358 protein-coding genes, 3 rRNA genes, 4 pseudogenes and 1 riboswitch (1 of these 366 running past the window's edge) are annotated in these 461,373 nt (G+C 72.2%); of the genes and pseudogenes, 201 read left to right on the top strand and 164 right to left on the bottom strand.

All coding sequences use genetic code 11. The annotated features are described in order from the left end of the window. Nucleotides 1-296: 296 nt before the first annotated feature. Nucleotides 297-1,013: a response regulator transcription factor gene (locus tag ACKUU6_RS09665; RefSeq protein ID WP_057229902.1), complete on the bottom strand. Its 717-nt coding sequence runs from the start codon at nucleotides 1,011-1,013 to the stop codon at nucleotides 297-299. A gap of 350 nt (nucleotides 1,014-1,363) precedes the next feature. Then, nucleotides 1,364-2,014, bottom strand: a complete 651-nt coding sequence (locus ACKUU6_RS09660; protein ID WP_407988077.1) for a DUF3000 domain-containing protein — start codon at nucleotides 2,012-2,014, stop codon at nucleotides 1,364-1,366. 152 nt (nucleotides 2,015-2,166) lie between these two features. Between ACKUU6_RS09660 and hemE the strand changes: the two genes are divergently transcribed. After that, nucleotides 2,167-3,255, top strand: coding sequence for a uroporphyrinogen decarboxylase (gene hemE, locus ACKUU6_RS09655; RefSeq protein ID WP_407988076.1), 1,089 nt, complete (start codon nucleotides 2,167-2,169; stop codon nucleotides 3,253-3,255). Between the two features lie 57 nt (nucleotides 3,256-3,312). Here the strand turns inward: hemE and ACKUU6_RS09650 are convergent, their stop codons facing one another. After that, nucleotides 3,313-4,278: a DUF4349 domain-containing protein gene (locus tag ACKUU6_RS09650; protein WP_407988075.1), complete on the bottom strand. Its 966-nt coding sequence runs from the start codon at nucleotides 4,276-4,278 to the stop codon at nucleotides 3,313-3,315. 177 nt (nucleotides 4,279-4,455) lie between these two features. On the opposite strand from ACKUU6_RS09650, the gene ACKUU6_RS09645 reads away from it, so the two are divergent. From ACKUU6_RS09645 to hemQ, 3 genes are read left to right on the top strand one after another with little or no spacing between them, the layout of a single operon-like run. Continuing rightward, a complete protein-coding gene (locus tag ACKUU6_RS09645) occupies nucleotides 4,456-5,043 on the top strand; it encodes a Uma2 family endonuclease (RefSeq protein WP_407988074.1) in 588 nt (195 codons plus the stop codon). Nucleotides 5,044-5,077: 34 nt separating this feature from the next. Continuing rightward, on the top strand, nucleotides 5,078-6,478 hold the full coding sequence (hemG, locus tag ACKUU6_RS09640; RefSeq protein WP_407988073.1) for a protoporphyrinogen oxidase: 1,401 nt from the start codon (nucleotides 5,078-5,080) through the stop codon (nucleotides 6,476-6,478). Continuing rightward, nucleotides 6,475-7,188 carry a hydrogen peroxide-dependent heme synthase gene (gene hemQ, locus ACKUU6_RS09635; protein ID WP_407988072.1) on the top strand — a complete coding sequence of 238 codons (714 nt, stop codon included), beginning with the start codon at nucleotides 6,475-6,477 and terminating at the stop codon, nucleotides 7,186-7,188. Before hemG ends, hemQ begins: the two co-directional genes overlap by 4 nt. Before the next feature lie 54 nt (nucleotides 7,189-7,242). On the opposite strand, the gene ACKUU6_RS09630 is transcribed toward hemQ, so the two are convergent. From ACKUU6_RS09630 to ACKUU6_RS09620, 3 genes and pseudogenes are all read right to left on the bottom strand, one after another. Next, a complete protein-coding gene (locus ACKUU6_RS09630; protein ID WP_407988071.1) occupies nucleotides 7,243-8,037 on the bottom strand; it encodes a TIGR04222 domain-containing membrane protein in 795 nt (264 codons plus the stop codon). Nucleotides 8,038-8,164: 127 nt separating this feature from the next. Next, nucleotides 8,165-9,172 (bottom strand): TIGR04222 domain-containing membrane protein, encoded by a 1,008-nt coding sequence (locus ACKUU6_RS09625; RefSeq protein WP_407988070.1) that lies wholly within the window; start codon nucleotides 9,170-9,172, stop codon nucleotides 8,165-8,167. 115 nt (nucleotides 9,173-9,287) lie between these two features. Beyond that, nucleotides 9,288-10,524, bottom strand: a pseudogene (locus ACKUU6_RS09620) (DUF692 domain-containing protein). A 222-nt stretch (nucleotides 10,525-10,746) separates the two neighbouring features. Here ACKUU6_RS09620 and ACKUU6_RS09615 point away from each other — a divergent pair. Beyond that, a complete protein-coding gene (locus ACKUU6_RS09615; RefSeq protein ID WP_407988069.1) occupies nucleotides 10,747-11,661 on the top strand; it encodes a GNAT family N-acetyltransferase in 915 nt (304 codons plus the stop codon). A 50-nt stretch (nucleotides 11,662-11,711) separates the two neighbouring features. On the opposite strand, the gene ACKUU6_RS09610 is transcribed toward ACKUU6_RS09615, so the two are convergent. The 5 genes from ACKUU6_RS09610 to ACKUU6_RS09590 all read right to left on the bottom strand — a co-directional run bounded on the left by ACKUU6_RS09610 (nucleotide 11,712) and on the right by ACKUU6_RS09590 (nucleotide 17,299). Continuing rightward, nucleotides 11,712-13,928: a restriction endonuclease gene (locus tag ACKUU6_RS09610; RefSeq protein WP_407988068.1), complete on the bottom strand. Its 2,217-nt coding sequence runs from the start codon at nucleotides 13,926-13,928 to the stop codon at nucleotides 11,712-11,714. A gap of 98 nt (nucleotides 13,929-14,026) precedes the next feature. After that, nucleotides 14,027-14,431 carry a peptide-methionine (R)-S-oxide reductase MsrB gene (msrB, locus tag ACKUU6_RS09605; protein WP_407988067.1) on the bottom strand — a complete coding sequence of 135 codons (405 nt, stop codon included), beginning with the start codon at nucleotides 14,429-14,431 and terminating at the stop codon, nucleotides 14,027-14,029. A gap of 19 nt (nucleotides 14,432-14,450) precedes the next feature. Next, nucleotides 14,451-15,854 carry a UDP-N-acetylmuramate--L-alanine ligase gene (murC, locus tag ACKUU6_RS09600; protein WP_407988066.1) on the bottom strand — a complete coding sequence of 468 codons (1,404 nt, stop codon included), beginning with the start codon at nucleotides 15,852-15,854 and terminating at the stop codon, nucleotides 14,451-14,453. A 92-nt stretch (nucleotides 15,855-15,946) separates the two neighbouring features. Further along, entirely contained in the window at nucleotides 15,947-16,405 is a 459-nt protein-coding gene (locus ACKUU6_RS09595) for an indole-3-glycerol phosphate synthase (RefSeq protein ID WP_407988065.1), read from the bottom strand. A 111-nt stretch (nucleotides 16,406-16,516) separates the two neighbouring features. Further along, nucleotides 16,517-17,299 (bottom strand): pyrimidine reductase family protein, encoded by a 783-nt coding sequence (locus ACKUU6_RS09590; protein ID WP_407988064.1) that lies wholly within the window; start codon nucleotides 17,297-17,299, stop codon nucleotides 16,517-16,519. A 15-nt stretch (nucleotides 17,300-17,314) separates the two neighbouring features. On the opposite strand from ACKUU6_RS09590, the gene zapE reads away from it, so the two are divergent. From zapE to ACKUU6_RS09545, 9 genes are all read left to right on the top strand, one after another. After that, a complete protein-coding gene (zapE, locus tag ACKUU6_RS09585; RefSeq protein WP_407988063.1) occupies nucleotides 17,315-18,406 on the top strand; it encodes a cell division protein ZapE in 1,092 nt (363 codons plus the stop codon). Nucleotides 18,407-18,478: 72 nt separating this feature from the next. Then, entirely contained in the window at nucleotides 18,479-19,039 is a 561-nt protein-coding gene (locus ACKUU6_RS09580; protein ID WP_407988062.1) for an RNA polymerase sigma factor, read from the top strand. Next, complete coding sequence (locus ACKUU6_RS09575) at nucleotides 19,036-19,848, top strand: zf-HC2 domain-containing protein (protein WP_407988061.1); 813 nt, start codon at nucleotides 19,036-19,038, stop codon at nucleotides 19,846-19,848. Before ACKUU6_RS09580 ends, ACKUU6_RS09575 begins: the two co-directional genes overlap by 4 nt. Before the next feature lie 20 nt (nucleotides 19,849-19,868). Continuing rightward, a complete protein-coding gene (locus ACKUU6_RS09570; RefSeq protein ID WP_407988060.1) occupies nucleotides 19,869-20,678 on the top strand; it encodes an ABC transporter ATP-binding protein in 810 nt (269 codons plus the stop codon). Continuing rightward, nucleotides 20,675-22,075 (top strand): hypothetical protein, encoded by a 1,401-nt coding sequence (locus tag ACKUU6_RS09565; protein ID WP_407988059.1) that lies wholly within the window; start codon nucleotides 20,675-20,677, stop codon nucleotides 22,073-22,075. The genes ACKUU6_RS09570 and ACKUU6_RS09565 overlap by 4 nt, the downstream gene beginning before the upstream one ends. Continuing rightward, nucleotides 22,072-22,647 carry a hypothetical protein gene (locus ACKUU6_RS09560; RefSeq protein ID WP_407988058.1) on the top strand — a complete coding sequence of 192 codons (576 nt, stop codon included), beginning with the start codon at nucleotides 22,072-22,074 and terminating at the stop codon, nucleotides 22,645-22,647. Before ACKUU6_RS09565 ends, ACKUU6_RS09560 begins: the two co-directional genes overlap by 4 nt. A 66-nt stretch (nucleotides 22,648-22,713) precedes the next feature. Next, nucleotides 22,714-24,804 (top strand): excinuclease ABC subunit UvrB, encoded by a 2,091-nt coding sequence (gene uvrB, locus ACKUU6_RS09555; RefSeq protein WP_407988057.1) that lies wholly within the window; start codon nucleotides 22,714-22,716, stop codon nucleotides 24,802-24,804. 222 nt (nucleotides 24,805-25,026) lie between these two features. Continuing rightward, nucleotides 25,027-25,605, top strand: coding sequence for a TerD family protein (locus ACKUU6_RS09550; RefSeq protein WP_407988056.1), 579 nt, complete (start codon nucleotides 25,027-25,029; stop codon nucleotides 25,603-25,605). Between the two features lie 245 nt (nucleotides 25,606-25,850). Continuing rightward, nucleotides 25,851-26,843, top strand: a complete 993-nt coding sequence (locus tag ACKUU6_RS09545; protein WP_407988055.1) for a TerC family protein — start codon at nucleotides 25,851-25,853, stop codon at nucleotides 26,841-26,843. 58 nt (nucleotides 26,844-26,901) lie between these two features. Here the strand turns inward: ACKUU6_RS09545 and ACKUU6_RS09540 are convergent, their stop codons facing one another. The 3 genes from ACKUU6_RS09540 to ACKUU6_RS09530 all read right to left on the bottom strand — a co-directional run bounded on the left by ACKUU6_RS09540 (nucleotide 26,902) and on the right by ACKUU6_RS09530 (nucleotide 29,686). Next, on the bottom strand, nucleotides 26,902-27,849 hold the full coding sequence (locus ACKUU6_RS09540; protein WP_407988054.1) for a TauD/TfdA dioxygenase family protein: 948 nt from the start codon (nucleotides 27,847-27,849) through the stop codon (nucleotides 26,902-26,904). A 303-nt stretch (nucleotides 27,850-28,152) separates the two neighbouring features. Next, nucleotides 28,153-28,803, bottom strand: coding sequence for an MBL fold metallo-hydrolase (locus tag ACKUU6_RS09535; protein WP_407988053.1), 651 nt, complete (start codon nucleotides 28,801-28,803; stop codon nucleotides 28,153-28,155). A gap of 79 nt (nucleotides 28,804-28,882) precedes the next feature. Next, nucleotides 28,883-29,686: a maleylpyruvate isomerase family mycothiol-dependent enzyme gene (locus ACKUU6_RS09530; RefSeq protein ID WP_407988052.1), complete on the bottom strand. Its 804-nt coding sequence runs from the start codon at nucleotides 29,684-29,686 to the stop codon at nucleotides 28,883-28,885. 304 nt (nucleotides 29,687-29,990) lie between these two features. Between ACKUU6_RS09530 and uvrA the strand changes: the two genes are divergently transcribed. From uvrA to ACKUU6_RS09460, 14 genes are all read left to right on the top strand, one after another. Beyond that, nucleotides 29,991-32,876 (top strand): excinuclease ABC subunit UvrA, encoded by a 2,886-nt coding sequence (uvrA, locus tag ACKUU6_RS09525; RefSeq protein ID WP_407988051.1) that lies wholly within the window; start codon nucleotides 29,991-29,993, stop codon nucleotides 32,874-32,876. A 113-nt stretch (nucleotides 32,877-32,989) separates the two neighbouring features. Continuing rightward, the gene (locus ACKUU6_RS09520; RefSeq protein WP_407988050.1) at nucleotides 32,990-33,442 is read left to right on the top strand and encodes a Rieske (2Fe-2S) protein; all 453 of its coding nucleotides are present in this window, start codon (nucleotides 32,990-32,992) and stop codon (nucleotides 33,440-33,442) included. Between the two features lie 148 nt (nucleotides 33,443-33,590). Further along, nucleotides 33,591-34,664, top strand: a complete 1,074-nt coding sequence (locus tag ACKUU6_RS09515) for an ArsR/SmtB family transcription factor (protein ID WP_407988049.1) — start codon at nucleotides 33,591-33,593, stop codon at nucleotides 34,662-34,664. Nucleotides 34,665-34,836: 172 nt separating this feature from the next. After that, nucleotides 34,837-36,258 carry an APC family permease gene (locus ACKUU6_RS09510; protein ID WP_407992078.1) on the top strand — a complete coding sequence of 474 codons (1,422 nt, stop codon included), beginning with the start codon at nucleotides 34,837-34,839 and terminating at the stop codon, nucleotides 36,256-36,258. 27 nt (nucleotides 36,259-36,285) lie between these two features. Next, complete coding sequence (locus ACKUU6_RS09505) at nucleotides 36,286-37,953, top strand: flavin monoamine oxidase family protein (protein WP_407988048.1); 1,668 nt, start codon at nucleotides 36,286-36,288, stop codon at nucleotides 37,951-37,953. A 47-nt stretch (nucleotides 37,954-38,000) separates the two neighbouring features. Next, entirely contained in the window at nucleotides 38,001-40,001 is a 2,001-nt protein-coding gene (gene uvrC, locus ACKUU6_RS09500; protein ID WP_407988047.1) for an excinuclease ABC subunit UvrC, read from the top strand. 56 nt (nucleotides 40,002-40,057) lie between these two features. After that, entirely contained in the window at nucleotides 40,058-40,942 is an 885-nt protein-coding gene (gene rapZ, locus ACKUU6_RS09495) for an RNase adapter RapZ (RefSeq protein WP_407988046.1), read from the top strand. A gap of 191 nt (nucleotides 40,943-41,133) precedes the next feature. Next, the gene (locus ACKUU6_RS09490; protein WP_407992077.1) at nucleotides 41,134-42,111 is read left to right on the top strand and encodes a gluconeogenesis factor YvcK family protein; all 978 of its coding nucleotides are present in this window, start codon (nucleotides 41,134-41,136) and stop codon (nucleotides 42,109-42,111) included. Beyond that, nucleotides 42,102-43,082 carry a DNA-binding protein WhiA gene (gene whiA / locus ACKUU6_RS09485; protein WP_057240357.1) on the top strand — a complete coding sequence of 327 codons (981 nt, stop codon included), beginning with the start codon at nucleotides 42,102-42,104 and terminating at the stop codon, nucleotides 43,080-43,082. Before ACKUU6_RS09490 ends, whiA begins: the two co-directional genes overlap by 10 nt. A gap of 287 nt (nucleotides 43,083-43,369) precedes the next feature. Continuing rightward, on the top strand, nucleotides 43,370-44,374 hold the full coding sequence (gene gap / locus ACKUU6_RS09480; RefSeq protein ID WP_057240355.1) for a type I glyceraldehyde-3-phosphate dehydrogenase: 1,005 nt from the start codon (nucleotides 43,370-43,372) through the stop codon (nucleotides 44,372-44,374). Nucleotides 44,375-44,512: 138 nt separating this feature from the next. Next, the gene (locus ACKUU6_RS09475) at nucleotides 44,513-45,718 is read left to right on the top strand and encodes a phosphoglycerate kinase (RefSeq protein WP_407988045.1); all 1,206 of its coding nucleotides are present in this window, start codon (nucleotides 44,513-44,515) and stop codon (nucleotides 45,716-45,718) included. Nucleotides 45,719-45,722: 4 nt separating this feature from the next. Then, a complete protein-coding gene (gene tpiA, locus ACKUU6_RS09470) occupies nucleotides 45,723-46,508 on the top strand; it encodes a triose-phosphate isomerase (RefSeq protein WP_407988044.1) in 786 nt (261 codons plus the stop codon). A gap of 87 nt (nucleotides 46,509-46,595) precedes the next feature. Further along, nucleotides 46,596-46,832: a preprotein translocase subunit SecG gene (gene secG / locus ACKUU6_RS09465; RefSeq protein ID WP_184913349.1), complete on the top strand. Its 237-nt coding sequence runs from the start codon at nucleotides 46,596-46,598 to the stop codon at nucleotides 46,830-46,832. A gap of 266 nt (nucleotides 46,833-47,098) precedes the next feature. Then, entirely contained in the window at nucleotides 47,099-47,434 is a 336-nt protein-coding gene (locus ACKUU6_RS09460) for an RNA polymerase-binding protein RbpA (protein WP_082598926.1), read from the top strand. Nucleotides 47,435-47,501: 67 nt separating this feature from the next. Here the strand turns inward: ACKUU6_RS09460 and pgl are convergent, their stop codons facing one another. The 5 genes from pgl to tkt all read right to left on the bottom strand — a co-directional run bounded on the left by pgl (nucleotide 47,502) and on the right by tkt (nucleotide 54,277). Further along, entirely contained in the window at nucleotides 47,502-48,278 is a 777-nt protein-coding gene (pgl, locus tag ACKUU6_RS09455) for a 6-phosphogluconolactonase (protein ID WP_407988043.1), read from the bottom strand. Continuing rightward, nucleotides 48,275-49,384 carry a glucose-6-phosphate dehydrogenase assembly protein OpcA gene (gene opcA, locus ACKUU6_RS09450; RefSeq protein WP_407988042.1) on the bottom strand — a complete coding sequence of 370 codons (1,110 nt, stop codon included), beginning with the start codon at nucleotides 49,382-49,384 and terminating at the stop codon, nucleotides 48,275-48,277. Before opcA ends, pgl begins: the two co-directional genes overlap by 4 nt. Next, a complete protein-coding gene (zwf, locus tag ACKUU6_RS09445; protein ID WP_407992076.1) occupies nucleotides 49,381-50,895 on the bottom strand; it encodes a glucose-6-phosphate dehydrogenase in 1,515 nt (504 codons plus the stop codon). Before zwf ends, opcA begins: the two co-directional genes overlap by 4 nt. Nucleotides 50,896-50,987: 92 nt before the next feature. Beyond that, nucleotides 50,988-52,103 (bottom strand): transaldolase, encoded by a 1,116-nt coding sequence (gene tal / locus ACKUU6_RS09440; protein ID WP_407988041.1) that lies wholly within the window; start codon nucleotides 52,101-52,103, stop codon nucleotides 50,988-50,990. 77 nt (nucleotides 52,104-52,180) lie between these two features. Beyond that, nucleotides 52,181-54,277 carry a transketolase gene (gene tkt, locus ACKUU6_RS09435; protein WP_407988039.1) on the bottom strand — a complete coding sequence of 699 codons (2,097 nt, stop codon included), beginning with the start codon at nucleotides 54,275-54,277 and terminating at the stop codon, nucleotides 52,181-52,183. A 447-nt stretch (nucleotides 54,278-54,724) separates the two neighbouring features. Between tkt and ACKUU6_RS09430 the strand changes: the two genes are divergently transcribed. After that, nucleotides 54,725-55,666 carry a heme o synthase gene (locus tag ACKUU6_RS09430; RefSeq protein WP_407988038.1) on the top strand — a complete coding sequence of 314 codons (942 nt, stop codon included), beginning with the start codon at nucleotides 54,725-54,727 and terminating at the stop codon, nucleotides 55,664-55,666. A 45-nt stretch (nucleotides 55,667-55,711) separates the two neighbouring features. On the opposite strand, the gene ACKUU6_RS09425 is transcribed toward ACKUU6_RS09430, so the two are convergent. Next, on the bottom strand, nucleotides 55,712-56,353 hold the full coding sequence (locus ACKUU6_RS09425) for a DUF2461 domain-containing protein (RefSeq protein ID WP_407988037.1): 642 nt from the start codon (nucleotides 56,351-56,353) through the stop codon (nucleotides 55,712-55,714). A 74-nt stretch (nucleotides 56,354-56,427) separates the two neighbouring features. On the opposite strand from ACKUU6_RS09425, the gene ACKUU6_RS09420 reads away from it, so the two are divergent. Continuing rightward, entirely contained in the window at nucleotides 56,428-56,763 is a 336-nt protein-coding gene (locus ACKUU6_RS09420; RefSeq protein WP_407988036.1) for a hypothetical protein, read from the top strand. A gap of 58 nt (nucleotides 56,764-56,821) precedes the next feature. Here the strand turns inward: ACKUU6_RS09420 and ACKUU6_RS09415 are convergent, their stop codons facing one another. Together ACKUU6_RS09415 and ACKUU6_RS09410 are read right to left on the bottom strand one after the other, a co-directional pair. Continuing rightward, on the bottom strand, nucleotides 56,822-57,814 hold the full coding sequence (locus ACKUU6_RS09415; protein WP_407988035.1) for a COX15/CtaA family protein: 993 nt from the start codon (nucleotides 57,812-57,814) through the stop codon (nucleotides 56,822-56,824). Between the two features lie 58 nt (nucleotides 57,815-57,872). After that, complete coding sequence (locus ACKUU6_RS09410) at nucleotides 57,873-59,111, bottom strand: acyltransferase family protein (RefSeq protein WP_407988034.1); 1,239 nt, start codon at nucleotides 59,109-59,111, stop codon at nucleotides 57,873-57,875. A 426-nt stretch (nucleotides 59,112-59,537) separates the two neighbouring features. On the opposite strand from ACKUU6_RS09410, the gene ACKUU6_RS09405 reads away from it, so the two are divergent. Together ACKUU6_RS09405 and ACKUU6_RS09400 are read left to right on the top strand one after the other, a co-directional pair. Beyond that, nucleotides 59,538-60,788, top strand: a complete 1,251-nt coding sequence (locus ACKUU6_RS09405) for a choice-of-anchor A family protein (RefSeq protein WP_407988033.1) — start codon at nucleotides 59,538-59,540, stop codon at nucleotides 60,786-60,788. 170 nt (nucleotides 60,789-60,958) lie between these two features. Next, the gene (locus ACKUU6_RS09400; protein WP_407988032.1) at nucleotides 60,959-61,519 is read left to right on the top strand and encodes an LAETG motif-containing sortase-dependent surface protein; all 561 of its coding nucleotides are present in this window, start codon (nucleotides 60,959-60,961) and stop codon (nucleotides 61,517-61,519) included. A 4-nt stretch (nucleotides 61,520-61,523) separates the two neighbouring features. On the opposite strand, the gene ACKUU6_RS09395 is transcribed toward ACKUU6_RS09400, so the two are convergent. Together ACKUU6_RS09395 and ACKUU6_RS09390 are read right to left on the bottom strand one after the other, a co-directional pair. Next, complete coding sequence (locus ACKUU6_RS09395) at nucleotides 61,524-62,291, bottom strand: ABC transporter permease (RefSeq protein ID WP_407988031.1); 768 nt, start codon at nucleotides 62,289-62,291, stop codon at nucleotides 61,524-61,526. Further along, a complete protein-coding gene (locus tag ACKUU6_RS09390; protein ID WP_407988030.1) occupies nucleotides 62,288-63,211 on the bottom strand; it encodes an ABC transporter ATP-binding protein in 924 nt (307 codons plus the stop codon). The genes ACKUU6_RS09395 and ACKUU6_RS09390 overlap by 4 nt, the downstream gene beginning before the upstream one ends. A 162-nt stretch (nucleotides 63,212-63,373) precedes the next feature. Between ACKUU6_RS09390 and ACKUU6_RS09385 the strand changes: the two genes are divergently transcribed. From ACKUU6_RS09385 to ACKUU6_RS09350, 8 genes are read left to right on the top strand one after another with little or no spacing between them, the layout of a single operon-like run. Beyond that, nucleotides 63,374-64,213: a helix-turn-helix transcriptional regulator gene (locus ACKUU6_RS09385; RefSeq protein ID WP_407992075.1), complete on the top strand. Its 840-nt coding sequence runs from the start codon at nucleotides 63,374-63,376 to the stop codon at nucleotides 64,211-64,213. Further along, the gene (sufB, locus tag ACKUU6_RS09380; RefSeq protein WP_407988029.1) at nucleotides 64,210-65,625 is read left to right on the top strand and encodes a Fe-S cluster assembly protein SufB; all 1,416 of its coding nucleotides are present in this window, start codon (nucleotides 64,210-64,212) and stop codon (nucleotides 65,623-65,625) included. The genes ACKUU6_RS09385 and sufB overlap by 4 nt, the downstream gene beginning before the upstream one ends. A 55-nt stretch (nucleotides 65,626-65,680) precedes the next feature. Beyond that, nucleotides 65,681-66,913, top strand: a complete 1,233-nt coding sequence (sufD, locus tag ACKUU6_RS09375) for a Fe-S cluster assembly protein SufD (RefSeq protein WP_407988028.1) — start codon at nucleotides 65,681-65,683, stop codon at nucleotides 66,911-66,913. After that, the gene (locus tag ACKUU6_RS09370; protein WP_407988027.1) at nucleotides 66,913-67,230 is read left to right on the top strand and encodes a bifunctional 3-phenylpropionate/cinnamic acid dioxygenase ferredoxin subunit; all 318 of its coding nucleotides are present in this window, start codon (nucleotides 66,913-66,915) and stop codon (nucleotides 67,228-67,230) included. Before sufD ends, ACKUU6_RS09370 begins: the two co-directional genes overlap by 1 nt. A 6-nt stretch (nucleotides 67,231-67,236) precedes the next feature. Beyond that, the gene (gene sufC, locus ACKUU6_RS09365) at nucleotides 67,237-68,001 is read left to right on the top strand and encodes a Fe-S cluster assembly ATPase SufC (protein ID WP_407988026.1); all 765 of its coding nucleotides are present in this window, start codon (nucleotides 67,237-67,239) and stop codon (nucleotides 67,999-68,001) included. A gap of 29 nt (nucleotides 68,002-68,030) precedes the next feature. Beyond that, nucleotides 68,031-69,284: a cysteine desulfurase gene (locus ACKUU6_RS09360; RefSeq protein WP_407992074.1), complete on the top strand. Its 1,254-nt coding sequence runs from the start codon at nucleotides 68,031-68,033 to the stop codon at nucleotides 69,282-69,284. Between the two features lie 14 nt (nucleotides 69,285-69,298). Next, nucleotides 69,299-69,745, top strand: coding sequence for a Fe-S cluster assembly sulfur transfer protein SufU (sufU, locus tag ACKUU6_RS09355; RefSeq protein ID WP_407988025.1), 447 nt, complete (start codon nucleotides 69,299-69,301; stop codon nucleotides 69,743-69,745). Nucleotides 69,746-69,765: 20 nt separating this feature from the next. Further along, nucleotides 69,766-70,161, top strand: coding sequence for a metal-sulfur cluster assembly factor (locus ACKUU6_RS09350; RefSeq protein ID WP_403036140.1), 396 nt, complete (start codon nucleotides 69,766-69,768; stop codon nucleotides 70,159-70,161). A 161-nt stretch (nucleotides 70,162-70,322) separates the two neighbouring features. On the opposite strand, the gene ACKUU6_RS09345 is transcribed toward ACKUU6_RS09350, so the two are convergent. Continuing rightward, complete coding sequence (locus tag ACKUU6_RS09345) at nucleotides 70,323-71,651, bottom strand: MFS transporter (protein ID WP_407988024.1); 1,329 nt, start codon at nucleotides 71,649-71,651, stop codon at nucleotides 70,323-70,325. Nucleotides 71,652-72,006: 355 nt separating this feature from the next. On the opposite strand from ACKUU6_RS09345, the gene ACKUU6_RS09340 reads away from it, so the two are divergent. Then, nucleotides 72,007-73,620 carry a hypothetical protein gene (locus ACKUU6_RS09340; RefSeq protein WP_407988023.1) on the top strand — a complete coding sequence of 538 codons (1,614 nt, stop codon included), beginning with the start codon at nucleotides 72,007-72,009 and terminating at the stop codon, nucleotides 73,618-73,620. Nucleotides 73,621-73,672: 52 nt separating this feature from the next. On the opposite strand, the gene ACKUU6_RS09335 is transcribed toward ACKUU6_RS09340, so the two are convergent. Continuing rightward, a complete protein-coding gene (locus ACKUU6_RS09335) occupies nucleotides 73,673-74,116 on the bottom strand; it encodes an SRPBCC family protein (protein ID WP_407988022.1) in 444 nt (147 codons plus the stop codon). Between the two features lie 6 nt (nucleotides 74,117-74,122). Next, nucleotides 74,123-74,569 carry a VOC family protein gene (locus tag ACKUU6_RS09330; RefSeq protein ID WP_407988021.1) on the bottom strand — a complete coding sequence of 149 codons (447 nt, stop codon included), beginning with the start codon at nucleotides 74,567-74,569 and terminating at the stop codon, nucleotides 74,123-74,125. A 202-nt stretch (nucleotides 74,570-74,771) separates the two neighbouring features. Between ACKUU6_RS09330 and ACKUU6_RS09325 the strand changes: the two genes are divergently transcribed. Next, entirely contained in the window at nucleotides 74,772-75,947 is a 1,176-nt protein-coding gene (locus ACKUU6_RS09325; protein WP_407988020.1) for a hypothetical protein, read from the top strand. 225 nt (nucleotides 75,948-76,172) lie between these two features. Then, entirely contained in the window at nucleotides 76,173-77,654 is a 1,482-nt protein-coding gene (locus ACKUU6_RS09320; protein WP_407988019.1) for an alkaline phosphatase PhoX, read from the top strand. A gap of 57 nt (nucleotides 77,655-77,711) precedes the next feature. Here ACKUU6_RS09320 and ACKUU6_RS09315 read toward each other — a convergent pair whose 3' ends face one another. Next, nucleotides 77,712-79,322 carry a PucR family transcriptional regulator gene (locus tag ACKUU6_RS09315; protein ID WP_407988018.1) on the bottom strand — a complete coding sequence of 537 codons (1,611 nt, stop codon included), beginning with the start codon at nucleotides 79,320-79,322 and terminating at the stop codon, nucleotides 77,712-77,714. Between the two features lie 197 nt (nucleotides 79,323-79,519). On the opposite strand from ACKUU6_RS09315, the gene pruA reads away from it, so the two are divergent. After that, complete coding sequence (gene pruA / locus ACKUU6_RS09310; protein WP_407988017.1) at nucleotides 79,520-81,148, top strand: L-glutamate gamma-semialdehyde dehydrogenase; 1,629 nt, start codon at nucleotides 79,520-79,522, stop codon at nucleotides 81,146-81,148. A 130-nt stretch (nucleotides 81,149-81,278) separates the two neighbouring features. Continuing rightward, on the top strand, nucleotides 81,279-82,208 hold the full coding sequence (locus ACKUU6_RS09305; protein WP_407988016.1) for a proline dehydrogenase family protein: 930 nt from the start codon (nucleotides 81,279-81,281) through the stop codon (nucleotides 82,206-82,208). 53 nt (nucleotides 82,209-82,261) lie between these two features. Here ACKUU6_RS09305 and ACKUU6_RS09300 read toward each other — a convergent pair whose 3' ends face one another. Then, complete coding sequence (locus ACKUU6_RS09300; RefSeq protein WP_407992073.1) at nucleotides 82,262-83,440, bottom strand: TerD family protein; 1,179 nt, start codon at nucleotides 83,438-83,440, stop codon at nucleotides 82,262-82,264. 155 nt (nucleotides 83,441-83,595) lie between these two features. On the opposite strand from ACKUU6_RS09300, the gene pepN reads away from it, so the two are divergent. Continuing rightward, nucleotides 83,596-86,085, top strand: a complete 2,490-nt coding sequence (gene pepN / locus ACKUU6_RS09295; RefSeq protein WP_407988015.1) for an aminopeptidase N — start codon at nucleotides 83,596-83,598, stop codon at nucleotides 86,083-86,085. Between the two features lie 69 nt (nucleotides 86,086-86,154). Here pepN and ACKUU6_RS09290 read toward each other — a convergent pair whose 3' ends face one another. Further along, on the bottom strand, nucleotides 86,155-87,150 hold the full coding sequence (locus tag ACKUU6_RS09290; protein ID WP_407988014.1) for a hypothetical protein: 996 nt from the start codon (nucleotides 87,148-87,150) through the stop codon (nucleotides 86,155-86,157). A 205-nt stretch (nucleotides 87,151-87,355) separates the two neighbouring features. Here ACKUU6_RS09290 and ACKUU6_RS09285 point away from each other — a divergent pair, with 205 nt between their 5' ends. Next, nucleotides 87,356-87,904 carry an SsgA family sporulation/cell division regulator gene (locus ACKUU6_RS09285; RefSeq protein WP_407988013.1) on the top strand — a complete coding sequence of 183 codons (549 nt, stop codon included), beginning with the start codon at nucleotides 87,356-87,358 and terminating at the stop codon, nucleotides 87,902-87,904. Here ACKUU6_RS09285 and ACKUU6_RS09280 read toward each other — a convergent pair. Continuing rightward, complete coding sequence (locus ACKUU6_RS09280; protein ID WP_407988012.1) at nucleotides 87,823-89,268, bottom strand: helix-turn-helix domain-containing protein; 1,446 nt, start codon at nucleotides 89,266-89,268, stop codon at nucleotides 87,823-87,825. The two genes, ACKUU6_RS09285 and ACKUU6_RS09280, sit on opposite strands and share 82 nt — an antisense overlap. Nucleotides 89,269-89,428: 160 nt before the next feature. Here ACKUU6_RS09280 and ACKUU6_RS09275 point away from each other — a divergent pair, with 160 nt between their 5' ends. The 3 genes from ACKUU6_RS09275 to ACKUU6_RS09265 all read left to right on the top strand — a co-directional run bounded on the left by ACKUU6_RS09275 (nucleotide 89,429) and on the right by ACKUU6_RS09265 (nucleotide 92,004). Continuing rightward, a complete protein-coding gene (locus ACKUU6_RS09275; RefSeq protein ID WP_407988011.1) occupies nucleotides 89,429-90,091 on the top strand; it encodes a phosphatase PAP2 family protein in 663 nt (220 codons plus the stop codon). Nucleotides 90,092-90,196: 105 nt separating this feature from the next. Then, nucleotides 90,197-91,318: a TIGR03364 family FAD-dependent oxidoreductase gene (locus ACKUU6_RS09270; protein ID WP_407988010.1), complete on the top strand. Its 1,122-nt coding sequence runs from the start codon at nucleotides 90,197-90,199 to the stop codon at nucleotides 91,316-91,318. An 11-nt stretch (nucleotides 91,319-91,329) separates the two neighbouring features. After that, complete coding sequence (locus ACKUU6_RS09265; RefSeq protein ID WP_407988009.1) at nucleotides 91,330-92,004, top strand: phosphonatase-like hydrolase; 675 nt, start codon at nucleotides 91,330-91,332, stop codon at nucleotides 92,002-92,004. Between the two features lie 74 nt (nucleotides 92,005-92,078). On the opposite strand, the gene ACKUU6_RS09260 is transcribed toward ACKUU6_RS09265, so the two are convergent. Then, nucleotides 92,079-92,462, bottom strand: coding sequence for a hypothetical protein (locus tag ACKUU6_RS09260; RefSeq protein WP_407988008.1), 384 nt, complete (start codon nucleotides 92,460-92,462; stop codon nucleotides 92,079-92,081). Next, nucleotides 92,459-93,259 carry a cupin domain-containing protein gene (locus tag ACKUU6_RS09255; RefSeq protein ID WP_407988007.1) on the bottom strand — a complete coding sequence of 267 codons (801 nt, stop codon included), beginning with the start codon at nucleotides 93,257-93,259 and terminating at the stop codon, nucleotides 92,459-92,461. Before ACKUU6_RS09255 ends, ACKUU6_RS09260 begins: the two co-directional genes overlap by 4 nt. A gap of 187 nt (nucleotides 93,260-93,446) precedes the next feature. On the opposite strand from ACKUU6_RS09255, the gene ACKUU6_RS09250 reads away from it, so the two are divergent. Genes ACKUU6_RS09250 through ACKUU6_RS09235 form a run of 4 tightly spaced genes read left to right on the top strand, consistent with a single transcriptional unit; the run spans nucleotide 93,447 to nucleotide 97,019 of the window. Then, nucleotides 93,447-94,454 (top strand): hypothetical protein, encoded by a 1,008-nt coding sequence (locus tag ACKUU6_RS09250; RefSeq protein ID WP_407988006.1) that lies wholly within the window; start codon nucleotides 93,447-93,449, stop codon nucleotides 94,452-94,454. Nucleotides 94,455-94,456: 2 nt separating this feature from the next. Then, nucleotides 94,457-95,590, top strand: coding sequence for a hypothetical protein (locus ACKUU6_RS09245; RefSeq protein WP_407988005.1), 1,134 nt, complete (start codon nucleotides 94,457-94,459; stop codon nucleotides 95,588-95,590). A gap of 11 nt (nucleotides 95,591-95,601) precedes the next feature. Continuing rightward, on the top strand, nucleotides 95,602-95,955 hold the full coding sequence (locus ACKUU6_RS09240; protein ID WP_407988004.1) for an effector-associated constant component EACC1: 354 nt from the start codon (nucleotides 95,602-95,604) through the stop codon (nucleotides 95,953-95,955). Beyond that, the gene (locus tag ACKUU6_RS09235; RefSeq protein ID WP_407988003.1) at nucleotides 95,952-97,019 is read left to right on the top strand and encodes a caspase, EACC1-associated type; all 1,068 of its coding nucleotides are present in this window, start codon (nucleotides 95,952-95,954) and stop codon (nucleotides 97,017-97,019) included. The genes ACKUU6_RS09240 and ACKUU6_RS09235 overlap by 4 nt, the downstream gene beginning before the upstream one ends. Before the next feature lie 76 nt (nucleotides 97,020-97,095). On the opposite strand, the gene ACKUU6_RS09230 is transcribed toward ACKUU6_RS09235, so the two are convergent. From ACKUU6_RS09230 to ACKUU6_RS09215, 4 genes are all read right to left on the bottom strand, one after another. Beyond that, the gene (locus ACKUU6_RS09230) at nucleotides 97,096-98,913 is read right to left on the bottom strand and encodes a CHAP domain-containing protein (RefSeq protein WP_407988002.1); all 1,818 of its coding nucleotides are present in this window, start codon (nucleotides 98,911-98,913) and stop codon (nucleotides 97,096-97,098) included. Between the two features lie 154 nt (nucleotides 98,914-99,067). After that, the gene (locus ACKUU6_RS09225) at nucleotides 99,068-100,378 is read right to left on the bottom strand and encodes a transglycosylase family protein (protein WP_407988001.1); all 1,311 of its coding nucleotides are present in this window, start codon (nucleotides 100,376-100,378) and stop codon (nucleotides 99,068-99,070) included. Nucleotides 100,379-100,481: 103 nt separating this feature from the next. Continuing rightward, nucleotides 100,482-102,662, bottom strand: a complete 2,181-nt coding sequence (locus ACKUU6_RS09220) for a glycoside hydrolase domain-containing protein (protein WP_407988000.1) — start codon at nucleotides 102,660-102,662, stop codon at nucleotides 100,482-100,484. Between the two features lie 65 nt (nucleotides 102,663-102,727). Next, entirely contained in the window at nucleotides 102,728-104,248 is a 1,521-nt protein-coding gene (locus tag ACKUU6_RS09215; protein ID WP_407987999.1) for a hypothetical protein, read from the bottom strand. A gap of 156 nt (nucleotides 104,249-104,404) precedes the next feature. Here ACKUU6_RS09215 and ACKUU6_RS09210 point away from each other — a divergent pair, with 156 nt between their 5' ends. Beyond that, complete coding sequence (locus ACKUU6_RS09210) at nucleotides 104,405-107,311, top strand: AfsR/SARP family transcriptional regulator (RefSeq protein ID WP_407987997.1); 2,907 nt, start codon at nucleotides 104,405-104,407, stop codon at nucleotides 107,309-107,311. Between the two features lie 154 nt (nucleotides 107,312-107,465). Beyond that, on the top strand, nucleotides 107,466-107,879 hold the full coding sequence (locus tag ACKUU6_RS09205) for a RidA family protein (RefSeq protein WP_407987996.1): 414 nt from the start codon (nucleotides 107,466-107,468) through the stop codon (nucleotides 107,877-107,879). Here ACKUU6_RS09205 and ACKUU6_RS09200 read toward each other — a convergent pair. After that, on the bottom strand, nucleotides 107,867-108,271 hold the full coding sequence (locus ACKUU6_RS09200) for a DUF3224 domain-containing protein (protein ID WP_407987995.1): 405 nt from the start codon (nucleotides 108,269-108,271) through the stop codon (nucleotides 107,867-107,869). The genes ACKUU6_RS09205 and ACKUU6_RS09200 overlap by 13 nt on opposite strands. A 158-nt stretch (nucleotides 108,272-108,429) precedes the next feature. Here ACKUU6_RS09200 and ACKUU6_RS09195 point away from each other — a divergent pair, with 158 nt between their 5' ends. Further along, nucleotides 108,430-109,542 carry a hypothetical protein gene (locus ACKUU6_RS09195; RefSeq protein WP_407987994.1) on the top strand — a complete coding sequence of 371 codons (1,113 nt, stop codon included), beginning with the start codon at nucleotides 108,430-108,432 and terminating at the stop codon, nucleotides 109,540-109,542. Between the two features lie 73 nt (nucleotides 109,543-109,615). On the opposite strand, the gene ACKUU6_RS09190 is transcribed toward ACKUU6_RS09195, so the two are convergent. The 9 genes and pseudogenes from ACKUU6_RS09190 to ACKUU6_RS09150 form a co-directional block, all read right to left on the bottom strand. After that, nucleotides 109,616-109,852 carry a phospholipase domain-containing protein gene (locus ACKUU6_RS09190; RefSeq protein ID WP_407987993.1) on the bottom strand — a complete coding sequence of 79 codons (237 nt, stop codon included), beginning with the start codon at nucleotides 109,850-109,852 and terminating at the stop codon, nucleotides 109,616-109,618. A gap of 109 nt (nucleotides 109,853-109,961) precedes the next feature. Then, a pseudogene (locus ACKUU6_RS09185) lies at nucleotides 109,962-110,117 on the bottom strand (hypothetical protein); the annotation flags it as partial. Between the two features lie 319 nt (nucleotides 110,118-110,436). Beyond that, on the bottom strand, nucleotides 110,437-110,841 hold the full coding sequence (locus ACKUU6_RS09180) for an endonuclease/exonuclease/phosphatase family protein (protein WP_407987992.1): 405 nt from the start codon (nucleotides 110,839-110,841) through the stop codon (nucleotides 110,437-110,439). A 144-nt stretch (nucleotides 110,842-110,985) separates the two neighbouring features. Then, nucleotides 110,986-111,306 carry a DMT family transporter gene (locus ACKUU6_RS09175; RefSeq protein ID WP_407987991.1) on the bottom strand — a complete coding sequence of 107 codons (321 nt, stop codon included), beginning with the start codon at nucleotides 111,304-111,306 and terminating at the stop codon, nucleotides 110,986-110,988. Then, nucleotides 111,306-111,986: an HAD family hydrolase gene (locus ACKUU6_RS09170; RefSeq protein ID WP_407987990.1), complete on the bottom strand. Its 681-nt coding sequence runs from the start codon at nucleotides 111,984-111,986 to the stop codon at nucleotides 111,306-111,308. Before ACKUU6_RS09170 ends, ACKUU6_RS09175 begins: the two co-directional genes overlap by 1 nt. A gap of 21 nt (nucleotides 111,987-112,007) precedes the next feature. Beyond that, the gene (locus ACKUU6_RS09165; protein WP_407987989.1) at nucleotides 112,008-113,081 is read right to left on the bottom strand and encodes an ABC transporter ATP-binding protein; all 1,074 of its coding nucleotides are present in this window, start codon (nucleotides 113,079-113,081) and stop codon (nucleotides 112,008-112,010) included. Nucleotides 113,082-113,101: 20 nt separating this feature from the next. Then, nucleotides 113,102-113,926 carry an ABC transporter permease gene (locus tag ACKUU6_RS09160; protein ID WP_407987988.1) on the bottom strand — a complete coding sequence of 275 codons (825 nt, stop codon included), beginning with the start codon at nucleotides 113,924-113,926 and terminating at the stop codon, nucleotides 113,102-113,104. Then, a complete protein-coding gene (locus ACKUU6_RS09155; protein ID WP_407987987.1) occupies nucleotides 113,914-114,867 on the bottom strand; it encodes an ABC transporter permease in 954 nt (317 codons plus the stop codon). The genes ACKUU6_RS09160 and ACKUU6_RS09155 overlap by 13 nt, the downstream gene beginning before the upstream one ends. Before the next feature lie 8 nt (nucleotides 114,868-114,875). Next, entirely contained in the window at nucleotides 114,876-116,048 is a 1,173-nt protein-coding gene (locus ACKUU6_RS09150) for an ABC transporter substrate-binding protein (protein ID WP_407987986.1), read from the bottom strand. Between the two features lie 261 nt (nucleotides 116,049-116,309). On the opposite strand from ACKUU6_RS09150, the gene ACKUU6_RS09145 reads away from it, so the two are divergent. Beyond that, nucleotides 116,310-117,077, top strand: coding sequence for a GntR family transcriptional regulator (locus tag ACKUU6_RS09145; protein ID WP_407987985.1), 768 nt, complete (start codon nucleotides 116,310-116,312; stop codon nucleotides 117,075-117,077). Between the two features lie 31 nt (nucleotides 117,078-117,108). Here the strand turns inward: ACKUU6_RS09145 and ACKUU6_RS09140 are convergent, their stop codons facing one another. The 6 genes from ACKUU6_RS09140 to ACKUU6_RS09115 form a co-directional block, all read right to left on the bottom strand. Beyond that, nucleotides 117,109-118,668 (bottom strand): TauD/TfdA family dioxygenase, encoded by a 1,560-nt coding sequence (locus ACKUU6_RS09140; protein WP_407987984.1) that lies wholly within the window; start codon nucleotides 118,666-118,668, stop codon nucleotides 117,109-117,111. Nucleotides 118,669-118,801: 133 nt separating this feature from the next. Then, on the bottom strand, nucleotides 118,802-119,800 hold the full coding sequence (locus tag ACKUU6_RS09135; RefSeq protein WP_407987983.1) for a zinc metalloprotease: 999 nt from the start codon (nucleotides 119,798-119,800) through the stop codon (nucleotides 118,802-118,804). 230 nt (nucleotides 119,801-120,030) lie between these two features. Further along, the gene (locus ACKUU6_RS09130; RefSeq protein ID WP_407987982.1) at nucleotides 120,031-121,077 is read right to left on the bottom strand and encodes a LacI family DNA-binding transcriptional regulator; all 1,047 of its coding nucleotides are present in this window, start codon (nucleotides 121,075-121,077) and stop codon (nucleotides 120,031-120,033) included. Between the two features lie 32 nt (nucleotides 121,078-121,109). After that, complete coding sequence (locus ACKUU6_RS09125) at nucleotides 121,110-121,946, bottom strand: carbohydrate ABC transporter permease (protein ID WP_407987981.1); 837 nt, start codon at nucleotides 121,944-121,946, stop codon at nucleotides 121,110-121,112. Next, on the bottom strand, nucleotides 121,946-122,860 hold the full coding sequence (locus tag ACKUU6_RS09120; RefSeq protein ID WP_407987980.1) for a carbohydrate ABC transporter permease: 915 nt from the start codon (nucleotides 122,858-122,860) through the stop codon (nucleotides 121,946-121,948). Before ACKUU6_RS09120 ends, ACKUU6_RS09125 begins: the two co-directional genes overlap by 1 nt. Nucleotides 122,861-122,932: 72 nt before the next feature. Beyond that, nucleotides 122,933-124,246 (bottom strand): ABC transporter substrate-binding protein, encoded by a 1,314-nt coding sequence (locus tag ACKUU6_RS09115; RefSeq protein ID WP_407987979.1) that lies wholly within the window; start codon nucleotides 124,244-124,246, stop codon nucleotides 122,933-122,935. Nucleotides 124,247-124,460: 214 nt separating this feature from the next. Here ACKUU6_RS09115 and ACKUU6_RS09110 point away from each other — a divergent pair, with 214 nt between their 5' ends. The 3 genes from ACKUU6_RS09110 (at nucleotide 124,461) to ACKUU6_RS09100 (ending at nucleotide 129,567) form a co-directional block, all read left to right on the top strand. Further along, nucleotides 124,461-126,476, top strand: coding sequence for a beta-galactosidase (locus ACKUU6_RS09110; protein WP_407987978.1), 2,016 nt, complete (start codon nucleotides 124,461-124,463; stop codon nucleotides 126,474-126,476). A 176-nt stretch (nucleotides 126,477-126,652) separates the two neighbouring features. After that, nucleotides 126,653-128,227, top strand: coding sequence for a glycosyl hydrolase 53 family protein (locus tag ACKUU6_RS09105; RefSeq protein ID WP_407987977.1), 1,575 nt, complete (start codon nucleotides 126,653-126,655; stop codon nucleotides 128,225-128,227). A 71-nt stretch (nucleotides 128,228-128,298) separates the two neighbouring features. Further along, nucleotides 128,299-129,567 carry an MFS transporter gene (locus ACKUU6_RS09100; RefSeq protein ID WP_407987976.1) on the top strand — a complete coding sequence of 423 codons (1,269 nt, stop codon included), beginning with the start codon at nucleotides 128,299-128,301 and terminating at the stop codon, nucleotides 129,565-129,567. Here the strand turns inward: ACKUU6_RS09100 and ACKUU6_RS09095 are convergent. After that, nucleotides 129,498-130,580 carry a pyridoxal-phosphate-dependent aminotransferase family protein gene (locus ACKUU6_RS09095; protein ID WP_407987975.1) on the bottom strand — a complete coding sequence of 361 codons (1,083 nt, stop codon included), beginning with the start codon at nucleotides 130,578-130,580 and terminating at the stop codon, nucleotides 129,498-129,500. The two genes, ACKUU6_RS09100 and ACKUU6_RS09095, sit on opposite strands and share 70 nt — an antisense overlap. A gap of 90 nt (nucleotides 130,581-130,670) precedes the next feature. Between ACKUU6_RS09095 and ACKUU6_RS09090 the strand changes: the two genes are divergently transcribed. From ACKUU6_RS09090 to ACKUU6_RS09065, 6 genes are all read left to right on the top strand, one after another. Further along, nucleotides 130,671-131,753: an amidohydrolase family protein gene (locus ACKUU6_RS09090; RefSeq protein ID WP_407987974.1), complete on the top strand. Its 1,083-nt coding sequence runs from the start codon at nucleotides 130,671-130,673 to the stop codon at nucleotides 131,751-131,753. Between the two features lie 48 nt (nucleotides 131,754-131,801). Beyond that, a complete protein-coding gene (locus ACKUU6_RS09085; protein ID WP_407987973.1) occupies nucleotides 131,802-132,479 on the top strand; it encodes a uracil-DNA glycosylase in 678 nt (225 codons plus the stop codon). A 383-nt stretch (nucleotides 132,480-132,862) separates the two neighbouring features. After that, a complete protein-coding gene (locus ACKUU6_RS09080) occupies nucleotides 132,863-133,783 on the top strand; it encodes an SCO1860 family LAETG-anchored protein (RefSeq protein ID WP_407987972.1) in 921 nt (306 codons plus the stop codon). A gap of 193 nt (nucleotides 133,784-133,976) precedes the next feature. Continuing rightward, entirely contained in the window at nucleotides 133,977-134,999 is a 1,023-nt protein-coding gene (gene glnII, locus ACKUU6_RS09075; RefSeq protein WP_407987971.1) for a glutamine synthetase, read from the top strand. Between the two features lie 98 nt (nucleotides 135,000-135,097). Next, entirely contained in the window at nucleotides 135,098-136,243 is a 1,146-nt protein-coding gene (locus tag ACKUU6_RS09070) for a M48 family metalloprotease (protein ID WP_407987970.1), read from the top strand. 32 nt (nucleotides 136,244-136,275) lie between these two features. After that, nucleotides 136,276-136,662, top strand: a complete 387-nt coding sequence (locus tag ACKUU6_RS09065; protein WP_407987969.1) for a glyoxalase superfamily protein — start codon at nucleotides 136,276-136,278, stop codon at nucleotides 136,660-136,662. A gap of 21 nt (nucleotides 136,663-136,683) precedes the next feature. Here the strand turns inward: ACKUU6_RS09065 and ACKUU6_RS09060 are convergent, their stop codons facing one another. Together ACKUU6_RS09060 and ACKUU6_RS09055 are read right to left on the bottom strand one after the other, a co-directional pair. Then, the gene (locus ACKUU6_RS09060; protein WP_407987968.1) at nucleotides 136,684-136,980 is read right to left on the bottom strand and encodes a hypothetical protein; all 297 of its coding nucleotides are present in this window, start codon (nucleotides 136,978-136,980) and stop codon (nucleotides 136,684-136,686) included. 130 nt (nucleotides 136,981-137,110) lie between these two features. Then, nucleotides 137,111-138,040 carry a phosphatidylinositol-specific phospholipase C gene (locus ACKUU6_RS09055; protein WP_407987967.1) on the bottom strand — a complete coding sequence of 310 codons (930 nt, stop codon included), beginning with the start codon at nucleotides 138,038-138,040 and terminating at the stop codon, nucleotides 137,111-137,113. Between the two features lie 150 nt (nucleotides 138,041-138,190). Here ACKUU6_RS09055 and ACKUU6_RS09050 point away from each other — a divergent pair, with 150 nt between their 5' ends. Both ACKUU6_RS09050 and ACKUU6_RS09045 read left to right on the top strand, forming a co-directional pair. Then, complete coding sequence (locus ACKUU6_RS09050; RefSeq protein ID WP_407987966.1) at nucleotides 138,191-138,748, top strand: hypothetical protein; 558 nt, start codon at nucleotides 138,191-138,193, stop codon at nucleotides 138,746-138,748. 83 nt (nucleotides 138,749-138,831) lie between these two features. Further along, nucleotides 138,832-139,320 (top strand): hypothetical protein, encoded by a 489-nt coding sequence (locus tag ACKUU6_RS09045; protein WP_407987965.1) that lies wholly within the window; start codon nucleotides 138,832-138,834, stop codon nucleotides 139,318-139,320. 16 nt (nucleotides 139,321-139,336) lie between these two features. On the opposite strand, the gene cobC is transcribed toward ACKUU6_RS09045, so the two are convergent. Then, on the bottom strand, nucleotides 139,337-140,740 hold the full coding sequence (gene cobC / locus ACKUU6_RS09040) for an Rv2231c family pyridoxal phosphate-dependent protein CobC (RefSeq protein WP_407987964.1): 1,404 nt from the start codon (nucleotides 140,738-140,740) through the stop codon (nucleotides 139,337-139,339). A gap of 136 nt (nucleotides 140,741-140,876) precedes the next feature. Here cobC and ACKUU6_RS09035 point away from each other — a divergent pair, with 136 nt between their 5' ends. Beyond that, nucleotides 140,877-141,428: a GNAT family N-acetyltransferase gene (locus ACKUU6_RS09035; RefSeq protein WP_407987963.1), complete on the top strand. Its 552-nt coding sequence runs from the start codon at nucleotides 140,877-140,879 to the stop codon at nucleotides 141,426-141,428. Here ACKUU6_RS09035 and ACKUU6_RS09030 read toward each other — a convergent pair. The 5 genes from ACKUU6_RS09030 to ACKUU6_RS09010 are packed head-to-tail and all read right to left on the bottom strand — an operon-like array spanning nucleotide 141,401 to nucleotide 147,863. Then, entirely contained in the window at nucleotides 141,401-142,777 is a 1,377-nt protein-coding gene (locus ACKUU6_RS09030; protein WP_407987962.1) for a cobyrinate a,c-diamide synthase, read from the bottom strand. The genes ACKUU6_RS09035 and ACKUU6_RS09030 overlap by 28 nt on opposite strands. Nucleotides 142,778-142,781: 4 nt before the next feature. Beyond that, entirely contained in the window at nucleotides 142,782-143,387 is a 606-nt protein-coding gene (gene cobO, locus ACKUU6_RS09025) for a cob(I)yrinic acid a,c-diamide adenosyltransferase (protein ID WP_407987961.1), read from the bottom strand. A 2-nt stretch (nucleotides 143,388-143,389) separates the two neighbouring features. Then, entirely contained in the window at nucleotides 143,390-145,411 is a 2,022-nt protein-coding gene (locus tag ACKUU6_RS09020; RefSeq protein ID WP_407987960.1) for a putative cobaltochelatase, read from the bottom strand. Further along, a complete protein-coding gene (locus ACKUU6_RS09015; RefSeq protein ID WP_407987959.1) occupies nucleotides 145,408-146,925 on the bottom strand; it encodes a cobyric acid synthase in 1,518 nt (505 codons plus the stop codon). Before ACKUU6_RS09015 ends, ACKUU6_RS09020 begins: the two co-directional genes overlap by 4 nt. Next, nucleotides 146,922-147,863 carry a cobalamin biosynthesis protein gene (locus ACKUU6_RS09010; protein ID WP_407992072.1) on the bottom strand — a complete coding sequence of 314 codons (942 nt, stop codon included), beginning with the start codon at nucleotides 147,861-147,863 and terminating at the stop codon, nucleotides 146,922-146,924. The genes ACKUU6_RS09015 and ACKUU6_RS09010 overlap by 4 nt, the downstream gene beginning before the upstream one ends. 101 nt (nucleotides 147,864-147,964) lie before the next feature. After that, nucleotides 147,965-148,099: riboswitch (cobalamin riboswitch) on the bottom strand. A gap of 169 nt (nucleotides 148,100-148,268) precedes the next feature. Here ACKUU6_RS09010 and ACKUU6_RS09005 point away from each other — a divergent pair. The 4 genes from ACKUU6_RS09005 to ACKUU6_RS08990 all read left to right on the top strand — a co-directional run bounded on the left by ACKUU6_RS09005 (nucleotide 148,269) and on the right by ACKUU6_RS08990 (nucleotide 152,486). Then, entirely contained in the window at nucleotides 148,269-148,667 is a 399-nt protein-coding gene (locus ACKUU6_RS09005) for a YidB family protein (RefSeq protein ID WP_407987958.1), read from the top strand. A 284-nt stretch (nucleotides 148,668-148,951) separates the two neighbouring features. Beyond that, a complete protein-coding gene (locus tag ACKUU6_RS09000) occupies nucleotides 148,952-149,641 on the top strand; it encodes a helix-turn-helix domain-containing protein (RefSeq protein WP_407987957.1) in 690 nt (229 codons plus the stop codon). A gap of 109 nt (nucleotides 149,642-149,750) precedes the next feature. Next, nucleotides 149,751-150,869, top strand: a complete 1,119-nt coding sequence (locus ACKUU6_RS08995; protein WP_407987956.1) for an alpha/beta hydrolase family protein — start codon at nucleotides 149,751-149,753, stop codon at nucleotides 150,867-150,869. A 183-nt stretch (nucleotides 150,870-151,052) separates the two neighbouring features. After that, nucleotides 151,053-152,486: a hypothetical protein gene (locus ACKUU6_RS08990; RefSeq protein WP_407987955.1), complete on the top strand. Its 1,434-nt coding sequence runs from the start codon at nucleotides 151,053-151,055 to the stop codon at nucleotides 152,484-152,486. 414 nt (nucleotides 152,487-152,900) lie between these two features. On the opposite strand, the gene ACKUU6_RS08985 is transcribed toward ACKUU6_RS08990, so the two are convergent. The 11 genes from ACKUU6_RS08985 to ACKUU6_RS08935 all read right to left on the bottom strand — a co-directional run bounded on the left by ACKUU6_RS08985 (nucleotide 152,901) and on the right by ACKUU6_RS08935 (nucleotide 166,981). Next, nucleotides 152,901-153,785 carry a CDP-alcohol phosphatidyltransferase family protein gene (locus tag ACKUU6_RS08985; protein WP_407987954.1) on the bottom strand — a complete coding sequence of 295 codons (885 nt, stop codon included), beginning with the start codon at nucleotides 153,783-153,785 and terminating at the stop codon, nucleotides 152,901-152,903. Beyond that, nucleotides 153,772-154,461: a phosphatidylserine decarboxylase gene (locus tag ACKUU6_RS08980; protein ID WP_221503563.1), complete on the bottom strand. Its 690-nt coding sequence runs from the start codon at nucleotides 154,459-154,461 to the stop codon at nucleotides 153,772-153,774. The genes ACKUU6_RS08985 and ACKUU6_RS08980 overlap by 14 nt, the downstream gene beginning before the upstream one ends. 347 nt (nucleotides 154,462-154,808) lie before the next feature. Further along, nucleotides 154,809-156,011, bottom strand: a complete 1,203-nt coding sequence (locus tag ACKUU6_RS08975; RefSeq protein ID WP_407987953.1) for an acyl-CoA dehydrogenase family protein — start codon at nucleotides 156,009-156,011, stop codon at nucleotides 154,809-154,811. Between the two features lie 167 nt (nucleotides 156,012-156,178). Continuing rightward, on the bottom strand, nucleotides 156,179-156,682 hold the full coding sequence (locus tag ACKUU6_RS08970) for a MaoC family dehydratase (protein WP_407987952.1): 504 nt from the start codon (nucleotides 156,680-156,682) through the stop codon (nucleotides 156,179-156,181). A gap of 1 nt (nucleotide 156,683) precedes the next feature. Next, nucleotides 156,684-157,646: an HpcH/HpaI aldolase/citrate lyase family protein gene (locus ACKUU6_RS08965; RefSeq protein ID WP_407987951.1), complete on the bottom strand. Its 963-nt coding sequence runs from the start codon at nucleotides 157,644-157,646 to the stop codon at nucleotides 156,684-156,686. 23 nt (nucleotides 157,647-157,669) lie between these two features. After that, complete coding sequence (locus ACKUU6_RS08960; protein WP_407987950.1) at nucleotides 157,670-159,694, bottom strand: protein meaA; 2,025 nt, start codon at nucleotides 159,692-159,694, stop codon at nucleotides 157,670-157,672. Beyond that, a complete protein-coding gene (gene ccrA / locus ACKUU6_RS08955) occupies nucleotides 159,694-161,031 on the bottom strand; it encodes a crotonyl-CoA carboxylase/reductase (protein WP_407987949.1) in 1,338 nt (445 codons plus the stop codon). Before ccrA ends, ACKUU6_RS08960 begins: the two co-directional genes overlap by 1 nt. 341 nt (nucleotides 161,032-161,372) lie before the next feature. Continuing rightward, nucleotides 161,373-162,275, bottom strand: coding sequence for a TetR family transcriptional regulator (locus ACKUU6_RS08950; protein WP_407987948.1), 903 nt, complete (start codon nucleotides 162,273-162,275; stop codon nucleotides 161,373-161,375). Between the two features lie 191 nt (nucleotides 162,276-162,466). After that, nucleotides 162,467-164,242, bottom strand: coding sequence for a 3-hydroxyacyl-CoA dehydrogenase family protein (locus ACKUU6_RS08945; protein WP_407987947.1), 1,776 nt, complete (start codon nucleotides 164,240-164,242; stop codon nucleotides 162,467-162,469). 436 nt (nucleotides 164,243-164,678) lie between these two features. Next, the gene (locus tag ACKUU6_RS08940) at nucleotides 164,679-166,175 is read right to left on the bottom strand and encodes an MFS transporter (RefSeq protein WP_407987946.1); all 1,497 of its coding nucleotides are present in this window, start codon (nucleotides 166,173-166,175) and stop codon (nucleotides 164,679-164,681) included. Nucleotides 166,176-166,336: 161 nt separating this feature from the next. After that, nucleotides 166,337-166,981, bottom strand: a complete 645-nt coding sequence (locus tag ACKUU6_RS08935; RefSeq protein ID WP_407987945.1) for a TetR/AcrR family transcriptional regulator — start codon at nucleotides 166,979-166,981, stop codon at nucleotides 166,337-166,339. A gap of 300 nt (nucleotides 166,982-167,281) precedes the next feature. On the opposite strand from ACKUU6_RS08935, the gene ACKUU6_RS08930 reads away from it, so the two are divergent. From ACKUU6_RS08930 to ACKUU6_RS08920, 3 genes are all read left to right on the top strand, one after another. Beyond that, complete coding sequence (locus ACKUU6_RS08930; RefSeq protein ID WP_407987944.1) at nucleotides 167,282-169,888, top strand: MXAN_6230/SCO0854 family RING domain-containing protein; 2,607 nt, start codon at nucleotides 167,282-167,284, stop codon at nucleotides 169,886-169,888. Nucleotides 169,889-169,988: 100 nt separating this feature from the next. Beyond that, nucleotides 169,989-171,329 (top strand): glutamine synthetase, encoded by a 1,341-nt coding sequence (locus tag ACKUU6_RS08925; protein ID WP_407987943.1) that lies wholly within the window; start codon nucleotides 169,989-169,991, stop codon nucleotides 171,327-171,329. A gap of 4 nt (nucleotides 171,330-171,333) precedes the next feature. Beyond that, entirely contained in the window at nucleotides 171,334-172,413 is a 1,080-nt protein-coding gene (locus tag ACKUU6_RS08920) for an amidohydrolase family protein (RefSeq protein ID WP_407987942.1), read from the top strand. A 3-nt stretch (nucleotides 172,414-172,416) separates the two neighbouring features. Here ACKUU6_RS08920 and ACKUU6_RS08915 read toward each other — a convergent pair whose 3' ends face one another. Further along, nucleotides 172,417-174,159 carry an RNA polymerase sigma factor gene (locus ACKUU6_RS08915; protein ID WP_407987941.1) on the bottom strand — a complete coding sequence of 581 codons (1,743 nt, stop codon included), beginning with the start codon at nucleotides 174,157-174,159 and terminating at the stop codon, nucleotides 172,417-172,419. A gap of 301 nt (nucleotides 174,160-174,460) precedes the next feature. Here ACKUU6_RS08915 and ACKUU6_RS08910 point away from each other — a divergent pair, with 301 nt between their 5' ends. Both ACKUU6_RS08910 and ACKUU6_RS08905 read left to right on the top strand, forming a co-directional pair. Beyond that, nucleotides 174,461-177,376, top strand: a complete 2,916-nt coding sequence (locus ACKUU6_RS08910; RefSeq protein ID WP_407987940.1) for a glycoside hydrolase family 48 protein — start codon at nucleotides 174,461-174,463, stop codon at nucleotides 177,374-177,376. A 237-nt stretch (nucleotides 177,377-177,613) separates the two neighbouring features. Beyond that, on the top strand, nucleotides 177,614-179,059 hold the full coding sequence (locus ACKUU6_RS08905) for a S8 family peptidase (protein ID WP_407987939.1): 1,446 nt from the start codon (nucleotides 177,614-177,616) through the stop codon (nucleotides 179,057-179,059). 54 nt (nucleotides 179,060-179,113) lie between these two features. On the opposite strand, the gene ACKUU6_RS08900 is transcribed toward ACKUU6_RS08905, so the two are convergent. Continuing rightward, the gene (locus ACKUU6_RS08900) at nucleotides 179,114-179,983 is read right to left on the bottom strand and encodes a HipA family kinase (RefSeq protein WP_407987938.1); all 870 of its coding nucleotides are present in this window, start codon (nucleotides 179,981-179,983) and stop codon (nucleotides 179,114-179,116) included. Between the two features lie 82 nt (nucleotides 179,984-180,065). Between ACKUU6_RS08900 and ACKUU6_RS08895 the strand changes: the two genes are divergently transcribed. The 8 genes from ACKUU6_RS08895 to ACKUU6_RS08860 all read left to right on the top strand — a co-directional run bounded on the left by ACKUU6_RS08895 (nucleotide 180,066) and on the right by ACKUU6_RS08860 (nucleotide 190,600). Next, nucleotides 180,066-180,503: an SRPBCC family protein gene (locus ACKUU6_RS08895; protein WP_407987937.1), complete on the top strand. Its 438-nt coding sequence runs from the start codon at nucleotides 180,066-180,068 to the stop codon at nucleotides 180,501-180,503. 88 nt (nucleotides 180,504-180,591) lie between these two features. After that, nucleotides 180,592-181,767: a glycosyltransferase gene (locus ACKUU6_RS08890; protein ID WP_407992071.1), complete on the top strand. Its 1,176-nt coding sequence runs from the start codon at nucleotides 180,592-180,594 to the stop codon at nucleotides 181,765-181,767. A gap of 334 nt (nucleotides 181,768-182,101) precedes the next feature. Next, nucleotides 182,102-183,607 (top strand): sugar transferase, encoded by a 1,506-nt coding sequence (locus ACKUU6_RS08885; protein WP_407987936.1) that lies wholly within the window; start codon nucleotides 182,102-182,104, stop codon nucleotides 183,605-183,607. Between the two features lie 4 nt (nucleotides 183,608-183,611). Further along, nucleotides 183,612-184,931 carry an O-antigen ligase family protein gene (locus ACKUU6_RS08880; protein WP_407987935.1) on the top strand — a complete coding sequence of 440 codons (1,320 nt, stop codon included), beginning with the start codon at nucleotides 183,612-183,614 and terminating at the stop codon, nucleotides 184,929-184,931. Continuing rightward, on the top strand, nucleotides 184,928-187,495 hold the full coding sequence (locus tag ACKUU6_RS08875) for a lipid II flippase MurJ (protein WP_407987934.1): 2,568 nt from the start codon (nucleotides 184,928-184,930) through the stop codon (nucleotides 187,493-187,495). The genes ACKUU6_RS08880 and ACKUU6_RS08875 overlap by 4 nt, the downstream gene beginning before the upstream one ends. Continuing rightward, entirely contained in the window at nucleotides 187,492-188,673 is a 1,182-nt protein-coding gene (locus ACKUU6_RS08870; protein ID WP_407987933.1) for a glycosyltransferase, read from the top strand. Before ACKUU6_RS08875 ends, ACKUU6_RS08870 begins: the two co-directional genes overlap by 4 nt. A 50-nt stretch (nucleotides 188,674-188,723) precedes the next feature. Next, entirely contained in the window at nucleotides 188,724-189,446 is a 723-nt protein-coding gene (locus ACKUU6_RS08865; protein WP_407987932.1) for a lipopolysaccharide biosynthesis protein, read from the top strand. Further along, nucleotides 189,443-190,600 carry a GNAT family N-acetyltransferase gene (locus ACKUU6_RS08860; RefSeq protein WP_407987931.1) on the top strand — a complete coding sequence of 386 codons (1,158 nt, stop codon included), beginning with the start codon at nucleotides 189,443-189,445 and terminating at the stop codon, nucleotides 190,598-190,600. The genes ACKUU6_RS08865 and ACKUU6_RS08860 overlap by 4 nt, the downstream gene beginning before the upstream one ends. Here ACKUU6_RS08860 and ACKUU6_RS08855 read toward each other — a convergent pair. Both ACKUU6_RS08855 and ACKUU6_RS08850 read right to left on the bottom strand, forming a co-directional pair. Continuing rightward, nucleotides 190,577-191,650 (bottom strand): glycoside hydrolase family 26 protein, encoded by a 1,074-nt coding sequence (locus tag ACKUU6_RS08855; protein WP_407987930.1) that lies wholly within the window; start codon nucleotides 191,648-191,650, stop codon nucleotides 190,577-190,579. The two genes, ACKUU6_RS08860 and ACKUU6_RS08855, sit on opposite strands and share 24 nt — an antisense overlap. A gap of 148 nt (nucleotides 191,651-191,798) precedes the next feature. After that, nucleotides 191,799-192,680, bottom strand: coding sequence for a neutral zinc metallopeptidase (locus ACKUU6_RS08850; RefSeq protein ID WP_407987929.1), 882 nt, complete (start codon nucleotides 192,678-192,680; stop codon nucleotides 191,799-191,801). Between the two features lie 186 nt (nucleotides 192,681-192,866). On the opposite strand from ACKUU6_RS08850, the gene ACKUU6_RS08845 reads away from it, so the two are divergent. The 9 genes from ACKUU6_RS08845 (at nucleotide 192,867) to ACKUU6_RS08805 (ending at nucleotide 199,675) form a co-directional block, all read left to right on the top strand. Further along, complete coding sequence (locus ACKUU6_RS08845) at nucleotides 192,867-193,784, top strand: hypothetical protein (RefSeq protein ID WP_407987928.1); 918 nt, start codon at nucleotides 192,867-192,869, stop codon at nucleotides 193,782-193,784. Nucleotides 193,785-194,121: 337 nt separating this feature from the next. After that, nucleotides 194,122-195,720 (top strand): ABC-F family ATP-binding cassette domain-containing protein, encoded by a 1,599-nt coding sequence (locus ACKUU6_RS08840; RefSeq protein WP_407987927.1) that lies wholly within the window; start codon nucleotides 194,122-194,124, stop codon nucleotides 195,718-195,720. A gap of 340 nt (nucleotides 195,721-196,060) precedes the next feature. Continuing rightward, nucleotides 196,061-196,294, top strand: coding sequence for a helix-turn-helix domain-containing protein (locus ACKUU6_RS08835; protein WP_057240394.1), 234 nt, complete (start codon nucleotides 196,061-196,063; stop codon nucleotides 196,292-196,294). A 235-nt stretch (nucleotides 196,295-196,529) separates the two neighbouring features. Next, complete coding sequence (locus tag ACKUU6_RS08830; protein WP_407987926.1) at nucleotides 196,530-197,336, top strand: enoyl-CoA hydratase/isomerase family protein; 807 nt, start codon at nucleotides 196,530-196,532, stop codon at nucleotides 197,334-197,336. A 180-nt stretch (nucleotides 197,337-197,516) separates the two neighbouring features. Continuing rightward, on the top strand, nucleotides 197,517-197,981 hold the full coding sequence (locus ACKUU6_RS08825) for an Asp23/Gls24 family envelope stress response protein (protein ID WP_407992070.1): 465 nt from the start codon (nucleotides 197,517-197,519) through the stop codon (nucleotides 197,979-197,981). A gap of 41 nt (nucleotides 197,982-198,022) precedes the next feature. Next, on the top strand, nucleotides 198,023-198,214 hold the full coding sequence (locus ACKUU6_RS08820) for a hypothetical protein (protein ID WP_407987925.1): 192 nt from the start codon (nucleotides 198,023-198,025) through the stop codon (nucleotides 198,212-198,214). Next, a complete protein-coding gene (locus ACKUU6_RS08815; protein WP_407987924.1) occupies nucleotides 198,214-198,534 on the top strand; it encodes a hypothetical protein in 321 nt (106 codons plus the stop codon). The genes ACKUU6_RS08820 and ACKUU6_RS08815 overlap by 1 nt, the downstream gene beginning before the upstream one ends. Then, nucleotides 198,531-199,064, top strand: coding sequence for a DUF6286 domain-containing protein (locus tag ACKUU6_RS08810; RefSeq protein WP_407987923.1), 534 nt, complete (start codon nucleotides 198,531-198,533; stop codon nucleotides 199,062-199,064). The genes ACKUU6_RS08815 and ACKUU6_RS08810 overlap by 4 nt, the downstream gene beginning before the upstream one ends. Beyond that, on the top strand, nucleotides 199,061-199,675 hold the full coding sequence (locus ACKUU6_RS08805; protein ID WP_407987922.1) for an alkaline shock response membrane anchor protein AmaP: 615 nt from the start codon (nucleotides 199,061-199,063) through the stop codon (nucleotides 199,673-199,675). Before ACKUU6_RS08810 ends, ACKUU6_RS08805 begins: the two co-directional genes overlap by 4 nt. 30 nt (nucleotides 199,676-199,705) lie before the next feature. Here ACKUU6_RS08805 and ACKUU6_RS08800 read toward each other — a convergent pair whose 3' ends face one another. The 3 genes from ACKUU6_RS08800 to ACKUU6_RS08790 are packed head-to-tail and all read right to left on the bottom strand — an operon-like array spanning nucleotide 199,706 to nucleotide 202,295. After that, nucleotides 199,706-200,467 carry an SDR family oxidoreductase gene (locus ACKUU6_RS08800; RefSeq protein WP_407987921.1) on the bottom strand — a complete coding sequence of 254 codons (762 nt, stop codon included), beginning with the start codon at nucleotides 200,465-200,467 and terminating at the stop codon, nucleotides 199,706-199,708. 28 nt (nucleotides 200,468-200,495) lie between these two features. Continuing rightward, the gene (locus tag ACKUU6_RS08795) at nucleotides 200,496-201,275 is read right to left on the bottom strand and encodes an SURF1 family protein (protein WP_407987920.1); all 780 of its coding nucleotides are present in this window, start codon (nucleotides 201,273-201,275) and stop codon (nucleotides 200,496-200,498) included. Nucleotides 201,276-201,305: 30 nt separating this feature from the next. After that, nucleotides 201,306-202,295 carry a DEDDh family exonuclease gene (locus ACKUU6_RS08790; RefSeq protein ID WP_407987919.1) on the bottom strand — a complete coding sequence of 330 codons (990 nt, stop codon included), beginning with the start codon at nucleotides 202,293-202,295 and terminating at the stop codon, nucleotides 201,306-201,308. Nucleotides 202,296-202,474: 179 nt separating this feature from the next. On the opposite strand from ACKUU6_RS08790, the gene ACKUU6_RS08785 reads away from it, so the two are divergent. The 4 genes from ACKUU6_RS08785 to moaA all read left to right on the top strand — a co-directional run bounded on the left by ACKUU6_RS08785 (nucleotide 202,475) and on the right by moaA (nucleotide 206,828). Then, nucleotides 202,475-203,518, top strand: coding sequence for a zinc-binding dehydrogenase (locus ACKUU6_RS08785; RefSeq protein WP_407987918.1), 1,044 nt, complete (start codon nucleotides 202,475-202,477; stop codon nucleotides 203,516-203,518). A 233-nt stretch (nucleotides 203,519-203,751) separates the two neighbouring features. After that, nucleotides 203,752-204,105 carry a DUF485 domain-containing protein gene (locus tag ACKUU6_RS08780; RefSeq protein WP_407987916.1) on the top strand — a complete coding sequence of 118 codons (354 nt, stop codon included), beginning with the start codon at nucleotides 203,752-203,754 and terminating at the stop codon, nucleotides 204,103-204,105. Further along, nucleotides 204,102-205,715: a cation acetate symporter gene (locus tag ACKUU6_RS08775; protein WP_407987915.1), complete on the top strand. Its 1,614-nt coding sequence runs from the start codon at nucleotides 204,102-204,104 to the stop codon at nucleotides 205,713-205,715. Before ACKUU6_RS08780 ends, ACKUU6_RS08775 begins: the two co-directional genes overlap by 4 nt. A 123-nt stretch (nucleotides 205,716-205,838) precedes the next feature. Continuing rightward, nucleotides 205,839-206,828 carry a GTP 3',8-cyclase MoaA gene (moaA, locus tag ACKUU6_RS08770; RefSeq protein WP_407987914.1) on the top strand — a complete coding sequence of 330 codons (990 nt, stop codon included), beginning with the start codon at nucleotides 205,839-205,841 and terminating at the stop codon, nucleotides 206,826-206,828. A gap of 35 nt (nucleotides 206,829-206,863) precedes the next feature. On the opposite strand, the gene ACKUU6_RS08765 is transcribed toward moaA, so the two are convergent. Both ACKUU6_RS08765 and ACKUU6_RS08760 read right to left on the bottom strand, forming a co-directional pair. After that, nucleotides 206,864-207,109, bottom strand: a complete 246-nt coding sequence (locus tag ACKUU6_RS08765) for a hypothetical protein (RefSeq protein WP_407987913.1) — start codon at nucleotides 207,107-207,109, stop codon at nucleotides 206,864-206,866. A gap of 272 nt (nucleotides 207,110-207,381) precedes the next feature. After that, nucleotides 207,382-207,711, bottom strand: a complete 330-nt coding sequence (locus ACKUU6_RS08760; RefSeq protein WP_407987912.1) for a DUF3099 domain-containing protein — start codon at nucleotides 207,709-207,711, stop codon at nucleotides 207,382-207,384. Between the two features lie 184 nt (nucleotides 207,712-207,895). Between ACKUU6_RS08760 and ACKUU6_RS08755 the strand changes: the two genes are divergently transcribed. Further along, nucleotides 207,896-208,162: a GlsB/YeaQ/YmgE family stress response membrane protein gene (locus tag ACKUU6_RS08755; RefSeq protein WP_407987911.1), complete on the top strand. Its 267-nt coding sequence runs from the start codon at nucleotides 207,896-207,898 to the stop codon at nucleotides 208,160-208,162. Here the strand turns inward: ACKUU6_RS08755 and ACKUU6_RS08750 are convergent. The 4 genes from ACKUU6_RS08750 to ACKUU6_RS08735 form a co-directional block, all read right to left on the bottom strand. Further along, nucleotides 208,145-208,699 carry an RNA 2'-phosphotransferase gene (locus ACKUU6_RS08750; RefSeq protein ID WP_407987910.1) on the bottom strand — a complete coding sequence of 185 codons (555 nt, stop codon included), beginning with the start codon at nucleotides 208,697-208,699 and terminating at the stop codon, nucleotides 208,145-208,147. The two genes, ACKUU6_RS08755 and ACKUU6_RS08750, sit on opposite strands and share 18 nt — an antisense overlap. Further along, nucleotides 208,696-210,093, bottom strand: coding sequence for a metallopeptidase TldD-related protein (locus ACKUU6_RS08745; RefSeq protein WP_407987909.1), 1,398 nt, complete (start codon nucleotides 210,091-210,093; stop codon nucleotides 208,696-208,698). The genes ACKUU6_RS08750 and ACKUU6_RS08745 overlap by 4 nt, the downstream gene beginning before the upstream one ends. Beyond that, nucleotides 210,093-211,646, bottom strand: coding sequence for a TldD/PmbA family protein (locus ACKUU6_RS08740; protein WP_407987908.1), 1,554 nt, complete (start codon nucleotides 211,644-211,646; stop codon nucleotides 210,093-210,095). Before ACKUU6_RS08740 ends, ACKUU6_RS08745 begins: the two co-directional genes overlap by 1 nt. A 122-nt stretch (nucleotides 211,647-211,768) precedes the next feature. Further along, nucleotides 211,769-212,899: an MBL fold metallo-hydrolase gene (locus ACKUU6_RS08735; protein ID WP_407987907.1), complete on the bottom strand. Its 1,131-nt coding sequence runs from the start codon at nucleotides 212,897-212,899 to the stop codon at nucleotides 211,769-211,771. Nucleotides 212,900-213,198: 299 nt separating this feature from the next. On the opposite strand from ACKUU6_RS08735, the gene fabG reads away from it, so the two are divergent. Both fabG and fabI read left to right on the top strand, forming a co-directional pair. Continuing rightward, the gene (fabG, locus tag ACKUU6_RS08730) at nucleotides 213,199-213,918 is read left to right on the top strand and encodes a 3-oxoacyl-[acyl-carrier-protein] reductase (protein ID WP_407987906.1); all 720 of its coding nucleotides are present in this window, start codon (nucleotides 213,199-213,201) and stop codon (nucleotides 213,916-213,918) included. A 2-nt stretch (nucleotides 213,919-213,920) separates the two neighbouring features. After that, nucleotides 213,921-214,688, top strand: a complete 768-nt coding sequence (gene fabI / locus ACKUU6_RS08725) for an enoyl-ACP reductase FabI (RefSeq protein WP_407987905.1) — start codon at nucleotides 213,921-213,923, stop codon at nucleotides 214,686-214,688. A gap of 53 nt (nucleotides 214,689-214,741) precedes the next feature. Here fabI and ACKUU6_RS08720 read toward each other — a convergent pair whose 3' ends face one another. Further along, the gene (locus ACKUU6_RS08720; RefSeq protein WP_407987903.1) at nucleotides 214,742-215,407 is read right to left on the bottom strand and encodes a FadR/GntR family transcriptional regulator; all 666 of its coding nucleotides are present in this window, start codon (nucleotides 215,405-215,407) and stop codon (nucleotides 214,742-214,744) included. Nucleotides 215,408-215,487: 80 nt separating this feature from the next. Between ACKUU6_RS08720 and ACKUU6_RS08715 the strand changes: the two genes are divergently transcribed. The 3 genes from ACKUU6_RS08715 (at nucleotide 215,488) to ACKUU6_RS08705 (ending at nucleotide 217,510) form a co-directional block, all read left to right on the top strand. After that, complete coding sequence (locus ACKUU6_RS08715) at nucleotides 215,488-216,735, top strand: CynX/NimT family MFS transporter (RefSeq protein ID WP_407987902.1); 1,248 nt, start codon at nucleotides 215,488-215,490, stop codon at nucleotides 216,733-216,735. Nucleotides 216,736-216,778: 43 nt separating this feature from the next. Beyond that, a complete protein-coding gene (locus ACKUU6_RS08710) occupies nucleotides 216,779-216,901 on the top strand; it encodes an SGM_5486 family transporter-associated protein (RefSeq protein WP_407987901.1) in 123 nt (40 codons plus the stop codon). A 78-nt stretch (nucleotides 216,902-216,979) separates the two neighbouring features. Next, complete coding sequence (locus ACKUU6_RS08705) at nucleotides 216,980-217,510, top strand: SixA phosphatase family protein (protein WP_407987900.1); 531 nt, start codon at nucleotides 216,980-216,982, stop codon at nucleotides 217,508-217,510. 214 nt (nucleotides 217,511-217,724) lie between these two features. Here the strand turns inward: ACKUU6_RS08705 and serB are convergent, their stop codons facing one another. Beyond that, complete coding sequence (serB, locus tag ACKUU6_RS08700) at nucleotides 217,725-218,972, bottom strand: phosphoserine phosphatase SerB (protein ID WP_407987899.1); 1,248 nt, start codon at nucleotides 218,970-218,972, stop codon at nucleotides 217,725-217,727. 163 nt (nucleotides 218,973-219,135) lie between these two features. Between serB and ACKUU6_RS08695 the strand changes: the two genes are divergently transcribed. The 3 genes from ACKUU6_RS08695 (at nucleotide 219,136) to ACKUU6_RS08685 (ending at nucleotide 223,461) form a co-directional block, all read left to right on the top strand. After that, nucleotides 219,136-221,559: an FHA domain-containing protein gene (locus ACKUU6_RS08695; RefSeq protein ID WP_407987898.1), complete on the top strand. Its 2,424-nt coding sequence runs from the start codon at nucleotides 219,136-219,138 to the stop codon at nucleotides 221,557-221,559. A 98-nt stretch (nucleotides 221,560-221,657) separates the two neighbouring features. Continuing rightward, a complete protein-coding gene (locus tag ACKUU6_RS08690; RefSeq protein WP_407987897.1) occupies nucleotides 221,658-222,821 on the top strand; it encodes a GAF domain-containing sensor histidine kinase in 1,164 nt (387 codons plus the stop codon). After that, nucleotides 222,814-223,461, top strand: a complete 648-nt coding sequence (locus ACKUU6_RS08685; RefSeq protein ID WP_407987896.1) for a response regulator — start codon at nucleotides 222,814-222,816, stop codon at nucleotides 223,459-223,461. Before ACKUU6_RS08690 ends, ACKUU6_RS08685 begins: the two co-directional genes overlap by 8 nt. Before the next feature lie 28 nt (nucleotides 223,462-223,489). Here ACKUU6_RS08685 and ACKUU6_RS08680 read toward each other — a convergent pair whose 3' ends face one another. Then, a complete protein-coding gene (locus ACKUU6_RS08680; RefSeq protein WP_407987895.1) occupies nucleotides 223,490-224,287 on the bottom strand; it encodes a hypothetical protein in 798 nt (265 codons plus the stop codon). 207 nt (nucleotides 224,288-224,494) lie between these two features. Here ACKUU6_RS08680 and ACKUU6_RS08675 point away from each other — a divergent pair, with 207 nt between their 5' ends. The 6 genes from ACKUU6_RS08675 to ACKUU6_RS08650 all read left to right on the top strand — a co-directional run bounded on the left by ACKUU6_RS08675 (nucleotide 224,495) and on the right by ACKUU6_RS08650 (nucleotide 229,950). Beyond that, entirely contained in the window at nucleotides 224,495-225,286 is a 792-nt protein-coding gene (locus ACKUU6_RS08675) for an ABC transporter ATP-binding protein (protein ID WP_407987894.1), read from the top strand. A 112-nt stretch (nucleotides 225,287-225,398) separates the two neighbouring features. After that, nucleotides 225,399-225,821 carry an NfeD family protein gene (locus tag ACKUU6_RS08670; RefSeq protein WP_407987893.1) on the top strand — a complete coding sequence of 141 codons (423 nt, stop codon included), beginning with the start codon at nucleotides 225,399-225,401 and terminating at the stop codon, nucleotides 225,819-225,821. A 10-nt stretch (nucleotides 225,822-225,831) separates the two neighbouring features. Beyond that, on the top strand, nucleotides 225,832-226,845 hold the full coding sequence (locus ACKUU6_RS08665; protein ID WP_407987892.1) for an SPFH domain-containing protein: 1,014 nt from the start codon (nucleotides 225,832-225,834) through the stop codon (nucleotides 226,843-226,845). A gap of 166 nt (nucleotides 226,846-227,011) precedes the next feature. Further along, entirely contained in the window at nucleotides 227,012-227,770 is a 759-nt protein-coding gene (locus tag ACKUU6_RS08660; protein ID WP_407987891.1) for a sulfite exporter TauE/SafE family protein, read from the top strand. A 34-nt stretch (nucleotides 227,771-227,804) separates the two neighbouring features. Beyond that, nucleotides 227,805-228,101 carry a 4a-hydroxytetrahydrobiopterin dehydratase gene (locus ACKUU6_RS08655; protein ID WP_407987890.1) on the top strand — a complete coding sequence of 99 codons (297 nt, stop codon included), beginning with the start codon at nucleotides 227,805-227,807 and terminating at the stop codon, nucleotides 228,099-228,101. Between the two features lie 103 nt (nucleotides 228,102-228,204). Continuing rightward, on the top strand, nucleotides 228,205-229,950 hold the full coding sequence (locus tag ACKUU6_RS08650) for a PQQ-binding-like beta-propeller repeat protein (RefSeq protein ID WP_407987889.1): 1,746 nt from the start codon (nucleotides 228,205-228,207) through the stop codon (nucleotides 229,948-229,950). Nucleotides 229,951-230,038: 88 nt separating this feature from the next. Here the strand turns inward: ACKUU6_RS08650 and ACKUU6_RS08645 are convergent, their stop codons facing one another. Continuing rightward, a complete protein-coding gene (locus tag ACKUU6_RS08645) occupies nucleotides 230,039-230,554 on the bottom strand; it encodes an HNH endonuclease (protein WP_407987888.1) in 516 nt (171 codons plus the stop codon). A 246-nt stretch (nucleotides 230,555-230,800) separates the two neighbouring features. Here ACKUU6_RS08645 and tyrS point away from each other — a divergent pair, with 246 nt between their 5' ends. The 5 genes from tyrS (at nucleotide 230,801) to ACKUU6_RS08620 (ending at nucleotide 240,617) form a co-directional block, all read left to right on the top strand. Then, nucleotides 230,801-232,066, top strand: a complete 1,266-nt coding sequence (gene tyrS, locus ACKUU6_RS08640) for a tyrosine--tRNA ligase (protein WP_407992069.1) — start codon at nucleotides 230,801-230,803, stop codon at nucleotides 232,064-232,066. A 558-nt stretch (nucleotides 232,067-232,624) separates the two neighbouring features. After that, nucleotides 232,625-234,148 (top strand): 16S ribosomal RNA (locus ACKUU6_RS08635). Between the two features lie 280 nt (nucleotides 234,149-234,428). Further along, nucleotides 234,429-237,550 (top strand): 23S ribosomal RNA (locus ACKUU6_RS08630). A 108-nt stretch (nucleotides 237,551-237,658) separates the two neighbouring features. Then, a 5S ribosomal RNA gene (rrf, locus tag ACKUU6_RS08625) occupies nucleotides 237,659-237,775 on the top strand. Together the 16S, 23S and 5S rRNA genes form the textbook arrangement of a ribosomal RNA operon. Nucleotides 237,776-239,627: 1,852 nt before the next feature. Beyond that, nucleotides 239,628-240,617, top strand: a complete 990-nt coding sequence (locus ACKUU6_RS08620) for a tetratricopeptide repeat protein (RefSeq protein ID WP_407992068.1) — start codon at nucleotides 239,628-239,630, stop codon at nucleotides 240,615-240,617. A gap of 64 nt (nucleotides 240,618-240,681) precedes the next feature. On the opposite strand, the gene ACKUU6_RS08615 is transcribed toward ACKUU6_RS08620, so the two are convergent. Next, on the bottom strand, nucleotides 240,682-242,034 hold the full coding sequence (locus tag ACKUU6_RS08615) for a DUF1015 family protein (RefSeq protein WP_407987887.1): 1,353 nt from the start codon (nucleotides 242,032-242,034) through the stop codon (nucleotides 240,682-240,684). Nucleotides 242,035-242,144: 110 nt separating this feature from the next. Between ACKUU6_RS08615 and ACKUU6_RS08610 the strand changes: the two genes are divergently transcribed. Together ACKUU6_RS08610 and ACKUU6_RS08605 are read left to right on the top strand one after the other, a co-directional pair. Beyond that, nucleotides 242,145-242,606: a tetratricopeptide repeat protein gene (locus ACKUU6_RS08610; RefSeq protein ID WP_407987886.1), complete on the top strand. Its 462-nt coding sequence runs from the start codon at nucleotides 242,145-242,147 to the stop codon at nucleotides 242,604-242,606. A gap of 44 nt (nucleotides 242,607-242,650) precedes the next feature. Then, nucleotides 242,651-243,682, top strand: coding sequence for an HAD-IIA family hydrolase (locus ACKUU6_RS08605; RefSeq protein ID WP_407992067.1), 1,032 nt, complete (start codon nucleotides 242,651-242,653; stop codon nucleotides 243,680-243,682). A gap of 196 nt (nucleotides 243,683-243,878) precedes the next feature. Here ACKUU6_RS08605 and ACKUU6_RS08600 read toward each other — a convergent pair whose 3' ends face one another. Continuing rightward, nucleotides 243,879-244,226, bottom strand: a complete 348-nt coding sequence (locus ACKUU6_RS08600) for an SCP2 sterol-binding domain-containing protein (protein WP_407987885.1) — start codon at nucleotides 244,224-244,226, stop codon at nucleotides 243,879-243,881. A gap of 135 nt (nucleotides 244,227-244,361) precedes the next feature. Here ACKUU6_RS08600 and ACKUU6_RS08595 point away from each other — a divergent pair, with 135 nt between their 5' ends. The 4 genes from ACKUU6_RS08595 (at nucleotide 244,362) to ACKUU6_RS08580 (ending at nucleotide 247,091) form a co-directional block, all read left to right on the top strand. Further along, nucleotides 244,362-245,108 (top strand): hypothetical protein, encoded by a 747-nt coding sequence (locus ACKUU6_RS08595; RefSeq protein WP_407987884.1) that lies wholly within the window; start codon nucleotides 244,362-244,364, stop codon nucleotides 245,106-245,108. After that, entirely contained in the window at nucleotides 245,101-245,268 is a 168-nt protein-coding gene (locus tag ACKUU6_RS08590; RefSeq protein WP_407987883.1) for a hypothetical protein, read from the top strand. Before ACKUU6_RS08595 ends, ACKUU6_RS08590 begins: the two co-directional genes overlap by 8 nt. Nucleotides 245,269-245,300: 32 nt before the next feature. Beyond that, the gene (locus tag ACKUU6_RS08585) at nucleotides 245,301-246,107 is read left to right on the top strand and encodes a TlyA family RNA methyltransferase (RefSeq protein WP_407992066.1); all 807 of its coding nucleotides are present in this window, start codon (nucleotides 245,301-245,303) and stop codon (nucleotides 246,105-246,107) included. An 84-nt stretch (nucleotides 246,108-246,191) separates the two neighbouring features. Next, nucleotides 246,192-247,091 carry an NAD kinase gene (locus tag ACKUU6_RS08580; RefSeq protein WP_407987882.1) on the top strand — a complete coding sequence of 300 codons (900 nt, stop codon included), beginning with the start codon at nucleotides 246,192-246,194 and terminating at the stop codon, nucleotides 247,089-247,091. 18 nt (nucleotides 247,092-247,109) lie between these two features. Here the strand turns inward: ACKUU6_RS08580 and ACKUU6_RS08575 are convergent, their stop codons facing one another. Then, nucleotides 247,110-248,591 (bottom strand): PLP-dependent aminotransferase family protein, encoded by a 1,482-nt coding sequence (locus ACKUU6_RS08575; protein ID WP_407987881.1) that lies wholly within the window; start codon nucleotides 248,589-248,591, stop codon nucleotides 247,110-247,112. 112 nt (nucleotides 248,592-248,703) lie between these two features. Here ACKUU6_RS08575 and ACKUU6_RS08570 point away from each other — a divergent pair, with 112 nt between their 5' ends. The 3 genes from ACKUU6_RS08570 to ACKUU6_RS08560 all read left to right on the top strand — a co-directional run bounded on the left by ACKUU6_RS08570 (nucleotide 248,704) and on the right by ACKUU6_RS08560 (nucleotide 252,494). Beyond that, nucleotides 248,704-249,336, top strand: a complete 633-nt coding sequence (locus ACKUU6_RS08570; RefSeq protein WP_407987880.1) for a YczE/YyaS/YitT family protein — start codon at nucleotides 248,704-248,706, stop codon at nucleotides 249,334-249,336. 129 nt (nucleotides 249,337-249,465) lie between these two features. Next, entirely contained in the window at nucleotides 249,466-251,199 is a 1,734-nt protein-coding gene (recN, locus tag ACKUU6_RS08565) for a DNA repair protein RecN (RefSeq protein ID WP_407992065.1), read from the top strand. A gap of 134 nt (nucleotides 251,200-251,333) precedes the next feature. Next, a complete protein-coding gene (locus ACKUU6_RS08560) occupies nucleotides 251,334-252,494 on the top strand; it encodes a glycosyltransferase family 4 protein (protein ID WP_407987879.1) in 1,161 nt (386 codons plus the stop codon). A gap of 111 nt (nucleotides 252,495-252,605) precedes the next feature. Here the strand turns inward: ACKUU6_RS08560 and ACKUU6_RS08555 are convergent, their stop codons facing one another. Then, nucleotides 252,606-254,573: a glycoside hydrolase family 15 protein gene (locus tag ACKUU6_RS08555; protein WP_407987878.1), complete on the bottom strand. Its 1,968-nt coding sequence runs from the start codon at nucleotides 254,571-254,573 to the stop codon at nucleotides 252,606-252,608. A 678-nt stretch (nucleotides 254,574-255,251) separates the two neighbouring features. Here ACKUU6_RS08555 and ACKUU6_RS08550 point away from each other — a divergent pair. From ACKUU6_RS08550 to ACKUU6_RS08505, 10 genes are all read left to right on the top strand, one after another. Continuing rightward, nucleotides 255,252-256,886 carry a CTP synthase gene (locus ACKUU6_RS08550; protein ID WP_407987877.1) on the top strand — a complete coding sequence of 545 codons (1,635 nt, stop codon included), beginning with the start codon at nucleotides 255,252-255,254 and terminating at the stop codon, nucleotides 256,884-256,886. Between the two features lie 89 nt (nucleotides 256,887-256,975). Further along, nucleotides 256,976-257,617, top strand: coding sequence for an NUDIX domain-containing protein (locus ACKUU6_RS08545; RefSeq protein WP_407987876.1), 642 nt, complete (start codon nucleotides 256,976-256,978; stop codon nucleotides 257,615-257,617). 234 nt (nucleotides 257,618-257,851) lie between these two features. Further along, nucleotides 257,852-259,747 carry a tetratricopeptide repeat protein gene (locus ACKUU6_RS08540; RefSeq protein WP_407987875.1) on the top strand — a complete coding sequence of 632 codons (1,896 nt, stop codon included), beginning with the start codon at nucleotides 257,852-257,854 and terminating at the stop codon, nucleotides 259,745-259,747. A gap of 240 nt (nucleotides 259,748-259,987) precedes the next feature. Further along, nucleotides 259,988-261,103 carry an alanine dehydrogenase gene (gene ald / locus ACKUU6_RS08535; protein WP_407987874.1) on the top strand — a complete coding sequence of 372 codons (1,116 nt, stop codon included), beginning with the start codon at nucleotides 259,988-259,990 and terminating at the stop codon, nucleotides 261,101-261,103. A 360-nt stretch (nucleotides 261,104-261,463) separates the two neighbouring features. Continuing rightward, entirely contained in the window at nucleotides 261,464-262,558 is a 1,095-nt protein-coding gene (locus ACKUU6_RS08530) for a ParA family protein (protein ID WP_407987873.1), read from the top strand. A 41-nt stretch (nucleotides 262,559-262,599) separates the two neighbouring features. Then, complete coding sequence (locus tag ACKUU6_RS08525) at nucleotides 262,600-263,007, top strand: hypothetical protein (RefSeq protein ID WP_407987872.1); 408 nt, start codon at nucleotides 262,600-262,602, stop codon at nucleotides 263,005-263,007. A 176-nt stretch (nucleotides 263,008-263,183) separates the two neighbouring features. Next, nucleotides 263,184-263,999, top strand: a complete 816-nt coding sequence (locus ACKUU6_RS08520; RefSeq protein ID WP_407987871.1) for a segregation and condensation protein A — start codon at nucleotides 263,184-263,186, stop codon at nucleotides 263,997-263,999. After that, nucleotides 263,996-264,742: an SMC-Scp complex subunit ScpB gene (gene scpB / locus ACKUU6_RS08515; protein ID WP_407987870.1), complete on the top strand. Its 747-nt coding sequence runs from the start codon at nucleotides 263,996-263,998 to the stop codon at nucleotides 264,740-264,742. Before ACKUU6_RS08520 ends, scpB begins: the two co-directional genes overlap by 4 nt. Before the next feature lie 55 nt (nucleotides 264,743-264,797). Continuing rightward, nucleotides 264,798-266,240, top strand: coding sequence for a pseudouridine synthase (locus ACKUU6_RS08510; RefSeq protein ID WP_407987869.1), 1,443 nt, complete (start codon nucleotides 264,798-264,800; stop codon nucleotides 266,238-266,240). Nucleotides 266,241-266,443: 203 nt separating this feature from the next. Further along, nucleotides 266,444-267,424: a helix-turn-helix domain-containing protein gene (locus ACKUU6_RS08505; RefSeq protein ID WP_407987868.1), complete on the top strand. Its 981-nt coding sequence runs from the start codon at nucleotides 266,444-266,446 to the stop codon at nucleotides 267,422-267,424. Nucleotides 267,425-267,516: 92 nt separating this feature from the next. On the opposite strand, the gene ACKUU6_RS08500 is transcribed toward ACKUU6_RS08505, so the two are convergent. The 3 genes from ACKUU6_RS08500 to ACKUU6_RS08490 all read right to left on the bottom strand — a co-directional run bounded on the left by ACKUU6_RS08500 (nucleotide 267,517) and on the right by ACKUU6_RS08490 (nucleotide 271,443). Continuing rightward, nucleotides 267,517-267,879 (bottom strand): DUF952 domain-containing protein, encoded by a 363-nt coding sequence (locus tag ACKUU6_RS08500; protein WP_407987867.1) that lies wholly within the window; start codon nucleotides 267,877-267,879, stop codon nucleotides 267,517-267,519. Nucleotides 267,880-267,951: 72 nt separating this feature from the next. Next, entirely contained in the window at nucleotides 267,952-269,493 is a 1,542-nt protein-coding gene (locus tag ACKUU6_RS08495) for a DUF4139 domain-containing protein (protein ID WP_407987866.1), read from the bottom strand. A gap of 3 nt (nucleotides 269,494-269,496) precedes the next feature. After that, a complete protein-coding gene (locus ACKUU6_RS08490; protein WP_407987865.1) occupies nucleotides 269,497-271,443 on the bottom strand; it encodes a DUF4139 domain-containing protein in 1,947 nt (648 codons plus the stop codon). Between the two features lie 342 nt (nucleotides 271,444-271,785). Between ACKUU6_RS08490 and ACKUU6_RS08485 the strand changes: the two genes are divergently transcribed. Then, on the top strand, nucleotides 271,786-272,871 hold the full coding sequence (locus tag ACKUU6_RS08485) for a prephenate dehydrogenase (protein WP_407987864.1): 1,086 nt from the start codon (nucleotides 271,786-271,788) through the stop codon (nucleotides 272,869-272,871). A gap of 63 nt (nucleotides 272,872-272,934) precedes the next feature. Here ACKUU6_RS08485 and ACKUU6_RS08480 read toward each other — a convergent pair whose 3' ends face one another. Both ACKUU6_RS08480 and ACKUU6_RS08475 read right to left on the bottom strand, forming a co-directional pair. After that, nucleotides 272,935-273,738: an alpha/beta fold hydrolase gene (locus ACKUU6_RS08480; protein ID WP_407987863.1), complete on the bottom strand. Its 804-nt coding sequence runs from the start codon at nucleotides 273,736-273,738 to the stop codon at nucleotides 272,935-272,937. Nucleotides 273,739-273,961: 223 nt separating this feature from the next. Beyond that, complete coding sequence (locus ACKUU6_RS08475) at nucleotides 273,962-274,192, bottom strand: hypothetical protein (protein ID WP_407987862.1); 231 nt, start codon at nucleotides 274,190-274,192, stop codon at nucleotides 273,962-273,964. Between the two features lie 130 nt (nucleotides 274,193-274,322). Between ACKUU6_RS08475 and cmk the strand changes: the two genes are divergently transcribed. Together cmk and der are read left to right on the top strand one after the other, a co-directional pair. After that, nucleotides 274,323-275,036 carry a (d)CMP kinase gene (gene cmk, locus ACKUU6_RS08470; RefSeq protein ID WP_407987861.1) on the top strand — a complete coding sequence of 238 codons (714 nt, stop codon included), beginning with the start codon at nucleotides 274,323-274,325 and terminating at the stop codon, nucleotides 275,034-275,036. A 119-nt stretch (nucleotides 275,037-275,155) separates the two neighbouring features. Then, nucleotides 275,156-276,589: a ribosome biogenesis GTPase Der gene (der, locus tag ACKUU6_RS08465; protein ID WP_407987860.1), complete on the top strand. Its 1,434-nt coding sequence runs from the start codon at nucleotides 275,156-275,158 to the stop codon at nucleotides 276,587-276,589. A gap of 57 nt (nucleotides 276,590-276,646) precedes the next feature. On the opposite strand, the gene ACKUU6_RS08460 is transcribed toward der, so the two are convergent. Together ACKUU6_RS08460 and ACKUU6_RS08455 are read right to left on the bottom strand one after the other, a co-directional pair. After that, nucleotides 276,647-277,009 (bottom strand): hypothetical protein, encoded by a 363-nt coding sequence (locus ACKUU6_RS08460; protein WP_407987859.1) that lies wholly within the window; start codon nucleotides 277,007-277,009, stop codon nucleotides 276,647-276,649. A 284-nt stretch (nucleotides 277,010-277,293) separates the two neighbouring features. Further along, entirely contained in the window at nucleotides 277,294-278,127 is an 834-nt protein-coding gene (locus ACKUU6_RS08455) for a hypothetical protein (RefSeq protein ID WP_407987858.1), read from the bottom strand. A 586-nt stretch (nucleotides 278,128-278,713) separates the two neighbouring features. Between ACKUU6_RS08455 and ACKUU6_RS08450 the strand changes: the two genes are divergently transcribed. The 6 genes from ACKUU6_RS08450 (at nucleotide 278,714) to ACKUU6_RS08425 (ending at nucleotide 283,205) form a co-directional block, all read left to right on the top strand. Beyond that, nucleotides 278,714-279,478 (top strand): transglycosylase family protein, encoded by a 765-nt coding sequence (locus tag ACKUU6_RS08450; RefSeq protein ID WP_407987857.1) that lies wholly within the window; start codon nucleotides 278,714-278,716, stop codon nucleotides 279,476-279,478. Nucleotides 279,479-279,640: 162 nt separating this feature from the next. Then, on the top strand, nucleotides 279,641-279,988 hold the full coding sequence (locus ACKUU6_RS08445) for a transglycosylase family protein (protein ID WP_407987856.1): 348 nt from the start codon (nucleotides 279,641-279,643) through the stop codon (nucleotides 279,986-279,988). A gap of 28 nt (nucleotides 279,989-280,016) precedes the next feature. Then, nucleotides 280,017-280,682: an alpha-ketoglutarate-dependent dioxygenase AlkB family protein gene (locus ACKUU6_RS08440; protein WP_407987855.1), complete on the top strand. Its 666-nt coding sequence runs from the start codon at nucleotides 280,017-280,019 to the stop codon at nucleotides 280,680-280,682. 94 nt (nucleotides 280,683-280,776) lie between these two features. Next, the gene (locus tag ACKUU6_RS08435; protein WP_407987854.1) at nucleotides 280,777-281,079 is read left to right on the top strand and encodes a type VII secretion target; all 303 of its coding nucleotides are present in this window, start codon (nucleotides 280,777-280,779) and stop codon (nucleotides 281,077-281,079) included. 4 nt (nucleotides 281,080-281,083) lie between these two features. Continuing rightward, nucleotides 281,084-282,700 (top strand): alpha/beta hydrolase, encoded by a 1,617-nt coding sequence (locus ACKUU6_RS08430; protein ID WP_407987853.1) that lies wholly within the window; start codon nucleotides 281,084-281,086, stop codon nucleotides 282,698-282,700. 7 nt (nucleotides 282,701-282,707) lie between these two features. Further along, on the top strand, nucleotides 282,708-283,205 hold the full coding sequence (locus ACKUU6_RS08425; protein WP_407987852.1) for a hypothetical protein: 498 nt from the start codon (nucleotides 282,708-282,710) through the stop codon (nucleotides 283,203-283,205). 52 nt (nucleotides 283,206-283,257) lie between these two features. On the opposite strand, the gene ACKUU6_RS08420 is transcribed toward ACKUU6_RS08425, so the two are convergent. Beyond that, the gene (locus tag ACKUU6_RS08420) at nucleotides 283,258-284,052 is read right to left on the bottom strand and encodes a VOC family protein (RefSeq protein ID WP_407987851.1); all 795 of its coding nucleotides are present in this window, start codon (nucleotides 284,050-284,052) and stop codon (nucleotides 283,258-283,260) included. A gap of 399 nt (nucleotides 284,053-284,451) precedes the next feature. Between ACKUU6_RS08420 and ACKUU6_RS08415 the strand changes: the two genes are divergently transcribed. From ACKUU6_RS08415 to ACKUU6_RS08400, 4 genes are read left to right on the top strand one after another with little or no spacing between them, the layout of a single operon-like run. Beyond that, nucleotides 284,452-284,787 (top strand): type VII secretion target, encoded by a 336-nt coding sequence (locus ACKUU6_RS08415; RefSeq protein ID WP_407987850.1) that lies wholly within the window; start codon nucleotides 284,452-284,454, stop codon nucleotides 284,785-284,787. Beyond that, nucleotides 284,784-286,079 (top strand): putative T7SS-secreted protein, encoded by a 1,296-nt coding sequence (locus ACKUU6_RS08410; RefSeq protein WP_407987849.1) that lies wholly within the window; start codon nucleotides 284,784-284,786, stop codon nucleotides 286,077-286,079. Before ACKUU6_RS08415 ends, ACKUU6_RS08410 begins: the two co-directional genes overlap by 4 nt. Then, the gene (locus ACKUU6_RS08405; protein ID WP_407987848.1) at nucleotides 286,076-286,843 is read left to right on the top strand and encodes a hypothetical protein; all 768 of its coding nucleotides are present in this window, start codon (nucleotides 286,076-286,078) and stop codon (nucleotides 286,841-286,843) included. Before ACKUU6_RS08410 ends, ACKUU6_RS08405 begins: the two co-directional genes overlap by 4 nt. Further along, entirely contained in the window at nucleotides 286,840-287,349 is a 510-nt protein-coding gene (locus tag ACKUU6_RS08400; protein ID WP_407987847.1) for a hypothetical protein, read from the top strand. Before ACKUU6_RS08405 ends, ACKUU6_RS08400 begins: the two co-directional genes overlap by 4 nt. A gap of 68 nt (nucleotides 287,350-287,417) precedes the next feature. On the opposite strand, the gene ACKUU6_RS08395 is transcribed toward ACKUU6_RS08400, so the two are convergent. After that, nucleotides 287,418-288,119 carry a TetR/AcrR family transcriptional regulator gene (locus ACKUU6_RS08395; protein WP_407987846.1) on the bottom strand — a complete coding sequence of 234 codons (702 nt, stop codon included), beginning with the start codon at nucleotides 288,117-288,119 and terminating at the stop codon, nucleotides 287,418-287,420. A gap of 191 nt (nucleotides 288,120-288,310) precedes the next feature. Here ACKUU6_RS08395 and ACKUU6_RS08390 point away from each other — a divergent pair, with 191 nt between their 5' ends. After that, nucleotides 288,311-289,765, top strand: coding sequence for an APC family permease (locus tag ACKUU6_RS08390; RefSeq protein ID WP_407992064.1), 1,455 nt, complete (start codon nucleotides 288,311-288,313; stop codon nucleotides 289,763-289,765). 29 nt (nucleotides 289,766-289,794) lie between these two features. Further along, nucleotides 289,795-291,429, top strand: coding sequence for an amidohydrolase (locus ACKUU6_RS08385; protein WP_407987845.1), 1,635 nt, complete (start codon nucleotides 289,795-289,797; stop codon nucleotides 291,427-291,429). Nucleotides 291,430-291,439: 10 nt separating this feature from the next. On the opposite strand, the gene ACKUU6_RS08380 is transcribed toward ACKUU6_RS08385, so the two are convergent. The 4 genes from ACKUU6_RS08380 to ACKUU6_RS08365 all read right to left on the bottom strand — a co-directional run bounded on the left by ACKUU6_RS08380 (nucleotide 291,440) and on the right by ACKUU6_RS08365 (nucleotide 295,412). Continuing rightward, a complete protein-coding gene (locus ACKUU6_RS08380) occupies nucleotides 291,440-292,486 on the bottom strand; it encodes a type III polyketide synthase (RefSeq protein ID WP_407987844.1) in 1,047 nt (348 codons plus the stop codon). Between the two features lie 179 nt (nucleotides 292,487-292,665). After that, entirely contained in the window at nucleotides 292,666-293,325 is a 660-nt protein-coding gene (locus tag ACKUU6_RS08375) for a hypothetical protein (RefSeq protein ID WP_407987843.1), read from the bottom strand. Nucleotides 293,326-293,389: 64 nt separating this feature from the next. Further along, on the bottom strand, nucleotides 293,390-293,833 hold the full coding sequence (locus ACKUU6_RS08370; protein WP_407987842.1) for a PPOX class F420-dependent oxidoreductase: 444 nt from the start codon (nucleotides 293,831-293,833) through the stop codon (nucleotides 293,390-293,392). Nucleotide 293,834: 1 nt separating this feature from the next. Further along, a complete protein-coding gene (locus ACKUU6_RS08365; RefSeq protein ID WP_407987841.1) occupies nucleotides 293,835-295,412 on the bottom strand; it encodes a cytochrome b in 1,578 nt (525 codons plus the stop codon). Nucleotides 295,413-295,529: 117 nt separating this feature from the next. Here ACKUU6_RS08365 and ACKUU6_RS08360 point away from each other — a divergent pair, with 117 nt between their 5' ends. Then, a complete protein-coding gene (locus ACKUU6_RS08360; RefSeq protein WP_407987840.1) occupies nucleotides 295,530-296,183 on the top strand; it encodes a TetR/AcrR family transcriptional regulator in 654 nt (217 codons plus the stop codon). Between the two features lie 67 nt (nucleotides 296,184-296,250). After that, complete coding sequence (locus tag ACKUU6_RS08355) at nucleotides 296,251-296,718, top strand: OsmC family protein (protein ID WP_407987839.1); 468 nt, start codon at nucleotides 296,251-296,253, stop codon at nucleotides 296,716-296,718. Here the strand turns inward: ACKUU6_RS08355 and ACKUU6_RS08350 are convergent. Both ACKUU6_RS08350 and ACKUU6_RS08345 read right to left on the bottom strand, forming a co-directional pair. After that, nucleotides 296,703-297,200 carry a VOC family protein gene (locus ACKUU6_RS08350; protein ID WP_407987838.1) on the bottom strand — a complete coding sequence of 166 codons (498 nt, stop codon included), beginning with the start codon at nucleotides 297,198-297,200 and terminating at the stop codon, nucleotides 296,703-296,705. The two genes, ACKUU6_RS08355 and ACKUU6_RS08350, sit on opposite strands and share 16 nt — an antisense overlap. Before the next feature lie 50 nt (nucleotides 297,201-297,250). Next, on the bottom strand, nucleotides 297,251-298,432 hold the full coding sequence (locus tag ACKUU6_RS08345; protein WP_407987837.1) for an aminotransferase class V-fold PLP-dependent enzyme: 1,182 nt from the start codon (nucleotides 298,430-298,432) through the stop codon (nucleotides 297,251-297,253). Between the two features lie 89 nt (nucleotides 298,433-298,521). Here ACKUU6_RS08345 and ACKUU6_RS08340 point away from each other — a divergent pair, with 89 nt between their 5' ends. Then, on the top strand, nucleotides 298,522-299,724 hold the full coding sequence (locus tag ACKUU6_RS08340; RefSeq protein WP_407987836.1) for an FUSC family protein: 1,203 nt from the start codon (nucleotides 298,522-298,524) through the stop codon (nucleotides 299,722-299,724). A gap of 67 nt (nucleotides 299,725-299,791) precedes the next feature. Here ACKUU6_RS08340 and ACKUU6_RS08335 read toward each other — a convergent pair whose 3' ends face one another. Further along, nucleotides 299,792-300,772: a helix-turn-helix domain-containing protein gene (locus ACKUU6_RS08335; protein ID WP_407987835.1), complete on the bottom strand. Its 981-nt coding sequence runs from the start codon at nucleotides 300,770-300,772 to the stop codon at nucleotides 299,792-299,794. A 52-nt stretch (nucleotides 300,773-300,824) separates the two neighbouring features. On the opposite strand from ACKUU6_RS08335, the gene ACKUU6_RS08330 reads away from it, so the two are divergent. After that, complete coding sequence (locus ACKUU6_RS08330; RefSeq protein ID WP_407987834.1) at nucleotides 300,825-301,220, top strand: cupin domain-containing protein; 396 nt, start codon at nucleotides 300,825-300,827, stop codon at nucleotides 301,218-301,220. A gap of 110 nt (nucleotides 301,221-301,330) precedes the next feature. Further along, entirely contained in the window at nucleotides 301,331-302,395 is a 1,065-nt protein-coding gene (locus ACKUU6_RS08325) for a cobalamin-independent methionine synthase II family protein (RefSeq protein WP_407987833.1), read from the top strand. A 79-nt stretch (nucleotides 302,396-302,474) separates the two neighbouring features. Here the strand turns inward: ACKUU6_RS08325 and ligA are convergent, their stop codons facing one another. Then, complete coding sequence (gene ligA / locus ACKUU6_RS08320) at nucleotides 302,475-304,496, bottom strand: NAD-dependent DNA ligase LigA (RefSeq protein ID WP_407987832.1); 2,022 nt, start codon at nucleotides 304,494-304,496, stop codon at nucleotides 302,475-302,477. A 187-nt stretch (nucleotides 304,497-304,683) separates the two neighbouring features. On the opposite strand from ligA, the gene ACKUU6_RS08315 reads away from it, so the two are divergent. Further along, nucleotides 304,684-305,304: a TetR/AcrR family transcriptional regulator gene (locus ACKUU6_RS08315; RefSeq protein ID WP_407987831.1), complete on the top strand. Its 621-nt coding sequence runs from the start codon at nucleotides 304,684-304,686 to the stop codon at nucleotides 305,302-305,304. A gap of 99 nt (nucleotides 305,305-305,403) precedes the next feature. Here the strand turns inward: ACKUU6_RS08315 and ACKUU6_RS08310 are convergent, their stop codons facing one another. After that, complete coding sequence (locus ACKUU6_RS08310; RefSeq protein ID WP_407987830.1) at nucleotides 305,404-306,435, bottom strand: hypothetical protein; 1,032 nt, start codon at nucleotides 306,433-306,435, stop codon at nucleotides 305,404-305,406. A gap of 197 nt (nucleotides 306,436-306,632) precedes the next feature. Further along, complete coding sequence (locus ACKUU6_RS08305) at nucleotides 306,633-307,910, bottom strand: cytochrome P450 (RefSeq protein WP_407987829.1); 1,278 nt, start codon at nucleotides 307,908-307,910, stop codon at nucleotides 306,633-306,635. Nucleotides 307,911-308,208: 298 nt separating this feature from the next. Between ACKUU6_RS08305 and ACKUU6_RS08300 the strand changes: the two genes are divergently transcribed. From ACKUU6_RS08300 to ACKUU6_RS08290, 3 genes are read left to right on the top strand one after another with little or no spacing between them, the layout of a single operon-like run. Beyond that, nucleotides 308,209-309,750 (top strand): acyl-CoA carboxylase subunit beta, encoded by a 1,542-nt coding sequence (locus ACKUU6_RS08300; RefSeq protein ID WP_407992063.1) that lies wholly within the window; start codon nucleotides 308,209-308,211, stop codon nucleotides 309,748-309,750. Between the two features lie 2 nt (nucleotides 309,751-309,752). Then, entirely contained in the window at nucleotides 309,753-309,968 is a 216-nt protein-coding gene (locus tag ACKUU6_RS08295; protein ID WP_407987828.1) for an acyl-CoA carboxylase epsilon subunit, read from the top strand. A 46-nt stretch (nucleotides 309,969-310,014) separates the two neighbouring features. Next, nucleotides 310,015-310,764 (top strand): thioesterase II family protein, encoded by a 750-nt coding sequence (locus ACKUU6_RS08290; RefSeq protein WP_407987827.1) that lies wholly within the window; start codon nucleotides 310,015-310,017, stop codon nucleotides 310,762-310,764. A gap of 80 nt (nucleotides 310,765-310,844) precedes the next feature. Here ACKUU6_RS08290 and ACKUU6_RS08285 read toward each other — a convergent pair whose 3' ends face one another. After that, entirely contained in the window at nucleotides 310,845-312,461 is a 1,617-nt protein-coding gene (locus ACKUU6_RS08285) for an MFS transporter (protein ID WP_407987826.1), read from the bottom strand. A gap of 181 nt (nucleotides 312,462-312,642) precedes the next feature. Beyond that, nucleotides 312,643-313,491 carry a mycofactocin-coupled SDR family oxidoreductase gene (locus tag ACKUU6_RS08280; RefSeq protein WP_407987825.1) on the bottom strand — a complete coding sequence of 283 codons (849 nt, stop codon included), beginning with the start codon at nucleotides 313,489-313,491 and terminating at the stop codon, nucleotides 312,643-312,645. Between the two features lie 288 nt (nucleotides 313,492-313,779). Here ACKUU6_RS08280 and ACKUU6_RS08275 point away from each other — a divergent pair, with 288 nt between their 5' ends. From ACKUU6_RS08275 to ACKUU6_RS08225, 11 genes and pseudogenes are all read left to right on the top strand, one after another. Next, a complete protein-coding gene (locus ACKUU6_RS08275) occupies nucleotides 313,780-319,932 on the top strand; it encodes a type I polyketide synthase (protein WP_407987824.1) in 6,153 nt (2,050 codons plus the stop codon). Between the two features lie 263 nt (nucleotides 319,933-320,195). Then, nucleotides 320,196-321,461, top strand: coding sequence for an LLM class flavin-dependent oxidoreductase (locus ACKUU6_RS08270; protein WP_407987823.1), 1,266 nt, complete (start codon nucleotides 320,196-320,198; stop codon nucleotides 321,459-321,461). 114 nt (nucleotides 321,462-321,575) lie between these two features. Further along, nucleotides 321,576-322,028 carry an SRPBCC family protein gene (locus ACKUU6_RS08265; RefSeq protein ID WP_407987822.1) on the top strand — a complete coding sequence of 151 codons (453 nt, stop codon included), beginning with the start codon at nucleotides 321,576-321,578 and terminating at the stop codon, nucleotides 322,026-322,028. Then, nucleotides 322,025-323,434 (top strand): FAD-dependent oxidoreductase, encoded by a 1,410-nt coding sequence (locus tag ACKUU6_RS08260; protein ID WP_407987821.1) that lies wholly within the window; start codon nucleotides 322,025-322,027, stop codon nucleotides 323,432-323,434. Before ACKUU6_RS08265 ends, ACKUU6_RS08260 begins: the two co-directional genes overlap by 4 nt. 87 nt (nucleotides 323,435-323,521) lie before the next feature. Next, nucleotides 323,522-326,743 (top strand): annotated as a pseudogene (locus ACKUU6_RS08255) (type I polyketide synthase); the annotation flags it as partial. Nucleotides 326,744-326,837: 94 nt separating this feature from the next. Next, nucleotides 326,838-331,616 (top strand): type I polyketide synthase, encoded by a 4,779-nt coding sequence (locus ACKUU6_RS08250; RefSeq protein WP_407992062.1) that lies wholly within the window; start codon nucleotides 326,838-326,840, stop codon nucleotides 331,614-331,616. A gap of 43 nt (nucleotides 331,617-331,659) precedes the next feature. Next, entirely contained in the window at nucleotides 331,660-347,199 is a 15,540-nt protein-coding gene (locus ACKUU6_RS08245; protein ID WP_407987820.1) for an SDR family NAD(P)-dependent oxidoreductase, read from the top strand. A gap of 32 nt (nucleotides 347,200-347,231) precedes the next feature. Further along, the gene (locus tag ACKUU6_RS08240; protein WP_407987819.1) at nucleotides 347,232-348,131 is read left to right on the top strand and encodes a proline iminopeptidase-family hydrolase; all 900 of its coding nucleotides are present in this window, start codon (nucleotides 347,232-347,234) and stop codon (nucleotides 348,129-348,131) included. Nucleotides 348,132-348,339: 208 nt separating this feature from the next. After that, the gene (locus tag ACKUU6_RS08235) at nucleotides 348,340-349,659 is read left to right on the top strand and encodes a KamA family radical SAM protein (RefSeq protein WP_407987818.1); all 1,320 of its coding nucleotides are present in this window, start codon (nucleotides 348,340-348,342) and stop codon (nucleotides 349,657-349,659) included. An 86-nt stretch (nucleotides 349,660-349,745) separates the two neighbouring features. Further along, nucleotides 349,746-351,002 carry a pyridoxal phosphate-dependent aminotransferase gene (locus ACKUU6_RS08230; RefSeq protein ID WP_407987817.1) on the top strand — a complete coding sequence of 419 codons (1,257 nt, stop codon included), beginning with the start codon at nucleotides 349,746-349,748 and terminating at the stop codon, nucleotides 351,000-351,002. A gap of 33 nt (nucleotides 351,003-351,035) precedes the next feature. Then, entirely contained in the window at nucleotides 351,036-351,980 is a 945-nt protein-coding gene (locus ACKUU6_RS08225; protein ID WP_407987816.1) for an ACP S-malonyltransferase, read from the top strand. A 61-nt stretch (nucleotides 351,981-352,041) separates the two neighbouring features. Here the strand turns inward: ACKUU6_RS08225 and ACKUU6_RS08220 are convergent, their stop codons facing one another. Beyond that, complete coding sequence (locus ACKUU6_RS08220; RefSeq protein ID WP_407987815.1) at nucleotides 352,042-352,290, bottom strand: acyl carrier protein; 249 nt, start codon at nucleotides 352,288-352,290, stop codon at nucleotides 352,042-352,044. 121 nt (nucleotides 352,291-352,411) lie between these two features. Here ACKUU6_RS08220 and ACKUU6_RS08215 point away from each other — a divergent pair, with 121 nt between their 5' ends. Continuing rightward, complete coding sequence (locus tag ACKUU6_RS08215) at nucleotides 352,412-353,989, top strand: AMP-binding protein (protein ID WP_407987814.1); 1,578 nt, start codon at nucleotides 352,412-352,414, stop codon at nucleotides 353,987-353,989. A gap of 63 nt (nucleotides 353,990-354,052) precedes the next feature. Here ACKUU6_RS08215 and ACKUU6_RS08210 read toward each other — a convergent pair whose 3' ends face one another. Beyond that, the gene (locus ACKUU6_RS08210; RefSeq protein WP_407987813.1) at nucleotides 354,053-355,576 is read right to left on the bottom strand and encodes a D-alanine--poly(phosphoribitol) ligase; all 1,524 of its coding nucleotides are present in this window, start codon (nucleotides 355,574-355,576) and stop codon (nucleotides 354,053-354,055) included. 259 nt (nucleotides 355,577-355,835) lie between these two features. On the opposite strand from ACKUU6_RS08210, the gene ACKUU6_RS08205 reads away from it, so the two are divergent. From ACKUU6_RS08205 to ACKUU6_RS08190, 4 genes and pseudogenes are all read left to right on the top strand, one after another. Beyond that, nucleotides 355,836-371,954 (top strand): SDR family NAD(P)-dependent oxidoreductase, encoded by a 16,119-nt coding sequence (locus ACKUU6_RS08205; RefSeq protein WP_407987812.1) that lies wholly within the window; start codon nucleotides 355,836-355,838, stop codon nucleotides 371,952-371,954. 20 nt (nucleotides 371,955-371,974) lie between these two features. Further along, nucleotides 371,975-377,179, top strand: coding sequence for a type I polyketide synthase (locus ACKUU6_RS08200; protein WP_407987811.1), 5,205 nt, complete (start codon nucleotides 371,975-371,977; stop codon nucleotides 377,177-377,179). 3 nt (nucleotides 377,180-377,182) lie between these two features. Further along, nucleotides 377,183-377,902, top strand: a complete 720-nt coding sequence (gene mftE / locus ACKUU6_RS08195; protein WP_407987810.1) for a mycofactocin biosynthesis peptidyl-dipeptidase MftE — start codon at nucleotides 377,183-377,185, stop codon at nucleotides 377,900-377,902. Nucleotides 377,903-377,966: 64 nt separating this feature from the next. Then, nucleotides 377,967-378,316: pseudogene (locus ACKUU6_RS08190) on the top strand (histidine kinase dimerization/phospho-acceptor domain-containing protein); the annotation flags it as partial. Between the two features lie 163 nt (nucleotides 378,317-378,479). Here the strand turns inward: ACKUU6_RS08190 and mftF are convergent. From mftF to ACKUU6_RS08125, 13 genes are all read right to left on the bottom strand, one after another. Then, the gene (gene mftF, locus ACKUU6_RS08185) at nucleotides 378,480-379,877 is read right to left on the bottom strand and encodes a mycofactocin biosynthesis glycosyltransferase MftF (RefSeq protein WP_407987809.1); all 1,398 of its coding nucleotides are present in this window, start codon (nucleotides 379,875-379,877) and stop codon (nucleotides 378,480-378,482) included. Beyond that, complete coding sequence (locus tag ACKUU6_RS08180; protein WP_407987808.1) at nucleotides 379,874-380,674, bottom strand: mycofactocin-coupled SDR family oxidoreductase; 801 nt, start codon at nucleotides 380,672-380,674, stop codon at nucleotides 379,874-379,876. The genes mftF and ACKUU6_RS08180 overlap by 4 nt, the downstream gene beginning before the upstream one ends. Next, nucleotides 380,668-381,477 (bottom strand): mycofactocin-associated electron transfer flavoprotein beta subunit, encoded by an 810-nt coding sequence (locus ACKUU6_RS08175; RefSeq protein ID WP_407987807.1) that lies wholly within the window; start codon nucleotides 381,475-381,477, stop codon nucleotides 380,668-380,670. The genes ACKUU6_RS08180 and ACKUU6_RS08175 overlap by 7 nt, the downstream gene beginning before the upstream one ends. A 5-nt stretch (nucleotides 381,478-381,482) precedes the next feature. Further along, nucleotides 381,483-381,791 carry a ferredoxin family protein gene (locus tag ACKUU6_RS08170; RefSeq protein WP_407987806.1) on the bottom strand — a complete coding sequence of 103 codons (309 nt, stop codon included), beginning with the start codon at nucleotides 381,789-381,791 and terminating at the stop codon, nucleotides 381,483-381,485. Beyond that, entirely contained in the window at nucleotides 381,788-383,158 is a 1,371-nt protein-coding gene (locus ACKUU6_RS08165) for an FAD-dependent oxidoreductase (RefSeq protein ID WP_407987805.1), read from the bottom strand. The genes ACKUU6_RS08170 and ACKUU6_RS08165 overlap by 4 nt, the downstream gene beginning before the upstream one ends. Next, a complete protein-coding gene (locus ACKUU6_RS08160; protein WP_407987804.1) occupies nucleotides 383,151-384,101 on the bottom strand; it encodes a mycofactocin-associated electron transfer flavoprotein alpha subunit in 951 nt (316 codons plus the stop codon). The genes ACKUU6_RS08165 and ACKUU6_RS08160 overlap by 8 nt, the downstream gene beginning before the upstream one ends. Further along, complete coding sequence (locus tag ACKUU6_RS08155; protein ID WP_407987803.1) at nucleotides 384,098-386,056, bottom strand: mycofactocin system FadH/OYE family oxidoreductase 2; 1,959 nt, start codon at nucleotides 386,054-386,056, stop codon at nucleotides 384,098-384,100. Before ACKUU6_RS08155 ends, ACKUU6_RS08160 begins: the two co-directional genes overlap by 4 nt. Continuing rightward, nucleotides 386,053-388,056: a mycofactocin system FadH/OYE family oxidoreductase 1 gene (locus tag ACKUU6_RS08150; protein WP_407987802.1), complete on the bottom strand. Its 2,004-nt coding sequence runs from the start codon at nucleotides 388,054-388,056 to the stop codon at nucleotides 386,053-386,055. Before ACKUU6_RS08150 ends, ACKUU6_RS08155 begins: the two co-directional genes overlap by 4 nt. 2 nt (nucleotides 388,057-388,058) lie before the next feature. Then, nucleotides 388,059-389,255, bottom strand: coding sequence for a mycofactocin radical SAM maturase (gene mftC, locus ACKUU6_RS08145; RefSeq protein WP_407987801.1), 1,197 nt, complete (start codon nucleotides 389,253-389,255; stop codon nucleotides 388,059-388,061). A gap of 29 nt (nucleotides 389,256-389,284) precedes the next feature. After that, nucleotides 389,285-389,557: a mycofactocin biosynthesis chaperone MftB gene (gene mftB / locus ACKUU6_RS08140; RefSeq protein WP_407987800.1), complete on the bottom strand. Its 273-nt coding sequence runs from the start codon at nucleotides 389,555-389,557 to the stop codon at nucleotides 389,285-389,287. 11 nt (nucleotides 389,558-389,568) lie between these two features. Next, the gene (mftA, locus tag ACKUU6_RS08135; RefSeq protein ID WP_407987799.1) at nucleotides 389,569-389,679 is read right to left on the bottom strand and encodes a mycofactocin precursor MftA; all 111 of its coding nucleotides are present in this window, start codon (nucleotides 389,677-389,679) and stop codon (nucleotides 389,569-389,571) included. Nucleotides 389,680-389,850: 171 nt separating this feature from the next. Then, complete coding sequence (locus tag ACKUU6_RS08130; protein WP_407987797.1) at nucleotides 389,851-390,357, bottom strand: flavin reductase family protein; 507 nt, start codon at nucleotides 390,355-390,357, stop codon at nucleotides 389,851-389,853. Nucleotides 390,358-390,607: 250 nt separating this feature from the next. Next, a complete protein-coding gene (locus ACKUU6_RS08125; RefSeq protein WP_407987796.1) occupies nucleotides 390,608-390,802 on the bottom strand; it encodes a hypothetical protein in 195 nt (64 codons plus the stop codon). A gap of 174 nt (nucleotides 390,803-390,976) precedes the next feature. Between ACKUU6_RS08125 and ACKUU6_RS08120 the strand changes: the two genes are divergently transcribed. Continuing rightward, on the top strand, nucleotides 390,977-392,008 hold the full coding sequence (locus ACKUU6_RS08120; RefSeq protein ID WP_407987795.1) for a helix-turn-helix transcriptional regulator: 1,032 nt from the start codon (nucleotides 390,977-390,979) through the stop codon (nucleotides 392,006-392,008). 22 nt (nucleotides 392,009-392,030) lie between these two features. On the opposite strand, the gene ACKUU6_RS08115 is transcribed toward ACKUU6_RS08120, so the two are convergent. Genes ACKUU6_RS08115 through ACKUU6_RS08080 form a run of 8 tightly spaced genes read right to left on the bottom strand, consistent with a single transcriptional unit; the run spans nucleotide 392,031 to nucleotide 402,913 of the window. Continuing rightward, on the bottom strand, nucleotides 392,031-392,870 hold the full coding sequence (locus tag ACKUU6_RS08115; protein ID WP_407987794.1) for a 4'-phosphopantetheinyl transferase family protein: 840 nt from the start codon (nucleotides 392,868-392,870) through the stop codon (nucleotides 392,031-392,033). Continuing rightward, a complete protein-coding gene (locus tag ACKUU6_RS08110; protein WP_407987793.1) occupies nucleotides 392,867-393,106 on the bottom strand; it encodes an acyl carrier protein in 240 nt (79 codons plus the stop codon). The genes ACKUU6_RS08115 and ACKUU6_RS08110 overlap by 4 nt, the downstream gene beginning before the upstream one ends. Continuing rightward, nucleotides 393,090-395,003, bottom strand: a complete 1,914-nt coding sequence (locus ACKUU6_RS08105; protein ID WP_407987792.1) for an HAD-IIIC family phosphatase — start codon at nucleotides 395,001-395,003, stop codon at nucleotides 393,090-393,092. Before ACKUU6_RS08105 ends, ACKUU6_RS08110 begins: the two co-directional genes overlap by 17 nt. 13 nt (nucleotides 395,004-395,016) lie before the next feature. Continuing rightward, complete coding sequence (locus ACKUU6_RS08100) at nucleotides 395,017-396,039, bottom strand: 3-oxoacyl-[acyl-carrier-protein] synthase III C-terminal domain-containing protein (protein WP_407987791.1); 1,023 nt, start codon at nucleotides 396,037-396,039, stop codon at nucleotides 395,017-395,019. After that, complete coding sequence (locus tag ACKUU6_RS08095) at nucleotides 396,036-399,002, bottom strand: type I polyketide synthase (RefSeq protein ID WP_407987790.1); 2,967 nt, start codon at nucleotides 399,000-399,002, stop codon at nucleotides 396,036-396,038. Before ACKUU6_RS08095 ends, ACKUU6_RS08100 begins: the two co-directional genes overlap by 4 nt. After that, nucleotides 399,002-399,325 (bottom strand): acyl carrier protein, encoded by a 324-nt coding sequence (locus ACKUU6_RS08090; protein ID WP_407987789.1) that lies wholly within the window; start codon nucleotides 399,323-399,325, stop codon nucleotides 399,002-399,004. Before ACKUU6_RS08090 ends, ACKUU6_RS08095 begins: the two co-directional genes overlap by 1 nt. A gap of 28 nt (nucleotides 399,326-399,353) precedes the next feature. After that, entirely contained in the window at nucleotides 399,354-401,096 is a 1,743-nt protein-coding gene (locus tag ACKUU6_RS08085; protein ID WP_407987788.1) for an acyl-CoA dehydrogenase family protein, read from the bottom strand. Continuing rightward, entirely contained in the window at nucleotides 401,093-402,913 is a 1,821-nt protein-coding gene (locus tag ACKUU6_RS08080) for a fatty acyl-AMP ligase (protein ID WP_407987787.1), read from the bottom strand. Before ACKUU6_RS08080 ends, ACKUU6_RS08085 begins: the two co-directional genes overlap by 4 nt. A 249-nt stretch (nucleotides 402,914-403,162) precedes the next feature. Here ACKUU6_RS08080 and ACKUU6_RS08075 point away from each other — a divergent pair, with 249 nt between their 5' ends. Together ACKUU6_RS08075 and ACKUU6_RS08070 are read left to right on the top strand one after the other, a co-directional pair. Beyond that, on the top strand, nucleotides 403,163-405,895 hold the full coding sequence (locus ACKUU6_RS08075) for a helix-turn-helix transcriptional regulator (protein ID WP_407987786.1): 2,733 nt from the start codon (nucleotides 403,163-403,165) through the stop codon (nucleotides 405,893-405,895). A 193-nt stretch (nucleotides 405,896-406,088) separates the two neighbouring features. Continuing rightward, on the top strand, nucleotides 406,089-407,045 hold the full coding sequence (locus ACKUU6_RS08070; RefSeq protein WP_407987785.1) for a polyprenyl synthetase family protein: 957 nt from the start codon (nucleotides 406,089-406,091) through the stop codon (nucleotides 407,043-407,045). A 228-nt stretch (nucleotides 407,046-407,273) separates the two neighbouring features. Here ACKUU6_RS08070 and ACKUU6_RS08065 read toward each other — a convergent pair whose 3' ends face one another. The 5 genes from ACKUU6_RS08065 to ACKUU6_RS08045 form a co-directional block, all read right to left on the bottom strand. Then, on the bottom strand, nucleotides 407,274-409,025 hold the full coding sequence (locus tag ACKUU6_RS08065) for an AMP-binding protein (RefSeq protein WP_407987784.1): 1,752 nt from the start codon (nucleotides 409,023-409,025) through the stop codon (nucleotides 407,274-407,276). Continuing rightward, nucleotides 409,022-411,244: an ATP-binding protein gene (locus ACKUU6_RS08060; protein WP_407987783.1), complete on the bottom strand. Its 2,223-nt coding sequence runs from the start codon at nucleotides 411,242-411,244 to the stop codon at nucleotides 409,022-409,024. The genes ACKUU6_RS08065 and ACKUU6_RS08060 overlap by 4 nt, the downstream gene beginning before the upstream one ends. Before the next feature lie 115 nt (nucleotides 411,245-411,359). Further along, the gene (locus ACKUU6_RS08055) at nucleotides 411,360-414,014 is read right to left on the bottom strand and encodes an AfsR/SARP family transcriptional regulator (protein WP_407987782.1); all 2,655 of its coding nucleotides are present in this window, start codon (nucleotides 414,012-414,014) and stop codon (nucleotides 411,360-411,362) included. A 156-nt stretch (nucleotides 414,015-414,170) separates the two neighbouring features. After that, a complete protein-coding gene (locus tag ACKUU6_RS08050; protein ID WP_407987781.1) occupies nucleotides 414,171-415,151 on the bottom strand; it encodes an AfsA-related hotdog domain-containing protein in 981 nt (326 codons plus the stop codon). A 234-nt stretch (nucleotides 415,152-415,385) separates the two neighbouring features. Next, entirely contained in the window at nucleotides 415,386-417,857 is a 2,472-nt protein-coding gene (locus ACKUU6_RS08045) for a helix-turn-helix transcriptional regulator (RefSeq protein ID WP_407987780.1), read from the bottom strand. A 171-nt stretch (nucleotides 417,858-418,028) separates the two neighbouring features. Here ACKUU6_RS08045 and ACKUU6_RS08040 point away from each other — a divergent pair, with 171 nt between their 5' ends. Continuing rightward, a complete protein-coding gene (locus tag ACKUU6_RS08040; protein WP_407987779.1) occupies nucleotides 418,029-419,429 on the top strand; it encodes an MFS transporter in 1,401 nt (466 codons plus the stop codon). On the opposite strand, the gene ACKUU6_RS08035 is transcribed toward ACKUU6_RS08040, so the two are convergent. Together ACKUU6_RS08035 and ACKUU6_RS08030 are read right to left on the bottom strand one after the other, a co-directional pair. Further along, the gene (locus ACKUU6_RS08035; protein ID WP_407987778.1) at nucleotides 419,398-420,054 is read right to left on the bottom strand and encodes a hypothetical protein; all 657 of its coding nucleotides are present in this window, start codon (nucleotides 420,052-420,054) and stop codon (nucleotides 419,398-419,400) included. The genes ACKUU6_RS08040 and ACKUU6_RS08035 overlap by 32 nt on opposite strands. Next, entirely contained in the window at nucleotides 420,051-420,878 is an 828-nt protein-coding gene (locus ACKUU6_RS08030) for an ATP-binding cassette domain-containing protein (RefSeq protein ID WP_407992061.1), read from the bottom strand. Before ACKUU6_RS08030 ends, ACKUU6_RS08035 begins: the two co-directional genes overlap by 4 nt. A 129-nt stretch (nucleotides 420,879-421,007) precedes the next feature. Between ACKUU6_RS08030 and ACKUU6_RS08025 the strand changes: the two genes are divergently transcribed. Together ACKUU6_RS08025 and ACKUU6_RS08020 are read left to right on the top strand one after the other, a co-directional pair. Beyond that, nucleotides 421,008-421,355 (top strand): PadR family transcriptional regulator, encoded by a 348-nt coding sequence (locus ACKUU6_RS08025; protein ID WP_407987777.1) that lies wholly within the window; start codon nucleotides 421,008-421,010, stop codon nucleotides 421,353-421,355. Continuing rightward, nucleotides 421,352-422,344, top strand: coding sequence for a hypothetical protein (locus ACKUU6_RS08020; RefSeq protein WP_407987776.1), 993 nt, complete (start codon nucleotides 421,352-421,354; stop codon nucleotides 422,342-422,344). Before ACKUU6_RS08025 ends, ACKUU6_RS08020 begins: the two co-directional genes overlap by 4 nt. A 78-nt stretch (nucleotides 422,345-422,422) precedes the next feature. On the opposite strand, the gene ACKUU6_RS08015 is transcribed toward ACKUU6_RS08020, so the two are convergent. After that, nucleotides 422,423-423,715, bottom strand: a complete 1,293-nt coding sequence (locus tag ACKUU6_RS08015) for a YncE family protein (protein WP_407987775.1) — start codon at nucleotides 423,713-423,715, stop codon at nucleotides 422,423-422,425. A gap of 139 nt (nucleotides 423,716-423,854) precedes the next feature. On the opposite strand from ACKUU6_RS08015, the gene ACKUU6_RS08010 reads away from it, so the two are divergent. Beyond that, complete coding sequence (locus tag ACKUU6_RS08010) at nucleotides 423,855-424,517, top strand: TetR family transcriptional regulator (RefSeq protein WP_407987774.1); 663 nt, start codon at nucleotides 423,855-423,857, stop codon at nucleotides 424,515-424,517. A 110-nt stretch (nucleotides 424,518-424,627) separates the two neighbouring features. Here ACKUU6_RS08010 and ACKUU6_RS08005 read toward each other — a convergent pair whose 3' ends face one another. Further along, the gene (locus ACKUU6_RS08005; protein WP_407987773.1) at nucleotides 424,628-425,812 is read right to left on the bottom strand and encodes a helix-turn-helix domain-containing protein; all 1,185 of its coding nucleotides are present in this window, start codon (nucleotides 425,810-425,812) and stop codon (nucleotides 424,628-424,630) included. Nucleotides 425,813-426,006: 194 nt separating this feature from the next. Here ACKUU6_RS08005 and ACKUU6_RS08000 point away from each other — a divergent pair, with 194 nt between their 5' ends. Beyond that, the gene (locus ACKUU6_RS08000) at nucleotides 426,007-426,489 is read left to right on the top strand and encodes an ATP-binding protein (protein WP_407987772.1); all 483 of its coding nucleotides are present in this window, start codon (nucleotides 426,007-426,009) and stop codon (nucleotides 426,487-426,489) included. A 28-nt stretch (nucleotides 426,490-426,517) separates the two neighbouring features. Here ACKUU6_RS08000 and ACKUU6_RS07995 read toward each other — a convergent pair whose 3' ends face one another. Then, nucleotides 426,518-427,957, bottom strand: coding sequence for an RICIN domain-containing protein (locus ACKUU6_RS07995; protein ID WP_407987771.1), 1,440 nt, complete (start codon nucleotides 427,955-427,957; stop codon nucleotides 426,518-426,520). A gap of 309 nt (nucleotides 427,958-428,266) precedes the next feature. Here ACKUU6_RS07995 and ACKUU6_RS07990 point away from each other — a divergent pair, with 309 nt between their 5' ends. After that, nucleotides 428,267-430,612, top strand: coding sequence for an alpha-L-fucosidase (locus ACKUU6_RS07990; RefSeq protein ID WP_407987770.1), 2,346 nt, complete (start codon nucleotides 428,267-428,269; stop codon nucleotides 430,610-430,612). Nucleotides 430,613-430,720: 108 nt separating this feature from the next. Here ACKUU6_RS07990 and ACKUU6_RS07985 read toward each other — a convergent pair whose 3' ends face one another. Next, nucleotides 430,721-432,241: an FAD-binding oxidoreductase gene (locus tag ACKUU6_RS07985; protein WP_407987769.1), complete on the bottom strand. Its 1,521-nt coding sequence runs from the start codon at nucleotides 432,239-432,241 to the stop codon at nucleotides 430,721-430,723. Between the two features lie 287 nt (nucleotides 432,242-432,528). Here ACKUU6_RS07985 and ACKUU6_RS07980 point away from each other — a divergent pair, with 287 nt between their 5' ends. Beyond that, nucleotides 432,529-434,070 carry a DUF4153 domain-containing protein gene (locus ACKUU6_RS07980; RefSeq protein ID WP_407987768.1) on the top strand — a complete coding sequence of 514 codons (1,542 nt, stop codon included), beginning with the start codon at nucleotides 432,529-432,531 and terminating at the stop codon, nucleotides 434,068-434,070. A gap of 43 nt (nucleotides 434,071-434,113) precedes the next feature. Here the strand turns inward: ACKUU6_RS07980 and ACKUU6_RS07975 are convergent, their stop codons facing one another. Beyond that, nucleotides 434,114-434,923 (bottom strand): alpha/beta fold hydrolase, encoded by an 810-nt coding sequence (locus ACKUU6_RS07975; protein WP_407987767.1) that lies wholly within the window; start codon nucleotides 434,921-434,923, stop codon nucleotides 434,114-434,116. Between the two features lie 175 nt (nucleotides 434,924-435,098). On the opposite strand from ACKUU6_RS07975, the gene ACKUU6_RS07970 reads away from it, so the two are divergent. Then, nucleotides 435,099-435,827, top strand: coding sequence for a TetR family transcriptional regulator (locus tag ACKUU6_RS07970; protein WP_407987766.1), 729 nt, complete (start codon nucleotides 435,099-435,101; stop codon nucleotides 435,825-435,827). A 63-nt stretch (nucleotides 435,828-435,890) separates the two neighbouring features. Here the strand turns inward: ACKUU6_RS07970 and ACKUU6_RS07965 are convergent, their stop codons facing one another. From ACKUU6_RS07965 to ACKUU6_RS07935, 7 genes are all read right to left on the bottom strand, one after another. Further along, nucleotides 435,891-436,853, bottom strand: a complete 963-nt coding sequence (locus ACKUU6_RS07965; RefSeq protein WP_407987765.1) for an electron transfer flavoprotein subunit alpha/FixB family protein — start codon at nucleotides 436,851-436,853, stop codon at nucleotides 435,891-435,893. A 41-nt stretch (nucleotides 436,854-436,894) separates the two neighbouring features. Then, a complete protein-coding gene (locus ACKUU6_RS07960; protein ID WP_407987764.1) occupies nucleotides 436,895-437,680 on the bottom strand; it encodes an electron transfer flavoprotein subunit beta/FixA family protein in 786 nt (261 codons plus the stop codon). Nucleotides 437,681-437,720: 40 nt separating this feature from the next. After that, a complete protein-coding gene (locus tag ACKUU6_RS07955; RefSeq protein ID WP_407987763.1) occupies nucleotides 437,721-438,872 on the bottom strand; it encodes an acyl-CoA dehydrogenase family protein in 1,152 nt (383 codons plus the stop codon). Nucleotides 438,873-438,952: 80 nt separating this feature from the next. Continuing rightward, nucleotides 438,953-439,564, bottom strand: a complete 612-nt coding sequence (locus tag ACKUU6_RS07950) for a hypothetical protein (protein ID WP_407987762.1) — start codon at nucleotides 439,562-439,564, stop codon at nucleotides 438,953-438,955. Then, complete coding sequence (locus ACKUU6_RS07945; RefSeq protein ID WP_407987761.1) at nucleotides 439,551-439,967, bottom strand: hypothetical protein; 417 nt, start codon at nucleotides 439,965-439,967, stop codon at nucleotides 439,551-439,553. The genes ACKUU6_RS07950 and ACKUU6_RS07945 overlap by 14 nt, the downstream gene beginning before the upstream one ends. An 89-nt stretch (nucleotides 439,968-440,056) precedes the next feature. Next, nucleotides 440,057-441,973: a phosphatase PAP2 family protein gene (locus ACKUU6_RS07940; protein ID WP_407987760.1), complete on the bottom strand. Its 1,917-nt coding sequence runs from the start codon at nucleotides 441,971-441,973 to the stop codon at nucleotides 440,057-440,059. A 30-nt stretch (nucleotides 441,974-442,003) separates the two neighbouring features. Then, nucleotides 442,004-443,386, bottom strand: a complete 1,383-nt coding sequence (locus tag ACKUU6_RS07935) for a jacalin-like lectin (protein ID WP_407987759.1) — start codon at nucleotides 443,384-443,386, stop codon at nucleotides 442,004-442,006. A 448-nt stretch (nucleotides 443,387-443,834) separates the two neighbouring features. Here ACKUU6_RS07935 and ACKUU6_RS07930 point away from each other — a divergent pair, with 448 nt between their 5' ends. Genes ACKUU6_RS07930 through ACKUU6_RS07915 form a run of 4 tightly spaced genes read left to right on the top strand, consistent with a single transcriptional unit; the run spans nucleotide 443,835 to nucleotide 446,316 of the window. Then, nucleotides 443,835-444,269 (top strand): hypothetical protein, encoded by a 435-nt coding sequence (locus ACKUU6_RS07930; RefSeq protein ID WP_407987758.1) that lies wholly within the window; start codon nucleotides 443,835-443,837, stop codon nucleotides 444,267-444,269. Further along, nucleotides 444,266-445,495, top strand: coding sequence for an NRAMP family divalent metal transporter (locus ACKUU6_RS07925; protein WP_407987757.1), 1,230 nt, complete (start codon nucleotides 444,266-444,268; stop codon nucleotides 445,493-445,495). Before ACKUU6_RS07930 ends, ACKUU6_RS07925 begins: the two co-directional genes overlap by 4 nt. Nucleotides 445,496-445,505: 10 nt before the next feature. Further along, nucleotides 445,506-445,922, top strand: coding sequence for a hypothetical protein (locus ACKUU6_RS07920; RefSeq protein ID WP_407987756.1), 417 nt, complete (start codon nucleotides 445,506-445,508; stop codon nucleotides 445,920-445,922). Beyond that, nucleotides 445,909-446,316, top strand: a complete 408-nt coding sequence (locus ACKUU6_RS07915) for a PRC-barrel domain-containing protein (protein WP_407987755.1) — start codon at nucleotides 445,909-445,911, stop codon at nucleotides 446,314-446,316. The genes ACKUU6_RS07920 and ACKUU6_RS07915 overlap by 14 nt, the downstream gene beginning before the upstream one ends. A gap of 25 nt (nucleotides 446,317-446,341) precedes the next feature. On the opposite strand, the gene ACKUU6_RS07910 is transcribed toward ACKUU6_RS07915, so the two are convergent. Then, nucleotides 446,342-447,238, bottom strand: a complete 897-nt coding sequence (locus tag ACKUU6_RS07910; protein ID WP_407987754.1) for an SDR family oxidoreductase — start codon at nucleotides 447,236-447,238, stop codon at nucleotides 446,342-446,344. Nucleotides 447,239-447,403: 165 nt separating this feature from the next. Here ACKUU6_RS07910 and ddaH point away from each other — a divergent pair, with 165 nt between their 5' ends. Continuing rightward, on the top strand, nucleotides 447,404-448,219 hold the full coding sequence (ddaH, locus tag ACKUU6_RS07905) for a dimethylargininase (protein WP_407987753.1): 816 nt from the start codon (nucleotides 447,404-447,406) through the stop codon (nucleotides 448,217-448,219). Continuing rightward, nucleotides 448,219-449,241, top strand: a complete 1,023-nt coding sequence (locus ACKUU6_RS07900) for an iron-containing redox enzyme family protein (protein WP_407987752.1) — start codon at nucleotides 448,219-448,221, stop codon at nucleotides 449,239-449,241. Before ddaH ends, ACKUU6_RS07900 begins: the two co-directional genes overlap by 1 nt. Here the strand turns inward: ACKUU6_RS07900 and ACKUU6_RS07895 are convergent. Together ACKUU6_RS07895 and ACKUU6_RS07890 are read right to left on the bottom strand one after the other, a co-directional pair. After that, on the bottom strand, nucleotides 449,203-449,439 hold the full coding sequence (locus tag ACKUU6_RS07895; protein ID WP_407987751.1) for a CDGSH iron-sulfur domain-containing protein: 237 nt from the start codon (nucleotides 449,437-449,439) through the stop codon (nucleotides 449,203-449,205). The genes ACKUU6_RS07900 and ACKUU6_RS07895 overlap by 39 nt on opposite strands. Further along, a complete protein-coding gene (locus ACKUU6_RS07890) occupies nucleotides 449,423-450,085 on the bottom strand; it encodes a HemK2/MTQ2 family protein methyltransferase (RefSeq protein WP_407987750.1) in 663 nt (220 codons plus the stop codon). The genes ACKUU6_RS07895 and ACKUU6_RS07890 overlap by 17 nt, the downstream gene beginning before the upstream one ends. A gap of 138 nt (nucleotides 450,086-450,223) precedes the next feature. On the opposite strand from ACKUU6_RS07890, the gene ACKUU6_RS07885 reads away from it, so the two are divergent. Together ACKUU6_RS07885 and ACKUU6_RS07880 are read left to right on the top strand one after the other, a co-directional pair. After that, complete coding sequence (locus ACKUU6_RS07885) at nucleotides 450,224-450,637, top strand: SsgA family sporulation/cell division regulator (RefSeq protein WP_407987749.1); 414 nt, start codon at nucleotides 450,224-450,226, stop codon at nucleotides 450,635-450,637. A 98-nt stretch (nucleotides 450,638-450,735) separates the two neighbouring features. Then, the gene (locus tag ACKUU6_RS07880; protein WP_407987748.1) at nucleotides 450,736-451,596 is read left to right on the top strand and encodes a SigB/SigF/SigG family RNA polymerase sigma factor; all 861 of its coding nucleotides are present in this window, start codon (nucleotides 450,736-450,738) and stop codon (nucleotides 451,594-451,596) included. A 62-nt stretch (nucleotides 451,597-451,658) separates the two neighbouring features. On the opposite strand, the gene ACKUU6_RS07875 is transcribed toward ACKUU6_RS07880, so the two are convergent. The 3 genes from ACKUU6_RS07875 to ACKUU6_RS07865 all read right to left on the bottom strand — a co-directional run bounded on the left by ACKUU6_RS07875 (nucleotide 451,659) and on the right by ACKUU6_RS07865 (nucleotide 453,672). Then, the gene (locus tag ACKUU6_RS07875) at nucleotides 451,659-452,138 is read right to left on the bottom strand and encodes an ATP-binding protein (protein WP_407987747.1); all 480 of its coding nucleotides are present in this window, start codon (nucleotides 452,136-452,138) and stop codon (nucleotides 451,659-451,661) included. A gap of 50 nt (nucleotides 452,139-452,188) precedes the next feature. After that, on the bottom strand, nucleotides 452,189-452,587 hold the full coding sequence (locus ACKUU6_RS07870; RefSeq protein WP_407987746.1) for an STAS domain-containing protein: 399 nt from the start codon (nucleotides 452,585-452,587) through the stop codon (nucleotides 452,189-452,191). A gap of 149 nt (nucleotides 452,588-452,736) precedes the next feature. Further along, nucleotides 452,737-453,672 (bottom strand): anti-sigma factor RsbA family regulatory protein, encoded by a 936-nt coding sequence (locus ACKUU6_RS07865; RefSeq protein ID WP_407987745.1) that lies wholly within the window; start codon nucleotides 453,670-453,672, stop codon nucleotides 452,737-452,739. 230 nt (nucleotides 453,673-453,902) lie between these two features. Here ACKUU6_RS07865 and ACKUU6_RS07860 point away from each other — a divergent pair, with 230 nt between their 5' ends. The 3 genes from ACKUU6_RS07860 (at nucleotide 453,903) to ACKUU6_RS07850 (ending at nucleotide 460,708) form a co-directional block, all read left to right on the top strand. Continuing rightward, a complete protein-coding gene (locus ACKUU6_RS07860) occupies nucleotides 453,903-457,880 on the top strand; it encodes a HAMP domain-containing protein (protein ID WP_407987744.1) in 3,978 nt (1,325 codons plus the stop codon). Nucleotides 457,881-457,949: 69 nt separating this feature from the next. After that, nucleotides 457,950-460,277 carry a GAF domain-containing SpoIIE family protein phosphatase gene (locus tag ACKUU6_RS07855; RefSeq protein WP_407987743.1) on the top strand — a complete coding sequence of 776 codons (2,328 nt, stop codon included), beginning with the start codon at nucleotides 457,950-457,952 and terminating at the stop codon, nucleotides 460,275-460,277. A 170-nt stretch (nucleotides 460,278-460,447) separates the two neighbouring features. Further along, a complete protein-coding gene (locus ACKUU6_RS07850; protein WP_407987742.1) occupies nucleotides 460,448-460,708 on the top strand; it encodes a GlsB/YeaQ/YmgE family stress response membrane protein in 261 nt (86 codons plus the stop codon). Between the two features lie 107 nt (nucleotides 460,709-460,815). Here the strand turns inward: ACKUU6_RS07850 and ACKUU6_RS07845 are convergent, their stop codons facing one another. Continuing rightward, nucleotides 460,816-461,373, bottom strand: the 3' portion of a protein-coding gene (locus tag ACKUU6_RS07845; protein ID WP_407987741.1) for an FAD-dependent oxidoreductase. 987 nt of this gene lie beyond the right edge of the window; 558 of the gene's 1,545 nt are visible here — the last part of the coding sequence; the start codon falls outside the window, past its right edge; its stop codon occupies nucleotides 460,816-460,818.

Raw genomic sequence — 461,373 nt, 5'->3', positions numbered from 1 at the left:
CGGAAGGTCCTCGGACTGGTCAGCCCGGCTCCGGACATATGCCGGAGGCCGGCAACTGCCCGGCCGGTCAGGGTCCGAGGGGTTCCGCGAGCGGGGGAGCCGGCCCTCGAAGCGTCGGCACGGAGCGGTCGGGCACGTAAGCAGTGACCCGAACGCCAGGTCTCCTCGTGGTGACGGAGACCCGAACCCGATCGCACGCCCGGAAGGCAGGGGCCCGGAGGAAACGTTCCTCCGGGCCGCCACCTGCGGGGCTTCCGGGCCGTGGACCGGCTGACGGAGTGTTGGCTGACCCGGGGTCAGTGGATGATGCCGGTGCGCAGCGCCACCGCCACCATGCCCGCCCGGTCGCCGGTGCCCAGCTTGCGGGCGATCCGGGCCAGGTGGCTCTTCACGGTGAGCGCGGAGAGGCCCATGGCCACCCCGATCGCCTTGTTGGACTGGCCCTCGGCGACCAGCCGGAGCACCTCGACCTCGCGGCCGGAGAGCTCCCGGTAGGTGGTCGGCTGGACGCCGGGCGCCCCGGGGGCACCGGGTGCGCCCGGAGCTCCCGCCGCACCGGGCATCCCCGGCATGCCGGGACGCCGCATCCGGCCGGCCAGGCCGCCCGCACCGATCGGCAGTCCGGGGCGGCCGGGCATGGCCACGTTGGTCCTGGTACCGGTGACCACGTAGCCCTTGACGCCGCCGGCGAGTGCGCTGCGCACGGCACCGATGTCGTCTGCGGCCGACAGGGCCAGGCCGTTGGGCCAGCCCGCGGCCCTCGTCTCGGCCAGGATGGTCAGGCCGGAGCCGTCCGGGAGGTGGACGTCGGCGACGCAGATGTCACGCGGGGTCGAGACCCGGGGACGGGCCTCGGCGATCGAGGAGACCTCGATGACGTCCCGGACGCCGAGCGCCCAGAGATGCCGGGTGACGGTGTTCCGGACGCGGGGGTCGGCGATGACCACCATGGCGGTGGGCTTCGTCGGACGGTAGGCGACCACGCTTGCGGGGTGTTCGAGAAGGACCGACACCGTGCCTCCTGGTGGGAGTGGCGGACGGCAGCTCCTTATCGCCACCTCTGGCCGATGGGGGCGCTCGGAGTGTTCCGCGTTTGGAAAGGGTCACAGACACCTTCGGCATCATCAGTGCCCGGCTTTAGCGAATGATCACGATCTAGTGAGTAACAATACGGACAAATCGTGCAGACGAGTGATACGACATGCCCTGAAATCGAACGAAATCGATCGTGTTCGGCACTCGTCCGGGCACTTTCGGGCAGTCAATTGACAGTCCCGCAGCCGAAGTCACACCGCGTCAGCCCTGCGGGTGGTGTTCGGCATCGGTGCTGCCGAAACACTCCTGGAGGGGAGAGCGCGAGGTGTCAGTGGGAGCGCGGACGCCGCCGGGCGGGCATCGGGACCACTCCGCCGAGTGACGGGGCGTCCGGGAGCGGGAGCGGCGCCGGAGTGGTCGGCGGCAGTCCGGCGCAGACGCAGAGCAGGTCGGCCCAGGCGGCCAGGTGCCGGTCGAACCGGCTGTCGGACGGGGTCCAGGAGGCCCGGATCTCGATCTCGGTGGACGGCTCCCGTTCCCCGAGGCCGCCGAAGTACTGGGAGGCGCACCGGGTCACGGTGCCGCTCGGTTCGACGTACCCGGCGCCGTGCGCGTCCAGCGCGTCGGTCAGCCAGGCCCAGCCGACGTCCGAGAGCATCGGGTCGCCCGCCATCTCCGGCTCCAGCTCGGCCCTGGTCATCGAGACCAGCCGGAACTCGCCGTTCCAGGCGTCCTGTCCGGCCGGGTCGTAGAGCAGCACCAGCCGGCCGTCGGCCAGCTCCTCGCCGTCCACCTCGACCGTCGCGGTGAGCGCGTACGCGAAGGGGGCCATCCGCCGGGGGGCCGGAGCGGGGGAGAGCTCGATCTCGGGGCGCAACCGCGCCGCCGCCAGCGCCTCGACCGCATCGCGGAACTCGATCGGCGCCGACTCCTTGCCCGTTCCGCCACCTTGTGCGGGGTGCCCGCCGACCGCTGCCATGACCGAGAGCCTAGGTCGGCCGGGCCCGCATTCCGAGTAATTTCGGCCGGTGTGGCGTGACGGTTGTCCGATCGTGCCCTGCGGCCAGGTCCTGGAGGAACCCACGACCGGCGGGTGACGGCCGGACCGGGGGCGCGTGCGAAGATTTGGGCGTGAGTGAGACAACCGCAGCCCAGTCCGGTCAGCAGCCCTCCGCGCGCCGTGGCGCCGCGTACGACTCCGCGTTCCTGCGCGCCGCCCGCCGGGAGCCGGTGCCGCACACCCCGGTCTGGTTCATGCGCCAGGCCGGCCGCTCCCTCCCCGAGTACCTCAAGGTGCGCGAGGGCATCCCGATGCTCGACTCCTGCATGCGGCCCGAGCTGGTCAAGGAGATCACCCTGCAGCCGGTCCGCCGGCACAAGGTGGACGCGGCGATCTTCTTCAGCGACATCGTGGTCCCGCTCAAGGCGGTCGGCATCGACGTGGACATCAAGCCCGGCGTCGGCCCGGTGATCGCCGACCCGATCCGCAGCTTCGCGGACCTGGAGCGGCTGCGCCCGCTGGAGCCGGCCGACATGCCGTACATCACCGAGGCGGTCGGCCTGCTGGTGGACGAGCTCGGCTCCACCCCGCTGATCGGCTTCGCCGGTGCCCCGTTCACGCTGGCCAGCTACCTGGTCGAGGGCGGCCCCTCGAAGAGCCACGAGAAGACCAAGGCGATGATGTACGGCGCCCCCGACCTGTGGGCCGCGCTGGTCGACCGGCTCGCCGACATCACCTCGATGTTCCTGAAGATCCAGATCGAGGCCGGCGCCTCGGCGGTCCAGCTGTTCGACTCCTGGGTCGGCGCACTCGCCCCCGAGGACTACCGCCGCTCGGTGATGCCCGCCAGCACCAAGGTGTTCGACGCGGTCGCCGGGTACGGCGTGCCGCGCATCCACTTCGGCGTGGGCACCGGCGAGCTGCTCGGCCTGCTCGGCCAGGCCGGTGCCGACGTGGTCGGCGTCGACTGGCGGGTGCCGCTGAACGTCGCCGCGGAGCGAGTCGGACCCGGCAAGGCGCTGCAGGGCAACCTCGACCCCGCGGTGCTGTTCGCGCCGACCGAGGTGGTGGAGACCAAGGCCCGCGAGGTGCTGTACGCCGCGCAGGCGATCGGCGACACCGGCCACATCTTCAACCTCGGCCACGGCGTGATGCCGAGCATGGACCCGGACGCGCTCAGCCGTCTGGTCGACTTCGTGCACCGCAGCTCCGAGCGCTGATCCTCACCGGCCCGGCCGACGGTCCGTCACGCTGACGGGCCGTCGGCCGGGTTCCGCTCACTCGGCGGGGTCCGCCGGGGGTGTGGCCGGAGTGACCGGTACGGGCCGCTGACGCCTGGTGCGGCTCAGCCGCCGGAGCAGCACGCCGACCGGCGCCAGCACCAGCAGGAACGGCGCGACCGCCGCGATCCCGATCAGCAGACCGCGGACGATCGCCACCAGGACGTGCCAGCCGCCGCTCAGCGCGTCGCCGACCGACTCCCAGAACCCCTCCTGCGACTTCGCCGCAGCCGGCACCGGGGCCGACTCGGCGTACACCTGGAGTGTGATGGTGGAGAGCGAGGTGCGCGCCGCGAGACCCTGTTGACGCTGCTGCAGCGACTCCAACTCCGCCTCGCGACGGCTCAGTTCGCTCTCCAGGGAGACCACCTCGGCCAGCGACTTGGCCTCGGCCATCAGCTTCCTGACCCGGTCCACGCTGGCCTGCTGGGTCTTCAACCGGCTCTCCACGTCGGCCACCTGCTGGGTCAGGTCGTCCGCCTGACTGCTCCGGCCGACCACCTCGCCCAGGCCGGACAGCTGGTCCAGGCTCTGCTGGTAGGCCGCCGACGGCACCTTGAGCGTCAGCCGGGCGTCCGTCGAGCCGCCGTCCCCCGCCTTCCCGCTGAGCTGCTCACCCGCGACGTAGCCGCCGGCCGCCGTGGCGAGCGTGCGGGCCTGGTCCAGCGTCCTGCCCACCTCCTTGCTGCGCAGCGAGAGCTGGGCCGTGTACGCGATCAGCCGGGGCGCCGTCGCCTCCGTCGCGCCCTCGGGCGCAGCGGTGGCCCCACCCGCCCCCGGCTGCTTGGCATCCCCCATCGCCGGAGCCGCAGCAGCCCCGGCGGCCTTCGGCGCCGCCGCCTCAGCCGAACTCCGCCCCGCGCGCTCGCCCGCACTGCACCCGCTCAGCAGTACCACCGTCGCCGTGGCCACCCCGGCCACCGCCAGTACCGCCCGCCGTCTTCCGTACCCCGTGCCCGCCATGATCCGAACCCCTCCCCGAGCCGCTGTGTCCCCCTTGGACGCACACCACTCGGCCCGGGATCCGCCCCGACGATCGCGATCCGGTCACGGACCGGTTGCAGCGCGGTCCGAGTGCCTGCTTCGACACTTCCTGCCAGGGAGACTGAACAGCCCACCGCTCTGTGACAGGCTGAGTGCATGAGCGTGTTGCCCGGCTGGATGTACCCACCGCGCGAAGAGGGTTGGTTCGCGGAGGACCTCGACCACCTGACCGAGGCACCCCGGCACACCGAACTGATCGACGGAGCGCTGATCTTCCTGATGTCTCCCCGGCGTGCCTGGCACAGTCGCGTGGTGTCCGGGCTCACCTTCGCGTTGGAGGAGCAGGCGCCGGACGAGGTCGAGGTCGAGCGGGAGATGACCATCCGTCTCGATCGGTTGAACCGCCCCGAGCCGGATCTGCTGGTGGTGAGCGCGGAGTACCGGAAGAACCGGACCTGGTTCAGCCCGGACGAGGTGCTGCTCGTCGTCGAGGTGATCTCTCCTGAGTCGGCCCATCGGGACTGGAACGTCAAGCACCGCAAGTACGCCGAGGCCGGGATCCCGCACTACTGGCGCCTGGAGGAGGAGGGCGACCAGGCGGTGATGTACGTGTACGAGCTGGACAAGGTCACGTCGGCCTACGCGCCGGCGGGCATCTTCCGGGGCGTGCTCGACCGGGAGGTGCCGTTCCCGCTGTCGGTTGATCTCGAGCGGTTGGACCAGCGGCGAAGGCGTACCGAATGAGGGCTTCGGTGTGAGCTCTGCGAGACTGCGGAGCATGGCAGACGTACGGGTCGTGGTGGTCGGTGGCGGGATCGCGGGGCTGACCGCGGCGTGGCTGGCGAGTGGGGCGGCGGAGGTCACGCTGCTGGAGGCGAGCGGGCGGTTCGGCGGGAAGTTGTGGGGTGGCGAGGTCGGTGGGGTCCGGGTGGACCTCGGGGCCGAGTCGATGCTCGCGCGGCGGCCCGAGGCGGTGGAGCTGGCCCGGGAGGTCGGGTTGGCGGAGGAGCTGGAGCCGCCGACCACTGCGAAGGCGGCGATCTGGACCAGGGGTGCCCTGCGGCCACTGCCCGGAGGGCAGTTGATGGGGGTGCCGGGTGATCTGACGGCGCTGGCGGCGTCCGGGGTGCTCAGCGCCGAGGGCGTGGAGCGGGCCGGGCACGAGGGCGAGGCCGAGGTCGGCGCGGACGTCTCGATCGGTGCCTACGTGGCCGCCAAGCTCGGCCGCGAGGTCGTGGACCGGCTGGTGGAGCCGCTGCTCGGCGGGGTGTACGCCGGACACGCGGACGAGATCTCGCTGCGCGCCGCCGTCCCCGCGTTGCTGCCGATCGCGCAGCGCGGCGGTTCGCTGGCCGCCGGGGTCCGTGAACTGGTCGCCCGGCCGAGCAGCAGCGGCCCGGTCTTCCAGGGTCTGCGCGGCGGTCTCGGCACCCTGCCGGAGGCCGTGGTGGACGCCTGCCGGAAGAACGGCGCGGAGCTGCGCACCGACAGCCCCGTGCAGGAACTCCGCCGCACGTCGGAGGGCTGGCGGGTAGTCAGCAACGGCGAGGTGCTGTACGCCGATGCGGTGATCCTGGCCGTGCCCGCCCCACAGGCGGCGAAGCTGCTGACGGCCGAACTCCCTTCGGTAGCAGCGGAGTTGAACACGGTCGAGTACGCGGGCATGGCCCTGGTGACGATGGCCTTCCGCCGGGCCGACCTCGACACGGTGCTCTCCGGCAGCGGCTTCCTGGTGCCGCCGGTGGACGGTCGGGAGATCAAGGCGTCCACCTTCTCCTCCAACAAGTGGGGCTGGCTGGAGCGCTCGGCCCCGGACAGCTTCCTGCTCCGCACCTCGCTCGGCCGGCACCGGGAGGAGGCCGCGCTCGCCCTCCCGGACGAGGAGCTGGTGGCCCGTTCACGGGCCGCGCTGGCCGAGGCGGTCGGCCTGCACGCGAAGCCGTACGACAGCGCGGTGACCCGCTGGGAGGGCGGCCTGCCGCAGTACCCGGTCGGGCACCTGGACCGGGTGGCCCGGATCCGGGCGGCGGTGGCCGGGATCGGCGGCCTCGCGGTCTGCGGTGCGGCGTACGACGGGGTGGGCATCCCGGCCTGCGTCGCGAGCGCCCGCCGCGCCGTCAACGAGGTGTTGACCCCGGGCGCCGGTGCGTCCTTCACGGAAGGGAGAATGGGTACATGACTGAGTCCACTGAACAGCAGCCCGCGAAGAAGAAGGCCCGCGACCTCAACCAGGTCATCCGCTACACCATGTGGTCGGTGTTCAAGCTCAAGAGCGAGCTGCCCGAGGACCGGACCGCGCTGGCCGCCGAGGTCGACGAGCTGTTCGCCCAGCTCGCCGCCAAGGACGTCACGGTGCGCGGCAGCTACGACGTCTCCGGCCTGCGGGCCGACGCGGACCTGATGATCTGGTGGCACGCCGAGGACTCGGACGACCTCCAGGAGGCGTACAACCGCTTCCGCCGCACCGCCCTCGGCCGCCGGCTGGAGCCGGTCTGGTCGAACATGGCGCTGCACCGCCCGGCCGAGTTCAACAAGTCGCACATCCCGGCGTTCCTCGCCGACGAGGAGCCGCGCGAGTACGTCTGCGTGTACCCGTTCGTGCGCTCCTACGAGTGGTACCTGCTGCCGGACGACGAGCGGCGCGCGATGCTCGCCGAGCACGGCAAGATGGCGCGCGGCTACCCCGACGTGCGGGCCAACACGGTGGCCTCGTTCGCGCTCGGCGACTACGAGTGGCTGCTCGCCTTCGAGGCGGACGAGCTGCACCGGATCGTCGACCTGATGCGCGACCTGCGCCCGTCCCGGGCCCGGCTGCACGTCCGCGAGGAGGTCCCGTTCTACACCGGCCGCCGCAAGCCGATCGCGGAGCTGCTCAACGGCCTGGCCTGACCACTCGCCGTCGCCGTCGTGGGCCGGATCCGGACGACCGGGTCCGGCCCACGGTCAGTTCCGCAGCGCCGCCCGCAGCCGGGCGTCCGGGAGGGCCGCCGGGCCCACCACGGCGACGGCGGTGAGGAGTTCGCGTTCGGCCGCGTCGGGCAGGCCGGGCGAGGGCTCGCTCGGACCGGCCTGGTGGGGGAGCCGGGCAGCTTTCAACAGGTCCTGACCGGCGGGGGTGGCCCAGTGGGTGTAAGGGTGGACGTCCACCCGGGCCATCAGCAGGGTGCCGCTGGTCAGGATGATCGGGAGCGAGAACCACGCCACCGCCGACCCGGCGTCACCGGTGCCGGGCGCCGCCACGGCGAGCGCGGCGGCGAGCAGGGCGGCCGAGAGCAGGAGCGCCTGCCGGACCTGACGGACCGCCAGCGCGGTGTGCTCCCGGACCAGCGGCGGGGTGGCCAGCCCGGCCTGGACCAGGCGTCCGCCGATCTCCAGCACGATGGGATGGGTCGCCAGCCGGTCCCGCAGCTCACCGGTGCGGCACTGCCCCTCGGGGCCGATCGCGGCGATCAGAGCCCGCTCCAGGCGGCTCCGGCCGTGCGGATCGACCACCGAGGTCCAGCCGGTGTGGGCCAGGTGCAGCCGTCCCCGGCCGGTCATCAGCACCAGGGCCAGCTCGACCACCCGGACCGGTCCGCCGGCCAGATAGGCGGTCTCGTAGAGGCCGACCCCGACCGGGTCCACCGGATGCGAACGGGCACTCCCGGTCAGCAGGTCCGCAGTGGCTGCGGCCCGGACCAGCCGCAGGCAGGAGAGTACGGCCGCGAGCAGGGCAGGGACGAGCAGGAGCAACCACATGGCCTTTGTTCTAGACCTGTACCCGCACGAGGGGAAAGGGTTCCCGGACTGCGGTACCGAACTGTGACTGTCCGCCGGGTGGCCGGGTGGCCGGGTGGCCGGGTGGCCGGGTAGCAGGTTCCGCCGGTCAGCCGCCGCAGCTGCTGCCACCACCGCAACTGCTGCCGCCACCACAGCCGCTCGACGAACCGCAGCTGGACGACGAGGAACCGCAACTGGAGGAGGATCCGCAGCCGGACGACGAACCGCAGCTGGACGAGGAGCCGGAGTCGCCCGAGCTGCCGGGGTCGCCCGAGGAGCACCAGACGGTCGTGCTGCCCGAGTCACCGGAGGAGACCGAGGACGCGCTCACGGCGTGACGGGCCGCCAGTGCCGCGCGGAGCTCCTCGTCCTCCAGGGCGCCCACGCCCTCCAGGGCCAGCATGCCGAGCACGACGCCGCCGCCGATCACCGCCAGGTCGTGCGGCTCCCAGGGGCGCGAACCGGTCCGCATCAGCTCCAGCTGCCGGACCCCCGCCGGGGTGATCCGGCTCCGCTCGGGACGGGTGGCGGCCAGCCAGAACATGCCGAGCAGCAGCAGGCCGAGGAACGGGAAGAACGGCGCTGCCCCGGTGCCCTGCTCCAGGACGGTCGCGTCGAACCACCGGGACACCGACACCACCCCCAGGACGACCACGGCGAGCTGGCCGAGCCAGAGCAGCTTCCGGGCGTTCACCGCCTTCCGGTACAGCTCGGGTCGCCGCATCAGCCCCCGGGCCGCCAGGCCGTCCCCGATCCCTTGGACGTGTTCGCTGCGGCTCACCGCCCGCCGGACGGTGGACAGTTCGGTCTGGCCGGACGCTCCCGTGGCGCTGATCAGCACCGCCTCGACGGCGTCCCTGGCGCTCCGGTCGGTCACGGTGACCCGGCCGGATCGGGAGATGATCAGTCGGCCCTCCCGCTGCATCCGGACCACCACCGTGTCGGCCACCCGGGCCGGGCCGCCGGCCAGGAAGGCGGTCTCCAGCAGCGGCAGGCCGCGACCGGGCAGGCCCTGCGGCTGTGGGACGTGGCGCAGGCGGCGTAGGGCGCGCGACGCGTTGACGCCGGTGAGCAGCACGGCGGCTGCGGCGAAGACGAATTCGGTGTACCACATGGACTTTCCCCCGTATCTCGATCTCAACTTCTGCAAGGCACCGAGCAGGAACACGCCAGGGCTCGGGAAGTGCGGTGGTTCATGGCAGGCGGGGCGGAATGCGAAAGCGCCCGACTCAGCGACGCCACCAGCGGGACTGCCTGGTGGGCCGGACGTGCTGCGCCAGGGCGGCGTGCCAGCGCGCGGTGGGCTCGGTGTCGAGGGCCCAGGTGGCGAAGGCGCGGGCGTCGGTCCGGTATCCGTCGGTCATCGGGTGGCCGGCGGCGTAGCGCAGGAAGAGCGCGCCGTACTCGTGACCGAGGATCAGTTCCAGTGCGGGGTCGACCCGGGCCACGGTGTCGCGGCGTTTGGCGGCCAGCCCGTGGACCTGGATCCGGACCTGCCGCTCGTCGAACCCGGCCGGGACCGGGCCGCCGGCCACCAGGGCGATGAGCAGCTCGCCCTGCCGCGCGGCCAGCTTGGCGCGGGCCACCATCAGGTCCGGATCGCCGGTCCTGACCAGGTACTCGTCCTGCTCAGACATGCTGCGGCGCCCCTTCCAGGACCCGGCGGATCGCGTCCAGTTCGCCCGCCAGCTCGGCGGGCGGCGGGTAGTTGTCGTCCCGTTCGAGCAGTACGCCCGGCGGTACGGTCCGGGCGCGTAGTTCGGCCAGGACGGCCAGCACCGGTTCGGTGACGGGGTGGGCGTGGGTGTCGTGCCAGACGCCGTCCCGCTCGATGCCGCCCGCGACGTGCACGTAGGCGAGCGCCTCCAGCGGGAGGCGGTCCAGCTCGGCGGCCACGTCCAGGCCGAGGTTGACCCGGTTGGTGTGCAGGTTGGCCACGTCGATGAGCAGCCGGACACCGGTCCGCTCGACCAGCTCGGCCAGGAACTCGCCTTCGGTCAACTCGTCCTCGGGCCAGGCGAAGTGGGCCGCGATGTTCTCCAGCGCGAGCGGTACGGGCAGCTCCTGCTGGGCTATCCGGACGTTTTCCGCGATCACCCGCAGCGCGTCCCGGGAGCGCGGCACCGGCAGCAGGTGCCCGGCCTCCTGCCCCCCGGCCCGGACGAACGCCAGGTGCTCGGTGACCAGCGGTGCGCCGAGTGCCGTGGCGGTCAGTGTGAGCCTCTCCAGCCTTGTCCGGTCCGGGAGTTCGGCCCCGCCGAGGCCGAGCGCGACCCCGTGCGGGACCAGTCGGACGCCGCGCTCGCGCAGCACCCGCAGGGACTCGGGCAGCAGGCCGTCCCGGAGCTCGTCCGGGCAGAGGTTCTCGGCGACCACCTCGACCCAGTCCAGGCCGGGCAGCCGCTCGACCACGGTGTCGATCTCGGAGCGCCAGCCGATGCCGACGCCGAGCGAAATTGCTGTCATTGAGTTCCGCCCCCTCTCAGAGGGCTCGCCGAGATCCGGCGTGACGTCAGATTGTGGGGGAGCGGCGGCTTCCTCGCGCGTCGTCCCGTTGATAGAGGGTGTATCCCCGGGCGTTCGCTGCCAACCCGGGAAAGGCATTCTCAGAGCGGAACTTGAGCTTTCTTCAGGTCACCCGAATATTCAGTGGCCGGGCAGGGGACGGCACATTACCGTGGACGGTCTATGACGATGATCATCCGCGACTTCCGCCCCGCCGACGCCGAGGCCGCAGCCGCCTCCTACAGCGCCGGCCGCCCGCACCTGCTGATGACCCCGGAGGCCGTCAGCCACCTGGTCGCCACCGCCACCCCCGAGCAGCACTACCGGCTGCTGGTGGGGGAGTTGGACGGCGTGGTGGTCGGTTCGGGCCGGATCGGCCTGCACGCCTTCAGCAGCACCAAGGGCCAGGGTTTCGCCAATCTGAGCGTCAACCCGGAGGCTCGGTGCCGGGGCGTCGCGACGGCCATGCTGGCCGTCGCCGAACGCCATCTGGCCGAGCACGGCGTGACCAGGATCCGCGCCTGGGTGGACGACGTCCCGGACTCCGTCGCCTTCGCCGAGCGGCACGGCTACGTGCGCGGCCGCAGCGCGCACTTCGCCCACCTCGACCTGACCGCCGGTCTGCGCCCCGTCCCACCGCTGCCCGAGGGCGTCGAGCTGCGCACCGGAGCCGACTACCTGGACGATCCGCACGCGCTGTACCGGGTGGACGTCGACGGCACCCAGGACGAGCCCGGTGGCGTGGACCTGGACGGCCTCGGCTACGAGGACTGGCTGGCCGAGGTCTGGCACCGTCCCGACCTGGACCGCGACCTGACCACCGTCGCGGTTGCCGACGGCGGCCCGGTGGCGTTCAGCGCCGTGCACTCCGACGGCGCCACCCGCTACTGGTCCGCCTTCACCACCACCGTCGCGTCCCACCGTGGCCGCGGCCTGGCCAAGCTGGCCAAGACCGCCTCGCTGCACCGGGCGGTGGCCCGTGGTTACACCGACGCGTACACCAGTAACGACGCCACCAACGCGCCTATGCTGGCCATCAACGACTGGCTCGGCTACCGGCGCTGCGCGAGCGAGTGGGCGTACGCCAAGGAGATCTGACGCCGGACCGGAAGGAGCCGCCGGTACGGGCCCCTTCCGGTCCGGGTGGCTCAGCCCACGTCCACTCCGTGGGCGCGGGCCAGGCCCGCCAGGCCGTCCGACCAGCCCTGGCCGACGGCGCGGAGCTTCCAACTGCCCTGGTGGCGGTAGAACTCGGCGACCAGCATCGCCGAGACCTCCGGGTCGGCGGGCGGCCGGAACGCCCAGGACGAACCGTCGGCCGACCGTACGGTCAGTTCGGGGCCGAGCAGTTCGGCGCAGGTGGCGGTGGAGTCGGCGTCCATGTTCACCGAGACCGCGACCCGCTCGACCCCGTCCGGCAGGCCGGGCAGCCGGACCGTCGCGGTCTCGCTCCGCCGCCCGTCGGCCGGCTCCTTCGGATGCAGGGTGACCGTGCCGTCCCGGTCCGTCGGCTGGTGGTAGAAGACGAAGTCCTCGTCGCTGCGCACCACGCCCGCCCCGGTGAGCAGCAGCAGCGTCAGGTCGGCCTCCGGGCCGCCCGCCGCGAACCGGACCGACAGCTCGGCCAGGCCACCCACCGGGAGCAGGACATTCTGCCCGGGCAGCAGCTCGACCGGCTCCGGCCGGGGGAGGAGCACGGTCGGTTCCTGCCCCGACGACGCGAGGTCCTGCCCCGACAGCCCGAGGTCCCCCCTCGGCAGCAGGACCGTCGGGTCCAGCCGCTCCGCCGGCCCGAGACGGCCCGCCAGGCCGTGTTCGCGCAGCAGTCCGACCAGCATCGGCCCGTCCACCAGGGTCAGCGGCTTGCCCTGCACCCAGCGGTGCGAGTCCGGGCCGAAGCCGGCCGTGGTGACCAGGATGCCCTTGGTCGCGCCGTGGTGGACCCGGGTGGCGTCCAGGTCGCGGACGGCGGTCGGGTCGACCGTCCTGCGGTACCGCTTCGCCTGGATGACGATCCGTCCGCCGGTCACCGGGTCGGGGTCCTCGGCGATCACGTCCACGCCCTGGTCGCCGCTGCGGGCGGTGGTGCTGGTGCGGAAGCCGCGCCGCCGGAACAGCTCGGCGATCAGCTCCTCGAAGGCGATCGGGTCCATCTCGAACAGGTCGGGCTCGTCCTCCTCGGCGGCCGGCGCCTGCCAGCTGCCGACCTCCTCGGCCAGCCGGTCCGTCCGCACCGGCTCCAGCTTCTCCGGGCGGGCGGAGAGCCGGCCGCGCAGCCCGTCCACCAGGCAGTCCACCGGCGCGACCCGGTCCAGCGAGACCGCCCGGAAGTCCTCCCGACGGACCGTCAGCGCGACCAGGTACCGCTGTTCCTCCCGGCCGCTGGCCGGATCGGTGCCCTCGACGTACCCGTTGAACACCACCGACTCGACCCGCTGCCCCGCGTCGGTCCGGTACAGCTCGGCGAGCACCCGCAGCGAGCACTGCGCGAGCAGCTCACGGTACAGCGCCTTGCGTTCGGTCGCGGGCCGGGCGACCTCGGCCTCCCGGTCGTCGTTCTTGACGTACCGGACCCTGGCCACCGCCGGGACCACCTCGAAACCGGGCAGCTCCCAGTCCACCACCAGCTGTCGGGCCGCCGGGTCCCAGCCGACCGTGCCGCTGCGCGGGAAGTCCTCCGGCCAGTCGGCCCCGCTCTGCAGCGCGGTCTCGAACAGCTCGGCCACCGCGTCCGCGCTCCCGCTCGCCAGCTCGGCCGCCAGCCTGGCCGCCTGGCCGGTCCGGTCGGCGGCCAGCCGGTGCCGTTCGGCGGCCCAGGAGTCGTACTGCGCCCGGTAGTCGGCGAGCCGCCGGAGCCGCTCCTGCTCGGCGGACTGCGCCGCGTGCCAGTCGTGCTCGAACCTGGCCCTGGCGTGCGCCGCCTGCTCGTCGTACTGCCGCCGGGCGGTCGGGTTGAGCGCCTGCATGCCGGTGAGCGGCGGGATCAGGTACCAGTTCTGGTCCGGCATCGGTACGGGCCGGCCCAGCTGCCCAGGGTCGAACGGCGCCGGCTGGAACGACGCCTGGAGATCGGCCAGCCGGAACGGCCGTCCCACCAGCCCGGCGGCCAGCACCCCGCGCAGCTCCGCGACCCGCTCGTCCAGCTCCGCCGTCCGCCGGGCGGCATCGGCCTCCCGCCCCTGCTGGTACGCCCGCAGGGCCTCCTTCTCCCCCTGGGCGGCCGCCCGCTGGGCCTCCCGCTGGGCCCGTTCGAACTGCCGTTGGGCGGCCACCGCCGCCCGCCGCTGGGCCTCCTGCTCCCGCCCCTGCTGCCGCTGGGCCTCCGCGATCATCGCCAGCACCCCGGAGTTGCGCCGCCCGGCCATCTTGATCCCCTCCCCTGACTGATGATCAAGTCTGGCACGGAGTACGGGTACGCAGAAGGCCCGGGCCTCGGGCCCGGGCCTCCGCGAAGGACGCGCTGCTACTCCGCCGGGCGGAGCGTCAGCGAGATGCTGTTGATGCAGTACCGCTGGTCGGTCGGGGTGTCGTAGCCCTCGCCCTCGAAGACGTGGCCCAGGTGACCGCCGCAGCGGGCGCAGCGGACCTCGACCCGGCGCATGCCGAGCGTACCGTCCTCGATGTACTGGACCCGGTCCTCGGCCAGCGGCGAGTAGTAGGACGGCCAGCCGCAGTGGCTGTCGAACTTGGTCTCGCTGCTGAACAGCTCGGACCCGCAGGCCCGGCAGCTGTACACGCCGACCGTCTTGGTGTCGGTGTACTCACCGACGAACGGGCGCTCCGTCCCGGCCTCGCGGAGCACGTGGTACTCCTCGGGGCTGAGCTGCTGGCGCCACTCGGCGTCGGTCTTCTCGATCTCGTAGCTCACGGTCACTCCTCCGGGATGGTCAGGCAGAGGGTGCAACGCCCGCGAGGCGCGCCACGATTTCCGGCCCCAGGTTGGTCACGTCACCGGCGCCCATGGTGAGCAGCAGATCGCCCGGACGGGCCAGCCCGGCCAGCACCCCGGGGACGTCGGCGAAGGTGTGCTCGGCCCGGACGTCGGCCCCGGCCCGGCGGGCCGCGTCGATGATCAGCTCGCTGGTGACGCCGGGGATCGGGTCCTCCCGGGCCGGGTAGATGTCCAGCACCACCGAGGCGTCGGCCAGCGCCAGCGCGTGGCCCATCTCCTCGGCCAGCTGCTGGGTCCGGCTGAAGAGGTGCGGCTGGAAGACCACCAGCACCCGGCCCTCGGTGGCCTCCCGGATCGCCTCCAGGTCGGCGACCATCTCGGTCGGGTGGTGCGCGTAGGAGTCGATCACCTGGACGCCGCCGGCCTCGCCCTTGAGCTGGAGCCGCCGGCGGACCCCGGTGTAGGCGCCGAGCGCCTTGGCCAGCTCGGCGGCGGGGACGCCGAGCGCGACGCCGGCGGCCAGCGCGGCCACCGCGTTGTGCGCGTAGTGCCGTCCCGGCACCGAGACCGTGAAGCTCAGCTCCGCGCCGTCGATCAGCACGGTGACCTCGCTGGTCATCCCGTGCGGACGGACCGCCAGCACCCGGACGTCGGCGTCCTCGGCCGCGCCGTAGGTGACCACCCGCAGGCCGTCCTGCCCGCGCACCCGGCCGGTCAGCTCCCGGGCGCCCTCGTGGTCGGCGGAGATCACCAGGGTGCCACCGGGCAGGATCCGGCCCACGAAGGTCTGGAAGGAGTCGTGGATCTCCTCCATCGAGGCGTAGTTGGCGTGGTGGTCCAGCTCCACGTTGAGGATGATCGCCACCTCGGGCGCGTACTTGTGGAAGCTGCGGTCGCTCTCGTCCGCCTCCGCCACGAAGATCTCGCCGGCGCCGTGGTGGGCGTTCGACCCCGGGGCGTCCAGGTCGCCCCCGATCGCGTACGAGGGCTCCAGGCCCAGCTCGGCCAGGCTGACCGCGAGCATCGAGGTGGTGGTGGTCTTGCCGTGCGTACCGGCCACTGCCAGCGCCCGGCGGCTCCCCATCAGCGCGGCCAGCGCGTCCGAGCGGTGCACCACAGGGATGCCGCGCTCGTGGGCGGCGGCCAGCTCCGGGTTGTCGGCCCGGATCGCGCTGGAGACCACCACGCTGCTCACCCCGGCCGGGACGTTCTCGGCGGCGTGGCCGACCGCGACCTGCGCGCCCAGGGCCCGCAGCGCGAGGACGGTCTCGGACTCCTTGGCATCGCTGCCGGAGACCCGGGCGCCGCGCACCGCGAGGATCTTCGCCAGTCCGGACATGCCCGCGCCACCGATGCCGATGAAGTGCGGGGCGTGCAGGTCGTGGGCGGCGTCGTTCAAGGAGGTCTCCGTACCTGGGGGATTCGGGGGCAAGGACGAATCGTCCTCGCGGGCGTTCCGCAAGGACGATTCTGCACTACCGGCGGTGGGGCTCAGGAGTCGCTGGCGAACAGCTTGAGCACCGGGACGCCCACCTGGTGCCGGGCCCGGGAGGCCCAGTCGCGGTGGAAGAACTCCTCGACGAAGTGCGGTGACGTCAGCACCAGCACCTCGTCCGCCCCGGTCTCCTCGACCACGGCCCTGAGTCTGTCCAGCGGGTGCTCCTCGACCACCTGGCCGACCGCCTCGGCACCCGTCGCGCGCAGGTGGCGCAGGCTGTGCTCCAGCGACTCGCCCGCCAACGTGGGCTGTTCGTCCTCGTCGTGCTCGTGCACCGCCTTGTCGAGATGGCCGAGTGCCACGTCGTCGAGTGCGCGGAGCAGTTCGTCCTGCTTCCCGCGCGGTTGCATCAGGACGACGAAGGAGACCTTCTCCTCGCCGTGGAGCGTGGTGACCAGTTCCACGTCGGCGTCGGAGAGTGCCTTTTCGATCATCAGTACGGTCTTGAACACGTGAGTCCCTTCGCGGTTGCAGGCCCCCGGGTCCGGTGTCCCTTCCCATAGTGCCCGGAGGAGGCTTTCCTCACGCTGCGCACGCGCCACACGGGCCACGTGTACGTCGGATCACCGGGAAGGGGGGGATGGTTCGGCGGGTCGCAGATAGCGGGTGAAGAGGAAACCTTTCTGCTCGATCAATGAGACCAGCCGCATCGACTGCGTGTCAGACATTTCCGCATTATGGAGGATTCGTGGCGCATCGCCCCCCGTGAGCAGCGGGGCCAGCGAGAGGCAGAGCTCGTCCAGCAGCCCGGCCACCGTCAGCTGGCCGAGCAGTCGGGGGCCGCCCTCGGTCAGCTGCCTGGTCCAGCCCCGCTCGGTGAGCGCCGCCAGCGCCGTCGGCAGGTCCACCGACCGCTCGCCCGCGACGATCAGGTCGGCTACCTTCGCCACCTCCCGGCGGGCTTCGGCGGGGGAGTCCTCGGTGGTGATCACCACAGTCCGGACCTGCGGCTCGGTGAACAACGGCTTGGTCAGGGCCAGTCCCAGGCTCCGGCTGACCACCGCGATCGCCGGGGCGGGCGACTGCCCGGCCGCCGTCCGCGCCGCCGCGAACTCGGCCCGCACCCGCGCGGGCCGGTACCCCTCGACCCGGACCGTCTCGGCCCCCACCAGCACCACGTCGCTGAGCGCCCGAAGCACCCCGAAGATCCGCTTGTCGGCCTCGCTCGACAGCCCCTCCGAGACCCCGTCCAACCGGGCCGCGCCGTCCAGCCCGGACACCATGTTGGCCCGCAGCCAGGGGCGCCCGCGGTTCACCTGGTCGGGGTACGCGTAGACCTCGGCGAGCGCCTCCAGGGAGTGGAGATCGTCGTGCGGGTTGCCGGACGGGCTGATCAGCTGCTGCATGAGTTCGAGTCTTCCATGGCAGTACCCTCTACTAACGTGCCCGCAGCCTCCCGCCCCGATGCCATAGCGACCGCGACGACCTCCGCGTCCGCGACCCCGATCGCGCTCACCGACCGCCGGCCGGTCGTCCCCGCCGAGCGCCTCGTCGCCGAGATGGTGCCGCCGCCACGCTTCGCTGGTGTCAGCTTCGGCAGCTACCTGCCCGATCCGACCCAGCCGAGCCAGTACGAGGCGGTGCAGGTCCTGGAGGAGTTCGCCGCGGGCATCTCCGCCGCCGCCCCCGCGCGGAAGAGCTGGTTCCGCTGGGCCGCCCCGGCTCCGACCGGCCCGGCCGGGGTCTACCTGGACGGCGGCTACGGCGTCGGCAAGACCCACCTGCTCGCCTCGCTCTGGCACGCCACCCCGGGCCCCAAGGCCTTCGGCACCTTCGTCGAGCTGACCAACCTGGTCGGCGCGCTCGGTTTCCAGCAGGCCGTGCAGACCCTCTCGGGCCACCGGCTGCTCTGCATCGACGAGTTCGAGCTCGACGACCCGGGCGACACCGTGCTGGTCTCCACCCTGCTCGGCCGCCTGGTCGAGAACGGCGTCAAGCTCTGCGCCACCTCCAACACGCTGCCCGAGAAGCTCGGCGAGGGCCGGTTCGCGGCCGCCGACTTCCTGCGGGAGATCCAGGGCCTGTCGGCGCACTTCCGCCCGCTCCGGATCGACGGCCAGGACTACCGTCACCGCGGCCTGCCGGCCGCCCCGCCGCCGTACACCGACTCCGCCGTGGAGGAGCGGGCGGCTCGCACCCCCGGCGCCTCGCTGGACGGCTTCGACGCGCTGCTGGAGCACCTCAAGGCCGTCCACCCCAGCCGGTACGGCGCGCTGCTGGACGACGTCCAGGCGGTCTTCATGCGCGGAGTCCACCAGGTCGACGACCAGTCCACCGCGCTGCGCCTGGTGGTGCTGGCCGACCGGATGTACGACCGCGAGCTGCCGATCACCGCCTCGGGCCTCCCGTTCGACCAGGTCTTCCCCGAGGAGCTGCTCAAGGGCGGCTACCGCAAGAAGTACCTCCGGGCGGTCTCCCGCCTGGTCGCGCTGGCCCGCGACAGCGCCGCCTGACGGACGCCTCGCGATGTGACGCGGATCACTGCGCGGTGAGAACCCGCAGGTCGGATCGGGCGTCTGGCTGGTGTGAGAACACGCAGAGGAGCACTGGACCAGCTGGACGAGGAACGCCTCCTCCGGCTGGTGGCGAGGGGTGACCGGGCGGCGTTCGACGAGCTGTACCGCCGTACGTCGCCGTGGCTGGCGGTGCGGCTGCGCCGTCGCTGCGCGGACGAGCAGATCGTCGCCGAGGTGATGCAGGAGACCTACCTGGCGGTGTGGCGGGCGGCTGGCGCGTTCGCCGGGAGTGCGGTCGGCGGGAGCGCCGTCGGGTGGCTGTGGACCATCGCCGCACGCCGCCTTGTGGACGCGTTCCGGCGCCGGGCCCATCACGCCGAACCGCCGGTCGCCGCCGCCGAGCGGGCCGTGGTGCCCGCCGCCGAGGAAGAGGTACTGGCCGGGACCGTCGGCGGTGACGTCGGCGACGCCCTGCGGCGACTGGCGCCGGAACTCCGGCAGGTCCTCCAGGCCACCGTGCTCGACGGGCTCTCCGTCCGGGAGACCGCCGTCCTGCTCAGACTGCCCGAGGGCACGGTCAAGACCCGCGCCCGCCGGGCCCGGATCGCGATGCGGGAGGCACTGGCATGAGTACGGAGCACGCGTCGACGCGGCTGCTCGAGGACTACGCGGGCGGCGAGCGGGAGTTGCCCGCGGACACACTGTGGGCCCTGGAGGCTCACCTCGAAGGGTGCGCGCAGTGCCGGGCCCGCCTGGCGGAGAACGGGCCACCCGGCCTGGCCGCCCTGCTCGACATCGTCCGGGCCGGTCTGGAGCCGCAGTTGGCCGCAGCCGTCCGGGCACCCGTTCGGCGTCGGCGCCCGAAGTGGGCGTCGGCCTGGCTGACCCCGGCGACGGGCCCCTGGCTGGCCATGACCGTCGCCGTCACCCTGGTCGCGCTGCTGCTGGACCGCGCCGGACCGCCGGACGTCTTCGGCGGCACCCCGCTCCTGGCGCTGCTCGCCCCCGTACTGCCGCTCTGCGCCGTGGCCGGCTCGTGGTCGCGCGCGCTGGACCCGGCGTACGAGCTCACCGCCTCGACCGCCAGGGCGGGCCTGCCGCTGCTGCTCCGACGGACCACCGCGGTCCTGGTCGTGGTCCTGCCGCTGCTGCTGGTGGCGGGCCCGCTCACCGGGGCCGTGACGGCCGCTCAGTGGCTGCTGCCCGCACTGGCGTTCACCTCCGCCGCCCTGGCACTGGGCAGCGTGATCGGGGTGACCCGGGCCGCCGCCGCGCTGGTGGCCTGCTGGGGCGCCGTCCTGCTGGTGTCGGCCGCCGGCCGCGTCCCCCTCGCCCTGCGGACCGGGGACCTGCCCTGGTGGGGGCTGCTCCTCGCGCTCGGCTGCGGCGTCGTGTTCGCCCGCCGGGGCGCGTACTCGCTGCCCCGCACACCTCGTTGACCTTCGCAAAGGACCTTCGCATGACACGCACGACGGGCGCGGTCGATTTCGCGCCGAGGACGTACGCCTGGGAGATCCGGGCCGCCGGGCTGCGGGTGCGCGCCGGACGGAAGAAGATGGCCGTCGACGGGCTCGACCTCTCGCTGGGCACCGGCGCCCACGGCCTGCTGGGCCCGAACGGGGCCGGCAAGACCACGCTGATCCGCGCGCTGGCCACCGTGCTGCGCCCGGCCGGGGGTGAACTGGAGCTGCTCGGCACCTCCATGGGCGGCCCGGGTGACCTCCGCGCGCTGCGTCGCCGGATCGGCTACCTGCCGCAGGACTTCGGCTACTACCGGCGCTTCACGGTCCGTGAGTTCGTCGAGTACACGGCCTGGTTGAAGGAGGTCCCGAAGCGGGACATCCCCGGGGCCGTCCAACGCGCCGTCGAACGGGTGGGGTTGGCGGACCGCGCCGACCACCGGATGAAGACCCTGTCCGGCGGCATGGTGCGTCGGGCCGGCATCGCGCAGGCCATCGTCAACGACCCCGACCTGCTGCTGCTGGACGAACCGACGGCCGGCCTGGACCCGGCGCAGCGGATGCGCTTCCGCGAGCTGCTCCAGGAGTTGGGCCGGGAGGCCTGCGTGGTCGTCTCCACCCACCTGGTCGAGGACGTCGCGGCGGCCTGCTCCGACGTGGTGCTCTTCGCCGACGGCCGCCTGGTCTACCAGGGCACCCCGGACGTCCTGGCGGCGGCCGGCGGCCCCGAACACCCGGGCGACAGCCCGCTGGAGCGCGGTTACTCGGCCCTGCTCAGCCACTCCGAGCAGCCCGGGGGCAGCTGGTGAACGGACGCGTGCTCGGCATCGAACTGCGGCGCTCCGCCGCCCCGCTGGCCGGCCTCCTGGTGCTGACCGGCAGTCTGGCGGTGCTCTGCCCGGTCGACGGGGTCTGGTGGCGCGGTGGTGCGGGATGGACGGCGCAGTGGACGTCGATGGCCCTGTGGACCAGATCCCTGCTGGGCTTCTGGTGGCCCCTCGTGGTCGGTCTCGGAGCGCTGTACGGGCTGCGCGACTCCCGCTCGCGGATGACCGAACTGCTGGCCTCCACCCCGCGCCCGGCCTGGCGGCGGGCGGCGCTGCCGGCCGGCGCGACGGCGCTCGTGCTGGTGCTGGGCTTCGGTCTGCTGCTCCTGGTGGGCGGGGTGCAGGTGGCCGTCGGCGGCACCGACTACCTGCCGCTCGGCTGGCTGCCGATCTCGCTGGTGGCGATGCTGGCCCTGGTCGCCGGTGCCCTGTTCGGGATGGGTGTGGCACGGGCCCTGCCCTCGGTGCTCACGCCGCCGGCCCTGGCGGTGGGCGTCCTCCTGATGACGGGTCTGCTGCTGCGGCAGAACGCCGAGGGGGAGCGGCCGGTCGGCCGTACGGTGAACCGGCTCGTGCTGATGGCACCGGCGGGAGTGGAGCCGCGGGAGATGCTGCTGACCCTGGCAGGACGGGTGCACCTCGGCCAGACGCTCTGGCTGCTCGGCCTGCTCGCCACCGGCTTCGCGTTGCTGGCGGCCGCGTCCCGGCGGGCCCGGCTGTTCGCGCTGGTTCCCGTTCTGGCCGGTGCGGCGCTGGCCCTGCTGGTCCTGCCGGCCGATCCGCGCGACACCTGGGTGGTCGACCGCGCGGCCGCGAGCCCGGTCTGCGACGGACCGGTGTGCGTGACCCGGGCGAACCGGTCCCACCTGGCCGAGGTCGCGCCGCAGGGCAGGGAGGCGCTGCGGGTACTGCGCGACAGCCTGGGCGACCTGGCACCGAGCTCCGTGCGGGAGGACACCGCGCTGCGCGCTCAGGGCGGGCCCCGGGACATCTCCGCCGACGTGGTGCTGCTCGACTTCGACGAGACGCTGGTCGCCCGGGCGACCGGTGGGCAGCTGGCCCGGGTCCTGGTCGCCCAGGGCCTGGCCCCGAACTGCCGGGGGCACAACCCCCGGGAGGGTGGTGGCCAGGACGACGTCGCCGCCCAGAGCATCGCCGCGAGCTGGGCCCTCGGTGACACCCGGCTCACACCGCTGGAGGAGCCGGGCACCGACGAGTACGCGGTCCGGGCCTGGGCGGAGGCCGAAGCCGCCTGGACGAAGCTGACGGCGCTGCCGCCGGCCGAGCAGCGCGCGCGGATCCTCCAGGTGCGCGACGCCTCCCTCGCCTGTGCACCGGGGTTCCACGTGCCACTCCTGGCCGGAGCGGCGTCCCGGTGAACTGGCTGACGCTGTACGCCCGTTCACGCCAGGTGCCGGTCTCGGCCGCCCTGGTCGCGCTGGTCGCGCTGACGGTGTGGTTCCTCAACGAGGGCAGCGCGGCCGGTCCTTCGGCCGGACCGGTCGCCGTCCTGGTGCTCACCGGGAACGTTGCGGCCGCCACCGTCGGGCTGGCCGGGCAGGACGTCGCGCTGGACCGGACGGCCGCGATCCGCTGGGCGTTCCGCCGGGCGCTGCACGTGCTGCTGATCGGCGCGTTCGCGGGCGGGGCACTGCTGGCGGTCCAGGCGGCGGGTCCGGAGCTGCTCCCCACCGCGCTGGTGGTCCGCGACAGCGCGGGCCTGGCCGGACTGGCCGCGCTCGGGGTGGCGCTCGGCGGGACGACGTACGCGTGGATCCTGCCGACCGGGTGGCTCGCCCTCACCTTCTTCGTGCCGCCGCTGCCCGGCCTCGCGGGGGAGATCGGCGGCTGGATGGTGCTGTCCCCCGCCACCACGGTGTCCGGCGCGATCCCGTGGGCCATGCTGGCGACCGGCACCCTGCTGTACGCCGTGCTGGGACCGAAGCGGTGAGAGCGGGCCCGTTCGGAGCCCTCCGGTCGGGCCCGGATTGTCGGTGCGGGGTCGTACGGTGGACTCGTGCGTCCCATCACGAGTATCGAGCGGTCCGTGGCGCCCTTCGAGGTCGTCAGCCCCTACCAGCCCAGCGGTGACCAGCCGGCGGCCATCGCCGAGCTGGAGCGCCGCATCCGCGCGGGTGAGAAGGACGTCGTCCTGCTCGGTGCCACCGGCACCGGCAAGTCGGCGACCACCGCCTGGATGATCGAGAAGCTGCAACGCCCCACCCTGGTGATGGCGCCGAACAAGACCCTGGCCGCCCAGCTCGCCAACGAGTTCCGCGAGCTGCTGCCGAACAACGCGGTCGAGTACTTCGTCTCGTACTACGACTACTACCAGCCCGAGGCGTACGTCCCCCAGACGGACACCTACATCGAGAAGGACTCCTCGATCAACGAGGAGGTCGAGCGGCTGCGTCACTCGGCGACCAACAGCCTGCTCACCCGCCGCGACGTGATCGTGGTCGCCTCGGTCTCCTGCATCTACGGCCTCGGCACCCCGCAGGAGTACGTCGACCGGATGGCCCAGCTGCACGTCGGCGAGGAGGTCGACCGGGACGCGCTGCTCCGCCGCTTCGTCGACATGCAGTACACCCGCAACGACATCGCGTTCAGCCGGGGCACCTTCCGGGTCCGGGGCGACACGATCGAGATCTTCCCGGTCTACGAGGAGCTAGCGGTCCGGATCGAGATGTTCGGCGACGAGATCGAGGCGCTCTACACGCTGCATCCGCTGACCGGCGAGATCATCAGCCAGGACGAGTCGATCTACGTCTTCCCGGCCTCGCACTACGTCGCCGGCCCCGAGCGCCTGGAGCGCTCGGTCAGGGACATCGAGAAGGAGCTGGAGGAGCGGCTGGTCGTGCTGGAGAAGCAGGGCAAGCTGCTGGAGGCCCAGCGGCTGCGCATGCGCACCACCTACGACCTGGAGATGCTCCGTCAGATCGGCAGCTGCTCGGGCATCGAGAACTACTCGATGCACTTCGACGGCCGTTCCCCCGGCTCCCCGCCGAACACGCTGCTCGACTACTTCCCGGAGGACTTCCTCCTGGTGATCGACGAGTCGCACGTGACCGTCCCGCAGATCGGCGCGATGTACGAGGGCGACGCCTCCCGCAAGCGCTCGCTGGTGGACCACGGCTTCCGGCTGCCGTCCGCGCTGGACAACCGCCCGCTCAAGTGGGAGGAGTTCCTGGAGCGGGTCGGGCAGACGGTCTACCTGTCGGCCACCCCCGGCAAGTTCGAGCTGGCCAGGGGCGAGGGCACGGTGCAGCAGATCATCCGCCCGACCGGCCTGATCGACCCGGAGGTGATCGTCAAGCCGACGGAGGGTCAGATCGACGACCTGGTGCACGAGATCCGCAAGCGGATCGAGAAGGACGAGCGGATTCTCGTCACCACCCTCACCAAGAAGATGTCCGAGGACCTCACCGACTACCTGCTCGGCCTGGACATCCGGGTCCAGTACCTGCACAGCGACGTGGACACGCTGCGCCGGATCGAGCTGCTGCGCGAGCTGCGAGCGGGCAAGTTCGACGTGCTGGTCGGCATCAACCTGCTGCGCGAGGGCCTCGACCTGCCGGAGGTCTCGCTGGTCGCGATCCTGGACGCGGACAAGGAGGGCTTCCTGCGCTCCGGCACCTCGCTGATCCAGACCATCGGCCGCGCCGCCCGTAACGTCTCCGGCCAGGTGCACATGTACGCGGACCGGATCACGCCCTCGATGGAGCTCGCGATCAGCGAGACCAACCGGCGCCGGCTGGTCCAGCAGGACTACAACACCAAGCACGGGATCGACCCGCAGCCGCTCCGGAAGAAGATCGGCGACATCCTCGACACCCTCTCCCGGGAGGACATGGACACCGAGGAGCTGCTCTCCACCGGGTACCGCAACAGCGGGAAGGGCAAGGCCGCCGTCCCGGCGCTGGGCGCCGGCCGCAAGCCGGCCAAGAGCCTGCCCGCGGCGGAGCTGGCCGACCTGATCCAGCAGTTCACCGACCGGATGCACGCGGCCGCGGCCGACCTCCAGTTCGAGCTGGCGGCCCGCCTGCGCGACGAGATCGGCGAGCTCAAGAAGGAGCTCCGGCAGATGCGCGAAGCAGGCATGGCTTAAGCCCGACCGTGTACACACGTAGCACAGTGCGGGGACGCCCCGTGGCCCGAGTCGTGATCCGCGCCACGGGGTGGTCGTTAGCGTGGGGCAATGGTCCGCAGGCTCTAGGGTGGTCCGTGGGCAAAGCCCGTGCAGGGGGCCTCGGCCGGGGGACGGCAAGGGGGTGTTCCGCCGTTGGACCGGTCCTGGTGCGGGCCGGGGTTGAGGAGAGAGGGCAGTACCGTGTCGGTGAATCTGGCCAAGGGACAGCGGGTCAGTCTTCAGAAGAGTTCGGGGGAGTCGCTCACGGTGGTCCGGATGGGCCTGGGCTGGAAGGCGGCGCCCAAGCGCGGCCTGTTCGGCTCCCGGACCAGGCAGATCGACCTAGACGCCTCCGCCCTGCTCTACGCCGAGAAGACCCCCTCGGACGTGGTGTTCTTCCAGCACCTGCTCAGCAACGACGGCTCGGTCCGGCACACCGGTGACAACCTGGTCGGCGGAGCGGGCTCGGAGGACGACGAGTCGATCCTGGTCGACCTGGCCCAGGTGCCGGCCCACATCACCCAGGTGGTGTTCACCGTCAGCTCGTACACCGGGCAGAGCTTCGCCGAGGTCCAGCAGGCGCACTGCCGGCTGGTCGACGCCGGCACCGAACAGGAGTTGGCCCGCTACGAGCTGACCGGCGGCGGCCCGCACACCGGGCAGATCATGGCCAAGGTCTACCGGGACGGCAGCGGCGGCTGGGGCATGCAGGCGATCGGCGCCCCGGCGAAGGCGCGGACGTTCCAGGACATGCTGCCGGCGATCGAGCCGTACCTCTGACCGTTCGTACCCCGGACCGGGGCCGGTCCCTGGGCGTTCCCTTTACCTTCTTTACCTTCTCTTGGGTTTTCTGTTAGGCTCGGCGGTAGCGGAGGGGAGTATTCCCCCGCAGCGTTCCCGTCATCACGGGTGCCTTCGTCGGCACCCCGGGGCGCTGGTCCGGTCCGGCCGAGCGTGGCCGACGGGCGGAAGAGACCTCCGGCAGTGACGATGCATGTCTCGCCTACCTGCCGGAGGAGCAGCTAGTGGACGTTTCCGTAAGCCTCTGGATCGGGACCATCGGGGTCCTGATCGCCCTGGTCGTCGCCGACTTCTTCATCGGTGGCCGAAAGCCGCACGAGGTCTCCATCAAGGAGGCCGGGATCTGGACCGCGGTCTGGGTCGCGCTGGCCCTGGTCTTCGGTGGCTTCCTCTGGTGGCACGGCGGCTCGCAGCCGGCCGGCGAGTTCTTCGCCGGGTACATCACCGAGAAGTCGCTGAGTGTCGACAACCTCTTCGTCTTCATCCTGATCATGGGCAAGTTCGCGGTGCCCCGGATCTACCAGCAGCGCGTGCTGATGGTCGGCGTGATCATCGCGCTGGTGCTCCGCGCGGTCTTCATCGCCGGTGGTGCCGCGCTGGTCTCCGAGTTCTCCTGGGTCTTCTACATCTTCGGCGCCTTCCTGGTCTGGACGGCCTGGAAGCTGATCAAGGACGCCCTGGCCGACGAGGAGGACGAGGAGTTCGAGGAGAACCGCCTGCTCAAGGCGGTCGAGCGGCGCTTCCCGTCGACGGACAAGTACCACGGCACCAAGCTGATGATCACGCAGAACGGCAAGCGGCTGATGACGCCGATGCTGATCGTGATGCTCGCGATCGGCACCACCGACGTGCTGTTCGCGCTCGACTCGATCCCGGCGATCTTCGGCCTGACCCAGGACCCGTACATCGTGTTCACCGCCAACGCCTTCGCGCTGATGGGTCTGCGCCAGCTGTACTTCCTGATCGGCGGCCTGCTGAAGAAGCTGGTCCACCTCAGCTACGGCCTGTCGGTGATCCTCGGCTTCATCGGTGTGAAGCTGGTGCTGCACGCCCTGCACGAGAGCGGCGTGCACGTCCCCGAGATCGGTATCCCGCTCTCGCTCGGCGTCATCGGCGGCGTGCTGGTGGTCACCACCGTCACCAGCCTGATCGCCTCCCGCAAGCAGGAGGCGGCCGCCGCCGCGACCGCCACCGAGAAGGACCAGATCGACGCCTGACGTCCGATCAGCGAGAGGGGCGCCCCGGGTTTCCTGCCGGGGCGCCCCTTCCGCGTGCTCAGCCGCCCAGGGCCGCCGCCTCCGGCTGCTCGGCCGGGATCAGCCCGGCCACCGCCGGGGGCTCGGTGGGCTCGACCAGTCGGCTCGGGGTGCCGTCCACGCCGACCGGCAGGTCGCCGTCCAGGGTGATCCGGCGAACCAGGCGCGGTTGGTCGCCGTAGTCGTTGACGGCGTAGTGCTGGGTGGCCCGGTTGTCCCAGATCGCCACGTCGCCGACCTTCCAGTCCCAGCGGACGGTGTTCTCCAGCCGCTCCACGTACCGCTGGAAGAGCTTGATCAGGGCCTGGCTGTCGGCCCCGGAGACGCCCACGATCTTCTGTGCGAACGCCCCGAGCAGCAGGCTCCGCTCGCCGGTCACCGGGTGCACCCGCACCACCGGGTGCTCCGTCTTGAAGGCGGTGGAGACGAAGACCTGCCGGAACAGCGCGGCGATCTCCCGGTTGTCAGCCAGCGCCAGCGTGGCCGCGTAGTCGTAGTCGTTGGTGTGCACGGCCCGCAGGCTCTCGGCCAGCGTCTTCAACGGTGCCGGCAGGTCCTCGTACGCGGCGGCGGTGTTGGCCCAGACCGTCGAGCCACCCGCCTCCGGAAGTTCCAGCGCACGCAGCACGGACGCCTTCGGGTAGGACGGTACGAACGTCACGTCGGTGTGCCAGTTGTTGGCCCGGACGCCCTTGGTGGCGTCCAGCTCGAAGATGTACCGCCCGTCCGCACTCGGCACGGTCGGGTGCCCCACCGGGTGGCCGAGCAGCCGCGCGAACGCCTCGTGCCCGGCGTCGTCCAGCTGCCGCTGCCCCCGGAAGAACAGCACCTTGTGCCGGTACAGCGCGGCCTCGATCGCGGCCACGGTGTCCGGGTCGAGCGAGCTGCTCAGCTCGATGTCGTGCACGACGGCCCCGATCCGGCCGGCGGCGGGGGTGAGACGGAGTTCGGTGGCGACGGTGGTCATGGCAGTCCTCCAGAACAGGGGTACGACGGAACTCCCGCCCCGGGGCAGGCGAGTACGACCCGGGCGGTGGAGCGCAGGGGGGGTGACGGTCGGTCAGACGGCGAGCGGGCTGCGGCGACGACAGCAGCCGGTGCGGGGGAGCGGACAGCGGCGGGTCATCGTCTCCCCTTCCGTCTCGTGGTTCGAATTGCGTTCATCGTTCCGCACCGGCCTGGCGGCGGTGTTGCGGCCGCATGAAATCTCCCGGCCAACGCCGGAGGCCCGCTCCCCGGGTGGGGAACGGGCCTCCGGGTCGACCGGTCGTCACCAGCCGCGTGTGCGCCATTCCGGCAGGTGGGGGCGTTCGGCGCCGAGGGTGGTGTCGTTGCCGTGGCCGGGGTAGACCCAGGTCTCGTCGGGGAGGACGAAGAGCTTCTCGGTGACGTCCCGGTACAGGCTGTCGAAGGCGGCCGGGTCCTTCCAGGTGTTGCCGATGCCGCCGGGGAAGAGGCAGTCGCCGGTGAAGAGGTGCGGGTGGCCCTGGGGGTCGTCGTAGGCCAGCACGATCGCGCCCGGGGTGTGCCCGGTCAGCTGGCGGACCGTCAGGTCGACCTGGCCGACCCGGAGGGTGTCGCCGTCGTCGAGCGGCAGGTCGGTGGGGACGGGGATGCCGGGTGCGTCGATCCGGCCGGCGGCCGTGCGGGCTCCGGTGGCGGCGACCACCTCGGCCAGGGCGCCCCAGTGGTCGGCGTGCCGGTGGGTGGTGACCACGGTGGCCAGCTGGTCGCCGACCGACTCCAGCAGTACCGGGGCGTCCGCCGCCGCGTCGATCAGCAGCTGCTCGTCGGTGGCGCGGCAGCGCAGCAGGTAGGCGTTGTTCTCGTACGGGCCGACCGCGATCTTGGTGATGATCAGGTGGGCCAGCTCCCGTACGTCCGGCGGGCCGCCGACCTTCACTGCTCCGTGGTACGTCATCGCGCCGCTGCTCCTCGCTCGCACTGGACCTGTAACCGGTCCTGGACCTGAATCCGAACCGGAACCGCCATCATGCCTCTCAGCCCATCGGCGGGAGCTGCGGCAGGGCGGTGTGGTCCAGCTCCGTGCCGTCCCGGTGGACGTGCAGGCCGGTGCCGTCGGAGCGGCCGGACAGCCAGGCGGCGAGGGTGCGGACCGGGCCCTGGACGGTGAGCTGCTCGGGGCCGTCGCCGAGGGCGGCCCGCTGGCCGGTGTCGGTGGCCGCCAGTGTGAGCGTGGGCAGTCCCTCGGTCTTCTCGAACTGCTCGGCCAGGCGGGGGAGTTCACCTTCCGCGAAGCCGGTGGGCCACTGTCCTGGGGTGTAGTCGGCGCCGAGGTCGACCAGGTGGTACTCGATCTCCATCTGCCGCTTCAGCGGGAGCTCGTAGGCCGGGAAGAGGTAGCCGGAGCGGTGCCGGATCTGCGCCGTCCAGGCCTCGTCGGGCAGCTGGGCGGCGGCCGCCATGAAGCGCTCGTGGCTGGCCGCGAGATCGGCCAGCTGCTCGGCCAGTGGCCGGGGGGCGCCCAGCTCGATGTCCTCGTCCCGGGCGGTGGGGGAGGCGTACTGCGGGATGTCCTGGCCGGTGCGGGCGCCGTTCAGCAGGTTGACCAGGGAGTCGGCGTTCCGGGCGATGTGGGTGAGGACGTGCCCCTTGGTCCAGCCCGGCAGGGCGGACGGCTCGGCGACCGCCGTCGGGGTCAGGCCGCCGGTCTCCCGCAGCAGGGTCGCGGTGGACTCCTCGACGGCGCGCAGGCGGGCGGCCGCGATCCCGGCGGCGGTGCGGGCGGCGGCGGGGTCGGCGCCGGGAGCGGCGCTGCCGGAGTCGGCGTGGGAGTCGGTCATGTTGCGGCCTCCGATTCGGTGTGCTCTCGGGCGTTGCCCCGAGGGGGCGCGGCTCGTTGACACCGTGACGCTACCGGGGTGCCGGTCGCCGAACAGGGGTTTTTCCGGCTGGATTCCCGCCGGGGCCGGACGGGGCGTCACCCGTTCGGGTGGAATCGGTTGGCCAGGCTCGATATTCGAACGCCTGAGCTAGTAGGCTGACTGGCGCACACTGGAAGAATTCACCCGATTGCGCTTGTTGGTCCCAGCAGTGGGCCACGCAGCCCTTCCCAGCCACCTCCCCCGGAGAAAGGCGCCAGAAGCAGTGGCCGACCGCCTCATCGTCCGTGGTGCTCGCGAGCACAACCTCAAGAACGTCTCGCTCGACCTGCCGCGCGACTCCCTCATCGTCTTCACCGGCCTCTCCGGCTCCGGCAAGTCCTCGCTCGCGTTCGACACGATCTTCGCGGAGGGCCAGCGCCGCTACGTCGAGTCGCTGTCCTCGTACGCGCGCCAGTTCCTCGGCCAGATGGACAAGCCCGACGTCGACTTCATCGAGGGCCTCTCGCCGGCCGTCTCGATCGACCAGAAGTCCACCAACCGCAATCCGCGCTCCACCGTCGGCACCATCACCGAGGTCTACGACTACCTCCGCCTGCTGTTCGCCCGGATCGGCAAGCCGCACTGCCCGCACTGCGCCCGCCCGATCGCCAAGCAGTCCCCGCAGGCGATCGTCGACCGGGTGCTGGAGCTCAAGGAGGGCACCCGCTTCCAGGTGCTCAGCCCGGTGGTCCGGGAGCGCAAGGGCGAGTTCGTCGACCTCTTCGCCGACCTCCAGTCCAAGGGCTACGCGCGCGCCCGGGTGGACGGCGTCACCGTCCAGCTCACCGAGCCGCCCACGCTCAAGAAGCAGGAGAAGCACACCATCGAGGTGGTCATCGACCGCCTGACGGTCAAGGAGAGCGCCAAGCGCCGCCTGACCGACTCGGTGGAGACCGCGCTCAAGCTGGCCGGCGGCATGGTGGTGCTCGACTTCGTCGACCTCCCGGAGGAGGACCCGGAGCGCGAGCGGATGTACTCCGAGCACCTGTACTGCCCGTACGACGACGTCTCCTTCGAGGAGCTGGAGCCGCGTTCGTTCTCCTTCAACTCCCCGTTCGGCGCCTGCCCCGACTGCTCGGGCCTCGGCAACCGGATGGAGGTCGACCCGGAGCTGGTCATCCCGGACGAGGAGAAGTCGCTCGAAGAGGGCGCCATCCACCCGTGGTCCCAGGGCCACACCAAGGAGTACTTCCAGCGCCTCACCGACGCGCTCTCCGGCGAGCTCGGCTTCCGTACCGACATCCCCTGGGCCGGCCTGCCGGCGCGGGCCAGGAAGGCGCTGCTGTACGGGCACAAGACCCAGGTCGAGGTCCGCTACAACAACCGGTACGGGCGCGAGCGCTCCTACACCGCGCCGTTCGAGGGTGCGATCCCGTTCGTGACGCGGCGGCACTCCGAGTCGGAGAGCGACAGCAGCCGCGAGCGCTTCGAGGGGTACATGCGCGAGGTGCCGTGCCCCACCTGCCGGGGCACCCGGCTCAAGCCTGTGATCCTGGCGGTCACCGTCCTCGGCAAGTCGATCGCCGACGTCTCCGCGATGTCGATCGCCGACTGCGCCGAGTTCCTCGGTGCGATGAAGCTCGACGCACGGGACAAGCAGATCGCCGAGCGGGTGCTCAAGGAGGTCAACGAGCGGCTCCGCTTCCTGGTCGACGTCGGCCTGGACTACCTCTCGCTGAACCGCGCGGCCGGCACCCTGTCCGGCGGCGAGGCGCAGCGCATCCGGCTCGCCACCCAGATCGGCTCCGGCCTGGTCGGCGTGCTGTACGTGCTGGACGAGCCCTCGATCGGTCTGCACCAGCGGGACAACCACCGGCTGATCGAGACCCTGGTCCGGCTCCGCGACATCGGCAACACGCTGATCGTGGTCGAGCACGACGAGGACACCATCAAGACCGCCGACTGGGTGGTCGACATCGGCCCCGGCGCCGGTGAGCACGGCGGCAAGGTGGTGCACTCGGGCTCGCTCAAGGAGCTGCTCACCAACGACGAGTCGATCACCGGTCAGTATCTCTCGGGCCGCCGCGCCATCCCCACCCCGGAGATCCGCCGCCCGCGTGACAAGAAGCGGCAGATCATCGTGCACGGCGCCCGCGAGCACAACCTGCAGGACGTCACGGTCGCCTTCCCGCTCGGCACCTTCACCGCGATCACCGGCGTCTCGGGCTCCGGCAAGTCGACGCTGGTCAACGACATCCTCTACACCCACCTGGCCCGCGAGCTGAACGGCGCGCGCAGCGTCCCCGGCCGGCACACCCGGGTCACCGGCACCGACCTGGTCGACAAGGTCGTGCACGTGGACCAGTCGCCGATCGGCCGCACCCCCCGGTCCAACCCGGCGACGTACACCGGTGTCTTCGACAACGTCCGCAAGCTGTTCGCGGAGACCCAGGAGGCCAAGGTCCGGGGCTACCTGCCCGGCCGGTTCTCGTTCAACGTCAAGGGCGGCCGCTGCGAGCACTGCTCCGGTGACGGCACCATCAAGATCGAGATGAACTTCCTGCCGGACGTCTACGTCCCCTGCGAGGTCTGCCACGGCGCCCGCTACAACCGGGAGACGCTGGAGGTCCACTACAAGGGCAAGTCCATCGCCGAGGTGCTGGACATGCCGATCGAGGAGGGCATGCACTTCTTCGAGGCCGTCCCGGCGATCCACCGGCACCTGCGCACGCTGCACGACGTCGGCCTCGGCTACGTCCGGCTCGGCCAGTCCGCGCCGACCCTCTCCGGCGGCGAGGCGCAGCGCGTCAAGCTCGCCTCCGAGCTGCAGAAGCGTTCCACCGGGCGGACGGTCTACGTGCTCGACGAGCCGACCACCGGTCTGCACTTCGAGGACATCAGCAAGCTGATCAAGGTGCTGGACGGCCTGGTGGAGAAGGGCAACACGGTCATCGTCATCGAGCACAACCTCGACGTGATCAAGACCGCCGACTGGGTCGTCGACATGGGCCCCGAGGGCGGCAGCGGCGGCGGCACGGTGGTCGCCGAGGGCACCCCCGAGGAGATCGCGAACGTGACGGCCAGCCACACCGGCAAGTTCCTCCGCGACATCCTGCTCCCGCCGGTCGTCCCGGCACCACGGAAGCGGGCGACGGCCAAGAAGAAGTAGCGGTACCCCGAAGGGCCGTGGTGCCGGACGAATCCCGGTACCACGGCCCTTCGTCGCCCCGACGTAGACTGCGGCACCGACCCCGTCCGTACCCGTCGAGGGAGCCGTCACCGATGACCGACACCACGCCCGCCCCCAGCCGCCGGACCATGCTCTGTTGCGGCGCCGCCCTGGCCGCCGGAGGCGCGGCCGTCGCGGTGACCGGCTGCGGCTCCTCCGACACCGACTCCGCCGACTCGGCGACCGGCGCCACCGCTGCCCCCGCTACGGCAACCCTGGTGACGGTGGGTGCGGTGGCCGACGTGCCGGTGGGCGGCGGCAAGGTGTACCGGGAGGCCAAGATCGTCATCACCCAGCCGACGGCCGGTGAGTACAAGGCGTTCAGCGCCAAGTGCACCCACGCGGGCTGCGTGGTGGACGAGATCAAGGACGGCACGGTCAACTGCCCGTGCCACTACAGCAAGTTCGCCCTCGCCGACGGTTCGGTCAAGGGCGGCCCGGCCCCGAGCCCGCTCCCGGCCTACCAGGTCGCCCTCAAGGACGGCGCCTTCCAGGTGACCAAGTAGGCCGTGAACGCAGGGACGGTCTCCCGGTGCCCGGACCCCCGTGCCGGGCACCGGCACCTGCGGATCATCCTGCGCGGTGGGCAGGGGTTCAGGACAGGGGTTTCAGGGGTGCCTTAAAGGTGCAGTCTGGTACGGACGGGGGGAAGCCGTGTTACGTGTCCATCTGACCACCGACGACTTGCTGCGGGTGCGGGTGGCGCCCACGGTCGGGCCGCTGGCCGAGGCGTACCACAGCCTGGAGGCCCTGACCGGGCCCGGTGGCTGGGCCCAGTTCCGGCCCTGGCGGCAGAAGTTCCGCGGCGGCCCGCTGGCCGAGGGCATCCGCCCGCTCGCCTCGTTGATCCCCGGCCCGGGTCCCTGCTTCGACCTGGGTGCGCTGACCGGCACCGGCCCCTCCGTCGAGGCGGGCCTCGACCAGCTGCTGGGGGCGCCGGACGAGCTGGTCCGGCTGGAGCTGGGCAACATCGCGGCGCCCCGGGCCGACCAGCGCTGGATCCGCGCCCTGATGGAGGGTGACCTGACCGCCCGTCAGCGGCTGGCCGACTCGGTGGCGGCCTGCCACCGCTTCACCGTCGGCCCGTACTGGGGCCGGATCCAGGCCCACCTGGACGCGGTCAGGGCCGACCTGGCCCGCTCACTGCTGAGCGGTGGGGTGGAGCAGCTGCTCGGCACCTTCTGCACCCCGACGATCCGCTGGCGGGCGCCGGTGCTGGAGATCGGTTACCCGCACGCGTCGGAGGTCCACCTCAAGGGACGGGGGCTGGTGCTGGCACCGATGGTCTTCCTGGCCGACCCGCCGGTGCTGCTGACCGACTCGCTGGACCCGGACGCGCCGGCCGTGCTCGCCTTCCCCACCGTCCGGGATCCGCTGACCGCCGCGCAACTGTGGAGCGAGGACCCGACGGACCGCCAGTCGCTCACCGCGCTGCTCGGCCGCACCAGGGCGGCCGCCCTGGAGATCGTCACCGAGGGCTGCACCACCACCGAACTGGCCCGGCGCCTCAACGTCTCCCCGTCCTCGGCCAGCCAGCACGCCACGGTGCTGCGCAACGCCCGCCTGATCACCACCCAGCGGCGGGGCGGCGCGGTCCTGCACACCGTGACCCGGCTCGGCATCGACCTGCTCAACCGCACGGCGTGCGGCCCGGGGCCGGTCGGGCCCGCGCCGGACGGCGCGCACCCGAGGGCCCCTCGTACAGATGACAGGCCGTCAATCCTTTAACAGTCCCGGCTACATCCTGCTCATCCCGTCGAGGGCGCGCCGCCCAGCACACTGGGCGCTCCATCCCCCATGCGCCTCCTGGGAGTTCACGGTGTCCCCAACCGATCAGCAGTCCCCGCCCCCGGTGCAGCGGCTGAGAGCCAACTCGGTCGGCCTGGCCGGCGTGGTCTTCATGGCACTGGCCACCGCCGCCCCGATCACCGCGATGACCGGCAACCTGCCGGTGGTGGTCGGCGGCGGCAACGGGGTGCACGCGCCGGCCGGATTCCTCTTCGTCACCGTGGTGCTGACCGTCTTCACCGTCGGGTACGTGTCGATGGCCAGGCACATCACCACCGCCGGGGCGTTCTACGGCTTCGTCTCGCAGGGTCTCGGCCGGGTGGTGGGCATGGCCTCGGGCCTGCTCGCGGTGCTCGCCTACGTGGTCTTCGAGGCCTCCATCGTGGGCATCTTCGCGTACTTCTCGCAGCAGGCCTTCGAGGCCCAGTTCGGCCTCGATCTCCCGTGGCAGGTCTTCGCGTTGGTGATGCTGGCGATCACCGCCGTGCTGTCCTACTTCGACCTGGAGGTGGCCTCCAAGGTGCTGGCCGTCTTCCTGGTCGGCGAGGTGGTGATGCTGACGCTGCTGGCCGGTTCGGTGCTGGCGCACGGCGGCGGCCCGACCGGTCTGCACTGGGGCACGCTCAACCCGACCGGCGCCTTCGCCGGGGTCAACGCGGGGGTCGGGCTGTTCTTCTGCTTCTGGTCGTGGATCGGCTTCGAGTCCACCGCGATGTACGGCGAGGAGTCCCGCAACCCGCGCCGGATCATCCCGCGGGCCACCCTGCTCGCGGTGCTCACCCTCGGCGTGCTGTACACCTTCGTCACCTGGATGGTGCTGGCCGCCGACACCCCCGAGGCGGCGGTCGGCCTGGCCACCGGTTCCACCCCGCTCGACCTGTTCCTGGTGCCGGCCAGGACGTACCTCGGCGGCTGGGCGGTCACCGCGTTCCAGTGGCTGATGGTCACCAGCGCCTTCGCCTGCGGGATGGCCTTCCACCAGTGCGCCTCGCGCTACCTCTACGCGATCGGCCGGGAGGGCTTCCTGCACCCGGCGCTCGGCCGCACCCACTCGGTGCACGGCTCGCCGTACGTCGCCTCGTTCACCCAGACCGGCATCGCGCTGGCCCTGGTCTGCGGCTTCTGGTTCACCGGACAGGACCCGTACGTCGGGCTGTACACGCTGACCGCGATCCTCGGCACGCTCGCGCTGCTGGTGGTGCAGACGCTCTGCTCGTTCGCGGTGATCGCCTACTTCCGCCGCAACCACCCCGAGTCCAGGCACTGGTTCCGCACGCTGGTCGCGCCGCTGCTCGGCGGGCTCGGCATGTTCGCCGCGATCGTGCTGCTGGTGGTCAACCTGGACACCGCCGCCGGGGCCGCCTCCGAGATCTTCTTCTTCAAGCTGATCCCCTGGATCGTCGGCGCGGTCTTCCTCGGCGGTATCGGCCTGGCCCTCTACATGCGGGCCCGTCACCCCGACCGCTACGAGGTGATGGGCCGGCTGGTGGTCGAGGACGCCCAGGAACGCACCGAAGAGCCCGTCGCAGTCTGAGACCCAGCACCGGAAGGGAACCCCCACATGTCCCGCTCCCCGTACACCCGCCTGCTCCGCTCCGCCCTCGCCGACCAGGCCGCCGCCGAACGGCTCCGGCTCCCGGTCGACGAGTACACCGGCCTCCGCGACGCCGCCCGCGCCGAGCCCGACGGCCCCTCCCGTCGCGCCCTGCTGGCCCGGGCCGCCGCCCTCGGCCTCGGGGTCGGCCTGGCCGGGACGGCCGCCGCCCCGAAGGCCAGGGCCGCCGCCGTGAGCCAGAAGTTCACCGGACCTACGCCCCGGATCGCGATCATCGGCGCCGGGATCTCCGGCCTGAACGCCGCCCTCACCCTGGCCGACAAGGGAGTCGCTGCCACCGTCTACGAGGCCGACACTGCCAGGGTCGGCGGCCGGATGTACTCCAAGGCCGACTGGGCCCAGGGCCAGGTCTCGGAGTACGGCGCCGAGTTGATCGACACCGGTCACCACACCATGCTCCAGCTCTGTCAGCGCTTCGGCCTCGCCACCACCTCGATCCGGCACTTCTCCGACGGCGAGCAGACCCTGCAGTTCCAGGGCGGCTACTACCCGCGCGCCACCGCCGACGCCGACTTCAAGCAGATCTGGCAGACCATCAAGAGCGACATCCAGGCCGGCGGCTCCGGACCGACCTGGAACGACCACAACCAGGCCGCCGTCACCCTGGACCGGATGTCGGTCCGGGAGTGGATCAACACCCGGGTCCCCGGCGGCACATCCAGCCGGCTCGGCGCGCTGCTCGACGTCGCCTACGCGGTCGAGTACGGCGCCGACACCACCGCCCAGTCCGCGTACGCGCTGCTGCTGATGCTCTCCTGGCAGGCCAACCCGGGGAGCTTCAACATCTGGGGCGGCAGCGACGAGCGCTATCACGTCACCGGCGGCAACGACCAGGTCCCGCGCGCGATCGCCGCCGCGCTGCCGGCCGGCACCGTCCAGTCCGGTCACACCCTGGCGGCGGTGGTCCGCAACGCCGACGGCAGCCAGACCCTCACCTTCCGGCTGGACGGCGGCGGCACCAGGACCGTCACCGCCGACCACACCATCCTGGCGCTGCCGCTCCCGGTGCTCCAGCAGCGGGTGGACCTGACCGGCGCCGGTCTCGACCCGATGATGCGCAAGGTGCTCACCGACATGACGATGGGCTTCTGCACCAAGCTCAACATGCAGTTCAGCAGCCGCCCGTGGACCGGTACCGGACCCTGGCCCGGCGTCTCCGGCGGCGAGTGCTTCAGCGACCAGCCGTTCCAGCAGGCCTGGGAGGTGACGAAGGGTCAGCCCGGCACCAACGGCCTGCTGATCCAGTACCACGGCGGCACCCCCGCCAGGTCCCTCGCTCCCGGTGCCCCGTTCACCGACGCCACCAACAGCTACACCCGCAACCTGGCCACCACCTACCTCACCCAGATCGACCGCCTCTGGCCCGGCACCAAGGCCGCCTGGACCGGCAGGGCCGCCCTCTCCGCCTGGCACCTCAACCCGAACACCCTCGGCGCCTACTCCTGCTGGCCGGTCGGCTACCTGACCAGCTGCGCCGGCTACGAGGGCACCGCCCAGGGCCGCCTGCACTTCGCCGGCGAGCACACCTCCTACGACTTCCAGGGCTACATGGAGGGCGGCGCGACGGAGGGCGCCCGCGCCGCCGGGGAGGTGCTGGCCGCCATCGGGGCGTAACTGACACGGCGGCCCCGGGTGTCAGGGCGGATCGGTACGGTAGGGGCATGGCAGACCCATCCACCTACCGGCCCGCACCCGGGGCCATCCCGACCTCGCCCGGTGTGTACAAGTTCCGTGACGCGCACGGGCGGGTCATCTACGTGGGTAAGGCCAAGAGCCTGCGGCCCCGGCTCTCCTCGTACTTCCAGGACGTGGCCAACCTGCACCCGCGGACGGCGAGCATGGTGACCACGGCCGCCGCCGTGGAGTGGACGGTGGTGGCCACCGAGGTCGAGGCGCTACAGCTGGAGTACTCCTGGATCAAGGAGTTCGACCCGCGGTTCAACGTCAAGTACCGGGACGACAAGAGCTATCCCGAGCTTGCGGTCACCCTCAACGAGGAGTACCCCAGGGTCCAGGTGATGCGCGGGGCGCACAAGAAGGGCGTGCGCTACTTCGGTCCGTACGGGCACGCCTGGGCGATCCGCGAGACGGTCGACCTGATGCTCCGGGTGTTCCCGGTCCGGACGTGCTCCAACGGGGTGTTCAAGCGGGCCAGGCAGATCGGCCGGCCCTGCCTGCTCGGGTACATCGGCAAGTGCGCCGCGCCCTGCGTGGGCAAGATCTCGCAGGCCGAGCACGTTGAACTGGCCGAGGAGTTCTGCGACTTCATGGCCGGGCGGACGGGCAACCACCTGCGCAGGATCGAGCAGGAGATGCAGCAGGCCGCCGCCGGCATGGAGTACGAGAAGGCCGCCCGGCTGCGCGACGACCTCGGGGCGCTCCGGCGCGCTATGGAGAAGAACGCGGTGGTGCTCGCCGACGGCACCGACGCCGACCTGTTCGCCCTCGCCGAGGACGAGTTGGAGGCGGCCGTGCAGATCTTCCACGTACGCGGCGGCCGGGTGCGCGGCCAGCGCGGCTGGGTCACCGACAAGGTCGAGGACGTGGACACCGCCGGGCTGGTCGAGCACGCGCTCCAGCAGCTGTACGGCGGCGGTTCCGAGAGCGTCCCGCGCGAGGTGCTGGTGCCCGCGCTGCCCGAGCCGCTGGTCCCGGTGCAGGAGTGGCTGACCGGGCTGCGCGGCGCCCAGGTGGACCTCCGGGTACCGCAGCGCGGCGACAAGAAGGACCTGATGACCACGGTCCAGCGGAACGCCCAGCAGTCCCTGGTGCTGCACAAGACCAAGCGCGCCTCCGACCTGACCACCCGCAGCCGGGCGCTCCAGGAGATCGCCGACGCGCTGGAGCTGGACTCGGTGCCGCTGCGGATCGAGTGCTTCGACATCTCGCACCTCCAGGGCGAGGACGTGGTCGCCTCGATGGTGGTGTTCGAGGACGGGCTGGCACGGAAGAGCGAGTACCGCCGCTTCCAGATCAAGGGGTTCGAGGGGCAGGACGACGTCCGGTCCATGCACGAGGTGATCACCCGCCGGTTCCGCCGCTACCTCCAGGAGCGCGAGCAGACCGGCGAGTGGGCGGTGCCCGAGGAGGAGGGCCCCCGGGAGACTGTGCCCGACTCGCTCGTCTCCGACGAGACCGGCCGCCCGAAGCGGTTCGCCTACCCGCCGCAGCTGCTGGTGGTGGACGGCGGCCAGCCGCAGGTCGCCGCCGCCCGCCGCGCGCTGGACGAGCTCGGCATCGACGACGTCGCACTCTGCGGTCTTGCCAAGCGACTTGAGGAGGTCTGGCTGCCCGGCGCGAGCGACCCGGTGGTGCTGCCGCGCTCCAGCGAGGGCCTCTACCTGCTCCAGCGGGTGCGCGACGAGGCGCACCGCTTCGCCATCACGTACCAGCGCTCCAAGCGCGCCAAACGGCTCACGGCGGGGGAGCTGGACTCGGTCCCCGGCCTCGGCGAGACTCGCCGCCAGGCGTTGCTCAAGCACTTCGGTTCGCTGAAGAAGCTGCGGGCGGCCACGGTGGCGGAGATCTGCGAGGTGCCGGGGATCGGCCTGCGCACGGCGGAGACTGTTGTCGCGGCGTTGGCTGCCCGTACACCGGTCGCTCCCGCGGTGAACACCGCGACCGGCGAGATCATTGAGGACAGTAGTGAGGAGACGCCGTGACGGTCGACGCAGCCCGTCCCGCGCTCCGGCGGAATCACCGAGAACGGGGATCTGAAGTGACAGTGGCCGACGTGGGAGAGAGTGCCCCGGAACTGGTGATCATCTCCGGCATGTCCGGAGCCGGCCGCAGCACCGCGGCCAAGTGCCTGGAGGACCTGGGCTGGTTCGTGGTGGACAACCTGCCGCCCGCCCTGATCCCGACCATGGTCGACCTCGGCGCCCGCTCGCAGGGCGCGGTGCCCCGGATCGGCGTCGTGGTCGACGTCCGGGGCCGGAAGTTCTTCGACGACCTGCTGACCTCGCTGGACGAGCTGGAGAAGCGCGGGGTCCGGCTCCGGGTGGTCTTCCTGGAGTCCTCGGACGACGCCCTGGTGCGCCGCTTCGAGTCGGTCCGCCGCCCGCACCCGCTGCAGGCCGACGGCCGGATCGTGGACGGCATCGAGCGCGAGCGCGACCTGCTCCGCGAGCTGCGCGGCGAGGCCGACCTGGTGATCGACACCTCCGACCTGAACGTCCATCAGCTCCGGGCCAAGCTGGACGCCGCGTTCGCCGACCACGACGAGCCCGAGCTGCGCGCCACCGTGATGTCCTTCGGCTTCAAGTACGGCCTGCCGGTCGACGCCGACCTGGTGGTGGACTGCCGGTTCCTGCCGAACCCGCACTGGGTCCCCGAGCTGCGCGCCCGCACCGGCACCGACCCCGACGTGGCCGGTTACGTCTTCGAGCAGCCGGGGGCGAACGAGTTCCTGGACGGCTACACCGAGCTGCTCAGGATCGTCACGGAGGGCTACCGCAGGGAGGGCAAGCGGTACATGACACTTGCCGTAGGCTGCACCGGTGGCAAGCACCGCAGCGTGGCCATGTCCGAGCGGCTGACGAAGCGTCTGATCGCGGACGGTGTCGAGACGGTGCTGGTCCACCGCGACATGGGCAGGGAGTGACGCCGGGGGAGTGACGGCGGCGCCTCGGCGGTCGCTCTACAGAGACGAGGAGCGCCGCCGGCACAGGGCGGCGCCGATGAGCAGAACGTGGGGTCGGTGTGACGGCATACTCGCCATCGCGGCAGCACAAGACCGCCGACCGGGCCCAGAACGCCAGCGGCCGGACCAGAGGCGCACCGCGCCCCAAACCCATCAGTGTGGCCGCGCTCGGCGGCGGCCAGGGGCTGTCCGCCTCGCTCTCCGCGCTGCGCCGGCTGACCACCGAGCTGACCGCCGTGGTCACCGTCGCCGACGACGGCGGCTCCAGCGGCCGGCTCCGCAGCGAGTTGGGCGTCCTGCCGCCCGGTGACCTGCGCAAGGCGCTGGCCGCCCTGTGCGGGGACGACGACTGGGGCCGGACGTGGTCCGAGGTGCTCCAGCTGCGCTTCACCGGGGACGGCGAGCTCGGCGGCCACGCGGTCGGCAACCTGCTGATCGTGGCGCTCTGGGAGAAGCTCGGCGACCCGGTGGAGGCGCTCAACTGGGTCGGCCGGCTGCTCAACGTGCACGGCCGGGTGCTGCCGATGTCGGCCGTCCCGCTGGACATCGAGGCCGTGGTCCGGGGCCACGACCCGCTGCTGCCGGGCGACCTGAGCTCCGTACGAGGCCAGGCCAACGTGGCCGTCACACCCGGCACGGTGCAGTCCATCCGGCTGCTGCCCGAGCAGCCGCCGGCCGTCCCGGAGGCCGTCGAGGCCGTCCTGGAGGCGGACTGGGTGGTGCTCGGCCCGGGCTCCTGGTTCACCAGCGTGCTGCCTCACCTGCTGGTCCCCGAGCTGGCCGACGCCCTGGTGCGGACCAGGGCCCGGCGGCTGCTCACCCTCAACCTGGCCCCCCAGCCGGGCGAGACCGAGGGCTTCACCCCGCAGCGCCACCTGGAGGTGGTCGCCGACCACGCTCCGGAGCTGGCGGTGGATGCGATCCTGGTGGACGAGCGCGCCGTGACCGGCGGCGCCTTCGGCCAGGCGGACCTGGCCGGCCTGGAGAAGGCCGCCGAACGGATGGGCGCCGCACTGGTGCTCGACCGGGTCGCCGCCGCGGACGGGACGCCGCGACACGACCGGGAGCTTCTGGCGGCTGCGTACGACCGGATTTTCCGGACACATGGAAGGATCGGCCCATGGCGATGACGGCAGCGGTGAAGGACGAGATCAGCCGGCTCCCCGTCACCCGGGCCTGCTGCCGCAAGGCAGAGGTCTCGGCGATCCTCCGATTCGCGGGCGGGCTGCACATTGTGAGCGGCCGGATCGTGATCGAGGCGGAGCTGGACACCGGCATTGCGGCCAGGCGGCTGCGCAAGGACCTGCTGGAGATCTTCGGACACTCCTCGGACCTGGTGGTGATGGCCCCCGGCGGGCTGCGGCGCGGCAGCCGGTACGTGGTGCGGGTGGTGAAGGACGGCGAGCTGCTGGCCCGGCAGACCGGGCTGGTGGACGGGCGCGGGCGGCCGATCAGGGGCCTGCCCCCGGCCGTGGTCTCGGGCGCGACCTGTGACGCGGAGGCCGCCTGGCGCGGGGCCTTCCTGGCGCACGGCTCGCTCACCGAGCCGGGGCGGTCCTCCTCCCTGGAGATCACCTGTCCGGGCTCGGAGGCGGCGCTGGCCCTGGTCGGCGCGGCGCGCAGGCTTGGCATCCCGGCCAAGGCCCGCGAGGTCCGCGGGGTGGACCGGGTGGTGATCAGGGACGGTGACGCGATCGGCGCGCTGCTCACCCGGCTCGGCGCGCACGAGTCGGTGCTGGCCTGGGAGGAGCGCCGGATGCGGCGCGAGGTGCGGGCCACCGCCAACCGGCTGGCCAACTTCGACGACGCGAACCTGCGCCGCTCGGCCCGCGCGGCGGTCGCGGCCGGGGCCCGGGTGCAGCGGGCGCTGGAGATCCTCGGCGAGGAGGTGCCGGAGCACCTGGCGGCGGCCGGCCAGCTCCGGATGCAGCACAAGCAGGCCTCGCTGGAGGAGCTGGGCGCGCTGGCCGACCCGCCGCTCACCAAGGACGCGGTGGCCGGCCGGATCAGGCGCCTGCTGGCGATGGCCGACAAGCGCGCCTCCGAGCTCGGTCTGCCGAGCACCGAGGCCAACCTGACCGACGAGATGGCGATGAGCTGACGCCGTCTCAGCAAGTGAACGGCCGGTGTCCGCATCGCGGGCACCGGCCGTTCCGCGTTCGAACCGCCCGACCTACCCTCCGGTAGCCCGTCCGTCCTGCGGTACCAACTCCCCTGCGGCGCAGGGACGGAGCCCCGGTCGCAGATGTTCGAGGCGCCGGGCCGGGCCGGTGACGGTGAGGCGATGTGCCCAGGCCACCTCCGGAGAGGTAGGGTCATGGGTGGTCGGGGACATCCCATTTCCACCCCGTCGGCACAGTCCGGCGCACCTAACGAGGAGATCGGTTCGTGACGATCCGGGTAGGCATCAACGGATTCGGCCGCATTGGCCGCAACTTCTTCCGTGCGGTTAAGTCCCAGGGCGCGGACATCGAGATCGTCGGTGTCAACGACCTCACCGACACCAAGACCCTTGCGCACCTGCTCAAGTACGACTCCATCCTGGGCACCCTCCAGGGCGAGGTCAGCCACACCGCCGACAGCATCACCGTCGACGGCCACACCTTCAAGGTGATCGCCGAGCGCGACCCCGCCAACCTGCCCTGGGGCGAGCTGGGCGTGGACATCGTGATCGAGTCCACCGGCATCTTCACCAAGGCCGACGCTGCGAAGAAGCACGTCACCGCCGGTGCCAAGAAGGTCATCATCTCGGCCCCCGCGACCGACGAAGACGTCACCATCGTGATGGGCGTCAACGACGAGAAGTACGACGCGGCGAACCACACCGTCATCTCCAACGCCTCCTGCACCACCAACTGCGTGGCGCCGATGGCCAAGGTTCTCCAGGAGAACTTCGGCATCGTCAAGGGCCTGATGACCACGGTGCACGCGTTCACCAACGACCAGGTCACCCTGGACTTCCCGCACAAGGACCTGCGTCGCGCCCGCGCCGCGTCCATCAACATCATCCCGACCTCGACCGGTGCCGCCAAGGCCACCGCGCTGGTCCTGCCGGAGCTCAAGGGCAAGCTGGACGGCACCTCGCTGCGCGTCCCGGTCCCGACCGGTTCGATCACCGACCTGGTCGTCACCCTCGAGCGCGAGGTCACCGTCGAGGAGGTCAACGCCGCCTTCCAGAAGGCGTCCGAGGGCTCCCTCAAGGGCATCCTGCAGTACACCGAGGACCCGATCGTCTCCTCCGACATCGTGAACTCGCCGTTCTCCACGATCTTCGACTCGCTGATGACCATGGTTCAGGGCAACCAGGTCAAGATCTTCGGCTGGTACGACAACGAGTGGGGCTACTCCAACCGCCTGGTGAACCTGACCACCCTCGTCGGTGGCCAGCTCTGAACCCAGCGGAAGCTGACGTGATGTGAGGGAGGGCCCGGACGACCACCGTTCGGGCCCTCGCTCTGCGTTCCCTCTCGCTTCACCGGTGGCCCGCCGCCGTGCCTCCGCCACACTTTCTCCCCAGGAGATTCGAAGACCGTGAAGACCATCGAAGACCTCCAGGTCAACGGCCAGCGGGTGTTCGTCCGCGCCGACCTGAACGTGCCGCTCTCGGACGGCCGGATCACCGACGACGGCCGGATCCGCGCCGTCGCCCCGACCATCGCCAAGCTGGCTGCGGCCGGCGCCAAGGTGATCGTCGCCTCGCACCTGGGTCGCCCCAAGGGCGAGCCCGACCCGCAGTACTCGCTCGCCCCCGTCGCGGCCCGCCTCGGCGAGATCCTCGGCCGGTCCGTGTCCTTCGCGACCGACACCGTGGGCGAGAGTGCGAAGGCCACCGTCGCCGCCCTGGCGAACGGCGAGGTCACGCTGCTGGAGAACCTGCGCTTCAACACCGGCGAGACGGCCAAGGACGACGCCGAGCGCGGCGCCTTCGCCGACCAGCTGGCCGGGCTGGCCGACCTCTACGTCGGCGACGGCTTCGGCGCGGTGCACCGCAAGCACGCCTCGGTCTACGACCTCCCGGCCCGGCTGCCGCACGCGGTCGGCGACCTGATCGCCACCGAGGTCGGCGTGCTCAAGCGCCTGACCGAGGAGGTGGAGCGCCCGTACGTGGTGGTGCTCGGCGGCTCCAAGGTCTCCGACAAGGTCGGCGTGATCGACAACCTGCTCGGCAAGGCCGACCGCATCCTGATCGGCGGCGGCATGGCGTACACCTTCCTCGCGGCCCTGGGCCACGAGGTCGGCATCTCGCTGCTGCAGAAGGACCAGATCCCGGTCGTCCTGGAGTACCTGGAGCGGGGCAAGGCCAACGGCGTCGAGTTCGTCATCCCGGTGGACGTCGCGATCTCCGCGAGCTTCCCGGACACCAAGACGCACAAGCCGGTCGAGGACTTCGAGGTCGTCGACGCGGACAAGATCCCCGCGGACAAGGAGGGCCTGGACATCGGCCCGAAGACCCGCGAGCTGTTTGCCGAGAAGCTGGCCGACGCGAAGACCGTGTTCTGGAACGGTCCGGTCGGCGTCTTCGAGCACCCGACCTTCGCCGAGGGCACCAAGGCCGTCGCGCAGGCGCTGCTGGAGAGCGACGCGTTCACCGTGGTCGGTGGCGGCGACTCCGCCGCGGCCGTCCGCATCCTGGGCTTCGACGAGACGAAGTTCGGGCACATCTCGACCGGCGGTGGCGCGAGCCTCGAGTACCTGGAGGGCAAGACCCTTCCCGGTCTCGCCGCCCTGGAAGGCTGAGCACATGACCGAGCGTCTCCCGCTGATGGCGGGCAACTGGAAGATGAACCTCAACCACCTCGAGGCCATCCAGCACACCCAGAAGCTGGCGTTCGCGCTGGCCGACAAGGACTACGAGGCCGTCGAGGTCGCCGTCCTGGTCCCCTTCACCGACCTGCGCTCCGTGCAGACCCTGGTGGACGGCGACAAGCTGAAGATCAAGTACGGCGCTCAGGACCTCTCGGCGCAGGACTCCGGTGCCTACACCGGCGAGATCTCGGGCCCCATGCTCGCCAAGCTGAAGTGCACCTTCGTGGCGATCGGCCACTCGGAGCGCCGCCAGTACCACGGCGAGAACGAGGAGATCGTCAACGCCAAGGTGAAGGCCGCCTACCGCAACGGGATCACCCCGATCCTGTGCGTCGGCGAGCCGCTGGAGGTCCGCAAGGCGGGCACCCACGTCGAGCACACCCTGGCCCAGCTCGACGGCGCGCTGGACGGCGTCCCGGCCGAGCAGGCCGAGAGCATCGTCGTCGCGTACGAGCCGGTCTGGGCGATCGGCACCGGCGAGGTGGCCACCCCGGAGGACGCGCAGGAGGTCTGCGCCGCGATCCGGGTCCGCCTCGGCGAGCTGTACTCGGCCGAGCTGGCCGACAAGGTCCGTGTCCTGTACGGCGGGTCGGTCAAGTCCTCGAGCGCGGCCGGCCTGATGGCCAAGCCCGACGTGGACGGTGCGCTGATCGGTGGTGCCTCGCTGGACGCCGACGAGTTCGTCAAGATCGTGCGCTACCGTGAGCAGGCAGTAGGCTAACGCCACCCTGGCAACGTACGCTTTGGGGCCGGGACCGCGTCGAGCGGCCCGGCCCCTTCGCCGAAGATACGAGAGATTGGTCCCGCTGTGGTTCTCGGGTTCACGATTGCCCTGATCGTCTTCAGCCTGCTGATGATCCTCCTGGTGCTGCTGCACAAGGGGAAGGGCGGCGGTCTCTCCGACATGTTCGGTGGCGGCGCGATGTCCACCGGTGGCGGCTCGGCCGTGGCCGAGCGCAACCTCGACCGCATCACGATCATCGTCGCGCTCGGCTGGTTCGCGTGCATCGTGGTGCTCGGTCTGGTGCTCAAGTACAAGAGCTGAGCCGCCGGTCCACGGGTCGAGCTTCCGCACACGTCTGACGCTCCGTCGTTCCGCCGCTTATGCTCGGAACGGTGAAGCGTCGTAGGCGGTGCGGACAGATCCTTAACCTCTGCTTACACTAGGACGACTTCGCCACCGTCCGCCGGCTCGGCCGGGCGGCAGTGGATATCGGCTGCCGTCCTGCCGTCGTACACCGGGCACGGGTGAACGGCCCTCTCCGGGCAGCGGCCGAGATCGCATCGCACCAGCACGCAGGGAGTCAGACCGTGGCAAGTGGCAACGCCATCCGTGGCAGCAGAGTCGGCGCCGGGCCGATGGGTGAGGCGGAGCGCGGCGAGTCCGCCCCCCGAAACCGGATCTCCTTCTGGTGTGCCAACAAGCACGAGACCAAGCCGAGTTTCGCCGCCGAAGCGGTCATCCCCGACACCTGGGACTGCCCCCGCTGCGGCTTCCCGGCCGGCCAGGACGAGCACAACCCCCCGGCCCCGTCCCGCAACGAGCCCTACAAGACCCACCTCGCGTACGTCCGCGAGCGGCGCACCGACGCCGACGGCGAGGCGATCCTGGCGGAGGCCCTGGCCAAGCTGCGCGGCGAGATCTGACGAACGGTCAGCACGCCAGGAAGGGCCCGGCTCCGCACTGCGGAACCGGGCCCTTCGTGACGCTGCCTCAGGGGGAGGCGGGCGGGTAGAGCTGCGGCGGGATCTTGGCCGCCGCAGTGCGGTCGAGCAGCCAGAGCGTACGGGCGGTGCCGTACGCGCCGGAGGCGGGGGCCTGGATCTCGCCGGGACCGGTGAGGGCGAGGGCCACCGCGTCGGCCTTGTCCGCGCCCGCCGCCAGCAGCCAGACCTCGCGGGCCGCCCGGATGGCCGGGAGGGTGAGCGAGACCCGGGTGGGCGGGGGCTTGGGTGCGCCCCGGACGCCGACCACGGTCAACTCGGTCTCCCGGACACCGGGGTGGCCGGGGAAGAGCGAGGCGACGTGGGTGTCCGGGCCGACGCCGAGCAGCAGCACGTCGAAGGCGGGCATCCTGCCGCGCTCGGCGGCCTTGGCCAGCTCCCTGGCGTAGCGGGCCGCGGCGGCTTCCACGTCCGAGCCGTCCACCCCGTCGGAGGCGGGCATCTCGTGCACCCGGGCCGGGTCGAGCCGGACCGCGTCGAGCAGTTCGGCCCTGGCCTGGACCGCGTTGCGCTCCGGGTCGTCGGCGGGGACGAAGCGCTCGTCGCCCCACCAGAGGTCCAGCCGCGCCCAGTCCACCGCGTCGCGCGCCGGGGAGGCGGCGATCGCGGCGAGCAGGGCGTTGCCGTTCCGACCACCCGTCAGCACCACCGAGGCGGTGCCGCGGGCGGCCTGGGCGTCCACGATCCGGGTGATCAGCCGGGCCGCCGCGGCCTGCGCCATCAGCTCCTTGTCCCGGTGGACGACGAGCTGCGGGACGGCCGTCACGAGCCGGCCTTCTTGGTGGCGCGCTTGGCCGGAGCCTTCTTCGCCACCGCCTTCTTGGCCACAGCCTTCTTCGCCGGAGCGGGCTGCTGCGCCGTGGCGGCCGGCACCTTCGCCGTCACCCGGGCCGGTGCGGAAACGGCCGCCTCCAGCACCGGAGCGCTCGAAGCCGCCTCGGCGGACGGCTGCTTGAGCCGGTCCACCGGGGTCCGTACGGCGGCCGCGTAGATGTCGTCCGGGTCGAGCCTGCGCAGCTCCTCGGCGATCAGCTCCGCGGTCTCCCGGCGCTTGAGGGCGACCTGACGGTCCGGCGCACCGGGCATCGACAGGGTGCCCATCAGCCCGTCCGGGCGGTCCAGGACGATGTCGCCGCTCTTGGTCCGCAGGGTGACCGAGGTGATGCCGGGGCCGCCGGTGACGACCCGTTCGACCGGGATGTGCAGACGGTTCGTCAGCCAGAGGCCGAGCAGCTCGACGCTCGGGTTGTACGACTCGCCCTCGACCACGGCCGAGGTGATCTCGACCGGGCGCTGGTCCAGGGCGGCGGCCAGCATCGAGCGCCAGCCGGTGATCCTGGTCCAGGCGAGGTCGGTGTCGCCGGGGGTGTAGCTTGCCGCCCGCTGGGCGAGCTGGCCGACCGGGGACTCGGCGGTGACCGCGTCGGTGATCCGGCGCTGGGCGATCGCGCCGAGCGGGTCCTGCGCCGGGTGCTGCGGGGCGTTCTCCGGCCACCAGACCACCACGGGGGCGTCGGGCAGCAGCAGCGGCAGCACCACCGACTGGGCGTGGGCGACGAGTTCACCGTGCATCCGGAGGATGACGGTCTCGCCCGAGCCCGCGTCGGAGCCGGCCAGGATCTCGGCGTCGAGCCGGGTCTCGGCCCGGGCCCGGGGCGAGCGCCCGGCCCGCTTGATCACGGCCAGGGTGCGCGAGGGGTGCTCGCGGGAGGCGTCGTTGGCGGCCTTGAGGGCGTCGTACGCGCTGCCCTCGTCGGTCACGATCACCAGGGTGAGCACCATGCCGGCGGCGGTCGAACCGCCGGCCCGGCGGGCGTCCATCAACGCCGCGTTGATCTTGCTGGACGTGGTGTCGGTCAGGTCGATCTTCATGGGCGCCGCCAGCTCCTGCCGTCTCGTGCCAGCATCTCGTCCGCCTCGGTCGGTCCCCAGGTGCCGGAGGGGTACTGGGCGGGCTTGCCGTGGGTGTCCCAGTACTGCTCGATCGGGTCGAGGATGTCCCAGGACAGCTCGACCTCCTGGTGCCGGGGGAACAGGTTGGCGTCGCCGAGCAGCACGTCGAGGATGAGCCGCTCGTACGCCTCGGGGCTGGACTCGGTGAAGGACTCGCCGTAGGCGAAGTCCATCGTGACGTCCCGGACCTCGAAGGAGGTGCCAGGCACCTTGGAGCCGAACCGCACCGTGACGCCCTCGTCCGGCTGCACCCGGATCACCAGGGCGTTCTGCCCCAGCTCCTCGGTGGCGTAGGAGTCGAACGGCAGGTACGGGGCGCGCTGGAAGACCACCGCGATCTCGGTGACCCGGCGGCCGAGCCGCTTGCCGGTGCGCAGGTAGAACGGGACGCCCGCCCAGCGGCGGTTGTTGATCTCCAGCTTGATGGCCGCGTAGGTGTCGGTCTTCGAGTTGGGGTCGATGCCGTCCTCGTCGAGGTAGCCGACCACCTCCTCGCCGCCCTGCCAGCCGGCCGCGTACTGGCCGCGCACGGTGTGCTTGCCCAGGTCGTCGGGGAGCTGGACGGCGCTGAGCACCTTGAGCTTCTCGGCCACCAGTGCCTTGGGGTGGAACGACGCGGGCTCCTCGATGGCGGTCAGCGCCATCAGCTGGAGCAGGTGGTTCTGGATCACGTCGCGGGCGGACCCGATGCCGTCGTAGTACCCGGCCCGGCCGCCGATCCCGATGTCCTCGGCCATGGTGATCTGCACGTGGTCCACGTAGGACCGGTTCCAGATCGGCTCGAACATGGTGTTGGCGAAGCGGAGCGCCAGGATGTTCTGGACGGTCTCCTTGCCGAGGTAGTGGTCGATCCGGAAGACCTCGTCACGGGGGAAGACCTCGTGCACGATCCGGTTCAACTCCTGGGCGCTCTCCAGGTTGTGACCGAACGGCTTCTCGATCACCGCGCGCCGCCACGAGCCCTTCGGCGGGTCGGCCAGGCCGTGCTTCTTGAGCTGCTGCACGACGTTGGGGAAGAACTTCGGCGGCACCGAGAGGTAGAAGGCGAAGTTGCCGCCGGTCCCCTGGGCCTGGTCGAGTTCCTCGATGGTCTTGCGCAGGGTGTCGAAGGCCTCGTCGTCGTCGAAGGTGCCCTGGACGAAGCGCATGCCCTTGGCCAGCTGCTGCCAGACCTCCTCCCGGAAGGGGGTGCGGGCGTGCTGCTTGACCGCGTCGTGGACCTCCTTGGCGAAGTCCTCGTCCTCCCACTCGCGGCGGGCGAAGCCGATCAGCGAGAAGCCCGGCGGCAGCAGGCCCCGGTTCGCCAGGTCGTAGATGGCGGGCATCAGCTTCTTGCGGGACAGGTCGCCGGTGACCCCGAAGATGACCAGGCCCGACGGCCCCGCGATGCGCGGGAGCCGTCGGTCTGCGGGGTCACGTAGCGGATTCACGGGGGCGAGCGGGGGGTCTCCCTGCTCGACCTCGGGATATTCGTTGCTCACTCGTTGGGCTCCGCTTCCGTGGACGTGCTTGTGAGCAGGTGTCAGTTCTCGTCGCCGAAGGAGGCCAGCGAGGCGGTGACGGTGTCGAGCAGCTCGATCCAGGACTGCTCGAACTTCTCCACGCCCTCGTCCTCCAGCACCTGGACCACGTCGTCGTAGTCCACGCCGGCCGCCGCGATGGCGTCCATCACGGCCTGCGCGTCGGCGTAGTTGGGGGTGATGGTGTCGCCGGTGACCACGCCGTGGTCGCCGGTGGCGTCCAGGGTGGCCTCGGGCATCGTGTTCACGGTGCCGGGGGCGACCAGCTCGGTGACGTACAGGGTGTCCGGGAGGTTCGGGTCCTTGACGCCGGTGGAGGCCCACAGCGGACGCTGCGGCTTGGCGCCGGCGGCCTCCAGCGCCTTCCAGCGCTCGCCGCCGAACACCTCCTCGTACGCCTGGTACGCCAGCCGGGCGTTGGCCAGCGCGGCCTTGGAGCGGAGCTCCTTGGCGTCGCCGCCGATCTTGTCGAGGCGCTTGTCGATCTCGGTGTCCACGCGGGACACGAAGAACGAGGCGACCGACTCGATCTGGGACAGGTCCAGGCCGGCCGCCTTGGCCGTCTCGAGACCGGTCAGGTAGGCGTCCATCACCGCGCGGTAGCGCTCCAGCGAGAAGATCAGCGTGACGTTGACGCTGATCCCCTTGCCGAGCACCTCGGCGATGGCGGGCAGGCCGGCCTTGGTGGCGGGGATCTTGATGAACACGTTCGGGCGGTCCACCAGCCACCACAGCTGCTTGGCCTCGGCGACCGTGGGCGCCGTCCCGTGCGCCAGGCGCGGGTCGACCTCGATCGACACCCGGCCGTCGCGGCCGTTGCTGGCGTCGTAGACCGGGCGCAGCACGTCGGCCGCGTCCCGCACGTCCGAGGTGGTGATCATGCGGATCGCCTCGTCGGTGGTGACCTTGCGGACCGCCAGGTCACGCAGCTGGCCGTCGTACGCGGCGCTGCCGCCGCCGATGGCCTTCTGGAAGATGGTCGGGTTGGTGGTGACACCGACCACGTGCTTGCTCTGCACCAGCTCGGCCAGGTTCCCGGAGTTCAGCCGGTCGCGGCTCAGGTCGTCCAGCCAGATCGCCACGCCCTCGTCGCTGAGGCGCTTCAGTGCGTCAGTCATGGTGCTACATCCTCTTTTTGTCTGTTGGGCAGTCAGGCGGGGTCGGGCGCCCGTGGCACCCGACCCCCGGGGCGCGACTAGCGCGAGATGGCCTCGACGGTGCGCAGCGAGGCGCGGGCGGCGTTGGCAACCGCGTCGGCGGTCAGACCGAACTCGCGGAAGAGCACCTTGTAGTCGGCGGACGCACCGAAGTGCTCCAGGCTGACGATCCGACCGGCGTCGCCGACCAGCTCCCGCCAGCCCTGCGCGATACCGGCCTCCACCGAGACCCGGGCCCGGACGTTCGGGGGCAGCACGCTGTCCCGGTACGCCTGGTCCTGCTCGTTGAACCATTCGATCGACGGCATCGATACCACGCGGGTCGGGATGCCGTCGGCCTCCAGCTCCTCGCGGGCGGCGACCGCGAGCTGCACCTCGGAGCCGGTGCCGATCAGGATCACCTTCGGCGCCGAGTCGGACGCCTCGGCCAGCACGTAGCCGCCCTTGGCGGTGCCCTCGGCGGAGCCGAAGACCTCGCGGTCCCAGGTGGGCACGTTCTGCCGGGTCAGGGCCAGGCCGACCGGACCGGGGTGGCTGGTCTGCCGCTCCAGGATGGTGTGCCAGGCGACCGCGGTCTCGTTGGCGTCGGCCGGGCGGACCATGGCCAGGCCCGGGATGGCGCGCAGCGAGGCCAGGTGCTCGACCGGCTGGTGGGTCGGGCCGTCCTCGCCGAGACCGATCGAGTCGTGCGTCCACACGTAGGTGACCGGGATCTTCATCAGCGCGGCCAGCCGGACCGCCGGGCGCATGTAGTCGGCGAAGACCAGGAAGGTGCCGCCGAACACGCGGGTCTTCCCGTGCAGCGCGATGCCGTTCATGGTCGAGCCCATGGCGTGCTCGCGGATGCCGAAGTGGATGGTCCGCCCGTACGGGTTGGCCGACTTCAGCGGGTTGCCCTCGGGCAGGAAGGAGCTGCCCTCGTCGATCGTGGTGAGGTTGGACTCCGCCAGGTCGGCCGAGCCGCCCCACAGCTCCGGAATCACCGCGCCGAGCGCCTTGAGCGTGTCGCCGGACGCCTTGCGGGTGGCGACCTCCTTGCCGGCCGGGAAGACCGGGACGGCCTTCTCCCAGCCGTCGGGCAGCTCACCGGCGCTGATCCGGTCGAACTCGGCCGCCCGCTCCGGGTTGGCCTCGCGCCAGGCGTGGAAGCCCTTCTCCCACTCGTGCCGGGCGGCCTTGCCGCGCTGCACGACCTCGCGGGCGTGGTTGATCACCGAGTCGGTGACCTCGAAGGTCTTCTGCGGGTCGAAGCCCAGCACCTTCTTGGTGGCCGCGATCTCGGCGTCGCCGAGGGCCGAGCCGTGCGCCTTGGCGGTGTTCTGCGCGTCCGGGGCGGGCCAGGCGATGATCGTCCGCATCGCGATGATGGACGGGCGCGTGGTCTCGGCCTTGGCGGCGTTCAGCGCGTTGGACAGCGCCAGCACGTCGATGTCGCCGTCCGACTTCGGCGTCACGCGCTGGACGTGCCAGCCGTACGCCTCGTACCGGGCCAGCACGTCCTCGGAGAAGGCGGTGTCGGTGTCGCCCTCGATCGAGATGTGGTTGTCGTCGTACAGCGCGACCAGGTTGCCCAGCTTCTGGTGGCCCGCCAGCGAGGACGCCTCGGCCGAGATGCCCTCCTCCAGGTCGCCGTCGCTGACGATGGCCCAGATGGTGTGGTCGAACGGGGAGGTACCGGGGGCCGCCTCCGGGTCGAACAGGCCGCGCTCGTAGCGGGCGGCCATCGCCATGCCCACCGCGTTGGCGATGCCCTGGCCCAGCGGGCCCGTGGTGGTCTCGACCCCGGCGGTGTGGCCGTGCTCCGGGTGCCCCGGGGTGCGGCTGCCCGCGACCCGGAACCTCTTCAGGTCGTCCAGCGACAGCCCGTAACCCGACAGGTAGAGCTGGGTGTACAGGGTCAGAGAGGTGTGCCCGGGGGAGAGCACGAAGCGGTCCCGGCCGACCCAGGCCGGGTCGGTGGGGTCGTGGCGCAGGAAGCGCTGGAAGATCAGGTACGCCGCGGGGGCCAGCGACATGGCCGTCCCCGGGTGTCCGTTGCCGACCTTCTGGACCGCGTCCATGGCCAGGACCCGGGCGGTGTCGACCGTCCGCTGATCCAGCTCGGTCCACTCGAATACGTTCGGCGTGGTGCTCACCCTGTCTCAGGGCTCCTTCCATATATGAAGAGTGACCCCGTGAGGGACCGGGTCAGCCACGTCGCTGTGGTCCTGACGTCTCGTTGGTACCGGTCACGGAGGGTTGATCCCGCTTCTCTGTGCGAGCCTACCGCCCGGGCGGCCCTTCACCCTGCGTGGCGGGACATCCCGGACTTTCCGTCTCGGATTCCCGAGGACCGTGTCATCTGCGCCCCGTCCTACCCTCACCCGGAACGGCCCGGGCTGCGCGTCCACGGACCAAGACGGGGGACGGGGCGGTTTGCGGTGATTCACCCGGCGGTGTGCGGTTCCGCCTCGCCGGAGGACCCCGGGGCCGGTCGCGGTATATGGAGCGTCTAAGGTGGCGTGGTACGCGCAGCGCGGACGGATCGGGCACCTTCCGGCCCCGAGGACGCCTGTGAAGATTCATCGTGAGTTGGGGTGTCCGTGACCGCCGTTGAATCCCGCCCTGCCGGGGTGGTGGGGACGACTCCCGCGCGCCGGCCGATCGGGGCCCGTGTCGGGGCGTTCGTCGCGCTGACCAAGCCTCGGATCATCGAGCTGCTGCTGATCACCACCGTCCCGGTGATGTTCCTGGCGCAGCGCGGTGTCCCCGACCTGCTGCTGGTGCTCTGGGTGGTGATCGGCGGTTACCTCTCGGCAGGTGGCGCCAACGCCCTCAACATGTACATCGACCGCGACATCGACGCGGTGATGTCCAGGACCGAACGCCGCCCGCTGGTGACCGGCATGGTCTCGCCGCCCGAGGCGCTGGTCTTCGGCATCGCGCTGGCGGTGCTCTCGACGGTCTGGCTCTGGCTGCTGGTCAACCCGCTGGCCGCCGGGCTCGCGCTGGCCGCACTGCTCTTCTACGTCTTCGTCTACACGCTCGGCCTGAAGCGGCGGACGGCGCAGAACATCGTCTGGGGCGGCATCGCCGGCTGCATGCCGGTCTTCGTCGGCTGGGCCGCGGTGACCGACTCGGTCTCCTGGTCCGCCCTGGTGCTCTTCCTGGTGATCTTCTTCTGGACGCCGCCGCACTATTGGCCGCTCTCCATGAAGGTGCGCGACGACTACGCCAGGGCCGGCGTCCCGATGCTGCCGGTGATCAAGGGCAACCTGGCGGTGGCCCGGCAGATCGTGGCGTACTCCTGGGTGATGGTGCTGGTCTCGCTGGCGCTCTGGCCGCTGGCCCACACCAGCTGGCTGTACCCGGTCTCGGCGGTGCTGCTCGGCGCCTTCTGGCTCAAGGAGGCGCACGGCCTGCACGCCCGCGCCAAGGCCGGGCTGGTCGGGGCCAAGCTCAAGGAGATGCGGCTGTTCCACTGGTCGATCACCTACCTGACCCTGCTCTTCGTGGTCATCGCGGTGGATCCGTTCATCCCCTGACGGACCACCAGGAGAGAAGAAGGGGGCCCTGCGGGGCCCCCTTTCTCATCGTCCGGGCAGTTCGCTCGGGCCCACGTGCCCGTTCAGCCAGGCCATCAGGGGCTGGGAGGCCCGCAGGAAGCCCATGATCGGCTCCAGCGCCGCCGGAGTGCCGAGCCAGGCCGCGGGCTCCCACTCCTGCCAGGCCACCAGGCCCTTGTTGCGCAGCAGTCCGATCCGCGGGTGGTCCTTGGCGAAGCCGCGCGGGGCGGTCTTCAACGCGTCCCGGCCGCGCACCTCCGGCCCGGCCGCCTCGACCGCGGCGATCACCCGCTCCAGCTCGGCGCCGCTGATGTCCTCGGCCACCGCGGCGCGGTAGCGGGCCAGCTGGTCGGTGGCCAGCTGGTACATGCCGTTGCCGCAGGCCAGTCCGTCGGCGGAGAGCTGGATGTAGCCGCCGCCCTCCAGGTAGCCGCCGACGTGCGTCTTGTACGGCGCCTTGTCGGCGCTGAACCGGACGTCCCGGTTCGGCCGGAAGATCTTGCCGGGCCCGAACTCCGGCTCCAGCGCCTCCAGCAGGGCCGCCATCGGGGCCCGGACGTCCTGCTCGTACCGGTCCCGGTGGGCTTGCCAGAAGAGCCGGGAGTTGTCGGTCTCCAGCTGCTCGTAGAACTCAAGGGCCTCGGCGGGCCAGCCTTCGAAGGTCACGCTTCCAGCCTATGTGGGCCGCCCCACACGGCGCTGCCGTCGCCAGTGCGACTACTCATCGGTAGCATGCGGACATGAGCAGCGCAGAGACCACCACCACCGCGCCGGACGCCCGCGCCGAGCGCCGCGCCAAGCGCATCGCCAAGCACATCGAGCGTTTCGCCAAGCAGCACGGCGGCACCGCCGAGGGCGTCGTCGAGTACGTCGGTGGCACGGCCACCCGGATCGTCCTGGTCGGCGCCGACGGTTCCTGGGGCGACCAGGTGGCCCCGACCCACGCCGTCGGCCGCCGCGCGGCCGAGCTGGCCGGGCTCACGCTGCACGACGACTTCGAGGGCGAGCTGGCGCTCCGGGTGCGCACCGGCCCGTACGAGTGGAAGCGGATGGCCGGCCTCCAGCTCGGCGGCTGATCCGTACCGCACGAAGGCCCTGACCCCTTGGCGGGGGTCAGGGCCTTCTGTCGTGCCGTCAGGCGCTCTGCAGCTCCTGGGCCGGGACCACCGGCGCCGCCGGCTCGGACCGGCTGCGCAGCGACAGCGGGATGCGCAGGGCGGCGATCCAGACCAGCGCGGCGCCCAGCATGTGCAGGCCGACCAGGATCTCGGGCGCGTCGGTGAAGTACTGGACGAAGCCGATCAGGCCCTGCGCGAGCAGCACGACCAGTAGCTCCTTGGCGCGGGCCCGGGCGGCCGCCGGGGCCTTGACCGCCGCGAGCACGAAGACCGCCGCGATCGCCAGGCCGAAGGAGAGGAAGGCCAGGTCGGTGTGGAGCTGGGCGAGCCGGTCGTAGTCGACCGGGATCCGGTGCACCGGCCTGCCGTCCGCGCTGGATGCGCCCGGATGGTGGCCCGCGCCGGTGACCAGCGTCCCGGCCACCACCAGCAGGCCGATCACCAGCACCAGCACGTTGGCGAGCCGGAGGACCGGACGGCCCACCAGCGGCTGGGGTGCGCCGTCACCCTCCTTGGTCCGCTCCCAGGTCAGCAGCGCGACCCAGACCAGGGCCATCGCGGCGATCAGGTGCGCGCCGACGATGTACGGGTTGAGGCCGGTCAGGACGGTGATGCCGCCGAGCACGGCGTTGCTCATCACCAGCCAGAACTGCGCCCAGCCCAGCCGGGTGACGCTGCGTCGCCAGGGGTAGGGGGTCCCCCCGGCCGAAGGCTGGGGGAGGCAGCGGGCCGCCAGGGTGACCCAGGCGACCGCGGCGCAGAGCACGTAGGTGAGCATCCGGTTGGTGAACTCGATGACACCGTGCAGGCCCATCTCGGCCGTCGGCGTCAGGCTGTCGGCGGTGCAGCGGGGCCAGGTCGAGCAGCCGAGGCCGGAGGCCGTCAGCCGGACGGCGCCGCCGGTGACCACGATGACCACGCTCATCACCAGGGCGGCGAGCGCGGCCCGCCGGACGGTCGCGGCGGTCGGCTGCCAGCGCGCGGCGAGCAGGGAGGAGGGGGTATGCACGGGAATCACTGTAATTCGCCTGACAGATGATCAATGCGCACCCCCCTCCACTGCCGCGCTACCCGGCGCGGCGACGTCCCCTGTTCCGGCGGGGCCAGGGGAAGAGCCGCGGTGGGCGCCCGGCGGCCAGGTCCTCGATCCAGCCGAAGGTCAGCACGAACAGGGCGATCAGCGGCAGGGCGACGAACAGCTGTGGATAGGGGGTCCGCAGCAGCCAGCCCAGGTTCTCGGCCGCCCAGTCGCTGCGCCAGGCCAGGTCGACGATAGGCACCGAGAGTTCGAGGGCCATGGTGTGCCAAAGGTAGACGCTCACCGCCCGGGCGTTGAGCAGGCTGATCAGCCCGTTCCAGCGTTGCAGCGGCCCCGGCCAGTCCTGCCAGGACGGGCTGAGGTGGAGCAGCAGCAGGACGAAGCCGAACGACCAGACCGCCTGCGCGATCGGCACGCTCTCCAGGTCGCCGACCTCGCCGGGGTCGAGCACCGGACGGCTGCTCATCCACCAGTAGCCGGCCAGCATGATCAGCGGGGCGATCGACGGTGCGACGTACTGCGGCAGCTTGCGCAGCAGCCCCTCCTGGTGGGCCATGCCGAGCACCCAGCAGGAGCCGAAGGTGGTGAAGTCGGAGAGGGTCTCCCAGATCCGGCCGTCCTGCGGGACCAGGCCGGAACAGAGCGCCATGGCCAGCGGGGTGAGGATGGTCACCACCGGGAAGCGGCGCAGCGCCTTGAGCATCAGCGGCGAGAGCAGCACGTACCAGAGGTAGGCCCGCAGGTACCAGAGCGGCACCCCGACCTGCTCGGCCCAGCTGTGCTCCAGGATGCCGCCGAAGCCGGGCAGCGAGCCCTCGGCGAACGGCGGGGTGCTCAGCGGCAGCACCCAGAAGACCAGCTTGCCCCACCACCAGTTGGGGTGGCCCTCGGCGTTCGGACCCCAGCCGTCGAGCAGGCTCAGGCCGATCGTGATGACGCCGAACAGCCAGAGCGGCGGCAGCAGTCGGCGCAGCCGCCCCCGGATCACGGTGATCGCGGGACGGCTCAGCGAACGGGCCATCAGCGAGCCGGCCAGCGCGAACATCACGCCCATCGAGGGGAAGACCAGCGGCAGCCAGGCCCAGTTGAAGTTGTGGTAGAGCACCACTCGGAACAGCGCCAGGGCGCGCAGCAGGTCGAGGTACCGGTCCCGGCCGCCGGACCGGGGCTTGGGAGCGGGCTCCTCCGCCGCGATGGGTTCCGGCGGCTGCGGGGGCGTCAGGACGCGCAACTCGAGGGTCTCGATGTGCTGCGGGAACGAGGACACGTCAGACCTCCAGGACGGTGGCCGAGACCTCGCCGGTGTGCCGGAGCTCCGGCCGTCGCTGGTCGACGGAGGCCGGTGCCGGTTCGGCGGGAGGGGAAAACTCGGGAGGCATGGCGGTCCGGCCCTTCACGGCTGGGTGCAGGCGTCGGGACGGCCACGACAGGGCCCTGCTGAGCCGACCGTAGTCGACCCCGACGACCTGATTCGGCGCCAATGTCCGGTCTGTGCTGGTCTGGTCCAAGCTTGTAATCGGATCGAAATTCCGTACACCTTCCGGGAGTGCGGCGCAGGCCCGCCCCGGTGCGGGGTCCGGAGCGGGACGTAGTGCGCAGAACGGGCACTGGTCTTGACCAGTGCCCGCTCGGGTCGACAGAGTGCGCCCTGACCCGTAGTTGCCCTACCGCACCAACAGCGGAGATCCTGCACATGCGCATATCCGTACCCGCCGCCGCGCTCGCGCTCGGTGGCACCCTCGCCCTCGGCACGCTCACCGCTCCGGCGGCCGTGGCGACCCCGGCTGCCGAGAACTGCCGCACCTTCGGGGTGGCCGACCGCTACGGCGAGTTCATCCAGGGGAACGACACCCATACCCCCGATGCCGAGGGCGCGGTCGCGATCGGCGGCAACGCCGACTTCACCGGCGGCTTCTCGGTCGGCAACGAGCTGACGGCCGACCAGGTGGCCGCGCTCCCGGGCGGCAACGCCCTGGTGGTCGGCGGGAACCTGACCGGGAACGTCCAGGTGATGAAGGGCAACGGCGTCTACGCCGGCAAGCTCAGCGGAACGGCCGAGGCGCACGCGGGCAAGGTCGTCCAGGGCCCGTCACCGATCGACTTCGCGGCGGAGTTCACCGCGCTGCGGTCGCTCTCCGCCGAGCTGGTCAAGCCCGGCGCGGGGACCATGGCCCTGGACGGGACGAAGCTCACCCTGACGGGCACCGACGCGACGCTGAACAGCTTCGTCCTCCCGAAGCACATGCTGACCGGGACCAAGGAGTTCTACCTCAAGGTGCCGGCCGGCTCCGTGACGGTGATCAGCTCGGTCGAGGACGGCTACGACCAGGAGCAGGCCGGCACCACCGGCTTCTTCCTCTGGGACGAGGCCACCAAGGCGTACGTGCACGACGACAAGTCGCAGAGCGCGGCCGGTGGCCGGATCAGGGCCCGGCTGCTCTGGAACTTCCCGAACGCCACCAAGGTGGTCAAGAAGAGCGGCAACGCCTGGCCGGGCAGCGTGCTGGCCCCGAACGCCGCCTTCGACCTGGGCAGCGGCGGCCCGGTGAACGGCTCGGTGATCGCCAAGTCGCTGACCGGAAAGGGCGGCGCGGAGACCCACCACTACCCGTTCGCCGGCTGCCTGCCGGCCGCCGTGGTGGTGACCCCGCCGCCGACCACCCCGGCGCCGAGCACCAGCGCCTCGCGGCCCGGGAGCCCGTCCGCGAGCACCAGTGGCAAGCCCACCCCGAGCGGTTCGCCGACCCCGAGCGGCAGCGGCAGCCCGTCCGCTCCGGCGACCGGCACGCCCGTCCCCAGCCCGTCGGCCCCGGGCGGAGGCGGCGGTCTGGCCTTCACCGGCGCGAGCGGCCTGCTGCCGCTGACCGTCGGCGGCGTGCTGGTGCTCGGCGCCGGCGTCGGCATCGCGGTGGCCGCCCGCCGTCGCGGCGCCCGCAGGGCCTGACGCTCCGGCAGTACGGTACGCACACCCGCCGATCGGTCCTGATCGGCGGGTGTGCGTTTTTTTCGTCAAGGCGGGCGGGTCGCGAGCCACTCGCCGGTAGAGTCCGCCCGAAGGTCCGTACGAGGGTCAAGAGCCTTGTCGGACAGGGTCGTTCGGGAGGGAAGATCGAGATGCGCCAGACATCCGGAAGGCTGATCGCGAGCGCGGCGGGGCTGGGGGCGCTGGCCCCGCTGCTGCTGGCCGGCGGTGCGCTGGCGGCCGTGCCGGTGCACAGCGCGGAGTGGACGCTGGCCTGCGACAAGGTAAGCGTCCAGGTGGCGGACTACAACCCGCAGTTCACCAACCGGATCACCCTCACGGTGGGCGGGGAGACGCTGCTCGACAAGAAGCAGTTCGGGGCCTCGTTCAGCCAGGACTTCCCGGTCAAGGCGCACACCAAGGACGTGGCGGTGGAGCTCGTCGTCACCACGGACGAGGAGCCGAAGAGTCCGGTCACCAAGACCGGTACGGTCGCGCCCTGCCCGGCATCGCCCTCGCCGACTCCGCCCCCCAAGGTCACGCCCACCCCGACTCCGCCCGCCGTGAGCAGGACGCCCACGCCGAAGCCCACCGGGCCGCAGCTGGCCGAGACCGGCGGCGGCAGCAACGCCGGCGTGATCGCGGCGGCCGGGGCCGGCGTGCTGGTCATCGGCGGCGCACTGGTCCTGGTCACCCGCCGCCGCTCGCGCTAAGTACCTACTCCCAGCGGAAGAACCGGGCTGCCAGCCCGAGACCGACCGCTGCCCAGGCGCCGAGGATGCCCAGGTCCGCCCAGGGCATCCCGGCGCCGCTCTGCAGGACGGCCCGCAGGCCGTCCGAGAGCGCGCTGATCGGCAGCAGCTCCAGCACCGGCCGGACCGCCGCCGGGAACTTCGCCAGCGGGACGACCACGCCGCCCGCCAGCAGCAGCAGGATGAAGACCAGGTTGGCGGCGGCCAGCGTGGCCTCGGCCCGCAGGGTGCCCGCCATCAGCAACCCGAGGCCGGAGAACGCGGCCGTGCCCAGCACCAGCAGCGCCGCCACCGCGAGCGGGTCGCCCTGCGGCGACCAACCCAGCGCGAGGGCGATCAGCGAGAGCAGGGCCACCTGGAGGACCTCGGTGACCAGCACGCAGCCGGTCTTCGCGGTCAGCAGCGCCCAGCGCGGCAACGGCGAGGCGCCCAGCCGCTTGAGCACGCCGTAGCGCCGCTCGAAACCGGTGGCGATCGCCTGCCCGGTGAACGCGGTGGACATCACCGCCAGCGCCAGCAGCCCGGGCGCGAGGAAGTCGACCCGTTTGCCGGGCCCGGTCACGTCGACCACGTCCACGGCGCTGAACAGCACCAGCAGCACGGTCGGGATCACCACGGTGAGCAGCAGCTGCTCCCCGTTGCGCAGCAGCATCCTGGTCTCGAACGCGGTCTGCGCCAGCAGCATCCGGCCGACCGGCGCGGTGCCGGGCCTCGGCTCGTAGGTGGTGGTCATCGCAGCTCCCGTCCGGTCAGTTCGAGGAAGACGTCTTCGAGGCTGCGCCGACGCACGGTCAGGCGCTCGGGCAGCACCCCGGCCGAGGCGCACCAGGCCGTCACGGTGGCCAGCAGCGCCGGGTCGAGCGGAGCCTCCACCCGGTACGAGCCGGGGCTCGGCTCGGTGGCCGAGGCGCCGTCCGGCAGCACCTTGTGCAGCGAGCCGAGGTCGAGACCGGCCGGGCCGTCGAAGTGCAGGCTGCTCTCCGAGCCGCCCCGGCAGAGCTCCTCGACGGTGCCCTCGGCGATCACCTTCCCGCCGTCCACGATCGCCACCCGGTCGGCCAGCTGCTCGGCCTCGTCCAGGTGATGGGTGGTCAGCACCACGGTGACGCCGTCCCGGCGCAGGTCGCGGACCAGCTCCCAGGTTGCCCGGCGGGCCTGCGGGTCGAGTCCGGCGGTGGGCTCGTCCAGGAAGACCAGCTCGGGGCGGCCGACCACGGCCATCGCCAGGGCGAGGCGCTGCTGCTGGCCGCCGGAGAGCCGCCGGTAGGCGGTCCGGCCGCAGGAGCCGAGGCCGAGCCGCTCGACCAGGGTGTCCACGTCGAGCGGGTGGGCGTGCAGCTTCGCGGTGTGCCTGAGCATCTCGACGGCGCGGGCGCCGGGGTAGACGCCGCCGGACTGGAGCATCACGCCGACCCGGGGCCGGAGCGCCCGGGCGTCCGCGACCGGGTCGAGGCCGAGCACCCGGACCGTGCCGACGTCCGGGCGGCGGAAGCCCTCGCAGGTCTCGATCGTGGTGGTCTTCCCGGCGCCGTTCGGCCCGAGCACGGCGGTCACGGTGCCGCGCGCGATGGTCAGGTCGAGACCGTCCACCGCCGTCTTCGGCCCGTACCGCTTCACCAGGCCGGTCACCTCGACCGCAGGTTCGCTATGCATACCGGGAGTCTAGGAGGCAACCCCTGAACCTCCCGCCGTGGGGCGTTCGATCATCTCCGCAGGTCAGGTAAGGCTTGCCTGCGTGATTGACACCACCGATGCGTCGTGGATCACGGGTTGTCCCTCCGGAACGAATTACGCAACAATCGTGTTGTGAAAAACATGCGCGAGTACGCCCAGCTGCCGGAGGCCGAGTCGGCCCCCGGTTCTGCGCTGCCCGCAGCCGAGGGGGACGGCCACCAGGCCACCCGGGACAGGGTCGCCCGGTCGATCCTGGACCACGGGCCCTCCTCCGCCGCCGACCTGGCCACCAGGCTCGGGCTGACCGCCGCCGCGGTCCGCCGGCACCTGGACGGTCTGGCCGCGGCCGGTCTGGTCGACGCCCGCGAGCAGCGGGTCTACGGCAGCCGCGGCCGGGGCCGTCCGGCCAAGGTCTTCGCCCTCACCGAATCCGGTCGGGACGCCTTCTACCAGGCCTACGACCAGCTCGCCGCCGACGCGCTGCGCTGGATCTCCGAGGCGGTCGGTGGCGGCAAGGCGGGCGAGGAGGCGGTCACCGCCTTCGCCCGGGCCCGCTTCGGACGCCAGGGCGACCGCTACCGCGACGCGCTGGAGCGGTCCGGGGCGGAGTCCCGTACGGAGGCACTCGCGCAGGCGCTGAGTGCCGACGGGTACGCTGCCACGGTGCGGCGAGTGCCCTCGGGAGCCTCTCCGGCGGCCCCGGCCGGCGCCCAGCTCTGCCAGCACCACTGCCCGGTCGCGCACATCGCCGAGCAGTTCCCGCAGCTCTGCGAGGCGGAGACCGAGGTCTTCTCCCAGCTCCTGGGCACCCATGTGCAAAGGCTGGCCACCATCGCCCACGGCGACGGGGTCTGCACCACCTATGTGCCGGCACCCGGTGCCGCATCGTCAGCAGGCACCCGCCCGCTGCCCGGTGCAGTGCCGACTGCCGGTACGTCTACTCCATCCGAACCTGCGTCCGCGCGGAGGAACCTCGCATGACTGACACCGTTTCGCACCCCGAGCTCGATGGTCTCGGCACCTACGAGTACGGCTGGTCCGACCCGGACGCCGCCGGTGCCACGGCCAAGCGCGGGCTGAGCGAGGAGGTCGTCCGCGACATCTCGGCGAAGAAGTCCGAGTCGGAGTGGATGCTCAACCTGCGTCTCAAGGGCCTGAAGCTGTTCGGCAAGAAGCCCATGCCGACCTGGGGTTCCGACCTCAGCGGCATCGACTTCGACAACATCAAGTACTTCGTTCGCTCCACCGAGAAGCAGGCCGAGTCCTGGGAGGACCTGCCCGCCGACATCAAGGCGACGTACGACAAGCTCGGCATCCCGGAGGCGGAGAAGCAGCGCCTGGTCGCCGGTGTCGCGGCGCAGTACGAGTCCGAGGTCGTCTACCACCAGATCCGCGAGGACCTGGAGGAGCAGGGCGTCATCTTCCTGGACACCGACACCGCGCTCAAGCAGTACCCGGAGATCTTCAAGGAGTACTTCGGCACCGTGATCCCGGTCGGCGACAACAAGTTCGCCGCGCTGAACACGGCCGTGTGGTCCGGTGGCTCGTTCATCTACGTGCCGAAGGGTGTCCACGTCGACATCCCGCTGCAGGCCTACTTCCGGATCAACACCGAGAACATGGGCCAGTTCGAGCGGACGCTGATCATCGTCGACGAGGACGCCTACGTCCACTACGTCGAGGGCTGCACCGCCCCGATCTACTCCTCGGACTCGCTGCACAGTGCCGTGGTCGAGATCATCGTCAAGAAGGGCGGCCGCTGCCGCTACACGACCATCCAGAACTGGTCGAACAACGTCTACAACCTGGTCACCAAGCGCGCCGTGGCGTACGAGGGCGCGACCATGGAGTGGGTCGACGGCAACATCGGCTCCAAGGTCACCATGAAGTACCCGGCCGTCTACCTGATGGGCGAGCACGCCAAGGGCGAGACGCTGTCCATCGCCTTCGCGGGCGAGGGCCAGCACCAGGACGCCGGCGCCAAGATGGTGCACATGGCGCCGAACACCTCGTCCAACATCGTCTCCAAGTCGGTGGCGCGCGGCGGTGGCCGGACGTCGTACCGCGGTCTGATCGAGATCGGCGAGGGCTCCAAGGGCGCCAAGTCCAACGTGCTCTGCGACGCGCTGCTGGTCGACACGATCTCGCGCTCCGACACCTACCCGTACGTGGACGTCCGCGAGGACGACGTGTCGATGGGTCACGAGGCCACCGTCTCCAAGGTCAGCGAGGACCAGCTCTTCTACCTGATGAGCCGGGGCATGACCGAGTTCGAGGCGATGGCGATGATCGTCCGTGGCTTCGTCGAGCCGATCGCGCGCGAGCTGCCGATGGAGTACGCGCTGGAGCTCAACCGGCTGATCGAGCTGCAGATGGAGGGCTCGGTCGGCTGACGCCAGCCGCCCGTAGTCCAGTCCGTTCCCCAGGAAAGAGAGCACCACGACAGCCATGGCTGACGTTCAGAACACCACCGGCTCGACGACCGCCGGTTCGATCGAGGTCGGGACCGCCGGGGCCGGTGCGCAGCTGGCCGGTCCCGGCACCGGCCGGGCCACCGTGCAGCAGCCGATCGACGCCCGCGTCGCGGTCAAGCCCTCGTACGACGTGACCGACTTCCCGGTGCCGCACGGCCGCGAGGAGGACTGGCGGTTCACGCCGATGCACCGCCTCGGCGGGCTGCACGACGGCACCGCCGCCGACGGCGCGTCGGGGACCGACAAGATCGAGCTGGGGCTGCCCGAGGGCGCCACGGCCGAGACCGTCGGTCGCGACGACGCCCGGCTGGGCAAGGCCGGCAAGCCGGTCGACCGGGTCGCCGCGCAGGCGTTCAGCGCCTTCGGCCAGGCCCTGGTCGTCACGGTGGCCCAGGACGCCGTGCTCACCGAGCCGGTGAAGATCGACGTGCACGGTGAGGGCGGCGTCGCCTTCGCCCACGTGCTGATCGAGGTCAAGCCGTTCGCCGAGGCGGTCGTGGTGCTCAACCACACCGGCACCGGCGTCCGCGCGGCCAACGTCGAGTTGGTGCTCGGCGACGGCGCCAAGCTCACCTTCGTCTCGGTCCAGGACTGGGACCGGGACGCGGTGCACGTCGCCCAGCAGACCGCGCTGATCGGCCGGGACGCCTCGCTCAAGTCCGTCGTGGTCACCTTCGGCGGCGACCTGGTCCGGCTGCACCCGCGGGTCAACTACGCGGGCCCCGGCGGCGAGGCCGAGCTGTACGGCCTGTACTTCGCGGACGCCGGCCAGCACCTGGAGCACCGCCTGGTGATCGACCACGACACCCCGCACTGCCGGTCCAACGTGGTCTACAAGGGCGCGCTGCAGGGCAAGGACGCGCACGCGGTCTGGGTCGGCGACGTGCTGATCCGCGCCGCCGCCGAGGGCACCGACACCTACGAGCACAACCGCAACCTGGTGCTCACCGACGGCGCCCGGGTCGACTCGATCCCGAACCTGGAGATCGAGACCGGCGAGATCGTCGGCGCCGGCCACGCCTCGGCGACCGGCCGCTTCGATGACGAGCAGCTCTTCTACCTGCAGTCCCGCGGCATCCCGGCCGACGACGCGCGGCGCCTGGTGGTCCGCGGCTTCTTCGCCGAGCTGGTCCAGCAGATCGGCGTCGCCGAGATCCAGGACCAGCTGATGGAGAAGATCGAGGCCGAGCTCGAGGCGACGGTCTGATGAGCTTCCTCCGAGCCTGCTCGCTGAGCGAGCTGGCGGAAGACACGCCCAAGCGCGTCGAGCTGAACGGCGTACCGGTCTCGATCGTCCGCACCGAGGGCGAGGTGTTCGCGATCAACGACATCTGCTCGCACGCGAACGTGTCGCTCTCCGAGGGCGAGGTCGAGGACTGCGCGATCGAGTGCTGGCTGCACGGCTCCAGCTTCGACCTGCGCACCGGGAAGCCCTCCGGGCTGCCCGCGACCAGGCCGGTCCCCGTCTACCCCGTAAAGATCGAAGGGGACGATGTGCTCGTCTCCGTCAACCAGGAGTCCTGAGTACATATGGCAACGCTTGAAATCCGTGACCTGCACGTCTCCGTCGAGACCGAGAGCGGCCCCCGCGAGATCCTCAAGGGCGTCGACCTGACGGTCAAGCAGGGCGAGACCCACGCCATCATGGGCCCGAACGGCTCCGGCAAGTCCACCCTGGCGTACACGCTGGCCGGGCACCCGAAGTACACCGTCACCGGCGGCTCGGTGCTGCTGGACGGCGAGGACGTGCTGGAGATGTCCGTCGACGAGCGCGCCCGGGCCGGCGTCTTCCTGGCCATGCAGTACCCGGTCGAGGTCCCCGGCGTCTCGGTCTCCAACTTCCTGCGCACCGCCGCCACCGCCATCCGTGGCGAGGCCCCGAAGCTGCGGCTCTGGGTCAAGGAGGTCAAGGAGGCGATGGCCGCCCTGCAGATGGACCCGGCCTTCGCCGAGCGCAACGTGAACGAGGGCTTCTCCGGCGGCGAGAAGAAGCGCCACGAGATCCTCCAGCTGGAGCTGCTCAAGCCGAAGATCGCCATCCTCGACGAGACCGACTCCGGCCTCGACGTGGACGCGCTCCGCCAGGTCTCCGAGGGCATCAACCGGGTCGCCTCCTCCGGCGAGGTGGGCACCCTGCTGGTGACGCACTACACCCGGATCCTCAAGTACATCAAGCCCGACTTCGTGCACGTCTTCTCGGCCGGCCGGATCGTCGAGTCCGGTGGCGCCGAGCTGGCGGACAAGCTGGAGAACGAGGGCTACGCGGCATACGTGAAGGGCGGCGCTTCCGAGTGACAACCCATCCCGACTCGGCGCTCGCCGGTCTGCTGGCCGAGGCACAGGAGTTCGGCGACGCGATCCGCAAGGACTTCCCGATCCTGCAGCGGGTGCTGCACGACGACAAGCCCCTGGTCTACCTGGACAACGCGGCGACCTCGCAGAAGCCCCAGCAGGTGCTCGACGCGCTGAACGGCTACTACGAGCGGCACAACGCCAACGTGCACCGCGGCGTGCACGTGCTGGCCGAAGAGGCCACGGCGCTGTACGAGGGCGCCCGTGACAAGGTCGCCGCGTTCATCAACGCGCCGAGCCGGGACGAGGTGATCTTCACCAAGAACGCCTCGGAGTCGCTCAACCTCGTGGCGAACATGCTGGGCTGGGCCGAGGAGCCGTACCGCGTCGACGCCGACGCGGAGGTGGTCATCACCGAGATGGAGCACCACTCCAACATCGTGCCGTGGCAGCTGCTCGCGCAGCGCACCGGCGCGACGCTGAAGTGGTTCGGCCTGACCGACGAGGGCCGGCTCGACCTGTCGAACATCAACGAGCTGATCAACGAGAAGACGAAGATCGTCTCCTTCACGCTGGTCTCCAACCTGATGGGCACGGTCAACCCGGTCGAGGCGATCGTCCGGCGTGCCCAGGACGTCGGCGCGCTGGTGCTGATCGACGCCTCGCAGGCCGCTCCGCACATGGTGCTCGACGTGCAGGAGCTGGGCGCCGACTTCGTCGCCTTCACCGGCCACAAGATGCTGGGCCCGACGGGCATCGGCGTGCTGTGGGGCCGTCAGGAACTGCTGGAGGACCTCCCGCCGTTCCTCGGCGGCGGCGAGATGATCGAGACCGTCACCATGGGCGCCTCGACCTACGCCCCGGCCCCGCACAAGTTCGAGGCGGGCACCCCGCCGATCGCCCAGGCAGTCGGGCTCGGTGCGGCCATCGACTACCTGTCGGCCATCGGCATGGACCGGATCGCGGAGCACGAGCACACCCTCACCGAGTACGCGGTGCAGCGGCTGCTGGAGGTCCCCGACCTGCGGATCATCGGCCCGCGCACGGCCGTCGACCGCGGTGCGGCGATCTCCTTCGTGCTCGGCGACATCCACCCGCACGATGTGGGGCAGGTGCTGGACGAGCAGGGCATCGCGGTCCGGGTCGGCCACCACTGCGCGCGGCCGGTCTGCCTGCGGTACGGAATCCCCGCGACCACGCGGGCGTCGTTCTACCTGTACTCGACGCCGGCCGACGTCGACGCCCTGATCGACGGTCTGCACCACGTCCGGAACTTCTTCGGCTGAGGGGTGAGCGCGGAATGAAGCTCGACTCGATGTACCAGGAGATCATCCTGGAGCACTACAAGAACCCCCACGGCAAGGGGCTGCGGGACGGCGACGCCGAGGTGCACCACGTCAACCCGACCTGCGGCGACGAGATCACCCTGCGGGTGCGGCTCGACGGCGCGGTCATCGCCGACGTCTCGTACGAGTCCCAGGGCTGCTCGATCAGCCAGGCCAGCGCCTCGGTGCTGAACGACCTGGTGGTCGGCAAGTCCGTGGGCGAGGCACAGGCGATCCAGGAGGCCTTCCTGGAGCTCATGCAGAGCAAGGGCCAGGGCGTCGGCGACGAGGACGTACTGGAGGACGCGGTCGCGTTCGCCGGTGTCTCCAAGTTCCCGGCCCGGGTCAAGTGCGCGCTGCTGAGCTGGATGGCCTGGAAGGACGCCACCGCCAAGGCGCTCGCCGAACACCCCGCCGTCTGACGACCCCTAAGGAAACACTCATGAGCGACACCGAGGCCGGCACCCCGGCCGAGGCGGCGGCGCCCTCCACCGAGGGCCCGACCGTGATCGTCGGCACCACGGCCGGCACCGTCTCCGTCGAGGACCTGACCGAGGCCCTGATGGACGTTGTCGACCCCGAACTGGGCATCGACGTCGTCAACCTTGGCCTGATCTACGGCATCCACATCGACGAGTCCGACGTGGCCACCATCGACATGACCCTCACCTCGGCGGCCTGCCCGCTCACCGACGTGATCGAGGACCAGGCCAAGACCGCCACCGACGGCCTGGTCCAGGACCTCAGGATCAACTGGGTCTGGATGCCGCCGTGGGGCCCGGACAAGATCACCGACGACGGCCGCGACCAGCTGCGGGCGCTCGGCTTCAACGTCTGATCGAGCGTCACAGAAGGGCCCGGCTCTCCTCGCGGAGGGTCGGGCCCCTCTGCTTACAACGGGCACGTGCAACTGGGCTCACCGAGTTTGGCTTGCGGGTGCGCAGTCTTCCGGTTCGCTCAGTTCCCCGCGCCCTGTTGGCGCAGCCAATCCCGCAGTGTCTACCGGGCCGGTTGCCGCAGGACCGCGCCGGCCAGGCCGAGGCAGGCCAGGGCGGCCATCCCGACGAAGCCGCTGACGGCCGGGAGCAGGCCGTAGTGCTGGCTCAGGGCGCCGACGCCGACGATCGGCAGGGAGGAGCCGAGGTAGACGATGACCCAGAGGGTGGAGAGCTCGCTGCCGCGGCGTTCGGGGTTCATCGCGGCGACGGCGGTGGTGAAGAGGGAGCGGAAGGCCACGCCCTGGCAGGAGCCGCCGAGGATGCTGCCGAGGAAGAGCAGCGCCGGGGTGCCGGTGTAGAGGGCGGTGACCACCAGGGCGAGGCCGGTGGCCAAGCCCGCCATGCCGAGGGCGATCACCAGGCGGTCGGCGGTGGGCGGGACCAGCAGCTGGGCGGTGGCCGAGGAGCCGAGCAGCAGGGCGGCCACCACCGCGCCGGTGAGCGAGGAGGTGGTGTCGAGCAGCTTGGCGGAGAAGGCCGGGGCCAGGCTGAGGTAGACGCCGAAGACCGCGTAGGAGACGAAGCCCGCGCCGGAGGCGAGCAGGAACTCCCGGCGGCCGGTGCGCGGCAGGCGCAGGCGCTGCGGGCGCAGGTGGGCGGGGGTGGTGATGCGCGGCGGGGCGGCGGGCGGCCGCTGGCGTCCGGGCATCCGGGGGTGCACCAGGGCGAGCGGGACGCAGAGCGCCAGCAGCGCGATGGCGTGCAGCAGGAACGGCGTCAGCAGCGGGTGTTCGCCGGAGGAGAGGGTGGCGCCGACCACCGGGCCGAGAGCCACGCCGCCGGCCGAGCAGGCCAGGGTGAGCTTGGCGGCCAGCGTCGGGCGGTCGGGCAGCAGGTCGCCGAGGGCGGCGCCGGCCGCGCCGGTGGCGAAGCCGACCGCGATGCCTTGGACGGCCCGGCCGAGGGCCAGCTGCCAGAAGCTGTCCGCGGTGGCGAACAGGACGTCGCCGCCGGCCGCGAGGGCCACGGCGGGCAGGATCATCGCGCGTCGGCCGAGGTGGTCGGACCAGTGGCCGACCGCGGCCAGCACCGGGACCAGCGCGAAGACGTACACGGTGAAGAGGACGGTGGTGTCGAGCGCGGTCAGGCCGAGCTGTCGCTGGAGCACCGGGTAGATCGGGGTGGCCAGGTTGGCGCCGATCAGCAGGAACAGCAGGGCGGCGGCCACCAGGCCGACGCGGATGCCGCGCAGCGCGTTCCAGCGGCTGATCGCGGCGAGCTGGAGCTGCGTACGCGGTGCGAGCTCCAGAGGGAGCAGGGCCTCCGAGAGCCGGCGTCCTTCGAACTGTGCAGTGGACAGTCCGGCGCCGGCGGGGGAGAGGTCCGCCATGTCAGGGATCTCCTGTGGCCGGGCACCACCGTGGGCCGGACCTGGCCTGGGGTGGTGGCCGGACGGTGGGCCCTGGTGGGGCGGGGGTGTACGGGGTTGGGCTTCGTTGCCCGGGGCCGGTACCAGGGTTTTGCACCGTTCCTGATGCAGGATACGTGGTCAGAGCGGTGCCGAGGCCCCGTGCCGGGTGTCGGATCCGCCACGTCGGCAGGTGCGGGACCGACTCCGTCAGCTCACCCGGTCGTGTGGTGGGTACCGGCGGGTGGGCGCCGGTACGGATACGCTGAGCTGACGGACCGCCACCCAGACGGTCCCTCCGGCAGTGACCACCGCCACCACGGGAGACCTCGCAACGATGTCCGGACGCAGCAGCAGCACCCCTGACAACCCGTCGGAGACCCCGTCGGACCGCGCGGCTGCCGAGCGCCTGCTGCCCGCCGACTTCGACCTGGCGGACCTGTACGGGGCCTTCGCCGCGCACGGGCAGGACGAGGACCAGGACGACGCGGCGGTGCTGGTACCCCCGATCCAGCTGCCCTCCGAACGGGAGCTGGCCGATGCCGCGCTCGCGGTGCCGCTGATCGCGCACGCGCTGAAGCTGGCCCGCTGGGCCGCGCCGCACCGTCGGGTGGACGAGTTCGGCGACCTGGTCGAGGAGGACCGGACGCCGGCCGCCGAGCTGCTCGGACTCGGCGGCGGCAGCGAGGGTGAGGGTGGGGACGACGAGGCCGAGGTCGAGGCGATGCGGGCCTGGTCGCTGGCCTGTGACCTGGACCTGGTGGAGATCGGCACCACCGAGGCGGGCGAGCACGTGGCGATCCCCGGTCCGGACCTGGAGCCGGCCGAGGCGGGTGACGAGGAGACGGTCCTGGAGCTCTGGCTGACCGCCGCCGGGATCGTCCGGGAGCTGGCCGCCGAGGCGGACTCGCTGGACCTGGCGGACGAGGACGCCGAGGCCGAGGAGGACGACGAGGAGCGGCTCGCGGCGGTGGAGGAGTCCCGCCGGGCGGCGGCCGAGCTGCTGGACGAGGCGCTCCAGGTGCTCTACGAGACCACCGCCTTCGCCGAGCCCGGCGAGGAGACCGTGCCGCTGGGCGTGCTGGCCGCGCTGTTGGTGGTGCCGGAAGGCGAGGAGCCGGACGAGGAACTGCTCGGCGACATCACCGATCTGATGATCACTCTGGACCCGATGCTGAGCGATCTGGCGGAGCTGGGTCTGCTGGAGCACCAGCCGATCGACCCCGAGCTGTTCGAGGAGGAGGACTCCCCGGTCGGCGAGGGCGAGCTGAGTGACGAGGAGTCGGCCCGGTTCGGGCTGGTCCGGCTGACCCCGCTCGGCCAGTACGCGGTCCGGCAGTGGCTGCTGGAGGAGGGCTACGACGCTCCGCTGGTGGGCGAGTTGGCCCAAGGTGATGCCGAGGCGCTGCTGCGGGCGGTCTCCGAGACCGCGAACGTGCTGCCCGAGCGCGAGGTGCTGGTCTGGCTGGCCGGACGCGACCCGGAGACCGCAGCCCGCGAGCTGCTGGCGGCCTCCCGGGGGACCGACCAGCACAGCCCGGTCCGGCGGATGCTCAGCGTGCAGGCGCTGGAGACGATCGGCGAGGCGGCCCGGCCGGCCGCGGCCGAGGTGCTGGACGACCCGGAGCTGGGCGGGGCGGTCCGGGCCTGGCTGCGCGGGCAGGGCCAGGAGGTGACGCCGCCGGAGCGCGGCATGGTGCTGTGGACGCTGGTGGACGGCTTCGCCGCCCAGCTGCTGACCAGCGAGGGCGACGCCGAGGTGCTGCACCGGCTGATCGCGGAGCTGCCGGTGACCGACAACCCGGCCAGCTACTTCGGCGAGCTGTGGCGGGTCAGGCACCCGTACACGGCGGACGTGCTGGAGGCGATCGGCGAGCTGCACCTGAACCGTACGGTGGCCAAGGAGGCGCGGAAGGCCGCGTTCAAGGCGCGCTCGCAGCAGAACGGCTGACGTCGGCGGTCCACCGGGCACCTGGGGCCGCGCTCGCGCGGAGCGGTTGAGGTCAGCGGGTCAGCAGGCGCCGGAGGCCGCGCTCGCCGCTGCGCATCATCGCCGCGTGGTTGGCCAGGAAGAGCGGGCGGGCGACCGGGGCCAGTCGGCGCATCAGGGCCTTCGCCGGGCGGACCTCCTCCTGGAAGACCACCCGGCTGCCGGTGACCTCGGGGTGGACCGTCCAGCGGGACCAGCCGACCAGGTCGCCGGTCAGCTCGGCGGCCAGGGTCAGGGCCACCGTGTCCTGCTCCCGTTCGGTGACGGTCAGCCGGATCCGGTAGGGCAGTGCGGAACGTATCACCAGCTCGCCGCTGTGGTCGGTCAGCCGGTGCACCGAGCGCACCTGCCGCCACCACCGCGGGTAGTGCTCGACGTCCCGGAGGATCCGGTAGACCCCGAGCGGCTCGGCGGGGAGCTGCCAGACCGAGGTCAGCCGGTAGTGGTTGGCGTCCACCGGGGGCTACGGGAGGTCGAGTTGGCCGGAGTCGGTGAAGGGGAAGAAGGGGTTGTGCGCCAGCTCCCAGAGGTGGCCGTCGAGGTCCTCGAAGTAGCCCGAGTAGCCGCCCCAGTCGGTGGCGGCCGGGGGCTTGACCACGGTGGCGCCGGCCCCGACCGCGACCGCCAGGGCGGCGTCGACCTGCTCGGGTGACTCCAGGTTCACCGCCAGCGTGACGCCGCGGAAGGAGGGCTCGCCCGTCGCGGGGATGCCCGCGTCGGCGGCCAGCTCCTCGGTGGGGAAGAGGCCGAGCGCCGAGTCGGCGGTGCGGAACCAGACGATGTCGTCGTTGGAGGCGGCGGAGCGCGCCCAGCCGAGCGCCTGGTAGAAGGCGGTGCTGGCGGCCAGGTCGGTCACCCCGAGGGTGACGATGCTGATCCTGGCAGGGAAGGCCGGAGTGGCTGCGGTCATACCTCCCAGAGTAGGCAAGGCTACTGACAATCCCGGCCGGACGGGGCCGGGAAGCCGGGCTGCCAACCGTACGAGCGAAGCTGATGGCCCAGTGGGTCCGGGCCCCGTATCGTGGGGCGGACGCGACGCGGGGTGCCGGGCCAGGCCCGGTGCGGTCCGTCGTGGACGACGGTCAGGCGAGCACGCGGGGGTGCGGCAGAGGATGACGAGGCAGAACGCGACCAGGCCCCAGGAGCCCGAGGACTACTACGCCGACCACGAGGAGCACAGCCGCCGGGTGCTCGCGGACGCGGACTTCCCTGTCTACGGGGTCGACCGTTCGGAGCGCGGCCCGGGCCTGCACCGTGCCGACCCGGCGCGCGGCGCCGCGGGCGCGCCCCCGGCGGTCCCCGATCCGCCCGAGGACAGCGACGCGCTCGCCGAGTACGAGGTGCAGAACGGCCGGCTGGGCTGGGTCGAGGTCCGCTCGGGCGACTGGAGTTCCGCCGATGGCCCCTATGTGACGGTCCGTACCTACCGCCCCGGCGCCGAGCAGCAGCCGCTGCCGGAGCTGGAGGACGTGGTCGAGGACGAACGCGACCGGGTCTACGAGCAGTTGGAGATCGACGAGGGTGACGGCCCGGGAGCGGTCCGGGCCCTGCGTGAGTGGATCACGGTCGAGGGCGAGCCCCGGGCGGTGCAGATCCACGAGGACCGCCGCCCCGAGGGCGGGACCCCGGCCCCGGTCTGGGCAGGCCGGCTGCGGGTGGACGGCGTGACCGTCCAGGTGACCGGGCGCGGCGTCCCGCCGGGCGGCGTCGAGCTGCGCCGGATCGAGGACTTCGAGAAGTACGTGCTGGGCCGTACCGACCTGATGCGCAAGCTGGCCCGCCAGCAGGCCCAGCGGGCCATCCTGGAGGAGCGCGAACTCCCGCCGGTGGCGGGCCTGGAGGCGCACCGGGCGGTGGTCGAGCACGCGGTGCACGAGGCGGTGGTGCTGGCGGCGCAGGCCCGGGCCAGGCGGGTGCCGAGGCTGCCCAGGCGGCTGCGCGGCGAGGCGGGCGCGGTGCGCTGGGAGGCGGCCGTCCGGCAGCAGATGCGGCTGGCCTCGGAGACCAGGGACGAGGCGGGCGACGCGGTCACCGCGATGGTCAACCACCTGACCAGGCTGGCGCAGAACACCGACTGGGCGATCGGCACGCCGGAGGGCCAGGCCGCCGTCGAGGAGGTCATCCGGTTCACCGTCTTCGCCAGCGAGGTGCCCAGCCTCCCGGCCCAACGGGCCTGGGAGCGCCTCTGGTTGGGCGGTGCGCCGCGCACCCCGGGCAGCGCGCCGGTGACCGAGGAGGCCTGGCTGACCGCCTGGGAGCAGTGGCGGGTGGAGCGGGTCGAACGCTGACGGTCCGTCGGGCCGGGAGTTGACGGGCCGTATCCGATCTGACGGTGCCCCGTCCGCTTGTTCGGATACGGTCCGCAAATCACCACCCGGAGGCGGTGTCCGGTTCACCAGGGGTTCATCGCGGGCGCGGAGTCTGCTGGTCGGCGGCGGCCCACTCGCCGTCACCGAGTACGCCGTCGGCCGGGAACGTCCGGACAGCGGCCCCACCTCACAGGAGTGACTCATATGTCGCTGTCCCGCCGGGACTTCGTCAACCGTTCCACCGCCATCGGGGCCGGCGTCCTGATCGCCGGCAGCGCCGAGGTGCTGGCCACCGCCCCCGGTGCCGTCGCCGCGCCGTCCGGCGGCGAGGCCCCCGCCGCCGAGTCCGCCGAGGCGGCCCGCTGCGCCACCGGCTACGGCGAGCTGCTCCCCGACCCGGACGGCATCCTCGCGCTGCCGCGCGGCTTCAAGTACCAGGTGATCACCTACACCGGCAAGACCAAGCTGGTCACCGGTGAGAGCACCCCCAGCAACCACGACGGCACCGCGGCCTTCGACGGCCCGCGCGGTGGCACCGTGCTGGTGAACAACCACGAGATCCGCGGCCCGCGCACCAACTTCCCGCACCCGGTGCCGCTGCTGGACGGGCACGTCTACGACCCGGGCGCGGGCGGCGGCTGCACCGTGGTCGAGGTCCGCAAGAACGGCAAGGAGGTCAGGGAGTGGGTCGGCATCGCCGGCACCTCGACCAACTGCGCCGGTGGCGCGACCCCCTGGGGCACCTGGCTGACCGGCGAGGAGACCGAGGACAAGGCCGGCCAGAACGGCATGACCAAGGACCACGGGTACATCTTCGAGGTCGACCCGCACGACCAGGACGCCAACCGTGACCCGCAGCCGATCAAGGCGCTCGGCCGGTACGCTCACGAGGCGGTCGTGGTGGACCAGAAGCGCGGCCACCTCTACCTGACCGAGGACGCCTCGAACCCGAACGGCCTGCTGTTCCGCTGGACCCCGCCGGCCGGTTTCAAGCACGGCAAGGGCAAGCTCCGCAAGCTGGCCGCCGACGCGGGCAAGCTGGAGGCCTTCAAGGTCTTCGACTCGCACGGCACCTTCGTCGACGACCTGTCCCGGGTCACCAAGGTCGGCAGCACCTACGGCGTGGACTGGGTGAACGTCCCGGACCGCGACGCCAAGACGGTCTCCGTGCGCAAGCAGTTCGCGGCCGGTGAGGTCACCCGCTCCCGCAAGCTGGAGGGCATGTGGTGGGGTGACGGCGGCTTCTACTTCGTCTCCAGCTTCGCCCGCACCGAGAGCCCGGTGCAGCACGACGGCCAGGTGTGGTTCTACGAGCCGAACCGGCGCACCATCACCCTCAAGGTGCTGCTGGGCGTCAACACCGACGTGGCCGGCGACCACGGCAACTTCGACGGCCCGGACAACATCACCGTCTCGCCGTACGGCGGCCTGGTCATCGCCGAGGACGGCGAGGGCGTGCAGCACCTCTTCGGCACCACCGAGGACGGCCGCACCTACCCGATCGCCCGCAACGACCTGAACATCGGCACCGCCGAGAAGCCGGAGTTCAGCGAGTTCACCGGCGTGACCTTCTCCGAGGACGGCCACACGCTGTTCGCCAACATCCAGGAGCCGGGCATCATGCTCGCCATCACCGGCCCGTGGTGGCGCCTGCGCCACCGCAGCGGCCACGGCTACAACGACTGACCCAGCGTCACCGGCTGCCCGTCGACCACTTCCGGTCGGCGGGCAGCCGTCGTTCCGTCAGGAGTTCTCGGCCGGCAGCCGGAGCTGGAGCATCGCCAGCAGTCGCTGCTGCGGCTGGGTCAGGTCGATGCCGGTCAACTGCTCGGCCCGGCGCACCCGGTAGCGCAGGGTGTTGGGGTGGATGTGCAGCGCGTCGGCCGCCACCCTGACCTCGCCGAGCGCGTCCAGCCAGGCGAGCACCGACTCGGCCAGCCGGGTGCCGTGCCGCAGGTCGTACTCGGCGAGCGCGGTCAGCCGGGGGTCGCGCAGGCCGACCCGCTCCTGGAGCAGCGCCAGCACCTCGCTCACCAGCACCTCGGCCTGGACGTCGATCAGCGCCGCGACCTCGGTTGCCACCCCGCCACGCCCCATCGCGTCCAGGATCCGGTCGGCCTGGGCCCGGGAGTCGGGCACGGCCGCCAGACCGTCCACGGTTGAACCGATCGCCGCCCGCAGCCGTACCCCGAGGTGCTCGCGGGCCGCCACCACCACCTCCTGCGCCCAGTCCCGGACGGTGGCCATCGGCAGCCCGGCGGGGAGTTCGGGCAGCAGCACGTAGACCCGGGAGTCGATCGGGGCGAGCAGCGCGGAGCGGTGCCTGGCGGCGGTGTGCACCGAGATCAGGCCGGTCACCTCGGCCCGGGTGAGCTCCAGGTCGGAGCCCTCGGAGGGGGAACTCGCCGCGTACGCCAGCACGGTGGCCGGGCGGCGGAGCTCCAGGCCGAGGTGGGTGGCCAGTGACTGCGGTCCGGTGGAGCCCTCCAGCAGGCCGGTCAGCAGGGTCTGGGTGAGCCGGACGTCCGCCGACAACTCCCGCCGCCTGCGAACCAGTTGGGCGGCGGCGACCCGGGCCGCGCCGACCAGTGCCCGGTCCGCCAGCGGTGCCAGCGGCCGGGCGCCCTCCTGGACCCAGATGGTGCCCAGCGGCTGCGCCCCGGCCCGGATGCCGATCGCCAGCCGGCGCCGGATGCCCAGCTCCGGGTGCGGGTCGATCCCGATCACCGCGTCCGAGCTGCGCAGGTGTTGGAAGATGCCCCACTCGCGGAGCTTGGAGAGGTACGGCTCGGGCCCCTGCCAGCCCAGGATGGAGAGTCGCCGCAGATCGTCGACCTCGTCGCTGTCCGAGGAGCGCGAGTACGCCAGCACCCGGCTGGAGGTGTCCTCGATGCTGACGATGCCGCCGGTCAGCGCGGCCACCGTCTGGGCCAGCGAGAACAGGTCGCCGGCGTTGTGCTCGGGAGTCTCCGGCGCGTCGGGGCCGGCGATGATCGCCCGGGCCAGCGAGTCCAGGTGCTCCCAGCGGGTCTCCCGGCGGACGCTGAGAAGCGCCACCCCGGCCTCGGTGGCGGCCTCGCGCAGCGCGTCGGCCTGGCCGGGCGCATCCAGTTTCACCGCCACGGCGGCGGCCTTCGCCCGCCCGGCCGCCCGCAGCGCGGGCAGCGCGGCCCGACCCCGGGCGCCGATCGCGAGCACCAGCTCCCCGGGCTGTGCGGTCGCCGGGTCCTCCGGATCCAGGATCGCCACGTCCCGCACCGGCACGTCGAGCCCGGCCGGTGCGGCCTGCAACTCGACCAGCGGTTCGCCCAGCGCCATCAGCAGCCGACGCAGCGGCAGCCCTGCGGTGGTCACCTGCGGCCTCCTCCTCGGTGGGAACGGAACAGACTTTAGTCGCGTTCCGGACAGCTCTTCATCCGGTCCGACAACTCCGAACGGATGACTTTGGCCGCCCGGCCAATCTGCTGCCCGGGGCGGCCGGGCTAGCGTTTCCCCACGGCCGGAGTGCGACCCTCACCGGCCTCCCGTGACGAGAAGGAGAGCGCGCGCTCATGGATGCTGTGACCCAGGTCCCCGCGCCGGTGAACGAGCCGGTCCACAGCTACGCCCCGGGGAGCCCCGAACGGGCCCGACTGGAGGCAAAGCTGAAGGAGCTGGGCGGCCAGGAGCCGGTCCAGCTGACCATGACGATCAACGGGGAGCGCCGCATGGGCGGCGGCTCCGAGTTCCACGTCGTCCAGCCGCACAACCACGCGGCTAGGCTCGGCACGCTGCGCAACGCCACCCAGGACGACGCGCGCGAGGCCATCGACACTGCCCTGGCCGCCGCCCCGGCCTGGCAGGCGCTCTCCTTCGACTCCCGCGCCGCGATCTTCCTGAAGGCCGCCGACCTGCTGGCGGGCCCCTGGCGCGAGACGCTGGCCGCCGCCACCATGCTCGGCCAGTCCAAGACCGCCCAGCAGGCGGAGATCGACACCCCCTGCGAGCTGGTCGACTTCCTGCGCTTCAACGTGCACTTCGCCCGGCAGATCATTGCCGAGCAGCCGATCTCCTCCGAGGGCGTCTGGAACCGCAGCGACCACCGCGCGCTGGAGGGCTTCGTCTACGCGATCACGCCCTTCAACTTCACCGCCATCGCGCTCAACCTGCCCACCGCCCCGGCCCTGATGGGCAACGTGGTGCTGTGGAAGCCCTCCCCGACCCAGCAGTTCTCCGCGCACCTGCTGATGCAGTTGCTGGAGGCGGCCGGTCTGCCCAAGGGCGTCATCAACATGGTCACCGGTGACGGCCGGGACGTCTCCGAGGTCGCGCTCAAGCGCCCCGAGCTGGCGGGCATCCACTTCACCGGTTCCACCGCGACCTTCCAGCACCTGTGGCGCGAGGTCGGCGCGAACATCGCCAACTACCGCTCGTACCCGCGGATCGTCGGCGAGACCGGCGGCAAGGACTTCCTGGTCGCCCACCCGTCCGCCGACCGGGCCGTGCTCAAGACCGCGATGACCCGCGGCGCCTTCGAGTTCCAGGGCCAGAAGTGCTCGGCGCTCTCCCGCGCCTACGTCCCGGCCTCGCTCTGGGCCTCGCTGAAGGACGAGTTCCGGGACGAGGTGGACGGCCTGACGATGGGTGACGTCACCGACCTGTCGAACTTCATGGGCGCCGTGATCGACGACCGCTCCTTCGCCAAGAACAAGGCCGCGATCGACCGCGCCCAGGCCGACCCGCAGGTCGAGGTGCTGGCCGGTGGCACGTACGACGACTCGGTCGGCTACTTCGTCCGCCCGACCGTGCTGGTCTGCCAGGACCCGGCGGCCGAGTACTTCCGCGAGGAGTACTTCGGCCCGATCCTCTCGGTGTACGTGTACGAGGACGACCAGTACGACGCGATGCTGACCCAGATGGAGTCGGTGTCCAGCTACGCGCTGACCGGCGCGATCATCGCGCAGGACCGCGAGGCCGTCCAGCACGCGATGCTGAAGCTCCGTCACGCGGCGGGCAACTTCTACATCAACGACAAGCCGACCGGTGCCGTGGTCGGCCAGCAGCCCTTCGGCGGCGGCCGGGCCTCCGGCACCAACGACAAGGCCGGGGCCAAGCAGAACCTGATGCGCTGGACCTCGACCCGCTCCATCAAGGAGACGTTCGTCCCGCCGACGGACTACCGCTACCCGCACATGGGCTGACCAGCCCACCCGTCGCCCGCCGCCACCCTTCTTGGGACGCGCAGCGCGCGGCACCTCCTTGGGGCGGCGGCAACACCCTCGCCGCCGCCCCACCCCCTCTCCCCCTGCTGAAACACCGCCAGGAGTACCGATGCTCCGTTCCGCCCTCCTCGCCGCCTCCCGCTCCCCGCAGGTGCGCACGGTCGTCGAGAAGTTCCCGCCCACCCACGCGATAGTCGAGCGTTTCGTCGCCGGTGAGCAGCTCGACCAGGCGGTCTCCGCCACCGACGAACTGATCGCCACCGGCCGCAAGGTGACCCTGGACCACCTGGGCGAGGACACCAAGGACGCCGAGCAGGCGGCCGGCACCGCCGAGGCGTACGAGCACCTGCTCGCCGCGCTCAAGGAGACCGGTCTGGCCGCCGACGCCGAGGTCTCGGTCAAGCTCTCGGCGGTCGGCCAGTTCCTGCCGGTGGACGGCGAGAAGATCGCGTTGGAGAACGCCCGGCGGATCTGCGCCGCCGCCGCCGACGCGGGCACCACGGTCACCCTGGACATGGAGGACCACACCACCACCGACTCCACCCTGTCGATCGCCCGCGAGCTGCGCGCCGACTTCCCGTGGCTCGGCGTGGTGCTCCAGGCGTACCTGCGCCGCACCGAGGCGGACTGCCGTGACCTGGCCACCGCCGGGTCCCGGGTGCGGATCTGCAAGGGCGCCTACAAGGAGCCCGAGTCGGTCGCCTTCCAGGGCAAGCGCGACGTCGACCTGGCGTACGTCCGGGCCCTCAAGGTCCTGATGAACGGCGAGGGCTACCCGATGGTCGCCTCGCACGACCCCAACATGATCAAGATCGCCGGCCAGCTGGCCGAGTGGCACCACCGGGGCCGGGACAGCTTCGAGTACCAGATGCTCTTCGGCATCCGCCCGGAGGAGCAGCTCCGGCTCGCCGAGGCCGGCAACACCATGCGGGTCTACCTCCCGTACGGGCAGGAGTGGTACGGCTACTTCATGCGTCGCCTCGCGGAGCGTCCGGCGAACCTGACCTTCTTCCTGCGGGCGATGGCCACCCGGGGCTGACGGTACGACAGGAGGGGCCGGCGACATCGTCGCCGGCCCCTCCTGTCGTACCGTCAGAGCATCGCGCCGGCCGGCTTCACCATGGCGCGGGCGGTCTTGGCGCTGACGTACTCGCCGATGGCGGTCATCACCCACTCGCCGGAGTACTGGCGGACCAGCTTGCACATCACCACGCCGGTCTGCGGTTCGGAGCCGGTCAGGTCGAAGCGGACCAGCTCCTGGCCCGAACCGGCGTCCAGCAGACGGCAGTAGGCGTTCTTGACGTCGGTGAACTTCTGGCCGGAGAAGGAGTTGACCACGAAGACCAGGCCGCAGACCTCGGGCGGAAGGCCCTCCAGGTGGACGGTGATCGCCTCGTCGTCGCCCGAGCCCTCGCCGGTGAGGTTGTCGCCGGAGTGGGCGATCGCGCCGTTGAAGATCGAGAGCTTCATGAACCAGGCGGTCTCGATCTTGTTCCGCTGAGCGTCGAAGGCGATGCAGGACGCGTCCAGGTCGATGTTGCGGCCCCGGCCGGCCGGCTCCCAGCCCAGGCCCATCCGGACCGCCGACAGGAAGGGCTTGCCGTTCTTCTCCAGCGAGACCGAACCGCCCTTGGTCAGGCTGACCCTGCCCTTGTCCAGGGTGACCTTGGTGAGCGAGGCCGGTACGGCGGGCGGGGTGACCGGCATAGGGGGAGTGGTGGTGGCCGCGGGCGCGGTGGGGGTCGGTGCGGCGGTCGGCATCGGCGGCGGGGCGGGGGAGTCGTCCACCGAGACGCCGAAGTCGGTGGCGATCCCGGCCAGCCCGTTGGCGTACCCCTGGCCGACCGCGCGGACCTTCCAGGCACCGGCCCGGCGGTAGACCTCGACCACCACGAGGGCGGTCTCCCGGGTCAGCCGGGGTGGGGTGAAGGTGAGCAGCACGGCGCCGGTGTCGGCGTCCCGCAGGGTGGCGGTCGGCTCGGTGCCCGCGAAGGTGGCCCCAGCGTCGTCCAGGCTGGCGGTCACCACGATCTTCTCGATCCCGGCCGGCACCGCGCCGGTGTCGACGGTGATCGCGTCGGGCGAGCCGCCGGAGGCCGGACGGTGTGTCACCCCGGGCCCGTTCGGCGCGTTGAAGAAGACGAAGTCGGCGTCCGAGCGGACCTTGCCGGACTCGGTCAGCAGCAGCCCCGAGACGTCCAGCGCCTTGGGTGCGGTCACCTCGACCGTCACCCTGGCCGCGGTCAACGGTGCGTTGCCGCCCTGGGTCAGGACCGTCGTCACTGTGCTCCTCCTGGTACGCGCTCAACTCGCCGGTGTCATCCCTGAGCGTAGCCAAAGGACGGCCGGTCAGACCCGAGCCGACGCCGTGCCGCTCTGAGCGGAATGCCCTTGAACGGGGTGCCGGGCTGGGGAAGCATGCAGGGATGCCAGCTCTTCAACGTACCGAGGCACGCACCCGTGCCCGACTCCTCCAGGTGCACGGCTACACCATCGACCTCGACCTGACCCGGGGCGGGACGGTGTTCGGCTGCACCACCGTGATCCGGTTCGGCAGCGCCGAGGCCGGTGCCGACACCTTCCTCGACCTCCGCCCGCAGACCCTGCACCGGGCCGTGCTGAACGGCACCGAGCTCGACCCGGCCGCCCTGGACGGCAACCGGCTGCCGCTGACCGGCCTGCTGGCCGAGAACGAGCTGCTGCTGGAGACCGACCAGAACTACTCCAGCACCGGCGAGGGCCTGCACCGCTACACCGACCCCGCCGACGGCGCGGTCTACCTGTACGCGACCTGCGGGCCCGACCTGGCCTCGCTGGTCTTCCCCTGCTTCGACCAGCCCGACCTCAAGGCGCCGCTCACCATCTCCGCCACCGCACCGGCCGACTGGACGGTGCTCGCCAACGGCGCGGGCAAGCGGGTCGCCGAGGGGCGCTGGGAGTTCGAGCCGACGCTGCCGATCTCCACCTACCTGTTCACCGTGGTGGCCGGGCCGCTGCACTCGGTGTACTCCGAGCACGACGGCATCCCGCTCGGCCTGCACGGCCGCCGGGCACTGGCCGCCGACCTGGACCGGGAGGCCGCCGAGCTGTTCGAGGTGACCCGGCAGTCCTTCGACCGCTTGCACCAACTCTTCGACCAGCGCTACCCGTTCGGCCGCTACGACCAGGCTTTCGTGCCCGAGTTCAACTGGGGTGCGATGGAGAACCCGGGCTGCGTGGTGTTCGCCGAGGAGATGCTCTTCCACTCCGCGCCGACCGAGGCCGAGCGGGCCGGGCGGGCCATGGTGGTGGCCCACGAGATGGCCCACATGTGGTTCGGCGACCTGGTCACCCTGCGCTGGTGGGACGACATCTGGCTGAACGAGTCGTTCGCCGAGTACCTGGGCTACCGGGTGGCGGCCGAGGCCACCCGCTTCTCCAACTCCTGGAGCGGCTTCGCGGCGAAGCGCAAGGGCTGGGGCTACGACGCCGACCAGCGCGCCAGCACCCACCCGATCGCCGCGAACGGGCTGGAGAGCGTCGCCGAGGCGATGAGCAACTTCGACGGCATCTCGTACGCCAAGGGCGCCGCCGCGCTGCGCCAGCTGGTCGCCTGGCTGGGGGACGAGGCGTTCTTCGCCGGGATCAACGAGCACTTCGCCAGGCACCGCTTCGGCAATGCCGAACTCTCCGAGTTCCTCGACGTGTTGGCGCAGAGCAGCGGCCGGGACGTGCACGCCTGGGCGGAGAGCTGGCTGCGTACCAGCGGGGTGGACACGCTGCGCCTGGCGGTCTCGTACCAGGAGGACGGGGAGACCATCGCCTCGGCCGAGCTGGTCCCGGAGGGCAGCCGTCCGCACCTGGTCGGCCTGGGCGTCTTCGGCCTGGACGGCGACGGGCGGCCGGTGCTGCGCGAGTCCTTCGCGGTGGAGGTCGAGCCGGGCCGGCCGACCGCCCTGCCGCAGCTGGCCGGTGCACCGCGCCCCGCCCTGCTGCTGCCGAACTCCGGCGACCTCAGCTGGGCCAAGATCCGCCTGGACGAGGCCTCCTGGCGGACCGTCGCCTCCTCGCTCTCCCGGATCGAGGACCCGCTGACCCGCGCGGTGCTCTGGGAGCACGCCCGGGATCTCACCCGGGACGGTGAACTGCCGCCCTCCGCCTACCTGGACCTGGTCGCCGCGCACCTGCCGGCCGAGCCGGTGGACGCGATCGTGGAGGCGGTGCTCACCTACTGCCGGCTCCGGCTGATGCCCTGCCTGGCCCCGGCCGACCGCCCGGCAGCAGAGGCCCGACTGGCCTCGGTGGCAAGGGAGTTGATGGCCCGACCGGAGGCCGACCAGGGGCTGCGGCTGGCCGCGCTGAAGTCCGCGATCGAGAACGCGACCGGACCGGAGCAGCTCGCCGAGCTGGAGTGCTGGCTGGCCGACGGGGTGGCCGGGGCGGAGTTGAGCGCCTCGCTGCGCTGGGCCGCGCTGCTCCGGCTGGTGGTGCACGGGGTGATCGGCGAGGAGCGGATCGCGGTCGAGCTGGCCGCCGACCCAGGTCTGACGGCCGCCGAGGGCGCCGCCAGGGCCCGGGCCGCGCTGCCCGGCGCCGAGGACAAGGCGCGCGCCTGGTCCCTGCTGTTCGACCCGGCGGGTGGACTCTCCAACGCCCAACTGAACGCTACCGCCCAGGGGTTCTGGCAGTCCGGCTCCGAGGAGCTGCAGCGCGACTACGTGGAACGGTACTTCGCGGAGATCCCGTCCGCCGGACAGCGTGGTGACATGATCGCCCGCTCGCTGGCCGGCAGTCTCTTCCCGGCCGACCGGTCCACGCCCGAGACCGTCGCGCTGGCCGAACGTACGCTGGCGGAGGGCGAGTTGACCCCGGCGCTGCGCCGGGTGCTGGCCGACCAGGTGGACGACCTGGCCCGGGCCGCCCGCATCCGGGGCTGAGCCGTGCGCGGTGGCCCGGGGCGACCCGGACCACCGCGCCGGCGGGTCAGCCGTGGACGCGCCGGCGCGTCACTTGAAGACGCCCCGAACGGCCAGCGCGCGCGGCTCGTGCAGCAGGCCGAAAGCCGAGGCGGTCCAGGTCTCCTCGGATACCTGACGCGGGCCGGCCGGGGCCGTCGGCGAAGCCGGTGCGGTGGGCGGGATGGGTGAAGTCGGCGAGGTCACGCCGTGCACGGCGAAAACGTACGCGCCGGGCTCGACGTCCAGGCCCGGAGCGAGGGTGAAGCGATAGACCACCGTGCCGCGCTCCTGGAGGACCGTCACCACCGTGCCCGGCAGGTTGCTCCAGGGCAGGGTGCCCGGCAGCGCGGTCGGCCGGTCGAGCCGGAACTCCACCTGCAGCGCGGTGACCGGTGCGGTCACCGTGAGCTCCAGGGTGTGCCGGGTGCCCGAGAGACCGAGCGGGCGCTTCTCGGCCTGTCCGGTCAGCACGTCCTGCGGTTTGGGAGTGGGGCTGCCGGTCAGCGGCGGCGCGGCGGCGATCGGCGGCTGGGTGGGGCCCAGGCCGGGCGTCGGGCCGAGGGTGGGACCGGTCGACGGTCCGGCGGATCCGGACGGGCCAGGGGAGGCCGGCGGCGCGTCGGCGGACGCGGCGGTCGGCGTCGCCGAGAGCGGCGCGGCACTCCTGGACGGCGTCGGGCCCGCGGTCACCGGGCGGGCCGGGGGCGGGGTGGTCCGGGGATGCGTCTCGGGCGTGGTGGCCGTCGCACTGGGCGCGGGCGAGCCGGTCGCCGCCTGCTGCGGGACCGAGTCGGGGCTCGGAGCGGGCGGGCTGGCACCGACGTTGGTGACCCCGGGCGGCCGTCCGACGCTCTGCTGCTGGCTGACCAGCCAGGTGGTGGCCACGCTGATGCCGACCACGGTGGACATCGCCATCGCGGCACCTGAGAACCGGAAACCGGGCAGGCGGAAGCGGGCCCCGACCGGCTTCGGCCGGCCGTGCCTGGACTGCCGTCCGTCGCGCTCGGCGAAACGCACCGACCCGCTCTCCTCGCGGAGCTTCAACTCGCCCCCTCCCCACCGTCCGGGCATGACACCGCCCGGGCGCGGGCAGAGTGCTGGAGAGACTACCAGCGGTCACCTGACGGTCCGCCAGGTCCGGTGCGAAACAGCTTGATGAAGCTTCTGTGCGGTCGGCCCTCCCGGTGCCGGGAGCGCTCGGAGCGGCAGTTGGGAGGGCGGTTGCAACCCCCTTGCAACCGTTGCAGCGGTGGGCGAACTGCAGCAGGCTGGGCTGAACCCCAGCCGCCTCGGAGAGATCGTCATGCCGCGCGACCCACTGTCAGCAGCCTCGAACCCGCCGTTCGCCGCTACCCCCACGGGCGACGAGGTGGTCCGACCCGAACCCGGGCCGGTGGAGGAGATCCTGATGTTGCGGATCGCACTCGACGAGGACTCGGTGGGCGAGGTGCGCACCCGGTTCAGGTACGACCCGGACCGGCCTTACGAGGTGCTGCTCACCTTCCACCTGGGCCGCTCGGACGAGGCGGACTGGGTGTTCTCGCGTGACCTGCTCCGGGACGGACTGCAGAGCCTGAGCGGCCAGGGTGACGTCAAACTGTGGCCCGCGTACTGCCCCTGCCACGGCTCGACCCTGCACCTGGCGCTCGAATCGCCGCACGGTCAGGCCCTGTTGGAGGTCTCCAAGCCGCGGGTGAAGGCCTGGCTGGACCGCACCTACGCGTGCGTCTCGGCCGAGGACGAGGCGGCCGCGGGGCCGACCGACGAACAGCTCTCCGCCCTGCTCGCCGAGGGCTGACCGGCCCCGGGGCCCGGCGGGTGGGAGCCGACGCACCCCGCCCCCGGCAGCCGGAGCGCCCCGCGCAGCAAATCGGCCCGCAGCTCCCGGACGGCCGGAGCGGAGGAGGTCGGCAGCAGGTCGTACGGGTCGTCGGGGGGCAGCACCGAGACCTCGGCGGAGCGGCTCAGCCGGTACGGACGGTGGTCGAGCAGGCCGCCCAGGTACCGCCGCAGCCGGGATATCTCGGCCCGTACGGTGACCGTTCTGGCCCGGTCGCCGAACAGCGCCTCGGCGAGCTGGGCCGCGCTCAGGCCGTCCCGGTGCACCGCCAACAGCAGGACCAGTTCCGCGTGCCGGGGGCTGAGGGTGTGCGACCAGCTGCCCACCGCGCCCAGGACTCCGAGCTCGGGCCGGGTGCTGCTGCGCAGGTCCAGGGTGATCCTGGCGCCCTCGGTCCGCTCGGCCGGCCCGTCCGGACCGGTGCCGCCGTCGAGCGGGCGGATCAGCCAGCCGTCGGCCAGCGGTTCGACCGCGCACTCGCCGATGGCGGGCAGCCAGAGCCGGGGCGAGGTGCCCAGGCCCTCGGTGGGTAGCCGGAGACGGGTGACCGGCGGCAGGCCGACCGCGACGGCCGTCCAGCCCGCGCTGTCCACCACCAGGGCGGGCTGGTCCACCCGGGCCAGCAACGGGGTCGCCACCGTACGCAGCCGGTGCAGGGCCTCCAGCTGACGGGCCCTCAGTTCGGCCTCGGCCAGCCGGGCGGCGGTGGCGGCGAGCGGCAGCAGGTAGGGCGCCATGGTGCGGGCCGGTCCGCTGAGGTTGACCGCGCCGAGCAGCTGTCCGGTGCGCGGGTCGTGGATCGGGGCGGCCACGCAGGTCCAGTCGTGGTGGCTGCGCAGGTAGTGCTCGGCGGAGTGGACCTGCATCGGGCGGCGGACCCGCAGGGCCATGCCGATGCCGTTGGTGCCCACCTCGTCCTCGATCCAGCGGGCGCCGGTCTCGAAGCCGATGCTGTCGGCGATCCGCAGCAGCGGGCGTTCGCCCTCGTGCCAGAGCACGTGGCCCTCGCCGTCGCTGATCGCGAGGATCAGCGGAATGCCGGAGGTGGGGTGCAGCAGGGTTGAGCGGAGCACCGGGAGGATCTCGGAGAGATGGGTCTCCCGACGCCGGTGTTCGACCTCGGCCGGGCTCAGCCGGTAGGCGTTGCGGCCCCGCTCCGGGTCGAGCCCGAGGCGGCGCAGCCGCTCCCAGGAGTCCCCGATCTCCGGCCTGGGTTCGGGGGTGTCGGCGTCCCCCGACATCGTCCGGTCGTGCAGTCGGGCCAGGTCGAGGGCCTCCGGGGTCCGGCGAGGCTGCGGGACCGCGCGATGACTCTCCAGCAAACCGGTGCCTCCCCGTCCCGTGGTGTCCCGAGACAGGTTACGACCGTCGGCCGTTCGAATGGGGGGCTTGGCAAATCTTTCGACCGTTCGGTATGGAGACGATCTGTCAGGTTTCGCCGGACACCTGCATGTTGTCCGGGTTCTGGTAGTAGTTCTCCCTGTGATCGCATCTGTTCAGGAGACGTTCAGGTCCGCGCCCCTCGCCTACGACGGCAGTGGGATCGACGGTGGCCTCTACACCACGGTGACCGGTTGGGCGCGGGACGCCCCGCACTGGTTCGACCGGGTGGTCGAGGTCTGGACGGACGTCGGCCTGGTGGTCTTCGCGTTCTTCATGCTCTACGGCTGGTGGCGGGCCAGGGTCGCAGGGCCGGTGGTGATGGCCCGGGTGCTGGCGACCCCGCTGATCGTGGTCGCCGCCTACCTGGTCAACCTCGTGCTCAAGAGCCTGGTGGCAGAGGTGAGGCCCTGTCAGCAGCTGTCCGGCAGCCTCCCCTTGGAGGCCTGCCCGCCGCCGGGCGACTGGTCCTTCCCGAGCAACCACTCGGTGATCGCCTTCGCCGCCGCGACCGGGCTCTGGTTCGCCTGGCGGGCGCTCGGCTGGGCGTGCGGGGTGGCCGCGCTGCTGATGGCCGCCTCCCGGGTCTGGGTCGGGGCGCACTACCCGCACGACGTGCTGGCCGGTGCGCTGGTCGGCATCCTGGTGGCGGTCCCGCTCGCCCTGCTGGCGGGCCGCGCCGCGCCGTGGGTGGAGCGGGCTCGCGGTGGCCCGTTCGGGCCGTTCCTGGGCGCCGGTCCGGCGATGGCCGGGGAGCTGCGCTGACGGGACGTCGGGGAGATGTTGTCTGTACAACTCTTGAGGGGCGGTTAATCTCCGCGCTGCCGTTCGGACGTCCGTAGGACACCTGGGCGCTCCAGTCTGGCCGCCATGAGAGTCATCGTCGTAGGAGCGGGCGTGCTGGGCACCATGCACGCCTGGCAGGCCGTCGAACGCGGCCACGAGGTCGTCCACCTGGAGCGCGAGAGCGAGGCGCGCGGCGCCTCGGTGCGCAACTTCGGCCTGGTGTGGGTCAGCGGCCGGGCCGCGGGGGAGGAGCTGGCGGTCGCGCTCCGGGCCCGTGAGCTCTGGGAGGAGATCGGCACCCGGGTGCCCGGAGTGCACTTCCGGGACAACGGCTCGCTCACAGTGGTCCGTACCGAGGCCGAACTCGCCGTGGCCGAGCAGGCGTTGAAGCTACCGGACGCCGGCGCCCGGGGCTACCGGCTGCTGGACGCCGAGCAGACCAGGACGGCCAACCCGGCCCTGCGCGGCCGGCTGCTCGGCGCGCTGCACTGCGACCGGGACGCCGCCGTCGAACCCCGGATCGCCCAGCCCGCGCTGCGCGCCGCGCTGGAGGCCACCGGCCGCTACACCTTCCTGCCCGGGCGCGAGGTCCGCGAGGTGGTCGGCGAGAACGCCGTCCGGGACGACCACGGGCGGACCCACCAGGGCGATCTGGTGATCCTCTGCACCGGTGCCTGGCTCGGCGGCCTGGTCCGCGAGCTGGTGCCCGAACTGCCGGTCCGCAGGGTCAGGTTGCAGATGATGCAGACCGACCCGCTGGGCGAGCCGCTGCCCACCTCGGTGGCCGACGGCGACAGCTTCCGGTACTACCCCGCCTTCGCCGGACCCGCGCTGGAGCAGCTCCGCGCCGCCCAGCCGCAGGGCCCGGTGGCGGCCGAGCACAAGATGCAGCTGCTGATGGTCCAGCGCCAGGACGGCGGCCTGACCATCGGCGACACCCACGAGTACGACCAGCCGTTCGGCTTCGACGTGGTCGAGGAGCCGTACGAGCATCTGGCCGCCGTGGCCGAGGAGTTGCTCGGCCGCCCGCTGCCCCGGATCAGGCACCGCTGGGCCGGGGTGTACGCGCAGTGCGTGGACACCGCCCGGGTGGTGCACCGCCAGCAGCTGCGCAGCGGTGTCTGGCTGGTCACCGGGCCCGGTGGGCGCGGGATGACCTGCTCGCCCGCGATCGCCGAGACCACCGCCCGACTCGCCAACCTGTAAGGACATCTGCAATGAGTGACATCTCTCTGGTCGTGCTCGACATGGCCGGGACCACCGTGGCCGACGACGGGCTGGTCGAGCGGGCCTTCCAGGCCGCCGCCGACGGGCAGGGCGTCGAGGCGGGCAGCGCACAGCACCGGCGGATGCTGGAGCACGTCCGGGCCACCATGGGCGAGTCGAAGATATCGGTCTTCCGGCACCTGTTCGGCGCGGAGGACCGGGCCCAGCAGGCCAACCTGGACTTCGAGGCGGCCTACCACCGGCTGGTCGACGAAGGCCACTGCGCGGCGCTGCCCGGCGCCGCCGAGGCGATCGCCGACCTGCGCGGCTCCGGCCGCAAGGTGGTGCTCACCACCGGCTTCTCCCGGGCCACCCAGGACCGGATCCTGGACGCGCTCGGCTGGCAGGACATCGCCGACCTGACGCTCTGTCCGGCCGAGGCGGGCCGCGGCCGCCCGTACCCCGACCTGGCGCTGACCGCGCTGCTGCGCACCGGCACCGACTCGGTCCGCGAGCTCGCGGTGGTCGGTGACACCGGCTACGACATGCTCACCGGCGTCCGCTCCGGCGCCTCGGTGGTGGCCGGGGTGCTGACCGGTGCGCACGAACGGGAGCGGCTGCTCGCGGACGGTGCCACCCATGTGCTCGGCTCGATCGCGGAGCTGCCCGCGGTGCTGGCCGGCTGACCTCCGGCGGTCCGGTCCGGTCCGGCCCGGGGTGGGGCGGTGCGGGAGCCCGGGGCCGGACCGCTGTCGGTGGTTCAGCCGCCGGCCGGGAACCTGATCGGCATCGCGTCGGTCAGGGCGGGCGGCACCACCGCGATCAGGACGGCGCTCAGCCCGGCCGGACCGGCGTGCAGCACCGCGCCGCTGTCCAGCGGGCAGACCGCCAGGGCGTTTCGGCGCAGCGGCAGGGTGGTGCCGTCCGGGGTGACCAGCCGGCCGCCGCCGCTGACCACGAACCAGATCTCCTCGGTGCCGGCCCGTCCCCGGCCGTCGATCCGGCTGCCCGGGGTGAGCACCAGGTGGTCCACCGCCTCGGTTTCGCTGTGGAAGAAGCCGCGGCGGGCCAGTGACTGCCCGGTGCCGCGCACGGCGCTGTCGCGCAGGGTGAGCGGGGCCCGACCCGTCCGGGAGACGATCACGCCGCGCTCCCCTCGGCCGAACCGTTGTCCCGTCGGCGGGCGTCCCTGGCATTCGGCACCGCCAGACTGGCCGTGAAGAACCGAAGCGGCAGCCCGTCGGCCCGCAGGGTGACCTGACTGCCGAGCGGCAGGGTGACGCCGGTGCCGGGTGCCAGGACCACCTCGGTCCTGCCGGTCACGGCCCGGCCGGTGCCGTTCAGGACGAACAGGGTGTGCTCGCGGTCGTCCGACCTGAGGGTCTCCCGCTCGCCCGGGCCCAGGGTGACCAGCCGGGCCTCGCGGAGCGGGCCGCTCAGCAGGGTGGTGAGGTCGGCCGGACCGTGCGCTTCGAGGTCGATGACGGTGGCGGTGCTCATGAGGTGCCTTCCGGAGTGACTCGGATCGCCCGTCAGGGTGGCGGCGACCGGCGGGCTGATGACTTCGATGACGATCCAGTCGAGGTCCTCGGTGCCCGGGTTGTTCAGCCGGTGCCGGGTCCCGACCGGGTTGGTGATCAGGGTGCCCGGCCCGACCGGGTGCAGTTCGCCGTCGAGCAGCAGCTCCCCCTGGCCGGAGACCACGAAGTACAGCTCCTCGGTCCGGCTGTGGTGGTGCACGCCGCACTCGGCGCCCGGCGGCAGGGTGGAGATCTCGATCGCCTCCCAGGTGCCGTCCAGGCCGAGCCTGCGGGCCAGGCACTTCCAGCGCGCGACGGCCAGGCCGCCGTGCATCGCGTACACGTCGGAGGCGCCGCCGGGCGCCGCGACGATCAGCTCGTCGGCGTACTCGACTGCCGTGATGGTGGGGGTCGGCCGCATGCCGCTCTCCTCCTCGGGTCCGGGTCCGGTTCTGCTCCCCATCGTGCGGAGCCCGCTGTCCCGGACGCCTGGGGCAGGCGTCACCAGCTGGTCCCGGACCGGGGTCCCGCTTCGTCTGACAGCGGCTCGTCCATGTGCGAACATGTGCACCGCCCAAGAGAACTGATGGTCAGCCAGGGGGACTCGCATGATCAGAACCGGCACACCCCAACCCATGCCCGGCTGGGACGGCGGCGACGGGAACAGCGCCTACCTGGACAAGACCCTGCGGCACGCGCCGGTCGAGACGGCCCTGGACGACCGGGTCAGCCTGCGGACCCTGTTCGGCCTGGTGGTGCCCGCCTGGATCGTCGGCACCGTGGTCGCGGCGAGCCTCGGCGTGCTGGGCCTGCTGATCGCCATGGCGGGCGGCGAGTTCGACTCCGCCGTCAACAGCTACGGCAGCCGGTACGGCGACAGCGGTGACGGCAGCGGGTTCGGCGTCTTCCTGCTGATGGCGGCCCTCCCGGCGTCCTGGGTCGCCTTCCTGCTGGTCCTGCTCTTCCAGCGGGTGATCGAACCGATCGCCGAGTGGCGGGTGCTGCTGCACGAGCGGGGCGACAGCGACTCGGCGTACGCGGAGATCCGGCGGGTGGTGCTGCAGCGCGGCTACCCGCTGGCCCACCAGGACGAGTGGACGGCGGCCGGTCCCGGCGGCCGTGACCTGGTGAAGCGGCTGGTCCTCAGCCAGGGGGACTGCACCGCGCACGTCGCGGTCTTCACCTACGGCAACGGCCTTTACCTGGGTTGGCAGATGTGGCGCTCGCGGCGGGCGAGCCGGCTGATCGGCCAGTACTTCCGCGACATCCTCGGCAACTTCACCGGCAAGGCCGACCTGCAGTGGGCGATGGCCAGGACCGAGCAGATCCGCGCCATGCGCGAGGCCGTGCACGCCGCCTGCCGGGAGGGCCTGGTGGTGGCCATCGAGGGGCGCCAGGTGCCGCTCAGCGCGGGCTTCCCGGACGGGCGGATCCCGCTGGTCAAGCAGGCGGGTGCGCCGGTCGCCGGTGCGTCGGGTGCCACCGCTTCCTTCCCGGGGCAGCAGCCGCCTCGTCCGCCGGTCGCGCCTCCGGCGCCGTCGTTCGGCCCGGTGCCCCCCGCACCGCCGGTCGCGCCGCCCGGGGAGTGGCCGGGTGGCCCGGCCGCCCAGGGGTGACGGTGGATCAGCGCGAGGAGGACGGCGTCCTGGTCGGTGCCGACGGCGCCGGCGGGTTCACCGCCTGGGCGGCCCTGCGGATCGCCCCGGCGCCCGGGCTGGCCGAGCACCGGGGGTACGTCGCGCTCGGTGAGGAGCAGCGTCGGGCCGAGACCGAGGCCGCCGAACTGGCCTGGCTGACCGGGCTCTGCCGCCCCGGCGGCCGGTTCGAACTGCGCTGCACCGGCGGTCAGGGCGGCCCGGTCCGGGCCGCCCTGCTGTCGCGGGCGGACGGGCCGACCCCGGCCGCTGCGGTCGCCGCGGCCAAGGACGTACTGGGCGGCCTGCCCGCCCACGTGGTGGCCGAACCGGCTGACGTGGCTTTCGAGTTGACCGCCCTCACGGCGGACGGAAGCCCGCCGGCCACCGTGGACCTGCGGGAGATCCGCAAGCGGATCGACGTCAGGGCCATCACCCGGCCGGGATCACCCCGACGGCAGGCCGCCACCGCCGTACCGCTCGCACCGAGCGGCCGGTCCTGGGAGCTGCTCTGGACCGAACTGCTCAGGCAGCCCGTTCCCACCGCGCTCTCGGTGGCGCTGGAGCCGGTCCAGTTGCTGCCCGAGGCCGGGCTGCTGTTCCACCAGTTCGCCGAGCTGTACGGCCGGTTGGCCCGGCCCGTCGACGGTAATCCGCTCTGGCAGGGCGCCCGCCGGGGCGATCCGGCGGCCGAGGCGGGGCGTGACTTCTTCGACGACGCGATCCGCCGCTACCTCGGCCCGGCCTTCCGGCTACGGGTCACCCTGGCGGCCGCCGGACCACTGCCACCTGGGCTGGCGCAGCTCGCCGCCGACCAGATGGGCGGGTCGGTGTTGACCCTTGACCCGTCCGAACGCGGCCTGGCCTGGCGGAACTTCACCGCCCTCGGGCTCGACCCGCTGCCCTGGTCGCACCGTCCGCCGGTGGGCGCGGGGGACTGGAGTGACGTCGAGCAGGAGCTCTCCGGACTGGTCGACCGCCACGAGGCGGCGGCCGCGTTCCGGCTCCCGTACGAGTTCACCAACCGCACCGTCCGGCTGTTCGCCAGGCCGCCGGTGACCGCACCGCCCGTGCCACCGCCGGTCGGCGCGTCGTCCGACCTCCCACCCCTGTTCTGAAAGGCCCCGCCGTGTCCCAGTTCACCATCGCCTTCGAAGGCACCGACGACGAGATCCGCGAGGCCGCCGAGGATCTGCGGCAACAGCTCGACCGGGACGGCGAGTTGCGTGGTCTGACCAACAGCCGGATCCGCCCGCCCCGGGCCGGTGAGCAGGGTGGCATCGCCGACGCGGTCCAGTACGCGGCCGACCTCGGCCCGCTGGTGATCGGCCCGCTCTGCGTCTGGCTGGAGGCCCGGCTGCGGAGGAAGGGCGTCTCGCTGGAGCTGCGCCGTCCGGACGGCACCGAGCTGCGGATCTCCGCCGACTCCACCGGGGACAGCGCCCAACTGTTGCACCAGGTGGCGGAGTTCCTCGCCGAGTGAGCGCCCTGCCGCTGCTGCCCGACCGGTCCACCTCCTGGGCGGTGCTGGTCGCCGTCGGCGCGTACGCCCAGCTTCCCGCCATGCCCGAGGCGGTCGCCTCACTGGAGCGGCTGGCCGACCATCTCGGCGGACCGGACGGGACCTTCGCGCCGGAGCGGGTGCTGCGGCTGGTCGATCCGCAGAGCGCCGACGAGGTGCTGGCCCGGATCGCCCCGGTGGCGGCCGCGGCGGAGGGCGCCCTGCTCTTCTACTACGCGGGCCACGGCGTGACCAGCACGGCCGGGCGCCTGTACTTCGCGCTGCCCGGCACCGTCGACCAGCCCGAGCAGGTGGCCAGGACGTCGCTCTCCGCGGACGCGGTGTTCGCCACCATGGGCCGTCAGGGCACCCACCGGGTGGCACTGCTGGACTGCTGCTACGCGGGCCTGGCGCTGGACGATCCCTACGCCGCCGACCTGCACCTGCTCGCTGCGGTGGACCGGGGCCGCCGGGCGCTGCTCAACTCCGAGGCCCGGCTCACCCGCTTCGCCGAGGAGTTGCTCCGGCTCTTCGGGGAGGGCGTACCGGACGGCCCCGAACACCTCACCCTGGACCTGCTCCACCGTCACCTGGCGATCAACCTGGCCCAGCTCCCGACCCCACGGGAGCCCTTCTACCAGGCCCCGATCCCGGTCCAGCGCACGGTTGACACCAGCGGCAGCCTGGCCCTGGCCCGCAACCCGGCCCACGGCACCGCCGACACCGAGGCGGGTCTGCGGGCCCGGGCGGCCTTCGCCTACCGGCAGTTCGCCGTCCGTCACCGCCGCCAGCCGTGGCACCAGCCGCAGGCCACCCGCCTGCTGCGGGCCGTCGCCACCGACGCGGCCCGCTCGCTCGGGGCCGCCGACCCGCTGACCTTCCAGCTCCGCCACGCCCACGCTCGCGCCGTCGAGGTCACCGAGGGCCGCCCGCCCGCCCTCGCCCTGCTGGTCCCTCTCGCCGCCGAGGCGGCCCTGGCGCTGCCGGCGGACTCGCCGGTGCTCAGGATGATCCTCGCCACGTTGGCGGAGCTCCAGGCTCCCTAGCGGTCAGCCGGTGCATGGCCAAGGCCCCGCCCGGGCAGCCGGGGGCTGCCGGGACGGGGCCGGTTGGGTGGTGGGATTACTGGACGGTCGGCAGCTTGGCGGTGAGCGCGGTCGGGACCGCGACCACCTCGGAGAAGCTGTGGCCGCCGGTGCCGAACTCGGCGGCGGTCATCGCGCGCTTGCTCCCGCCGTTGACGACCATCCACACGGTGACACTGTCGGGCGAGAGCAGCATCGTGCCGTCCGCAGGGGCGGCCTTGGCCACGGCGGCGGCCTCCCAGGCACCGGGGACGCCGCGCAGCGGCTGCTTGTCGTAGCCGAGACCCGAATAGTCGGCACCGCCGAGCGGGACGGCCATTCCGCCGGCCATCACGTAGACGGAGGAGTCGGCGCCGGAGGCGTTCTTGATCACGGTGCCGTTGGCCAGCGGCTTGGCGACGCTCGCGGCGAGCCACTGTTCGGGCGCGCCCGCCACCGGGCCGTTGTTCCAGACGCCGGAGTACTCGGCGGCGGTCACCGGCAGGGCCGAACCGTTGACCGTCACGTACACCGAGGCGCTGGCACCGCCCTGACCCTTGACCAGGGTGCCGTCGGTCGCCGGACGGCCCGCTGCGGCGTTCAGCCACTCGCCGGGCGCGCCCATCAGCGGCCAGGTGTTGTAGCCGTCGGCGGCCCACTCGCCCGCCTCGATGTGCGCGGCCGCACCGTTGACCATCACGTACCGGCCCGCGCTGTTTTCGGCCTGGTCCATCAGCACCGTGCCGGTCGGCGGGGTCTTGGCGGCCGCCGCCCTCAGCCACTCGCCCGGCACGCCCATCAGGGCACGGATGTCGTAGCTGTCGGCGGTCCACTCGCTCGCCGAGATGTGCAGCGCCGCGCCGCTCACCATGACGTAGCGGCCCGGGTCCTTGCCGGACTGGTCCATCACGACCAGCCCGCTGGCGAGCGTGCCCTGCTGGGCGGCGTTCAGCCAGGAGGTCGGAACGCCCATCAGCGCACGGGTGTCGTAGCCGCTCTCGGTCCAGTCGGAGGCGCCGATGTGCAGTGCGGTGCCGTCCACGATCACGTACCGGGCCGGGTCGCCGCCGGACTGGTCCATCACGACGGTGCCGCTCGGCGGGACGGCCGGGAGGGTGTTGAAGGCCGCGTCGTCGACCACGACGATCCGGCTCAGGTCGTAGTGGTCGGGGCTGACATCCGAGCCGGCGATCGGCAGGCCGGCTCCGTTGACGATCACCTTGACCGCGGCCCCCGCAGCGGACTTCACCAGGGTGCCGGTGGGCAGCGCGGAGGGGTTGGTGGTGGCGGAGAGGACCGGCGAGACGAAGCCGCTGATCTTCTTCGGGCCGACCACCGTGCCGGTCCTGACCGATCCGGTGATGTTGTACCCGGTCACGCTGCCTTCGCCGCCACCCTGGTTGCCGCCCACGACGCTGATGTAGCCGTCGCCGACCGCCGTCACCAGGTTCACGTGGCTGGCCCAGTCGGTGCTGCTGTTGAAGTCGTACACAATGGCGTCACCGACCTGCGGGTAGCTGTGCAGGGTGCCGTACCGGCGGCCGTAGTCGTAGAAGCTCGCCGCCCCGCTGGACAGGTCCCTTGTGTGGGCGACACCGCTGTGCTCCCACACCCAGCCCGCGAAGTCGGCGCACCAGCTCTCGGCCTGTCCGCCCGCGCCGTCGCAGGAGTCCGACTGGTGGTTGCCGGCGACGTAACCGCCGTGAGCGCACGGGCCGTTGTACAACTCCGCGTTGGCGGTAGCGGCGATCGTGGAGGTGTCCGCGTGGGCCGGGGCCGCCATCAGGCCGGTGAAGGAGGAGGCGGCGGCGGCCAGAGCGGCGAGGCCGGTCAGGCCGGCCTTCCGGGCCTTGGGGGTGTTTCGGACAGCAGACATCGAAGTGGTTCTCCGTTCGGGTGAGTTGGTGGGGTTGGGGATCGCGCGTTCGGTGCTGTCGCGGTCCGCCGGGGCGATCACGCGAGGTGGCGGTGAGTCGCCGACAACGTCATGCGGACGAGGCGTCAGATCGCCTGTCGCAGCGATGAGCTGATCAGTGGCCGATGGTGAGGATCTGGGCGCTGCCGTCGGGCATGGCGGTGATGGCGGCGCGGGGGCCGTTGAAGGTGGGTGCGCCGTCGTAGCCCGCGATGGGCTGGAAGCCGGTCCAGTCGGAGCTGGTCAGGCGGGTCTGGTGGTAGGCGTTGCCGTCGTTGCCGATCGCCAGGACCTGCGAAGTACCGTCCGGCATCCCGGCGATGCTGACCGCGCCGGCCTGCATGGTCGGGGTGCCGATGCCGTTGAGGGGGGCGAAGCCGGTCCAGGAACCGCTGGTGAGGCGGGTCTGGTGGTAGATGTTGCCGTCGTTGCCGATCGCCAGGACCTGCGAGGTGCCGTCGGGCAGGCCGGTGATGGCGACCGCGCGGGCCTGCATGGTGGAGGTGCCGATGCCGTTGAGGGGGGCGAAGCCGGTCCAGGAACCGTTGGTCAGACGGGTCTCGTGGTAGATGTTGCCGTCGTTCCCGATGACGGTGACCTGCGAAGTACCGTCCGGCAGGCCGGCGATGGCAACCTCGCGGGCCTGCATGGTCGGGGTGCCGATGCCGTTGAGGGGGGCGAAGCCGGTCCAGGAACCGCTGGTGAGGCGGGTCTGGTGGTAGACGTTCCCGTCGTTGCCGATCGCCAGGACCTGCGAAGTACCGTCCGGCAGGCCGGCGATGGCGACCTTGCGGGCCTGCATGGTGGAGGTGCCGATGCCGTTGAGGGGGGCGAAGCCGGTCCAGGAACCGTTGGTCAGACGGGTCTCGTGATACACGTTGCCGTCATTGCCGATGCCCACGACCTGGGCGGTACCGTCCGGCATACCGGCGATCGCTGCCTCGGGACCGTTGAAGGTCGGTGCGCCATCGAGGCCGTCGAGTGCGTCGAACGCCGTCCAGCCACCGCTGGCCAGCCGGATGTCGTGGAAGAACGCACCATTGGCCGGTGGCGCCGGTACCGACGGGTAGGGGTCGGCATGGTCGGTGGCCAGCCCGGTGCCGGGGCTGCAGCTCCAGGCCCCGGCGCCCTGGTCGGCGAGGATCTTCTCCGCGATGAGGATCTGCTGCATCTTGGAGGCGAGATCCGGGCGCGGGGCGTAGTCGGTGCCCCCGTAGTGGTACCAGTTGGTGAGGGTGATCTGAAGTCCGCCGTAGTAGAGGCGGTTACTGCTGATGACGCTCCAGTCGCCGCCGCTCTCGCAGGCGGCCACCTTGTCCCAGGTGGCTACTGAGGCGGCCTGGGCGCTGCTTCCGACACCCACGACGGTCGCGGCGAGCGCGAGAGCCGCACCCAGGAGGGCCGACCGGCTGGTACGTGATCTCATCTGATGTCTCCTGGACATGACGAACGCCGACCCGCCGCCACGGTGGTGGCGGGCCGGCGTCATGGGGGGGTGCGAAGGGAGGTGAGGCGGCGCAACCGGTGGATCAGTGGCCGATGGTGAGGATCTGGGCGCTGCCGTCGGGCATGGCGGTGATGGCGGCGCGGGGGCCGTTGAAGGTGGGTGCGCCGTCGTAGCCCGCGATGGGCTGGAAGCCGGTCCAGTCGGAGCTGGTCAGGCGGGTCTGGTGGTAGGCGTTGCCGTCGTTGCCGATCGCCAGGACCTGCGAAGTACCGTCCGGCATCCCGGCGATGCTGACCGCGCCGGCCTGCATGGTCGGGGTGCCGATGCCGTTGAGGGGGGCGAAGCCGGTCCAGGAACCGCTGGTGAGGCGGGTCTGGTGGTAGATGTTGCCGTCGTTGCCGATCGCCAGGACCTGCGAGGTGCCGTCGGGCAGGCCGGTGATGGCGACCGCGCGGGCCTGCATGGTGGAGGTGCCGATGCCGTTGAGGGGGGCGAAGCCGGTCCAGGAACCGTTGGTCAGACGGGTCTCGTGGTAGATGTTGCCGTCGTTCCCGATGACGGTGACCTGCGAAGTACCGTCCGGCAGGCCGGCGATGGCAACCTCGCGGGCCTGCATGGTCGGGGTGCCGATGCCGTTGAGGGGGGCGAAGCCGGTCCAGGAACCGCTGGTGAGGCGGGTCTGGTGGTAGACGTTCCCGTCGTTGCCGATCGCCAGGACCTGCGAAGTACCGTCCGGCAGGCCGGCGATGGCGACCTTGCGGGCCTGCATGGTGGAGGTGCCGATGCCGTTGAGGGGGGCGAAGCCGGTCCAGGAACCGTTGGTCAGACGGGTCTCGTGATACACGTTGCCGTCATTGCCGATGCCCACGACCTGGGCGGTACCGTCCGGCATACCGGCGATCGCTGCCTCGGGACCGTTGAAGGTCGGTGCGCCATCGAGGCCGTCGAGTGCGTCGAACGCCGTCCAGCCACCGCTGGCCAGCCGGATGTCGTGGAAGAACGCACCGTTGACCGGCGCGGCGGGCGTGGTGGGGGCCACCTGGACGTCGAGGTAGTCACGGTCGATGGTGATGCTGATGCCGTGCCAGGTCTCGGTGACGTTGCCGGCGTACTGGTGGACCCGCTGGTGCTGGTTCCAGTAACCGGCGGGCAGCACGGAGTCGTTGGTGTCGACGACGTTGTTCCAGTTGGCGCTGAACACCGCGTCGGGCATGGTGTAGCCGCTGACGTTGCGGACCAGGTCGGCGATGCCGGAGGAAGAGCTGCTGTAGACCGCGGAGTTGTAGCCCCGGGCGTGCAACTGCCTGGTCCAGGAGGACAGGAAGGAGAGCACGTTGGTCGAGTAGCCCGACGAGTAGTTCTCCATGTCGTAGTAGAGCAGGCTTCCCGGCGCGAAGCCGAGGCCGGCCGCCTGATCAGCGGCGTCGTCGGCAGCGGCCGCGCCCTGACCGGCGGGCGAGCTGAGGTTGGCGGCCTGCGGGCCGACGTACAGCGGCATGAAGCTCCAGCCGGCGGAGGCCTGCTGCTGCACCCAGGAGGGTGTCAGGTTCGCCTGCGCGCAGGCGCGGTGGGAACCGCCGATGTAGATGCCGACCGCGCCGTACGGGGAGTCGGCCTTCCAGCCGCTCATGGCGTTGCTGCTGGGAGCTGCGCAGGCGTCGAAGCCCCTGCCGGTGTGGTTGGTGGAGGCGGCCGCCACGGCAGCGGCGGCCTGCGGTGCGGCGACCGGTGCGCTCGCCGTGCGGGCGACGGGGGCCCCGGTGGCCGGCTTACCCGCGGCTCCCCCGAGGCTGGGGGCGGTGGTCTCGGCGGGCAGGCCGGCTCCGGTCAGGATCCGGCTGATCAGGGCGTGGTCGGAGCCGTAGGCGGCGGTGACCCGTACCCCGCCGCCGACCGCGTGGATCTCCTGGCCGGTGGTGTTGACCGTGGTCAGAGCGGTGCCGGAGGCACTGTCGGGCTGAACGAGCAGCGCCTCGGTACGGCTGACGGCGTGCACCGTGCAGTTCTGGGCGTCACCGGGGTTGCCGAGGTAGATCGCCGACCGCCCGAAGTGCACGCAGGCGTGCGGGTCCGCAGCAAGGTCGATCACCGCCCAGTCGGCCGGGACGCGGAAGGTGTGGCTCAGGTAGCTGACGCTCCGCTCCGGAGTCCGGTGCGTGCCCGGGCCGCTGGTTCCGGCGAAGGCGGTGGAGGGGATGAGGACGGCGGCGGAGAGTGCCAGGGCAGCGGCTGCCGCCCCGAGACTCCGTCGGGTGAGGTTCACGTGGGTTTGCTCCTGTGCGGAGGGGTCGCCAGCCCGTCAGTGGGCGGACCGGCGGTGATGGCGGGTCAACGTGCGGCGACGACCATGTGGCTGGAGCCGTCGGGCATTCCGGTGATGGCGACCCGGACGCCGGGGAGGGCGGGCGCGAGGGCATAGCCCTGCACCGGTGCGAAGCCGGCCCAACTGCCGCTGGTGAAACGGACCTCGTGGTAGACGTTGCCGTCGTTGCCGACGGCGATGACCTGGGCGGTGCCGTCCGGCAGGCCGGTGATGCCGATGGAGCCGGCCCACATCATGGGTGCGCCGTCGTAGCCGTTGAGCGCCACGAAGCCGGTCCAGCTGCCGCTGTTCAGGCGGATCTGGTGGTAGATGTTGCCGTCGCTGCCGGTCACGACGGCTTGGGCGGTGCCGTCCGGCAGGCCCGCGATGCCGATTTTGCCGGCCTGCATGGCCCCTGCCCCGTTGAGGCCGGCGAGCGGGGCGAAGCCGGTCCAGGAGCCGTCGGTGAGGCGGCGCTCGTGGTAGACGTTGCCGTCGTTGCCGATCGCCAGGACCTGCGAAGTACCGTCCGGCAGGCCGGTTATGGCGACCTCGCGGGCCTGCATGGTCGGGGTGCCGACGCCGTTGAGGGGGGCGAAGCCGGTCCAGGAACCGCTGGTGAGGCGGGTCTGGTGGTAGATGTTGCCGTCGTTGCCGATCGCCAGGACCTGCGAAGTACCGTCCGGCATGGCGGCGATGGCGACCTTGCTCGCCTGCATGGTCGGGGTGCCGACGCCGTCGAGCGTGGCGAAACCGCTCCACTGGCCGTTGGCGCTTCGGATCTGGTGGTAGACGTTGCCGTCGTTGCCGATGCCCAGCACCTGGGCGCTGCCGTTCGGCATGCCCGCGATCGCGGTCTCCGGGCCGTTGAAGGTCGGCGCGCTGCCGATGCCGAGCAGCTGCAGATAGGGGGTCCAACTACCGTTCGCCAGGCGGATGTTGTGTACGAACTCGTTCGGGGCGAGGCTGGTGCTGAGCGATCCGGCCGCCCAGTTGGCCCGCACGGGCCGGAAGGTGCCGCGGTCCGGCAGGTACGGGTACGGGATGGCGTGGTGCTGGACGCCCGCGGGGGTGAACTCGTAGCCGAGGTACGAGGTTCGCGAGGAATCGGTCCAGCTGTCGAAGAGCACCACGTGTCCGGCCGAGCCGGGGGCGTCGTTCAGCAGGGCGTCGCCGGCTTGGAGCTGGTCCTTGGCGATGACCGTGGCGATGCCGTAGGGGATGAAGGTCGTGGTGTCGAGGGAGGTCTCCAGGTCCCAGGCCATCGAGGCGTAGCCGGAGGAGTCGGTCCGGTAGCGGCCGTAGAAGCCGGTCGAGGAGTAGAGCAGGCCCTTGCCGATCCAGCTCTCCGCGTGGGCGAGGATGTCGGCGCGGGCGACGATGGACTGGGGCAGGGGCATGCTGCCCCAGATCCCGACGCCGCCCTGGTCCCCGAAGGGGTCGAAGATCGGCGTCCGGGCGCGGGCGGGCGGTGCGGTGACCAGGGCCACGGTCAGGCCGGCAGCCAGCTGGAGGGCGCTACGACGGGTGGTGCGTGTGCTGAGCAAGGCTTCTCCCCGGGATGTACGACTGGGGTCGATCCGGGCTCCGGCGACCTCCGACGGGAAAAGGATGCGAGAGTCCGATAATCCGGCGATAACATCCACGTCGGTAGGGCGTTATCTGGTCCTGACCAGGACATATCAAGCTTGCGGGGGCTTCGAATGCGCTTCGGACTGCTCGGCAGTCTGCTCGCCCAGGACGCGGACCGGGAGTGCCCGGTTCGGGGGCCCAAGGCCCGTACCCTGCTGGCAGTCCTGCTCCTGAACGCCGGTCAGCCGGTCTCGCTGGACCGGCTGATCCTCGCCCTGTGGGCCGAGGGCGCGCCGAGCACCGCCGAGCAGTCGCTGCGCAATCTGGTCGCCAGGCTGCGCAAGGCCCTGGGCGACGAGGACGGCGACCGGCTGCGGGCCGTCCGCGCCGGATACCTGCTGCGGGTGGCCGACACCGAGTTGGACACCCGGCTGTTCGAGGAGGGCGTCCGGCGGGCCCGCGCCGCGCACACGGCCGGCGACTCGACCCGGGTGCTGACCGAGACCGCCGCCGCCCTCGACCTATGGCGCGGCATGCCACTGCTCGACCTGCCCGACCTGGCCGCCGAGTTCCTGCCGCAGTGCGAGCAGTGGCAGGAGGACCGGCTGCAGATGCTGGAGTGGCGCTTCGGAGCGGAACTCCAACTGGACCGCCCGCAAGCCGTGGTGGCCGAACTGACCGGCCTGACCGGCGAACACCCGCTGCGGGAGGCCTTCCACGGACAGCTGATGCTCGCCCTGCACCGAAGCGGCCAGCGGGCCCAGGCCCTGGCCGTCTACCAGCGGCTGCGCCGCACCCTGATCGACGAGCTGGGCATCGAACCAGGACCGTCCGCACGTGAGTTGCACCAGCTGATCCTGAGCGAGGAACAGCCGGCCGCCGAGCCGGGCCGACCCGCCCGCACGGCCCCCGACCAGCTCCCCTCCGACCCGCTGCACTTCGTCGGCCGTTCGGATTCCCTCGCCACCCTGGGCGACGCCCTGCTGCGCGACACCGGCAGGGCACGGTACGCGGTGGTCAGCGGCATGGCCGGGGTCGGCAAGTCGGCCCTCGCGGTGCGCTGCGCGCACACGATGGCCGACCACTTCCCCGACGGGCGGCTCTTTCTCAACCTGCGCGGCGCGACATCCGGTCTGACCCCGCTGACCACCCATCAGGCCGCCACTGCTCTGCTGCGCGGTCTGGGCGTCGAGCCCGGGACCGTACCCGAGGACCCGGAGGCCGCCGCCGCGCTGCTGCGCAGCACCCTCGCCCCAACCAGGACCCTGCTGGTGCTGGACGACGCCGCCGGGCTCGCACAGGTCCGTCCGCTGCTGCCGTCCGGTCCGGGCTGCGCGGTCCTGCTGACGAGCCGCTCGCCGATGCTCACGCTGGAGGGCGCGGCGCACCTCCGGCTGGCCACGCTGAGTGAGGCGGAGAGCGTGGCGCTGGTGGCCGTCGCCTCCGGGCGCACCTCCGCGAACCGTGAAGTGGTCACCCTCGAACAGGGCGACCTGACTCGCCTGGTCGAGCTCTGCGGCCGACTCCCGCTCGCCCTGCGTATCGTCGCCGCCCGGCTCGCCGCCCGCGACGCGCTGCCCGTGCGTAGCCTGGTCGCCCAGCTGTCCGCCCACGAGGACCGGCTCGACCAGCTGGAGCTGGACGACCTGAGCATCCGTCAGTCCCTCGGGCTCGCCGTCAGCGCGCTGCGCGGCTCCGAGCGGCGGCTCGACCGGCGCGCGGCCGACACCCTGCTGGCCGTGGGCGCGCTGAACCTGCCCGAGTACTCGGCCGCCCAGCTGGCCGGGACCCTGGGCACCAGCCGGGTCCAGGCGGCCGCCGCCCTCGACCGGCTGGTGGACGTCGCCCTGCTGGACGAGATCCGCCTCGACCGTTTCGTGCCGCACGACCTGGTCCGCGACTTCGCCCGGGAGCTGGCCGAGGAGAGCGGGCGTCGCTCCGAGCTGACCTCCGCCGCGCTGCACTGGTACGTCACCGCAGCCGGCAGGTCGGCCCTCGCCCTCGCCCCGGAGCTGCACCGCCACCGGCAACTACCCGGCGGGAACGGTGCGGAGGAGGTGGCGGACGAGGACGCGGCGCTGCTGTGGGGCGACGCCGAGTGCGTCAACCTGCTCGCGCTGGTCGAGCAGGCGGACCGCGAGGAACGGGACGCCGCCGGGCTGCTCTCCCTCGTCCAGGCGCTACTGCCCTACCTCCGGGCCCGCGGCCGGACCGCCGAACTGTCCCAACTCAACCGCACGGCGCTCTCCGTGGCCCGCCGGGAAGGCAACCTCCTCGCCCAGGCCCACGCGCTCGGCGACCTGGCCGGGTCCCACTTCGACGCCGGACGGTTCGCCGACGCGCTCGCCCTCATCGAAGAGGCCCTGCCACTGTGGCGGCAGCTCGACGACGTGGGCCGCGAACAGCTCTACCTGAACAACCGGGGCATGCTGCTCCAGGCCCTTGGTCGCGACCGGGAGGCGGTGACGGCACTGGAGGAGGCCCTCGCCCTGGCGGTGGCCCGCGGCGACGCCCACAACGAGGCACTCGCCCTGAGCGGCCTCGGAAATGTCGCGGAGAAGTCCGACCCCCGCCTCGCGATCCTCCACCACACCCGCAGCATCGAAGCCGGCAAACGGTCCGGTACCCCCGGAGTGCAGATGGCCGGCCTGTGCAACATCGGCTGCGCCCACCTTCGACTCGACGAGCCGACCGAAGCACTCCGGTACTTCCGCGAGGCCCTCGACCAGCCGGCCGGAGCGGCCCACTGGACCACCGAGCGGCAGTGCCGCCTCGGCCTGATCGATGCCCTCCACCGCCTCCGGCGTCTCGACGAGGCCACCACCGCCTGCCACGAGCTCCTCGACCGCACCAGCACCCTCCAAGACCCCTACGGCGAAGGCCGCGCCCGCCACGCCCTCGGCCTGATCCTCCGCGACCAGGCCGAGCCGGCCCACGCACTCGGCCAGTGGCGCGCCGCCCTGGAACTGCTCACGACACTCGACGCCCAAGAGGTCGCCGAACTCCAGGATCTGATCGCCTCGGCCGCGGCGGCCTGACGTCTGCCGGCGCCGCCGCGTGATCCCCTGGGACGCCGGCTCCGAGGGCGGACAGCAGGCGGAGCGCGGCGAGTCCCGGAATTCGCTACCGGAAGACCAGGGCACGAAGCGAAGATGACGGCGTATCAGCCGCCACCCCGGAAGGAACCGCACAATGTCCCAGCTCACCCGTATCGCAGACCCCGCCGGTGTCGCCCCCAGTACGCGCTACAGCCACGTGGTGTCCGGCGTCGGGCGACAGGTGTTCGTCGCCGGGCAGGTGGCGTTCGACGAGCAGGGGAAGCTGGTGGGGGAGGGGGATGCGTTGGCGCAGGCGCGGCAGGTGTTCGCGAACATCGGCAGCTGCCTGGCCGCCGCCGGGGCGGGGTTCGAGCACCTGGCCAAGCTGACGATCTTCGTCACCGATATCGGGTACCTGCCGGCGGTCCGGACGGCGTGGGACGAGGTCCTGGACGCCGCGCACGCCCCGGCCAGCTCGGCCGTCCAGGTCGCCGGGCTGTTCCTGCCGGGGCTGCTGCTGGAGATCGAGGCGTACGCGGTGGTCCCGGAGGCGGGTCAGAGCTCGTAGTCGAACCAGATCCGGTGGGTGCCGTCGGCGTCCACCTGGAGGCCGCCCGCGCCAGTGATGCCCGCGAGCTCGCCGGTGCCGCTGGACGGCACGATCAGGAAGAACCGGTCGGTCGGATCACCGCCCGCGGTGGTCATCGAGTGGACGAAGTTGAACGCGCCGGAGCGGCCGTTCAGCGCGCCCTCGAAGGACTCCATCGCCAGGTAGGTGCCGACCCCGGCCGCCTGGTCGTACACACCGGTGAACACGGTGGCCGAACGGCCCTCCGCCTCACCCTCGAACTGCTTTTCCATGACCGCGACGCCGACCGGCAGCGCGGTCTCCACGACCGGATCGATCGTCAGCTCGGCCGGAACGAAGCTCTTGACGGTGAAGGTGCCGGAAGCTCTCATGCCGCGACAGTACTTGCGCCCTCCGACATCCCCTGTGGTTCGGTCCGGCCTCAGCGTGCCGTGGGTTCGGACTGTCACTCCGGGCCCTGAAAATGCGGGCGGCACGCCGCGGGTCGACCGGCCCGCGGCAGGACGAGCAAGAGGCGTTGGGAATCGTCATGAGTGTGATCGGTTGGATTTTCGGCCACGTGTTCGCCTGGTGGATGGCGTACGGCACGGTCGTCGTCAGCGCCCTGATCCTGGCCGAACTGCGGTTCTGCAGGCAGTACGGGCGACGACAGCTCCCGTTCCTGCGGAGAGTGGGTCTGCGCTCGAAGTCGGCCCGGGCTGCGGCCAGGTCGGCTGCCGACCTGCGGAGGGAGCTGAGGGCGAGGGGGCTGACGGCCCCTCACCACCTGCTCCGGGACACGGTGGCCTGGACGGTGGTGAGACGTCGGCAACACATGGAGCAGGGCTGGACCGTCCTGCTCGCCGTTCCGCCGGCCATGCTCAGCCTGATCGCGCTCGAGAGGTTGGGCCTTGGCTGGCTCGTCGTGACCGGTGTGTTCCTGCCGCTCTTCTCACTGTTGGGACTCTGCCTCCTGCTGCTGGCACTGGACACACGAGCGGTGGAGCGAGGGCAGAGCGACGAGCGGCTTCGGTCCGCGATCGTGTGTGTGCTGAGGTCGAGCGTCGAGCGGTTCGGGTCCAGGGACAGGCGCAGTCAGTTCCGGCTGACCGAGGCACTGCGGGCGCTGGATGCGGCCCTGGCCGACCACGCCCGGAGCGGAGTCTCGCTGTTCCCCGGCGACCAGCGGGCGCTGCTCGGGCAGGCGGCCGGGATGAGTCATGAGCTGCATCGCCGCTTCCGGGTCACAGCTCAACGGCCGGAGGCGCTGCGTGACTTGGCGGAGGCTGCCACGAGGCTCCTGGAGGCGGTCCAGGCGCAGCGGTACCTCGACCTGGTGAGCGAGGAGGAGGGCCGGGCCCATGAGCCCGACGTCGTGGTGGACGTGGAGGCCGGGCGGAGAACGGTTGCCACCGGTGCGGCGTTCGTCCTCGCGGTAGCTGCGGTGTTCCTCGCACAGTGGTTGGGAGTCAGCGGCGAAGGAATGGCGCTCATCGCTCCTACGGTGATCGCTGTCACGCAGATCCCCCACCTCCTGCTGCTCAGGGCCGAAGGACGGGCGGCGGGCCGAGCGGTCGGCGTCCAGCAGCCCGAGGTTCCCGGCCAGCGCACCGGCGACGAACCTGACCGGCCGGAGCTGTCGGCTCGGCGGAGGCCCAGGTGACCTCCGCGTCCAGCAGCCCGGCCGTCCTGTCCATCCGTCGAGGGCAGGTCGGCCGGGCATCCGGGTTGCGGTGTCAGTGCAGGGTGCCTGCGTAGCGCTGGGTGAAGCGGGTGCCGGTGGCGGCGGTCACGGTGACGTCGTAACGGCCTTGGTCCAGCAGCCAGTTCAGAGTGCGGGTGGGATTCGGCGGGAGCCGGACGGACTGGGCGGGGGTGCCGAAGTCGTTCGGGGTGGCGGCGAAGTAGGCGGGGGTCGCTCCGGCGTTGGTCAGGGTAAGGGTGAGTGCGGAGCCGGCCACAGCTGCGGTCACCACCGGGACGGCCACGTCGTCCTGGCTGGTCGGGACGACCGAGCCGGCGAAGCGGGCGGACGAAGCCGTCCGGGCCGTGCACGGTGAAGTCGTAGCGGCCGTCGGTGGCGGCGGTGTCCCAGACGTAGGTCGCCGAGGCGCCGGGGCCGACGGTGTACGGGGTTCCCGCGAAGGTGTACGCGATGTTCGGGTAGACCATGTACGGGAAGGCCACCGCGACGGAGTTGACCAGCGTGCAGGTGACCCGGCCGGTGGTCCGGTCCACCGTGGCGTCGGCCCACGGCCGGTACGGCAGACGGCGGTGCGGGCGGCTGCCGGGCTCCTGGACGGTCTTCGACTGCGCACCCACGGCTGGGAGTTGGACGGCCGGGAGCTTGGCGGCGGCGTCCGCCTTGGCCACTAGTGCGGCGGTGTCCGGCAGGGTGGGCAGCGAGAGGTCGGGGGCGGTGAAGTCGAAGCAGCTGGTCAGGTCACCGCTGACGGCCCGGCGCCAGGCGGAGATGTTCGGCTCGACCCCGGACGGACGCGGTCTCGGCCGCCGTCACCTGGGTGGCGCTCTGGCCGTCCTGGATCGCGTACGGGCCCTACCCGGTCTCGTCCAGGTGCGTGCCCCAGCAGCGGACCGAACGGCCGCCCGGCAGCTGGACGGTGACGCCGACGGCGGGCAGCGCCGGGGTGGTGGCGGCGGTCAGCGGGTACCGGCTGAGGATGCCCATGCTGCCGGCCGTCTGCTGGGTGTACCAGCCGAGCGCGGTGGCCAGGGTCTGCGCGGCGGTGCCCGCGGTCTCCTGGAGGGCCACCACGTCCAGGCCCTGGGTGAGCACCACCCGGAGCTGCTTCTCCACCGGGCCGGTGAAGGCGGCGCCCGCGTTGGCGAGGTTCCAGGTCGCGACCTTCAACCGCAGCGGTGCGCCGGCGGCCTGCACCGGTACCAGCAGGGTGAGGCTGTCGGTGTTCCCGGCGGTGTCCCTGGCCTTGACGGTGAGCACCGCCGGATCGGCCGGGGCGGTGCCGGGGCGGTGCCGGTGACCGCCCCGGCCGAGCTGACGGTCAGCCAGGAGACCCCGTCGGTCCGGCGGAAGGTGACCGCGCCCGCCGCCCGCATCCGCAGGCCGCCGAGCCTGACCGCGAACTCAGTGACTGCTCCGGAGGTTGAGCACCACCACTCCGACGATCACCAGCGCGATGCCGATCCACTGCGCCTTGCCGAGCTGTTCGCCGAAGGCCACCACGCCGATCGCCGCGACGGCGGCGGTGCCCGCGCCGGACCAGACCGCGTACGCCACCGAGACCGGGATGTGTTTCAGCGCCCGGCCGAGCAGCACGAAGGAGAGCGCGTAGCCGAGGCCCACCCCGATGCTCGGCCACAACCGGCTGAAGCCCTCGGTGAGTTTGAGGCAGCTGGTGGCACAGACCTCACTGGCGATGGCCAGCGCCAGCAGCAGGTACGGCATCAGCGCGGCCCGGTGAGGCCGGCCAGCAGGGCCAGGTCGGCCTGCTCCAGGCTCTCCAGTAGGGTGATCCGCTCGGCGGCGGCGATCGGCACGGCCGACGGTACGGCCAGCACCGCGCAGCCCGCCGCGTGTGCGGAAGCGACCCCGGTCGGGGTGTCCTCGACGGCGACGCAGTCCGCCGGGTCCAGGCCGAGCCGGGCGGCGGCGGCCAGGTACGGGTCGGGTTCGGGCTTGGTGTGCGGGGTGTCCTCGGCGGCCAGCGTGACGGCGAACCAGTCCCGCCCCAGCGTGCCGAGCACCAGGTCGACCACCCGGCGGGGCGAGGCGGAGACCAGCGCGGTCGGCACGGCGGCGTCCCGCAGTGCGGTCAGCAGGGCCAAGGCGCCGGGGCGGGGGACCACCTCGGCGGCCACCTTCTCGGTGAACGAGTCGTTCAGCCGCACCGCGAGTTCGAGCTCGCTGAGCGTGGTGCGGCTGGTGCGGTGCAGGTGCGCCGCGGTGTGCTCGACCGCCTGCCCGAGCACCTCGGGCAGGTCGGCGTCGGTCAGTACGAGGTCGAGCTCGGCCGCGCACTCGACGGCGGCGTCCCACCAGAGTTGCTCGGTGTCGACCAGGGTGCCGTCCATGTCGAACAGGACGGCGGCGGGCCTGCGGGGAGCAGGGAGGGGCGCAGCAGGCATGGCGGTACCTTCGGTGGTGGATCAGGCGGTGCGGCGGTCGACCAGCACCGGGCGGTCGGGCAGGGTCAGTTCGGCGCTGCTGCCGATCGGCAGTGCGGCGGCGGCCTCGGTCGGCAGGTCGGCCTTCACCTCGGTGCCGTCGGCCAACCGTACGGTGAGCCGGGTGACGCTGCCGAGGAACGAGGCGGACACCACCAGCGCAGGACCGGTCGCCGAGACGGTCAGGCCGACGTTCTCCGGCCGTACCAGCACGTCGAGTTCACCGTCGTACGGCAGGGTGCCGTCCACCGCGAAGGGGCGGCCGAGCAGCACCACGGAGTCGCCGGAGCGGACGCACGGGATCCGGCTCATGGTGCCGACGAACTCCGCGACGAACGCGGTGGCCGGTCGGGCGTACAGCTCGGACGGGGTGGCGCACTGCTCCAGCCGCCCGGCGCGCAGCACGGCGACCCGGTCGGCCATCGACAGCGCCTCCTCCTGATCGTGCGTCACGAACAGCGTCGTGATGCCCAACTCCTGTTGTAGGCGCCGGATCTCGTCCCGCAGGTTCAGCCGGACCTTGGCGTCCAGCGCGGACAGCGGCTCGTCCAGCAGCAGGACGCGCGGCTGCAGGGCCAGCGCGCGGGCCAGCGCGATCCGCTGCTGCTGGCCGCCGGAGAGCTGGTGCGGGTAGCGGTCGGCGTGCTGCGGCAGGCCGACCAGCTCCAGCAACTCGTGGGCGCGCTTGCGCCGTTCGGCCTTGCCGGTGCCGCGCATCCGCAGGCCGAAGGCGACGTTGTCGGCCGCGCTCAGGTGCGGGAAGAGGCTGTAGGACTGGAACACCATGCCGGCGTCCCTGCGGTGCGCGGGCACCCCGGTGATGTCCTCGCCGTCCACCAGCACCTGGCCCGAGTCGTGCGACTCGAAGCCGGCCAGGATCCGCAGCGCGGTCGTCTTGCCGCAGCCGGACGGGCCGAGCAGGGCCAGCAGCTCGCCCGGGTTGATCGTCAGGTCCAGGCCGTCCAGCGCGGTGGTGGCCCCGAAGGCCCGGCGCAGCGACCGGAACTCGACGGTGGCGCCGACGGCCGTCTTCTTGTCGACAGTGGTGGTGCTCATGGGGGTCGTCTCCGCAGAGGTCAGTGGGTGGTGGTCTTCCGGCGCCGCTCACGGCCGGCCGTGGACAGCAGGAGCAGCAGTACCCAGGTGATCAGCAGGCTCAGCACGGAGACCGCGACCGACATCTGGCCCTGGCTGTTGCCGATGTTGTAGATCCAGACCGCGAAGGGCTGGTAGCCCAGGATCGAGGAGGCGGTGAACTCGCCCAGCACCAGCGCCAGGGTCAGGAAGGAGGCGTTCAGCAGGGCGCCGCGCAGGTTCGGCAGCACCACGGTGAGCACCGCGCGCGGCCAGCCCGCCCCGCAGTTGCGGGCGGCCTCGACCAGGGTGCGGACGTCGACCGCGCGCAGCCCGGCGTCCAACGCCCGGTAGGCCAGCGGCAGCGACATCAGCACGTACGCGATCACCAGCACCAGCGGGAACTTCGGGTCCTGGAGGAACACCACGGTCTGGAAGAACGGGGTGTCCATCAGGTAGTCAGGGCCCCAGCGCAGCACCCCGATCAGCCCGGCGGTCAGCGCCACCGGCGGGACCACCAGCGGGAGCGTGCAGACCACTTCGAGCACCGCGCGCAGCCAGGGCGAGCCGAGCCGGGCCGCGATCAGCGCGGGCACCAGCAGGAGCAGCAGCACCACGACCGTCACGGCGGCCAGCTCCAGCGTGAGCAGCAGGCTGTCGGTGAAGCCGGGAGCGGTCAACAGGCCGGTGTAGGCGTCGAAGTCGATACCGGAGGGGGTGTCGATCGAGAACCAGACCGAGGCGCCCATCGGCACCAGGAAGTACACCCCGGCCAGCAGCAGGACGAGGCCGCGCCACAGACGCAGACGGGAGATCAGCTGAGCCATCGGGCGCTCCGGCGCTGGAGGGGGAGGTAGACGGCCATCACCAGGACGGCGACCAGGATCATGTCCAGGCTGAGTGCGAGCGCCAGGTTGCCCTGCCCGACCAGCACGTTGCCGGAGAGCGCGTCCGCGATCGACCGGCTGATCAGCGGCACGGTGGCGCCGACCATCGCGGCCGCCGTGGCGTACGCGGCGAAGGCGCTGCCGAACAGCAGCACGAACCCGCCGAGCAGCGAGGGGAACAGGATCGGCAGCGCCACGTACCGCCAGTACTGGAAGCCGGTGGCCCGGTTGTTCTGCGCGGCCTCGCGCCACTGCACCCGCAGCCCGTCCAGGGCCGGGGTGACGGTGAGTACCATCAGCGGCACCAGGAAGTACAGGTACACCACGGTCAGGCCGGTGAACGAGTAGAGCGACCAGCCGTGCTCGGTCAGGCCGAACAGCTGGGTGATCTCACCGGCGTTGCCGAGGGTGGCGACGAAGGCGAAGGCCAGCGGCAGGCCGCCGAAATTGGCCAGCACGCCGGAGGCGGTGAGCACCGCCTCGCGCAGCGCGCGGAACCGGGAGGTGACCACCGCCTGGGCGACCGGCAGGCCGATCACGGTGGCGAGCAGCGCGGTCAGCGCGGAGAGCTTGACGCTGCTCCACAGCGCGGTCCGGTACGCCCCCTGCACCGAGTCGGTGAGGTTGGCGGTGGTGAACTGCCCGGCGCCGGACTCGGCGTCGCCGGAGGTGGTGAACGCGCCGATCAGGATCGCGACGGCCGGCAGGCCGAAGCCGACCAGGAAGAACAGCAGCAGCGGGACGGTGGCCAGCCACGATCCGCCGAGGCGGCGCAGCGACCGGACACCCCGGCGGGGGAAAGGAGTTGCGGTACGGAGCCCCGCGCCGCCACTGGGGTCAGTGGCGGCGGGGGTCGGCACCGGGGCGGGAGCCGTGGTCATGTCGGTGATCAGCCCGCGATCGCCTTGGTCCAGTTCTCGGTCACGACCTTCTTCGCGGCCGTGACCTGCTCCGGCGTCGGGAAGACGGTGAACGGCTTCTCGATCGTCGGCAGCTTCGCCGCGGCGGCGGTGTCCAGCGTGCCGTCCTTCTTCATCGCGTCGAACAGCGACGGGTTGGCGTAGCCGCCCAGGAAGAGGTTCTGGCCCTCGGTGCTGAACAGGTACTCCTGCCACAGGCGGGCGGCCGCCGGGTGCGGGGCGAACTTGTTGATGCCCTGGTTGTAGTACTGGGCGTAGCTGCCGTCCACCGGGATCGAGACCTGCCAGTCGATGCCCTTCGGCTTGAACTGGTCGGTGTAACCGGCGTTCAGGTAGGACCAGTCGATCGAGATCGGGGTCTCACCCTTCTCGATGGTGGCCGGGGTGGACTCGACCGGGTTGAAGTTGCCGGCCTGCTTCAGCTTGCCGAAGAAGTCGATGCCGGGCTGGATGTTGTCCAGCGAACCGCCGTTGGCCAGCGCGGCCGCCATGACGCCGCCGAAGGCCGAACCGGACTTGGTCGGGTTGCCGTTGAGCGCGACCTTGCCCTTGTACTCCGGCTTCAGCAGGTCGGCGAAGGTCTTCGGGCAGGCCGTGATCTTCTTGGCGTCGCAGCCGATCGAGATGTAGCCGCCGTAGTCGTTCACCCGGGCGCCGCTCGGGTCCTTCATGGTGTCGGCGACCTTGGCGAAGTTGGCCACCTTGTACGGGGCCAGCAGGCCGTCCTTGACCGCCTGGATGGCGAACGCGCTGCCCAGGTCGACCACGTCGGGGGCGCGGTCCTGGCCCTTGCGGGAGGTGATCGCGTTGATCTCGTCCTGGCTGGAGCCGTCCGGGTTCTCCTCCTCGACCTCGACGCCGTACTTGGCCTTGAAGCCGTCGATGATCTTGCCGTAGTTCGCCCAGTCCCGGGGCAGCGTGATGACGTGCAGCTTGCCCTCCTTCTTGGCGGCGGCGACCAGGGCGTCCATACCGCCGAGGTCGGCGGCGGAGGTGGCGTCCTTGGCCTCCTTGGCGCCCGCCTTCGCGGCGGTGTCACCGGACTTGGCGGTCGAGCCGGCCGAGCCGCAGGCCGACAGGGAGAGCGCGGCGGCGGTCAGCACGGCCGCGAGGGCGGCGGCACGGGAACGGTGCGTGATCACGGGTGGATCTCCTGAGGAAGGGGAGTTCGCGAGGGGAGGGGGCCAGCTGACGCTGTGCCAAGTTGGCCAGCCAACTTGGCTGCCGGGGTAAGTACGCCGGAGTCCGGTGACGGGAAGGTGAACGGATGGCCCAGTACAGGGGGCGGCTGCGGGAACGGTGGCGTCCGGCCTCTGTGGGGTGATCGGCAGCGGCTACAGTCGGTGGCGTCCGTACACCATCTGGGTGCGCAGGACACCGCGCAGGGAAGGACTTTGAAACACGTGGCACTCGACCAGGACCGCCCCGCCGGCTCGCTCTACCGCAAGGTGGCCGCGGACCTGCGGGAAGCCATCACCTCCGGCTCGTACGGCGACGCGGGCCGGCTGCCCGCCGAGGGCGCCCTGGCCGAGCAGTACGGCGTCTCCCGGGGCACCGTCCGGCAGGCCCTCGCCGTGCTGCGCGCCGACGGCCTGGTCACCTCCCGCCGCGGCACCCGCCGGGTGGTGCTCGGCACCGCCCGGGTGCAGAGCTTCTCCGAACTGCTCTCCTTCACCCACTGGGCCCGCTCGATGGGCGAGGAGCCCGGCGGCCGCCTGGAGTCCCTGGTCCGCCGCCCCGCCGACGCCGCCGAACGCGAGCAGCTCCGCCTGGAGTCCGGTACGGAGGTCTACGTGACGCTCCGGCTGCGCACCCTCTCCGGCACCCCCGTGATGGTCGAACGGACCGTCTACCCGCCGCTGGTCGGCGAGTTGGTCGCCCAGCTCCCCCCGGACGTGGTTTCCCACACCGAGCCGCTGCGCGAACACGGCATCCTCTTCACCGACGCCGACCACACCATCGACGTGGTCGCCGCCAACGCCGACGACGCCCGCCTCCTGACCTGCCGCCGCGGCAGCCCCCTGCTCCGCGAGAAGCGCCGCACCACCGATCCCACCGGCACCCCCGTCGAGTGGTCCCAGGACCGCTACCTCCCCGGAACGGTGGCCTTCAGCATCCACAACTCCCTTGCCTCCTCAGCCCTTTCACGCCACGCCCGCGAGAGCGACTAGGCGGCCGGCTCCAGCCTGAGCGACGGGCTGTTCAGCGGCCGATCAGGCGGCCCAGCAGCGGTCGGAAGTGCTCGAACCCCGGCGTGACCGCGTCGGCGTCCTTCGCCCGGTCGTCCCAGCGCCGGACGGCGACGGCGTCGGCCGCCCCCGCCAGCGCGGCGAAACCCGCTGCCTCCTGGTCCGTCATCGGGCCGCCCTGCACCTGGAGCGTGAACTCCGAGGCCTCGGAGAGCAGCGCCCGGTACTCGGGCTCGACGGTGCACAGGTACCGCTTGGCCGCGACGTGCAGCCGGATCGGTTCGGTCACCTCGGGGCCGAACCACTGTGCCAGCCGGTCCGCGCCGGTGTGGCTGTGCCGGTTGTCCCGGCCCGCCATCAACTCCAGACCCGCCCCGCCGAAGTGGCCGACGTCGTGCAGCAGGGCGGCGGCCACCAGGTGGTCGGGTGCGCCGGCCGCTTCGGCCAGCGCACCGCACTGGAGCATGTGTTCGGCCATCGTGACGGCCTCGCCGAGGTACTCCCCGGCGCCCTCACCGGCGAACAGCCCGGCCAGCGTGTCGAGTGCGGCGACCCGCCGCTCCAGCACCGCGAGGGTGGACGCCAGCGAGTCCAGGTCGGCGTAGCAGCCCTGAAGGTGACGGACGCCGTCCTGCTCGAAGGCGGTCCTGGAGTGCAGCAGGCGGGTGTTGTCGAAGATCAGGCAGTCGCCGGGCCCGAGCCGGAACTCCAGCCGCAGTTCCGGTCGCAGGGTGATCTCCGCGAACCGCCGGTACGCCCGGTAGAACGCCTCGACGTCTCCGCCCCGCAGCGTGCCGGTCGAGCGGTTGTTGAACCGCACCTCGCGGATCCGCCCGAGCGCGTCCACCTCGATCAGCGGCCGGTCGGCCCGCAGTTCGGTGTCCCGGTCGCGGAACACGAACGGAACCGGCGTGCCGGTGAGCACCGCGAAGTCCACCGGGTGCTCGGCTCGCAGCAGCGCCGCCGCCCGGAAGCCGTCCACCAGACCGGAGTCGCCGCCCTCGGCCTCGTTGCGCAGGCAATGCAGGAGTTGCAGGGTCGGCACCGGGTCGCGGTAGGGGTTGTCCGTGTGCGGGGCGATCGCCACGTTGGTGAAGGCCAGGTTGTTGGGGTCCGCCTCGACCCGGACGTCGAACAGCTCGCCGTAGTTGGTCTCGCGGACGTACCCGAAGGTCCCGGCCACCGCCAGCACCTGCCGTTCGACGGTCGGCACCGACCGCAGCAGCGCGAAGCCGAACCGTCGTACCGCATCCAGCACGGCCACCGGCTCGGCCAGGTACGCGGACCAGTCGGCCTCCGGCAGCCCGTCCGCGAAGTCCGCCGCGACCCAGAGCTGCTTGCCCTGCTCCGTCCGCCCGTCACCGTCGGACCCACCCGTCAGGAAGGTGGCCGGATACCGCGAGGCGTGCCCGTCCGACCACTCCACCACCAGCATGCCGTCACACTCCGAAGAGTGATTTATCGTCAGATCGGCAGACAGGTCGGTGATCTGGAACAGCTTCTGCCCGGTGCGCGGATCGCGGCAGTCGGCGCAGGGGCAGTTGTCGCGCAGCCAGTACGGCGAGAGAGTCATCGGACGTCCTCCAGGGGCATAAGTTGTACAGACAACTCTGGCCGCCCAAGGTGGCTCGCAGAAGACTTCGGCGCGAACAACGGCCGACGGGCGCCCCTCCGGCAGGAGGAGCGCCCGTCGGCCGGCCGCAGGATCAGGCGCGGTACGAGGCCCAGGAGTTGGTCATCCGGGCGACCTGGCCCGGGGTGAACTGGGTCATGCAGGAGTCGTAGGTGTAGTCCATGAAGTTCTTGATCGGGTCCAGGCCCGGCTTGGTGGTGCAGGAGTCGCGGCCGGTCGGGCACTCGAAGGCCGCGGTCTTCTCGGCCGGGGTGTCGCTGACGTAGTCGCCGTTGCCGTTACAGCCGCCCTGGAAGGTGTGGTACAGCCCCATCCAGTGGCCGATCTCGTGGGTGGCGGTGTCGCCCTCGTTGTAGTTGGTCGCCGAGCCGCCGGGCAGCGAGGAGTCCAGGATGACCACGCCGTCGTCCGAGGGGTTGGAGGCGTAGGAGCTCGGGAAGGTGGCCCAGCCCAGCAGGTCCTGGCCGAGCTTGGCGGTGTAGACGTTGAGCGTGTTGGCGCCGCCCTTGCGCAGGGTGCTCTTCATGCTCTTCTCGGCGGTGGAGCCGGGCGTGATGCCGTTGTACCAGGTCGAGTTGTCGGTGTAGTCGGTGCCGGCCAGCGAGAACGAGAAGGAGGTCGCGGTGTTGCCGGTGCCCTGGCCGCCGTAGGCCGCGTTCAGCACCGCTATCTGCTTGCTGATGTCGGTCGAGGTGAGCTTGCCGGTGGTGCCGCTGTGCACCACGTGGAAGTAGACCGGGATGGTGGTGGCCGCCAGCGCGCTGCCCGCGAGCAGCTGCCGGCCCTCGGCCGACTTGCGCAGCTGGCCGACCTTCGCGGTCAGGTCGAAGTCCATCGCCCTGGCCTGGGCGTCGGTCAGCGCGTTCGGCTCGGCGGTGTGACCGCCCTTGACCTGACGGGCGGAGGCGTTCGCCCCGGCCTGGTCGTCGGCACACGCGGTGGCGCCCGACGCCCCGAGCGCGTCGATCGAGGACGGCACGGCGAACTGACCTGCGGTCAGCATCCCGGCGAGGGCGGCGACACTCAGCAGCCGGCTGGAGGCGTGGGCGAGGGAACGGGCAGGACGACGCATCTGCTCTCCTGGTGAACCGTGGGGGTGTGGCGGTGAGGGGCCGCCGACCAGAGAGGCTACGCAGCGCCGACGTGCACGCGTCATACCTGAACCGGCCGTAAAATATCCCGTCCCGCCGCCCTCGCCCCGCAGATCCTCCCTGCTGGATCCCCTGTCGCCCCCGGTTGTTACTGCCGCGTAACACGGCACGCTGTCCGAAAACCGTCCCCGGACGTCGGGGACCGGCCGGATCAGGTGGAGTCGCGGACCACCAGTTCGGTCGGCAGGATCACCGTGGACGGGTCGTCGCCGGCGATCTGGGCCAGCAGGAGGCGGACCATCTCCTCGCTGATCCGGTCCCACGGCTGCCTTATCGTCGTGAGCGGTGGCCGGGCGGCGAGGGCGGCGGGGGAGTCGTCGAAGCCGCCGACGGCCACGTCGCCCGGGACGGTGCGGCCGGCCCGGGAGAGGGCCGTGAGGGCGCCCTCGGCCATCAGGTCGGAGGCGACGAACAGCGCGTCCAGATCGGGGGCCCGGCCCAGCAGGCGGTCGGTGGCGGTCTGGCCGCTGAGCCGGCTGTAGTCGCCCTCGGCGACCAGGCGCTCGTCGTACGGGAGGCCGTACTCGGCCAGCACCTCGCGGTAGCCGGCCAGCCGCTCGACGCCGCCGGGGGTGTCCTGCGGGCCGGTCACGGTGGCCACCCGGCGGCGGCCGGAGTCCAGCAGGTGCCTGACCATCTCCTTGGCGCCCTCCCGGTCGTCGGCCGCGACGTACGCGAGCCGGCCGCGGTGGCCGAGCGGCTTGCCGCAGGAGACCACCGGCAGTTCGGCCTGCCGGAGTTCGGCCAGGATCGGATTGCCCGCGTGCGAGGAGACCAGCAGCACGCCGTCGGCGTGACCGGCCGCCAGGTAGCGGGTGACCCGGCGGCGTTCGGCCTCGCTGCCCGCCGTCATCAGGATCAGCGGGATGTCGTGGTCGGCCAGTGCGGCGGTGCAACCCCGCAGCAGGGTAACGAAGTTGGGGTCCTCGAAGAAGCGCTCCTGCGGCTCGGTGAGCAGGAAGGCGACCGATCCCGAGCGCTGGGTGACCAGGCTGCGGGCGGCCCGGTTGACCACGTAACCGAGCTTCCTTATCGCCGCGTTCACGGCTTCCAGGGCAGCCGGGCTGACGTTGTGTCCGCCCTGGAGGACGCGGGAGACGGTGCCCCGCGAGACGCCCGCCTCGGCGGCGACGTCGTGGATGGTCGGCGGGCGCCGGGTACGGCCGGTGGGCCGGGAGCGGGGCGCTGGCTCCGTCATGTGATTCCTCGGTGGGTGGTGCCGGCGGACAGTCAGGACTTTACGGCGCCGGAGAGCAGATCGATGCGCCAGTAACGCTGGAGTCCCAGGAAGAGCACGATCAGCGGGACGATCGAGAGCAGCGCCCCGGTGATCACCAGGGTGTACAGCGCGGGGGCGTTGGCGCCCTGCTGGAGCAGCGAGTAGAGACCCACGGTGACCGGGAACTTCGAGTCGTCGCCGAGCATGATGTACGGCAGCAGGAAGTTGTTCCAGATCGCCACGAACTGGAACAGGAAGACGGTGACCAGACCGGGCACCATCATCGGCAGCGCCACGCTGCGGAACAGCCGGAACTCCCTGGCACCGTCCACCCGGGCCGCCTCCACCACCTCGTCCGGTATCGCCGCGGCCGCGTAGATCCGGGCCAGGTAGATGCCGTACGGGCTGAGGATGCTGGGCAGCAGCACCGACCAGTAGCTGTCGGCCAGTCCGGCCTGGGCCATCAGCAGGTACTGCGGGATGGCGAGCGTGATCGGCGGCATCAGCACGCCGGCCAGCAGGATGCTGAACAGCGCGTTCCGGCCCCGGAAGCGGTACTTGGCCAGCGCGTAGCCGGTGACCCCGGAGAGCGCGGCGGAGAGCAGCGCGCCGAAGCCCGCGTACAGCGCGGAGTTGAGCATCCAGCGCCAGTAGACGCCGTCCCGGTAGGAGGACAGCTCGGAGAGGTTGTCCAGGAAGCCGGAGCCCGGGGCGAAGGTGAAGGTGGTGAACAGCTCCTGGCCGCTCTTGGTGGAGGCCATCACCACCCAGACGATCGGCACCAGGCAGTAGACCGCGCCCAGCAGCAGGATCAGGGTGGGTGTCCACCGGGTCGACTTGGTACGCATCAGCTGCCCCCGTCGGTGCGCTTGTTGACCAGCTTGAGGAAGCCGAAGGAGAGGATCAGGGTGGCGACCGCGATGACCACCGAGGTGGCGGCTGCGGAGTGGATGTCGCCCTGGACGAACGCGTCCCGGTAGACCTTCATCAGCGGGCTCCAGGTGGAGCTGAGCGCGTTGGTCATCGGCTTGAGCGTCATCGGCTCGCTGAACACCTGAAGGGTGGCGATCATCGAGAAGAAGAAGGTCAGCACCAGCGAGGGCAGCACCATCGGGATCTTGATCCGCAGGGCGATCTTCAGCTCCGAGCAGCCGTCCAGCCGGGCCGCCTCGTACAGCTCCACCGGGATGGACCGGAGCGAGGTGTAGATGACGATCATGTTGAAGCCGGTGCCGCCCCAGACCGCGATGTTGGCCAGCGCCACGTAGAGGCCGTTGCCGGAGAGCAGGTCGGGTCCCGCCATCCCCGCCTTGGTGAGCAGGAAGTAGCCGGGGCTGACGGTCGGCAGGTAGAGGAAGCCCCAGAGCAGCGAGGCCACGATGCCGGGCACCGCGTACGGCAGGAAGATCGCCAGTCGGGAGAACGCGCCGAACCGGATCGCCGGGGTGTCGAGCAGCAGCGCGAAGAACAGCGCGGCGCCGAGCATCGCGGGCACCAGCAGCGCGCCGTAGACCAGGGTCCGGCCCGCGCCGCCGAGCAGTTCGGGATCGCTCAGCGCGGAGGTGTAGTTGCCGAGCCCGGCCCATACCTCGGTCCGGGCGCCGGAGCCGAGGCCGAGACCCTTGACCCGCACCGCGCGGAAGCTCAGGTAGACCGCGTAGCCGATCGGCAGGGCGAAGAACAGCGAGAACAGCAGGGTGGCGGGGGCCAGGAAGGCGTACGGGGCGAGTCGCCTGGTCGGCCTGGGCTGCGGGGGCGCCATGGCGGTCCTTGGGTTCGGGGGGACGCCCGGGGCTGACCTGCTGTCAGCCCCGGGCCTGGGTCAACGGCCTGATCAGCCTTCGGTCTTGAAGCCGTTCTTCTTCAGGTCCGCGACCGTGGCCTGCTGCATCGCGGTCAGCGCGGCGGCGAAGTCGCCCTTGTCCTGGGCGGCCTTGCCGAAGGCGTCCTTGAAGGTGGAGTAGGCGACGTTGACGTTCGGGCCCCAGGCGGCGGCCGCAGTGCCCTTGGCGATCTCGGCGGCCTTCGGGTAGAAGTCGGCCTGGTTGGCGAAGAACTCCGGCGCGACGGCCAGCGCCGAACCGGTCTGCGCGGACGTGGCGGCCGGGTAGATGCCCGCCTCCTTGACCAGTGCGGTGACGGCGGTCGGGTCGGTGTTCAGCCAGGTGGCGAACGCCGCGGCGGCGTCGGCGTGGCCGGCCTTCTTCGCGCCGGTGGTGACACCGGTGGTGGAGCCGCCCCAGCTGCCGGTGACGGCCTCGCCGGCGTTCCACTGCGGCAGCGGGGCCATCGCCCACTTGCCCTTGGTGTCGGGAGCGGAGCTGGTGAAGACGCCGGGCGCCCAGACCGCGCTGACCCAGGCGATCTGGGTGCCGTCGTTCAGCGCCTTGCTCCAGGCCGGGGTGTACATCGGCTGGTTGTCGATGGCACCCTCCTTGACCAGGCCGCCCCAGAAGTCGGCGACCTTTTTGGTGGCGGCGTCGTCGATGCCGACCTTCCAGGTCTCGCCGGAGGCGGTCCACCACTTGGCCCCGGCCTGCTGGGCCAGTCCGGCGAACAGTCCGGAGTCGTTGGCGGAGAAGGTGGTGAGCGCCTTGCCCGGGTCCTTCTGCTTCAACTGGCGCGCCGCGTCGGCGAACTCGGTCCAGGTGGTGGGCACCTTCAGGCCGTACTGCTGGAACAGGTCGGTGCGGTAGTAGAGCGCCAGCGGGGCGGTGTCCTGCGGGATGGCGTACACCGCGTCGGTGCCGAGCGAGACCTGCTGCCAGACACCGGCCGCGAACTGGCTTTTCGCCGCGCCCGCCTGCTTGGAGATGTCGGCCAGCACGTCGTTGGAGACCAGCGTGGGCAGCGCCTGGAACTCGGCCTGCACCAGGTCGGGGGCGTTGCCGGCCTTGGCGGCGGTGATGGTCTTGGTGACCAGGTCGTCGCCGCTGGCCTGCTTCTGCACGCTCACCTGGATGTCGGGGTGGCCCTGGTTCCAGAGCGCCACGACCTTGTCCATGTTCGGAGTCCAGGACCAGAAGGTCAGGTTCACCGGACCGCCGGCCGCCTTCGGCCCGTCGGAGCCGGCGGAGCTGGAGCAGGCGGAGAGCGCGAGCACGCCGGTGAGGGCGACGGCGGCCGTGGCGAGGACACGACGGTTCATGGGGATTCTCCCGAGGATCACTGCTGAGGCAGGGGGGAACTGCTTGGTGGGGGCGTCAGTCGGGCGGCGGGGAGACCGCGATCATCGACTGTGCACGTTCACAGTACGGAAATCATCCGGACACTTGTCAATGGTTGGGATCGTACGGTTATCTAGGCGAGACACACCGACCCGCAGCTGTGCACGTTCACAGAACTTCCCGATGGAGCCTCCCATGGAACATTCGCTGACCTGGCCCGTCGGGTTGGACGCGCTCGCCTTCGGCGGGGACTACAACCCGGAGCAGTGGCCCGAGGAGGTCTGGCAGCAGGACGTCGGGCTGATGCGGGAGGCCGGGGTCACCATGGTCAGCGTCGGGATCTTCTCCTGGGCCCTGCTGGAGACCGAGCGCGGCTGCTACGAGTTCGGCTGGCTGGACCGGCTGCTCGACCTGCTGCACGAGAACGGCATCCGGGTCGACCTCGGCACCCCCACTGTGGTCCCGCCCGCCTGGTTCTACCGCGAACACCCGGAGGCCCTGCCGGTCAGCAAGGACGGCCTGCGCTACGAGTTCGGCGGCCGTGGTGCGATCTGCCACAGCTCGCCCGCCTACCAGGAGGCCGCCGCGAGCATCACCGAGCAGCTCGGCCTGCGCTACGGCGGCCACCCGGCGGTCGCGCTCTGGCACGTGCACAACGAGTACGGCGTGCCGGTCAGCCACTGCTACTGCGAGACCTCGGCCGACCACTTCCGGCGCTGGCTCGCCGACCGGTACCAGACCCTGTCCGAGCTCAACTCGGCATGGGGTACCACCTTCTGGGGCCAGCGGTACAACCGCTGGGACGACATCAGGCCGCCCAGGACCACCCCGACGGCGGGCAACCCGGCCCAGCAGCTGGACTGGGCCAGGTTCACCAACGACGCCGTCCTGGCCAACTTCAAGCGCGAACGGGACCTGTTGCACCGCCTCTCGCCCGGCATCCCGGTCACCACCAACTTCATGACCGCGCTGTCGCAGTGCGAGTCGATGGACTACTGGGCCTGGGGCCGCGAGGTGGACCTGGTCTCGAACGACCACTATCTGGTCGCGGAGGCCGAGCGGAACCACGTCAACCTGGCGATGTCGGCCGACCTCACCCGCTCGGTGGCCGGCGGCAAGCCCTGGCTGCTCCTTGAGCACTCCACCGGCGCGGTCAACTGGCAGCCCCGCAACCTGGTCAAGCAGCCCGGCGAGCTGGCCCGCAACAGCCTGGCGCACGTCGCCCGAGGCTCCGACGGCGCCATGTTCTTCCAGTGGCGGGCCTCCCGCTTCGGCGCCGAGAAGTTCCACTCCGCGATGCTGCCGCACGCCGGGACGGACAGCCGGATCTGGCGCGAGGTGGTCGCCCTCGGCGCCGACCTGGGCTCGCTCGGCGCGGTCCGGGGCAGCCGGGTGAAGGCCGACGCGGCGATCCTCTGGGACTGGCAGTCCTGGTGGGCGCAGAAGCTGGAGTGGCGGCCGAGCGAGGACCTGGACGCCCGCGAGCGGGCCGACGCCTGGTACGCCGCCGCCTACGACCGGCACCTGACGGTCGACTTCGCGCACCCCGAGGCCGACCTCAGCGGCTACCCGCTGGTGCTGGTCCCGGCGCTGTACCTGATGACCGAGGCCGCCTCGCTCAACCTCCAGGAGTACGTGGCCCAGGGCGGCACGCTGGCGGTCTCGTACTTCTCCGGCATCGTGGACGAGCACGACACCGTCCAGCCGGGGCCGCACCCGGGCGCGCTGCGCGACGTACTCGGCCTCACGGTCGAGGAGTTCGCGCCGCTGCGGGCCGGGGAGACGGTCCGACTGGACGGCGGCGGCTCGGAGTTGACCGGTGACGTGTGGTCCGAGTTCGTCGTCCCGCGCGGCGCCGAACCGGTCTGGACGTACGCCGACGGCCCCGCCGCCGGGCACCCCGCCGTCACCCGGCACGCGCTCGGGGACGGCACCGCCTGGTACGTCTCCAGCCGGCTGCACGGCGCCGACCTGGACACCGTACTGGCCCGGGCCTGCGCCGACGCGGGCCTGGCCGAGCGTGAACTCCCACGCGACGTCGAGCTGGTGGAGCGGGTCGGCGAGCGAGGGCGGTACCTGTTCGCGATCAACCACGGCTCCGTCGGGGTGCAGATCCCGCTGCCGGGGGCGGGTGTCGAACTGATCACCGGTCAGCCGGTCGCGGACCGGCTCGACCTGCCCGCCAACTCCACTCGCGTGGTCAGCATCTGACCCCTGCCCAGACCACCTGCCGGAGCCGCTGAGGGTCGGCTCCGGCAGGTTCCCGCCGATCCGGCTCCCCCGGGCCGGCGCAGGTGGGGCGCCCCGCATCCCCCAGGCGTGGCGTCCCACCGTCGCACCCTCGTGGCAGTACCTCCCCCACCCCACCTCCATCGCCAAGGATGACGATGCACCAGGGACTCAAGCGCCTGCTGAGCAGCGGCGCCGCCACACTCCTGCTCGCCACCGCCGGTGCGGTCGCGCTCCCCACCACGAGCGCCAGCGCCGCCACCAGCCTCACCAACCCCGGCTTCGAGTCGGACGGTTCGGCCACCGCCACCCCCACCGGCTGGTCGACCTACTCCGCCGCCGGGCAGAACGCCGCCTCCTACACCGAGGCGGGCGGCCACGCCGGTTCGTACCGGCTCGCCCACTGGAACGCCGCCGCCTACAAGGTCGAGACGTACCAGTACCTCTCCGGGCTGACCAACGGGACCTACACGCTCTCCGCCTGGGTCCGCTCCAGCGGCGGGCAGAACTCCGCCTACCTCGCGCTGCGCAACTGCGGCTCCACCGAGCAGCGCACCGACCTGCCGCCCACCGCGAACGGCGGCTGGATCCGGCTGGTCACCTCGATCGCCGTCACCGGCGGCCAGTGCACCGTCAGCATCAACTCCGATGCCAACGCCGGTAACTGGCTGAACGTCGACGACCTCACTTTCACCGCGGGCTCCACCGGCCTGGCGGTCAAGGGCGGCGACCTCTCCTCGCTGAAGAAGAGCGAGGACAAGGGCGGCGTCTACAAGTACGCGTCCGGCAGCACCGGTGACGCGATGACCGTCCTGAACTCCAACGGGATGAACTACGTCCGCCTCAAGGTCTGGGTGAACCCGGCCGACGGCTACAACACCAAGACCCAGGTGCTGGCGATGGCCAAGCGGGCCAAGGCGCTCGGCATGGGCGTCCTGGTGGACTTCCACTACTCCGACCACTGGGCCCACCCCGGCCAGCAGGACAAGCCCGCCGCCTGGGCCTCGTACAGCACGGCCCAGCTGAACACCGCCGTCTACAACCACACCTACGACGTGCTGAACGCCCTCAAGGCGCAGGGCACCACAGCGGACATGGTGCAGATCGGCAACGAGATCAACGACGGGATGCTGCTGCCCACCGGATCCACCTCGAACTGGTCCGCGCTGGCCGGGCTGCTCAAGCAGGGAGCCAACGCGGCCAAGGCGGTGAGCAGTTCGACCAAGGTCGCGCTGCACCTCGCCAAGGGCGGTGACCTGGCGGGCACCCGGACCTTCTTCGACAACGCGGTGGCCAACGGCGTGCCCTTCGACCTGATCGGGCTCTCCTACTACGCCTACTGGCACGGTCCGCTGAACGACCTGCAGACCACCCTGGACGACGCGGCCGCCCGCTACGGCAAGCAGGTCTTCGTCGCCGAGACCGCCTACGCCTTCACCACCGCCAACAACGACGCGCTGGAGAACAACTTCCTCGCGGCGAACGTGCAGAGCGGCTACCCCGCCACCCAGGCCGGCCAGGCCGCCAACCTGCGCGACGTGATGAACGTGGTCGAGGCCGTCCCGAACGGCCGCGGCCTGGGCGTCTTCTACTGGGAGCCGGCCTGGACCGCCGTCGCGGGCAACGGCTGGGACCCGGCCGACGCGAGCTCCGGCAACGCCTGGGAGAACCAGGCACTGTTCGACTACTACAACAAGGTGACCAGCGCCGCGAGTTGGTTCAAGCACCGCTGACCGCCCCTCCCTCCGGCGCGCCCTCACCTTTCCCCATGGGTGAGGGCGCGCCTTCCACGGCAGGAGTACCGATGCTGATCGCCGACCTCCCCCCGAACGCCCGGCACTCCGTCCTCTGGGAGCCGCTCTGGGCCGTCCCCGGCACCATCTCGATCTACTACGCGACGCTCTACCAGAAGACCGCCGGGCTGAGCACGCTCGAGATCGGCCTGATCGCCTCGATCGGGCTCTATCTCGCCTGCTGCGCCCAGCTGTTGGCGGGCACCATCACCGACCGGCTCGGGCGGAAGCGGACCACGCTGATCTTCGACCTGCTCTCCTGGTCGGTCCCGATGGTCATCTGGGCCTTCGCCGACAGCTTCTGGCTCTTCCTGCTGGCCGCGCTCTGCAGCTCGCTCGGCCGGGTGGTCAACCTGTCGTTCTTCCTACTGGTCACCGAGGACGCCACCGAGCGGCAGCGGCCCCGGATCTTCGCCGCCATCAAGCTGGTGGTGATGGCCGCCGGACTGCTCACCCCACTGGCGGGCATCGCGATGGCCCGGTACGGCACCCTGCCCACGCTGCGCTGGGTCTACCTGCTCGGCGGGGTCAGCATGACCGCTCTGTTCCTGATCCGGAACCACCTCACCACCGAGACCGCCGCCGGGCACCAGTCCGCGGCCGCCCCGCGCGGCCCACTGCTCGGCGGGGTCGCCCGCGGCCTGCGGATGCTCGGACTGGCTTGCCGCTCCCGCCAGTTGTGGCCGGTGGTCGCGCTCTGCCTGCTCACCAACCTGGCCGTCCAGATCAACCTCTTCCAGGTCGTCCACCTGGCCGACAACCTGCACTACGGCACCACCGCGATCGCCGCCCTCCCCGCCGTGGCCGCCGTCACCGCCTTCGCCTGCTACCTGGGCCCGATGCCCCGCTGGCAGCACCGTCCACTGGCCCGCTCGATCCTGACCGGCCTGCTGCTGAGCACGGCCGGCTGGCTCGCCTTCCTCACGGTTCCGCGCGGAGGGATGGCGGTGCTGCTGCTCAGCACCGTGCTGACCGCCGCCGGGCCCTTCCTGCTGGAGTCCTACCGCGACGCCCTGGTGGTCAGCGCCATCCCCGCCCTCGACCGCGCGGAACTCTCCTCCGCCATCCAGACCGCCACCGCCCTGGCCGCCATCCCCTCCGGCTACCTGGCGGCCGTCCTCTACGACCACGAGCCGCAGCTGCTGTTCGGCGCGGTGGCCCTCTGCTACGGGCTCAGCGCGCTCGCGGTGCTGCCGCTGCTGGCGAAGGGTCAGCCGTCGACCGCCGCCGACCAGGCCGTTTCGGCCGCCTCGATGACCCCGTCCGCCCCCTCAACCTGAGCGGCCAGCGCGGTCAGGCAGGCCAGCACGGTGTCCAGGGACGCCGCGCGGCCGTAGTGGTTGACCCGCAGCATCTCACCGGCCGGCGCACCGCCGCCGGCCTGGATCGGCAGGGCCGGGTCCAGCGCCTTGGCGAGCCCGGTGGCATCCAGGCCGGGCGGCGTACGGATCGTGGTGGCGACCGGGGCGGCGGCCGAGTCGTCCGGAACGAAGAGCGAGAAAGCCCCGAGCGCCCCGACGCCCGCCCGGGTGGCGGCGGCCGCCGCGCGGTGCCGGGCGATGGTGGCATCCAGGGTCTCGGCCTCGATCCGGTCCAGGCAGGCACCCAGCGCGAGCATCTCCAACTGCGCCGGGGCGTGCGGCAGTACGGTCCGTCCGGCGTCCGTCCAGCGCTCCTTCCAGTCCAGCAGCGAGAGGTAGGAACGGCGCGGTGCGGCCGGGTTGGCGAGGATCCGCTCCCAGGCCCGGTCGCTGACCGAGACGGCGGAGACCCCGGCCGGTCCGCCCATCGCCTTCTGGCCACCGATCACACAGAGGTCGACACCCCAGGCGTCGGTGAGCAGCGGCTCGGCCGCCACCGAGGCGACCGCATCCAGCATCAGCAGCGCCCCGTGCTCCCGGACCACCTCGCCGACGGCGGCCACCGGGTTGGTGTTGCCGGTGGCCGCCTCGGCGTGCACCAGCGAGACGAAGTCGATCGCCGGTTCGGCGGCCAGCGCCTCGGCGACCTGCCCGGCCGTCACGGCGGTGCTGAACGGCACCACCAGGTCGACCACCTCGGCGCCGCAGTCCCGCAGCCAGTTGCCGAAGGTCTGCCCGTACGGTCCGGTGACGATGTTGAGCGCGGTGGAGCCGGGGTGCGCGGCGCTCCGGATCGCGGCCTCCAGGGGGAGCAGCGCCTCGCCCTGGGTGACGATCACGTCGGCCCGGGTCCGCAGCAGGCCGGCGACCTGGTCCTCGATCGCGGCGAACCGGGCGGCGCCGAGCGGCGGGAGGTCGAGGAAGGAGCTCACGGGAGGGACCTTTCGGGAGGAGGACTGCCTCGGACAGTTTGCCCCGGTCCGTCCCTCGGCAGGGCGTTCGGGCCTCGGTAGAGTGCGGGCATGAGCGATGGTGAGGTGCTGCACGTCAAGGGCCGGGTCCTGGTCGGGCCGGAGGACGTCCGGGACGAACTCTGGGTGCTGGACGGACGGGTGACGTACCAGCGTCCCTCGGGGGAGAGCCGTACGGTGCGGGGCTGGGTGCTCCCCGGGCTGGTCGACGCGCACTGCCACGTCGGCCTGGACGCGCACGGCGCGGTGGACGCCGCGACCAGCGAGAAGCAGGCGCTCACCGACCGGGACGCGGGCACCCTGCTGATCAGGGACGCCGGTTCGGCCGCCGACACCCGCTGGATCGACGACCGCGAGGACCTGCCCCGGATCATCAGGGCGGGCCGGCACATCGCCCGTACCAAGCGCTACATCCGCAATTACGCGCACGAGATCGAGCCCGGCGACCTGCCCGCGTACGTCCGGGCCGAGGCCCGGCGCGGCGACGGCTGGGTCAAGCTGGTCGGCGACTGGATCGACCGCGAGCGCGGCGACCTGGCCGCCTGCTGGCCGGGCGACGCGCTGCGGGACGCCATCGCGGCCGCCCACCAGGAGGGCGCCCGGGTCACCGCGCACTGCTTCGCCGCCGAGTCGCTGCCCGATCTGCTGGCCGCCGGGATCGACTGCGTGGAGCACGCGACCGGCCTGACCGAGGAGTTGATCCCGCAGTTCGCCGAACGCGGGGTCGCGATCGTGCCGACGCTGGTGAACATCGCGACCTTCCCGAAGCTGGCGGCGGCCGGCGAACAGCGCTTCCCGGCCTGGTCGGCGCACATGCGGCGGCTGCACGAGCGCCGCTACGACACGGTCGGTGCCGCCCACGACGCGGGTGTGCCGATCTACGTCGGCACCGACGCGGGCGGCTCGCTCGCCCACGGCCTGGTCGCCGACGAGGTGGCCGAACTGGTCAAGGCCGGCCTGCCGCCGCTCACCGCCCTGGGCGCCGCCACGTGGTCCGCCCGCAGCTGGCTCGGCCGCCCCGGCCTCACCGAGGGCGCCCCGGCCGACCTGGTGGTCTACGCCTCCGACCCTCGCGCGGACACGCGGGTGCTGGCCGACCCCCGGCACATCGTCCTCCGCGGCCGGCTCCTCTGAGGAAACGTCTGTCAGGTCGGCAGTGCGGAGCGCACTAGGCTGACCCGTATGGCTGCACGTCCGTTGAACGAGATTGTCGAGCCCGGCTGGGCCAAGGCCCTGGAGCCGGTGGCCGGACGGGTCGCCGCGATGGGTGACTTCCTGCGCGGGGAGCTGGCCGCGGGCCGCACCTACCTGCCGTCCGGGCCGAACGTGCTGCGGGCGTTCCAGCAGCCCTTCGACGAGGTCCGGGTGCTGATCGTGGGTCAGGACCCGTACCCGACGCCAGGTCACGCCGTCGGCCTCAGCTTCTCGGTGGCGCCCCAGGTGCGCCCGCTTCCCGGCAGCCTGGTCAACATCTTCCAGGAGTACGGCCGCGACCTGGGCTTCCCGCCCCCGAGCAACGGTGACCTCACCCCGTGGACCGAGCGGGGAGTCCTGCTGCTGAACCGGGCCCTGACCACCGCTCCCGGCAAGCCGGCCGCGCACCGGGGCAGGGGCTGGGAAGAGGTCACCGAGCAGGCGATCCGGGCGCTGGTGGACCGGGGTGGCCCGCTGGTCGCGATCCTCTGGGGGCGCGACGCACGCAACCTGCGCCCCCTGCTGGGTCAGGTGCCGGCCGTCGAGTCGGCCCACCCGAGCCCCATGTCGGCGAGCGGCGGCTTCTTCGGCTCCCGCCCGTTCAGCCGGGCCAACCAGATGCTGGTCGGCCAGGGCGCCCAGCCGGTCGACTGGCGGCTCCCCTAGGCCCTGTCCGGGCGATCTTGCCGGCCGTGCGACATCGGACCCGCCGCGTCGGCGGCTGATGTCACAGCCCGGCTGGACGCACGGCCGGAGCGCCCAAGTACGAACCAGTACGAGGCCGTTCCGGCCTCACGCCCAGCCGGGCGCCCGACGCCGCACGCTGATCCGACAAGATCGCCCGGACAGGGCTCAGCGGCGTGCGCCGTCAGCACTCCGCGTCAACTCGACCCGAAAGAGTGAACTGACGCTCAGTGTTACTCATGTGACGGACTGTTCGAAGAGACTGACGGCAGTCGAGAGCGCCGCCCCGTCCCCGTGCCCGTATGTGCCGGGGAGCGTCCGTGGCCGGCTCTGCCACCTCTTCCTCCCTTGGGGGTTCCTCCGTCATGCCCGTTCGCCACTCCGTCCTCCGGGCCTCCGCCGCCATCGTGGCGACCACCGCCCTGACCGCCGCGCTGGTCCTGCCGGCCGCCGCCCAGGCGGCCGAGCCCTCCCCGGGCAAGGCGGCCGCCGTCACGGCCGAGCTCGACCTGAACGTCGCCCTGATAGGGGCCACCGCCGCCGTCCCGGTCCGAATCTCGCTGAACAAGGTGGAGTCCCCGGCCAGCCTGAACGGTTCGGTGCTGACCACGAAGGTGGACGGGGTGGACCAGGGGCGGCCGGTCACCCTGATCAGGGCGGACGTCGGCCGGTCCACCACCAGGGCCGACGCCACCGGCGCCGCCGCCAAGGTCGAGCTGGTGGACGCCGACGTCCGGGCCCCTGGCCTGCTCGGTGCCGCCCTGCTCCAACTGGAGGCGCTGAGCGCCGAGGTCACCTGCCCGGTGGACGGGCCGCCCACCGCGAAGGTGAACTCGCCCGCGCGGATCACCGTGCTCGGCAAGGCCGTGACGCTGGGCGTCAACGGGCCGACCCACGTGGAGGTCCCCGGGGTCGGCGCGGTCGACGTCCAGCTCTCCCGGCGGACCACCACCTCCACCACCGCCGCAGCCTCCGCCCTGGAAGTCGCTCTGGACGTCAATCCGTTGCAGCTGAACGTGGCCAAGGTCACCGGCAGGATCACCATCGCGTCGGTGAGCTGCGAGAAGCCCGTCCCCGCCGGCACGCCGACACCCGCCCCCACCCCGGCCCGGGCCAACCGGGCCGTCCCCGCGGTGGCGAGCGAGAGCCCCGGCGGCCGGGTGCTGGCCACCACGGGGAGCAGCGGTACGGGCACCGTACTGGCCACTTCGGGCGCCCTGCTGGCGGTCGGGGCGGCGGCGCTGTGGACGACCCGGCGTCGCCGGGCACACGCCCGCAAGCACTGACCCCGACACCGACCGCAGCAGTGACCGAGGCGTGGACCGGGGCGTCCAGGATGTGGACCTGACACTTTCCGACCGTGCTTGTGCCACTGCGGACGGTTGGTTCACATGGGCGTTACATGGGAGGAACAACCGGGAAACGGCGGCTTGCGACGCTACGCGGGCACCCACCACCCAAGCAGTGAGGTTCACCGCAATGGCAATCAAGGCCGAGTACATCTGGATCGACGGCACCAAGCCGACCGCCAAGCTCCGTTCCAAGACTCGGGTGCTGGCCAACGCGGACAAGATCCCCACCTGGGGCTTCGACGGTTCCTCGACCAACCAGGCCGAGGGTCACGCCTCGGACCGTGTACTCGACCCGGTCAAGGTCGTGAAGGACCCGATCCGCGGCGGCGACAACATCCTGGTCCTCTGCGAGGTCCTCGAGACGGACGGTACCCCGCACGAGTCCAACACCCGCGCGCTGCTCCGCCCGGTCGCCGAGCAGTTCGCCGGCCAGGAGGCGATCTTCGGCATCGAGCAGGAGTACACCTTCTTCAAGGGCTCCCGCCCGCTCGGCTTCCCGGAGGGCGGTTACCCGGCCCCGCAGGGTGGCTACTACTGCGGCATCGGCGCCGAGGAGGTCTTCGGCCGCGAGATCGTCGAGCTGCACCTCGACCGCTGCCTGGACGCCGGCCTGGCGATCTGCGGCATCAACGCCGAGGTCATGCCCGGCCAGTGGGAGTTCCAGATCGGCCCGGTCGACGCGCTGACCGTTTCGGACGACCTGTGGATCGCCCGCTACCTGCTCTACCGCACCGCCGAGGAGTTCGGCATCGACGCCACCCTGGACGCCAAGCCGGTTCGCGGCGACTGGAACGGCGCGGGCGCGCACACCAACTTCTCCACCAAGGCGATGCGAGAGGGCTACGACGCCATCATCACCGCGTGCGAGTCGCTCGGCGCCTCGCAGGAGAAGGTCCTCGAGCACGTCAACCAGTACGGCGACGACATCCAGTCCCGCCTGACCGGCAAGCACGAGACCGCCCCGTGGAACGTCTACTCCTACGGCGCGTCCGACCGTGGCGCCTCGGTCCGCATCCCGTGGCAGGTCGAGGTCGAGCGCAAGGGCTACATCGAGGACCGTCGCCCGAACGCCAACGTCGACCCGTACGTGGTCACCCGCCTGATCGTCAACACCTGCTGCTCCGCCCTGGAGAAGGCCGGCCAGGTCTGATCCGCCTGAGCACCCGTCACGTCGCGCGGCCCGTCCACCCCTCCGAGGGTGGGCGGGCCGCCGCCGTTCCGGGCGCTCGTGGGCCATCCTTGGGTCCCATGGACGACTTCACCCCCGAGCAGGTGGCCCGGGGCCGGGCGCTGCGCCGGGCCCAACTGCCCTGGGCGCTCGGCGCCCGCGCTGCCGGACTGCTGCTGCCGCTGCTGCTCGGCCTCACGCCCGCCGGGGCCGGCCTGGTCGACCGGGCCGGCGGCCTGTTCGGGGGCACCAGGACGGCGCAGGTGCTGGCCGGCGTGGCGCTCCTGCTGCTTTTCGGCGAGCTGGCCCAACTCCCGTTCAGCGCAAGGCTGCGGGTGATCCGCCGGGAGTACGGGCTGATCACCCAGGGCTGGACCGGCTGGGCGGTGGACCTGCTGCGCGGGCTGGCCCTCGGCCTGGTGCTTGCGCTGCCGGTCGGGTACGGGCTGTACGCGCTCACCGACTGGTCGTCGGACCGCTGGTGGCTGCCGGCCGCGCTGCTCGTCGCCCTGCTGGTGCCGTTGCTCTCCTTCCTCTTCCCGTTGCTGGTCGAGCCGCTGTTCAACCGCTTCACCCCGTTGCCCGAGGGCGAACTGCGCACCGCGCTGCTGGACCTGGCCGCCCGGGACGCGATCCGGGTCCGCGAGGTGCTGGTCGCCGACGCCTCCCGCCGGACCACCGCGCTGAACGCCTACGTCTCCGGCCTCGGCTCGACCCGCCGGATCGTCGCGTACGACACCCTGATCGGCACCGCCGATCCGCGCGAGGTCGAACTCGTGGTCGCCCACGAACTCGGCCACGTCAAGCACCGGGACGTGCTCACCGGCACCCTGCTCGGTTCGCTCGGCGCAGCCGTCGCGGTCGTCCTGCTCGGGCTGCTCACCTCCTGGCAGCCGCTGCTCTCCGCCGCCGGTGCCTCCTCGGCCGCCGATCCGCGCTCGCTCTTCCTGTTCGCGGCCTGTGCCACCGTGCTCGGCGCGCCGGCCGGGCCGTTCCAGGGTGCCGTGAGCCGCCGGATCGAGGCCAGAGCCGACCGCCACGCCCTCGAACTCACGTCGGACCCGGAGCACTTCATCGCGATGCAGCGCCGCCTGGCGGTCACCAACGTCGCCGACGTCGACCCGCCCCGGCTGCTCCAGCTGCTCTTCGCCAGCCACCCCAGCGCCACCGCCCGGATCGCCGCCGCCCGGGCCTGGGCGGCTTCGGCGCCGCGCGTGTCGGAGTGAGCGGACGGCCGGTGTTCGGTACCTTCGCCGACATGGACTGGAAACTCGAACTGGTGGCGGTCCCGGTCGCGGACGTCGACCGGGCCAAGGCGTTCTACACCGATCAGGTCGGCTTCCAAGCCGACCACGACCACACGGTCAGCGACACGATCCGCTTCGTCCAGCTCACGCCCCCGGGCTCGGCCTGCTCGATCGCCCTGGGCACGGGGCTGGTCGACACCCCGCCGGGCTCGGCCCAGGGGCTCCAGCTGGTGGTCGCGGACATCCACGCCGCACGCGCCGAGCTCGCCGCCCGAGGCGTGGCGGTGAGCGAGGTGCAGGAGTTCCCGTGGGGGTCCTTCGTCTTCTTCGCGGACCCGGACGGCAACGGCTGGGCGGTCCAGCAGCTCCCCGCCAGGGCGGCGGCCGACCGGACCTGACGCGGCGCCACTCTCAGAGGATCAGCGCTCGTCCAGGGAGAGCGACGGGGCCTCGCCCAGGGCGTGGGCGAGTTCGGCGCCGCCCTCCACCGAAAGGGCGCTGTCGGAGCACTGCTGGACCAGCCCCGCCACCGGCAGCGGCTGGGCCGCCATCGCGGTCATCGCGAAGGCCTGCTGGGTGCCGAGCTTCCCGACCTCCGAGCAGGTGGTGTCCAGCGCCGCGCCGGTTGGTTCCGGGGCGGCCCAGGCCACGGCGGGCGCCACCCCCAGCACGGCGAGTGCGACGGCGGAGACGGAGGTGGCGGTCTTGCGAATCATCAGGTCTCTCTCCCAGGGCGTTCCGGAACCATCCGCCATCATCCCGCCCCGGATCGCCGGCGCCCCGGCGGACACGCTCCGGTTCCCCGGAACGGATGACGACGGAGCACCGACGGGCTGACGGAACCGGTCAGATGAAGTTCTTGTCGATCAGGAGCTGCAGGGCGTTGGTGTGGAAGTCGGGGAAGTCCATCGGCACCACACCGAGGTTGGCCCGCTGCTGCTTCCGGGCGTCCAGGTACTCCCAGGCCTTCTGCATGATGGTCTGGGAGGAGTACTTCGGCCACTCGCCGTTCCCGAGGCTGGCGAAGTTGATGTAGAGCTTCGCCGAGCTCTGGTTGTTGAAGGCACTGTCGAACTGCCGCTGCACGTACGAGGACCACTTGGTGCCGCTGCTGATGCCGGTGTACCTGTCCTGGAGGTCGATCACGTCGTTGGACAGGAATCCGTTGTCGCCACCCGGCCAGTGCAACACGGACCAGTCGTTGGCGAAGTCGGTCAGCAGCACGATCCGCCCGCGCGCCTCGCCGAGGGTCGGGAACCACGGGTTGGTCCAGAACAGCGGCCGGTACCCCTTGGTGTCCAGGTAGCCGTTGAAGATCCGGGCGAAGTCCGCACCCACGTCGTTGTTGGTGCCGTTCTCCTTCTTCACCCGCATCAGCAGCACCTCGCCCGGGTGCCCGGTCAGGAAGCTCCGGCACTGGTTCAGCACCTGGTCGAAGGTGGTGCCCTGGTACCAACCCCCGTGGTAGATCCCGAACGCGTCCGGCACCCCCGCCAACCCGTTGCACCGGATGTCCAGGAACCGTATGCCACACACCAGTTGCTCCGGAACACCCCAGTTCTGCGTGTGCGACCACTCGCTCCCGTTGGCCGGATCGGTGCAGCAGGAGTCGTGCGTCCCCGGGATCGTCATCCGCAGCAACGACCGCCCGTCCGGCAGCCTGCCCATCCAGGAGTCCCCGGCCACCGAAGCGGCAGCAGCGGCACCGCTGCCCAACACCCCGGTGACCAGCGTGGCGGCGGCGGTGCCGAGGAGCGTACGGCGGGTCAGCTGCATAAGTGCCTCCGGCGTGGCGTTAGTTGACGGCGTACGGCCATCACGGTCCCGTCCCGTGCCCCACTCCACAAGCCCCCCGACGAAAAACGAGGGGCACCCGCACGCCGGGAGTGTCTAGGGTGCCTCCACGAACCGTCCCGAGGAGTCCCGATGCCCCGACCGCTGCTCCTGCTCGACGTGGACGGACCGTTGAACCCGTACAACGCCAAGCCGCACCGCCGTCCCGAGGGCTACCTCACCCACCGGGTGCGGCCCGCCAGTTGGATCGCCCGGCAGGTGAAGTGGCAGCAACGGCCCGCCGCATGCGTCCGCCCGCTCCGCCTCTGGCTCAACCCGGAGCACGGCCAGGCCCTGATCGCGCTGCCGTACGACCTGGTCTGGTGCACCACCTGGACGGACGAGGCGAACACCTGGATCTCGCCCCTGCTCGGCCTGCCGCAACTGCCGTACGTCGACTGGCCGTCCATGCACCACGGTGACCCGGACGACCTGCACTGGAAGACCCGTCACCTGGTCGCCTGGGTCGCCGGCCGCCCCTTCGCCTGGGTGGACGACGAGCTCACCGAACGCGACACCTCCTGGATCGCCATTCACCACCCGGCGCCGGCCCTCACCGTCCACGTCGACCACCGCTTCGGACTGCAGCCCGCGCACTTCACCACCCTGGCCGAGTGGGCGGCCGGACTGGCCGGTGCTGAATCGGTTTGACGTGGTGCGGGCGGGGCGGTCACCATGCGTCGATCTCCGTACTGGTGTGCGGCGACGTACCGAGTAGAGAGCAGTGCCCGCGCATGGATATCACGGCGACCTTCCGGCTGACCGAGCAGGAACTCAGGAAGGCGATCAGGAACGTTCCGGCGCTGCGGCGGATGGTGATGGCGAGTGCGCTCATCGCGGTGGTCGGGCTGCTGACCTGGGCGGTGGACGGGAAGCCCAACATGTGGATGCTGGTCCTGGGGCCGGTGCTGCTGGTGCTGACCGAGGTGATGGTGGTGCGGGGCGGGGCGAGGAAGAGCGCCCAGCTGATCGCGGAGCCGTGGACGGTGCGGATCACCGAGCAGTCGTACTCGCTCAGGACGGGGGCCAGCGACGCGACGGTGGAGTGGCGGATGTACCGGCAGGTGACCGGGCGGTCGGGGTTCTGGTACCTCCAGCAGACCAACAAGGCGGTGGGGTTCGTGCCGCAGGGGGTCTTCGAGGATGGGCAGCGCGCGGAGCTGGCGGAGTTCTTCGCCCGGGTCCTGCCGCCGGTCAAGCGGCCCTGGTACCGGCCGTTCTGACGGTGGCGGGAGGCGGTCAGGCCCGGACGAGCGCCGCGAGCGCGTCGAGGAAGCGGTCCGTGGTGTCCTCGTCCCGGACCGCGATCCTGAGCCAGTCCGGGCCGAGGCCCGGGAAGGTGTCCCCCCGGCGCAGCGCGAAGCCCGCGGCCCGCAGCCGGGTACGCAGCGCGGCGGCCCCCGGCGTGTGGATCAGCACGAACGAGGCGGCCGGGGTGCCGTGCACGGTGATCCCCGGCACGGAGCCCAGCCCCCGCAGCAGATGGGCGCGTTGCCGCGCGATGGCATGCGAGGCGGCCTCCGCCTCGGCCAGTGCGGCGGGTGTGCTGCACGCCTCGGCGGCGGCCAGCGCCGGCGTCGAGACCGGCCAGAGCGGCTGGGCCGCACCGAGCCGGGCGATCAGGTCCGCAGGGGCCAGTACGTAGCCGATCCGCAGCCCGGCCAGGCCCCAGGTCTTGGTCAGACTGCGCAGCACCACCACCTGGCCGGGCAGGTCACGTACGGCGGCCAGGCTCTCCAGCTCCCCGGGGACGGTGTCGATGAAGGCCTCGTCCACCACCAGGGTCCGTCCCGGACGGGCCAGTCGGGCCAGGTCGAGGTGGAGCACGGAGGTGGGGTTGGTCGGGTTGCCGATCACCACCAGGTCGGCCTCCTCGGGAACGGCGCCCGGCCCGAGCCGGAAGCCGTCGGCGGGGGAGAGCAGGGCGCGGTGCACCCGGTGCCCGGCGTCCCGCAGCGCCGCCTCCGGCTCGGTGAACTGCGGGTGCACCACAACGGCCTGACGAGGCGTCAGCACCCGCGCCAGCAGGACGAAGGCTTCGGCCGCTCCGGCGGTGAGTAGCACCTCCTCGACCGGCCGGCCGTGCCGGGTGGCGACGGCGGCCCGGGCGGCACTCCCCTCGGGGTAGGCGGCGAGATCCGCCAGCGTGGCGGTGAGGTGGTCGCGGAGCCAGGCCGGCGGAGTGCCGGTGCGGACGTTCACGGCCAGGTCGGTCAGGCCGCCGGTCCTGACCTCGGCGTCGCCGTGGTGGCGCAGGTCGGGTCCTGGCCCCGCCACGGCCACCGTCGCACGGGCGGACTTCCGCTTGGCGGCCAGGAGTTGGCCACCGGGGGTGGAGGAGAGCAGGGCGGCGGCCTCGGCCACCCCGGCGGTGCCGGTGGCGGCGAGCACGGCGTCGGACGGGTTCGGCACCGGGACGGCCGCCAACTCCTCGGCCGCGTGGCCGACCAGCGGAACGGCGAGCGCCCGGGCGGCGGCCAGCAGGCCGGGCTCGCCCGTCCTGGCGGCGAGGGTGGCCAGCCGGGCGACCTCGCCCCGGCTCCGGCCGAGCGCGGTCAGGGCGGCGTCGATCAGGTCGAGCAGTTCGGCGGCGGGGACGCCCCTGCGGGCGCCGACACCGATCGTGAGAGAGGGCTTGCTCACTGCTGGTTCCTCTCGACGGCCGATGCTCCGGAAATCCCACCACGGTGCCGCTGAACTGGTCAATCGTGCGGCCTGTGAGGTGCGCCGCGCCGGAAAAGCGGTGGACAGCGACCACCGGCTGAACGAGCATCCGCCTGTGACCGAACGATCAGCACCCTGGACCTCCGCCCCCACCGCCGCCACCGGGCTCAGCCTGGTGCAGCTGTCCCGCGCCGCGATGGCCGCCCTGATGGTGGGCGACCTGGACGGCGCGGCAGCGGCGAGCGGCCTCGTCTTCCCCGCCGATCTGGCCGACGGCCGGATGAAGGGCGTCTGGGCCCGCCGCTACCACCAGACCGGTGACGACCCGTCGAGTGCCGAGTGGGTCACCAGGGCCGTGCTGGCCGACGGCGTGGTGATCGGCGCGGCCGGCTTCCACGGGCCGCCCGACGAGCGCGGCATGGTGGAGGTCGGCTACGGCGTGGCGGAGGGGCGGCGCCGCCAGGGGTACGCCAAGGCGATCCTGGCGGCGCTGATCCGCCGGGCCGCCGCCGAGCCGGCGGTGACGGTGCTCCGGGCCACCATCAGCCCGGACAACGCCGCTTCGCTCGCCACCGTCGCGGCCTTCGGCCTGGTCCACGTCGGCGAGCAGTGGGACGAGGAGGACGGCCTCGAGCTGATCTACGAACTCCCCGTCCCGGCCGCGTAGTCGGCGGCCGCCCGGACGAACCGGGAGGCGAGTTCGGGTGCCCCGGCCCAGTGCAGGTGCAGGTACGAGGCGTGCACCGAGCCGCTCACGAAGCCCTCGGTGCACGACCCGGCCGGGCCCCGCCAGCCCCAGGCCGGCGGGTCGCCCGCGCCCGGCTCGCAGACCGTCCGGTGGAACTCGTGCCCGCGCAGCCGCGATCCGGTCGGCGCCAGCACGCTGTCGGTGAGCGCGACCGCCTCCCGGTACCCCAGGGTGAGCCGTTCGGTCATCCGGGCGGTGGTCTCCAGTACGCCGCACATCGGCGCGCCGTCCAACTCCCGTCCCAGGTAGAGCAGTCCGGCACACTCGGCGCTGACCGGCGCCCCGGCGGCGGCCAGCGCGGCGATCGCGGCGCGCAGCCCGGCGTTCGCGCTGAGCTCCGCGACGTACATCTCGGGGAAGCCACCACCGATCACCAACCCGGCCGATCCCTCCGGGAGTTCGCTCGCGTGCAGCGGATCGAAGGGCACCACCTCGGCGCCCGCCGCCGCCAGCAGTTCGGCGTTCTCCGCGTACGAGAACGAGAACGCCGCTCCGGCCGCCAGCGCGACGCGGGGCCGTCCGGGCACCGGCTCGACCTCCCGCTCGGCGGACCATGGCTCGGCGTCCAACGGCGGCGCGCTGCGAGCCAGTTCGAGCAGCGCGTCCAGGTCGAGCGAGGCGGTGATCAGCTCGCCCATGTCCCGGACCGCGCGCAGGGCGTCCGCCGAGCGTTCGACGGCCGGGATCAGGCCCAGGTGCCGGGACGGGGTGGCGACGGCGGCCGTACGCCGGACGCAGCCGAGCACCTGCACCCCGCCGCCCTCCTCCAGTGCTTCCCGGAGCAGCTGCTCGTGCCGGTCCGAGGCGACCCGGTTCAGGATCACCCCGGCGAGCCTGACCTCGGGGTCCCAGGAGGCGAAGCCGTGCACCAGCGCGGCCACCGAACGGGACTGCGAGGAGGCGTCCACCACCAGCACCACGGGCGCCCGGAGCAGTTTGGCGACATGGGCCGTCGAGGCCAGCTCGCCCCGCCCGGCGGCGCCGTCGTACAGCCCCATCACGCCCTCCACCACGGCCACGTCGGCCCCGGCGGCGCCGTGCAGGAAGAGCGGGGCGACCCGCTCGGGCCCGCACATGAAGGCGTCCAGGTTGCGGCCCGGACGCCCGGCGGCCAGCGCGTGGTAGCCGGGGTCGATGTAGTCGGGGCCCACCTTGTGCGGGGAGACCGCCAGGCCGCGGGCGGCCAGGGCGGCCATCAGGCCGGTGGCGACGGTGGTCTTGCCCGCGCCCGAGGAGGGCGCGGCGATGACGAGACGGGGGATGTTCAACCGACTACCACTCGATACCGCGCTGGCCCTTGCGGCCGGCGTCCATGGGGTGCTTCACCTTGGTCATCTCGGTGACCAGGTCGGCGACTTCGAGCAGCTCGTCCTTGGCGTACCGGCCGGTGATCACCACGTGCTGGTTGCCGGGGCGGTTCCGCAGCACCTCGACCACCTCGGCCACGTCGACCCAGCCCCAGTGCATGGGGTAGGTGAACTCGTCCAGCACGTAGAAGCGGTAGGTCTCGGCGGCCAGATCGCGCTTGACCTGCTCCCAGCCCTCCTTGGCCGCCTCCTCGCTGGACTCGACCATGTCGGCCGAACGCTGGACCCAGGACCAGCCCTCGCCCATCTTGTGCCACGCCACCGTGCCGCCCTCGCCGGAGGCGCCGAGCACCTTGAGCGCGTTCTCCTCGCCGACCTTCCACTTGGCCGACTTGACGAACTGGAACACCCCGACCGGCCAGCCCTGGTTCCAGGCCCGCAGCGCCATCCCGAAGGCGGCGGTGGACTTGCCCTTGCCGGGCCCGGTGTGCACGGCGGTGATGGGCAGCGTACGGCGCTGACGGGTGGTCAGACCGTCGTCGGGGACAATCTCTGGCTGGCCCTTCGGCATGGTCAAGCTGCCTTTCGCATCGGGGAGGAGGGCCGGTGCGCGTGCACCAGGGCGGCGACGCCCTCGGCCCTGAGGTCGTCCAAGGTGACGGCGGAGGCGTTCAGCTGGGCCGCCAGCGTGTGCGCCAGGCCGAGCCGGACGTGGCCGGACTCGCAGTCCAGCACCACGCTCGCCACGCCCTGCGCGGCCAGTAGTCCGGCCGCCCGCGCGGCCTGCGGCAGGGCGTCCCGGCCGCCGGTGGCCCGACCGTCGGTGACCACCACCAGCAGCGGACGGCGGTGCGGGTCACGCATCCGCTCCACCCGCAGCGTCTCGTGTGCCCGGAGCAGCCCGGCGGCCAGCGGAGTCCGTCCCCCGGTGGGGAGTTGCTCCAGCCGGGCCGCGCCGACCTCGACCGAGGAGGTCGGCGGCAGCGCCAGCTCGGCGCCGCTGCCCCGGAAGGTGATCATGCCGATCTTGTCCCGCCGCTGGTAGGCGTCCATCAGCAGCGAGAGCACCGCGCCCTTGACGGCGGTCATCCGCTGCCGGGCCGCCATCGACCCGGAGGCGTCCACCACGAACAGCACCAGGTTGGACTCCCGTCCCTGGCGCACCTGTTCGCGGAAGTCGTCCTTGCGCAGCACCAACGCCCGCGAGTCGCGCCCGCGCGCGGCCTGGTGCGGCGCGGCGGCCCGGAGGGTGGCGGTCAGGTGCAGCCGGCTGAGGTGGCCCTGCGGGCGGCGGGCCCTGATGGTGTGCCCGCCGTCCGTCTCGGCGGGGGAGCGGCGCCCCTGGGCGCCCTTGCCGGTGCCGGGCACCTTGAACAGCCGGGTCCGGTACGGCTCCCCGGCCGAGGCCACCGGGGCCTTGCTGCCGCCGCCCTGGGCCTGCGCGGGCACCTCGGGCTCACCGGCGGGCTCTTCGGCGGCGGTCGAGCCGTCGGGGGCGTCGCCCTGCGGCTCGGGGGCACCGCCGCCGTCGCCGTCCGGGCCGTCGTCCTCCGGGCCCTCGGAGGGTCCTTCCGAGGGCCCCTCGGAGTGCTCGTCCAGGGTCCGGTCGAGCTGCTCCTCGTCCAACCCGGGGGCGTCGAACGGGTTGCGCCGCCGCCGGTGCGGCAGCGCGAGCTGGGCGGCCTTGCGGACGTCCTGCTCGTTCACCTCGGTCCTGCCCTCCCAGGCGGCCAGCGCGACGGCCGTCCGGGCCATCACGATGTCCGCGCGCAGCCCGTCCACCTCGAAGGCCGCGCAGACGGCGGTGATCTGCCGCAGCGCCACGTCGGTCAGCACCACCTGTGGGAGCAACTCCCGGGCAGCGGTGATCCGTTCGGCCAGCTCCCGTTCCTCGGCCGCGAACCGGGCCGCGAAGCCGTCCGGGTCCGCGTCGTACGCCAGCCGCCGACGGACCACCTCGGCGCGCTCGTCCGGCTCCCGGGTGGCGGCGATCTCCACCGTGAGGCCGAACCGGTCGAGCAGCTGCGGCCGCAGCTCGCCCTCCTCCGGGTTCATCGTGCCGACCAGCAGGAAGCGGGCCGCGTGCCGGACCGACACGCCCTCCCGCTCGACGTACGAGCGGCCCATCGCGGCGGCGTCCAGCAGCAGATCCACCACGTGGTCCTGGAGCAGATTCACCTCGTCGATGTAGAGCACGCCCCGGTGAGCCTTGGCCAGCAGGCCGGGCTCGTACGCCTTGACGCCCTCGGCCAGCGCCCGCTCCAGGTCGAGCGAGCCGACGATCCGGTCCTCCGAGACGCCGACCGGCAGCTCGACCAGGTGCGCCGGCCGTTCCTGCCCGGGGACGGCGCCGTGCGGGCCGTCCGGGCACTGCTGGTCAGGGGACGAGGGGTCGCAGGCGAACCGGCAGCCCGGCACGGTGTCGATCGAGGGCAGCAGCCCGGCCAGGGCCCGCACCATGGTCGACTTGGCGGTGCCCTTCTCGCCGCGCACCAGTACCCCGCCGACGGCCGGTGAGACGGCGTTCAGCAGCAGCCCGAGCCGCAGGTCGGCCATGCCGACGATCGCGGTGAAGGGGTAACGCACGTCGGTCATCGGTCGGTCTCCGTAGCTCGGGGTGCCCCGGGTGGGACGAACGGCAGGTGGGCGGGCGCGCCGCCCTCGATCAGCTTCCACAGCGCGTCGGTGTCGGCGTGCTCCTCGATCAGGTCACCCAGCCGGTCCAGGCGTTCCTCCCGGGCGGCGGCGAAGGAGGTGTCCGGCGCGGGGACGAAGGCCCGCCCCGCCTGCTCGGCCACCTCGCGCAGCAACGCCCGGCGGAAGCCGTCGTTCTCCAGCGCACCGTGCCAGGTGGTGCCCCGCACCGACCCGACCCGACAGCCGTCCAAGAAGGGATCCCCTCCCTCAACGGTCACCACGCCGTGGTGGATCTCGTACCCCTCGACCCGCTCGCCGAAAGCCTCGCCGACCGGCCGGGCGAGCACCTTCTCCCGGCCGAACACCACCCGGGTCGGCAGCAGCCCGAGCCCTTCGACCGTGCCGGCCTTCGACTCCACCTGATCCTCGATCACCTGACCGAGCATCTGGTAGCCGCCGCACACCCCGAGCACCGGCAGCCCCGCCGCCGCCCGGGCCCTGAGCACCGGTTCGAGACCGCGCTCGCGCAGCCACTCCAGATCGGCCACGGTGGCCCGGGTGCCGGGCAGCACCACCAGGTCCGCGTCGGCCAGCTCCTCGGCCCGGGTGGCCCAGCGGACGAGAACGCCCGGCTCCTGCGCCAGTGCGTCCAGGTCGGTGAAGTTCGACAGCCTCGGGAAGCGGACCACCGCGACCCGCAGCACGTCCGCCCCCACCGGGCCGCGCACCGCGCCCCGGTCCACCACGGTGGTCAGGTCGAGCGAGTCCTCGGCGTCCAGCCACAGGCCGGAGAGCATCGGCAGGGTGCCGAGCACCGGACGGCCCGTCAGCTCGCGCAGCATCTCGAGACCGGGGGCCAGCAGCCGGGCGTCGCCCCGGAACTTGTTCACGAACCAGCCCGCCACCAGCGCCTGGTCCTCCGCCGAGAGCAGCGCCAGCGTCCCGTACATGGCCGCGAACACCCCACCCCGGTCGATGTCGCCGACCACCACCACGGGCAGCCGCGCCGCCGTGGCCAGGCCCATGTTGGCGATGTCCCGGTCCCGCAGGTTGATCTCGGCGGGGGAGCCGGCGCCCTCGCAGACCACCACCTCGTACCGGCTCCGCAGGTCGGCCAGGCACTCCAACGCCCGCTCCAACAGGACGGGCTTGCGCTCGCGGTAGTCCAGCGCGCCGACCTCGGCGACCGCCCGGCCGAGCAGCACCACCTGGCTGCGGCCGTCCGCCCCGGGCTTGAGCAGCACCGGGTTCATCGCCGCCTCCGGCTCCACCCGGGCGGCCTGCGCCTGCATCGCCTGCGCGCGGCCGATCTCGGCGCCGTCGGCGGTGACGAAGGAGTTCAGCGACATGTTCTGAGCCTTGAACGGGGCCACCCGGACGCCCTGGCGGGCCAGCCAGCGGCAGATGCCCGCGGTGACCACGCTCTTGCCCGCGTCCGAGGTGGTCCCGGCGACCAGCAGCGACCCGCTCACGACTTCCTCCAGGTGTACAGGGCCCGGCCGGTCACGGTGACCGCCAGCGCCAGGGCGCCGACCCGCCGGGAGAGCGCGCAGGCCCGTTCGATGTCGTCGACCGTCACCGGCCGCAGCTCGCCGCCGAGCACTGGCCGGTGCTCCAAGCGCTCCCCGTACCGCAGGGTTCCGCCCAGCCGCACCCCGAGCGCCCCCGCGAAGGCCGACTCGGCCTGGCCCGCGTTCGGGCTCGGGTGTGACGAGCCGTCACGGCGCCAGACCCGCCAGGCCGTACCCGGCTCGGGCGCGGCCGCCACGGTGAGCAGTGCGGTCAGCCGGGCGCCCGGCCAGCCCGCCAGGTCGTCCAGCCGGGCCGAGGCCCAGCCGAACCGCAGATGGCGCGGCGAGCGGTGGCCGACCATCGCGTCCAGGGTGTTGACGGCCCGGAACGCGAGCAGCCCCGGCGTACCGGCCAGCGCCCCCCAGGTGAGCGCGTTCACCACGGCGTCGGCGGTGTTCTCGGCGACCGACTCCACCACCGCGCGGGCGATCTCCGGACCGTCCAGCGCACTCGGGTCCCGGCCACACAGGTGCGGCAGCTGCTCCCGGGCGGCCGTCAGGTCGTTCCGCCGGAGCGAGCGGCCGATGGCGCGGGCCTCCCGGGTCAGCGAGGTGCCGCCCAGCACCGTCCAGGTCGCGGCGGCGGCCAGGCAGGACCGGGCCAGCGGCGCCCGGCGCAGCGCCCGCTCGGCGAGCACCGTCCCGGCCGCGACGGTGCCCACGCAGGCGGCCGTGTACGCGGCGCCGGCCGGACGGTGGTCGCGCCAGAGCCGGCGCTCCAACCGGGTGGCGGCCGAGCCGAAGACGGCGACGGGGTGACCCCGCCGGGGATCGCCGAACCCCGCGTCGGCCAGGTAGCCGGCGACGGAGCCGAGCAGGAACGGGAGCGCGGGGGTCAGTCGGCGCACGACGGGGAGGTGTCGGCTCGGTCCTGGATTGCCGGCATGGCGTGGGTGTCCTCACTCAGGGTCCGCGCCCTGGATCGACGTACCGGGGGCGAGAGTCTCCTGGCTTCCGGGTCCGGCACACTCCCGGGCCTTCCAACAGCCGCCGGGGCGGGCCGTCGTGACCGTACGTCGAGAGTGCTCCCCGGTGACAGTGGCGGGACCGCGCCGGACTCGCACCGGCTTCCTCTGCTTGCCTCCGTTTGGCTGAAGGATCCCATCACGCGGCCGGACGGGCAGTCAACAAAGGGCGCGGAGGGGTTGGTCACACGTCCGTTCGCCCCGCCGTGCGGGGGCGTTCCCCGGGGGTGAAGCTGGCCCTGGCGCGGCGTCGGTCCGCGCCCGAACTGGAGGACGGTCATGACCGATCTCGGAAAGCTTCTCGGCGGACTCCTCGGCGGCAACGCCGACGGCAGCGGGGGCAACCTGCTCGCCATGCTGCTCAGCACGCTCGGCGGTGGGCAGGGCGCGGCGGGCGGTCTCGCCGCCCTGCTCCACCAGCTCACCCAGGGCGGCCTCGGCCCGCAGGCCCAGTCCTGGGTCGGCACCGGCGCCAACCATCCGGTCACCGGCCCCGAACTCGCCGCGGCCCTCCCGGACCGCGAGCTCGACGCCCTCGCCGAACAGTCCGGCCTCTCTCCCGACCAGGTCGCCCGACACCTCGCCGCCCAGCTCCCCGCCGCCGTCGACCAGCTCACCCCTACCGGTGAGCTGCCCACCCCGGCCACTCTCGACGAGCTCTTCGCGACGCAGAGCTGAAGGCAGGGGCCGCACTGTCCGGGCGGGTGGCTCCGCCGCGCGGGCCAGGAGGTCCGGTGCCGGGGTCACCTGCGACAGCCGGCACGCACCGCCTGCCGAGGCGGAGCCGCTCAGCAGGCCCCGAGCCCCCGGACGGGCCGGCGCCCGTGGTTACCTCCGAGTACAACGTCTGATCAGCCGTCAGCATTGGTGGGAAGCACCAAGGACCCACCAAACCGGACACCCTCGCTTCGTGCGTTCAGCGGGTGATCCGCCGGTCCGCCCCGGTCCTACCGTCTGATGGCATGCGACGAAGACCGCCCGCCCCCACGCCCGTGCCCTTCTCGCCGACCGCGGCCAGAGCCCACCGGGCCGGTCTCGGCCTGACCCCCGATCAGGTCGCCGAAGGAATGGCGGCCCACGGCATCCGCCTGCTGCCGAGCCACGTGATCGGCTGGGAGACCGGTGAGTTCCGGCCGTCCGAGGAGGAGTTCATCGCGCTGGCCCGGGCCCTCTGGTGCCCGCCCGCCCAACTGATGGGCACCGCGCCGGCCACCCTGCGGGACTTCCGGGTGGCCCGCGAGCTCACCCAGGACCAGGCCGCCCACCGGATCGGTGTGACCCTCCGCGCGTACGAGCAGGCCGAGCTGGCCGGCAAGTGGGGCGGCGACGCCGGACAGACGCACGCGCTGGCCCATGCGCTGGGCATCGGACTGCGGATGCTGGTGCGGGTGACCCACCGTCAGGACGAGCTCGACCGCTGTCTGCGCCAGTGCGTGGACGGCCGCTGGCAGTCGCAGGTGAAGCCGGTGGCCCGCCTGGTGCCGGTGCCCCGGCCGGTGCTGGAGGAGACGCTCGCGGAGTTCCAGGGCGAGTACCTGGTGCCGATGCACTGGGGCTCCTCGCCGGCCCCGGCCGACCAGCAGTCGGCCAAGCCGCACGCGCAGCGGTTCTGGGAGCTGCTGTCCCGGCACCGGACGGACATCCCGGTCTGACGGACCGTCGGTTTCCGCCACCGACGGCCCCGCTCCGGTGGCGGGGTGCGGTCGGCCCCGGTGGAATGGACCGCAACGTCCCGTCCGCCCACAGCACACCGGGAGCGCAATGCGTTGGGGAACCGCGGCCATGGTGGCCGCCGCCGCAGTCGGAGCCGGCACCGCCGCCGTCCTGCTGCTCGGCCGCAGGGCGTCCGACGGGGTGGTCAGGCCCGGCCGGGCGCTGCCCGGTGCCGGCGCCGACCTGCGGGTGCACGACCTGGCCCCCGGCGGGGTGGTGCTCACCCGCAGCACCGCCACCACCCGGCCGGGACGGTACGCGCTCGAGTGGCCCGACGGCGGGCACGCGGTGGTCGGCGAGGTGCTCGGCACGGGCCCGCAGACCGTCACCCGCCGGTTGGAGCAGGTGGACGGCGGTTCGCTGCGGATCGGCGACCAGGTCGAACTGACACCGCGGGTGTACGTCGGCGACCCGCGCTCCGCCCTCGGCCTCGACCACCGCGACACCACCGTCATCGGCGAACTCGGCGACCTCCCGGCCTGGTACGTCGACGGCACCCGCGGCACCTGGGTCATCCTGGTGCACGGCCCCGGCACGGACCGCTCGCAGGCGCTGCCCGTCCTCCCGCTGCTGCACCGGCTCCGACTGCCCAGCCTGAGCATCACCTACCGGGGCGACCAGGGCGCACCGTCCTCACCGGACCGGCTCGGGCACTTCGGCGAGACCGAGTGGCAGGACGTCGAGGCGGCGATCCAGCTGGCCATGGAGAGCGGCGCGGGCCGGGTGATCCTGTACGGCTGGTCGGTCGGCGCCACCATGGTGCTGCAGGCCGCGGCCCGGACCGCCTGGTCGGAGAAGGTGGCCGGGCTGGTGCTGGACTCGCCGGTGCTGGACTGGTCGCAGACCGTCCGGCGGGAACGCGCCCGGTCCGGGGTTTCCGCCGCGCTGGCCGAACTGGGCGCGCTGGCCGCCGAGGGCCGCAGCAGGGTCGACCTGGCCGGCTTCGCCCGACTCGCCTCCGGCGCCGACCTGGACATGCCCACCCTGCTGCTGCACAGCCCCGCCGACTCGATCGCCCCCTGGGACGCCGCCGCCCGACTGGCCGACCTGCGCGGAGACCTGGTCAGCCTGCACGCCATCCCGCGCGCCGAGCACGCCGCCCTCTGGAACGCCGACCCCACCGGCTACACCGAGACCCTCCGTCGCTGGCTCACCCCGCTGCTGTGAGGAGAACCGCCCCGCGCGGCCGCCGGGCCCGTGAAATGACCGCTGGCGTCTGGTTTGCCCCCGGCCCGGGAAAAGGCGATGTGACAGAACGCCTTCGCACGGGGAAGACTGCACGGCGTGACGTCTCGGAATTCGCGCGACCGTGATGCCCCGCTCCCGCCGACGATCGGTACCGGGGCGACGGTGACCCGTCTCCCCGGCACGGCCCGCCGCGGTGACACCGCACAGCCGGGCAGCACCCCCAACCCCCGCCCCCGTACCCCCGCACCCAAGCCCGGCCGTGGCCGGGTCCCGGTTCCGGAGGGCTTCCCCGCACCGGCCGAGCTGGCCCCGCTGGCCCGCCGGATGCTGGCCGACGCCGTGCGGATCGCCCGCTGGGCCGGTGAGCTCGGGGAGGTCGACAAGCGCGGCGAACTGCTGCCCGAGGACGCCCGCGCGGCCGGCCGGGCGCTCGCCATGACCGTCGGCGCGGCCGCCAACGCCTGGGGCCAGGCGCTGCTGGTCGGCCTGGTCGAGGCCCGGGACGGCGGTGCCACCCCCGGGTGGCGGCTGCACGCCTGGGAGCACGACGACGAGGCCGTGATCCGCGGCTGGTCCGCGCTCTTCGACGCCTGGACGCTGGTCGCCCCGATGCCGCCCGCCGCGATGCGCGGCGTCTTCGCTGTGCTGGCCGGGCAGGCCGTGGACCAGGCGCCCCAGCTGCTCTCCTTCCTGCACCTGGTGGACGGCCCGGTGGCCGACAGCGAGCTGCTGGAACTGCTGCGCCGGGGCCTGGACGAGCGCCGGGTGGCCGCCGGGGCGACCCCGCTGTCGCCCGTTCCGCACGCCGCCTCGGCCGTCTCCGCCGTCCGCGGCACCTGCCGCGAGCCGCAGATCGACACCCCGCACTCGCCCGCCGACGTGGCGGCCGTACTGGACTGGATGCTCGACGGCCTGGCCGCCGTCGGCGCGCTCACCCGGCAGGACGAGGCGGCCGAGCTCTCGCCGCTCGGCCACTGGGCGGTCCGGGCCAAGCTGGAGGAGATCTGCACCGTCGCGCAGACCGCCGCCGGCCATATCGAGCAGAGCGCACTGGAACTGCTGGACGCCTGCGCCAGCTACTCGCCCGGCCCCGCCAGGGCCGAGTACCGGGCCTGGGTCGCGGCCCGGCCGGTGGACCGCGCGGTGGCCGAGCTGCTGGACGCCGCCCGGGGCGACGACGCGCTGCTGCGCGGCCTCGCCTTCGAGGCGCTCCGGGTCGCGGGCGGCACCGCCGAGCAGGCGGTCCGGGCAGCCGTGGACGAGGGCGTCCTGCGCCCCTACGCGCTGCTCTGGCTGGCCGAGCAGTCGGACGAGGTGGGGGTGCTGCCCTCGGACGTCCTGACGGCCGAGGACGCCGCCTGGCTCTGGGTCGACACCGCCGCCGCCGTGCTGGACCACGGCGAGACCGGGCTGCTGGTCGGTCACGTCGAGGGCGCCTCGGCGGGGGAGCCGGTCCGGCTCTTCAACCGGGCCCGCCAGTCCGGCCACCCCCGCGCCGCCTCCGTCCTCACCGCCGTCGCCGGGGTGCACCCGGACCCGGCGGTGGCCAGGGCGGCCCGGCGGTCGGCCTTTAGCGTGCACAAGGGCGGCGCTTAAGCCGCCCTGCCCAGACTCGCTTCCAAGGGGCTCGGGGAGAGGCGGCGGGCAGGTCGACTGCCGATCGGCCCGTGACCGCGCGCGGCCTCCTGAACGGGTGCGCCGTTCCGCGAGGCCGGCGTCGCTGTTCCCCGGGCCCCTGCTAGGTCCTGTCCGGGCGATCTTGCCGGCCGTGCGACATCGGACCCGCCGCGTCGGCGGCTGATGTCACAGCCCGGCTGGACGCACGGCCGGAACGCCCAAGTACGACCCAGTACGAGGCCGTTCCGGCCGCACGCCCGGCCGCACGCCCAGCCGGGCGCCCGACGCCGCACGCTGATCCGACAAGATCGCCCGGACAGGACCCAGGGCCCAGAGCAACGGAAGGGCCCCTCTCCCGAGCGGGAGAGGGGCCCTTCGCGTACCGGTCCGGCGTCAGCAGCCGCGCGACTCCGCGCGGCGGGCGCGGACGTCCCCGACCTTCTGGCCCACCTTGCGGCGGATGACCAGCAGCGGGGCCATCGCGGCCAGCGCGATCTGGGCGATTGCACCGACGTGCATCAGGGCGTCGCCGCCGGGCAGACCGGCCGCCCAGGCCGCCAGGCAGCCGATCGAGACCACGATCCAGCAGAGCGTGGCGGTGGCCAGTAGGCCCTGCGGCTTGGGGTACTCGATCCGACTGACCATCAGGTACGCCACGCCGAAGATCATCAGCAGGCCCGGCACGAACGGCGGGTCCAGCAGGACGATCGCGATCACCGTCATGGCGCCCATCGGGCAGGGCATGCCCTGGAAGATCCCCGGCTGCATCTTCACGGCCGAGAACCGGGCCAGCCGGAGCACCACCGCCAGCAGCACGGTGAGCGCGATCAGCGCCGAGAAGCGCTGGTCCTGCCCGGGGCTGACGATGCCCCAGACCGCCACGAAGTAGGCCGGGGCGATGCCGAAGCTGATCAGGTCGGCCAGGTTGTCGAGCTCCGCACCGAGCGCCGAGGAGCGCAGCTTGCGGGCCACCAGGCCGTCGAACAGGTCGCACATCGAACCGATCAGCAGCAGCGTCACCGCGGTGGCGGCGCTGTGCTTGTCGGGGCCGGCGGCGGAGGTGCCGGTGATGTGCGGCATCAGGACCCCGGTGGTGATCGAGTAGATCGCCAGGAAGCCGCAGACGGCGTTCCCCAGGGTCAGGAAGTCGGCGGTGGAGAGGTGCTGCGGCGAGCGCGGCGCGCGGAGCTCGCGGTCGCGGGCCCAGCGGCGGCGGCGCAGGTCCGTCTCCTCGTCCTCGTTGAGGCCGACTAGCGTCTCAGGATCAGTCACGGTCAAGGCGCGTCACCCCGGCAGTGGTCTTCTGGCCGACCTCGACGCCGACCTCGACGCCGGCCGGCAGGTAGGTGTCGACGCGGGAACCGAAACGGATCAGACCGATCCGGTCACCCTGCTCGACCTTGGTACCGGCGTCGACGTACGGCACGATGCGACGGGCCACGGCCCCCGCGATCTGCACCATCTCGATGTCGCCGAGCTCGGTGTCGAAGTGCCACACGACCCGCTCGTTCTGGTCGCTGTCCTTGTTGAACGCCGGGACGAAGCCGCCGGCGACGTGCTCGACGGACGTCACGGTACCGGGCAGCGGCGCGCGGTTGACGTGCACGTTGAGCGGGCTCATGAAGATGGCCACGCGGGTGCGGCCGTCGGGCCAGGCGTCGATCGACTGCACGACACCGTCGGCGGGTGAGATGACCCTGCCGGTCCCGATCTCACGCTCGGGGTCGCGGAAGAACCACAGCATGCCGGCGCTGAGCGCACAGGCCGGTACCGCCGCCACGGCCCACTTGCCGCTCCGCCTGGTGAGGGCGGTGGTGAGGGCGGCGGTGGCCAGCGTGGGGACGAACCAGGGGGTGGCTCCGCGCGCGATGGTGACGCGAGGGCGTCGACCGTTCGCCGGGGCGAGGGCATCGCCGACCGGAGCGGAGGAGTGAGGGGACGGGCTGATGGGCATCGAATACCTTAGTCGCGGGCCCCGACTGGCAGAGCTAGGCACCTGGACGGGGGCCACCGCGGGGATCGAGTGATAAAGGGACGGCGTGCTGTCCCGGTGGATGCTATCGGGACCAGGCGGTAGGTGGGCAAGCCGCCTGCTGCTCGAGGTGTCCTGTGCGGCGCCGATCCGTGCCTGCTATGTGTACGACCGTAACGCGGGGGCAGCCGGTTCCCCAAGGACTCCGACACCGGTCGTGACCCACGTCTCACGTCCGGACGAGGCGGACCGGGAGCACCAGGGGCGCGCGGAGGCGGCCGTAGGGCGCATACCTCCTGGTACGCGCCCTACGGCCGCCTGACCGGGCCTCAGTCGGCGAGGCGGTACTCCTCCAGCAGGCGACGGCCCACGATCATCTTCTGGATCTCCGCCGTACCTTCACCGATGAGCAGCATCGGAGCCTCCCGGTAGAGGCGCTCGATTTCGTACTCCTTGGAGAAGCCGTAGCCGCCGTGGATCCGGAACGAGTCCTCGACGACCTCCTTGCAGTACTCGGAGGCCAGGTACTTGGCCATGCCCGCCTCCAGGTCGTTCCGCTCGCCGCTGTCCTTCTTGCGGGCGGCCATCACCATCATCTGGTGCGCGGCCTCGACCTTGGTGGCCATCTCGGCCAGCTTGAACTGGATCGCTTGGTGCTCGGCGATCTTCTTGCCGAAGGTGGAGCGCTGCTGGGCGTAGGAGATGCCCAGCTCGAAGGCGCGGCGGGCCACCCCGCAGCCGCGGGCGGCCACGTTGACCCGGCCGACCTCGACGCCGTCCATCATCTGGTAGAAGCCCTTGCCCGGGACGCCGCCGAGCACCCGGTCGGCCGGGACGCGGACGTCCTGGAGCACCAGCTCGGTGGTGTCGACGCCCTTGTAGCCCATCTTCTCGATCTTGCCGGGCACGGTCAGGCCCGGGACGGTCGGGTTCGGTCCGAAGCCGGGCGTCTTCTCGATCAGGAAGGTGGTCATGTTCTTGTACGGGCTGGAGCCGCCCTCGTCGGTCTTGCAGAGCACCGCGACCAGGGTGGAGGTGCCGCCGTTGGTCAGCCACATCTTCTGGCCGTTCAGGACGTACTCGTCACCGTCCCTGACGCCCTTGGTGGAGATGGCGGCGACATCGGAGCCGAGACCCGGCTCGGACATCGAGAACGCGCCACGGATCTCACCGGCGGCCATCCGGGGCAGGAAGTACTCCTTCTGCTCCTGGGTGCCGTGCGCGTTGATCATGTGAGCCACGATGAAGTGGGTGTTGACGATGCCGGAGACCGACATCCAGCCACGGGCGATCTCCTCGACCACCAGGGCGTAGGTGAGCAGCGACTCGCCGAGCCCGCCGAACTCCTCCGGGATGGTGAGGCCGAAGAGGCCGAGCTGCTTCATCCCCTCCACGATGGCGGTGGGGTACTCGTCCTTGTGCTCCAGCTCGGTCGCGACCGGAATGATCTCCTTGTCGACAAAGTCCCGCACGGTGGCGAGGATGTCCCGCTGGATCTCGGTGAGGCCGTCGGTCTGTGCGAGGCGTCCCATCGTGCGGCTCCGAATGTCTGAGGGTCTGAGGGTGGTTGCGGGGCCCCACCGGCGTGACTCGGTGGGGCCCCATGACCGGGGAGGAGCCGATGACGGCGGCTCCTCGGCCGGGGTTCGGGAGGCCGGTCTCCAGGAGAGCGGCTCGTCTCTAGGAGAGCGGCTCGTCTCTAGGAGAGCGGCTCGGGGCGGCCGGGCTGCTCGCCGCCGCGTGCCTTGATGTACGTCTCGGTCGGCACCATCACCTTGCGGCGGAAGATGCAGACGACCGTGCCGTCCTGCTTGTAGCCCTTGGTCTCGACGTACACGATGCCGCGGTCGTCCTTGGACTTGGACGGCCACTTGTCGAGCACCACGGTCTCGCCGTAGATGGTGTCGCCGTGGAAGGTCGGCGCCACGTGCCGCAGCGACTCGATCTCCAGGTTGGCGATCGCCTTGCCGGAGACGTCCGGGACGGACATGCCGAGCAGCAGCGAGTAGATGTAGTTGCCCACCACCACGTTCTTGCCGAAGTCCGTGGTGTTCTCGGCGTAGTTGACGTCCATGTGGAGCGGGTGGTGGTTCATGGTGAGCAGACAGAACAGGTGGTCGTCGTACTCGGTGACGGTCTTGCCGGGCCAGTGCTTGTAGACCGCGCCGACCTCGAACTCCTCGTAGGTGCGTCCGAACTGCATGTCAGCTCCCCGGGATCTCGAACTTGGTGGTGCGCTCCATGCCCGCGGCGCGGCCCTTGCCGGCGATGACCAGGGCCATCTTGCGGCTGGCCTCGTCGATCATCTCGTCGCCGAGCATCGCCGAGCCCTTGGCGCCGCCCGCCTCGGAGGTGCACCAGTCGTACGCGTCGAGGATCAGCTCGGCGTGGTCGTAGTCCGCCTGCGAGGGGGAGAAGATCTCGTTCGCCGCGCCGACCTGGTCCGGGTGCAGCACCCACTTGCCGTCGAAGCCGAGGGCGGCGGCGCGGCCGGCCACCTCGCGGTAGCCGTCGGGGTTGCGGATCTGCAGGTAGGGGCCGTCGATCGCCTGGAGGTCGTGCATCCGGGCGGCCATCAGGATCCGCATCAGGATGTAGTGGTAGGCGTCGGCCGGGTAGCCGGGGGGCTGCTGGCCGACCACCAGCGTCTTCATGTTGATCGAGGCCATGAAGTCGGCCGGGCCGAAGATGATCGTCTCCAGCCGGGGGGAGGCGGCGGCGATCTCGTCGACGTTCACCAGGCCCTTGGCGTTCTCGATCTGTGCCTCGATGCCGATCTTGCCGACCTCGAAGCCCATGGTCTTCTCGATCTGGGTGAGCAGCAGGTCGAGCGCCTTGACCTGGGTGGCGTCCTGGACCTTCGGCAGCATGATGCAGTCGAGGTTCGGACCGGCACCCTCGACCACGGTGATCACGTCGCGGTACGTCCAGTGGGTGGTCCAGTCGTTGACCCGGACGACCTTGGTCTTGTTACCCCAGTCGCCGTTGTTCAGGGCGTCCACGATGTTGTGGCGGGCGCTCTCCTTGACCAGCGGGGCGCAGGCGTCCTCCAGGTCGAGGAAGACCTGGTCGGCCGGGAGGCCCTGGGCCTTCTCCAGGAAGCGCGGGTTGCTGCCGGGGACGGCGAGACAGGAGCGGCGGGGGCGCAGGCGGTTGACGTTCGTCATGAGGGTGGGTCGGTCCTTCCGGGTCAGCTGGTCGCGGCGGTGGTGGTCGCGGCCCAGGGCTGAAGCCTGTTGGCGAGCCGGATCTCGTCGACGATCCGGCCGATGATGGTGGTGATGCCGAAGTCCTTCGGGGTGAACACGGCGGCGACGCCGGCGGCCTTGAGGGCCTCGCCGTCCGCTGCGGGGATGATGCCACCGACGATCACGGGCACATCCTCCACCCCGGCCCGCCGGAGTCGGTGCAGGACGTCCGGCACCAGCTCGGGGTGGGCACCCGAGAGGATCGACAGGCCGACGCAGTGCACGTCCTCGGCGACGGCGGCGGAGACGATCTGTTCGGGTGTCAGGCGGATGCCCTGGTAGACCACCTCGAAGCCGGCGTCACGGGCCCGGACGGCGATCTGCTCGGCGCCGTTCGAGTGGCCGTCGAGGCCGGGCTTGCCGACCAGCAGCCGGAGCTTGCCGGTGCCCAACTCCGCGGCGGTGGCCGCGACCGCCTCCCGGACGGCCGCCAGCTCGCCGCCGGGCTCGGCCGCGACCGCGACCGGAGCACCGCCGACGCCGGTGGGCGCGCGGTACTCGCCGAAGACGTCCCGCAGGGCGAAGGACCACTCGCCGGTGGTGACGCCCGCACGGGCGCAGGCGAGGGTCGCGGGCATCAGGTTGTCGGTGGTCGCGGCGGCGGCCTTGAGGGCCGCCAGGGCGGCCTGGGCGGCCGGCTCGTCCCGCTCGGCCCGCCACTCCTGAAGGGCCGTCAGGACGGACTGCTCGGAGGCCGGGTCGACCACCATGATGGCGGTGTCGAGGTCGGCCGTGAGCGGGCTCTCCTCGGTGGTGTCGAAGCAGTTCACCCCGACGATCTTGTCCTCGCCGGACTCGATCCTGGCCCGCCGGGCCGCGTGCGAGGCGACCAGGTTGGACTTCAGGTAGCCGGACTCGACGGCCGGGATCACCCCGCCCATCTCCAGCACCTTGGCGATCTCGGCCTCGGCGCCGGCCAGCAGCTCGGCGGTCTTGGCCTCGATCACCTCGGAGCCGTTGAAGATGTCGCCGTACTCCAGCAGGTCGGACTCGTAGGCCAGCACCTGCTGGATCCGCAGCGACCACTGCTGGTCCCACGGCCGGGGCAGGCCGAGCGCCTCGTTCCACGCCGGGAGCTGGACCGCGCGGGCGCGGGCGTCCTTGGAGAGCGTGACCGCGAGCATCTCCAGCACGATCCGCTGGACGTTGTTCTCCGGCTGGGCCTCGGTCAGGCCGAGCGAGTTGACCTGGACGCCGTAGCGGAACCGGCGCTGCTTCTCGTCCTCGATGCCGTACCGCTCCCGGGTGACCTTCTCCCAGAGACGGGCGAAGGCGCGCATCTTGCACATCTCCTCGACGAAGCGGACGCCCGCGTTCACGAAGAAGCTGATCCGGGCCACCACCTCGCCCATCCGCTCGGCCGGGACCTGCCCGGAGTCGCGGACCGCGTCCAGCACCGAGATCGCCGTGCACATCGCGTACGCGATCTCCTGGACCGGGGTGGCCCCGGCCTCCTGGAGGTGGTAGCTGCAGATGTTGATCGGGTTCCACTTGGGAATGTGGCCGACCGTGTAGGCGATCATGTCGGTGATCAGGCGCACCGAGGGGCCGGGCGGGAAGACGTGCGTCCCGCGCGAGAGGTACTCCTTGACGATGTCGTTCTGGGTGGTGCCGGTGAGCTTGGCGACATCGGCGCCCTGCTCCTCGGCGACCACCTGGTAGAGCGCCAGCAGCCACATCGCGGTGGCGTTGATGGTCATCGAGGTGTTGGTCCGCTCGACCGGGATGCCGTCGAACAGCGTCCGCATGTCGCCGACGTGGCCGACCGGCACGCCGACCCGGCCGACCTCGCCGCGGGCCAGGACGTGGTCCGAGTCGTAGCCGGTCTGGGTGGGCAGGTCGAAGGCGACCGAGAGGCCGGTCTGACCCTTCGCCAGGTTCTTCCGGTAGAGCGCGTTGGAGTCACTCGCGGTCGAGTGGCCCGCGTACGTCCGCATCAGCCACGGACGGTCCCGGTCGGCGGCCATCAGATGTTCCTGAAGCGGTTGATCGCAGGCAGGTGCTTCTCCCGCAGCTCCTGGTCGCGGACGCCGAGGCCCTCCTGCGGAGCCAGGCAGAGCACGCCGACCTTGCCCTGGTGCTTGTTCTGGTGCACGTCGAGGGCGGCCTGCCCGGTCTGCTCCAGGGAGTAGACCTTGGAGACGGTCGGGTGGATCTTGCCCTTGGCGACCAGGCGGTTGGCCTCCCACGCCTCGCGGTAGTTGGCGAAGTGCGAGCCGACGATCTTCTTCAGCGACATCCACAGGTAGCGGTTGTCGTACTGGTGCATGAAGCCGGAGGTGGAGGCGCAGGTGACGATGGTGCCGCCCTTGCGGGTGACGTAGACCGAGGCGCCGAAGGTCTCGCGGCCCGGGTGCTCGAAGACGATGTCCACGTCCTCACCACCCGTCAGCTCGCGGATCCGGCCGCCCAGGCGCTTCCACTCGCGTGGGTCCTGGGTGTTCTCGTCCTTCCAGAACTTGTAACCCTCGGCGCTGCGGTCGATGATCGCCTCGGCGCCCATGGCGCGGCAGATCTCGGCCTTGGCGTCGTTGGAGACCACGCAGATCGGGGTGGCGCCGCCGGCCAGCGCGTACTGGGTGGCGTACGAGCCGAGGCCGCCGCTGGCGCCCCAGATCAGCACGTTGTCGCCCTGCTTCATGCCCGCGCCGTTCTGCGAGACGAGCTGGCGGTACGCGGTGGAGTTGACCAGGCCGGGGGAGGCGGCCTCCTCCCAGGTGAGGTGCTTCGGCTTGGGCATCAGCTGGTTGGTCTTCACCAGGGCGATCTGGGCCAGGCCGCCGAAGTTGGTCTCGAAGCCCCAGATGCGCTGCTCCGGGTCCATCATCGTGTCGTTGTGGCCGTCCGAGGACTCCAGCTCGACCGAGAGGCAGTGGGCGACGACCTCGTCGCCGGGCTTCCAGGCGTTCACCCCGGCGCCGGTGCGCAGCACCACGCCCGCGAGGTCGGAGCCGAGCACGTGGTAGGGCAGGTCGTGACGCTTCGTCAGCGGGGAGAGCCGCCCGTAGCGCTCGAGGAAGCCGAAGGTGGAGACCGGCTCGTAGATCGAGCTCCACACCGTGTTGTAGTTCACCGCGCTGGCCATCACCGCGACCAGGGCCTCGCCCGGGCCGAGCTCCGGCAGGGCGACCTCGTCGAGGTGCAGGGACTGGCGCGGGTCCTTGTCGCGGCTGTCCAGGCCGGCGAACATCTGCTCCTCGTCCTTGTGGAGCGTCACCGCCCGGTAGGACTCCGGCAGCTTGAGCCCGGCGAAGTCCGCCGGGGTGCTGTCGGTGCTGAGGATCGCGTCGAGGATTTCCTTCATGGCTGCCTCCGAAGGCGTACCTGTGTGAGGGCGCACAGGGCGTCTGGGGGAGCCGGGAGCGGACACCGGCTTCGCTGGTTTTCGGTCTGGGTGGGAAAGGCGGGGGTGGCTGCGACGGATGGTGGTGTCGCATCCGGACACGGCGCGCCGAGGTGGGGAGCCGCGGCGCCGCGACTGGTGAGGAACAAGGTAGTGGCACCCTGTGCCACTAGTAAAGACACCGGGTGCCATCAATTCGAGTGAATCCGACGACCGTTCGACCGGGGCCCGTGGGACGCACGGAGGGCCCGCCCCGGTGAACCGGAACGGGCCCTCTGAAACTGCTCTGACCTGCGTAAACCTCAGCCGGTCGAACCACTGAGCGCGGCCCTGATCCGGTCCACCACCTGCTCCAGTGGAGCGTCCGTCCGGGTCACTGTGATGAGTACCTCACCCCCGGGACTGGCACTCAGTGCGCTCACTGCGGCGGCCTCCATCGAGGACACGGGTGTCACTGTGGCACCCGGTGCCACAGTCGTCCCGCGCCGTCGCACCCCGTTCGGAGCGGTGGCCCAGAACGTGTTGCGGATGACGTCGAAGGAGTGGTCGAGCTGCGCCTCCACGTCGCCCAGACCGCCGGCCCGCAGCCACCGCCGGAGCACGTGGTTGTGGGCCGCCACCACCGCCGCCGCGGAGACCTCGGCCAGCATCGAGTCGTCGTCCCCACCGCGCTGCCAGCCCGGCGGGATCTCCTCGGCCGCGTCGAAGCGGCCCAGTAGGTAGCGGGTGAACAGCCGCTCGTACCGGGAGACCACCGCGATCTCCCGCTCGCGCAGCGCCCCGACCTGACGGATCAACTGGTACCTGGCCACCGAGACGCCCGGCGTGGAGGCGTACATCCGGAGCACCTCCTTGATACCGCGGCAGACCACGTCGAGCGGGTGCTCCTCGGTGTCGGCGCTGGCCAGCAGGTCGGCCACCCGGACCAGGGTGTCGTCGTGGTCCGGGAAGATCGCCTCCTCCTTGGACCGGAAGTACCGGAAGAAGGTTCGCCGGGCCACCCCGGCGGCGGCCGCGATCTGGTCGACCGTGGTCTCCTCGTACCCCTGGGTGGCGAACAGCTCCATCGCGGCCGAGGCGAGATCCTGGCGCATCTGCTGTCGCTGGGCGGCCGCCCTGCGGTTGCCCGCCCCGGCCTCGGTGGCCGGCCGGACGCCCTCCGGACGCTCCGGGGCTGACTGTTCGGATGACTGTTCCCGGTCCATGGCCGGAACGCTACACGTACCGGGTGGCGGGCCGGCCGCCTTTGTCCGGCGCAGCGGCGGCACCGGAGCGGCCACCACCGGACGGGGCCAGCGCCCGGTCACCGCACCGGGACCCCAGGCCGGCCGCACCGGCCGCCCGCCGACCGGGTGCTGACTGCCCGGCAGCCCGCCCGGAGGGGGCGCCTGCCCGGTCACCGGCGGGCGTGGTCGCGGAATCCGCGACCCGTCTTGCGGCCCAGGCAGCCGGCCGCGACGAGGTGCTCCAGCAGTGGTGCGGCGGCCAGGCCCGGCTCGCGGAACTCCTGGTGCAGCACCTTCTCGATGGTCAGCGAGACGTCGAGGCCGACCACGTCCAACAGCTCGAACGGACCCATCGGGTAGCCGCAGCCGAGCTTCATCGCGGTGTCGATGTCGTCCACCGTCGCGTAGTGCTCCTGGAGCATCCGGACGGCGTCGTTCAGGTACGGGAAGAGCAGCGCGTTGACGATGAATCCGGCCCGGTCACCGCACTCGACCGCGTGCTTCCTCACCGTGCCGCAGAGCGCCAGCACGGTGCTGGTGACGTCCGGCGCGGTCAGTACGGTGGAGACCACCTCGACCAGCTTCATCGCCGGGGCCGGGTTGAAGAAGTGCATGCCGATCACGTCCTGCGGCCGCGAGGTGGCGGTCGCGCAGCTGATCACCGGCAGGCTGGAGGTGGTGGTGGCGAGCACCGCGCCGGGCTTGCAGATCTTGTCCAGGGTGGCGAACAGCTCGCGCTTGACCGCCAGGTCCTCGGCCACCGCCTCGACCACCAGGTCGACCTCGGCCAGCTCGGCGTACCGGCCGCTCGGGGTGACCAGGTCCAGCGCGGCGTCGCGCTGGTCGGCGGTCAGCCGGCCCTTGTCCACCGAGCGCCCCAGCGAACGGGCCAGCTGGGCCTTGGCCCGGTCCGCCTTCTCCTGGCTCCGGGCGGTCAGGATCACCCGGTAGCCGGCCTTGGCGAACACCTCGGCGATGCCGGTGGCCATCGTGCCGGAACCGCAGACACCGATGCTGCGCACCTCGCGCCCGGCCACCCGGGCGGTCTCGGCGCCACCGGGATCGGCGACCACCCGGGACGAGCCCGGGGCCTGGTAGGTGTAGAAGCCGCGCCCGCTCTTCCGGCCGAGCAGCCCGGCCGCGACCAGCTGGCCGAGGATCGGGGCGGGGGCGTGCAGCCGGTCCCTGGACTGCTCGTACATCGCCTCCAGCACCGTTCGCGCGGTGTCCACGCCGATCAGGTCGAGCAGCGCCAGCGGGCCCATCGGCAGGCCGCAGCCGAGCCGCATCGCGGCGTCGATGTCCTCCCGGGTGGCGTACTTGGACTCGAACATCGCGGCGGCCTGGTTGAGGTAGGCGAACAGCAGCCCGTTCACCACGAACCCGGCCCGGTCACCGGCGGCGACCGGCTCCTTGCCCAGCTCGCGGGCGAACTCGGCCGCCTGCTCCGCGATCTGAGGGGTCGTCAGGACGGTGCGCACCACCTCGACCAGCTTCATGGTGTGCACCGGGTTGAAGAAGTGCAGGCCGAGCACCCGCTCCGGGCGGGCGGTGGCGGCGGCGATCCGGGTCACCGAGAGTGCGGTGGTACCGGTCGCCAGCACAGTCTCGGGCGGGCAGATCCGGTCCAGCTCGGCGAAGATCTCCCGCTTCAGCTCCAGCTGCTCGGGGACCTCCTCGATCACCAGGTCGGCGGTCGCGGCCGCGTCCAGCTGGTCGCCGACCGAGATCAGGCCCAGCAGTGCGGACCGTTCCTGGTCGGTCAGCCGCTCGCGGCGCACCGCCTCGGCGGTGGCCGCCTCGATCCGGGCCAGCGCACGGGCCGCGCCGGCGGGGTCGGCCTCGATGCCGATCACCCGGCGTCCGCTGTGCGCGACGGCGACGGCGATGCCGGCGCCCATGGTGCCGAGTCCGACGACCGCGACGGTGGGGAAGGGACGCTCCATGGTCCTGACTCCTTGTCATGGGGCCCCGCGCCGCCCGTCCGCGCCGGGCGCACCCGCTCGTCGTCGAGCGGCGGCCGTCATGGCAGGGAGGAGGGTACGGCGGAGCGGGGAGAGTGTGCTGACGGTTGCGGCGGCGCGCGGCAGGCCGGTCCGCTCCGGCTGTGCCGCGGCTGTGCCGTGGTACTCAGGCGCACTGAGAGAAGTCACTGTGCAAAGCGCTGAAGTCCCGTACCGCGTCCGGAAGGCGTGCGATCGCACGTCGGACGGCGGCCCCGCCAGTGCGGCTCCCGAAGCCCGGCGGTGGTGCGTGCGGTCACTGTAGCGAAGTTACCTCCAGGTAGGAAGAGCCTCGGGGACGTCCTTCCGTGGCGGGGTGAACGGCCGACGGCCCCCGCTCCTGGTGGGAGCGGGGGCCGTCGGGGGCGTACGGGTCGGATCAGTGCACCAGCACCGGGACGGCGTCCTCGGCCCCGGCGACGGCACCCTGGTGGGCGTCCGGCCGGCCGGTGTTGATCAGGACCGCCGCGATCGCGCCGGCCAGCAGCATGATGCCGAAGGAGCACCAGATGGCGACCTGGAAGCCGTGCACCATGGCGTTCAGCTGGAGCAGCGACTTACTGGTGGCACCGGCCGCGTGCGAGGTGAAGTACGAGGTGGTGGCGCTGGCGGCGATGGTGTTCAGCAGGGCGGTGCCGATCGCGCCGCCGACCTGCTGGGAGGTGTTCACCATCGCCGAGGCGACACCCGCGTCCCGCGGCTCGACGCCGTAGGTGGCCAGGCTCATCGCGGGCATGAACGCGGTGCCCATGCCGAGGCCCATCAGGACCAGACCGGGCAGGATCACCGCCGGATAGGAGGTGTCGGTGCCGATCTGGGTGAGGATCAGCAGGCCGAGCGCCGCGGTCGCGAAACCGGGGGCCATCAGCTTGCGCGGGGCGACCCGGGTCATCAGCCGGGTGCCGATCTGGGTGGAGCCGATGATCATGCCCGCCACCATCGGCAGGAAGGCGACGCCGGTGATCACCGGGCTGTAGTCCAGCACCACCTGCAGGTAGTAGGTGAGGAAGAGGAACAGACCGAACATCCCGATGATCGCGACACCGAGCGAGAGGTACACCCCGCCGCGGTTGCGCTCCAGCAGCACGCGCAGCGGCAGCAGTGGGGCCTTCACCTTGGACTCGACCAGGACGAAGAGCGCGAGCAGCACGGCGGAGGCGACGAACAGACCGATCGTCACACCTGCGGCCCAGCCGTCCTCGTTGGCCCGGGTGAAGCCGTAGACCAGCGAGACCAGACCGGTGGTGACCAGCAGCACGCCGGGGATGTCCAGCTTGTTGCGGTTGCGGCCCTCGGCGGGTTCGCGGATCACAAGGATGGCACCGGCCGCGGCGACCACCGCGAACGGGATGTTGACGAAGAAGGTCCAGCGCCAGTTCAGGTACTCGGTCAGCAGACCACCGAGAATCAGACCGATGGCGCCACCGCCACCGGCGATCGCACCGTAGATGCCGAACGCCTTCGCCCGCTCCTGGCCGGTGGTGAACATCACCGCGAGCAGCGAGAGGGCGGCCGGCGCGAGCAGCGCGCCGAACACGCCCTGCAGGGCACGGGCGCCGAGCAGCATGCCGGTGTTGGCGGCCGCGCCGCCGAGGGCCGAGGCCAGCGCGAAGCCGATCAGGCCGACGATGAAGGTGCGACGACGGCCCCAGAGGTCGGCGATCCGGCCGCCGAACAGGAGCAGGCTGCCGAAGGCGAGCGCGTAGGCCGTGATGACCCACTGGCGGTTGCCGTCGGTGATGCCCAGATCGGCCTGGGCGGAGGGCAGGGCGATGTTCACGATGGTGGCGTCGAGGACGACCATCAGCTGCGCGAGGCCGATGAAGCCGAGCGCCTTCCAGCGGCGTGGATCGGGCGGTGCGACGGTTCCGGACATGGAGGTACCCACTTAGGTGCGAGGTTCTGTCTGAGCTGAGCGTGCTGAACGAGCTGGGCGTGCTGTCTGAGCTGAGCGTGCGGACGCGCCGGATCACTGGGAGGGCGCGGAAGTCGAAGGTGTGTCAGGTGTCCGAGCCGGTACCCGGGGCCGGCGGGGCGTCAGTCGGTTCGGCGGAGGTCCTCCATGGTCACGGGGTGACCAGGCAGCTCCGAGTGGGCCGGGGCCCGCATCCCGTCGAGCAGGATCTGGAGGTGGCGGTGGACGAAGCCCTGCACCGAGAGGCAGTCGGTGCCCGGCAGCGGCCGGGTCAGCTGGGCGACGGTGGAGAGGTAGTCGCCGGCGCCGATGTCGGAGCGGAGCAACCCGGCCTGCTGGGCCCGGGTGATCAGCTCGACCACGGTGTCCTTCAGCTGCTCACCCGCCTGCTCCAGCTCGGAGTCCGGGTTGCCGTGCTGCGAGATCAACGGGCAGAGCGCGCTGATCCGCTCGTCGGCCGCCGCGTGCGTGAAGCGGGCGACCGCCTGGAACGCGTCCGTCTCCTCGGCCATCGCGGCCCGCGCGTGCGCGGTCGTCTTGTGCATCACCGAGAGGGCGACGTGGTGAACCAGGTCGCGCCGGTCGGCGAAGTTGCGGTAGACCGTCGCGTTGCCGACGCCGGCCCGGCGGGCGATCTCGTCCAGCGGGACGTCCAGCCCCTGCTCGACGAACGCCTCCCGGGCGACCTCGATGATCCGCGCCCGATTGCGCGAGGCGTCGGCCCGTAGGCGTGGCGCGGTCGCCTTCTCGGCGGCGGTGACAGTCATGGTCCAACTCCCCTCGGGCCCCCGTACCGGGGACTGGCTCCCCGGATAACTCGAACATAGCGTCAAACGGGGAGAGTGTCCCCGGATATTTCGGCTGACCATGTGACCTGCGCCACATCGGAAAACCGGTGGGTTGACAGTCGCCCGGCCCACTAGGGTGAGCGCCGCGGGGGCGGCTCCGCGGCGTGCTTCCTTCTCACTCACTCCAAATGAATCCGAGTGCGCCCATTCTCCGTCCCCGCACTGACATCTCCGCCCGGGCGACCGCCCTGAGAGGCGTCCCGAGGGGAAACCACCGCGATGAGCCGCGATCTCGACACACTCCTGCTGCACCGCCAGAGCCTGGTCGTCGTCCCGACCCGCCCCGGCGCCGGACCGGACCGGCGCAGCCGGGACGGGCTGGCCGTGCTGGAGTGTGACCTCGCGCTCCGCGGTTACCGCCTCACCGCCCCGCTGCACGCCGCGCTCGCCCGGCAGAGCCCGGTCGCGCTCAAGCAGACCGGCACCGCCCTGCTCCGCCGGATCGACCTGCTGACCGGCAACGAGCGCCGCCATCAGCCGCTGTTCCTCGGCTTCCCGGACCGGGTGCCGGGGGACGTGCACGAGCTCCTCTCCGCTCGGATGCACGCCTACCTGCGCAACCAGGCCGATCTGACCTGCGGTTGGTGCGAGCTCGAGTCCTCGGTGGACGTGCTCGTGCCGTGCGGGCACCTGATCTGCGGGGACTGTCACCATGGCGCGTACTGCCCGCTGTGCGGCACGGAGCTGACCGCCGTCCGTGCGCGGCTCGCCGTCCGGCTGCCCTTCACCGGCCGCGCCCCGCGCGACGTCCGTCCGCCGTCCGCCGCCCGCGACATCCCGGCCGGTGCCGAGCTGCGCTTCCTCCGGCTGGCCGTCGAACCGGCTGCCGACGCCCTGGCGGAGCTGGGCCGACTGCTCGCCCGGCAGACCCCGCTCAGCCCGCAGGACCGGGACGACCTCGCCGTCCTGCTCGACAACGCCACTGCCGATCACGGCAGTTGGCTGCCCGAGACGATCCCGGTCCGGGAGACCAAGGCCACCGTGCTGGCCGAGCTGCTGCACCGCGACCTGCCCGGCACGCTGCCCGCCCTGGCCGCCAGGATCGGTACCGCCACCGACGTGCTGCGGCTGCTCTGGGCCTGGTCAGGCGTCGAACCCGACCTGCTGGCCGACAAGCCGCCCCGGCTGCGCGGCGTCCCGCGCCCGCTCCGCCGGGCCCTGCTTGCCGCCCTGGACGCGCTGCCGCTCGCCGGAGCGGCCGAGGACATGCTGCGCCACCGCGCCGCCTGGCAGCGTGCGGGCGAGGTGCTGCACCCGTACGAGTACCGCCGCCGGTACCCGAACGCGGCGGCCGCCTTCGCGGTGGTCCGGGGCACCGACCTGCTCCAACACCCGCTGGGTGAAGCCCTGTTGACCGCCCCGCTGCCCACCGCTGGCGCCGCCGGCGGACGGAACCGGCTGACCGTCAGCACCTTCGCCTCCCGGGTCGAGGCCGCACTCGCGACCGGTGACGTCCCCGGAGCCGTCACCCTGCTCGCCCACCGCCCCGGCGAACTCGCCCGACGGCTGCACCACCTGCTGCGCACCCACCACCGTTGGGCGCCCGACGCGCCCTGCCCGCCCGCGCTGCTCCCCGTGCTCCCGGACGCCCTGCGCAGGGTCGCGCCCGGCCCGCTGCTCGGCGCGTACGGTCGGCTGCGCGCGCCCCGGCCGGACAACGAGCGTCGGCTGTACTTCCCGCGCGGCCACACCGCGCGCACCCACGCCCGTACCGACTGGGGTGCCGCGCTGCCCGCCTCGATCAGCGCACCGGTCTGCGCACTGATCGAGGCGGAGCTGCTGCGCCGGGCGGCCGGGCACGGGCGGTTCGATTTGGCGTTCCTGGACGAGGAGTTGACCGGTCTGGCCGCCCCGGCCGTGGAACGGGCCAGTGCCCGTTCGCTGGTCGCGGTGCCGCGCGGCAGCGTGCTCCGGCTGCCGGACGCCGCCCGGCTGCGGCTCTTCCTGTACTGGCTCCAGCCCAAGGGCGTCCGGGTCGACCTCGACCTCTCGGTGGCGTTCTACGACGCGGACTGGGCGCTCACCGGCCTGTGCGACTACACCAAGCTGGTGTACGGCGCCCGGACGGCGGTCCACTCCGGCGACTTCACCTCGGCGCCGAACGGCGCGACCGAGTTCGTCGACCTCGACCTGGCGGGGCTGGCCGCCGCCGGGGCCCGGTACGCCGTGGTCGTGGTGTTCAGCTACAACGACATCGCCTTCGACGAACTCCCGGACGCCTACACCGGTTTCATGACCCTGTCCGCGCCGGGCCGCTCGGCGGGCCCGCTCGACCCGAAGGCGGTCACCCAGCGGCTCGACCTGGCCGGTGCCGCCAAGGTGGCCGTTCCTATGATCATCGATCTGGCCGAACGCCACTGGACCTGGACCGATCTCAACCTCGGCGGCGACGGCGGCCTGCACGACGTCCGCCGACACTCCGGCCGCCTCGGCACGCTCGCCTCCGACGTCCTGCACCACTTCACCCCCGGCGCCCGGGCCACCCTCGCCGACCTGGCCCTCGCCACCGCAGCCGCCACCACCGACCGGGTCCTGATCCGCTCCGGCGGCACCGTCGCCACCTACCACCGCGCCCCGGACGAGCCCGTCGCCGACTTCGCCGCCCGCCTCCGCGACCGCCAAGGCCCTGTCCACACCGGCCCGTTCGACCCCACCGTGCTCACCGACCGGCATGCCTTCCTGGCCCTGCTGGCGGCCGACCTCCCGGCCACCCCCTCCCTCACCGGCACCCTCTACCGCCTCCACCCCGGCCCTCTCGACGCCACCCCCGGCCTCGACCGCCTCACCGCCGCCGACTTGGTCACCCGCTTCGCGCCGGAGGCGTAGGACGGTTCCTTACGCGTAGCCACACGCACGGGTGGCCCGCTGCCGCCGGACGGGTGACAGGGCATTCCCCGGTGTCCCGGGGATGGGTGAGCATGGCGGTATGAACAGCGCCCCGTCCCGCGCCGAGCGGGCTGCCCAGGCCAGGTTGGCCGCTGCCCGGTTGACCGGTGAAGGTGTGGACGGGGTGGCGACCAGTTGGGTCGACAATGCCGGGATCAGCCGGGTGAAGACCTTCCCCGTGCGGCAGTTGGAGCGCGCTGCCGAGTGGGGCGTGGGCGCGGCGCCGTGCTTCGACGTGTTCCTGCTGGACGACTCGATGACCAGCAGCGCGTTCAGTCAGGGCCCGGACGGGGATCTGCGGCTGATCCCCGACCTGGACCGGCTGGTCCCGCTCGCGGCGCAGCCCGGCTGGGCGTGGGCCCCGGCGGACCGGTACGCGCAGGACGGCACACCGCACCCCGGCTGCCAACGCCGTTTCACCCGGCGGATGGTGGAGGCGGCCGGGCGGCGCGGGCTCACCGTGCAGGCCGGCGTCGAGGTCGAGTGGGTGGTCAGGGACGCCACCGGGGCCCCGGCCACCTCCGCGCCCGCGTACGGGCTGCACCGGTTCGCCGACCTCTCCGACTACCTGCGGGACGTGCTCCGCGCGCTGACGGAGCAGCAGTTGACGGTGCTCCAGCTCCACCCCGAGTACGCGCCGGGCCAGTTCGAGGTCTCGGTCGCCCCGGAGGACCCGGTCGGTGCGGCCGACACCACCGTGCTGGTCCGCCACACCGTCCGGACGGTGTCGGCCCGGCACGGTCTGCGGGCCACCTTCGCCCCCGCGCTCACCCCCGACGGGGTCGGCAACGGCGGCCACCTGCACTTCAGCCTCTGGCGCGACGGCCAGAACCTCGGCCACGGCGGCCCCGGTCCGCACGGTCTGCACTCCGAGGCGGAGCACTTCCTGGCCGGCGTCCTGGAGTACCTGCCCGCGCTGCTGGCGCTCGGCGCGCCGAGCGTCGCGAGCTACCTGCGGCTGCAACCCGCCCGCTGGGCAGGTCCGTTCCGCTGCTGGGGGCTGGAGAACCGGGAGGCCGCGCTCCGCCTGATCAAGGGGTCCACCGCCGGGCAGGCCAACGCCGAGGTCAAGTGCTTCGACGCCACCGCCAATCCCTATCTGATGATCGGTGGCGTGCTCGCCGCCGGACTCGACGGCCTGGACACCGGAAAACCCCTCCCCGCCGAGGTGAACGGCGATCCGGCCGCCCTCGGCACGGTCGAGCGGCTGCCCGCGAACCTGGCCGAGACACTGGCCGCCTTCGAACCGTCCGTACTGCTCCGCGAGGCCCTCGGAGCCCAACTGCACGCCGCCGTCCTCGCCGTCCGCCACGGCGAGGTGGAACTCCTCGCCGACCGCACCCCCGAGGAGATCATCGCGGCGACGGTCGACAGGTACTGACCGCGTGATCGACCACCACTGCCACAGCGTCACCCTCGCCGACCTCGACGACACCGCCTTCGCGAGCCTGCTCACCGAGTCCGACCGGCTGCCCGCGCCCGGGACTTCACCCTTGGACAGCTCGCTCGGCCTGGCGTTCCGCCGCTGGTGCCCACCGGCGCTCGGCCTCCCCGCCCACGCGCCGATCGCCGACTACCTGGCCCGCCGTCACGCACTCGGCCCGGCCGAAGCCGCCCGCCGCCTGTTCGCCGCCACCGGCCTCAGCCACTGCCTGGTCGACACCGGCCTCACCGCCGCAGCGGGCCGCCCGCTGCTCCCGCTGTCCGAGCTGGCCTCGCTCTCCGGTGCCCAAGTCCGGGAGGTGGTACGGCTGGAGAGCGTCGCCGAATCGGTCGACGCCCCGGCCGCCCGCTGGGCGGGCGCGGTCGAGGAGGCCCTGCGCACCGCCGCCGCCTCCGCCGTGGCGTTCAAGTCGGTTCTCGCCTACCGCCACGGCCTGGCAGTCCCCGCCGAACGCCCCTCCCCGTCGGAGGTCGCACGCGCCGCGGCCACCCACAGATCCGGCCGCCGCCTGACCGACCCCGTCCTGCTGCGCCAACTGCTCTGGAACGCCGTCGATCTGGGCCTGCCGATCCAGCTCCACACCGGCTTCGGCGACCCGGACCTGACGCTCCACCACGCCGACCCGTCCCTCCTCACCGACTTCATCCGGGCCGTCGAGCCGGCCGGTACCCCGCTCGTCCTGCTGCACGCCTACCCGTACCACCGCCAGGCCGCCTGGCTCGCCCAGGCCTTCCCCCACGTGTACGCCGACCTCGGGCTGACCCTGTCCTACACCGGCCCCCGTGCCGCCACCGTGCTCCGCGAGTTCCTCGAACTCGCTCCGTTCGGGAAGCTGCTGTTCTCCACCGACGCCTACGGCCTCCCCGAGCTCCACACCGTCGGCGCCGCCCAGTACCGCCATGCCCTGAGCCGTACCCTCGCCGACTGGCAGTCCGACGGCGCCTGCACGGCGGCGGACGCCGCCCGGATCACCCGCCTGGTCTCGACGGAGAACTCCCGGCGCCTGTACGGACTGGGCTGACCGTCAGCGGCGCTCCGCCCCGACCTGGGAACGCCGGTCGACGGACATCGGGTCGGCGGGGTCGGCCCTGGTGAGGTACTGCGGAACGGGTGCGTCGTCGGTACCGGTGTCGCGCACCAGTCCGTAGCGGACCCTGCCCTCGGCGGGATCGGGGGAGGGCGGTTGGGTGAGGTCACCGACGATGCTGCTCCTGGTGGCGGGTGCGACGACCAGGTTGTAGTCGGTACCGCGCTCGTTGAGGTGCAGGGTGACCGTGCCGTCGAGGTAGTAGTACTCGTGCTGCCACATCTGCTGCGTGCCGGGAGGCACGGTGCTCCAGCCCTTGCCGGGCTCACCCATCCAGGTCCAGCCGGCGGCCGACCCGGGCTTGGGGTCGTCCATCCGGTGGCCGCCTCCGGAGGCGGCGTGGAAGATCCTGCCCTCGAGGCCGGTCCAGGTCGGCATCTGGAGCTGCCCCGGGCCGCGTGTGAGGTAGCCGACCTGCCAGTCGAGCACGAAGTACCCACGCCCACTGACCGTCAGGTACTCGCCGCGGTGGGCAAGCAGGTACGCGTTCCGGCCCTGCCGCTTCGCGTACGCGCCGGACACGGCAACCGGGCCGTCCTCCGGCCGGACCGGAAGCGCCGCGGGCCGGGCGCCGGCCGCGGGCGGGGTGTCGACCTGGTCGATGGTCCGGCCGTACAGGGCGCCGGGTGCGGTGGGCGACGCGCTCGGGCTCGCCGGGGCCGGGGCCGGGGCCGGGGCCGGGACGGTGGGCGGCGCCGTGACCGCAGGAGAGGCGGCCGGCCGGGTCACCGGTGGCAGGGCCGCCCGGTGCTCAAGGAGGTAGCCGGTCGCCGCCCCGCCCCCCAGCACCGCCGTGCCCGCCGCGACCGCCGCGACGGGCTTGGCGGCCAGCCACCGGCCGAGCCGGGACAGCCACCCGGCCGCGTGCGTGGCGGACAGGGCCGAGGTGTGGAGCAGTGGGTTCACGGCGAAGCCGGCCGGCAGCTGTACGAGCGCCATGCCGAGGAGCAGCCCCTCGGTCGGTACCAGGTCCAGCACGCGCTGCGCACAGGTGGGGCACTCCCGGGTGTGGCGGCCGAGCCGCTTGCGCCACAGCGCGGCGGGTAGACCGTCCCAGGCCACGGTGAGCAGCACCAGATCCGCGCACGGCGGCGACGCCCGCAGAGCGCGTACGAGGGACCTGGCGGTGTCCAGCCGGGCCTTCATCCGCTGAACCCGTACGGCGGCGTGTGCCGGAGGGAGGTCGAGGGCCGCCGCCAGCTCCTCCCGGGTGAGCTCGCCCGCCGCCTCCAGCCACCACAGCGACAGCAGTTCGCGCTCCTCGGGCTCCAGCCAGCGGGTCGCCTCGGCGACCTCCCGCCGCTGCCCGGAGAGCCCGAGCCGGAGGACCGTCAGATCGACGAAGTCCGCACCCGGGTCCGCCGTGCCGTACGCCTCGTCCAGCTCGCCGACCACCGCCCGCGTCTGCTGGTTCCGCCACCGTTCGCGGACCTTCTGCAGGGTGATGGCCACCATCCAGGAGCGGAAACTCTCGGGACTGCGGAGGTTCCCCAGGCCGTCCACGACCTGCAGCATCGTCTCCTGCACCACGTCGTCGACGTCGTCGTGGCCGTCCAGGGCGCGCCCGGCGATGTTGTAGACCAGCGGCAGGCAGCCCCTGATCAGCTCGTCCAGCGCCCGCTGGTCCCCGGAGCGGGCCGCCATCACGACCGTGACGTCCGCCGTGTAGTCCACGTACATGCGTTCACCTTGCACTGTCGGTGGAGCCCGCCCGGCGGCGGCCCCGCCACCGTGCTCCGCCACCCCGGTATCACCAGGACCGCTCTACCGCCTTCGGAAGGCAAATGGGTGCGCTCCCACAGGGCCGCTTGGAAAGATAGCCAGGCTGTCCGCAGTTGCCAACATTCCGGGCTGCGCAATCTCTTGACAGCCAGTCAGTCGCTCCCGATATTTGGGAGCGCTCCCACAGTTGCGAGTGCCATGCCTCGCGTCCAGCGAACAGCTCTCCCCACCGCAGCCCCCACCCCGCAGGAGCCGTCAGATGTCACCCCCCACCTCGCGCAGTTCCCGCCTGTCCGCACTCGGCGCCGCCCTCACGCTGCTGGCCACCGGGCTCAGCACGATGGTCGGCACACCGGCCTCCGCGGCCGTGATCCAGTGCGCCGTCGACTACTCCACGAACGACTGGGGTAGTGGTTTCACCGCCAACGTGAAGATCAACAACGTTGGCACGGCCGCCCTCGACGGCTGGACCCTGACCTACGCCTACACCGGTAACCAGGCCCTCTCCGGCAGCGGCTGGAACGGCACCTGGGCGCAGAGCGGCAAGACCGTCAGCGTCAGCAGCCTTTCCTGGAACGCCAGCATTCCCCCCGGCGGCAACGCCACCCCCGGTGCCAACTTCAGCTACTCCGGCACCAACGCCGCTCCCACCGCCTTCGCGGTCAACGGCACCACCTGCGCCGGTGCCCACCAGGCCCCGGTCACCACGCTCACCAGCCCGGCGCCCGGGGCGAGTTACGCCGCCGGTGCCGCCATCCCGCTGGCCGCCACCGCGACCGCGAGCGACGGCGCGAGCATCAGCAAGGTGGAGTTCTACGACAACACCACCCTGCTGGCCACCGACACCACCGCGCCGTACTCCTTCAGTTGGGCCGGTGCCGCCTCCGGCAGCCACTCGGTCTACGCCAAGGCGTACGACAGCACCGGTGCCTCCGGCGAGTCCGCCCCCTCGGGGATCACGGTGGCCGCCGGTCCCGCCATCACCGCGACGCCGGTGAGCCTCTCGGTGACCCAGGGCAAGACCGGCACCTTCACGGTGAAGCTCTCCGCCCAGCCCACCGCCGACGTCACGGTGACCACCGCCCGCACCTCGGGCAACACCGGACTGTCCGTCAGCGGCGGCGCCAGCCTGACCTTCACGCCCGCCAACTGGGCCACCGCACAGACCGTCACGCTCACCGCGGACGCGACCGGCACCGGCTCGGCGACCTTCACCGCCTCCGCCACCGGCCACACCGCCGCCGCCGTCACGGTGACCGAGCTGGCGGCCGGCACGGGCGTGTACAACGACCGGTTCCTGCAGCTCTACAGCAAGTTGAAGGACCCGGCCAACGGCTACTTCTCGCCGGAGGGCATCCCGTACCACTCGGTGGAGACCCTGCTGGTCGAGGCGCCGGACCATGGCCACGAGACCACCTCCGAGGCGTACAGCTACCTGCTCTGGCTGGAGGCCCAGTACGGCCGGGTGAGCAAGGACTGGTCCAAGTTCAACGCGGCGTGGACGCTCATGGAGACGTACATGATCCCGACCCACGCGGATCAGCCGACCAACAGCTTCTACAACGCGAACAAGCCCGCCACCTACGCCCCCGAGATGCCGCTGCCGAGTGACTACCCGGCGCCGCTGAACACTTCGGTGACGGCCGGTCAGGACCCGATCGCCGCTGAGCTGTCGAGCGCCTACGGCACCAGCGACATCTACGGCATGCACTGGCTGCAGGACGTCGACAACGTCTACGGCTTCGGCAACGCGCCGGGCAAGTGCGAGGCGGGACCGGCCGACACCGGCCCCTCGTACATCAACACCTACCAGCGCGGTGCGCAGGAGTCGGTCTGGGAGACCATCCCGCAGCCGACCTGCGACAAGTTCGCCTACGGCGGCAAGAACGGGTTCCTCGACCTGTTCGTCAAGGACAACTCGTACGCCAAGCAGTGGAAGTTCACCGACGCGCCGGACGCCGACGCTCGCGCGGTCCAGGCCGCCTACTGGGCGGACACCTGGGCCAAGGCGCAGGGCAACGGCAGCCAGGTGTCGACCACCGTCGCCAAGGCGGGCAAGATGGGCGACTACCTGCGGTACTCGTTCTTCGACAAGTACTTCAAGAAGATCGGCAACTGCGTCGGCGCCTCCACCTGCGCCGCCGGCACCGGCAAGGACTCCTCGCACTACCTGCTCTCCTGGTACTACGCCTGGGGCGGCGCCACCGACACCAACTCCGGCTGGGCCTGGCGGATCGGCGACGGGGCCGCGCACGGCGGCTACCAGAACCCGATGGCGGCCTACGCCCTGGTGAACGACCCGGCGCTGGCTCCCAAGTCGGCCACCGGCAAGGCGGACTGGGCCACCAGCCTGGGCCGTCAGGTCGAGTTCCTGCAGTGGCTGCAGTCCAGCGAGGGCGCCATCGCCGGTGGGGCGACCAACAGTTGGGACGGCAGCTACGCCACGCCGCCCGCGGGTACCTCCACCTTCTACGGGATGTTCTACGACGAGGCGCCGGTCTACCACGACCCGCCGAGCAACCAGTGGTTCGGCTTCCAGACCTGGGGTCTGGAGCGGCTCGCCGAGTACTACTACGCCAGCGGCGACGTCAAGGCCAAGGCGGTCCTGGACAAGTGGGTGACCTGGGCGCTGAGCAAGACCACCTTCAACGCCGACGGTACGTACCAGATCCCGTCCACGCTGGCCTGGAGCGGCAAGCCGGACACCTGGAACGCGACCACTCCGGGCGCCAACGCCGGTCTGCACGTGAGCGTGGTCGACTACACCAAGGACGTCGGGGTGGCCGGCTCGTTCGCCAAGCTGCTCTCGTACTACTCGGCGAAGTCCGGCAACGCGGCCGCGAAGACCGCGGCGCAGAAGCTGCTGGACGGGATGTGGAGCAACAACCAGGACGCCCTGGGCATCGCGGTGCCGGAGACCCGGACGGACTACAGCCGCTTCAAGGACTCCGTCTCGGTGCCCTCGGGCTGGACCGGGACCATGCCGAACGGCGACCCGCTCAACTCCAGCTCCACCTTCCTCTCGATGCGTTCCTTCTACAAGAACGACCCCGCCTTCGCCAAGGTCCAGGCCTACCTGGACGGCGGCCCCGCACCGGTCTTCACCTACCACCGGTTCTGGGCCCAGGCGGACATCGCGACCGCGATGGCCACCTACGGTGAGCTGTTCGGTTAGAGCTGACGCCACGTCAGTTCGGGCTGGGCGTACGGTCTGACAGCCGTGCGCCCGGTCGTGTGTGGTCCAGGTGGCCCCGGTGCGTACCTCTTGCGGAGGGACGCCCGGGGTCACTAGCGTCCCGGGCAGCTCACGCACCCGCCATCCGTGGGTGCGGGCGGAGACTCGGGAGGGCCAACCCCTATGAGAGTTCCTCGGACAGGCCGGATCGGACGCGGGGCGGCAGGGCTGGCCCTGGTGGCTGCGGGGACCCTGGTCCTGCCGACCGGCACCGCGGTCGCGGCCGACGCGGGCGGCGGTACGGCGGGGACCGGGCCGATGCTCAACTACCTGGTCAACACCAAGGCCAACCACGGCCAGGTCATGCTGGCGGAACGCGCGATCGGCCGGCTCGGCGGCACGGTGGTGCAGTCCTACGAGCAGATCGGCGTGATCATCGCCCGCTCGGACTCCACCGGCTTCGCGGCCGGGCTGCGCGCCTCGCACGTGGTCGACTCGGTCGGTGCCAGCCGGACCAAGGCCGTCACCGCGGGCATCGGCGACGACACCGTCGAACTCGCCACCCCACCGGCCGGGTTGCTGGCCGCCGGGACGGACGAGCCGATGCAGGCCGACCAGTGGTCGCTAAGCACCATCGGTGTCCCCGAGGCGCACCGGACCAGCCTCGGCAGCCGCCGGGTGGTGGTCGGCGTGCTCGACTCCGGCATCGACGCCACCCACGAGGACCTGGCGGCCAACGTCGACGCCACGCAGTCGGTGTCCTGCATCGACAGCGGGAAGCCGAACACCGACTTCCAGGCCTGGCAGCCCACTTCGAGCGACCACGGCACCCACGTCGCCGGCACCATCGCGGCCGCCAGGAACGGCAAGGGCGTGCTCGGGATAGCCCCGGACGTCCGGCTGGCGGCGGTGAAGGTGGTGGACGACGGCGGCTTCATCTACCCGGAGTACGCGGTCTGCGGCTTCGTCTGGGCGGGCGAGCACCACTTCCAGGTCACCAACAACAGCTACTACGTGGACCCCTGGCTCTTCAACTGCGCCAGCGACCCGGACCAGGCGGCCATCCTGACCGCCGTCCGGCGGGCCACCGCCTTCGCCGAGCGCAACGGCGTGCTGAGCGTCGCGGCGGCAGGCAACGAGAACATCGACCTGGCGCACAAGACCAGCGACGACAGCAGCCCGGACGACACCGTGCCGGTGCCCCGTCCGGTGGACACCGGCTGCCTCAGCCTGCCGACCGAGCTGCCCGGCGTGGTGAACGTGGCCTCGGTCGGGGTGAACGGCAACAAGTCCTACTTCTCCAGCTACGGCCTGGGCAAGATCACCGTCGCGGCCCCCGGCGGCGACGCCCGCTACCAGATCCCGAACACCCCGTCGCGGAACGGCCGCATCCTCTCCACCGTCCGTGGCAACAAGTACGGCTACATGCAAGGCACTTCGATGGCCTCCCCGCATGCCGCGGGCGTCGCCGCACTCCTCGCCTCCAGCCACCCGTGGGCCGGCCCAGACCAGCTCCGGCAGATGCTGACCGGCCAGGCGACCGAGCACGCCTGCCCGACGGCGTACGACCCGAGCGGTGACGGCGCCTGGGCGGCGGTCTGCGAGGGCGGCACCGGGCAGAACGGCTTCTACGGCGCGGGCATCGTCAACGCGGCCACCGCCGTGCAGTGGTGGCGCTGGTGAGCTGACCGACCGTGAGCGCACCGACCCGCCCGGCCACCGGGCGGGCTGGTGCGCTCAGCGGGTCCGGGGTCGGCCGGAGAGGTCCGGGACCTCCTGCAGCCAGGCCGGGCGGCCCGCCCGGGTGGCGGCGGCCCGGTCGGCGGCGGTCCGCCTGAGCTGTTCGGGGGTGGCGAAACCCTCGGGCAGCCAGGCGGCCGACTGGGCGGCGCGGCCCGCGAGTTGGGTCACGTACGCCTCCCTGAGCTGCTCGACCGAGTCGAAGCCCGGCTCGTCCGTCAGCCACTCCTCGGGCACCAGGGCGAGCACCTCGCGCAGCAGCTCCGGCGTGACCAGCGGGGCCAGTCCGGTGTCGGCGGCCGCGACGTCCGGGTGGTGCGGGCCGAGGGCGTGGTCGCTGAGGTCGTACCGCTTGAGCACCGAACCGGCCGCGCCGGACCAGCGGTGGTGGAAGACCAGCCCGGCGCCGTTGTCGATCAGCCAGAGCCGGTCGTGCCAGACCATCAGGTTGGGGTTGCGGCAGCTGCGGTCCACGTTGCCGGTCAGGGCGTCCAGCCAGACCACCCGGCCGGCCTCGACCGGATCGACGTCGATCATTCCGGCCTCGAAGTCCCGGGCGCCCGGCAGGTAGTCCATCCCGAGGTTGCGCCCGGCGCTGCCGCGCAGGATGTCCTGGATCTCCGGGTCCGGTTCGTGGGCGGCCACCGCGGGGTCGAAGTCCACCAGGACCAGCTCGGGCACCCGCAGGCCGAGCCGCCGGGCCAGCTCCCCGACCACCACCTCGGCGATCAGCGCCTTGTGTCCCTGGGCGGCACCGCTGAACTTCACCACGTAGGTACCCAGGTCGTCTGTCTCCACGATGCCGGGCACGGAGCCCCCGGCCCGCAGCGGGTCCAGATAGCGGAGAGCGGTCACCTCGGTCAGCACACCGGCCAGCGTAACCCGGGGTGTGCTGTGGTTGGCTTGGATTGAACGGCGGTACCGGAGCAGTCAGAGGAGAGTACGGACCATGGGACAGGTGTACGCCACCACCGAGCGCAGTTACCCCGCGAGCCCCGAGCGGGTGTTCGAAGCACTGGCCGACTACACGGTGACGCGGCCCAAGCTGCTGCCCGCCCAGTACAGCGAGTACGAGGTGCGGGCCGGTGGCACCGGCGCGGGGACGCAGGTGCACTGGCGGTTGCAGGCGACCGAGAAGCGGGTCAGGGACTGCCTGTTCAACGTGAGCGAGCCCGGCACCCGCACGCTGATGGAGACCGACGCCAACTCCTCGATGGTGATCACCTGGAAGGTGGCAGGGCACGGCTCCGGCAGCAAGGTCACCGTGCAGGCGACCTGGCAGGGCGCGACCGGCATCGGCGGCTTCTTCGAGCGGACCTTCGCCCCCAAGGGGCTGAACCGGATCCACGACCAGATCCTGGCGGCGCTGGCGACCGAGGTGGCCTGAAACTCCCGAACGAGTGGTTCTGATCGCCGATCCGGGTGACGGTGGGGTCACGTAGCGTACGCGCCAACCTAGGCTCGCGGCCGTGCATATGACGATCCTTCATGTATCCCAGCCCGTGGACGGCGGAGTCGCCCGGGTGGTGGTCGATCTGGTCCGTGGCCAGCGCGAGGCGGGCTGCCGGGTGCTGGTGGCCTGCCCCGCCGGCGGACGGCTGGCGGCCGAGGCGGCCGCCGCGGGTGCCTTGGTGCTGGACTGGCCGGCGGGCCGCTCGCCAGGGCCGGGCACCCTGGCGGAGGCGTGGCGGCTGCGCCGGATCGTCCGGGGCGCCAACCCCGACGTGCTGCACCTGCACAGCGCCAAGGCGGGCCTCGCGGGCCGACTGGCCGTCAGGGGGGCCGTCCCCACCGTGTTCCAGCCGCACGCCTGGTCGTTCGCCGCCGTGCAGGGCCCGGTGGCGGCGGCCAGCCTACGGTGGGAGCGGTTCGCCACCCGGTGGGCGCGCTCGGTGCTCTGCGTCAGTGCGCAGGAGCGGCAGGACGGCGAGACGGCCGGGCTGACGGCCCGGTGGCAGGTGATCCCGAACGGCGTGGACCTGCGGCACCACGCGCCCGCCGACTCCGCCGCCCGCCGGGCCGCCCGGATGTCGCTCGGCCTCGATCTGGAGGACCCGCTCGCGGTCTGTGTCGGCCGGCTCTGCCGCCAGAAGGGCCAGGACGTGCTGCTGGACGCCTGGCCGACGGTCGCCGGGCAGCTGCCGCAGGCCCGGCTGGCCCTGGTCGGCGGCGGTCCGGAGGCCACCGCGCTGGCCGACCGGGTGCGTGAACTCCCCGACCCGGCCCGGGTCCGGCTGGCGGGCGACGTCACCGACCCCCGGCCCTGGCTGGCCGCCGCCGATCTGGTGGTGCTGCCGTCACGCTGGGAGGGGATGGCGCTGGCGCCGTTGGAGGCGATGGCCACCGCCCGCCCGGTGCTGCTCTCGGACGTGCCCGGCGCGCGGGAGTGCCTGCCCCCCGCACTGCTCGGCACCGGCCTGGTCGAGCCGGAGAATCCGGCGGCACTCGCACAAATGATCGTACGGGCGCTGAGTGATCCAATCGAGTGCGAACGACTCGGCCAGCTGGCCCGAGAACGAATGTCCGATCATCACGATGTCCGAGGGGTGGTGCGCCAGGTGGAGCTGCTCTATCGAAACCTCCTTCGAGACGGCGTTCCCGGCCCCCGTGCGGCGGAGCGCCGTGCCACCCGTGTCCCAGGGCGGTCCTGATCGTTTCTCAGACCGTGAATGCTCGCCGCAAAGGTGCTGCCGTGTTCGCATCTCGACCGGGTGACCCGAGGGCTCAAAGTCCGAAAGTCTGATTAATGGGCGGGTGGAATGAAATGGCAAGTCAACTTCCTGCAATCAAGCCAGCGTTCGGTATTGTCTGATTTTGCCTGCTTCGTAGTCATTTCTGAGTGCGGTTCTCGGGATGACCCGAATGCCGCCCGTGGCAGCAGGTGCTACCTGGACCGCATCCGTCGGCCGGGATTTACTCGTCGGTCCGACTCCGGGTCCGGGTGTCCCGTCAAGGCGGGTACACAGCAGGGGAGTTCGTGCGCTGATGACCATTGACCACGAGAGTGCGCCACGGCCGGGACAACCCCTGCCGCCCTCCCGCCGGGTCACCACCGAGCTCCTCGACCGGCGCCCGCCCGGGCGCCCGGTCCAGGCCAGGTCCGCCCCGGCGATCGGGCGGCACCGCAGGCCGTTCCGCTCCCGGCTCGCCCACCCGGCCGGACTGCTGGCCGCCGACGGCCTCGCGGTCTGCGCCGCCGCCGCGCTGACCGCCACCGACCCCGGGCGTCCGCTGCTCGGCGCGGCCGCCTTGCTGCCGCTGCTGCTGCCGCTCAACCTGACCGGCGGCCTGTACCGGAACCGGCTCACCCTCTCCGCACTGGACGAGTTCCCCGCCCTGGCCGCCCGGGCCACGGTCGCCACGGCCTTCGCCGTCACGCTCTCCGCCTGCCTGGACCACTGGCCGGACAGCGGCCCGGTCACCCCGCTGCGCCTGCTCTCCCTGGTCGCGGCCTTCCTGCTGCTCGCCTCGGTAGGCCGCGGCCTCGTCTACCACCTGCTCCGCAAGGCCCGCCGCCGTCGTCCCAGCCCCGTCCTGGTGCTCGGCGCCGGGCAGCTCGGCCAGCAGGTGGCGGCCGCCCTGACGGAGCGTCGGGAGTACGGGCTGCGTCCGGTCGGATTCCTCGACCCCGACCCGGTGCTGCTCGCGGAGGACGCCACCCTCCCGGTGCTCGGTGGCCGTGAGGTTCTGGAGCGGGAGATCCGCCGCCACCGGGTGCACCACGTGGTGGCCACCGAGGGCGCCGCCGACGAGGCCGAGACCGCCGCCGCGCTGCGCGAGGCCGCCCGGCTCGGCTGCCGGGTCTGGCTGGTGCCGGCCCTGCGCGAGTACGGCGCGCTGGCCGACCGGAGCCGGGGCGACCACCTCTGGGGCTTCCCCTGTCTCCAGCTCGACCGCCCCGCGATGCGTCGGCACGGCTGGGCCGCGAAGCGGGCACTGGACATCACCGCCGCCCTGTTCGGCCTGCTGCTGGTCTCCCCGGTACTGGCGGTCTGCGCCCTCGCGGTCCGGATCGACACCGGCCCCGGCGTGCTGTTCCGCCAGCAGCGCACCGGGCTGGACGGCAAGGTCTTCACCCTGCTGAAGTTCCGCACCCTGCGACCCGCCAACGAGCACGAATCGGCGACCCACTGGAACATCGCCCAGGACCACCGGATGAGCCGGGTCGGCCACTTCCTCAGGCACAGCTCGCTCGACGAACTCCCGCAGCTGTGGAACGTGCTGCGCGGCGACATGAGCCTGGTCGGCCCCCGGCCCGAACGCCCCTACTTCGTCATGCGGTTCAGCCAGGCGTACCCCGAGTACGCCGACCGGCACCGCGTCCCGGTCGGCCTGACCGGGCTGGCGCAGGCCAACGGCCTGCGCGGGGACACCTCGATCGAGGCCAGGGCCAGGTTCGACAACCGCTACATCGAGAGCTGGAACCTCTGGCTCGACGTCAAGCTGCTGTTCCGGACCGCCGCCCTGATGCTGCACCCGGACGGAAGCTGACCCGATGGCCCTCGCCCTGCCCCTCGCCTTACCCCGGCGGCTGACCGCCCGGCCCAGTCTGCTGGCCGCCGCCACCGTACTGCTGGTCTGCGTGCCGACCGGCGACAAGGACGTCACCGCCGCCGTGCACGTCACCGCCGCGGACCTGGCCTCGCTGGCGCTGGTCGCCACCATGGCCGTCGGCCTGCTGCGCGGCCGGATCCCGGCGCTCAACCGGACCGTCTGTGTCCTGTTCGGCGCGGTGGTCTGCTCGGCGGCGGTGGCCACCGTGCACTCGATCGACCCGCTCGCGAGCGTCACCGGCTTCGTCCGGCTGGTGCAGGTCTTCGTCCTGGTGCCGGCCGGGGTGCTCTGCTCGCTGCGCGACCGGCGGGACCAGCAACTGGTGCTCGGCTCCCTGGTGCTGGCCGCGCTGGTGCAGGGCGTGGTCGGCGCCAAGCAGTTCCTGACCGGGACGGGCGCCTCCTACACCGGGCGGCCGATCCGGGCGATCGGCACCTTCGGGGCGCTCGACGTCATGGCGATGTCCACGGTGGTCTGCTTCGGACTGCTGGCCGCGCTGGCGCTGGCCCTGGGGGAGCGTCACCCTGGCGGCAACCGCCGTCTGCGGATCGGCTGTTGGGCCGCCGCGGGCTTCCTGGTCTTCCCGCTGGCGGTCTCGTTCAGCCGGGGCAGCTGGATCGCCTGCGCGGCCGCCGCCGCCGTGGTGCTGCTGCGCGCCGACGCCCGGCTGGCGATCCGGGGCGCGGTGCTGACCGCCGCCCTCGCGGTGGTACTGCTCGGCGGCCTCGGCCTCGGCGGTTCGGGGGTGACCCACCGGATCTCCAGCATCGGCGCGGTCTCCGACACGCCGGACCAGTCGGTCACCGACCGCTACGACCTCTGGGGCACCGCCGGCCGGATCTGGCAGGACCACCCGCTGGCCGGCGCGGGCCCCAAGGCGTTCCAGCAACTACGGGACAGCCACGCGCCGTTGCGGCTCTCCTCGGGCAGCGACGCGGCCGATTCGCAGATCGGCTTCACCCGTGAGCCGCTGCTCTCGCCGCACAACATGTACTTCCTGGTGCTGAGCGAGCAGGGCCTGATCGGGGTGCTGGCCTACCTGGCCCTGTTCCTCACCCTGTTGATCAACTGTCTGCGCCAGGTGGGTAGTTCGGCCGACGGCACCAGGTTGGCGGCGCTCGGCCTGCTGGTCTGGGTGCTGGTGGACTTCCTGTACGCCGATATCGGGGGGACCACCACGGTGCTCACCTCGGTGATCCTCGGCCTTGCCGCCCGTACGGCGCTGCCTGGCCCGAACGCCGATGGGGCAGACCGGACATGAGCACGGACCAGCACGTCAGCACGGTCGAGGCGCCCGCCCCGCCGGGCCCCCCGGCGCCCCGGCGTGACTTCCTCGCCAAGGCCTTCGGCGTCACCGCGCTGCTGACCGCCACCGGGTCCGCCTTCGGCCTGCTCCGCGACCTGCTGCTGGCCAGGTACTTCGGTGCCAACCAGGGCACCGACGCCTTCCTGGTGGCCTGGACCGTCCCGGAGACCGCCGCGCCGCTGCTGATCGAGGACGCGATGGCGTTCCTGATGGTCCCGGCGTTCAGCCTGGCGCTGGTGCTGCGCGAGGAGCAGCCCGAGGGCCCCGACCCGGTCCGGCAGCTGGTCAGGGCCACGCTGCCCTGGCTCCTGCTGGCGCTGTGCGGCCTCTCGGCGCTGACCGCCGTCGGCGCCCCCGAACTGGTCAGGTTCCTGGCCCCCGGCCTGGTCGATCCCGGGCTGGCCGTCACCTGCACCCGGATCACGGCGATCACCATCCTGCCGTTCGGCGTCGCGGGATACCTGGGCAGCGCGCTGCGGGCCCACCACAGCTTCACCGCCCCGGCCGCCATCTACGTCGCGTACAACCTGGCGATCCTCGGCATCCTGCTGGTCGGCCACAGCGCCTGGGGGGTCAGGTCGGCCGCGCTGGGCGTCGCCCTCGGCAGTCTGCTGATGGCCGGGGTGCTGGTCGGTCCGTTCGTGCGCCGGCTCCGGGTGAGCCGCCGCAGGCCGCGCGGATCCCGCCGGGGCGGGCCGGCCGGGCTGGTGCTGATCCCGCTGGCGATACTGCCGGTGGCCGGCTTCACGCTGACCCGGCAGTCCCAGGTATTCATCGAGCGCCACCTCGGCTCGGGCCTGCCGCCGGGCACCATCTCGCACCTGAACTACGCGGCCAAGGTCTCCCAGCTCGCGATGACCGCCGCCATCCTGATCTGCACCGTCACCTTCCCGCTGGTCGCCCGCGCGCTCGCCGCTGGCGACCTTCGGACCGCCAGGGACCGGGTGGAGAAGGACATCGGCCAGGCCACCGCGCTGGTGCTGGTCGGCACCGCGTTCCTGATGGCCTGTGCGCCCTCGGTGGTGGCCCTGCTGTTCGAGCGCGGCGCGTTCACCGCCCACGACACCGCCGCCACCGCCGCGGTGATCCGGGTCTACAGCTTCGGGCTGCCGGCCCAGGCGCTGATCGGCGTGATGGTGCGCCCGTACTTCTCGGTCCGCCCGGTGGTCCGCCGGGCCGACGAGGACCCTCGCAGCTTCCGGGTGACCAGGCTCGACTGGTACCCGGTCGCCGCGATGGCGGTCGGTCTCCTGGTCACCGTCACGGTCGGCCTGGCCGCCACCCCGCACTACGGCGGCCTCGGGCTGGCCGCCGGCAACGCCGCCGGGATCACCACCACCGCAGGGCTGCTGCTCCGCGGGCTGCTGCTGCGCGGCATCGCGCTGCGGGTGCCGAAGGTGATCACCGGTCAGTCCCGCCTGCTGGCGGCCGCGGTGGGCGCCGCAGCCGTCGGCTACCTCGCCGACGGTCTGACCGCCTCCCCGCTGCTGGCCACCCTGGTCGGCGGGATGACGGTGCTGCTCGTCTTCGCCGCACTCGGCACCGCCTTCGGCGCGGCCGAGGTCCGTGACCCGCTGCTGGGGGGCCTGGCCCGGTTCGGCCCCGGCCCGCGCCCCCGGTCCGAACCGGCCCGGACGGCCGCCGCCCCGCCGGCCCCAGAGCCCACCCCCCACCTTCGGCCGCTGAAGGGAAGCTGCCCCATGGACGTCGACTCCGACCAGCAGTTGCGCCTCCCGGCGCAGGCAACCGTCGGCCGCACCAAACGTCGGATCGGAACCGGCCGGAGCGCCCCGTGGATCCTGATGTACCACTCGGTGGCCGACGAGGAGGAGGACCCGTACCTGCTCACCGTCAGCCCCGAACGGTTCGCCGCTCAGATGGCCTGGCTGCACCGCACCGGCCGACGCGGCGTCAGCGTCCGTGAGCTGCTCAGGGCCAGGGCCGAGGGCACGGCGGGCCACCTCGTCGGCCTGTCCTTCGACGACGGCTACGCCGACTTCGCCAGGTACGCCGTCCCGGTGCTGCACGAGCACGGCTTCACCGCGACCGCGTACGTGGTGCCTGACCTGCTCGGCACCGAGAACGGCTGGGACGTCAAGGGCCCGCGCAAGCAGTTGCTGACCCTCGACCAGGTGACCGAACTGGCGCGGGCCGGCTGGGAGATCGGCTCGCACGGCCTCGGCCACCGGGCCCTGCCCGGCCTGCCCGCCGCCGACCTCGCGGTGCAGACCAGGGAGAGCAGGCGGGCCCTGGAGGAGCTGATCGGCGGCCCCGTCACCGGCTTCTGTTACCCGTACGGAGCGGTCGACCTGGCCGCCACCCGCGCGGTCAGGGACGCCGGGTACGACTACGCCTGCGCGATCGAGCACAGCGGGCTCACCGGCCGCTACGCCCTGCCCCGGAGCTACGTCGGCGACCGGGACGGCGCCTTGCGGCTGCGGGCCAAGCGCGGGCGGCACCAGGTCAGGGACGTGCTCACCGCGCTGCGCTCGCGCCGCCCGGGGAGGGCCGGCCGGTGAAGGTCCTGCACGTGATCACCGGGCTGGCCTCCGGCGGGGCCGAACGCCAGCTGGAGCTGATCCTCCGGCACCTGCCCGAGCGGCACCGGTGCGAGGTGGCCACCCTGACCAACCCGGGCACGGTGGCCGCCGCACTGAGCGCCGGCGGCGTCCAGGTGCACGACCTCGGGATGCGCGGCAACCGCGACCTCGGGGTGCTGCCCCGGCTCACCGGCCTGATCCGGCACGGCCGGTACGACCTGGTGCACACCCACCTCTACCGGGCCGGGCTGTACGGCCGGCTGGCCGCCCGGCTGGCCGGGGTGCGCGGGGTGCTGGCCACCGAGCACTCGCTGCACGCCACGGTGATCGAGGGCCGCCCGGTCACCCCGGGCGTCAAGGCGCTCTACCTGGCCGCCGAACGGCTCGGCTCGACCACCGTCGCGGTCTCCCGGCAGGTCGCCGCCACCCTGGACGACTGGGGGGTGCCCGCGCCGCGCGTCGAGCTGCTGCCGAACGGGATCGAGACCGCCAGGTACTGCCTGCCGACCGCCTCCCGGGCGGCGCTGCGGCAGGGCGTCCGGGCCGAGCTGGGCCTGCCGCAGTCCGCCTGGGTGATCGGCGCGGTCGGTCGGCTGGTCCCGGGCAAGCAGTTCGGGCTGCTGGTCCAGGTGCTGGCCGAGCTGACCAGACTGGGTGCCCAGCACCCGGCGCTGCGGGAGCCCTGGCTACTGGTGGTCGGCGCCGGACCCGAGCGGGCGGAGCTGCTCCGGCAGGCCGGGGAGCTCGGGGTGCTGCACCGGTTGCTGCTCGCCGGTGAGCGCTCCGACGTCCCCGAACTGCTCACCGCCATGGACGTGTTGGCCGCTCCCTCAGCCGAGGAGACCTTCGGCCTGACCGTGCTGGAGGGCCTGGCCGCCGGTCTCCCGGTCCGGCACAGCGCCTGCCCGGCGCTCGACGAGCTGCCCCCCGACGCCGCCCCCGGGGCGGTCCGGCTGCCCGCCACGGCCGCCGCCTACACCACCTCGCTGTGCGAACTCTGGAGCCGCCGCACCGCCGTGCTGCCCCAGCCCCCGGCGGTCGCCCACTACGACATCGCCCGGATCGCGGACCGGCTGGCGCTGCTCTACGACCGCCTCGGCGGGGTGCCGGGCCCGGCGCCGGGCCGGCGCGAGCCGGTGGCCGCCCGGCCGCGCTGAAACGGCCCGGCCGAAACCTGATCCCGTCCGTTCTAGCCAAGGAGCTTCCCATGTCCGAACCGCGCAGGCGCGCACGCACCCTGACCCGCCGTTGGTGGCCGGTCGCGCTGGCCGTCCCGCTGGGTGCCATGGCGGGCGCCGGGTACGCCGCCGTCTCGCCCCCGAGCTACGCCGCCAACTCCTACGTGGTGGTGGTCCCGCAGGGGCCGGGGGAGGGTGCCACTGCCGTCAACTTCGCCCAGGCGTACGGCCGGCTGGCCGGCCAGCCGCAGGTGCTCGCGGGCGCGGCGGCCGAGACCGGCCGGACCATCAACGACCTGGCCGAGCAGGTCCGGGGCACCACCTCGCCGGACGCCCCGGTGATCGAGATCACCGGCTCCGGAAGCCAGGGCGCCGACGCCGCCCGGGCCGCCGACGCGGTGGCCAAGTCGCTGATCGCCTTTGCCAACACGAGCACCAAGGAGACCGGCGTCAAGCTGGTCCCGCTGGCCGGAGCCGCCGTACCGGACCGTCCGGCCACCCCGTCCGCCGAGCTGGACGTCGCGGTCGGCGCGGCCGGCGGGCTGCTGCTCGGCGCGCTGGTGCTGATGACCCGCCGTCCGAAGAGGGCCGGCGGGCCTGAGCTTGAGACCCCCGCCGAGACCTCCGGCGGGGCCTCCGCCGAGACCCCGGTGGAGACCCCGGCCGAACCGGCCGTCACCGTCCCGGCGGAGGTCCCCAAGCGCCGTGCGGCGACGGCCAAGGAGCCGCAGCAGACCGGGGGGCGGGGATGACCACCGAGGTTTCCGTCGGCTCGGTTCCTGCCCAGACCGGTGCCCCGCGATGGCGCGCCGAGGTCCGCCGGGAGGACGACGCGCTCGACCTGATCGCCGCCGAGTGGGACGACCTGACGGCCCGTTGCGCGGCCGCCACCTCCTTCCAGTCGGCCGCCTGGCTGGCCTCCTGGTGGCGCCACTACGGCCGCCCGGGCGCCCTCGTGCTGGTGCTGGTCCGCCGGGACGACCGGCTGGTGGCCGCCGCCGCGCTGCAACGCCGGGGCCCGTTCGGCGGGCTGACCAACCTCGGCGCGGGCCTGGTGGACTTCACCGATGTCCTGCTGGACGACTCCTGCGCCGACCGGGCCGCCGCCGAGCTGGCCGCCGCCCTGCCGCTCACCCGCCCCTGGCACTCGCTGGAGCTGTGCGAGGTCCGTCCCGAGGCCGCCGTCCAGCAGGTGTTCGGGCAGTGGCCGGGCCGACGGCACCGGTTCGCCGACTCGCTCTGCCAGTACCTGCCCGCGGTCCCGATGGAGGAGCTGCTCAAGCGTCTGCCCGGCAAGACCGCCCAGCGCAGCCGGGTCAAGCAGCGCAAGATCGCCGAGTCCGGCGTCCAGGTCCGCAGCGCCGCCCCGGCCGAGGTGCCGGAGGCGGTCGAGAGCCTGCTCCGGCTGCACATCGAGCAGTGGCAGGACCGTGGCGTCACCCCCGAGCACCGCACCGAACGGTTCGCCGCCCACCTGGCCGAGTCCACCACCGGCCTGGTCGCCACCGGCCGCGCCGCGGTCCACCGGTTCTACCTGGACGGCGAGTTGGTCGCGGTGAACCTGCTGCTGCTCAGCCCGCCGTTCGGCGGCCTGTACATGTACGGCGCCAAGCCGACCCTGCGGGAGCGGCTCGACATCGCAGGTCTGCTGTTCGGCGCCGCGCTGGACGAGGTCAGGGCCGCCGAGATCCCGGTGCTCAGCCTGCTGCGCGGCCAGGAGCCGTACAAGCAGCGCTGGCGCCCGGACCAACTCCCTAACCAGCGACTGGTACTGGGCGCCGGCCGGCTCGCCCCGTGGGCAGCCGCCCGGGCGGTCCGGGTGCTGGTCAGGCAGGCCCTGGCACACCAGCTGCGCACCAGGCTGCCCGGCCTGAAGCGGGTACTACTGGCCCGGATGCGCAGCTGACGGGCCGACGGCGGTCTTGGCCCCGGCCATCAGCTGCCGGAACACCGCACTCGACCTCGGGTTCCGGTCGCACTGCCAGAAGCCGTGCGGGCAGTAGTCGGTGACGGTCTGGTAGGCGGTGTCGTGGGTGCGCATCCAGTCCACCATCCGCCGGACGAACTCCGGGTTGTCGCCGTTCCGGAACAGCCCCCACTCGGGGTACGAGACCGGCTTGCCGCGCTTGGCGGCGAACTCCACCTGGTCCTGCAGCCCGTACGGCTCGGAGACGTACTCGTCGAAGGTGCCGCCGGCCGGCTGGTCGTAGCTGTCCATGCCGATGATGTCGACCACGTCGTCGCCCGGGTAGCAGCGCGTCCACGGGATGGCGTCCAGCCCCCGGGTCGGGTTGAAGTCGAACGTGAAGTGCTGCCCGGGCACCGAGCGCATCACCGTCACGATCCGCCGCCAGTACGCCTTCCAGGCCGTCGGGTCGGGCTTGCAGCGGCTGGTGTAGGTGGTGCCGTTCATCTCCCAGCCCGGCGTCATGATGGTGTCCTGCCCGCCGAGCGCGACCAGCTTCCTGGCCAGCTTGAGGAAGTGCAGGTCGAACTCGCCCTTGTTCCCCCTGGCCAGCAGCCTGGCCACCTCGGCGTCCGGCATGTTGTTCTCGTTCGGCACCAGCATCGGCACGCCGAGCACCAGCTTGCGCTGCGGGTCGGCCAGCTTCCACTGCGACCAGAGGCCGAGCACCACCGGGTCGCCCTCGACGTCCCCCCAGCCGTTGCCGGCCAGGTAGGTGTGGCCGACCTGCATGTCGGCCCCGTTCAGCCAGGTGGCCATCCGGGCGATGTTCGGGATGTAGTTGTCCCACGATCCGACGAAGGCGCCGAACGGCGGTTCGTGCTTGGTCCGTTGGACGGCCGGACGGGGGGCCGCACCACGCGGTTCGATGGCGTCCGAGGAGAGGAAGGTGTGCCGCTCGGTCTGGCTCAGTGGAGTACCGGAGGGAACGCTCGCCGTGGTCACCAACAGCAGCGCGGCGGCGGCCAGCGTCAGGCGGGCCAATCGCATGGGTCTCTCCTCGGGACGGCGTGCGGGCCTGTCCAGGCCCGTAAGCACGACGGTAATCCCACAGACCGTCAGAAAAGCCTCATGTCACTCGATAGTGGTAGGTCGGGCGCGGGGGGTTGGCCCAGCAGGCCGCGCATCCGCCGCCCGCTCACCCGAAGGTGTCGCACCGGGCCAGGTCACCCGTCCGGTAGCCGGTGGTGAACCACTCCTGCCGCTGCGCCGAGGACCCGTGCGTCCAGCTCTCCGGATTCACCCGCCCCTGGGCCTGCTGCTGGATCCGGTCGTCCCCGACCGCCGCGGCCGCGTCCAGCCCGATCGCGATGTCCGCGTCCGTCAGCGAAGTGATCAGCGGGCGTCCGGTCCCGGTCTGCGGCGTCCGGGTCGCGGCGTACGCCCAGACCCCCGCGTAGCAGTCGGCCTGCAGCTCCAGCTTCACCGAGCCGCTGTTCGCCCCCTGCCGGTCCTGGCCGGCCTTCTTCAGCTGCCCGGTCAGGTTCTGGATGTGGTGCCCGTACTCGTGCGCCACCACGTACGCCTCCGCGAACGGGCCGCCCTTGGCGCCGAACCGGCTGCTCAGCTCGTCGAAGAAGCCGAGGTCGAAGTACGCCTTCCGATCACCCGGACAGTAGAAAGGCCCGACCGCCGAGCTCGCCGCCCCGCAGGCGGTCGACACCTGACGGGTGAACAGCACCGTCTCGGCCGGCTGGTACGCCCCCGCCCGGCGGGTGAACTCGCCCTGCCAGAAGTTCTGCACGCTGTTCACCACAGCGACCATCCGGCAGTCCTGCCGCTGGTTGGCGTCCGAGCCCTTCTTGCAGGTGTCCTGCAGCTGTCCCGCCGTGGCCTGCCCTGCCGTGTTCCCGCCGCCGTCCGAGAGCCCGAGCGTGGACGGGTCCACGCCGAGCAGCAGCGCGATGACCAGCCCGACGATCCCCACCGCGCCGCCGCCCAGGGCGACCCTCCCGCCGGGCACCCCGCGCCGGTCCCGCACCTGCGAGGTGTCGAGATCCGCCTGGTCGTCGAACTGCATCGCGTACCACCTCTGTAACAGTCCGTCCAGTGACCGCAGTCGCACCCTAGCCGTGCTCCGGACCCCTCGCGAGGTGGCCGAGCTGGGCTTCCGCCCCCCGGGCCGGGCCCGCGCGGTCCGCCGTGCGGGGGTCGGCACGGCTGCGCCTGGCTGACGGAGGGCGCGCGGGTTGGGTACGCTCCGCCCGTGTCCAGGAAGCCGCTGCGTGCCCTCACCCGCCGATCCGTGCTGCCCGCGCTCGCCGTCCTGGTGGTGCTGGGAGCAGGTGCGGCGGCACACGCCAACCGCCCGGTCCCGTTCGGCGACCGCCTGGTCAAGCCGGGCACCGCGGCCGGCGGGGACGCCAGCCCGGTCAGCGCCCAGACCCGGGCCACCGCCGGCCTGGAGCTCCGGGTCGGCCCCGGCCTGGAGGCCTTCGACCGGCAGACCGGCGAACACCTCTGGTCCTACCGCCGGGAGGGCGCCACCGCACTGCACCAGGCGACGCTCGGCGAGAACGCCGTGGTGATCTGGGACGACGGCATGGTCACCTCGGTCCGCCCCAGCGACCACGAGGTCCGCTGGCACCGGGCCGTCCCCGGCCTGGCCGAGTGGCTGCACGGCACGGACGCCAAGGAGGGCACCGAGCGGACCGAGGCGGAGAAGCTCGCCGAGGCCGGCCGACGCGCCGCAGCCGCCCTCCACCCGGTCGGCGGCGAGGAGACCTGGGTGGCGGTGGTCACCCCCGCCCTGACCATGGGCTTCCGCGACAGCGACGGCGACCTCCGCTTCAACTCCCGCCCGCTGGCCGGGTGTTCGTACGACCCGCTGCGGGCCGTGCATACCGGCTACGCGGTCCTGGTGCCCCGCACCTGCACCGGCACCAACGGCGCGGGCAACCCGCTGCCCGGCGGCATCACCGGCTTCCGCCTCTCCGTCCGCGGCTTCCAGCTCGACGCGGGCCCCAACGTGCAGCTGCGCCGCCTCGACGACCAGCGCGTCGCCATCGAGGACGGCCCCGTCCTGGGCACCCGCACCTACGACACCAAGCTGGCCACCCCCGAATCCACCTGCACCGTCCCCTTCGCCGCCCTCCACCCCACCCCGGGCTGCCCCGGCCACTAGGCCCTGTCCGGGCGATCTTGCCGGGCGTGCGACGCCGGACCCGCCGCGCCAGCGGCTGATGTCACAGCCCGGCTGGACGCACGCTGATCCGGCAAGATCGCCCGGACAGGGCATAGGGCGGCACCACCCAGGACGCGGGGCTCTGCCGAGATGCGGCTCCGCCGACAGCCCGGCCCCGGCGGTGCGGCCTGCACCGAAAAGGCTCTGGACGGGTGCCGGTAGACTGGGCCGCATGGCTGTTCTCTCCGGGCATTAGCGGGCGAGCGGCGCCCGAGGCGCCTCACCCCAGCCCCGCACCCATCCCGCCGCCCCGCCCGTCTCAGGAGTTCCCACAGCCATGATTTCCGCCAACGCCCTGGAGCTGCGCGCCGGCGCCCGCGTCCTCATCGAGTCCGCCAACTTCCGGATCGCCCCGGGCGACCGGATCGGACTGGTCGGCCGCAACGGCGCCGGGAAGACGACGCTCACCAAGGTGCTGGCCGGCGAGGGCATCCCGGCCGGTGGCAGCGTCACCAGCACCGGCCAGGTCGGCTACCTCCCGCAGGACCCGCGGACCGGCGACCTCGACGTCCTCGCCCGCGACCGCATCCTGTCCGCCCGCGGCCTCGACACCGTGCTGAAGAAGATGCGCGAGAACGAGGACCGGATGGCCAACGGCCAGGGCGCCACCCGGGACAAGGCGATGAAGAAGTACGCCAGCCTGGAGACCGAGTTCCTCACCAAGGGCGGGTACGCCGCCGAGGCCGAGGCCGCCACCATCGCCGCCGCGCTGGGCCTGCCGGACCGCATCCTCGGCCAGCAGCTGCACACCCTCTCCGGTGGTCAGCGCCGCCGGGTCGAGCTGGCCCGGATCCTGTTCTCGGACTCGGACATCCTGCTGCTCGACGAGCCCACCAACCACCTGGACGCCGACTCCATCGTCTGGCTGCGGGACTTCCTGAAGACGTACAAGGGTGGCTTCATCGTGATCTCGCACGATGTCGAGCTGGTCGAGACCGTGGTCAACAAGGTGTTCTACCTGGACGCCAACCGGTCCCAGATCGACATCTACAACATGGGCTGGAAGCAGTACCAGCAGCAGCGCGAGGACGACGAGAAGCGCCGCAAGCGCGAGCGCGCCAACGCCGAGAAGAAGGCCGCGACCCTCAACTCGCAGGCGGACAAGATGCGCGCCAAGGCCACCAAGACCGTCGCCGCGCAGAACATGGCCCGCCGGGCCGAGAAGCTGCTCTCCGGTCTGGAGCAGGTCCGCGCCTCCGACAAGGTCGCCAAGCTGCGCTTCCCGGACCCGGCCCCGTGCGGCAAGACGCCGCTGACCGCGACCGGCCTCTCCAAGTCCTACGGCTCGTTGGAGATCTTCACCGACGTCGGCCTGGCGATCGACCGGGGCTCCCGGGTGGTCATCCTGGGCTTCAACGGTGCGGGCAAGACCACCCTGCTGCGGATGCTCGCGGGCGTCGAGCAGCCGGACACCGGCGAGGTGACCCCCGGCCACGGCCTGAAGATCGGGTACTACGCGCAGGAGCACGAGACGCTCGACCCGGAGCGGACGGTACTGGAGAACATGCGCTCCGCCGCTCCGGACACCGACCTGGTGCAGATCCGGAAGATCCTCGGCTCGTTCCTGTTCTCCGGCGACGACGTCGACAAGCCGGCCGGGGTGCTCTCGGGCGGTGAGAAGACCCGGCTCGCGCTGGCCTCGCTGGTGGTCTCCTCCGCCAACGTGCTGCTGCTCGACGAGCCCACCAACAACCTCGACCCGGCCAGCCGCGAGGAGATCCTCGGCGCGCTGCGCACCTTCTCCGGCGCGGTGGTCCTGGTGACCCACGACGAGGGCGCCGTCGAGGCGCTCCAGCCGGAGCGGATCATCCTGCTGCCGGACGGCGTCGAGGACCTGTGGAGCCCCGGCTACCTGGATCTGGTGGCGCTGGCCTGACCGTCCGGTAGACACCGAGTAGGTTCTCTGGCGTAGCCGAGCCGGTCACCGACGGAATCCGGGAATGGGAGAGTCCCGGATTCCGTTTGAGGAGTTTCCCCGTGGGCGGAGTCGTGTCCATTCCCGACCCGCCCGCGCTGATCAGCAATTTCGCCCCCCACCGCCTTCGGTCAGCTGCATCGCCGGGGGGCGTGAGCACACTGCGTGAGCGCCCTTGTGCGCAGCGATCACGACCGGCAGACTGCGCCTTCCCGGTATCGACCTTGTCGAATGGGTGGCCAGGAGCCTGGCTATGGGTGATCATGGGAATCTGACCGAGCAAAGCTACGAGGAGGCACGGGTGGCCGAGACTCTGAAAAAGGGCAGCCGGGTAACTGGTGCCGCGCGTGAGAAGCTCGCGGCCGATCTGAAGAAGAAATACGACTCCGGGGCGAGCATTCGCGCGCTGGCGGAGGAGACCGGCCGCTCCTACGGCTTCGTGCACCGCATGTTGAGCGAGTCCGGAGTGATCCTCCGAGGCCGCGGTGGTGCCACGCGTGGCAAGGGCAAGGTGGCTGCCGCAGCCGGGTCCTGACGCACCGTCAGGATATCCGACCCGGCCGGGCAGCGCCGGATGTGCAGAGCGCCGGCAGTTCAGTGAGCAGCAAGCAGCTTGAGACGAATCGGCGGCCGGTGACCCGGACCGCCGATCGTCGTTCCCGGTGTTGTGGGAGCGGGCCCGAGAGGGCCTGTCCGGCGGCGCCGGCCAGCGGTAAGCCTTTCAGTGTTACTCTCCGGTAGCCAGCCGCCCCGTCGCCGGAGGTACCGCCATGACCACCCCCACCCTGGACACCGACCCGCAGCTCTGGGAGCAGGCCGGAGTCCGGCTCGAACTCGACGGTGACACCGCCGTGGTGACCCTCTGCCGACCGGAGCGGCGCAACGCCCAGTCCCCGGCGATGTGGCGGGCGCTGGCCGGCATCGGTCGCAGCCTGCCGGGCACCGTGCGGGTCGTGGTGCTGCGGGCCGAGGGCGTCTCCTTCTCGGCCGGCCTGGACCGGGCGATGTTCAGCCCCGAGGGCATCCCGGGGGAGCGCAGCTTCCTGGAGCTCGCCGCGGCGGACGCCAAGGACCTGGACGAGACCATCGCCGCGTACCAGGAGGCGTTCACCTGGTGGCGCCGGGCGGATGTGATCAGCATCGCCGCCGTGCAGGGCCACGCGGTGGGTGCGGGCTTCCAGCTCGCGCTCGGCTGTGACCTGCGGGTGGTGGCGGAGGACGTCCAGTTCGCCATGAAGGAGACCTCGCTCGGCCTGGTGCCGGACCTGGCGGGCACCAAGCCGCTGACCGAACTGGTCGGCTACGCAAGGGCGCTGGAGATCTGCGCGACCGGCCGCTGGGTCGGCGCGGAGGAGGCGGTCAGCACCGGGCTGGCCAACCTGGCCGTCCCGGCCGCCGAACTCGACGGGACCGTCCGGGACCTGACCGCCGCCCTGCTGGCCGCGCCGCGCAGCGCGGTGATCGAGACCAAGGCGCTGCTCCAGGGCGCGGCCGACCGCTCCTTCGAGGAGCAGCGGGCCGCCGAGCGGGCCGCGCAGGCCCGCCGCCTGCGGGACCTGGCGGGCCTCGGCGACTGACGGCCGGTCACCCACCACGCACGGAAGGGCCCACCCCGGTCGGGGTGGGCCCGTTGCGCTGTCCGGAGGTCTCCGGAGGGCGGCGGCCGTGGCGCAATGTCAGAGTTGGGCTGATGTGCGATATAGCTGGACCGTACAGACAGGGAGCCCGACATGCCTGACACTCCGACGCCCGCCGCGATGCCCAGGACCGACACCCACAAGGCCCCGGCCCCCGCCCCACCGACCGCCGAGGAGCGTGGTCGTACCGCGCTGGCGGTCGGTGTGGTCGAGAAGATCGCCGGCATGGCGGCCCGGGAGATCTCCGGGATCCACGCGCTCGGCTCGGGACTGTCCCGCACCTTCGGCGCCATGCGCGACCGGGTGCCCGGCGGCAAGTCCAGCGTCGGCCGGGGCATCAAGGCCGAGGTGGGCGAGCGGCAGACGGCGATCGACATCGCGCTGATCGTCGAGTACGGCGTGGTGATCCCGAAGCTGGCGGCCGAGGTACGGGCCAACATCATCTCGGCGGTGGAGCGGATGACCGGCCTGGAGGTGGTCGAGGTGAACATCGCCGTCAACGACGTCCACCTGCCGGACGACCCGGACAGCGACGAGGAAGAGGAATCGGCGGTCGGCGGCGGTCAGCGGCCCAGGGTCCAGTAGACACGGCAGGACGCGACACGACAGGACAGGAGCAGAGGCGGATGAATCTCGGCCTGATCGGGCTGATGGTGGGGATGGCCCTGGGCTTTGCCGGGTACTTCGGCGGGTTCGCCGCTTTCCTGTTGGTCGCGGTCCTCGGCCTGGTCGGCTTCGTGGTCGGCCGCCTGCTCGAGGGCGACTTCGACCTCCACGACCTCGGTGAGCTGCTGCGCGGTCGCGACCGGCGGCGCTGATGTCGGCGGCGGTGGTCTCCAGGACGGTGCCGGCCGCGGAACGCGGACGGCTGCGGATCGCCGACCGGGTGCTGGTCCGGCTGGCCGAGCGGGCCGCCGGACAGGCCCTCGGCCGGTCCGGCGCGGTCCGGCGGATCTCGGTGACCGGCCCCGGCGACCCGGTCCGGCTGACCCTCGGCGTCGAACTGCCCTTCCCGTCCGACCTGAACGCGCTGGCCACGGCGGTCAGGTCGGGCGTGGCGGCGGAGCTGGCCGCGCTGACCGGCCGCCCGGTCGGCGAGGTCGTCGTGGTGGTCGAACGGCTGGTGCCGACGGTATGACGGTGGATCAGGGGCCGGTGCCGATTCGCCGGTTGCGGTCGCCTCGGACCGGCTGGACGGCACTCGTGGTGGTGGCCGGCCTGGTGGTCTGCGGTGGCCTCCTGTACGACGCGGTCGCGGTCCGCACCGGCCACCGGGCCCGCCCCTGGCGGGCCGAGACCGCGCACCGGCTGGCCACCCTGCACCTGGACGACCCGGTGGTGCTGATCTCCGCCGGGGTGGCCGTGCTGATCGGGGCGCTGCTGCTGGGTCTCGCGGTGGCGCCCGGGATGCGGCGCTGGCTGCCGCTGCGGCAGCCAGGTGCGGTGATCGACCGGTCCGGCGTGGCCGCACTGCTCGCCCGCCGGGCCGACCGGCTGGACGGGGTCAGCTCGCTGAAGGTCAAGGTACGGCGCGCACGGACCACGGTCACGATGGCCGGGACGGCCGATCCGGCCGAGGTGCAGCGGGAGCTCCGGGCGGAGCTGGCCCGGGTACCGCTGGCCGGGGAACACCGGCTGGACGTCCGGACCGGGAAGGTGCGGCGATGACCCGCCCGACGGTGAACCGGATCCTGCTGGGCCTGGCCGGGCTCCTGGTGCTGGCCGGCGGAGTGCTGGTGCTGGCCGGGGGCCTCGACCTCTACGGCAGGCTCGGCGTACGGATGCCCCACTGGTGGCCGCTCACCTCACCCGACCAGCCGGTGCTGAGCAACGCCTCGCGCACCCGGTGGTCGGGGGAGAGCTGGTGGTGGCCGGTGGTGTTCGCGGTGCTCGGGGTGGCCGTCGCGCTGGCCCTGTGGTGGCTGTTCGCCCAGGCGCGGCGGAGCGGGCCGAGCTCGGTGTCGCTGCCGGTGGCGGCGGAGGGGGTGACCCTACGGGTGCGCTCGCGCGCGCTGGTCGACGCGGTCGAGACCGAGACGGTGGCGCAGCCCGAAGTCACCCGCGTGCAGGCCCGGCTGACGGGCCGTCCGAACCGCCTGCTGCTGCGGGCGGCCGTCCGCCTCACCCCGGACGGCGACCCCGCCTCGGCGGTGAACGACTTCCTGACCGGCCCCCTCGCCCACACCCGTACCACCCTCGGCCAGGACCTCCCGACCGACCTCCGCCTCCGGATCGGCCGCACGGCGCCCCGCGAACCGGCACCGCGCCGGGTCGTGTAGGCACCCGCTTCGGGGCTCCGGGACGTGTCCCTAGAGGGACCGCAGGGCCCCGCCGTCGACCGGGATCATGATGCCGGTCAGGTACGACGCGGCGGGCGAGAGCACGAACGCCGCGACCCGGCCGAACTCCTCCGGAGTGCCGTAGCGGCCGAGCGGGATGGTCGCGCCGGCCCGGGCGCGGGCGGCGCCGGCGTCGCCGCCCAGAGCGTCGAGCTCGCGGAGCCGGTCGGTGTCGATCCGGCCGGGGAGCAGGCCGAGGACGCGGATGCCGCGCGGCCCCAGCTCGTCGGCGAGGGACTTGGCGGCCATCGCGAGGCCCGGCCGCAGGCCGTTGGAGATGCCGAGGCCCGGGATGGGCTGGCGGACCGAGGAGGAGAGGACGAACGCGATCACCCCGCCCTCACCGAGCGCGGCGGCCGCCGCGCGGGCGATCCGCAGGGCGCCGAGCACGACGGTCTCGAAGGCGTGCTGCCAGTCCGCCTCGCTGGACTCGAGCACGGTGCCGCCCGCCGGGCCGCCCACGCTGACCAGGACGCCGTCGAGACGGCCGAAGGTCTGTCGGGCGGCGGAGACCAGCTGCTGGGCGGCGGCCGGGTCGGCGTTGTCGGCGACCACGCCGTGCACCCGGCCGGGGGCGTCGAGGGCGGCGACCGCCGCGTCCACCGCCTCCTTGGTGCGGCCGCTGAGCACCACCCTGGCGCCGTCGCCGACCAGTTCCCGCGCGGAGGCGAGGCCGAGGCCCCGGGTCGCGCCGGTCACCACGTACACCCTGTCCTGAAGTCCTAGGTCCATGGGGCCATCCTGCCCGATCGACGGGGGGTCAGACGGCGACCGGTTCGGCTTCCACCGGTGCGGGGGAGTGCGCCTCGCGGCGCGCCAGCACCACCAGGCCGACCGGGACCAGCCCGGCGAACAGCCACCACTGGACGGCGTACGCCATGTGCGGGCCGATCGAGGAGTGGTCGGGCTCCTCCAGCAGCACGGGGGAGTCGCCCTGGGCGGGGGTGGAGGCGGCGAGCTCCAGGTAGCCGCCGAGCACGGGGGTGCCGGTCAGTTCGGCCTGCTGGCCGCTGTCGATGAGGTGGAACTGACGGTCCGGCAGCTTCACGTGGGTCTTGATGCCACTGCCCGCGGCGTTCTCGTCGGGCCGCAGCCGGCCGGTGACGGTGACCTGGCCGGTGGGCGGTGCGGGGACCGCCGGGTAGCTGGTGGCGTCCTGGCCGGAGTCCACCCAGCCCCGGTTGACCAGGACCGAGCCGTGGCCGTCGGCCAGGACCAGCGGGGTGATGACGAAGTAGCCGATGCTGCTGCCGCCGGGCTCGGTCCGCTTGCGGACCACGAACTCGTGTCCGCCGTCGTACTGTCCGGTGGCGCTCACGGTGCGCCAGGTGAGGTCCCTGGGTACGGCGGAGCCGGGCTTGGAGAGTGAGTCGAAGGGCACGGGCGCGGCGGTCAGGCTCTGCGCGATCAGCTCGTTGCGGGCGACCCGGTCCTGGTGCCGGTGGAACTGCCAGAAGCCCAGCTCGACCATGGCCGGGACGAGCAACACGGCGAGCAGGGCGAAGCCCGCCCAGCGCCAGGAGAGCAGAAATCGGTACACATCGGCAAACTACGCGCACCTACACCGCGCTCAGACACCGGGGTGGGGGGCCACCTCGCGGAGCAGGTGCAGGAAGGCGTCCTCGCCGACCACCGGGGTGCCGAACTCGCGGGCCTTGCGCGCCTTGCCGCTCCAGCTGCCCGCCTCGTTGGTGACCAGCAGGCTGGTGAGGCGGCTGACCGAGGACGCGATGTGCAGGCCGGCCTCGATGGCGCGGTCCTCCAGCAGCTCCCGGTCGGTGGCGGTGTCGCCGGTGATGGCCACCCGCATGCCCTGCATCAGCGGGCTGCCGTCGACCCAGCGGCCCGGGTTCGGGTACGGGCAGGCGGGCCGCTTGCGGCTCGGGCGGTAGGAGGAGGTGTACCCGGACCTGGCCGGCGAGGAGACGTCCTCGCCCAGGTCGGTGACGGCCACGCAGGTGGTCAGCGGGAGCGGCACACCGGCCTGGCGGGCGAGGTGCAGGCTGGGGCGGAACGCCTCGGCCAGCACTCGGGCGTCGTCCAGCGCGTTGTGCGCCTGGCGCTGCTGGACGCCGAAGTACTCGGCCAGGCTGGCCAGCTTGCCGTTGGGCAGTGGCAGGCCGAGGTCGCGGGAGAGCACCATGGTGCAGAGCCGCTGCTCGACGGGGGCGCGCAGCCCGGCGCGCGAGTACTCACGGGAGATCATGTTCCAGTCGAACAGCGCGTTGTGGGCCACCATCACCCGCCCGGCCAGCCGCTCGCCCAGCTCGTCGGCGATCTCCGGGAAGGTCGGCGCCCCGGCCAGCTCCCTGCTGGTCAGGCCGTGGATCCAGGTCGGGCCCGGGTCACGCTGGGGGTTGACCAGGGTGTACCAGTGGTCGGTGACCTCGCCGTGCGCGTCCAGCTGGTAGACACCGGCCGAGATGACCCGGTCGGTGCGGCCGAGCCCGGTGGTCTCGACGTCGACCACGGCGAAGCCCTGACCGTGCTCGGTGCTGCGCTGCGCCGGGAACGGCGCGGCCCGGGTGGGTTCGCCGCTCGGGGACTGGATCGCGTACATGGTGGACCAGCTTAAGGGCGCGCGCCCACACCCAAGGTCGTTCCGCGCCTTCCGGAGGGCTGCGGAGCGCCGAAAGTGGCGTACGTGACACCCCGGAATATCGTGGGAGCCGATGTGGTCCTAGTTGTGGCCCCGCCAGGGCGACCCCGCACCATGCACCAGCAGAAGGAAGAACCCTCATGCGCGCCACCGTGATCCACGGCCCGAACGACATCCGGATCGAGGAGGTCCCCGACCCCGTGGTCCAGCGGCCGACGGACGCGGTGGTGCGGGTGCTGAACGCCTGCATCTGCGGCAGCGACCTCTGGGCCTACCGCGGGGTGGCGGCCCGTCAGCCCGGGCAGCGGATCGGGCACGAGTTCCTCGGCGTGGTCGAGGAGGTCGGCCGTGAGGTCGCCGGGGTGAAGGCCGGCGACCTGGTGGTCGCGCCCTTCGTCTGGTCGGACGGGGTCTGCGACTTCTGCCGCGAGGGCCTGCAGACCTCCTGCCCGCACGGCGGCTTCTGGGGTGAGGTCGGCTCGGACGGCGGCCAGGGCGAGGCGGTCCGGGTGCCGTACGCCGACGGCACGCTGGTGAAGCTGCCCAAGGAGGCGGTCGGTGACGACAAGCTGCTGGCCTCGCTGCTGGCGCTGTCGGACGTGATGAGCACCGGCCACCACGCGGCCGTCTCGGCCGGGGTGCGCTCCGGCGCGACGGTGGCCGTGGTCGGTGACGGCGCGGTGGGCCTGTGCGGTGTGCTGGCCGCCCACCGGCTCGGCGCAGGGCGGATCATCGCCCTCGGCCGGCACCAGGCCAGGACGGACATCGCCCGGGCGTTCGGCGCCACCGACGTGGTGGCCGAGCGCGGCGAGGCGGCGATCGAGGCGGTCCGCGAGCTGACGAACGGTCAGGGCGCGCACGCCGTCCTGGAGGCGGTCGGTACCGAGGAGTCGATGCGCACCGCGATCTCGATCACCCGGGACGGCGGCGGGGTCGGCTACGTCGGCGTCCCGCACGGCGGCAGCGCGGGCGTGGACATCGGCCAGATGTTCAACCGCAACGTCTCGATCGGCGGCGGCGTCGCACCCGCCCGCGCGTACATCCCCGAGCTGCTCACCGACGTGCTGGCCGGGACGATCAACCCGGGTCTGGTCTTCGACCGCACGGTCGGCCTGGACGGAGTGCCGGACGGCTACCGGGCGATGGACGACCGCTCGGCGCTCAAGGTCCGGATCGCCTTCTGAAGGTGAGCACGGTCCGAAGTGAGCAGGGTCTGAACCCGAGCCGGGCCTGACGGCCCCTCAGGATGGCGGCACCGCACTGCGGTGCCGCCATTTGACCTTTTCTGGTCAACATGGTGTACGCGGTCTGTCGCCGATCGTTGGCAAGCCCTAACATGCAGCCGACCTGCGACTGTGACGCCCCTCACGTCCCCTTCGTTTCCCCCAGTGCCGCCCGAACACACAGGAGACGCCGAATGGATAGCCCGCCCGCCGCCGACAGTGCCCCGGCACCTGGCCAACTGATCGAGGACAGCGCCGAGTTCATCGCGCTGCGGAAGACCTTCCGGGGGTTCGTCTTCCCGGTGACCGCCGGCTTCCTGCTCTGGTACCTGCTGTACGTCCTGCTCTCCAGCTACGCCCCCGCCTTCATGGGGATCAAGCTGTTCGGGCACGTCAACATGGCGCTGGCGCTCGGACTGCTGCAGTTCGCCAGCACCTTCGCGATCGCCGCCTGGTACGCGCGCTTCGCCGACCGCCGCCTGGACCCGCCCGCCACCGCGATCCGCGAGCGGGCCACCGCCGTCAACTCCTTGGAGGCGGGCGAATGACCACCACCCTGGCCACCGCCGCGACCGAACACCGCGGTCTGACCATGACGCTGTTCGGAATCTTCGTGCTCGCCACCCTGGGCATCACCATCTGGGCCGGCCGGCAGACCAAGGACGCCTCCGACTTCTACGCCGGCGGACGCGGCTTCACCGGCTTCCAGAACGGCCTGGCGATCTCCGGCGACTACATGTCGGCCGCCTCGTTCCTCGGCATCGCCGGAGCGATCGCGCTGTTCGGCTACGACGGCTTCCTCTACTCGATCGGCTTCCTGGTCGCCTGGCTGGTCGCGCTGCTGCTGGTGGCCGAACCGCTGCGCAACTCCGGCCGCTACACCATGGCCGACGTGCTGGCCTTCCGGATGAAGCAGCGCCCGGTGCGCACCGCGGCGGGCATCTCCACCATCGTGGTCTCGATCTTCTACCTGCTCGCCCAGATGGTCGGCGCCGGCTCGCTGGTCGCCCTGCTGCTCGGAGTGAGCGGCGACAGCGCCAAGCGTTGGACCGTCGTCGCGGTCGGTGCGCTGATGGTGATCTACGTGGCGATCGGCGGCATGAAGGGCACCACCTGGGTGCAGATCGTCAAGGCGGTGCTGCTGATCGCGGGCACCGCGCTGATGACCGTCCTGGTGCTGGCCAAGTACAACTTCAACGTCTCCGCCCTGCTCGGCGCGGCCGCCGACGCCTCCGGCAAGAGCACCGCCTTCCTGGAGCCCGGTCTCAAGTACGGCGCCACCGGGACCAGCAAGCTGGACTTCATCAGTCTCGGCATCGCCCTGGTGCTCGGCACCGCGGGCCTGCCGCACATCCTGGTCCGCTTCTACACGGTGCCCACCGCCAAGGCGGCCCGGAAGTCCGTGCTGTGGGCGATCGGCATCATCGGCGGCTTCTACCTGATGACCCTGGCGCTCGGCTTCGGCGCGGCGGCGCTGGTCGGCCCGAAGGTCATCAAGGCCTCCAACGCGGCGGGCAACACCGCCGCCCCGCTGCTGGCCGAGCACCTCGGCGGAGGCAGCGGCACCACCGGCGGCGCGATCCTGCTGGCGGTCATCTCGGCCGTCGCCTTCGCCACCATCCTGGCCGTGGTCGCCGGGCTGACCCTCGCCTCCTCGGCCTCCTTCGCCCACGACCTCTACGCCAACGTGATCCGGCGCGGCAAGGCGAGCGAGAAGGAGGAGGTCCGCTCGGCGAAGCTGGCCGCGATCGGGATCGGTGCGGTCGCCATCGTGCTCAGCCTGTTCGCCGAGAAGCTGAACACTGCCGCGCTGGTGGCCCTGGCCTTCGCGGTGGCGGCCTCGGCCAACCTGCCGACGCTGCTGTACTCGCTGTTCTGGAAGCGATTCAACACCGTGGGCGCGGTCAGCTCGGTCTACGCCGGTCTGGTCAGCTCGGTCACCCTGGTGTTCTTCTCCACCGTGGTCTCCGGCACCGACAAGTCGCTCTTCCCGCACAGCGACTTCCACTGGTTCCCGCTGGAGAACCCCGGTCTGGTCTCCATCCCGGTCGGCTTCCTGGCCGGCTGGCTGGGCACCGTCCTGGCCAGGGAGAAGGCCGACCCCGCCAAGGCGGCCGAGCTGGAGGTCCGTTCGCTGACCGGTCTCGGCGCGCACTGACCTCCGACGGGCGTCCGCCAGACGGATGCCACCCCTGCCCCTGGGGGCCACGGAGTTAAGCTGGCCCGGCCACCACTTCCGGTGGCCGGGCCAGCTGCGCTCCATGGGAAGGGGGCCGACACCGTGCTTCTCGACACCTTCGGCCGACAGGCCGTCGATCTCCGGGTCTCCCTGACCGACCGGTGCAACCTGCGCTGCACGTACTGCATGCCCGAGGAAGGTCTCCAGTGGCTCGGGAAGAGCGAGCTGCTCAGCGACGAGGAGATCGTCCGGCTGGTCTCGATCGCGGTCACCGACCTGGGCGTCACCGAGGTCAGGTTCACCGGCGGTGAGCCGCTGCTGCGGCCCGGGCTGGTGTCGATCGTGGCCGCCTGCGCCGAGTTGGCGCCGCGCCCCGAGCTCTCGCTGACCACCAACGGCATCGGTCTGGCCCGTACGGCCGCCGCACTGAAGGCGGCCGGTCTGGACCGGGTGAACGTCTCGCTGGACACCCTCGACCCGGACGTCTTCTTCACCCTGACCCGCCGTCACCGCCACCAGGACGTCCTGGCCGGGCTGGCCGCCGCCGAGGCCGCCGGGCTGACCCCGGTGAAGCTGAACGCGGTGCTGATGCGCGGGGTCAACGACCACGAGGCCCCCGACCTGCTGGAGTGGTGCCTGGCGCACGGCTACCAGCTGCGGTTCATCGAGCAGATGCCGCTGGACGCCCAGCACGGCTGGGACCGCTCGCAGATGATCACCGCCGAGGAGATCCTGGACCGCCTGCACACCCGCTTCGCGCTCACCCCCGAGCCGTCGGCGGCGCGGGGCGCGGCGCCTGCCGAGCGGTGGCTGGTGGACGGCGGTCCGGCGAGCGTGGGCGTGATCGCCTCGGTCACCAGGCCGTTCTGCCGGGCCTGCGACCGGACCAGGCTGACCGCCGACGGCCAGGTCCGCAACTGCCTGTTCGCGACCGGGGAGACCGATCTGCGGACCGTCCTGCGCGAGGGCGGCAGCGACGCCGAGATCGGCGCGCTCTGGCGGGCCGCGATGTGGGGCAAGAAGGCGGGCGCGGGCATCGACAACCCGGAGTTCCTGCAGCCCGAGCGCCCGATGTCGGCGATCGGCGGCTGACCGCCCGTACTTGACGGGCCGTCAGCCCTGCGCCGTCAGTCCTGCCACTGGTCGAGGGCGACGGTCTCCTTGAGGAAGCCGCGCACGCCGAGGAACTGCGACAGGTGCTCGCGGTGGTCCTCGCAGGCGAGCCAGGTCTTTCGGCGGTCAGGGGTGTGCAGCTTCGGGTTGTTCCACACCAGCACCCACTCGGCGGGCCTGCGGCAGCCCTTGCCCGAGCAGACCGGCGGGCCCTCGAGGCCGGCCGGGCCGCCGAAGAGACTGAGCGCGGGGGTGTCCATGGTGTGCCGTCCTGGAGCCGTGGGCGGGAGTGTGCACCGCCAGTCTCGCACTCCGCCGGCAACCAGCAGAGGGCGGGGCATGACGACGCCGGGCAGCCACGGGGGGAGCCGCCCGGCGTCGGTCTGTCGCTCCGACGGGGGATGCGGAGCGCGTACGCAGTATGTCACGCCGGACAGGCCGCCTGCCTAGCCTCTGCCAAGATTAATCTGAGCTTGTTCTGAGCTTTCTGTCGGTCAAATCGCTTGATATTGCGGCAAATCGGGCAGCATGATCAGGCCCCGCCGCGGTCGCCGCCACCGCCGGTGCCACCCGGTCCGAGCATCAGGGGAGTGTCGGCGGGGACGGCGAAGGTGCTCGGCAGACCCGGCGCCCGCTCCCGCCCGGCGTTGGCGATCACCACCGCGACGTAGGGGAGCAGCACCCCACCCGCGAGCGCGGCGAACGCGAGGTAGCGCTGCACGTCCCAGAGCACCACCGCGAGCAGCACGCACAGGGTACGCACCAGCATCGAGATCACGTAGCGTCGCTGGCGTCCCCGGACGTCCTCGGAGAGACTGCTCCGCGCCCCGGTGATCCGGAAGACCTCGCCCCGCTTGCCCATGCCTCTACCACCTTCGTCAGCACCCGGTCCGGCTTCCTCACGGTACGCCTGGTTCGCCCGGTCGGAGGAGGGCGGGCCCACGGAACGGCTCACCCGGGGTGCGGGTGGGCCCGGTGCGGCCAACACTGTGGTCCAGAAGGGCGGCACCGTCGATGGTCGCCGGGCCGCGCTCTCGGGAGTTCACATGTGGTCGATCATCTCGGCGCTGATCGAGGGGCTGATCCTGGGCGGCATCGCCCGGCTGGTGATCCCCGGTAGGCAGGACATCCCGATCTGGCTGACCGTGGTCCTCGGCATGGTCGGGGCACTGCTGGGCAACCTGGTCGCCCACCTGTTCGGCGTGGCCGACACCCGGGGGTTCGACTGGTGGCGGCACGCCTTCCAGCTCGGTGCCGCCGTGCTGCTGATCGTGGTGATCGCCCCGGTCTGGGGATCACGCCAGCGGGCTTAGGAACTCCGCCGGGACCCCGTCGGTCAGCCAGACGCCGTTGGCGCTGACCCGGAACCGGTGATCCGCCGCCGCGAGCGCGGCGGCGTCGACCGCGAGCACCACCGGACGGCCGTGCCGGGAACCCACCCGCACGGCCGTCTCGACGTCCGCCGACAGGTGGACGTCCTGACGGCTCATCGGCCGCAGGCCCTCGCGGAAGATCGCGTCCAGGTACCGCCCCGTGGTGCCGTGGTAGAGCACCGGGGGCGGCTCGGTGGCGGCCAGACCGAGGTCGACCACCACCGAGTGGCCCTGGCTGGCCCGGATCTCCGAGCCGTCCTCCGAGTACGCGAAGCGCCGCTTGTTGTTGGTCTCCACCACGTGGTCGAGCTCGGCCCGGCTGATCCGGGTGCCGTGCTCGGCCAGCGCGGCCAGCAGGGTGTCGACCGCGACCCAGCCGGCCTCGTCGAGCGTCACGCCGACCGAGGCCGGGTCGTGCCTGAGTACCCGGGAGAGCGTCTTGGAGACCCGTACGGTCCGCTTCGCGTCGAGGGTCATGACGCCTGGCTGACCGAGCTCATGTTGAAGTCGGCCACCCGGACCGGGGGCATCGCGGTGCGGGTGAACCAGTCGCCCCACTCGCGGGGCAGGCAGGGCTCGGTCCGCCCGACCTCGGTGATCCGGTTCAGCAGGTCCACCGGGGACTCGTTGAAGCGGAAGTTGTTCACCTGGCCGACCACCTCGCCGTTCTCGACCAGGTAGACGCCGTCCCGGGTCAGGCCGGTGAGCAGCAGGGTCGCCGGGTCCACCTCGCGGATGTACCAGAGGCAGGTGAGCAGTAGGCCGCGCTCGGTGCGGGCGATCATCTCGTCCAGGGTGGGCGCGCCATCCTGGTCGTCGACGGCCAGCACCAGGTTGTCGACCGGCGGGGTGAGCGGCAGACCGGTCAGGCCGCTGGAGTGCCTGGTGGTCAGCAGGTTGGCCAGCTCACCGTCCTTGATCCAGTCGGTGGCGGTCAGCTGCAGGCCGTTGTCGAAGGCCGAGCTGTCCTCGCCGGAGGCGCGGGTCAGCACGAAGGGCGCGGCCTCCAGGCCCGGCTGGGCCGGGTCGGAGCGCAGGGTGAGCGGCAGCGGGCTGAGCCGCTCGCCGATCCGGGTGCCCCCGTTGGGCTTCGAGAAGACCGTGCGTCCCTCGGTGGCGTCCCGGCCGCCGGAGGACCAGCTCAGGTAGACCATCAGGTCGGCGACGGCTGTGGGGGGCAGCAGCGTCTCGTACCGGCCGGCCGGCAGGTCGATCTTCTTGGCGCCCCAGGCGAGCCGCTTGGTGACCTCGGCGTGCAGCGCGGCCACGTCCACGTCGGTGAAGTCCCGGGTGGCGGCGCCGGCCCAGGCGGAGCCGGAGAGGTCGCCGGTCTTGGCGTTCAGCTCGACCGTGCCGGTCGGCTGGTCGTGCCGGAGCCGCAGACCGGTGGAGGTGCCCAGGTAACTGCTGGTCAGCTCGTGCCGGGCGAAGCCGTACAGCAGCTGTCCGTCCCGGCGGGCCCGGGCGAAGGCCTCGCCGAGCGCGGGGGCGAACTCCGCGAAGACCTCGATCGAGGTCTCGGCGGGGGGAGCGGTGAAGTCGGCGGAGGACTCGCGGTTCGGCACCAGCGGCTGGGCGTCCTCGGCCGGGCCCGCGTCGCGGGCGGCGGCCTCGGCGGCCCGGACCAGGCTCTCCACCTCGTCCAGCGTGACGGCCTCGCGGGCCACCACGCCGGAGGCGGTGCCCTCGGCGCCGTCGACGGTGGCGATCACGGTGAGCCGGCGCCCCCGGGTGACGCCGTTGGTGGTCAGCGCGTTGCCGGCCCAGCGCAGGTTGGCCGTGGACTCCTCGTCCGCGATCACCACGCAGCCGTCGGCCCGGGAGAGTTCGAGCGCGCGCTCGACCAGTTCGTGCGGGTGGACGATGGGCATCAGTGACCCGCCTCCTGCTGGGTGTTGAGCACGTTGACCTCGCGGAACAGCGCGGACGGGCAGCCGTGGCTGACCGCCGCGACCTGGCCGGGCTGGGCCTTTCCGCAGTTGAAGGCGCCGCCGAGCACGTACGTCTCCGGGCCGCCGACGGCGCTCATCGAGCCCCAGAAGTCGGTGGTGGTGGCCTGGTAGGCGAAGTCCTTGACCTGACCCGCCAGTTGCCCATTCTTGATGGCGTAGGCGCGCTGGCCGGTGAACTGGAAGTTGTACCGCTGCATGTCGATCGACCAGGAGCGGTCTCCGACGATGTACAGGCCGTTCTCCACCTGGGCGAACAGGCCCTCGGTGCTCGGCCCGTCGGCGGCCGGCTGGAGCGAGACGTTGGCCATCCGCTGCACCGGGACGTGCCCGGGGGAGTCCGCGTACGCGCAGCCGTTGGAGCGGCCCAGGCCCTTCAACTCGGCCATCGCCCGGTCGAGTTGGTAGCCGACCAGGACGCCGTCCCGGACCAGGTCCCAGCTCTGGGTGGCCACTCCCTCGTCGTCGTAGCCGATGGTGGAGAGGCCGTGCTCGGCGGTCCGGTCGCCGGTGACGTGCATCAGCTCGGAGCCGTACTTGAGCGAGCCGAGCTTGTCGAAGGTGGCGAACGAGGTGCCCGCGTACGCGGCCTCGTAGCCGAGCGCGCGGTCCAGCTCGGTGGCGTGACCGATCGACTCGTGGATGGTCAGCCAGAGGTTGGACGGGTCGATCACCAGGTCGTAGCGGCCCGCCTCGACGCTCGGGGCCTTCATCTTCTCGGCCAGCAGGCCGGGCAGCTCGGCGAGTTCGGCGTCCCAGTCCCAGCCGGCACCGAGCAGGTACTCCCAGCCGCGGCCGACCGGCGGCGCCAGCGTGCGCATCGAGTCGAAGGCGCCGGTCCGCTCGTCCACCGAGGTGGCCTCCACGGTCGGGTGCAGCCGGATCCGCTGCTGGGTGGTGACGGTGCCCGCGGTGTCCGCGTAGAACTTGTTCTCCTGCACCGTCAGCAGGCTCGCGCTGACGTGCGACACCCCGTCGGCGGCCAGCAGGCGGTTGCTCCACTCGGCCAGCAACGCGGTCTTCTCCGCGTCCGGCACTTCGAACGGGTTGATCTCGTACGCGGAGACCCAGGTGGCGTCCGGGTGCACCGGCTCGGGGGCCAGCTCGACCAGGTCGGTGCCGCCGGCCGCACGGCTGATGCCCCCTGACAGCCGGGCCACCGCCACGGCCTGCTCGGCGACCCTGACGGCCGCCTCCGGTGTCAGGTCCACCCCGGCCGCGAAGCCCCAGGCGCCGTCCAGCAGGACCCGGACCGCGAAGCCCAGCTGGACGCTGTCGGAGGAGCCGGACGGCCGGGCGTCCCGCAGCCGCCAGGCGGCGCTGCGGACCCGCTCCAGCCGGAAGTCGGCGTGCGCGGCGCCCAGCTGCGTCGCCCTGCCCAGGGCGGCGTCGGCGAGGGTGCGCAGCGGGTACGCGAGGAACAGCGGATCGACGGCACGGCCTCGGGTACGGCCAGTGCTGGGCGTCGGGGGCATCGGGCTCCCTGGGTCGGGGGACGAATGGCGGGCGCCCCGGGCAGGGGCACCCGCATCGCATCATGTCCTGCCGGGAGGGAGTTGGGCCAGCTGATTTACCTCGCGTCGGGGGTGGCGGTCGTTCAGGCCACCGACTCCCACCAGCCGTCCAGCTCCGGCGGGTTGTCCACGTCCACCCGCTGGCCGGGACGGGGCACCACGATCGGTACCGCCTGGTGCTTGGCCTCCGCGAGCAGCCGCTCGATCGGCTCGGCCCACGGGTGCAGGCCCAGGTCGAAGGTGCACCAGTGCACCGGCACCAGCAGCTCGGCCCGCAGCTCCAGGTGGGCCCGGACGGCGTCCTCCGGCGTCATGTGGATGTCGGCCCACGCCTGGTCGTACGCGCCGATCTGGACCAGCGCGGCGTCGAACGGGCCGTGCTGCTCGCCGATCCGGGCGTAGCCCTCGAAGTAGCCGGAGTCGCCGGTGTAGTAGACCTTGCGGCTCGGGCCCGCGATCACCCAGGAGCCCCAGAGCGTGGTGTTGCGGGTGGTGCCCCGGCCGGAGAAGTGGTGCGCCGAGGTCAGCGTCAGCGTCAGGTCGCCGAGCGTGCAGGTCTCGTCCCAGTCCAGCTCGATGATCCGGTGCTCCGGCACGCCCCAGCGGCGCAGGTGGCCGCCGATGCCGAGCGGGACCGCGAACGGCGCGGACTGGGCCGCCGTCAGCCGCTGGACGGTGGCCATGTCCAGGTGGTCGTAGTGGTCGTGCGAGATCAGCACCGCGTCCACCGGCGGCAGCTCCTCCAGCTCGACCGGCATCGGGTGCAGCCGCTTCGGGCCGATGTGCGCGGACGGCGAGCAGCGGTCGCTCCAGATCGGGTCGAGCAGCACCCGGCTGCCCTCCACCTCGACCAGCGCCGAGGCGTGGCCGAACCAGGTGATCTCCACACCCTCGGCGGCCGGCCGCTGCGCACCGCCGTCGAACCGGGCCAGCGGCACCGGACCGCTCGGCTTGCCCTGGCGCTCGAACAGCATCCGGCGCAGGGTGTCCCGGTTCACCGGCGTCTCCGGGGCGGTCCTGGCCAGCTCGGAGGGGGCGTTGTGGAAGACGCCGTCCCGGAACTGCGGGGAGCTGCGCACCCGGGGGTCGGCCGCGTCCGGCCGCCGGCCGAAGGAGGCGGGTACCTCACGGAACGCCCAGGCGGCGCCGGCCGCCGCAGTCAGGGCGGCCAGTGCCAGCAGGGTCCTGCCGCTGCCGGGTCGTCGCTCGCTCATCCGTCTCTTCTTCGCTCTCGGTCCGTGGAAGCCGGCACCCGGCCCACGAGGCCAACGGCTTCGGCGCGGCGGGTGTTCCCGTACGGTGCGGGCGTTCCGTCCGCAGATCGGTGGGTGCACGCATTGTCGGGATGCGACAGTTCGGGCCGGACGGACCTGTGGGAGCTGGATTCGTCGCAGGCCGGAGACGACCGATAGCGTCACAGTGCGTACGCGCGCAACGCGTACCCAAGCGGCTCGACCGGCGCTCCAGGTGCCGCGTCTACGGTCGTGGGTCTACTACGGAGAGAGGTGTGTCCGTGAGCCGCTCGGTTCTCGTCACCGGAGGTAACCGGGGCATCGGCCTCGCGATCGCCCTGGCCTTCGCCGAGGCGGGCGACAAGGTCGCCATCACCAGCCGCTCGGGCGAGCTGCCCGAGGAGCTGGCCAAGCACCAGGTCATCGCCGTCCGCTGCGACATCAACGACGCCGCGCAGGTGGACGCCGCCTTCACCGAGATCGAGGACGCCCACGGTGCGGTCGAGGTGCTGATCGCCAACGCGGGCATCACCAAGGACACCCTGCTGCTCCGGATGACGGAGGAGGACTTCACCTCCGTCGTGGACACCAACCTCACCGGCACCTTCCGGGTGGTCAAGCGGGCCTCGGCCAAGATGCTGCGGGCCCGGAAGGGCCGCGTCGTGCTGATCTCCTCGGTGGTCGGTCTGCTGGGCTCGCCCGGCCAGGCCAACTACGCCGCCTCCAAGTCCGGCCTGGTCGGCTTCGCCCGGTCGCTGGCCCGCGAGCTCGGTTCCCGCAACATCACCGTCAACGTGGTCGCCCCCGGCTTCGTGGACACCGACATGACCGCGGTGCTCAGCGACGAGCGCCGCAAGGAGATCGTCGCGGGCGTGCCGCTGGGCCGTTACGCCGCGCCCGCCGAGGTCGCGTCCGCGGTGCGCTTCCTCTCCTCCGACGAGGCCGCATACATCACCGGAGCCGTCATTCCCGTCGACGGCGGATTGGGCATGGGTCACTGAACATGAGTGGAATTCTCGAGGGCAAGCGCATCCTCGTCACGGGTGTGCTGATGGAGTCCTCCATCGCCTTCCACACCGCGAAGCTGGCCCAGGAGCAGGGCGCGGAGATCATCCTCACCGCCTTCCCCCGGCCGAGCCTGACCGCGCGGATCGCCAAGAAGCTGCCGAAGCCGGTGGAGACGCTGGAGCTGGACGTCTCCAGCGAGGAGCAGCTGGCCGGCATCGCCGACCAGGTCCGCGAGCACCTGCCGACCCTGGACGGCATCGTCCACTCGATCGGCTTCGCCCCGCAGGACGCGCTCGGCGGCAACTTCCTGAACACCCCGTGGGAGTCGGTGGCGACCGCGATGCAGGTCTCGGCCTTCTCGCTGAAGTCGCTCACCACGGCGCTGCTCCCGCTGATGCAGGACGGCGGCTCGGTGGTCGGTCTGACCTTCGACGCGCAGTACGCCTGGCCGCAGTACGACTGGATGGGCCCGGCGAAGGCCGCCCTGGAGTCGACCAACCGCTACCTGGCGCGCTACCTCGGCGAGCGCAACATCCGCTGCAACCTGATCTCGGCCGGCCCGATCGGTTCGATGGCCGCCAAGTCCATCCCGGGCTTCCCCGACCTGGCCGCCACCTGGGAGGACCGCTCGCCGCTCAAGTGGGACCTCACGGACCCGGAGCCGACCGGTCGCGGCGTGGTCGCGCTGCTGTCGGACTGGTTCCCGAAGACCACCGGCGAGATCATCCACGTCGACGGCGGGCTGCACGCGATCGGCGCCTGACGCATGTTCGGGGAGGGGGTACGGGGCTTCGGCCCCGTACCCCCTCCCTCGTCTCACTCGCCGCACATGCCGATCGCCCGGCCTGCCTCGACCGAGGCCCGGGCGGCGTCCCCGGCCCGTACCGCGTCCAGGATGCCGCCGTGCCCGACGTACCGGTCCGCGATCAGCTCGGGGCCGACGTCGTGTCGCAGGTGGGCCCGCAGCACCTCGCCGAGGTCCGCGTAGACCGCCGCGATCACGTCGTTGTGGGCGGCCGCCACCACGGCCTGGTGGAAGGCGGCGTCGGCCTGCACGAAGTCTTCGGCGACGCCGGAGTGCCAGGCCGCCTCGCGGCGGGCCAGTGCGGTCTCCAGCAGTTCCAGGTCGCGCGGCGTACGCCGGACGGCCGCCAACCCCGCCGCCGAGGTCTCCAGCATCGAGCGCAGCTCGGCGACCTGGTCCTGGTCGGCGTCGGCGAACCGGCGGTGCATCACCCCGGCCAGCTCGCTGGTGGCCAGCACGTACGTGCCCGAGCCCTGCCGGATGTCCAGCAGCCCGTTGTGGGCCAGCGCCCGGACGGCCTCCCGGACGGTGTTGCGGGCCACCCCGAGTTGCTCGACCAGGGCCGCCTCGGTGGGGATCCGGGAGCCGACCGGCCACTCGCCGGAGGTGATCTGGGCCCGCAGCTGGCCGATCACCTGGTCGGAGAGGGGTGTGCGGCGGGTGGTCGACAGTGCCATCGGACTCCCTGTCAGGTGGGAAGGAGAAGTTCAGGATAGCGGGGTGCGGAAATTCATCCCATCATTCTATGATGGGCTGCATGTCCACCGCAGCTGAGACCACCGACCTGCCCGTCGAGACCTCCCCGTCCGCCGCCCGTCCGGCCCCCCGGCACCTCGGCTGGCTGCTCGCGGTGGCCGTCGCGGTGGCCGCGCTCAACCTGCGCCCGGTGGTCACCAGCCTCGGCCCGCTGCTCAAACCGGTCCAGGCGGACCTGCACATGAGCGGCACGGTGGCCGGGCTGCTCGCCGCGGTCCCCTCGCTCTGCTTCGCGCTGTTCGGCCTCGCCGCCCCGGCGCTGTCCCGCCGGTTCGGGCCGGTCGTGGTGGTGACCGCCGGCATGGGCGCGATCGCGCTGGGCGTGCTGGCCCGTTCGTTCAGCGGCGGCACCGCGGTCTTCCTGCTGCTGACCGCCGTGGCGCTGGCCGGTGTCGCGGTCTCCAACGTGCTGATCCCGGTGGTGATCAAGCGGTACTTCCCGGACCGGGTCGGCCCGATGATCGGCCTGTACTCGATGGCGCTCTCGGTCGGCACGGCGGCCGCGGCCGCCGCCACCGTCCCGCTGACCGAGGCGCTCGGCGGCAGCTGGCGCGAGGGTCTCGGCAGTTGGGGCCTGCTCGCCGTGGCGGGCCTGCTGATCTGGCTGGTCACCGCGTTCCTCCGGCGGGACCGCTCCGGCGGGGCCGAGGCACCCGCCGCGACCACCAAGCTGCCAATCCTGCGCAGCCGGACCGCCTGGGCGCTGGCCGTCTTCCTCGGCCTCCAGGCCACCAGCGCGTACGCCACCATGGGTTTCCTGCCCAGCATCTACCAGGACGCCGGGGTCTCGGACGGCAGCTCGGGGGTGCTGCTGGCGCTGGTGATGGCGGTCAGCGTGCCGGCCTCGTTCATCCTGCCGAACCTCGCCGTCCGGCGCGGTGAGCAGGGGGTCTTCGTGGTGGTACTGGCCCTGTGCGGCATCGTCGGCTACACCGGCCTCGCCTTCGCGGCGGGCACCGTCTCCTGGCTCTGGGCCTGCCTGGTCGGCCTCTCCATGTGTGCCTTCCCGCTCGCCCTCACCATGATCGGCCTGCGCGCCCGCACCCCCGGCGGGGTGGCCCAGCTCTCCGCCTTCGCCCAGAGCATCGGCTACCTGATCTCCATCCCTGGCCCGCTCCTGGTCGGCACCATCCACGAGGTCACCGGCCAGTGGTACCTGCCGCTCGGCTTCCTGGCCCTGCTGCTGATCCCGCAGATGGCCGTCGGCCTGCGGGCGGGCCGGGCGCGGCACATCGAGGACGAAGCCTGACCTGGCGGCGGGGCCGGTGTGAACGGATGCGAGACTTCTGCCCATGCCCGTACTCGAACCGAACCCCCCGAACGGCCAGAAGAAGCTGCTCCAGCTGCTCGGCGTGATCCTCGGCATCGTCGTGCTGGTCGGCGTGATCGCCAGCATCGCCGGCAGCCTCGGCTGACCGACTGTCAGCCACCCCAGGGGGTGGCGCCCCACCGGGCGCCGCGCCCGGCGGCGGGTTTTCTGGAAAGCTCGGGGTATGAGCGCCGACACCCCTCGAAGGATCATCGTTCTCCGCCACGCGAAGGCCGACTGGCCGAACCAGGTGGACGACCACGAGCGTCCGCTGGCCGACCGCGGCCGCGTGCAGGCCCCGGACGCCGGCCGCTGGCTGACCGACTCCGGCATCAACCCCGACTACGTGCTCTGCTCCACCTCGCTGCGGACCAGGGAGACCTGGAAGCTCGCCGTCCACGAGCTGCCCAAGCGCCCGCGGAAGACGGTCTACGAGGACCGGATCTACGAGGCCAGCCCGGGCGAGATCATCGCGGTGCTGCAGGAGACCCCGGACGAGTACCGGGACCTCGTCCTGGTCGGCCACAACCCCGGCGTACTCGGCCTGACCCAGATCCTGGCCGGCGACCAGGGCGACCCCGACGCCCTCACCCGCCTGCGCAACGGCGGCTTCCCGACCGCCGCGATCGCGGTCCTGAGCTTCCCCGGCCCCTGGAAGTCCGTCGAGCCCGGCATCGCCAGCCTGGACACCTTCCACACCCCGCACGAGGACTGAGCCCGGCAGCCGGAGGGCGGCCCCGCCCTCCGGCTGCTCGTCCGGCTGCCCCGGAGGGCGCCGCGTGGCACCGCCGCGCGGCCTCGACATCCCTGGCTGTGCCGCACGACATCCCCCCGGAGGGCTTCAGTCGTCCGTCGGTGTGCCGTCCAGCTCGTCGGCCGCCTCAACGCCTCTGGCTCTGCCGTCCGGCGCCCCTACCCCCCAGGGGGTGTCAGTCGTCCGTCGGTGTGCCGTCCAGCTCGTCGGCCGCCTCGACCTCTTCGCGGGTGATGCCCAGCAGGTAGAGGACGGTGTCCAGGAAGGGCACGTTGACCGCCGTGTCAGCGGCCTCGCGGACCACCGGCTTGGCGTTGAAGGCGACGCCGAGGCCGGCCGCGTTCAGCATGTCGAGGTCGTTGGCGCCGTCGCCGATGGCGACCGTCTGCTCCAGCGGGACCTTCGCCTGGGCGGCGAACCGCTCCAGCCAGCGGGCCTTGCCGGCCCGGTCGACGATCTCGCCGGTGACCCGGCCGGTGAACTTCCCGTCCACCACCTCAAGGGTGTTGGCGGCGGCGAAGTCCAGGCCGAGCTGCTCGACCAGGTGGTCGGTGACCTGGGTGAAGCCGCCGGAGACGATGGCCACCTGGAAGCCGAGCCGGCGCAGCGTACGGACCAGGGTGCGAGCCCCGGGGGTGAACCGGACCTCGGCGCGGACCTTCTCGGTCACCTCGGCGTCCAGCCCGGCCAGCAGCGCCACCCGCGCGCGCAGCGACTCGGCGAAGTCCAGCTCACCGCGCATCGCGGCGGCGGTCACCTCGGCGACCTTCTGCTCGCAGCCGGCGTGGGCGGCGAACAGCTCGATCACCTCGTCCTGGATCAGGGTCGAGTCGACGTCCATCACCACCAGCCGCTTGGCCCGGCGTTGGAGGCCGGTCCTGACCACCGCGATGTCCACCTGCTGGGCGGCGGCCTCGGGGGCCAGCACGGCCCGCAGCTCCTCGGTCGCCACACCGGAGACGGCCAGTTCGACGGCGGTCACCGGGTACTTGGCGAGCCGGAAGACGCGGTCGATGTTGCCGCCCGCCTCGGTGATCCGGCTGGTCAGCGCGGCGACGGCGACGGCGGTGAGCGGGTGCCCGAGCACGGTGACGTGCGAGCGGCCCTCCCGGCGCGGCCGGTTGTCACCGGTGCCGGAGATGATCTCGGCCTGAAGCTTGAGCTCCTCCGCCCAGCGGTGCACGGTGACGCGGAGCGCCCCCTCGGTGCCGGGCCCGCCGGCCGGGGTGGCCACCAGGACGCAGAGCGTTATCCGGCCACGGGTGACCATCTGCTCGATGTCGATCACGTCCACGCCGAAGTCACCGAGCGTGCTGAACAGCCCTGCGGTGATACCGGGGCGGTCCTTGCCGAAGACCTTGACCAGCAAGGTCCGCTCGTCGTCGTACGACCGGGGCGGCGGGGGGAGGGGCGCAGCGTTCATGGTGCCACCCACGCTACCGGTCGCTCCGCTCCGGCCGACAACGGCGTCCGCCCTCTGGACCGTCGGCCGTACCCGTCCCACTTGGGCGGATAGTGCTCCGGGTTCGCACCTGGAAGGATGGCGGGCCGTCAGTTGTCGGTGGGGACAGGGGTGGGCGGGGACAGTGCCGGAACTGGTAGTGGAGATCGACGGGCAGCAGCAGGTCCTGGACCCGGACCGGACCTACCTGCTCGGCCGCGACCCGGCGGCGGACCTGCGGTTCGAGGACGCCCGGGTGTCCTGGCGGCACGCCACCCTGGCCCCGCACGAGGGCGGCTGGCTGCTCACCGACCACGGAAGCACCAACGGCACCTTCGCCCAGGGCGTCCGGAGCCCGCTGGTCCCGGTCCGGCCCGGCACCGAGATCCGGCTCGGCAGCGCGGCCAGCGGCCCCCGGCTGGTCTTCCGCGCCCCGGCGGCCGCTCCCGTCCCGACCACGCCGGTGCTTCCGCCGGTGCCCTGGCACGCCGCCGTCACCGGGGGCAGCAGCCCCAGCCCGTTCCCGGCCGCCGCGTTCCCCGCCGCCGCCTTCCCGCAGCAGCGCGACCGCTCCGCACCGACCGTGATCCGCAACCTGCCGCCCAGCACCAGGACCATCCGGATCGGCCGGGCGCTGGACAACGACGTGGTCCTGCCCGACCTGCAGATCTCCCGGCACCACGCCGAGCTGCGGCAACTCCCGGACGGCCGGTGGGAGATCGTCGACCTCGGCAGCCACAACGGGATCTTCCTGAACGGTCAGCCGGTGCACCGGGCGCTGGTCGGCGAGCAGGACCGGCTGACCGTCGGCCGCTCCGGCTTCGCGCTGATCGGCGGTCAGCTCCAGGAGTACGTGGACGACGGCGCGGTCACCTTCTCGGCCCGGCACCTGAGCGTGGAGATCCCGCACCGGGGCGGTCGGCGGACCCTGCTCCGGGACGTCGGCTTCACCGTCCCGGAGAAGTCACTGGTCGCTGTGGTCGGCCCGTCCGGCTCCGGCAAGTCCACCCTGCTGCGCGCGCTGACCGGCTACCGCCCGGCGGATCAGGGCCAGGTGCTGTACGACGGGCGCGACCTCTACCGGCAGTTCGCCGAACTGCGGTCCCGGATCGGCCTGGTGCCGCAGTCGGAGATCCTGCACCGGGAGCTGACGGTCCGTACGGCGCTGCGCTACGCCGCCGAACTGCGCTTCCCCGGCGACACCGAGGCGGCCGAACGCGAGCGCCGGATCGACGAGGTGCTGTACGAGCTGCGGCTCGACCAGCGCGCCGACAGCCGGATCAGCACCCTCTCCGGCGGCCAGCAGAAGCGGGTCTCGGTCGCCCTCGAACTGCTCACCAAGCCCTCGCTGATCTTCCTGGACGAGCCCACCTCGGGCCTTGACCCCGGTATGGACCGCGAGGTGATGCAGACCCTTCGCAGACTCGCCGACGACGGCCGCACCGTCCTGGTGGTCACCCACTCGGTGGCCGAACTTTCCCTCTGCGACCGGCTGTTGGTACTCGCCCCCGGCGGCTCGGTGGCCTACTTCGGGCCGCCGGACGAGGCGCTGTACTTCTTCGGCTACCAGAGCTGGGCCGACGTCTTCCAGGCCTTCGAGAACCACCCCGACCACGACTGGGCCGGCCGCTACCGGGGCTCCCCGCACCACCAGGAGTACTCCGCCGACTCGGTCGCCACCCCGCTGCCGGTGCTGCCGGCGGACCGGCCACGGACCGAACCGCCCAAGCCGCAGCGCTGGCGTTCCCAGCTGTGGACCCTGGTCCGGCGCTACCTCGCGGTGATCGGAGCCGACCGGGGCTTCCTGGCCCTCTCGCTGCTGCTGCCGCTGGTGCTCGGCGGCGTCAGCGCGCTGATCCCGGACAGCTGCGGACTGGTCGACTGCGCCGGTCCGGCCGGGAACGCCGGGGCCCGGATGATCCTGCTGGTGCTCGCGGTCGGCGCCTGCCTGGCGGGGGCGGCCAACTCGGTCCGCGAACTGATCAAGGAACGGCCGATCTACGAGCGCGAACGGGCCACCGGGCTGTCCCGCTCCGCGTACCTGATGTCCAAGGTGACCGTGCTCGGCGCGGTCAGTGTGGTGCAGGGCGGACTGATCTCCGCCATCGGCTTCGGCCTGCGTGAGCTGCCCGAGCGCGGCCTGCTGATCACCGGCGCCCCGGCGGTCGAGATGGCCGTCGGCGTGACCCTGCTCGGCTTCGTCTCGATGATGGTCGGCCTGGTGATCTCCGCCCTGGTCCGGACGGCGGAGAAGACCATGCCGTTGCTGGTGATGTTCACCATCGTCCAGCTGGTCTTCACCGGCTCGGTCTTCCAGGTCTACGACGAACCCGGCCTTGAGCAGTTCGCCTGGCTGATGCCCGCCCGCTGGGGCGTCGCCGCCGCGGGCAACACCCTCGACCTGGCCGGCATCTCGCCGGTAGCGCCCGGCACCGACCAGCTCTGGACCCACTCGGTCGGGATGCTGCTCCTCAACTGGCTCGCCCTGCTGGCCTTCGCCGGCCTGCTCGGCCTGCTGGTCAACCGGCTGCAGCGGCGGCACGAGCCCGAGGTGATGCAGCGGGGCTAGCGGCCGCCAACGGGGAGGGGGTGTCACGGCCTCCTGGTCCTCAGGTCCTAGACCTGGCGCCCCATGCCCGGGCCAGGTCCCGACGGTAGCGTGAGGGCATGCCAGCCGAACCAACCCCCTGCGACCCCTCCCTGAGCGGGATCGAGGCCGTCAGCGGCGCCGTCCTGGCGATGAGCCGCCACCTGGAGGTCCGCGAGGTCCTGCGCCGGATCACCGCCGAGGCCCGCACCCTGCTCGGCGCCGAGTACGCCGCCCTCGGCGTGCCCGACGACCACGGCGGCTTCGCCCAGTTCGTGGTGGACGGCATCACCGACGAGCAGTGGAAGGCGATCGGCCCGCTGCCCCGCCAGCACGGCGTACTGGCGGCGATGCTGCACCGGCTCACCCCGACCCGGCTGGACGACGTCCGCCGCGCCCCCGACTTCGAGGGCTGGCCGGACGCGCACCCCGACATGCGGGACTTCCTCGGCATGCCGATCGTGGACGGGACCGAGATCCTCGGGGCGCTGTTCCTGGCAAACAAACACAGCCTGGCGAACAAGGCGGGCGGCTTCACCGCCCATGACGAGGAGCTGCTCCGCATCCTCGCCGCCCACGCCGCGATAGCGCTCGGCAACGCCCGACTGTACGAGCGCAGCCGCGAACTCACCCTGGCCGGCGAGCGGGCCAGGATCGCCCACGACCTGCACGACGCCGTCTCGCAGAAGCTCTTCTCGCTCCGCCTCACCGCCAAGGCCGCCGCCACCCTGGTCGACCGCGACCCGGCCCGGGCCCGCGCCGAACTCGCCGAGGTGGCCAGGCTGGCCGCCGAGGCCGCCGACGAACTCCGCGCCGTGGTGATCGAACTGCGGCCCGCTGCACTGGACGAGGACGGTCTGGTGGCCACCCTGGCCTCGCAGGCCCAGGTGCTCGACCGCGCCCACACCGCCGAGGTCAGGTTCAGCTCGGACGGCGTCCGGACGCTGCCGCCCGGGCAGGAGGCAGCGGTGCTGCGGGTCGCCCAGGAGGCCCTGCACAACGCCCTGCGGCACTCCGGCGCCGAGCTCGTCGAGATCACGCTGACCGGTACGGCCGACCGGGGCGCCCGGCTGCGGGTGCACGACGACGGACGCGGCTTCGACCCCGAGAGCGTCCGCCGGGCGGGCCGGCACCTCGGGCTGGTCTCCATGCGGGACCGGGCCGCCGCGGTGGGAGGGACGCTGTCCCTGGAATCGGCCCCCGGTCAGGGGACCGTCGTCGAACTGGAGGTCCCCGGTGCCTGACACCACGGCACGGATCCGCGTCCTGCTGGTGGACGACCACCAGGTGGTACGGCGAGGGCTGCGCACCTTCCTGGAGGTGCAGGACGACATCGAGGTGGTCGGCGAGGCCGCGGACGGCGCCGAGGGCGTCGAGAAGACCGAGGCTCTCGGACCCGACGTGGTGCTGATGGACCTGAAGATGCCCGGCGTGGACGGGATCGAGGCGCTCAAACTGCTCAAGGAGCGCGGCAGCGCGGCCCGGGTGCTGATCGTGACCAGCTTCACCGAGCACCGGACGATGGTGCCCGCCCTCCGCGCCGGCGCCGCCGGCTACGTCTACAAGGACGTGGACCCGGAGGCACTGGCCGGAGCGATCCGCTCGGTGCACGCCGGACACGTCCTGCTCCAGCCGGAGCTGGCCGCCGCACTCCTCTCGGACGACACCCCGCGAGCGCCCCAGGGCCGGGGCGGGACGCTGACGGAGCGGGAGCGCGAAGTGCTCTCGCACATCGCGGACGGGCGCTCCAACCGGGAGATCGCCCGGGCGCTGCACCTCTCCGAGAAGACGGTGAAGACGCACGTCTCCAACATCCTGATGAAGCTCGACCTCGCCGACCGGACGCAGGCCGCACTCTGGGCCGTGCGCAACAACCAGACCTGACCTCCTGCCGCCCCCGGAGCGAAGCCGCTCAACGAGGCTCGTCGACCATCGCGTTGTAGGCCGCCGCCGTGGCCCGGCGGGCGGTGCGGCCGAGGGGGGCGAGGATCTCGCGGCGGGCCGCCATCTCGGAGGCGCTGACCGCTGCGCCGTGGCCGCCGAGGGCGATCGAGAGCAGGGCGGTGATCTGCCGGGCGGACTCCAGGACCCGTACGGCGCGGGGCGGGTAGCCGGGGGCGAGCAGCTCGGTGTGGCCGCGCTTGCGCCATTCGGTGAGGGACCGCAGGGCTTCCGGGCCGGCCCCGGCGACGTCCAGCTTGGTGAGCAGCACGGTGGTCTCCCGCAGGCTGTCCGCGAGTTCGCGCTCCGCCTCGTGCAGTGACGGGACGTCAGCGGGCGGCCCCTCGTTGACGGGCGAGCAGCGCCACAGCACCCGGACGCCCTGGTCGCCCTCCGGCCCGTACACCTCGATCTCGGGGACGAAGCCGATCGGCAGGCCGACCGCCAGCACGGCTTCGCCGGCGGCGAGGGCGGCGGCGTTGAAGGTGGCGGGGCCGGTCAGGCCGAGCGGGTGGCCGGAGGCGGGCCTGGCCAGCCGCAGGCCGGTGGCACCGAGGGACCGCAGCCTGCCGAGGGCCCAGGCGGGGCTGTGCAGTTCGCCGACGGCGTCGCCGGGCAGGCCGGTGAAGCGGTGGCTCTCGTCGGTGCCGAGCAGGGCCTCGGCGGCCTGGTCGGGAGAGGTGAAACCGCCCAGAAGCGCGTTGCCCCACGCGGTCAGCCGCCCGGAGCGCGGCTCTTCGTACGGATTGTCAGTGGTTGAAGCAGGCATCCGGCCAGCCTACGGAAAGTAGGGCCATCCGCGTGGCGTAGGTTTGGCCTGTGCTGTGAGCGGCGCACCCCCTCCGAGCCTTACCCGGCCCCGGGGTAGGCTGCCCGCCCGCAGCCGACTGTCGACACGAGTGGACCGCACCCCGAGGACCCGCGCGCGCAAAGGGCCTCGGGCGGCCGAATTTTCTGCATTGGGGAAGGCGTAGGCATGAGCGACGTGCTGGAGCTGGTGGACGTTTCCGTGGTCCGGGAGGGGCGCGCGCTGGTCGATCAGGTCTCCTGGTCGATCTCCGAGGGCGAGCGCTGGGTGATCCTGGGCCCGAACGGCGCCGGTAAGACGACCCTGCTCCAGGTCGCCTCCACCTACCTCTTCCCGAGCACGGGCACGGCCGCCGTGCTGGGTGAGAAGCTCGGCGCGGTCGACGTCTTCGAGCTCCGCCAGCGGATCGGCCTGGCCAGCGCCTCGCTGCTGGACAAGCTGCCGACCGACCAGACCGTGTTGCAGACGGTGCTGACCGCCGCGTACGGGATGACCGCCACCTGGCGCGAGCAGTACGAGACCACCGACGAGGTCCGCGCCCTCGCGCTGCTGGACCGGCTCGGCATGGCGGACTTCGTGAACCGGAAGTTCGGCACGCTGTCCGAGGGCGAGCGCAAGCGCACCATGATCGCCCGCGCGCTGATGACCGACCCCGAGCTGCTGCTGCTGGACGAGCCGGCCGCCGGTCTCGACCTCGGCGGCCGGGAGGACCTGGTCCGCAGGCTCGGCGCGCTGGCCCAGGACGAGTTCGCCCCGGCGATGGCGATGGTCACCCACCACGTCGAGGAGATCGCGCCCGGGTTCACCCACGTGCTGATGATCCGTCAGGGCAAGGTGCTCACCGCGGGCCCGATCGACACCGAGCTGACGGCGCGCAACCTCTCGCTCTGCTTCGGTCTCCCGCTGACCCTGGAGCGGCACGGCGACCGCTGGTCCGCGCAGGGCCTGCCGCTCGGCTGACGCGGGTACTGAACGTACTGAACTGGGACCGGTCGTACGTACGGCCGGTTTCCGCCCGTCCACCTGCGGGAACTTTCCGCCGGGAGAGACCTCACCTCCTTAGGATGGCCCTGTGGACAGCTGGATCTGGTGGCTCCTGGCCGCCGTCGGCCTCGGCATACCGCTGGTACTCACCGCGATGCCGGAATTCGCCATGTTCGCGATCGGCGCCGGGGCGGCCGCCGGCGCCGCCGGACTCGGAGTCGGGGTGGTGGGGCAGTTCCTGATCTTCGTGGGCGTCTCGGTCGCCCTGCTGGTCGTGGTCCGCCCGATCGCGTACCGCCAGCTCAAGCAGGGGCCGGGAATCCGGACCGGGATCGACGCGCTGACCGGCGCCACCGCCATCGTGCAGGAGCAGGTCGACGCGCAGGGCGGGCGGATCAAGCTGAACGGCGAGATCTGGTCGGCCCGGGCGCTCCACCCCGGCAGTGTCTACGAGCCGGGTCAGCAGGTCGACGTCGTCGAAATCCAGGGCGCCACCGCCCTGGTCGTCTAGGGGAGAACGCGTGGAACCCGTCCTTATCGTGCTGGTCGTCCTGGTCGTGGTGGCCTTCATCGCACTGATCAAGACGATCCAGGTGATCCCGCAGGCCAGTGCGGCCATCGTGGAGCGTTTCGGCCGCTACACGCGGACGCTGAACGCCGGCCTGAACATCGTGGTCCCGTTCATCGACCGGGTCCGGAACCGGATCGACCTGCGCGAGCAGGTCGTCCCCTTCCCTCCGCAGCCGGTGATCACCCAGGACAACCTGGTGGTCAACATCGACACGGTGATCTACTACCAGGTCACCGACGCCCGGGCCGCCACCTACGAGGTTGCCAGCTACATCCAGGCGATCGAGCAGCTCACCGTCACCACCCTGCGCAACATCATCGGCTCGATGGACCTGGAGTCCACCCTGACGTCCCGTGAGGTGATCAACGCGGGCCTGCGCGGCGTCCTCGACGAGGCCACCGGCAAGTGGGGCATCCGGGTCAACCGGGTCGAGCTCAAGGCGATCGAGCCGCCGACCTCCATCCAGGACTCGATGGAGAAGCAGATGCGCGCCGACCGTGACAAGCGCGCCGCCATCCTCACCGCCGAGGGCTCCCGGCAGGCCGCCATCCTGCGGGCCGAGGGTGAGAAGCAGGCGGCGGTGCTCACCGCTGAGGGTGAGGCGCAGGCCGCGGTGCTCCGGGCCGACGGTGAGGCCGCCGCGATCCGGACCGTCTTCGAGGCGATCCACGAGGGCGACGCGGACCAGAAGCTGCTCGCCTACCAGTACCTGCAGACCCTGCCCGAGCTGGCCAAGGGCGACGCCAACAAGCTCTGGATCATCCCGAGCGAGATCGGCGACGCGCTCAAGGGCATCGGCGGCGCCTTCGGCAACGCGACCGGTGGTGGCGCCCCCGCCGCCCAGGCCGGCTCCCCGATCCAGGTCGACCGCCCGACCGGGCCCCGCCCGGTCGACACCGACAAGGGCGCCGCCCGTCCCCGGGTGGAACCCAACCGCGAGTACCCGAAGCTCGACCCCGAGTAGAGACCCCGGCCGGGCCCGTTCTCCCCTCGGAGAGCGGGCCCGTTTCCGTACCCCCTCTGGCCCCGGGCCGCCCCGGTGATGCATGATCAGCGGCACAACTGCTCGGCCCCGCCCGGACGCGAGCCCCCGTGCCGTGTACCGGACCGGGCCAGAAACTGGGGTACTCATGACGCTCTGGGAGGGGCTCGCCGTCCTGCTCGCCGGCATCGGCGCCGGGACCATCAACACCGTGGTCGGGTCCGGCACCCTGATCACCTTCCCGGTCCTGCTCGCCTTCGGCGTGCCGCCGGTGACCGCCAACGTCTCCAACACCATCGGCCTGGTGCCGGGCACGCTCAGCGGCGCGATCGGCTACCGCCGCGAACTCACCGGCCAGCGCGGCCGGTTGATCCGGATGGGCACCGCCTCGCTGCTCGGCGGACTGCTCGGCGCGTACCTGCTGGTCAAGCTGCCCAGCGCGGCGTTCGACACGATCGTGCCGGTGCTGATCCTGCTCGCCCTGGTGCTGGTGGTGATCCAGCCCCGGGTGGCCAGGGCGATGGCCGCCCGGAAGCGCGAGGGTTCGACCGCCGAACTCGGGCCGCTGCTGCTCGGCGGGGTCTTTCTGACCGGCATCTACGGCGGCTACTTCGGCGCAGCCCAGGGCGTCCTGCTGGTGGCCCTGATAGGCATGCTGCTCCAGGACTCCATGCAGCGGATCAACGGCGCCAAGAACGTGCTCGCCCTGATCGTCAACGCGGTGGCGGCGGTGTTCTTCCTCTTCACCTCGGAGATCGACTGGACCGCCGTCCTGCTCATCGCGGTCGGCTCCACCCTCGGCGGCCAGCTCGGCGCCAAGGTCGGCCGCCGCCTGCCGCCGCCCGCGCTGCGCGGGGTGATCGTCGCCGTCGGCCTGGTCGCGGTGACCCGAATGCTGCTCAGCTGAGCCCGGTCCGGGCACCCGCTCGTACGCTGGGCCCATGAGCAATCGCACCCGACTGACCGACGATCAGATCACGGCCGGCCTGGCCGCCCTCCCGGACTGGACCCGGGAGGGCGAGGCCATCGTCCGGACCGCCGAGACGGCCGGCTTCCCGACCGCGATCGCGGTGGTCGACGCGGTGGCGGTGGCAGCCGAGGAACTCGACCACCACCCCGACATCGACATCCGCTGGCGCACCCTGCGGTTCGTCCTGTCCACCCACAGCGCGGGCGGCCTGACCGAGCTCGACCTCACCATGGCGGCCAGGATCGACCAGGCGCTGCGCACCGTCTGATCCCCCGTGAGATGCCCGATTGCTCCGGTTCCGGACGGGATGGTCCGACCGGCGTGAGATGCTGACTGCCGCCAGCAAGCAGCAGTCGGACGGACGGAACGGTATGGCTCAGGACCACTCCGGCACGGCCGGGCAGGAGCCGGTCGGCTACGACTACCAGCAGGGGTGGTACCCGACCCCGGAGCAGCAGCCGTACGGCGAGCAGCCCTACGGGTACCAGGACCAGCAGTGGCAGTCCGCCGTGCCGCAGCAGCAGTACCAGCAGGCCGGAGCCGGGTACGAGCAGCAGCTGTACGCGCCGCCGTCCTACCAGCAGCCGTACGAGCCGTCCCCGTACGAGACGCCGTCCTTCGAGCCGCCGGGTCACGAGCCGCCGGGCCATGAACCGCCGTCCTTCGAACCGGTCGTGCAGGCCGAACCGGCGGCGCCCGTGGTGGCGCCCGAGCCCGCCGGGCCCGTCGTCGCCGCCCCGGTCCGCAAGGTGTCACCCGTCGACCGGGTGAAGGACCTGGCCGCATCGGTGATCTCCGGGGAGCACGCGCCGGGCAAGCGCGCCCTGCTGATCCGTACCGGGGCCGGGGTCGCCGCACTGGCCGTCCTGATCACGGCCGGCGTGATGGTGACCGCCGACCAGTCCGACGGTGGGGGAGCGGCTGGCGGCCCGGCCGAGATCCCGAAGACGTTCACCGTCGCGCACGCCCGGGCGTGGGCCGCCCAGCCCGCCACCGCTCCGGCCACCGGCGCCGACGACACGCTGGTCGGCAGCTGGCTGCTGGCCGACGCGGTGGTCCGCTCCGACAGCACCGGCGTGCACGCCTACGCGCTCGCCGACGGCAAGCCCACCTGGACGGTCGCCCCGCCCGCCGAGGGTGCCATCCCGTGCGGTCTCTCACCCACGGTCAGTCCGGCGGGCCTGGGTGCCGCACTGTTCCGGGTCTCGGCCGATCCGAAGAGCGCCTGCACCCTGGTCACCGCCGTCGACACCAAGACCGGCAAGACGAACTGGGCCAAGCCGCTCTCCGACGCCAAGGACGGCTACGGCGCCCACGTCGCGGTGCTGGAGGACAAGGTGGTCGCGGTCGGGGACGACCGGGCGACCGCCTGGGCCGCCGCCGACGGCAAGGACCTCTGGACGTACGGCGGCCAGGGCAAGTTCTGCACGCTGAGCGGCGGCGCGAGCGGCAAGACCGTCCTGCTGCACAGCACCTGCGCCGACAGCACGCCCGCCGACCAAGCGGTCTCGCTGAACGCCGAGGACGGCAAGCTGCACTGGTGGCGCGGGCTGAACAACCAGCCCAAGACCGTCACCGTGCTCTCCGCCGAGCCCGCCGTGGTGCTCACCACCGGCGCGCAGCCCACCGACGACCGGGTCTTCGCCTGGGGCGCCACCGGCGACCCGGCCGCCGAGATCCCGGTCACCGCCGAGGGCGGCAGGCTCGGCGTCACCCGGGGCAGCTTCGACCCCACCCCGACGGTGTTCTTCCAGGACCAGACCTTGCTGAGCACCCTGGTCCCGGCCGACGGCGGCAAGTCCTCGGCCGTCGGCTATGACCTGACGACCGGTAAGGCGCGCTGGAAGACCCCGGTCGCCGAGAAGGGCAAGTCCGTCCCGGTCGGTGTGGAGAACGGCGCCCTGCTGCTGGCCGGCGACGAGCGCCTGGACCAGCCTGCCCACCTCAGCCGGTACGCCGTCACCGACGGCCGGGCCACCGCAGGCGGCGGCTACCCCCAGGGCACCGGCTCGCTGCTGACCTCCGGCCGGGTGCTCACCGGCGGCGGCAAGGTCGTCGTGCTGCCCGAGCACTCGGCAAACTTCGGCGTCGCGGGCGCCTTCCAGGCCAAGAGCTGACGGTGCGTCGAAAAGACTCATGGGCCGAAAGACTCATGGGCCGACCCGTCCCCCGATCGGGTCGGCCCACGCTCTGGGGCGGCGGGGCTCACGCCACCGCCGCAGCCGGCAGCCAGGCCGCCAGCTCGTGCATCTCACTGCGGTGCAGACCGAGCGCCAGCATCAGCGTCGCCTCCGGTGTCGGCTCGAACGGCTTGCGCAGGAGCCTCATCCCGGCCTGCTCCGGCGTCCGGTCGGCCTTGCGCTGGTTGTCCTCCGCGCAGGCTGCGACGGTGTTCAACCAGGAGTCGGCGCCACCGCGCGACTTCGGGTGCAGGTGGTCCACCGTGGTAGCCCGTCGGCCGCAGTACGCACACAGGTGCTGGTCCCGGACCAGCACACCCCGCCGCGACCACGGGGCCCGTTGTCGGAACGGCACCCGGACGTAGCGTTGGAGTCTGATCACCCGGGGCACCGGTACGGAGATGCCGGTCGCCCGCACCACACCGAGCGGATGGGCCTGCTCGACCACGGCCTTGTCCTGGAGTACCAGCACCACGGCGCGCTTCAGGGACACCGTCGTCAGCGGTTCGTAGCTCGCGTTCAGAACCAGCGTGTTGCGCACCTCGGCCACCTCCCTGCGGGCCTGCCGACGGCACGCCCGTCCCGTACCAGTCCGCCGCTCGGCGGGACTCCACTCTGACCCGCGTCGGGGCTGCGAACAACGGAATTTCCGGCACCGGGCGGCCACAGCGAAAAGTCGCTGGCCGGGACCGCGTAGGCTCTAGGACGCTGGAGTCGTCCAGGTGCGGGGCCCGACGGAACGGGCCCGAGCGCGGACCTGGCGCCCGACCGAAGGAGAAGCGTGACCGTGACGGACATCGTCGACGAGCTGCGGTGGCGAGGGCTGATCGCCCTGTCCACCGACGAGGACGCACTGCGCAAGGCGTTCGCGGACGGCCCGGTCACGTTCTATTGCGGCTTCGACCCGACGGCCCCCAGCCTCCACCTCGGCAACCTGGTGCAGATCCTCACCATGCGCAGGATCCAGCAGGCCGGAAACTTCCCGCTCGGCCTGGTCGGTGGCGCCACCGGCCTGATCGGTGACCCCAAGCCCACTGCGGAGCGGGTGCTCAACGAACCCGAGACGGTCGCGCGGTGGGTGGAGCGCGTGCGCGGCCAGGTGGCGAAGTACCTCGACTTCGAGGGCGAGTACGCGGCCCGCATGGTCAACAACCTGGACTGGACGTCGGGCATGTCGGCGATCAGTCTGCTGCGCGACGTGGGCAAGTACTTCCGGGTCAACGGCATGATCGCCAAGGAGGCGGTCGCCCGGCGGCTGAACTCCGAGGCCGGCATCTCGTACACCGAGTTCAGCTACCAGATCCTCCAGGGCATGGACTACCTGGAGCTGTTCCGCCGCTACAACTGCACCTTGCAGACCGGCGGCAGCGACCAGTGGGGCAACCTCACCGCGGGCAGTGACCTGATCCGCAAAGCCGAGGGCAAGCCGGTCCACCTGCTCGCCACCCCGCTCATCGTCAAGGCCGACGGCACCAAGTTCGGCAAGACCGAGTCCGGCACGATCTGGCTGGATCCGGAGCTGACCACCCCGTACGCCTTCTACCAGTTCTGGCTGAACGCGGACGACCGGGACGTCTCGAACTTCCTGCGCATCTTCTCGTTCCGGTCCCGGGAGGAGATCGAGGAGCTGGAGCGCGAGACCGCCGAGCGCCCGCAGGCCCGGCTGGGCCAGCGGGCCCTGGCCGAGGAACTCACCACCCTGGTACATGGTGCCGACCAGTACGAGCGCGCGGTCGCCGCCTCGAAGGCCCTCTTCGGTCAGGGCGACCTCGCCGACCTGGAGCCCGCCACCCTGGCCGCAGCTCTCGCCGAGGTCCCCAAGGCCACGGTCACCGAGCTGCTCCCCGTGGTGGACCTGCTGGTCGAGGTCGGCCTCGCCCCCAGCCGCTCGGGCGCCCGCCGCACCATCAAGGAGGGCGGCGCCTACCTGAACAACGCGAAGGTCGCCGACGAGGAGGCCGTACCGGCCAACTCGGACCTGCTGCACGGCCGTTGGCTGGTGCTGCGGCGCGGAAAGCGCAACCTGGCCGCGATCGAGCTCGCCTCGAACTAGTGTCAGTTGGCTGAAACCGCACGCCTGTTGAGCTGCGGAGCAGTCAAGGAGGGGCCGGATCTGGACAGATCCGGCCCCTCTGTGTTTGACGCGGGCCGCGCAGTGCCTTAACGTAGTCCGAGTCGCTGAAACCGGGTCACACCGGACAGCGGAACCCCCAAACTCTGACGAACTGCTTCGTCGCGCGCCCTTCGAATGACAATTCGAGCGGGAAAAGCGGGCCGAATAGCTCTGATACAGTTCGGGAGAGCCGAAAGATGAAATGAAACTCCGGAAAACGGAGCGGAAAACGTCTGATAAGCTCGGAACACGAAAGAACGAACGAAGCGCCCGGAGGGTCCGCCTGATAAGCGGCTCGAAGGAAGTGTCCGTTCCTTGAGAACTCAACAGCGTGCCAAAAGTCAACGCCAGATATGTTGACATCCCCGGCCTCACTTTGTGGGGTTGGAGATTCCTTTATGAAGTAAAACACTAGCGAGGACGCAGTGCGCGGGGCCGCCTATTCCGGTGGTTGCCGTGCCGCTCAACGCGAGTGGCTCGCGAGATTACTCGCAGACATTCACGGAGAGTTTGATCCTGGCTCAGGACGAACGCTGGCGGCGTGCTTAACACATGCAAGTCGAACGATGAAGCTCTTCGGAGTGGATTAGTGGCGAACGGGTGAGTAACACGTGGGAAATCTGCCCTGCACTCTGGGACAAGCCTTGGAAACGAGGTCTAATACCGGATATGACCTTCCTCTGCATGGGGGTTGGTGGAAAGCTCCGGCGGTGCAGGATGATCCCGCGGCCTATCAGCTTGTTGGTGGGGTAATGGCCTACCAAGGCGACGACGGGTAGCCGGCCTGAGAGGGCGACCGGCCACACTGGGACTGAGACACGGCCCAGACTCCTACGGGAGGCAGCAGTGGGGAATATTGCACAATGGGCGAAAGCCTGATGCAGCGACGCCGCGTGAGGGATGACGGCCTTCGGGTTGTAAACCTCTTTCAGCAGGGAAGAAGCGCAAGTGACGGTACCTGCAGAAGAAGCACCGGCTAACTACGTGCCAGCAGCCGCGGTAATACGTAGGGTGCGAGCGTTGTCCGGAATTATTGGGCGTAAAGAGCTCGTAGGCGGCTTGTCGCGTCGGTTGTGAAAGCCCGGGGCTTAACCCCGGGTCTGCATTCGATACGGGCAGGCTTGAGTGTGGTAGGGGAGATCGGAATTCCTGGTGTAGCGGTGAAATGCGCAGATATCAGGAGGAACACCGGTGGCGAAGGCGGATCTCTGGGCCATTACTGACGCTGAGGAGCGAAAGCGTGGGGAGCGAACAGGATTAGATACCCTGGTAGTCCACGCCGTAAACGTTGGGAACTAGGTGTTGGCGACATTCCACGTCGTCGGTGCCGCAGCTAACGCATTAAGTTCCCCGCCTGGGGAGTACGGCCGCAAGGCTAAAACTCAAAGGAATTGACGGGGGCCCGCACAAGCAGCGGAGCATGTGGCTTAATTCGACGCAACGCGAAGAACCTTACCAAGGCTTGACATATACCGGAAACGGCTAGAGATAGTCGCCCCCTTGTGGTCGGTATACAGGTGGTGCATGGTTGTCGTCAGCTCGTGTCGTGAGATGTTGGGTTAAGTCCCGCAACGAGCGCAACCCTTGTTCTGTGTTGCCAGCATGCCTTTCGGGGTGATGGGGACTCACAGGAGACTGCCGGGGTCAACTCGGAGGAAGGTGGGGACGACGTCAAATCATCATGCCCCTTATGTCTTGGGCTGCACACGTGCTACAATGGTCGGTACAAAGGGCTGCGATGCCGCGAGGCGGAGCGAATCCCAAAAAGCCGGCCTCAGTTCGGATTGGGGTCTGCAACTCGACCCCATGAAGTTGGAGTTGCTAGTAATCGCAGATCAGCATGCTGCGGTGAATACGTTCCCGGGCCTTGTACACACCGCCCGTCACGTCACGAAAGTCGGTAACACCCGAAGCCGGTGGCCTAACCCGTAAGGGGAGGAGCCGTCGAAGGTGGGACCAGCGATTGGGACGAAGTCGTAACAAGGTAGCCGTACCGGAAGGTGCGGCTGGATCACCTCCTTTCTAAGGAGCACATAGCCAGACCGAGACGAATGCTCTCGGTTGGTTGCTCATGGGTGGAACGTTGACTATTCGGCACACACGGTTGAAGCCGTCAGTACTGTCCTTCGGGGCGTGGAACGCGGTGGATGGCGGGTGTGTCGGGCACGTTGTTGGGTCCTGAGGGAACGGCCGTGAGGCTGTTGCTTCAGTGCCGGTCCTACTTGAGGACATCCTGTCAGGGGTGCCGAGGGTGGGTGTCTGGTCGTTGTTTGAGAACTGCACAGTGGACGCGAGCATCTGTGGCCAAGTTTTTAAGGGCGCACGGTGGATGCCTTGGCACTAGGAACCGATGAAGGACGTGGGAGGCCACGATAGTCCCCGGGGAGCCGTCAACCAGGCTTTGATCCGGGGGTTTCCGAATGGGGAAACCCGGCAGTCGTCATGGGCTGTCACCCGCACCTGAACACATAGGGTGTGTGGAGGGAACGAGGGGAAGTGAAACATCTCAGTACCCTCAGGAAGAGAAAACAACCGTGATTCCGGGAGTAGTGGCGAGCGAAACCGGATGAGGCTAAACCGTTTTGGTGTGAGACCCGGCAGGGGTTGCCAGAGCGGGGTCGTGGGAAAGTTCTTGATTGGTCTGCCGGCCGGTCGGTGAGTCAGAAACCGTATGGATAGTCGAAGGACATGCGAAAGGTCCGGCGTAGAGGGTAAGACCCCCGTAGACGAAATCTGTGCGGCTCACTTGAGCTTCTCCCAAGTAGCACGGAGCCCGAGAAATTCCGTGTGAATCTGGCGGGACCACCCGCTAAGCCTAAATATTCCCTAGTGACCGATAGCGGATAGTACCGTGAGGGAATGGTGAAAAGTACCGCGGGAGCGGAGTGAAATAGTACCTGAAACCGTGTGCCTACAAGCCGTGGGAGCGTCGGACATGCAGCTTGCTGTGTGTCTCGTGACTGCGTGCCTTTTGAAGAATGAGCCTGCGAGTTTGCGGTGTGTAGCGAGGTTAACCCGTGTGGGGTAGCCGTAGCGAAAGCGAGTCCGAATAGGGCGGTACAGTTGCATGCCCAAGACCCGAAGCGGAGTGATCTAGCCATGGGCAGGTTGAAGCGGAGGTAAGACTTCGTGGAGGACCGAACCCACCAGGGTTGAAAACCTGGGGGATGACCTGTGGTTAGGGGTGAAAGGCCAATCAAACTCCGTGATAGCTGGTTCTCCCCGAAATGCATTTAGGTGCAGCGTCACGTGTTTCTTGCCGGAGGTAGAGCACTGGATAGGCGATGGGCCTCACCGGGTTACTGACCTTAGCCAAACTCCGAATGCCGGTAAGTGAGAGCGTGGCAGTGAGACTGTGGGGGATAAGCTCCATGGTCGAGAGGGAAACAGCCCAGAACACCGACTAAGGTCCCTAAGCGTGTGCTAAGTGGGAAAGGATGTGGAGTCGCAGAGACAACCAGGAGGTTGGCTTAGAAGCAGCCACCCTTGAAAGAGTGCGTAATAGCTCACTGGTCAAGTGATTCCGCGCCGACAATGTAGCGGGGCTCAAGTACACCACCGAAGTCGTGTCATTGCAGCAATACCCCCAACGGGGGCTGTGATGGGTAGGGGAGCGTCGTGTGCCGGGTGAAGCAGCGGAGGAATCCAGTTGTGGACGGTTCACGAGTGAGAATGCAGGCATGAGTAGCGATACAAGAGTGGGAAACTCTTGCGCCGATTGACCAAGGGTTCCTGGGTCAAGCTGATCTGCCCAGGGTAAGTCGGGACCTAAGGCGAGGCCGACAGGCGTAGTCGATGGACAACGGGTTGATATTCCCGTACCCGCTTTGAAGCGCCAACGTCGAACCTCTGAATGCTAAGCCCGTGAAGCCGGCCCGGAGTCTTCGGACAAAGGGACGTGGTGGAGCCGGTGACCCAACAGGGTAGTAGGTGAGCGATGGGGTGACGCAGGAAGGTAGTCCAGCCCGGGCGGTGGTTGTCCCGGGGTAAGGGTGTAGGCCGAGTGATAGGCAAATCCGTCACTCATTAAGGCTGAGACCTGATGCCGAGCCGATTGTGGTGAAGTGGATGATCCTATGCTGTCGAGAAAAGCCTCTAGCGAGTTTCATGGCGGCCCGTACCCCAAACCGACTCAGGTGGTCAGGTAGAGAATACCGAGGCGTTCGGGTGAACTATGGTTAAGGAACTCGGCAAAATGCCCCCGTAACTTCGGGAGAAGGGGGGCCGGAACTGGTGATGAGTCTTGCACTCTGAGCTGGGGCCGGCCGCAGAGACCAGCGAGAAGCGACTGTTTACTAAAAACACAGGTCCGTGCGAAGCCGTAAGGCGATGTATACGGACTGACGCCTGCCCGGTGCTGGAACGTTAAGGGGACCGGTTAGTCAATCTTCGGGTTGGCGAAGCTGAGAACTTAAGCGCCAGTAAACGGCGGTGGTAACTATAACCATCCTAAGGTAGCGAAATTCCTTGTCGGGTAAGTTCCGACCTGCACGAATGGCGTAACGACTTCTCGACTGTCTCAACCATAGGCCCGGTGAAATTGCATTACGAGTAAAGATGCTCGTTTCGCGCAGCAGGACGGAAAGACCCCGGGACCTTTACTATAGCTTGATATTGGTGTTCGGTTCGGCTTGTGTAGGATAGGTGGGAGACTTTGAAGCGGCAACGCCAGTTGTCGTGGAGTCGTCGTTGAAATACCACTCTGGTCGTGCTGGATGTCTAACCTGGGTCCGTGATCCGGATCAGGGACAGTGTCTGGTGGGTAGTTTAACTGGGGCGGTTGCCTCCTAAAGAGTAACGGAGGCGCCCAAAGGTTCCCTCAGCCTGGTTGGCAATCAGGTGTTGAGTGTAAGTGCACAAGGGAGCTTGACTGTGAGACCGACGGGTCGAGCAGGGACGAAAGTCGGGACTAGTGATCCGGCGGTGGCTTGTGGAAGCGCCGTCGCTCAACGGATAAAAGGTACCCCGGGGATAACAGGCTGATCTTCCCCAAGAGTCCATATCGACGGGATGGTTTGGCACCTCGATGTCGGCTCGTCGCATCCTGGGGCTGGAGTAGGTCCCAAGGGTTGGGCTGTTCGCCCATTAAAGCGGTACGCGAGCTGGGTTTAGAACGTCGTGAGACAGTTCGGTCCCTATCCGCTGTGCGCGTAGGAATATTGAGAAGGGCTGTCCCTAGTACGAGAGGACCGGGACGGACGAACCTCTGGTGTGCCAGTTGTTCTGCCAAGGGCATGGCTGGTTGGCTACGTTCGGGAGGGATAACCGCTGAAAGCATCTAAGCGGGAAGCCTGCTTCGAGATGAATATTCCCACCTCCTTGAGAGGGTAAGGCTCCCAGTAGACGACTGGGTTGATAGGCCGGATGTGGAAGCCCTGTAAGGGGTGGAGCTGACCGGTACTAATAGGCCGAGGGCTTGTCCTCAGACGCTCGCGTCCACTGTGTTGTTCCCGGGTAGCGAACAGCTATCGCCGGTGAAAAACCACTTAAATAAACTAAAAAGTGTGTGTTTCGCTGAATACCCGATAGGGTTTCGGTGGTCATAGCACGAGGGAAACGCCCGGTTACATTCCGAACCCGGAAGCTAAGCCTCGTAGCGCCGATGGTACTGCAGGGGGGACCCTGTGGGAGAGTAGGACGCCGCCGAACAAGTATTCAAGGCCGTTGGCCCCAGCGATTCGCTGGGGCCAACGGCCTTTTTTGTTTTTCCCAGAGCACACCGGAGCACTCAGGCCATCGCCCAACAGCGGATGGTGGCCGGATGCCGGACAATGGAGCTGGTGTGTGGCCACGCGGGCCCCACCACACCGCACCGGGCGATGACATCGCCCTGGCCGCGCGGTCGAGCAGCAGAGCAGAAGGAGTCACCACGATGTCGAACCCTCCCCAGGACCGTCCCGACCGACGATCGGACGACGGCCGCGGCTACGAGCCCCGGTCGCGCGGGGGTTTCTCCAACGACCGTGGTGGCCGGCCGTCGGGTGACCGTCCGTCCTACGGCAGCCGCGACGACCGCGGTGGCCGCCCGTCGGGTGACCGTCCCTCGTACGGTGGTGACCGTCGCCCCTCCGGTGACCGCCCCTCCTACGGCAACCGGGACGACCGTGGCAGCCGTCCGTCTGGTGACCGCCCGTCCTATGGCAACCGCGATGACCGTGGTGGCCGTCCGTCTGGTGACCGCCCGTCCTACGGTGACCGTCGCCCCTCCGGCGACCGCCCCTCCTATGGCAGCCGTGATGACCGTGGCAGCCGCCCCTCGTACGGCGACCGCCCCTCCGGTGGTGGCTTCCGTCGTGACGACCGGCCGTCGGGTGACCGTCCGTCCTACGGCAGCCGCGACGACCGCGGTGGCCGCCCCTCCGGTGACCGTCCCTCGTACGGTGACCGTCGCCCCTCCGGCGACCGCCCCTCCTACGGCAACCGGGACGACCGTGGTGGCCGTCCGTCTGGTGACCGCCCGTCCTATGGCAACCGCGATGACCGTGGTGGCCGTCCGTCTGGTGACCGCCCGTCCTATGGCAACCGCGATGACCGTGGTGGCCGTCCGTCTGGTGACCGCCCGTCCTACGGTGACCGTCGCCCCTCCGGCGACCGCCCCTCGTACGGCAGCCGTGATGACCGTGGCAGCCGCCCCTCGTACGGCGACCGCCCCTCCGGTGGTGGCTTCCGTCGTGACGACCGGCCGTCGGGTGACCGTCCGTCCTACGGCAGCCGCGACGACCGCGGTGGCCGCCCCTCCGGTGACCGTCCCTCGTACGGTGACCGTCGCCCCTCCGGCGACCGCCCCTCCTACGGCAACCGGGACGACCGTGGCAGCCGCCCCTCCTTCGGCGACCGCCCCTCCGGTGACCGCCCGTCGTACGGCAACCGTGACGACCGTGGTGGCCGTCCGTCTGGTGACCGTCCCTCGTACGGTGACCGTCGCCCCTCCGGCGACCGCCCCTCGTACGGCAGCCGTGATGACCGTGGCAGCCGCCCCTCGTACGGCGACCGCCCCTCCGGTGGTGGCTTCCGTCGTGACGACCGGCCGTCGGGTGACCGTCCGTCCTACGGCAGCCGCGACGACCGCGGTGGCCGCCCCTCCGGTGACCGCCCGTCCTACGGTGACCGTCGCCCCTCCGGCGACCGCCCCTCCTACGGCAACCGGGACGACCGTGGCAGCCGCCCCTCCTACGGCGACCGTCGCCCCTCCGGTGACCGCCCCTCGTACGGCAACCGCGACGACCGTGGCGGCCGCCCTTCTGGTGACCGCCCGTCGTACGGCAGCCGCGACGACCGTGGCGGCCGCCCCTCCGGTGACCGTCCCTCGTACGGTGACCGTCGCCCCTCCGGCGACCGCCCCTCGTACGGCAACCGCGACGACCGCGGCGGCCGTCCGTCGTACGGGAACCGTGACGACCGTGGTGGCCGCCCCTCGTACGGCAACCGGGATGACCGGCCGCGTCGGGACGAGCGGTCGGACTACGACGACCGTCGCGGGAACTTCGAGCCGGTCAAGCGGCTGCCGATCCCGGAGGACGTGACCGGCTTCGAGCTGGACTCGGATGTCCGCCAGGACCTGAAGAGCCTGCCGAAGACCCTCGCGGACGATGTCGCGCGCAACCTGGTGATGGTGGCCAGGACGCTCGACACCGACCCCGAGGAGGCGTACCAGTACTCCCGCGTCGCGCTGCGGCTGGCCTCCCGGGTCGCCTCGGTCCGTGAGGCGGCGGGCTTCGCGTCGTACGTGACGCAACGGTACGCCGAGGCACTGACCGAGTTCCGTGCCGCGAAGCGGATGACCGGCCGGGTGGACCTGTGGCCGGTGATGGCGGACTGCGAGCGTGGTCTGAGCCGTCCGGAGCGGGCGCTGGCGATGGCCGGCGAGCCCGAGGTGAAGCAGCTGGACAAGGCCGGCCAGGTCGAGATGCGGCTGGTCGCGGCGGGTGCCCGTGGCGACATGGAGCAGTACGACGCCGCCGTGGTGACGCTGCAGAGCCCGGAGCTGGCGTCCAACACCGTCCAGCCGTGGACCGCGCGCCTGCGGTACGCCTACGCCGAGGCGCTGATCGCGGCCGGCCGTGGCGACGAGGCCCGTGAGTGGTTCGCCAAGGCGGCCGAGGCGGACACCGACGGGCAGACCAACGCGTCCGAGCGGCTCGCCGAGATCGACGGCCTGGAGTTCACCGACGCGCTCGACCCCGAGATGGCGGACGAGCACGGCCGCGAGATCGTGGACGGCGACGACGAGGGTCGGGCCGAGGACGACGAGCTGGACGAGCTCGCGGACGAGGCGGCCGACGACGAGGACAACCGGGACAACCGGGACAACCGGGATGACCGCGACGACGAGATCGTCGAGGAGCGCCCCCGTCGCAAGATCGCCATGGACGACACCGGCGACGACAAGGTGATCTACGAGGACGAGGAGGACGTCGAGGAGTACTACGACGAGGACGACCTCGAGATCGACGAGGTCGACGACGTCCGGGACTCCGGCGACCGCCGCTGACCCCGCAGGACAGCACAACGGGAGAGGCCCCGACCGCACACGCGGTCGGGGCCTCTCCCGCTTCTCAGCCCAGTTCGAGGCTGCGGAGCACCAGTCCGGTGGCCGGCTTCGGGCCGAAGGAGGTGGACTTCCGGGGCATCGTCACGCCCTGTTCGGCCAGTCGCCGCACCACGCTCTCGTCCACCGGGTGCAGCAGGACGGCCGTGCCGCCGGTCCGGGCGGCCTCGCGTTCGGCGGCGGCCGCGGCGTGCAGGTAGCCGATGTGGTCGGGACTGTCCGGCACCCGCCAGATGTGGTCGAGCAGGGTGGCGTGCAGCACGGTGGCGTCCAGGTGGCGCCACTCCTCCGGCTTGTCGGCCGGGACGGTGGCGGCGAGCAGGGCCTCGTCCGGCTCGCTGACCAGGCGGAAGGCCGAGTCGCCGGCCGTGAGCAGGAAGGCGTTGCCGCCCTGCCGTTTGGCGTCGGCGAGCGCCTGGAGGGCGTGGTCCAGCGGTCCGGGCACCTCCTTGACCTGCCAGTGCTCGCCCAGGGCGGCCAGGGCCTCGGCGATCGGCAGCCGGTACAGCACCCGGTGGATGGCGCGGACCCTGAGCGGGTAGCGGGCGGTGTCCACCAGCAGCACCATGCCGCGGTCCCACGGGCTGCGGGGCAGGTGGCGGTGCTCGCGCTGGAGCCGCAGGTACATCGCCCAGCGGTGGTGCCCGTCGGCGATCAGTGCCCGACAGGTCGCCAGGTCCCGGGTCACCTGGGCCAGTTCGGCCGGGTCGGTGACGGCCCAGAGGCGGTGGTGGGTGCCGTCGGTGGTGGTCGTGGTGAGCAGCGGCTCGCCGGTGACGGCACGTTCGATCACCTGGGCGGCGCCGCCGTGGCCCCGGTAGGTGAGCAGCAGCGGTTCGAGGTTGGCCTTGGTGGTGCGCATCAGGCCGACCCGGTCGGCGACCGGACGCGGCATCACGTCCTCGTGCGGCAGCACCACGCCGGCCTCCGGGCCGCTGACCGCGAGCGAACCGATCAGTCCGCGCTGCAGCAGGCCGTCGGTGCGCTGCTCGTAGACGTAGAGCGCGGCCTCCCGGTCGGCGGCGAGGACGCCCTCGCGCTGCCAGTCGGTGAGCAGCCGGGCCGCGTGCCGGTAGCGGGTGTCGCGGTCGGGGCGGTCGCCGCTGTCGTCCGGTTCGGGGCGGGGGAGGATCAGCCGGACGATGTTGTGCGGGTCGGCGGTCTCCAGGTCGAGCCGCCGGTTCGGGTCCACGACGTCGTACGGGGGCGAGGTGACCGCCGCCAGGTTTCCCACCCGGTCGGGGCGGTACCGCAGGCCACGGAACGGAGAGAGGGACAGCCCCGCGGTGGCGACGTGCCCGGGGTCTCCGGGGCCGCCGCTCGGAGCTTGGGCTCCACTGTCTGCACTGGGTGTCGTCATCCTGGGCATGGTAACCGGGTATGCGCTGTTCAGTGATCGCAAGTGCCCGAGACGGCTCGGAAGGTGTGTCGGACCGGGTGGGTGGGCGGCCGGAGGGAGCTGGGGCAGGGATGAGCGGGAGCGACGGGGTACCCGAGGGCGGGGTCTACGACTGGTTCAGGCGCGGGGCGGAGTTGCTGGGGCAGGGAAATCCGGCGGCGGCGGTGCAGTTGCTGGCCCGGGCGGCGGAGGCGGAGCCGGAGTCCCGGAGCATCCGGGAGACGCTGGCCCGGGCGCTCTACGGGGCGGGACGGTTCCGGGAGGCGTTGGAGAACTTCAGGGCCGTGGCACTGGCCGATCCGTCGGACGACTACGCTCAGTTCGGATGGGGCGTGGCGGCGGCGCGGCTGGGTGACTTCGAGACCTCGGCCGAGCATCTCGCGCTGGCGGTCGCGATGCGGCCCGGGGCCGAGCACTACCGGGCGGCCCTGCGGCAGACCAGGGCGACCCTGGCCGCCCGGGCCGGCGCGTACGGCCCGCTCCAGCCTGGCTCCCCGGGATACCAGGGCGACGCCGGGCAGGACACCGCCTGACGCTGTGACAGGTGACGACGAGTGAGGACGAGGTGGCAGCAGGCATGACGGACACCGGCGCAACCGGCCAGGCACGCACCGCTCCCGGGGGCTCCGAGCTCCCGCTGACCGAGGTGTACGACACCGCGCTGCTCGACCTGGACGGCGTGGTGTACGCCGGGCCGAACGCGATCGAGCACGCGGCCGAGTCGCTGGCGGTGGCCAGGGACGGCGGGATGCACCTGGCGTACGTCACCAACAACGCCTCCCGGCCGCCCCGGGTGGTGGCCGAGCACCTCACCGAGCTCGGCATCCCGGCCGAGCCGGCCGACGTGATCAACTCCGCCCAGGCGGCAGCCCGGCTGGTCGCCGAGAAGGTCCCGGCCGGGTCGAAGGTGCTGGTCGTGGGTGGGGCCGGGCTGGTCGAGGCGCTGGCGGAGCACGGGCTGGTGGCGGTCAGCTCGCTGGCCGAGGAGCCGCTCGCGGTGGTGCAGGGCTACGACCCCTCGGTGGGCTGGCAGCAGCTCGCCGAGGCCTCGTACGCAGTCGCCTCCGGGCTGCCGTGGGTGGCTTCGAACACCGACCTGACGGTGCCGACCGCGCGCGGGATCGCGCCCGGCAACGGCACGCTGGTGGCGGCGGTCCGGACGGCCACCGGCGTCGAGCCGGAGGTGGCGGGCAAGCCGCTGCCACCGATGCACCGGGAGACGGTGATCCGGACCGGGGCGAAGCGTCCGCTGGTGGTTGGGGACCGGCTGGACACCGACATCGAGGGCGCCTGGAACGGCGGGGTCGACAGCCTGCTGGTGTTCACCGGGGTCACGACGCCCGCGCTGCTGCTGGACGCTCCGGCGGAGCACCGGCCGACGTACCTGGCGGCGGACCTGCGGGGGCTGCTGACGGCGCACCGTGCGGCGGTCGCGGTGGACGGCGGCTTCGAGTGCGGCGGGTGGCGGGCCTGGGCGGAGGACGGGGTCCTGCGGCTGTCCGGTACGGGGGAGAACCGGTACGACGGGTTGCGGGCGCTCTGCGGCGCCGCCTGGACGGCGGGGCCGGGGCTGGACGGGCGGAAGGCGCTGGCCGAGCTCGGCTTCTAGCCTTCGGCAGGCGCGCCGGGTACACGGGCTCGGGGCACCGCGAGGAGATCTGGCGTACGGGGCACTGCGAAGGTGCCTGACCAGCTACGGACGGATCACCTGGTAAGGGGCGGCTCCGCCCAATCGGCGGAGCCGCACATCAGCAGCGCCCCGGGCCCCTGATCGTAGATGCCCGGTCGCCAGCAGAAGGTTGAGCTCAGAGCAGGGTCCGCAGGCGCAGCAGGTCGCGGAAGCCCGCCTCCAGCTTGACGCGGCCGGAGGCCCAGGCCGAGGCGAAGTTGAGGGTGCCGCCGACCATGGCGACCAGGTCGTCGCTGGTCATGGTGAGGCGGATCTCGGCCTTGGCGGGCGGGGGGCCGGGGGTTTCGACCACGTCGGTGATCCGGCCGTCCTGGAGGCGGCCGGAGAAGGTCACGTCGAGGTCGGTGATCCGACAGGTCAGCGAGCGGTCGAGGGCGGCGGCCCGGCGGACCTCGCCGTTGGTGCCTGCGAGGGTGCGGCTGAGCTGCTCGAGTGCGCTGCGGCACTCCTCGGTGCTGGCCATCGCTGCTGGTCTCTCCCTCTGGGTGCTGCGGCTGGCTGCCCACGCTATCGCAGCGCTGGGACCGTCCCGGCGGGGCCGGAGGCGGTAGCGTCGGGGGCGAGGGGTTCGGAGACGGCACGGAGGAGGTAGGCCGGGATGCTGCGGGATGCGGTGCGTGGGGTGGTCGTGGTGGCCACCGAGGTCGCCGAGGAGGCCGGCAAGCGGGTGGCCGGGCTGTTGGAGCGGTCGGGGGTGAACGTGGCGGCGCTGGAGCAGTTCCCGCCGTCCGCGAAGACCTTGCAGACCCTGGCCGAGGAGGCGGTGACGGCCGGGCGGGCTGGGTTCGACCTGGCGGTCGGGGTGACCCGGGGCGAGGTGGAGAAGGTCTTCGAGAAGGTCGGCGACCAGGTGACGAAGGTCGGCGTGGTGCTGAGCTTCCTGGAGAGCAGGCTCCGCGAGGTGGAGGAGCCGGCTCCGACGCCGGCTCAGGAGGCCCGTGCGGGCGGCCTGTTCGAGTCCGGCTGGGAGGAGGAGGTCCGTCCGGCGGAGTCCGATTCCGAGCCGGAGCCGGAGCCCGAGGAGGTGCCGGCCTGGGCGTGGGCGGACGAGGTTCCCGAGCCGGTCGCACCCCCGGTGAAGAAGGCTGCCCCGGTGAAGAAGGCTGCCCCGGCCAAGAAGGCCGCAGCGGCGAAGAAGGCCCCGGCAGCCAAGAAGGCATCGGCGGCCAAGAAGACCGCGGCCAAGAAGACCACGACGAAGAAGACCACGGCGGCGAAGACCCCGACGCCGAAGACGTTGGCCGCCAAGAACACCGTCGCCAAGAAGACCGCCGCCAAGCCACCCGCCGCCAAGAAGGCCGCGCCGCCCAAGAAGCCCACTCCCCGGAAGCCTGCCGATGACTGACACCGGAGAGGACGGTTTCGCCCCCACCGGCCGCCCCGAGGTGGATGCGGTGCTGGCCCGGCTGGGCGAGCTGGACGGGGTGGAGACCGGAGCGCACGTGGCGGTGTACGAAGATGTACACCAGCGGCTCGCGGACACGCTCGCCGCTCTCGACCGGTAACACCAGTAGCAGGAGACGGAACCCCAGTGGCAGTGGCACGACGCCGACTCGACGCGGAGCTGGTCCGCCGCAAGCTGGCCCGTTCGCGTGAGCACGCGAGCGAGCTGATCGCGGCGGGCCGGGTGACGGTCGGCGGCACCACCGCGACCAAGCCGGCCACCCAGGTGGAGACGGCGGCGGCCGTGGTGGTGGCGGCGGACGAGAACGACCCGGACTACGTCTCGCGGGGCGGTCACAAGCTGGCCGGTGCGCTGGCGGCGTTCCTGCCCCAGGGGCTGGTGGTGGAGGGGCGCCGGGCGCTGGACGCGGGTGCCTCGACCGGTGGGTTCACGGATGTGCTGCTGCGGGCGGGCGTCGCGCACGTGCTCGCGGTCGATGTCGGGTACGGGCAGCTGGCATGGTCGCTGCAGAGCGACGACCGGGTGACCGTGATGGACCGGACCAACGTCCGGGAGCTGACCCTGGAGCGGATCGGCGGGGAGCCGGTCGGTCTGGTGGTGGGCGACCTGTCGTTCATCTCGCTCGGCCTGGTGCTGCCCGCGCTGGCGGGGTGCTGTGCCGAGGACGCGGACCTGGTGATGATGGTCAAGCCGCAGTTCGAGATCGGCAAGGAGCGGCTGGGCAGCGGCGGTGTGGTGCGCAGCCCGGAGCTGCGGGCCGAGATGGTCCGTCAGGTGGCCGCGCAGGCTTGGGCGTTGGGCCTGGGTGTGCGGGCGGTCACGGCGAGCCCGCTGCCGGGTCCTTCGGGCAATGTGGAGTACTTCCTGTGGCTACGCCGGGACGCCCCGGAGCTCGACCCGGCCGAGGCGGACCGGGCGGTCGCGGAGGGGCCCCGATAGGGTGCGACGCAGACGTCCGGTCATCGTGAGCGGTGGCCGCACGGGGCAACGGCGACCCGGCAGGCGTAGGGAGAGGGCAGCAGCATGAGCGAGGGACGCACGGTCTTCCTGATTGCGCACACGGGGCGGGAGACCGCGCTGCGCAGCGTCGAGGCGTTGGTGCAGGGTCTGTTGAAGGCCGGGATCAGGATCCGGCTGTTGGCAGCGGAGGCGGTCGATCTGGATCTGCCGGACGGGGTGGAGCGGGTCACGGGCGGGCACGGCGCGGCGGACGGCTGTGAGCTGATCCTGGTCGCGGGCGGCGACGGCACGCTGTTGCGGGGGGCCGAGCTGGCCCGGGAGTCCGGGCTGCCGATGCTGGGCATCAACCTGGGCCGGGTGGGCTTCCTGGCGGAGGCCGAGCGGGACGACCTGGCGGTGGTGGTCGAGCGGGTGGTGGACGCCGACTACGAGATCGAGGACCGGATGACCCTCGACGTGCTGGTGCGGACCAACGGCGACGTGGCGTACGAGGGCTGGGCGCTGAACGAGGCGTCGATCGAGAAGGCCGCCCGCGAGCGGATGCTCGAGGTGGTGACCGAGGTGGACGGCCGTCCGGTCTCCAACTTCGGCTGCGACGGGGTGGTGCTCTCCACGCCGACCGGTTCGACGGCGTACGCCTTCTCCGGCGGCGGCCCGGTGGTCTGGCCGGAGGTGGAGGCGCTGCTGATGGTGCCGATCAGCGCGCACGCGCTGTTCGCCCGGCCGCTGGTGACCTCGCCGAACTCGGTGCTGGCGGTGGAGGTTCAGCCCAAGACCCCGCACGGCGTGCTCTGGTGCGACGGCCGCCGTTCGGTCGAACTCCCGGCCGGGGCACGGGTGGAGGTCCGCCGGGGCCGGACGCCGGTGCGGCTGGCCAGGCTGCACCGGGCGCCGTTCACCGACCGGCTGGTGGCCAAGTTCGCGCTGCCGGTGACCGGTTGGCGCGGTCGGGGCGGCTGCTGACCTGGGGCTGACGGCGGGTCAGACCGCCAGTGGCAGGGTGCTGTCGAGGCCGTTCCAGCGGCCGGTGGCGGCGAGTTCGGCGGTGGCGACCAGCCGGGAGACGGCTTCGGCGGCAGCCGGGCCCGGGACGCTGAGCGGGATCCGGAGGTGGTGCTCGAAGGCGCCGTCCACGCCGAACCTGGACCCGGCGGCGATCCGGACGCCGGTCTGTTCGCCGGCCTGGGCGAGCGCACTTCCGGAGAGTCCGCCGGTGGCGACCCAGAGCGCCAACCCGCCCGGCGGCAGGGTGACCTGCCAGTGCGGCAGCTGCTCGCGCAGGGCGGCGGTCAGGCCCTCGGCGCTGGACCGCAGCCGGTCGTGCCGGTCGGCCCTGATCGCGGGCAGCTGGTCGCCGAGCATCTCGGCGGCGATCAGCTGGTCGAGCACCGGGCTGCCGATGTCGGTGAAGACCCGGTCGGTGGCCAACTGCCGTACCAGGGCGGGGCTGGCGCGCACCCAGCCGATCCGCAGGCCGCCCCAGAGGATCTTGCTGGCCGAGCCGACGGTGACCACCTGCGCACCCCGGTCGAGCGCGGCCATCGGCCGGGGCATGGCCGAGTCGCCCAGGCCCCAGTCGAGTTCGGCCGGGGTCTCGTCCACCAGGACGGTGGTGCCGGCCGACCGGGCGGCGGCCAGCAGTCCCCGCCGCTGCTCCTCGTCCACCAGGGCGCCGGTGGGGTTGTGGAAGTCCGGGATCACGTACGCGATCCTGGGCGCCGCGCCGCGCAGCACCCGCTGCCACTCGGGCAGGTCCCAGCGGGCCCCGGCGTACGGGACGGGGACCAGCCGGGCCTCGGCGCGGCGCAGCGCCTGGAGCGAGTGGGCGTAGCTGGGCGCCTCGACGGCGACCCGGTCGCCCCGGCCCAGCAGGGCGCGCTGGACCAGCTGGAGCGCGGCCATGGCGCCGGTGGTGACCAGGATCTGGTCGGGCGTGGTGGGCAGCCCGCGCTCGGCGTAGCGGCGGGCGATCGCCTCGCGCAGGACCGGGACGCCGGTGGGGAAGTTGCCGTGCCCGGCGGCGTACGCGGCCAGTTGTTCGACCGCGCGGGCGGCGGCCTGCCCGAGGTACGGCTGCGGGGCGGGCAGCGCGGCTACGCCGAGGTCGAGGGTGCGGTCGCGTTCGTCCGGCGGTACCGGGTGCAGGGCGTCGGTGGGCGGCCGGCTGCCCTCGGGCAGGGTGGTCCAGCTGCCGGAGCCGCGTCGGCTGCGCAGGTACCCCTCGGCGCGCAGCGCCTCGTACGCGGTGGCCACGGTGGTGCGGCTGAGTTCGAGCACCTGGGCCAGCTCCCGTTCGGCGGGCAGCCGGGCGCCGACCGGCAGGCGGCCCTCGGATACCAGCAGCCGGACCTGGCCGGCCAGGGTCCGGTAGGCGGGCCGGTGGCCGCCGCTCTCGGGCAGCGGGGTGCTCCGGAGCAGGCGGGCCAGGGCGGGCGGGGTCACGCTGCTCTGCCACTCGGCCATGTGAATCAGTCCAGTTGAGAGGAATTGGACCTGGCTGCTCGCCAGGTGGACTCCCCATGATGGCAGGGCGGCCACCGAGCCACCACCCCCGGACCTCCCGAAGGAGCCACTGATGGCCACCCTCTCCGCCACCGTCCCCCGGACCAGCTGGAGCACCGACCGGCTCGCCCGCCGAGTGCCGCAGCTCCTGTTCGGCCTCTGGCTCTACGGCACCAGCCTGGGCCTGATGATGCGGGCCGGGTTCGGCGTCAACCCGTGGGACGTGCTGAACCAGGGCATGGTCCACCACTTCGGCCTGAGCATCGGCAACTGGGTCACCATCATCGGTGCTCTGGTGCTGCTGCTCTGGATCCCGCTCCGTCAGGTGCCGGGCATCGGCACCGTCGGCAACGTGCTGCTCCTCGGGGTGGCGATGGACGTCACCCTCGGCCTGCTGGACACGCCCGGGAACTGGCCGGCCCGGATCGCCCTGCTGGCCGGCGGAATCCTGCTCAACGGCCTGGCCACCGGCCTTTACATCGGTGCTCGCTTCGGCCCCGGCCCCCGGGACGGGCTGATGACCGGACTGCAGCGCAGGACCGGACGCTCGGTGCGGCTGATCCGTACCGGAATCGAACTGACCGTGCTGGTGGCCGGGGTCCTGCTCGGCGGCACGGTCGGCGTCGGCACCGTCGCGTACGCGCTGGCGATCGGGCCGCTGGCCCAGTTCTTCCTGCGCTGGTGCGCCGTGCCGGAAAGCCGGTAGCAGGACGGCCATGGCACCCGGTGACATACCTCGCGCAGCGCCCGAAAGGGATGAACTTGGCCGCCCGCGACCGGTGCTCGTCGCGCGGCGGGGCCGGAACCTCGTAAGGTCGTCACCGTGTTGGACGAGATGCGGATACGGGATCTTGGCGTCATCGACGACGCGGTGGTCGAACTGGCACCCGGCTTCACCGCCGTCACCGGTGAGACCGGGGCGGGCAAGACCATGGTGGTGACCAGCCTCGGGCTGCTGCTGGGCGGCCGGGCCGACCCGGCGCTGGTGCGGCGCGGCGCGGACCGGGCCGTGGTCGAGGGGCGGCTCTCGCTCCTGCCCGGCTCACCGGTGCTGGAACGGGCCCTGGAGGCAGGGGCCGAACTGGACGACGGCGCGCTGCTGCTCAGCCGTACCGTCTCGGCCGAGGGCCGCTCGCGGGCGCACGTCGGCGGCCGGTCCGTCCCGGTCGGCCTGCTGGCCGAGCTGGGCGAGGACCTGGTGGCCGTGCACGGCCAGACCGACCAGCAGCGGCTGCTCCGGCCCTCCCGGCAGCGCGGCGCGCTGGACCGGTACGCGGGCGCCGCGGTCGCCGTGCCGCTGGCCCGTTACCGGGAGACCTACCGGGCGCTGCGCGAGGTGGCCGCCACTCTGGAGGAGCTGACCGTCCGGGCCCGGGAGCGGGCCCAGGAGGCCGACCTGCTGCGGTTCGGCCTGGACGAGATCGCCGCCGCCGAACCGGTCGCCGGTGAGGACAGCGAGCTGGCCGCCGAGGCCGAGCGGCTCGGCCACGCCGACGCCCTCTCCTCCGCCGCCACCCTCGCGCACGCCGCCCTGGCCGGTGATCCGAGCGATCTGGAGGCGGTGGACGCGGGCACCCTGGTGGCCCAGGCCCGCCGCGCCGTGGACGGCGTCCGCCAGCACGACGAACGGCTGGCCGGACTGGCCGACCGCCTGAACGAGGTCGGCTACCTGCTGGCCGACGTGGCCCAGGACCTGGCCGGGTACGCCGACGACCTGGACGCCGACCCGGTCCGCCTGGCCGCGGTCGAGGAGCGCCGGGCGGTGCTGGCCCAGCTGCTGCGCAAGTACGGCGGCCCGGAGAACACCCTGGCCGAGGTGCTGGAGTGGGCCGAGACCGGCTCCGCCCGGCTGGCCGAGCTGGACGGCGACGACGACCGGATCGACCAGCTGACGGAGCAGCAGACGACGCTGCGTCAGGAGCTGACCGCACTGGCGGAAGAGGTGTCGGCGGCCAGGCAGGCCGCGGCCGGAAGGTTCGCCGAGGCGGTCTCCGCCGAACTGGCCGAGCTGGCCATGCCGCACGCCCGGGTCACCTTCGACCTGTCCCGGACCGACGACCCGGCCGGTCTCGAACTGGACGGCCGTACGGTCGCCTTCGGCTCGCACGGGGTCGACGAGGTCGAGGTGCTGCTCGCCCCGCACCCCGGCGCCTCGCCCCGTCCGATCGCAAAGGGTGCCTCGGGCGGTGAGCTGTCCCGGGTGATGCTCGCGGTCGAGGTGGTGTTCGCGGGTGCCGACCCGGTGCCGACCTACCTCTTCGACGAGGTGGACGCGGGCGTCGGCGGCAAGGCCGCGGTCGAGATCGGCCGCCGGCTGGCCAAGCTCGCCGAGACCGCGCAGGTCGTGGTGGTCACCCACCTCCCGCAGGTGGCGGCCTTCGCCGACCGGCACCTGGTGGTCGAGAAGACCCACGACGGCACGGTGACCCGCAGCGGCGTCAAGGTGCTCTCGGACGAGCAGCGGGTACGCGAACTCTCCCGGATGCTGGCGGGCCTGGAGGACTCCGAACTCGGCCGGGCCCACGCCGAGGAACTGCTGGCCACCGCCCGCGCCCCCCGACACGGTTGACCGGTCGGCGGGCGCGCTGTCCGGAGGGACCCCCGACACGTAGGGGTGCCGACTGTCCAAGAGGGCGCCGGACCTGGCAAGGTGTCCGCTGGACACTGACTGACCAGTTCATGATCGAGTCGGAGCGAGACGACGTGGACCCTTTCGCCACCAGGGCCGGCCAAGGCACCGAACCGGGGCAACTGCACGTGGTGCTGGTGCTCTCCGCGGCCAGCGGGGGCGTCGGCGCCCACGTGCGTTCGCTGGCCCAGGGCCTGGTTGCGCACGGCGTGGCCGTGACCGTCTGCGCCCCCGGAGGCACCGACGCGCTGTTCGGCTTCTCCCGGACCGGCGCCCGGTTCCACCTGGTCGACATCACCCCCACCTCCGGGGCCCGCAGCGACGCCACCGCGATCGGCGAACTACGGCGCGCCTTCACCGGCGCCGACGTCGTGCACGCGCACGGCCTGCGGGCCGGGCTGCTGGCCGACCTGGCGCTGCGCACCGCCGGACGCTTCCCCGGGCTGCGCCCGGAGACCCCGCTCGTGGTGACCTCCCATCAGGCGATGCTCGCCACCGGACTCGACCGCCGGCTCCAGCGCCTGATGGAACGTCGAGTGGCCCGCTCCGCCGACCTGGTGCTCGGCGCCTCCTCCGACCTGGTGGCCCGGGCCCGCGAACTCGGCGCCACCGACGCCAGGCTCAGCCCGGTCGCCGCCCCGCCGATGCCCGTCGGCGGCCTGAGCCGGGAGGCGGCCCGCGCCGCACTGCTGCACGGCTCCGCCGAACGCCCCGTGGTGCTCGCGATCGGCCGACTGGTCCAGCAGAAGGCCTTCGGGCTGCTGCTGGACGCCGTCCGGTACGGCCTGGGCGAGGGCGACCCGCTGGTGGTCATCGCGGGTGAGGGGCCCGAGGAGGGCCAGCTGCGCGAGCGGATCGCCGCGGAGAAGCTGCCGGTCGAGCTGCTCGGCTACCGCACCGACGTGCCCGACCTCCTCGCGGCGGCCGACCTGGTGGTGGTCAGCAGCCGTTGGGAGGCCCGCTCCCTGGTCGTCCAGGAGGCGATGCGGGCGGGCGTCCCGGTGGTCTCCACCGCGGTCGGCGGCGTGCCCGAACTGGTCGGCGACGCCGCTCTGCTGGTGCCGTACGGCGACCCGGCGGCGCTCGCCGGGGCGGTCCGCGAGCTGCTCGCCGACCCCGAGCGGCGCACCGCGCTGGCGGCGGCCGGGCGGCTGCAGGCCGAGACCTGGCCCGACGAGGCGGACACGGTGGCGCAGGTCCTCAGCACCTACGACGAGCTGGTCCAACGGAGCTGAGCCGGTGACGGCCCAGGGCCCGGGGCCACCGGCGGGAGCGCTGACCACCTGGGTCGGCGCCGCCCGAACGGCGGGGCCCCGAGCCCCGGACCGACTGCGGAGGATCCGGCCTCAGAGGGCCGCCTGCTCGCGGTCGCGAGCTTCGGGCTGGGGGGCGAGGTAGGCGCCCGCGCAGGCGGTGAGGCGGAGGGCGGTGTCGATCAGCGGGACGTGGCTGAACGCCTGGGGGAAGTTGCCGACCTGGCGCTGGGCACGGGAGTCCCACTCCTCCGCCAGCAGCCCGAGGTCGTTGCGCAGCGAGAGCAGCTTCTCGAAGAGCTCCCTGGCCTCCTGCACCCGCCCGATCATCGCCAGGTCGTCCGCCAGCCAGAACGAGCAGGCCAGGAAGGCCCCCTCGTGGCCGGAGAGCCCGTCGACGTTGTTGCCGTTGTCGTCGTGGGTCGGGTAGCGGAGGACGAAGCCGTCCTCGGTGGACAGCTCGCGCTGGATCGCCTCGATGGTGCCGATCACCCGCTTGTCGTCCGGCGGCAGGAAGCCGACCTGGGGGATCAGCAGCAGGGACGCGTCCAGCTCCTGGCCGCCGTAGTACTGGGTGAAGGTGTTGCGGTCGACGTCGTAGCCCCGCTCGCAAACGTCCCGGTGGATCTCGTCCCGGAGCGCCTTCCAGCGCTCCAGCGGGCCCTCGGCGGGGGTCTGTTCGATCAGCTTGATGGTGCGGTCCACCGCGACCCAGGCCATCACCTTGGAGTGTACGAAGTGGCGGCGGGGGCCGCGCACCTCCCAGATGCCCTCGTCCGGCTCGCGCCAGTGCTGCTCCAGGTAGGTGATCAGCTTGAGCTGGAGCAGGTGGGCGTGGTCGTTGCGGGCCAGCCCGGTCATGTGGGCCAGGTGCAGGGCCTCGACCACCTCGCCGTAGACGTCCAGCTGGAGCTGTCCGGCCGCGCCGTTGCCGACCCGGACCGGCTGGGAGCCCTCGTAGCCGGGCAGCCAGTCCAGCTCGGACTCGGTGAGCTCGCGCTCGCCGGCGATGCCGTACATGATCTGCAGGTTCTCCGGGTCACCGGCCACCGCGCGGAGCAGCCACTCGCGCCAGGCCCTGGCCTCCTCGCGGTAGCCGGTGCGCAGCAGCGAGGAGAGGGTGATCGCGGCGTCCCGCAGCCAGGTGTAGCGGTAGTCCCAGTTGCGTTCGCCGCCGATGTCCTCGGGCAGCGAGGTGGTGGGGGCCGCGACGATCCCGCCGGTGGGGGCGTAGGTGAGCGCCTTGAGGGTGATCAGCGAGCGGACCACCGGCTCGCGGAAGGGGCCCTGGTAGGTGCACTGGGCGACCCAGTCGCGCCAGAACTCCACGGTGCCGGCCAGCATCGCCTCGGCGTCCGGCGCGGCGGGCGCGGGCAGGTGGCTGGCCTGCCAGGTGAGCGCGAAGGCGATCCGCTCGCCCTCCTCGACGGTGAAGTCGGCGTACGTGGTGAGGTCCCGGCCGTAGGTCTCGGCCGCGCCGTCCAGCCACACCGAGTCGGGGCCGGCCACGGCGACGGTGCGGTGCGCGCCGTCGGGCTGCTCGACCCGGTGCACCCAGGGCACCACCCGGCCGTAGCTGAACCGCATCCGCAGCGCGGAGCGCATCCTGACCCGGCCGGAGACGCCCTCGACGATCCGGATCATCTGCGGGACGGCGTCCAGACCGGCCAGCGGGCGGGGCGGCATGAAGTCGGTGACCCGGACGGTGCTGCCCTGGACGTCCCACTCCTGCTCCAGGATCAGCGAGTCGCCCCGATAGCGGCGCCGGTCGGCCGGTACGGCCGGAGCGGCGGCGCTCGGCGGGATCGGGATCGCGCCGCTGTCGGTGAACGCCGACCGGGCCGCCGGCGGCACCGGGGTGGCGGCCCCCGTGGAAGCCGGCACCGGTTCGGCGGGGCCGATCCGCCAGAACCCGTGCTCGTCGGTCCCCAGCAGACCGGCGAACACGGCGGGGGAGTCGAATCGGGGCAGGCACAGCCAGTCGACCGCCCCGTCCCTGCTGACCAGGGCGGCGGTCTGCATGTCCCCGATGAGTGCGTAGTCCTCGATACGGCCGGCCACGTGGGTCTCCAGTTCGCAAGATGTGCTCGGCGGCCACCGATGGCGGGGCACGCGGATGCTGCGAGGCCGGAACGTCCGGGCGGTGGCGGCTGGTGGCCACCGGGACGGGGCTGTGATGGGCCCCTGGCCTGGACGGTGAACTGTGCGGGGAGGCTGTGTCCGGTCGCGCATCGGGGACCGAGAGGCGTCGTCCTGACCCCTCGCCCTCCGCGTGCTCTGTTGTCGGCGATGCGTCCGTGCAGAATACTTCGGCGGCAGCGGCCGGGGCACCCCGGAGAACCCCTGTCCGTCACCTGTCGACCGATTGCGGCCAAAGTGATCCGGCTGGAGCAGCCGGAGTGACCCGTACGAACCAGACGGAACTGATCCTTCCGGGCCAGGCCGGACGGTGTCGGGAGCAGGCCGGCGGAACACCGGGCTGACGCGCCGAGGGTGCCCGCGACCGCGTCCACGGCCGCGCGCTGATACCCTGGTATCCCGTGGACTGGTGGGCATTCGCCCCGGTGCCGCCGACCCCGACGACCCCGCCGGACCAGCCGAAAGGCTCCCGGCCGAGTGCGAACTCCTCGTCGGCCAGGCGCCCCCGGCGGTCCCTCCACCGGCGTCACTCCGACAGCGACCCACGGGAGCCCCCTCTTGGCACAGCCCCAATCCGGCAAGGCAGTGAACGGCCGCGCCGTGACGACCAAGCACCTCTTCGTCACCGGGGGTGTCGCCTCCTCGCTCGGCAAGGGCCTCACCGCCTCCAGCCTCGGTGCCCTGCTGAAGGCACGCGGTCTGCGCGTGACGATGCAGAAGCTCGACCCCTACCTCAACGTGGACCCGGGCACCATGAACCCGTTCCAGCACGGTGAGGTCTTCGTCACCGACGACGGGGCCGAGACCGACCTCGACATCGGCCACTACGAGCGCTTCCTCGACACCAACCTGCACGGTTCGGCGAACGTGACGACCGGCCAGGTGTACTCGACGGTGATCGCCAAGGAGCGTCGTGGCGAGTACCTGGGCGACACCGTCCAGGTCATCCCGCACATCACCAACGAGATCAAGTCCCGGATCCGCCGGATGGCGACCGAGGATGTCGACGTGGTGATCACCGAGGTGGGTGGCACCGTCGGTGACATCGAGTCGCTGCCGTTCCTGGAGGCGGTCCGCCAGGTCCGCCACGAGGTCGGCCGGGACAACGTCTTCTTCGTGCACGTCTCGCTGCTGCCGTACATCGGCCCCTCGGGCGAGCTGAAGACCAAGCCGACCCAGCACTCGGTCGCGGCCCTGCGCAACATCGGCATCCAGCCGGACGCCATCGTGCTGCGCGCCGACCGCGAGGTGCCGCAGGCCATCAAGCGCAAGATCTCGCTGATGTGCGACGTGGACGAGGAGGCCGTGGTCGCGGCCATCGACGCCAAGTCGATCTACGACATCCCGAAGGTGCTGCACTCCGAGGGCCTGGACGCGTACGTGGTCCGCCGGCTCGACCTGCCCTTCCGGGACGTCGACTGGACCGTCTGGGACGACCTGCTGCGCCGGGTGCACGAGCCCCAGCACATCGTGAAGGTGGCGCTGGTCGGCAAGTACATCGACCTGCCCGACGCCTACCTCTCGGTGACCGAGGCGCTGCGGGCGGGCGGTTTCGCCAACAACGCCCGGGTCGAGATCAAGTGGGTGACCAGCGACGACTGCCTGACCCCCGAGGGGGCGCAGGAGCAGCTGGGTGATGTGGACGCGATCTGCATCCCCGGTGGCTTCGGCGACCGCGGGGTGGACGGCAAGGTCGCCGCCATCACCTACGGCCGGGAGAAGAAGATCCCGCTGCTGGGCCTCTGCCTGGGCCTGCAGTGCGTGGTCATCGAGGCCGCCCGCAACCTGGCCGGTCTGCCGGACGCAAACTCCACCGAGTTCGACGCGGCGGCCAAGTACCCGGTCATCTCGACCATGGCCGAGCAGCTGGCGATCGTGGACGGCAAGGGCGACCTGGGTGGCACCATGCGCCTGGGCCTCTACCCGGCCAAGCTGGCCGAGGGCTCGATCGTCCGTGAGGTGTACGGCGGCGAGCAGTACGTGGACGAGCGCCACCGCCACCGCTACGAGGTCAACAACGCGTACCGCGCGGACCTGGAGAAGACCGGCCTGCAGTTCTCCGGCCTCTCCCCGAAGGGCGACCTGGTCGAGTACGTCGAGTACCCGCGCGAGGTCCACCCCTACCTGGTCGCCACCCAGGCGCACCCGGAGCTGAAGTCCCGGCCGACCCGCCCGCACCCGCTGTTCGCGGGTCTGGTGGCGGCGGCCATCAAGATCAAGACCGGCGGCGAGTGACACTCGGGCGTTCGGTGGACGGCGGTCGCGCGATTCTTCGCGCGGCCGCCGTTCTGCGTTAGTGTCACCATGACGAAAAGGGGAGCGAGATGACGGACGGTCAGCGGCAGATCCGGGACCAGGCGGAGGAGTGGCCGGTACGGTCCAGTGCGCAGCCCTTCCAGGGGCGGGTCACGGGTGTCCGTACGGACGAGGTGCTGATGCCCGACGGCAGCCACGCCCGGCGGGACTACCAGACGCACCCGGGGTCGGTCTCGGTGCTCGCGCTGGACGAGCAGCAGCGGGTGCTGATCCTCCGGCAGTACCGGCACCCGGTGCGGCAGCGGCTCTGGGAGCTCCCGGCCGGGCTGCTGGACGTGCCCGGGGAGAACCCGCTGCACGCGGCGCAGCGCGAGCTCTTCGAGGAGGCGCACTGCAAGGCGGCCGAGTGGCGGGTGCTGGTCGACTTCTACACCTCGCCCGGCGGGACGGACGAGGCGCTGCGGCTGTTCCTGGCGACCGGCCTGTCGGCGGCGGACGGGGAGCGGTACGAGGCGCACGGGGAGGAGCTGGAGATCGAGACGGCGCGGGTGCCGCTGGCCGAGCTGGTGGGCTTGGTGCTGGCCGGTGAGCTGCACAACCCGACGCTGATCACCGGGACGCTGGCACTGCACGCCGCCCTGACCTCGCCGATGGGGATCGAGGCGCTGCGGGCGGCGGACTCGCCGTGGCCGGCCCGGCCCTTCAACTGAGCCCTGCTCGTACCGCCGGGGTTCCTGACCTGTCGCGGAGGTCAACGCTCCCGGGCTCTGCGGGTCCGCATCCCCGGGGCGGCGCTGCCTCCGTGCGGGTGATTCGGTGGTTGGTAGTACTGGTGTCCTCTCCGGCGCGGGTGGCGGCTCGAACTACGCTTCCCGGACGGGGCCCGCGTGGGCCCGTCGGCTGAACGGTCGGGAGTGGCGCAGGTGGTGAGGGAGACGGCGACGATGGACGCTCGGCCCGCCCCGGTTGCCGGTCAACTGCCGGACGGTCCTGGGCTGTTCGTCGGACGGACGGCCGAGCTCGCGGCGTTGGCGGCCGGTCGGAGCCGGGTGGTGGCGGGCCGGTGTCCGCTGCTGGTGGTGGCGGGGCGGCCGGGGTCGGGGCGCACCTCACTGGCCGTCAGGTTCGCCGCGTCGGTGGCGGAGGAGTACCCGGACGGCGTGCTGTTCGCCCGGCTGTCCGCGCCGGACGGGACCAGGGTGGCGCCCGGCGCGGTGGCGCGGCGGCTGTTGGAGCAGCTGGGGGAGCCTGCGGCGGGGGCGCTGCCGACCGGGGAGGAGGAGGGCGAGGACGATCCCGCCTGTGCGGCGGCGCGGGCGGCGGTGAGCGGCCGGCGGGTGCTGCTGGTGCTGGACGACGTCCGGGATTCGGGGCAGCTCTGGCCGTTGCTGGCGACGGCACCCGAGGCGCTGGTGGTGGCCACCACGGCGGGGCCGTTGACCGGGATCGAGGGGATCGATCCGGTGATCCTGGGTGGGCTGTCGCAGTCCGCGTCGGTGGAGCTGGTGAGCGGGCTGGTCGGCGGGACCAGGATCAGCTGTGACCCGGTCGGGGCGGCCGAGCTCGCGGAGGCGTGTGCCTGCCGCCCCACCGCGCTGCGGCTGATGGCGGGCTGGCTGCGGGCCGCTCCCAAGGCGGCGGTGACGGACGCGGCCAGGGAGCTGTCGTCGGCGGCCGAGGCGCGGACGCCCCCGGAGCCGGAGCTCCGGAAGAAGCGGAGGAAGGACGGGCCGCCGACCGACGAGCCGGTGCCGGTGCCCGACGGCGACCCGCTCGGTGCGGCGTTCACGCTGCTGCACCGGTCGCTGCCGCCGGCCGAGGCCCGGATGCTGCGGATGCTCACGCTGGCGCCCGGGCAGCAGGCCGATCTGCGGACCGCGTCCGCACTGGTGGGCTGTCCGGCGCCGGAGGCCGCCACCCTGCTGGCGAAGCTGACGGAGCGTGAACTCCTTGACGGGGAAGGCGAGTCGGCGGACGGCACGCCTCGGTACCGGGTGCCGGGGCGGCTCTACGGGCGGCTGTTGGCGCTGCGCGAGGAGCTCGACCGGCCGGCCGAGCTGGAGCTCGCCAGGGCCCGGCTGCTGGAGCGGCTGGTGCGGCTGGTGGAGTCGGCCAGGGCGCTGCTCGACCCGGCCGCCGGACCCGGCCCCGATCCGCTGCCGGGACCGCTGCGGCTGCGGACGGCCGGGCAGGCCGGGCTCTGGCTGACGGAGCAGCGCGGTCTGCTGCTGGGTGCGGTCGGGGACGCGATCGGCCGGGCCGATCTGGACGGTTCGGCCGGCCGGCTGGTGACCGCGCTGCTGCGGGCGCTGCCGCTGACCGGTCGGGCCGCCCCGGCGGACCTCTACGCACTGCACGGTCTGGTGCTGCAGGTGGCCGAGCGGAGCGGGAACCGCCGCCGGGCGGCCGCCGCGCTGCTCAACCTGGGCGATCTGCAGGCGGCGGCGGGTCGCTGGAAGGTGGCCGCCGAGCGGTACCGGGCCGCCCTGGAGCACGGCAGGGCGGTGGACGACGAGGTGGCCTGTGCCCGCGCCCTGGAGGGCGTGGCGGAGAGCCGGCGGGCGCTCGGCGACCCGGTACGCGCCGCCGACTGGTACGGCCGGGCGCTGGAGCTGCGGCAGGGCCTGGGGGACCACAGGGCCGAGGCCAGGCTGCTGGCCCGGACGGCCGAGGCGCATCTGGCCCAGCGCAGGTTCGAGGAGGCCGAGCGGGAGTACCGGGCGGCGCTCGCGGTGCTGCGGCGACTGGGCGACGAACGGGGCCAACGGGCGGTGACGGCGGCCCTGGAAGAGCTGCGGTCACTGGTCGAAGTCGAGCGGACCCGGGTGACTTCGGAGTGATGTCCGGAAGGTTGCTTTGCGGCCGATTTGCCAGATGATGTGGGAGGCAAGCCTACGAATCTGCCAATGTGGCCAGCGGATTTATTCACTTTGGAAGGCTGACGGATCACCTGGGCTTCATTACACTCGACCTTAGTCGCGTAGCGAAGCGTGCCCCGGCGTCTCCGGAGGTCTCCACGTGCGCGTTGCCCGCCGGTGTTCTCCGGCCGGGCCCCAGAGGCAAAAGGGACGTGTTCCATCGTGAAGGTCGGCATCCCCCGCGAGGTCAAGAACCACGAGTACCGCGTGGCCATCACGCCCGCCGGCGTGCATGAGCTGGTCCGTAACGGACACGAGGTCGTCATCGAGGACAACGCCGGTCTCGGCTCCTCGATCCCCAACGAGGAGTACGTGGCCGCCGGCGCCACCATTCTCCCCACCGCCGACGAGGTGTGGGCGGCCGCCGACCTGCTGCTGAAGGTCAAGGAGCCGATCGCGCAGGAGTACCACCGCCTCCGCAAGGGCCAGACCCTCTTCACCTACCTGCACCTCGCCGCCGACAAGGCCGGCACCGACGCGCTGGTCGCCTCCGGCACCACCGCGATCGCGTACGAGACCGTGCAGCTCGCCAACGGTGCCCTGCCGCTGCTCGCCCCGATGTCCGAGGTCGCGGGCCGGCTGGCCCCGCAGGTCGGCTCGTACCACCTGATGCGCCCGGCCGGCGGCCGTGGCACCCTGCCCGGTGGTGTGCCCGGCACCCACCCGGCCAAGTGCGTGGTCATCGGCGGTGGCGTCTCCGGCTGGCACGCCGCGACCATCGCGATCGGCATGGGCTACGAGGTGACCCTGCTGGACCGCGACATCAACAAGCTGCGCGAGGCCGACAAGATCTTCGGCACGAAGATCAAGGCCATCATGTCCAACGCGTACGAGCTCGAGAACGCGGTGCTCGACGCCGACCTGGTGATCGGCGCGGTGCTGATCCCGGGCGCCAAGGCCCCGAAGCTGGTCACCAACGAGCTGGTCTCCCGGATGAAGCCGGGCTCCGTGCTCGTCGACATCGCGATCGACCAGGGCGGCTGCTTCGAGGACTCCCGGGCCACCACGCACGCCGATCCGACCTTCGAGGTCCACAACTCGGTCTTCTACTGCGTGGCCAACATGCCGGGCGCCGTGCCGAACACCTCCACCTACGCGCTGACCAACGCGACGCTGCCGTACGTCGTCGAGCTGGCCAACCGGGGCTGGAAGGACGCGCTGCGCCGCGACGCCGCGCTGGCCAAGGGCCTGAACGTGCACGAGGGCCAGATCACCTACGGTGCCGTGGCCGAGGCCTTCGGCCTGCCGTCGGTCTCGCTGGAGAGCGTGCTCGCCTGACCCTGCTGACCCCCTGTCAGCACCCGCTGAACGCCCCCGTCCCGCTTCCCTCGGGCCGGGGGCTTCGGTGTGCCCGGAGCACCGCTCGGCGCCCCCTCGAACAGACGTATGTCGACATTTGGGGGCGGTCGGGTGACCGTGTCAATGTGTGTGCCCGTCGTCACCCGGCGCAGAAACGTTAGGTGCGTACGGCCGCACAAGCCTTGACAGTGACCGGTCCGACGGCCGACACATCCGGCCCACTACCGTGGATTGTGTTGCTGCGAACGCCGCGGACAGCCTAGAGTCGCAAACCGTCGGCATGCTGCCACGCTGACGAATCGACAACAGTCCTGGATGCCCAAGGAGGTAAGACGACTTGTGAATGAGTCGACATTTGCTCCCGGGGGTGGTCAGCCGGGACTGGCGGAGCACTCGGTCGCGGTCCGTACCTTCGAGGCACGTCAGAACACCGCACCCGCCTCCACCGCCGATCAGGCTGACCCGCCGTCACACGGCCTTGCCTACGGCGACTTCGCGTACGGCTCCTACGACGACCCGGACGCCGAGTACGAACCAGATCCGGAGTACGCCGCGACCCTGGCCCCCGACGCAGCCCGCCAACGCCGCGAGCGCGTCGGCCCGACCGGTCGTCCGCTGCCCTACTTCCCGATCCCCGCGCCGCTGGCCGAGCACGGCCCCGCGCAGATCATCGCGATGTGCAACCAGAAGGGCGGCGTGGGCAAGACCACGTCGACCATCAACCTGGGCGCCGCGCTGGCCGAGTACGGCCGCCGGGTGCTCCTGGTCGACTTCGACCCGCAGGGGGCGCTGTCGGTCGGCCTGGGCGTCAACCCGATGGAACTCGACGTCACGGTCTACAACCTGCTCATGGAGCGGGGTCTGACGGCCGATGAGGTGCTGCTGAAGACCGCCGTGCCCGGCATGGACCTGCTGCCCTCGAACATCGACCTGTCGGCCGCCGAGGTCCAACTGGTCAGCGAGGTCGCCCGCGAGTCGGCGCTGGCCCGGGCGTTGAAGCCGCTGCTGCCGGACTACGACTTCGTCATCATCGACTGCCAGCCCTCGCTCGGCCTGCTCACCGTCAACGCCCTGACGGCGGCTCACAGCGTCATCGTCCCGCTGGAGTGCGAGTTCTTCGCGCTGCGCGGGGTCGCGCTGCTCACCGAGACCATCGAGAAGGTCTGCGAGCGGCTCAACCCCGAGCTGCGGCTCGACGGCATCCTGGCCACCATGTACGACTCGCGCACCGTGCACAGTCGCGAGGTGCTGGCCCGGGTGGTCGAGGCGTTCGGCGAGCACGTCTTCCACACCGTGATCGGACGGACCGTCAGGTTCCCGGAGACCACCGTGGCCGGCGAGCCGATCACCACGTACGCGACCAACTCGGTCGGCGCCGCCGCCTACCGCCAGCTCGCCAGGGAGGTGCTCGACCGGTGCCGCCCCGCCGAGTGAGTCTCCCGGGTGCCGACGAGCTGTTCCGGACCACCGGTGGGATGGCTCTGTCGCCGTCCCTGAGCCGGCCCGAGGCACCCCGCACGGAGACCGCCCGGAGCACCGAGAAGGGCGGGCCTGCGGCGGAGGTCCCGCAGGCCAGGCCGGAGTCGCAGCCCAGCGCTCCCGCCACCGAGGAGACCACGGGGGAGGCCGCCCGGCGGCCCCGTCCCCGGGGCCGGGCGCCGCGCCGCCCGAGCGGGCGGGAACGGCACGACGAGAAGATCACCGTGTACGTCTCCGCCGAGGAACTGATGGACCTGGAGCACGCCCGGCTGGTGCTCCGTGGCGAGCACGGCCTCGCGGTCGACCGCGGCCGGGTGGTCCGCGAGGCGATCGCCGTCGTCCTCGCCGACCTGGAGCAGCGCGGAGAGGCCAGCATCCTGGTCCGCCGTCTCAGGGGCCGCTGAGCCTTTCGCGGACAGCAGCACCAGGGGCTCGGGGCTCCGCCGCGTGAGCGACGCCGGCCTCGGGAGCGCGATCCGACGTGGCTGGTCGGGTACCTTCGCAGTGACCCGCATGCCAGATCTCCTCGCCCACGCGGCGGAGCCGCAGATCAGCGCAGCCCCGAGCCCCTGGACCGCACATGGCCGAACATCCCGCCTTCCAGGTGCGGCTGGAGAACTTCGAGGGGCCGTTCGACCTGCTGCTGGGGTTGATCGCCAAGCACAGGCTGGAGATCACCGAGCTGTCGCTGTCGCGGATCACCGACGAGTTCATGGCGCACATCCGCGCGATGGGCCCGGACTGGGACCTGGACGTGGCGACCGACTTCCTGGTGGTGGCGGCCACCCTGCTCGACCTCAAGGCGGCACGGCTGCTGCCCGCCGCCGAGGTGGAGGACGAGGAGGACCTCGCGCTGCTGGAAGCCCGGGACCTGCTGTTCGCCCGGCTGCTGCAGTACCGCGCGTACAAGCAGGTGGCCGCCGTGCTGGCGGACCGCTGGGCGGCCGAGTCGCGGCAGCGCCCCCGTACCGTCGGGCTTGAGCCGGCCCACGCCGCGCTGCTGCCCGAGGTGGTGATCAGCATCGGGCTCGACGGCTTCGCCCGGCTGGCGGCGAAGGCGATGACGCCCAAGCCGAGGCCGGTGGTCTACGTGGACCACATCCACGCCCCGCCGGTCAGCGTCCGGGAGCAGGCGGCCCTGGTGGCGGAGCTGCTCCGGACCGTGGGCGAGGCGGACTTCCGCCGGCTGGTGGCCGATGCGGGGGGCGACACCCTGGTGGTGGTGGCCCGCTTCCTGGCCCTGCTGGAGCTGTACCGGGAGCGGGTGCTGGACTTCGACCAGCCCGAGCCGCTCGGAGCGCTGACGGTCCGTTGGGTGGCGGAGAGCGACCGGCTGGTCGAGGTCACCGACGAGTTCGACCGCCCGCCGGAGCCGATCGAGAAGGAGCTGTCATGACCGAGGAGCCGTCACGGCCCGCCAGGCGCTCGCTGGGCGTCCCGGGGCAGTCCCGGGCCGAGGAGTGGCAGGAGTCCGCGTACGGGGCGCCGGAGGACGTCCAGGAGTGGACGGAGCCGGTGGCCGAGGTCCCCGTTGCCCCGGACCCTCCGATCCGCGCGGACCTGGAGGCGATTCTGCTGCTGGTCGACGAACCGGCCACCGAGCGGCACCTGGCCGCCGTACTCGACCGCCCGGTCGCCGAGGTGGCCCGCACCCTGCGCGAGCTGGCCGCCGAGTACACCGCCCAGGGCAGGGGCTTCGACCTGCGGTTCGTCGCCGGGGGCTGGCGCTTCTACACCCGGGCCGACTGCGCGCCGGCCGTCGAACGGTACGTCCTGGACGGCCAGCAGTCCCGACTCACCCAGGCCGCGCTGGAGACGCTGGCGGTCGTCGCGTACCGGCAGCCGGTGTCGCGGAGCCGGGTCTCTGCGGTCCGTGGTGTGAACTGTGACGGCGTGATGCGTACCCTGGTACAGCGAGGACTGGTGGAAGAGACCGGCTCCGAGCCGGAAACAGGTGCAATCCTGTATCGGACGACGAACTACTTCCTGGAACGGATGGGGTTGCGCGGCCTGGAGGAACTCCCGGAGCTGGCGCCCTTCCTGCCCGAGGTCGACGACGTGGAAGCGGAGTCCCTCGAAGGCACGATGATCGCGGAGGCGGTCGCCGCCGCACGTGCGGACGGCAGGGAAGTGCAGTGAGGTCGGCCGGGCACGACGAGCACTTCCAGACGGAACACGACGTACGGATGTTTTGATGCGTAGCAGTGGCAACGGCAGGAACAGCAGCGGCGGTGGCGGGAGCCAGGGCCGTGGCGGACAGGGCGGGGGCCGCGGGAGCGACTCCCGTGGCGGCTCGTCGTACGGCGGCGGCCGCAGCGGCGGCAGTGGCGGCACCGGCGGGAGCCAGGGCCGCGGTGGACAGGGCGGCGGCCGCGGGGGCGACTCGCGTGGTGGCTCGTCGTTCGGTGGCGGCGGCCGGGGCGGCGACTCCCGCGGCGGTTCGTCGTTCGGCGGCGGCCGCGGGGGCGACTCCCGTGGTGGCTCGTCGTTCGGTGGCGGCGGCCGGGGCGGCGACTCCCGTGGCGGTTCGTCCTACGGCGGGAGCCGGGACGGGCGTGGCGGCGGCGGGGGCTCCTTCGGCGGCAACCGCAGCGGCGGTGGCTCGTACGGTGGCGGTCGGGGCGGCTCCTCGTCCGGTGGCGACCGTCGCGACGACCGGCAGTACCCGGACCGTCCGCTCCGCCCGGAGGAGCGCAAGTACGACCGCCCCGAGTTCGGCGGCGGCCCGCACGCGTACCCCAACCGGGACTCCACGTCCCGGCGCCCCAGCCCGGCCCCCCGGCCGCGCCGTGAGGGCCAGGGCGCCCCGGGCGACCCGCGGCGTCAGCCGCAGCGGACCCGCGAGCTCCAGGGCAAGATCGAGGACGCGGTGCTGGCCAGGCACGAGCAGGGCCAGGGCGTCCAGGGCGGCAACGCCGAGGGCGAGCGCCTGCAGAAGGTGCTGGCGCGTGCGGGCATGGGCAGCCGGCGGGCCTGCGAGGAGCTGATCGAGCAGGGCCGGGTGATGGTCAACGGCCAGCTGGTCACCGAGCAGGGCAAGCGGGTCCAGCCGGAGACCGACGAGATCAAGGTGGACGGCCTGACCGTCGCCACCCAGTCGTTCCTGTTCTTCGCGCTCAACAAGCCGGCCGGCGTGGTCTCCACCATGGAGGACCCGGACGGCCGTCAGTGCCTGGGCGACTACGTGACCAACCGGGAGACCCGGCTGTTCCACGTCGGCCGCCTGGACACCGAGACCGAGGGCATCATCCTGCTCACCAACCACGGTGAGCTGGCCCACCGCCTGACCCACCCCCGGTACGGCGTCACCAAGACGTACCTGGCCGCGATCCAGGGCCCGATCCCGCGTGACCTGGGCAAGACGCTGGCGAAGGGCATCGAGCTGGAGGACGGCTACGCCCGCGCCGACAGCTTCAAGGTGGTCTCCAACGTCGGCAAGAACTACCTGGTCGAGGTCACCCTGCACGAGGGCCGCAAGCACATCGTGCGCCGGATGCTCGCCGAGGCGGGCTACCCGGTCGAGAAGCTGGTCCGGACCCACTTCGGTCCGATCGCGCTGGGCGACCAGAAGTCGGGCTGGCTGCGCCGCCTGACCAACCCCGAGGTCGGTCAGCTGATGAACGAGGTCGGTCTCTAGCACCGGTCGCGCCGGAGGGCCTTCTCGTCACTGACGGGAAGGCCCTCCGGCGTTCGGTGGGTGTGACGTGAGGGTGCGCACATCCGGCTTGTCAGGCCGGGGATCCGTGGCGGAGGATGGCCAGCGGACAGCGGCGCGCCGAATGGCGGATCTGCGCCACCAGGGGCGGTGGCGCAGGGGAGCCGTTGGGGGAAGGGAACAAGGTGCTCGACTCATTCGGAGTGCTCGGCCTGGGAAGGCCGGACGGCCAGGTGTACGCGGCTCTGGTGATAGCGCCGCAGTCGACGGCGGACGAGATCGCCACGCAGTGCGGCCTGACGCTGGAACAGGGCCACGCCGCACTCGACCGGCTGGCCGACCAGGGCATGATCACCCGCGCTCCGGTGGACCGGGAGCGCTACCTCGCGGTCGCCCCCGACGTGGCCATCGGCACCCTGATCGGCCACCGCGAGGCTCAGCTGCGCAGCGCACGGGCCGAGATGCACCGCCTGATGGACGCCTTTCGGGAGGCCTCCCGGTTCACCGATCCCGCGCACTCGGTCGAGGTCCTGACGGGTGGTGAGGCGATCGCCCAGCGTCTGGAGCACCTGGTCGAGACGGCCCAGTACCAGGTGCGGGGCTTCGACTGCCCGCCGTACATCCAGGACCCGGTGGCCAACCTGCCCCGGCAGCGGCAGCAGCTCAAGGCCGGGGTGCGGTTCCGCACCGTCTTCGACAAGGAGGCGGTGGCCTGGCCGGGGCGGCTGGAGAAGGAGATCCTGGTCGGCGTCGCCGACGGCGAGGAGGCCCGGGTCAGGCCGGTGCTCCCGATGAAGATGATGATGGCCGACGACCGGATGGCGATCATCCCGATCAGTGTCGGGGACGCGGTGCTGGACGCCGCGTACGTGATCCATCCGTCGGCGCTGCTCCAGGCCCTGGACGGGCTGTTCGAGGCGGAGTGGGAGCGGGCCGTGCCGTTGCAGGCGGCGATCGGCGACTGTGACGGCGGGCCGGGGCCCGAGGACGACCAGCGCAAGCTGCTCGGGCTGCTGGCGGCGGGGCTCACCGACGAGTCGATCGCGCGGTCGCTGGGCTGGAGCGCCCGGACCACGCAGCGGCGGTTGCAGACCCTGATGCGCCAGCTCGGGGCGACCACCCGCTTCCAGGCGGGCATGGCCGCCCGCGAACGGGGCTGGCTCTAGCACGGGGCACGGTGAAAGCGGTGCTCTGCACCGCCGTTGAACGCTCCTGAGGTCGGCTCCGCCCACGCGGCGGAGCCGCACATCAGCGGCGCCTAGCTCCAGGGCAGGAGGGCGGCCCACTGGCCCGAGCCGTCGCGTTGGAGCTTCTCCAGGCCGATCACTGCGGTGCGGTTGAGGCGGCCGTAGATGTGCGGGAAGCGGATGCCGGGGGTGGCGCCGGGCGGAGGTGTGCCGTTGGGGGGCTCCCACTTGACCATCGGCTCGACCAGCTTCTCCTCGATCAGCAGGGCCATCAGGGGATCCCGCGTGTCCCGGAAGAAGGCGTTGGCGACCGCGAGCAGGGTGGTCTCGTCGGCCGAGCAGTGGATGAAGCCGTCGGTCAGCAGGGAGGCGGCGGTGTACGGCCGTCCGGGGTCGCGCAGCCAGTCGTCCAGGGGTGCGAGATGGTAGATCATGGCTCCATTTTTACCGGAGTTGACGTCTTTTCACCGGAGTTGACCGGCCGATCCCGACCGGCTGGTCCTGATTCAGAGGCCGGCCACCTTGGCCGTCGCCGAGACCTCGTACACCAGGGTGACGGTGCGTCGGCCGCCCGGCGGCAGGGTGAGCTGCCAGCGGACGATGCCGTCCGCGTCGAGTCCGTCGGGGGCGGGGGAGCAGAGCTCGCTGCGCAGGCGGACGTCCACCGCCGCGACCTCGGAGACCGGGATCCGCTCCCGGACGGTGACCGGCCGGTCGGTGTGGTCGTCCGGGCCGGTGAAGCGGGACAGGTGCAGACGGACCGTCCGGGTCTGCACGGTGCGGGAGGAGAGGGCGCCGGCGCTGCTCCTGGCCTCCTCGGTCTCCCGGAGCACCCGGTAGTCGTCGGAGCTGCCGAAGGAGAGCTCGGCGGGGGCGCCTGGGGCGGTGAACTCCAGCTCGGCGCGGCCGGTGAAGCCGCTGCCCAGCACCAGGTCGACCGGGCCGGCCAGCAGGGCGTGGCCGGAGGCGTTGGTGAACCTGGCCACCCGGGTGACCAGCGGGGAGAGCTCGGGGGCGCAGCTGTACTCGCTGGTGGCGAGGGTGGTGAAGACGGTCAGCGGCACCCGGTGCGGACGGCCGTCGCTCGGGATCCGGGCCGGGTCGGGGGCGCGCAGCACCCGGACCTCGCCGCCGTCGTCCACCCCGGGCAGGCCGTCGGTGGCCGGTCCGGTGGAGCCGATGGTCTGCTCACGCAGCTCGACCTCGACGGTGCGGCGCTCCTCGGTGGTGCGCGGACGGAGCGTCAGGACGTCCTCGGTCAGCCGGGGTGGCTCGCCCGCGAGGGCGGAGCGGGCGGTGGAGAGGGTGAGCTGCACGCCGGACCAGTCCTCGCCGGTGCGCTGCCAGACGACCGCCCCGGTCTCCAGGGTGAGGGCGCCGTCCTCGGCCAGGGTGGCCCGGTAGGCGGGGCGCCAGAGGGCGCACGGGGTCAGGTGGCTGACGGTCAGCCGGCCCGGGCCGCCCGGCGTGTCGACGGTCAGCTCCAGGAAGCCGAGCAGCTCCGGCGGCTCCTGTTCGGTCAGCTCCAGCGCCGCTTCCGCCTTGGCGTGCTCCTCCTCGGCGGCGAGCAGCCGGGCGTCGGTGGCGCGCAGCCGTTCGCCGTACGTCTCGCGCTCGGCGTCCACCCGGTCCAGCTCGCGGGACCAGCGGGCGGGTTCGGTCTCGCCCTGGCCGGCCCCCTCGGCGATCTCCCGGAGCAGATCGGTGGCGAGCTGGGCGAGCAGGGCCAGCCGGGCGGTCAGCCGGAGCCGTTCGGCGCCGAGCTCGGCCTGCTCCTGCTCCAAGGCGTGCACCTGGTGCCGGAGCGCGGAGTCCTTGTCGCCGGGCGGCGCCGGGGCGGGCGGGGTCCAGGCCCGGGTGATCCGGCTGTCCAGCACGCTGCCGGTGGAGAGTTCTGCGCGCAGGGTGAGGTCGGCGGCCAGCGCGGTGACCGGGCCGAGGCGCAGCCGCTGGACGCCGGGGGCGAGGTCGAGCTCGACGGAGCGTTCGACCAGGGCCCGGTCCTCCAGGCAGGTGACGGCCGTGACGGGGATGGGGACGGTGGTCATCGGTCAGTTCCTCCGGTCTCCGCCTTGCAGGGTCTGGGCGGCGGGGATGCGGATCTCGTAGCCGCCGTCCAGTTCGGCCCGGCCGTGGGCGGGCAGTTCGACCCGCCGGAGCCGGGTGCCGGGCGGGCAGTCCTCGGACGGTTCGTCAGGAGCGGCCCAGCCGGGCCGCTCCTGGATCTTCACATCGGGTTCGGTGGTCACTGGCACCCGCTCGCGGACCTCGACGGTGACCGGCCTGGCCAGCCGGTTCGCCAGCTCCAGGTGCACGCGGTGGTCGAGCACCAGGGTGTTGCCGCGCAGTCCGGCCGTCGACTCGTGCAGCTCGGTGCGCCGGGCCACCCGGACGCCCTCGGCCACGCCGAGCCCGAGCCGCCCGGTGGCGCCGGGGGCCAGGGTGGGCAGCGCGGCGGTACGCAGGAAGTCGCCGTCCACCGAGACCTCGACCGGCCCGGCGAGCAGCGCCCGGTCGGTGGAGTTGGTGAGCAGCAGGGTCCCGTACACGGTCTCCTCGACCGAGGGCACGCAGACGTACTCCGGCTCCAGCGAGAGCGGCAGTTCGCCGATGGTGACGGTGTGCCAGCCGCCGTCCGAGGGCAGGTCGACCGGGGCGGCGGTGTCGAACCGCTGGTCGAAGGAGCCGGCCGAGCGGCGCGGCGGCACGGTGTGCGGGGGGAGCGCGGCGGTCGGGGGGAGCACGGCGCGGTGCTGCTGCGGCGCGGGGGCCAGCTGCCCCCGGCGCGGGCCGGTCGGGCCTTGCAGGGTCAGTGCGGCGTAGTCCAGCCAGCCGGCCCCGGGGTGCGGCGCGGCGGGCTCCGGGGGCGGCGGGGCGGCGGGCGCGGACGCGGCCGGTGCGGCCATCGGCGCGGGCGGTGGCGCGCCGCCGTAGCCCTGCGGGGCACCGCCTGGCGCCTGCGGGGCGCCGTCCCGGGCCATCGAGGCCCGGGCCCGTACGGGGGACATGCTCCTGCGGCTCACCGTCTCGTCGCTGCCGGCGACCGCCCCGGCGCTGGCGGCGCCTCCGATCGCGTACGGCCGGGGACGCTCCGGGCGCGGCGCCGCCGCGTCGTACGCCGCGAACAGCTCGCCGAGTCCGGTCGGGGCCTCCCGCCAACCGGACGGCGCCGGGGCGGCCTGGCGGCGTCCGATCCGGACCGAGTGCAGCCGGGGCAGGTCGGTCCTGCGCTGGAGGTCGGCGGTGGAGAGCCCGAGGCGGACCCCCGTCCAGTCCTCGCCGGTCCGCTGGGCCACCGAGGCCCGCAGTACCAGGTGGCCGCCGGAGTCGCCCTGACGGTAACTCAGCCGGTAGGTGGGCACCCAGCGGGCGCCCGGGACGCCGTACTCCAGCTCCAGGTCGACGGGACCGGCGCCCGGGCCATCGGTGGCGAGGGCGAGCAGCACGGTCGCGGTGGTGGTGGTCGAGGCGGCGTGCTCGGTGTCGGCGGCCGACTCCAGCCGCTCCTGGGCGATCTCGACGGCGTGTGCGGCGAGCAGGCGCTGCTCGGTCAGCCGGGCCACCTCGGCCTGGAGCACGGTCAGCCGGGCGGCCACGAAGTCGGCCAGCTCCAGCCAGGCGTCGGCCGGGGTACGGCGGTGCGGCTCGTCGCGGCGGCGCGGCGGCGGGACGGCACGCAGGGCGGTCAGTTCGGCGATCCGCTCCTCGCCCCGGCGCTCGCGGGCCCGGGCGGCGTCGTACTCGCGCTGGGCCAGCTCCCAGACGCGGCGCAGCTCCGGTCGGCGGTCGGCGGCCCTGACTTCGGCTGCGTACTCGACCCTGGCCTCGGTCACCCGCCAGCCCGCGCCCCGCACGGTGGCCCGGACCGACGCCGGGTCCAGCGCCACCGGCAGCCCGGTCAGCCGGACCTGCCCGTCGGCCGGCACCGCCCCGTGCGCCCGCCGTCGGCAGAGCGCCCCGGCGGCGTACACCACCACCTCGTCCAGTACCGACTCCACGCGGGACCCCTTTCGGCTGCCTGGCCAGCGCTCAGACCCTACGACAGTCGGGGCGGGCGAGGCAGGGGCTTCGGCGCCGTCCCAACTGCCGGAGGGGCCAAGTCTGCCGGGCCTGCCCGGTGCTGTCAGCGGTTGAACCGTCCGCGCGTCGCGTCACCCGACACGCCGGACGGGCCTGCCGGGGCCACCGGACGGACGCCCGGAAAGCCGGGTGTCGGCCGGAGGTTGCGCCCGGCCGGCGGCCCGACCTGACACGATCCGGACGGCGGCCGCCGCCGGGGCGTCGGGTGCGAGAGGATTGGGCCGACCCTGGCCCTACCGCCTTCAGGAGACGCACCCGTCATGCGCACAGTCGCCGTAGTCGGCACCGGACTGATCGGTACCTCCGCCGCGCTCGCCCTGACGGGGCGTGGGCTCCACGTGTATCTGGAGGACGCCGACCCGGACGCCGCCAGGACGGCGGAGTCGCTCGGGGCCGGGACCACCGAGGTGCCGGACGGGCCGGTGGACCTCGCGATCATCGCGGTGCCGCCCGCTCTGGTGGGGAAGGTGCTGGCGGACTGTCAGCGCCGGGGCCTGGCGCGTTGGTACACCGACGTGGCCAGCGTGAAGGCCGGCCCGAGCAGTGAAGTGGCCGCGCTCGGCTGCGACACGGTGAACTACATCGGCAGCCACCCGATGGCCGGCCGGGAGCGGTCGGGGCCGTTGGCGGCCAGGGCCGATCTGTTCGAGGGGCGCCCGTGGGTGCTCACGCCGACGGCGGACACCGACACCGAGACGCTGAACGCGGCCCTGGAGCTGGTCGCGCTCTGCGGCGCGATGCCGATCGTGATGGACGCCACCGCGCACGACCGCGCGGTCGCGCTGGTCTCGCACGCGCCGCAGCTGTTCTCCTCGCTGGTCGCCGCCCGGCTGGAGCACGCCGACGAGACCGCCATAAGGCTGTCCGGCCAGGGCGTCCGGGACGTCACCCGGATCGCCGCCTCCAACCCCGCGATGTGGGTGGACATCCTGTCGGCCAACGCCGGGGTGGTGGCCGAGATCCTGGAGGAGCTGGCGGGCGACCTGACCGAGACGGTCACCGCACTGCGCTCCCTCCAGGCCGCCGACGAGAAGGAACGGCGGGCCGGAGCGGCCGGGATCGAGGCCGTGATGCGCCGGGGCAACACCGGGCAGGCCCGCATTCCGGGCAAGCACGGCGCCCCGCCCACCCGGTACGAGACGGTCGCCGTGGTGCTGGGCGACCAGCCGGGCGAGCTGGGGCGTCTGTTCGGTGAGGTGGGCCAGCTCGGGGTGAACATCGAGGACGTGGTCATCGAGCACTCCTCCGGCCAGCAGGTCGGCTTCGTCCAGCTCGCGGTCGCGCCGTCGGCGGTCAAGCGGCTCACCCTCGCGCTGCGGGCCCAGGGCTGGAGCGTCCGGGACTGATCCACCGTCAGATGCGGTCCGGGGGCCTCGTAGCGGGTCTCGGAGCGAGCTTCAGGGTGAGCCTCAGAGCGAGCCGAGGAACTCCCGGACCGCCGCAGCGAAGCCGACCGGGTCGGCCTCGTGCACGAAGTGGTCCGTCTCCAGGGTGACCAGCCGGGTGCCGGGGCGGCGGGCGGTCATCGCGGTGGCCAGCTCCTCGGACAGCGACGGGAACCTGTTGCCGCGCACCAACAGCGCGGGGCAGCTGCTGCCGAGCCAGTCGGCCCAGTGGTCGCCGCGCACCTGCTCCTCGGAGCTGACGGTGTCCTGCGGGTGGAACGGCAGCCGCCAGCCGCCGAACGGGAGTTCCCGGAGCCGGTGGGCGACCAGCGGCGTCAGAGGGCCGAGCGCGGCGACCAGCTCCTCCCGGGTCGGCGCCGTCCACGGCATGCGCAGGACGAAGGCCAGCGGGCTCGGCCCGGTGGGCAGCGCGGCCGGCCCCTCCTCGTTCACCACGGCGCTGACCAGCTCGGGGTGCCTGGCCGCGAGCTGGTACGCGGTGATGCCGCCGCCGGAGTGGCCGAGCACCGGGACCGATCCGAGGTCCAGGTGGTGCAGCAGCGCCACCACGTCGGCGAGGTAGCCCTCTCGGCTGTACTCGGCAGCCCGGTCCGAGTCGCCGTGCCCGCGCTGGTCCGGCGCGATGACCCGCCACTCCGGCCCCAGCTCGTCCGCCACCGCAGCGAAGCTCCGCCCCTCCGACACGTGCCCGTGCAGGGCGAGCAGCGGCCGGCCCGGGCCGCCGAAGTCGACGTACGAGAGGCGTCGGCCGCCGAGGTCCAGCTCGGTGCGGGTGGGAACGGTGGTCTCGATCACGGTCATGGGCATGGTGGGGCTCCTCCTCGATCGGCCTCGGGCGATTCCAACTCTAGGGGAGATACATACGTTTGTCCAAGACTCTTGTACAAGACCTCCGTCTAATACAAACGTATTGATTTTCGGGGGTCAGCCGGAGGGCGAAGAGGGGGGACAACCGGAGGTTGGGCGGTCGGCGCCGAGGGAAGGGCAGGTCGGCGGGGTTGCGGCTGGATTTTCGGGTGTCGACCGGAGGTCAGCGGTGCTGCTGGGCCTCGGCGCAGGTGGCGGAGTGGTCGGCCACCACGTCGCCGACGAGCGGGACGGCTGCCACCTCGGAGGAGCAGACGGCGCTGGTGGTGAGGCTCCAGCCGGCCGGGGCGTGGGCGATGTCGCCGATGGTGTTGTTGCCGGCCGCGTGGCCGGGGGTGGCGGCGCCGGTCAGAGCGGTGAGGGCGAGGAGGGTGCCGCTGATCATTCGGTTCATGGCCGGTCCAACGAGAGCGGCGGCAGACGGTCACCCGGCGGTCGTCCGTCGGTCGCCCGGCCGGGAGCACCGCGCCGGTCGACTAACCTTGGTGTAGTCCCTGCCCAGATTCAGTAGAGAGGTTCGCGCCGTGGACACTGCCGACCGAGCGCACGCCCCGGTCGTCGTCGCCATCGACGGACCCTCCGGCTCCGGCAAGTCGACCGTCTCGCGGGCGGTCGCCGCCCGGCTCGGGCTGAGCTTCCTGGACACCGGCGCGATGTACCGCGCGATGACCTGGTGGATGCTGGCCAACGAGGTCGACGTCCAGGACGCCGACGCGGTGGCCGTCGCCTGCGGCAAGCCGGTGATCGTCTCCGGTACGGACGCCGCCGGGCCGACCATCACGGTGGACGGCCAGGACGTCTCCGGACCGATCCGCGGCCAGCAGGTCACCTCGCAGGTCAGCGCGGTCGCCGCCGTCCCGCAGGTGCGGGCCAGGCTGGTCGAGCTCCAGCGCGGCTGCGCGGAGATGGCCGAGCGCGGTCTCGTCGCCGAGGGCCGGGACATGGGTTCGGTGGTGTTCCCGGACGCCACCGTCAAGGTCTTCCTGACCGCCTCGGAGACCGCGCGCGCCGAGCGCCGGGCCGCGGAGCTGCGGGCCAAGGGCCTGGACGAGGCGACCATCACCGCGATGGCCGCCGACCTGGCCCGCCGGGACGCGGCCGACTCCTCCCGGGAGACCGCTCCGCTGACCCAGGCCGCCGACGCCGTACTGGTCGACACCAGTGAACTCACCCTGGAGCAGGTGATCGACACCATCGCCGGTCTGGTCGAGCAGCGGGCCGGGCTCTCCGCGGTCTGACGACCGCCCACACTCTCGCGTCCGCCGACACGGCGGCTCGCACCGCGCTGCCCCCTCGGGGCAGGTACGCACGGCGCATCCCTGGGAAGGGACGGGCCGGGAAACGGAAGTACGGAAGCATGACGAACGACACCAACGGCGCGCTGGACGACGCCGACTACGCGGAGTTCCTGGCGCTCGCCGCCGAGGAGGGCTTCGAGGGCGAGGATCTCGAAGGTCTGAACGAGGGCCCGATGCCGGTGCTGGCCGTGGTCGGCCGGCCCAACGTCGGTAAGTCGACCCTGGTGAACCGCATCATCGGCCGCCGCGAGGCGGTCGTCGAGGACAAGCCCGGCGTCACCCGGGACCGGGTCAGCTACGAGGCGACCTGGAACGGGCGCCGGTTCAAGGTGCTGGACACCGGTGGCTGGGAGATCGACGTCCTGGGTCTGGACGCGATGGTCGCCGCCCAGGCCGAGCTCGGTATCGAGACCGCCGACGCGGTGCTCTTCGTGGTGGACGCCAACGTCGGCGCCACCGACACCGACGAGGCCCTGATCAAGATCATTCGGCGGGCCGGCAAGCCCACCGTGCTGTGCGCCAACAAGGTGGACGGCCAGTCCACCGAGGTCGAGGCCACCTACCTCTGGTCGCTCGGCCTGGGCGAGCCCTACCCCGTCTCGGCGCTGCACGGCCGTGGCTCCGGTGACCTGCTGGACGCCGTGATGGCCGCCCTGCCGGACGCCCCGCCGCAGACCTTCGGCGTCCCGACCGGCGGCCCCCGCCGGGTGGCGCTGATCGGCCGGCCGAACGTCGGCAAGTCCAGCCTGCTCAACAAGGTGGCCGGCGAGGAGCGCGTGGTCGTCAACGAGCTGGCCGGCACCACCCGTGACCCGGTCGACGAGATGATCGAACTCGGCGGCAAGACTTGGAAGTTCGTCGACACGGCAGGCATCCGGCGCCGGGTGCACCTGACCGCGGGCGCCGACTTCTACGCCTCGCTGCGCACCTCCGCCGCGCTGGAGAAGGCCGAGGTTGCGGTGGTCCTGGTCGACGCCAGCGAGACGCTCGCCGAGCAGGACACCCGGATCATCTCGATGGCCGTCGAGGCCGGCCGGGCCGTCGTGATCGCGTACAACAAGTGGGACCAGATCGACGAGGAGCGCCGCTACTACCTGGAGCGCGAGATCGAGAAGGACCTGGTCCAGGTCCAGTGGGCGCCCCGGGTCAACGTCTCGGCGAAGACCGGCCGCCACATGGAGAAGCTGGTCCCGGCGATCGAGACCGCGCTGGCGGGCTGGGAGACCCGGATCTCCACCGCCCGGCTGAACGCCTTCCTCGGCGAGCTGGTGGCCGGTCACCCGCACCCCGTCCGGGGTGGCAAGCAGCCGCGCATCCTGTTCGGCACCCAGGCGGGCGTCAAGCCGCCGCGATTCGTGCTGTTCGCCTCCGGCTTCCTGGAGGCGGGCTACCGCCGCTTCGTCGAGCGCCGCCTGCGGGAGGAGTTCGGCTTCGTCGGGACGCCGATCTCGATCTCGGTGCGGGTGCGGGAGAAGCGCAAGCGCACCAAGTAGGTCGTGACGGGACGTGCGGAAGGGGCCAGGCGGATCGCCTGGCCCCTTCCGCACGTCTCAGTACTGGGCCGGGGGCAGCGAGAGCAGGCTGCGGTGCCGTCCGCCGACCGCCGGGGAGAGGTAGCCGCTGGCCACCCAGCCCTGGCCGGTGGTGGGGACGTTGGACTGGGCCGGCATGTACTGCGGGGTGCCCTGGGCGTGACCGGGGAAGGTGTGGAAGGTCTGCTGCTGGGGCGGCTGCGGCTCGGTCCGCCCGGCGGCGGTGTACGGGTCGCGGGTGGCGAAGCCGGTGAAGCGGAGGTCCTCCTCGCCGGCCCGGTCGCCGGGGAGCGCCCGGAAGAGACGGCGGTACTCGGAGTACAGCGCGTCGTAGATCGGCGTGGGCGAGGTGGGGTTCTCCGCGTCGTACGACGGACGCATGCCCGGAATGGGACGGCTCGTGGGCTGGCGGTGGGCGGCGGCGACCTCGTAGCTGTACACGTAGGACCCAACGAGTGAGAGCGGCTTCGGTTGCGGCTCGGGCAGGCGGTTCGGGAGACGGGGGCTCTGCCGATTCGGCTCCGCCGGGGGGAGGGTCGGCGCTCTGAGCCGCTGCGGAAACCCCTGCCCGGGCCGGTCTCGCGTGCGGCGGAGCCGCGCGACAGCAGGGCCCGAGCGGCTGGTCCGCTCCGGCTGAGCCTCGCGCGCGAGCCCCCGCGGGAGGCTCAGGTGCCGGCGAGCGGGAGGGAGGCGGCGACCAGGATGCCCCGGGCGGTGGCGCGGTCGAGGGCCTGGCGGAGGAGGTCCTCGCGGGGCTGGCGGCCGATGGTGCCGGCCGGGGCGGCGTACATGGTGACGGCGGAGAGCTGGCGGGCGGCCGCGCGCCAGGCCTCGGTGACCTGGAGCGGCTGGTGGGCCTGCCACCAGGCGGCGTTGGTGCCGGCCGGGGTGGGGTGCAGGATCGCGTGCAGCTGGCCCATCGCCATCAGGACCGACCAGCCGGGGAGCTGGGCGGGGGCCTTGTTGACGTCCTCGACGAACTGGAAGCCCTGCTCGGTGAGCAGGTCGAGGAACTCGTCCTCGCCGGTGAGGTTGCCGGGGCGGCCGACCGGGCCGGTCGGCTCGATCACCAGGGCGGCGTGTCCGGTGTCGCCGCAGAGCACCAGGCCGCAAGTGATTCCGAGGACGGCGGGCTGCCCGGTGCTGGAGACCGAGGGCTGCCCGGCGACCGGAGTAGGCGCGGGGGCGGGTACGGCGGCGGCCGGGGCCGGTGCGGGGGGCTGGGACTGGCTGATGCTGCGGACGGCGTCGGCCAGCTGCTCCTCGGAGACCGGGACCACCTGGGAGGGGATGCAGCGGGAGTGGGCGAAGGCGAGGACGGCCGTTTCGTCGGCGACGAAGAGCACCGTGCTGGTGGCCTCCCGGCTGGAGTCGCCGGGGGTCCGGCAGGAGGTGCAGTCGTAGCTGTCGGGCGCGTGGGCGCCGGCGAGCAGACTGTCTGCCTCGTCGTCGCCGATCTCGGCGCGGACCTCGTCGCTGACTTCGAGCATGCGCGGCACGGAGGACTCCTCGGTTGGTCGTGGGGTTGGCGCGGGCACGCCCGATCGCCATTACCAACGGACCGTTGTGGCTGGGGTCACGGGTACGGGTGATCATGACGGGATTTGCCACGGTTTCGACTGCTCGGGGTAGAGCCGTGGTCGCAATCTGTCGACCTTGTGCGCGAGGTCACAGGGCCCGGAGTGTGACCCGGGCCATCCGGGAGAGACGTTTGATCATGGAAAGGATGCCCAAAACGGACATTCTGGCCACGAAACCTTGATCATTACTGCAGGTAACGGCCGGTTGAGCTGGGAAAACCCGAAAACGTTTGGCTCCTGGTCGGCACGCTCGTAGCTTCGTAACCAGTGCAACGAGCACTACCCGGGTTCACCTCCCGGTGCACGGCCCGCCGGTTTCCACCGGCGCGGCAGGTGCCCACCAGCGCGACTCGCCCGTACGGCGGCGCAGGTGGAGCAGGAGGTTGCCGGGGCGGCAGGCACGTCGGTTCAGAGACGTGCACGGCCGTCTTGCGGACGCGGCAGACGAAATCACGCCCCAGGGCTTGGTTCCGCACGCCTGCCCGGGATTGTCGAGAGGATACTCATGACCTTCCGTAACGAGACCGCCGCTGCCACCACCGCCGTCAAGCGCAACCGCGTTCGACTGGCTGTCATGGGCGGCGCCATCGCCGTCCTGCCCGTGGCCGGCCTCGTCACGGCCAACTCGGCCTCCGCCGCCTCCGTCTCCACCTGGGACAAGGTCGCGCAGTGCGAGTCCACCGGCGACTGGAGCATTGCCAACGGCAACGGCTTCTACGGTGGCCTGCAGTTCACCTCCAGCACCTGGGCCGCCTTCGGTGGCACCTCCTACGCCCCGCAGGCCAACCAGGCCAGCAAGGCCCAGCAGATCGCCATCGCCGAGAAGGTGCTCGCCTCCCAGGGTCCCGGCGCCTGGCCGGTCTGCTCCATCAAGGCGGGCCTGACCGCGGGCGGCGCCGCCGCCGAGGTCGACACCTCGGCCGGCACCAGCTCCTCCGCCAAGGCCTCGCGCTCCGAGACCCGGGCCCAGGCGCCCAAGGCCGCCGCTCCCAAGGTCGAGACCAAGGCCGCCGCCGCCCCGAAGGCCGCCGAGCCCAAGGTCGAGACCAAGGCTGCCGCCCCGAAGGCCGCCACCCCGAAGGCCGAGACCAAGGCCCCCGCGGCCGCGGCCAAGTCCAACGGTGGCAACTACACCATCAAGAGCGGCGACACCCTGAGCAAGATCGCCGCCGCCAAGGGCCTGGACTGGAAGACGGTCTACAGCAACAACGCCTCCGTCCTCGGTGGCAACCCGAACCTGATCTTCCCGGGCCAGGTCATCTCGCTCTGACCGTCGCCTGACGCTCCCTGAGCTGATCGCGCGACACCACGGCCGCCCCTCCCTTCCGGGAGGGGCGGCCGTCGCGCGTTCTCTCCGGGGGTGTCCGCGGGTCGTCGTCCGGACGGACCGGCTTGTGGTGCCGGGCGGGCCGGGGCGTGCCTTCATGAGGCCATGCGACCGATACTGCTCCCGGCCCTCGCCACCGTCCTGCTGACCACCGCCGTGCTGGGCCCTGCCGTCGGGCCGACCGCCGCCGTGAACTCCGTGCCGGACGCCACCTGGGAGCGGCTGGCCCGCTGCGAGAGCGACGGTGACTGGCACGCCGACACCGGCAATGGCTTCTACGGCGGTCTGCAGATCTGGCCGCCGACCTGGCAGGAGGCGGGCGGGCTCCGGTTCGCCGACCGGCCGGACCTGGCACCGCGTCGGCACCAGATCACCGTGGCCGAGGAGATCCGCCGACGGCAGGGCTGGGGCGCGTGGGGGAACTGCGCCCGGCAACTCGGCCTGCTCCCCTGAGCCCGGGGCCGGCTGCCAGGATGGAGGCATGGAACTCTTCCCGCGCGAGCGGGCCGACCCGGCGCCCGGGGTGGTGCACCTGCCGGACTGGCTGAGCCTCGCCGAGCAGCGCGAGCTGGTCGCGGCCTGCCGGGAGTGGGCCCGTCCGCCGGCCGGGATGCGGACCGTACGGATGCCGAACGGCGGCGAGATGTCGGTCCGCTCGCTCTCGCTGGGCTGGCACTGGTACCCGTACCGCTACGTGCGGACGGTGGAGGACGGCGATGGTTCGCCGGTCAAGCCGTTCCCGCCGCTGCTCGGGGAGCTGGCCCGACGGGCGCTGGCCGACGCGTACGGTCCCGAGCCGACCGGGATCGCGGGCACCGCCGACTACCGGCCGGACATCGGGGTGGTGAACCACTACGCGCACGGCGCGCACATGGGCCTGCACCAGGACAAGGACGAGCGGATCGACGCGCCGGTGGTCTCGCTCTCGCTCGGTGACAGCTGCGTCTTCCGGCTCGGCAACACCGAGACCAGGACTAGGCCGTGGACCGATCTGGAACTGCGCGGCGGCGACCTGCTGGTCTTCGGCGGCCCGATGCGCTTCGCCTATCACGGGGTGCCGCGCACCCATCCGGGGACGGCCGATCCGGCGCTGGGCCTGGTCGGGCGGCTGAATATTACGATCCGTCAATCCGGTTTGGAAAAGTGACAGTTGGCCGAAGGAGATCGCGAGCGGAGCATCTCGTTCACTAGGGTGTCGCCCGACAGTTGACCGAGTGCGGCCGATTCGTGGGGGCGGAACCTTGTCATCGCAACTGAACGTGGATCCGGCGGAGCTGGACAGCGCTGCCAAGGTGGTCGGTGACCTCAACGACGACCTCGGACCGCTCTCGGACCGGGCGGTCAGGGATGCCGACGAGGCGTCCTCCTCCACCGCAGGCTGGTCGGTCTCCGCCCAGTTGGGCCGGATCGCCGACAGTTGGCGAACCGCGCTGACCGGGCTGCACCGGTCGATGGACGGCAACGCGGACGCGCTGCGCAGCACGGCCGGGCGGCACCGCGGCACCGAGCAGTCGGTGGCCGCCTCGATGACCCGGGTGGGCTAGTCGGATGGCCAACGGATTCGCGCTTCTGATGAAGCAGGACTTCGGCGACCTGGAGGCCGCCGCGGCGTCCTGGCGAAAGCTCGGCGAGGGCAGCGGTGAGGCCCAGGCGCGCCACCGCGGGCAGGTGTCCGGTGCGTTACGCCGGTCGGGCTGGGCCGGCGACGACGCCGAGGCGGCGTACCGGAAGCTGGAGAAGGCCGAGGAGCAGCTCGGGATCGTGAACGCCGAGGCGATGGCGATCGCGGTCACCATCGGCACCGTGCACCAGCGGATGTCCGCCGCCCAGCAGGAGCTGCGGGCCGCCGTTTCGGAGGCGGAGAGCAACAACTACCGTGTGGACGACGAGGGTTGGGTCACCGGGCCGCAGCTGGACCCGGTGGAGCGGAACGACCCGGACGCCCGGGAGATCAACCGCCGGCAGAACGCCAGACTGGGCGAGTTCAGGCAGCGGATCGAGGACGCGGTGCGCAGGGCCGAGCAGGCCAGCGCCGACGGGGTCACCTCGCTGGGCCGGTTGACCGGTGACGTCCTCGACGCCGACAGCGCCAGTGCCCAGGCGGAGGTCGCCGACGACGTGGCCGGGATGCGGTCCTCGCTCGGACTGGCCTCGGTGGTGCCGAACCACGACAACCCGGCGGACAACGCCAAGTGGTGGAACTCGCTGACCCAGCAGCAGCAACGCGAGTACCTGGCGCTCTACCCGGCCGAGGTGGGCAACCGCAACGGCATCCCGAGCGAGATCCGGGACGTGGCGAACCGGGCGCAGCTGGAGCAGCAGCTCGACCTGAACCGGGCGGACACCTCCGAGGACGGCCGGAAGCGGTTGCAGGCGCTCCAGGACCTCAAGAACCGCCTGGACAAGGAGGACCACGACCCGAAGGGGCCGGAGGTCTTCCTGATCGGTCTCGACCCGAAGGACGACGGCCAGGCCATCGTGGCCTTCGGCAATCCGGACACCGCGAAGAACACGGCCGTCTACGTCCCGGGCACCACGGCCGAGTTGGCCGGGATCGGCGGCGACCTGGACCGGATGAAGAACCTGCACGCCGCGTCGGAGCAGTACAGCGCCCCGGGCCAGACCTCGACCATCATGTGGCTCGGCTACGACGCGCCCGACTCGGTGGTCAAGGACGCCCCGTTCGACAACTACGCGGAGGACGGCGCCCCCAGGCTCGACCGGTACGTGGACGGGCTCGGGGTCACCCACGACGGCGGTCCTCGGCACACCTCGGTGATCGGCCACAGCTATGGTTCGGTCGTGGTCGGAGAAGCCGCGAAGAACGGCAACGGCCTGGCCGTGGACGAGATCATCGTGGCGGGCAGCCCCGGGATGCACGTCCAGCACGCGAAGGACCTGAACATCGACCCGAAGCACGTCTGGGCGGCCGAGGCGGACGGGGACCCCGTCCCGCAGCTCGGGGTGCTCAAGCACGGGCGGGGCGGCTGGTTCGACTTCCCGAACACCCCGACCTCGGAGGACTTCGGCGCGAACCGGATCACCACCGACGGCAACCACGGCCACAGCGAGTACTGGGAGAACAACGACGAACCGCACAGCGCCCTGCGTAACCAGGCGGCGATCGTCACCGGCAGCTACGACCGGGTCGACCTGAAGGACTGAGTGGTCCATGAAACTCCGGACGGCGGCTGCGGCCGTCCTCGCCCTGACCCTGCTCACCTCCTGCGGGACGACCGCGGGCTCCACGAAGGACACGTCGTTGCGCATCGCCACCGAGGATCAGATCGGGAACGAGTTGAAGCAGGTCTCCGCGAAGGTGCAGGAGGTGCTCGCGGTCCAGGGCCGGACCGGGCAGAGCGAGGCCCTGAACTTCTCCGACTGCGAGGACCAGGACGCCGGGAGGGGTACCCGGGACGCGATCCACTTCTGGCAGATCGACGATCTCGCCCCGGCCGACCTGGTCCCGGCGATCGACCGGCTGCACGAGTACTTCCAGGCCGGCGGGTGGAACGGCATCGGCCACGAGCGGACGGCGGAGAACTCGGACCTGCGGACCTGGGCGAAGAACCCGGAGAAGACGGTCGCGGTGGTCGCGGAGTCGTTCCGCCCGATGAACCGGATCATCGTCCGGGTGAGTTCCAACTGCTTCCGGCCCCCAGCGGGTTGAGGGACGCGAGGAGGCGGCCGCCCGTACGGACGGCCGCCTCCTCCCCGTACGGTCAGACGTCCCTGAGGGTCGGCATCTCGCCCTCGGCGCGGGCCAGGTCGATCACCGAGAAGGCGGCGCCGTGCGGGTCCGTCAGTGCGGCGAACCGGCCGAACGGGCTGGACATCGGGCCGAACCGGAGCCGGGCGCCGAGTTTGGTGGCCTTGGCGACCGCCTCGTCGCAGTCCGGCACCGCGAAGTAGACGTTCACGTAGGACGGCACCTCGGCGGGGAACTCCTCGCCCATCGCCATCCGGCCGAGGGCCGGGCCCGCGGCCAGGCCGAAGGTCCGGAAGTCGACGTTGTCGTCCTCGACCTGCTGCGCGGTGTACGGGAAGACCGCGGGGTAGAAGGCGTCCACCGCGGCGGGCTTGCGGGTGAAGACCTCGGCCCAGGTGTACGCGCCGGGCTCGTTGCGCTTCTCGAAGCCCTCGTGCTGTCCGCCCTGCCAGACCCCGAAGACGGCTCCGCCCGGGTCGGTCGCGAGCAGCATCGAGCCGAAGTCGCCGACCTGCATCGGGTCCATCAGCACGGTGCCGCCGGCCGCCTTGATCTTCGCCGCGGTGGCCTTCACGTCCGGCGAGGCCAGGTACAGGCACCAGGCGGACTGACCCTCCGAACCCGGCATCGGGGGGACCACGGCCGCCACCGCCTTGCCGTCGGAGTAGGCCTGGGTGTAGTTGCCGAACTCGGACGCGGCCTCACCGAACGTCCAGCCCAGCACCTCGCCGTAGAAGGACTTGGCGCCCTCGACGTCGGCGAACATCGCGTCGGCCCAGCACGGCGTTCCCTCAGCGTACGCAGCCATGATCACGACCCTTCTCTGCCTCGGAGTGTTGTCCTCAGTCACACTAAGCACGGCTGCCGGGGGTCGCGCGGGGCGTCATCCGGCCCCCGTCGGCCGACGGGTGGTCAGATCGCGTCGGCCACGGCGGGCCGCTCGTGGATGGGGGGCAGCACGAGCGATCCCGGTGGCGGCTGCTTCGCCCGGCGGGTGGCAGCCGTTCGGGGAGCCGGCTACGCCGAACGGTGCGTTCTGCCGCCGGACCGGGGAAGTGCCCGTGCCCGACGCGCCGCCGGTGGACCGATCGGCCGGAGGCGTCCGATCGTTGCCCGGCGCGGGTCCGGGGCCTGAGCGGCGGTGATGCGCGCTCCCGTCCGTTTCTCCGCCCCTCCTCGGATCCCGGACCCCGCGCACCCTAGGCTGATGCCCACCATCCGAAGCCAGAAGGGGGCAGTAGGCACCATGGGGGACTACTTCCGCGTCGAGGTGAGCCAGCTCGATCGGCTGCTCCAGCAGCTGAAACAGAGTCAGGACGACATGCGCACCGCACTCAACGCGATGCGTGACACCGGCCCGAAGACCACCGGCAGCAAGTCGCTGGACCATGCCTGTGACGACTTCCACGACAGCTGGCAGGATGCGATCAAGCTGATTTCCGACGGTACGGCGAAGATCGAGGACAAGCTGCGCGAGACGGTCAAGGACTACTCGGAGACCGACCGCGCGATCGCCGAAGCATTCAAGGGGGCCTCGGCATGAGCGGCGACCACGACTTCCCGGCCCTCGGTTTCGATCCGGCCCCCGGCAGGCCCGAGAGCGTCGACGAGCTGGTGTCGAGGCTGACGACGGCCTCCGGTGCCATGGAGAGCGCGCACAACACGCTGGTGGCGATCAGCCACGGTGGCAGCGCCTGGGAGGGGGACGCGGCCAACGCCTTCGCGAAGAAGGTCGGCGAGCTCCCCAAGAACATGGCGGAGAGTGTCGACGCGTTGAAGGCCGCGACCACGCAACTGTCGTCGTGGAGCAAGCAATTGGCGAGCTACCAGCAGACGGCCAAGCGGTACGAGGCGGAGGCCGAGGAGGCCAAGCGCCGCTTGCAGGACGCGGAGTCGCGCAAGAGCGACGCCACCTCCCGGTACAACGAGGCGGCGGACAACCCCGCCTTCAAGCTGGCCGGACAGATGTTCACCGACGACGGTCAACTGGCCGAGGCCGAGAGCCGGATCAGGGCGGCTCAGAACCAACTGGAGTCGGCCAACCGGCAGTTGGACGTCGCCTCGCAGGAGCTCTCCTCGATCGAGGACGAGCTGGGGCAGATCGTCAGGATGGCCAAGGAGCTGCACGAGCACCACCAGCACGACGCCGACAGCACCGCGAAGGCGCTGCGCAAGGCCAACCAGGGCGCACCGGAGATCAGCACCTGGAGCAAGATCGCCGACGGCTTCAAGAAAATCGGCAAGGGCATCAAGGACTGGGCGACCAAGCACGCAGACCTGCTGAAGAAGATCGGCGACATCGCGGGCGCCGCCTCCGCCGTGCTCGGCATCGCCGCGCTGGCCACCATGTGGTGCCCGCCCCTGTCGGCGGGCCTCGGCCTCGCGGCGGCCGGTGCGTCGGGCGTCGCGCTCGGGGCGCACGGGTTGGCCAAACTCGGTGGGGCTGACGTCAGTTGGACCACCATCGCGCTGGACGGCGTGGGCGTCGTGCCGTTCATCGGCGGCGCCAGCAAGGGCATCAAGGGCGTGGCCGCGGGCGTCAAGGCGATCAAGGCCGAGGGCTCGCTGGCCGCCGGCGGGGTGAAGCTGGCGGAGGCGGGCAAGGCCATCACCAGCACGCACATGGCGGGCGGCCTGCTGCACAGCAAGGTCATCTCGCCGATCTTCACCAAGACCCCGCTGAGCAGCCTGCCGGGTGTCATGGCGAAGGTGGACGCGGCGGGCAAGACGGTCATGGACGCGAGCTCGTGGTGGTCGCGCGGCATTCAGATCGGCATGAAGGGCGGCGGCCTCGGCCTGCACGCCCCGAAGCTCTACCAGGAAGTGACCTCGTGACGGCCGAACCGACCGGGCCCACGCCCGAACCCGCGCCTGCGCCCGTACCTTCTGGGCTGGACGACGAGCTCGACATCCGCTGGGAGGTCCCGGTCGTCTTCCACTCGCTGGGCGTCTCGCTCCCGGAGGAGGAGCGCGCGGCGCACATCGCCGAGGTCGCCGCCGAGGTCTGGTCGGGTGGCACCGAGTACCAGCGCACCACCGTCGGCGGCTGGTACGGCGAGATCGCCGCCGAGGCCGCCGAGGACGGCGCCGTCTACGCGGGGTTCGCGCTGCTCGGGACCGAGGACGACCGGGTCAGCACCGCCACCCTGGTCATCCTGGCCGAGGAGGCGGACACCTCCGACCCGGAGATCGCGGCCGCCGCACTGGTCGAACTGCTCTCCCTGGACCCGGCCAACAAGGTCATCCGTTCGGACGTGAGCTGCGGACCGGCCGTCCTGGTCGTCTCCGGCATGATCGTGGACCTCACCGAGCAGGCCGGCGAACCGACCAAGCTCGAACTCGCGCAGGCCGAGGTGTACCTCCCGGTGCCCGGCACCGGCACCCTGCTGGTCTGCCGGATCAGCACCCCGTCGCTCGCCGACTTCCCCGACTACGTCACCCTGCTCGCCCAGATGGCCGACACCGTGGTCCACCGTCGGCCGGGCGACCCGGGACCGGGCGGCGGTAGGGTCGCACTGCCCGGTCAGGGCGGTGGGAACGGCGGAGCCGACGAGTCCGATCAGGTCAGTCTGTCAAGGATCATGGGAGCGTTCGGATGACCGTCCAGTTCACCCCCGCACCGCCCGGCACCGACCTCGGACCGCTGCCCCGGCGCTCGGCGCTCGGGCTCTGGCTACAGTTCACCCTGCAGTGGCTGTACCTGGTGCCGTGGATCGCGTTCTACGAGCTGTGCGAACTCGGGACCATCGGCGAGTGTGTCGCGGAGGACAGTTGGCGCAAGCACGTCCTGACGCTCTCCCGGTACCGGTTGGAGCGTCGCGGCACGCAGCAGGAGTGGGAGGCGTGGGCGGACCGGGCCCTCGAGGTCGGGACGCGCACCGCCCTGCACGCCGAACAGAGCAAGCGGACCGAGAACGCCGCCGGCAACCGCCGCTACAAGCACAAGGAAGGCGAGCCCACCACCTTCATCCGGCAGCGCTACTACCGGGGGATCGGTAAGGGCGGCGTCGCGGCCCTCGCCGCCCGGCGCGGTTGGGACGTGGACTGGAACTCCCACACGAGCCGGCAGGTCCACCTCGTCCGGCGCGGTCCGATCGCGGTCTGACCCGGTCTCGTACCCGGATCAGCTACCGGGCCCCGGTGCTCCCTCCCGGGGTTCCGGTGCCGTGGGCGTCACGCCGGCCGGAGGCGGGCGGCGAAGGAGGAGAGCAGCAGGTCGAGGGCGAGCGGGTAGGCGCTGCGGTTCATCTCGGCGGTGAGCAGCGGGGCGGTGGCCGCGATGTTGGGGTGGGTCTCGGCGGTGAGGTGGGCGTAACTGGTGCGCCAGACTGCCGAGTCGGCGGCGCGGGCCGGTGCCGGGAGGGCGTCCACGGCGGCGTCCAGGGCGGCGAAGGCGAGGCCCTGGTCGACGAAGGCGTGGTAGAGCTGGACGGCCTCCGGATCGGGAAAACCGGCGCTGCGCAGCACGCCGAGGATCGCCTCCACCGCCTCGATCTCGTACGCCCGGCCGGTGGTCCGGTAGGCGGCGAGCAGGGCGGCCTGCGGGTGGGCCTGGTACGCGCGGTGGATGCGCAGGCCGATGGCCCGCAGGTCGGCCTGCCAGTCCCCGGTGGGCCGCCAGCCCTGTTGGGCGCGGCCGATCAGCTCGTCGGTGATGGCGAGCAGCAGGTCGTCGGTGCTGTGGAAGTACCGGTAGATCGCGCTCGGGTCGGCGCCGAGCGCCGCGCCGAGGCGCCGGACGGTGAGCGCCTCGGCGCCGTGCTGTCCCAGCAGCCGTAGTGCGGTCTCCACGATGCCCTGTGCGGAGAGCACGGTGCCCTGCTTCGTCGGCCGCCGTCGTCGTCGCTCCGGCTCGTCCACCACTCTGTCGCTCATGGCCCCGCACCTTACGACAACGGCATTGACGTGTGAAGCCCCCCAGAGTTTGATGTGCCGGACCCGGGGCCGACCGAAGGCCCCCTGGTCAAGGCGGTGGTCTGTTGACTGGGACAGCGAAGGACGGGGCGAGATCCTCGGCCCAGGGCGTCACTCAGGGCGTCACGCACGGCGCCACTCAGGGCGTCACGATGCGGAAGTCGATCGGTGTGGTGGACGGCGTGGTGATCGCCGCCTCGAGTACGGCGGCGACCTCCAGCATCGGCATCGGGCTCGGCCTGACGGCGGGTGTGGTCGGCCTGCACCTGCCGGCCATCATGCTGCTGGCCTTCCTGCCGGTACTCGGCATCGCGGTCGCGTACGGCCGGCTGAACCGGGTCGAGCCCAACGCGGGCAACAGCTACACCTGGGTCGGACGGACGCTCAACCCTTGGCTGGGCTTCCTGACCGGATGGGTGAACATCGTCGGCACCATCGTCTTCATGGCGTACACCACCGCCGTCACGGGTTCGGCGGTGCTCCAACTCGCCCTGGAGGCCGGGTTGCACAGCGTCGCGGGCCTCGCCCTCGACCCGGACTCCACGTTGCAGACCACGGTGCTCGGCCTGGTGGTGCTGGCCGCCGCCACGCTGGTGGCGATCCGCGGCCTGGCGTTGGCGGCCCGGCTGCAGAAGTACCTGCTGGTCTTCGAGTACGCGGTGCTGCTGGGCTTCTGCGGCTGGGGGCTGCTGGTGGGTGACCAGCCGTTCTCGCTGGAGTGGTTCAACCCCTTCGCCATCCCGAGCATGGACGCGCTGGCGCAGGGGATGGTGCTGGCGGTGTTCTGCTACTGGGGCTTCGAGTCGGTGTTCACCGTCGCCGAGGAGGTGCACGACCCGAAGGACGCCTCGCGGGGCGGGATCTTCGCGCTGGTGATGATGCTGCTGCTGTTCGTGCTCGCCGGGACCGCCTTCCAACGGGTGCTCCCGCTCGACGAGTTGGCGGACAACGGGGCGCAGGGCCTGACCTACTTCGGTGCGAAGCTGGCCGACCAGCCGCTTGCCGCCCTGCCGTTGATCGCGCTGACGTTCTCCGCCGTCGCCTCGCTGCAGGCCTCGGTGATCCCGACCGCCCGCGGCACCTTCGCGATGGGCCGGGACCGGACGCTCGGCCCGGTCTGGATGCGGATCCACCCCAAGCACGGCACCCCGGCCGTCGGGACGGTGCTGCTTGCGCTGGTGGCCGCCGCGATCGCGCTGCTCGCGCTGGTCATCCCGACCGTCACCGACCTGATCAGCGCGGCCGTCAACGCGATCGGGATCGTGGTGGTGCTGTACTACGCGTTGACCGCGGTGGCCGCCGCCGTCCGGTTCCGGCACCTGCTGCGGGACGAGCCGCTGGTCGGGCTGCGGGTGGTGGTCGCCCCGCTGGTGAGCGCGGCCGCGCTGCTCGCCGTCGGCGGCTACCTGGCCTGGAGCTTCTACGACTCGGCCGACCACTTCGAGGTCAGCGCCGACAACGGCTGGTTCCAACTGCTGGTCCCCGCACTGATGATCGGTACCGGCCTGGTGGCCGCCGCCTGGGCCCGCTGGGTCCGCAAGTCGCCGTACTTCGTCACCGGTCGCGGCACCGACGCCGACCGGATCGAACTCGCCCCCTCGGTCTGACGACCCGAAACCCCCCTGGAGACGTACCCATGAACCACGCCGACCTGGTCTTCACCGGCGGACCGGTGTTCACCGCCGACGCCGCCCGGACCCGGGCCACCGCCCTGGCCGTCACCGGCGAGCGGATCACCGCCGTCGGCCACCACGAGATCCGTGAGCTGATCGGTCCCGGCACCGAAGTGGTGGACCTGAAGGGCAGGTTGCTGGTTCCGGGCTTCCAGGACTCGCACATCCACGCCGTGTACGGCGGCGTGGAACTGGCCGAGTGCGACCTGACCGGGACGGTCGGCGCGGACGACTACCTGGACCGGATCCGGGTCTTCGCCGACGCCCATCCGGACCGGGAGTGGATCACCGGTAGCGGCTGGTCCCTGGAGAGCTTCGAAGGCGGGCTCCCCACCAGGCAGTTGCTCGACTCGGTGGTCGCCGACCGCCCGGTCTACCTGGTCAACCGCGACCACCACGGCGCCTGGGCCAACACCCGGGCGCTGGAGCTGGCCGGGCTGACCCGGGACACCCCGGACCCGGCCGACGGCCGGATCGAGCGCGAGCCGGACGGCACGCCCAGCGGCGTCCTCCAGGAGGGTGCCACCGCGCTGGTCGCCCGGCTGGTGCCGCCGACCACGGCGGCCGACCGGCTGGCCGGGCTGCTCCGGGCCCAGCGGCTGCTGCACTCGCTCGGCATCACCGGCTGGCAGGACGCGTTGCTCGGCGTCTTCAACGGTCAGCCCGACCCCTCCGACGCCTACCTGGCCGCCGCCCGGGCTGGCACCCTCACCGCCCGGGTGACCGGCGCCCTCTGGTGGGACCGGGACCGGGGTGCCGAGCAGATTCCCGAACTGGTCTCCCGGCGTACGGAGTTGTCGTACGGACGGTTCCGGGCCGGCTCGGTGAAGATCATGCAGGACGGCATCGCGGAGAACTTCACCGCCGCGATGACCACCCCCTACCTGGACGGCTGCGGCTGCGCCACCGCCAACTCGGGGCTCAGCTTCGTCGATCCTGCGTTGCTCGGCGGGTACGTCACCGCACTCGACGCGCTCGACTTCCAGGTGCACTTCCACGCCCTCGGCGACCGGGCGGTCCGGGAGGCCCTGAATGCCGTCGAGAGCGCCCTCGCGGCCAACGGCCAGCGCGGCAACCGGCACCACCTGGCCCACCTCCAGGTGGTGCACCCCGAGGACCTCGGCCGGTTCGCACGGCTGGGCGCGATCGCCAACATCCAGCCGCTCTGGGCGGCGCACGAACCGCAGATGGACGAGCTCACCATCCCGTTCCTCGGTCCCGAGCGCGCCGCCTGGCAGTACCCGTTCGGCGAACTGCTGCGCACCGGAGCCACGTTGGCGGCGGGCAGCGACTGGCCGGTCAGCAGCCCCGACCCGCTGGCGGGCATCCACGTCGCGGTCAACCGCGCCGAGCCCGGCGCCACCGACGGACGGGTCTTCCTGCCCGAGCAGCGCCTCGACCTCGGCACCGCGCTCGCCGCCTACACGGCGGGTTCGGCCCACGTGAACGGCACCGACCAGGTCGGCAGCCTGCGTCCGGGGCTGCTGGCCGACCTGGTGGTGCTGGACCGCGACGTGTTCGCCCACCCGGCGGACGAGATCGCCGACGCCCGGGTGGAACGCACCTATGTGGGAGGGAAGTTGGTCCACGTGAGCTAGTGGCCGACGGTCAGTTCCAGCTCCGGATCAGCGTCTTGGCGAAGGGCTGGGGCTTGACCGGGACGGTCCAGCGGCCGAGCGCGATCTCAGCGGTGATGCCCGGGCCGAAGGCGGCGATCAGGCCGGTGGTCCGGTCGGTGGCGGTGCCCTCGTCGAAGTAGCGGGCGAGGGCGTCGAGGACGACGGCGCCGCCGGTGTTCCCGTACTCGGTCAGGGTGGCCCGGCTGAACCGGAGGTGGGACGGGTCGAGTCGGAGGTGCGCGCCGAGGTCGTCCAGCATGCGCGGTCCGTCCGCGTGCAGGATGTAGAAGTCCAGCTCGGAGGCGTTCCAGCCGTGCTGGTCGGCGAGTTGGGCCACGGCCGGGGCGAGCAACTCCATGGCGTCTGGGAGCTGCTCGGCCTCGGTGCCCGGGATCAGGTGTGAGCCGTTGCGCTCCAGGTGGACGCCGGTACCGCCGTGGCCCCGCACCACGGCGGCGGCCACCGCGTCGCCGGACAGGGCGTCGGCGACCAGCGTGCCGACCTCCGGGTCGGTCGGCCGGTGGCCGAGCGAACGGAACTCGCAGGCCACCACGAGCGCGTTGGCGTTCGGGTAGGCGGTGCAGAAGTCGTGCGCCCGGTTGATCGCGGCGCCGCCGGAGGCGCAGCCCAGCTGGGCGATCGGGAGCTGGCGGGTGTCCGGGCGGAACCCCATCGAGTTGACCAGCCAGGCGGTCGGCGAGGGCGTCGGGAGGCCGGTGCACGACACGTGGACGATCAGGTCGATCTCCTGCGGCGTCAGACGTGCGTGCGCCAGCGCCTCCCGTACCGCCGGGGGCACCCGGCGTCTGGCCTCCGCCTCGTGGCGCCGGGCGCGCGCCTCGCGGTCCCGGAGCTCCAGGGTCTCCCGGACCGGCTGCACCAGGTGCCGCCTGCGTACCCCGGCCTCCTCGATCAGCCGCAGCACGAGCGGCAGTTGGGGATGACCGGCATGGACGCTCCGGGTCAGGTCGAGCGTCTCCTCCAGGGTGATCACGTGCTCGGGCACGGCAACGGCGGGACGGCACAGGGTGGCCATGGGCAGGACGTTCCCCTCACTCGGCGAGGACCCACCGGACGGGGGGACACCCGCCGCGGGCCCGGAGCCGGACCGGCTCCGCCGACATCCGTTCCCCCGGCCGGCCCGAGCACCGCCCGCCGGGTGGAACTGCACACGAAGGAACCAGTAACTTCCGCTCCCGTCGGGCTGACGGCCGGTCAGGCCGTGGGGTAGCCGATCTCGTCGAGGTCGTCGGTGAGGTCGGCGAGGGTCAGGTCGGGGTTGAGGGTGCGGACCACCTCGGTGGTGAGGGGGCGGAGGGCGAGGACGTGGCGGACGGCGTGGAGGTCGACGGGGACCTCGTAGTAGTCGGTGGCGAAGTCGGCGTAGGCCTCGGCGGAGCGGTCGGTGAGGGACTGGAAGAGCCAGTCGGCGCCGTCGGGGTCGGGGTGGCCGGGCGGGAGGTCGACGGTGCCGGTGTGCCACTGGTCGTCCGTGGTCAGGCGCCAGAGGGCGGCGGTGACGGCCGGGAGGCCGTCGTCGATGAAGGCGGGCTCCTCGGCACAGGGCCGGAGCGCGGCGGGCACCTCGTCCAGCAGGCCGGGCCAGACGCGGTCCTCCGGGTACGGGCTCATCGGGGACTCGTGGTCGAAGCCACGCAGGTAGACGCCGGCGGGGGTGAAAGTGACCGAGTACTCGTCGCCCGAGCCGTTCCTCATGGAGGCCAGCTGCTCGCCGGGTGCCCAGTCGGCGTCGAAGGAGAAGTAGCGGTCCGGCCACTCCGGGCAGAGGATCGCGTCCAGCACGGCCAGCGCCCGGCAGTGGTCCCGCAGGACGTCCGGGGCGGGCAGTAGCGGGGCGACATCGTTGGCGGTCATGATGATCATCCAACCGTACGGCTCCGACAGCGCTCGCCCCGGGCTCGGTCCCGGCGGCCGGCTGTCAGTTGAGGCTGTACCACGGGGACGGGGTCCAGGCCGCGCCGAACGGCAGGGCCGCGTCCGGATCGGTCAGGGTGATCCGGATGCCGACCGTGCCGGCGAGACCGAGGCGGAGGCGGCTGCGGAACAGCGCGAGCATCGCCGTCAGGCCGTACTTGTTGAGCAGGGAGGTCCGGTAGCACGCGGTGGTGTCCGGATCGCAGAGGGCGGCGCGGGCCTGCTGCCGCCCGCCGAGCGGGCGGCCGTGCTGGTCGCAGGGCTCGACCAGGACACCCGGGTGGCTGCGGACGTGCCGGACCGCAGCCGAGTCGGTCCGGGCCCAGACGCCGAGGGCCGGGCCGTCCGGAACCACCCAGGTGGTGGCGGTGGCGGCGGTGCCGTCGGGCTCGAAGGTGGTGAGCAACAGATAGCGCTTCGCAGCGAGTTGGTCGCTGGGTCGGCTCATCTCACGCTCCGTCGGTGTGGGCGGTCTCGCGGTACTGCTCGGCGGTCGGGCGGCTGATCTGGTCGGCCGGTCCGTGGTAGGCGCGGGAGGCGCGGACCCGGACTCTGGTCAACCGCCCGGCTCGGGCCGGGAGTTCGGCGGGGGTGTACTGCTTGTGCGCGGTCAGACGGTGCAACTCGGCCTGCGGCAGCGGCGCGTGGAGCTCGACGTACTCGCCGTGCGGCAGTCGCCTGATGATTCCCGTCTCCCGGCCGTGCAACACCTTGTCCCGGTCACGACGCTGGAGGCCGAGGCACCAGCGCCTGGTGATCAGGAAGACCGCGACCGGGACCACGAACGCACCGATCCGGACCGCGTGGGTGATGCTGTTCAGCGAGAGGTGCAGGTGGGTGGCGAACAGGTCGTTGCCGCCGCCCGCCAGCAGCACCAGGTAGAGACTGATCCAGGCCGCGCCGAACGCGGTGCGTACGGGGGCGTTGCGCGGCCGGTCGAGCAGGTGGTGCTCGCGGCCGTCCCGGGTGATCCAGTTCTCGACGAACGGGTGGACCGCGATGGCGCCCAGCACCAGCGGGAAGGCCAGGAAGGGGATCAGGATGCCGAGGTTGAGAGTGTGGCCCCAGAGGCCGACCTCCCATCCTGGCATCACCCGGATCAGGCCCTCGGCGAAGCCCATGTACCAGTCTGGCTGCGCGTCGGTGGAGACCTGGTCGGGGCGGTACGGGCCGTACGCCCAGATCGGGTTGACGGTGGCGACGGCCGACATCGCCGCGATGATGCCGAAGACCAGGAAGAAGAAACCGCCGGCCTTGGCCAGGTAGACCGGCATCAGCGGCGCACCGACCACGTTCCGCTCGGTGCGGCCGGGGCCGGCCCACTGGGTGTGCTTGTGGTAGAAGACCAGGATCAGGTGCGCCACCAGCAGGCCGACGATGACGCCGGGGATCAGCAGCACGTGGATGGTGAAGAACCTCGGCACGATGTCGGTGCCCGGGAACTCGCCGCCGAACAGGAACATCTGCACGTAGGTCCCGATCAGCGGCACCGCCAGCGTGACGCCCTCGACGAAGCGGATGCCGGTGCCCGAGAGCAGGTCGTCGGGCAGGGAGTAGCCGAAGAAGCCGTCCAGCAGTCCGAGGAAGAGCATCAGGAAGCCGAACAGCCAGTTGATCTCGCGCGGCTTCCGGAACGCGCCGGTGAAGAAGACCCGCATCATGTGCACGAACATCGCGGCGACGAAGACCAGCGCGGCCCAGTGGTGGATCTGACGGATCAGCAGCCCGCCGCGCACCTCGAAGCTGATGTGCATGGTGGAGGCGTAGGCCTCCGACATCCGTATGCCGTTCAGTGGCGTGTACGGGCCGTGGTAGACCACCTCGGCCATGCTCGGCTTGAAGAACAGCGTCAGGTAGACGCCGGTCAGGACGATGACGACGAAGCTGTAGAGGCAGATCTCGCCGAGCATGAAGGACCAGTGGTCCGGAAAGATCTTGCGCAGGTTGGTCCGGGCGAGCGTGTAGATGCCCAGCCTGCCGTCCAGCCAGTCCGCCGTGCGGCGCCCCGAGGTCTGAGGGGTGGTCATGGCAGTCCCTCCTGCACGAGTACGTGACCCAAAATGGGGATAGCTCCCCGTTTCTGGGCGCCACCCTAGCAGTAGTGGGGAGAGGTCCCCGTTTCAGGGATTGGTTAGGGTGGGCCCATGACGGATCAGCAGGCCACGCCCCGCCGGCGGGATGCCCGGCGCAACCGCGAGGCGCTGGTCGAGGCGGCGGCCGAGCTCTTCGCCGAGCAGGGGCTGAACACGCCGCTGGACCTGATCGCCCGCCGGGCGGGCGTCGGCAACGCAACCCTCTACCGGCACTTCCCGACCAGGGAGGACCTCATCGGCGAGGTGTTCGCCACGGCGGGATCGGTGCTGGACGAGGCCGCCGAGCAGGCGCTCGCGAGCGAGGACGCCTGGGCCGCGATCGAGCGGTACTTCGGCCGGATCTTCGAACTGGTCGCGGCCAACCGGGGGTTCAACGACCTGGTGACGCTGGCCATCCCGAGCGTCCCGGCGCTGGCCGAGATGAGCCACCGGAACGCCGCCACCGTCACCACCCTGATGGTCCGGGCGCAGAAGCAGGGCACCATGCGGCTGGACGTGGTCCCGATGGACCTGCTCTTCCTGCTCGGCCCGCTCTGCCGGGCTGTACCGGCCGCCGACGACCTGCGCCCCGGCCTGTGGCGGCGCTACCTGGCTCTGCTGCTGGCCGGCTTCCGAACCCGGGCCACCGAGCCGGTGGCCGAACCACCGGTCGGCGAGGAGCAGTTGGACCAGCTCTTCGCCGGGCTCTGGGAGGCCGAGGGGTGACCGTGCCCGCACTCGGGGTCGCGGGAGGGATCGTGCGTCAGCGGAGCACCCGGGTAGGGTCGGCGGCATGATCAGCACACCGGTAGCAGGGGGAGAGATGGCCGAGAGCGTCGAGTACGTCAGGTCGGCGGCGGCCGTGGCGACCAGTACCGGCGCGGACTACCGGGTGGAGATCCGCGCCGGACGGCACCAACTCGCCGCCGACGAGCCGGAGTCGGCGGGCGGCGCGGACACCGCGAGCACGCCGGTCGGGCTGCTGCTGTCGGCGCTCGGCTCCTGCACGGCGATCACGCTGCGGATGTACGCGCAGCGCAAGCAGTGGCCGCTGGAGACCGTCCGGGTCCACCTCGGCTACGAGAAGGGCCCGGAGAAGGCAGTGCGGATCACCCGCCGGATCGACCTGGTCGGCGACCTGGACGAGGTCCAGCGCGCCCGGCTGCTCGACATCGCCGAACGCACCCCGGTGACCCGGGCGGTCGGCGGCGGCACCCCGATCGTCGCCGCCGCGCCGCGCCCGGGTCACTCGCCCACGTAGACCCGCTCCAGGGTGGCGAGGTCGAACTTGACCATCCGGAGCATCGCCTCGCTGGTGCGTCGGGCCTTCTCCGGGTCCGGGTCGCTGATCATGTCGATCAGGGCGGTCGGCACCACCTGCCAGGAGACCCCGTACCGGTCCTTCAGCCAGCCGCAGGCCACGCCGCGGCCGCCCGCGGTGAGCCGGTCCCAGTAGTAGTCGATCTCCGCCTGGTCGGCGCACGGGATCTGGAACGAGACCGCCTCGTTGAAGGTGAACTCGGGCCCGCCGTTCAGACCGACGAACTTCTGGCCGTTCAGCTCGAACTCGACCACCACCACCGAACCGGCCGGGCCGGGACCGGCCTCGGTGTAGTAGCTGGTCCGGCCGCGGCGGGAGTTCCGGAAGATCGACAGGTAGTGCTCGGCGGCCTCCTCGGCCTGGCCGTCGAACCACAGACAGGTGGTGAGGCGGTCGTCGGGGCGCATGTCGTCAGTGCTCATACCGGAGCATAGGACCGGGTCCGCACCTCCCGGCGGACGGCGCGCGGAGGTCAGTTCGGCCGGGGCGCCGGCAGGGCGGCGCACAGGCGGTCGAGTTCCTCCTCGGTGTTGTAGTAGTGGACCGAGGCGCGCACCACCGACTCCAGGTCCCGTTCGGCCAGGTCCCAGCGGGCCGAGCCGACCGCCGACACCGAGAGGTTGATCCGGCGGGCCCTCAGCTCCTCGACCAGTTCGGCAGGATCGTGGCCGGCGACGGTCAGACTGACGATCCCGCACCGCCGCGCCCCCCGGTCGTGCACCCGTACACCGGGCAGGGCCCGGAGCCGGTCGCGCAGCCCGTCCGCCAGCGCGGTGACCCGCTGCTCGATCGCGGGCAGTCCGAGGTCGAGTGCGTAGTCGACCGCCACGCCGAGCCCGATCCGGCCCGCCACGCCGTTCTCCCAGCTCTCGAACCGGCGGGCGTCGGGCCGGATCCGGTAGGAGTCCGGCCCGCTCCAGACCGCCGAGCGGAGATCCAGGAACGGTGGTTCCAGCCGCTCCAGCAGCCGGTCCGAGCAGTACAGGAAGCCGGTGCCACGCGGGCCGCGCAGGTACTTGCGGCCGGTGGCGGTGAGCAGGTCGCAGTCGATCTCGTGGACATCGACCGGCAGTTGACCGACCGACTGGCAGGCGTCCAGCAGGTAGGGGACGCCGGCCGCCCGGGCCACCCGCCCGACCTCGGCCGCCGGGTTGACCAGGCCGCCCTGGGTCGGGACGTGGGTGATGCCGATCAGCTTCACCCGCTCGTCGATCAGGTCGCGCAGGGCGGGAACGGAGATCTGCCCGTGGTCGTCGTCCGGCACCACCTCGATCCGGACGCCGTACCGGCGGGCCGTCTGCAGATAGGCGATCGCGTTGCTCGCGTACTCGGACCGGCAGGTCAGGATCCGGTCGCCCGGCTGCCAGCGCAGCCCGTAGAACGCCATGTCCCAGGCCCGGGTGGCGTTCTCCTGGAGGGCGATCTCCTGCGGGCCCGCGCCGATCAGGCGCGCCACCGCGCCGTAGACGTGTTCGATCCGGTCGGTCTCGGTGATCGCGGCCTCGTAGCCGCCGTTCGCCTCCTCCAGCCGCAGGTGCCGCACCACCGCGTCCACCACCTGACGCGGCGGCAGAGAGGCACCGGCGTTGTTGAGATGGGTCACGGCCGTGCAGCCCGCCGTGTCCCGCCGGGCCCGTTCGACGTCGATCGGCACTGTCGCCTCCCTGTGGTCCACCAGTGCTGCTCACCCTAGAGGGCGGTTGCTGCGCGTCTGTCGCCGGGAATCGGGGGCAGGCGGGGAGAATGTCCGAGATGCGAGCGACACTGTCCGCGAACGTACGCCGGTACCTCCGCGACCCGGTGGTCCACCTGACCGTCCGGGCCACCCTCGCCTCGACGCTCGCCTACGCCGTGGCCGTGCAGCTGAGCACCGAGCCGGCGCCGCTCACCGCGCCGTTGACCGCTCTGCTGGTGGTCCAGGTGACCGTCTACTCGACGCTGACCACCAGCATCCGCAGGGTCAACTCGGTGGTGGTGGGCGTGCTGATCGCGATCGGCTTCAGCGCCGTGATGGGACTCAGCTGGTGGAGCCTCGGGTTGATCATCCTGGCCTCGCTGACGGTCGGCCAGTTCGTCCGGGTGGACGAGTTCGTCAACGAGGTGGCGATCAGCGCGATGCTGGTGCTGGGGGTGACCAGACTCGCCAACCAGGCCTGGGACCGGGTGCTGGAGACCCTGATCGGCGCCGGGGTCGGCCTGCTGTTCAACCTGCTGTTCGCGCCGCCGGTCTGGCTGGACACCGCAGGGGAGTCGATCGAGGACCTGGCGCGCCGGGCCCGCCACCTACTGCTGCGGCTCGCCGAACAGCTGCACGGCCCGACCGAGGTGGAGCTGGCCGCCGCCCGACTGCACGAGGCACGTGGGCTGGACCAGGCGATCGCCGAGGTGGACGCCGCGCTGCGACAGGCCGAGGACAGCCTGCGGTTCAACCCCCGGATCTCCGAGGGGATGCTCTCCCGGCTGGTGCTGCGTACGGGGTTGGACACCCTGGAGATCTGCGTGGTGGTGATCCGGGTGCTGGCCCGTTCGTTCACCGACCTGGCCAAGCGCCGCACCGGCGACGAACGGCTCTTCCCGCCGGACGTCGCGCTCGCGTTGGAGGAGCTGCTCGCCCACGTCGGAGGCGCCCTGGTCAGCTTCTCGGTGCTGGTCACCACCCAGGTCAGCCGCAACGCGGAGGCGGCGGAAGAGCGGCTGGCCGGCGAGCTCAGCGCGGCCCTGGCCAGCCGGGAGAACCTCGCCAGGCTGCTGCTGGACCAGGTGCGGCAGGAGCCGGACGCCTGGCAGCTGCACGGTTCGCTGCTCGCCGAACTGGACCGGATCCTGGACGAGCTGGACCTCGAACACCGGTCCCGCCGGTTGATGGAGGAGCTGGACCGGGCCACCGTGGCCAGGAACGAGCGGTTCACGGTGCTGTACCGGCTGCGCAGGCTGGTCCGGGGATGACCGTCCGCCTGGAGCTGAGACCGCGGATGCCTGGAGCTGAGGCCGGGGATGAGCGTCCGCGCGCAGCTCAGGGCGGGGTCGGCCCGAAGCGGCGGCGGTAGGCCTGCGGGGTAAGGCCGGTCTCGCGGCGGAGCAGCGTTCGCAGGTTGGCGGCGGTGCCCAAGCCGCTGTGGCGGGCCACCGCGTCGAAGCCGGTCTCGCCGCGTTCGATCAGCCGACGGGCGAGGGTGAGGCGTTCACCGGTGAGCCAGACCAGTGGCGTGGTGCCGACCTCGGTGCGGAAACGCCGGTGCAGGGTGGCCGGGCTGACCGCCGCGCGGGCCGCGAGGTCGGCCACGGTCAGGGGCTCGTCCAGCCGCTCCTGCGCCCAGGCCAGGACGGGAGCCAGCGACTCATCCGGCAGGGCGGGGACCGGCCGTTCGACGAACTGCCGCTGGCCGCCGTCCCGGTGGGCCGCGAAGACCAACCGGCGGCTGACCGAGTTGGCGACCTCGGCGCCGTGGTCCCGCCGGACCAGGTGCAGACCGAGGTCGAGGGCGGCCGCGCTGCCCGCCGAGGTGAGGATGTCGCCGTCGTCCACGAACAGCACGTCGGCCTCCAACCGGACGGCCGGGAACCGGGCCCGGAAGGAGTCGGCCCACTGCCAGTGCGCGGTGGCCCGGCGCCCGTCCAGGACGCCCGCCTCGGCCAGTGTGAACGCGCCGCTGCAGAAGCCGACCAGCCGCGCGCCCCGGGCGTGCGCCCGTCGGACGGCGGCGAGTACGGCCGGGCGGCGCGGCACGTCCGTGTCCGGCCGATTGGGGACGATCAGGGTGTCCGCCGTCTCGGCGGCCTCGAGCCCGGCCACGCCGGTGAGGGTGAAGAACCCGTCCCGCATCAGCGTGCCCGGCTCGGGCGAGCAGAGCTCGAACTCGTAGAGCGGGTAACCGATCTCCGGCCGGTGGAGGCCGAACACTTCGGTGGCGCAGCCGAGCTCGAACGGGTTGGAGTTCTCGTCCACGACGACGACCACCCGGTGCGGACGGGACTGCGAGGATTCATGCGGCATCTGCGATTCCTAGCACTCACCCGGCCGGTCAGCCAAGGACCAGGATGAACGCATGACCACCGCACCGATCTCCCTCGACACCGCTCTGGCCTCCTTCGACGTGCTCTGGAGCCCCCGGATCGTCACCCGCGTCAACGACTACGACGTCCGCATCGCCAAGGTGCGGGGCGAGCACCTCTGGCACGCGCACGACGACACCGACGAGTTCTTCCTGGTGCTCGAAGGGGAGTTGCGGATCTCGCTGCGCGAGCCTGCCGGTGAGCGCACCGTGATCCTGTCGAAGGGCGCGGTCTTCACCGTCCCCCGGGGTGTCGAGCACCGGCCGACCGCGCCCACGGGTGCCTCGATCCTGATGTTCGAACCCACCGGCACCTCGACGGTCGGCGACCGGCACGGGGAGATCCCCGGGCACGTGGACGCCACCACCGGACACCCGATCACCCCGTGACGCCGAGGGCGGGTCAACTCCGCGCCGGGGCCGACACCGACCGGTAAACTTCGGTCCGTGGCACCCATGCCTGGTTGCGCGGAACGGCGCTGCTTCCTACCGTCGTCACCATGAGTATCCCCACGGAGCCGATCGGTAGCATCCCGCGCCCGCGCGTCCTGCAAGAAGCCCTGGCCCAGCACGCCGAAGGGCGGCTGAGCGAGGCAGACCTGACGAAGCTCCAGGAGCAGGCGACGGCCGAAACCCTGGCCGCCCTGGAGAAGTTGGGCTGCACCGTCCTGGTGGACGGGGAGCAGGCCAAGCCCAGCTTCGTCACCTACCCCCTGGCGGGGTTGACCAGCCTCGACCCGGGTGGTGCCGTCATCCCGTTCGCCGACGGCCACACCCGGCAGCTGCCCGTGCTGACCGCCGGGCCGTTCCGGTACCAGGTCGCCGCGCACAGTTTCCTGCGGGACGCCCGGCGGCACACCGGCCTCCCGGTCAAGCAGGCGGTGATCGCACCGTCCGCGCTCAGCCTGCTCTACCCGGCCGACGCGATCGCCGGGTACTCGCGGGAGGCGTTCCTGCGCGATCTGGCGGACGAGGCCGAGGCCGACATCCGGGGCTGCCTGGACGCGGGGGCGCACGCCGTCCAACTCGACTTCACCGAGGGTCGGTTGTCGCTCAAGCTCGACCCGTCCGGGGGCGTGCTGGACCAGTTCATCGCGCTCAACAACGAGGTGCTCGGCCGGTTCGACGCCGAGCAGCGGTCGCGGCTGGGCGTGCACACCTGCCCGGGCGGGGACCACGACTCCACCCACAGCCTGGACATCGACTACGCCGGGCTGCTGCCCAAGCTGTTCCAGTTGCAGGTCGGCAACTTCTACGTGCAGCTGGCCAGTGAGGCCGACCCGGAGCGGGTGCTCGGCATCATCGCCGACCAACTCCGGCCCGGTATCCGGGTGTTCGTCGGGGTCACCGACCCGATCGACCCCCGGGTGGAGACCCCGGAGGAGATCCGCGACCGGGTGCTGCTGGCTGCCCGCTACATCCCGGTGGACCAGCTGGGTACCACCGACGACTGTGGCTTCGCGCCGTTCGCCGACGACACCTCGACCTCGCGTGAGCTGGCGTTCGCCAAGATCGGGGCTCGGGTGCAGGGGACCGCGCTGGCGGCCGAGGCGCTCGGCCTCTGACGGCTGCCGGGTGTTCGGCGGTGGCCCGCTTCTTCGGGTGGGCCACCGCCGCCTGGTTCGGAGCCCGGGGCAGGCCGGGTCAGGCGCTCAGCTGCTCGGCCACCAGGGCGGCGAACTCGTCCGGGGTGATGATTCGGACGCCCAGCTCCTCGGCCTTGGTGCGCTTGGAGCCGGCCTTCTCGCCGGCGACCAGCAGCGTGGTGCGCTTGGAGACCGAGGAGGAGGCCTTGCCACCGGCGCGCTCGATCAGCTCGTTCATCTCGTTGCGGGAGAGTTCGGCCAGGGCGCCGGTCATGGAGCCGGTGACCACCACGGCCTGGCCGGTCAGCGGGCCCGTCGAGGTGGCGGGGGCGGCGACCGCGGTCGGCTCGGTCTCCGCGACGCCGACCTGCTGGTCGATCAACTTGTCCAGCAGTGGGCCGAGTTCGGCCAGCTCGGCGACGATCACCCGGGCCTTCTCGGTGCCGATGCCGGGCACCCCGGCCAGGGTGTCCTGGTCGGCCGCCCGGATCGCGGCCATACTGCCGAAGTGGGCGGCGATCCGGCGCGACATGGTCCGGCCGGTGCCCCGGACGCCGAGTGCGCAGAACACCCGGTGCAGCGGCTGGTGACGGGCAATCTCCAACGCGGCGAGCAGGTTGTCGGCACTGGTGTCGCCCATTCGCTCCAGGGTGAGCAGCTGATCCCTGGTCAGGGTGAACAGGTCGGCGAGGTCGGCGACCAGACCGGAATCGACCAGCTGGACCGCCCGGGTGCCGCCGAGGCCCGCGATGTCGAGCTGGTCACGGGCGGCGGCGTACCGGATCGAGGCGACCGCCTGGCAGCCGCGGCCCTGCACGCAGCGCCAGCGCTGCTCGGTGGTGTCGATGGGGCCGCCGCAGCGGGGACAGACCTCGGGGAAGACGATCGGCTGCTCGGCGCCGGTGCGCTGCTCGACCAGCGGTGCCTCGACCCGGGGGATCACGTCACCGGCCCGGTAGACGAAAACCTGGTCGCCCGTCATCAACCCGCGCCGGGTGATGTCGGCGGGGTTGTGCAGGGTCGCGTAGGTGACCGTGACGCCGTCGATCAGGACCGGCTCCAGCACGGCGCGGGGGGCGATGATGCCCGTCCGGCCGACGTTCCATTCCACCTCCAGCAGGCGGGTGACCTTGTGCTGGGCGGGCAGCTTGCGGGCCACCGCCCAGCGGGGCGCCCGGGAGCCCGACCCGGCCTGCTGCCGGTCGGCGGCGGAGTCCGCCTTGACCACCACGCCGTCGATGCCGAACGGCAGCACCGCCCGGAGCGCGGCGATCTCGTCGATCCGCTGCTGCACCTCCTCGACCGTGGCGCACCGCCTGGGCTCGGCGGCTGTGCCCGCGGCGGTGTGCGCGCCCAGCTCGGCGATCCGGGCCAGCAGCTCGCCGTGGCCGAGACCGTCGAGCCCGACGGCGTCATACGCGAACATGGTCAGCTCGACCCGGTACGGCCGGTCCTTGGCCCGCAGGGTGCCGGCCGCGCCGCTGCGCGGGTGGGCGAACGGGGTGCCGCCGTGCGCGGTGCGGGTCTCGTTGGCCAGCTCGAACTGCTCGTGGGTGAGCAGGACTTCACCGCGCAGCTCGAGGTCGAGCGGCTCGGCCAGGGTGGCCGGCAGGCCGAGCACGGCCTCGGCGGAGTGGGTGATGTCCTCGCCCGCCAGGCCGTCGCCCCGGGTGAGCAGCTGGACCAGCCGCCCGGCGCGGTAACGGGCGGCCACCGCCAGGCCGTCCAGCTTCGGCTCCACGCACCAGCCGTCCACCGGGCGCCCCAGCCGGCGCTCCAGACCGGCCGCCCAGGCGGCGTACTCCTCGGCGGAGAAGACGTTGTCCAGCGAGAGCATCGGCACCGAGTGCGGGACGTCGCCACCGGCCGCGCCGCCCGCCACCTTGCCGGTCGGGGAGTGCGCCAACACCTCAGCCGGGTGGGCGAGTTCGTACGCCTCGATGGCCCGCACCAGGGCGTCGTACTCGTCGTCGCCCAGGGGGGTCGAGCCGTCGTCGTAGTATGCCGCGGCCGCCCGGACGACCGTGTCCACGGCGTCGGAGTAGGCGGCAGGCGAGGCGAGAGTGGCTGCGTCCGTCATACCCACATCATCTCGCCCGGCACTGACATCGGCGGGATGCCCGGACCGCCTTCCGGTGACTCTCCGTAGTGGAATAGCAGAGTCAACCCCTCTCTTTTCACCCCTTGACAGGGGTCGATTCCCAGCTATTGGTCAAAGGTCGGTCAAGTGTATTAATGATCCCTTTTCCGTCGGGTACAGTTCTTGCATGGGACATCGTGAGGACCTGCTGGAAGGCGCCAAGCGGTGCCTTATCGAAAAGGGTTACGGCCGTACGACCACTCGGGACATCGTCGCGGCTTCCGGAGCCAATCTGGCGTCCATCGGTTATCACTACGGATCGAAGGAGGCGCTGCTCAACGCGGCCCTCCTGGAGGCGCTGGACGACACCGGCGGGGAGTATCAGCCGACCTCGGTCGAGGACCCGCGGCCCGGTGCCGACCCGATGGAGCGGTTCGAGGCCGCCTGGGGCCAGATCGTCGAGAAGTACGCCACCCGCCGCCAGCTGCTGCTGGCCAGCTTCGAGGTGTTCGCCCAAGTGGACAGGGTGCCCGAGCTTCGGGCGGCGCTGGCGGACGGTATCCAGCAGGGGCGCGAGTCGATGGCCGAACTGTTCCAGAGCATCGCCGGCGAGAGTGCCGAGCCGCTGGACGAGGAGCGGCAGAACGCGATCGGTTCGTTCTACCAGGCACTGGCCACGGGCGTGATGGCCCAGCTGCTGGTGGATCCCGACCGGGCTCCCACCGCGCGTGATCTGACCCTGGCGCTGCGCACGATGGTGAACTGGCACACGGCCCTTCTCCCGGAGCCGCAGGCCGTCCAGGTCTGAGTTCCATCAGGACAATTCGGAGAATGCCGAAATGACCGGCGGTCGAGGAATTCCTCGACCGCCGGTCCGGTTTTTTCCGAGCTGTTCCTAAGGTCTGCGTCAGATACGGCGGAGGGCGAAATCGTCCGTGGTTTCGCCCTTGAAGAGCAGGTCAGGACGGCCACTCAGCGTGTAGTCCCCGTGCGGGGTGACCAGCACGTCGGTGGGCAGCCGCTCGGCCCACGGTTCGACCCGCTGGATCTCGTGCGCGGTCGACCAGGTGCGGTCGGTCGGACGGAGCACGATGACCGCGTCGACGCCCTCGGGGTTGGCCAGGTTGTTGCTGACCACGAGCAAGGTGCCGTCCGGGCGCAGGGCGATCGAGTCACCGCCGATGATCGGACGGTCCAGGGTGACCGGGTGGGCCTGCTGCGGAGCGTTCAGCGGGATCCGGACCAGCTGGCCGGTGCTGTACTGCAGGGTCAGCAGGAAGCCGGCCGGGTGCAGCAGCAGGCCGATCACGCCGGCGCCGGTGCCCAGCTGCCAGCCGGGGGAGATCACCGAGGTGTCGGCGAAGACTGAGGCGTGGCCTTCGGTGGTGACCTTGTAGATCTTGTTGGCGGCGGGGTCGCTGACGTACGCGGTGCCGTCCTTGTCGACGGCGACGCGGTCGGCGGCGTGCATCGGCTCGTCGCCGAGGCTGAGGTCCACCAGGAACAGCTGACGGCCGGTGCTCAGCTCGAACACGCCGAGCCCGGACTCCTTGAGGTAGGTCTCCGGGGTGGAGCGGGTGCCGAGGCCGAGATCGTGGTAGCCGAGCAGCAGCCGGTCGCGGTGCACGTCGACGGCTATGCCGACGGTCGAGACGATCTTCGGGTCGGGGCTGCCGACCAGCGTGGTCACCGAGCCGTCGGAGTTGAGGATCGAGGCGGTGCCGTGCCGGGTCGAGCTCAGCAGGATGGCCTTGCGCCGGGGGTCCCAGACCATGCCCTCCGGGTGCAGGGAGTCGGCGTGGCCGGTGATGACGCCGGGGTAGGGGCAGGCGGCCGTCTCGGTGGCGGCCTGGGCCGAGGGTGCCAGACCGGCCGTGGCGGCGGCCGCGACCACTGCGGCCCCGAGCACGCCGCGGCGGCTGATCTCAGTGTCGGTCATGTTTCTTCGTCTCCTGGTGGGACAGGCGTGCACGGACCACACGAGCGCCCGACGGCGAGACGGGAAACTGGGCAGGATCGACGACGCCGCCGCACTGGGTTCGTCCGGGGACGGGTGCCCCCAGCATCGAACTTGCCACGAAACTAGTGCCGTTGACGGTCCTGCCCCACCCCTATCCGCCCCCTGTCCGACCAGCTCTACCGCACCAGGACGGGCAGCGACTCGACGCCGTACACGATTGAGAGCTTGCGGAAGGCCAGCTCCTCCGGGGGGACCGCGAGACGGAGGTCGGGGAACCGTCGGACCAGGGCGGGGAAGGCGGCGCGCAGCTCCATCTTGGCCAGCTCGGCGCCGATGCAGCGGTGCATGCCGTACCCGAAGGCGAGGTGGGAGGGGCCCTGACGGTCGCCGTCGAAGCGCTCGGGATCGGCACCGAAGACGCTGTCCCGGTTGGCGCCGCTGAGCGAGCAGAGCACCACGTCGCCCGCCGAGATCCGGGTGCCGGCGATCTCCATGTCCTCGCGGGCGAAGCGCGGGAAGGCCATCTGAACGACGGTCAGGTAGCGCAGCAGCTCGTCCACGAACGGAGCGGTCGCGGCGTCGTCGTCCCGGACCCGGGCGAACGCCGCCGGGTCCTGGAGCAGCACCAGCGAACCGAGCGCCAGCATGCTCGCGGTGGTCTCGAAGCCACCGGTCAGCACGCCGTCGGCCAGACCGGCCAGCTCCTGGTCGTCGATGTCGTCGCCGTACTCCCTGATCAGCATGCCCAGCAGGCCGTCGCCGGGCTCGACCCGCTGGCGCTGCACGACCTCCTGCAGGTAGGCCAGCGACTCGGTGATCGCGCCGAACGGGGTGCCCGCCCCGGCGAACAGGTCGAACCTGGCCGTGCCGAGCCGCTGGAAGTCCTCGCGGTCCTCGTACGGTATGCCGAGCAGCTCGCAGATGGTCAGCGAGGGGATCGGCAGTGCGTAGTGCTCCACCAGGTCGACCGGGCCGGGGCCGGCGGCGGCCATCTGGTTGAGCTGCTCGGTGACCAGGGCGTCGATCCTCGGGCCGAGCCGGCTGAGCCTGCGCATGGTGAACTCGGGGGTCAGCCGCTTGCGCAGCCGGGTGTGCACCGGCGGATCGCTGAAACCCAGGCCACCGGGGTTCTGACCCTCGGTCACCCCGGCGTTCCCGATCAGGTTGGCGAAGTCGCTGCTGAAACCGCTCGGCCGACCGAGCACCTGCTTGACCTCGTCGTAGCCGGTGACCAGCCAGGCGTTGAAGCCGAACGGCAGCGGCACCCGGCTGATCGGCGCGGCCGCCCGGGTCGTGGCCATCGCCGGGACCGGGTCCAGTCCGTCCCGTTTGAGGGGCATCAGGACGGAATCGGGCAGGAATGACACGTCGGAGAGGTCGAAACCGTTCCGAGCGGTGCGGGCGAGGTACCGGCGCCCGATCCAACTGGTCGCACGGGAACGGAGTTTGGTCATCAGCACTTGGGTGCTCCAATCCGGGCAGGAGGCCGACTGGCCAAGGGGTCGTCGAACAGCCGTGCGCGGCGGCGGGCATCAGCGTATCCAGAGACGGTCGTACGTATGACAGCCGGATGGCCGTTAGGGGTTCCACGGGAGCTGTCAGGGGGGTGAGTCGGCTGGTTACGCCGCCCGGGCCCGATTTGAATGAATCGTTCGACCGCTTTCTGTATCGCCCGACCGGCTGGAGAGGTGGAGCGTGACTACTGTTGAGGAGGCCCTGGCGGTGTTGCGGGACGTCGAACGACGTCCCGACATGCGGGCCAGGGTCGACGAGTTGCTGGCGACCAAGGACGAGGTGGCGCAGGGTGTGCCGCAGGCGACCAGGAACCAGCGTGCCAAGGGGAAGCTGACGGTCCGTGAACGGATCGACCTGCTCTTCGACGAGGGGACCTTCCGGGAGATCGAACAGCTCCGCCGGCACCGGGCGACCGGGTTCGGGCTGGAGGACAAGCGCCCGCATACCGACGGTGTGATCACCGGGTGGGGCAAGGTCTGGGGCCGGACGGTCTTCGTCTACGCCCACGACTTCCGGATCTTCGGCGGCTCGCTCGGCGAGGCGCACGCGGAGAAGATCCACAAGGTGATGGACCTGGCCGAGGCGGCCGGTGCGCCGCTGGTCAGCCTGAGCGACGGCGCCGGGGCCCGGATCCAGGAGGGGGTCACCGCGCTGGCCGGGTACGGCGGGATCTTCCGCCGCAACGTCCAGGCCTCCGGGGTGATCCCGCAGATCTCGGTGATGCTCGGTCCGTGCGCTGGTGGCGCGACCTACTCGCCCGCGCTGACCGACTTCGTCTTCATGGTCCGGGACATCTCGCAGATGTACATCACCGGACCCGACGTGGTGAAGTCGGTCACCGGCGAGACCATCACCCATGACGGCCTCGGCGGCGCCGAGGTGCACGCGGCGGTCTCCGGCGCGGCCGGCTTCCTGCACGACAACGAGGCCGACTGCATCGAGGACGTCCGGCACCTGCTCTCGCTGCTGCCGTCCAACAACCGTGAACTGCCCCCGGTGGAGCTCTCGGAGGATCCGCCGGACCGGCGCAACGAGGCGCTGCTCGACCTGGTGCCGGCCGACCCCAACCGGGCGTACGACATGCGCAAGGTGATCGAGGAGATCGTCGACGACGCCGACTTCTTCGAGGTGCACGCCTCCTGGGCCACCAACATCCTCTGCGGCCTGGCCCGGCTCGACGGGCACGTGGTGGGCGTCGTGGCCAACCAACCCGCTTCCTTCGCCGGGGTGTTGGACATCAACGCGAGCGAGAAGGCCGCGCGCTTCGTCCAGCTCTGCGACGCGTTCAGCATCCCGCTGGTGACCCTGGTCGACGTGCCGGGCTTCCTGCCGGGCCGGGACCAGGAGCACGAGGGCATCATCCGGCACGGCGCCAAACTGCTGTACGCGTACTGCAACGCCACCGTGCCGCGGATCCAGCTGATCCTGCGCAAGGCGTACGGCGGCGCGTACATCGTGATGGACTCCCGCTCGATCGGGACCGACATCTCGTACGCCTGGCCCACCAACGAGATCGCCGTGATGGGCGCCGAGGGTGCCGCCAACGTGGTGTTCCGCCGGGAGATCGCGGCCGCGGACGATCCGGAGGCAGCCAGGCAGCAGCGGATCAAGGAGTACCAGGAGGAGTTGATGCACCCGTACTACGCGGCCGAACGCGGCCTGGTGGACGACGTCATCGACCCGGCGCTGACCCGGTCCACGCTGATCGACGCGCTGGCGATGCTGCGGGCCAAGCACACCCGGCTGCCGGCCCGCAAGCACGGAAACCCGCCGGTGTAGTGATGGCGCAGACGCAGGAGGTCTCGCAGATCGCCGTGGTCCGGGGTGCCCCGGACCCGGAGGAACTCGCCGCCGCGGTGGTGGCGTTGCTCGCGCTGGCCCGGCGGCGGTCCTCCGCCGCCGGGCCGGCCGGGCGGCCGCACCGGGGCACCGGGTGGGAGCCGGAGGGGTTCGGCGCGCCCGGGGCCTGGAACACCGGCTCCAGGTCCAGGTCGTGACCCAGCACGGGGTCGCGGCAGTCATGAGAGAGGAAGCCCAACCATCATGCCAGTGACGTCCGTTGAGAGCGGAGCCTGGGCCCGGAGGTTCCATCCGGCGCCCGAGGCGCCGACCAGGCTGGTCTGCTTCCCGCACGCGGGCGGGTCGGCCACCTACTACTTCCCCGTCTCCCGGGCCCTGTCGCCCGGCCTGGACGTGGTCTCGATCCAGTACCCCGGCCGGCAGGACCGGCGGCACGAGCCCTGCGTGGACTCGGTGGACCGGCTCGCCGACCTGGTCGTCGAGGAGCTGGAGGAGTGGCTGGACCGCCCGCTGGCCCTGTTCGGCCACAGCCTGGGCGCCACGCTGGCGTTCGAGGTGGCGAAGCGGCTGGAGCGGCGCGGCGTGGTGCCGACGGCGCTGTTCGCCTCCGGCCGCCGGGCACCGTCCCGGCACCGCCCGGGGCGGGTCCACCTGTACGGCGACGCCGAGCTGATCGCCAACCTGAAGAAGATGAGCGGGACCGACGCCCAGGTGTTGGGCGACGACGAGATGCTCCAGATGATCATGCCCGCGATCCGCAGCGACTACAAGGCCGCCGAGACCTACCAGTACCGCCCGGGACCGAAGTTGAGCTGCCCCATCGTTGCGCTGACCGGCGACGAGGACCCGGAGGTGAACCTGGAGGAGGCCCGGGCGTGGTCCGAGCACACCACCGCCGGCTTCGAGCTGCAGGTTTTCCAGGGCGGCCACTTCTACCTGAACCACCACGCCCCGGCGGTGCTGCGGGCGATCACCACCCAGCTGGGCGGCTGACGGCGGGTAAGGCGGAAAGGACGGCGGGCCGGGGTTCTCGAACCCCGGCCCGCCGTCCTTTCCGTGCGTGGTGCGCCCGATCAGTGGTGGGCCGGAGCCCGGTCGCCACCCTGCTGCGGGATGCCGGAGGTGGTCTCGCCGTCCTCCACCGGGACCGGCTCCTTCGGCAGCTTGCCGAGGACAACCGCGGAGAGGATCGCGCCGAAGATCATGACGCCACCGGCGGTGATCGCCGCCGCGTGCATGCCGTCGGTGAAGGCCACCCGGGCGATCCGGACGACGGTGTCGCGGACGCCGTCCGGCAGCTGGTTGGCCACCGCGACGGCGTCGCCCAGGGCCTCCCGGGCGTGCTGGGCGATGTTGGCCGGCAGGTCGGACGGGAGCTTGTCGGCCAGGCCGTTGCGGTACACGGCGAAGCCGACGCTGCCCAGGACGGCCATACCGGCCGCACCACCGAACTGCTGCGTGGTCTCCAGCAGGGCGGACGCCGAGCCGGACTTGGCCTTCGGGACGGTGGACAGTGCCAGGTCACCGACCAGGACCATGGCCATCATCAGGCCGACGTTCGCCACGCCGACGCCGGTGAGCAGCACCCACAGCGGCGAGTCGAACTTGGTGAGCAGGACGAAGGCGTAGCCGAAGATGGAGACCGTGAAGCCGGCGCTGATGACGTAGGCGCGGTGCATCTTCTGCGACAGCACGGCCGCGACCGGACCGGCCACCGCGACGGCGAAGGACGGGATCAGGCACCAGAGACCGGCGCTCAGCGCGCTGAGCCCGAGCACCGACTGCAGGTACTGGGTGGAGAAGATGCCGAAGCCGACGATGGCGAACATCGCGGTGGTGTTGATCGCGGCCGAGCCACCGAAGCCGCGGCTGAGCAGCAGCTTGGTGTCGATCATCGGCGTCTCGAGGCTGCGCTGACGGCAGATGAACAGCACACCGATCAGGACGCCCGCCCCGGCCGCGATGCCCGAGCCCAGGTTGAACTTGTCGGCGGCCAGCGTCTGCATGGCGTAGATGATCGGGAGGATGGTGCCGAGCGACAGGATGGCGCTGGGCAGGTCGAAACGGCCCGGGTTGGGGTCCTTGGACTCCGGCAGCAGGATCGGCGCCAGCACCAGCATCAGGACCATCGCCGGGATGTTGAGCAGGAAGACCGAGCCCCACCAGAAGTGGTCCAGCAGCAGACCGCTGACCACCGGACCGATGGCGACGCCGAGACCCGTACCGGCGGTCCAGATGCCCACCGCCGCGGTGCGCTCCTTCTCGTCCCGGAAGATGTTCAGGATCAGCGCCCGGGTCGAGGGCATCAGGGTCGCGCCGCCGATGCCCAACAGGGCTCGGGCGAGGATGAGTTGACCTGCGCTGTTGGCGTAGGCCGCGCCGACCGAGGCGAGACCGAAGGCGACGATGCCGATGATCAGCAGCTTGCGGCGGCCGATCCGGTCGGCCAGCGAGCCCATGGTCATCAGCAGGCCGGCCAGGATGAAGCCGTAGATGTCGAAGATCCACAGCTGCTGGTCGGTGCTCGGCAGCAGGTCGGCACTGAGGAAGGGCACCGCGAAGTACAGCACCGAGGTGTCCATCGAGACGATGACCAGGGGCAGCACAAGCACGCCGAGGCCGAGCCACTCCCTCGCGCCGGCCTTGGGTGCCGCGTGGGCACCGGAGGTGGTGCTCTGTTGGTTCGTCATTTCTAGGCTCTCTCCAGCCTTGTGGTGATTCGGTCGGACCAGTGGGTCGGACTAAGGGGGGTCGGTGGTTCGGACAGGTCCTGTCCTGGCCATGTCACGTCTTGGGCAGTCGGGTCGGCCCCGGGGCGGGCTTGCTGCGCCCGCCCCGGGGCCGTGCGTGGTGCGGGTCGGTCGGTGGTGCTTACTTCCCGGCCTTGACGACGGCGCCGCCGTCGACCTTGAGCTGGAGGCCGGTCACGTAACGGGACTCGTCGGAGGCCAGGTAGGTGACCGCGTGCGAGACGTCGAGCGGCTCCACGTACGGGATCGGCATGCCCTGGACCACCGGGAACGCCAGCTCGGCGTCCTCGCGGGTCGGCTGCTCGACGTCCGGGCGGAATACCTTGTACATCGCGGTGTTGTGCAGCATGACGGTATTGGCGTTGGTCGGGTGAACCACGTTGAGGCGCCGGCCGGTCGGGGCCAGGTAGGGCGCGAACCAGTTGACGTAGTCGTTCAGGACGGTCTTGGCGAAGGAGTACCCGATGCCGCCGGGGCCCATCGGGCCCGGGGCGCCGGCCTCGGCTATGTACGCCGCGGCCGAGCCGATCAGGATGATCGACGCGCCCTCGCCAAGGTGCGGCAGTGCGGCGTGCACGGTGTTGAGCGCGCCGCTCAGGTTGACGTCCACCGCGTCGGTGAACGCGTTCAGCGGGCGGTCCGCACCGACCGGACCGATCGCCGCGTTGGCGACCACGACGTCCAGCCGGCCGAGCTCGGCCACGCCCTCGTCGATCGCGGCCTTGAGGGCGGCGCGGTCGCGGACGTCGGCCTGCTTGGTGACGATGCGACGCCCGGTCTTCTCGACCAGTCGGGCCGTCTCCTGGAGCTCCTCGGCGGTCGCCAGGGGGTACTCGACGACGTCGATGTCCTCGCAGATGTCGATCGCGATGATGTCGGCGCCCTCCTCGGCAAGGCGTATCGCGTGGCTGCGGCCCTGACCGCGACCCGCTCCGGTGATGACGACGACCTTGCCTTCAACGCGGCCCATAAGGCCCTCCCGATCATGTGTCGTTGAATTGTTTATACCCAAGAGAACCTCCCCTCCGATGCGTCCGGTACCCCCTAATCGCCCCTGCCGAATCAAGACAGGGGTGCGGCTAGGGGTGGGTAAGGGGCCTGGCAGGAGTGGCTAGTTGGGGCCGTCGTCGTTCCTCTCGACAGTACCCCGGCCCACTGACAGTCAGTCAGCGCCCGGTCGGCGGGGCAGAGTGGCTAAGGGGCTTTCTAGGGGTTCCGTGCGTGCTGCTTCTCATTACGGTGGAGGAGCCTGGGCCGGGTGTCCGGCAATATCGTCGCGCGTATATGCGAATACGGGACGGGAGTTCGGTGGCGACCCGCCATTTCACATTCCTCGCCTCCCGGTTCCTCGTCCGAACTCGTCGGCGCTCACACGGGAAGCGGGATCACTGAAATGGCCAACCTCAACTCCGACGAACGGCTTGTCGAAGCACTCCGGGCCTCGCTGAAGGAGACCGAGCGGCTGCGCGGGCAGAACCGGAAGCTCTCGGCGGCCATGCGGGAGCCCATCGCGATCGTGGGGATGGCCTGCCGCTACCCCGGCGGCGTGACCTCACCGGAGGACCTGTGGCGGCTGGTGGCTGATGGCGTCGACGCGGTCTCCGAGTTCCCGGACAATCGCGGCTGGGACCTCGAAGGCGTGTACGACCCTACCGGTGAGCGGCCCAACACCACGTACACCCGGGAAGGCGGATTCCTGCACGACGCGGGCGAGTTCGACCCCGCGTTCTTCGGAATCGCACCCAATGACACGCCGTACGTCGACCCGCAGCAGCGGCTGCTGCTGGAGACCTCCTGGGAGGCGTTCGAGCGGGCCGGGATCGACCCCGGCACGCTGAAGGGCAGCTCGACCGGCGTCTTCGCCGGACTGATGTACCACGACTACCCGTTCAGCAGCGCGGCCGGCTCGATCGTCTCGGGCCGGGTGTCCTACACCCTCGGCCTGGAGGGCCCGGCCGTCACGGTGGACACCGCTTGCTCCTCCTCGCTGGTCGCGCTCAACCTGGCCGTGCAGGCGCTCCGTTCGGGGGAGTGCTCGCTCGCCCTGGCGGGTGGCGTGGCCGTGATGGCCACCCCCGAAACCCTGGTGGAGTTCAGTCGGCAGAAGGGCCTGGCCAAGGACGGCCGCTGCAAGGCGTTCGGCGCCGGTGCGGACGGCACCGGCTGGTCGGAGGGGGCGGGCGTCCTCCTGGTCGAACGCCTGTCGGACGCGCGGCGCAACGGCCACCCCGTGCTCGCCATCGTGCGCGGTACGGCGATCAACCAGGACGGTGCCTCCAACGGCCTGACGGCGCCGAACGGTCCGGCACAGCAGCGGGTCATCCGGGCGGCGCTGGCGAACGCGGATCTGACCACCGCCGACGTGGACGTGGTGGAGGCGCACGGGACGGGTACGACGCTGGGTGACCCGATCGAGGCGCAGGCGCTGCTGAACACGTACGGCCAGGGTCGGGCCGAGGCCGGGCCGTTGTGGCTGGGGTCGTTGAAGTCGAACCTGGGGCACACGCAGGCGGCGGCGGGTGTCGGCGGCATCATCAAGATGGTGATGGCGATGCGGCACGGTGTGCTGCCGCGCACCCTGCATGTCGAGCAGCCGTCCGGACAGATCGACTGGGAGGCCGGGGCGGTCGAGCTGCTGACGGAGGCTCGCGCGTGGCCGGAGACCGGGCGGGTGCGGCGGGCGGCCGTCTCGTCGTTCGGCATCAGTGGGACCAATGCGCACGTGATCATCGAGCAGGCGCCGGTGGAGTCGGCGCAGCCCGAGCGGGTGGCTGCCGAGCTGCCGGTGCTGCCGCTGGTGGTGTCGGCGAAGAGCCCGGAGGCGCTGCGGGCCCAGGCTGCCCGTCTGGCTGAACACCTGGAGGCGGGGTCGGAGTTGGACCCGGTCGATGTCGGTTACTCGCTGGCCACGACGCGGGCGGTGCTGGAGCACCGGGGCGTGGTGGTGGGCACGGACCGGGCGGAGTTGGTGGACGGGCTGCGGGCGCTGGCCGGGGGTGGGGGTGTGTCCGCTCAGGCGGTTGGTGGTCGGACGGCGTTCCTGTTCACGGGGCAGGGGTCGCAGCGGGTGGGGATGGGGCGTGAGCTGCGCGCCGCGTTCCCGGTGTTCGCTGAAGCCTTCGACGCGGTGTTGGCTGAGCTCGGCGGGGCGCTTCGGGAGGTGATCTGGGGCGACGATGCCGACGAGCTGAACCGGACGGTGAACACGCAGGGTGCGCTGTTCGCTTTCGAGGTGGCGCTGTACCGGCTGGTGGAGTCGTGGGGTGTGCGGCCCGACTTCGTGGCCGGGCACTCGGTGGGTGAGATCGCGGCCGCGCATGTGGCAGGGGTGCTGTCGCTCTCCGACGCCGCGAAGCTGGTCTCCGCGCGAGGTCGCCTGATGCAGGAACTGCCATCGGGCGGTGCGATGGTGGCGATCGAGGCCACGGAGGCGGACGTGCTGCCGCTGCTGACGGACCGGGTGAGTATTGCTGCGGTGAACGGTCCGCGGTCGGTGGTGGTGTCGGGTGACGAGGCGACCGTGCTGGAGATTGCCGCCCGTTTCGAGCGGACGAAGCGGTTGAGTGTGTCGCACGCGTTCCACTCGCCGTTGATGGACCCGATGCTCGGCGAGTTCCGGGCGGTCGTGCAGGCGTTGACCTTCGCCGAGCCGTCGGTCCCGGTCGTGGCCAGCGGTTCCTTCTCGGACCCTGAGTACTGGGTGGGCCACGTCCGTGACGCGGTTCGGTTTGCGGACAACGTGAGGGAGTTGGAGGCGCAGGGTGTCTCCCGCTTCCTGGAGATCGGCCCTGACGGCATCCTGACCGGGTTGGCGCAGCAGAGCGTCGAGTCCGAGGACGCCGTCCTGGTCTCGACGCAGCGTCGGGACCGTCCGGAGGCTGCCACGCTGGTGGCGGCGATTGGTCAACTGCACGTCGCCGGTGGGCCGGTGAAGTGGCCGGCGTTCTTCGCGGACTCGGGCGCGCGGCGGGTGGACCTGCCGACCTACGCCTTCCAGCGGAAGAACTACTGGCTCGACGCGGCGGCAGGCATCGGCGGCGATGCTTCGAGCATCGGGCTGCTGCCCGCCGATCACCCGCTGCTAGGTGCCGTCGTGGTGTCGCCGGACGGGGAAGGCGTGGTGCTGACCGGGCGGCTGTCCTTGGGAGCGCAGCGGTGGATCGCCGACCACGGTGTGCTGGGCAACGTCCTGCTGCCGGGTACCGCATTCGTGGAACTGGCGGTGCGGGCGGGTGACCAGGTCGGGTGTGACGTGCTGGAGGAGCTGACGCTCCAGGCGCCGCTGATCCTGCCGCCCGGCGGCTCGGTCCAGGTGCAGGTCGCGGTCGGTGAGGCGGACGGCGACGGTGACCGGCCCGTCACCGTGCACTCGCGCACCGAGGGCGACGAGGGCGGATCCTGGACGCTGCATGCCGACGGTGTCCTGACTTCGGGCGCGGCGGCGCCGTCGTTCGACCTCGCGCAGTGGCCACCGGCAGGCTCCACCGAACTGGCACTGGACGGCGTCTACGACCGACTGCTTGCTCAGGGGTACGGCTACGGGCCGGTGTTCCAGGGGCTTCGGGCGGCTTGGAAGCGCGGGGACGACCTGTTCGCCGAGGTGGCCCTGCCCGAGGTGGCGCACGCGGAGGCGGCCCGCTTCGGTCTGCACCCCGCGTTGCTGGACGCCGCGATGCACGTGGCCCTGGTGGACGACGGTGACGGCAAGAACGGCGAGCCGGTCCTGCCGTTCGTCTGGAGCGGCGTCACGCTGCACGCCGCCGGCGCCTCGTCCCTGCGGGTCCGCATCACACCCGACGGTCCGGAGAGCGTGAGCGTCCAGGTCGCTGATGGTGTGGGTGTGCCGGTGTTGTCGGTGGGGTCGGTGGTGGGTCGGCCGGTGTCGTCGGAGCAGTTGTCGGTTGGTCGTGGTGTGGAGTCGTTGTTCCGGGTGGAGTGGCCGGTGGTTTCGGTGGGCTCTGCGGGGGCTGTGTTGCCGGCTTGGGGTGCGTTGCCTGATGGTGTGGCACCCGATGTGGTGGTGTTGGAGTGTGTGACACCAGAGGGTGATGTGCCTGGTGCCGTTCGGGAGTTGGCCGGGCGTGTGTTGGGTGTGGTGGGGGAGTGGTTGGGTGATGAGCGGTTCGCTGATTCGCGTCTGGTGGTGTTGACGCGGGGCGGGGTGGTGGCGGCCGAGGGTGATGTGGTGGATGTGGTGCAGGCTCCGGTGTGGGGTCTGGTGCGTGCTGCCGTTGCCGAGAATCCGGGCCGGTTCGTGTTGGTGGACTGGGATGGTGCGGCGGAGTCGCGGTCGGTGTTGGCGGGGGTGGTGGCTTCGGGTGAGGTGGAGGCCGCTGTTCGTGCGGGTGTGGTGCGGGTGCCGCGTCTGGCGAGGGTCGGTGTGGTGGAGGGTGTGGTGCCGTCGGTGGTGGACGGCACGGTGTTGGTGACGGGTGGTACCGGTGGTCTGGGTGCGGTGGTGGCCCGGCATCTGGTGGTGGAGCACGGTGTGAGGAGTCTGGTGCTGACGAGTCGTCGGGGTCTGGAGGCTCCGGGGGCTGGGGAGTTGGCGGCGGAGCTGGGGGATCTGGGCGCTGTCGTCGAGGTCGTGGCGTGTGATGTGGCGGATCGTGAGGCGGTGCGGGGGCTGCTGGCGTCGTTGGGGCGTCCGGTGGTGGGTGTGGTGCATGTCGCCGGTGTGATGGACAACGGTGTGGTGACGTCGGTGACGCCTGAGCGTTTGGATGCGGTGTTGGCGCCGAAGGTGGATGCCGCGTGGCATCTGCACGAGCTGACCGCTGGGGCCGAGTTGGCGTTCTTCGTGATGTTCTCGTCGGCCGGTGGGATGGTGCTGGCGGCGGGTCAGGCGAACTACGCGGCGGCGAACGTGTTCCTGGACGCTCTGGCGGTTCACCGCCGGGCGGCTGGTCTGCCGGCCACCTCGATGGCCTTCGGCCTCTGGGGCGTCACCACCGGCATGACCCAGCAGACCCACTCCCTGGAGGAGGCGGAGCAGCGGATGGCCCGCCTTGGCCTCCCCGCTCTCCCGCAGGCGGAGGCGCTGGCCCTGTTCGATGCTTCGATAGCGACCGGCGAGGCTGTCCTGGTGCCGCTCCGCATCGACCCGAAGGCCCTTCGCACGCAAGGCGATTCGCTGCCCGCCCTGCTGCGCGGACAGGTGACCGTCCGGCGCCGGGCGGCGGTCGGCAAGGCGGAGGCCGAGTCGCTGCGGCAGCGGCTGGCCGGACTGGACGAGGCCGAGCGGGAGCGGGCGCTGCTCGCCGTGGTGCTCGGGTACGCGGCCAACCTGCTCGGTCACAGTGGCCCGGAGGCGGTGGAGGCCGAACGGGACTTCCTGGAGGCCGGGTTCGACTCGCTGAGCGCGATGGAGCTGCGCAACCTGCTGAACAAGGCGACCGGACTCCGGCTGCCCCCGCTGGTGGTCTTCGACAGCAAGACCCCGGCCGCCCTGGCCCGGCTGATGCGTACGGAACTGGCCCTGGAACCGGCCGTCGGCTCTCCCGGCGGTCAGGTGGCGCCCGTGACCGGCGGCCAACTGTCCGTTCCGGGTGACGAGATCGGCCGGGACACGCTCAGTCAGCTGTTCCGTGAGGCGGTGCTGTCCGGCCCGATGGCTCAGGCGTTCGGCCTGCTGGGTGCCGTCGCCCGGACCCGGCCGAGCTACTCCTCGCTGGCGGACCTCGGTGCGGTCCCGCAGCCGGTCCGGCTGGCGGACGGTCCCGGGCGCCCCCGGCTGGTCTGCGTGAGCACTCCGATGGCGACCGGTGGGGCGTACCAACTCGCTCGGCTGGCGAGCCACTTCGGCGACGTGCGGCCGGTCTCGGCGGTGCCGCTGTCCGGGTTCGTGCACGGCGAGAAGCTGGCCGACTCCGCGGAGGCCGCCATCGAGGTGCTGGCGGCGAGTGTGCTGGAGGCCGCCGAGGGCGAGCCGTTCGTACTGGTCGGCTACTCGGCCGGCGGTCTGCTGGCCCATGTGACGGCGGGCTACCTGGAGTCGGCGCTCGGGGTCGGTGCGGAGGGTCTGGTGCTGCTGGACACCTACCGTTCGGACAGCCAGAGCCGGGACGACCTGGACCGGGGGATGGTGATCAGCATGCTGGAGAAGGAGCGGATGTTCGGCCGTTTCGACAGCGCCCGGCTGGCGACCATGGGCCGCTACGTCGAGCTGGTGCCCAAGATCGTGCCCGGCCGGATCGAGGCGCCGGTGCTGTTCGTGCAGTGCCTGGAGGCGTTCTCGGACCCGAACGCCGAGTCTGCTCGGGCCGTACCGGAGTCGGACGACTGGATGGCCCACCCCTGGGACTCCTCGCAGGACGTCCGGCAGGTCAGGGCCAACCACTTCAGCATGCTGGAGTCCGAGGCGGCCGTGACCGCCGCCGCGATCGAGGACTGGCTCGCCTCCCGGGGCTGACCCACCGTCACCAGGTGCGGCCGGTGCCGCGCACGGACTCCGTGCGCGGCACCGGCCGCACCGTGCCGTTCCGGAGTGCCTGCCGGGAGCCGACGGGGCTGGTAAGGGAGTGGATAGGGGCTCGTAGGGGATCCTGCGAACACCCGTTCCTCCTAGGGTTGATTTTGGCTGGTACGGAATCGAATTGACGGTCAGTCACCACCATCCCTGAACTTCTCAGTCTCCGGCAGCGGCGAGCCACCTGCCGATGAAAAGGAGCGAGCATGCGCTTCGGACTTCTCTACCTGCAGCAGGTGCCTCGGCCGTGGGCCGAGGACAGCGAGGAGAACGTCCTGCACGAGGCACTGGAGCAGATCGAGCTGGCCGACCGGCTGGGCTTCGACTACGTCTGGGCCTCCGAGCACCACTTCCTCGACGAGTACTCCCACTCCTCCGCCCCCGAGGTGTTCCTGGCCGCTGCGGCCGCCCGTACGGAGCGCATCCGGCTCGCCCACGGCATCGTCTCGCTGCCGCCGGCCGTCAACCACCCCGCACGGGTGGCCGAGCGACTGGCCACCCTGGACCTGATCTCCAGGGGCCGGGTCGACTTCGGCTCCGGCCAGGGCAGCACTCAGCACGAGCTGGGCGCCTTCAACATCGACCGGACGACCAAGCGCGAGCAGTGGCGCGAGGCGATCGGCGTGATCACCCGGATGCTCACCGAGGTGCCGTTCACCGGCCACAAGGGTGAGTGGATCGACGTGCCGCCGCGCAACGTCCTGCCGAAGCCGAACCAGAAGCCGCACCCGCCGCTCTGGGTCGCCTGCAGCTCGCCGGAGACCGTCGAGACCGCCGCCCGCAACGGTGTCGGTGCACTCTCCTTCGCCTTCATGACCGAGGACGAGGCCAAGGAGCGGGTCGCCGCCTACTACGACCTGATCGCCTCCGAGGAGTGCGTCCCGGTCGGCAAGGCCGTCAACGCCAACTTCGCGGTCGCGCTCCCCTTCCTCTGTCACGAGGACGAGGAGACGGCGTACGAGCGCGCCATGGGAGGCGTGAACTTCTACGTCAACTCGTTCATGCACTTCTACCTCCAGGGCGAGCACCGTCCCGGCACCACCGTGCTGTCGGAGGAGTTCGGCAAGAAGGCCCCGCTGCCCAAGGAGAACCAGGACCGGATGGACCTGGTGGTCCGCCGCGGCATCGGCACCCCCGAGAAGCTGCGGCAGATGATCCGCGCCCAGGAGGCGGCCGGCGTCGACCAGATCATCTTCCAGGTCCAGCTGGGTGCCAACAAGCACGAGCACATCATCGAGTCGCTGGAGCTGTTCGCCCGCGAGGTCATGCCGGAGTTCGTCGAGCGCCGCGAGGCGCAGGACCTGGCCAAGGCCGAGCGCCTCGCCGTCCCGGTCAAGGAGGCCCTGGGCCGGATCGAGACCAGCACGGTGGACGTCTCCGACTACCTGATCCGCACCGACATGGAGCTCTTCGGTCCTCCTCAGCAGCCCGCGCCCGACGCCACCCCCACAGCGGCGGAGAACGGCAGCTGAGACCCCCGGTCCCCGGCGGCCGCCGCTCAACGGCGCGCGGCGGCCGCCGGGGACGCACGTACCAACGGTCCTCGGGACCGTCCCCCGCGCCACTCACAGCTGAGAGGTATTCAGATGTTGCACGCCTTCGACGAGTCGGCCACCATAGCCGGCGATCTCGACGCGATCTGGCGGACGGTGTCCGACGTCGCAGGTTGGTCCACCTGGGATCCGCACGTCCTGGAGAGCGGCACCGACACGCCGTTCGAGGTCGGCGGCGGTGGCTGGACCATCTCGCGCATCGTGAAGGGCCGCCGGAGCTACTTCAAGCTGGTCGAGGTCGACCCCGGCCGCGGCTACACCACCGAGTCCCCGATGCCGCTCGGCAAGATGCTGATCATCAACAGGTACGAGCAGGCCGGCCCCGGTCTGGTGAAGCTCAGCCGCCGGGTCGAGGTGCACGGCGGCTTCGCGCCGGTCTACGGCTTCTTCTGGGCCAAGGCGTTCCAGGCAGACACCCGGGCCACCTTCGAGGAGCTGGGTCGCGAGATCAAGCTGCGCGCCACCCGAGTGGAGACGAGCCGATGACCCGGGCGATCGTGATCGGCGGCGGCCTCTCCGGCGTGCTGGCCGCGACGGCCCTCTCCCACCACGTGGACCAGGTCACCGTCATCGAGAGCGACAAGTACCCCGAGCAGCCCGCCCCCCGGCGCGGCATGCCCCAGGGCCGGCAGAACCACATGCTGACGGCGGGCGGCGCCGCCGCCCTCGACCAGCTGCTGCCCGGCACCACCGACCTGCTGTTCGCGGCCGGCGCCCACAAGCTGGCGATGGGCCGCAACATCCTCACGCTGTCCTCCGAGGGCTGGTTCCGCAAGGTCGACGACGACGCGTTCTTCATCGCCTGCAGCCGCAACCTGCTGGACCACGTCGTCCGGCAGCAGGCGCTGACCAACCCGGTCATCACCGTCCTCCAGGAGACCAAGGCCACCGGCCTGCTCGGCACCGCGAGCCGGGTCACCGGCATCCGGTACGAGCAGGGCACCGAGCCCGAGCAGACCCTCACCGCCGACCTCGTGGTGGACGCCACCGGCAGCCGCTCCAAGACCCCGCAGTGGCTCACCGAGATCGGTGTACCCGCACTGCACGAGGAGTTCCTGGACGCCGGTCTGGCGTACGCGGGCCGCCTGTACGAGGCACCCGCCGAGGCCGCTGCGGACTTCCCCGGCGTGCTGATCCAGACCGTCCCCAACACCGGCCAGCCCGGTGCGGGTGCGGCCTTCATGCCGCAGGAGAACGGCCGTTGGATCGTCTCCCTGATCGGCACCGCCGGCGGCCAGCCGCCGACCGGCGAGGACGGCTTCATGGAGTTCGCCCGAAACGTGGGCCACCCGATCGTCGCCGAGCTGATGGCCCGGGCCACCCCGATCGGTGAGATCAAGGGTTCGCGCGGACTGGCCAACCGCCGCCGCTACTTCGAGCGGCTGCCGCTGCCGGAGGGCTTCCTCGCCCTCGGCGACGCGGTCACGGTGCTCAGCCCGAACTACGCCTCCGGCATGTCGATGGCGGCCTTCGGCGCGCTCGCGCTGCGCAGCCAGCTGAAGTCGCACGGGCTGGAGCCGGGCCTCGGCAAGAAGGTCCAGCTGGACATCGCCAACAAGGTGGCCGGGCCCTGGAAGTCGGCCACCAGCACCGACCGTTGGTTCCCGGGCGTGCGCACCAACATCAAGCTCGGCAAGGGGACGGTCGAGCAGAAGCTCGCCGTCCGCTGGTCCAGGACCGCCGCCGAGCACCCCGGCCTGCTGAAGGCCACGTACCAGGTCGCCACCCTGCAGACGCCGCAGAACAAGGTGATGACCCTGCCGCTGATGGGCGCACTGCTGCGCGGACCGCAGCAGGCCCCGCTCACGCCGGCCCAGGCGCTGGCGCAGTTCCCGCAGCTCGGCAGGCTGCTCGACTCCGCACCGGCCGACCTCTCCAAGGTCGAGCACTGACGGACCGCCCCGGGCGCCGCTTCGCACCACCACGCTGCACAGATCTCTGACCACGGACCGCACTAAAGGGGATGGCCTTCGGTGAGCACGAGCAACGAGCAGAGGCTTGTCGAGTACCTCAAGCGAACCCTTGCCGAGCTGCGCGATGCCCGCCGGTGCCTCGACGAGGCGGCGCGCAAGCCCGACGACGAGTCGATCGCGATCGTCGGCATGGGATGCCGCTACCCGGGGGGCGTGACGTCGCCCGAGGACCTGTGGCAGCTGGTGGCGAACGGGGTGGACGCGGTGTCGGAGTTCCCGGCCGACCGTGGCTGGGACCTCGACGTGTACGACCCGGAGCCCGGGAAGCCGGGGAAGACCTACTCGCGGGAGGGTGGATTCCTCCACGACGCGGGCGAGTTCGACCCCGGCTTCTTCGGGATCTCCCCGAACGAGGCCCTCGCGATGGACTCCCAGCAGCGGCTGCTGCTGGAGGCCTCGTGGGAGGCGATCGAGAGCGCGGGCGTCGACCCGCTGTCGCTGAAGGGCACCCGGACGGGCGTCTTCGGCGGCGTGATGTACCACGACTACGCCCAGGGCCGGGAGCCCGGGACCTCCGCCGCGGGCAGCCTGGTGACCGGCCGGGTGTCGTACACCCTCGGCCTGGAGGGCCCGTCCCTCTCGGTCGACACGGCCTGCTCCTCCTCGCTGGTCGCGCTGCACCTCGCGGTGCAGGCGCTGCGGCGGGGCGACTGCACGCTGGCGCTGGCGGGCGGCGTGACGGTGATGTCCAACCCGGAGATGTTCGTCTTCTTCAGCACCCAGGGCGGTCTGTCCAAGGACGGGCGCTGCCGGTCCTTCGCCGAGGCCACCAACGGGATGACCTGCTCCGAGGGCGCCGGCGTGCTCTTCCTGGAGCGGCTGTCGGACGCCCGGCGCAACGGCCACCCGGTGCTCGCCATCGTGCGCGGATCGGCGGTCAACCAGGACGGTGCCTCCAGCGGTTTCAGCGCCCCCAACGGACCGGCACAGCAGCGGGTGATCCGGCAGGCCCTGTCCGGCTCCGGTCTCACCTCCGTGGACGTGGACGTGGTCGAGGGCCACGGCACGGGTACCACGCTGGGTGACCCGATCGAGGCGCAGGCGCTGCTGGAGACGTACGGCCAGGGCCGCTCGGCCGAACAGCCGCTGTGGCTGGGCTCGTTGAAGTCCAACCTGGGTCACACCCAGGCGGCGGCGGGTGTCGGCGGCATCATCAAGATGGTCATGGCGATGAAGCACGGCGTGCTGCCGCGCACCCTGCACGTGGACCGGCCGACCACCAAGGTGGACTGGACCTCCGGCGAGGTCCGGCTCCTGACGGAGCCCCAGACCTGGCCGGAGACCGGGCGGGTTCGGCGGGCGGGCGTCTCGTCGTTCGGGCTGAGCGGCACCAATGCGCACGTCATCATCGAGCAGGTCCCCGAGCTCGAGACCGAGGCACCGGAGACCGAGCCGAAGCCGCTGCCGGCCGTACCGGTGATCGTCACGGCGAAGACCGCCGCCGCGCTGCGCGCCCAGGCGGCCCGGCTGGTGCGGCACCTGGAGGCCCGGCCCGAGATCGAGGTACCGGATCTGGGGCTGTCGCTCCTGACGACCCGTTCGGTGCTGGAGCACCGGGGGGTGGTGGTCGCGGCGGACCGGGCGGAGGCGCTGGACGGGCTGCGGGCGCTGGCCGAGGGCGGGGGTGTGTCCGGTCAGGCGGTTGGTGGTCGGACGGCGTTCCTGTTCACGGGGCAGGGGTCGCAGCGGGTGGGGATGGGGCGTGAGCTGCACGCTGCGTTCCCCGTGTTCGCTGAGGCGTTCGATGCGGTGTTGGCGGAGTTGGGCGGGTCGCTTCGTGAGGCGATCTGGGGCTCCGACGCGGACGAGTTGAACCGGACGGTGAACGCTCAGGGTGCGCTGTTCGCCTTCGAGGTGGCGCTGTACCGGCTGGTGGAGTCGTGGGGCGTACAGCCCGACTTCGTCGCCGGTCATTCGGTCGGTGAGATCGCGGCCGCGCACGTGGCCGGGGTCCTGTCGTTGGCGGACGCCGCGAAGCTCGTCTCGGCGCGGGGCCGGCTGATGCAGGAACTGCCCGCTGGTGGTGCGATGGTGGCGATCGAGGCCACCGAAGAGGACGTGCAGCCGCTGCTGACCGATCGGGTGAGCATTGCTGCGGTGAACGGTCCGCGGTCGGTGGTGGTCTCGGGTGACGAGGCCACGGTGCTGGAGATCGCTGCCGGGTTCGAGCGGACCAAGCGCCTCAGCGTCTCGCACGCGTTCCACTCGCCGTTGATGGACCCGATGCTGGCCGAATTCCGGTCTGTTGTGCGGACGTTGACCTTCGCTGAGCCGTCGGTCCCGGTGGTGGCCAGTGGCAAGGTCACGGACCCCGAGTACTGGGTCAGCCACGTCCGCGACGCGGTCCGGTTCGCCGACAACGTGAGGGAGTTGGAGGCTCGCGGAGTCTCCCGCTTCGTGGAGATCGGTCCCGACGGCATCCTGACCGGGCTGGCGCAGCAGAGCGTCGAGTCCGAGGGTGCGGTCCTCGTCGCGGCGCAGCGCCGGGACCGTCCGGAGGCTGCCACGCTGGTGGCGGCGCTGGGTCACCTGCACGTCGCCGGTGGGTCGGTGAAGTGGCCGGCGTTCTTCGCGGACTCGGGTGCCCGGCGGGTGGACCTGCCGACGTACGCCTTCCAGCACAAGCGCTACTGGCTGGAGGCCACCACCCGAGGCAGCGACTTCTCCGGCCGGGACGTGGAGCCGGAGGAGGACCCGTTCGAGGTCCTGGCGCTGCGGCAGCGTATCGACGGGCTGCCGGACGGCGACCGGGAGCGGGTGCTGCTGGAGGAGGTCCGGATCCAGGTGGCGGCGGTGCTGGGGCATGCCTCGCACGACGAGATCGGGCCCGATCTGGCCTTCCAGGAACTCGGATTCGACTCGCTGGCGGCAGTGGAGCTGCGGAAGCGGCTGAGCCGGGTCACCGGCGTACCGCTGCCCGCCACCCTGGTCTTCGACTACCCGAACTCCCGGGCCGTGGCGGAGTTCGTCAACGCCGAGATCGACCCGGACGGCGCCGCCGCGGTGGCGCCGCTGCTGGGCGAGCTGGACCGGCTCTCCGAGGCGCTCTCGGGGGTCGCCCCGGCGGCGGCCGAGCGGGCCAGGATCACCGCCCGCCTGGAGGCCATGCTCCGCAAGTGGAACGACACGCAGGGCGGTCCGGCGGCGGACGAGGCCGAGGACCTGCTCGACGAGGCCACCGATGACGAGCTGTTCGCGGTCCTGGACAGCGAACTCGGCATCTCCTGACCCGCACACACGTACGCACGACAGCCGGCCGGTTCACGAACAGCTTGAGACCGATTGAGGGCAGATGGGTACCGACGAGAAGCTCCGCGAGTATCTGAAGCGCGCCACCGCGGACCTGCAGCAGACCAAGCGGCACCTCCGCGAGGTGGAGGCCAAGCAGCACGAGCCGATCGCCATCGTGGCGATGAGCTGCCGTTACCCGGGTGGCATCAGCTCGCCCGAGCAGCTGTGGGACCTGGTGGCCTCGGGCACCGACGGGATCTCGCTGTTCCCGACCAACCGTGGCTGGAACACCGACGAGCTCTACCACCCGGACCCGGCCACGCCGGGCAAGACGTACTGCAAGGAGGGCGGATTCCTCCACGACGCGGGGGAGTTCGACGCCGACTTCTTCCGGATCAGCCCGCGTGAGGCCCGCGAGACGGACCCGCAGCAGCGCCTGATGCTGGAGACCGCCTGGGAGGCCTTCGAGCGCGCGGGCATCGACCCGCTGTCGCTGAAGGGCAGCCGGACGGGCGTCTTCGCCGGAGTGGTCTACCACGACTACTCGGCGGACAGCGGCACCGGCGGTCTCGCCAGCGTCGCGTCCGGCCGGGTCGCGTACGTGCTCGGACTGGAGGGCCCGGCGATCACCGTCGACACGGCCTGCTCCTCCTCGCTGATCGCGCTGCACTTCGCCATCCAGTCGCTGCGCAACGGCGACTGCACGATGGCGCTCGCGGGCGGTGTCACCGTGATGGCCACGCCGGTCTCGTTCGTCGGCTTCAGCCAGGACCGGGGTCTGGCGCCGGACGGCCGCTGCAAGTCCTTCGCCGGTGCCGCCGACGGCACCACCTGGTCGGAGGGCGTCGGCATGCTGCTGGTCGAGCGACTGTCGGACGCCCGGCGCAACGGGCACCCCGTGCTCGCGGTGATCCGGGGCTCGGCGGTCAACTCGGACGGTGCCTCGAACGGTCTCACCGCGCCCAACGGCCCGTCCCAGCAGCGGGTCATCCGAGCGGCCCTCGCCGACGCCCAGCTGTCGGCCGACGAGGTCGACACCGTCGAGGCGCACGGCACCGGTACGACGCTGGGTGACCCGATCGAGGCGCAGGCACTGCTCGCGACCTACGGACAGGGGCGTCCGGCCGAACGGCCCCTCTGGCTGGGCTCGTTCAAGTCGAACATCGGCCACACCCAGGCGGCGGCCGGGGTCGGCGGCATCATCAAGATGGTCGAGGCGATGAAGCACGGTGTGCTGCCGAAGACGCTGCACGTCGACGAGCCCTCGCCGAACGTCGACTGGTCGACGGGCAACATCGAGCTCCTCACGGAGGCCCGGCCCTGGCCGGACAACGGCCACGCGCGCCGGGCCGGCATCTCCTCCTTCGGGCTGAGCGGCACCAACGCCCACGTCATCGTGGAGGAGCCCCCGGCAGCCGAGGGCGAGCCGACGACCCCCGAGGCGGTCCTGCCGACCACCCTGGTCCCGGTACGGGTCTCCGGCCGCAGCGCCCAGGCGCTGCGCGGCCAGGCCGCCCGCCTGGTCGAACACCTGGAATCCCGGCCCGAGTTGGGCCTGCTCGACCTCGGCTTCTCCCTCGCCACCTCGCGCGCGGCCCTGGAACACCGGGGCGTGGTCGTGGCGGCGGACGGTACGGAGCTGCTGGCCGGACTGCGGGCGCTGGCGGAGGGCGAGAAGCTTGCCGGTGTCGTGCAGGGCGTTGCCCAGACCGACGGTCGGACGGCGTTCCTGTTCACGGGGCAGGGGTCGCAGCGGGTGGGGATGGGGCGTGAGCTGCATGCTGTGTTCCCGGTGTTCGCTGAGGCGTTCGATGCGGTGTTGGCGGAGTTGGGTGGGTCGCTGCGTGAGGTGATCTGGGGTTCGGACGCTGATGAGTTGAGTCGGACGGTGAATGCGCAGGGTGCGTTGTTCGCGTTCGAGGTGGCGTTGTTCCGGTTGGTGGAGTCGTGGGGTGTGCGGCCTGACTTCGTGTCGGGGCATTCGGTGGGTGAGATCGCGGCTGCGCATGTGGCAGGGGTGCTGTCGCTCTCCGACGCCGCGAAGCTGGTCTCCGCGCGGGGCCGCCTGATGCAGGAGCTGCCTTCGGGTGGTGCGATGGTGGCGATCCAGGCGACGGAGGAGGACGTGCTGCCGCTGCTGACCGATCGGGTGAGTATTGCTGCGGTGAACGGTCCGCGGTCGGTGGTGGTGTCGGGTGACGAGGCCATGGTGCTGGAGATCGCTGCCGGGTTCGAGCGGACGAAGCGGTTGAGTGTGTCGCATGCCTTCCACTCGCCGTTGATGGATCCGATGCTGGAGGAGTTCCGTACGGTGGTCGGCGGGTTGGCGTTCGCCGAGCCGAGGATCGCGGTGGTGGCCGCCGGCTCCTTTACTGACCCCGAGTACTGGGTGAACCACGTCCGTGACGCGGTCCGGTTCGCCGACAACATCGGTCGGCTGGAGTCGCGCGGCGTCACCACCTATGTGGAGATCGGCCCCGACGCCGTTCTCACCGCCGCCGGCGCCGACTGCGTCGGCGAGGACTCGGAAGCCCTCTTCGTCTCCACGCTGCGCCGCGAGCGGAGCGAGGAGCGTGAGCTGCTGACCGGCCTCGCCCGCGCCCACGCGCAGGGTGTGGCGGTGGACTGGGCGGCGTACTTCGCCGGCCGGGGCGCCCAGCGGATCGACCTGCCGACGTACGCCTTCCAGCGGCGTCACTACTGGGCCGACTCCCAGCCCGCCGGGCCCGCCACCCCGGCCAGGGCTGCGGACCCGCTGGAGTCGGCGTTCTGGGATGCCGTCGAGGGAACGGAACTCCCTCACTTCGCTGATCAGTTGGGTGTCGACTCGACGGACCTCGGCAAGGTGCTCCCTGCGATGGCCGCCTGGCGGCGGAGCCACCGCGAGCAGGCGCAGGTCGACTCCTGGCGCTACCAGGTGGAGTGGCAGCCGGTCGGCGAACTGACGGGCGGGCCGCTGTTCGGCGCCTGGCTGGTGGCCGTCCCGGCGGGGCGGATGGCGGACGACCTGGTGGTCGGTGTCCTGGCGGCGATCGCCGAACGCGGCGCCCACGCCGTGCCGTTCGAGGTCGGCGACGAGGACCGGGCGGTGCTGGCCGGACGGCTGGCCGACGGCGAGCCAGTGCTCGGAGTGCTGTCCCTGCTCTCCCTGGACGACTCCCCGCACCCGAAGCACGCCGAGCTCTCCCGTGGACTGGCCGCCGGCATCACCTTCGCCCAGGCGCTCGGCGACGCCGCACTCGGCGTACCGCTCTGGGCGGTCACCTCCGGCGCCGTCGCCGTGGACAGCGCAGCGGAGACCGCCGTGCCGGCGCAGACGGCCGTCTGGGGTCTCGGCGCCAGCCTGTCCCTCGACCACCCCGACACCTGGGGCGGCCTGGTGGACCTGGCGGGACCCGCCGACCCGCAGACGTTCTCCCTACTGCTGGACGCCGTCACGGCGACCGGTGGCGAGGACCAGTTGGCGATCCGCCAGGGCAAGGTGTTCGGCCGGCGGATGGTCCGTTCGCCGCTGGGCGACCGGCCAGGCGTGCACGAACCCTGGCAGCCGCGCGGCACGGTGCTGATCACCGGCGGTACCGGCGGTCTCGGCGCCCATGTGGCACGGGAGTTGGCGGCTGAGGGTGCCGAGCACCTGGTGCTCACCAGCCGTCGCGGCCGGGAGGCCGCCGGGGTGGACCAGCTGATCGCGGAGCTGAAGGCGCTCGGCGCCGAGGTCACCGTGGCCGCCTGCGACGTGGCCGATCGGGCCGCGCTAGCCGCCGTCCTGGCCGGGATCTCTGACGACCGGCCGCTGACCGCCGTGGTGCACGCCGCCGGGGTGGCCCAGCGGATCGCCCCGCTGGGCGAGTTGACCGTGGCGGAGTTCGCCGAGGTCGGCCGGGCCAAGGTGCTCGGCGCCGTCCACCTCGACGAGCTGCTGGGTGACCGCAAGCTCGACGCGTTCGTCCTCTTCTCCTCCGGCTCCGCGGTCTGGGGCAGTGGCAGCCAGGCCGCGTACGGCAGTGCGAACGCCTTCCTGGACGGGCTGGCGCAGCGACGCCACGCCCAGGGCCGACCGGCCACCGCGATCGCCTGGGGCTCCTGGGACGGTGGCATGGTCGATGCCGAACTCGGCGCCCTGATGCGGCGGATCGGCGCGCCCGCGATGACGCCCGAGCTGGCGATCACCGCGCTGCGGCGCGCGGTCGGCCAGGACGAGAGCAACGTCGTGGTGGCCGACTTCGACTGGTCGCGGTTCGCCCCGACCTTCACGGTTGCGCGGCCCCGGCCGCTGCTGGACGCCATTCCGGAGGTCCGCGCCGCGCTGGCCGGCCCGGCGGAGTCGGGTGACCAGGCGGTTGGCACCTCCGGCCTGGTGGAGCAGCTCGCCGCGCTGTCCGGACCCGAGCAGAGCCGCACCTTGCTCGACCTGGTCCGGAAGCACGTCGGCGGCCTGCTCGGCTACGACGACCCGGCGGCGCTGGAGGCCGGCCGTTCCTTCGAGGACCTCGGCTTCGACTCGGTCGCCGCGGTCGACCTGCGGGAGTCGCTCAGCGCGGCCACCGGCCGCAAGCTGCCCACCTCGATGGTGTTCGACCACTCGACACCGCTGGCCCTCGCCGAGTACCTGCGCCAGGAGCTCTGCCCGGTCGGCGGGGCGCCGGCGGTGCCGCTGCTGGCCGAACTCGACCGCTTCGAGGAGGTGGTGAACGGCCTCTCGGGCGAGGAGATCGAGGCCAGCCGGCTGACCTCCCGGCTGCAGGCCCTGCTCACTCGGCTGAACGAGAGCCTCGGGGCAGGTCAGGGCCCGGACGTCGGCGGGCAGCTGGAGAGCGCCTCCGCCGACGACGTATTCGACTTCATTGACAAGGAACTCGGCCTCGCCTGAGCGGGCAACGGGCTTTAGGACCAAAGGACTCGGTGGGACTGAGATGGCGAACGACGACAAGCTCCTCGATTACCTCAAGCGTGTCACTGCCGACCTGCACCAGACCCGGCAGCGGCTCCAGCAGATCGAGAGCGAGGACCTGGAGCCGATCGCCATCGTGGCGATGAGCTGCCGCTACCCCGGCGGGGTGACCTCGCCGGAGGAGCTCTGGCAGCTGGTCGCGGAGGGCCGGGACGCGGTGACGCACTTCCCGGCCGACCGTGGCTGGGTCATCGACCACGACACCGACGCCGACCGGTCCGGGACCAGCTACGTCCGCGAGGGCGGGTTCGTCCACGACGTCGCCGACTTCGACCCGGGCTTCTTCGGCATCAGCCCGCGCGAGGCCCTCACCATGGACCCGCAGCAGCGCCTGATGCTGGAGATCAGCTGGGAGGCGTTCGAGCGCGCGGGCATCAGCCCCGACAGCGTGCGCGGCGCGGGGGTGGGTGTCTTCACCGGCTCGGGCATCCAGGACTACGAGGACCTGCTCGACGCCGCGCCCGAGGTGGCCGAGGCCTACATGACCACGGCCAGCGCGTCCTCGGTGATCTCGGGCCGGGTCTCGTACGTGCTCGGCCTGGAGGGACCCTCGCTCTCGGTCGACACGGCCTGCTCGTCCTCGCTGATCGCCCTGCACCTGGCCGCCGAGGCGCTGCGCCGCAAGGAGTGCACGCTCGCACTGGCCGGCGGTGTGATGGTGATGTCCACGCCGTCACCGTTCATCGCCTTCAGCCGCCAGCGCGGCCTGGCCCCCGACGGTCGCTGCAAGGCGTTCTCGGAGTCGGCCGACGGGACCGGTTGGTCCGAGGGCGCCGGCGTGCTGCTGCTGGAGCGGCTGTCGGACGCGCGGCGCAACGGACACCCGGTGCTCGCCGTGATCCGGGGCAGTGCGATCAACCAGGACGGCGCCTCCAACGGGCTGACCGCCCCCAACGGCCTCGCTCAGCAGAAGGTGATCCGGCAGGCGCTGGCCAACGCCCGGGTGCCGGCCGGCCAGGTGGACCTGGTCGAGGGCCACGGCACCGGTACCACGCTGGGTGACCCGATCGAGGCGCAGGCACTGCTCGCCACGTACGGCCAGGCCCGGCCGCAGGAGCGACCGCTGTGGCTCGGCTCGATCAAGTCCAACATCGGTCACGCCCAGGCGGCGGCCGGTGTCGGTGGCGTGATGAAGATGGTCATGGCGATCCGGCACGGCCTGATGCCGGAGACGCTCCACGTTACGGAGCCGTCCTCGCACGTCGACTGGTCGGCTGGCAACGTCCGGCTGCTGACGGAGGCTCAGGAGTGGCCGGACCACGGCTACCCGCGCCGGGCCGGCGTCTCGGCCTTCGGCGTGAGCGGCACCAACGCGCACGTCATCATCGAGCAGGCCCCCGAGGCCGAGCCGGTCGCCGAGCCGGTGGTGCGGCCCGAGCCGGCGGCGGGCGTTCCGGCGCCCTGGCTGGTGTCCGCGCGGAGCGCGGACGCGCTCCGCGCGCAGGCGGCCCGGCTGGCTGAACACCTCGGTGGAGCCGACGAGTTCGACCCGCGCGACGTCGCGTACTCGCTGGCCACCTCGCGGGCGGCGCTGGAGCACCGCGCGGTCGTCCTCGCGGGCGATGGTGCGGCGGCGCTGCGCGGACTCGCCGCCATCGCGGACGGCGGGCAGGGTGCCGGCGTCGTCAAGGGCGTGGTGGGCGACGGCCGGACGGCGTTCCTGTTCACGGGGCAGGGGTCGCAGCGGCTGGGGATGGGGCGTGAACTGCACGCCGTCTTCCCGGTGTTCGCGGCGGCGTTCGACGCTGTGTTGGCGGAGCTGGGCGGGTCGCTGCGTGAGGTGATCTGGGGCGACGACGCCGACGAGCTGAACCGGACGGTGAACACGCAGAGTGCGCTGTTCGCCTTCGAGGTGGCGCTGTACCGGCTGGTGGAGTCGTGGGGCGTCCGTCCCGACCTGCTGGCCGGTCACTCGGTGGGTGAGATCGCGGCCGCGCACGTGGCCGGGGTGCTCTCGCTCGCGGATGCCGTGAAGCTCGTGTCGGCGCGCGGGCGGTTGATGCAGGAACTTCCCTCGGGCGGTGCGATGGTGGCGATCGAGACCACCGAGGCGGAGATCCTGCCGCTGCTGACCGACCTGGTGAGCATCGCGGCGGTCAACGGCCCGCGTTCGGTGGTCATCTCGGGTGACGAGGCCACGGTGCTGGAGATCGCCGCCGGGTTCGAGCGGACCAAGCGGCTCAGCGTCTCGCACGCGTTCCACTCACCGCTGATGGACCCGATGCTGGCCGAATTCCGCGCGGTGGTCTCCGGATTGACCTTCGCCCAGCCGGTGATCCCGGTGGTGGCCAGCGGCAGTGTCACGGACCCGGAGTACTGGGTGAGCCATGTCCGCGACGCGGTCCGGTTCTCCGAGAACGTCCAGTACCTGGAGTCGGTCGGGGTCTCGCGGTTCGTGGAGATCGGCCCCGACGGGATCCTGACCGGGGCGGCCCCGCAGTCCGTCCAGGCCGAGAACGCCGTGTTCGTCGCGCTGTCGCGCCGCGACCGCTCCGAGGCGGACGCGCTGCTGACCGGGCTGTCCCGCCTGCACACGGCCGGGGTCGGCATCGACTGGCCGGCGTTCTTCGCCGGGTCCGGCGCCGAGCGGATCGACCTGCCGACGTATGCCTTCCAGCACGCCCGCTACTGGATCGACGCCCAGCCCAGCCTGGGGGACGTGACCTCGGCGGGCCTGGACTCGGCCGAACACCCCCTCCTCGGCGCGGCCGTGACGCTGGCCGACACCGACGGTGTCGTGCTGACCGGCAGGCTCTCGGTGGGCTCGCAGAAGTGGCTGGCCGACCACGTGGTCGGCGGCTCGGTGCTGTTCCCCGGCACCGGTTTCGTCGAGCTGGCGATCCGGGCCGGCGACCAGGTCAACTGCGACCTGCTGGACGAACTGACGCTGGAGGCACCGCTGGTGCTGCCCGCGAGCGGTGCCGTTCAGGTCCAGGTCGCCGTCGGCCCCGCAGACGACACCGGGGCCCGCAGCGTGACCTTCCACTCCCGCCCTCAGGGCGCGGAGTCGGATCTGCCGTGGACCCGGCACGCGACCGGCGTGCTGATCCCCGGTGCCCGCCGCGCCGGTGAGGAACTGACGCAGTGGCCGCCGGCCGGTGCCGTACCGGTCGAACTGGGCGGTCTGTACGAAGGGTTCACCGCAGCGGGAATGGCCTACGGGCCGGTGTTCCAGGGCCTGCGGGCCGTCTGGAAGGTCGGCGACCAGGTCTTCGCCGAGGTCGCTCTGCCCGAGCAGGCGCGGTCCGACGCCGAACGGCTGGCGCTGCACCCCGCCCTGCTGGACGCCTGCCTGCACGCGGCCGTGTTCACCGGCGTGATCGGCGAGCAGGGCGCACTGCCGTTCGCCTGGTCCGGCGTCTCGCTGCACGCGGCCGGCGCGGCCGTGGCGCGGGTCCGGCTGACCCCGACCGGCACCGGCGGCGGTCTCGCCCTGGCCGTCGCCGACGGCGAGGGCCGCCCGGTGGCGTCCGTCGACTCCCTGGTCCTGCGGCCGATCTCGGGTGAGCAGCTGGCCGCCGCCCGTTCCGGCGGCCAGGACTCGCTGTTCCGCCTGGACTGGGCACCGGTCACGCCGGACGGTCAGTCCGCACCGGTGGCGTACGCCGACTGGGCGCAGGTCGCCGACGGCGGTGCGGTCACCCCGGTGGTGACCCTGGAGATCGAGGGCGGCAACGACGCCGAAGCGGTCCGCACCGCCACCTACCGGACGCTGGAGGTCCTGCAGCGCTGGCTGGCCGAGGACCGCTTCGCGGAGGCCCGGCTGCTGGTGGTCACCCGGGGCGCCGTGGCGCTCGCGGGCGAGGATGTCACCGATCTGGCCGCCGCCGCGGCCGCCGGCCTGGTGCGGTCGGCGCAGTCGGAGAGCCCCGAGCGGATCCAGCTCGCGGATCTGGACAGCGAGTTGGACGCGGCGACGGTTGCCCTGATCGCGGGCAGTGCCGAGCCGCAGGTCGTGGTGCGCCAGGGCGTGCTGCGCGCGGCCCGGCTGGCCCGGGTCGCGGCAGCCGCCGACCGGAGCATCGCGCTGGACGGTGAGGGAACCGTCCTGGTCAGCGGCGCCACCGGCGCACTGGGTGGCCTGTTCGTCCGGCACTTGGCCGCCGAGTACGGCGTACGCAGGCTGCTGCTGGTCAGCCGGCGTGGCGCCGAGGCCCCGGGCGCGGCCGAACTGGCTTCCGAGCTCAACGACTTGGGTGCCGAGGTTACGTACGCCGCCGTGGACCTGGCGGACCGTCAGGCCACCGCCGAGCTGCTGCGGGACGAACAGCTCATCGGTGTGGTGCACATCGCCGGTGTGCTGGACGACGGTGTGGTGGGCTCGCTCACCTCCGAGCGGATCGACACCGTGCTGCGCCCGAAGGTGGACGCCGCGCTCAACCTCCACGAGCTCACCGCCGGACAGGAGTTGGCCGCGTTCGTGCTGTTCTCCTCGGCCGCCGGCCTGCTCGGCGCACCCGGCCAGGGCAACTATGCGGCCGCCAACTCCTTCCTGGACGCGCTGGCCGCCCACCGCCACGCCAACGGTCTGACGGCCCACTCGCTGGCCTGGGGCCTGTGGGACCAGGACGGCGGCATGGCCGGCAAGCTGGCCACGGCCGACCGTTCCCGGATCTCCCAGGGCGGGATGTTCGCCCTGTCGGCCGCCGAGGGCGTGCGGGCCTTCGACGCCGCGCTGCTCACCGGCGACCCGGTCACCGTGCCCACCCGCTTCGACCTGGCCTCCCTGCGTGCGCAGGGCGAGGACCTCGCCGAGGTCTTCCGCGGACTGGCCCCGGCGGTGCGACGCCGCAAGGCCGGCGCGAAGACCGAGAGCGGTGCGCTGCAGCGCAGGCTGGCCGCGCTGCCTGAGGACAAGTGGCCTTCTGCACTGCTCGACCTGGTGCTCGGCCAGGCGGCCGCTGTGCTCGGCCACCCCGACCCCACGGCGGTCGACCCGGACCGGCACTTCCAGGACCTCGGCTTCGACTCGCTCACCGCCGTGGAGTTCCGCAACAGTCTCAGCGACGCCGTCGGCCGCCGCCTGCCGGCCACCCTGGTCTTCGACTACCCCACGCCGGTCGCACTCGCGGCCTACCTGCTGGAGGCGGTCCGGGGAGCGAAGACCGAGATCGCCGCGATCGCCTCGACGGTCGCGGCGACGGACGACGAGCCGATCGTCATCGTGGGCATGGCCTGCCGGTTCCCGGGCGGCGTGGAGTCGCCGGAGGACCTGTGGCGGCTGGTGGCCGACGGGGTCGACGCCGTCTCGGACTTCCCGGTCAACCGTGGCTGGGACACCGCGCAGGTCTACGACCCGACCGGCGAGCGGGCCAACACCACGTACACCCGCGAGGGCGGGTTCCTCCACGACGCAGACGAGTTCGACCCCGCGTTCTTCGGGATCGCGCCGAACGAGGCGCTCTACATGGACCCGCAGCAGCGGCTGCTGCTGGAGACCTCCTGGGAGGCGTTCGAGCGGGCCGGGATCGACCCGGGCACGCTGAAGGGCAGCTCGACCGGCGTCTTCGCCGGAATGATGTACCACGACTACGCGGCCAACAACAGCACGGGCGCGATCGCCTCCGGGCGGGTGTCCTACGTCTTCGGTCTGGAGGGCCCGGCCGTCACGATCGACACGGCTTGCTCCTCCTCACTGGTCGCGCTGCACCTGGCGGTCCAGGCGCTCCGTTCGGGCGAGTGCTCGCTGGCGCTGGCCGGTGGCGTCGCGGTGATGTCCACCCCCGAGGTGTTCGTCGAGTTCAGCCGGCAGAAGGGCCTGGCCAAGGACGGCCGCTGCAAGTCCTTCGCGGACGCGACCGACGGCACCGGTTGGTCGGAGGGCGTCGGCATGCTCCTGGTCGAGCGGCTGTCGGACGCGCGGCGCAACGGACACCCGGTACTCGCCGTGGTCCGCAGCACGGCGATCAACCAGGACGGCGCGTCGAACGGTCTGACCGCCCCGAACGGCCCTTCGCAGCAGCGGGTGATCCGGCAGGCGCTGGCGAACGCCGGTCTGACCACGGCTGACGTGGACGCGGTGGAGGCGCACGGGACGGGTACGACGCTGGGTGACCCGATCGAGGCGCAGGCGCTGCTGGCGACGTACGGCCAGGACCGGCCGGCGGACCAGCCGCTCTGGCTCGGCTCGATCAAGTCCAACCTCGGCCACACCCAGGCGGCGGCGGGCGCGGGCGGCATCATCAAGATGGTGGAGGCGATCCGCAACGGTGTGCTGCCGAAGACGCTGCACGTGGACGCGCCGACCACCAAGGTGGACTGGACCGAGGGCAATGTCCAGCTGCTGACGGAGAACCGGGACTGGCCGGAGACCGGCCGGGTGCGGCGGGCGGGTATCTCCTCGTTCGGGCTGAGCGGTACCAATGCGCACGTGATCATCGAGCAGGCGCCGGCGGAGTCGGCGCAGCCCGAGCGGGTGGCTGCCGAGCTGCCGGTGCTGCCGCTGGTGGTGTCGGCGAAGAGCCCGGAGGCGCTGCGGGCCCAGGCTGCCCGTCTGGCGGAGCACCTGGACGCGGGCGCGGAGCTGGATCCGGTCGACGTCGGTTACTCGCTGGCCACGACGCGCGCGGTGCTGGAGCACCGGGGCGTGGTGGTCGGCACCGACCGGGACGAGCTGCTCGCCGGGCTCTGGGCCCTGGCGGACGGGCGGACCAGTCCCGGCGTGGTGAGCGGCTCGGGTCGCTCGCGTGGCCGGACGGCGTTCCTGTTCACGGGGCAGGGGTCGCAGCGGGTGGGGATGGGGCGTGAACTGCACGCCGCTTTCCCGGTGTTCGCGGAAGCCTTCGATGCGGTGTTGGCGGAGTTGGGCGGGGCGCTGCGTGAGGCGGTCTGGGGCGACGATGCCTACGAGCTGAACCGGACGGTGAACACGCAGAGTGCGCTCTTCGCCTTCGAGGTGGCGCTGTACCGGCTGGTGGAGTCGTGGGGTGTGCGTCCCGACTTCGTGTCGGGTCACTCGGTGGGTGAAATCGCCGCCGCGCACGTGGCCGGGGTGCTGTCGCTCTCCGACGCCGCGAAGCTGGTCTCCGCGCGGGGCCGCCTGATGCAGGAGCTGCCTTCGGGTGGTGCGATGGTGGCGATCGAGGCCACCGAGGAGGACGTGCTGCCGCTGCTGACCGCTGACGTGAGTATCGCGGCGGTGAACGGTCCGCGGTCGGTGGTGGTCTCGGGCGACGAGGCCACGGTGCTGGAGATCGCTTCCGGCTTTGAGCGGACGAAGCGGTTGAGTGTGTCGCACGCGTTCCACTCGCCGTTGATGGACCCGATGCTCGGCGAGTTCCGCTCTGTCGTGCAGACCTTGGCGTTCGCGGAGCCGTCGGTCCCGGTCGTGGCGTCCGGTTCCTTCTCGGACCCTGAGTACTGGGTGGGCCACGTCCGTGACGCGGTTCGGTTTGCGGACAACGTGAGGGAGTTGGAGGCGCAGGGTGTCTCCCGCTTCCTGGAGATCGGCCCTGACGGCATCCTGACCGGGTTGGCGCAGCAGAGCGTCGAGTCCGAGGACGCCGTCCTGGTCGCGACGCAGCGCCGGGACCGTCCGGAGGCGGCGACCTTTGTGACGGCGCTCGGACGGCTGTTCGCCGCAGGCGTCGAGCTGGACTGGGCCGCCTGGTTCGCGGGCAGTGGTGGCCGCCGGGTGGATCTGCCGACGTACGCCTTCCAGCGTCAGCGTTTCTGGGTCGACACCAACGAGTACCTGGCCGACTCCTGGTTCGGTGGCGACACCACCAACATCTCGTCGGCCGGCCTCCGTTCGGCCGAACACCCGCTGCTCGGCGCGGTGGTCACGCTGCCGGACTCCGGCGGTGCGGTGCTGACCGGGCGGCTGTCGATCGACACCCACGCCTGGATCGCCGACCACGACGTCCTGGGCAACGTCCTGCTGCCGGGCACCGGCTTCGTGGAACTCGCCATCCGGGCGGGTGACCAGGTCGGGTGCGACGTGCTGGAGGAGCTGACGCTCCAGGCCCCGCTGATCCTGCCGCCCGGCGCCTCGGTGCAGGTCCAGGTCGCGGTGGGCGAGGCGGACGGTTCGGGTGCCCGGACGGTCACGGTGCACTCGCGCATCGAGGGCGACGACGGCGGGGACTGGACGCTGCACGCCGAGGGTGTCCTGACCTCGGGCGCTGCGGCGCCGTCGTTCGACTTCTCGGAGTGGCCGCCGGCCGGTGCCACGCCCGTCGCCACCAGTGACGCGTACGAGGTGCTGCTCGCGCAGGGCTACGCCTACGGGCCGGTGTTCCAGGGTCTGAAGGCCGCCTGGCAGAAGGGTGACGAACTCTTCGCCGAGGTGGCGCTGCCGGTCGAGGCACACGCGGAGGCGGCCCGCTTCGGTCTGCACCCGGCGCTGCTGGACGCCGCGATGCACGCGATCCTGCTCGACGCCGGGGACCGTCCCGACGGTGAGCCCGTGCTGCCGTTCTCCTGGAACGGTGTCACCCTGCACGCCGCCGGAGCCCACGAGGTCCGGGTGCGGATCTCCCAGGTCGGCCCGGAGCACAACATCGCTCTCGCCGTGGCCGATGGTGTGGGTGCGCCGGTGCTGTCGGTACGGTCGGTGGTGGGGCGGCCGGTGTCGTCGGAGCAGTTGTCGGTTGGTCGTGGTGTGGAGTCGCTGTTCCGGGTGGAGTGGCCGGTGGTTGCGGTCGGTTCCGGCTCGGGCGCGCTGCCCGCCTGGGAGTCGCTGGCGGGTGAGGTGCCCGAGGCGGTGGTGCTGGAGTGTGCGACGCCGTCCGGTGATGTGCCTACTGCGGTAAGGGAGTTGGCTGGCCGGGTTCTGGGTGTGGTCGGGGAGTGGCTCGGTGACGAGCGCTTCGAGGATTCACGTCTGGTGGTGCTGACCCGGGGCGCGGTGGTCGCCGCCGACGGCGATGTGGTGGATGTGGTGCAGGCTCCGGTGTGGGGTCTGCTGCGCGCCGCCGCTGCGGAGAACCCGGGCCGGTTCGCGCTGGTGGACTGGGACGGTACGCCGGAGTCGCGGGTGGCACTGAGCGCCGTGATCGCCTCGGGTGAGGCCGAGTCCGCCGTCCGGGCCGGAGTGGTCCGGGTGCCGCGCTTCGCGAAGGTCGGCGCGGTCGAAGGGACGGTGCCTGAGGTTGACGGCACGGTGCTGGTCACGGGCGGCACCGGTGGACTCGGTGCGCTGGTGGCCCGTCACCTGGTGACCGAGCACGGCGTCACGAGTCTGCTGCTTACCAGCCGTCGGGGCCTGGAGGCGCCGGGGGCACGGGAGTTGGTGGCCGAGCTGGCGGAGCTCGGCGCTGCGGTCGAGGTGGCGGCGTGTGATGTGACGGACCGTGAAGCGGTGCGCGAGATGCTGGCTTCGGTTGACGGTCCGTTGGCCGGTGTAGTGCACGTCGCGGGTGTGATGGACAACGGTGTGGTGACTTCGGTGACGCCGGAGCGGCTGGATGCGGTGCTGGCGCCGAAGGTGGACGCGGCGTGGCATCTGCACGAGCTCACGGCTGACCGTGAGTTGGCGTTCTTCGTGATGTTCTCGTCGGCTGGTGGGATGGTGCTGGCGGCGGGTCAGGCGAACTACGCGGCGGCTAACGTGTTCCTGGACGCTCTGGCGGTGCACCGCCGGGCGGCCGGTCTGCCGGCCACCTCGATGGCGTTCGGTCTCTGGGGCGTCACCACCGGCATGAGCGGTGCGCACTCGCTCGACGAGGCCGAACAGCGGATGGCGAAGCTGGGCCTGCCCGCTCTCCCGCAGGCCGAGGGCCTGGCCCTGTTCGATGCTTCGATAGCGACCGGCGAAGCCGTCCTCGTGCCGCTCCGCATCGACCCGAAGGCCCTGCGCACGCAAGGCGATTCACTCCACAGCCTGCTGCGCGGACTGGTCCGGGCCCCGGCCCGGCAGGCGGCCCGCTCGGGTGCCGGTGGCGGATCGGCGCTCGGGCAGCAGCTCGCGCGGCTTGACGCCGCCGAGCGCGGACGGGCCCTGCTGGAGCTGGTGCGGACCGAGGTGGCCGCTGTCCTCGGCCACGCCTCCATCGACGCGGTGGAGCCGGACCGGGCGTTCAAGGAGCTGGGATTCGACTCGCTCAGCGCGGTCGAGCTGCGTAACCGCCTCAACACGGTGATCGGCATCCGGCTCTCCGCCACCCTGGTCTTCGACTACCCGAGCGCCCAGGCGGTCGCCGACCACATCGGCGAGACGCTGGCAGGCACCGAGACGGACTCCTCCGTACCGGTCGCGGTGGCTACGCCGCTGACCGACGACCCGATCGTCATCGTCGGCATGGCCTGCCGCTACCCGGGCGGGGTGGAGTCACCGCAGGACCTGTGGCAGCTGGTGCTCGACGGCGTGGACGCGGTGTCGGACTTCCCGACCGACCGTGGCTGGGACCTGGACGCGCTGTACGACCCCGAGCCGGGCAAGGCGGGTCGCACCTACACCCGTACCGGCGGATTCCTGTACGACGCCGCCGACTTCGACGCCGACTTCTTCGGGATCTCCCCGAACGAGGCGGTCACCATCGACCCCCAGCAGCGGCTGCTGCTGGAGGCGTCCTGGGAGGCGATCGAGAACGCAGGCATCGACCCGCTCACCCTCAAGGGCAGCCGGACGGGCGTCTTCGGCGGCGTGATGTACCACGACTACGGGCTCGGCCCGGAGGCCGCCACCACCAGCGGCGGCAGCCTGGTGACCGGCCGGGTGGCGTACACCCTGGGCCTGGAGGGCCCGGCCGTCACGGTGGACACCGCCTGCTCGTCCTCCCTGGTCGCGCTGCACATGGCGGTCCAGGCGCTCCGCTCGGGCGAGGTGTCGCTCGCGCTGGCCGGTGGTGTTGCGGTGATGTCCACCCCGGGCATGTTCATCGACTTCAGCCGCCAGCGCGGCATGGCCAAGGACGGGCGCTGCAAGTCGTTCGCCGAGGCGACCGACGGCACGGGCTGGTCGGAGGGCGTCGGTGTCCTGCTGGTCGAGCGGCTGTCGGACGCGCGGCGGAACGGGCACCCGGTCCTGGCCGTCGTGCGGGGCAGCGCGATCAACCAGGACGGCGCCTCGAACGGCCTGACCGCCCCGAACGGTCCCTCCCAGCAGCGGGTGATCCGGCAGGCGCTGGCGAACGCCGGTCTGACCACCGCCGAGGTCGACGCCGTCGAGGCGCACGGTACGGGCACCACGCTGGGCGACCCGATCGAGGCGCAGGCCCTGCTGGCGACGTACGGGCAGGACCGCCCGGCCGACCAGCCGCTCTGGCTCGGTTCGATCAAGTCGAACCTGGCGCACGCCCAGGCCGCCGCCGGTGTCAGCGGCATCATCAAGATGGTCGAGGCGATCCGCAACGGTGTGCTGCCGAAGACGCTGCACGTGGACGCACCGACCTCGAAGGTCGACTGGACCGAGGGCAACGTCCAGCTCCTGACGGAGAGCCGGGACTGGCCGGAGACCGGCCGCCCGCGCCGGGCGGGTGTCTCCTCCTTCGGGCTGAGCGGCACCAACGCGCACGTCATCATCGAGCAGGCCCCGGCCGTCGAGGTCCGGCCGGCCACCGTGGTCGCCGAGCTGCCCGTGGTGCCGTGGACGGTTTCGGCGAAGAGCGCGGAAGCGGTCCCGGCGCAGGCGGCCCGGCTCGCCGAGTACGTCGAGGCCAGGCCCGAGCTGGCCCCGGCCGACCTGGCGTTCTCGCTCGCGACCTCGCGTTCCGCGCTGGACCACCGGGCGGTGCTGGTCGGCGCCGACCGGGACGAACTGCTCGCCGCACTCCGTGAGCTCGCGGCGGGTCATGGAGGCACCAGCCCGGCCAGGCCCGGGGCGCAGGTGGCCTTCCTGTTCACCGGACAGGGGTCGCAGCGGCTCGGGATGGGACGTGAACTGCACGCTGCCCACCCGGTGTTCGCCGCCGCCTTCGACGAGGTTCTGGCGGAGCTGGACGGGTCGTTGCGCGAGGTGATCTGGGGCGAGGACGCCGACGAGCTGAACCGGACGGTGAACACGCAGAGCGCGCTGTTCGCCTTCGAGGTGGCGCTGTACCGGCTGCTCGAGTCCTGGGGCGTGCGGCCGGACTTCCTGGCGGGTCACTCCGTCGGTGAGATCGCCGCCGCGCACGTCGCCGGAGTGCTCTCGCTGAAGGACGCCGCCGAGCTGGTCTCGGCACGCGGCCGACTGATGCAGCAACTGCCTTCCGGTGGAGCGATGGTGGCGATCGAGGCCACCGAGGAGGAGGTCCTGCCGCTGCTCACCGCCGACGTCAGCGTCGCGGCCGTCAACGGCCCCCGCTCCGTGGTGATCTCGGGTGACGAGGCCACCGTCCTGGAGATCGCCGCAGGCTTCGAGCGGACCAAGCGGCTGAGCGTCTCGCACGCGTTCCACTCGTCGCTGATGGACCCGATGCTCGACGACTTCCGGTCCGTCGTCAGCGGGTTGACCTTCCAGACGCCGAAGACCCCGATCGTGACCACCGGCAACGTCACCGACCCCGAGTACTGGGTGAACCACGTCCGCGACGCGGTCCGGTTCGCCGACAACGTCAGGGAGTTGGAGGCGCGCGGTGCCTCCCGCTTCGTGGAGGTCGGCCCCGACGGCATCCTCACCGGCCTGGCTCAGCAGAGCGTCGCGTCCGACCGTGCACTGTTCGTCGCGGCGGTCCGCAGGGACCGTCCGGAGCCCGCCGCGCTGGTGGCCGCGGTAGGCCGTCTGCACGCCGCCGGTGTGGCGGTCGACTGGCCGGCGTTCTTCGCCGACTCCGGCGCCCGCCGGGTGGATCTGCCGACGTACGCCTTCCAGCGGACCCGCTACTGGGTGGACGCGCTGGCCGGGGTGAACGACGTCGCCTCCGTCGGCCAGGACGCCGTCGAGCACCCGCTGCTCGGAGCGGCCGTCGAACTGCCTGACGGTGCGGGCCTGGTGCTCACCGGCCGGCTCGCCACCGGATCCCAGCCCTGGCTGGCCGACCACGTGGTGGGCGAGACCACGCTCTTCCCGGGCACCGGCTTCGTCGAGCTGGCGATCCGGGCCGGTGACCAGGTCGGCTGCGGGGTGCTGGAGGAGCTGACGCTCCAGGCGCCCCTGGTGCTGCCGGAGCGCGGCGGTGTCCAACTCCAGGTCGCGGTCGGAGCGGCGGACGGGACGGGTGCGCGACAGGTCACCGTCCACTCCCGGCCGGAAGGTAACGAGGGCGCGGGGTGGACCCTTCACGCCGAAGGTCTGCTCACGGGTGAGACCCGGGCGCCGTCCTTCGACCTGACTGCCTGGCCGCCGAGCGGTGCGACGGCGGTGGGCGTCGAGGACGGGTACCGGCGTCTGCTGGACCTCGGCTTCGGCTACGGTCCGGTGTTCCAGGGCCTGCGGGCGGTCTGGCAGGACGGCGAGGCGATTCTCGCGGAGGTCGCGCTGCCCGCCGAGGCGCACTCGGAGGCGGTCCGCTACGGCCTCCACCCCGCGCTGCTGGACGCCTGTCTGCACGCGGCGATCCTGGCCAACGAGGACGCGGACGGCGAAGGCCGGGTGCTGCCGTTCTCCTGGGCCGGGGTCGAGCTCCACGCCGCCGGTGCGGCCGCCGTCCGGGTCCGGATCTCGCCGACCGGTGAGAACACGGTGGCACTGGCCATCGCCGACGCCGTCGGCAAGCCGCTGGCCACGGTGCGTTCGCTGGTCTCCCGTCCGGTCTCGGACGAGCAGTTGGCGGCGGGCCGGACGGCCTTCCACGACAGCCTGTTCACCCTGGACTGGGCTCCGGTGATTCCGGCCGCCCCAGCCGTTCCGGTGTCCGCCGTGGACTGGGAGACGGTCGCGGCCGCCGGTGCGGCGGTGCCCGGGGTGGTGGTGCTGCGGGTCGAGGGCGGCAACGACGCCGAGGCGGTCCGTACCGCCACGCACCGGGTGCTCGCGGTGCTCCAGACCTGGTCGCAGGAGGAGCGGTTCAGCTCCGCCACACTGGTGGTGCTCACCCGGGGTGCGGTCGCGCTGCCGGGGGAGGACGTCACCGACCTGGCCGGTGCGGCCGTCTGGGGTCTGGTGCGGGCGGCTCAACTGAGCGACCCGGAAGGCATCGTGCTCGCCGACCTCGGTCCCGACCGGGCCGGGGAGGCCGAGGCGCTGGCCGCCGTACTGGCCACCGGCGAACCGCAGTCGGTGGTCCGGGACGGTACGGTCCTTGCGGGCCGGCTGGCCCGGGTGCCGGTCGCCGACGGGGCGTCCGGGGACGCCGTCACCCGCTTCGACCGGACCACCGGGGACCCGGTGCTGGTGACCGGTGCGACCGGTCTGCTGGGCCGGCTGGTGGCCCGCCGCCTGGTGACCGAGCACGGGGTCCGTAGCCTGCTGCTGGTCAGCCGGCGCGGTGCGGCGGCCGACGGGATGGCCGAGCTGCGGGCCGAACTGGCCGGACTGGGCGCCGAGGTGGAGCTCGCCGCCTGCGACGTGTCGGACCGGGAGTCGGTGGCCCGGCTGCTGTCGGGCCGTCGGCTGTCGGGCGTGGTACACCTCGCGGGTGTGCTGGACGACGGTGCGATCGGCTCGCTGACGCCGGAACGGATGGACCGGGTGCTGCGCCCGAAGGTGGACGCGGCGCTCAACCTGCACGAGCTGACCAGCGGGATGGAGCTGACCGCCTTCGTGCTCTTCTCCTCGGCGGCCGGCACGCTCGGCAACGCGGGCCAGGGCAACTACGCGGCGGCCAACGCCTTCCTGGACGCGCTGGCCGCGCACCGGCGGGCCAACGGGCTGCCCGCCCAGTCGCTCGCCTGGGGCCTGTGGGCCGACGGCGGCATGGCCGGTGAGCTGGCCGAGGCCGACGTCCGGCGGATGGGCCGGGTCGGCATCGGGGCGATCCCGACCGAACGGGGTCTCGAACTCTTCGATGTGGCGGGGACCTTGCCGGTCCCGGCGGTACTGCCGATCCGACTCGACCTGCGTACGCTGGCCGAAGTCGGCGAGGACCTGCCGCCGGTCTTCCGGGGTCTGGTCCGGGCCCGCCCGCGCCGGGCGGCCGCAGCCACCGCCGGCGCGGTCTCCGCCGAGGGCCTGCTGGCCCGGCTGAGCGGCCTGCCGGCGCCCGACCGGGCGGAGGTGCTGCTCGACCTGGTGCAGACCCAGGCGGCCGCGATCCTCGGCCACGCGGGCGGCCACGCGGTCGAACCCGACCGGGCCTTCAAGGAGTTGGGCTTCGACTCGCTGTCGGCGGTCGAGTTCCGCAATCTGGTCAACGCGGCCACCGGCCTTCGGCTGCCGGCCACGCTGGTCTTCGACTACCCGAACGCCCGCGCCCTCGCCCTGCACCTCGGGGAGGTGCTGGTCCCGGACGCCGGGGACGGCCGGCCCGAGGCCGCCGGCACCGAGGAGGACCGGATCCGCCGCATCCTGCGGGAGATCCCGATCGACCGGCTGCGGGCGGCCGGCCTGCTGGACGAACTGCTCGACCTGGACGGCGGGTCGGCCGTCGGCAGCGGCGGGACGGAGCAGGACGGCGCGGCGGACGAGGAGGGCTCCCTCGACGGGCTCGACGCCGACAGCTTGATCAGCATGGCCTTCGAGGGCCTCTCCATCGACGACTGATCGAACGAACACGGAAAGGAATCGGGATAGCGATGGCTCTGGCGCCCAGTGCCAAGGGAAGCGTGCCGTTTCGTGAACACAAGACCTGGTACCGGGTCACCGGAGACCTGAACTCGGGCAAGCCCGTTCTGGTCGCGGTGCACGGCGGGCCCGGCAGCACGCACGACTATCTGCTGAATCTCGCCGAACTCTCGGCGCAGGGCTGGCCGGTGGTGCACTACGACCAGATCGGGAACGGTGGTTCCACCCATCTCCCGGACCGCGGTGCGGATTTCTGGACGGTCGAGCTCTTCCTCGACGAACTGGACAATCTGCTCGGCGCGCTGGGGATATCCGACAACTACGTGCTGTTCGGCCAGTCCTGGGGCGGGCTGCTGGCGGCGAAGCACGCCGCCGGCCGCCCGGCCGGGCTGCGCGGCCTGGTGGTGGCGAACGCCCCGGCGTCGTACCCGCTCTGGCTGCAGGAGGCCAAGGTGCTCCGCGACCAGCTGCCGCTCGAGGTGAACGACACGCTGCTCAGGCACGAGGCGGCCGGGACCACCGACAGCCAGGAGTACTTCGACGCGATGATGCCGTTCTACCTGCGGCACGTCTGCCGGATGGACCCGTGGCCACGGGACTTCATGGCCTCGTTCATGGAGGTCTACAACGACCCCACGGTCTACCGGACCATGAACGGGCCGAGCGAGTTCCACGTGATCGGCACCCTCAAGGACTGGGGGGTGACCGACTGCATCGAGCAGATCACGGTGCCCACCCTGCTGATCTCCGGCGAGTACGACGAGGCGACCCCGGCGACCGTCCAGCCGTACGCCGACCTCATCCCGGACGTCAGCTGGGAGGTCTTCGAGAACTCCAGCCACATGCCGCACCTGGAGGAGCCGGAGCGGTTCCTCGAGGTGCTGAGCGGATACCTGAGCCGGATTCACTGACCGGAGATCCAGGGGTTGGCGGACGGGCTAGGGGACGGAACAGGGGGGTCGGCGGATACGCCCCCGGACTAGTCTCCATAAACCAGAGCGAGTCAAGTCCCCGAGCCGTCACTGGATTCGCCGGGTTCAAGGTATTCAGGCCGCGTTGCACACCTATGCCGGGGCCCACTCCCCACAGGCGGGCCCATGAGACCGGAGGAATGTCCGAATGTCCCTGCTGACCCTCGAATTCCCGACCACGGAGCGGTTCAAAGCGTTCGGCCCCAGACACATAGACGAGATCGCCAGCCGCTACGGACTTCCTGCGCACCTCCAGGAGACCGTCCGGATGATCTCTCAGGTCCTGCCGTTCCGGGTCAACGAGTACGTACTCTCCTCGCTGATCGACTGGACCGACATCCCCAACGACCCGATCTTCCAACTGGTCTTCCCGCAGCCCGGAATGCTGTCGATCGAGGACGAGAAGCGGCTGAGCGTGCTCTCCGGCGACCCGGCCAACAAGCTCCAGCTGCGGGAGACCGTGCAGGACATCCGCTCGCGGCTGAACCCGCACCCGTCCGGGCAGAAGGAGCTCAACGTCCCCCGGCTGAACGGGGTCGAACTGGCCGGCATGCAGCACAAGTACCGCGAGACGGTGCTCTACTTCCCCGGCCAGGGGCAGACCTGTCACGCGTACTGCACGTACTGCTTCCGCTGGGCGCAGTTCGTCGGTGACGCGGACCTGAAGTTCGCGGCGCCGGACCCGAGTCAGCTGGTCGAGTACCTGAAGGCGCACCCGCAGGTGACCGACGTGCTGGTCACCGGCGGCGACCCGATGGTGATGTCGACCGAGCGGCTGCGCAGCCACCTGGAGCCGCTGCTGGCGATCGACACCGTCCGGACCATCCGGATCGGCACCAAGTCGGTCGCGTACTGGCCGCAGCGGTTCGTCACCGACCAGGACGCCGACGAGGTGCTCTGGCTGTTCGAGAAGATCGTCGACTCGGGCCGCAACCTCGCGGTGATGGGCCACTTCAGCCACCCGAGGGAGCTGGAGACCGACATTGCCCGCCGGGCGCTGCAGCGGATCCGCTCCACCGGAGCACTGGTCTACGGCCAGGCCCCGCTGATCGGCCGGGTCAACGACGACGCCGACGCCTGGGCCGAGCTGTGGCGCCGGGAGCTCGGCGCCGGCGTGGTCCCCTACTACATGTTCGTGGAGCGGGACACCGGCCCGCACGACTACTTCAAGGTCCCGCTGGCCCAGGCGGTCGGCATCTTCCAGGCCGCCTACCGCCAACTGCCCGGTCTGGCCCGCACGGTGCGCGGTCCGGTGATGTCCGCCAAGCCGGGCAAGGTCGCGGTGGACGGGATCGAGGACACCCCGCAGGGCAAGTTCTTCCAGCTGCGGCTGCTCCAGGCCCGTGACCCCGAGCTGGTCGGCCGGCCGTTCCGCGCGCACTTCTCCGAGACCGCCTCCTGGGTGGACGAGCTGGAGCTCGCGGACACCACGCCGGCCGACATCAGGGCAGCGGTTCAGGGGACCTGAGCACAGCACGGGAGGCGGCGGGACCCTCCTCCGATCCGGGCACAAGGCCTGGGCGCAACGGCAGGAATCAGTGGAAGGAGCTGACGATGACCAACCGGAAAGTGTCACCGAACCTGGACCTCAACAACGACGTGGCGGAGCGCAGGACCAGGGGCGAGTCGATCGTCCACCTGGCCTTCGGCGAGGCGCGGTTGCCCGTCCACCCGGCGCTGAAAGGGCAGTTGGCGGCCAGCTCCGGCGAGAACGCCTACGGGGCGGTCCCCGGCGGCCGGGCGGTCCGGCGGGAGGCGGCGGGCTACTTCAGCCGCCGCAACCTGCCGACCGAGCCCGAGCAGGTCGTGGTCGCCCCCGGCAGCAAGCCGCTGCTGATGGCGGTCCAGTTCGTCGTCCCCGGCGACCTGGTGATCCCCAGGCCCGCCTGGAACACCTACAAGCCGCAGGGCCTGCTGGCCGGCAAGCAGGTGTACGAGGTGGACATCCCGGCCGAGTGCGGCGGTGTGCCGGACCCGGTCAAGCTGCGGGAGACCGTCCGGGCCGCCCGCGCGGCCGGCGGCAACCCGCGGCTGGTGGTGCTCACCCTCCCGGACAACCCGACCGGCACCGTGGTCCCCCCCGAACTGGTGCGGGAGATCTGCGCGGTGGCGGAGGAGGAGGACCTCTACCTGATCTCCGACGAGATCTACCGGGACGTGGTGCACGACCCCGCCACCCCGGTGCTCAGCCCCGCCGAGGTGCTGCCCGAGCGCACCATCGTCACCAACGGCCTGAGCAAGACCCTGGCGCTCGGCGGCTGGCGGATCGGCGTGGCCCGGTTCCCCGACAACGTCTGGGGCAATAGCGTCCGGGACGGCGTCATCTCGCTGGCCAGCGAGGTCTGGTCGACGCTGGCCGTTCCGATGCAGGAGGTCGCCGCGTACGCCTTCTCCGAGCCGCCGGAGGTGCGCGACCGGTTCGCCCGCAGCGCCAGGCTGCACGGGGCGGTGGCCCGCGCGGTGTACCGGATCATGATCGGCGCCGGCGCCACCTGCCGTCCGCCGACCGGCGGCTTCTACGTCTACCCGGACTTCGAGCCGAAGCGGGCGGTGCTGGAGACCAAGGGCGTCACCGACGCGCAGTCCCTGTTCCGCTACCTGTTCGACGAGTTCGGCATCGTGGTGCTGGCGGGGGACAACCTCGGTGACGACCCCGGGGCGCTCCGCTTCAAGGCCGCCACCAGCCTGCTCTACGGCCACACCAGGGAGGAGCAGCAGCTCGCCCTGGACGCCGAGGACCCGCTGTCGCTCCCGCACATCCGGGACGTGCTGACCCGGATCGAGGAAGCCTTCACCAAGCTCGTCGGCTGACCGCTCCACCAACTCCGAAGGGAACAACCCGAGATGAACGCCGAAGACCGGCGCGGCACCGCGATCGTCTTCCCCGGCATGGGGCCGTCGCCGTTCGCGGACGTGGCGAAGTTCATGCTGCTCAACCCGTTCGCCCGGAAGCTGGTGGCGACCGCCGGGGAGACCCTCGGGTACGACCTGCTGGCGCGCTACCGGGCCAGCGAGAGCGACTACTCCGAGTACGCCCAGGTCGCCTTCCTGGTGAACTGCGTGGCGCTCGCCCAGTGGGCCGGGGCCGAGCTGGACGGCCGCCCCGAGCTGATCGCCGGGCCGAGCTTCGGCAGCAAGGCGGCCGCCGTGCACTCGGGCTCGCTGGACTTCGCCGAGGCGGTCTGGGCGACCGCCCAGATGGCCCGCTGCGAGGACGAGTACTTCGCGGTCGAGCACCGGGACATCGTCACCCACTCCTTCACCCGTACCCCGCAGGCCCGACTGGCCGAGATCCTGGCCGAGTTGGACGAGCAGGGGGAGTGGTACGACATCTCCTGCCACATCGACGAGGACTTCTACATGCTCTCGCTCCGGGAGGGCCGGGTCGACTGGCTGCAGGACCGGATCCGGGCGACCGGCGGGCTGCCGCTCTACACGATGAACCCGCCGATGCACTCCTCGGCCTTCGGCGCGCTGCGCGACCGGGTCGAGGCGGAGGTGGTGGACCGGCTGACCTTCGCCGACCCGGCACTGCCGATCGTGGCGGACCAGGACGGCGCGGTGCTCACCACCGGCGCGGGCGTCCGGACGATGATCCTGGACGGCTACGTGAAGCCGGTCCGCTGGCCCGCCGTGGTGGAGACCTTCCGCCGGCTGGGGATCGGCACCGTCCAGGTGTCGGGCCCGGACGGCCTGTTCGGCCGGGTCGGCGCCACCACCCGCAACTTCGAGGTCGTCCCGGTCAACCCGCGGACCGCGATGCAGCCGCGCCGCCGGGTCGCCGCATAAGAGAAATTCCCTCCGGAATCACCAGGATTCCGGAGGGAATTCGACCCGACGTCCGTGACGGTCAGACAGCCGGAGCACCGAGCTTCGAGATCGCGTTCCACAGGGTCTCGGGAGTGGAGAAGGTCTCGGAGTTCAGGAAGTCGTGGATGAACTCGACACCGTACGTCTCCTCCAGCGAGGCGAGCAGGTCCACGGTGCCCATCGAGTCCAGGCCGAGTTCACGGAGACTGACGCCGGGCTGGAGCTCGTCACCGGCCTCCAGATACGGCAGGTGGCGGCGGATCGTGTTCTCGAACTTCTTGTCCCACATGTTGACTCCGAATGTCGGTTCCCGGCCTGGGCGGGATTTCCAGGATCTCTTGCGAGTTTGACGATACCCGCGCCGGGAGTGCGGGCCACAACCCCTTACCACCCCTCTCCTGGAGGCAGAGATGAACCCGACCGACGGGCCTGCGCTGCACGCCCGCTTCCTCCGCGGCCTGGCCGTCTCGCCCGACCGCCTGGCGGTCCGGCTGGGCGCCGAGTCGCTCACCTACACCGAGGTGCACCGCCGCGCGCTGAGCTGGGCGGGCGCCCTGCTGGCCGGCCCCGGCGAGCCGCCCGAGGTGATCGGGGTACTGGCGGGCAAGGGGGTCGAGGCGTACGTCGCGATCCTGGCCGGCCTCTACACCGGACGGACCGTGGTGCCGCTGCGCGCCGACTTCCCGGTGGCCCGGACCCGCCGGATGCTCGAGGTGGCCGGGGTCCAGGCCGTGGTGGCCGACCGGTTCGGTCTGGCCAACCTGGTCGAGCTGGCGGCCGAGGGCCTGGACCTGCCGGTGCTCGCCCCCGGCCACGGGGTGGACGAGGCCGGGCGCCTGCGCGGCCTGCCGCTGCGCGGGATCGCGCTGGACGAGCGTGACGCGCTGGCCGAGCCCCGCCCGGTGAGCGCCACCGACCGGGCGTACGTCCTGTTCACCTCGGGCTCGACCGGCACCCCGAAGGGCGTGCCGATCAGCCACGGCTCGACCCACCACTACTTCGAACTGCTCGACCGGCGGTACGACTTCACCGCCGACGACATTTTCTCGCAGACCTTCGACGTCAACTTCGACTGCGCGGTCTTCGACATGTTCTGCGCCTGGGGCGCCGGGGCCACCCTGCTCGCGCTGCCCAACGAGGCGTACCACGACCTGCCCGGCTACCTCACCCAGCAGGGGGTGACGGTCTGGTTCTCCACGCCGAGCGCGGTCTCGCTGGTGCGCCGCACCCGGGGGCTCAAGCCGAACTCCATGCCGGGACTGCGCTGGAGCCTGTTCGCGGGCGAGGCGCTTCGGGCCGCGGACGCCACCGACTGGCAGGACGCCGCGCCGAACTCCACGCTGGAGAACATCTACGGCCCGACCGAGCTCACCGTCACCGTCACCGGCCACCGCTGGGACCGGGACACCTCGCCGGTACTCTGCGTCAACGGGCTCACCCCGATCGGCACCGTGCACGAGGGGCACGACTTCGTACTGCTCGGCCCCGACGGAGTGCCCTCGCCGACCGAGGGCGAACTGTGCATCACCGGACCGCAGATGACCACCGGCTACCTCGATCCGGCGGACGACCAGGGACGGTTCCTGGAGCACGAGGGCCGCCGCTGGTACCGCACCGGCGACCGGGTGCGGCAGCACGGCAACGGGGTGCTGGTCTACCTCGGCCGGCTGGACGCCCAGGTGCAGGTGCAGGGCTGGCGGGTCGAACTGGCCGAGATCGACCACGCGCTGCGGGTCTGCGCCGGGGTGCAGGACGCGGTGGCGGTGACCAGGGAGGGCGCCAACGGCACTGAGCTGGTGGTGTTCTACGTGGGCGAGAAGTCGCCGCCGGCCGAGCTGGCCCGCCAACTGCGTGACGTCCTGCCGCACGCGATGGTGCCCAGGCACTACCGGCACGTCGAGGACTTCCCGCTGAACGCCAACCGCAAGGTGGACCGCGGCCTGCTGGCCAGGCAGGCGGCCGCCGAGCTGGAGGCGGTCGCGGTCTGAGCGCGGACCGACCGGAACGGCCCCGACCTCCAGGAGGTCGGGGCCGTTCCGGTCGGTGCGGCGTCAGGTGACGCTCGCCGCCAGCACCTTGCGGTCGATCTTGCCGTTCGGGGTGACCGGCAGGCTCTCCACCACCCGCAGTTCGTGCGGGGTCATGTAGGCCGGCAGGGTCTCCTTGCAGAAGGCCCGGATCTCGTTCTCGCTGATCTGCTCGGCGTCCTTGGCCGTGACCACGAACGCGCCGAGCACCGGCTCCTTGTCGGCGCGCGGCAGCACCAGCGCGGCGGCCGCGGTGATCCCGGGGAACTCCAGGATGCGCCGCTCCACCTCGCCGAGCTCCACCCGGTTGCCCCGGATCTGCACCTGGTTGTCGGCCCGGCCGCAGAAGTACAGCTCGCCGTCCGGGCCCTGGTAGGCGAGGTCGCCGGTACGCAGCACCAGCTGGCCCGACTTGGGGTTGAGCGGGTCGGGCACCTGGGCCGCCCGGGTCGCCTCGGGGTCGTCCCAGTAGCCGGTGAACAGCGACGGCGCGCGCAGGTGGATGTGGCCGACCACGCCGGGCTCGGTGATCGGCTGCTGGTCCTCGTCGACGATGGTCATCTCGGCGCCCGGGTAGGCGAAGCCGATCGAGAGCTTCTCCAGCTCGTCCGGGAGCGGGTTGGGCACGTCGGTGAAGGAGGCGGCCATCGACTCGGTGGCGCCGTAGCAGTTGACCAGCCGGGCGTTCGGCCGGGCCCGCTGGAGCAGCCGCAGCTCGGGCAGCGGGAAGTCCTCGCCGCAGAACAGCACGCCGCGCAGCTTCTCCAGCTCGGCCAGCCCGGCGAGTTCGTGCCGCAGCACCCCGCGCCAGATCGACGGCACGCCGTTCACCTGGGTCACCTCGGCCTCGTTCAGGAAGGCCAGGAAGCGCCGGGGCCAGGGAAGCGCGGCGCGCGGCACCGGGACCACGGTGGCGCCGCTGCCCAGCGCGAGGCCGATGTCCAGCAGCGAGAAGTCGAACTGCAGCGGCGAGGTGGTGGCCACCCGGTCCCCGGTGCCGACGATGCCGGCCGACAGCATGCCTCGGTAGAAGGCCACCACGCCGCGGTGGCTCATCACCACGCCCTTGGGGCGTCCGGTGGTGCCCGAAGTGAAGATCATGTACGCCGGGTCGGTGGCGGACGCCTCCCGGCGGTGCCGGACCCGGGCCACCGGCGGGCGCTCCACGGCGAGCGTGTTCGGCCCGAACCTGGCCGTGCCGACCTCGGCCGGGATGCCCTGGCGGACACCGGTCGGGCTCTGCAGGTGCAGCGCGGGCGCAGTGGTCGAGATGATCGAGTGCAGCCGCTTGTCCGGGGTCTCCGGGCTGACCGGGATGAATGCGACCCCGGCCTTGGAGCAGGCCAGCAGCAGGGCGATGGCGTGGCCCGAGGTGTCGGACTCCAGGATCACCCGGTCCCCGATGTCGAGGCCGAGGTCCAGCAGCGCGGCGGCGTACCGGTCGACCCGGTCGGCGAGTTCCCGGTAGGTGGTGGTGATCAGCCCGCCGACTCCGTCGGATTCGACCACGGCGGCCCTTTCCGGGGCGAATGCGACCGGGGCGAGCATGAATTCATGAATTCTCTCCGCAGGCCGCTGCGCATAATTCTCGGCAGTCAAAGTCACGTGAATCAGTCCCCTGTCGGCTAGAGCTGTCCAGGGTTTTGGTACCACGGATGTGCCGCCCCTTGTACACCCGTAATCCCCTTCCGGGGGCCCTAGGGGGCCTTAGGGGCTTGGGCGCGTGTTCGAGTTTCCGTAGTGTGCGTTTCTGTGGCTGCCCGTGCGTGGCCTGCCGGCGAAGACGGATAAAGTGGAGCGTATCTCGATGAGCGAGTCTGGGAGTTTCGTTTCCGGTGACGGGCAGACGCCGGTGGACCGGTCCGAGCTGGTCCGTCGACTGGAGGCGCTGCCGGTTTCCGAGCAGCGGCGCGTGCTGCTCGACCTGGTGAGTGAGCAGACCCGGGCGGTGCTCCGGAGAGTGCGCCCCGGGACCGATCCCGTGGTCGAGCCCGACCGCCCGTTCAAGGAGCAGGGCCTCGACTCCCTGGGCCTGGTCGAGGTGCACGCCCGGCTGAACGCGGCCACCAACCTGGCCCTGCCGGTCACGGCGGGCTTCGACCACCCGACCCCCGCGCTGCTCGCCGAGTTCCTGCGGGCGGAGGCGCTCGGACTGCCGGAGGACGCCGGGGTGTCCACCCTGGCGGCGTACGCGGACGACGAGCCGATCGCGATCGTCGGCGTCGGCATCCGCTTCCCCGGCGAGGTGACCACCCCCGAGGACCTCTGGCGGATCGTCAGCGAGGGCCGCACCGTCTCCGGCGACTTCCCGGACGACCGTGGCTGGGACCTCGGCAACCTCTTCGACCCGGACCCGGACGCACCGGGCCGCAGCTACACCCGCAAGGGTGGATTCCTGTACGACGCGGCGGAGTTCGACGCCGATTTCTTCGGCATCAGCCCGCGCGAGGCGCTCACCATGGACCCGCAGCAGCGGGTCACCCTGGAGGCCGCCTGGGAGGCGCTGGAGCACGCGGGCATCGACCCGACCGCGCTCCGGGGCACCCGGGCCGGCGTCTTCCTGGGAGCCGGCGCGCACGAGTACGGCGTCCGCTCGCACGAGAGCCCCGAGGGCCTGGACGGCTACCTGCTGACCGGCACCGCGCTCTCCATCGCCAGCGGCCGGGTGGCCTACACCCTCGGCCTGGAGGGCCCAGCCCTCACCATCGACACCGCCTGCTCCAGCTCCCTGGTCGCCCTGCACCTGGCCGTCCAGTCGCTGCGCCGGGGCGAGTCCTCGCTCGCGCTGGCCGGTGGCGTCACGCTGATGGGCAGCCCGGCGATCTTCACCGAGTTCAGCCGCCAGCGCGGCCTGGCCGAGGACGGCGTGATCAAGGCCTTCGCCGAGGCCGCCGACGGCACCGCCTTCGGTGAGGGCGTCGGCGTGCTGGTGGTCGAGCGGCTCTCCGACGCGCAGCGGCTCGGGCACCCGGTGCTGGCCGTGGTCCGCGGCACCGGCATCAACCAGGACGGGGCCAGCAACGGCCTCACCGCCCCCAGCGGCGCCGCCCAGCGGCGGCTGATCCGCGACACCCTGGCCACCGCCGGGCTGACGGCGGACCAGGTGGACGCGGTCGAGGCGCACGGCACCGGCACCACGCTCGGTGACCCGATCGAGGCGCAGGCCCTGCTGGCCACCTACGGCCGGGGCCGCCCCGAGGACCGGCCGCTCTGGCTCGGTTCGGTGAAGTCCAACATCGGCCACACCCAGGCCGCCGCGGGCGTGGCGAGCATCGTCAAGGTCATCATGGCGCTGCGGCACGGAGTGCTGCCGCGCACCCTGCACGTGGACGCGCCGTCCAGCAGCATCGACTGGTCGGCCGGTGACGTCCGGCTGCTGACCGAGGACCAGGACTGGCCCCGGGACACCGAGCGGCCCCGTCGGGTCGGCGTCTCCTCGTTCGGAGTCAGCGGCACCAACGCGCACGTGATCATCGAGGAGCCGCCGGCCGTCGAGCCCTCGGAGCCCGCCGGGCCCGTCGCGACCCCCGTGCCGGTCACCGTCACTGTCAGCGCCAAGACCGGGCCCGCCCTGCGCGGCCAGGCCGAGCGGCTGCTCGCGCTGGCCGAGAGCGACCCGGAGCTCACCCCGGCCGACCTCGGCCGCTCGCTCGCCACCACCCGCGCCACGCTCGCCGAGCGGGCCGTCCTGGTGGCCTCGGACCGGGACGAACTCCTCACCGCGCTGAGGGCGTTGGCGGAGGGTACGGAGATCCCCGGACTGCTCAGGGGCACTGCCCCGGCCGGCCGGCTGGCCTTCCTGTTCACCGGCCAGGGCTGCCAGCGGCTGGCGATGGGCCGTCAGCTCTACGACACCTACCCGGTCTTCGCCCGGGCGCTCGACCAGGCCATCGGCTACCTCGACCTGCAGCTCGAACTCCCGCTCTGGGACGTCCTGTTCGCCGCCGAGGGATCATCCGAGGCCGAGCTGCTGCACCAGACCTGCTACGCCCAGGTCGCGCTGTTCGCGGTCGAGGTCGCGCTCTACCGCCTGGTGGAGTCCTGGGGGCTGCGCCCGGACTTCCTGGCCGGGCACTCGGTCGGTGAGATCGCCGCAGCCCACGTGGCCGGGGTGCTCTCGCTGGAGGACGCCGCCACCCTGGTGGCCGCCCGGGGCCGGCTGATGCAGGAACTGCCCACCGGCGGCGCGCTGGTGGCCATCCAGGCGAGCGAGGACGAGATCCTGCCGCTGCTCACCCCCGGCGTCAGCATCGCGGCGGTGAACGGCCCGCGCGCGGTGGTGGTCGCCGGTGAGGAGGACGCGGTCCTGGCGATCGCCGCCCGGTTCGAGCGGACCAAGCGGCTGCGGGTCTCGCACGCCTTTCACTCGCCCCTGATGGAGCCGATGCTCGAGGAGTTCGGCCTGATCGCCGGGATCCTCGACTACTCCGCCCCGCGCATCCCGATCGTCTCCACCGTCACCGGCCGCCTGGCCACCGCCGAGGAGCTGACCTCGCCGGACTACTGGGTGCGGCACGTACGGGAGTCGGTGCGCTTCCGGGACGCCGTGGAGTGCCTGGCCGGCAACGGTGTCCGGAGCTTCCTGGAGCTCGGCCCCGACGCGGTGCTGGCCGCGATGGGCCAGGACTGCGTGCCCGAGCAGGCCGCCGACTCGGTCTTCGTCCCGGCCCTGCGCGCCGGGCGGGACGAGGTCAGGGAGCTCGTCACCGCCGTCGCCCGGATGCACGCCCGGGGCGGCACCCTGGACGGCGACACCCCGTACGCCGGTCTCTCGCCGCGCCGGGTGCCGCTGCCGACCTACGCCTTCCAGCGCAAGCGTTACTGGCTGACCGCGCCGACCACCGCCGCCGATGCCGCCGGTCTCGGCCAGGCCGTCGTCCAGCACCCGCTGCTGGGCGCGGCGGTCAGTCTGGCCGGTTCGGACACCGTGGTGCTCACCGGCCGCCTCTCGCTGCGGGCCCAGCCGTGGCTGGGTGACCACGTCATCGCGGGCGTGGTCCTGCTGCCCGGCACCGCCTTCGTCGAACTGGCGCTGGCCGCAGGCGACCAGGTCGGCTGCGACCTGGTCGAGGAACTCACCCTGGCCGCGCCGCTGGTGATCCCGGCCGAGGGCGACGTCGCGCTCCAGGTGGTGGTCGGCGTCGCCGACGGCACCGGGCGGCGCACTGTCGAGTTCTACTCCCGTACCGGGGACGGCCCGTGGGACCGGCACGCCGAGGCCGTGCTCGGCACCGGCGCCCCGGCCCTCGATGCGGCCGCGCTCGCCGTCTGGCCGCCGCAGGGCGCGCAGCAGCTCGACGTGAGCGGTCTCTACGAGCAGATGGCCGGTCAGGGCTACGGCTACGGGCCGGTCTTCCGGGCCGTCCGGGCCGCCTGGCAGCTCGACGGCGAGGTGTTCGCCGAGGTCGCGCTCGACCAGGAGGTCAGGGCCGACGCCTTCGGCCTGCACCCCGCGCTGCTGGACGCCGCCCTGCACGCCGCCGACCTGGCCGGTCCGGTCCCTGACGGCACCCGGGTGCCGTTCGCCTGGGCCGGGGTCGCGCTGCACTCGGTCGGCGCCTCCGCCGTCCGGGTCCGGATCACCCCGACCGGGACGGACAGCCTGGCGCTGACCATCGCCGACCCGGCCGGTCTGCCGGTCGCGCAGGTCGAGTCGCTGGTGCTGCGCCAGGTCTCCGCCGAGCAGTTGGAGGCCGGACGGGCGGGCCGGCGCGAACCGCTGTACCGGATCGGTTGGCAGTCGCTTCCGGTCCCGGGCCAGGCCGTCGCCGAGGGCTTCGTCCACCGCCCGGTCATGGCCACGCCCGAGGGTGAACTTCCTGACGTGGTCCGGCTGGTGGCGGCCGACGCGCTGACCGCCGTGCAGGACTGGCTGGCCGACGAGAGCGCCGAGGGCGCCCGGCTCGTGGTGCTCACCCGGAACGCGGTGGTGGCCAGGGACGGTGACCCGATCGACCCGGCCCAGGCGGTGGTCTGGGGCCTGGTCCGCTCGGCCGAGGCCGAGAACCCCGGCCGCTTCGTCCTGGCCGACCTGGACGGCAGCGCCGGGTCCCAGCGCGCGCTGACCGCCGCGCTGGCCTCGGGGGAGACCGAACTCGCTCTGCGGGACGGCGAGTTCCTGGTACCCCGGGTGGCCGCCCTGCCGGCCGAGGCCGAGAGCGACAGCTCCCCGTGGAACGACACCGACACCGTCCTGATCACCGGCGGCACCGGCGGCCTCGGCGGCCACCTGGCCCGCCACCTGGTCGCCGAGCACGGCGTACGGCACCTGCTGCTCACCAGCCGGCGCGGCCCGTCCGCACCCGGTGCCGCCGAGCTGTCGGCCGAACTGACCGAGCTGGGCGCCACGGTGACGATCGCCGCCGTGGACGCCGCCGACCGCACGGCACTGGCCGCCGTACTGGCCGAGGTGCCTGCGGAGCACCCGCTGACCGCCGTGGTGCATACGGCCGGTGTGGTGGACGACGGCCTGGTCGGTTCGCTGACCCCGGCCCGGATCGACCACGTGATGCGCCCCAAGGTGGACGCCACCTGGAACCTGCACCAGCTGACCGAGGGTCAGGACCTCAGGGCCTTCGTGCTCTACTCCTCCACCGCCACCGCCCTGGACGGCGCCGGGCAGGGCAACTACGCCGCCGCCAACCTCTTCCTGGACGCGCTGGCGGCGCAGCGCAAGGCGGCCGGACTGCCCGTCACCTCGCTGGCCTGGGGCCTCTGGCTCGGCGGCGCCGGTATGGGCGCCGACCTGGACGAGGCCGCCCTCCAGCGGGCCCGCCGGCTCGGAATGGCGGGCCTGCTCCCGCACGAGAACCTGGCGCTGTTCGACCGCGCCCTGAGCACCACTGAACCCTCCGTCCTCCCGGTCCGGATCGACCTGCGGGCGCTCCAGGCGCGGGCCGACGGCGTGCCGCAGCTGCTCCGCGGCCTGGTCCGGGGCGTTCCGCGCCGGGCGGCGGCCGCAGCCGGCCGGTCGGCCGACGAGACGCCGTTGGTGCAACAGCTGGCCGGGCTGGCCGAGGGCGAGCGGGTGGAGACCCTGCTCGACCTGGTCCGCACCCACGCCGCCTCGGTGCTCGGTCACGACAGCGCCGACGCGGTCAGCGCGGGCCGGGCGTTCAACGACCTCGGCTTCGACTCGCTGGCCGCCGTCGAACTGCGCAACCGCCTCAACGCCGCCACCGGCCTGCGGCTGAGCGCCACCCTCACCTTCGACTACCCGAACCCGCGTGCCCTCGCCGAGCACATCGCGAGCAAGGTCACCAGCACCCCCGCCACCGCCCCCCGCCGCGAGCGTACGGCCACGGTGGCCGGTGCCGACGACCCGATCGCCATCGTCGCGATGGCCTGCCGCTACCCGGGCGGGGTCACCTCGCCCGAGGGCCTGTGGCAGCTGGTGGACGAGGGCCGGGACGTCATCGACCGGTTCCCGGCCGACCGCGGCTGGCCCGCCGACCTGTACGACCCGGAGCCCGGGAAGCCCGGCAAGAGCTCCAGCCGCGAGGGCGCCTTCCTGTACGACGCCGCGCAGTTCGACGCGGACTTCTTCGGCATCAGCCCGCGCGAGGCCCAGGCGATGGACCCGCAGCAGCGACTGCTGCTGGAGGTCTCCTGGGAGACCCTGGAGCGGGCGGGCATCGACCCGCACGCGCTGCGCGGCAGCGACACCGGCGTCTTCGCCGGCGTGATGTACCACGACTGGGGCCTGCGGATGGGCCCGCTCCCCGAGGAGATCGCCGCCTACCACGGCAACGGCAGCCTGGCGAGCGTGGTCTCCGGCCGGGTGGCCTACACGCTCGGCCTGGAAGGTCCGGCCGTCTCGGTCGACACCGCCTGCTCCTCCTCGCTGGTCGCCATGCACTGGGCGATCCAGGCGCTGCGCCAGGGCGAGTGCTCGCTGGCGCTGGCCGGTGGTGTGACCGTGATGTCCACCCCCGACACCTTCATCGACATGAGCCGCCAGCGCGGCCTGGCCGCCGACGGCCGGTGCAAGTCCTTCGGCGCCGGTGCGGACGGCACCGGCTGGGGCGAGGGCGTCGGCATGTTGCTCCTGGAGCGACTCTCCGACGCGCAGCGCAACGGCCACCAGGTGCTCGGCCTGATCCGGGGCTCGGCGGTCAACTCCGACGGTGCGTCCAACGGTCTGACCGCACCCAACGGCCCCTCGCAGCAGCGGGTGATCCAGCAGGCACTGGCCACGGCCGGCCTGACCACCGCTGACGTGGACGCGGTCGAGGGCCACGGCACGGGGACGACGCTGGGCGACCCGATCGAGGCGCAGGCACTGCTCGCCACGTACGGTCAGGACCGCCCCGAGGGGCAGCCGCTCTGGCTCGGCTCGCTCAAGTCCAACATGGGCCACACCCAGGCGGCGGCCGGGGTCGGCGGCGTCATCAAGATGGTCGAGGCCATCCGGCACGGCGTCCTGCCGCGCACGCTGCACGTCGAGGAGCCGTCCCCGCAGGTGGACTGGGAGTCCGGCGACGTCGAGCTGCTGACGGAGCCCCGGGCCTGGCCGGAGACCGGCCGGGTGCGACGCGCGGGTGTCTCGTCCTTCGGCATCAGCGGCACCAACGCCCACGTCATCGTCGAGCAGGCCCCGGAGGTCGCGGAGCCCGTCTCGGACGCCCCGGCCCCGGCCGGCGACGCGACGCTCGTGCCGTGGGTCATCTCCGCGCGGACCGAGCCGGCGCTGCGCGCCCAGGCGGCTGCACTCCGTACGTATCTCCACACGCTGGCGGACGGCGAACTCGCTTCGGCCGCACTCGGGTTGGTCACCGGACGGGCCGGACTCGAACACCGCGCGGTGGCGCTCGGCGCCGACCGGGCGCAGCTCGCGGAAGCGCTCGACGCGCTGGCGGCGGGTGCGGGTGCCACCGACTTCGTACGGGAGGGCAAGCTCGCCTTCCTGTTCACGGGGCAGGGGTCGCAGCGGGTGGGGATGGGGCGTGAGCTGCATGCTGTGTTCCCGGTGTTCGCTGAGGCGTTCGATGCGGTGTTGGCGGAGTTGGGTGGGTCGCTGCGTGAGGTGATCTGGGGTTCGGACGCTGATGAGTTGAGTCGGACGGTGAATGCGCAGGGTGCGTTGTTCGCTTTCGAGGTGGCGTTGTTCCGGTTGGTGGAGTCGTGGGGTGTGCGGCCTGACTTCGTGTCGGGGCATTCGGTGGGTGAGATCGCGGCTGCGCATGTGGCAGGGGTGCTGTCGCTCTCCGACGCCGCGAAGCTGGTCTCCGCGCGGGGCCGCCTGATGCAGGAGCTGCCTTCGGGTGGTGCGATGGTGGCGATCCAGGCGACGGAGGAGGAGGTGCTGCCGCTGCTGACCGCTGACGTGAGTATCGCGGCGGTGAACGGTCCGCGGTCGGTGGTGGTGTCGGGTGACGAGGCCACGGTGCTGGAGATCGCCGCCGGGTTCGAGCGGACGAAGCGGTTGAGTGTGTCGCATGCCTTCCACTCGCCGTTGATGGATCCGATGCTGGAGGAGTTCCGTACGGTGGTCGGCGCGTTGGCGTTCGCCGAACCGTCGATCCCGGTCGTCGCGAGCGGTGACTTCACTGACCCCGAGTACTGGGTGAACCACGTCCGTGACGCGGTCCGGTTCGCCGACAACATCGGTCGGCTGGAGTCGCGCGGCGTCACCACCTATGTGGAGATCGGCCCCGACGCCGTCCTCACCGCCGCCGGCGCCGACTGCGTCGGCGAGGACTCGGAAGCCCTCTTCGTCTCCACGCTGCGCCGCGAGCGGAGCGAGGAGCGTGAGCTGCTGACCGGCCTCGCCCGCGCCCACGCCCGGGGCGTCAAGGTCGACTGGACCGCGCTGCTCCCCGGCGCGCAGGCCCGCACCGATCTGCCGACCTACGCCTTCCAGCGTCAGCGGTACTGGATCGACCCGGTCGGGGCGGGCTTCGGCGACCTCGGTTCGGCCGGTCTGGAGGCCGTGGACCACCCGATGCTGAGCGCTGCGGTGGTCTCGCCTGACTCCGGCGGTGTGGTGCTGACCGGCAGGCTGTCGATCGACACCCAGGCGTGGATCGGTGACCACGGCGTGCTGGGCAACGTCCTGCTGCCGGGCACCGGTTTCGTCGAGCTGGCCGTCCGGGCCGGGGACCAGGTGGACTGCGGCCGGGTGGAGGAACTGACCCTGGAGGCGCCGCTGATCCTGGCGCCCGGTGGGGCGGTCGCGCTCCAGGTGGTGGTCGGTGCCGCAGACGCCGCCGGCACCCGGTCCGTCTCGGTCTACTCCCGCCCCGAGGGCGGTGCGGACCAGGACTGGACCCGGCACGCCAACGGTGTGCTGGCGCCCGAGCCGACGGTGCCCGAGTTCGAGCTGACGGCCTGGCCGCCGCCGGACGCCACCGAGATCGACGTGGCCAACGCGTACGAGCGGCTGACCGACCGCGGCTACGGCTACGGACCGGTCTTCCAGGGCCTCAAGGCCGCCTGGCGCCGGGGTGACGACGTCTTCGCCGAGGTCGCCCTCCCCGCTCAGTCGCACGCCGAGGCGGCCCGCTTCGGCCTTCACCCCGCGCTGCTGGACACCGCGATGCACGTGGACCTGCTGCTGGATGGCACGGCCGGGGACGAGGGCGAGACGCTGCTCCCGTTCTCCTGGAACGGCGTCTCCCTGCACGCGGCCGGTGCGAACGCGCTCCGGGTGCACATCCGCCGGGTCAGGGGCGCCGAGGTCTCCGCCATCGGGGTCGCCGACACCAGCGGCCAGCTGGTCGCCACCGTCGAGTCGCTGGTCTCCCGGCCGGTCTCCTCGGAGCAACTGGCAGCCACTCGAGGCAAGTTGAACGAGATCCTGCACCGGGTCGACTGGCAGCGCACCGAGCTGCCCGCCGCCCCTGCCGGCACCCTGCCGACCCTGGCCGAGCTGGGCAGCGACGTCGAGGTGCCGCCGGTCGTCCTGCACCGGATCGCCGCGAACACCGACGCCGACGTCCCGGCCGGAGTCCGGGCGGCCGTCGCCGACGCGCTCGGCGCCGTCCAGAGCTGGCTGGCCGACGACCGCTTCGACGGTTCGCGGCTGGTCCTGGTGACCCGGCAGGCCGTCGCCGCCGGGGAGTCCGAGACGATCGAGCTGAGCGAGGCGCCCGTCTGGGGCCTGGTCAGGTCGGCCATCGAGGAGAACCCCGGCCGGTTCGCCCTGCTCGACCTGGACGGCTCCGCCGAGTCCGAGCGGGCCCTCGCCGCAGCTGCGGCCACCGGGGAGCCGGAGGCCGCACTGCGCGCCGGACAGCTCCTGGTGCCCCGGCTCGCCCGGGTCGTGGTCGGGGAGCCGACGCCGGCCTGGGACGCCACCGGCACCGTGCTGATCACCGGCGGGACCACCGGTCTGGGCGCCCTGGTCGCCCGCCACCTGGTGGTCGAGCACGGGGTCCGCCACCTGCTGCTGACCAGCCGTCGCGGTGCCGACGCCCCCGGGGCGGCCGAGCTGACCGCCGAACTGGCGGAGCTGGGCGCCGAGGTGACCATCGCGGCCGCCGACGTCGCCGATCGGACGGCGCTGGCCGGCGTCCTGGCCTGCATCCCCGCCGAGCACCCGCTGACCGGCGTGGTGCACGCCGCCGGGGTGATGGACAACGCGCTCGTCGAGGCGCTGACCCCGGATCAGTTCGACCGGGTGCTCCGTCCGAAGGCCGACGCGGCCTGGCACCTGCACGAGCTGACCGAGGGTCAGGACCTGACCGCCTTCGTCCTGTTCTCCTCCGCCGGTGGCCAGGTGCTGGCCGCCGGACAGGCCAACTACGCGGCCGCCAACGTCTTCCTGGACGCGCTGGCCACCCGTCGCAGGTCGGCCGGCCTGCCCGCCACCGCGCTGGCCTTCAGTCTGTGGGCGGTCAACACCGGGCTCGGCGACGTCACCGACGCCGACCTGGACCGGATGAACCGGCTCGGCCTGCCCGCCCTCACCGCGGCCGAGGGCCTGGCGGCCTTCGACGCGGCGGTCGGCACCGGACAACCCCAGCTGGCCGCGATCCGGATCGACCGGGCCGGTGTGCTGGCCCGGGGCGAGGGCGTCCCGGCCCTGCTGCGCGGCCTCACCGGCGGCCCGGCCCGCCAGCGGGCGCAGGCCGGCGGCCGACCGGCCGACGGCAACGCGCTGGCCCAGCGCCTGGCCGGGCTGACCGAGGCCCAACGTGACCGGCACCTGCTGGAGTTGGTCCGGACCCAGGTCGCCGCGGTGCTCGGCCACGCCGAGATCGACGCGGTCGGCGCCGACCGGGCCTTCAAGGACCTGGGCTTCGACTCGCTGGCCGCCGTCGAGCTGCGCAACTCGCTCGGGGGCGCCACCGGCCTGCGGCTGCCCGCCACGCTGGTCTTCGACTTCCCGACCTCCCGCGCGGTGGCCGACTTCCTGAAGACGAAGCTGGCCGGCAGCAGCGCGCCCAAGGCCCCGGTGGTCCGTCCTGCCGCCGAGGCCGTGGCGGACGAGCCGATCGCGATCGTCTCGATCAGCTGCCGCTTCCCCGGCGGGGTCCGCTCCGCCGAGGACCTGTGGCGGCTGGTGGTCGAAGGGGTGGACGCGGTCTCGGAGTTCCCGACCGACCGCGGCTGGGACATCGACTCCATCTACGACCCCGAGCCGGGTCTGCCGGGCAAGACCTACGCCAGGACCGGCGGCTTCCTGCACGACTCCAACGAGTTCGACCCGGAGTTCTTCGGGATCATGCCGCGCGAGGCTCTGGCGATGGACCCGCAGCAGCGCCTGCTGCTCCAGGGCGCATGGGAGGCCTTCGAGTTGGCGGGCATCGATCCGCAGTCGATGCGCGGCAGCCAGACCGGTGTGTACGCCGGTGTGATGTACCACGACTACGGCACGCGACTCCCGTACGTGCCCGAGGAGTTGACCGGATACATCGGCAACGGCAGCGCGGCGAGCATCGCCTCCGGCCGGGTCGCGTACACGCTGGGTCTGGAGGGGCCGGCCGTCACGGTGGACACCGCCTGCTCGTCCTCGCTGGTCGCGCTGCACATGGCGGTCCAGGCGCTGCGGGCCGGCGAGATCACCATGGCGCTGGCGGGCGGTGTCACCGTGATGCCGACGCCGGAGCTGTTCGTGGACTTCAGCCAGCAGCGCGGGCTCTCCGCCGACGGCCGCTGCAAGGCGTTCTCCGGTGCGGCCGACGGGACCGGCTGGTCCGAGGGCATCGGGCTGCTGCTGGTCGAGCGGCTCTCCGACGCGGAGCGCAACGGTCACCCGGTGCTCGCCGTGATCCGGGGCAGCGCGATCAACCAGGACGGTGCCTCGAACGGGCTGACCGCCCCGAACGGTCCCTCGCAGCAGCGGGTGATCCAGAAGGCGCTGGACGCCTCCGGCCTCTCCGCCGCCGATGTGGACCTGGTCGAGGGTCACGGCACCGGCACCCGCCTCGGTGACCCGATCGAGGCGCAGGCCCTGCTCGCCACGTACGGCCAGGACCGGCCGGAGGACCGGCCCCTGTGGCTCGGCTCGATCAAGTCCAACATCGGCCACGCCCAGGCGGCGGCCGGTGTCAGCGGCGTGATCAAGATGGCTATGGCGGTACGCAACGGTCTGATGCCGAGGACCCTGCACGTGGACGAGCCCTCGCCGCAGGTGGACTGGACGGCCGGCGACGTACGCCTGCTGACCGAGGCCAGGCAGTGGCCGGAGACCACCGGCCCGCGCCGGGCCGGTGTCTCCTCCTTCGGCCTGAGCGGCACCAACGCCCACCTGATCATCGAGCAGGCCCCCGTGCCCGCCCCGGTGACCGAGGTGCCGCAGGGGGACGCGCTCCCGCTGGTGCCGCTGCTGTTCTCCGCCAAGAGCGCGAAGAGCCTGCCCGCCCAGGCGGCCAGGCTGCTGGACCGGATCATCGGGGACCAGGAGCTGAGCCTGCTCGACATCGGCTACTCGCTGGCCACCGGCCGGGCCGAACTCGACCACCGGGCCGTGGTGCTGGCCGGCGACCGCGACTCGGCGATCGTGGCGCTCACCGCGTTGGCCGAGGGCAGTGGACACCCCACCGCCGTCACCGGCGTCGCGGCACCGGGCGGGCTGACCGCCTTCCTGTTCTCCGGTCAGGGCGCCCAGCGCCTCGGTATGGGACGTGAACTGCACGCCTCCTTCCCGGTGTTCGCCGCCGCCTTCGACGCGGCGCTGGCCGAACTGGACGTCCACCTGGACCGTCCGCTGCGCGAGGTGGTCTGGGGCGAGGACGCCGAACTGCTCAACCGGACGGTCTACACCCAGACCTCGCTGTTCGCCTACGAGGTCGCGCTGTTCCGCCTGGTCGAGTCCTGGGGCCTGCTGCCCGACATCCTGGTCGGTCACTCGGTCGGTGAGCTGGCGGCCGCCCACGTCGCCGGGGTGTTCTCGCTGCCGGATGCGGCGCGACTGGTCGCCGCCCGGGGCCGCCTGATGCAGCAACTGCCCGCGGGCGGTGCGATGGTGGCGATCCAGGCCACCGAGGAGGAGGTCCTGCCGCTGCTCACCGAGCGGGTGAGCATCGCGGCGGTGAACTCCCCGCGTTCGTTGGTGGTCTCCGGCGACGAGGCCGAGGTGGAGGCGGTGATCGGCCGGTTCGAGGGCCGCAAGACCAGCAGGCTGCGGGTCTCGCACGCCTTCCACTCGCCGCTGATGGAGCCGATGCTGGAGGAGTTCCGGCAGGTCGCCGAGAGCGTGGCGTACCGGGTCCCGAACCTCCGGGTGGTCTCCAACGTGACCGGCACGGAAGCCAGTTCGGTGCAGCTCGGCTCGGCCGAGTACTGGGTACGGCACGTCCGCGAGGCGGTCCGCTTCGCCGACGGTGTCGGCTTCCTGGAGCGCGAGGGCGTCACCCGCTACCTGGAGCTCGGCCCGGACGGCGTGCTGACGGCGCTGACCGGCGGGACGCTCAGCGGCGACGGCCACGTGGTGGTGGCCACCGCCCGCAAGGAGTACACGGCACCCGAGGCGCTGCTCAGGGCCCTCGGCGAGCTCCAGGTGGCCGGGAACGGCCCGGACTGGACCGCGTTCTTCGCGGGCCGGGGCGCCCGACGGGTGGACCTGCCGAGCTACGCCTTCGAGAAGCGGCACTACTGGCTGGACGTCCCGGCGCTGCCCGGCGGTGACGTGGCCGGCATCGGCCAGACGCCCGCCGAACACCCGATGCTCAGCGCGGTGGTGGTCTCCCCGGTGGACGGCGGCGTGGTGCTCACCGGCCGCCTCGCGATGGACACCCACCCCTGGCTGGCCGACCACAACGTGCTCGGCACGCTGCTGCTCCCGGGCACCGGCTACGTCGAACTGGCGCTGCGGGCCGGTGAGGAGGTCGGCTGCGACCTGGTCGAGGAGCTGACCATCGAGGCGATCATGCCGCTCACCGCGACCGGCGGCACCGCCGTCCAGGTGGTGGTCGGCGCGGCGGACCACTCCGGCCGGCGCTCGCTGGAGGTCTACTCCCGGTTCGAGAACGCGCCGGACTACGTGGACTGGACCCGGCACGTCTCCGGTTTCCTGGCCCCGTCCGAGCAGACCGCGACGGTGCCCGCCGCCTTCGACGTCACCTACGGCTCCTGGCCGCCGGCCGGCGCCGAGGAGGTGGACATCAGCGACGTCTACGACTACCTGACCAGCCAGGGCTACTACTACGGCCCGCGCTTCCGGGGTCTCAAGGCGGTCTGGCGCCGGGGCGAGGACGTCTTCGCCGAGGTCGCCCTCCCGGACGATGTCCGGGAGGAGGCGGCCGGGTTCCGGGTGCACCCGGCGCTGCTGGACGCGGCGCTGAGCGCGACCGACTTCCTCGGCGGCTACCGCCCGCAGGACATCGGCTCCTCGCACCTGCCGTTCGCCTGGACCGGGGTCTCGCTGCACGCCGGCGGCGCCGCCCGGATGCGGGTCAAGCTCAACTCGACCGGCCCCGACGCGGTCCGGCTCGAACTCGCCGACTCCACCGGTCTTCCGGTGGCCACCGTCGAGCAGCTGGTGGTCCGGGCCATCACCCCGGACCGGATCGCCGCCGGGGCGGCCGCCTCCACCGGGCTCAAGCAGCACGAGTCGCTGTTCCGGATCGGCTGGAGCCACCTGCCGCTCGGTGCGGCGGGCAGCGCCACCGCGGCCGGCCGGGTGATCGTCGGCGACGCCGCCGGGCTCGACCTCGACCTGCCGGTGTTCGAGAGCCTGACGGCCCTCGGGACGGCGGCCGAGGCCGGGACCACGGCCGAACTGATCCTGCTGCCGATCCCCGCGGGTTCCACCGGCGACGTGCCGACCGACGCCCGCGCGGCGTTGGACGGTGTGCTGGACACCCTTCAGCAGTGGCTGGCGGACGACCGGTTCGCCGACAGTCGCCTGATGGTGCTCACCCGGAGCGCGGTCGCGGTCGAGGAGGACGAGCGGATCGACCTCTCCCAGGCGGGCGTCTGGGGTCTGGTCAGGGCCGCGCAGCAGGAGAACCCCGGCCGCATTCTGCTGGTGGACCTGGACGGCGGCACCGTACCGGTCCAGCTCGCCGCCCTGGGCGAGCCGGAGCTCGCGGTGCGCGGCGTCGACGTCCGGGTGCCCAGGCTCGCCGGGGTCGCGGAGTCCGGCGTCCCCGCCGAGTCGCCGTGGGACCCCGACGGCACCGTACTGATCACCGGCGGCACCAGCGGACTCGGCGCCCTGGTGGCCCGTCACCTGGTCGCCGAACACGGCGTCAGGCACCTGCTGCTGACCAGCCGACGCGGTCTCGCCTCGCCCGAGGCAGCGGCCCTGGCGGCCGAGCTGACCGAGGCCGGTGCGGAGGTCACCGTCGCGGCGGCCGACGCCGCCGACCGGACGGCGCTGGAGGGTCTGCTGACGGGCATCCAGGACGCGCACCCGCTGCGCGGCGTGGTGCACGCGGCGGGCGTGATGGACAACGCCCTGGTGGGTTCGCTCACTTCGGAGCAGCTGGACAACGTGCTCCGGCCGAAGCTGGAGGCTGGCTGGCACCTGCACGAGCTGACCAAGGAGCTCGACCTCACGGCGTTCGTGCTGTTCTCCTCCTGCGCCGGGCTGCTGGTCGGCACCGGCCAGGCGAACTACGGCGCGGCCAACCGCTTCGTCGACGCCCTGGCCGTCCACCGCCGGGAGCTCGGCCTGCCGGGCACCTCGCTGGCCTTCGGCCTGTGGACCCAGAAGACCGGCCTGGGCGGCGGCGTCACCGAGGCCGACCTGCACCGGATGAACCGGCTCGGGATGCCCGCGATGACCGGCGAGGAGGGCCTCGCGCTCTTCGACGAGGCGCTCGGGCAGGGCGAGGAGGCGGTGCTGGTGCCGATCCGGCTGGACGTGCCCGCGCTGGCGGCGGTGGCGGACGAGATCTCGCCGCTCTTCCGCGAGCTGGTGCGCAGCCAGAACCGGCGCCCGGCCCGCAGCGCCAAGGCCAAGGCGGCGGCGGTCGAGGCCGAGCCCGCCGGTCAGCTCTCGCTGGAGCAGCGGCTCGCCGGACTCGGCCGTACGGACCGCGACCGCTTCCTGCTCGACCTGGTGCGCAACCACGTCGCGGCGGTGCGCCACGACGACCCGGCGGCGATCGACGTCACCCGGGGCTTCACCGAGCTGGGCCTCGACTCGCTGGCCGCGATCGAGCTCCGGAACCGCCTGCAGACCGCGACCGGCCTGCGGCTCCCGGCCACGCTGATGTTCGACTACCCGAACCCGGGGGCGCTGGCCGAGTTCCTGCTCACCGAGCTGCTGCCCGGTCTCGAGGACAGCGAGCCGGAGTCGCCGGCCCAGTCGGAGCCGGACGAGAGCGAGGTCCGCCGGGCCCTCGGGACGATCCCGCTGGCCGCGCTCCGGGAGGCGGGCCTGCTGGACGCCCTGCTCAAGCTGACGGCCCCGGCAGAGGCGGCGGCCCCGGCAGAGGCGGCGGCCCCGGCCCCGGCGGCCCCGGCGGCCGACATCACCACCATGGCCATCGACGACCTGGTGCGGGCCGCGCTCGCAGCCAACTCCAACTGAGCGAAAGGTACCCCCACACCGTGGACGCGTCCGTGGACCAGATAGTCGAGGCACTCCGCAAGTCCATGATGGACAACGAGCGCCTGCGTCAGCTGAACGGCAGCCTCACCGCGGCGGCCGTCGAACCGATCGCCATCGTCGGCATGGCCTGCCGCTACCCCGGCGGGGTGCAGACCCCGCAGGACCTCTGGCGGCTGGTGGCCGACGGGGTGGACGCCGTGTCGGACTTCCCCGCCGACCGTGGCTGGGACCTGGACGGGGTGTACGACCCCGAGCCCGGCAAGGCCGGCAAGAGCGTCGCCCACGAGGGCGGGTTCCTGCACGACGCCGCCGACTTCGACCCCGGCTTCTTCGGCATCGCGCCGAACGAGGCGCTCACCATCGACCCCCAGCAGCGTCTGCTGCTGGAGACCTCCTGGGAGGCGATCGAGAACGCGGGCGTCGACCCGCTCGCGCTGAAGGGCAGCAGGACCGGCGTCTACGCCGGGGTGATGTACCACGACTACGGCTTCGGCAGCAGCGACGGCAGCCTGGTCACCGGCCGGGTGGCGTACACCCTCGGCCTGGAGGGCCCGGCCGTCACGGTCGACACCGCCTGCTCGTCCTCGCTGGTCGCGCTGCACATGGCGGTCCAGGCGCTTCGCTCGGGCGAGGTGTCGCTCGCACTGGCCGGCGGCGTCACCGTGATGACCAACCCCGACATGTTCGTCTACTTCAGCACCCAGCGCGGACTGGCCAAGGACGGCCGGTGCAAGTCCTTCTCCGAGCACGCGGACGGCACCGGCTGCTCGGAGGGCACGGGCATGCTGCTGCTGGAGCGGCTCTCCGACGCCCAGCGCAACGGTCATCGCATCCTCGCCGTGGTGCGCGGCTCGGCGACCAACCAGGACGGCGCCTCCAGCGGCCTGACCACGCCCAACGGCCCGTCCCAGCAGCGCGTCATCCGGGCGGCGCTCGCCAACGCCCAGCTGACGCCCGCCGACGTGGACACCGTCGAGGCGCACGGTACGGGCACCACGCTGGGCGACCCGATCGAGGCGCAGGCGCTGCTCGCCACGTACGGCAAGGGTCGGCCGGCCGAACGGCCGCTCTGGCTGGGCTCGTTGAAGTCGAACCTGGGACACACCCAGGCGGCGGCCGGGGTCGGCGGCATCATCAAGATGGTGGAGGCGATCCGGCACGGCGTCCTGCCCAAGTCGCTGCACTCGGCAGACCGGACCTCCAAGGTGGACTGGGAGGCGGGCGGCGTCGAGCTGCTGACCGAGGCCCGCGCCTGGCCGGAGACCGGTCGGGTGCGGCGTGCGGGCGTCTCCTCCTTCGGGCTGAGCGGCACCAACGCGCACGTGATCATCGAACAGGCCCCGGCGGTCGAGGCACAGCCGGAGGTCGCGACCTCCCGACTGCCGGACGTGCCCTGGGTGTTCTCGGGGCGGACGGTGGAGGCGCTGCGCGGGCAGGCGGCCAAGCTGGCGGACCACATCGAGGCCGATCCGGCGCTCGGGATCACCGACGTGGGCTGGTCGCTGGCCGTCACCCGCTCCGCACTTGAGCGTCGGGCGGTGGTGGTCGGCGCCGACCGGGCCGAGCTGATCGCCGGCCTGCGGGCCGTCGCCGAGGGTGCCGAGGTGCCTGGGCAGGCCCGGCCCGGTGCACAGGTGGCGTTCCTGTTCACGGGGCAGGGGTCGCAGCGGCTGGGGATGGGGCGTGAACTGCACGCTGCGTACCCGGTGTTCGCGGCGGCGTTCGACGCCGTGCTGGCGGAGCTGGGCGGTTCGCTGCGTGAGGTGGTGTGGGGCGACGACGCCCAGGAGCTGAACCGGACGGTGTACGCGCAGAGTGCGCTGTTCGCCGTCGAGGTGGCGCTGTACCGGCTGGTGGAGTCGTGGGGTGTGCGTCCCGACTTCCTGTCGGGTCACTCGGTGGGTGAGATCGCGGCCGCGCACGTGGCCGGGGTGCTGTCGCTCTCCGACGCCGCGAAGCTGGTCTCCGCGCGCGGCCGGCTGATGCAGCAACTGCCGACCGGCGGTGCGATGGTGGCGATCGAGGCCACCGAGGCCGAGGTGCTGCCGCTGCTGACGGAGCAGGTGAGCATAGCGGCCGTGAACGGCCCGCGGTCGGTGGTGGTATCGGGTGACGAGGCCACCGTGCTGGAGATCGCCTCGGGCTTCACCCGGACGAAGCGGCTGCGCGTCTCGCACGCCTTCCACTCGCCGCTGATGGATCCGATGCTGGCCGAATTCCGTACGGTGGTCAGCGGGTTGACCTTCGCCGAACCGTCGATCCCGGTCGTCGCGAGCGGTGACGTCACCGATCCCGAGTACTGGGTGAGCCACGTCCGCGACGCGGTCCGGTTCGCCGACAACGTGAAGGAGTTGGCCGCCCGGGGCGCCTCGCGTTTCGTGGAGATCGGCCCCGACGGCATCCTCACCGGGCTCGCTCAGCAGAGCGTCGAGTCCGAGGACGCGGTCTTCGTCGCCACGGCCCGCAAGGACCGCGCCGAGACCACCACGCTGGTGGCCGCGCTCGGCCGTCTGCACGCGGCCGGTGTGGCGGTCAGCTGGTCGGCGTTCTTCGCCGACTCGGGCGCCCGCCGGGTGGATCTGCCGACGTACGCCTTCCAACGCAGCCGCTACTGGGTGGACGCGTTGGCCGGGGGCAGCGCCGACGGTGACGTGGCGTCCGTCGGACAGGAGAAGGTCGAACACCCGCTGCTCGGTGCGGCGCTCGCGTTGCCCGACACCGAGGGCCTGGTGCTCACCGGCAGGATGTCGATCGACGGTCAGACCTGGATCGCCGACCACGACGTGCTGGGCAGCATCCTGCTGCCGGGCACCGGCTTCGTCGAGCTGGCGGCCCGCGCCGCCGAGCAGGCCGGGGCCGACCTGGTGGAGGAGCTCACGATCCAGGCCCCGCTGATCCTGCCGGAGCGCGGCGGCCTGGCCCTCCAGGTCTCGGTCGGGGCGCCGGACGTCACGGACCGCCGCTCGCTGCGGATCTACTCCCGGGCCGAGGCCGACGCCCGGGGTCCGTGGACCCTGCACGCCGAGGGTGTGCTCGCCTCCGGTGCCCCGGCACCGGCCTTCGACTTCACCGAGTGGCCGCCGGCCGGCGCCACCGCCGTGGACGTCCAGGACCTCTACTCGGTGCTGCTGGGCCAGGGTTACGCGTACGGGCCGGTGTTCCAGGGCGTCCAGGCGGCCTGGAAGCGCGGTGACGAGGTCTTCGCCTCGGTCGCCCTGCCCGCCCAGTCGCACGCCGAGGCCGGAGCCTTCGGCCTGCACCCGGCCCTGCTGGACGCGTCCATGCACGCGCTCAGCCTGGGTGAGGGCGGTGACGACCAGACCCTGCTGCCGTTCTCCTGGGCGGGGGTCACCCTGCACGCGGTGGGCGCCACCGCCGTACGGGTCCGGCTGGTCCGGCCGACCGACACCACGATCAGCATCGAGTTGGCGGACACCGAGGGTGCTCCGGTGGCCACGGTGGAGTCGCTGACCTTCCGTCCGGTCACTCCGGAGCAGCTCGGTTCGGGCGCTCCGGCCCAGGCCGGGTCGCTCTTCCAACTGGTCTGGAACCCGCTCCCGTTGACCGCCCTCGGTGCCCCCGACCCGGTGGACTGGGCAGGTCTGGAGCTGGACGGCCCGACGCCGGAGACCGTCCTGCTGGAGATCAGCGCGGCCACCGTGGACCTGCCCGCCGGGACCAGGGTGGCGGCCAACCAGGTGCTCGCGGTGCTCCAGGAGTGGCTGGCCGACGAGCGGTACGCCGACTCGCGGCTGGCCATCGCCACCCACGGCGGCGTCACGGTGGTCGGCGAGCCGGGCGATCTCACCCAGACCCCGGTCTGGGGTCTGGTGCGCGCCGCGCAGGCAGAACACCCCGGCCGCTTCGTCCTGGTGGACCTGGACGACCGGGCCGAGTCCCGGATCGCCCTGGCCGGCGCGCTGGCCACCGGTGAACCCGAGCTGGCGATCCGGGCCGGCGAGGTGCTGGTGCCCCGGCTGACCGCGCTGCCGGTCCCGGCCGAGGCCGCCGGCCCCGAGCTGGACCCGGCGGGCACCGTCCTGATCACCGGCGGAACCGGCGGTCTGGGCGCGCTGGTGGCCCGTCACCTGGTGACCGAGTACGGCGTCAGGCACCTGCTGCTGACCAGCCGGCGCGGCCCGGACGCCCCGGGTGCGGCCGAACTGGTTGCCGAGCTCACCGAGTTGGGTGCAAAGGTGACCGTCACCGCCGCCGATGTGGCCGAACAGGCTGCACTGGAGGGCCTGTTGACGAGCATCCCGGCTGCTCACCCGCTCACCGGCGTGGTGCACGTGGCGGGTGTGGTGCACAACGGCGTGATCGGCTCCTGGACGGCGGAGCTGGTGGACGCCAGCCTCGCCCCGAAGGCCGACGCCGCCTGGTACCTGCACGAGCTGACCGCCGATCTGGACCTCGCGCTCTTCGTCCTGTTCTCCTCGGCGGGCGGTCTGGTGCTGGCCCAGGGCCAGGCCGGGTACGCCGCCGCCAACGTGTTCCTCGACGGTCTGGCCGAGCACCGCCGGCTGGCGGGCCTCCGGGCGACCTCGCTGGCCTGGGGCGCCTGGGCGGTGGACACCGGCATGAGCCAGTACCTCGCCGAGTCCGACCTGCTGCGGATGCGTCGGCAGGGCCTGCCCGCCTTCTCGGCCACGGACGGCCTGGCGATGCTCGACTCCGCCCTGCGTGCCGACGCCGCGGTGGTGGTACCGGTGCACGTGGACCCGGTCGCACTGCGCGCCAGGGTCGACGAACTCCCTGCGCTGCTGCGCGGGTTGGTCAAGGCGCCGACCCGGCGGCCGTCCCGGGCCGGCTCGCACCAGGGCGAGGGGCAGACGCTGCCGGAGCAGCTGGCCGGCGTCACCGGCGCGGAGCTCGACCGGGCCGTCCTCCAGGTGGTCAGGACCCACGCCGCCGAGATCCTCGGCCACCCGGGCCCGGACGCGATCGACTCCGAACGAGGCTTCCTGGACATCGGGTTCGACTCGCTCAGCGCACTCGAACTGCGCAACCGGATGGTCACCGCGGCGGGCCGGAACCTGACGCCGATGCTGGTCTTCGACTACCCGTCCGCCAGTGCGCTGGCGGCCTACCTGCGGGAGCTGCTCTTCGAGACCGAGGAGCAGGGCATCGACGAGGACCTGGTCGACGCCAGCACGGACGAGCTGTTCGACATCCTCGACGCCGAACTCGGCATCTCCGGCTGACCGTTGGCTCTCGAACCGGTCTCGTCGGAACCCGGCCCGTGGCGGCTGGCCGGGCTGACGTGGCCACAGGCGGCACGGCTGGCACCGTACTCGGTGCTGGCCGTGCCGCTCGGCGCGACCGAACAGCACGGCCCGCACCTGCCGTTCACCGTGGACACCGAGGTGGCCGACGCTCTGTGCGGACGCCTGGCGGCAGCGCGGGGATCGGTGGTGGTGGCGCCGGCGCTGCCGTACGGATCGAGCGGTGAGCACGCCGGATTCCCCGGCACGCTGTCGATCGGGCAGCGGGCGCTGGAGCTGCTGCTTCTCGAACTGGTCCGCTCGGCCGACGACTTCGCCGGAGTCGTGCTGGTCTGCGGGCACGGCGGCAACGCCGTCCCGCTGCACCGCGCGGTCACCCGGCTGCGCGCGGAGGGCCGACGGGTGCTGGCCTGGTCGCCGTCCGGACCGTCGGACGACAGCCACGCCGGGCGCACCGAGACCTCCGCCATGCTGGCGCTGCGCCCGGACGCCGTCCGTACCGGACTGGCCGAGCGCGGGAACACCACTGGGCTGGCGCAGTTGCTGCCCGCCCTCCGCGCGGGCGGCCTGGCGGCGGTCACCCCGAACGGTGTCCTGGGCGACCCCGCCGGGGCCGACGCGGACGAGGGCCGGCGGCTGCTGGACGACTGGACGGCGGCGCTGCTGGCGGCCTACGACGGCTGGGCCGGCCCGGTGCGGTGACCCCCCCATATCGTGGGCGTATCGAAAACCGCATACGCCACCGCCACTGGCCGCCGTATCCAATGGCGGGTGGATCCTGGCCGGTCGGATGCTCGCGCCGCTCACCCGGATCACGGAGGCGGTCCGGAAGGCCGAACACGGGTCACTGCCCCACGGGATCGGGATGACGGGCCGGCAGGACTATTTTTGGGAAATCTCCGACCGGTTCGACGCGATGCTCGAACAGCTCGAGTCGCACGTCGCCGAGCAGCAGAGTTTCGCCGCGAACGCCTCGCACGAACTGCGCACCCCACTGGCGATCTCGTAGGCCCCCCTCGACGTCGCCCGCAGGGACCCCACCGGGACCGGGGTGAACTCGTCGAACGCCTGCACGCCCTCAATTCCAGGGCGATCGCGCTCACCGAGGCCCTGCTGCCCGGCCGAGGGGGAACGCGCACAGTTCACCCGTGAGACCTGGCCATCGTGCAGAGCGTGGTCCGGGCGCACGACGGGACCCTCGAGCTCGCAGCCCGCCCCGAAGGCGGTCTGGTCGTCACCGTCCGGCTTCCCGGCCCGGGCAGACCCAGGTGACCGTACGTCAGTCGGCGGGCCGCTGAACCCCGTCGCGCCCAGGCCAGTCGGACAGGTCGGGCAGCAGCGGGGCGACCGTACGGTGTCGCAGTGCGCCCCACCAGACGCCGGCGCCGTACGCGAGGTCGTCGGCGATCCGGACGGCCGTCCAGCGGGGCAGGTCCAGCGGCGGCCGGTCGCGGTGCCAGTCCAGGGCGTGCCGGGCGAAGGCGGCGGCGAGCAGGGGGCGGCCCGCGCGGGTGGCCGCGAGCAGCGGGACGGCCACCGGCCACCAGGAGCGGGTCACGGCGTCGGCGAGCAGCCGGCCGGCGCCGAGGTGGCCGCGGGCGGCGAGCTGGAGCGACTCGCGGGCCGGGACGCCGAACGGCGCCAGTTTGCGCGGCAGCAGCGCGGCGGTGCCCGCGGCGATCGCCACTCCGGCCGCCGGGCGGCCGAGGGCCAGTGCGCCCCAGGCGGCCGCGCTCCAGAACGAGACCTTCACGGGGGTGACCGCCCGGCCGTGCCGCAGGGCCAGCGGGGCGGCCGAGGTGCCGTAGCCGAAGCGCTGCTCCACCCAGGCGCGCCAGCTCCGGCGGGGTTCGTGCCGCACCACGGCGGCCGGTTCGTACCGCACCAGGCCGGTGCCGGCGGCCAGCCGCCAGATCAGGTCGACGTCCTCGCCGAACCGCATCCGCTCGTCGAAGCCGCCGAGCTCGCGCAGCGCGGCGGTGCGCAGCACCAGGGCGGCGGACGGCAGGTAGCTCACCCGGCTGCCGGGCCGCACCACGCCGCCGACCGGGCCGAGGTCGAGCGGGGAGCGGACCTGCTCGTAGCGGGCCAGCAGTGAGCGGCCCGGGGTGCTGCGCACCCGGGGGGCGACCGCGACCACGGCCGGGTCCTCGAACTGCCGGAGCAGCGGCTCCAGCCAGCCGGGCTCGGGGGTGACGTCCGCGTCCAGGAAGGCCACCAGCTCCGTACCGGCCTTCCGCCAGCCGGAGTTGCGGGCGGCGGCGGGCCCACGGGAGTGCTCGTGGCGGACGGCCGAGCCCGGGACCGGCAGCTTCGAACCGTCGTCCACCACCAGCAGTTTCGCGGTGTCCGAGACGGCGGCCGCCAGCCCGGCCAGGCCGTCCGGCCGGTCCCGGACCGGGACCACCACGGTGACGTCCAGGGCGGTGAGGTGGGCGGTGCGGTGCACCGGGTGGGCGATCCCGGCCCGGACCAGCCGGGCGGCGAGGCGCCGGTGCGCGGCCACGGGGGAGACCGGCGCACCGGCCAGCCAGCCGCCGACCAGGTCGGCCGCCTGGGTGGAGAGCCGCAGCACCCGGTAGGGGGAGCCGCCGAGCAGGGTCCGGCCGTCCTCCCAGAGCTGCACGCTCTGATCGGCCGTCAGGTGGAGCTGGGTCGAGGTCTGTCGGTCCGTCATGCCGTGAAGCCTCCATCCGCGTGGACCACGGTGCCGGTGATCGCCGAGGAACCGCGGTCGCACAGCCAGCAGACGGCGGCGGCCACCTCGGCCGGGTCGAGCAGCCGCTCGGTGAGCTGGTGGCGGGCGAACTCCTCGACGTCGGGCAGGTCGTAGAGCGCCGCACTGGCGTCCAGCATCGCGGTCCTGGTCGAGCCGGGTGAGACCGCCGTGGCGGTGACGCCGGTGCCGCGCAGGTCGGTCGCCAGGCCACGGACCAGGCCCACCACGGCGTGCTTGGCGGCGTTGTAGGCGGCCAGGTGCCAGAGGCCCCGGTGCCCGGCGGCCGAGGCCAGGGCCACGAACCGGCCGGTCCGCGGCTGCGGGCGGCGCAGCAGGGCGGGAACGGCGGCGGCGGCCAGGTTGGCCACGCCGCGTACGCCGATGTCGAGCAGGACGTCCCACTCGGTGTCGGTGGTCTCCCACAGCGGCCGCCCGCCCGCGATCACGGCCGCCGCCGCCACCGCCGCGTCCAGTCCGCCGAACCGGTGCTCGGCGTCCGCGACGGCGGCCCGCAGCGCGGAGGCGTCGCGGACGTCGGCGACCACCGGGACCACCGACTCGGGCCACCGGCCAGCGAGTTCGAGCAGCTGCTGCTTGGTGCCCAGCGGGTAGCCGACGCCGGGCAGGTCCTCGCAGACGTCGACGGCGACCACCTGCCAGCCCTGGTCGGCCAGTTGGGTGACCACGGCGGCGCCGATGCCGCGCGCCGCGCCGGTGACGAGGGCGACTCTGGGGGACAGGTCGGTGTTCAGCACTGGTCGTCCTCCCGGGTGAGGTGAGCGAGGTAACCGTGCTCCCGCAGGTAGCCGAGCAGTTCGTCGACGGCCGCCTCGGGGCCGGCCGGGGTGATCACCCGGGCGGCGGTGCGCGGGCGGTCGGTCTCGGTCAGGGCTCGGATCCGGGCCAGCGGGTCGGAGCCGACGGGGGCGGCCAGCACGAGCGGCCGGGGCCGGTACGGCCTGACCGGGCCCAGCCGGACCTGATGCCGGGGTTCCGGCAGGGCTACCGTGACGACCGGGATGGTGGCCGTCCGGGCGGCCAGCAGGGCGGGCAGCGCGGCGCGCCGCAGCCGGGCGCTGCCCGGTTCGACCGAGCAGACGGCGGGCAGCGGCACCCTGAGCTGCTCGCGGCGTCGGCCGTCGATCCGCCGGACGGCGGTCAACCCGCCATCACTGAAATTGAGTTCGGTCAGTCCGAGCGCCTGGGCGGCACCCAGCCGGGCAGCCAGGAAGGCCGGGGTCGCGCCGGTGCCCCGGCCGGGGGAGCGGTCCCCGCAGAGCAGCAGGGCCGGCACTCCGGCCAGCCCGGCGGCCAGCGCACGGGCCGTACGGTCGCTGTCCTGCGCGCCCCCGCCGTCGATCCGGAGCACCTGCTGCACCCCGCAGGCCAGCGCCTGGCGGAGCACCTCCTCCGCTCCGGCCGGGCCGACGGTGACCGCCAGGCTGCGGCCGCCGAGCGCCTCGGTGAGCAGTAGGGCGTGCTCCAGGGCTGCCGCGTCCGCCCCGCCGAGCGGGTCGGCGGGGCTCAACGCGACCACCACGAGCGGCTGTTCGGCCATGTCGGTCAGCCCTTTCGGAACACGACGCCGAGGCCGCCGTCCGGGTAGGTCCAGGTGATCGCGCCCTCGGCATCGCAGACCTGGTAGCAGGCGCCGCACTCGAAGCACTGCTCGAAGTTGAACAGGATCCCGCCGTCGGCCCTCGGCACGAACAGCTTGGCCGGGCAGACGTGCAGGCAGGACCGGACCGTGCAGGAGTCGCACACCGCGGTGTCGACGGTGATGTGGGCCCGCTCGGACACCCGGAACTCGGTGCCCTCCATCCGGTCGTCGAAGGAGATCTCGCGGTAGTCCTCGTCAGGCTGGCCGGTCATCCGAACGCCCTCATTCCGGTGATCGCGTCGGCCAGCAGCCGGCGCGGGCTGACGCCGTGCCGGCGGACCGCCGTGCGCAGCAGGCGGCGGAGGCCCGGCTTCGGGCGGGGGTTGTCGACCTCGAACAGACCCTCGGCGAGGTCGCAGATCAGTCCGGGGTACTGCCGCTGCATCCGTTCGGAGAGCACCAGCCCGGGGACCTTGCGCAGCTTGCGGTGGTCGGCCAGCACGAACGACCGTTCCAGCGCCCGTCGGTAGCCCGCCAGGCCCGCCTGCGAGGTGTCCCCGGCGTCGATCGCGGCGGCGGCGGCGCGGCCGGCGTACATGCCGGCGCCGATCGCGAAGTTGACGCCCTCCAGCCAGATGCCGGCGGCCAGGCACATCCCGGCGGCGTCACCGGCCACCAGCAGGCCGTCACCGGCCAGTCGGGGCAGGTGGTCGTAGCCGCCCTCGGGGATCAGGTGCGCCGCGTACTCGACCTGGCGGCCGCCGCGCACGAGGGGGGCGATCGCCGGATGGGCCTTGAGGTCGGCGAGCAGCTCCTCGGGGCGGACCTTGGCGGCGGCCAGGCCGGGAAGGCCGACCACCACGCCGAGGCTGACCGACTCCAGGTTGGTGTAGAGGAAGCCGCCGCCCGGGATGCCCCGGGTGCAGCCGAGGATCTCGATGTCCTGGCCGTCCCGACCAGTCAGCCCGAAGCGCTGCTCGATCACCTCGCGCGGCAGGGCCAGCGTCTCCTTCACGCCGAGGGTGAGGTGGCGGGCGTTGTCCTGCCGGGGATGCAGCCCGGCCTCCTTCGCCAGGAAGGAGTTGACCCCGTCGCAGGCGATCACGACCTTCGCGGTCAGGTCGCCGTCCGGCCGGTCGGTACGGACGCCGACCACCGTCCCGGCCGTGGTGCGCAGCAGCCCGGTGGCCACCGTGGCGGGCACCAGCACCGCCCCGGCCCGGACGGCGTGGCCGGCCAGCCAGGCGTCCAGGTCCGACCGGTGCGCGGTGGCGCCGTTGTACGGGGCGGAGCCCCAGCGCTGGCTGCGGAAGTCCACGGTGAGCGCCTGGTCCGCCGTCATGACCATGGTCGAGCGGCGGGTCACCCAGCGCTCGACCGGCATCTCCTCCCACCACTGCGGCACCAGCTCGTCCAGGATCCGGCCGTAGACCACGCCGCCGTAGACGTTCTTCGAGCCGGGGTACGGCCCGCGTTCCAGCAGCGCCACCGACCGGCCCGCCCGGGCGGCGGCCAGCGCGGCGGCCGACCCGGCCGGTCCGGCGCCGACCACCAGCACGTCGAAGTCGGTTACGGCCGGAGGCTGTTGGAGCAGTGTCGAGGCCGACACCGGTCCGGCGTACGAGGCGACATCAGTCACGGGGGGCCTCCGGGGTCAGCCGACGGGCCAGTTCGGCCAGCACGGTCGGGGCGTCGGCGACGATGGCGAGGTCGGCCAGCGCGGTCATCGGGCAGTACGGGTCGGTGTTGACGCTGACCAGGTGGGAGGGGCGGCCGAGGCCGCCGACGTGCTGGGCGGCGCCTGAGATGCCGAAGGCCAGGTAGAGCTCGGGGGCGACCACCACGCCGGTGGTGCCGATCTGGCGCTCCTCGCCGGTCCAGCCCGCGTCGGTGACCACCCGGGTGGCGCCGACGGCGGCCCCGAGCGCCGCGCCGACCGCCTCCAGCAGGGCGATCGCGGCGGCCCCGGTGAGGTCACCGGTGCCGAGACCCGCACCCGCCGCCACGATCCGGGCGGCCTGGTCCAGCTGCTCCTGCCCCGGGGGCGCGGTGAGCAGCGCCGACTGTCCGGCGTCCGGGCGCACCGGCTCGTCCGGCGGCGGGAGTTCGAGGATCGCGGGAGGCTCGGGCAGGGTCGGCGCGCCGCGCAGGCCGGGCTCCAGGGTGGCGACGAACGGTCCGGTCACGGTGGCGTCGACCAGCGTCAGGCCGTCCGCACCGATCAGTTCGGCGCCGGTGCGGTGCACCGCGAGGGCACCCGCCAGCAGCGGCCGGTCCAGCGCGGCGGCCAGCCGGGGCGCCAGGTCGCGGCCGTCCGGTGAGGTGGGCAGCAGGACCACCTCACGGCCGGTCAGGAGTGGCGCCAGCGCGGCGGCCAGCAGGCCGGGCGGCCGGCTGCCGGTCTCCACCGTCCAGACCCGGGTGGCCGTGGTCAGCAGTCCGGCCGCCGCCTTGGTGTCCTCGCCGGCCAGCAGGGCCAGGCCGCCCGCCTCGGCGACCGTCTCGTCCGCCCCGAGCGGCAGCAGGCCGTCGCGGACCACCAGGACGGCGATCGGTCCGGTGCCGTGTCCGGTGTCGTTCACAGCGCGCTCCCCACTCGGTGTCCCTCGATCACGGCGGCGTGCGCGCGGCGCGGGGCCAGGCAGTCGCCGACCCGGTGGACCTCGAACGGCGCGTGCCGCAGCGCCTGCCAGAGTTCGTCCTGCGGGGCCTGGTGCAGCGCGCAGACCACCCAGTCCACCTCGACGGTGGCCGCTGCCCCGGTGGTGTGGGTGAGCATCTCCAGCCGCAGTCGCTCACCGTCCGGTGCCGTCCCGGCCGACATCACCAGCTCGTCGGTGGTCTGCCGGATGCCCTTGGCCTCGGCCCGGACGGTGAAGGTCTCCAGGTCGAGCGTGACGCCGAGGTCCTGGCCGACCACCATGCCTGGGGTCGAGATCCGGACCCGGCAGCCCCGGTCGGCGAGCAGCTCGGCGACCGAGGTGGCCTGGTGGAAGCCGAGTTCGTCGACCACCAGCACCTCGCCCGTCGGCGCGGCCCGGCCGGTCAGCACGTCCCTGACGTCCACCACCCGCGCCAATCCGCTTGCCCAGTGCGGCGGTTGAGGCCTGGCGCCGGTGGCCAGCACCACGGCGTCCGGGTGCTCGGCGGCCAGCGTCTCCGGGGTGGCCTCCTGGCCGGTCCTGATCTCCACGTCCAGTCGGCGGCACTCGGCGGCCAAGTTGCGTACCACGTCCAGGAATTCGGCGCGGACCGGTACGGTCGCCGCCTCGGCCACCTGTCCGCCGGTGGCGGGATCGCGCTCGAAGAGGGTGACACGGTGGCCGCGCCGGGCCGCGCTGGCGGCCGCCTGCAGACCGGCGGGACCTCCGCCCACCACCAGCACACGGCGGCCGCGCCGGCCGGGCATCGGCAGCGGGACCGCCTCCCGTCCGGCCCGGGGGTTCTCGATGCAGCCGAGCCAGCGGTTCAGCCCCATCCTGCCCACGCACTCCTGGTTGCAGGAGAGGCAGCTGCGGATGTCGGAGGCGTGGCCCGACCGGGCCTTGGCGAGGAAGTCCGGGTCGGCGATCTGGCCCCGGACCACGCCGACCAGGTCGCAGTGGCCCTCGGCCAGCGCGCGTTCGGCCTGGGCCGGGTCCTTGATCCGGCCCACCCCGATCACCGGCAGACTGACCGCGCGGCGGATCGCGTTGGAGATGAAGAGCGCGTACCCGGCCGGGACCGCCATCGAGGCCTCGATCAGGTACAGCGTCGAAGTGGCCACCCCGATCGAGGTGTTGATGTAGTCGACCTGTCCGGTCGCCTCCACCATCCGGGCCACCTCGACCGCCTCGTCCAGGGTGATGCCGCCCTTGATCAGCTCGTCGCCGCAGAGCCGGACGCCGAGTGCCCGGTCCGGACCGATCGCCGCTCGGACGGCCGCCACCAACTCCAGCAGCAGCCGGGCCCGGTGAGCGAGCGGGCCGCCGTAGCCGTCGGTGCGCAGGTTGGTGGCGGGGGAGAGGAAGCCGCGCACGATCGAGGAGTGCGAGCACTGCAGCTCGACGCCGTCGAAGCCACCTGCCACGCAGTTCGCGGCCACCGTGGCGTACCCGGCGACCACTTCGGCGATCTCGGCGGCGTCGAGGGCCTTCGGCACCTCGCGGAACAACGGGTCCGGGACGGCGCTCGGCGCCCAGACCGGCAGCCGGGAGTACATCGAGGAGGCCTGGCCGCCGTTGTGGTTGAGCTGGGCCAGGATCGGCACGCCGTGCGCGTGCACCGCCTCGGTGATCCGCCGGTACCCGGTGACCGCCTCCGCGTGGAAGCCGTGGATCAGCTTCTCGTACGGCCAGTCGGTGGGGTGGGTGGAGTGCTCCTCGGTGATGATCATCCCGGCGCCGCCGGCCGCCCGGGCGGCGTAGTACGCGGCGTGCTGCTGGCTCGGCAGTCCGTCCTCGGCGTAGTTGGTCAGGTGGGCCGAGAAGACCACCCGGTTGGCCAGCGTCAGCGGGCCGACCCGGAGCGGGGTGAAGAGGTGGCGGTAGCCGGTCATCGGTGGGCCCCTTCGCTCGCGGCGGCCAGCCGGAGCGCGGCCCGGCGGCCCTCCAGCACGGCCTGGTGGACCGTACGGGGGGCCACGCAGTCCCCGGCGGCGGGCAGACCGGGGTGGTCACGGTGTAGCGACTGTTCGGGCAGCCGGTGTCCGCAGTCGATCAGCACCGTGCACTCCACGTGCTCCTTGCGCCCGGTCACCACGTCCTCCAACACGGCGTGCCCGTCGTGCAGTTCGAGGACGGTCCGGCGCTTGTACAGCGTCACCCCGGCCTGCTGGAGCCGGGTGTTGGCCGTCGCGAGGTCGCCGGTCAGCGCGAGTTGGGTGCCGACCACCTGATCCTGCGTCACGATCGCGGTGGGCCGCCCGGCCGCCGCGAGCAGCTCGGCGACCGCGACCCCGACGGCGTCGCCGATCGGGTCGAAGACCAGGACCGGGCCAGGCGGCAGGGACCGCGCGGTCGGGTCGGCGGTCAGCTCGGCCGGGCGGACCACGATGCCGCCCAGCAGGTCGAAGCCGTGCGGTCCCGGCACCGAGCCGGTGGCCAGCAGGACGTCCCGTCCGGCGGCCCGGGCCGCGTCGAGCTGCGCCGAGCCGAGCCGGACACCGGTCCGCAACGTCACGCCGAGCCGCCGGGTCTCGGCGGTCAGCCAGTCGGCCAGCAGGGCGAGCCGCTCACGGCCGGGCAGGGCGCCCGCCGTCCGCAGGGCTCCGCCCGGCTCGGCCGCCTGCTCGGCCAGTTCCACGGTGTGGCCGCGCAGGGCGAGCACCCGGGCGGCCTCCAGACCGGCCGGGCCCGCGCCGACCACCAGCACGTCGCGCGGCCTCGCGTCCCGGCCCGGCACCGGCTGGTCCTCGGTCTCGTGGCCGCTGGCCGGTTCGCCGATGCAGCTGACGATCGGGTTCCGGTTGTCCCGGACCCGGCAGCGCTGGTTGCAGAGCACGCAGGGCCGGATCCGCTCCGGGTGCCCGGCCCGCAGCAGCGCGACCAGGTCGGGTTCGGCGATCTGGGCCCTGGTCATCTCGACCAGGTCGGCCGCCCCGTCGTCCAGTGCCCACTGGGCCTGGCCGGTCTCGACCACCGAGCCCTGGAGGGCGACCGGTGCGGCGCCCGCCACGGCCGTCCTGACGGTGCGGCAGAGTTCGAGGTTGAAGCCGGGCGGGGTGTGGCCGTCCGGCCGGGTGGCGGAGAGGTTCATCGCGGAGCCCCGGACCACCACCAGGTAGTCCACCGACGGCGCGAGCCCGGCCGCGAGCTCGGCGCCCTGCTCGGGGGTGATCCCGGCCCAGGGGGCGAGTTCGTCGCAGCACAGCCGCAGGCCCAGCACCCGCCCGGGGCCGATCGCGGCCCGGACGGCGGTGAGCACCTCGCGCAGCAGCCGGGACCGGTCGGTGCCGTGGTCGTCGGAGCGCAGGTTGGTGAGGCCGGAGAGGAACTGCCGCAGCAGGCTGTGCTGCCCGGCGTCGATCTCCACCCCGTCCAGACCCGCGTCCGCCGCCAGCCGGGCGGCCGCCGCGAAGTCCTGGACCAGCGTGCCGAGCTCGGCATGCTCCAGCTCGGCGGGCAGCTCCCGGCTGACCACGTCGGCGACCCGGGACGGCGCGCGCAGCACGGCCTGCGAGTACGCGGAGGAGCCCTGCCCGCCCGCGTGCCCGAGACCGGCCAGCACCAGCGTCCCGTACGGGCGGCAGGCGTCGGCCACCGCGCGCCAGCCGTCCAAGCAGTCGGCGGCCAGCGGGGCCCGCTCGTACGGCCAGTCGTCGGCGGCCACGCTCGCGGTCTCGGTGACGATCAGTCCGGCGCCACCGGTGGCCCGGCGCCGGTAGTAGGCGACATGGCGGTCGGAGAGCGAACGGCGGCGGCCGAGGTTGGTCTCGTGCGGGCCGAACAACACCCGGCTGGGCGCGGTCCGGCCGGCCAGCGTGACCGGGTCGGTGAGCTGGATCCGACCGGCGGGCTCGACCGGATCGGTGTGCGGCACGGCGTCGGTGGGCAGCACGGCTACCGCCCGGTGGCCGTGAGGCCGGCCAGCGGGCTGGTGTCACAGGCGCGGTCCGGCAGACCGGCGGCCGGGGGAGCCCAGCCGATCTGCACCGGCACGGGACCGCGGCCCCGGCGCGAGTGGTCGCCGCTCGGCCGGGGCACGCTGCCGGGGCCGAGTGCCGCCAGCGCCGTCTCGCCGTGGCCCTTGACGCACTCCGGGTCCGGCGCGTCCATCGGCAGTCCGGTGAAGAACTTCGCGGCCATGCAGCCGCCCCGGCAGGAGTCGAACGCGGAGCAGGAGCCGCAGGCCCCGGCGCTCTGCGGACCGCGCAGCTCGGCGAAGAGCGGTGCGCTGCGCCAGACCTCGGCGAAGCCGCCGGGGGAGCGCACGTTACCGGCCAGGAACTGGTCGTGGATCGCGAACGGGCAGGCGTAGACATCGCCGACCGGGTCGATCAGGCAGACCACCCGGCCCGCCCCGCACAGGTTGAGGCCCGGCAGCGGGGTCGAGCCCAGGGCGTTGAGGTGGAAGAACGAGTCGCCGGTGAGCACCCGGTCACCGTTGGCGACCAGCCAGTGGTAGAGGGTGCGCTGCTGCTCGGCGGTGGGGTGCAGCTCGTTCCAGACCTCGGCGCCGCGCCCGGCCGGCCGGAGCCGGGTCAGCCGGAGCTGCGCGCCGTAGCGCTCCGCGATTTCGGCGAAGTCATCCAGTTGATCACAATTCTGACGTGTCATCACCACGCTCAGTTTGAAGTCCCGGAAGCCCGCTTCGGCGAGGTTGTCCATCGCGGTGACCGCGGTCCGGTACGAGCCCGGTCCGCGTACCGCGTCGTTGATCTCCGCCGTGGCGCCGTCGATCGAGATCTGTACGTCCACGTAGTCACTGCCGGCCAGCCATCTGGCCCGCTCCGGCGTGATCTTGATGCCGTTGGTGGAGAACTTGACCCCGACTTGACGATCGGTGGCATAGTCCACCAGTTCCCAGAAGTCCGGCCGGACCGTCGGTTCGCCGCCGCCGATGTTCACATAGAACACCTGCATGCGCTGCAATTCGTCCAGCACCGAACGGCACTCGGCGGTGCTCAGCTCACGGGGGTCGCGCCGGCCGGAGGAGGAGAGGCAGTGCACGCAGGCGAGATTGCAGGCGTAGGTGAGCTCCCAGGTGAGGCAGATGGGGGCGTCCAGCCCGTGCTGGAACTGGTCGACGAGCTTCATCCGGGTACTCCCTGGTGAGTGGGTGATCTCTAGCGGCGCGGCTGGATGGTTCCGGCCTCGGCCAGACCGGCGAGGGCCGTGAGATACGCCCGCCGCTCCTCGGTCGGCACGCCCGCGTGTTCGAGTGCGCCGTGGACGTCCGCGCAGGAGATCAGCGCACGTACTGTCTTGACCAACTCAGGAGACTTGAGAAAGGACAGTCTGCGGGTCGAGAAGTCATAGGCGAGAGCCCCGAAAGGCTCGGGTCGCAGCGAGACACTCGGTGCGCAGCGGTACGGAAGGTCCGGATCGAATGACGACACTGTTCCTCGAATCAGTAGACGCCGCACATGCCGTCGATGGAGATCTCCTCGACCAGGAGGTCCTCCTCGGGGGTGAAGTCGAACTCGTCGTCCTCGGTGGTTTCCGGCAGGAATTCCGCCATGGCTTTCTCCTTCACGTGGAGTGGGCCGCGCATCCCGGCCCTGGTGTTCACGCTAATCGCGGGACCGGTACGGTCGGCACCCCTGTCCGGGGGCTTAGGGGTGCTCTCCGGGTCTGCCCCCGCGTTCACTCCGGGTCTGCCCCGGCGTTCACCACGGCTCTGCCCCGATGTTCACTCCGGCAAGGCGTGGAAGCCCCGGCGAAAATAGACCGCTGGGATTGTTTCTCGCATGCGCACCTCGCGCACCCGGCCGACCAGGATGGTGTGATCGCCACCCGGGTGCCGGGCGTACGCGTCGCACTCCAGCGTCACCGCGGCCGAGTCCAGGACAGGCTGTCCCTTCTCGTTCGGCCGGAAATCGCTGTTCGAGAACTTGTCCACCCCCCGGGTGGCGAACCGGACCGCGAGGTCGGCGTGCTCCGGCGCGAGCACGTGGATCACCCAGGACTCCGCCGCCAGGAACGCCGGGTGGCACTGGGCGTTGTCGGCGAGGCAGACCAGCACCAGCGCCGGGTCGGCCGACAGCGAGCAGAACGAGCTGGCGGTGAAGCCCCACCAGCGCCCCTGGCGGTCCGTGGTGGTCACGATGGTGACCCCGCTGGGGAAGGCGGCCAGCGCCTCCCGGAACGTGGTCGGTGCTGCTTCGGTCGGTGCGGTGGCGGTCGCCACGGTGGTCATCCGAGACCTCCCTCGTCTGCGGCCGGACAGCGGCCGAGCTCGACGTTAGGGACACCCGTAATCGAACGCGCCCCCTAGCGGACCCCCTGCGGACCCCTGCTGTGCCACGGGTCCTGACGCACCGCTGCCCGGGCCGGCGCTCGCGCGCCGGTCCGGGCAGGTGTCGTCACATGTGCGCGGTCGGCCACCGCCCCCGGGGCCGTCCACTCACCGGTCTCCGCATGGATCCGCGGCTTCCGGCGCTCCGGGGCTACGGCCAGCCGTCGTCGTCCTGGCCCGGGCGCAGGGTGGAGGAGGCGGTCGGAGCGGGAGTGGCGCCGGCGTCGGACAGTGTGATCATTCCGCCGTGTCCGTTCGTCGCAGAAGAGAGAGTGGGCAGGGCCGCCACGACCGCGGCGAGCAGGATGCCCTGGATGGCCATCTTTGTCCTCTTGGAAAACTGCATTTCATCCCCCATACAGTGAGCAGTTGACTGGTTGGCTCCGGTTCGTCGTCCCCCGGGTCGGTGCTCTCGGTGGCGACACCGCATAGGCTGCCGAGGACCGCATGTCTGTGCCAAGCAGAACTCGATGGCGTAAAGTTGCTTGGCAACAACTTCGCAGGGTTGGGGGGAGCTCGTATGAGCGAGGGGGTGCACGGATACTTGGATTTCGCGGAGTTGGACGATCTCAGTGCTGCCGCGTACGGTCACGCCGTCGAGTTAGGGCGATTCGACAAGAGCGATATCGCCGAACGGCTGTCGATCGGAGAGGCGGAGCTCGACCGGATAGAGCAGGTGCTGCGACTGCTGAAGCTGCTCCAGCCGATGCCGGGGCACCCGTCGGTGCTGGTCCCGGTGGGGCCGGACGTGGCGGCGGCGGACTTGGTCGGCGGTGCCGAGAACCAGATCCGCGATCTCCAGCAGGCCGTCACGGACGTCCGCTCGAAGCTGTTGTCGTTGACCCCTCTCTACTTCGAGGGCCGCCGGCTGCGGAACCGGCTGGAGGCCTTCGACGTGATCAGCGACCCCAGTGTGATCCGGTCGATGATCGACAGCCTCGGGAAGAACTGCCGCCACGAACTGCTCGCCATGCACCCCGGCGGACCGCGTCCGGCGTTCGTCCTCGCCTCCGCCCGGGACTCCAACGGGCGGATGCTGGAGCGCGGCGTGGCGGTCCGGACGATCTACCAGCACACCGCCAGGGGCGATCTGGCGACCAAGTCGTACGTCCGGGACGTCACCGCGCTGGGCGCGGAGTTCAGGACCGCCGACGAGCTGGTCGACCGGGTGCTGATCTACGACCGGGAGACGGTGGTGCTGGCCCGCCACACCGGGGCGGAGGGCACGCCCACCGCGGCGATCGTCCGGGAGTCCACCCTGGTGGGCTTCGTCTGCAAGGTCTTCGAGTACATCTGGGACGGCGCCACGCCGTTCAACCCCGAGACCGCGAAGGCCGAGGCCATCACCGACGACCTCAAGCAGTCGGTGCTGCGGCTGATGGCCAAGGGCTACAAGGACGAGATGGTGGCGCGCCGACTTGGCATGTCGGTGCGCACCTGCCGTCGGCACATCTCCGAGATCACCGAGGAGCTGGAGGCGACCAGCCGGTTCCAGGCCGGCTTCAACGTCGCCATGTCCGGCATGCTGGACCAGTTCAGGGACGAGTTCTGACCCGGCGTCAACCGCCCGTCGGTCAGTCACCGAGCGCGTCGGTGATCGCCTCGACCGTGTCCTGGTCCAGCATGCTGACCAGCTCGGCGTCGTCCAGCTCGCCGAACCCGGCGTCGTAGACGGCGGCGCTGATCCGGTAGCCGTTGCCCAGCAGGAAGGTCCGGAACGCCCACTCCGCCCCGGTGCCCGGGCTGCCGTCGGGCCGGTGCACCCGGACCGGCTTGCCGTCCGGGCCGAAGCCGAACTCGGTGAAGCTGAACTGCATGCCCTGCCCGATCGCCTTGCTGTATGCCTCCTTGAGGGTCCAGAGCCGGACCAGGCTCGGATTGCGTTCCTGCTCGGGCAGTGAGGCCAGTGACACCAGTTCGTACGGCGTGCAGACGTGCCGGCCAAGGCCGCGGCCGTACATCGGCCGGTCGGCCCGTTCGGCGTCGACCCCGATCAGGCCCCGGGTGGTGAGGCCGACCAGCAGCAGGTCGTCGGTGTGGCTCAGGCTGATGTCCACCTGGTCGCAGCCGCGCAGGTACGGCCGCCCGGTCGGCCCGTAGCCGAGTTCCAGGGTGTCCGGGTCGGCGCGCAGCACCGCCGCGCCCGCTCGCTTGAGCAGGACCCGGGAGGCGGCGTACCGGTCGCGGACCGAGGGGTGGGCGAGGTCCAGGTAGCGGGACCAGTCGCGGCCGAGCACCGCGCGCAGTTCGTGCGCGGCGGGCAGCTCGGGCTGTAGGTCGCCGAGTTCGGCGTAGACCAGGGCGGTCCCGTGCCGGGCCAGGTCGGCCCGGACCAGGTCCCAGGTGCTGTCACCGGCGACCTGGACGGGGTCGCCGAGCGGTGGCCCGGTAGGGGTGGCTCCGGGGCGGGTCATGCTGCTTCCTCCAGGACTGCATAGATCTCCCGGAGGTTTCGGGCCGCCAGGACGGTGGGGACGGGGAGCCGGCGCCCGGTGCCGGACTCCAGCAGGGTGACGAGTCTGAGCAGGTTCATCGAGTCCCAGCCAGGCAGCACTGCCAGCTCGGTCTCCGCGTCCTGGTCGGTCAGCTCCAGGCCGAGTTCCGTACGGACCAGACGGAGGAATCCGGCGAGGCTATCGGGCCCAGGCATCTGACGGCCATCCTAGATCAAGTGTGACGTGGACATGTAGAGGGGGTGCCGGTACGGATTCGAGGCCGTGGCGGAAGAGCACCCCGTCCTCGGACCGCGCGGTCTCGGTGAACCCGAGCTCCGGGTAGAAGAGTTCCGCGCGGTGGTTCTTGGCCGTCGGCGTGAAGCGGGCGTGCACGGCAGGGATCCCCGCCGCCCGGCTCTCCGCCAACAGGGCAGCCAGAGCAGCCTGTTCGACGCCCCGGGTCAGCACCCGGCAGCTCAGCCAGACGTTCTCCAGCAGCAGCCCGTCCGGGGTGTGCCGGCCGAGCACGGCGCCGACCAGGCCGTTGCCGCCGAACCGGTCGGCGGCCCGGATCGCCAGCAGCAGCCGCCCGGCGTCCTCGGCCACGGCGGCCGGGTCGCCCGGCTGGAGCCGCAGCCCGGTCAGGTTGAACTGGTTGGTGCGCTGGGTCAGTTGGACCAGTCGCGCGTACTCGTGCGGCTCGGGCGGGCCGAGTCGCACGCTGACGCCGAGCCGGTGCAGGAACTCGGCGTGCGAGCCGCTGCCCTCGCGCAGCCGGTGCCGCTCGCCCTCCAGCCGGTACTGCTCCGGTCTGGCCCGGTCCTCCTCGGTCAGCCTCAGCACGTCGAACCAGCCGTCCGCCAGTAGCCGTTCGCCGTGCAGCGCGGGTTCGCCGTCCAGTGGCAGCACGGCGACCTCGGGCAGGCCGAACCGGACCTGGGCGCGCTCACCGGGCGAGTCGTCGGCGAACACCAGCGCGTCGGTGCCGATCCCCAACTGCCTTGCGATGTCAGCCAGATTGCCGTCCTTCGGCAGCCAGTCGGCTCGCACCGCGGCGAAGTCCGGCTCGCGCAGCAGCAGATCGGGGTGCGAGCGGAGCGTCTCCAGTACCGGCCCCTGGTCGTTCTTGCTGCTCACCGCGAGCAGCACGCCCTGCGAGGCGAGCTGGCGGACGGTTCGCTGGAAGGCGCCGAAGGCCTCCCCGCGCAGGGTGCCTGCGGCCGCGATGCCGTCCGGTCCGTCCTCGCCGAGCACGCCGTCCCAGAGCGTGTTGTCCAGGTCCAGCACCAGGCACTTGCGGGTCAGCCCGGTCAGCGACCTGGTCAGGTGGCCGACCTCGCGGGCGTAGCCGGCCAGCACCGGTGCGGTGTAACGGACTTGGGCGTAACAGGCGAGCCGGGCGTCCTCGACCGGACCGGTGGCGGCGGTCAGCGGGTCCAGGTCGAGCACCACCAGCGAGCGGTGCCGCTCGGTCAGCCGCAGCAGCCGGGCGTTGAACTCCCGCCAGACGGCGCCGAGTCGGGCCCGGGAGGCGTGGTCGACCAGCTGTCCGGTGTGTCGGCGGAGCAGCGGCAGGGTGTTCAGCACCAGGAGGCCGGGGGCGATCCGCTGGTGCTCGGCGGCCACCCAGGCAAGCCGCTCCAGCACCCGCTCGGCGGCCTCGGCCAGGTCCTCCACCCGCCAGGGCGAAGGCAGTTCGGCGAACACTGTCTCGGCGTCCAGCAGGCAGAGCGACAGATCGGGCCGCTCCGGCAGCAGCTGGCCGCGCGGGTCGGTGAGGTCGTGCAGCCAGCCGCCGTGGTCACCGATCAGCGGACGCAACAGCAGCCCGTGCCGGGCGAGTTCGGCGGTGAGCGGATCGACCAGACCGGCCACGGTGGACTGGCCGGTGATCGCGACGGCGACCACCTGGGTGGCCGGGTGGTGGTGCAGCACCTCGTCCAGGTCGAGCCCGGCGAGCAGCCGGCCGGCCCGGCCGAGCAGGGCATCCCGGTCGTCCGGCCCGGCCTCGTCCAGCAGCTCGGCCAGCAGGCCGGGCACCCGGGGGTAGGCCGCGGCCAGCTCCCCGGCGGCCCGCAGCCCGCGCAGCTGCTCCAGTGGTGTGGTGGTCATCTCCGGCCGCCTCTCAGACCTTCTCCAGGGCGAAGCCCGCTTTGATCCACTTGCTCGACTCCACGGTCACCGCCAACGCACGCTGACCTGAGGTCATGTCGGGAAGCAGCCGGGCAAGTTGTAGAAAGGGCAGGGCGTTCCCGGTGTTCCCGGTCTCGCCCACGCAGCTGACCTCGTGCACGCCGGGCACGGCCAGCCGCTCCACGATCCGGGTGGTCATCCGCTCGGAGAGCTGCGGGGGCAGCAGGTGGTCGAGGTCCTCGACCTGCCAGCCGACCTGTTCCAGCAGCTCCCAGAAGATCTCCACGGCCATCACCGGGACCTGCTCCTCGATCGCCTTGTAGTCCTCGCGCAGCAGCGGCCGGTCCTGGTCGCGGTCGGTCAGCCCGTACCAGTCGACGGTCTGGCCCGGCGGGCGGCCCAGACCGGTCAGGCTGTTCAGCACCCCCCGGACGGCGATCCGCTCGCCGAGCGGTTCGGCGGTCAGCACGGCGGCGCCCGCGCCGTCGCCGAACAGCAGGTAGTTGACCAGCTCGTCGGTCGGGATCCGGGCCGGCTCGCGGCCGAAGGCCAGGTGACGATGGGTCACGTCGCCTCCGATCACCAGCCCGGCCCGGCGGCCGGAGGCGATCAGGGTCCGGCCCAGGTCGAGCGCCTGGACGGCGCCGGAGCAGCCGGCCTGGAGCTGGTAGACCGGCAGGTAGTCGAGCCCGAGCCGGTCGGCCACCTGGCTGGCGGTGGTCGGCAGCAGGGTGTCGGGGGTGGTGGTGGAGAGGATCAGGAACTCGATGTCCGGTGCCTCCAGGGCGGCCGACTCCAGCGCCTCGGCGGCCGCCTGCGCACAGAGGTCGGCCAGCGACCAGCGGACCTCGCCGGTGCCGAGGTCGCGGCTGAAGTAGCGCGACCTGGTGCCGAGGAAGATGTCGATCCACTCCTCGCTGACGGCGAGCAGCTTGCCGAGCACGGCGTTGTCCACCGGGTCCCCGGGCAGCGCGGTGCCGACCGAGGCGAGGTGGGCAGTGGCGGCTCCGGTCATGACACCCTCGCCAGGGCCAGGTCTCGCAGCAGGTCGGCCAGCGAGCCCACCGTGCGCAGGGCGGGCAGCAGTTGGCGGATGGAGACCTCGCCGAGGTGCGGCAGGGCCTCCTGCACCACGTCCTTGAGCTGCATGATCATCACGGAGTCGAACCCCAGGTCCTCGTAGAAGCGGGTCGCGGGCACGATCCGGTCCGGCTGGTACAGGCCGACGGTGACCACGGCCCCGATCACCGCGGCCAGCACCGGGTCGGCCGTCTCGGTCACAGCGGCTGGCTGGGGTGCCCGGGTCGGCGCCGCCTGGCCGGCCGGCCGCTCCACCGGTGCCGGGGCGGTGGCCCGGTCCTCCCGGCGGATCCAGTACCGGTTCTCGCCGGAGAACACGTACGGCCGCAGCCGCTCGACCGTGCGGTACTCGGCGGGGTACAGCCCCTCCCAGACCGGGTCGAGCCCGGCCCGGTAGAGCGTGGCGACCAGCTCGGCCAGCGCCCGGCCGTCCGCCTCGGGGCCGGGCACCGGGTGCAGGTGCTCGGTGCCCGGCGCGAGCCCGGCCCGGCGGGCGAGCGGGAGCAGGGTGGGCCTCGGGCCGATCTCCACCAGGTGGGTCGGCGCGACCTCGGTGGACAGCGCGGTCAACGCGGCGCCGAACAGGACGGGTTCGGTGGTCTGTCCGGCCCAGTACGCGGCGTCCAGCGGCTCGTCGTGCAGCAGCCGGCCGTAGCGGGTGGAGGCCATCGGCAGCCGGGGCGCGGCGGGCCGCAGGCCGTCGGCCAGTGCGCGCAGGCCGGTCGCCACCGGGGTCATCAGCGGGGAGTGGAAGGCCCGGGTGACGTCCAGGCGTCGGGTCCGCAGAGCGTGGCCGGCCAGCCGGGCGGCGGCCCGGTCCAGCGCGTCCAGCGGTCCGGAGATCACCGTGTCGGCAGGGGAGTTGACCGCCGCCAGGGCGAGCGTGGGTTCGGCCGCCAGCAGCCCGGCCAGCGCCTCAGGACCGGCGCCGACCGCGAGCATGCCGCCGCCGGCCGGCAGGTTGCGCATCAACCGGGCACGCGCGGCCACCAGTTCGGCGGCCTGCGGCAGGTCGAGTGCCCCGGCCGCGACCGCGGCCGCATACTCGCCCAGGCTGTGCCCGAGCACGGCGGCGGGCTGGACGCCGAGCTCGCCGAGGGTACGGGTCAGCGCGTAGCCGACCGCGAACAGTGCGGCCTGCGCGTCGCTCGGGTCGTAGTCCGCGTCGTCGCCGCGCAGGATCAACTCCCGGGTGGAGCGGCCGGTGTGGCGGGTGAGCGCGGCGTCCGCCTCGCCCAGGAAGTGCCGGTAGGCGGCCGAGTCCCGGTACAGCCCGGCGGTCATCGCCGGGTAGGCGCCGCCCTGGCCGGTGTAGACGAAGGCCACCACCGGCCTGGTCCAGGAGCGGTGTGCGGGGGTGCTTGCGTCGATGCCGTGCGCGGCGGCCTGCCGCAGCCGTTCGGCGAGTTCGGTGGTGTCGCGGGCGGCGACCGCGAAGCGGTACGGCAGCCCGGTCTTCACCCGGTTGCTGCTGAAACCGAGTGAGGCGGCCCCGCCGCGCGGCCGCCGGGCGAACGCCTCGGCCTGGTCGGCCAGGTTGCGGCGGAGCGCGTCCGGGGTGTCACCGGTGACGGTGAAGACGCCGACCGGCTCGGTCTCCCCGGCCGGGCGGGCGGCCCGGCGCGGGGTGCGGGGCGGGCCGGCCAGCACCATGTGGGCGTTGGTGCCGCCCATGCCGATGCTGCTCACGCCGGCCAGGATCTCCCCGGACGGCAGCCGCATCGGTGACTTGAGCAGCCGCAGACCCCGCTCGGCGAGCCGGAGTTGGGCGTTCTCCCGGCCGGCGTGCCGGCTGGCGGGGACAATCCGGTGGTGCAGCGCCAGCGCCACCTTGATCAGTCCGGCGATCCCGGCCGCGCCCTCGGTGTGCCCGATGTTGCCCTTCACCGAGCCGACCGCGCAGGTCTTCTCCCGCGGTACCGCGTGCACCCCGCCGAGCGCCGCGCACTCGATCGCGTCGCCGAGCGCCGTGCCGGTGCCGTGCGCCTCGACGAAGGTGATCCGGTCGGCGGTCACCCCGGCCCGGCGGTAGGCGGCCTCCAGCACCTTCTGCTGGGACCACCGGTTGGGCGCGGTGACGCCGTTGCTGCGGCCGTCCTGGTTGACCGCCGAGCCCTTGATCACCGCGTAGATCCGCTGGCCGTCGGCGACCGCGTCCTCGAGCCGGCGCAGCACCACCAGGCCGAGCCCGTCGCTGCGGCCGATCCCGTCGGCGTCCGCGCTGAACGGCTTGCACCGCCCGTCCGGGGAGCCGAGCCCGAGCTGGCTGTACATCAGACCGAGGGCGGGGGTGAGCACCAGGTTGACCCCGCCGGCCAGCGCGGTGTCGCACTCGCCGGCCAGCAGCGCGTTGGCGGCCAGATGCACCGCGACCAGCGAGGAGGAGCAGGCGGTGTCCACCGCCAGGCTGGGGCCGGTCAGGTTGAGGTGGTAGGAGATCCGGTTGGCGGTCATCCCGGCGGCGCTGCCCGCACCCAGCTGCGGGGTGACCCGCGACGGGTCGCCCATCCGGAGCCGGCCCCACTCGCCGCCCATCACGCCGATGAACACGCCGGTGTCGGTGCCGGCCAGCGCGCCCGGGGCCTGCCCGGAGTCCTCCACGGCCCGCCAGGCGCACTGCAGCAGCAGCCGCTGCTGCGGGTCCATCGCGGCCGCCTCACGCGGTGAGAGCGCGAAGAAGTCGTTGTCGAAGGCGTCCGCGCCCGCGACGAAGCCGCCCCTGCTGATCCCGGCCCGCGCCGACTCCGGTACGGCGTCCGGGAGTTCGTCGGCCACCCAGCGCTGCGACGGCACCTCGCCGACGCTCTCGCCGCCGCGCATCAGCAGGTCCCAGTACGCCTCGGCGTCCGGGGCGCCGGGGAAGGCGCAGTCCAGGCCGACGATCGCGATCCCGTCCATCAGAACCGGTCCTCCGGGGACTGGGGCGCCCCGGCCCGGCCGCGCGCGGCAGCGGCCGGGACGGCCACCGTGAGGTAGCCGACCAGGCTGTCCAGGGTCGGGTGGTCCCAGAGCAGGGTGGGCTCGACCAGCAGCCCGAACTCGTCCTCCAGGTCACCACAGAGGCTCAGCGCACCGACCGAGTCCAGGCCGTACTCGGCCAGCGGGACGGTGGGGTCGATGGTGAGCGGGTCGCGGTGCTGGTAGAGCGCGACGCGCTCCAGCAGCCAGTCGCGGGCCGCGGTGGCGGGGTCGGCCGTCTGCCAGGTGGCGGGGGTGGTCATGGCAGGTCTCCTTCGGGTCTGCGGCCGGTCAGCCGGGCAGGGGCGTGTTGTACAGGTCGTAGCTGCGCCGGTCGCTGAACCGCAGTTGCACCTCGTGCAGCAGCCGGGTCTCGCACTCCGGCGGCAGGTCGGCGACCTGGGTGCCGAGCCGCCGGGCCAGCCGGTGCAGTGCCGCCGCCGCCCAGCTCGGGTCGGCCAGGAACGGGTCGGCGCCGTCCCGGTTGTGCCACCAGACCCCGAGCACGGCGGCCGCCGCGAGCAGCAGCGCGTACCGGTCGACCAGGGCGAAGCAGGCCGCGCCGCTGGGCGAGGTGCGTTCGGCCGGGTCGAGTGCCAGCACCCGTTGGCGGAGGTCCGCCAGCTCCTCGGTGAGCTGACCGGCCAGGGTGCGCAGTGCCCGCTCGACCGGGGTCCGGCCGCCGATCTGCGCGGCGATGGCGACCAGCGAGCCGCACAGGCTGTCCTGCCCGCTCGCCAGGCTGAGCGCCTCGTTGCGCAGCGGCGGCAGCTCGCCGCCGAGGTGGAACAGAGCGGCGGGCGCCTCCGGTTCGACCAGCCAGGACCGGGTGGCCAGCCGGGGCAGCTGCGGGATGACGGTCGCCTGGCATGCGACCGTCCCCGCGTGGCCGAGGCTGAGCACAGGCACGTCCCTGACGTGCTTCTGGAAGATCCCCAGGTTGCCGTCCCTGGTGTAGACCCGGGCGCCGAGCACGATCGAAAGGTCGTGCATTGTGTCGTTGAGCACCCGGGGCATCAGGTACTTCAGGGCTGCCGAGTACACGCTGGTCTGCTCGGGCAGCAGGTGCAGCGCGCGGGTCGCGGCGACCGAAAGGCTGTCGAACAGCAGCAGGTTGACGAAGGCCCCGGTCATCGCCCGGTCGGTGCGGACCGGGTCCAGCCAGGACGACTCGGCGTGCTCGGCGCCCCGGTCGTGGTCGAACTGGACGGCCGTGCGCAGGCTGGTGTCCACCGCGGCGAGCGCCGCCGCCGCGATCACCGTCCGGCTGATCTGGAAGGATCGCAGCGCCAGCGTGACGCCACCGCCGACCGGACCGAGCAGCGCACTCGCCGGGACCGGGCAGCCGAGGAACTCGACGCCCGTCCACCGGCAGCCGCGCAGTCCGACCGCGAGGCGGCGGGGCCCGATGGTGGCCTTCCCGGCGGGCAGCCGGGTCGGGTCCAGCAGCAGGACGGACTGGCTGCGGCTGCCGCCGGTCCGGTCGGTCTCGCAGAACAGCACCAGGGCGGCCGCCCGGTCCAGGTTGTTGATCATTGGCTTCTTGCCGCTGAGCAGGAAGGTTTCACCCTGGGTACGGGCGGTCACCCCGCTGCGGACGTAGTCGTTGCTGTGCGCCGTCTGGTGCTGGGCGATCGCCGCCTTCGCACCCCCGAGCAGCCGGTCCGCCAACCAACGCTGCTGCTCCTCGGTGCCGGCCAGCCAGACGTCGGACGCGGCCATGAAGGTGTGCATCCCGTAGCCCATGCCGAGCCCGACGTCCCGGCGGAACACCGGGCGCATCACCCGCACCAGGGTCTCCAACGAGTCCAGCCGGCCGCCGAGGCGGACCGGTACGTACTCGGCGTTCAGGGCCGCCCGGTCGAGCAGCTCCTCCCCGGCCGCGAACGGCACCGCCGTCCGGTCGGCGGTCAGCAGGGCGCCGTAACCCGTCGGGTTGCCCGGCTCTGTCGGGTCGCCGAGCAGCTCCTCCAGCGCCGCGATCCTGGCCTCGGCGGTGTCCTCGGCGACCCCGGCCAGGGTGCCTGCGCTCACCACGGACGGCCCTGTCCGGCCGGTTCGGCCTCCAACAGGTCCTCGCCCAGCAGCGCGTCGGTGGCCCGTACCCTGGCCCGGACCGCCGGGTCCAACACCTCGATGTCACCGCGCAGTTCACTGTCCAGGAAGAGCTTGCGCATCAGGTTCCGCTGCACCTTCCCGCTGGTGGTGCGGCGGACGGCGCCCGGGCGGACCAGCAGCACGTTGCCGACCGGGATGCTGAACTCGCGGCTCAGCTCGGTCTGGATCTCCCGTACCAGCGCCCGCAGGTCGAGACCCGCGGGCAGGCCGCCGCGCGAGGCCCGGAGCTCCTGGACGACCACCAGCTGCTCGCGCTCGATGTCCACCGAGAAGGCCGCACCGACCCCGCCGCCGAGCGCCGGGCTGAGACCGCGGGTCGCCCACTCGACGTCCTGCGGGTAGATGTTGCGGCCGTTGAGGATGATCACTTCCTTGCTGCGTCCGGTGATGTAGAGCTCGCCCTGGTGCAGGAAGCCGAGGTCGCCGGTGCGCAGGAAGCCGCGCTCACCGTTCTCGAGACCGGCCCGGAAGACCGACTCGGTCTCCGCCGGGCGCCGCCAGTAGCCCTGCGCCACGCTGTCGCCGCGCAGCCAGATCTCGCCGACCGCACCCTCGGGCAGCTCCAGACCGACCACCGGCTCGACGATCCGCAGGTCGTAGTCGAGCACCTGACCGCTGCTCACCAGCGTCCGGCTCGGCTGGCCGGCCACCGGCTCGGCCACCTGGTCCAGCTCCAACGCCGCCGCGTCTACCGGCAGTTCGGCGAACGGGGTGAGCGGGACACCACCGGAGACCACCAGGGTGGCCTCAGCCAGCCCGTAGCACGGGTACAGCGCCTCGGCCCGCAGCCCGGCCGGGGCGAACCGCTCGGCGAACGCCCGGAGCGTGTCGGCCCGCACCGGCTCGGCGCCGTTCAGCGCCAACCGCCAGTGCGAGAGGTCGAGTTCGGCGATCTGCTGGTCGGTGACCCGGCGCAGGCAGAGGTCGTAGCAGAAGTTGGGGCCGCCGCCCGCGGTCACCCGGTACTCGTCGATCGCCTGCAGCCAGCGGGCCGGGCGGCGGACGAAGGAGGTGGGCGACATCTGGACCGACAGGCTGCCCAGGAAGAGCGGGTGCAGTAGGTGGGCGATGAAGCCCATGTCGTGGAAGTGCGGCAGCCAGCCGCCGAAGCGGTCCTCGGAGGTGGTCCGGAACACGTTCTGCAGGGCGGTCTGGTTGGCCAGCAGGTTGCGGTGCGAGACCATCACGCCGCGCGGGTCAGACACCGAACCCGAGGTGTACTGCAGGAAGGCCAGGTCCTCGGGCCCGCTGCGGCGCTCGCGCCAGGCGTCGGCGTCGCCGAGCCCGGGGACATCGCTGGCCAGGCAGGCCACGTTGCGCCGGCCGGTCCTGGACAGCCAGAGCGCGATGTCGGGCGCGCTGGCCGTCTCGGTCAGCACCAGCCGGGCGCCGGTGTCCTGGATCACCGCCGAGGTACGGTCGATCCGCCTGCCCCGGCCCTCACCACCGGGCAGCGGTACCGGTACGGCCACCGCCCCGGCGTAGAGGCAGGCCACGAACGCCTTCAGGAACTCGGTGGTGGAGGAGTAGAGCAGCAGGACGGGTTCGCCCTCGGCGCGCTGCAGTTGGAGCAGTGAGGCGATCCGTCGGGCCTCGCGGTCCAGCTCGCCGTAGGTCAGCCGGTCGGCCTTGGCACCCTCCGCGCTGTCGTGCAGGAAGACGTGGACGTCCTGGTCGGCCAGGGTGGCGGTGCGCGCGCGGACAAGATCGGTGAAGGTGTCGAAGCCAGACATGGGAATCCCCTCGCATCAACTGTGGACGCTTCGGCGGGGCCCGGACGACGGGCCCGACATACCGTCAGATCATCCGGTCGACAGCTAAAGGCCCGCTTGCGCGGGTGGGAGTTGTTGCCGTGCAACTTCCGGTCACCGGGCCGGGGCCTTCGCCGTGCTTAGACTGGATTCCGGTTCGAAGTTGACTACATTCCCGCCGTTCGGCCGAATTCTCGGCGCTGTTTGTCATGCGGGAAAACGGGGGATCCAATGAAGCTGATCGACCGTGAAGAAGAACTCGCCGCAATGGATTCAGCACTGGCCGGCACCGCTGCCGGCCAGGCCGGGATCGTCCTGATCGAAGGGGCGGTGGGCTGCGGGAAGAGCGAACTCGCCGACGCCGTCGCGGACCGGGCCGAGGCCGCCGGGGCCACCGTGCTGCGCGCCCTCGGTTCGGCCGCGGAACGCGATATCCCGCTCGGCATCCTGCGCCAGTTGACCGCCTGCACACCGCCCGGCGCACTGCCCGAGCTCACGGGGGAGCCGGGCAGCGGTCACGTCGGTGCGATGCAGGCGTTCTCGGCTGCGGCCGGACAACTCGCCACCCTGGCACCCGTGGTGATCGTGGTGGACGACGTGCACCACGCCGACGACCAGTCCTGCGCCTACCTGCTGCACCTGGCCCGCAGCACCCGCTGGGCGCGCATCCTGCTGGTGCTCACCGAGTCGGTGCACGAGCGCGGCGACGACCCGGTGTTCGGCACCGAGCTGCTCCGCCGCCCGAACTTCCAGCGGATCCGGCTGGAGCGGCTGAACGCGGCGGCGGTGGCCCGGTTGGTGTCCGAGCAGCTCGGCCCGGACACGGCCGAGCGGCTGGCCGGACGGTTCGCCGAAGCCACCGGCGGCAACCCGCTGCTGCTGCGGGCGATGGTCGAGGAGCACCGGGTCACCGGGGCGGAGGAGCCCGAGGTCGGCGGCGCGTACGCGCAGGCGGTCCTCACCTGCCTCTACCGGTGCGGCCCGGCCGTGCGCGAACTCGCCGAGGTGCTGGCCGTACTGGACGACCTGGCCACCGCCGAGCGGGCCGCCCGGCTGCTCGACCTGCCGCCGGCCACCGTCAACCGCGGCGTCCAGGCACTCAGCGCGGCCGGCATCCTGGACGGCGCCCGGTTCCGCTATCCCGCCGCCCGCGCCGCCGTCCTGGAGTGGACGGACGACACCGCGCGCGCCGAACTGCACCGGCGGGCCGCCGAACTCGCCCACCGGAACGGGGTGGCGGCCTCCTCGGTGGCCGCCCAGCTGCTCGCCGCCGACCGCACCGACCTGCCCTGGGCGGTGCCGGTGCTGCACGAGGCGGCCGAACAGCTGCTGGCCGACGGCCTGGCCGAACGGGCTTCCGCCTGCCTGGAGCTGGCCGACCGGAGCGGTGCCGACGACGGACAGCGCGCCCAGTTCCGCACGATGCTGGCCGCGATCGCCGCGCGCTCCGACCCGGGCGCCGCCGAACGGCACCTGGCGGGTCCGCTGGAGCTGCTGCGGGCCGGTGCGCTCGCGCCCGCCCGGCTCGCCGCGCTGGCCAGGCTGCTGGCCGCCCAGGGCCGGATCGACGAGGCCGCCGAGGTGCTGGAGCGGATCACGGGCCAGGACCAGGCCGAGGGCGCCGCCCGGGACGGTGCCGGCAGGCCCGCGCAGGGCGGTCGTTGGGCCGACCCGCTGGACGGCCTGTCCGCCTTCCCGCGCTGGGCCGCCGCCCCGCCGACCGAGCCCGGCACGGTGCCGAGGCCGGTCAGGGCGGGTTCGCCGACCACGCTGTGGACCATCCCCGAGTACGCCGTCGACGGTTCGTCAGGGGCGGCCGCCGAGCTGTTCCTGCGCGGTGCGACGCTCTCCGAGGCCACCGTGGCCCCGATCGGCCAGGCCGTCCGGGCGCTGCTGCTCACCGAGGGCCCCGCCCGGGCGATGCCCTGGTGCCACCTGTACACCGAGGCGGCGATCCGGGCCGGTGCCCCCGGCTGGCAGGCGGCGTTCACCGCACTGGGCGCCGAGGTGCTGCTCCGGCAGGGCGACCTGACCGGGGCGGAGAGCCGGGCGGCGGCCGCGATGGACCTGCTGCCCGAGCGTGGCGGCAGCGTCTTCGCGGCCGGTGTCTCGGCCACCCTGATCCGGGCCTGCACCGCCCAGGGCCGGCACGACGCGGCGGCCCGGGAGCTGGCCAGGCCGCTGCCGGACGGGCTGGCGGGCAGCTTCCAGGGGCTGGCCCACCTGCGCGCGCGGGGCCAGTACCACCTGGCCACCAACCGCTTCCATGCCGCGCTCGGCGACTTCCTGCAGATCGGCCGCACCATGCGCCGGTGGGGTCTGGACCGGCCGCTGCTGCTGCCGTGGCGGATCGGGGCCGCCGAGGCGCTGATCCAGCTCGGTGAGGCGCACCAGGCGGCCCGCTTCGTCGCGGACCAGCTCGCCTCCAGGGACGCCGCGCACCCGTGGGTGCACGGCATCTCGCTCCGGCTGAAGGCGGCCCTGAGCGAGCCCAAGGAGCGGCAGGCGCTGCTCGCCCGCGCGGTGGACGAGCTGCGGACGGTCGGCGACACGTACGAACTGGTGCTGGCGATGGCCGACTTCGGGCAGGTGCTGAAGGAGACCGGCGACAGCAACCGGGCCAACATGGTGAACCGACGGGCCTGGCACCTGGCCGACGAGTGCGGGGCGCACGCCCTGCGCGAGCGGATCCTGCCCGGCCACACCGCGACGCCCGGCGCACCGGAGGGCGGCCGTACCGACGTCGGTTACGCCGAACTCGACGCCCGGCTCAGCGAGTCGGAGAAGCGGGTGGCGATGCTCGCGGTGCACGGGCACACCAACCGGGAGATCGCGATGAAGCTCTACATCACGATCAGCACGGTCGAGCAGCACCTCACCCGGGTCTACCGGAAGCTGAACATCACCCGTCGGCAGCAGTTGCCGGTGGACCTGCACCTGCTCGGAGCCGCCGAGCACGCGTGACGGACCGTCAGGGAGCCGGACGTGACAAGAGGATGGCAAGAGAATTACCTGTCCATGCCAAACATGGCCGAGATGGGACGATTCCCGGGCCGGAACCGGGGAAGTGTGTCCTCCGGGGCCGGATCGCATTGTGGGCGGGCCGCCCGTTCGAGAGGCTCGGTGACAGACCCGAGCCGATCCAGGGAGGCACACCATGGCAACGCCGTTCCAGCTGTCCGACCCGGCCGTGCCCGAACTGCTCAGGGCCCGCATGCTGGACCGGGTGGAGGAACGGCTGCGCGGCCTGCTGGCCGCCGAGCACTCCGCCACCCGGGGAGCCGACCCACGGGCAGTCACCCCGATCCGGGCACTGGCCGACCAGGTCACCTCGGGCGGTGACCGGACCAGGGCCACCCTGCTGCTGACCGGCTACCTGGCGGCCGGCGGCAGCCCGGCCGGCTCCCAGGTGGTCGACGTGGCGGCGGCCCTGGAGCTGCTCGACACCTGCCACCTGATCCGTGGCGACGTACGCGACAACGTCCCGCTCCGGCGGGGCATCCCGACCCCGCACGTCGGCCACGCCGCCGAGCACGAGCGCAACGGCTGGCGCGGCGAGTCCCGCCGGTTCGGCGAGGCCACCGCCACGCTGGCCGGCGACCTTGCGGTGGCCTACGCCGACCGCCTGGTGGCCGGGCTCCCGGCCGACGCCCGGGCGGTCTGGGACGAACTGCGGATCGCCCGGGTGCTCGGAGCGCACGCCGAGGCGGCCAGCAGGACCGAGTACCTGGACGATCCCTGGCCGCTGGGCTGCCTGGAGGGCTGCACCCCGGGCTGCGCGGCGGGCTGGTACGCGGTCCGGGAGCCGCTGCTGCTCGGCGCCGCGCTGGCCGGGCGGCCGGACCTGGCGGACGAGTACCGCGACTACGCGGGGCGGCTGCACGCGGCCTGGCGGCTGCGCGGGTTCCTGGACAGCGGGACGGCGAGTGACTGGCACGCCCGGATGCTCTGCGAGATCCTGCTCGGCCGGGAGGAGAAGGACCGCACCGAGGACCTCGTCATGCGACTGGTCGACGAGGCCGACCGAGCCCTCGCGGAGGCCCCGCTACGGCCTGGGTGGCACCGCGAACTGGTCAGCCTCGCGGGTCGGTTGGCGCTCGCGGGGGCTTGGTGAGCGGAGCTGCGCGATGGGCAGGCGCCCGAGCATCTGCGGTCCAGGGGCTCGGGGCTCTGCTCTTGGGCGGCTCCGCCGCCCGGGCGAGGGGATCTGGCGTTCGGGTCACTGTGAAAGTGCCTGACCACGTACGCACGGATCACCTGTTCCGGGGCCGGCATCGCAGTTCCCCGAGCCCCTGACGGCTGATGCCCGGAGCGCAGCGCCCGAGCCCCTGGTGGTGCCGGCTCAGGTCGGGGGGCGGGGTGCGCCCGGGCGGGGGCGGTCGAGCCAGGTGCGGAGGGCGTCGGCCCGTAGGGCGCCGTGGGCGTCGCGGGGGAGTGAGCCCGCCAGTTCCAGCCGGGTGGGCAGGAAGGCTTCGGCCACCCCACGGGCCGTCAGGTGCCGGCGCAGTTCCGGCAGCGCGGGAGGGTCGGCTCCGGCCGCCGGGACGACCACCGCGCAGGTCAACTCGCCGTGCTCGTGGTCCGGGTAGCCGACCACGGCGGCCTCACTCACGGCCGGGTGCGCCAGCAGCCCGTCCTCCAGCTCGGCCACCGGAACGAGGAAGATCGCACCGGTCCGGTGGCCGGCCCACTCCACCACCTGGACACCGCCGAGCCCGTCGGCCCGGGCCAGGTCCCCGGTGTCCAGCCAGCCGTCGTCCTCCTCCCAGGGCAGCCGGAGGTCGTCGGCGCTGTGCGGCCAGCAGGCCAGGCAGACCGACGGGCCGCGCACCCGGAGCCGTTCGACGGCCGGGGCGCCCGGGGGCCGGGGCAGCTCCGAGAGTGGCGAGAGCTCCAGGCCGGGCAGCGGGCGGCCGTCGCTCTCGGCGCTGCGTTCGGCCGGGGTCTCGCCCCTCGCCACCGTGCCGAGGCCCACCTCGGGCGAACCCCAGACCCCGGCCGCCGGTGCGCCGAGCGCGCCGGGCAGTTCGGCCAGCAGCCCGGCGGGGGTGCCGGTCCGCCCGCCGGACAGGATCAGCCGCAGGGCCGCCGGGTGCCGTGGCGTACGCCGCTGCGCGGCCAGCACCTCGGCCCAGTACACCGGGGCCGCGTACGCCCGGGTGACCCCGGCCTGCTCCAGCAGGTCGAGGCAGCTGTCCGGGTCCCAGACGTCCTGGAACACCGCCGTGCCGCCGATCGCGGGCGGCCAGTACACGGTGAACAGCAGCGAGGCCAGCGAGGTCAGCGGCAGCGCCGAGTAGATCACCTCGCCCGGCTCCGGGCCGAGGCCGGGCGACCGCTGCTGCGAACGCAGGCCCGCGTAAAGGGTGTTGGGGGAGTGCAGGGCCGAGGTGTAGCTGTCGCCCAGCCCCATCACGGTGACCGCCAGCGCCGTCCGGTCCGGATCGGCGCGGAACCGGCTGACGGTGGAGGGGAGTTGTTCGTGCGGGGTGCGGAGGAAGTACTCGGCGAAGTCCACCGCGCCGGTCGCGGCGGCGTCACCGATCACCACCCGGTGGCGCAACCACGGAAGCCGGTCGGCCAGTTCGGCCAGCGCTTCGGCGTGGCCGAAGCCGTCCCACTGGTCCGGTACCACGCAGATCCTGACCCGTAGGTCGCCGAGCACCCGTTCCAGGCCGTGTGCTCGCAGGGTGGGCAGTACGGGCACCGCGACCGCGCCGATCCGCAGACAGGCCAGCACCAGTGCGGAGGTCTCCCACCAGCTGGGCAGCTGGAAGGCCACGGGGTCGCCCGGGCCGAGGCCGAGGGATCGCAGCGCCCCGGCGAACCGGTCGACGTACCTGGCCAGTTGACCGTAGTCGAGGGTGACGATCCGCCGGCCGGACGGTCGGTGCGCGCGGTGTGCGACGATCGCGGGCCGGTGGGGGTCGCGGGCCGCGGTCCGGTACAGGTCGTGCAGGAAGGTCTCGTCGCGCCACCACCCGGCCGTCCGGTACCGGGCCGCCGTCCCGGCCGGCGGGGCGGCGGCGGCGGCGAACAGTGCGGCCGGCCCGGTGCTCCGGTAGTGCTCGGGGTCCGTGCCGGAAGGGTTCATGACCAGCGGCCGATCGACCAGGCGACCTGGACCCGGGAGGCGCAGCCCAGCCGGCGCATCACCTGGCGGACGTGGTTGACCACGGTCCACTCGGAGAGCGCGAGCCGGGCAGCGATCTGCCGGTTCGTCAGCCCCTCCGCGACCAGCATCGCGACCTGCAACTGACGTGCGGTCAGGGGCTGTCCGCCCGCCGGTCCGGGTTCGGCGGCCCGCCGGGACAGGTCCGGAGCGGCCAGCGCCTCGGCGACCGCCGCGGCCGGTGAGAGCCGTCGGCCCTCGGCCCGGGCGACCGCGAAGCCGTGCGGCCGTAGCCGGTCGCGCAGACCGTTCAGTGCGTCCTCCAGCTCGGCCCGACGCCGCCCGTCCGGCTCGGCGCCGAGCCCGTCCCGCAGCGTCCCGGCGGCGGCCAGCAGCGCGGCGGCGCGCGGCTGCTGGACAGGGGCGGCGCGCAGCAGATGGAACGCGAACTCCTCAAGTACGGAAGGAAGTTCGGTCCGCTCGCCGACCGCCCCGTAGAGCCGCAGGCACTCCCGCAGCGCCTGTCCGACGGCCGCCGGGTCCTCAACGGTACGGGCCAGCACGGCCAGCGCTCCGGCCAGCGCCCGGCCGTCACCGATCCGCCGGGCCGCCGCCACCGTCCGGTCGATCAGTCCGGCCGCCCGTGGCCGTTCCCCCCGGTCGAGCAGCACCCGGGCCAGTTCGGTCCCGGCCTCGACGGCCGCCCCGGCGGCGCCGAGCGACTCCAGCGTCTCCAGCGCGGGACCGAGGGCCTGCTCCGCTCCGGCCGGGTCGTCCAGGCGGCGCAGGGCGGCGCCGAGTCGGGCCGCCAGCAGGCCGTTCAGCCGGCGGTCGCCCAGCGGTCGGGCCAGCGCCAGCGCAGCCCGCTGCCGGCGCACCGCCCCAACCGGGTCGCCGAGCGCGGATGCGAAGCCGCCGGCCAGGTCGAGCAGCCGGGCCCGGACCGGCTCGGGCACCGCCTCCCCGGCCGCCCGGTCGGCCCTGGCCAGCCCCTCGCGCAGATGACCCCGGGCCAGCCAGGGCAGCCGGCAGGCGAGCAGTACGGCGGCCGTGGCCTCCGGCTCGCCCCGCTCCCGCAGCCGGTCCAACGTCGCTATCACGTTAACGTGTTCGGCCTGGACGGTGTCCAGCCAGCGGCTCTGCTCGGCTCCGGCCAGCCGGGGTTCGGCGGCGGCCAGCAGCCGTCGGCACTCCTCCGTCCGCCGGTCCAGCGCGGCCTGCTCCCGGCCGCCGTCGGCCAGCGCGGCCCTGGCGTACGAGCGGACCGGCTCCGGCACGGTGAGCCGGGACTGCCCCGGCGGGGCGGGCAGCCGGGCCACCAGGCCCCGGTCGAGCAGCAGGTCCAGGACACCGTCGGCGGGTGCGATCCGCTCGGCCGTGGTGGCGGTGAACCCGCCTGGGTAGCAAGCGAGTTGTTCGAGGAGAGCCCACGGCGTCGGCTCCAGCTCACGGCAGCTCCAGGCGGCCAGCGCGGCCAGCGACCGGTGCCGCTCGGGAGCGTCGAACGGGCCGCCGCCGAGCGTGACCCCCCGGCGGCGCAGCCGGTCCAGCAGGTCGTACGGCGAGTGCAGCCGCAGCTGCCCGGCGGCCAACTCGAGCGCCAGCGGCAGCCCTTCGAGCAGCCCGCAGAGCTCGGCGACCGCCCGACCGTTCTCGGCCGTCAGCGCGAACTCCGGGTCGGCCTCGCGAGCCCGGCGGACGAACAGCTCGACCGAGGCGACCTCACTCAGCTCCGCAGGATCGTCACCCGGAGCAGGAACGGGCAGCGGTGGCACCGGAAGGAGCCGCTCACCGTAGACCCGCAGCGGCTGCTGCCCGGTCGCCAGCACCACCAAGCTCTCGTCCCGGTGCAGCAGTACGGCGACGGCGGTGGCGAGCGCCTCCCCGTGGTGGTCGCAGCCGTCCAGTACCAGCAGCCGCCGGTCACCCCCGGAGCCCGCCGCCCGTACGGCTGCGGCCGCTGCCTCCGCAGGGGAGCCGGCCTCACTCAGGTCCGCGTACGAGGGCGCGCCGAACAGCTCCGCCAACTCCGGCAGGACGGCCCGCACCAGCCTGCTCTTCCCCACTCCGCCCGGGCCGGTGAGAGTCAGCAGCCGGACCGACGGGTCGCGCAACCGCCCCACCAGCGTCAGCCGTTCCCACTCGCGTCCGACCAGCTCGACGGTCTGCCACGTCCCAGCCGCCACCTGCGAGACCGTCATCGTCGCCCCCTGTCCGAAGTCCACCCTCCAGACTGGCCGCACCGGCTTAAGGCCCGCTGAAGCGAGCTCGAAACGGCGCGAGATCGGACCGGCGCGCGGGCAGGCCGGCCCGAACTCAGACCAGCGCCGGACTGAGCGGTGCCGGGCTGCGCAGCCGCCAGACCCCGGGGCGGATCTCCAGGCAGTCGGCCGGATCGCCGTCCGGGTCGTGCAGCCGCCGGAGGGCGCGTCTGGCGTGGGCCTCCAGGCGGCGGTCCCGCAGGGTCTGGGCGATCTCCAGGCACTCGGTGAACCTGGAGTGGGCCGGGGTCGCCCCCTCCGCCAGCAGGGCGGTCAACGCCAGCGCCCGCAGGACGTGGTAGCGCTCGCGCGGCAGGCCGGGCGGTAGGGCCGCGAGCGCGGCCGCGAGCAGGGTGACGGCCTCCGCCACCTCGTCGGCGTCCAGCCAGAGGTCGGCCAGCCCGACCAGCGCCCGGCAGCGGGCGAGCTGGTCGCCGCAGTCCTCCGCCACCCGCCGGGCTGCCTCGTAGTGGTCCCGCGCCTCGGCCGTCCGCCGGTGCTGCCAGGCCAGGTCGCCGAGCGAGCCGAGCAGCCGGGCCTCGCCGGAGCGGTCCCCGAGCTGCCGGGCGGCGTCCAGGGCCAGGGTGTGGGTCTGCTCCCAGGCCCGCCACCGGGCGTGCGACTCCAGGTGGCCGGTGAGGGCCGTGGTCAGCCGTACGGTCTGCTCCCAGAGGCCCGCCAGGTACGCCTGCCTGACCACCTGGCTGAGCGGCCCGAGTTCGCGGGCGAACCAGTCCGACGGTGCGTCACCGCCGCTCGTCCGGGTGATCCGGCCGCCGACCTGGCGGGGGAACAGCTCGGCGTCGGCCTCCTCGGCGACCCGGACGTAAGCGTCGCACAGCCGTCGGGTGGCCGCCCGGACGGTGTCCTCGCCCTCCTCCTCGGCCAGCCGTTCGGCGGCCAGCAGCCGGAGCAGCTCGGGCAGCCGGTACCGGCCCGGCCGGGAGCCGTCGTGGTCGGCGGAGACCAGGTGGTCGTCGGCCAGGGCGTCCAGCAGGCGGGCGGTGCCGACCGGGGTGCGCCGGTCGTGCGGGTCGAGGCCGAGGACGGCGCTCACCGCCCACGGTTCGAAGTGGTCGGGGAGCAGGGCGAGCAGCCGGAAGGTCCGTCGCTCGCCCGGGTCGGCCTCCTGGTAGGCGGCGAGCAGCCGTTCCCTGACGTCCAGGCCGCCGATCCTGAGCTCGGACAGCCGGGAACGCCGGTCCCGCAGCCGGTCGGCCAGTGACTCGGCGGACCAGTGCGGCCGGGCGTTCAGTTGCGCCGTGCCAACTCGGATGGCCAGCGGCAACCCGCTGCAGAGTTCCAGCAGTTCTGCCACGGCGGCCGGGTTCTCGGCCGCCCGGACAGGCCCGGCGGCCGCCTCGAACACGGCCAGGGCCGCGCGCGGGTCGAGCACGTCCAGGACCAGTGGCCGCACCCCTTCCAGCCCGGCGGGCAGTCGGCGGCCGGTGACGATCGCGCCGCTGCCCGCCGAGGTGGGCAGCAGTGGGCGCAGCTGGGCCTCCGAGCTGACGTTGTCCAGCACGAGCAACAGGCGGCGACCGGCGAGCAGTTGCTGCAGCGCCTCGGCCAGGTCGTCCGGATCGCCGCCGGCCGGCACCGGGGCGCCCGCGCGGCGCAGCAGGGCCGAGATGGCTGCGGCGGGTTCGAGCCGCCGACCGGGTTCGGGTCGGAGGTCGAGGAAGAGCTGCCCGTGCGGGAAGGCGTCGGCGCTGCGGTGGGCGGCGGCCACCGCGAGCGCGGTCTTGCCGACGCCGGGCTGGCCGGCCAGCGCCACGAATGCCCCCGGTGGGGCCGAGCGCAACAGTCGGTCGACCTCGGCCAGTTCGTCCTCCCGGCCGGTGAACGCCGGGTCGGCGGGCGGCAGCCCGTGCACCACCGCCGGCTCGGTCGGCCGGGGGAGCCGGAGCGCCGGGCCGGTCGGCTCGGGCGAGGCGAGCTGCCGGTCGCCGGCCAGGATGCGCTGGTGCAGCAGCTGCACCTGGGCGCCCGGCTCGATCCCCAGCTCGTTCACCAGGGTGCGGCGCAGTGCACCGTACGCGCGGAGCGCCTCGGCCTGCCGGCCGGCCCGGTACAGCGCCAGCATCAGCTGGCCGTGCAGCTCCTCCCGCAGCGGGAACTCCTCGACCAGCGAACGGAGTTCGGGAATCAGATCGCGGTGCCGGCCGAGCTGGAGGTCGGCCAGGATGCGCTGCTCCAGGGCGGCGGTCCTGGCCTCCAGCAGCCGGGCCGAGGCGGCGTCCAGCAGCGGTCCGTGCGGGGTGTCGCCGAGCAGCGGCCCGCGCCAGAGCGCGAGGGCCCGGCCCTGCAGTTCGGCGGCGGAGGCGTGGTCGCCCGCCTCCAGCGCCTCCCGGCCGCGCTGGTAGAGACCCTCGAAGGTGGTCAGGTCGAGCTGGTCGGCATCGATCCTGATCCGGTAGCCCCGGGGCTGGGTGAGCAGCACGGGCGTGCCGTTCTCGGGGGCGGCGCGACGGAAGATCTTGCGCAGTTGGGAGACGTACACCTGGAGCGTGGTGGTCGCGGTGCGCGGCGGGTCGTCCTGCCAGAGCTCGTCGATCAGGCTGTCGACCGAGACCGTCCCGTTCGCGTTGACCAGCAGCGCGCCCAGGACCCCCCGGACCTTCGCCGCGCCCGGCGTGTACGAGACGCCGGGCCCGGCCGCCCCCTCGATCTCCAGTGGTCCCAGGATCCTGAACCTCAGTCCGCTCATGCCCGCGCCCCGTTCCGCCCGGCGCGTGCCCGGCACGACGCAGCTCTCCCGTTGGTCCGCTCGTTGTGCTCGCTCACGTCCGCCCCCGTGGCCGGTCCTGGTGTCGGTGGGTTCTCCGACGGCCTGGCCAGGGTTGGTCGGAGAGGTGCTGGTCGGTCAGAAGTCCTGGACGACGGTGGTGCGGGCCTCGGCCACGGCCCGCCGGTGCTGGGTCAGGGTCAGCGTGACCGGCACGGCGGGCCGTCCGGCCGCGTCCCGGCCGAGCCGGCCCGGCAGCACCGCGCAGCGCAGCGGCAGATCGGTCTCGGCGTAGCCACTGACGTGGATGTCGGTGGCGGCCAGGGTGGACCGTGCGGGTGTCAGCCCGAAGGTCCGGGAGGCGGCCAACAGCGAGGCCTGGCGCAGCGATTCGAGCAGCAGGGTGCCGGAGACGTGCGGTCCGCCGCCCAGCACCGGGTGGTCGGGCCGGGGCAGCACCCAGGTGCTGAACTGCCCCCGGGAGCCCTCGGTCGGTTCGCTGATCACCACGTTCTGCGACACCGTCCGGCCGACCGTGGCGGCCGGTACCGGCCAGGCCGGTCCGGTCGGCTCGTCGGCCAGCTCCGGCGTGGCCCGGACCGCCCAACTGCTGTGTTCCTGATGGCTGCGGTGCAGCACCGGCGGGACGAAGACCAGGGCCGCGCTGCCGGTGGCGCACGGCACGTCCTCGATCTGGACGGACAGCTGGAAGTCGAGGCCGCGCGGCACGCCGTGCACCGTGTTGGCCGGGGTGGCCCGGATGTCGGTGGTCATCCGGGCCGGTCGGGACTCCGCCCGCCAGGCCGCCAGATCGGTCAGCTCCAGGCTGAACCGGTAGAACAGGCCCCGGCGTCGGGCGGGCACCCCGAAGTACTGGTGGCCGACGAACTCGCCGATCTCCCGGATCGCCTCGGTGGTCAGCTGGTGGTCGTGGAAGTGGCCGGACCCGTCGTTGAACAGCGGGTGCCTGAGCGGGACCTCACCGGCCAGCACGAAGCGTTCCTCGCCGTTGCTCGGCGCGTCGAGCAGGTAGTGGTCCCAGGACGGCGGGCAGTGGATCAGGTGCCGGATGTCGTGGCCCGTGCCCAACTCCGCTGTGGCGGCGCTCTCGCCCCTCATGCGTCCTCCTCTGCGTGCGGCACCGTACTCCGACCGGGTCGGCTGCCGACCGCCCGTCCGCCAGCGTCTCCGGCAGGGCCGGTTCGGGGCCAGCACGGCACGGTGGCAGCAAGTTGACTGGCCAGAACTGCCGGTCAGCGCCTCAGCGGTGCTTTAGCGGTATCCAGGGGGCCGTCGGCACAGTGGAGTCCGTCGGCAGCGCCCAGGTTGATCCCCCTCCCGATGCGCTCCGACCTACGGCCCGCTCCACGGGTTGCCCCCGATCCGTGGAGCAGGGCCGCCCGGTCCGGAGGGGCGGCGCAGCCGCCCGTCCAGTCCGACCAGGTGGGCGACCTGCGCCCGGGAGACGATGCCGAGCTTGCGGAAGATCCGGCTCAGGTACGTCTCCACGGTCTTCGTGCTCACGCCCATCCGCCCGGCTATCTGCTGGTTGGTGCAGCCCTCGCTCACCAGCAGCGCGACCTGCACCTCCCGCCTGCTGAGCCCGGCCAGCCCGGCCAGCTCGGGCGGCTCGGGATCGGTCTCGGCGAGCGCGGCTTCCAGGAGCTGCGCGTTCGTGGGCCTGGCGCGCCCCGACCCCGGCGGTCGTCCGGCCGGGAGGGCTTCGGCGGCGGGTACGGCGCCGAGGGCCCGCAGCGTCTCCTCGACCCGGCGCTGCCAGGGCCGGCCGAGGGCCGCCGCCTCCCGCCCGGCGGCGGCCGCGGCCTGCTGGGCGCCGGGAACGTCCTGCGCGGCGAGCCTGATCCTGCTGTGCCACAGCAGGGCGTCCACCACCAGTGGCGGGCTGCCGAACCGGCGCCCGGCGGCCACCGCGAGCACCGCCCGATCGGCCGCTCCCGCCAGATCCCCGGCCTCCCACCTGGCCCTGGACAGACCGAGTGACGTCCGGCCGAGCAGTTGCCACTGCCCGGAGTCGAGCACCGCGTCGAGGGCCCGGCCGAGTAGAGCCTCGGCCCGGTGCCGCCGCCCGAGGTAGAGCTCGGCGTCGGTCAGCCAGCGCACCGACTCCAGCCGGTGCAAGGGGAGTTCCCGCCCCGCCAGCCGTTCGGCCGCCGCTCCGGCCACCTCCGCCGCCTCGTCGAAGCGCTCGTCGGCGGCGTGCGCGGCGGCCAGCAGTGCCAGCGCGTGGGTCTGCTCGGCGGCGTCGCCCGCCTGTACGGCCCGTACGTACCCGTGCTCGGCCCACTGGGCGGCGGTCCGTCCGCCGACCGGGTCGCCGACCTCCAGGGCCAGGGCGGCCCAGGCGAGTTCGACGTCCTCGGCGTTCGCCAGCAGCTCCCGGGCGGCTGACCAGCGGCCCAGTCCGCGCAGGGCCGAGCACTCCGCCTCTGCCGATGCCTTCCCGACCCGGCCGCCGATGGCCGCCCTGGCCCGGGCGTACGCCGCCAGCGCCTCCTCGGGCCGCCCGGTCAAGGTCAGCGCATGAGCCAACTCACTTGCCAGATAAGGCTGTTCGTCGGCCAGTCGGCGGGCCGTCGCACCCGGGGCGCGGTACAGACCGGTGGTGGCCGCCGTCAGCAGAAGCTTACGGTCCGTCGGCCCGGGCGAAGGTATCCGCTCCAGGTGGGCCGCCAGCAGCTCGGTCGGGGCGCCGGTCCGGCGCAGCGCCGAGACCGCCCGCCCGCCCGCCCCGTACTGCCGGCCGACCTGGCAGCCGCGCAGTAGGAGCACCCGGACCACCGGGTGGCGGAACCGGAGGCCGGGCCCGGCGGCCTCGGTCCGCAGCAGTGCCTCCTCCTGCAACTCGTCGATGGCGGCGAGCACTTGGGGTAGCGGCAGGCCGGCCACCTCGGCCACCGGCTGCGGGGTGACCGCGCCGCCAAGGGTGGCCGCCGCCCACGCGGTGCGCCAGGCGGGGTCGGAGAGCGGGCCGAAGTCCAGCGCCACCGGACCGCCGCCGAGCGTCGGCTGCGCCGTCGCCAGCTCGTACGCGCCCACCGGTTCGGGAGCGGATCCGGCGCAGGCGCGGAGCAGTCCGGGCACCCCGGCCGCGTGCCGCAGCAGCACCTGACGGTCCACCGGATCCAGCCCCGGCCCGAGCAGTGTGGCCGCCTCGCTCTCCGCCAGCGGTCCCAACTCCAGGTGCTGCCAGGGCTGTCCGATGCCGGTGCCGCGCAGTACGGCGAGCCGGTTCGCGGCGGGGGAGTCGCGGTGCGCCAGGACGGTCAGCAGCCTGCCCCTCGGCGGGTGTCGCACCAGGTGGTCGAGCAGGTCCAGTGTCAGCGGGTCGGCCCGGTGGGCGTCGTCCAGGACCAGCAGCAGCCCTGGCCCGTCGGCCAGCAGTTCCAGTACGCTGCGGACCGCCCGGATCAGCCAGTACTCGTCCAGCGTCTCGACCTCGGCGGCGGCACCAGCACCGCCCAGAGCCGGGAACACCCGGCTCAGCCGGGCCGCCAACGCGTTCGGCACCTCGACATCACCAGAAGCCAGTTGATCGTCCAGAGCATCCACCACCAGCTCGAACGGGGTGGCGGCCCCGGTCCGCCGCCCCGCCCGGCCGACGGCCACCCGCCAGCCCTCCGAGCTCGCCAGGCCGGCCAGTTCGGCCAGCAGCCGGGTCTTCCCGATCCAGGGTTCCCCGCCGATCGAGACGATCCGGGCGCGGCCGTCCGCCCCGGCGGTGCGGGTGAGGCGCAGGGCCTCTTCCAGCAGCTGCAGTTCACCCCGTCGCCCCACCAGGGCGTCGCGGTCCGGTTCGGTTGTCATGGCAGGCAGCCTGTCCGGGAAGCCCCTGACACGCCAAGCTCCCGACGCTGTCCGGTACCGGAGTGGCAGCAAGTGACCTGAGAGATCGGTGCTGTTCGGGAGTCCGGCGGCACGCTGTGGGGGAGAACCCCGACTGGTGCGCGGCGTCTCCGCCCGCCACCCTCGGGAGTCATGGCCATCGAAACCGGGGAACTCGCACCGCCCGTCCAGGGCACGGCCAATGAGCCGTACCCAGCGCCCTCCGGGGCACCCGAGCGCACCCGCCGGGTGCGCTGGGGTTACGCCGCAGGCTCCCTGGTGACCGGCACCTTCAACACCCTGCCCGGCCTGCTCCTGCTGCCTTACCTGACCGACACCCTCGGGGTGGGCGCGGCGCTGGCCGGTCTCATCGTGCTGCTACCCAAGGTGTGGAGCGCCGTGCTCAACCCGTTGGCCGGCCGGTACACCGACCGCACCACGGGCCGCTGGGGCGCCCGCCGCCCGTACGTGCTGTTCGGCGGGCTGGCAGTGGCGTTCTTCCTCGCCGTGACCTTCGCCGGGTTCGCCGGCGGGACGGCCGGGGTCTGGCTCACGGCGGCCGGATTCCTGCTCACGGCCACCGCGTTCGGCTTCTTCCAGGTCCCGTACGCGGCCATCCCGGCCGACATCACCCACCGCACCGAGGACCGGATCCGCCTGGTCGGCGGGCGGGTGGCGGTGATCGGGCTGGCCGCGCTGGTGGCCGGTGCGGTCGGTCCCGCCGTGGTCGAGGCGGCGGGCGGCGGCATCGCCGGGCACCGCTGGGCCGGTCTGTTCGGCGCGGCCGTGGTGATCGTCGGAGCGCTCGCGGCCTTCCTCGGCACGGCCGGGGCGCGGAGCCGCCAGGTGCTGGCGAGCGAGCCGAGCCTGCGCCGCCAGCTCGCGGTCGCCCGCGCCAACGGCCCGTTCCGGGTGCTGTTCGCCTGCGCGGTGGTGCAGACCCTCGCGACCGGCTGCTTCCTGGCCGGCGCACCGTACTTCGCCCGGCACGTGATCGGCGACCCGACCGCCACGGGCGTCGCGGTGGCCGCGTACGTGGCCCCCAACCTGCTCGCGGTCGGCCTCTGGTCCAAGCTGGCCGCCCGGCTCGGCAACCGGGCCGGGTACACCATCGCCAACCTGCTGTTCCTGGCCGGCTGCCTGACCCTGCTGGCCGCCCCGGCCCTGCCGGTCGCGCTGGCACTGCTGCTCTGGGGGGTGGCGGGCGCGGGCCACGCCGGGCAGCTGCTCTGCGCGTACGCGATGCTGCCGGAGTACACCGCCCGGGACACCGCCCGCACCGGTCGCCAGCAGGCGGGGGTGTTCTCCGGGGTGTTCGCCACCGGCGAGGTGCTCGGGCTGGCGCTCGGCTCCTTCGCGTACGGTCTGGTGCTCCAGCTGTTCGGCTACGTCTCCTCCGACACCGGCCATGCCGCCGCTCAGTCCGCCGGTGCGGAGCTGGGCGTGCTGCTCGGTGTCACCGTGCTTCCGGCGCTGGCCACCGTCGGTTTGCTGGTCCTGCACCTGCGCGGACATACCGAGGCTACTCCCGGCGCGCCGCGACGGAGTCGGTGACCAGGACCGCGACGGCCGCCAGGGCGGCCGCCAGCAGGGCCAGTCCGCCGACCGGCCGGAGCAGCTCCGCCGCCGGGTGCCGCCCGGCCAACCGGGTGAGCAGCGGGTTCAGCGGCGGAAGGCCGGGCACCAGCGGCAGCGCCAGCGCCGAGCCGAGGGCGGCCAGCAGCGAGTAACCGGGCCGGCCGACCACCGCGCGGGAGCAGACCAGGCCGAGGGCGATGCCGGTGAACGCGGCCGTCAGCTGGGCCGCCACCCCGACCAGCAACGGCCCGGCCGCAACGGCGTGGTGGCCGACGGCCAGCGGCCAGCACAGGCCGAACACCGTGAGCGGCAGGCAGATCACCAGCGCCACCAGCGCGTCGGCGGCGAACACCCGACGCGCTCCACCGCTGCTCACCACGGCGATCGCCCGGGCGGCGGGTTCGTCCAGGTTGACCAGACCCACCGTCAGCCAACAGGCCGACAGGAACATCGCGCCCGCGCAGACGCCGTAGACGGCGGTCAGCGGGCCCGAGTCGCTGCTGGTGAGCACGGTCACCAGGCCGAGGAACAGCAGCACGGGCGGCAGGTACCGCTGGGAGTGCAGCAGCCTGGCCAGCGTGTAGCGGCAGAGCGCGGTCATCGCGGCCCACCCCCGCCGAGCCGCCGCAGCCCCCGGATGGTCCAGCCGTGGCGCAGCGCGGTGAGCAGGAGGGTGTCCGAGTCGGGCGCGGCCACCCGGAGGATCAGCCGGTCGTTCGGTCCGGTCACCTCGCGAACGCCGTCCAGCGCGCGCCAGTCCACCGGCTCCGGCCGGTCACCGGCAGCCAACTCGACCTCGTGCACCGGGATTTCGGAGCCGACCGGCAGCACCCGCCCCGCGCTGATCCGGTACGCCCGGGAGGCGGCCGAGCGGGACAGCGCCTCCCGGTGGTCGGTGAAGACCACCGCCCCGCCGGCTGCGGCCACCTCGCCGATCAGGGTCACCAGCGTGCCCTGTGCGGCGGCGTCCAGACCGGACCAGGGCTCGTCGAGCACCAGGAGTTCCGGCGGTACCAGCAGGGCCTGGGCGACCGCGACCTTCTGGGCGTTGCCCTTGGAGAGCTCGCGGACGGCGGTGCCGCTGCCGCCCACCAGGGCCAGCCGGTCCAGCAGTTCGGCGGCCCGGGTGGTGGCCGCCCGGCGGGAGAGGCCCCTGATCCGGCCGAGGTGCCGAAGGTAGGCGAGGGCGGAGAGCCGCTCGTGCGGCGGGAAGCGGTCCGGCACCCAGCCGACCACCCCGGGGCGCCCCGACACCGTGCCCGTACTCGGCCGGGACAGCCCGGCCATGATCCTGAGCAGGGTGGACTTGCCGGAGCCGTTGCCCCCGGCGACCGAGACCACCTCTCCCGGCGGGAGTTCGAGATCGGCGTCGACCAGGACCGGGGGGCCGCCCGGGTACGCCTTGCCCACCGCTTCCAGACGCAGCACGCCGCCACTCCCTCCGGGATCCGTCCGACATCACGCGGGAGCGTACGCGGCGGGGAGTAGGGCCCGGATGAAGGCGACTACCGTCCGACCATCGACATATGGCGACGGGAGTCCTATGCTCGCCCCATGACCGAACGTCAACTCCAGGAGCCCACCAGGCTCGTGCTCACCGCGCTGGCCGACGCCCCCCGGCACGGCTACGCGATCATCCAGGAGGTGCTGGCCATCTCCGACGGCCGGAGCCGGCTGAGCACCGGCACCCTCTACACCGCGCTCGACCGGCTGCTCCAGCAGGGCCTGGTCCGGATCGACAGCGAGCAGGTGGTCAGCGGACGGCTGCGCCGCACCTTCGCCCTCACCGGTCAGGGGCAGGACCTGCTGGCGGAGGAGGCCGGCCGCCTCAGGTCGGCCGCCGTGGAGGTCGAACGCCGACTCGCCGCCGCGCGCCTGCGCCCGAACGGAGCGACCGTATGACCGACCTGACGAGTGGTTGGACGGGCGACCGCGCCACCCCGCAGCCGGGCCGCCTGCTGATCGGCCTCTACCCCGCCCGCTACCGCGCCGCGCACGGCGACGACATCGCCGCCGTCTTCGCCGACGCCACCGAGGGGCAGCCCCGGCGCGTGGTGCTCAGGGAGCGCCGAGACCTCGGCACGCACGCCCTCCGGCTGCGTCTGCGGATCGGCCCGACCGACCCGGCCGGCCGGGTGCTCGCCGGGGCCGCTCCGGTCGCGCTCGCCCTCGCGGCGGGGTGGGCGCTGTACCACCTGCTGCCCAGCCTGCAGCCGATGGTCCGCCAGCTCCGGTACCCGACCAGAGGAGTCGGCGTCGGTTACGCAGTCCTCGAGGCAGCCTTCCAAGTCGTCTACACGGTGCCGTGGTTGCTCGCTCTCGGGTTCGCGCTGCTGGCGCGGTGGCGGACCGCCAGGATCGCGGGGGTCGTGGCGGCTCTGCTCGGCGTGGGCGAGCTGTTCCTGCTCTACGGGTCCGCATGGGTGATGCCGGAGTTGGCGGGCACGGCGCTGGTCGGCGCACTGGCGCTGCTCGCACCGGCCGACCTGGTGGACGTCAGGCAATGGGGCCGGTGGGAGATGACGGGGCTCGCACTCGGAGCCGGGCTCCCGTTGATCGCCTTGGGTCAGTACGGGCCAACGGTCTTCTCCGGCTGGATCGGCTTGACGGGTCTGGAGCCGATCTGGCTCAGCGTGGTGACGGCGGCGGCGCTGCTGGCCCGGCTGTCCGACCGTCGGCCGGACCGCCTGCTGGCGCTCGGTACCGGGCTGGGAGTCCTGCCCTGGCTGGTGCCCGTGGTGGTCGGTGTCCTCGCCGAATCGGACTCCCAGCGCGGTGCGCTCACCGTCCTGGGAGCCTGCTTCGCCGCACTCGGTGCGGCGGTGGCGCTGGCCGGCGCCGTCCACCTGGTCCGCCGGGCCCGGGCGGCCGAACCCTCCGACCCGGCCTGAGAGCCGCCGATCCTTCCCACTCGGCCTGACGGCCCGACGAACGCCCCTGACCCCGGGTCAGGGGCGTTCGACACGGCCTCAGCTGCCCGTGGGCCCGGTCCAGCCGGCCGGGACGTGGCCGAGGCGGACCCGCTGGGGGTGGTCGCCGACGGCGACGGTGGCGGTCCGCAGGCCGGTCGCGAAGTCGATCGCGGTGACCTGGTCGGCGCCGCTCTCGGAGATCACACAGGACCTGCCGTCGCCGCTGACGGTCGCCCAGTACGGCTTCGCGGCGGGCACCAGCGGCCCTTCCTGGAGTGTGGCCCGGTCCACCACGGTGGCGTAGTCGTCCATGGTGCCCGCCACGCACAGCTTGTCCCCGGCCGGACTGACCGAGAGGCCGTGGTGCCGGGAGTCGTTCACCCAGGTGGTGCGGTCCTCGCTGGTCGCGGGGTTCTTCGGCAGGGTCTTCACCCGGGTGACCCGGTCGGCGGCGACGTCGTACTCGACCAGGCCGTTGAAGAACGAGACCTGGAAGTAGAGCCGGGATCCGTCGGGCGTGAAGACGGCGGGCCGGACGGCGTCCGAGAGGTCGGAGCGGCCGAACGCGTCCAGCCGTTCGCGCATGTCGATGACCTTGACCGGTGCGTACGTCGCGGCGTCGACCACGGTGATCCGGCGGTCGCCCTTCGTCCAGTCCAGCCAGGGGGCGTCGAGTGCGGTGTTGACCTCGCCGATCGACATGTTCCAGATCCGGGTGCCGCCGTCGGCGAAGAGGTTCTCGTGCGGTTTGTCGCCGGTGGCGAACGAGCCGAGCTGCGCGCCGGTCCTGATGTCCAGCACGTGCACGGTGTTCGAGGTGGAGGCGGAGACCGCCACCCGGTTGCCGTCCGGCGAGACCGCCATGTGGTCGGAGCGGTAACCCGACACCGGGAAGCGCCAGTTGATCCGCCCGGTGGCGAGGTCGATCGACACCACGTCGGCGAAGCTCGGCCGGGAGACCACCACGGACGAGCCGTCCGGCGTCGAGTACATGTCGTCGACGAACTGGTCGTGGCCCTCGCCGGGGCCCAGCCGGATGCCGAGGAAGTAGGCCAGCTTCACCGGGTTCAGGTAGATCTCGGTGAGCCGTTGCTCCTTGTCGGGAATCACGTTCACCCGGCCGATCCTGGCCAGGTCACCGCTGGAGCGGATGACGTCGGCGGTGCCGTCCCAGTTGTTGCCCACGAACATCACCTCCCGCAGCGCGGCGCCGTTCGGCTCGGCGCTCGCCGGGCCGGCGGTCGCGGTTCCGCCGGCCAGCAGACCGAGCGCGGCCACGATGCCGCCGAGCGTGCGGACGTACGGGAACCGTCCGGGATTTCTGGGACGCCTGGATTCGGTGCGGGACATCGCGGCTCCTTCGCCGGTGCACACGGAAGTCTGAAACGACAGGTAGTCAGATTGGCGCTACTCGACGGTAAGGAGGGTGCGGAGTCCCTGGCAAGACCCCGGTACGCGACAATCGGCGGGGACTGCGAAAGGCGGGGCGGTGGGACAGGCCACGGGTACGTACGGCGGCAGGTCGGCGCAGGAGCGGCGGGCCGAACGGCGGGAGCGCTTCCTGGCCGCCGCGCTCCAGCAGTTCGGCGACCGGCCCGGCTACCGGGCGGCCTCGGTCGCCGGGCTCTGCGAGGCAGCCGGGCTGTCGACCCGTCAGTTCTACGAGGAGTTCCGTAACCTGGAGCAGGTGCTCGCCCAGCTGCACCTGCTGGTCAACGACCGCACCGAGCGGGCCGTCCTAATGGCACTGACCGACACGGCCGGTCTCACCTTCGAAGAGCGGATCGGCGCCGTGCTGCGCGCCTACATCGCCGCCGCCACCGACGACCGGCGCCGCCTGCGGATCGCCTTCGTGGAGATCATCGGCGTCAGCGAGGAGTTGGAGCGCCAGCGGCTCACCCGCCGCTCACGCTGGGTGGAGCTGATCGTCGCCGAGGCCGAGGCCGCCGTCGGCCGCGGCGAGATCGCGCCCCGGGACTTCCGGATCGCCGCCACCGCCTTCATCGGCGCGGTCAACGGCCTGCTGCACGACTGGACGGCCGGCCAGTTCGAGGCCACCCTCGCCCAGGTCGTCGACGAACTGGTGGCCCTCCTCCTCGGCTCGGTCCGCCGCCCGGGGCGTGAGGCCGAGCCCCCGAACGCCCGGCGCTGATCAGTCGGCCTGCGGCCACTGCCGACCCGACGCCGGTCGGGGGCGATCCTGTCCGCCTGATCTACAGCCCTCCCCGGCCCCGGTCCCGACCGGGCCGTTCGGAGGGGTGGTCAGGTGTCTATGCCCAACCGCGCAGCCATCACCATGAGTTCGGGGTTGGACCGCCGGTGCATGGAGACCAGGACGCGGCCGACCTCGCGGGCCATCGGGTGGGCGCGGGCCATCTGCGGTGCTACGTCGTCGGCGGCCCGGAGGCTGCTCAGCGCGGCGTCGCGGTCGCCGGTGGCGAGGTGGGCGCGGGCGGCGTTGATGTGGAAATGGCCCATCCTGGTGGGCCTGAGGCCGGGGCCCGGGACGAAGGCCGCCGCCATGTCCACGGCCTTGTCGGGCTTGTCGAGTTCGACCAAAGAGGCGAGCTCGTGCATGGCCGTGTTCCCCCGGCCGAAGGTCAGGTTGTGGATCAGGACGTCCCCGCCTGGCAGCTTCCGGGCCAGGGCCCGGGCGTGCCGGAGGTGGTCGGTGGTGGCGGCCTGGTCCTTGGCACGGGAGGCCAGGGTGACGGCCCGCAGGTGCAGCGAGCCCTGGACCACGGTCGCGGGGACGTCGGTCAGGTTCGCGGCGGCCAGCGCACTGACCGCGTTCTCCACGATCCCGAGGCCGTGGGTGTAGTCGCCCGCCGACTGGAAGGTCCCCGCCCGGTTCCACTGCGCGGCGGCGTACGCGACGGGCGTCCAGGTCCGGGTGGTGGCCCACTCCTGGCGGGCGGTGATGGCTTCGGCGAGGTCGGGCTGACCGAGCCGGTGGGCCAGGCTGTAGGCACAGCCGTAGGTGTCGGCCAGCAGCGTCCAGGCGACGGGATCGCCGGTGGCCAGCGCGTGGGTGGTCGCGTCGGCCAGCAACTCCGGCAGGATCACCGAGAGTTCGTCGTAGCGGGTGGCGGCCCGGAGCGAGCCCGCCTGGGCGAGCGCGGCCGTCAGGTGCTCGCGCTTGACGGGCTCGCGGGCGGTGTCGGCGATGTCGTACCGGCGTACCGCGGCCCGCAGCGGGTCCAGGTCGACGGGCGTGTCGGGCCGGCTGCCGAAGTACAGGCGGGCGGTCGTGGTGCCGAGCGCCTGGGCGATGGCCGCCACCACCGGCGGGGAGGCGACCCGGTCCCCGGTCTCGATCTTCGACAGCAGCGAGACCGAGATCCGGGCCCGGCGCGCGAGGGAGTCCTGCGTGACGGCCGGGACTCTGGTCTTGCGGAAGATGGCGATGTTCTCGCCGACCGCGGGGGAGGGGCGCTGCTCGGGCACGGGGGGCTCCCGTTCGCTGTGGGTGCTTCTGGTGACGCGCTGGTTGAACTGTGGCGGCTGTCCGGCCGAGGGCACAAGCGTTGTGCGACCACTGTGCAAGTTCGCCTGCTGTCAACCCTGCTGACGAACCGTCAGTATCGATATCAGTACGCGAAGCATCGGAGCGGAACGGCAGACAACCGGAGGTCCCGCGCATGCCCGCCGACCAGACCGAATCCCCGTGGGACCGGTGGACCGTCCCGCCCCTCCCGAAGGCCATCGGCCCGACCCGCGCCAGGGCCGCGTCCCGACTCCGCCAGTGGGCCCCCGACCTCCCCGTCGAGTACGCGGACCGGGTCCGCCAAGTGGTCGGCGAGTTGGTCGCCAATGCCGTCCAGCACGCGGGCGGACCGATCACCGTGGACCTCTGGATCACCCCGTTGGGACACCTCGCGGTCCTCGTCACAGACCCCTCCCCGGTGCCGCCCACCCCGCGTGAGCCGTACGAGGACGGAGCCCGCGGCCGGGGTTTGGCCGTCGTGACGGCCGAGTGCGTCGCGTGGACCTGGCAGCCGGTCCCCGGCGGCGGCAAGGCGGTGAGCGCCACCATCGCCCTCCCGGACACCGGTCCCACTGCCGCCACGGCATCCCGAACCGCCCCCGGCCGCCCGTTCACCCGGCTGCGCCCGGCCGTCTGACGGCCCCTCGGCGCCCGGTCCGTCCGTCCTAGGCCACGGTCCGCTGGAACTGCTGGTTGGTGCCCGCGCCGCAGGGCCACTGGACGAGGCGGGCACCGTCGCCGGTGGAGGCGTTCGCGACGTCCAGGCACTTGCCGCTGTGCCGGGCCACCAGGTGCTGGTAGCCGCCGCCCTGGTCCTGGAACTGCCACTGCTGGTTGGTTCCGCCGTTGCAGCGGTACTGGTTCACGAACGCGCCGTCGGCGGTGGAGGCGTCCGCGACGTCCAGGCACTTGCCGCTGTGCTCGGCGACCACGCGGACGTAGCCGCCGCCCGCGTCCTGGAGGCGCCACTGCTGGTTGAGGCCGCTGCCGCAGGTGTACTGGAGGACGATCGCGCCGTCGGCGGCGGAGTTGTCGGTGACGTCGACGCACCTGCCGCTGTGCCGGGCGGTCAGGCGGTAGTACGGGCCGCCGCCCACGCCGGTGACCGTGCCGGCCGCGGTGTCGAGGGCGACCTGCGGGTACCAGGGCAGGTTCATGGTGGTCCGGGTCGGGAAGGTCAGCGGCAGCCAGACGTACTGGGAGTCGTTGACGGTGCCGCCCATGGAGTTGCCCCAGCGGTCGCCCAGGTAGAGGTACGAGGTCCCCTGGGTGCCGTGGACGGGCAGCACGTACGCGGTCTGCGAGCCGTAGGCCGTCGCGTCACCGATCTCGGTCATGGTGGTCCAGGGGCCGGTGAGGCTGGTGGCGGTGGCGTACCTCTGCTGGTTGGGATTCCAGCCGCTGGTGCCGGAGGTGAGCATGAAGTAGACGCCGTCCCGCTTGAACAGCGCGGGGGACTCCCGGTAGTTGTTCGGCCAGGGGTTGGCGACCAGGCTGTCGTAGCCGGTGTAGTCGGCGGTGAGCCTGTAGATGTGCAGGTCGGCGTTGCCGGCTGCGGAGGTGATCTGGTAGGCCGTGCCGTCGTCGTCCTGGAACAGCGTCATGTCGCGGGACGTGGTGCCGGACGGCGGGCGGAAGCTGCCCCGCCAGGTGTAGGCGCCGTCGACGGTGTCGGACACGGCGACGGCGGCCCGGGACTCGTTGTAGTCGGTGCCGTTCTCCTTGTGCATCCACATCACGAAGGTGCCGGTGGTGCTGTTGTAGATCACCTTCGGCCGCTCGATGTTGGCGACCGCCAGCTCGGGGTTGTCGGCCCGGGTCAGCACGTCGCGCCTGAACTCCCAGGTCCGCAGGTCGGTCGAGCGGTAGGCGGAGACGGCCTTGAAGGTGTTGTCGGCGTTGCGGTTCTCGCCGAACCAGTAGTAGTACGCGCCCACCTTGAGCACCCCGCCGCCGTGGGCGTGCACCACGGCCCCTGTGGTGTCGGTGAACTGCGTACCGTTGGTCACCGTGACCGACGCGGCCTGCGCCGGCCCACCGGCGACCAGCAGCGTGACGACGCCCAGGAGCAGGGCGAGAAGAGCTGTTGACGCGCGTCTGTACATCGGCACTCCACTCCGAACGGCCGGCTTGGTCCTGTTGGAATCTGTGCGATCCGCAGGGGGACGCTAGGCACTTGGCGCGCCCGCGTCAATGGCTTGGACCGAATACATACATCCCATGTTATGGGTCGGGTCAGGCTGACTCTCCCCGGATATTGCGCTAGCTCTGGACAAGGGGCGCCGCCTTGTCCCCTAATTCATCCCATGTCACCTGCCAAGGCACGCGTGACGGCCCGTCCTTTGGGTCACCCGCTCCGCGCCCCGGCCGCGCCGTCCTGCGTGCGGTTCTGTTGAACAGTCAGGAGAGAGACCTTGTCCGAACCGATCAGTCGCCGGGGAGTGCTGACCGGCATGGCCGCCATGACGGTGGCGGCAGCGGTCTGGCCGACACTGGCCACCCCCGCCCGCGCCGCCGGCTCTCCTCCGCAGCCGCTTCCCCTTCCGCCATTGCGGATCCCCGCCTCGGACCTTGGCGTCGAGCAGCAGCCCGACGAGAAGATCCGGTGGCTGCAGGACGCCAAGCTGGGCATGTTCATCCACTGGGGTGTGTACTCCGGCCCGGCCAGGGGCGAGTGGTACATGGAGAACTCGGCCGTCACGCCGGAGAACTACCGGAAGTACGTCACCGACGTTACCGGCGAGCAGTTCACCGCCAGTGCCTACCACCCGTCCGACTGGGCCCAGTTGGCCAAGGACATGGGCGCGAAGTACACGGTGCTGACGGCCCGTCACCACGAGGGCTTCGCGCTCTGGCCCTCCACCCATCCCAACGCCTGGCACGCCGGGCAGGCCCCGTTGCAGCGGGACTTCGTCGGCCAGTACGTCAGCGCCGTGCGCGACGCCGGGCTCAGGGTCGGCCTCTACTACTCCCCGTTGAGCTGGCGCTACCCCGGCTACTACGACGTCACCGGCACCAACTGCCTCCCCAACAGCTGGGGTTACACCACCGATCCGGCGCACAAGGAGAACGCCCGGATCATGAAGAACGAGGTGTACCAGCAGGTCAAGGAGCTGGTGACCCAGTACGGCAGGCTCGACGACTTCTGGTGGGACGGCGGCTGGCTGGGCCAGCAGGGCTCCGACGCGGACGGCGCGTTCTTCTGGGAGCCCGGCAAGTACCGCGACCCCGCCAACGCCTGGCCGGTGGACGCCGCACACGGCGACACCGACCCCGCCACGGGGAAGCCGCTCGGTCTGACCGGCCTGGTCCGGAAGCACCAACCGGACATCGTCACCACCCTGCGCTCCGGCTGGATCGGCGACTACGCCAGCGAGGAGGGCTCGGCGGTCCCGACCGGTGCGATCCGCACCGGGAAGGTGGCGGAGAAGTGCTTCTCCATCGGCGGTTCCTGGGGTTACAACCCCAGCGCCGGGGTGATGAGCTTCGCCGCCACCATGAACGTCCTGGTCAACGCGTGGGTCCGGAACATGACCTGCCTGCTCAACGTCGGCCCGGACCGTACCGGCGCCGTGCCCGCCGACCAGGCCGCCGTCGTGCGCAGGGTCGGATCCTTCCTGACCACGTGCGGCCAGGCCGTCTACGGCACGCGCGGCGGGCCGTGGGAACCGGTGGACGGCCAGTACGGCTTCACCTGCCGGGACACCACCTTCTACGTCCACCTGCTGCCCGGCTACGTCGGCACCTCCTTCACCACGCCGTCGACCGGGGACGCGAGGGTCACCCGCGTCTTCGACGTCGCCACGGGTACCGACCTCCCGTACACCACCGGCGACGACGGCCGGGTCGCGATCACCGGCGTCAACCGCACCCGCAGCCCCGAGGACAGCGTGGTCGGCGTCACGCTGGACCGGACCGTGCAGCCGGCCGACATCGCGGCCGGCCGGACGGCGACGGCGTCCAGCGAGGAGACCTCCAGGGGCAACACCGCGGCCATGGCCGTGGACGGCTCCACCGCCACCCGCTGGACCGCGAGCGACGGCACCACGGGCCAGTGGCTCAAGGTGGACCTGGGCTCGCAGCGGTCACTGACCGGCACCCGCGTCGTCTGGGAGTCCGCGGGCACCAACTACCGCTACCGGATCGAGGGTTCCACCGACAATGCCACCTGGAGCACCCTGGCCGACCTGACCGCCACCACCGGCACCGGCCAGGTGCAGGTCTCGGTCTTCCGCGCCCAGGCCCGGTACGTGCGGGTGACGGTCACCGGGCTTCCCTCCGGCGCCTGGGCCTCGATCCGCAGTCTGGAGGTCTACGACCGGCCCTTCGGCGGCGACACCGGTACCTACCGGCTGGTGAACCGCAGGAGCGGCAAGGTGCTGGACGTCGGCAACGCGTCCACCGCCGACGGGGCGGCCGTCATCCAGTGGCCGTCGAGCGGCGGGACCAACCAGCAGTGGAAGCTGCTCCCGAACGCCGACGGCTCCTTCCGGCTGGCCAACGTCCGCAGCGGCAAGGTCCTGGAGAGCCCGGGCGGCTCCGCCCAGGGCGCGGGGCTGGACCAGTGGACCGATGACGGCGGCACCAACCAGTCGTGGAAGCTGGTCCCGTCCCAGGCCGGCGGCTACCACCAGCTCGTCAACGTCCGCACCGGCTGGTGCGCGGACGTCAAGGACGCCTCCACCGCCGACGCCGCCACGGTCATCCAGTGGCCGCCCACCGGCGGCTCCAACCAGGACTGGCAGCTCCTCGCACTCTAGGGGCTGTCTGACGATTCCCGCCGGGTCCGGGTCCCCCCGGCCTCCGGCCGGGGGGACCCCCTCGGCACGGCCTGATCCGACGCGAATTGTCAGACAGCCCCTATGCGCTCAGGCGCAGCTGACCGCCTGCGGGAAGGCGAACACCTGATCCGGGTCGTACTGCCGGGCCACCGCCTTCAACCGGGGCAGGTTGTCGCCGTAGTAGGCGGTGCCCCAGTCCGGGAGCGTCGCGTCGATGTAGTTGACGTACGCTCCGGTCGCCCCGAGCGCCCCGAGTCCGTCGCGGATGGTGTCCAGCGTGGCGGTGGTCGCGTCCCGGCCGGCGGGGGTGGTGCTCGCGTAGATCTGGGCGGAGGCGAGGGCGGAGCGGTGCGGGAAGGCCGTGGCGCCGGGGGCGAGCTCGGAGACCGCGCCGCCGAGGGAGTCGAGCAGCAGGTCGACTCCGGTCTGACCAACCATCAGATCGGTGATGCCCTGCGGGTCCAGCGCGGTGTCGAGCATGCGGGACGCCGCGACGAACGCCGCCCGGGGCAGCCGTCCGCCCTCGGAGACGGGGTGGCACTGCGCGATGGTGTCGTTCGCGCAGCCCGCCATGTACTTCATCGCATCAAGGTAGCTCTTGCCCTGGGCGGTGCGCAGGGTGGGCTGCGTCGCCGCTGCCGCGACCAGCTGGTCCAGCAGGGGGTCGAGGTCGCTCTGCGGACCGACGTAACAGCCGCCGACCCGGCAGGTCGGCGAGGCGGCGCCGGAGATCACGCAGTTGGACCACAGCTCTGACGGGGCGTCGGCGACCCACTGCTGCCAGGCGCCCGTCACCGAGGGGGTGGAGCCGGCCGGGAAGCGGAGGGAGAAGACGGTGAGGTCGGGCGCGGGCTCGGTGCTGAAGGTGAACCGGGTGACCACGCCGAAGTTGCCGCCGCCTCCGCCGCGCAGGGCCCAGTACAGGTCCGGTTCGCAGGTTTCGGAGGCGGTGAGCAGCCGGGAGTCGGCGGTGACCACCTCCGCCGAGACCAGCCGGTCGCAGGTCAGCCCGTACTTGCGGGTCAGGACGCCGATGCCGCCGCCCAGGGCGAGTCCGCTGATGCCGACGGAGGGGCAGGAGCCGGCCGGGAGCAGCCGCCCGGCCCGGGCCAGTGCGGCGTAGACCTCGATCAGCCGGGCGCCCGCGCCGACCTGCACCGTGCCGTCGGGCCGGACCTCGACCTGCGCCATCGGCCGGAGGTCCATCACCAGCCCGTCGTTCGGGACGCTGTAGCCGAGATAGCTGTGCCCTCCGCTGCGCGCGGCGATCGGCACCCCGTGCCCGCGGGCCGCGTCCAGGCAGCTGCGGACGTCCGCCGCGGAGTTGCACCCGGCCACCGCCGCCGGGAGTTGACCGTCGTTCAGTTCGTTGTAGCCGAGCCGGGCCACGCCGTACGCCGGGTCGTCCGGCAGCACCAGCCGACCGTCGAGCCGCGCCTTCAACGCCGACCAGTCCGGCGCCGACCGATACTGCCCCGGCCGGTCCAGCCCCGACCGGTTCCGCGCCGACCGCCCGCCGGTCGCCGCCCGTGCCTCGCCCACGCCCGTCAGCAGCATCGTGCCGCCCAGCCCCAGTGTGGTCAGGAACCCTCGTCGATCCATCGTCATGGTGCTCGTGTCTCCCGGTGACGGCGCGCACCGCGTGCCGACCACGCGACCGCGCTTCGCGGCCATCTTCGTCCGCGAACCACCTGCCGGTGTGCGAGGCGCGCAGGTGAGAACTGATGACGGGTCAGCAACGGGGAGGCACGCGGACCGGTGGGCAGGCTCGACCCAGGGGTTTTTGAACCTGTTCAGAATGCTCTAGAGTCATGCCGTCGCGACGCTGAACCGCGCCTTCCGCGGGCCGCCCTCCGTGCGGCGTCCGCCTGCCTGCCGACCACCGAGGGGGACTCATGTCCGGTACGCCCACTCCCGTCACCACCCCGCCACCCTCGCCCCGGCCGTTCCAGTGGCTGCGGGCCGGCGACCCGGACCGGAAGGCGCCCGCCACCCTGAAGGTGGTCGGCGTCGCCGTTCTCGCGGGGGTGCTGGCCAGCTGGCTGCTCGCGGACGCCCTGGGCGTCAACCTGCTGATCTGCGGCCTGGTCGCGGCCGCCGCAGCGGGACTCACCGCCCGAGCGGCGGGGCGCACCGTCCGGCCCTGGACGCTCGTGTGGAGCGCGCTCGCGCTGGCGCTGCTCACGGTGCCCGCCCTCCACGAGGCCGACTGGGCGGTGGTCCTCTCGGGCGCCTGCGCGCTGGGGCTGGCCTCGCTCGCCCTGCACGGCGGGAAGCGCTGGACGGGCGTGCTGCTCGCCCTGCCCGGCCTCGTCTGGCAGCTCGTGCCCGGACTGTTCTGGGCCCGCAGGGGCCTGCGCGGCCTCCGGATCCCCGGCGGGCGGAGCAGGGTGTTCTCGGTCGTCAAGGCCGTGGTGGTGACGGCCGTGCTGCTGACCGTCTTCGGCTGGCTGTTCGCCGGCGCCGACGCCGCGATGGGTGACGTCCTGGAGCGCCTGATCCCCAGCTTCGAGCTCGACCTGGGCACCCTGCCGCTGCACGCCTTCCTGTTCTGCCTCGGCCTCGCCACCACCCTCGGCTTCGCCCACATCGCGGCCGGACCGCGGCGCTGGGACCGTACGGAGGTCCGGCCGGGCCGCCCGCGCGGCCGGCTGGAGTGGGCGCTGCCGCTGGCCGCGCTCGACCTGCTGTTCGGCGCCTTCGCGGTGGTCCAGGCGGTGGTGGTGCTCGGTGGCCGCGACTCCATCATGGAGCGGACCGGGATGAGCCGTTCCGAGTACGCCCGGCAGGGCTTCTGGCAGCTGATGGTGATCACCGTGCTGACCCTGGCGGTGGTCGCGGTCGCCCAGCGCTGGGCCCCGCGTGCCACCGGGTCCGACCGCCGGCTCGCGAGGCTCCTGCTCGGCGCACTCTGCGTCCTCACGCTGGTCGTGGTCGCCTCCGCGCTCGGCCGGATGTGGTACTACGTGGACGCCTCCGGGCTGACCCAACTGCGGCTCTGGGTCCTGGTGGTGGAGATCTGGCTCGGCGTGGTGTTCCTGCTGGTGATCGTGGCGGGCGCACTCAGCAACTCCGCCTGGCTGCCTCGGGTCGTGGTGCTCAGCGGTATGGTCGCCGCCGCCGTCTACGGACTGATGGGCCCGGACGCGATCGTCGCCGAGCAGAACGTGGCCCGCTTCGAGGGCACCACCCGGATCGACCTGCGCAACATCGTCGGCCTCTCGCTGGACGCCGCCCCCGCCCTGGACCGGCTGCCCGCCGACCAGCGGACCTGCGCCCTCTCCCTGATCAGCCGGAACCTCGCCGACCACCCCCGGTCGTGGTACGCCACCAGCCTCTCCGAGTCCCGCGCCCGCGAGGTGCTGGCCCGGTATTCGGCGGCCGACGCCACGGCGGCCTGCGAGCGGATCGGGTTCTCGCGGCGGTACGGCGACTGAGGGGACCGCTCCGCACGGGCTGACGGGCGGTCACCGCCGGCCGTCAGCCCGCCCGGGCCGCCGCCTCGACGATCACCTCGGCGATCCGGGCGGGCTGCTCCACCAGCGCCAGGTGCCCCGCGTCCGGCACCGTGACGAGGGTGACGCGGGGGCAGTCCCGCAGCCCTCGCAGCTCCTGCTCCGTGAGCCCGATCTCGTCGCGGTCGCCCCGGACGACCCACACCGGTACGCCGGACTCGCACAGCCGGGTCACCAGGGACCCGTGCCGGTCCAGGTACTCGTAGTACCGCCGCACGATCCGGCGGCAGAACCCCGGATCGTTCTTCGCGAGGTCCGCCGCCAGTACGTCCGCGCGCCGTGGCGGAAGGTCACGCTTCATCGCCTTCGGCAGGGCCTTCATCATCACCGCCCACGCCAGCGCACCCAGGCCCGGCACCCGGCCCACGCTGTTCATCACGCCCAGGAACTTCGCCTCGTCCTCCCGGGAGAAGGTCGGCGACAGCAGCACCACCGGCCCGGAGAACACACCCGCCGCCGCCAGCTCGATCGCCACGTTGGCCCCGAGACTGTGGCCCACCAGCACGTCACACCCCGCCTCGGCGGCGAACTCCCCGAGCAGCGCGGCGTAGTTCTCCATCGACAGGTCCTCGGGCGCCGAGGTGCGTCCGAACCCAGGCAGCGTCACCCCCACCATGCCGAGCCCGGCCGCCGCCATAGCGGGCTCGGCCATCACGTCCGCGTAGAACTCCGTGGTGCACATCCCGCCCGGGAGCATCAGCACCCGGTGCCTGGCGCCGGCCGCCGGGCCGGCCATCCGGATGTCCCAACCCGCGCGCCCGCTCTCCGTGCTCATGGGCCACAGCCTGGAACCCCCGCCCGCCCCCGGCAATCACCCTGCGCCGGACGTGGTGTGTCGCGTCGCCGGGCCGCGATCGTGGCCTTCGGAGCGGGCTCGACCGGTCGGCACTCAGTGCTGTCACAGCTGCGCATCAAGTGCCATTCCGGGCCGAAAATGCTAAGTTCACGCCATGACGGCCGCACGGGACACCAGCTCCGAGACCTCCGCCGCGCCGGCGAAGCCCGCCATGCGGGACGCCCTGGTCGCGGCGGCCTTCCAGCTGTTCGTGGAGCGCGGCTACGAGCAGACCACCATCGACGACATCGTGGCCCTGGCCGGGGTCGGCCGCCGCTCGTTCTTCCGCTACTTCCCCTCGAAGGAGGACGTGGTCTTCCCCGACCACGAGCAGTGCCTGGCGGACATGACCGCCCTGCTGGAGGCCAGCGAGGACGGCGACGACCCGGTGGCCCGGGTCTGTGACGCGGCCAGGCTGGTCCTGCGGATGTACGCCGAGAACCCGGTCTTCTCGGTCCAGCGCTACCGGCTGACCAGGAAGGTGCCCGGCCTGCGCACGTACGAGCTCTCGGTGGTCTGGCGCTACGAGCGCACCCTCGCCGAGTACCTGCGGGCCCGGTTCTCGGCCCGCAGGGACGGCACGCTGCGGGCCGACGTGATCGCCTCGGCCGTGGTCACCGCGCACAACCACGCGCTGCGGGCCTGGCTGCGGGCGGGTGGTGAGGGCGACGCGTCGGCGGCGGTGGACCACGCCCTCGAGTACGTCGCCCGGGCCTGGAGCTCCGAGCGGTCCCCGGCCGCCGAGGGGGCGGAGGAGGACGAGGTGGTCATCGTGATCACCAAGCGCTCCACCCCGATGTGGCGGGTCGTCAGGGACATCGAAGCGGGCCTCGGGCGGGGCTGACGGCTCGGAACGCGGCGGAGCCGGACGGCAGGTGCTGCCGTCCGGCTCCGTGCTGTGTCGGGCTCAGCCCTTGCGGGTTTTGACTTCGGTGGTGAGTTGGGGGAGGACGGTGAAGAGGTCTCCGACGACGCCGTAGTCGACGAGTTCGAAGATGGGGGCTTCGGGGTCCTTGTTGACGGCGACGATGGTCTTGGAGGTCTGCATGCCGGCGCGGTGCTGGATGGCTCCGGAGATGCCGGCGGCGATGTAGAGCTGGGGGGAGACCTGCTTGCCGGTCTGGCCGACCTGGTTGGTGTGGGGGTACCAGCCGGCGTCGACGGCGGCGCGGGAGGCGCCGACGGCCGCGCCGAGGGCGTCGGCGAGGTCCTCGACCACGCCGAAGCCGTCGGCGGCGCCGACGCCGCGGCCGCCGGAGACGACGATGGCGGCCTCGGTCAGCTCGGGGCGGCCGGAGGAGACGCGGGGGGTGCGGGCGGTGACGGTGGCGGCGTTGCCGGTGAAGGCCACCTCGACGCTCTCGACCGTGCCGGCGGCGGGGGCCGGCTCGGGGGTGGTGGAGTTCGGCTTGACGGTGATGACCGGGGTGCCGTGCGTGATGGCGGACTTGACCTGGAAGGACGCGGCGAACACCGACTGGGTGGCGACCGGGCCGCTCTGGCCGGCTTCGAGGTCGACGGCGTCGGTGATGACGCCGGAGTCCAGGCGCAGGGCGACGCGGGCGGCGATCTCCTTGCCCTCGCCGGAGGAGGTGACCAGGACGGCGGCCGCGTTGGTGGTGCGGGCGATCTGGGTGAGGGCGTCGACCTTGGGGACGACGAGTTGGTCGGTGAACTCGGCGGCGTCGGCGGTGTAGACCTTGGCGGCGCCGTATTCGGCGGTCCTGGCGGCGATGGTGGCGGTGGCGGGGCCGGCGCCGAGGATGACGGCGGCGGGCTCGCCGAGGCGGCGGGCCAGGGTGAGCAGTTCGAGGGCCGGCTTGCGGACCACACCGTCGGCGTGGTCCACGAGAACCAGGATCTCAGCCATGATTTTTGTGCTCCTGATGGTCGGGAGGTGCGCTGACGGGGTCAGATGAACTTCTGCTCGGTGAGGTAGGCGGCGAGGGCCTTGCCGCCTTCGCCTTCGTCCTTGACGATGGTGCCGGCGGTGCGGGCGGGGCGGGCGGTGATGTCCTGGACGGCGGTCCAGGCGCCGGTGAGGCCGACGGTGTCGGCGTCGATGCCCAGGTCGTCGAGGTCGTAGGACTGCACCGGCTTCTTCTTGGCGGCCATGATGCCCTTGAAGGAGGGGTAGCGGGCTTCGCCGGACTGGTCGGTGACGGAGATGACGGCGGGCAGGGTGGCCTGGACCTGCTCGGTGGCGGCGTCGCCGTCGCGGCGGCCGGTGAGGGTGGTGCCGTCGAGGGTGACCTCGGACAGGAGGGTGGCCTGGGGGACGGCGAGGCGTTCGGCGAGGAGGGCGGGCAGGACGCCCATGGTGCCGTCGGTGGAGGCCATGCCGCAGACGACGAGGTCGTAGCCGGTGGTTTCCAGGGCCTTGGCGATGATGGCGGAGGTGCCGATCACGTCGGTGCCGTGGATGTCGTCGTCGTTGACGTGGACGGCCTTGTCGGCGCCCATGGACAGGGCCTTGCGCAGGGCGTCCTTGGCGTCGTCGGGGCCCACGGTCAGGACGGTGACCTCGGCGTCGCCGTGGGTCTCGGCGATGCGCAGGGCCTGCTCGACGCCGTACTCGTCCAGCTCCGACAGGAGGCCGTCGACGGCGTCCCGGTCGGTGGTGGTGTCGTCCGCGAAGCGACGGTCACCGGTCGCGTCGGGCACGTACTTCACACAGACAACGATCCTCAAGCTCACGGCGTCTGCTCCTTTCTGAGGGGGTGGTCAGGGGGTTGGACTACGGGAGGTTGCGGGACATGACGATCCGCTGGATCTGGTTGGTGCCCTCGTAGATCTGGGTGATCTTGGCGTCGCGCATCATCCGCTCCAGCGGGTAGTCACGGGTGTACCCGTACCCGCCGAGCAGCTGGACGGCGTCCACGGTGATCTCCATCGCGGCGTCCGAGGCGAAGCACTTGGCCGCCGCACCGAAGAAGGTCAGGTCGGCGTCGACCCGCTGGGACTTGGCGGCGGCGGCGTAGGTCAGCTGCCGGGCCGCCTCCAGCTTCATCGCCATGTCGGCCAGCATGAACTGCACGCCCTGGAAGTCACCGATCGGCTTGCCGAACTGCTTGCGCTCCTGGACATAGCCCTTGGCGTAGTCAAGCGCGCCCTGCGCGATGCCCACCGCCTGCGCGGCGATCGTCACCCGGGTGTGGTCCAGCGTCTTCATCGCGGTCGCGAAACCGGTGCCCTCCGCGCCGATCATCCGGTCCGCCGGGATCCGCACGTTGTCGAAGTACACCTCACGCGTCGGCGAACCCTTGATGCCCAGCTTCTTCTCCGGCGCCCCGAACGACACACCCGCGTCGCCCTTCTCCACCACGAACGCCGAGATGCCCTTCGTCCGCAGCTCCGGATCGGTCACCGCCAGCACCGTGTAGAACTCCGACACCCCGGCATTGGTGATCCAGCGCTTCACACCGTTGAGCACCCAGAAGTCACCGTCACGCACCGCCCGGGTCTTCATCCCCGCCGCGTCCGACCCCGCGTCCGGCTCCGACAGGCAGTACGAGAACATCCCCTCGCCCCGCGCCAGCGCCCCCAGGTACTTCGCCTTCAGCTCCTCCGAACCCGACAGCTGCACCGGCAGCGAACCGAGCTTGTTCACCGCCGGGATCAGCGACGACGAAGCACACACCCGCGCGATCTCCTCGATCACGATCACCGTCGCCAGCGCGTCCGCACCCGCACCGCCGTACTCCTCCGGAACGTGCACCGCGTGCAGCTCGTTGGCCTGCAACGCCTCCAGCGCCTCCTGCGGGAACCGGCCCTGCTCGTCCACCTCGGCCGCGAACGGAGCGATCTTCGCCTCCGCCAACGACCGCACCGCCTCCCGGAGCATCTCGTGCTCCTCGGAAAGCCGGAAGAGATCGAACACCTTGTCCATGGCGCGGCGCTCCAGAGCGATAGGGAACCAAGTTCCCCTAATAGACCACACTCTGTGCCATGTCGGCCAGCCCCCTCGGCTCAGCGCAGTTCCAGCCCCAGTTCCCGCTCCAGTAGACGGGCCTGTTCGGGGGTGGCGAAGACGAAGGTGGTCTCGTGGTTGACGTCCCCGAGCCGCACGAAGCGGACCAGGTGGAACCGGCGCGGGTCGACGCCGGGGTCGGGGTCGAGGTGGCCGAAGAAGTCCGCGACCGCCGCGTGGTCCAGGTAGTCGTCCGACCGGTGCTCGGTCGGCTGGGTCACCAGCACGCCGTTGCGGGCGAACTCCAGGACCTCGTCGCACTCCTCGTCCGCGCGCAGCCGGACGTCGGTGACGGTGACCGCGCCGTCGGTGAGCGCGGCGGCCGCCGCCAGGAGGTCCGCGTAGTTCTCTTCGAGGTCGTCGACATCGTCCCCGTGGGCCGATACCGCCACCCCGAACGCCTGCAGCGCGGCGGCCACCTCGTGCGGCGGCAGGTCGTGGTGGGCGAAATCCGCGTACTCCGTCAGAACGCGGTCGACCTGCTCCCCGCCGACCATGCGCGTCCGCCGGAGCAGCGCCCCCACGTCGGCGTACGTGGACGGCCGGAACCGGGAGAGCAGGTGCCGCAGGCCGTCCGGCCGGTCCGGGTCGAGCAACTCACGCAGGCACACCAGCGGGACCGCCGTGCCGCCGCCCCGGCTTCGTGGGCTGGTCCACGAAGGGCAGTCCGGCCCGCGAGCCGGGCTTTGCCGGCCCGGACCCCGGGTCTGCGGCGAGGTACCGCCACACCGCCCCCCTGGTCCGCCGGATCACCTCGCCCAGGTACCAGCAGGCGCCCTGGACGAACGGCTCCTCCCGAGCGGCGTCGAACTCCTCCGCCGTGGCGAACCGCCGGACCACCTCCGCCGCCAGTCGGTCCAGGGTGTCGGGATGGAAGTTCCACCGCCACGCCCCGCCGAACGCCTCCTCGGCCCAGCTGGGCGGTGCCGCCCGTCGCTCGGCCAGCCAGGCCGCCAGCGTCGGATGCTCCGGCAGGTCGTGCGGCGGGCTCTCGGGCTGCGTCTCGGGGATCATCCGGACACTGCAGAGGGGCGCCAGGACAGTGGTCGTGGCCCCGATCAGGGCATCACGGCCAGATCCTGACGCCCCCTGAGGCAGACAGCTCAGCGACGGGTGAGGCGGACGGCCAGGCCCTGGTGGGTGTAGAGCGGCTCGGCCCTGAAACCCTCGACGTCGACCGTCACGGACCCGAACTGACCGCACAGGGACCGGCTTTCGAGGATCCGTACCGTGCAGTCCCGGTCCGGGCGCCAGTCGCCGCCCCGCAGGACGAGCGCGCTGCCGGGAGCGACGGCCGCCCGTCCGGGGATCCGGAGAGCCGGATCGCGGTCCTGACGGAGCGTCACCGACAGGGTGGAGCCGGCGGACTGGGCGTAGTCCCCGTGCAGCCGGACGGCGCCCCGCCCCTGGTTCAGCCGCAGCGTTCCGCCGCACAGCCGGACGTCGCCCCGGCCGAGCGCGTCCCGGGAGGCGGCGGTCAGGACGCCGGCCCGTACGTCGGTGGCGCCCGTGAAGCGGTTGGTGCCGGTCAGGGTGAGCGAGCCGGTGCCCAGCTTGGTCAGACCGCCGGGACCGTCGATGTCGTGGTGCCAGGTGTCGGCCGCGTTGAAGCCGCCCGCGGCGGCGTTCATCGTCACCCGGACGTCCTGGTCGAAGGAGCCGTAGCCGTCTGCGGCGGCGAACAGGTTCAGACGGCCCCACTGCTCGGGGCCGTCCAGCAGGACGTAGCCGGACGGGAGGGCGGTGGTGCGCAGCACCTCGCGGCGCTGCCCGGCGTCGAGGTAGGGCAGCCGGGTCTCCAGCAGCACCTCGGCGCCCTTGGGTACCGTCATGGCCGTCTCGCGGCCCCGGCGCGGGAGGACGTACGTGAGCTTCTCCTGCACCGACCTGGCGTTGGCCGCCCGGTCGGCGTAGGGGTCGGTGCCGGGGGCGGCCGAGTGGGCGAACGCGTACAGGGTGTCGGCGGTGCTGCCGGTCCGTGCCTGGAACCAGGCGGACGCCTGGGCGCGGGCGGCGGCCTTGAGCTCGGCGTTGGCCGGGTCGGAGAGCTCGGCCGCCGCCAGCGCGGTGGCCAGCACCCGCCCGGCGATCACGTCGACGGGGGAGTGCATACCGGCGACGATCCGGGTGTGGCTCGACTCGAAGGCCCGGGTGATCAGCTCCTGGAACCGCTCCGGCACCGCGTAGGCCAGGGCCAGCCCGGCCAGGTGCAGCGCGTTGGTGTGGCCGCTCGGGTAGCCGGCGTCGTCCGTGGGCGACAGGTTGCGCTGGCGCAGCAGCTGAGGGGCGACGACCACCTCGGAGCGGTACACCGGGAAGCCGAAGCCGTCGATGGCGCCGGTCGGCTCGACGGTGCTGTCCGGCGTCATCCGCCAGGGCCGGGGGTACTGGTAGGCGTACTTGCTGGGGTTGCCCGAGGCGTGCGGGCCGCGCACCGCGTTCACCAGCCGGACCACCTGGCCCAGTTCGGAGTCGACCGAGCCCGCGCCGAGCGCCGAGCCGGGCGGCGCGTCGGCCGGGAGGGTGTCGTCGATCGTGGTGGCCGGGGTGCCGGTGGGAGCGGCGGTGATGCCGGTGACGGCCTTGGCCCCGCTGCGGTACAGCGCCGCCAGCGGGCCGAGCCCGGCGATCGCCGAGTAGCTCTGGTGCTGGCGGTCGATGACGAACGCCTGGCGGGCCTCGGCGTCCGTGCGCCGTGCGGTGATCTGGGCGCAGTACCGCATGTTGGCGCGCAGCAGGTCGGGCTGGAGCGGGGTGCCGGTGTTCCAGGTCTTCCCGGTCTGCCACACCTTGGCCATCCCGCCCAGGATGCGGACGGCCGCGTTGCCCGCCGGGGTGAGGTCGGCCATGGCGTTGGTGGCGTAGGAGTCCACGAAGGCGGGTGCCGTGGCGGTGGCCGCCGCCGCCTTCGTCGGGTTGGCCAGCCAGCCGTAGGCGGTGGGGGCGGCGAGCAGTCCGGCGGTGGCACCGGCGGAGGTGCGCAGGAAGCCGCGCCGGTCCATGCTGTTCAGGTTCGTCATCGTCGTCTCTGTACGGGAGTTGAGAGGGATTCAGCGGCGGGTGAAGAGGAGGCCGAGCTTGTCCAGCTCGTCGCCGGACCGGCCGGTGAAGCCGGCGATCTGCCAGCCGGCGGGGGCGGTGCGGGTGACGCAGTCGGCGGTGCTGGTGCCCGCCGTCAGGGTCCGGCCCAGGCTGGTGGTGATCTGCGCCTGGAAGATCCGGCTGTGGCCGCTGTACGAGCCCCGGCAGAGCCGGACCGAGGTCAGGTACTCGTCGGCGCCGAGGGTGAGCGAGGAGGCGGTGCCGCCGGTGCCGCCGTGGCCGAGCTCGGTGCCGTCGGTCAGGGTCAGGCCGATCCGGTCGACCCGTGCGTCGCCGCGCAGGCTGACGCCGGCGGCGCGGGCGCCGGCCGGGACGCGGGTGACGTCGTTGAAGTAGTCCCCGTGCGGGCCGCCGAACTGCTCCGAGGCGCGGTAGTCCGGGTTCTCGCTCCAGTCGAAGCCGACCGCGATCGGGTAGTGGTCGGAGAGCTTGGTGCCGGCGGCGTCCAGGAAGTCGGAGTGCTTGTTGCTGTAGGAGGTCGCGGTGAGCGAGAGCTGCCGGCTGCCCCGGTACAGCACCTTGTCGACCACCTCGCAGGAGTCGGTGACGGTCCGGTCGTCACAGAGCAGCGCGGGGGCGCCGGGTGCGGGGGCCACGCCGCCGCGCTCCAGCGAGACCCAGGCGTCGGTGAGCTGGTTCTCGGCGGCGAAGGCGCCGATGGTGTCCTCGGCCCGGGTGTAGCGGGTGTTGGTGTCACCGGCCACCAGGACGGCGTTCCCGGCCGAGTGGGTCTTCACGAAGGCGGAGAGCTGGGCCAGGTTGGCGGCCCGCGCGGTGAGGTCCCCGGGCTCCGTACCGGCGTCGGTGTGCAGGTTGTAGACGTCCAGGTAGCCGCCCTCGGTCAGGCGGGCGCGCAGGAAGGTGAAGCCCTTCGGGGTGAGGCAGTCACCGGAGCCGATGTAGCAGGTGTCCCACTTGACCCGCTCGAAGTCGTCGGTGTCGTAGGGGAGTTGGGAGAGCGTGTTGAGGCCGCTGCCGATTCCGGCCCCGCCGCTGGTGGGCGTGCGGTACGGGTGCGTGGTGTCGGCCGCGTACAGCGCGGCGTGGTAGTTGAAGTCCTCTTCGACGTTCACCAGGGAGTACGGGCCGAGCCGTTGGCCGATCGTGGTGGTGCTGCCCTGCCGGTCGTTGGAGGCGCTGGACAGGAAGTCGGGCAGGCCGGCGACGTTGTACGTCAGCACCGAGAACGACCCGGAGTTCGTCGCCGCAGCGCCGGCCGCAGCCGGAGCGCCGACCGTCGCCGGAGCGGCGAGCGCGGCAGGCGCGGCGATCAGGCCGAGGGCGGCGGAGGCGGTGAGCGCGGTGGCGAGAAGCGGACGGGACAGGGGCATGGTGCTCCGTTCGGACGCGGTCGGCGGGTGGCGGCTACCGGACAGTACGACCGGCAACTGTGTGCGTCAACAGTGCCGCTGGTCTGCTGATATGCCTCTGACCTGCGAGTTCTTCCGATCGCTGGGATCGCTCGGGCAAAGGTTATGTGAGCGTTAACAGGCTGTTCGCCTTGTCGGATGCCACTGCGCCGCGCGAGCAGTCGTCGACCTGTTCGGCGGCGCGTCGGCGCGGTCCGGCCGGTGGGAATGAAATTAGGGTGTGCGGGCAAGCGCCGGATCGACGGAACGCTTGGCTCCACTCGGGCTGGGCGAACGAAGGAGTTCGCAGGCCAACCGGCCGCCGGACGAGGTGAGGACGCATGGACCAGGGTCTGGTAATACTGGCTGGGTTCGCCTAACTCGCGCTGCTTGCCGGGATTTTGGCCTGGTTCGTACTACGGGGCCGGCGATGAGGCGGCGGGCCCCGCTGCTGGTGGCGCTCGCGCTGCTGGTCGGGACCGCCGGCTGTGCCGGCTCCTCACGCACCGACGAGGACTTTCGGCACAAGGCCTCGCAGACCCTCGAGAGCGCCGTCTCGGCCTCCCGCACCATCACCACCGGGGTGGACGCCGCCGCCGCGGGACGGCTGACGGCCGCCTACACCTCCGTCCTGGTGCGGGAGGCCGACCGGGACCTGAGTGCGGTGGCCGAGGGCTTCCTCTCCCGCCAGCCGCCGTCGGCCGAGTCCGACCAACTGCGTGACCGGGTGAGCGAGTTGCTGCGCCGGGCCGAGCAGGAGGCGGACCCGCTGCGGATCGCGGTCGAGCGCGGCCAGACCGCGCCGACCGCTCCCTTGGCGGCAGTGGCCGACCTGATGGAGCAGGAGCAGGAGGCCATGAAGTGAAGAACCTGCTGAAGGTGACCCTCGGCATCCTGACCGCCATCGGCGGCTTCGTCGACATGGGTGACCTGGTCGCCTCCGCCGTGGTCGGCTCCCGGTTCGGGTTCGCCCTGGTCTGGGTACTGCTGCTCGGTGTGATCGGCATCTGCGTCTACGCCGAGATGGCCGGCCGGGTGGTGGCGGTCACCGGCCGCCCGACCTTCGACCTGGTACGGCAACGGCTGGGCCCCCGGGTCGCGTTGGCGAACCTGGGCGCCTCGTTCCTGGTCACCGCCCTCACGCTGGCGGCGGAACTGGCCGGTGTGGCGCTGGCGATCGAGCTGCTCAGCGGGGTCGCCTACCTGCTGTGGATCCCCGCCGTGGCGTTCGCCGTCTGGCTGGTGGTGTGGCGGGTGGGCTTCGAGAACATGGAGCGGGTGTTCGGCCTGGCGGGCCTGGCGCTGGTGGTGTTCGTGGTGGCCTTCTTCAAGCTGGACCCGCACTGGGGTGACATCGGCCACCAGATCACCCATCCGAGCGTCCCGTCGGGGGAGGGCCACCCGACCTACTTCTACTACGCCATCGCCCTGTTCTCGAGCGCCATGACCCCCTACGAGGTGTTCTTCTTCTCCTCCGGGGGAGCCGAAGAGCGGTGGAGCCGGAAGGATCTGGGCCTGTCGCGGCTGAACGTGATGCTCGGGTTCCCGCTCGGCGGCCTGCTCGCGCTCGCCATCACCGCCTGCGCGACGCTGGTCTTCAAGGGGCAGTCGATCAGCGTCGACCACCTCTCGCAGGTGGTGCTGCCCGTCGGGCTCGCGCTCGGCAAGCTCGGCCTCGGCCTCGCCCTGCTCGGGGTGTTCGCGGCCACTTTCGGCGCGGCCCTGGAGACCGCGCTGTCCTGCGGGTACACCGTGGGTCAGTACTTCGGCTGGACGTGGGGCAAGAGCGCTGCCCCGCACCGGGCCTCCCGCTTCCACACCGTGGTCCTGGTCGTCCTGTTCGCCGCCGCCGCGCTGATCCTCACCTCGGTCGACCCGGTGAAGGTTACCGAGTACTCGCTGATCTTCGCGGCTGTCGCCCTGCCGCTCACCTACCTGCCGATCCTGGTGGTGGCGGGCGACCGCGACTTCATGGGCGACCAGGTAAACGGCAAGGTGGCCAACACCCTGGGCACGTTCTTCCTGGTCGTCGTGCTGGTGGCGGCGGTGGCCGCGGTACCCCTGATGATCGCCACCAAGGCAGGACTGTGAGGGAGGACCTGTGAACGCGACGCCGGAGTACGACGGCCCTCGGACCGCAGGGCGGCACTACAGCGCCCGCTACCACCTGTTGGACCGTCAGGTGGTCCACCCCGACGGCACCTCGGTCTGCAAGGTGGACGACCTCGAGTTCACCCCGGCCGCCGACGGCCACCTCTACGCCACCGCCGTCCTGGTCGGCCCGCAGGCGCTCGGGCCCCGGCTGCGCGGGCGGCTCGGCCAGTGGTGCACCACGGTCGCCGCCCGGCTCGCCCTCTCCCCGGAGCCAGGGCCGGGCCGGCTGTCGATCGAGCGGATCACCCACATCGGCTCCGCCCTGGTCTGCACGCCCGGCCCCGACCGGGTGCATGCCCTGGAGGACTGGATCCGCGAGCACTTCGTCCGCCGCATCCCGGGAGCCGACCATGCCAACCGCTGACCTGCCGAGCACCGACCTGCCGACCGGGGACCTGCGCACCGCCGACCTCATCGGCGCCGAACTGATCGACCACCAGGGGAAGTCGCTCGGCCGGGTGACCGACCTCGGCCTGGACGAGGCCAGGCTGCCCAACGGCGCGCCCGCGCTCCGGCTGGTCGGCCTGGTCGCCAGCTCCGGCCGGCTGGCCCGGCTGCTCTGCCTGGACCACCGGCCGGTCGACCGCCCCCGGCTGCTGGGCCGGCTCGCCCGGCGGATGACCGCCAGGGCCCGCTGGATCCCCTGGTGCGACATCGCCATGATCACGCCGGGCACCGTGCGCCACGCGGGCGTGGTGCACCTGAAGGCGGGCGCCCGCCCGGAGCCGCTGGTCCCGAGGGGGCGGACCGTCGGCTGACGGGCGGGCGCAGGGCGGCGGCCGTTCAGGAGAGCGGCTTGCCGCCGGTGGCGTTCACCACCTCGCCGGTGACGTAGCTGGCCTCCTGGGAGGCGAGGAAGACGTAGATCGGCGCCATCTCGGCGGGCTGGGCCGGCCGTCCGAGCGGCGACTGCTTGCCGAACTCGGCGACCTGCTCGGGCGGCATGGTGGCGGGGATGAGCGGTGTCCAGACCGGGCCGGGGGCGACCGCGTTGACCCGGATCCCGTCCGGCGCGAGCTGCCGGGCAAGGCCCTGGGTGAAGGTGAGGATGGCGCCCTTGCTGGCGGCGTAGTCGAGCAGGTGCGGCTTCGGCTCGTACGCCTGCACCGAGGTGGTGTTGATGATCGACGAGCCCGGCCGCAGGTGCGGCAGCGCGGCCTGGCTCAGCCAGAACATCGCGTACACGTTGGTCTTCATCACCCGGTCGAACTGGTCGGTGCTGATCGCCGCCAGCCCCTCCTCCTGGGCCAGCTGATAGGCGGCGTTGTTCACCAGCACGTCCAGGCGGCCGAGTTCGCCGACCGTACGCTCCACCAGCTCAGCGCAGAAGCCCTCCTCCCGGACGTCACCGGCAACCGCCACGGCCCGCTGCCCGGTCGACCGGACCAGGCGGACGGTCTCGGCGGCGTCCTCCTCCTCGTCGCTCAGGTGGCAGAACAGCAGGTCCGCCCCCTCCCGCGCGTAGGCCAGGGCCACCGCGCGGCCGATGCCCGAGTCACCGCCGGTGACCAGCGCGACCCGGCCGGCGAGCCGGCCGGTGCCCCGGTAGGTCTCCTCGCCGTAGTCGGGCTCCGGCTCCATCCGGTCGCTGCTGCCGGGATAGGACTGGCTCTGGTCGGTGAAGTCGGGACGGGGGTGCTGACCCACCGGGTCCTGCGGCGTGAACTGGTCGCTGCTCATGGCGTCCTCGCTGGTCGTCGGGAGCTGTCATGGGGCGCCTGCCCGGCTGCGCCGAGTTCACCCGGGCCGTCCGGGTGACGGCTGCCGGGCGTGGGGGGCGGCGATCCGGGCACACGCCGAGCGGAAGCCCGTAAGTACGGGGCCCCGAGCCCAGCGGAGTGCGCCATGAAACCGTCAGCCCGCCGACGGCACTACCTGATGTGTCCGCCCACCTACTTCGGGGTCGAGTACGCCATCAACCCCTGGATGGACCCGGGCGCGGTGGTGGACACCCGCAGGGCCGCCGACCAGTGGGAGCAGCTGCGGACGGTGCACCAGAAGCTCGGCCACACGGTGCACGTGATCGAACCGCGCCCCGGGCTGCCCGACATGGTGTTCACCGCGAACGCCGCCACCGTCGTGGACGGCCGGGTCCTGGTCTCCCGCTTCAGGCACGCCGAACGGGCGGCGGAGGCGGCCCACTTCAGGACCTGGTTCGCGCGGCGGCCGTTCCGCCAGGTCAGCACCGCCGACCGGGTGAACGAGGGCCAGGGCGACGTGCTGACGGCGGGCCGCAAGCTGCTGGCGGGCACCGGGTTCCGTACCGAGCGCGCCGCCCACCGCGAACTGCGCACCGTCCTCGGGCTGCCCGTGGTCACCCTCACCCTGGTGGACCCGCGGTTCTACCACCTGGACACCGCGCTGGCGGTGCTCGACGAGGACCAGGTCATGTACTACCCGGAGGCCTTCGACGAGGCCAGCCGCGCCACCCTTCTCGCCCTCTTCCCCTCGGCGCTGCGGGCCACTACGGCCGAGGCCGAGGGGTTCGCGCTGAACGCCGTGTCCGACGGCCGCCACGTGGTGCTGCCCGACACCGCCGACCGGCTCGCGGACGAGCTGGCGGCCCGCGGCTTCGACCCGGTCGGCGTCGACGTGTCCGAGTTCCGCAAGGCGGGCGGCGGTGCGAAGTGCTGCACCCTGGAACTCCACCTGGAGCCGTGATGAACCCTGCCCGCCGAGGCCCCCGCCTCCCACTCGCCCGTGGCCCGCTGTCCGAGGCGGTACGCACCCTGCTCACCACCGACCCGGCCGCGACCGGGCCGGAGCACCGCCCCGCCGAGTTCCCGGCCGACGTCGACCCCTGGAGCGAGGACCACCAGCTCGCCCTGTACCTCTGCTACGAACTGCACTACCGCGGCTTCGCCGGGGTGGACCCCGACTGGGAGTGGCACCCCGGTCTGCTGCGCCTCCGGCGCGCCCTGGAGCAGCCGTTCCTTGCCGGCCTGCGGGCGCTGACCGAGCCGCGCCCGGCGCTGCAACCCCTGCTGGACGAGCTGCTGACCGAGCCGGTCGACGGAACCGGCCCCTCGTACTTCCTCCTCGACGAGGGGGAGCGCTGGCAGGCCCGCGAGTACCTGATGCACCGTTCGCTCTACCACCTCAAGGAGGCCGACCCGCAGGCCTGGGCCATCCCCCGGCTCACGGGCCCGGCCCAAGCGGCGTACGTGGCCATCGAGTTCGACGAGTACGGGGCGGGCCGCGCCGAGCACGCGCACTCCCGGCTGTTCGCCGAGATGATGGCCGACTTCGGCCTGGACCCGAGCTACGGACACCACACCGACGTGGCCGCCGCGCCCGCCTTCGCGGTGGTGAACCTGATGTCGCTGTTCGGCCTGCACCGGGCGCTGCGCGGCGCGGCGGTGGGCCAGTTCGCCACAGTGGAGATCACCTCCTCGCCCGGATCCGCCCGCCTGGCCAAGGCGTTCGAACGGCTGGGGGCCGGCCCGGCCGGGACCTTCTTCTACCGCGAGCACGTGGAGGCGGACGCCGTGCACGAGCAGCTGGTGCGGCACGGCGTCATCCGGGCCCTGCTGGCCGCCGAACCGGAGCTGGAGCCGGACATCGCCTTCGGCGTCGCGGCGACCGGCCTGGTGGAGGACCGCCTCGCCGCGCACCTGCTGGAGCACTGGCGCCGGGGCAGCAGCTCACTCAGCGGCACCGCCACCGCCGCCCTCCTGGGCTGACGGCCCGCGCGAGCGGCGGCGGTGGCTGGTGTCGCAGAACGGGTAGCGCCTGCTGCGCCGGCAGGCGCACAGCGCCACCACGGGCCGGTCGGAGCGCACGGTGCTGCCGTCGGGCAGCACCACCTCGACGGGCCCCTCCACCAGCACCGGGCCGGTGCCGGTCAGCTGGACACGAACCTCGTCACGACCGGCGGGCACCGCGGATCACCACCAGTTCCTCGTCCCGGACGCCCTGCGCGATCAGGCCCCGCCGCTCGAACCAGTCGGCCCGCGCCGACATGACCGGGCCGAACTCCTGGCGGCGGCGCCCCACGATGCCGGTGTCCAGACCGGCCCGGTCGAGGGCGTCCAGGGTGGCCGTGGTGTCGGCGAGCGAGGACTGCACCACCAGCAGCACGCCGCCCGGCGCCAGCATCGCGGGCGCCTGCCGGCAGATCCGGTCCAGCAGCAGCCTGCCGTCGGGACCGGCGTCCCAGGCCCGCGCGACCCCGTGCTGGGGCACCTCCGCCCCCGGTGCAGGGACGTACGGGGGATTGCTGATCACCAGGTCGAACGAGCGTCCGCGGACCGGAGCGGTCAGGTCACCGTGGCGGACCCGGATCCGGCGCCCGTGCAGCCGGGCGTTGGTCCACGCGGTGGCCAGCGCCAGCCGGGAGACGTCCACGGCCGTGACCCGGGCACCCAGAACGGCGGCCGCCACGGCCAGCGCACCGCTGCCGGTGCCCAGCTCCAGCAGCTCGCGCCGGTCCGGGGGGCGGCGGGCCAGCTCGTCGGCCAGGGCTCGGGCGAGCAGGGCGCTGTCGCCCTGCGGCGGGTAGACCCCGGGGGGTGTCAGCAGCTTCATGAGACGCGCCTGCCCCGGCAGCCGCTCCCCAACCAGGCATTCGACCTCGTGCCGTGGTAGGGGACATGACCGCGATGTGGCGGGGTAGACGCGGCGTGTCGCGGCCACGGCCGGTCACCGCAGCCTTCAGGAGTTCCCATGCAGCAGGAGCCCGTTGTTCACTCATTGTCCGGATCACTGGTCGCGCTGGTGGAGGTCGAGTTCACCGCTCAGCTGGAGTACCGGGCCGACGACCCGTTCGCTGTGCAGATGGTCTTCGGGGCCGACTGCGCGCTCGACGAGTCCCCGGTGACCTGGACGTTCGCCCGCCACCTGCTGGTCGAGGGCCTGCACGCCCCGGCCGGGCGCGGCGACGTCAGGGTACGACCGCACAACCGGGAGCAGACCGCGATCGAGTTCAGGACCGCGGCCGGCTGCGCCGTGCTGATGGTGCGCACGGCCGACGTACGTTCCTTCCTGGCCGCCACCCAGCAGGTCGTCCCGCTCGGGTCCGAGGGACGGCTGATCGCCTGGGACGAGGAACTGGCCGCCCTCACCCAGGAGCGCCACTGACCGTCCCCCCGGCCGCATCCTTCGCGGGAAGCGGGGTAGGCGGCGGGAATCGACGCATCGGACGACGGAAAGGCGTGGCCTTGCTGACCTCTTCGACCATGACCAGCACGCCGAGCACCATGACCCCGTCGGCGGCCGCCACCGCCCACCCCGAGCTGGCGGACCTGCCGGTCATCGAGAACCCCTCGGCGGTGGCCCCCGCCGACGGCCGGGAGCTGTCCCGGGCTCTGCTGGTCCGCCTCCGGGAACTGGAGGAGGGCACGGCCGCGTACTCCTACGTCCGCGGGACGCTGATCGAGCTCAACCTGTCGTTGGTGCGGTATGCGGCGGGCCGGTTCCGGGCGGCCCACGAGCCGATGGACGACATCGTCCAGGTCGGCACCGTCGGGCTGATCAAGGCCATCGACCGTTTCGACCCCGAGCGCGGGCTGGAGTTCTCCACCTTCGCCCTGCCGACCATCTTCGGTGAGATCAAGCGGCACTTCCGGGACACCACCTGGGCGGTGCACGTACCGCGCCGGCTGCAGGAGCTCCGGCTCGCCCTGGGGCATGCGCGCGACGAGCTCGAACAGCGGCTCGACCGCGCCCCCACCGTGGCGGAACTGGCGGAACGGATGGAGGTGTCCGAGGAGGAGGTGGTCGAGAGCATGACCGCCACCAACGCGCGCACCGCCGGGTCGCTGGAGATGCGGATGGAGGAGGACGCGCCGGACAGCACCCTGGCGCGCAGGCTCGGCTTCGAGGACCGTCGGATCGATCAGGTGGACGACCTGCAGACGCTCAAGCCCGCGATCGCCGCGCTGCCCGAGCGCGACCGGCTGATCCTTTCGATGCGGTTTGTCGAGGAGCTCACGCAGGCTCAGATCGGCGAGCGGCTGGGGGTGTCGCAGATGCACGTCTCCCGGCTGCTCTCCCGGATGTTGGCCGGGCTGCGGGCGAAGCTCACCGAGGAGGTCTGAGCCGCGGGAGGTCTGCGACGCGGGGAGCCGGGGCGCCCGGGACGCGGCGGCCCGGCGCCCCGTCAGGCGCCGGAGGTGATCCGGGCCGCGCCGATCTCCAGCCAGACCGTCTTGCCGTGCTCCGACACCTCCACGCCCCACCGGTCCGACAGCCGGCCGACGATGTGCAGACCGTGGCCGCCGGGTGCGCCCGCCCGGTACGGCTCCTTCGGCCGGGGCACCGTCCGGTCCGCGTCGGTGACCTCGACCCGCAGGGTGGTGGCCGTGCCGTGCAGGACCAGGTCGAGCGGGCCGCCGGCGTGCATCAGGGCGTTGGCCAGCAGCTCGGAGATCAGCAGCAGGACGTCGTCGGCCGTGCTCTCCGTCCGGGGGTCGCCGGTGGTGGCGGCGTACCAGTCGGCCAGCGCCCGGCGGCCGAAGTCGCGGCCGGCCGCGACCTGGCCCCGGGTGCCCGCCAGGACCAGGCGCCGTCGCTGACCGCCGGCCGGCAGGTTCGGCACGGCGGGTGTGGCGGCGGGCCCCGAGGCGCCGTCCGTACTCATTGTCAGCCCCAGGTTCGCAGGTGAGGGAAGGTCGGGAGGGACGCGCACGGTCAGCGCGGGTCGGCCTCGGGGACGGCGCGGGCCGCCGCCAGGGCCTCGGCCGTGGAGGTGTGCAGCTGGAAGATCTCGGTGGCCCCGGTGATCTCCAGCAACCGTTCGACCGGTGCGGAGAGCGGGCCGATCCGCAGGTCCACCGCGGCCTCCTGAGCGGCCAGTCTGGTGCGGATCAGCAGGTTGAGACCCGAGGAGTCGCAGAAGGCAACCTCCTCCAGGTCCACCACCAGCACCGGCGGTCCGGTCCGCACGCCCTCCTCCAGGGCCGCCCGGGCGGTCGGGACACTGTCGAGGTCGAGATCGCCGGCGAACCGGCACACGACCGCACCGTCGGGTTCGGTCCGCGTGTCCACCGTGATGCCCGCGGCCTCCGGGCCGGGCGTCTCGTTGCTCAATGTGTGGCCAACCTTCCGGTCAGGGTGGTTCGTCTGGCGGGTGACGGGAGCGGGTCCCGGGGACGGGGGAGTCCCTGGGGTCACGATAGAGCCCGGCCGGTGGCCGTTGGAAGTCGGCTGGGGTACGGGCACCGTGGTCGGCCGGCGGTTCACGGCCGGAAGTGCATGCGCAGGGTCAGCCCGTCCGCCACCCGGAGCTCGACCAGATCGGAGAGCTGGTGGATGATCCACAGCCCGCGCCCGCCCGCGCCGGAGGTCAGCGTCGGCCGTTGGCGGCCTGCCAGCGGATCGGTGGGCGCACCCCGGTCCCGGATCTCCGCGACGACGCCGGCATCCTGGCCCACCCAGAGCCGGAGGGTGCCGGAGCCCCCGCCGTGGGCGACCGAGTTGGCGGCGGCCTCGCCGACGGCGAGCACCAGATCGTCCCGCCGGGCGTCGGACAGCTTGCTGCCCCGGGCCCAGGTCTCGGTGGACCGGCGGACGGCGGCCAGCCGCCCGGCCGCGTACTGCACGGTCAGCGCGGCCGGGTCGGTGGGCTCGGGCAGGGGAGTCTCGCAGTCGGCGCAGACGATGCGGGGATCGACGAAGCCGGGGCTGGCCGCAGTCGTGCCGTCCGTCACCACACACGGGTGGGTGCGTCCGACGTCCCGGACCACCTCGGCTCCGAGGGTGCCGAGATCGTACGGGCAGAGCACGGTGGCCGGGCGACCGGCGAAGGCGGTGTTGACCAGCGCTTCGTGCCGGGTCGCCTCCAGGATCTCCGCATCGCTGCGGCCGGGCCAGACCGGTTCCCCGACGATCCGGGCGACCCGGCCGGGATGCTGGTCCGCGAAGTGCTGCAGGGCGGCCAGGATGCGTCCCGGATTGCGGCCCAGCACGGTCATGTCGGTGAACTCGGTCGGCCCGGCGGAGGCCCCCAGGCTCTCCCGCACGGCCGCCAGCCGGGGGCCGGGCACGGCGACGAGCACCGGCTCGTCCGCCTCCACGGCGCGGTGCACGAAGGAGCCGACTTCCCGCAGGTACTCCTCCTGCGTGCGGTAGAGCAGGGCGAGGTGAACGAACGGGGCGGCGACGCCGCTGGTCATGGCGCCAACCGCTGCCCGGAGTCTGTCACTGTCGCCACCACGGCCTCCTCGTTCCCGTCGCTCGCCCGGGCTTCGTATGTCCTTGATCCGGGTGGTCAAACCCCGCCCGGCGACCCGTTCTGCGGACCGGGTGCCGGAAGCTCGCGATCCCCCTCGCGCCGCGCGGTAGCCTCGGCACGGGATCGACACCGGACCCTTCAGAGCACGGATCACAGCGCAGGAGGGACGCCATGAGCGACGCGGAGCCCGACCGGACCACCGGAGGGCACTCGGCCGGTCCCGACACCGTCGGCGAGAGCGAGCTCGGCCGGCTGCTGGCCGGGCTCACCGCGGTCCGGGACGGCGACTTCGGCACCCGGCTGCCGGACGGCGCGGACGGCCTGCTGGGGGAGATCGCCGTCGTGTTCAACGGCATGGTGGACCAGCTGTCCCGGGTCACCTCCGAGGTGACCCGGGTGGCGCGCGAGGTCGGTACCGAGGGCAGGCTCGGGGGCCAGGCGGACGTCCAGGACGTCTCCGGCACCTGGAAGGACCTCACCGACTCGGTGAACGCGATGGCGGGCAATCTGACCACCCAGGTCCGCGACATCGCCCAGGTCGCCACGGCGGTGGCCAAGGGCGACCTGTCGCAGAAGATCGACGTGGCGGCCAGGGGCGAGATCCTGGAACTCAAGGAGACCATCAACACGATGGTCGACCAGCTGTCCTCGTTCGCGGGCGAGGTGACCCGGGTGGCGCGCGAGGTGGGCACCGAGGGCAGGCTCGGCGGTCAGGCGGACGTCCAGGACGTCTCCGGCACCTGGCGCGACCTGACGGACTCGGTCAACTCCATGGCCGGGAACCTGACCGCCCAGGTCCGCTCGATCGCCCAGGTGGCCACGGCGGTGGCCAAGGGCGACCTGTCGCAGAAGATCACGGTCGACGCCCGGGGCGAGATCCTGGCGTTGAAGGAGACCATCAACACGATGGTCGACCAGCTGTCCTCGTTCGCGGGCGAGGTGACCCGGGTGGCGCGCGAGGTCGGTACCGAGGGCAGGCTCGGCGGTCAGGCGGACGTCCAGGACGTCTCCGGCACCTGGCGCGACCTCACCGAGTCGGTGAACGTGATGGCGGACAACCTCACCGCCCAGGTCCGCTCGATCGCCCAGGTGACCACGGCGGTGGCCAAGGGCGACCTGTCCCAGAAGATCAGGGTGGACGCCCGGGGCGAGATCCTGGAGCTCAAGGAGACCATCAACACGATGGTCGACCAGCTCTCCGCGTTCGCCGACGAGGTGACCCGGGTGGCCCGCGAGGTCGGCACCGAGGGGACGCTCGGCGGCCAGGCCCGGGTGCCCAGCGTGGCCGGTACCTGGAAGGGCCTCACCGACAACGTCAACTTCATGGCCCACAACCTGACCAGCCAGGTCCGCAACATCGCCCAGGTCACCACCGCCGTCGCGCGCGGCGACCTGACCCGCAAGATCGACGTGGACGCCCGGGGCGAGATCCTCGAACTCAAGACCACCATCAACACCATGGTCGACCAGCTGTCCTCCTTCGCCGCCGAGGTCACCCGCGTGGCCCGCGAGGTGGGCAGCGAGGGACGGCTCGGCGGCCAGGCCGAGGTCGAGGGCGTCTCCGGCACCTGGAAGCGCCTGACGGAGAACGTCAACGGGCTCGCCGGCAACCTCACCCGCCAGGTCCGCGCGATCGCCGAGGTGACCAGCGCCGTGGCCGAGGGCGACCTGACCCGCTCCATCACCGTGGAGGCCCCGGGCGAGGTCGGCGAACTCAAGGACAACATCAACTTCATGGTGGAGTCGCTGCGCCAGACCACCCGCGCCAACCAGGAGCAGGACTGGCTCAAGACCAACCTGGCCCGGATCTCCAGCCTGATGCAGGGCCGCCGCGACCTCGCGGTGGTCGCCGACCTGGTGATGGCGGAACTCGCCCCGCTGGTCTCGGCCCAGTACGGCGCCTTCTACCTCGCCGAGGAGACCCCGGACGGCACCCAGCTCTCCCTGGTCGGCTCGTACGGCCACCCCGACGGCGCCTCGCGCACCACCCAGCGCTTCGGGCTCGGCCAGTCGCTGGTCGGCCAGGCCGCCCTCAGCAAGCGCAGCATCCTGGTGGAGAACCTGCCGTCCCACTACGCGGTGATCTCCTCCGGGCTCGGCCGGACCGCGCCGGGCTGTCTGGTGGTGCTGCCGATCGCGCTCGAGGGGCAGGTGCTCGGCGTCGTCGAACTGGCCACCGTGACCTCGTTCACCGAGGTGCACCGGGACTTCCTCGACCAGCTGATGGAGACCATCGGCGTCAACGTGAACAGCATCGTCGCCAGTGCCCGAACGGACGAGCTGCTCGGCGAATCCCAGCGGCTGGCAGCCGAGTTGCAGGCCAGGTCGGGGGAACTCCAGGTACGGCAGGAGGAGTTGCAGCGCTCCAATGCTGAACTGGAGGAGAAGGCGGCCCTGCTGGTCTCGCAGAACCGCGACATCGAGGCCAAGAACCTGGAGATCGAACAGGGCAGGCAGGAGCTGGAGGAGCGGGCCCACCAGCTCGCCCTGGCCTCCAAGTACAAGTCCGAGTTCCTGGCCAACATGTCGCACGAGCTGCGCACCCCGCTGAACAGCCTGCTCATCCTGGCCCAGCTGCTCGCGCAGAACCCCGGCCGCAACCTGACGGCCAAGCAGGTCGAGTACGCCGGCATCATCCACTCGGCCGGCTCCGACCTGCTCCAGCTGATCAACGACATCCTCGACCTCTCCAAGGTCGAGGCGGGCAAGATGGAGATCACCCCCGAGCGGATCCCGCTGCGGCGTCTGCTGGAGTACGTCGAGGTGACCTTCCGGCCGCTGACCTCGCACAAGCACCTGGACTTCCGGGTGGTCACCGCCGCCGGGGTGCCGGCCGAACTGCTCACCGACGACTACCGGCTGCGGCAGGTGCTGCGCAACCTGCTCTCCAACGCCGTGAAGTTCACCGAGGACGGCAGCGTCGAGCTGCGGATCGAGCCGGCCACCGAGAGCGAACTCCCGGACGGGGTACGGCGGAGCGGGCCGATGCTGGCCTTCCGGGTGCGGGACACCGGGATCGGGATCGACCCGCAGCACCTGGAGAGCGTCTTCGGCGCCTTCCAGCAGGCCGACGGCACCACCAGTCGCAAGCACGGCGGCACCGGACTCGGCCTGTCGATCAGCCGCGAGATCGCCCACCTGCTCGGCGGGGCGATCACCGCCGACAGCCGGCCGGGCCGGGGGAGCACCTTCACGCTCTTCCTGCCGGTCACGCCCACGCCGTCGGCCGAACCGGCCGCCCTCGTCACCCAGGGTCCCCGGGCCCTGGACCGCGCGGACGAGGCCGGACCACGCCGACGCCTGCTGGTGGTGGAGGACCGCCCGCGCGGGCTGCTCTCCCTGCTCGCCGAGAGCGCCCTGACCAACCTGGGCAGCAGCGGAACCCCCGACGACCGGCGCGGCCCGGTCGAACTGGTCACCGCCGTCGGGGCCCAGGAGGCGCTCGCCGCACTGGCCGGTGAAGCCTGCCACTGCGCGGTGCTCGACCTCGACCTGGCGGACGACGCGGCGCTGACCTTCCTGGCCGGCCTGGCCGACGACCCGGCCGGGCAGTCGCTCCCCGTGCTGGCCCACCACAGCCGCCGGCTGGACGCCAGGCAGGAGCGCGCCCTGCAGGCCCGTACCGAGACCCAGCCGCTCGAACTGCTCTCCAGCCTGGACGAGTTGCGCGAGCGGATCGCGCTGCACCTGAGCGCCTACGAGCCGGGCGACGTCCTGCCGCTGGTTCGTGCGGCGGACACCGCCCGGAGCACCGCGCAGGCGCCGGACGACACGCTGGTCGACCGGACCGTGCTGGTGGTCGACGACGACGCCCGCAACCTTTACGCCATCACCAGCATCCTGGAACTGCACGGCCTGCTGGTGCTGCACGCCGACAACGGACGGGCCGGCCTGGAGATGTTGCGGGCGCACCCGGAGATCGACCTCGTCCTGATGGACGTGATGATGCCCGAGATGGACGGGTACGAGGCCACCACCGCGATCCGGGCCATGCCCGACCGGGCCGGGCTGCCGGTCATCGCCGTCACCGCCAAGGCGATGCCGGGTGACCGGGAGAAGAGCCTCGCCGCCGGGGCCAGCGACTACGTCACCAAACCGGTGGACGCCGAGGAGCTGCTCGCCTGCATCCGCCGCCGGCTCCGCGACTGACCGCGGCCCCGGACCGGACCAGCCCTGGATCCCGTCAGCACCGACCAGCACCGCCCCGAGGAGACGTCCGTGCCGGATCCGCAGCGCAGGGAGGCACCCGACCCGACCGCGGAGGCCGCGTTCGGGCGGCTCACCGCCACCGTCGAGCGACTGCGGCGGGAGCTGCGGGAGGAGCGGCGGACGGCCGACCGGCGGGCGCTGGTCGAGCTGGCCAAGGGCGTCCTGGTCGAACGGCTGCACTGCGGCCCGGCCCAGGCCGCCCACCAACTTGCCGCGCTGGCCGCGCAGTCGGGACGTCCGACGGAGGAACTCGCCGCCGACATCGTCAACGAGGCGGCCCGGGACGGCCTGGCCGAGGTGGTGGCGGAGCCCGCCGGGCCGGCCGACGGACCCACGGTGCTGCGGCTGCGCACCGCCGAGTCGGGCGTCCTGGCGGCGAGCGACTCACCGGCGGTGGCCACCGCCCTGCTGGAGCACGCGCTCGCACCGCTGGGCGCGACGGCGGTGGCGATCTGGGAGCTCGGCCCGGACGGCGTGCTCGCGCTGGCCGGATCGGCCGGCTTCGGGCCCGGCGAGGCCGAGCGCTGGCGCCATGTGCCACCGGGCGTACCGACGCTGGCCGGACGGGTCCTGGCGGACCGTCGGGCGAGCTGGGTCCGGGATCTGCGTGCGAGCGGTCTGCCGTCCATCGGGCAGGCGGAGACCACGGGTGGCCGGGCCGTCTGCCCGGCCGTGGTGGGCGGCCGGATCGTCGGCGTGCTGGAGATCTGCTGGCCGCAGCCGCTTGAGCCCCAGCCTTCCCGGGTGCAACGTCAGATCGAGGCCCTGGCCGACCTGTGCGCGCACACCATGGACACCGGCGCCCCGACCGCGGGCGACCTCGGGGCCGAGGGTGCCGAGTGGGCGTCGTTGGCCGCCCTGGCCGACAACCTGCCTGATCCGGCCCTGGTCCTGACGCCCGAACCGGACGGCGAGGGCCGCCTGGTGGACTTCTGGATCCGGTACGGCAACGCGAGCTTCCGCGAGCAGGCCGGCCAGTGGGGCGGCGCGGTGACCGGGCGGCTGCTGGAGTCGTACCCGCAGGCGGCCGAACCGGACGGGCTGTTCGAGCAGATCGCGCGGACCCACGCGACCGGGCGGCCGTTCCGCGCCCGCCGGGGTGATCCCGGGGCGCCCGAGCCGGACTCGACGGCCGGCGTCACCGTCAGCCGGATCGGCGGCGGCATCCTGGTGGTCCGGCGGACCGAGGACGAGCCCTCGCGGGTCGCGGAGCTGCTGCGGCACGCCCAGCGGCTGGGCCGGATCGGCGGGTTCGAGGAGAACCTGACGACCGGTGAAGTCACCTGGAGCGACGCGGTGTTCGAGCTCCACGGCCTGCCGCTGGGCGCCGACCCCGTGCCGGTCGAGCAGTTGGCCGCCCACGCCCACCCGGACGACGCGGTGGCCGTCGGCCGCTTCCTGCGTACCCTGCTGCACCACCAGCGGGACGCCGCCACGGGGTTCCGGCTCCAGCGCGGGGATGGGGTGGCCCGGCACATCCGGGTGGTGGCCGAGCCGATCGTCGAGGACGGCCGCTTGGTCGCGGTCCGGGGCGCCTATCAGGACGTCTCGGCGCAGTACTGGACCGAGGTGGCGCTCGCCGCCACCCAGGACCAACTGGCCCACTCCGAGCAGCAGTCGGCCGAACGCAACCGGCTCGCGCTGCAGCTCCAGCACGCCATCATGCCGCCGAGCCGGGGCCCGATGGACGTCGAGGGCCTGAGCATCGCCGTCCGCTACCGCCCGGCGGAGCGGGGGCACCTGGTCGGCGGCGACTGGTACGACGCGGCGGTGCTGCCGTCCGGACAGATCCTGCTGTGCGTCGGCGACGTCGCGGGCCACGGCATCCCGGCGGCCACCGGAATGGTCGCGCTCCGCAACGCCCTGCGGGGCCTGGCCGCCACCGGTGCGGGACCGGGCCAGCTGCTGACCTGGCTGAACGGGGTCGCCCACCAGCTGACCGACAACGTGACGGCGACGGCGGTCTGCGGCCTCTTCGACCCCCGGACCCGGCAGCTCCGCTGGGCCCGGGCCGGACACCCGCCGCCGGTCCTGCTCACCGGGGGCGAGGCCGTCACCCTGCCGATGGTCAAGGGCCTGCTGCTCGGCACCGCCGCCGACGCCCGGTACGAGGAGGGGCAGCTCCAACTGCACGTCGGCGAGACGCTGTTGCTGTACACGGACGGGCTGGTCGAGCGGCGCGACCGGGCGTTGCAGGAGTCGACGGACCAGCTGCTGGCGACCGTCCGGGCGGGCAGCCCGACGGCCACCCTGGAGCGCAGGCTCGACCACGTCCTGACCCACAGCAACTCCGATACGGACGACGACACTTGTCTGCTGGGCATCCAGGTGCGCTGAGGGCGCTCCCTGCCTCGATCCCGGCTCCGCTCCCGGCCGCCCCGCTCCCGGCCGACCCGTTGCGGTCGGCGACGGGGGCCGCCGACGATTCGACTGCCGAATCCCGGGCAGACGGCGGTCACCACGTCCCGACCGGCCGGTAGGGGCGGAGCACGAACGAGGGAGTAGGCATGTCTTTTCTCTGGGCGATCATTGCTGGTCTGATCATCGGCCTGCTTGCCAAGCTGATCCTGCCCGGCCGCCAGCCGATCCCGCTCTGGCTGACCGTGATCCTCGGCATCATCGGCGCCGTCGCCGGCAACGCACTGGCGACCGCGTTCGGTGTCCGTGACACCGGCGGGTTCGACTGGATTCGCCACCTGCTCCAGATCGCCGTCGCCGCCGTCCTGATCGCCGCGGCCACCCCGGTCTTCGCCGGACGGCGCCGATGAGCACCGGACGGTAGGTCTCGACGAGTACCGGACGGTAGAGCTGGGGGACGACGGCGGCGGCCGTCGTCCCCCAGCTCGGTCGTCCCCCAGCTCGGTCGTCCGACGGCTCAGTCGGTGGACGGCTCGTCGGGGAGCGGGCGCGGATTCAGCGGCCGGGTCGCGGGCCCCTGGAGCACCTGGCCGTCCACGTCGAAGCGCGAGCCGTGGCAGGGGCACTCCCAGACGTGCTCGGCGTCGTTGAAGGCGACCTGGCAGCCGAGGTGGGTGCAGGTGGCGGAGAGGCAGTGCAGGCCGCCGGTCCGGTCGCGGTAGACGGCGAGGGAGTGGCCGTCCCGCCGGAGCACGGCCCCGGCCCCGGGAGCGATCGCGGCGGGACCGGCCACCTCGGGGACGCGCAGGCGGTCCCCGACGAAGTGCCGGACCACCGAGAGCTGGCTCCGGGCGATCGACGGCCCCTCGCGCAGCGGGTGCAGCCGCCGGGGGTCGTACAGGTCCTTCCACGGAGGCGGGTCGTCCCCGCAGATCAGGGCCGTCAGCAGGCGGCCCGACATCACCCCGTTGGTCATGCCCCAGCCCGCGAAGCCGGTGGCCACGTAGACGTGCCGGGCCCCGAGGTGGAACAGTCCGACGTACGGCAGACCGTCGCTGCTCCCGTTGTCCTGGGC

The organism is Kitasatospora sp. CMC57, assembly GCF_045866025.2.
Lineage (GTDB): Bacteria > Actinomycetota > Actinomycetes > Streptomycetales > Streptomycetaceae > Kitasatospora.
Note: the sequence above shows the minus strand (reverse complement) of the source record. Positions and strands in the feature narration are given on the sequence as shown.

Bases quoted from the DNA above. Each gene is read 5' to 3' on its own strand.
- ACKUU6_RS08710 (WP_407987901.1), top strand. From the start codon at position 216,779: ATGCCCGTACTCGAACCGAACCCCCCGAACGGCCAGAAGAAGCTGCTC.
- ACKUU6_RS08895 (WP_407987937.1), top strand. From the start codon at position 180,066: ATGGGACAGGTGTACGCCACCACCGAGCGCAGTTACCCCGCGAGCCCC.
- ACKUU6_RS08245 (WP_407987820.1), top strand. From the start codon at position 331,660: ATGGCGAACGACGACAAGCTCCTCGATTACCTCAAGCGTGTCACTGCC.
- ACKUU6_RS08025 (WP_407987777.1), top strand. From the start codon at position 421,008: ATGACCGAACGTCAACTCCAGGAGCCCACCAGGCTCGTGCTCACCGCG.
- ACKUU6_RS08080 (WP_407987787.1), bottom strand. From the start codon at position 402,913: ATGTCTGGCTTCGACACCTTCACCGATCTTGTCCGCGCGCGCACCGCC.
- ccrA (WP_407987949.1), bottom strand. From the start codon at position 161,031: ATGAAGGAAATCCTCGACGCGATCCTCAGCACCGACAGCACCCCGGCG.
- ACKUU6_RS09610 (WP_407988068.1), bottom strand. From the start codon at position 13,928: ATGGCCGGGCGGCGCAACTCCGGGGTGCTGGCGATGATCGCGGAGGCC.
- mftA (WP_407987799.1), bottom strand. From the start codon at position 389,679: ATGGCGGAATTCCTGCCGGAAACCACCGAGGACGACGAGTTCGACTTC.
- ACKUU6_RS08605 (WP_407992067.1), top strand. From the start codon at position 242,651: ATGACGGACACCGGCGCAACCGGCCAGGCACGCACCGCTCCCGGGGGC.
- ACKUU6_RS09070 (WP_407987970.1), top strand. From the start codon at position 135,098: ATGGACGACTTCACCCCCGAGCAGGTGGCCCGGGGCCGGGCGCTGCGC.
- ACKUU6_RS07850 (WP_407987742.1), top strand. From the start codon at position 460,448: ATGTCTTTTCTCTGGGCGATCATTGCTGGTCTGATCATCGGCCTGCTT.
- ACKUU6_RS08480 (WP_407987863.1), bottom strand. From the start codon at position 273,738: ATGCCCATGACCGTGATCGAGACCACCGTTCCCACCCGCACCGAGCTG.
- ACKUU6_RS08840 (WP_407987927.1), top strand. From the start codon at position 194,122: ATGATTTCCGCCAACGCCCTGGAGCTGCGCGCCGGCGCCCGCGTCCTC.
- mftF (WP_407987809.1), bottom strand. From the start codon at position 379,877: ATGACGGACCGACAGACCTCGACCCAGCTCCACCTGACGGCCGATCAG.
- ACKUU6_RS09005 (WP_407987958.1), top strand. From the start codon at position 148,269: ATGACCGATCTCGGAAAGCTTCTCGGCGGACTCCTCGGCGGCAACGCC.
- ACKUU6_RS09385 (WP_407992075.1), top strand. From the start codon at position 63,374: ATGCGCGAGTACGCCCAGCTGCCGGAGGCCGAGTCGGCCCCCGGTTCT.
- ACKUU6_RS08315 (WP_407987831.1), top strand. From the start codon at position 304,684: ATGGGACATCGTGAGGACCTGCTGGAAGGCGCCAAGCGGTGCCTTATC.
- ACKUU6_RS08360 (WP_407987840.1), top strand. From the start codon at position 295,530: ATGACGGATCAGCAGGCCACGCCCCGCCGGCGGGATGCCCGGCGCAAC.
- hemQ (WP_407988072.1), top strand. From the start codon at position 6,475: ATGACTGAGTCCACTGAACAGCAGCCCGCGAAGAAGAAGGCCCGCGAC.
- ACKUU6_RS08000 (WP_407987772.1), top strand. From the start codon at position 426,007: ATGCCCGCCGACCAGACCGAATCCCCGTGGGACCGGTGGACCGTCCCG.
- ACKUU6_RS08915 (WP_407987941.1), bottom strand. From the start codon at position 174,159: ATGTACGTGGACTACACGGCGGACGTCACGGTCGTGATGGCGGCCCGC.
- ACKUU6_RS09020 (WP_407987960.1), bottom strand. From the start codon at position 145,411: ATGACCGACGTGCGTTACCCCTTCACCGCGATCGTCGGCATGGCCGAC.
- sufB (WP_407988029.1), top strand. From the start codon at position 64,210: ATGACTGACACCGTTTCGCACCCCGAGCTCGATGGTCTCGGCACCTAC.
- ACKUU6_RS08735 (WP_407987907.1), bottom strand. From the start codon at position 212,899: ATGAGCGAGCGACGACCCGGCAGCGGCAGGACCCTGCTGGCACTGGCC.
- ACKUU6_RS09050 (WP_407987966.1), top strand. From the start codon at position 138,191: ATGCCCCGACCGCTGCTCCTGCTCGACGTGGACGGACCGTTGAACCCG.
- ACKUU6_RS08050 (WP_407987781.1), bottom strand. From the start codon at position 415,151: ATGAGGGGCGAGAGCGCCGCCACAGCGGAGTTGGGCACGGGCCACGAC.
- ACKUU6_RS09650 (WP_407988075.1), bottom strand. From the start codon at position 4,278: ATGGCGGGCACGGGGTACGGAAGACGGCGGGCGGTACTGGCGGTGGCC.
- ACKUU6_RS08100 (WP_407987791.1), bottom strand. From the start codon at position 396,039: ATGACCGGAGCCGCCACTGCCCACCTCGCCTCGGTCGGCACCGCGCTG.
- ACKUU6_RS09590 (WP_407988064.1), bottom strand. From the start codon at position 17,299: ATGCAGCAGCTGATCAGCCCGTCCGGCAACCCGCACGACGATCTCCAC.
- ACKUU6_RS08220 (WP_407987815.1), bottom strand. From the start codon at position 352,290: ATGTGGGACAAGAAGTTCGAGAACACGATCCGCCGCCACCTGCCGTAT.
- ligA (WP_407987832.1), bottom strand. From the start codon at position 304,496: ATGACGGACGCAGCCACTCTCGCCTCGCCTGCCGCCTACTCCGACGCC.
- whiA (WP_057240357.1), top strand. From the start codon at position 42,102: ATGGCGATGACGGCAGCGGTGAAGGACGAGATCAGCCGGCTCCCCGTC.
- ACKUU6_RS08035 (WP_407987778.1), bottom strand. From the start codon at position 420,054: ATGACCGCGCTCTGCCGCTACACGCTGGCCAGGCTGCTGCACTCCCAG.
- ACKUU6_RS09115 (WP_407987979.1), bottom strand. From the start codon at position 124,246: ATGAACCGTCGTGTCCTCGCCACGGCCGCCGTCGCCCTCACCGGCGTG.
- ACKUU6_RS08350 (WP_407987838.1), bottom strand. From the start codon at position 297,200: ATGAGCACTGACGACATGCGCCCCGACGACCGCCTCACCACCTGTCTG.
- ACKUU6_RS07980 (WP_407987768.1), top strand. From the start codon at position 432,529: ATGTCCGGTACGCCCACTCCCGTCACCACCCCGCCACCCTCGCCCCGG.
- ACKUU6_RS08075 (WP_407987786.1), top strand. From the start codon at position 403,163: ATGAAGCTGATCGACCGTGAAGAAGAACTCGCCGCAATGGATTCAGCA.
- ACKUU6_RS08295 (WP_407987828.1), top strand. From the start codon at position 309,753: ATGGCGCAGACGCAGGAGGTCTCGCAGATCGCCGTGGTCCGGGGTGCC.
- ACKUU6_RS09250 (WP_407988006.1), top strand. From the start codon at position 93,447: ATGATCAGAACCGGCACACCCCAACCCATGCCCGGCTGGGACGGCGGC.
- ACKUU6_RS08120 (WP_407987795.1), top strand. From the start codon at position 390,977: ATGAGCGAGGGGGTGCACGGATACTTGGATTTCGCGGAGTTGGACGAT.
- ACKUU6_RS08540 (WP_407987875.1), top strand. From the start codon at position 257,852: ATGGACGCTCGGCCCGCCCCGGTTGCCGGTCAACTGCCGGACGGTCCT.
- uvrC (WP_407988047.1), top strand. From the start codon at position 38,001: ATGGCAGACCCATCCACCTACCGGCCCGCACCCGGGGCCATCCCGACC.
- ACKUU6_RS09085 (WP_407987973.1), top strand. From the start codon at position 131,802: ATGGCTGCACGTCCGTTGAACGAGATTGTCGAGCCCGGCTGGGCCAAG.
- ACKUU6_RS08760 (WP_407987912.1), bottom strand. From the start codon at position 207,711: ATGGGCAAGCGGGGCGAGGTCTTCCGGATCACCGGGGCGCGGAGCAGT.
- ACKUU6_RS08115 (WP_407987794.1), bottom strand. From the start codon at position 392,870: ATGACCCGCCCCGGAGCCACCCCTACCGGGCCACCGCTCGGCGACCCC.
- ACKUU6_RS09100 (WP_407987976.1), top strand. From the start codon at position 128,299: ATGCTGATCGCCGACCTCCCCCCGAACGCCCGGCACTCCGTCCTCTGG.
- cobO (WP_407987961.1), bottom strand. From the start codon at position 143,387: ATGCCGAAGGGCCAGCCAGAGATTGTCCCCGACGACGGTCTGACCACC.
- fabI (WP_407987905.1), top strand. From the start codon at position 213,921: ATGAGTGGAATTCTCGAGGGCAAGCGCATCCTCGTCACGGGTGTGCTG.
- ACKUU6_RS08290 (WP_407987827.1), top strand. From the start codon at position 310,015: ATGCCAGTGACGTCCGTTGAGAGCGGAGCCTGGGCCCGGAGGTTCCAT.
- ACKUU6_RS09225 (WP_407988001.1), bottom strand. From the start codon at position 100,378: ATGAGATCACGTACCAGCCGGTCGGCCCTCCTGGGTGCGGCTCTCGCG.
- ACKUU6_RS07880 (WP_407987748.1), top strand. From the start codon at position 450,736: ATGACCAGCACGCCGAGCACCATGACCCCGTCGGCGGCCGCCACCGCC.
- ACKUU6_RS08880 (WP_407987935.1), top strand. From the start codon at position 183,612: ATGGCCCTCGCCCTGCCCCTCGCCTTACCCCGGCGGCTGACCGCCCGG.
- ACKUU6_RS08020 (WP_407987776.1), top strand. From the start codon at position 421,352: ATGACCGACCTGACGAGTGGTTGGACGGGCGACCGCGCCACCCCGCAG.
- ACKUU6_RS08340 (WP_407987836.1), top strand. From the start codon at position 298,522: ATGTCCGAGATGCGAGCGACACTGTCCGCGAACGTACGCCGGTACCTC.
- ACKUU6_RS09060 (WP_407987968.1), bottom strand. From the start codon at position 136,980: ATGATTCGCAAGACCGCCACCTCCGTCTCCGCCGTCGCACTCGCCGTG.
- ACKUU6_RS08570 (WP_407987880.1), top strand. From the start codon at position 248,704: ATGGCCACCCTCTCCGCCACCGTCCCCCGGACCAGCTGGAGCACCGAC.
- zapE (WP_407988063.1), top strand. From the start codon at position 17,315: ATGGCAGTACCCTCTACTAACGTGCCCGCAGCCTCCCGCCCCGATGCC.
- ACKUU6_RS09265 (WP_407988009.1), top strand. From the start codon at position 91,330: ATGAGTGACATCTCTCTGGTCGTGCTCGACATGGCCGGGACCACCGTG.
- ACKUU6_RS08475 (WP_407987862.1), bottom strand. From the start codon at position 274,192: ATGAACCGAATGATCAGCGGCACCCTCCTCGCCCTCACCGCTCTGACC.
- ACKUU6_RS07985 (WP_407987769.1), bottom strand. From the start codon at position 432,241: ATGACGATGGATCGACGAGGGTTCCTGACCACACTGGGGCTGGGCGGC.
- ACKUU6_RS07935 (WP_407987759.1), bottom strand. From the start codon at position 443,386: ATGCCCCTGTCCCGTCCGCTTCTCGCCACCGCGCTCACCGCCTCCGCC.
- ACKUU6_RS08460 (WP_407987859.1), bottom strand. From the start codon at position 277,009: ATGCGTCCGTCGTACGACGCGGAGAACCCCACCTCGCCCACGCCGATC.
- ACKUU6_RS09065 (WP_407987969.1), top strand. From the start codon at position 136,276: ATGGACTGGAAACTCGAACTGGTGGCGGTCCCGGTCGCGGACGTCGAC.
- ACKUU6_RS08610 (WP_407987886.1), top strand. From the start codon at position 242,145: ATGAGCGGGAGCGACGGGGTACCCGAGGGCGGGGTCTACGACTGGTTC.
- ACKUU6_RS09330 (WP_407988021.1), bottom strand. From the start codon at position 74,569: ATGACCGCAGCCACTCCGGCCTTCCCTGCCAGGATCAGCATCGTCACC.
- ACKUU6_RS07910 (WP_407987754.1), bottom strand. From the start codon at position 447,238: ATGAGCAGCGACCAGTTCACGCCGCAGGACCCGGTGGGTCAGCACCCC.
- ACKUU6_RS08815 (WP_407987924.1), top strand. From the start codon at position 198,214: ATGTCGGCGGCGGTGGTCTCCAGGACGGTGCCGGCCGCGGAACGCGGA.
- ACKUU6_RS08060 (WP_407987783.1), bottom strand. From the start codon at position 411,244: ATGACGGTCTCGCAGGTGGCGGCTGGGACGTGGCAGACCGTCGAGCTG.
- ACKUU6_RS09660 (WP_407988077.1), bottom strand. From the start codon at position 2,014: ATGGCAGCGGTCGGCGGGCACCCCGCACAAGGTGGCGGAACGGGCAAG.
- ACKUU6_RS09195 (WP_407987994.1), top strand. From the start codon at position 108,430: ATGAGTGTGATCGGTTGGATTTTCGGCCACGTGTTCGCCTGGTGGATG.
- ACKUU6_RS07890 (WP_407987750.1), bottom strand. From the start codon at position 450,085: ATGAAGCTGCTGACACCCCCCGGGGTCTACCCGCCGCAGGGCGACAGC.
- ACKUU6_RS08960 (WP_407987950.1), bottom strand. From the start codon at position 159,694: ATGGCCGCCGACCGGGACCGTCCGTGGCTGATGCGGACGTACGCGGGC.
- ACKUU6_RS08680 (WP_407987895.1), bottom strand. From the start codon at position 224,287: ATGCCTGCTTCAACCACTGACAATCCGTACGAAGAGCCGCGCTCCGGG.
- ddaH (WP_407987753.1), top strand. From the start codon at position 447,404: ATGAAACCGTCAGCCCGCCGACGGCACTACCTGATGTGTCCGCCCACC.
- recN (WP_407992065.1), top strand. From the start codon at position 249,466: ATGCGGATACGGGATCTTGGCGTCATCGACGACGCGGTGGTCGAACTG.
- ACKUU6_RS09400 (WP_407988032.1), top strand. From the start codon at position 60,959: ATGCGCCAGACATCCGGAAGGCTGATCGCGAGCGCGGCGGGGCTGGGG.
- ACKUU6_RS08235 (WP_407987818.1), top strand. From the start codon at position 348,340: ATGTCCCTGCTGACCCTCGAATTCCCGACCACGGAGCGGTTCAAAGCG.
- ACKUU6_RS08830 (WP_407987926.1), top strand. From the start codon at position 196,530: ATGACCACCCCCACCCTGGACACCGACCCGCAGCTCTGGGAGCAGGCC.
- ACKUU6_RS08600 (WP_407987885.1), bottom strand. From the start codon at position 244,226: ATGGCCAGCACCGAGGAGTGCCGCAGCGCACTCGAGCAGCTCAGCCGC.
- ACKUU6_RS09270 (WP_407988010.1), top strand. From the start codon at position 90,197: ATGAGAGTCATCGTCGTAGGAGCGGGCGTGCTGGGCACCATGCACGCC.
- ACKUU6_RS09175 (WP_407987991.1), bottom strand. From the start codon at position 111,306: ATGCCGTACCTGCTGCTGGCGCTGGCCATCGCCAGTGAGGTCTGTGCC.
- ACKUU6_RS08280 (WP_407987825.1), bottom strand. From the start codon at position 313,491: ATGGGCCGCGTTGAAGGCAAGGTCGTCGTCATCACCGGAGCGGGTCGC.
- ACKUU6_RS08300 (WP_407992063.1), top strand. From the start codon at position 308,209: ATGCGGGCCAGGGTCGACGAGTTGCTGGCGACCAAGGACGAGGTGGCG.
- ACKUU6_RS09320 (WP_407988019.1), top strand. From the start codon at position 76,173: ATGTCGCTGTCCCGCCGGGACTTCGTCAACCGTTCCACCGCCATCGGG.
- ACKUU6_RS08105 (WP_407987792.1), bottom strand. From the start codon at position 395,003: ATGACCACCACACCACTGGAGCAGCTGCGCGGGCTGCGGGCCGCCGGG.
- ACKUU6_RS09535 (WP_407988053.1), bottom strand. From the start codon at position 28,803: ATGACGTACCACGGAGCAGTGAAGGTCGGCGGCCCGCCGGACGTACGG.
- serB (WP_407987899.1), bottom strand. From the start codon at position 218,972: ATGAACGCTGCGCCCCTCCCCCCGCCGCCCCGGTCGTACGACGACGAG.
- ACKUU6_RS08070 (WP_407987785.1), top strand. From the start codon at position 406,089: ATGGCAACGCCGTTCCAGCTGTCCGACCCGGCCGTGCCCGAACTGCTC.
- ACKUU6_RS08910 (WP_407987940.1), top strand. From the start codon at position 174,461: ATGTCACCCCCCACCTCGCGCAGTTCCCGCCTGTCCGCACTCGGCGCC.
- ACKUU6_RS07945 (WP_407987761.1), bottom strand. From the start codon at position 439,967: ATGATCCCCGAGACGCAGCCCGAGAGCCCGCCGCACGACCTGCCGGAG.
- ACKUU6_RS09055 (WP_407987967.1), bottom strand. From the start codon at position 138,040: ATGCAGCTGACCCGCCGTACGCTCCTCGGCACCGCCGCCGCCACGCTG.
- ACKUU6_RS08785 (WP_407987918.1), top strand. From the start codon at position 202,475: ATGCGCGCCACCGTGATCCACGGCCCGAACGACATCCGGATCGAGGAG.
- ACKUU6_RS09615 (WP_407988069.1), top strand. From the start codon at position 10,747: ATGACGATGATCATCCGCGACTTCCGCCCCGCCGACGCCGAGGCCGCA.
- ACKUU6_RS07975 (WP_407987767.1), bottom strand. From the start codon at position 434,923: ATGAGCACGGAGAGCGGGCGCGCGGGTTGGGACATCCGGATGGCCGGC.
- ACKUU6_RS09305 (WP_407988016.1), top strand. From the start codon at position 81,279: ATGCTCCGTTCCGCCCTCCTCGCCGCCTCCCGCTCCCCGCAGGTGCGC.
- ACKUU6_RS08675 (WP_407987894.1), top strand. From the start codon at position 224,495: ATGAGCGACGTGCTGGAGCTGGTGGACGTTTCCGTGGTCCGGGAGGGG.
- ACKUU6_RS07865 (WP_407987745.1), bottom strand. From the start codon at position 453,672: ATGACCAGCGGCGTCGCCGCCCCGTTCGTTCACCTCGCCCTGCTCTAC.
- ACKUU6_RS09625 (WP_407988070.1), bottom strand. From the start codon at position 9,172: ATGTGGTACACCGAATTCGTCTTCGCCGCAGCCGCCGTGCTGCTCACC.
- ACKUU6_RS08790 (WP_407987919.1), bottom strand. From the start codon at position 202,295: ATGTACGCGATCCAGTCCCCGAGCGGCGAACCCACCCGGGCCGCGCCG.
- ACKUU6_RS08425 (WP_407987852.1), top strand. From the start codon at position 282,708: ATGAAACTCCGGACGGCGGCTGCGGCCGTCCTCGCCCTGACCCTGCTC.
- ACKUU6_RS09325 (WP_407988020.1), top strand. From the start codon at position 74,772: ATGACGAGGCAGAACGCGACCAGGCCCCAGGAGCCCGAGGACTACTAC.
- ACKUU6_RS08170 (WP_407987806.1), bottom strand. From the start codon at position 381,791: ATGACCGGCCAGCCTGACGAGGACTACCGCGAGATCTCCTTCGACGAC.
- ACKUU6_RS07940 (WP_407987760.1), bottom strand. From the start codon at position 441,973: ATGACGAACCTGAACAGCATGGACCGGCGCGGCTTCCTGCGCACCTCC.
- ACKUU6_RS07995 (WP_407987771.1), bottom strand. From the start codon at position 427,957: ATGTACAGACGCGCGTCAACAGCTCTTCTCGCCCTGCTCCTGGGCGTC.
- mftC (WP_407987801.1), bottom strand. From the start codon at position 389,255: ATGAAGCTCGTCGACCAGTTCCAGCACGGGCTGGACGCCCCCATCTGC.
- ACKUU6_RS08995 (WP_407987956.1), top strand. From the start codon at position 149,751: ATGCGTTGGGGAACCGCGGCCATGGTGGCCGCCGCCGCAGTCGGAGCC.
- ACKUU6_RS08265 (WP_407987822.1), top strand. From the start codon at position 321,576: ATGTTGCACGCCTTCGACGAGTCGGCCACCATAGCCGGCGATCTCGAC.
- ACKUU6_RS09510 (WP_407992078.1), top strand. From the start codon at position 34,837: ATGGCACTGGCCACCGCCGCCCCGATCACCGCGATGACCGGCAACCTG.
- ACKUU6_RS08330 (WP_407987834.1), top strand. From the start codon at position 300,825: ATGACCACCGCACCGATCTCCCTCGACACCGCTCTGGCCTCCTTCGAC.
- ACKUU6_RS08545 (WP_407987876.1), top strand. From the start codon at position 256,976: ATGACGGACGGTCAGCGGCAGATCCGGGACCAGGCGGAGGAGTGGCCG.
- ACKUU6_RS09160 (WP_407987988.1), bottom strand. From the start codon at position 113,926: ATGGCTCAGCTGATCTCCCGTCTGCGTCTGTGGCGCGGCCTCGTCCTG.
- ACKUU6_RS08780 (WP_407987916.1), top strand. From the start codon at position 203,752: ATGGATAGCCCGCCCGCCGCCGACAGTGCCCCGGCACCTGGCCAACTG.
- ACKUU6_RS09520 (WP_407988050.1), top strand. From the start codon at position 32,990: ATGACCGACACCACGCCCGCCCCCAGCCGCCGGACCATGCTCTGTTGC.
- ACKUU6_RS08935 (WP_407987945.1), bottom strand. From the start codon at position 166,981: ATGACTGTCACCGCCGCCGAGAAGGCGACCGCGCCACGCCTACGGGCC.
- ACKUU6_RS09080 (WP_407987972.1), top strand. From the start codon at position 132,863: ATGCCCGTTCGCCACTCCGTCCTCCGGGCCTCCGCCGCCATCGTGGCG.
- ACKUU6_RS09395 (WP_407988031.1), bottom strand. From the start codon at position 62,291: ATGACCACCACCTACGAGCCGAGGCCCGGCACCGCGCCGGTCGGCCGG.
- ACKUU6_RS08810 (WP_407987923.1), top strand. From the start codon at position 198,531: ATGACGGTGGATCAGGGGCCGGTGCCGATTCGCCGGTTGCGGTCGCCT.
- ACKUU6_RS08395 (WP_407987846.1), bottom strand. From the start codon at position 288,119: ATGAGCGACAGAGTGGTGGACGAGCCGGAGCGACGACGACGGCGGCCG.
- ACKUU6_RS08130 (WP_407987797.1), bottom strand. From the start codon at position 390,357: ATGACCACCGTGGCGACCGCCACCGCACCGACCGAAGCAGCACCGACC.
- ACKUU6_RS08055 (WP_407987782.1), bottom strand. From the start codon at position 414,014: ATGAGCGGACTGAGGTTCAGGATCCTGGGACCACTGGAGATCGAGGGG.
- scpB (WP_407987870.1), top strand. From the start codon at position 263,996: ATGACCGAGGAGCCGTCACGGCCCGCCAGGCGCTCGCTGGGCGTCCCG.
- ACKUU6_RS08370 (WP_407987842.1), bottom strand. From the start codon at position 293,833: ATGAGCCGACCCAGCGACCAACTCGCTGCGAAGCGCTATCTGTTGCTC.
- ACKUU6_RS08410 (WP_407987849.1), top strand. From the start codon at position 284,784: ATGAGCGGCGACCACGACTTCCCGGCCCTCGGTTTCGATCCGGCCCCC.
- ACKUU6_RS08090 (WP_407987789.1), bottom strand. From the start codon at position 399,325: ATGACCACCCCCGCCACCTGGCAGACGGCCGACCCCGCCACCGCGGCC.
- opcA (WP_407988042.1), bottom strand. From the start codon at position 49,384: ATGAAGATCGACCTGACCGACACCACGTCCAGCAAGATCAACGCGGCG.
- ACKUU6_RS08385 (WP_407987845.1), top strand. From the start codon at position 289,795: ATGAACCACGCCGACCTGGTCTTCACCGGCGGACCGGTGTTCACCGCC.
- ACKUU6_RS09370 (WP_407988027.1), top strand. From the start codon at position 66,913: ATGAGCTTCCTCCGAGCCTGCTCGCTGAGCGAGCTGGCGGAAGACACG.
- ACKUU6_RS08715 (WP_407987902.1), top strand. From the start codon at position 215,488: ATGTCCACCGCAGCTGAGACCACCGACCTGCCCGTCGAGACCTCCCCG.
- ACKUU6_RS09120 (WP_407987980.1), bottom strand. From the start codon at position 122,860: ATGGCGCCCCCGCAGCCCAGGCCGACCAGGCGACTCGCCCCGTACGCC.
- ACKUU6_RS08745 (WP_407987909.1), bottom strand. From the start codon at position 210,093: ATGCCCATCGTCCACCCGCACGAACTGGTCGAGCGCGCGCTCGAACTC.
- ACKUU6_RS09390 (WP_407988030.1), bottom strand. From the start codon at position 63,211: ATGCATAGCGAACCTGCGGTCGAGGTGACCGGCCTGGTGAAGCGGTAC.
- ACKUU6_RS08975 (WP_407987953.1), bottom strand. From the start codon at position 156,011: ATGGGACGCCTCGCACAGACCGACGGCCTCACCGAGATCCAGCGGGAC.
- ACKUU6_RS08525 (WP_407987872.1), top strand. From the start codon at position 262,600: ATGGCTCTGTCGCCGTCCCTGAGCCGGCCCGAGGCACCCCGCACGGAG.
- ACKUU6_RS09630 (WP_407988071.1), bottom strand. From the start codon at position 8,037: ATGTGGTTGCTCCTGCTCGTCCCTGCCCTGCTCGCGGCCGTACTCTCC.
- hemG (WP_407988073.1), top strand. From the start codon at position 5,078: ATGGCAGACGTACGGGTCGTGGTGGTCGGTGGCGGGATCGCGGGGCTG.
- ACKUU6_RS08500 (WP_407987867.1), bottom strand. From the start codon at position 267,879: ATGATCTACCATCTCGCACCCCTGGACGACTGGCTGCGCGACCCCGGA.
- ACKUU6_RS08375 (WP_407987843.1), bottom strand. From the start codon at position 293,325: ATGACCGCCAACGATGTCGCCCCGCTACTGCCCGCCCCGGACGTCCTG.
- ACKUU6_RS08595 (WP_407987884.1), top strand. From the start codon at position 244,362: ATGCTGCGGGATGCGGTGCGTGGGGTGGTCGTGGTGGCCACCGAGGTC.
- ACKUU6_RS08225 (WP_407987816.1), top strand. From the start codon at position 351,036: ATGAACGCCGAAGACCGGCGCGGCACCGCGATCGTCTTCCCCGGCATG.
- ACKUU6_RS08765 (WP_407987913.1), bottom strand. From the start codon at position 207,109: ATGGACACCCCCGCGCTCAGTCTCTTCGGCGGCCCGGCCGGCCTCGAG.
- ACKUU6_RS07875 (WP_407987747.1), bottom strand. From the start codon at position 452,138: ATGAGTACGGACGGCGCCTCGGGGCCCGCCGCCACACCCGCCGTGCCG.
- ACKUU6_RS08590 (WP_407987883.1), top strand. From the start codon at position 245,101: ATGACTGACACCGGAGAGGACGGTTTCGCCCCCACCGGCCGCCCCGAG.
- ACKUU6_RS08950 (WP_407987948.1), bottom strand. From the start codon at position 162,275: ATGGACCGGGAACAGTCATCCGAACAGTCAGCCCCGGAGCGTCCGGAG.
- ACKUU6_RS08095 (WP_407987790.1), bottom strand. From the start codon at position 399,002: ATGGACGGGATCGCGATCGTCGGCCTGGACTGCGCCTTCCCCGGCGCC.
- ACKUU6_RS08210 (WP_407987813.1), bottom strand. From the start codon at position 355,576: ATGCTCGCCCCGGTCGCATTCGCCCCGGAAAGGGCCGCCGTGGTCGAA.
- ACKUU6_RS09340 (WP_407988023.1), top strand. From the start codon at position 72,007: ATGTCCGGACGCAGCAGCAGCACCCCTGACAACCCGTCGGAGACCCCG.
- tal (WP_407988041.1), bottom strand. From the start codon at position 52,103: ATGACTGACGCACTGAAGCGCCTCAGCGACGAGGGCGTGGCGATCTGG.
- ACKUU6_RS08110 (WP_407987793.1), bottom strand. From the start codon at position 393,106: ATGCCTGGGCCCGATAGCCTCGCCGGATTCCTCCGTCTGGTCCGTACG.
- ACKUU6_RS09505 (WP_407988048.1), top strand. From the start codon at position 36,286: ATGTCCCGCTCCCCGTACACCCGCCTGCTCCGCTCCGCCCTCGCCGAC.
- ACKUU6_RS08510 (WP_407987869.1), top strand. From the start codon at position 264,798: ATGCGTAGCAGTGGCAACGGCAGGAACAGCAGCGGCGGTGGCGGGAGC.
- ACKUU6_RS08855 (WP_407987930.1), bottom strand. From the start codon at position 191,650: ATGCGATTGGCCCGCCTGACGCTGGCCGCCGCCGCGCTGCTGTTGGTG.
- ACKUU6_RS08445 (WP_407987856.1), top strand. From the start codon at position 279,641: ATGCGACCGATACTGCTCCCGGCCCTCGCCACCGTCCTGCTGACCACC.
- ACKUU6_RS09200 (WP_407987995.1), bottom strand. From the start codon at position 108,271: ATGAGAGCTTCCGGCACCTTCACCGTCAAGAGCTTCGTTCCGGCCGAG.
- ACKUU6_RS08240 (WP_407987819.1), top strand. From the start codon at position 347,232: ATGGCTCTGGCGCCCAGTGCCAAGGGAAGCGTGCCGTTTCGTGAACAC.
- ACKUU6_RS07915 (WP_407987755.1), top strand. From the start codon at position 445,909: ATGCCAACCGCTGACCTGCCGAGCACCGACCTGCCGACCGGGGACCTG.
- ACKUU6_RS08285 (WP_407987826.1), bottom strand. From the start codon at position 312,461: ATGACGAACCAACAGAGCACCACCTCCGGTGCCCACGCGGCACCCAAG.
- ACKUU6_RS08015 (WP_407987775.1), bottom strand. From the start codon at position 423,715: ATGTCCCGCACCGAATCCAGGCGTCCCAGAAATCCCGGACGGTTCCCG.
- ACKUU6_RS08520 (WP_407987871.1), top strand. From the start codon at position 263,184: ATGGCCGAACATCCCGCCTTCCAGGTGCGGCTGGAGAACTTCGAGGGG.
- ACKUU6_RS09105 (WP_407987977.1), top strand. From the start codon at position 126,653: ATGCACCAGGGACTCAAGCGCCTGCTGAGCAGCGGCGCCGCCACACTC.
- ACKUU6_RS09230 (WP_407988002.1), bottom strand. From the start codon at position 98,913: ATGTCTGCTGTCCGAAACACCCCCAAGGCCCGGAAGGCCGGCCTGACC.
- ACKUU6_RS08875 (WP_407987934.1), top strand. From the start codon at position 184,928: ATGAGCACGGACCAGCACGTCAGCACGGTCGAGGCGCCCGCCCCGCCG.
- ACKUU6_RS08890 (WP_407992071.1), top strand. From the start codon at position 180,592: ATGACGATCCTTCATGTATCCCAGCCCGTGGACGGCGGAGTCGCCCGG.
- ACKUU6_RS08720 (WP_407987903.1), bottom strand. From the start codon at position 215,407: ATGGCACTGTCGACCACCCGCCGCACACCCCTCTCCGACCAGGTGATC.
- ACKUU6_RS07965 (WP_407987765.1), bottom strand. From the start codon at position 436,853: ATGGCTGAGATCCTGGTTCTCGTGGACCACGCCGACGGTGTGGTCCGC.
- ACKUU6_RS08755 (WP_407987911.1), top strand. From the start codon at position 207,896: ATGTGGTCGATCATCTCGGCGCTGATCGAGGGGCTGATCCTGGGCGGC.
- ACKUU6_RS09345 (WP_407988024.1), bottom strand. From the start codon at position 71,651: ATGGCGGACCTCTCCCCCGCCGGCGCCGGACTGTCCACTGCACAGTTC.
- ACKUU6_RS08805 (WP_407987922.1), top strand. From the start codon at position 199,061: ATGACCCGCCCGACGGTGAACCGGATCCTGCTGGGCCTGGCCGGGCTC.
- ACKUU6_RS08400 (WP_407987847.1), top strand. From the start codon at position 286,840: ATGACCGTCCAGTTCACCCCCGCACCGCCCGGCACCGACCTCGGACCG.
- ACKUU6_RS08580 (WP_407987882.1), top strand. From the start codon at position 246,192: ATGAGCGAGGGACGCACGGTCTTCCTGATTGCGCACACGGGGCGGGAG.
- ACKUU6_RS09255 (WP_407988007.1), bottom strand. From the start codon at position 93,259: ATGCGGCCGACCCCCACCATCACGGCAGTCGAGTACGCCGACGAGCTG.
- ACKUU6_RS09540 (WP_407988054.1), bottom strand. From the start codon at position 27,849: ATGACCACCGTCGCCACCGAACTCCGTCTCACCCCCGCCGCCGGCCGG.
- ACKUU6_RS08355 (WP_407987839.1), top strand. From the start codon at position 296,251: ATGATCAGCACACCGGTAGCAGGGGGAGAGATGGCCGAGAGCGTCGAG.
- ACKUU6_RS08230 (WP_407987817.1), top strand. From the start codon at position 349,746: ATGACCAACCGGAAAGTGTCACCGAACCTGGACCTCAACAACGACGTG.
- ACKUU6_RS09155 (WP_407987987.1), bottom strand. From the start codon at position 114,867: ATGACCACGGCTCCCGCCCCGGTGCCGACCCCCGCCGCCACTGACCCC.
- ACKUU6_RS08850 (WP_407987929.1), bottom strand. From the start codon at position 192,680: ATGCAGTTCGACGACCAGGCGGATCTCGACACCTCGCAGGTGCGGGAC.
- ACKUU6_RS09645 (WP_407988074.1), top strand. From the start codon at position 4,456: ATGAGCGTGTTGCCCGGCTGGATGTACCCACCGCGCGAAGAGGGTTGG.
- ACKUU6_RS09350 (WP_403036140.1), top strand. From the start codon at position 69,766: ATGAGCGACACCGAGGCCGGCACCCCGGCCGAGGCGGCGGCGCCCTCC.
- ACKUU6_RS09045 (WP_407987965.1), top strand. From the start codon at position 138,832: ATGGATATCACGGCGACCTTCCGGCTGACCGAGCAGGAACTCAGGAAG.
- ACKUU6_RS08390 (WP_407992064.1), top strand. From the start codon at position 288,311: ATGCGGAAGTCGATCGGTGTGGTGGACGGCGTGGTGATCGCCGCCTCG.
- ACKUU6_RS07930 (WP_407987758.1), top strand. From the start codon at position 443,835: ATGAGGCGGCGGGCCCCGCTGCTGGTGGCGCTCGCGCTGCTGGTCGGG.
- pepN (WP_407988015.1), top strand. From the start codon at position 83,596: ATGCCAGCTCTTCAACGTACCGAGGCACGCACCCGTGCCCGACTCCTC.
- ACKUU6_RS08415 (WP_407987850.1), top strand. From the start codon at position 284,452: ATGCCCACCATCCGAAGCCAGAAGGGGGCAGTAGGCACCATGGGGGAC.
- sufD (WP_407988028.1), top strand. From the start codon at position 65,681: ATGGCTGACGTTCAGAACACCACCGGCTCGACGACCGCCGGTTCGATC.
- ACKUU6_RS08690 (WP_407987897.1), top strand. From the start codon at position 221,658: ATGCCAGCCGAACCAACCCCCTGCGACCCCTCCCTGAGCGGGATCGAG.
- der (WP_407987860.1), top strand. From the start codon at position 275,156: ATGACGAACGACACCAACGGCGCGCTGGACGACGCCGACTACGCGGAG.
- ACKUU6_RS09420 (WP_407988036.1), top strand. From the start codon at position 56,428: ATGAGCAGCGCAGAGACCACCACCACCGCGCCGGACGCCCGCGCCGAG.
- ACKUU6_RS08365 (WP_407987841.1), bottom strand. From the start codon at position 295,412: ATGACCACCCCTCAGACCTCGGGGCGCCGCACGGCGGACTGGCTGGAC.
- ACKUU6_RS08440 (WP_407987855.1), top strand. From the start codon at position 280,017: ATGGAACTCTTCCCGCGCGAGCGGGCCGACCCGGCGCCCGGGGTGGTG.
- ACKUU6_RS08420 (WP_407987851.1), bottom strand. From the start codon at position 284,052: ATGGCTGCGTACGCTGAGGGAACGCCGTGCTGGGCCGACGCGATGTTC.
- ACKUU6_RS08970 (WP_407987952.1), bottom strand. From the start codon at position 156,682: ATGCAGTTCGGACGCACCTACGAGGAGTTCGAGGTCGGCGCGGTCTAC.
- ACKUU6_RS09530 (WP_407988052.1), bottom strand. From the start codon at position 29,686: ATGACCGACTCCCACGCCGACTCCGGCAGCGCCGCTCCCGGCGCCGAC.
- ACKUU6_RS09165 (WP_407987989.1), bottom strand. From the start codon at position 113,081: ATGAGCACCACCACTGTCGACAAGAAGACGGCCGTCGGCGCCACCGTC.
- ACKUU6_RS09125 (WP_407987981.1), bottom strand. From the start codon at position 121,946: ATGCGTACCAAGTCGACCCGGTGGACACCCACCCTGATCCTGCTGCTG.
- ACKUU6_RS07860 (WP_407987744.1), top strand. From the start codon at position 453,903: ATGAGCGACGCGGAGCCCGACCGGACCACCGGAGGGCACTCGGCCGGT.
- ACKUU6_RS08205 (WP_407987812.1), top strand. From the start codon at position 355,836: ATGAGCGAGTCTGGGAGTTTCGTTTCCGGTGACGGGCAGACGCCGGTG.
- ACKUU6_RS08775 (WP_407987915.1), top strand. From the start codon at position 204,102: ATGACCACCACCCTGGCCACCGCCGCGACCGAACACCGCGGTCTGACC.
- ACKUU6_RS08125 (WP_407987796.1), bottom strand. From the start codon at position 390,802: ATGCAGTTTTCCAAGAGGACAAAGATGGCCATCCAGGGCATCCTGCTC.
- ACKUU6_RS08040 (WP_407987779.1), top strand. From the start codon at position 418,029: ATGGCCATCGAAACCGGGGAACTCGCACCGCCCGTCCAGGGCACGGCC.
- ACKUU6_RS08800 (WP_407987921.1), bottom strand. From the start codon at position 200,467: ATGGACCTAGGACTTCAGGACAGGGTGTACGTGGTGACCGGCGCGACC.
- ACKUU6_RS09135 (WP_407987983.1), bottom strand. From the start codon at position 119,800: ATGCGTCGTCCTGCCCGTTCCCTCGCCCACGCCTCCAGCCGGCTGCTG.
- ACKUU6_RS09210 (WP_407987997.1), top strand. From the start codon at position 104,405: ATGCGCTTCGGACTGCTCGGCAGTCTGCTCGCCCAGGACGCGGACCGG.
- ACKUU6_RS08310 (WP_407987830.1), bottom strand. From the start codon at position 306,435: ATGACCGACACTGAGATCAGCCGCCGCGGCGTGCTCGGGGCCGCAGTG.
- pruA (WP_407988017.1), top strand. From the start codon at position 79,520: ATGGATGCTGTGACCCAGGTCCCCGCGCCGGTGAACGAGCCGGTCCAC.
- ACKUU6_RS08750 (WP_407987910.1), bottom strand. From the start codon at position 208,699: ATGACCCTCGACGCGAAGCGGACCGTACGGGTCTCCAAGACGCTCTCC.
- ACKUU6_RS08430 (WP_407987853.1), top strand. From the start codon at position 281,084: ATGGCCAACGGATTCGCGCTTCTGATGAAGCAGGACTTCGGCGACCTG.
- ACKUU6_RS08260 (WP_407987821.1), top strand. From the start codon at position 322,025: ATGACCCGGGCGATCGTGATCGGCGGCGGCCTCTCCGGCGTGCTGGCC.
- ACKUU6_RS08965 (WP_407987951.1), bottom strand. From the start codon at position 157,646: ATGACGAACGTCAACCGCCTGCGCCCCCGCCGCTCCTGTCTCGCCGTC.
- ACKUU6_RS08155 (WP_407987803.1), bottom strand. From the start codon at position 386,056: ATGACCGGCTACCGCCACCTCTTCACCCCGCTCCGGGTCGGCCCGCTG.
- ACKUU6_RS08305 (WP_407987829.1), bottom strand. From the start codon at position 307,910: ATGACCAAACTCCGTTCCCGTGCGACCAGTTGGATCGGGCGCCGGTAC.
- ACKUU6_RS08615 (WP_407987887.1), bottom strand. From the start codon at position 242,034: ATGACGACACCCAGTGCAGACAGTGGAGCCCAAGCTCCGAGCGGCGGC.
- ACKUU6_RS08575 (WP_407987881.1), bottom strand. From the start codon at position 248,591: ATGGCCGAGTGGCAGAGCAGCGTGACCCCGCCCGCCCTGGCCCGCCTG.
- ACKUU6_RS08380 (WP_407987844.1), bottom strand. From the start codon at position 292,486: ATGGCCACCCTGTGCCGTCCCGCCGTTGCCGTGCCCGAGCACGTGATC.
- sufU (WP_407988025.1), top strand. From the start codon at position 69,299: ATGAAGCTCGACTCGATGTACCAGGAGATCATCCTGGAGCACTACAAG.
- ACKUU6_RS08945 (WP_407987947.1), bottom strand. From the start codon at position 164,242: ATGGAGCGTCCCTTCCCCACCGTCGCGGTCGTCGGACTCGGCACCATG.
- ACKUU6_RS09130 (WP_407987982.1), bottom strand. From the start codon at position 121,077: ATGACGGAGCCAGCGCCCCGCTCCCGGCCCACCGGCCGTACCCGGCGC.
- ACKUU6_RS09090 (WP_407987974.1), top strand. From the start codon at position 130,671: ATGAGCGATGGTGAGGTGCTGCACGTCAAGGGCCGGGTCCTGGTCGGG.
- ACKUU6_RS09170 (WP_407987990.1), bottom strand. From the start codon at position 111,986: ATGCCTGCTGCGCCCCTCCCTGCTCCCCGCAGGCCCGCCGCCGTCCTG.
- glnII (WP_407987971.1), top strand. From the start codon at position 133,977: ATGGCAATCAAGGCCGAGTACATCTGGATCGACGGCACCAAGCCGACC.
- ACKUU6_RS08820 (WP_407987925.1), top strand. From the start codon at position 198,023: ATGAATCTCGGCCTGATCGGGCTGATGGTGGGGATGGCCCTGGGCTTT.
- ACKUU6_RS07955 (WP_407987763.1), bottom strand. From the start codon at position 438,872: ATGGACAAGGTGTTCGATCTCTTCCGGCTTTCCGAGGAGCACGAGATG.
- ACKUU6_RS08655 (WP_407987890.1), top strand. From the start codon at position 227,805: ATGAGCAATCGCACCCGACTGACCGACGATCAGATCACGGCCGGCCTG.
- ACKUU6_RS08485 (WP_407987864.1), top strand. From the start codon at position 271,786: ATGCGCACAGTCGCCGTAGTCGGCACCGGACTGATCGGTACCTCCGCC.
- ACKUU6_RS09405 (WP_407988033.1), top strand. From the start codon at position 59,538: ATGCGCATATCCGTACCCGCCGCCGCGCTCGCGCTCGGTGGCACCCTC.
- ACKUU6_RS08980 (WP_221503563.1), bottom strand. From the start codon at position 154,461: ATGCCCATCAGCCCGTCCCCTCACTCCTCCGCTCCGGTCGGCGATGCC.
- ACKUU6_RS08885 (WP_407987936.1), top strand. From the start codon at position 182,102: ATGACCATTGACCACGAGAGTGCGCCACGGCCGGGACAACCCCTGCCG.
- ACKUU6_RS08325 (WP_407987833.1), top strand. From the start codon at position 301,331: ATGAGTATCCCCACGGAGCCGATCGGTAGCATCCCGCGCCCGCGCGTC.
- ACKUU6_RS08045 (WP_407987780.1), bottom strand. From the start codon at position 417,857: ATGACAACCGAACCGGACCGCGACGCCCTGGTGGGGCGACGGGGTGAA.
- ACKUU6_RS08825 (WP_407992070.1), top strand. From the start codon at position 197,517: ATGCCCAGGACCGACACCCACAAGGCCCCGGCCCCCGCCCCACCGACC.
- ACKUU6_RS08215 (WP_407987814.1), top strand. From the start codon at position 352,412: ATGAACCCGACCGACGGGCCTGCGCTGCACGCCCGCTTCCTCCGCGGC.
- ACKUU6_RS08270 (WP_407987823.1), top strand. From the start codon at position 320,196: ATGCGCTTCGGACTTCTCTACCTGCAGCAGGTGCCTCGGCCGTGGGCC.
- ACKUU6_RS09140 (WP_407987984.1), bottom strand. From the start codon at position 118,668: ATGACTCTCTCGCCGTACTGGCTGCGCGACAACTGCCCCTGCGCCGAC.
- sufC (WP_407988026.1), top strand. From the start codon at position 67,237: ATGGCAACGCTTGAAATCCGTGACCTGCACGTCTCCGTCGAGACCGAG.
- ACKUU6_RS09570 (WP_407988060.1), top strand. From the start codon at position 19,869: ATGACACGCACGACGGGCGCGGTCGATTTCGCGCCGAGGACGTACGCC.
- ACKUU6_RS08175 (WP_407987807.1), bottom strand. From the start codon at position 381,477: ATGGCCGAACAGCCGCTCGTGGTGGTCGCGTTGAGCCCCGCCGACCCG.
- ACKUU6_RS08335 (WP_407987835.1), bottom strand. From the start codon at position 300,772: ATGCCGCATGAATCCTCGCAGTCCCGTCCGCACCGGGTGGTCGTCGTC.
- ACKUU6_RS09205 (WP_407987996.1), top strand. From the start codon at position 107,466: ATGTCCCAGCTCACCCGTATCGCAGACCCCGCCGGTGTCGCCCCCAGT.
- ACKUU6_RS07885 (WP_407987749.1), top strand. From the start codon at position 450,224: ATGCAGCAGGAGCCCGTTGTTCACTCATTGTCCGGATCACTGGTCGCG.
- ACKUU6_RS09575 (WP_407988061.1), top strand. From the start codon at position 19,036: ATGAGTACGGAGCACGCGTCGACGCGGCTGCTCGAGGACTACGCGGGC.
- ACKUU6_RS08450 (WP_407987857.1), top strand. From the start codon at position 278,714: ATGACCTTCCGTAACGAGACCGCCGCTGCCACCACCGCCGTCAAGCGC.
- ACKUU6_RS08925 (WP_407987943.1), top strand. From the start codon at position 169,989: ATGAACAGCGCCCCGTCCCGCGCCGAGCGGGCTGCCCAGGCCAGGTTG.
- ACKUU6_RS07900 (WP_407987752.1), top strand. From the start codon at position 448,219: ATGAACCCTGCCCGCCGAGGCCCCCGCCTCCCACTCGCCCGTGGCCCG.
- ACKUU6_RS08660 (WP_407987891.1), top strand. From the start codon at position 227,012: ATGACGCTCTGGGAGGGGCTCGCCGTCCTGCTCGCCGGCATCGGCGCC.
- ACKUU6_RS08705 (WP_407987900.1), top strand. From the start codon at position 216,980: ATGAGCGCCGACACCCCTCGAAGGATCATCGTTCTCCGCCACGCGAAG.
- ACKUU6_RS08860 (WP_407987931.1), top strand. From the start codon at position 189,443: ATGACCACCGAGGTTTCCGTCGGCTCGGTTCCTGCCCAGACCGGTGCC.
- ACKUU6_RS08495 (WP_407987866.1), bottom strand. From the start codon at position 269,493: ATGACCACCGTCCCCATCCCCGTCACGGCCGTCACCTGCCTGGAGGAC.
- ACKUU6_RS09000 (WP_407987957.1), top strand. From the start codon at position 148,952: ATGCGACGAAGACCGCCCGCCCCCACGCCCGTGCCCTTCTCGCCGACC.
- ACKUU6_RS08650 (WP_407987889.1), top strand. From the start codon at position 228,205: ATGGCTCAGGACCACTCCGGCACGGCCGGGCAGGAGCCGGTCGGCTAC.
- ACKUU6_RS08065 (WP_407987784.1), bottom strand. From the start codon at position 409,025: ATGAACCCTTCCGGCACGGACCCCGAGCACTACCGGAGCACCGGGCCG.
- ACKUU6_RS08865 (WP_407987932.1), top strand. From the start codon at position 188,724: ATGTCCGAACCGCGCAGGCGCGCACGCACCCTGACCCGCCGTTGGTGG.
- ACKUU6_RS09110 (WP_407987978.1), top strand. From the start codon at position 124,461: ATGGAACATTCGCTGACCTGGCCCGTCGGGTTGGACGCGCTCGCCTTC.
- ACKUU6_RS08740 (WP_407987908.1), bottom strand. From the start codon at position 211,646: ATGCCCCCGACGCCCAGCACTGGCCGTACCCGAGGCCGTGCCGTCGAT.
- ACKUU6_RS08930 (WP_407987944.1), top strand. From the start codon at position 167,282: ATGAGCCGCGATCTCGACACACTCCTGCTGCACCGCCAGAGCCTGGTC.
- ACKUU6_RS07970 (WP_407987766.1), top strand. From the start codon at position 435,099: ATGACGGCCGCACGGGACACCAGCTCCGAGACCTCCGCCGCGCCGGCG.
- ACKUU6_RS08940 (WP_407987946.1), bottom strand. From the start codon at position 166,175: ATGTCCGGAACCGTCGCACCGCCCGATCCACGCCGCTGGAAGGCGCTC.
- tpiA (WP_407988044.1), top strand. From the start codon at position 45,723: ATGACCGAGCGTCTCCCGCTGATGGCGGGCAACTGGAAGATGAACCTC.